Here is a 457,049-nt window from a genome sequence, read left to right as displayed (position 1 = left end):
GAAGGTATTGCCTACGGTCCTGAAGTGGCAACCAAAGCCACCGCTGATGCGAAAGATGCGATTAAACAGCGCGTCTCTGCCTGATTAATAAAATAATAATTTTCTGCTTTGTTTTTTACCGGGCCTGAGTGCCCGGTTTTTTATTTTAACGTCAATATATCTATGCTTCCTGGCGGCTTCCCGCTTTTTTAATTTACACTGCAGCCTCGCTCTCTCCCTCAGCTTTACGCTTTTGATCCTGTCATTGACAATTCGTCTGAATTTATTAACACGCCCGCTTGCCATGCGCAATTTCAATAAAATCGAAATACAAAAGTTTTCCCGTGAGGAACGTGGCAGGATTAATCCGGCGTTAACTCCAGCGGTGCAAGTCAGAATTAGTTACAAAACTTACCTTAAAAAATAAAAACACCACTCCACCAGGAGATTAATATGACTTTACTATTGAGCTATATACACGTAAGCAGTTCTCCATCTAACGGATTTGATATTGTAATCCCTGCTCATAGCGTGAAAGACAAAGCTATGAAGTATGAAACCCTCATCAAAGAAATAAGTAATTTCGGGCCGGAATTGAAAAAAGATGTCCGAATTATGCGTGAAATATCTGCAGTTAAAGATGAGAAAAAAGTTTCTCAGCAGCTGTCAGTGAATAATGAACTCAAGGGTACAGGTAATTACTCTCCGGCCGCTGCTGCTTCCCGCCATGAACCTGTTCCGTTAAGCCCAATAGCTGTAGCTATGCCAAAGGCTGCGGCTCGGCAATCTGTAGCCGCGCCAAAGGCTGCGCTACAGGAGCGGCCGCTGAGCACAATATCCTTAGCCTCGTCAAAGGCTGATGCACAGGATAAGCCTGTAACTCATCCAGCTTCATCAGTTTTGACCTCTTCGCCAGCGCGTTCTCAGGCAGAGGTAAAGCCTGAACCTGCAGCTATTCATAATAAAAAAAGCTCCGCACCTGAGAATCAGCCTTCGCTGCTGAGCCGGATCAAGAGTCAATTTACGCAGATCTGGACATCGTTAAAAAGTTATATTTCATCCCTGACAGAGCACTCCCGACAGCATCAAAGCGGAAGAGCAGCACACTATGAAAATATTTCCAGAACCAAATCAGAAGGCTGCGGAGCCATGAGTGAAATAATGGAGGCATACAGAAATAGCCCTGCCAACGCTCTATATTTATACAATTCAGCAAAACAAGATATAATGTTCAGCGAAATTAAATATATTATAGATGCGGCCAGACTGGAAAATAAAGAAATTAATATGAATAAACTTTGCGAAGAAGCCAACCGATATGCAATTAATTCAGGCGTTAGCGCCAGGCTTTTTACACTAACGAAAAACAACACTATTGAGCGCAATGTAGAATATGGTGTATCAACTATGCAGCAGCGCATTGAAAAAATAGAAGGCGAAATCAGAAGTAATAATGAAAACTCCACAACATTACGCCGTAACTCACAGAGATTAAGTGGACGTCAGCGTGCTAACTCCGTGCAGACAACCGCGCAGAGAATGATTAGCGACGCCTATTCAAAACTGTTTAATGATATACAAAATGACAAAGATAAGATTTTTGGTACACGCCATAGCTTCGACCGAAACGAAATGCGTGCCGCGCTGCTTGAAGGACAGCCAGAGCTGGCAGGTTTACGCCGCAGTGCGATATAGCGCTTACAGCAGCACGCCTTTCTGAATCCCTGCGCGGTGACGGGAGAGCCGTTACGCTCCCCGTCACCGGTTATTTCTGCAGCCACTGGCCGTTGATGCCGCGCACAAATTCCCCCGCACTGGCGCGGCTCACCAGCTTCTCTCCGGCGATCCGCGCGACGTCACTGGTGGTCAGCTGATTTTGCCCGGCAATGTGCTGATACGCTTTCCGGCGTCCCTCATTGATACGACTGACCAGCGCCAGCGTCACCTCATCCTGCTGCCGTGCAGCAAGATAGCCACTCAGCGTTTCCCCCGCCCGCCCCTGCTGACGAGCCTCATCCAGCGTCAGCGCGTGAGCGGGTCCGGCGAGCAGCGTCAGCAGCAGCGCAACAGCGCGGATTTTCAGGTTGCGGACCATCAGAACAGCCCGCTCTGGTTCTGCAGCAGCGCCTCAACATCTTTATCCACCTTGATGTGGATCTCATGTTCAATTTTCACGTTCATATTAATCGTAATCGGCGCATCAGGGGCGGCCACTTCAATACGCGGTACGCATCCTGCCAGCACAACGCTGCCTGCCAGCAGCGCACCTCTTAACCTCATCATCAGGGATCCTTCTTTGATGGCAGGGTGGCATTCTGCTCCACCCAGGATTGTAAGTTATCGCCAAAGCGCAGGCTGCGCCATAGCTGGAACAGATTCTCCTGATGACGATAGTTAAGATTGATTGTCTGGCGCCGGTTACTGAACTGGCTGACGCCGGTGACCTGCGACTGCATCACCAGATTACCGGTATTATCCAGATCGAGTGTGGCCCAGGAGCGCGAAATCTCCAGATAGCGCAGCCAGCTAAGCGCCGCGCCGGCGGCGACATTGTCTTTTACAATCGCGTCTGCCGTATCTTTATCCAGCCGAAACGTAAGCGGCCCGCTGTTAGCAATCCAGCCATTCCTGATTAGCCACTGCGGATTACTGAGCCATAGCGGCAGCTCACCGTTGACCTTACCCGACATGGCAAACTGTTTGGGCTTCAGTGCTGTCACCAGCCGGCTGAGATCGATCTGGCGCAGCGCGATTATGGCGGCCTCCCGCTGCGGCATACGTAGCACCGGCATACTGACGTGCCCGCCGAGTAAATCGAGCGTCACATTACTCAGGGTGAGCGGCGTTTTCTCCTGCCACGGATAGTAGCCCTGCAGATCGGCCGTGATATTTTGCAGCGCAAACTGGTTGTTAACCTCACGGATACGCAGTGAAACCGGTCCGCGTCGTCCCAGCTGCCACTGCTGAGCGCGATAACGAAACGGCAGCGCAAAATCGATGCCGTTGATGTCACTGTCCGGCAGCTGCAGGCTGCCCTGCTGAACAGCAAAAAAGCCGCCCGCCTGAAACGTCTGTCCCGCCCCGGCTGAAAACGCCATCTGCGCCCGCAGCTCACCGCGCTTAATACGCATCTTCAGATCGCTGCTGAGCAGCGGCTGAAACACACGCAGCGATTGGGCCGGCCACCAGGCTTCTCCGCGTAACCGCTCCCCATCCCAGCGCCCGTGTACGCGCAGCGGACCGATATCTTCAGCGCGCAGTTCACCGCGCCATAAAAACTGCCCCGGATGGCGGCCTTTCACATCAAACGTCAGCCCTGCGGGTGGCAGCCAGCCGCCGTAGCTGAAGTGAGTTTGTCCCGCATCAAGGCGAAAACTGCCCGTCAATCCGGGCTGCGTGTTATCCCGCTGCCAGCGCAGCGGCGCAGTGAGCTGCAGACGCGGCTGGTCAACCTGTACCGCTTCCCAGGCCAGCTGATCCAGGCCGGTATTCAGCGTATCCAGCGTGATGCGTTTATCCAGCCAGCTGCCGGTTCCCTTCACATCCCAGTTTGCATTAAGCGGCTGCAGTTTGCCGCCGCCCCAGTAGCGCCAGCGCCAGCTGCCGCGATCTGGCCAGAAGGCTGCCGCCTGGCCATCCAGGTGCAGCGTAAAGTGACCGTAGCGATGATTATGGGCTGTCAGGATCGCCTGCAGCCGGCCATCGATACCCTGTGACGAGAGCGAGACGCCCGCCAGCGGCCAGCGCGCCTCATCAACCTCAAGTATATCCAGTAGCTGGCCGCGCAGACGCAGCAGTGCGCCTGGCCGGAACGTCACGCGGGGCGTGCTGAGTGCGCCACGCAGCTCGCCAGGCAGGCTGCCATAGAGCTGCAGATCAGCAAACTTGCTCTCACCGGTAATACGCAGCGGCAGCGCATTATCCGTTAAGTGAAGCGGACCCGGCCCCACGCTCAGCACCACGTTGCCTTTACCGCCGCGTCCCTGCGTCAGCAGATTCAGTCGTCCTTCCACGCGCAGGTTATCAATTCCCTGTTGCCAGCCCTTCAGCGCCAGCGACACACCGCCTGACAGCGTCTGGCTGGCAAGAGGCCAGCGCCAGCGTCCGGCAGTGATACGAAACGTATCGCGGTCGCTCTGCCAGGGAAGCTGCAGCAGCGGCGTTTCATCGCCCTGCTCCTTAACAATCAGCGTGCCCTGCTGCTGCTGCCATTGCAGATTCAGCGTCAGAGGTTCAGGCCACTGCGCCACGCGCAGCTCACTCTGCAGAGCGCCGGTGTCTGGTAAGCCATCAGCAAACGCGGGCAATATGAGGCTGCCATGCAGCGTCAGTGGCTGTGATAGCAATGCATGTTGTAACTTTAATGAGTCTACCGTTAGCGTCTGGCCCTGCAATTGTGCACTCAGGCTGAGGTTATCGCCCCGATAGCGCAGCCGCTGCTGTTCAGGTGAGAGCGTAAGATCAAGTTCACCCGCGTAGTGTTGCCACGGCAGCACGGCCAGTCTGCCGATATGCACATCAGCACCCGGTAAACGCTGCTGCCATTCCGCCAGCGAGCGCGGAACGGCTGAAGCCGGCTGCGGCGGCAGCGCCTGCCAGCAGGTGCTGCTGAGCGTGACGCGCTGCGCACTCAGCTGCCAGCGCTGCTGTGAGCGTCCCAGCGCCACCTGCTCAATCTCAGCCAGTGGACAATTGCCCGTGAGATAACGCAGCTGCGGCAACGTCACTGCGCCCTGATGCCAGCCAGGTCTGCCGGTAATTTCGATGCGCGTTCCATCCGGCAGCCAGATGCCGGCCAGCCGCGGCAGCCACTGCGTCAGCGTCAGCAGCAGGCCCAGCAGTAGCAGAATCAGCGCCAGCAAGGCGGCAAGTAGTCGGCGGAGGCCACGCGTCATGGCGGGTAACTATCCTGTTGTTGGCATATTCCTGCAGAAATGATGGCACGTAATCATCCGCAAATGAAGGTGTTAGCCTGGCCTGCTGCGTGAAGAAAAGCAAAGTCGCGCAGAAACCGTTATCCTTTGATGATACCGACATGGCATTTTTCAGGAGCGAAACAATGAAAGTTGCGGTTTACAGCACCAAACACTATGACCAGAAATACTTTGAGCAGGTCAATGCCCGTTATGGATTTGAGCTGGTGTTCTTTGACTTTTTACTCAGCGAAGATACGGCAAAAAATGCTGCCGGATGTGACGCGGTCTGTATTTTTGTGAATGACGATGGCAGCAGAGCGGTGCTGGAAGAGCTGGCGGCGTCCGGCGTGAAGTACATTGCGCTGCGCTGTGCCGGATTTAACAATGTTGATCTTCAGGCTGCTGAAGAGCTGGGGCTGCAGGTGGTGCGCGTTCCCGCCTACTCCCCGGAAGCGGTGGCGGAACATACGATTGGCATGATGATGAGCCTGAACCGCCGTATTCACCGCGCTTATCAGCGCACCCGTGACGCAAATTTTTCGCTTGATGGCCTGACCGGTTTCAACATGCACAATAAAACCGCAGGCGTAGTCGGTACCGGGAAAATTGGTGTGGCCACGCTGCGCATCCTCAAAGGGTTTGGCATGAAATTGCTGGCCTATGATCCCTACCCGAGCGACGCTGCGCTTGAACTGGGTGCAGAATACGTTGATTTGCACACGCTGTTTTCCCGCTCGGATGTTATTACGCTGCACTGCCCGATGACGGCGGAAAATCATCACATGCTTAACGCGCAGGCGTTCAGCGAAATGAAGGATGGCGTGATGATCATTAACACCAGCCGCGGTGGCCTGATCGATTCTCAGGCGGCCATTGAAGCACTGAAACAGCAGAAAATAGGATCGCTGGGCATGGACGTGTATGAAAATGAACGCGACCTGTTTTTTGAAGACAAATCAAATGACGTTATTCAGGACGACATTTTTCGCCGCCTCTCGGCCTGCCACAACGTGCTGTTTACCGGACATCAGGCATTTCTGACCGCAGAGGCCCTGACCGCCATTTCAGAAACCACACTGGGTAATCTGCAGCAGCTCGATAAAGGCGAAGCGTGCCCGAACCGGGTTAATCCCTGAAACGTGGCGCCCGCATCAGCGGGCGCATGCCCCACCCATCAGCGCCTGTTCATCGCAGCGGCGACCGTTTGCCAGCTGACACATGCCAACGCGTGAACCATCCAGCTGCCGGGAAAATGCCAGCGTGCCTCCGGCACCGCTGCAGCTGCTTTCTGCCATCGCGGACATGACCACATGCGGCTGAACGTGGGCTGCAGTCGCCTGTTGCGGCGGTTCGTTATCACTGGGACTGCTGCAGGCAGACAGCAATAGTGCTGCACCAGCCAGCAGTAAAGAGGCAGCTTTCATTAGTCGGGCTCCGGAAACAGGGGATGAAAAGTGTTCACAGCATATGACAGCCTCTGCTGTGAATCGAGAGCGGACATAGCTTTTTACAAAATTTCAGACCTTTCATTGCAAGCAGAATTATCCTGAAGAGACGATTTTTTCCGGTTATCTTCTAAAATAATGCGTTATTTCAATTGCTCAGAGGACATTATGTTAACCGATATGCTGTTACGCATCGCGCTGGCCGGCATCCTTGGCGGGCTTATCGGGCTTGAGCGTCAGATGCGGGCAAAAGAGGCCGGTCTGCGTACCCATATTCTGGTGGGGATCGGCAGCGCCCTGTTTATGCTGGTCTCGAAATATGGCTTTGCCGATATGCTTAACAGCGACCATGTTGGTCTTGATCCCAGCCGCATCGCGGCGCAGGTGGTCAGCGGCATGGGCTTTCTCGGGGCCGGGACCATCATTATTCAGAAGCAGATTGTGAAAGGCCTTACGACCGCAGCAGGTTTGTGGGTCACTGCCGCTATCGGTCTGGTTATCGGCAGTGGCATGTATGAGATTGGCATTTATGGCACGCTGCTGGCGCTGGTGGTGCTGGAGGTTTTTCGTCGTCTCAGTCACTGGCTGATTGGCCGTCACCACACGCTGATTGTGCATCTGAAGGCCAAAAGCGTCCCGCTGGTTTTGCTGGTGCTGCAACGCGAAGGGATCCGCTACGGGCATATTGCGGTGGTTAATCGTGATGAAGAGAGCGGCCTGTGTGAACTCAGCGTGGAAGTCACGCTCTCCCGCCGGTCACCGCGCCACAGCCTGTATGAGAAAGTCATGGATATTAAAGGCGTCCAGTCACTGGAGATGGTGTAGAGGCGCCGATTCAGGACGATAAATTAGCCACGGATGCGGCAACCGAAGAAAAGCGATCACGCGAGGCTGGTATTCGCGCGCGCAATCCGTACCATACGCACCCATAACTACAGGTTTATGACCGCCGATGCGGGTTTCAGCCGCCTGTTCTGTTCGCCGGCACTCTCAAGCGTGAAAATAATGTCAGAAAATCAAGACGTAACCAAAAAAGAGCAATACAACTTTAATAAACTGCAGAAGCGCCTGCGCCGCAATGTCGGCGAAGCGATCGCTGACTTCAACATGATTGAGGAAGGCGACCGCATCATGGTGTGTCTTTCAGGCGGTAAAGACAGCTATACCATGCTGGAGATCCTGCGCAGTCTGCAGCAGAGTGCGCCAGTGAATTTTTCGCTGGTGGCGGTCAATCTCGATCAGAAGCAGCCCGGCTTTCCGGCGCATATTCTGCCCGCTTACCTTGAGACGCTGGGCGTTGAGTATAAAATTGTCACCGAAGATACTTACTCTATTGTTAAAGAGAAGATCCCGGAAGGCAAAACCACCTGCTCACTCTGCTCACGCCTGCGCCGCGGTATTCTCTATCGTACCGCCAGCGAACTGGGCTGTACTAAAATAGCGCTCGGGCATCATCGCGACGATATTTTGCAGACGCTGTTTCTCAATATGTTCTACGGCGGCAAAATGAAAGGCATGCCGCCCAAGCTGATGAGCGATGATGGCAAGCATATTGTGATTCGCCCTCTCGCCTACTGTCGCGAAAAAGACATTACTCGCTTTGCTGAAGCGCGCCAGTACCCGATCATCCCCTGCAACCTGTGCGGCTCTCAGCCCAACCTGCAGCGTCAGGTGGTGGCTGATATGCTGCGCGACTGGGACAAACGGTTTCCGGGTCGTATTGAAACCATGTTCAGCGCGATGCAGAACATTGTGCCGTCGCATATGGCAGATATCAGCCTGTTCGATTTCAAAGGCATCCGCCATGGTGATGAGGTGGTTGATGGTGGCGATATCGGCTTTGATCGCGAGACGCTGCCGGTGCAGCCGGCAGGCTGGCAGCCGGAAGAGGATGCAGCAGCCCCTGCGGAACTGCGACTGGATGTATTAGAGATTAAGTAGTTCTGCTAAAAAATAAAAAGGCGCGTCCCCGGGAGGACGCGCCTTTTTTTATTGATGCGGCGGCGGATCGCTGATGGGGGGAACGTCAGGATCGTGCGGCGGCTCCGGCTCCGGAATGGGCTGCGGTTGCGGAACAGGCTCCGGAATCGGTACCGGGTCGGTTGGGATCGGTTCACTGGCGTGGATAGCTTGCATCGCTTTCTCCTGTAGCGGAACGTACTGTAAGCGTAGGAAAGCTTTGCTGAACAAGCCAGTATAAAAAAAACCGGCCCGAAGGCCGGTGTCAGAGGAATTAACTGTGCTATGCAGTTATTCACAAACAGGAAGTAAGACAATATGGAGTACAACGCCCATCGCCTGACGTTGCATTCACCTGCGAAAGAGAGTGTGCCGCGATTTTCTGTGAGGTGAATTGATGTCGATCAGCTTTTTCCCGCTTTTGCTACAGCCAGTTGCGTTTTTTCAGCCATACCGCCACGCCACCCACCATCAGCAGCAGGATCAGACAAAACAGCAGAAAACCGTGCTGCCAGTTGCCGCCCGGAATCCCCCCCAGGTTGACGCCAAACAGCCCGGTAAGAAAGGTCGCTGGCAGAAAAATCATCGCCATCAGCGACATGGTATAAGTCCGGCGGTTCATTGACTCCGCCAGCAGCGAAGCCACCTCATCTGCCAGAATGCCGGTGCGCGCGACGCCTGCGTTGAGATCGTCCAGCCCGCGCCCCAGACGGTCCGCCACATCCTGCATGCGACGCCGGTCGTCATCGCTCATCCACGGAAGTTTCTCACTTGCCAGTCGCGCATAGACGTCGCGCTGCGGTGCCATATAGCGTCGCATGACGATCAGCTGCTTGCGCAGCAGCGCCAGTTCGCCCCGGGCCGGTACCTGCTGATCCATCAACGCATCTTCCAGCTCAATGATTTTGTCATGCATATCTTCAATAAATTCGCTGGCGTGATCGGTCAGCGCGTCGCAGACATCCACCAGCCAGCTGCCGCCATCTACCGGACCATTGCCATGCTGCAGCTCATTGAGCACCTCATCTATCGCGTTGACTTTACGACGGCGCGTAGAGACGATCAGTTTGTCATTAATGAATACGCGCATCGCCACCAGCTGATCGGGACGCGAATCGGCGTTGTGGTTAACGCTGCGCAGCACAATCATAAACCCGTCGCCAAGCCGTGTAACGCGTGGCCGCATGCTGTCACCTGCCAGCGCATCGCGCACGGCGTCCGGGATCAGCGGCGTGTTCTGCAGCCACTCTGCGCTCTGACGCTGCGCGTAATTAAGATGCAGCCAGCAGTGGCGCTCGCAATGAATAATATCGTTATCTTCAATAGCGATAACGCCACCTTTGCCATCAAACTGACAGGCAATAATGGCATCTGATACCTGTAATGCTTTCCCTTCGATGACGTTCACGTCCCCACTCCACGTCCTGAATCAGTACGCTACAGTCTAGCGCGACGCCTTTCAGTTGCAATCGCGCCGGTGTATGCAAACGTGACGCAAACTACTCAGTGTTTTTCAATCCACAGTTCGCGGCTGTAAGCCACATCTTCCGGATTTGTAATGGGATATCCTTTCACCCAGGGTTTGATCAGGCGACCGTTTGTATATTGATAGAGCGGGGCAATGGGTGCCTGGTCGGCAATGATCTGCTCCGCTTTATTGTAATCTGCGTTGCGCGCCTGCACGCTGGTATCGGTACGCGCTTTCGCCAGCACCGCGTCATACTCCGCATTGTTGAAACGCGCAATATTCCCGCTGTGGCTGGCCGTCAGCAGACTGAGGAAAGTAGAAGGTTCGTTGTAATCCCCGATCCATGAGGCGCGGATCACATCAAAATTCCCGCTATTGCGGCTGTCGATGTAAGTTTTCCACTCCTGGTTCTGCAGCGTGACGTCTGCCCCCAGATTCTTTTTCCACATGGAGGCGACAGCGATAGCAATTTTCTGGTGGCTCTCTGAGGTGTTATAGAGCAGCGTCAGATGCAGCGGCTTAGCCGGACCATAGCCCGCTGACGCGAGCAGCGCTTTTGCCTGCGCATTCAGCTCCTGCTGGCTATGCTGCTGCAGATAGCTCTGCTGCGGCGTAAACCCGGCCGTCACATCGGGCGTAAAATGCCATGCCGGCTTTTCGCCGGTGCCCAGCACCTTCTCTGCAATAATGCGGCGATCGATACTCCACGATAGCGCTTTACGCACGCGCACATCAGCCGTGGGGCCTTTCTGCGTATTGAAGGCGTAGTAGTAGGTCCCCAGCTGGTCAGGCGTATAAACCTCGCCCGGCAGGCTCTTTTTCAGCAGCGAATACATGTTTTTCGGGAACGATTCGGTGATATCGATATCCCCGGCGCGGTAGCGCTTGGTGGCGCTGGACTCTTCGTTGATGGGCAGAAACGTCACCTGCGTCAGAACCGAATGTTTGTCATCCCAGTAGTGTTTATTGCGCACCAGCACGATTTTTTCGTTTACGACCCGCGACTGTAACTGATAGGCACCGTTTCCCACCAGCTTGCCCGGGGCGGTCCAGGTTTCACCTTCGGCCTTGATAACGTTTTGTGGTACGGGAAACAGCGCGGCGTTGGCCATCATAGCTGGCAGCCACGGCACCGGCCGTGACAGCGTCACTTTAAGATGCGTGGCATCGGTGGCCGTTACGCCCAGCTTATCCGGACTCATGCTGCCTTTGGTAATCGCTTCTGCATTCTCAATACCACTCAGCGCAGCAAACCAGGCAAAGGGTGAGCTGTTTTTCGGATCAACCAGGCGCTGCCAGCTGTAGACAAAATCCTGTGCGGTAACCGGACTGCCATCTGACCAGCGTGCGTCTTTACGCAAGGTAAATAGCCAGATTTTATTGTCGGTACTGCTCCAGCTCTCTGCCACGCCGGGCACAATCTGGCCTTTGGCATCCTGACTGGTGAGGCCTTCAAACAGATCGCGCATGACCTGAATCTCCGGCAGCCCTACGGCTTTCATCGGATCAAGCGAGGCGGGTTCATCTTTAATGTGACGAACAATCGTCTGCTGGCTGGCGAGCTGCGCGCCCGCCGGTACGTCGGCAGCGACAGCCGGAAAAAATGTGCTGCTGACGACCAGCGCCAGCGCTGAAAGGCAAAACAGAGACTTCATCATCACTCCTTAACAGAAAAAGGGCGACCTGAAGTGCGTAATGTCGCCAGCAACTCCGGCAACTGTAACGCAAATTACTGATGGGTATGTAGCTATTTCCCGGTTTGCTGTTTACCGTTAGTGTAGTGCCCGATACACCCGCGCCCCGCTCGTTTGCAGAGCCGCTCACAGGAGAGCCTGATATGTCATTTCATCACCCGCGTCCGCAGCGCGGTCAGCTTGATGCGGTCTGGCAGCAGTATGGCCGTTCGGTGCTCGGCGCCCCGCTGCTCTGGTTTCCGGCGCAGGCCGCTGACCAGGAGAGCGGACTGATTATTGCCGGTACTCACGGCGATGAGAACGCGGCGATCGCCACGCTTTCCGCCGCGCTGCGGACGCTGCCCGCCTCCCTGTGCCGCCATCATGTGATTCTTGCCGCGAATCCGGATGGCTGTCAGCTCGGGCTGCGCGCCAATGCGCGCGGCGTCGATCTCAACCGCAACTTTCCCGCCGCTAACTGGCAGCGGGGCGAGACACACTACCGCTGGAACAGTGCGGCTGACGCACGCGATGTGGTGCTCTCTACCGGTGAGAAGCCCGCTTCCGAACCCGAAACCAGCGCACTGTGTCAGTTGATCCATCAACTGCAGCCGCGCTGGGTGGTATCATGGCATGAACCGCTGGCGTGTATTGACGATCCCCATCACAGCGCGCTGGCGCGCTGGCTGGGTGAGCAAACCGCTTTGCCGGTGGTGAGCAGCGTGGGGTATGCCACGCCGGGTTCATTTGGCAGCTGGTGCGCCGATCTCGGGCTACTCTGCATCACGGCTGAAATGCCGCCTGTTTCGGTGGATGAGGCCACCGAACGCTATCTTGAGGCGATGATCAATCTGCTGCGCTGGCAGGCGCCGGATTAAGGCTGCCGTAGCTGAATGAGAGTGCGGGATCGACATCCGCTGCCAGCCAGGTCGGGCCATCCAGATCGGCAAAGGCAGCCTGAGAAACCAGTGGCAGCGCGGCCCGGATAGCGCGTGAGGTGCAGAGCATACAGCCCAGCATCAGCGTGAAACCCTGTTCACGTGCTGCGGCTGCCAGCGCCAGCGCCTCGGTCAGCCCGCCGGTTTTATCCAGCTTGATATTGATCATCTCATAACGCCCGGCCAGTCCGGCCAGGCTGTCGCGCGTATGACAACTTTCATCTGCGCAAATTGGCAGCGGATGGACAAAGTTTGCCAGCGCAGCATCCTGCCCGGCTGGCAGTGGCTGCTCCAGCATTGCAATATTGAGATCCGCCAGCAGCTGACAGCGTGCCGCCAGCCCTTCGGCTTCCCAGGACTCATTGGCGTCGATAATCAGGGTTGCGTCGGGAACCGCGCTGCGGATCGCCACCAGCCGCTCACTGATCAGATGGTTATCCATTTTCACTTTAAGCAGTTTTGCACCGTGCTGCCACAGCGCCAGCGCGCTGCTGGCCATCGCCTCTGGCGTATCGATACCGATAGTGCGCGCCGTGGCAACCTGTCCGGCCAGCGGTTGATCGCACAGCGCGGCCAGCGTCTGATGCTGCTGCTGACGTTCGAGATCCCACAGCGCGCAATCAATAGCATTCCGCGCTGCGCCAGCCGGCATCGACTGCTGCAGCGCGCTCCGGGTCATGCCCTGCTGCAGCGCGGGCAGCTGAGCGGCAATCTGCGCCAGCACGGAGGCCTCGCTCTCACCATAACGGGCATAGGGGGTCGCCTCTCCGGTGCCTTTGATACCGTTTTCTTCAATTTCCACCACCACAACCTGCGCTTCAGTACGACTGCCGCGTGAGATAACGAACGGCGAATGCAGTGGCCAGGCTTCAGGATAACTCTTCACTGTTCTCATTATTACACCTTAAAATTGTGCGCCTGATGTGAAGCTGAGCGATTATTGCAAGAAAGGTAATCGTAAACCCCTAAAAATTATGGCATAAACTTTAGCGGTTTTCGTGAAGTCGCGCGCTGCGCTGACTTTTCATTCAAAAAGGAGATTGTATGTCACAGAACGTTCACTTTCAGGGTAATCCTGTCCCGGTCGCCGGTCATTTTCCACAGGCAGGTGAACAGGCGCAGCCTTTTACCCTGGTCACTAAAGATCTGGCGGATGTTTCGCTGGCGGACTATGCCGGAAAGCGTAAGGTGCTGAACATCTTCCCGAGTATTGATACCGGCGTCTGTGCCGCCTCGGTTCGCAAGTTCAACGAGCGCTCCGGTGATACCAGCAACACCGTTGTGCTCTGCATCTCAGCTGACCTGCCGTTTGCTCAGTCTCGCTTCTGCGGCGCAGAGAATGTATCCAATGTGGTAACGCTTTCTGCCATGCGCGGTTCAGAGTTCAAAGAAAATTATGGCGTTGCGATCTCTGATGGTCCGTTAAAAGGCCTGACCGCCCGCGCAGTAGTGGTGCTGGATGAGAATGATAACGTGCTTTACAGCCAGCTGGTCAATGAGATCACTGAAGAGCCGGATTACGATGCAGCGCTGGCCGCGCTGAAGTAAGCAGTCTGTAAAAAAACCGTCCTGTCAGGGACGGTTTTTACGGTTCAGGACCCGCTATGCCAGCTACTCACTCTCTCCACGCTTCTGCCCTAACCCATATTCGCGCAGTTTGTTGGCGATTGCCGTGTGTGACACGCCCAGACGTCTGGCCAGCTTACGCGTGCTGGGATAAGAGAGATAGAGCCGGGTCAGTACCGAGCGCTCAAAGCGGCTGGTAATATCATCCAGCGATCCTTCCAGTGCTTCCTCACCCAGCGACACATCCAGCGCCTGCTCCGGCAGCACGATATCCTGTGGACGCAGCTCGTAACCTTCCAGCTGAGTCATAGCCCGATACAGCGTGTTTTTCAGCTGCCGGACATTGCCCGGCCAGCTATAGCGCGTCAGGTACGGAAGTAACTGCGGAGAAAGACGCGGGCGCGGCACTCCCTGCTCATCGGCAAAACGCGCCACAAACATTTCTGTCAGCGGCAGGATATCAAGCGGGCGTTCACGCAGCGGCGGCAGATTCAGCGTCAGCACATTGAGCCGGTAAAACAGGTCTTCGCGGAACTCCCCGCGCTGTACCATCTCAATCAGGTTCTTCTGCGTGGCGCAGATCACCCGCACATCAACATGCACTTCATGATCTTCACCTACGCGGCGAAAGGTACCGTCATTGAGAAAACGCAGCAGCTTGGTCTGCATACGCGGCGACATCTCACCGATTTCGTCCAGCAGCACCGAGCCGCCGCTGGCCTGCTCAAAAAAGCCCTTTTTCCCTTCCAGCGCATTCGGATAGGCGCCGGCGGCGTGGCCGAACAGCTCGCTCTCCGCCACGTCGTCCGGAATCGAGCCGCAGTTCAGCGCAAGAAACGGTTTTTTACCGCGCGCGCTGCGCAGGTGGCAGGCGCGCGCCAGCATATCCTTGCCGGTGCCGGTATCGCCCACAATGAGCAGCGGCGCATCATGCATTGCCAGCTTGCGCGCCTGTTCAACCACCTGGCGCATTTTGGGCGTCACCGCCACGATGTGATCAAACTCAGACTCATCGGTGACACTGAGGTTCTGCAGCTGACGTCCCATGCGCGCCGTTGACTTCAGCGTGATCATTGCGCCCACCGGGTTATCGCCCTGCTCATCACTGTCTGCGAGGTAAATAGGCCGCGCCTCCATCAGAAAATCACGCCCCTGAATGACGACATGCTGGGTCTGTGCCTCCACCCGTTCGCTCTCCAGCCAGCGCTGAAAGTTAACGCCGCCAATCAGTGACGCCACGCTGTGATTGCGGATTTTCTGTTCATCCAGCGCAAACAGATGCTGTGCCGCCGGGTTAGCCAGCTCAATCTTACCTTTAAGATCGATAGAGAATACCGGCTCAGGCATGGCCACCAGCAGCGCGCTGAGTGCACGATGCTCACGTTCAGAGGGCAAATATGCCGCGGTGCGGACATCGGTGACGCCAGGCGTGCGCCGGATTTCTGCCATCAGGCTGCTGAAAGCGTCAAACTCCAGTGCAGAAAAGCTGAGGTAGATACGGCCCTGCGGGGCAATTTCGATGCCGCGTAAATCAATATTGCGGGCGACCAGCAGGTCGAGCAATTCACGCGCCAGACCGATTCGGTCATGACAAAAAACTTCCAAACGCATGGCAGTCAGCCTTAGTCAGGTTTTGATTTCAGAGATAATACGCTAACTTGCAGCCCCTCAGAAGGCCCGTGTCATGAAAAGTTGACAGCCAGACACAGTTTTGCGATTGCACAGCGCAAAAAAAAGCCACTTATGCCGCCATAAAAGGAAAAAGGCAACGTAAACGTTGCCTTTTAGCGTCACAGCAGAATGAAAGTGGCCAGGCCGGTGATTATTTGGCACTCTGCTCTGATGCGGCAGCACCTTTTGCCAGCGAGGTTTTAAGCTGGCTGACGAGGTCGCGGCGGAAGTCGCCAAGGCGTGGTTTATCCTCTTCAAGCCATGGCAGCGGACGACACAGCTCCATCGCTTTAATGCCCAGCCGCGCGGTCAGCAAGCCGGCACCAATGCCCTGTGCGGCGCGGGCTGAAAGGCGCGCCGCGATATCCTGCGACATCCAGTCCATCCCCACTTCACGCACCAGTTCAGATGCGCCGGCAAAAGCCATATTCAGCAAAACCAGACGAAACAGGCGAATACGGCTGAAATAGCCAAGCTCAATGCCATAGATTGCAGCGATGCGGTTCACCAGCCGCAGGTTGCGCCAGGCGATAAATGCCATATCCACCAGCGCCAGCGGACTGACAGCGATCATCAGGGTCGATTCAGCCGCATGGCGGCTGATCTCACTGCGCGCCTGGCGATCGAGCACCGGCTGCACCAGCTGTGCGTAAAGCGTGACAATTTCGCGATCGTTATGCGTCTCATGCAGCGCGGCATACCAGCGCTGCAGCGCCGGATGCGCCTGATCGAGCCGCGCCTGCTGCGCCAGCGTTTCGCAAAAAGCGCGTGCCTTGCCTATGCCATGACTCTGCAGCAAATCGCGCGCCACGTCGCGCTCTTCCGCCCGCTGACGCAGTCGCCACAGGCGCCGCCACTCCGCGATCAGGGCGCCGGCACCGGCTGTGACTATCAGCCCGCCTGCCGCGCCGCTACCCAGCGCAAACCAGTCGCGCGCCAGCCAGGCATCGTGCAGGAACTGTACGCCCTGAGCCAGCACGCTCACGGTGAACACCGCCACGCCCGCACCAGCCAGTTTGCGCCACAGGCTGCGCTTCGGCCGCAGCGCTGCTTCCACCATCTTTTCACCTGCGCCTTCAGGCAGCGGCTCTGTCCCGGCCGCCGCGACAAAATCGGCTGTTTTCACATCAAACGTTTGCGCAGCACGCAGCGGTGGCTGTGTGTCGCTGCTGAGCGGCCGGGCAAAATCGATGCGCGCTTTTAACGGCGTTTCATCACTCATCGCAATTTATCTCCCAGTAAAAATTCCAGCGCGGCATCCATGCGAATATGCGGCAGAGGCCGATCAACATCCAGCGATTGCGGCCTGAATTGCTCAAACTGAAACCCCTGCTGTTGCCAGAAGCTGTTACCCGGCAAGCGGGGTGGCACCTCGCCCGGATAAACGGTAAGGGGCTCACCATCTGCCAGACGTTCACCGCGCAGTGCCGGCAGTTTCTCACCCCGGTGATCCACCAGACCGCTTTCAGTGGCCTGTATGGCCGCCAGTCCGAGGCAATCCATGCTGATCCCTTCAAACGCGGCGTTCTGCCACGCATCCTGCACCAGCTGCTGCAACAGCGACACCATATTGGCGTGCTGATCGGCGGTGATGTGATCGGCTTTCGTCGCCGCAAACAGCAATTTGTCTATCACCGGCGAAAAGAGGCGCCGGAACAGGGTTCGCTGGCCGTAATGAAAACTCTGCATGAGCTGGGTCAGCGCCAGGCGCATGTCATTAAACGCCTGTGGTCCGCTGTTCAGCGGCTGAAGGCAATCAACCAGCACGATCTGCCGGTCAAACCGCAGGAAGTAATTTTTATAGAAACCCTTCACCACGTGCGAACAGTAGTAGTTGAAACGCTGCTGCAGCACGGCAAAATTGCTGCCGGTCGGCGCCTGGGCCAGTTTACTTAGCGCCTGCTCATCCGCATCGGGCCACGGGAAAAACTGCAGCGCCGGCGCGCCCGCCATCTCCCCCGGCAGCACAAAGCGTCCCGGCTGAATAAAGTGCAGCCCCTGGCTTTTGCAGCGGTGCAGGTAGTCTGTCCAGGCGGCGGCAATCTCTGCCAGCTGGTTTTCATTAGCGGGTGCCAGCGGATCGAGATTGTGGCAGAGCTCACGCCAGCGGGCTGACCATTTCTCTCTGTCGCCCTGCAGCAGTCCACGCATCTGCCGCGACCAGCTGACATAATCCTGTGCCAGCATGGGCAGATCGAGCAGCCATTCGCCGGGATAGTCAACTATTTCGAGATAGAGCGTGGCGGTATCTTTGAAGTGGCGCAGCAGTGAATTGTCAGGCCGGTAGCGCAGCGCAAGGCACATTTCGCTGACGCCGCGCGTCGGGGTGGGCCACGCAGGCGGTGCGCCGTAGAGCTGCGCAAGACCTTCATCGTAGGTAAAGCGCGGCGTGCCAAGCTCGCGCTGCGGCACGCGCTTTACGCCAAGCAGGCGCTCTTCACGTACCACTGAGAACAGCGGCAGGCGCGCGCCGTGATGGACGTTCAGCAGCTGGTTTACCAGCGAGGTGATAAACGCTGTTTTGCCGCTGCGGCTCAGACCCGTAACCGCCAGGCGCAGATGACGATCCACGCCGCGGTTCATCAACGCAACAAGTTCATTTTGCAGTTTTTTCATCGTTTTCCCTGATGAAACGTGCTGACAGACGGCGAAACGCCCTGCTCAGCAACGGTTCCAGGGCGGCCGCCAGCAACAGGCGCAGCGGACGGCGCGCCACCGATTTAACAGCCCAGCCGGCGAGCCCGCCGGGACCATAGGTTACTGCACTGATAATGATGAATTTTCCGGCCGACTTCAACGCAGGCGTTGCGCGACGGCGCAGAGCAGTCATTCGCTGAGTGTGCATAAAGCCCCTTATGAGTTGAGAGGCGGACCCGCCAGGGTCCGGGGATCAGAGCTGACGAAAGCGGCTGCGTACGCTAAAGGTTTCAGAAGTCACATAACGCTCTACATCGCGTACGCTACGCTCATCCTGGCTCAGCGCCAGCGCCAGTTCATCCAGCTGTTCACGGGCCGTGGGCTGTTTCTGATCTGGCAGCGTGGCCGGTTTTTCATCCAGCACATAGCCGAGAATAAAATAGGCGGTCACAGTGATCATAAACAGACCAAAGAACAGCGACAGCACGACAATGACGCGCAGCAGACGTACCGGTATATCAAGATATTCCGCCACGCCGGCGCAGACGCCCCGTACTTTGCCCTGCTGCGGAATACGCCAGAGTTTGCGATCGCCTGTCATGGCTGCCTCCAGTTTGGATGCTCCGCATCAAGAATCGCTTCCAGCGCCTGAACGCGCTCACGCATACGTTGCGCCTCCTGCGTCAGCTGCTGCAGCCGCTGCATATCGTTATTCGACAATTCACCTGCACTGCGCCGGTTACTGTAATGCAGCCATAACCAGATGGGCGCGACAAACAGCACGAAAATTGTCAGGGGTATGGCAAGAAAAAGTGCGCTCATTGACTCTCCTTAATCATCTACACCGTTTCAGCTGGGCCCGAAACCGGGCCCGGACGCGATCACTCGCTGCGGTTCATTCTGGCTTTCAGCGCGGCCAGCTGCTGACTGATTTCATCGTCTGCTTTCAGCTCGGCAAACTGCTGATCCAGCGTTTTTGATTTACCAAAGCGCTGACTTTCCGCTTCAGCTTCCATATGATCGATACGGCGTTCAAAGGACTCAAAGCGCGCCATCGCATCATCGATTTTGCCGCTGTCAAGCTGACGGCGTACATCGCGTGATGAGGAAGCTGCCTGATGGCGCAGCGTCAGCGCCTGCTGGCGGGCGCGGGTTTCACCGAGTTTATTTTCCAGCTCGCCGATCTCCCCTTTCATACGCTCCAGCGTCTCATCCACCTGCGTGGACTCCTGCTGCAGCAGACTAATCAGATCGGTGAGTTTCTGTTTTTCGATCAGCGCAGAGCGTGCCAGATCTTCTTTCTCTTTGCTGATAGCCAGCTCTGCTTTCTCCTGCCACTCAGACTGCTGAACTTCAGCCTGCTCAATGCGACGCAGCAGCTGTTTTTTCTCAGCCAGCGCGCGTGCTGAAGTGGAGCGTACTTCTACCAGCGTGTCTTCCATCTCCTGAATCATCAGGCGTACCAGTTTCTGCGGATCTTCTGCGCGCTCAAGCAGCGAATTAATATTAGCGTTTACGATGTCAGCGAAACGAGAAAAAATACCCATAATGATGTTCCTTAATATTGTCGTGTATAGGGTCGGACGCTTTTACTGCTTACAAGATGCGTGCCAACTTTTAACTGGTTGATTTTATTAATATACGCAGGTTTACTTTCTGGCGGCAGGAAGCCAGGATAAGTAAATTACACAACTATTGGTGAAATTCATCATGGCTAACGGCAACGATAACCTGCTGGGCGAATCGAATAATTTTCTTGAAATGCTGGAGCAGGTTTCTCAGCTGGCACCGCTGGAAAAACCGGTGCTGGTGGTGGGTGAGCGCGGTACCGGTAAGGAGCTGATCGCCAGCCGCCTGCACTATTTGTCTGAACGCTGGCAGGGTCCTTTTATCTCGCTTAACTGCGCAGCGCTTAATGAGAGCCTGCTCGACTCTGAGCTGTTCGGACATGAGGCGGGCGCCTTTACCGGTGCGCAGAAGCGTCATCTTGGTCGTTTTGAGCGCGCCGACGGCGGCACGCTGTTCCTTGATGAGCTGGCGACAGCGCCGATGCTGGTTCAGGAGAAACTGCTGCGCGTGATTGAATATGGTCAGCTGGAGCGTGTTGGCGGTAATCACGCTCTGCAGGTGAATGTACGCCTGGTCTGCGCCACTAATGAAGATTTACCCGCGCTCGCCGCTGCCGGAAAATTCCGGGCTGACCTGCTGGATCGCCTCGCCTTTGATGTGGTGCAGCTGCCGCCGCTGCGCCAGCGACGCAGCGATATTCTGCTCATGGCGGAGCATTTTGCTATCCAGATGTGTCGCGAGCTGCGTCTGCCGCTGTTTCCCGGCTTCAGCGAACGCGCGCAACGAGAACTGCTGGAGTACAGCTGGCCCGGTAATGTGCGCGAGTTAAAGAATGTTGTGGAACGCTCTGTATACCGGCATCGCAGCACTGAGGAGCTGCTGGACAACATCATCATTAATCCGTTTGCTTTAAAGAGTGACGTACCGGCAGAGCCACCGCGCCCTGCCGGATCGGCTGCACTGCCTGCCCTGCCGCTTGATTTGCGCCAGTGGCAGCATCAGCAGGAGCGCGCGCTGGTGGAAATGAGCCTGCAGAATGCAAAGTTTAACCAGCGACGCGCGGCCGATCTGCTGGGTGTGACCTATCATCAGCTGCGCGCAATGATGAAAAAGCACGGTATTCAGGTCCGTGACGAGAGTTGATAGCGACGAGAGTGGATAGCGAAGCGGATGCCGGGAGCATACATCAGTATGTGACCGGTTCTGCTGAGCGCAGCCAGTGCTGCTGCTGCAGACCAAACAGCCTCTTTTTTCAAACTGACTGATGTGGCAGCAAGGAGGCAAGCGAAGCGGAGACCGGGAGCATACATCAGTATGTGACCGGTTCTGCTGAGCGCAGCCAGTGCTGCTGCCGCAGACCAAACAGCCTCTTTTTTCAAACTGACTGATGTGGCAGCAAGGCGGCAAGCGAAGCGGAGACCGGGAGCATACATCAGTATGTGACCGGTTCTGCTGAGCGCAGCCAGTGCTGCTGCTGCAGACCAAACAGCCTCTTTTTTCAAACTGACTGATGTGGCAGCAAGGAGGCAAGCGAAGCGGAGACCGGGAGCATACATCAGTATGTGACCGGTTCTGCTGAGCGCAGCCAACGCTGCTGCCGCATCAGTCAGGAAGAAAAAAAAAGCCCGCACGAGGCGGGCAACATAATACTGGAAGCAATGTGAGCAATGTCGTGCCCTTCTCCGGCAGAGCCACCGGTGAAGCGCAGGTGAATAATAATCATTCCTATTATCATCTGTAAAGCTTTATTGAGAACTTTTCTCATTCCCACACTCTTATTGCGCCTGTTTTTTATGCAATGTGCAGGTAATTGCTGCAGGCGCATGGGGAGTTTGGGAAGTCACGCTGGTTTGCGATACACTCTGCTTATTGCCTCAGAATCGTTGAGTTCTATGCTAAAAATTCTCTTCTCGCTGCTGCTGAGTTTCAGCGCTTTGAGCGCGTCTGCTGCGCCTGCGGAATCGATCCGTCAGACCGGCTTTGTCTATTGTGTCAACGGCAGCGTCAACACGTTTAACCCGCAGATGGTCAGCAGCGGACTGGTGGTTGATACTCTGGCCGCACAGCTCTATGACAGACTGCTGGATGTTGATCCTTACACCTATCGCCTGATACCCGATCTGGCGCAGAGCTGGGAAGTCCGTGATAACGGCGCGACCTATCGTTTTCATCTGCGCCGGAATGTCTCTTTCCAGCATACCGCCAGCTTTACGCCCCGGCGCACGCTGAACGCCGATGATGTGGTATTCAGCTTCGCGCGGATGTTTGACCGGCACCACCCGTGGCATAACGTCAATGGCGGCAGCTATCCCTATTTTGACAGTCTGCAGTTTGCCGACTCGGTGCAGAGCGTTAAAAAGCTGGATCGCTATACCGTGGAGATCCGTCTGAACGCGCCTGATGCCTCTTTTTTATGGCATATCGCCACCCATTATGCGCCGGTGCTGTCGCAGGAGTATGCTGCGCAGCTGGATGCCCGTGGGCAGCAGGAGAAGCTGGATCGGGAGCCGGTGGGTACCGGTCCGTATCAGCTGAGTGAATACCGTACCGGGCAGTATCTGCGCCTGGCGCGCAATCCCTGGTACTGGAAAGGCGTACCGCGTCTGCAGCAGGTAGTGATTGACCTCGGCGTCGGTGGCACCGGACGTCTGTCAAAACTGCTGACCGGCGAGTGCGATGTGCTGGCCTATCCGGCGGCGAGCCAGCTGTCGATTCTGCGTGACGACCCGCGTTTGCGCATGACGCTGCGCCCCGGCATGAATATCGCTTATCTGGCGTTTAACACCCGTAAAGCGCCGCTGGATCGCCCCGAAGTGCGGCACGCGCTGGCGCTGGCAATCAATAATGAACGCCTGATGGAGTCTATTTATTACGGCACAGCGGAAACCGCTGCCTCTATCCTGCCGCGCGCGTCCTGGGCCTACGACAGCGACGCCCGCGTAACGGAATATAATCCGGACAAATCGCGTGCGGCGCTGAAAGCACTCGGCATCGAAGATCTGACGCTGCGTCTGGTGGTGCCAACGGCCTCGATGTCCTGGAACCCCAGCCCGCTTAAAACCGCTGAACTGCTGCAGGCAGATCTGGCGCAGGTTGGCGTTAACGTCATTATTACCCCGGTAGAGGGCCGTTTTCAGGAAGCGCAGCTGATGGCGATGAACCACGATTTAACCCTGAGCGGCTGGGCTACTGACAGCAACGATCCCGACAGCTTCTTTCGTCCGCTGCTCAGCTGTGCGGCGATCCGCTCGCAGACCAACTATGCTCACTGGTGTTCTCCGGCGTTCGATGAGTCACTGCAGCGCGCCCTGCTCTCACAGCAGCTCTCCGCGCGAATTGAAAACTATGACCGTGCGCAGCAGCTGCTCGCTCAGGAGCTGCCGGTACTGCCGCTCGCGTCTTCACTGCGCGTGCAGGCGTACCGGCACGATGTTCAGGGGCTGGTGCTGAGTCCGTTTGGCAATGCTTCCTTCGCCGGCGTACATCGCGATGAGCAGAGCGGAGAGTAACCGATGATTATCTATTTGCTGCGCCGCATACTGCTGCTGGTGATCACCCTGTTTCTGCTGTCGCTGGTCAGCTTCAGCCTGAGCTATTTTACGCCAAACGCGCCGCTGGAAGGTGCCTCGCTACTGGATGCCTGGTGGTTCTGGACGCAGGGCTTACTGCAGTTTGATTTTGGTGTTTCCAGCATTAATGGCCTGCCGGTAAATCTGCAGCTGCGCGAAGTGTTTCCCGCCACGCTGGAACTGTGCGTGCTCGCATTTATGCTGGCGTTGCTGGCCGGGATCCCCCTCGGTATCTGCGCCGGCGTCATGCGAAAAAAATGGCCGGATAAAGTGATTAGCGCGCTGGCACTGCTGGGATTTTCAATGCCGGTATTCTGGCTGGCGCTGCTGTTTACCCTGTTCTTTTCACTGACGCTGGGCTGGCTGCCGGTATCGGGCCGATTCGACCTGCTTTATCCGGTGCAGAATGTCACCGGGTTTGCGCTTATCGACGCCTGGCTGAGTCCCTCCCGCTGGCGCCATGAGATGCTGCTGAGCGCGCTGTCACACATGGTGCTGCCGGTGATCGTGCTCGCGGTAGCGCCCACCACGGAAGTGATCCGGCTGCTGCGCATCAGCACCAGTGAAGTTATGGATAAAAACTATGTCAAAGCGGCGGCGACCCGTGGCCTGTCACGCTTTACTGTTATCCGCCGTCACGTGTTACACAATGCCCTGCCGCCGGTTATCCCGCGTCTGGGACTGCAGTTCTCTACTATGCTGACGCTGGCGATGATCACGGAAGTTGTTTTCAACTGGCCGGGCCTGGGGCGCTGGCTCATTAATGCTGTCCGCCAGCAGGATTATGCGGCCATTTCCGCCGGTGTAATGGTTGCTGGCGGGCTGGTCATTATTGTCAGCGTCCTCTCTGATATTCTTGGCGCCGCCCTGAATCCGCTGAAGCACAAGGAGTGGTATGCCCTCAGATAACGTTTATGCCGAGAAGCGGCTGCCGAGCACGCTGCGCCTGAGCTGGCACCACTTCTATCGCGACACGGGCGCCATGATCGGCCTGTATGGCTTTGGTACACTGCTGCTGCTCTGCCTGTTTGGCCGGGTGATCGCGCCTTACGGCATCGATCAGCAGTTTCTGGGCTATCAGCTGCTGCCGCCTTCATGGTCACGCTACGGCGACGTCTCTTTTTTCCTCGGCACTGACGACCTGGGCCGCGATGTGCTGAGCCGCCTGCTGAGTGGCGTGGCCCCGACGGTGGGGTCGGCACTGATTGTCACGTTGCTGGCCGCGCTGGCGGCACTGCTCCTGGGCATTCTGGCGGGCATGACGCGCGGCGTACGTTCTGCCGTCATGAATCACATTCTGGATACGCTGTTGTCGATTCCGTCACTGCTGCTGGCGATTATTGTGGTTGCGTTTCTTGGACCACAGCTGGCGCACGCCATGCTGGCGGTGCTGCTGGCGCTGATCCCGCGGCTGGTAAGGGAGATATACACTGCCGTGCACGATGAGCTGGAGAAAGAGTATGTCGTGGCACTGCGGCTGGATGGCGCACGCAATCTCAGCATTCTGTGGAATGCAGTGCTGCCCAATATTCTGCCGCTGCTGATTAGCGAATTTACCCGCTCACTCTCAATGGCGATCCTGGATATCGCCGCGCTGGGCTTTCTTGATTTAGGCGCGCAGCTGCCCTCGCCGGAATGGGGCGCGATGCTGGGAGATGCGCTGGAGCTAATCTATGTTGCCCCGTGGACGGTGATGCTGCCGGGTGCGGCGCTGATGACAAGCGTCCTGATTGTTAACCTGCTGGGCGACGGTATCCGTCGCGCGGTTGAGGCGGGAGCTGAATAATGCCGCTACTTGATATCCGCAATCTGACAATTGAGTTTATGACGCCGGAAGGCCCGGTGAAGGCAGTGGACCGCATTAACCTGACGCTGAGTGAGGGAGAGATCCGCGGACTAGTGGGTGAATCGGGTTCCGGAAAGAGCCTGGTGGCGAAAGCGATCTGTGGCGTAACCAAAGATAACTGGCGCGTCACCGCCGATCGCATGGTGTTTGACGACATCGATCTGCAGCGTCTTTCGCCGCGCGAACGGCGTAAAATCATGGGGCACAATGTCTCAATGATTTTTCAGGAGCCGCAATCCTGCCTCGATCCCTCTGAGAGCGTTGGCCGCCAGCTGATGCAGGCTATCCCGCGCTGGACGCATAAAGGTCGCTGGTATCAGCGCCTGTGGTTCTGGCGCAAAGCACGCGCCATTGAATTGCTGCACCGGGTGGGCATCCGCGATCACAACGATATTCTGCGCAGCTTTCCCTACGAACTCACCGAGGGCGAGTGTCAGAAAGTGATGATAGCGATTGCGCTGGCAAATCAGCCGCGCCTGCTGATTGCCGATGAGCCGACCAACGCTATGGAACCCACTACCCAGGCGCAGATATTTCGCCTGCTCAGCCGTCTGAACCAGAATAACAACACCACGATTCTGCTGATCAGCCACGATCTGCGCGCCATGAGCAAATGGGCTGACCGTATTAACGTGATGTATTGCGGCCAGACGGTGGAAACCGCGCAGAGCGAGGAGCTGATGAGCACGCCGCACCACCCCTATACGCAGGCACTGATCCGTGCAATGCCCGATTTCGGCAGCGCGCTGCCGCATAAAAGTCGTCTGAATACGCTTTCCGGCGCCATTCCTTCGCTGGAGCATCTGCCAATTGGCTGCCGGCTTGGTCCGCGCTGTCCTTATGCGCAGCGCAAATGCGTTGAAACGCCGCGCCTGACCGGCAGCAAATCGCATCTGTTTGCCTGTCACTTTCCGCTTAATCGGGAGCGTCAGTAATGGAAACGCTGCTGGAAGTACGCAACCTGAGCAAAACCTATCGTTATCGCACCGGGCTGTTTCGCCGCCAGCACGTTGAGGCGGTCAAAAATGTCAGTTTTACGCTGCGCGAGAAGCAGACGCTGGCAATCATTGGCGAAAACGGCTCCGGCAAATCAACGCTGGCCAAGATGCTGAGCGGCATGGTCGCCCCCAGCGCCGGTGAAATGCTGATTGACGATCACCCACTGAGCTACGGCGATTACGGCTATCGCAGCCAGCGCATCCGGATGATTTTTCAGGACCCGTCGACCTCGCTGAATCCGCGCCAGCGTGTCAGTCAGATCCTCGACCTGCCGCTGCGCCTGAACACAGAACTGGATGATGAGGCGCGCGAGCAGCGTATCATCAGCACGCTACGCCAGGTCGGTCTGCTGCGCGACCATGCTGGATACTATCCGCATATGCTGGCACCGGGCCAGAAGCAGCGCCTGGCGCTGGCGCGGGCACTGATCCTGCAGCCCAAAGTGATCGTGGCCGATGAAGCACTCGCCTCGCTGGATATGACCATGCGCTCTCAGCTGGTGAACCTGATGCTGGAGCTGCAGGAGAAACACGGCATCGCCTATATCTACGTGACGCAGCATCTGGGCATGATGAAACATATCAGCGATCAGGTGCTGGTGATGCATCAGGGTGAGGTCGTGGAGCGCGGCGGCACCGCAGATGTTTTAGCCTCGCCGCTGCATGAGCTGACCAAAAGACTGATTGCCAGCCACTTTGGTGAAGCGCTGACCGCTGAAGCCTGGCGGCGCGTGCTCTGAATGCCGCCCGTCTCGCGGAAAACGCGGTGCGGTTTACCGTATTTGATACAGACGTGCTAGAATCCGCACGTCGATTAACGTCGGTCGTATACTTTTTAATCATCGCGACCGCCAACAACAATGACCATAAGGATTACAGCTATGGGTTTTCTTTCCGGTAAGCGCATTCTGATTACTGGCGTTGCCAGTAAACTCTCCATCGCCTACGGTATTGCGCAGGCGATGCATAAGCAGGGCGCAGAACTGGCTTTCACCTACCAGAACGACAAACTGAAAGGTCGTGTGGAAGAGTTCGCTAAAGAATTGGGTTCAGACATTGTTCTGCCTTGCGATGTGGCAGAAGATGAGAGCATCACTGCCCTGTTCACTGAGCTGGCAAAAACCTGGCCAAAATTTGACGGTTTCGTGCACTCTATCGGCTTTGCCCCGGGCGATCAGCTGGATGGTGACTACGTAAACGCCGTAACGCGCGAAGGTTTCAAAATCGCGCACGATATCAGCGCTTACAGCTTCGTGGCGATGGCCAAAGAGTGCCGCGCGATGCTGAACCCGAATGCTGCCCTGCTGACCCTCTCTTACCTGGGCGCAGAGCGTGCTATTCCAAATTATAACGTTATGGGTCTGGCGAAAGCGTCGCTGGAAGCTAACGTACGCTACATGGCTAACGCGATGGGTCCGGAAGGCGTGCGCGTCAACGCCGTGTCTGCAGGTCCAATCCGTACTCTGGCGGCATCCGGCATCAAAGATTTCCGTAAGATGCTTTCCCACTGTGAAGCGGTTACCCCGATTCGCCGTACAGTAACTATTGAAGACGTAGGTAACTCTGCGGCCTTCCTGTGTTCTGACCTGGCGGGTGGTATCACCGGTGAAGTCGTACACGTTGATGGCGGCTTCAGCATTGCCGCTATGAACGAGCTGGAACTGAAATAAGTTCTGCAGGGGCGAGCCTGACTCGCCCCACTCCCTCTCTGACCTCACTATATACCCATTCGATATTAATTATTCCCCTTCATTCTTTTGCCTGCGCCTGACCTTCAGCGACGATAAGCCTGCCCCCGAGCGGCGACACGCTTTTCAGACTTTCCCGTCGTACGCTCAGCCCGAATTTAGCGAAAGGATGGATTATGGAACAACGCCGTTTTACCGGCCATAACCTCTGGCTGTATGAAAGCCAGGCTCGCCCATACACCTCCACTACCGCCCCGCTGGTCCCTGAGGCCGCTCTGGTTAACGATCGTTTCATGCTCGGCTTGCAGCAGGAGGCAACGGCTTTACAGCCGCTGTTTCGCCGTTTTCAGCCGGCATTGCTGGCGGCTCGCGATGTAAGCCAGCTGTTGTTTCCCGACAGTCTGACGGCATCGCAAACGCATACGCTGACACTCTATGACCGGCTAAGCGCCGCTCTGACGGTTGCGCAGGTGGCGGGCGTTCAGCGCCTGTGCAATCACTATTCAGCACGCCTTAATCCGCTCCCCGGCCCCGACTCTTCGCGCGAGAGCAACAATCGCCTGACGCAGATGACGCAGTATGTCCGTCAGCTGGCAATGCAGCCCGCGCTGATTAACGCACACAGTATCGGCGCACTGGAGGCGGTAGGACTGACAGAGCCCGATATCATCACGCTGAACCAGATTGCAGGGTTCACAGGCTTTCAGGCGCGGATGGTGGCTGGCGTCCAGGCGCTGCTGGCACAGCCGGTGCGCTGGATCCCCGGCGTGTCAGTGCCGCCCGACGCCTGCGCCACGCTGTTTGCTGAAGACATGCCCTACTCACCGGCGCTGAAATCGCTGGAGCGACGCTATGCCAGCCCGCAACAGCTGAGCGCGCAGGCGGACTGCCTGAAAGATAGCGATCTTGCGCCGCTGAGCGGGCTCCTGATGTATGATGCGCCGGTTCTGAGCGGCCTGCAGCGCCTGAAACAGCAGCTGGCTTCAGTTCATCCGGAGGCGGAAGCGCTGGCGCTGGCGGTCAGCGCGCGTATTCTCGGTTGCCGCCAGCGTTTTGCCCGCTACGCCGGAGGCTGGCGTGAGGCGTTACTGGCTGACGCTGCGCATCATCGCGACGCCGTTGCTGCGCTGAGCGGACAGCTGACGCGTCAGCCCGATCGGTTCAGTGCTGCGCATCTGCAGCCGCTGATTAACAGTGGCTGGGATCAGGAGGCGTTGTTTGCGCTGTTGCAAAAGGTGGCGCTGGCCAGCTGGGAAGATCGGCTCTCTATGGCGCTGGCAGAGACGCGTCAGTCATGAAGATGGCGGCGCGCCTCGTCAAAAAAGTGCTGCGCCAGCGGTGAAGCACGTCCCGGCTCTGCGATCACCAGCGCAGCCTGCCGCCCCATGGGTGCCATATCGATCGGGCGCCGCGCCAGGTTCTGCAACAGTTCGGGCAGCAGATGTCCGCACGGTGATACCATTACGCCGAGGCCAACCTGTGCGCTCTGCAGCAGTTGCATAATGGAGGCGCTCTCAACGATCACACGCGGCAGCACACCGGTTTCGCGCAGCTGGCCATCAAGATAACGCCGGAAATAGCGCGTGGGTTCAGCCAGACAGAGTGGCTGCGCCGCCAGGGTCTGCAGTGAAAGCCGCTGCTGCTGCTGCAGCGCCGGAAAGTGCTGTGGATTAAAAATCGCTTCCACTCCGCCATCGTTCAGCAGCGCGGTCTGAAAGTGCAGCTCGCGCAGGGACGTCAGTTCAAAAAAACCGATGCCGCCGTCAACAGTATGGCTGTTCAGCGCTTCCAGCAGCTGATCGGCGCTCATCGCTGCGACGCGATAGTCCAGCTGAGGATAGCGCTCTTCAACCGCTTTGAGCAGCGCGGGCAGCGCCACGCTGCACTGCGGCATAACGCCCAGCCGCAGCGTACCGTTTACGCCGTGCTTGAGGGATTCAACCTCCAGCTTCAGCCCCTGATAAACAGAGACAATCTCCCGCGCCCAGGTCAGCACGCGTTCACCTTCCGGGGTAAAGCCGTCAAAGTTATTACTGCGATTAATCAGCGATAACCCCAGCTCACGCTCGAGGTTTTTAAGCCGCATTGAGAGCGTGGGCTGGCTGACAAAACTCGCTTCTGCCGCCCGGCCAAAATGGCGCTCCCGCTCAAGGTTGCAGAGGTAAATGAGTTGCTTTATGTCTATTTTGATTACCTATCAATAACTTATGAATTTAAAAACCATCCGTTAAGGCTATTATGTACTACCTGTGTACTAAATAAAAATGCTCAGATACAGAGTCCGGATAAGCAGATAGCTCAGTAAGAATGTCAAAATGAAACATCTATATGCCGCACCCCGCGCGTCATCTTCCCCGGCACAATGACATTATTCAGCGGCTCACCTTCCATAACCTCGCCCTCTTCCGTCACCAGGCTATAGCGGTACATCTTGCCCGGCCCTGAGTAGCCGTTGCACTGATACACAATTATGCTGCCGGGCTTTACCGCTGCAGCTGAGTCGACCAGCAGGAAGCCGTCCGGGATATCCACGCGGAATGTTATGGCCGGATTGGGGGTGAATACTGAGTTAAGGCTACGCCTCGGCTATGCAGTCCTGCACCGGAGAAGGGGATCCCGTCAGAGGCCGCCGTCATCCTTCAGGATGTCGGGCACGTCCATTTCGTCAATTTCAACGAGGCGGCGCAGCACATAGTCCGCATTTACCTCTACCCTTTCGTTGCGCTCTGATTTAAGGTCAATAATGCGTTGCGCAATAGCAGGTTTTAACAGGTTTTCAGATCCGGCACGGTTTGCAGTCTTATCGCTATACCCCGCCCGAATGGCCGCTTGCGTGGCGTTCAAATTGATGAGGTACTCGCGGCAGACTATTTCTTACTTGTCGGTGAGTGTTATTTTTTAAAGCGACATCCTGAATTAGAGGTGGGAAACACAATGAGTTGGTTTACATATGCTATAGCCCCTATTGACTGGAATTGGGATTTCATGGATACAGTCGAACAAACAGTTGCAAAAATGGCTGAAAAATCTGCTCTGGATTTTCCTCATGGAGATGAACACAGGCTTAGCGAAGTAAAACAATTTATCAATGATTGGGAGCAGGCACGGAATTTAGCATATGCTGGAATGTGGGAGGGAGACTATCGCGAACCACCTAAAGTATTTTGGATTCCCGACGACCACTCCTTCACTTATGCCTTTGTGTGGAAGCAAGATAACAATGGTACAACTTTTATTGTTAGTCCTGTGCCTTTGCCACATCTTGAAAAATATTCCATGTAAAAATTGTCGACATCTATTTGGCCTGTTAAAAGCAGGTCAATAAGCATGCATGCTTAAAATTTCAAGTGATTTATCAGGCACACTCACAAATGTGACTTCTGGATATGGCTTTATCACTTATGATTTGAAGCCACGCTTACGATGAGCTTTTCGCCATGCTTTAATCGCGGACACAATTCTCTTAGGTGTTGCATTATCATCGTCATAATAGTAAATCAGGTCAGACCCTTCAGGGTACTCAGTTACTGCAATAAAACTTTCAAGTAATTCATCTTGCCGGGCTTCACCGCCTTTAGCGCTGCAAATCTCATTCACCCACTGAATGAATTCTTCTTCCGTATAATCCTCAAATCCGGGTTTCAACTTCATCGGCGACCTCCTCCTTTGTGATGAAGGCCATCTCACTCCTTTTGATCTGGCACGTACTCCATCTTCAGCACGCTACCAGGCGCCAGATAGACCCAGCCACTATCTTCACGCGCAATACCGATAAAGCCGTTAACCACTTCTGGCTGAGACAGATTCATCAGGCCTTCGTGTGTTTCACCTGACTTTGTTTTTACAGTGATGCAGTAGGTGGCGGTCATATTGGCTCCAATAAAAAACCGCCCGAAGGCGGTTAGAAACGCATATTTGAACGCTCTTCGTTGGATAATCCAAAAGTAATGATTTTATTTTTATCCAGGTCATCATCCTGACCAAGCAAGAACTTCCTTACCTGAATAATGTAATCGCGTACATCAAGTGCTGCATCATCATGTGAAAGTATCATTGACAATTCTTTAGCTAAAGGCTCTGGGAGCCAGAGGAAAGCTTCAAAAGTTAACTGCCGAAGCTTTTTTCTGTCCTGGGAAAGCGATGTCCATTCAGCAAAAAGCTCTGCAATCAGAGCGGATTTCAACCTTATTTCTCTTGACTGCTTTTCCATCTCCAGGGGTCTAACATTTGCTGATTTGATGGTTTCCAGCAACTCCTCGTACTCAAAACCAATGCTTCTTTTGACTCGCTCTGAAACTACAATGGGTACAATGAACGCTATGCCAGTAAAGATCAGGTAAGTTATTATTTTCTCCAGTGAAAAAATAGTATCCATACATTTCCTCCAAATTAATGACTCTTTATTAATTCGGCTACCAAATCTAAATCTTTAGTATTCACTTCAGTACTGCTCTTTGATGTACTGCTGCAATATAGTTATCTATTCTCGTCAATCCTGCGGATAGCAGCTCTTAGCTTTCCGTTGCACTCGTGAAGCGAATCCAGCAGCCGGAAGTTGCGCAGAACCCCTGCTGCTTCATCTCTGCGGCCGCCCGGTGATTTGTCTCAGGGGGGATAATTTCGTTTTGCTCATCGACGTACGCCGCCAGCGTTTTAATGGTGCCGGCAAGGTCAGTGTTTTTGGACATCAGCTCTGTGTTCTGCAGTCGCAGGCGCTCGTTCCTCTGCGTGAGGATTTGATTGTCATAGCCGAGCTTTGCAATGAAGCCGATGATGACCACGAAGATGACAGGGCTCAGGATGCAGGTAACGTTCATGTTCTGCATAGCACCTCCAGTGCGCAGGTTGTACGCTGGCGTCGGTCGTTGATACCGTTCAGGCCGCCGCTGAACGTGCTGCGAGTGCCCTGCCTGATAACAGTTCCGGCGCAGCAATGAGGTCAGCACGTAGCTGGGCATTCAGGGTCGAATAGTTTTTCTTCCCGGTAATCAGAATCAACCCGCGCACGCGATACCGGTAGCCGTCACCGGACTCAATGCTGCCGTTTCCGTTGCGGTTTGAGTAAATGATGCTGGCTATCATGCACTGGTCAGCAGGGTGAGCGCTGCTTCTGCCATAAGCTTTGGCCTGTGAGGGGGTAATGCACTTACCGAACATAACGTTCAGAGCGCTCTCACTGTAATTCAGCCCCTCTTCGGTTTTGGTGAACCCGGCAGCCTCATGCCCCACCTGCACCAGAAAATGAGCATGGCGCTTTGCGGTGTCGATACCGAATTCCCGCATCACTGTTGCAACATGAGGAAACCACATATTGCCCAGAGCCTGGCTGATGCCGGTCGCTCGCCGGAACTGGTTGAAAGTAATCATTTAGCAGCTCCTGCACCGCCTGCAGCTTTCTGCAGGAAACGTTTTTCCAGTGCCTTGATGAGAGGTGAGCCAGACCGGCCGGCCATGCCACAGATTGCACCAGCTACCTCCTGCGGCCATTGCCAGTAGACGGCCAGCAGCATCATCAGTAAACCGGCAAAGATGGAGACAATCATCTGCAGGCACAGGGTGCGCCAGCTGAAGCTCTCTCCGCTTAAAACCAGGCAGGCATAAGCAGCCACTGAACCCAGCACGGTCATACCGAGTGCCAGCAGCGCTGGCTATAAAGCCCGGATCTGATTTGTATGGCATTTTTTGCATATCCCAACCCCGGAGATGGGGAGTCGCTTTTAGGGTTTAATGAGATTGTGAATAAAGCGCTCCCGGTTAATATTTCCAGTGTCGCCCGGAAATATTCCCGCATTACTCATCTGCCTTAGTTTGAAAGAAGCGCCCCGGGAAGCCATAGGTTAATCCTTTGGTCGCTAAAATGAAAAAGGCCTGCCTAAGTAGTCCTTATAATTTTAAACGTCTAAAAAACGGCCAGCACCAGCATCTTTCTGATTATGTCTAAAAGACCGTTCGATCTTTGGTTACCTAATGCGTATCAAAGGTGGTTTTTAAATTTTGCTAATCGATAGCATCTGTCTCAGCGCTTCAAATTTTAGGAATATAAAGTTATGGTCACTGATGAACCTCAAACTATAAGGAGTAATAATGCATTTACCTAAGCTTAAAGAGCTGTACAAGGACATGATGTTCAAAAAGGTAACAAGCGCTCGATTTCAATATCAACACAATAAGACTGTATTTGATATCCTCTTCCTGATAGACAGGAAACCATTTCAACTTTTGTTTGGCGCAATTGGGCACAAGTGCGCTTTCATTGTGAATGTTCAACCCGGATTTGAAATTGGCACAGCCATCCGGCCAGAATCAGCTTACAAAGATCTTTTGGATGCCTTGGGGATCACGCCAGATCCTGCCAATCGATTCAAAACGTCGGCTTTTTTCTCAAGCTTTTCAGACAGCATTCCTGAATTTATCCCATCAAAACAGCCTGCCAGACAGACAGCTATACGAGCTGCTCTTGATGATGGCCAAGAAAAGCTGTTTTTTAGTCACTGGAGAAATAACGGTGAAAAAGGAGGTCATGTGACCAATGATAACATTGAAAAAACACGCACTGCCTTCGGTACAGAGATAGCTAATGCATGCAAAGAAAGGAATATAAGCAGCTGCTGGACGGCAGTTAGTAGAGCAGAAAGTTAGTATCAAAGCCTTATTAAGCAAAAAGCCCCGCCGGTTAGATAGGGGCTTCTTATTAATCTGGTAGCGACATGCAAATCCCATCGTTAGATATAAATAAACACAACTCAGAAAAATTCAATAGCCCGCGATGAAAACTCAGTCAATTTCTCAATGAGCCATACGGTTATTTTTGACAGACTGGAACTTGGTCGCGGATTTGAAGTGCATATTCAGTTAACAGGGATACAATTCGGGCAGCGTCATTCTCATTCACTCCCACTTTGCCCATAAAAGCGCTGTAACCCCGCGGAACACGACTCTGCGTCATTCCCACTGCAGCATATAGTCGATGCCAGTGAGCGTGTCAGTCAGCGTCTGCGGCGCTATTCAGCTGAAGTTCTGCCATTATTGAAATGGTACTTTACTGTCACTTCTAAGCTCATGCTGTCTCTCTATACTTAACAAGTTTGCGTATTTTCTGCGAGCAATAAGCCCGCAGCTGATAAACAGTTATCCGGCGTCGCGGGTGCGGATATATATTAAAATGTCTGGGCCTGCCTGTGAAAGTAACGAAAGGGTTCCAGGGTAACCTGCGCATTTTAGTGTGGCGCTTTTCCTGTTGGGCTTTTGCTTGCGTCGTCGCTCTGTTCTCTGTATAGCTTTCTGCCAGTCTTTCTCCTTTTTACCTGGGCTAATCTGCGCTACACCATGTTTGATTCTGAAAGTCGGGATGGAACTATCCGCAGCGCCTGATATGTCTCATCGCCCCTTCCTGTGATGTTTCGATCCAAATCGATATGCGACCACATATCGGCGCATCTGTGCGTTATCAAGATCGTCTGTACGCCAGAGTTGACAGGTAGTGGACTTTTCGCCCGTGATGAAAGTGGTGTAGGTGATGGCCTCACAGCCAGGATACGTGCGCTTGAGGTTGTGCTTTACCCATTCAGGCGTTGCGTCGCAAAGTTCACTAAGCCGTTCGAGGGTGGAAAAGCAACAGCCCAGTACACTATCTAAGCCCATTACCAGAGGTTTACTATGACAGTAGCCATCTTGGTTTCCAAATAAAGCAAGGAACCGCCTCAGAGCATACTGTGCGCCACAGCAGGAACAATATCCAGCCGTGCCCGTCCGGCGAGAAAGACAGGCACAGCAAATGTTGGAGGCAAATTAAACGTAGCCTGTGCTATGCATCAGTGCCGAGTCTGCGTGAAAAGCATAAGAGCATAACAGTATGCTTACTATAAGTAGCTATCTACCATTCTGGATACCGAAAGCTGGTTCCAGAAACAGCACGCTAACATTAGGGTATGATTACCGTTTCAGTGCGTATTACAAAGCTTATAAAAAGAGCCATAAATTACCTCTATTCAATTAATTCATCTCTTAAGTTTGTGTTAAAAATTCAAAAGTTAAAAACAGTGACTTAAAGGATTTGAAAATGAACCATAAAAAAAATGGCATAGCTGTCATTGTCTCATCCGTGATTCTGGGCTCATCCATATTTGGAGCATCAATGGTAAGCGAGGGATTAATCTTACAAAAAGAGCTAATCCAACCCAAAGAAAACATTCTTACCACAACTGTTGGCCACGTCAACTTAGGCAAGGTATACAGTGAAAGTCGGGGAATGGACATTATCCTTAGTGATGAATCAGATAAATCACCAGCTGCTATAAATATAATCAACGTCGACCCAAATGATTTTTCCGATAAACTTCACAGCGCCTTAGCTAAAATAGCTAAGGAAATTAATGAAAGCCAAAACCTCAGCGGTGAAAAAGTAATTAAACCTGAAAACCTCTCAGGAAAAATCCCATTTAATTTAAACATTAAAACTTACATAAATTATAGATCTGAGAATATGCCGATGTACACTCTAATGATCAAAGATGAAAGAGTCACAATTAATAAAAATGAAAAATTTGAAACCAGAATAACCAACGAAGCTGAAAGAATAGCAAAAAGCAGCACCCTTGCATTTTCTCTAAACAGTTTCATAAGCGAACCAGAAAAAATAAAATATTAAAATAAATTGCTGCAAAGGCTGCCCACCCCGTGGCGCTTTTCATTCACAGTATCTACGCAGCAGATAGCTCGCTACAGAACGATTTTTCTTGGTATGCGCGTAATGCCTTCCTGCGAGGGCATGTCGGTTGTACTCACAACCATCCGTTAGCTCCGGCAGAAATATGGGGGGGTATTCTAATTATTACACTTCAAATTAATTACAAGTTACCTATTTAATTTGTAAATGCTGGGGCTACCCACATGAGTAGCTCTCAAACCGCCACGCCCGCAATAAACCAATTCGCATTTCATTTATTAGGCTCAGACGTACTGCACTGGCGCCCTAAAAGCCGCCTGCAGCAGCTATAGGAGCGTCTGGTTTAAGTTATCTCGCAAGAGCTACGCCCGTGAGAAAGCCTGCCTAGGCAGATAAACACCGCAAACACCAGGATGACTTTAAGCGTCAGCGCACACAGTAGCTGGAAAATTCGAACGGCCTCACCTTAATCAATCTGTTCCTACAACGTCTGATCAGGGGAGACCGCAAATGAAATTTCGCCTGTACAAAAAAGACGGAAAATAGGTTCAGTAGATAGCTGACAGACTGCAGGATGAGAAACCGCAAATTATCGCGGCCCGCGTTGACGGAATCATGACTCAATGTTTTTATCAGCCCACTTGCTGCGCCACTTCGATCACGAAGCCATAGGCATGTTTGAAATGGATAATGACCCGAAATGGCTGCTGACGCATTCATGCGGGGCATGATGATCACCGCAGCTAAGCTCGAGAGGATAATTGATATCTGGAAACACAAGCACAGCTATAACGAAGTAGCGTGATGCAGCATGGCATCTATTACGACATAAGCAATGAGACCTATCACTCGGGCGCCATCATAAGCAAGTCGCAGCTGGATGATATTGCTATAAACCTGGCCATCTTTCAGTGGCGCAAAAGCACGCCGGAGGATGAAGAGAAAAAGGCCGCGCAGAATACACGGCTCTGCACTGCCTGCTTATGGAGCCAGAGCAGTTTGATAACCGCTTTATCATAGCGTCAGAGTTTAACCGCCGGGCCAATGAAGGCAAGCCGAACGAGAACGTCTTTTAAAGGATGCGAAAACATGAGCATGGCGGTTATGGATGCCGAACAAGGGCGCAAACTGAAGCTGATGCACGCCAGGGCCCTCGTCCATCCCGCAGTGGGAGAAGTTCAGGCCGGGCGCTGCAAACGAGAATAATGAGCGTAGCCTATCCGTGCACATCGATGCGGTGCTACGGGGTGAGACCGAAATGACCTAAGGCGAGCCGCTTTATATGGAATTCGTGACCACCCGTAATGCCCCACTATGGAAGACAGCACCAAAGCAGCAGCTGGCTTATCTGGCAGTTAAATACTGGGCGCGGTTGTACTGCCCTGATGTGATCCCTGGCGTGTATAAGCCTGACGAATTTGAACCGACTCAGCGCGCAAGACGCAATGTTACCCCGGCGCGCAGCCGTGCTAAGCTGAATAGCCTGATTAACAGCAAGTCAGAGCCTCAGCAGAAATCACTGCCAGAGCGTAAGGTTAGCCCTGCAGCCACCAGCGCTCAGACGCGTAACCCGCATCGGCTGCTTGCCGACTCCACAAAAGCAGCCAGCGGTGCTGAGTCGCTAACGAGTCTGGATAAATTCTACAAATATGTTGCCAAGGTACTGGCCGGCACGCTTGCAGAGCTGGATAAGGCAACAGACGACTATCTGCTTCGCAAAGCGGAGATTGAAGAAGCCATAGCATAATTATGCTAAAGCTACCGTTCTCCGAGAGCATTTTAAGTACAAACAGCCGCTTTACTGAAAGCTGGATTAAAAGAGGTCATATTCAAAATGCTTGCACTGGATATTTGGTTAATATCGAACGCATGCAAAAATTAGATTATCTTATGACCAAACCCATGAAAAAGGGTTTGAAATCCTAGCCAATCAACCACATGGCTATATCAATCGCTGTATTTGCTTGTTTTTAAATTAGAATAACATCTAAAAAAAACTAAGTGCAAAACAAAAAATATAAATAAAACTTGACATTTAGAGTGTTTTCTTGAAAAGCTTTGAAGCCATAATGTCGGATATTACTCAGAGCAAATCATGAAACAAAACCCCTTTTCGTTCTATGACTTTCTGGGATACCTAATCCCCGGTGCTTTTTTGTTATACACTTTATTTTTTCTCGGCTCTCATTATAATTGGAGTATTGCATTTGAGTTAAACAAGCAACTTCCAAAAAATAATTCTCTCGGCGACATATTAAACCTCTTTCCTTTGGTTATTTCCTCTTACATTACCGGACACCTTTTATCTTTATCGTCCTCCTCCGTTATAGAAATGTACTCTAAATATAAAAATGGTTACCCTTCAACCTATCTTATTTCTGGATCCAAAAAGAAGTGCTACTTCTCTTTCAGTAAAAAAATTGAGCTAGCTGCGAAAATACTTATATTTATACTAACCTTCCCGATTTCGGCGTTTGATGCGATTTTCTTTTTCTTTCGTCAAGATGAGGAAATGAGCTTCAAATTAAAAGCTCCGGTATTTGAAGCATGCAAGAAAATACTTAACGATAGATTCCTTGTAGACACAGCCAGCATGAATGAAACCACTGGCCTTGATGGAGACTCATTTAGACTAATATACCACTTCTCCTTTGAGAACTCGGAGCAGCACGCAAATAAGCTTCAAAACTATGTCGCTTTATATGGTTTCACAAGAAATATTTCTATGGCTGCATTAGTTCTTTTTTGGTTGCTACTTTATTTGAAGTTGGTTTTGAATTTCGCCATTGGCGCCCCTCTAATTATAACCTCAGCAGCAACAGCTATAGTATTCTACAAAGGATTCGTAAAGTTCTACAGAAGATATAGTTTAGAAGCCATGATGGCCGCCTGCATCATTCAGGCCAAAGAAGAAAAGAACACCTCCACTTAACTCCAGCCCGGAAAATTAATCACAACCAAACTTGATTAATTGCTTTTTATTAGATCAATTTTTTAATCCTCTATGGATTAAATATATTTAAACCTCGTCTCGGCGGGGTTTTTTATTGCCTATTATCTGGAAAATCATTATGTACGACATTGCAGATGATGCGTCAGATTTTGAAATGCTCAATGTTGAAATTGCGCTGGCTAACCGCCCAAAGACAGCGATCGAATTTACCGGAAAATGCCACTACTGCGAGGAGCCTATAAGTAAAGCAAGCTTCTCCAAAAAGAGTATGGTGAAGATTATTAGGAGAGGTAAGGCGGGCTAAGCAGTTTAAGGGAGCGACATGAGCAAGATATACGCTAACTGGAGTATCAATCTCTATATCGATTGCCCAGAATACAAGGAATATTTTGATTTAAATGAACAGGATGACGACTTTCGGGTTAATGGGAGAAGGGCTGAGATTTTTTAAGCACGATACGTCTCGAACCACTGATGTTGAAGTTGAGTACCCCGCCTGCGAACACAAATTTAAAGTCGATTTCTGTCACTAATACCCTAACTACCCTATTCACTACCGCGCTCTGCGTGAGGAGCTGTTATGTCCGAAGTGTTGTATCCCATTGCCGGTTATCATGACAGCCACACCCCGATCGACATCTGCGATTTGTGGCAGATACCACCAGAAATCTTCGTCGCCCTTAATCATGAGTTCCGATTTGTAGCAGACGTTGCAGCCAGCCAGCTCAACTACTTGCTGCCAACTTACCTCACTGAACAGTGACGATGCGCTTAAACAAGACTGAGCGGCACAATTTCCGATCGGAATCACCTAGTGCAACCCGCCATACAGCGACATTACACCGTAGATTTTAGAAGCGAGCGAAGAAGCAAATAAACCGGCAAATACTTCCGTCAGATGGTTCAGCATGGCTCGGTCTTTATTCACAGAGGTAAGGTCCATCACAAATGGAAGGTTGTCTTTCATCCGCGCCGATACTGGCAAGGCAGTAAATGGAAGTAACAAACGTTCGATACTACTGATCTGGAATCCTTTCCTGTCAGACTTTGGCCTTACCGGGTACGTAAGCCGTGATGCGCTAATGTCGACCGGAGCCAGGCTCCTGCTAACAGCTGCAAATGTCAGCGCCGCATGATCACCCCACTCCCTCTAATCATCACCATCACAGCAATCATCGCAATCATCGCAATCATCGCAATCATCGCAATCAAAACTATATTTATTTATCTTTGACTGCAAAAGGAGTAGATATGGAATCGCCCTATATGATGGTTGAAGAGACAGCGGCATTATTCCGACGCTCAGTAAAAACTATCCGCAAGTGGAACAGTAGCGATCGGTGTACCGGTAAAAAACGCATGTGCGGATTTCCCGATCCTGCACATCACGGCATGTTTCTGAAAAGCGATATCGAGAAGTTTGGCAAGCTATATAATGACGATCGATAGAGGTTTCCGGCGGAAACATAAAAGCGCGGCTGATGCAGAGCTTTGATTATTGAAAAGTCAGGCTGGACCGCCGTCGGGGATTTTAACCCCGCTCTCTGCCCTAAGTAGCCAGCGCTCTGTCCAATGAGCTAACGGCGGATAACTGCGTTATCAGACACTTTCTGATGTGCTCAGAACAGAGCCTGTTGCGTGCTGACGCTGCCCGTCAATACATTTTAATGCATTACCTGATTATAACATATTCGCAACCCGCTGATGCAGAGAGGCAGTGGCATACCGCAGTAAAAGCGCGGGCCGGCAGACTGTCTGCTTTTCCCGCCTGGTATGACTAAATCAGCACGCGCTATGAGCGATATAGCCACCAGCCAATGCATAAGCAAAGATGATAAATAAACATTTACTTATAGGATTATTCTGATACATTGTGTGTGCAAAGATTGCACACAGCAAAAGGACAATAAAAATGAAAAAAGTCGCCACGCTTCTGGTTTTAACGGCAGCATTTGTATTTTCAACGGCAGCGGTTGCCTGTCCTAAAGGGACCCACCCTCACGGCGGTACAGGCTCACACCATGCTGGCGGGACGTGTTACTGATTCATTCCGGATACCTGTAAATGCGTTTTACGGCATAAACAGCCGGCGTTGTTTTCAGTCAGCCCACCGGGAGGTGGGTTTTTTATGCGCTTTGCGCTGAGTGACCGGTTAGCGGTGCGCACAAAAAAGCTGCCCGCAGGCAGCTTCAGGATAATGCCCTATCCGGCGCTTATCTCCGGCACTCGCAATGGCTTAGCTCTTGAAAGGGCAACGCCACTATCGCAAATATCAGCCCGGCGCGTTTAACAATGATTGCGATATTCACTATTAGCAGGCTTATAAGTCAGCTTACGCCCAGCGCCTGCTTGACCTCATTAGCAATCTTTTCAACCTGCGGGCCATAGATCACCTGAACGTCATGTTCAGTGACGCGGTTAACACCGTTAGCCCCGGTGGAAAGCAGCGTCTGATCAACCACCTCATTCATTGCTTTGACGCGAACCCGCAGGCGGGTAAAGCAGCAATCGACCTCCTCTATATTCGCTTCGCCGCCCAGCCCGCTGATAATGACTCTGGTACGCTCGTCTGCCGTTACCTGCAGCGGTTTCTGATCTTCTTCACTCTCACGTCCCGGCGTCTCTACCCGCATACGCGTGATGACCAGGCGGAACAGGTAGTAGTAAAGCGGTGCGTAGCAGGCACCCAGTACCAGTGTCCACCACCAGTGAGTTTTACTGCCGCCCAGAATGCCAAATACCACCAGATCGATCGCACCGCCCTGCACGTTGCCAATCATCAGGTGCAGCATCGACATCAGCATAAAAGAGAGACCGGTCAGCAGCGCATGCAGAATATAAAGTACCGGTGAGACAAAAATAAAACAGAACTCCAGCGGCTCAGTAATACCGGTGGTAAATGAGGTCAGCGCCCCCGCCAGCACCAGCGCTTTTACCCGCTGCTTATGTTCAGGCCGGGCGGTGTGATAGATCGCCAGCGCGGCGGCCGGCAATCCAAACATCATGACCGGAATTTTTCCCTGCGCCAGAAATTGCGTGGCACTGCGTACGGTGTCATCCGGAATCGCCCCCGGATGCGTCAGCGAACTGTTAAAGATATTGAGCGCGCCGACGACGCTCTGTCCCTCGACGGTGGCCATCCCGCCAATCGGAGTAAAGCGCACCGTCTCGTTCAGAATATGGTGCAGGCCGGTCGGGATCAGCAGCCGTTCGCACGCTCCCAGCAGAAAGGCGCCATATTGCCCGCTTTTACCAATCATCTCTCCGACCCAGGCAATACCGGCTCCGATAGTTGGCCAGATGAGCGCCAGCAGCACGCCCGCCAGCGGCAGCACAACCACGGTAATAATCGGCACAAAGCGGCGTCCGCCAAAAAAGCTGATCGCCACCGGAAGCTGCTGAGTATAAAAGCGGTTGTGCAGTACTACCGTAAGCAGCCCGGCAATCACCCCGCCCAGTACGCTCATGTTGTAGGTAAAAATGCCCAGCATCTGGATATATTCTGCCGACAGCATCATCGCGCTGGTTTGATCCATCCCCGCCTGCTGCAGCGCCTGCGGCGTGGTGGTTGCGGCGGTCAGCCCTTTGGCTGCCAGGGTGGCGCTGATGCCGGTGTTCATCATCAGATAACCAATGACGGCGGCAAAAGCGGCCGTGGGTTTCTCCGCTTTCGCCAGCCCGATTGCGCTGGCAACGGCAAAGAACAGCGGCAGGTTGGCAAAAAGTGCACCGGCAACCTTGCGGATAAAGCCGATGATCAGCTGTGGCACCTGCATCTGTGCAAAGGCTTCACCGGTGATCGCCGGGTTCTGGAGCGCGGCGGCCAGGCCAAGAAAGATGCCAGCGGCGGCGATCACGGAGATGGGCATCATCAGCGCTTTACCAAACGCGTGGATCTGGCTGGTGAGTTGTTTCATGACGCACTCCTTCACAGGGTGAAAGAGCAATTATTAGCCACTATTACGCCGCTTACGCAGCAGCGTGTCTCTCAGGGCGATGTTAATTTGAAGCAGATCACAGTTTATCGCTGATGCGATAAACGCCGCCTATCGCTCAATTAAGTCAATCAATTAGACAACTTCTGTCCTCAGTCGCACACTTCTTTTCAACAGAAGACATATTCTGATAACAACTCATAAACAATAAGCCTGCGACTACCATGAAATTTAAACGTAAAATTCAGCCTTACCGCGCTGCTGCCGGCGGCTGGGGTTCACTGGAAGCCACCACCCGCTTCGTATTTGACAGCAAAGCCGCCCTGAAAAACATGCGTAATCTGATGCGCATGAACAAAGCGCGCGGCTTCGACTGCCCCGGCTGCGCCTGGGGTGATGATAACAAAAGCACCTTTAGCTTCTGTGAAAACGGCGCCAAAGCGGTTACCTGGGAAGCGACACGTCGCGTGGTTGAGCCTGAATTTTTTGCTCAGCACAGCGTCAGCACGCTCTATCAGCAGAGCGACTATTTTCTTGAGTATCAGGGGCGTCTGACGCACCCGATGCGCTATAACAGCGCTACCGACCACTACGAACCCATCAGCTGGGATGCGGCGTTTGCGCTGATTGCGCAGCACCTGAACGCGATGGACCACCCCGATCAGCTGGAACTCTATACGTCAGGGCGCGCCAGTAACGAAGCCTCCTGGCTCTATCAGCTGTTTGGCCGCGTCATGGGCACCAATAACTTCCCTGACTGCTCCAACATGTGCCATGAAGCCAGCGGCAGCGGTCTGAAACGCAGTATCGGTGTCGGAAAAGGGACCATTCGTCTTGACGACTTTGATCACGCAAACGCTATCTTTGTGCTGGGACAGAACCCGGGCACCAACCACCCGCGTATGCTGCATAGCCTGCGTCATGCAGCCGATCACGGCGCAAAAATTGTCACCTTTAACACCCTGCGCGAACGTGGACTGGAGCGCTTTGCCGATCCGCAGAAGCCGCTGGAAGTTGTGACATCCAAAGCGGGCACCATCAGCTCGGCCTACTACCAGCCTAACCTCGGAGGCGATATGGCCGCCCTGCGCGGCATGGTAAAAGCGCTGCTGGAAGTGGAGCGCGCGCGTCTTGCTGCCGGTGAGCCGGGTATCTTCGACCAGACGTTTATCGCGGCAAATACTCAGGGCGTTGAGGCCTATCTGGACGCGGTTGATAACACCCCGTGGCAGCAGATTGTGCAGCAGTCAGGCCTGAGCGAAGCGCAAATTCGCGAAGCCGCAGCGATTTATCAGAGTGCGGAACGGGTCATTATCACCTGGGCGATGGGGATCACACAGCACAAGCACTCCGTCGACACCGTGCGCGAAATCGTCAACCTGCAGCTGCTGTTTGGTCAGCTGGGTAAAAAAGGTGCCGGCCTTTGCCCGGTACGTGGCCACAGCAACGTGCAGGGCAACCGCACCATGGGTATCGATGAAAAGCCTTCTAAGCCTTTCCTTGATGCCATGGGCGCCCATTTTGGTTTTGAACCCCCGCGTAATGCCGGTCACAATACCGTTGAAGCGCTGGGCGCCATGCTGCGTGATGAAGTGAAAGTGCTGATTGCTCTCGGTGGCAATCTGGCGGCGGCAGCGCCCGACTCTCCGGTTACGGAAGCCGCGCTGCAGCACTGTGGTCTGACGGTGCATATCAGCACCAAGCTCAACCGCAGTCATCTGGTGCCGGGTCATGAAGGGCTGATTCTGCCTACGCTGGGCCGCACCGAGCGCGATCGTCAGGCTGGTGGTAATCAGTTCATTACCGTTGAGGACTCATTCAGTATGGTTCACGCTTCAGAAGGCGTGGGCATCCCGCTGGCGGAGACGCAGCGTTCAGAAACCGCCATTGTGGCAGGTATCGCCCACGCGACGCTGGGCAGCGATCATATCGACTGGCTCGGCATGGCGGCGGACTACAATATTATCCGCGATCATATCGCCGCAACGATCCCGGGCTTTGCTGATTTCAATACAAAGTGCGACCAGCCTGGCGGTTTTTATCTCGGTAACGCGGCGGCAGATCTGCGCTTTAACACGCCATCGCAGCGTGCTGAATTCAGCGCGTCCGCCCTGCCCGACTCGCTGTTTCCTCAGCTGGGCAGCGACGTTACTGTGCCGTTTACGCTGCAGACGCTGCGTTCGCACGATCAGTACAACACCACGATTTACGGCCTCGACGATCGCTATCGTGGTGTCTATGGTCAGCGCGAAGTGGTGTTTATTCATCCGGACGATATGACGGCACTGGGCTTTACCGAAGGCCAGCAGGTGGATATCGAAACACTCTGGAATGATGGCCTGACCCGTCGCGTCAGCGGCTTTAAACTGGTGCCGTACAATATTCCGCGCGGGAATCTCGCAGCCTACTATCCGGAAACCAACCCGCTGGTACCGCTCTCAAGCTACGGCGATATCAGCGGAACGCCGACCTCTAAATCGGTGCCGGTGAAGCTCACGCTTAGCGCCGCCCTGCCCACGCAGCGTATCGCCTGATTACGCGTTATTCTCTGAAACAAAAGCCGCGCTCTGCGGCTTTTTAACCCGTTTTAACCTTGCCGCGCGCCCCTGATTCGCGTAAAACTGTCCACCGCTCTTAGGCCACGAAACTGACTAAATTATGTTCCAGGATAACCCGCTGCTCGCGCAGCTGAAAGAGAAGCTTCACGCGCAGACTCCGCGCGCCGAAGGCGTTGTGAAAGGCACAGAAAAAGGCTTTGGCTTCCTTGAAGTTGATGCTCAGAAAAGCTACTTCATTCCGCCACCGCAAATGAAGAAAGTGATGCACGGCGATCGTATCACCGCGGTGATCCACACGGATAAAGATCGTGAAAGTGCTGAGCCGGATGCCCTGATTGAGCCGTTTCTGACGCGCTTCGTCGGCCGGGTGCAGAAAAAAGACGATCGTCTTTCAATCGTACCGGACCATCCGCTGCTGAAAGATGCGATTCAGTGTCGCGCCGTGCGCGGTCTGACGCACGATTTCCAGAATGGCGACTGGGCTGTGGCTGAGATGCGTCGCCACCCGCTAAAAGGCGATCGCGGCTTTTATGCTGAGCTGACTGAATTTATCGTTACCGCGGACGATCCTCTGGCACCGTGGTGGGTTACGCTGTCGCGTCATAATCTGGAGCGCGAGGCACCAGAGAGTGAATGCGGCGGGATGCTGGATGAGCAGCTGACGCGTGAAGACCTGACCGCGCTGAACTTTGTCACGATCGACAGCGCCAGCACCCAGGATATGGACGATGCGCTCTATGCTGAAGCGCAGGCGGATGGCAGCCTGCTGCTGACCATCGCTATCGCCGATCCCACGGCTTACGTAGCAGAAGGCAGCGAGCTTGATAAACTGGCTGCACAGCGCGCGTTTACCAACTATCTCCCCGGCTTTAACATTCCGATGCTGCCGCGCGAGCTCTCCGACAATGTCTGCTCGCTGCGTCCGCATGAAAAACGCCCGGTGCTCGCCTGCCGGGTCACCGTCCAGCCGGATGGTGCGCTCGCCGATGACGTGCAGTTCTTTGCTGCCTGGATTGAATCGAAAGCCAAACTGGTTTACGACAACGTCTCAGACTGGCTGGAAAACAGCGGCAGCTGGCAGCCGGAAAATGACGCGATTGCTGAGCAGATCCGTCTGCTGCATCGTCTCTGCCTGGCGCGCAGCGAATGGCGTCAGACGCATGCACTGGTATTCAAAGATCGCCCTGATTTCCGCTTCCTGCTGGGAGAGAAAGGTGAAGTACTGGATATTATCGCTGAACATCGTCGTATCGCTAACCGCATGGTTGAAGAAGCGATGATTCTGGCTAACATCTGCGCGGCGACCGTGCTGCAGAAGAAACTGGGCTTTGGCATCTATAACCTGCATACCGGTTTTGACCTGGCCAACGCTGAACAGGTTGCAGGCGTGCTGGCTGGCCACGGTATTACCGTTGATCCGCAGGTCATCACTACGCTGGAAGGGTTCCGCCAGATGCGTCGCGAACTGGACGCGCAGCCGACTCAGTATCTCGACAGCCGTATTCGCCGTTTCCAGAGCTTTGCTGAAATTGGTACCGAACCTGGCCCGCACTTTGGCCTGGGTCTGGATGCCTACGCGACGTGGACCTCACCGATCCGTAAGTTTGGCGATATGATCAATCATCGCCTGCTGAAAGCCATCGTGCGCGGCGAGAGTATTGCCCGTCCGCAAAGTGACGTCACGGTTACCATGGGTGAGCGTCGTCGCCTTAACCGGATGGCTGAGCGCGACGTGGGCGACTGGCTCTATGCGCGTTTCCTGACGCCGTTCGCCGGCAGCGAGCGCAAATTCAGCGCCGAGATCATTGATGTCTCGCGCGGCGGTATGCGCGTACGCCTGCAGGAAAATGGTGCGGTAGCCTTTATTCCGGCACCGTTCATTCATGCGGTACGCGATGAGCTGGTCTGCTCGCAGGAGAGCGGCACGGTGCAGATCAAAGGTGAAGTGGTTTATCGCGTTACGGACATCATTGACGTCACCATCGCTGAAGTGCGCATGGAGACCCGCAGCGTGGTTGCCCGCCCGGCAGTCTGACTGTAATAATAACGCGGGATAACGGCTGTTATCCCGCGTCGCCTTTTTCTCTCTGCTTCTTCTCTGCTTCTTCTCTGCTTAAATTTGTATCGCGCTTCACACTTCTGCTTTTACCACCTTTCGTTAACATTTTTTTACCTTACTTTTAACTCGTTGTATTTCGCTTGCCTGTTTTTCCGGCCTCTACAAGGAGTTAACTCATGAACAACGTCAAAACCGGCCTCGTCTGGTTAGCCGTGGCGTTTATAGGTGCTGGCGCATTTGCCATGCTCGCGCTCAGCCGCGGCGAACATGTGAATGCGGTCTGGCTGGTTATCGCCTCGGTAGCCTGTTACAGCATCGCCTACCGTTTCTATAGCCTGTTTATCGCCCGCCGCATCTTTGAACTTGACGATCGCCGCCGCACGCCGGCAGAGCGACTCAGCGATGGCCTGGATTATGTTCCGACCAATAAATGGGTGCTGTTTGGTCATCACTTTGCAGCCATTGCCGGAGCCGGACCGCTGGTCGGACCGATTCTGGCCGCGCAGATGGGATTTCTGCCGGGCACGATCTGGATTCTGGTAGGCGTTATGTTTGCCGGCGCGGTACAGGATTTCCTGATTCTGTTTATCTCTACCCGCCGTGACGGACGCTCGCTGGGAGAAATGGCGCGCCAGGAGCTGGGGTCTTTTGCCGGCGTGGTGACGATGCTCGGTGCGCTGGGCGTGATGATCATCATTCTCTCCGCGCTGGCGCTGGTGGTGGTCAAAGCACTCGCTAACAGCCCGTGGGGGCTTTTCACTATTGCAGCGACGATTCCTATTGCGCTGTTTATGGGCGTATATATGCGCTTTCTGCGCCCGGGAAAAATTGCTGAGGTTTCCCTCATCGGTTTTGTCCTGATGATGGCAGCGATTATCTATGGGGGAGACGTCGCCGCCGATCCTTACTGGGGTCCCTTCTTTACCCTGAAAGGCACAGAGCTGACCTGGGTGCTGGTGATCTACGGTTTTGTCGCGTCTTCGCTGCCGGTCTGGCTGCTGCTGGCCCCGCGCGACTACCTCTCTACCTTCCTGAAAATTGGCGTCATTGTCGGGCTGGCGATTGGCATTCTATTTGCCATGCCGGAGCTGAAGATGCCGGCAGTAACAAAATTTATTGATGGCACTGGTCCGGTCTTCTCCGGCGCACTCTTTCCGTTCCTGTTTATCACCATTGCCTGCGGGGCTATTTCCGGGTTTCATGCGCTGGTTTCCAGCGGCACCACGCCAAAACTGGTAGAGCGCGAAAGCCATATCCGGTTTATCGGTTACGGCGCCATGCTGATGGAATCGTTCGTGGCAATCATGGCGCTGATCTGCGCTTCGGTGCTGGACCCGGGCGTCTACTTCGCGATGAACTCACCGGCCGCGCTGATTGGAACCACCGTAGAGAACGCCTCTCAGGTCATTAACGGCTGGGGCTTTGTTGTCACGCCGGAGATGCTGAGCAGCATTGCGCGTGACGTGGGCGAAAGCACGGTGCTCTCACGCGCCGGAGGTGCCCCCACTTTCGCCGTGGGCATGGCACACATCATCACCGAGGTATTCAACAGTCGCGCGATGATGGCGTTCTGGTATCACTTTGCCATTCTGTTTGAGGCCCTGTTCATTCTGACCGCCGTGGATGCCGGTACCCGCGCCTGCCGCTTTATGGTACAGGACTTAGTGGGTACCGTGGTCCCGGCAATGGGCAGCAACCGCTCCTGGCTGGGCAATATGGCCGGTACCACCGTCGCCGTCGCGGGCTGGGGCTTTTTTGTCTATCAGGGCGTGGTGGATCCGCTGGGCGGAATTAATACGCTGTGGCCACTGTTTGGCATTGGTAACCAGATGCTCGCCTCTATGGCACTGATCCTCGGCACTGTCGTGCTGTTCAAAATGAAAAAACAGCGTTACGCCTGGGTTACTATTCTGCCCACCGCATGGTTGTTTATTACCTCAATGACCGCAGGCTGGCAGAAGATTTTCCATGAAAAACCGGCCATTGGCTTTCTGGCACAGGCGCGCAAATTTCAGCAGGGTATCGATAACGGCATGGTGATTGCCCCGGCTAAAAGCGTAGCGGACATGCAGACCATTGTGTTCAGCAATCAAATCAATGCGGCGCTGTGCGGATTCTTTATGCTGGTCGCAGTGGTCATGCTGATTGCCGCCTTTTTTGTCATTCGTCGTGCGCTCCGCAGTACCACGCCTACCGTGCGCGAATCCGAGGTTTCACTGCGTAAGGAGGTACGTCATGTCTGAGGCCATTTATCGCTGGACGCATCCCGGCGCAGGCTGGCAGATTCAGCGCTGCTTACCGATAGCGTGCGCTACTGATGCACCGCCGCTCTCCCGCTGGCAGCAGATCTGGCGAGGGTTGCAGCAAAGCTTTCGTTTAATGGTTGGCGTACACGACTATCAAACTTATCTGAAGCATATGCGCTGCCACCACCCTGAAACGCCGCCCATGGATGAACGTACCTTTCACCGGCACTGTCTTGATGCACGCTTTCCGAGCCAGGCCGGAAACCCTGGCAGATGTCCCTGCTGATCACCATAAGCCCCGTTTTCGGGGCTTTTTCGTGCCATTCTTTAATAAAAACAAAAATATATTCGGTTTGCATCTTGTGCTTATGCAGGAGGTTGAATACTGTTGCTAAAATAATGAGATAGAGTCTTAGAGACATGGCCGGAGGACGTTTACATGACCGATGAACAGGGGCAAACTTTGCTGTATGCCTTGTTTGGCACCACCAGCCCCCATTGGCGGTTAACCTCTGACAGTGACGCACTGCATTTTGCCGAAGATGAGAATGCCAATACCAACCTGGCCGTTTCGCTTACCCCGGCACAGGCCAGTCTGTTACGGGCGATGACGGTGATTACCTCCAGCATCAATCTTACTCTGCCGCTGCACGGAACCCCGGTGCCAATGCACTTTGTCGGACGCAAGGTGAACCAGTCTACCTGGGCCGGCACCGCATCTGCATGGGGTGATACGTCATCAGTGGCACGCGATCTGACTCAGGGACTCTCTTTCGCCGAACAGGTGGTATCCGAAGCCAACTCGGTTATTGTTATCCTCGATCAGCGCGGTAACATTCAGCGCTTTAATCGGTTGAGTGAAGAGTATACCGGTCTGAAAGAGCAGGAAGTTATCGGCCGCAATGTATTTCAGCTCTTTATGACCCGGCAGGAAGCGCAGGCTTCGCGCCGTAATATCACCGGTTTTTTCCGCGACGGAAATTCGTATGAAGTCGAGCGCTGGGTTAAGACCAAAAAGGGTCAGCGACTGTTTCTCTTCCGTAATAAGTTCGTTCACAGTGGCAGCGGGAAAAATGAAATTTTCCTCATCTGTTCCGGGACAGACATTACCGAAGAGCGACGGGCGCAGGAGCGGCTCCGGGTGCTGGCAAATACCGATACGGTCACCGGTTTGCCTAATCGTAACGCTATTCATCAGCAAATTAGCCTGGCACTGGAGCTGGCGAACGGTTCCCAGACCGGTGTGGTCTACCTCGATCTCGACAATTTCAAGAAGGTAAATGACGCGTACGGTCATATGTTCGGCGATCAGCTGCTGCAGGCGGTATCGCTGGCTATTCTCAGCTGTCTGGGTAAAGACCAGACGCTGGCGCGTCTTGGCGGCGATGAATTTGTGGTACTGGCTGAACATACCAGTCAGGCGGCGCTGGAGGCGATGTCGTCGCGCATCCTTGAGCGGCTGCGGCAGCCCTTCCGCATCGGGCTGATTGAAGTTTACAGCGGCTGCTCAATCGGGATTTCGCTGGCCCCTCTGCATGGCGAGGATCGCGAAAGCCTGATCCGCAATGCTGACACGGCAATGTATCACGCTAAAGAAAACGGGCGCGGTAAGTTCTGCATCTTTACCAGTGAAATGAACAAGCGGGTCTTTGAATACCTCTGGCTCGATACTAACCTGCGTAAAGCGCTGGAGCAGGATCACCTGGTGGTCTATTACCAGCCTAAGGTTGATCGCGACGGCGAGGTGCGCAGCGCTGAAGCTCTGGTACGCTGGAACTCTCCGGAACGCGGTATGGTCTCGCCTGGCGACTTTATCCCCTATGCTGAAGAGTCCGGCCTGATTGTTCCACTGGGCCGCTGGGTCATGCTTAATGTGCTGCAACAGATTATAAAATGGCGCAGTGAAGGTATTTTTCTGCGCGTTGCCGTCAATGTTTCCGCGAAGCAGCTTATCGATCAGAGCATTTACAGCGATCTGAAAAATGCACTGAGCGAAGCCGGCCTGACGGAATCCCCGATTGATATTGAATTAACCGAAAGCTGCCTGATTGAGAATGAAGCCGGGGCGCTTAAGCTCATGAAACAGTTTCAGGAGCTTGGGGCGCAGGTACATCTCGATGATTTCGGCACCGGCTACTCCTCTCTTTCCCAGCTGGCACGGGTACCCATTGATGCCATTAAGCTGGATCAGAGTTTTGTCCGGGATATCAATAAACAACCGGTTTCGCAATCTTTAGTGCGCGCGATTGTGGCGGTTGCCAAAGCCCTTGAGCTGCAGGTGATTGCAGAGGGTATTGAAACCAAAGCGGAAGAAAAATTTGTTCTCACTAACGGTGTGGATGGGCGCCAGGGCTATTATTACGCCAAACCAATGCCCGCAGAACAGCTCGGGCATTGGCTGAAGCATCCTGCCCGTGTTTAACGCTGCGCGGACGTGTTATCCGGCTTTACGTAATGAAGCACTGTGGCGGTTTTGTAACTGCACCAGGCGCTCCATGTAGGCGATATCCTTGGGTTCAAGCGTAAAGGCATAATCTACCCAGTCCTCCGTAATATCCATCAGTTCAGCACGTGACAGCTGCAGCACGCGCTGACGCGCTTTCAGCATGGCACGCACACCATTTAACTTAGGCCGTAAGGTGTCGATAAAGGTGCGCGTGGCGCGATACGCTTCACCCGGCTGGAATACCTTATCGACCAGGCCGCGTGTTTCATACCACTCCGCACTGTGCGACTCTCCTTCACAAATCAGCTCTTCTGCCAGCTTCATGCCGGAGCGACGCGCGACCAGCGAATAGCCCCCCATTCCCGGGAACAGATTGAACGCAATCTCCGGAAAACCCATCCGCGCGCTGTTCTGTGCCAGAATAAAATGGTGCGCCAGCGCAGCCTCAAAGCCTCCGCCAAGGGCACTGCCTTCGATCATCGCCAGCGTTACCGCGCCGGTATCAAACCCGCGCGCCGCCGAGTGAATGCAGTCAACGCAGGCCCGGGCATAAGCCCGCAGCGCCTCACGACGGTTGTTGCGAATGCACTCAACAAAAAAGCGCAGATCGCCACCGGCGTTAAACATCTGTGGAACTAAAGAGCCGGTTACCCAGAAATCGATCGGCAGTCCGGAACGCTGAGCCGTATAGCTCAGGTTCATGATCTCCTCGATTAATTCATGGTTGAAGCTTGGGCGTGGCTGAGCCCGCAACATCATCCACATGGTGCGACGCCCTTCTTCGTAGTAGGCAACAAGTTGGGTAGTCTGTCCCGCTTCGGTAAACAGGCGGCAGGTTGGTTGGTTAATAACGGTCATAGTCTCATCCTCTAATATTTATGTGATGCGTTTAACGCCACATCAGCGTAATGCAGAGTGAGGCCAGACCAAATGAGAGATTGATTTATAAAGTAAAATCCAGAAGTATCCCTTAACAGGGGGGTGAATAATCATTAGCGCCATTTCAGGGTATAGTCGAGCGGGAGCCAGACTACATGAGATCGCCTAACGCGTTGTGAATAAAGATGATTTAGCGCGGGGTGTGCGAATAAAACCGATATTTCTGACCAGGAATTTACTGACGCAGTAATAAAAAAAGCGCCCGCAGGCGCCTGGCTTACTGAGAACAGCCTTATTGTCCATACCACGCATTTTTGCCGTGCTTGCGCAGATAGTGCAGATCCAGCAGATTTTGTGAGATGGGGGGTAATTCAGCGCGCAGCTGTTCGGTATGCAGCGCCATATAGGCGACTTCTTCCAGGACCACCGCACTGTGTACTGCCGCGGCTGCATCGCTGCCCCATGCAAAAGGGCCGTGAGAGTTAACCAGCGCCGCAGGAACAGCAGCCGGCTGGATATTTCGATGGGCAAAGGTTTCGATAATGACCTGTCCGGTATTCCACTCATACTCCTGATCGATCTCCATGCGCAGCATGGCGCGGGTGCAGGGGATCGTGCCGTAGAAATCATCAGCATGTGTCGTGCCCCAGGCGGGTATATCGCGTCCTGCCTGCGCCCAGATTGTGGCATGCCGGGAGTGCGTATGAACAATGCCGCCAATATCTGGCCAGGCCTGATAGAGCGCACGATGCGTTGCCGTGTCAGATGACGGGCGCAGTGCACCTTCAATCACCGCACCGCTCTGCAGATCAACGACTACCATGTCATCCCGCTGCATCTTTTCATATCTCACTCCGGAAGGCTTGATCACCAAAACCCCCTGCTCTCTGTCAATGGCGCTGACGTTGCCCCAGGTAAACGTCACCAGGTTATAGCGGGGTAAATCGAGATTCGCTTCCAGGACCTGCTGCTTTAGCGTTTCCAGCATCATTGTTCTCCACCAGTCTGTGATAGAGAGATTGTGCTCAGAGAAGAGACCGGATGTTATGGAAAGAATGGCTGAATGCTTTGTGGAAAGTCGCTGTATCCTGATAAGTGCGGCGCAGATCCGGCGGTTTCTGTCTGACGATACTCTGCAACGATGAAAAGTAAACAGGGCCACCCGGTTTCAGGGTTTTTACTGTGCGCAGGCAGCATAAACCGCGCGGCTTTGTCCAACTTTTCCATCCGGGAATGACGAACTTTGCCGTCTGGCATCTATACTTATTGCTGTTGCCTCTGAGCCAATCATCAAGGAGATAGTTATGACTACAACAGTGAAACGTGTATCCGTTGCCGTGCTGGCAGCAACATTAGTTGTTGCGCTGAGCGGCTGTTCAAACTGGTCTAAGCGCGATCGTAATACGGCAATAGGTGCCGGTGCCGGTGCCATTGGTGGTTCAGTACTGACCAACGGCAGTGGTCTGGGCACCGTTGGTGGCGCGGCGGTGGGCGGCATCATCGGCCATCAAATCGACCGTTAATTTTTGCAGGCTACACAGCAGATATAATTTTGTACGGGCCACCCAGCGTGGCCCGCTTTCATTAACCGCCCGCCAGTTTAACTTTCATCCCTTTAGCTTCGAGCAGGGTTTTGAGCAGGTCGCGTTTATCACCCTGAATCTCAATCACGCCCTCTTTGACCGAACCACCGCAGCCGCACTTTTTCTTGAGTTCAGCGGCCAGGGTAGCCAGCGCGTTATCGTCCAGATCGATACCGGTGATGAGACAAACGCCCTTGCCTTTACGTCCGCTGGTCTGACGCTGAATGCGTACAATACCGTCGCCGCGCGGTCGCTGTGGCTTCTCTTCTGCCGGCGCAATACGCCCGCTGTCAGTGGAGTAAACCAGTGGATTGTCCTGGGCCATTACGCCTCCTCTAACGATGTAATGATCTGCTGCAGCGTGGCAGCCGGATCGGCTGACTGCGTAACCGGACGACCGATCACCATATAGTCAACCCCGGCCTGCTTCGCCTGCAGGGGCGTCATAATACGGCGCTGATCGCCAGCTTCGCTGCCTGCCGGACGAATACCGGGTGTGACCAGGGCAAATTCACTGCCAAATGCCTGTTTAAAGGCTACCGCTTCATGAGCTGAGCAGACAACGCCGTCCAGCCCACACTGACGGGTAAGACGCGCCAGACGTTCTGCCTGTTGTGCCGGCGTCAAAGTAATGCCCAGCCCGCGTAAATCCTCTTCATCCATGCTGGTCAGTACGGTTACAGCAATGATCAGCGGTGCATCTTTTCCAAAAGGTACCAGCGCCTCGCGGGCGGCCTGCATCATACGTGCTCCCCCGCTCGCGTGCACATTGACCATCCAGACGCCCAGTTCTGCGGCGGCAGCTACGGCATGCGCGGTGGTATTGGGGATATCATGAAATTTCAGATCAAGAAATATATCAAATCCGCGTGCCTGTAATGTCCGGACCACTGACGGACCAAACAGCGTGAACATCTCCTTGCCTACTTTAAGGCGACACTGAGCAGGGTCAATACGATCGACAAAGCGCAGTGCGTCATCCAGATTACTGTAGTCGAGCGCCACCAGAATGGGTGAAGGGGTTACAGACATAACGTTTCCTCATAAACAGGCACAGGGCAACAAACGGCCTGCATTCTACCTGCCATGCTGCGGCAGAACAATCTTATGGGCCGCCAATGCAACCTGTTAAGCTTTCCGCCGCTCTTTGGCTGACCAGAATAGAATTGCATGAAAGGCATGTTGTAACTAGTTGGCTTGTTTTTTTTAAAAATTACGGTTACTGCCCGTCAAGTCCCCTGATCGGTTTTATTGAAGACCACGCCCGGCAGGATGGACAGTGCCAGTAGAGCGCGTAGGCGGTAAAGCCGCATTTATGGCAGCGATAGCGTGGTTTGGTACGGATCTGCTCACCGACCATATCGCGCAGAACCATCAGACTCTCTTTTGCACGACCATCTTCCGCTTCATGCAGGTGAAAGTCCATCAGCCGGTGGAAAACACGCATAGTAGGATGACGCTGCAGCTGGCGATTAATATAGAGCTGCGCCGCTTCCGGACCCTGTTGCTGTTCAAGAATATCTGACAGATAGAGCTCGGCGGCGGCACCGGTATTCTCCTCGGTGCAGCGCTGCAGATAACCAGCCCAGACTTCTGGCTGTGCCAGCCGCTGATAACAGGTTTCCAGCATAGGCAGCGTTTCACTGACCAGCTCTTTATCTTGATCCAGCACCCGCTGCAGGCGCTGTGCTGCTTTCGCATACTCCCCCTGCTCCATCAGAATGCGCCCCATCATAATGGAAACGCGCGCGCTCTGATTATCGGCCGCTTCGCCTTTTTTCAGCAGCGACATGGCGCGATCGAGATCGTCACTGCTCATTGCCTGCAGCGCCAGCTCACAATAGAAGTGCGCAATTTCGCCCTTCTGCTTCTCTTTTCCCAGCTTTACCAGCTTCTCCGCAACATCAATCGCTTTCTGCCAGTCGCTGGTCGCCTGATGGATCAGTAAAAGCTGCTGGAGGGCGGCAATGCGAAAATCGGTTTCATCCGTTAGCTGACTGAACATATCCTCTGCGCGATCGTAAAGGCCTGCGGCCATATAGTCGCGGCCAAGCTGCTGAATCGCAAGAAGTCGCTGGTCGTAGGTTAATGAAGCGCTTTCCATCAGCGACTGATGGATACGTATAGCGCGGTCAACCTCACCACGTGAACGAAACAGATTGCCAAGCGTCAGATGCGCCTCAACCGTTCCGCTGTCTTCTTTCAGCATATCGAGAAACAGATCGACGGCTTTGTCCTGCTGGTTTGAAAGCAGGAAATTCACCCCGGCCACATATTCTCGTGACAGGCGGTTCGCTTCCTGTTGCTTATTCTGGTAAGCGCTGCGTCGTCCCATATACCAGCCGTAAGCCGCTGCGACCGGGAGAAGCAGAAACAACAATTCATGCATTGAACATTAATCCCGACGACCTGTGGTCGATACGGTAGTGGCTGCTGAAGCATGTTCGTTTTGCGCCTGCATACGCTTCAGTTTACGCTGAGCATGTGCCAGTGAAACGCGGATACGTAACCAGAATAGCCCGCAGATTGCCCAGCCCAGTAAAAAACCGGCGCCAAACAGCACTGCAAGCAGCGTGGAAACACGAAATTCACCCTGCGCCAGCAGATAGTTGAAGGTCACCACCTGATCATTGTGAGCACCCAGCGTCACTGAAATGATGAAAATGACCAGTACCACCAGAAAAATCAGCAAATATTTCACAATGCGTCCTGTCGTAGAGTTTCCAATAGAGTATGCCAAAAAAGCGCGTACCGTGCTGCTTTCACGTTATCAGTTAGCTGGCTTTGCGCAAGCGTAATCAGCTATATGGGGGCAGTTCAGCTGATTACAATCCATCGTCCCGCGCTTTGACTTCGCGCTGCTCGTCAGGCGGAAGCGTAAGCGGGCCGCAAAAGCGCTGTGCCAGCCAGGTAGCGACGGTCACCAGCAGCCAGGAAATAAGCGTTGCGACAATCAAATCACGCGGCCAGTGCATACCCAGCAACAGCCGGCTGCCCATAACCATAACGGCCCAGCTAAACAGCACAACCAGCGTAACCACCCGGCGCCGCGGCCAGAGCAGTCCCATTGCCAGTAGTGCCCAGCTGGCAGCAAACATAGTATGACCGGAAGGAAAAGCAAATCCCGTCTCAAATGCCCAGTGCTGCTTTAACCAGCGGGGAATTTGCGTATCACTGGCCAGCAGCGTATTAACCATCTCACCCCGCTGTTTTCGTTTCAGCTGATAAAACGCGTCGTTGCTGATGCCATGCTGCTGCTCGAGCCAGACAACATAGGGTCGCGGCTCCTGCACCTGCTCTTTGATCCATGACTTCGTGTACTGCCCGGCCAGAATGGCACCATTCATGATAATCAGCAGCAGAATAGCAGGCTTAAGGCGGAAGCGCAGACACCACAGCATCCAGGCACTCAGCACGCTACTGGTGATGATCCCCCACGGGCTGGTGACCGTTTCCGTCATCCAGAACAAAAAACGCAGCACGCCTCCGCTTTCGCCCGGCTGCCATTGCCAGCCCGAAAGCCAGACGCAGAGTGGCATCGCGATTAATAAGAAGGCACCCAGCGTCGTGCGCTGCACTATTTTCAACATACTTTGGCTTTTCCTGCGGGTTATAATGCGTTTGCTGAATAACTTTAGCTGAAAAAAGAATAACATACCTAAAGCGGCTTGGATAATCGTGCTTTATCACTACAATCTTTCTGACTGATTAGCGGGCCTGCTTGTGGATATGGCACAATAGACACAATTTTCGGGTCAGTCGGCCCGTGCGTTATCAAGATGATAGCGCATCCTCTGAAGGTTCTGGAGAATCACATGCAGCTTAAACGGGTAGCAGAAGCTAAACTGCCCACGCCATGGGGAGATTTCCTGATGGTAGGTTTTGAAGAACTGGCAACCGGCCACGATCATGTAGCGCTGGTTTACGGTGATATCAGCGATCACACGCCGGTGCTGGCGCGTGTTCACTCTGAGTGTCTGACCGGCGATGCGCTGTTCAGTCTGCGCTGCGACTGCGGCTTTCAGCTGGAAGCGGCCTTAACAGCGATTGCTGAAGAGGGTCGCGGTGTACTGCTCTATCATCGTCAGGAAGGCCGTAATATCGGTTTGCTGAATAAGATCCGCGCCTATGCGCTGCAGGATAAAGGCTACGACACCGTAGAAGCGAACCATCAGCTGGGTTTTGCCGCCGATGAGCGTGATTTCACCCTGTGTGCTGATATGTTTAAATTGCTGGGGATTGATGAAGTGCGCCTGCTGACCAATAATCCGCGCAAAGTTGAGATCCTCAGCGAAGCGGGGATCAATATTGTCGAGCGCGTGCCGCTGATCGTCGGGCGTAATCCAAAAAATGCCCATTATCTCGATACTAAAGCGGAAAAAATGGGGCATCTGCTGCCAAAATCCTGAAAGAGAAAAGCCGGGCAAGCCCGGCTTTTTTTTAGTTCAGCATATTACGGATAACATAGTGCAGTATGCCGTCATTACGGTAGTAAGTCAGTTCGGTGGCGGTATCAATACGACAACGTGCGGCAACCTGCTCCTGACGGCCGTCTGCGCGTGTCAGGGTCACATTGACCGTACAGCCAGGCGTCAGCTGCGACAGATCGGCGATATCTATCCGCTCCTCACCGGTTAACTGCAGCGTTTTACGGGTGACGTCAGTCGGAAACTCCAGCGGCAGGATCCCCATACCAATCAGGTTGGAACGATGGATACGCTCAAAGGATTCAGCGATCACTACGCGCACGCCCTGCAGGCGTGGTCCCTTAGCGGCCCAGTCGCGGCTGGAGCCTGAACCATACTCTTTCCCGGCCACCACGGCGAGCGGCACGCCCTCCTCTTTATATTTCATTGCGGCATCATAGATAGCCAGCGTCTCATTACCTGGATAGTGCCGGGTGTAGCCGCCTTCCGTACCGGGCACCATTTCATTGCGGATACGAATATTGGCAAAGGTGCCGCGCATCATCACTTCATGGTTACCGCGGCGCGAACCGTAGGAGTTGAAGTCGTTACGCTCTATGCCTTTCGCCAGCAGATAGCGTCCCGCCGGGCTCTCGGCTTTGATACTTCCTGCAGGCGAAATATGGTCAGTGGTGACTGAGTCGCCCAGCATCGCCAGAATACGGGCACCGCGGATGTCCTCAACCGGTTTTGGCGTTTTCTCCATATCATCAAAGAAAGGAGAAAGGCGGATATAGGTCGACCCTTCATCCCAGTCATAGGTTGCCGCTTCGCTGACGGAGATTTGCTGCCAGTCTGGTGTCCCGTCAAAGACTTCCGCATACTCTTTGCGGAACATACTGCTATTAACCAGCTGCACCGAGGCGGCGATCTCCTCCGGCGATGGCCAGATATCTTTGAGATACACATCTTTCCCGGTCTGATCCTGACCAATAGGGTCGCTCTGCAGGTTGATGTTCATATTGCCGGCCAGCGCATAGGCTACCACCAGCGGTGGCGAAGCCAGCCAGTTGGTTTTGATCAGCGGATGAATACGTCCTTCAAAATTACGGTTGCCGGACAGCACGGCGCCAACAGTAAGATCGCCCTCTTTAATGACGCTTTCAATCTCATCCGGCAACGGCCCCGAGTTACCGATACAGGTAGTGCAGCCATACCCTACCAGGTTGAAGCCGAGTTTATCCAGATAAGGCGTCAGGCGTGCCGTTGCCAGATAATCAGACACCACTTTTGATCCTGGTGCCAGCGAGGCTTTTACCCACGGCTGGCGCTTCAGTCCGCGCTCAACCGCTTTTTTTGCCAGCAGGCCGGCAGCCATCAGCACGCTGGGGTTTGACGTATTGGTACAGGAGGTAATTGCGGCAATCACAACCGCACCATCATCAAGCTGATGTGACTGGCGGGTTTCACTGTCGCAGTAGCTGACCGCTTTATGCGGTTTTTGCGCGTGGTTAATTTCCAGTTCATTACTGGCGGCAAACGCAGCGGGCACATCGCCCAGCGCCACCCGATCCTGCGGACGCTTGGGTCCTGCAATACTGGACTCGACGTCAGCCATATCCAGCGACAGCGTGCTGGTAAAGACGGGCTCATCGCCAGCATTACGCCATAGCCCCTGCTGTTTCGCATACGCTTCTGTCAGTTCAACCTGCTGCTCATCACGCCCGGTCAGCGTCATATAACTCAGGGTGACTTCATCAATCGGGAAGAAACCGCAGGTGGCACCATACTCAGGGGCCATATTGGCAATCGTTGCACGATCGGCCAGCGGCAGATCTGCCAGCCCGTCTCCATAGAATTCGACAAATTTGCCGACAACACCGTGCTTACGCAGCATCTGGGTCACTGTCAGCACCAGGTCAGTTGCAGTAATGCCCGGACGCAGTTTGCCGGTCAGCTTAAAGCCGACCACATCAGGGATCAGCATTGAAACTGGCTGGCCGAGCATGGCCGCTTCCGCCTCAATACCGCCGACGCCCCAGCCCAGTACGCCCAGCGCATTGATCATTGTGGTATGCGAGTCGGTACCAACCAGCGTATCGGGCCAGGCAACATGTTTGCCCTCCAGCTCTTCATGCCAGACGGCTTTGCCAAGGTACTCCAGGTTAACCTGATGACAGATGCCGGTACCGGGTGGCACAACGCGAAACCGGTTAAACGCTTTTTGTCCCCAGCGCAGGAAAACATAGCGTTCATGGTTGCGTTCCATCTCCAGCCTGACGTTTTCACCAAAGGCGTCATCGTTGCCGAAGCGATCAACAGTCACGGAGTGGTCAATAACCAGATCAACCGGGGACAAGGGATTAACTTTTGCCACATCTCCGCCAAGGCGTTCTACTGCTTCGCGCATCGCTGCCAGGTCAACCACGGCAGGTACGCCGGTAAAGTCCTGCATCAGCACACGTGCCGGACGATAGGCAATCTCCCGATCAGCATGCGCGTTGTGCTGCCAGTCTGCCAGCGCCTGAATATCGTCAAGGGTAACGGAATCACCATCCTGCCAGCGCAGCAGATTTTCCAGCAGTACCTTCATCGATTTTGGTAAGCGATCAATGTTGCCGGTATGCTGTGCGGCTTTGGCAAGACTGTAATAATGATAGGTGTGTGTCCCGACCGCCAGCGTATCCTGACTTTGCTCGCGTAATGTTAACGACATGTCTCCTCCTTTAATTCCTTTAGGCTAAACCTCAGAGAGTGCAAGGTTTAGCTTAAAGATAGACTACATTTTCCTTAACGTTTTGATAACAACACAATAGGGCACAGGGTGCCACAAACAAAAATGCCCCGACCTGAGTCGGGGCATTTCTATGAATTCGGTAATAAAGAGCGTCGGTTACATAAGAGCCCAGGCTGCCGCTGCCCAAAAGGCAAATGAGAAAGCATAAACGCTAAGCCATGAAAAAGTGGTTGTATTCATTCGTCACTCCTTCCCGGTTCTCGGGCTAAATTTTCTTTAGTCTTCAGTTATCTACTGTCGACGCTTTTTTTGCAGTGTAAAGTCAGGGGCTTTTTGCTGGCCCGCCGGAATAACCGGAAAAATCAAAGCAATATCAGATGCTAAACGTTCGTACAGCAACACTTATTTGAGTTTTGGATCCATAAAGGATTCGATAAAGCTGCGCTGCTTGTCACTCAGATCCCAGGAAGCAGGAATCGCTACAGACTGCTCAGCAGCAGGAGCTTCTTTTGCTTTGCACGCAGGTGTATTTGGCTGCCGTGCAGTTACCGGATATTTACGACTGAGTGAGTTTGCCCACATGGCTTAGCCCCATAAACGCCAAATCGTTAATGCCACCACTACCCAGAACAGTGCTGAAGCAGCGAAGACAGCCAACCAGGCCTTGCGACGGGTGTTACCGGTACGCTGAACCTTGGTGCTCTTTGCCCGGAAGTCGGGTTGTACAGTTATTCTCGTAGCCATAGTTTTTGATAATCACTCTCAACAAAACGATTGATAACAACGATTAAGATTTAGGATGAATCCTAAACTTCTTAAGTCCAAAAATCCAGTTATTTTTATTGAGCACAACGATTAACGCTATTAATCAAAGCTGCGAAAACTGATTAGCCTTATTGAAACACAGACCGCATAACTAATAAAAAAGAGCAAAAACAATTTGGGTTAAACAACAATTAGTACCAGTTTAAATTTGAGTTAAATAAAAGAACTCAGTAGCAAAGCCCTTCTTCATCAGGTGTTAACTGGAGTATGGGAATAATCCTGGCAGTGTGCAAAGTAGCGAGCCAAAAAATGTGTACTGTTTCTCAATTAATTAATAACAATGAAAAAACCTGTGATGCATGTTTTATTTACAGAAAAATGTCAGCTTTTGTTGAACTACTGATGGCGCTAAGCGGGGAGGAAACCTGAAGGTGCCCACTGGACACCCCGGTAAATTCATGATTTAGCAAATTATTTGAAAGGGAGTTTGATATCGCGAAACATCGCTTCGATGTCATCGTTGGAACGCAGAGCAACGGCGGTGTCTACCACATCACGTGTAAGGTGTGGCGCAAAACGCTGAATAAAATCATACATATAGCTGCGGAGGAAGGTACTGCGGCGGAAGCCAATTTTCGTTGTACTATTGGTGAAAATCTCTGAAGCTTCTATGCGAACCAGATCCGGATCGGCTACAGGGTCAACCGCCATACTGGCGATCACACCCACGCCTAAGCCAAGCCGCACATAAGTTTTAATAACGTCTGCATCGGTTGCGGTGAACACGATCCGCGGTGTAAGCCCTGCACGATTAAATGCAGTATCAAGCTCAGAACGTCCGGTAAATCCGAAGGTATAGGTCACCAGCGGAAAGTCGGCCAGTTCCTCTATCGTCACATTGTCTTTGCCTGCCAGCGGGTGATCGGGTGTGACTACAATCGCGCGATTCCAGTGGTAACAGGGCAGCATGATTAAATCGTCATAGAGATGCAGGGCTTCAGTCGCAATCGCAAAATCAGCATTGCCCTTCGACACTGCCTCAGCAATCTGTGTAGGCGAGCCCTGATGCATATGCAGCGACACGCGGGGATAGCGCTCTATAAACCCCTTGATTACACCCGGCAACGCATAGCGTGCCTGCGTGTGCGTGGTCGCGACATAAAGAGATCCCTTATCAGGCCAGGTATGTTCACCCGCTACGGATTTAATCGCGTCGACTTTTGATAATACTTCACGTGCTATACGGATAATCTCTTCGCCAGCCGGTGTGACCTGAGTCAGATGCTTGCCGCTGCGGGCAAATATCTGCACCCCCAGCTCATCTTCAAGCATACGGACCTGCTTACTGATACCAGGCTGTGAGGTATAGAGTCCTTCAGCGGTCGATGAGACGTTGAGATTGTGATTGACCACTTCCACGATATAGCGCAACTGCTGCAGTTTCATAGTTATATCTTCCCGTTAGCGACTAACGTGCTTTACGGCAGCCGCCCTTGATGCAGATGTGAGGAACAGAGCGAATGGAGAATAGAAAAACTATAACAACTATATCAGTTTCTAAGGAAATAAAGAACGTTAGGTTATAAGGCGGGGAAAGTAAACGGGGCTGACAGATGCCAGCCCCGGAGAGTTATTTTTTCGCTTCCTGCCATTTGCCGTCAATATAGAACATCGACCAGCCAGTCGCTTTACCCTCTTTTTCAGACGAAACGTACTGCTGTTTTGTCTTACGGCTAAAACGTACCAGGGTTTTATTTCCTTCCGGATCGGCTGCTGGCGCCTCGGCCAGATATTTAAGCTTTTCCGGCAGACGGTCAGCAAAGCGCTTCAGCTCTTCCACCAGCGGTGCCCGGGTCTCACGCGATTTCGGGAAGGTGTTGGCCGCAAGGAATACGCCAGCCGCGCCGTCACGCAGCACAAAATAGGCATCTGATTTTTCACAGGGAAGCTCAGGCAGCGGCACCGGATCCTCTTTCGGCGGCGCAACTTCGCCGTTGCGCAGGATCTTACGGGTGTTTTTACACTCTTCGTTGGTGCACGCCATGTATTTACCAAAGCGTCCCATCTTCAGGTGCATCTCCGACCCGCACTTCTCGCACTCTACGATAGGGCCGTCATACCCCTTAATGCGGAACTCGCCCTGCTCAATTTCATAACCATCGCACTCTGGATTATTACCACAGACGTGAAGCTTGCGGCTGTTATCAATCAGATAGCTATCCATTGCAGTGCCGCACTTAACGCAGCGGCGGCGGGCACGTAACGCGTTGGTTTCAGCGTCGTCACCCTCCAGTACGTTCAGTACTTCATTTTCCGGGATCAGATTGATAGTTTGCTTGCAGCGCTCTTTTGGCGGCAGGGCGTATCCCGAACAGCCGAGGAATACGCCAGTGCTGGCCGTACGAATGCCCATCTTACGACCACAGGTCGGGCAGTCGATTGATGTCAGCACCATCTGATTCGGCTGCATGCCGCCCTCTTCCGGATCTTTTTCAGCCTGCTCAAGCTGCTGGCTGAAATCACTGAAGAAGGAGTCGAGTACGCCTTTCCACTGCGCCTGATTGTTAGCCACCTGATCGAGGCTATTTTCCATATGCGCGGTAAAGTCGTAATTCATCAGCTCGCGGAAATTCTCTTCCAGCCGATCGGTGACGATTTCGCCCATCTTCTCAGCGTAGAAACGGCGGTTTTCAACGCGCACATAGCCACGATCCTGAATAGTGGAAATAATAGACGCGTAGGTTGACGGACGACCAATACCGCGTTTCTCCAGCTCACGCACCAGCGAAGCTTCGCTGAATCGCGCCGGAGGCTTGGTGAAGTGCTGGCTCGGCTGCAGTGCGGTTAAATCAAGAATTTCCCCTACCGCTACGGGTGGCAGCGTTCTGTCTTCATCGTTTTTACGCAGCGCCGGCATAACGCGCGTCCAGCCATCAAAACGCAGCGTGCGGCCTTTTGCCTTGAGCCTGAATTCAGCTGCCCCTACGGTAAGCGTGGTGGAGTCATATTTAGCCGGAACCATCTGGCACGCCACAAACTGGCGCCAGATGAGCTGATAAAGCTTTTGCGCGTCCGCTTCCATATCTTTCAGCTGCTCAGCGCTGACGTTGACATCTGACGGACGGATCGCTTCGTGCGCTTCCTGCGAATTATCTTTGCTGGTGTAAGTCACCGGCGCATCCGGCAGGTATTTTTTGCCGAACTCACTGGCGACATAGTCGCGCGCCATTGCCACCGCATCCTGACTCAGATTCGTGGAGTCAGTACGCATGTAGGTAATGTGACCCGCTTCATACAGCCGCTGCGCCATCATCATGGTTTTCTTCACACCAAATCCAAGGCGTGTGCTCGCAGCCTGCTGCAGCGTTGAGGTAATAAATGGTGCAGAAGGTTTACTGCTGGTCGGTTTGTCTTCGCGATCCAGCACTTCATAACGCGCTTTTTCCAGTATCGCGACCGCTGCGTGCGTCTGCTCGCGGTTAACCGGACGAAACGCTTTGTCACTATGATGCGTCACCTGCATCGCCAGCGCATCACCTTTTGGCGTAGCAAAATCGGCGTTGATCTCCCAGTACTCTTCCGGCACAAACGCTTTAATTTCGCGCTCGCGCTCAACAACCAGGCGAACCGCTACTGACTGAACGCGTCCGGCAGAGAGACCACGGGCGATCTTTTTCCACAGCAGAGGCGACACCATATACCCCACAACGCGATCCATAAAACGACGCGCCTGCTGGGCATTGACCCGCTCAATATTCAGTTCGCCCGGCTTTTCAAACGCCTGGCGAATCGCATTTTTGGTGATTTCATTAAACACCACCCGGCTGAAACGCTTGTCGTCGCCGCCAATGACTTCACGCAGATGCCAGGCGATGGCTTCCCCTTCGCGGTCAAGGTCGGTTGCGAGATAGATATGATCGGCATCAGCGGCCAGGCTTTTGAGCTCAGAGACAACTTTCTCTTTGCCCGGCAGGATTTGATAATCAGCTTCCCAGCCGTGCCACGGATCAACACCCATTCGGTTGACCAGCGCCGCCTTTTCATCTTTTTTTACTTTTTTACCGGTTTTTGCCTTCTCACCGTCAGTACTTTTACGGGTCGTTGAACCACTGGTCGGCAAATCGCGGATATGACCGACACTGGATTTCACCACGTAGTCATTACCGAGGTATTTATTGATTGTTTTGGCCTTTGCCGGGGACTCAACGATAACGAGTGCTTTACCCATATGTACCTTTACCTGATTAAAACGTCCTGATAAACGGGAGAGGATTAATGCCCCAAAACCCAGTGGGTTTAATATTGCTGCCAGCTCTCTATTTTTCAAGCTGGCGGGGACTGACCACTATTCAGTTTAAAACGGTGTGCGCAACCTCATGATTAACTACACTTTTTCCGTCTGACATCATCACACATCCTGGTGTGAACTCCCTGAAAGCTGAATCGCCCACACTCTACCTGATAAAATCTGATACGCAACTTAAATAGCACTCTGTTTAATTTTGCGCCAGTTGCAGCAGGGCGCGCGGATAAGCAGCGGCAGAATGGGAGGTAATATAGAAGGAGAAAATGCACTGTCAAAAAAAGTTGGATAAATCTCAACAAAAATGGAATTCATTTCACAACCGGCTGAGATAAATGTTGCGTCACTCTCTCAGCAAGTTGCGCCGTGACTTTTATCACGCAGCGTAACCGGATACGGCGGCTTTTGTCCGGACAGATCCGGCGCGCCTGTCAGGCCCTGCAAGCGCTAAGCATAAAAAAACCCGGCCGAAGCCGGGTAGCTGTTACAGCAGAGGCTTTTCGCCGCGCTGCCAGAGTTTCAGCAATAGCCGTTCCGCCGCCAGGCTGGCGCTGCCGGTAAAACGATCCATCATCTTTTTCTTGCGAGCATACTGTACGCCCAGTACGGTGAAGCGCTCCATATGCCGGATGATCAACGCGTCGCTGGTGCCGATTTCATCAATCAGGCCCAGCTCAAGCGCCTGCTGTCCATACCAGTGTTCGCCGGTCGCCACCTGGTTCATATCCAGTGACGGACGCATCTGCTGCACAAAGCCTTTAAACAGCTGATGTGTTTCATCAAGATCGTGCTGAAACTTCTCCCGTCCCTCTTCGGTGTTTTCACCAAACAGCGTCAGGGTGCGTTTATACTGGCCTGCAGTGTGCAGTTCCACATCAATATCATTGCGCTTCAGCAGCCGGTTAAAATTGGGGATCTGCGCCACAACGCCGATTGAACCGATAATGGAAAACGGTGCAGCGACAATGCGATCTGCCACACAGGCCATCATATATCCGCCACTGGCGGCCACTTTATCTACTGCGGCGGTCAGGCGCAGACCCGCGTCGCGCAGGCGCTGCAGCTGCGACGCTGCCAGACCGTAACCATGCACAACCCCGCCCGGGCTTTCAAGCCGCAGCAGCACTTCATCGCCCGGCTGCGCTACGGCCAGCACAGCTGACACTTCTTCACGCAGCGAGGCAACTTCACCCGCGTCCATGCTGCCTTTAAAGCCAAGCACATACAGTACCGGCTTTGCGGTTTCCGTGACGCCGTTTTTCGCGTTGCGCTTCTCTGTCTTCGCTTTCAGCTTCTCTTCTTTTTTATGCTGTTTCAGCCAGACTTTTTGTACCTGTGGCTTCATTTTAGCGAGCTGCAGATCCTCTTTCATCTGACGATACTCATCATCCAGATGCGTTACCTGCAGCTGTCCTGCATGATGACGTTTGCGCAGCGCAGCATTCAGTATGATAAACACTACGGCCGCAATGGCGATCACTACCGTGACAGCCTTGGCCAGAAATAGCCCATAGCTGGAGAAAAAATCCATTCTGCCGCCTTATTAAACAGTGAATTACAATTAACAGCTGAGTGTAACTGCTTTAAGCCGGTTCGTCGCCTGAAAAGCCCGCAGGCGGCACAGAATGCTCCTCCGGAGCATTGCACCGGCAGGCGAATTCAGGCATAAAGCCAGAAACCCTGCTACTGATAAAAGGAGATTGCTGTGCACTATCAGCCTAAAAGCGATCTACTCGAAAACCACATTATTCTGGTCACCGGCGCATCAGACGGGATTGGCCGTGAAGCGGCGCTGACTTATGCGCGCTATGGTGCCCGCGTTATTCTGCTTGGACGTAACGCCGTTACTCTGCAGCAGACAGAAGCAGCGATTAACCAGCTTAACAAGCAGCCCGCCAGCTCACTGCTGCTGGATCTCGCTACCGCCACGCCTGAATCATGCCTGCAGCTGGCCGCGCAGATTGCTGAAAACGTACCGCGCCTGGATGGCGTACTGCATAACGCCGGGATTCTGGGTGACATCGTCCCGCTGGCCGGGCTTGATCCGGCAATCTGGCGCGATGTGATGCAGATTAACCTTGATGCCACCTTTTATCTGACGCAGGCTCTCTTACCGCTGCTGCTGAAATCAGAGGCGGGATCGCTGGTATTCACCACGTCCAGCGTAGGCCGTACCGGGCGCGCCGGCTGGGGTGCCTATGCCGTCTCTAAATTTGCCACTGAAGGCATGATGCAGGTGCTCGCCGATGAGTATAAAAATCATACTCTGCGCGTAAACTGCATCAATCCTGGCGGTACGCGTACAAAAATGCGTGCCAGCGCGTTTCCGGAGGAGGATGCAAATCTGCTGAAAACCCCTGCCGATCTAATGCCGCTTTATCTCTACCTGATGGGTGATGATAGCCGGCGTAAAACAGGTATGAGCTTCGATGCCCAGCCCGGACGCAAAGCGGGCCCGGCCAGCGCATGAGCGATCGTCATCAGCAACGTCAGCAGCGTCTGAAAGAACAGGTGGATGCACGCATTGCCGCTGCGACTGAAAATCGCGGTATTGTTATGGTGTTTACCGGTAACGGTAAGGGAAAAACCACGGCGGCGTTTGGTACGGCGCTGCGCGCCTGCGGCCACGGTAAAAAAGTGGCGGTGGTACAGTTTATCAAAGGCGAGTGGCCCAACGGCGAGCGTAATTTACTGGAACAGCACGGCGTGGAATTTCAGGTCATGGCCACCGGATTTACCTGGGAGACACAGAGCCGCAGCACGGATACGATCGCCTGTCAGCAGGTCTGGCAGCAGGCACAACGCATGCTGGCTGATAGCCATATCGACCTGGTGATCCTCGATGAAATAACCTATATGGTGAGCATGGATTATCTGGAGCTGGAGGCGCTGGCTACCGCTCTGCAACAGCGCCCACGTTCGCAAAGCGTGATTATTACCGGACGCGGCTGTCACCGGCGCTTGCTGGAGCTGGCAGATACCGTTACTGAGATGCGCCCGGTGAAACATGCCTTTGATGCCGGCATCCAGGCGCAACAGGGAATTGACTGGTAGCCGCTGCCAGAGCAGCGGCACACAGACATCAGGCGCCGCGTTTGCTGCTGCTGCGGCGCTGATTGGTGTTGCCGGCGCTGCTGTGACGCTTCACTGCGCGGCGGATCTGGTTCGCTTTTGTGCGACGACGATCTTTCTCAACGGCAACTTTAGTGACGGTCTCTTCCGGCATTCCCACCAGCTTACGCAGATAGTTTACCGCAGGCAGCTCCATCTCCATCCAGCCGCCGCGTGGCAGGCCTTTTGGCAGCTGAATGTCGCCATAACGTACGCGCATCAGGCGGCTAACCTGAACGCCGACCGCTTCCCACAAACGACGCACTTCGCGATTGCGTCCTTCTGTAAGGGTAACGTTGTACCACTGGTTGATCCCTTCACCACCAGCAAACTTAATGGTTTTAAAGGCCGCCGGACCATCTTCCAGCTGCACGCCTTTGCTCAGCAGACGCACTTTATCGTCACCTACTTCGCCAAAAACGCGCACCGCATATTCACGTTCAACTTCGCGACTTGGATGCATCAGACGGTTAGCCAGTTCACCATCCGTTGTGAACAGCAGCAGACCGCAGGTGTTAACATCCAGGCGACCGACTGCCACCCAGCGCGATCCGCGCAGGCGCGGCAGACGGTCAAACACGGTCGGGCGCCCTTCCGGATCGTTACGGGTGCAGAGCTCCCCTTCCGGCTTGTAATAGGCCAGCACGCGGCACACTTCCGTAGTGGACTCGGCAATAGAGACCAGGTGACCATCAATACGGATTTTCAGGCTTTTGTCATTTTCAATGCGATCGCCCAGCGTGGCCAGTTTGCCATCTACGCTGACGCGTCCGGCGGAAATCATCGTTTCGATTTCGCGGCGCGAGCCGTGACCGGCACGCGCTAATACTTTCTGTAATTTTTCGCTCATGGAGCTGCCTCGTTGTCGCCTTCCCAGGCGTCGTGGTAAGAATGGGTATGACAGCGGGATTACCACGTCCTCTGTCAGAAACTGTTAACGTTGCGCATCAATCAGACCGGATGCAAACGGCCTGCGATTTTACACCAGCTAAGGTTTTGTTAACACCTTTAACTTTGCTGCCGATAATAGCTGGCTGGCGATCGGCCGGTGTTCTCTGACTCTGCCTCTTTTGCATGCACGCCATTACGCGTGTTTATCCCTGACAACATCCTATTTGCAACCAGGTCAATGACCTGGCTGTGACAAAACGTTCATCATATTTATGCCCGCCCCCCTGATTTGCGCATTTTTTTTTAACCGCGGGATAAAACAGATCGGTTCAGACCCCAACACTCCGGTAAAATTCTGCCTTCTATTATCAGAAAGCTACAATTGCCCGCCCATTTGACTTAAAACGAGATTTCGCCTCCACCTGTCTGGGTTGCGCGCATAATTCGCGCTACAGGTTGGTTTAAGGCTCTATATTCTGTTTTATTACCATTTATTAGCGCACTGAATTTGTACATAAATAAAAGCGGTGTAGAATAAATCAGCAGGTTAAATTTACGTTCACCAAAAATTATTAATTAAGCCTGAACTAATTTATAACAAAATATTAACGTAAGTCTTCATAATGGGTGTTTGAATGGACAATGCTCCATTTTATATGCCCGTATATGCTGACATCATAAAGTCATTAGCGTGTCTGCTCTCCTCACCAGGGATGTTTATGACACGCATTAAAGAAGATCGTAACAATGAAAATAACCGTACTGTGTCCGGCGCTGCTCGCGCTGGCGTTGACCGGTTGTTCCGTTGGACAGACTGAATACAGCAAAGCGGCGCTTGAGCATGTTGATATGAGCGTGACAGGAGTGCCGACAGTGCTGGGTTTAGGTGTTCTCGGTACAACCATTCCCCTTACACCCGAGTACAGCCTGACAGCGGCGCACGTTGCTAAAACTTCTGTGCAGCGCGTTAAGGCCTATCATCCTTATTGCGACGTCGCGATTATTTATCACAAAAATAATCCTGATACGCTGGCCAGGTTTCGCACCAGCGCGCCCGGAGAAGCGATTAAAATGTATGGCTATAGTTTTATTTCTGCCATGCCGGTTGAATCGAGCGGCGTTAATTTAGCACGCACGGCTATCATTAATCGATGGAATAAAAAACCCTGCATGGCAATGGCCTCGAATGCAGGAGTGACGCAGGGAATGTCAGGCGGTGCGGTATATAATAATGATGAAACTATTGCCGGCGTGATCGTGGGGTACAGCCATGAAATTGCTAACAGACGCAGTAAAAAAGTCATTCTTAAAGATGTGTCGCTCTATATACCCTATGGCGACTTTAAGCGCTGGCTGGATCGTAATCTCAGCCAGGCGCCGATCACGTAACGGCGCCTGGCACAGCCTGCCCGTTAACTAAACGGCCGCGTATCTCCGGCACCTGCGCGAACCACTACCGGCGTGTCGTCCGTCAGATCAACAACCGTAGTAGGTTGCTGTCCCAGTGTGCCGCCATCAAGGATGAGATCCACCAGTTTGCCGATGCTGTGCTGGATCTCTTCCGGATCGGATTCCGTAAAGTCATTACCGGGCAACATCAGTGAGGTAGACATCATCGGCTCATTCAGTCGCTCAAGCAGCGCCAGCGCAACCGGATTAGACGGCACGCGCAGCCCGATGGTTTTCCGTTTGTCATTCATCAGGCGCCGCGGCACTTCTTTTGTCGCCTTGAGAATAAAAGTGTAATTACCCGGCGTGTTGTTTTTCAGAATACGAAAAGCTGTGTTGTCGACCTGAGAGTAAACCGAAAGCTCTGAGAGGTCGCGACACATCAGCGTAAAGTTGTGATTGCCATCCAGTTGCCGGATCCGGCAGATACGTTCCATCGCGTTTTTCTCTTCCAGCCGGCACCCCAGCGCATAGCCGGAGTCGGTGGGATAGACAATGACGCTGCCTTTATTGAGATAATCCACCGCCTGATTGATCAGGCGCGGCTGCGGGTTATCAGGATGAATGTGAAAACGTTGACTCATAAAAACCTCTTGTCATCTGTCTCAGGCAGTTAAAGCAGGGGCCAGAGCAGGAAAGCGCTCCCACACTGGTTCAACGCCACCCGGCAGCCAGAGTTTACGCCCCAGCTCGATCCAGGGACAGGGTTGGTGAAAATCGGAACCCTGTGATGCAGCCAGTTGATTATCGCGCGCATAGCCTGCCAGCTGGGTGCGCTCGTTCGGCGGCTGCTGACACTGTGCCACCTCAATTGCGTCGCCCCCCGCTTGTGCGAAAAAGGCAATCAGCCGCTTCAGCCATTTTGCCGACAGGCCGTAGCGACCCGGATGCGCCAGCACCGCTACGCCGCCGGAATGATGAATGGCTTCAATAGCTTGTTCAATTGTACACCATTGTGGCGGCACGTAGCCGGTTTTGCCACGCGCCAGATAGTGTTTGAATACCTGCGCCATATTCTCAGCTTTACCCTGTTCAATCAGATAACGGGCGAAGTGACCGCGCGTAATGACGCCCCCCTGTGCCAGCCGCTGTGCGCCTGCCAGTGCGTCGGGGATCCGCGCCCGCTCCAGCCGTTCAGCAATCTGCAGCGCACGCGCGTAACGGCACTGATGCTGCTCTATCAGAAAGGCCTGCAGTGCCGGGTGATCGCAATCGATGTTCAGGCCCACGATATGAATCTCGTGATTTTCCCACAGGGTGGACGCTTCCAGCCCGGCCAGCACTTTTATCGGCAGTTTCTGCTCCTGTGCAAACGCCTGCGCCTCAGCAACGCCTGCGACCGTATCGTGATCGGTAATGGCCAGCACGCCAATTTGCTTTTCAGCCGCGCGCTGGACCAGGGCTGCTGGCGTCAGCAATCCATCGGAGGCGCGGGTATGACTGTGGAGATCGTAAAGAGAAAAACGGCTGATATCAGACAAGGTAACTCCGGAGTACGACTAAAAATCAGCGGGCATGATAGCGATTTTGTTGTTAACTGAGAAAGGGTATTGACATTTTTCGCCCGAACCAGTTAACTAGTACACAAGTTCACACACAACAGGTATCTGTCATGAGTCAGGCAATAGTGCGGTTAACAGACAGCTGGCGTACGTCTTCCTGTAACGGGTGGCGTTATTGTGCACAAGCCTGATCGCTGTGCAGATACCTGAGCCCGCCACCATGCGGGCTTTTTTTTGAGCGAATTTCAGAGAAATTATCATGGCAAATGCGAAACCTACATTGAAGTTGATTACCGGAAACGCACCTTATCGCGAAGATCCGGCCGCGGTGTTTCATCAACTGTGCGGCGCACGCCCGGCGACTCTGCTACTGGAGTCTGCGGACATTGACAGCAAAAAAAATCTGAAAAGTCTGCTGATTGTTGACAGCGCACTTCGCATCAGCGCCCTGGGCCATACCGTGACCCTGCAGGCGCTCTCTGAAAATGGTCGCGCCCTGCTGCCGCTGCTGGATGCCGCTCTGCCTGAGAGCGTAAACATTGAGGTTCGTCCGGATGGACGTGAGCTGCATTTTGCCACCGCGAATGATATACAGGATGAAGACTCGCGGCTGAAAGCCTTTTCAGTGTTTGATGCGCTGCGTCTGATTCCGCAACTGGTCAACACACCCGCTGATGAACGTGAAGCGATGCTGCTGGGTGGGCTGTTTGCTTACGACCTGGTCGCCGGCTTTGAAGACCTGCCGGCGCTGCGTAATGAGCAGCGCTGTCCCGATTACTGCTTCTATCTGGCTGAAACGCTGCTGATTATTGATCATCAGCAGAGGTCAGCCCGCCTGCAGGCGAGCCTGTTTGCGCCTTCAACCAGTGAGTTTCAGCGTCTGCAGAGTCGTATTGAGCAGCTGCACGGGCAGATGACACAGCCAGCGCCCGCCCTGCCGGTGCAGCGCGTTGAACAGATGACGCTCAGTACCAGCCAGAGCGATGACGCTTACTGTGACGTGGTGGCCTCGCTGCAGCAGGCCATTCGCATTGGCGAAATTTTCCAGGTCGTGCCGTCGCGCCGCTTCTCACTGCCCTGCCCGTCACCGCTCGCGGCTTATGAGACGCTGAAGAACAGCAATCCCAGCCCCTATATGTTCTTTATGCAGGATCGGGATTTTGCCCTGTTCGGTGCCTCACCAGAAAGTTCGCTGAAGTATGATGCGCAGTCGCGCCAGATTGAGATCTACCCGATTGCCGGCACCCGTCCGCGCGGCCGCCATGCCGACGGCTCGCTGGATCGCGATCTCGATAGCCGTATTGAGCTGGAGATGCGCACCGATCACAAAGAGCTGGCCGAACATCTGATGCTGGTGGATCTGGCGCGTAACGATCTCGCCCGTATCTGTAAGCCAGGTAGCCGTTATGTTGCCGACCTGACCAAAGTTGACCGCTACTCTTTTGTCATGCATCTGGTCTCCCGCGTGGTGGGCACGCTGCGTGACGATCTGGATGTCCTGCATGCCTACCGCGCCTGTATGAATATGGGCACGCTGAGCGGCGCACCCAAAGTACGCGCCATGCAGCTGATTGCTGAAAAAGAGGGCACGCGGCGCGGCAGCTACGGCGGGGCCGTGGGCTACTTCACCGCGACCGGCGATCTCGATACCTGCATCGTGATCCGTTCCGCCTGGGTTGAAGAAGGTATTGCTACCGTGCAGGCGGGTGCCGGCGTGGTGCTGGATTCCATCCCGCAGGCTGAAGCGGATGAAAGCCGCAATAAAGCACGCGCCGTCCTGCGCGCTATCGCAACTGCGCACCACTGCAAGGAGATGTTCTGATGGCTGATATCCTGCTGCTCGATAATATCGACTCGTTTACTTATAACCTGGTGGATCAGCTGCGCAGTTTTGGTCACAACGTGGTGATCTACCGCAACAACGTGCCGGCAGAAACGCTGATTGCGCGGCTGCAGCAGATGGAAAATCCGGTACTGATGCTGTCGCCAGGCCCTGGCGCCCCTGCTGATGCGGGCTGCATGCCTGCCCTGCTGCAGGCGCTGCGCGGCCAGCTGCCGATTATCGGTATCTGCCTGGGTCATCAGGCTATCGTCGAAGCGTACGGTGGCCACGTAGGCCAGGCGGGTGAAATTCTGCATGGTAAAGCGTCTGCGGTTGAGCATGACGGTTGCGCAATGTTCAGCGGCCTGAGTAATCCGCTGCCGGTGGCACGCTATCACTCGCTGGTGGGGAGTAATACACCCGCTGAGCTGACGGTTAATGCCAGCTACAACGGCATGGTCATGGCCGTGCGGCATGATGCCGATCGCGTCTGCGGCTTTCAGTTCCATCCTGAATCGATCCTCACTACCCAGGGCGCCCGGCTGCTTGAACAGACGCTGGCCTGGGCGCTGGCGCAGTAACAGGGAGATAAAGATGCAAACTATTCTGGAAAAACTGTATCAGGCGCAAACGCTGAGTCAGGCGGAGAGCCACCAGCTGTTCAGCGCCATTATCACCGGTCAGCTGGAGCCCACTCAGCTCGCCGCGGCGCTGATTGCCATGAAAGTGCGCGGCGAGCAGCCACAGGAGATAGCCGGTGCCGCGTCGGCGCTGCTGGCTGATGCTAAACCGTTTCCGCGCCCGGACTACGCGTTTGCTGATATTGTCGGCACCGGTGGCGACGGCAGTAACAGCATTAATATATCAACCGCCAGCGCGTTTGTTGCCGCGACCTGCGGTCTTAAAGTTGCCAAGCATGGGAACCGCAGCGTCTCCAGTAAATCTGGCTCCTCCGATTTGCTGGCCGCGTTTGGTATCAATCTGGATATGCCGGCGCAGCAGGCGCGTCAGGCGCTGGATGACCTTAATGTCTGCTTCCTGTTTGCACCGCAGTATCATACCGGCTTCCGTCACGCGATGCCGGTGCGTCAGCAGCTGAAATCACGCACGCTGTTCAACGTGCTCGGCCCGCTGATTAACCCGGCGCGGCCGCCGCTGGCGGTGATTGGGGTATACAGCCCGGAACTGGTGCTGCCCATCGCGCAAACGCTGAAAGTGCTCGGCTATCAGCGGGCCGCCGTGGTCCATGGCGGCGGTATGGATGAGGTCGCGCTGCACAGCGCTACACAGGTGGCAGAGCTGCGTGACGGAGAAATTACCTGCTATCAGCTGACGCCGGATGACTTTGGTTTTGGCATTCATGACAAAGAAGCGCTGGCGGGCGGCACGCCGGAAGAAAACCGTGACATTCTGACCCGTTTACTTCAGGGTAAAGGAGAGCCCGCGCATGAGCAGGCGGTCGCCGTCAACGTGGCGATGCTGCTGAAAGTGTTTGGTCATGAAGACCTGCGCGACAACGCGGAGCGGGCTATCGCCGCGATTCGCAGCGGGCAGGCTTATGAGCGCGTGGTTGCACTGGCAGCGAGAGGATGAGATGAGTATTAAAGGCACCGTATTAGAAAAAATTGTGCAGGATAAGGCGCTCTGGATAGCAGAACGCCAGCAGCAGCAGCCGCTGGAGACATTCCACCCGGCACTGCAGCCGGCGACGCGCTCTTTTTATGATGCCCTGCGTGGCACCCGCACCGTTTTTATCCTTGAGTGCAAAAAAGCGTCGCCGTCAAAAGGGGTGATCCGGGCGGATTTCGATCCTGCCGCTATCGCCGCCGTCTATCGTCACCACGCCTCTGCCATTTCGGTTCTGACGGATGAAAAATATTTTCAGGGTGACTTTGCCTTTCTGCCCATTGTCAGCGCGGCGGTTACTCAGCCAGTGCTGTGCAAAGATTTTATCATCGACCCCTATCAGATCTATCTGGCGCGTCACTACCAGGCGGACGCCATCCTGCTGATGCTCTCCGTACTGGATGATAAACAGTACCGGCAGCTCGCCGCAGTGGCTCACAGCCTGAACATGGGCATTCTGACTGAAGTCAGTAATGAAGCGGAGCTGGAGCGGGCGATTGCCCTGAACGCACAGGTGGTAGGGATTAACAACCGCGACCTGCGCGATCTCTCTATCGATCTCAACCGTACCCGCGAGCTGGCACCGCGCCTGAGCCACGGTGTTACCGTCATCAGCGAATCCGGTATTCATAATTATGCGCAGGTGCGTGAGTTAAGCCGCTTTGCTAACGGTTTCCTCATTGGTTCGGCGCTGATGGAAGAGGCTGACCTGCCAGCGGCGGTACGCCGCGTGCTGCTGGGTGATAATAAAGTGTGCGGCCTGACGCAGCCGGAAGCGGCCCGCGCCGCCAGTGAAGCGGGAGCCCTGTATGGCGGCCTGATTTTTGCTGACGGCTCACCGCGCAAAATCGACAGCGCCCAGGCACACCGCGTGATGGCCGCTGCGCCGTTGCGCTATGTGGGCGTATTTCGCAATGCGCCTGCTGGTGACGTTGTCACGCTGGCGGTGGAACTGAATCTGGCAGCCGTACAGCTGCATGGCGATGAAAATCGCGACTACGTTGCCAGACTGCGTCAGGCACTGCCGCCACAGACGCAAATCTGGAAAGCGCTGAGCGTCAAAGAGCGCCTGCCCGCGCGCGACTGGCCACACGTAGATCGCTACGTATTTGACAATGGTCAGGGCGGCAGCGGGCAGCAGTTTGACTGGTCGCTGCTGCAGGGGGAGTCGCTGGACAATGTACTGCTGGCAGGCGGTCTCGCCGCCGATAACTGCGTGACGGCTGCGCAGCTTGGCTGTGCCGGTCTTGATTTCAACTCCGGCGTGGAATCCGCTCCTGGCATTAAAGATGCCGGCAAAATCGCCGCGGTATTTACCACATTACGCGCTTACTAATGTTGCCGGCCCGCCCTGGCGGGCCGTTGAGGAAAGATCAATTATGTCGACGTTATTGAATCCCTATTTTGGTGAATTTGGCGGCCAGTACGTTCCGCAAATCCTGATGCCGGCCCTGCGCCAGCTGGAAGCTGCTTTTGTTGAGGCGCAGCGCGATCCTGAATTTCAGCAGGAGTTTACCGATCTGCTGAAAAATTACGCCGGTCGTCCGACGGCGCTGACCCTGTGCCGCAATCTGACTCAGGGAACAAAGACCCGCCTCTACCTGAAGCGCGAAGATCTGCTGCATGGCGGCGCGCACAAAACTAATCAGGTACTCGGTCAGGCGCTGCTGGCAAAGCGAATGGGAAAAAATGAGATCATTGCGGAAACCGGCGCCGGCCAGCATGGTGTCGCCTCCGCGCTCGCCTGCGCACTGCTCGGCATGAAGTGCCGCATCTATATGGGCGCGAAAGACGTTGAGCGTCAGTCACCCAACGTTTTCCGCATGCGACTGATGGGCGCGGAAGTGATCCCGGTCCATAGCGGCTCAGCTACGCTGAAAGACGCCTGTAATGAGGCGCTGCGCGACTGGTCAGGCAGCTATGAAACCGCACACTATATGCTGGGAACCGCCGCCGGTCCGCACCCCTTCCCGACCATCGTGCGCGAATTCCAGCGTATGATCGGCGAAGAGACCAAAGCGCAGATCCTCGAGGCGGAAGGCCGTCTGCCCGATGCCGTGCTGGCGTGCGTAGGCGGTGGTTCCAACGCGATCGGCATGTTTGCCGATTTCATTGAAGAGAGCAGCGTGGGCCTGATTGGCATTGAGCCCGCTGGTCACGGCATCGAAAGCGGTGAGCACGGCGCGCCGCTGAAGCATGGCCGCGTGGGCATCTACTTCGGTATGAAGGCGCCGATGATGCAGACCGAAGAGGGCCAGATTGAAGAGTCTTATTCAATTTCGGCCGGCCTCGATTTTCCGTCCGTGGGTCCGCAGCATGCACATCTCAACAGCATCGGGCGCGCTGAGTATGTCTCTATTACGGATGACGAAGCGCTCGATGCATTCAAAGCGCTGTGCCGGGCAGAAGGTATTATTCCGGCACTGGAATCGTCTCACGCGCTGGCGCATGCGCTGAAAATGATGCGTGAAAATCCGGAAAAAGAGCAGCTGCTGGTCGTCAACCTTTCCGGTCGCGGTGATAAAGATATTTTCACGGTTCATGACCTGCTTAAAGCGAAGGGAGAGATATGATGGAGCGTTATAATCAGCTGTTTTCACGCCTGTCAGCGCGTCAGGAAGGCGCCTTTGTGCCTTTTGTTACGCTGGGCGATCCTACGCCTGAGCTGTCACTGCAGATTATCGATACGCTGGTTGAAGGCGGCGCTGATGCGCTTGAGCTGGGGATCCCCTTTTCCGATCCACTGGCAGATGGCCCGACCATTCAGAGCGCCACGCTGCGGGCGTTTGCAGCCGGCACAACGGTTGCGCAGTGCTTTGAGATGCTGCAGGTGGTGCGGCAAAAATACCCCGATCTGCCCATTGGTTTGCTGATGTACGCTAACCTGGTATTCAGCCGCGGCATTGATACATTTTATGCGCAGTGTGCCGCCGCGGGCGTCGACTCGGTGCTGGTCGCTGATGTGCCGATTGAAGAGTCTGCCCCCTTCCGCCAGGCTGCACTGCGTCACAACATCGCGCCGATTTTTATCTGCCCGCCTAATGCCAGCGATGACCTGCTGCGTGAACTGGCTCAGCATGGCCGCGGTTACACGTACCTGCTGTCGCGCGCGGGGGTAACCGGTGCTGAAAATCGCGCCAGTCAGCCGCTGCATCACCTGATTGATAAACTGCGTGAGTTTCAGGCGCCGCCTGCGCTGCAGGGATTCGGCATCTCTGAGCCGGACCAGGTGCGTGAAGCCATTGCAGCAGGCGCAGCGGGGGCAATCTCCGGTTCCGCTATTGTACGTATTATTGAGAAAAATCAGCGCGATCCGGCAACGCTGCTGCGTGAGCTGAAAGCCTTTGTCAGCGGGCTGAAAGCGGCCACCCGCTAAACGTTCTGGCTCCGTCTTCCTGACGGAGCCGCATCCTTTACTCTTTCTCTTCCCCCTCGTTCTTTCACGCACAGCGCCGGCTTTTTTCACTTTTTCTCTGCCGGCGGGTTGCCGATTATTCAGGGCCGACCCACACTTACATGCGCCGTTGCGTTACGGTGTGAATCCATCTATGACAGGGAGATAACCAAATGAAATTGTTCAAGGTCGTTGCGGGAATTTTTATGGCTGCATTTGTGGCACTGACACTGAGCGCCTGTGCGCCAACGCCAACTAAAGAAGGCACCGGTGGCTATATCGATGACACCGTCGTCACCACTAAAGTCAAAGCACAGCTGCTGAATGATGAGGCGCTGAAATCCACTGAAATCAACGTTGAGACATTTAAAGGTAAGGTTCAGCTGAGCGGGTTTGTCAGCTCACCACAGATGGCTAACCGTGCCGTATCCGTTACACGCGGCGTGGCAGGCGTGAAGTCTGTTGTTAACAACATGCAGATCAAGTAATACCGAAAGGGCGGCCCGCAGGTCGCCCTTTTTCTGCTTCAGAAGCGATAGCCCGCCCCAAAGAAAAAGACAAACGGATCGATACGCGTATTAATGTTTTGCTGTACGCCCTGATGTCTGAATTTCACTTCCGTATCAATGTCCATATACCACAGCGAAGCGTTCAGCATCCAGTCACGGTTAATCTGATAATCCAGCCCCACCTGGCCGGCAATGCCCCAGGAGTCTTTCACGCTCAGATCGCTGAGCTGCGCATCTCTGGCGGTCTGATTCAGCTTTGCATCAAAGAAAGTGGTGTAGTTGATACCGACACCGGCATAAGGGCGCACCGCGCTGTTGCTGTCGAGGAAGTAGTATTGCGCCATCAGCGTCGGCGGCAACTGACGTACCGTGGCCAGGTTACCGGTCGGACCGAGGCCCACTTTATGGCGAAACGGCGTGGCCGCCAGCAGCTCAATCCCGATATGGTCTGTCGCCATCCAGGTCAGTGTCAGCCCCAGCTGCGTATCATTATCAACGCTGAACTCACCCATGTTCAGCACATTATCAGACCCCTCAGTCGGACGGACCGTCGCCGTACCGGCGCGCATAAAAAAGTCACCCGCCTGATGAGCAAGTGCCAGCTGTGGCACAGCCATTGCCAGGAACAGCGCGCATGTTGCCAGTTTCATCATCACTCCTTTGCCTGAATTAAATTTTTCGCGGCACAGATGTAACGGTTTTCAGCGCAGATTTCATTAACTGGCTGGCAGAATAAATGCTTAGTTAACAATGAATTGATACAGATCAAATTTGCCGGCGCGAAAAAAGATAAAAAACAGGTTGCTGAAGTTTCGCGACGTGATTACTTTGTTGATCCCGAGTGATTTTGGTTCGATGCCTCAGGAGTGGCGGGCGATCAGATGAGCGATATAACCAACCCTTGTATGACCTGTGGCGCCTGCTGCGCCTATTTCCGTGTTTCCTTTTACTGGGCTGAAGCCGATGATGCCGGTGGCGTAGTGCCAGTCGATCTCACTGAGCCACTGAGCCTGCTGATGCGTAATATGCGCGGCACAAACGATCGCACGCCGCGCTGCGTTGCGCTGCAGGGCGAGCCTGGCAGCTGTGTCTCCTGCGGTATCTATGAGCAGCGCCCCTCTCCCTGCCGTGAATTTGCGATGTCAGGAGAGGATGGTGTAGTGAATGAGGCCTGCGACCGTGCCCGCGCCCGTCATGGATTACCAGCCCTGTTTCACCCTTCTTTACCTGACATGACAGAAAGTTATGGTATTCCAGGTGCCAGCCTGCCCGCTTAGCATGTACAATCGCCGGGTTAATTAACCCGGTTTTTTTCAAGGAGTGTACATGTCTATCACGGCAAGCTCGTTATACCGTGACACAGGAAATTTTCTGCGCCATCAGCTGGTCACTATAGTGCTGATGGCGCTGCTGACCTCATTCATTACCGTGATTATCGGGCATGCATTAACGCCTGATGAGGAGCAGCTGTCGCTGCTGAGTCAGAGTGACAGCAGCGCTTCCTCCCTGTTTGAACTGGTACAGAATATGTCGCCCGATCAGCAGCGTATACTGCTGCGCGCCTCGGCAGCGGGTACGCTGGCGGCCCTGATTGGTAACACACTGCTGCTCGGCGGAATGCTCTGCCTGATCCCGCTGGTCTCCGGTGGTCAGCGCGTCAGTGCCCTGCGTGCTATCGGCACCGCTGCACCGCTGCTGCCTAAACTGCTGTTGCAGACCTTTCTGATCACGCTGCTGGTGCAGCTTGGCTTTATGGTGCTGATGGTTCCTGGCATCATGCTCGCTATTTTACTGTCGCTGGCGCCGGTGATGCTGGTCAGTGAAAAAATGGGCGTGATGGGTGCCATGCGCGCCAGCATGCGTCTGGCGTGGCAAAATCTCCGCCTGATTGCACCCGCTATTCTGCTGTGGCTGCTGGCAAAAATTATTCTGATGTTCTTTTTCTCTTCGCTGACGGTTCTGCCCGCCAATATTGCCTCCGTGGTGCTTAACGCGCTGGGTAATCTGGTCTCTGCCGTTTTGATTATTTATTTGTATCGGCTCTATATGCTGTTACGTTAAGGGTTACGGCGCTTCGCTGAGCGCCATAACTGTAGGCTACTGTCCGGACTGGAAACGCTATGAAGCAGTTACTCGACTTTCTCCCCCTGGTCGTTTTCTTTGTTTTTTACAAACTCTACGACATCTACGTTGCATCGGGCGCGCTGGTAGTGGCTACCGGCCTGGCGCTGGTAGTGAGCTGGGTGCTCTATCGCAAGCTGGAAAAGATGACCCTGTTTACCTTTGTGCTGGTGGCCGTGTTCGGTACCCTGACACTGGTGTTTCATAATGATGAGTTCATCAAGTGGAAGGTCACCGTGATCTATTCGCTGTTTGCGCTCGCGCTGCTTTACAGCCAGTGGTTTATGCAGCAGCCCCTGATCCAGACCATGCTGGGCAAAGAGCTGCAGCTGCCCGCTACGGTCTGGCGCCGGCTCAATATTGCCTGGGCGCTGTTCTTTCTGCTGTGCGGCCTTGCCAACATCTACGTTGCGTTCTGGTTACCACAGCCAGTCTGGGTTAATTTTAAAGTGTTTGGCCTGACAGGACTGACGCTGCTGTTTACCCTGCTGAGCGGGCTCTATATCTGGCGGCAGATGCCTCAGCAGGAATCAAAATAGTTTTTCCATTGCCCGGTCAGCCGGGCTTTTTTTCACCTGCAGAAGAACTGAGCAATGAACGATAAACATAAGCAGCCACTCGGCGAGATGGTTTTGCGTACGCTGGCTATGCCAGCTGACACCAATGCTAATGGTGATATTTTTGGCGGCTGGTTAATGTCACAGATGGACATGGGCGGTGCGATTCTGGCAAAAGAGATCGCTGAAGGTCGCGTGGTCACGGTTCGTGTCGACGGCATGAGTTTTCTTAAGCCGGTCGCGGTAGGTGATGTGGTCAGCTGCCATGCGCACTGCCTGCGCACCGGCAACAGTTCTATGACCATCAACGTTGAGGTCTGGATCAAAAAGGTTTCATCAGAACCGATAGGTCAGACTTACTGCGCCACTGAAGCAGTGTTTGTTTACGTGGCGGTCGACAGCAGCGGCAAGTCGCGTCCGCTGCCGGCAGATCGCGCCAACCGCAGTCACTGAGCCATAAACACCAGAGCGACTTTCCCGGCCGCTCTGGTGTCCGTACTACTCGATCTTCGCGCCGCCGTTAATGCGAAAGACAATATTCATGGTAATGCCCTGGCCTGGCTGGCCTGGCTGATAACGCCACTTTTTAACCTGATCTTTCACGCTGCGCTCGAACATATTGCGCGGCTGTGCCGAAAGAATGGTGACGTTGCCGACCCGGCCGTCACTGTCGACATCAAATTTTACCCGTACGTTGCCCTCAATACGCAGCGCGGCCGCCCGCGCCGGATAAGCAGGTTTGCTGATGCTGAGCGCTTTAGGTCCGGTAGCGTTAACCGGCGCCGTGGCCGTGGCCGCTTTTGGTGCAGTGGCGGGCCGGGGCTGAGTCGCTGCGCGCTCCTGCTTAAACGGATCGGCCCGGTCGGGAGCCGGCTTACGGGGTGCCGGATCCGGTTTTTTCTCTATTTTCGGTTTTGGTTTCGGCCTGGGTTTTGGCTTTGGCTCCGGTTTTGCAATCGGCACCGGTTCCGCTTTTGGCGGCTCGGGCACGGCCTGCGGTTCGGGTTCTGGCTCCGGCTGGGGTGCCGGCGCTACCACAGCAGGCGCAGGTTCCGGCTGCACCTCAGGTGCGACCATGGTGATGGCGATGGGCTGAGGCGCGGCAGGCAATTCACGTGACTGATGCAACGAGGCATAGAGGATGCCGGCAATAACGGACCCGTGCAGCACAACGGAGAGGATCAGTGAAACAGGCGTACGGGCCGGAAAAGGCGTAGTCAATGTCGTCATAGCAGCTGTGGTCATTGAGTGAGAAGATGAGTTTAAATGCAAATAGCAATCAGTTTCAATAAGCAGCGTAAAAGTGCCCTGTTTCCCCGTTTTTTTTAACCCCGCTTGCGCTGGCGCCGATTGCCCTGAGGTTTCGTTTGCACTCTGCCGGGGGATGCCTTAACGTGTCTCGCAATTTCGGCCAGTCTAACGGGAGTATCCCAACGTGCTTTACCTCATCTACGCGGAAGATACCGCAGATTCACTGGAAAAACGCAACAGCGTGCGCCCTGCGCACCTTGCTCGTCTGCAGCTGCTGCAGGATGAGGGACGACTGATTGTTGCAGGGCCGCTACCGGTGGTCGACAGCAATGATCCAGGCCCCGCCGGCTTTAGCGGCTCGGCCATTGTCGCGGAGTTTGATTCGCTGGAGGCGGCGCAATCCTGGGCTCAGGACGATCCATATATCGCCGCCGGCGTTTACGAGAAAGTCACCGTTAAGCCTTTTAAGCGGGTGTTTTAATCAGTGATGTTGTCACTGCTGCTGCTGCTGGTTGCGCTGCTGCTTACCGGCCGCGCGCTCTGGATCTGGCGCCAGCAGGGCTGGCTTCAGGCGCGCCAGCAGATTGTCATGCTGATAGTACTGGCAGCAGCGGCCCAGCTCGTTAACATCACGTTAGTGCTGCGCGGCCATTAATATACGTAGCCGCGTCAGCTTTACAGATTCTGTGTAATAAACAGAATTGAACGACGCTGCTGCTGCGCGACCTGGTGACGAATAGCATGAATGCGCTTATAGCGACGCGACTGCCCCTCCAGCCAGCGTGCACGGCGGCGATGCACCTGACGCAACATTCTCCAGCGGGCCACTTCATTTCTGCTTCGTCTCATGACACTCTCTCAGTCCGGCATATTTCGGCACGCATTATAGTGATCTGCACAGAAATGCCAATTCGAAACCTTTATCGATAACCCCCGGAACAGATTAATGTTTCGCTGCAGCGCATCAACACGTAAACTTTGCCTATAAATGCGCGAACAGGATGTCCACTCAATGACCACCTTTTATACCCTGATCAGTTGGTTACTGCTGTTTGGCTACTGGCTGCTGATTGCGGGTGTAACGCTGCGTATTCTGATGAAACGTCGCGCAGTGACCTCAGCAATGGCCTGGCTGCTTATCATCTATATCCTGCCGCTGGTCGGTATTATCGCCTATCTCTCGTTTGGCGAGCTGCATCTTGGCAAGCGCCGGGCTGAGCGCGCCCGTACCATGTGGCCCTCCACGGCTAAATGGCTCACCGACCTGAGACAGTGCCGGCATATCTTTGCCACAGAACACAGCGACGTTGCACGTTCGCTGTTTGACCTCTGCCGTCATCGTCAGGGGATCGCTGGCGTCAAAGGCAATCAGCTGCAGCTGCTGACCAGCAGCGATGAAGTGATGCAGGCGCTGATCCGTGATATTCAGCTGGCGCGGCATAATATCGAAATGGTGTTCTACATCTGGCAGCCGGGCGGCCTGGCTGACGATGTGGCGGAGTCGCTGATGGCGGCCTCTCGCCGGGGTGTACACTGTCGTCTGATGCTCGATTCAGCCGGCAGCGTCGCTTTTTTCCGCAGTCCGTGGGCAAATATGATGCGCAACGCCGGGATCGATGTCGTTGAGGCGCTGCAGGTCAGCCTGCTGCGTGTCTTTCTGCGGCGTATGGATCTGCGTCAGCATCGTAAAGTCGTGCTCATCGACAATTACATTGCTTATACCGGCAGCATGAACCTTGTCGATCCGCGTTTCTTTAAACAGGATGCCGGTGTCGGGCAGTGGATCGATCTGATGGCGCGTATGGAAGGCCCGGTTGCTACTACAATGGGGATCGTTTACGCCTGCGACTGGGAAATTGAGACCGGCAAGCGTATTCTGCCACCGGCCCCGGACGGTAATATCATGCCGTTTGAGCAGGAGAGCGGCCACACTATTCAGGTTATCGCTTCCGGACCGGGTTTTCCCGAAGATATGATCCACCAGGCGCTGCTGACCGCGGTCTATTCCGCGCGTGAGCAGCTGATCATGACCACGCCCTATTTTGTTCCCAGCGACGATCTGCTGCACGCTATCTGCACGGCTGCGCTGCGTGGCGTTGAGGTCAGCATTATCGTGCCGCGTCACAACGATTCGCTGCTGGTTGGCTGGGCCAGCCGCGCGTTCTTTACGGAACTGCTGGAAGCAGGCGTCAAAATCTATCAGTTTGAAGATGGTCTGCTGCATACCAAAAGCGTGCTGGTTGATGGACAGCTCAGCCTGGTGGGCACGGTGAACCTGGATATGCGCAGCCTCTGGCTCAACTTTGAGATCACCCTGGTGGTGGATGATGACGGCTTTGGCAGCGATCTCGCTACCGTGCAGGATGACTATATTGCGCGATCGCGCCTGCTGGATAATGCGCGCTGGGCGAAACGTGCCTGGTGGCAGCGCATCGTTGAACGACTGTTTTACTTCTTTAGTCCATTACTGTAAAACGAGCGGAAAGATTACCGCCGCAGGATAAGCACATGACCATGGATTTAGACAACCGCCTGACCGATGATGAAACGCTGGAGCAGGCCTACGATATTTTTCTTGAGCTGGCAGGCGATAACCTCGATCCGGCTGATATTATTCTGTTTAACCTGCAGTTTGAAGAGCGTGGCGGCGCAGAGCTGTTTGATCCCTCTGAAGACTGGCAGGAACACGTTGATTTTGATTTAAACCCCGACTTTTTCTCTGAAGTTGTGATTGGTCTGGGTGAAGCTGACGGCGAGCCTGTCACGGATGTATTTGCACGTGTGCTGCTGTGCCGTGAGAAAGATCATAAACTCTGCCATATTCTCTGGCGCGAATAAGTCAGACATAAAAACGCCGGGCTTTTGCCCGGCGTTTTGCTGTTTACCGCCTGCTCACTTGTCTCAAAGCGGATCCACTTTCAGGCAGGATACCGCATGGCGGAAACTGCCCTCCAGCAGCGGTCGGGTTTTGGCACATTCCGGTCCGGCAATCGGACAGCGGGTACGAAACACGCAGCCTGAAGGCGGATTAATCGGCGAAGGCAACTCCCCGTCCAGTAGCTGGATCTGCTTATTTTTCTCCAGATCCGGATCGGGAATCGGTACCGCTGACATCAGCGCCCGGGTATAGGGATGCTGCGGATTGTTGTACACCGCATCATAGGTGCCCAGCTCAACGGCGTGGCCCAGGTACATCACCAGCACGCGATCGGAGATATGTTTCACCACCGCCAGATCGTGCGCAATGAAGATCAGCGACAGCCCCATCTCGCGCTGCAGTTTCTGCAGCAGATTCACCACCTGCGCCTGGATAGAGACATCCAGCGCCGAGACCGGCTCATCACAGATAATCAGCTTCGGCTCCAGGATCAGTGCGCGCGCGATGCCGATACGCTGACACTGGCCACCTGAAAACTCATGCGGATAGCGGTTGATAAGATTCGGCAGAAGGCCGACTTTCATCATCATCGCTTTGACTTTATCTTTGACTTCCTGACGCGGCATCTTTGGATAATAGGTGCGCAGCGGTTCAGCAATGATATCGCCGATAGTCATACGCGGGTTCAGTGACGCCAGCGGGTCCTGGAAAATCATCTGAATATCACTGCGCGCCTGACGCCACTCTTCCGCGCTCTGCCCCAGCAGATCGCGTCCCAGCCAGGCGACGCGCCCTTCGGTGGCTTTTACCAGCCCGATAATAGCGCGCGCCAGCGTCGATTTACCGCAGCCTGACTCGCCTACTACGCCCAGCGTTTCGCCCTCATAGAGCCGCAGGCTGACGCCATCTACCGCTTTCAGCGTTTTAGGCGGCTGCCAGAACCACTGTTTGCCATCTTTAATTTCAAAATGCACTTTGAGATCGGCTATCTCCAGCAGCACTTTTTTCTCTTCCACAACGGTGCTCATACCAGCTCCTCCACCGGTTTGAAGCAGGCACGCAGGCGTCCGTCGGCAAAAGGCTCCAGCGGCGGTGGCGCGGCGCATACCTCCATTGCCCAGGCGCAGCGTGGCTGGAACGGACAGCCCTGCGGCAACCGCAGCAGGTTCGGCGGATTACCGGGAATGGTCGTCAGTGACTCGCCCTCTGCATCGAGCCGCGGTACCGCATTCAGCAGGCCGATAGAGTATGGATGTGCCGGCTGATAAAACACATCGCGGGCGCGGCCATACTCCATGGTCCGTCCGGCATACATCACCAGCACTTTGTCGCAGATCCCGGCCACCACGCCAAGATCGTGCGTGATCATAATGATAGCGGTGTTGAATTCGCGCTTCAGTTCATTAAGCAGCGTCATGATCTGCGCCTGGACCGTCACATCCAGCGCGGTGGTGGGCTCATCGGCAATCAGCAGCTTCGGACGACACATCAGCGCCATGGCGATCATCACACGCTGGCGCATACCGCCTGAAAATTCGTGCGGATACATCTTCATGCGCTTTCGTGCTTCCGGCATCTTCACCGCATCAAGCATACGTACCGACTCTTCAAACGCCTGCGCCTTGTTCATGCCCTTATGCAGCTGGAGAACTTCCATCAGCTGCTCCCCTACCCGCATATAGGGATTCAGAGAGGTCATGGGGTCCTGAAAGATCATGGCAATCTGCTCCGCGCGCAGCTTATTCAGCTTGCCCTCGGGCAGATTCAGGATCTCCTGTCCGTTAAACCGCGCCGATCCGCCAATGCGGCCATTCTTTGCCAGCAGACCCATCAGGGCAAACGCCGTCTGCGATTTGCCGGAGCCTGACTCGCCTACAATGCCAAGGGTTTCCCCGGCACGCAGAGAGAAGTTGAGATCGTTTACGGCGGTAACGTCGCCGTCATGCGTTGTGAAGGTTACGCGCAGATCCTGCACATTCAGCAGCAGTTCCGGGCTTCCCGCCGGCACAGCACGCGCTGGCGTTGTGGTTTCAAAACTCATCGGGAAACTCCTTAGCGATCTTTCGGATCGAGGGCATCACGCAGGCCATCGCCGATAAAATTAAAACAGAACAGCGTGACGACCAGAAAGCCGGCCGGGAACATCAGCAGCCACGGAGAGACTTCCATAGAGTTTGCTCCGTCACTCAGCAGCGCGCCCCAGCTACTGAGCGGCTCCTGCGTACCCAGTCCCAGGAAACTCAGGAAGGATTCAAACAGAATCATGCTGGGTACCAGCAGTGAGGCATAGACCACCACCACACCCAGCACGTTGGGCACAATGTGGCGCAGCACAATACTGGCCGTGGAGACGCCCCCTACCTGAGCCGCCTCGATAAACTCTTTGCGTTTTAGCCCCAGCGTCTGACCCCGCACAATACGCGCCATGTCGAGCCAGGAGACCATACCGATAGCCACGAAAATCAGCAGAATATTGCGGCCGAAAAAGGTCACCAGCAGGATCACAAAAAACATAAACGGAAAGGAGTTGAGGATTTCCAGAATACGCATCATCACTGAGTCGATCCTGCCGCCGAGATAGCCCGCCAGAGAGCCATAGAGCGTGCCCACCAGCACCGCTATCAGTGCGGACGCGATACCCACCATCAGCGAAATACGACCGCCAATCGCCACCCGCACCAGCAGATCGCGCCCGGAGGAGTCGGTACCAAACCAGTGACCTGAGACACTATCCGGCGGCGACGACATCATTGCCCAGTCGGTATCATCATAGTTAAACTGCGCCAGCATCGGTGCAAACACTACAAACAGGGCAATCAGCAACAATACCAGCAGGCTGATCAGCGCCGCGCGGTTGTGAATAAAGCGTCGGCGTGCATCCTGCCACAGACTGCGCCCCTCCACCTCCAGCTTTTCACTGAAGGCATCCACCACGTCACTGTTTTTTTTGCTTAACATCATGAGCGTGCTCCACCCTTAATAGCGAATCTTTGGATCAATAACGGCGTAGAGCACATCAACGATCGCATTGAACAGAATAGTCAGCACGCCAACCAGAATCGTCAGGCTCATCACCAGTGAGTAGTCACGGTTTAGCGCTCCGTTAACAAACAGCTGACCGATACCGGGCAGGCCGTAAATAGACTCAATTACCATTGAACCGGTGATGATGCCGACAAAGGCTGGCCCCATATAGGAGAGCACCGGCAGTAGCGCAGGCTTCAGCGCATGACGCAGTACGATACGGCGCAGCGGCAACCCTTTTGCCCGCGCCGTACGGATGAAGTTTGAGTGCATGACTTCAATCATTGAACCGCGCGTGATACGGGCGATACTGGCGATATAAGCCAGCGAAAGCGCCACCATCGGCAGCAGCATGTAATTCCACTGCCCGCCGTTCCAGCCACCGCCCGGTAGCCAGCGCAGCGTAATGGCAAAGATCAGAACCAGCAGCGGCGCCACGACAAAGCTCGGGATAACAATGCCGGTCATCGCCACCCCCATGACGGCATAGTCCCACAAACTGTTCTGCTTTAGCGCCGCGATCACGCCGGCGGTTACCCCCAGAATCACTGCAAGGAAAAAGGCTGCCAGCCCCAGCTTCGCGGAGACCGGAAAGGCATGCCCTACCAGATAGTTAACTGAATAGTCCTTATATTTGAATGAGGGCCCGAAATCGCCGTGCGCCAGCTGGACCAGATAGCTGAGGTACTGTTTGCCGATGGGATCGTTGAGGTGATATTTGGCTTCAATGTTAGCCATCACCTCAGGTGACAGCGTGCGCTCACCGGTAAACGGACTACCCGGTGCTAAACGCATCATAAAGAACGAAATGGTGATCAGAATAAAGAGCGTCGGAATCGCTTCCAGAAGCCGACGCAGAATAAATTTTAACATTGCCATACCTGCCAGGCTGTTGCTTCACAAAGTCAAAAAAGCGGCGCCGCAGCACCGCCACTGTCGATAGCCTGTGTGCTATTAGTGCTTGATGATGTACAGGTTCTTATCCAGCGTTTTATCCAGCGGATCGTTACCGGTATAGCCGCCTACATAAGGCTTAACCAGACGGGCGTTAACATAGTAATAGACCGGCACAATGGCGCTGTCTTTATCCAGAATCTGCTCTGCCTGCTGGTAATCAGCCACGCGTGCTTTTTCATCGGCAGCTTTGACGGCGTCATGGATCACTTTGTCAAAATCAGCGCTCTTATAGTGCGCGGTATTACTGCTGCTGTCTGACAGCATGGTGTTCAGGAAGGAAGTCGGTTCGTTATAGTCTGCACACCAGGCCGCACGTGAAACGTCGTAGTTGCCCTGATGACGGGTATCGAGGAAGGTTTTCCACTCCTGATTCTCCAGCTTAATATTAACGCCGAGATTCTTTTTCCAGATTGAAGAAGCCGCGATCGCCAGCTTTTTATGCAGGTCTGAGGTGTTGTACAGCAGATTAAACGTCAGCGGCTTATCTGCGGTGTAGCCTGCTTCTGCCAGCAGTTTTTTAGCTTCTTCATTACGCTTGTTCTGATCCCATTTAAACCAGTCCGGCGGCAGCAGTTCCATGCCATCGGTTGCCGGCGGTGTATAGCTATAGGCGGGCAGCTGGCCCTGTGCCAGTACCTTATTCACCATGATGTCGCGATCCAGACCCAGCTTCAGCGCGGTACGTACGCGGGCATCGGTAAAAGGTGCTTTCTGGTTATTGATTTCATAGTAATAGGTGCAGAGATAGGGTTTTACCATCAGCTCTTTGCCGTTATCGCGCTGCAGTTTTTTGAACAGCTCAATCGGCATGTTGTTATAGGTGATATCGCTGCCATTTTCAGAAAAATAGCGGTTCACATCGCTGACTTCCGAGTTGATTGGCAGGAAAGTGACTTTGTTGAGTACGGTATGTTCGTTATCCCAGTATTGCGGATTACGTACCAGCGTGACGCGCTCGTTGATAACGTGCGCCTCCAGTTTAAATGCGCCGTTACCCACCCAGTTCTGCGGCTGTGTCCACTGATCGCCCGACTTCTCAATGGCAGGCTTATAGACCGGTGACATTACAGCATTAATCAGCAGTTTATAAAAATAAGGCACCGGCTGGCTCAGTGTAACTTCCAGCGTATGATCATCCAGCGCTTTTACGCCCAGTTCAGAGGTCGGTTTTTTACCGGCAATAATCTCATCAACGTTAGCTATGTGGCCATACTGCGGATAGCTGGCGTAAGGTGATGCCGTTTTCGGATCCACCAGGCGCTGCCAGCTATAGACGAAATCCTGTGCAGTGACCGGCTCACCGTTAGACCATTTAGCATTTTTACGCAGGTGGAAAGTCCAGACTTTAAAATCTTTGTTTTCCCAGCTCTCCGCCACGCCCGGAACCGGTTTGCCGCTGGCATCGCTGACGATGAGGCCTTCATAGAGATCGCGGGCAATATTGTCTTCCGGAACACCCTCAATTTTATGCGGATCGAGCGACTGCACTTCGTCACCGTTACCGCGTACCAGCTCCTGTTTAGCGGCAAGCTCAACGCCAGCCGGTACCGTTGCAGCCAGCGCGGTATTCCCTGCCAGAGAGGAAATTGCCGCCAGAACGCCGGCAGCAATCAGGTTTTTTTTCGTGATGTTGTTCATTGTTATGCTCCAGTTTTATTATTGTCGTCAGTGCGCTATATCGCCTGACGTATCCCGTTAACCGGGCGATCGTCGTCTCTGTCGGACGCAGACCCCTGCACCCTTCCGGGTTACCTCGATAAGCCGCCAGCGGGCGCAGATGTCTGCTGGCGACTCACACAATATTTTTGATAGTGAATAAGTACAGCGCCCGGCTCCTGAAATTTTCTACCGGTATAACTGCGGCCCGCGGCTTCACCAGCGTGTTAATAAGCAAAAAGCGTACACATCTGCTGAAAGAGCGATAAAAATCCAGAGAGTGCCAGAAATTATCAGAAGCTATCCCATTGCGCCAAAGCCAATGCAGAAAAATGTTAACCATTTCTCTTTTATCACGTCCGGGATAACGTTGAAAGCGTTAATTTTTACCGCTAAATATTAGTTAAGAAACTGAAAAATAAGAAAATCAGTGCATTTCTGGCGATTATGCACTCACTTATTAAATATCAACACGCTTCTAAGCAAATATAGGGTGTTTTTACTTCAGGACGGAATATTCAGCGACTCTCTGCCAGATCAGGCACAGCTAATCACATTAAAAAACCATTTAGCAGCAGGTAAATCTGTGACAATTATCACAATAAAAAGCGGACATTACGCGGAAGCAGGCAGGGAAGTAGCGAAAGTGATAAAAAATACCGTAAAAGTAGAATGGCAAATAATTTCACCAAAAGAGTGCACCCGCACCGCGTGATGCACCCTTTTGGTTCATAAAGATCTTTTTTTGGGTAAAATCAAGTCTGAATTAATTTAGTAAACCCGGAAAAATAGCTTTAATACCGGTAACGACAAATTCAATACCCAATGCCATCAATAATAAGCCCATAATACGGGTAATAACGTTAATGCCGGTCTGACCTAATACCCGCACCATTAATGGCGCCGCTCTGAACAACAGCCAGCAGCAAAAGGCGAATACTGCAATAGCCACCGTAAAACCCAGCAAATTAAGCCAGCTATGATAGCGTGAGCTCCAGACTATCGTGGAACTGATCGCGCCCGGTCCTGCCATAAGCGGCAGCGCCAGCGGCACTACACCAATACTTTCACGAATAGCCGTTTCTGATTTTTCCTGCTTATTTTGCTTATCTTCGCCCAGCTTGCCGCTGATCATAGACATGGCAATAGTAACAACCAGTATGCCGCCTGCAATACGGAATGAGTCGATTGAAATACCAAAAAGATGCAGGATGCCATCCCCAAGAAACAGTGACGTCCAGAGAATAATAGCGACTGCAAGGTTAGCTGTAAGGTTGGTTTTATTGCGTTCAGCCGCCGCCTGATAGCTGGTCATGCTGATGAAAACCGGAATAATGCCTACCGGATTCACCAGCGCAAACAGGCCAACAAAAAATTTTATATAGCCGGAGAGATCGAGTAGCACGGGGGTCACAACAGGCTCCTGAAAAAGTCAAAAAAACGCGCTTAATGTAGTGCATATGTCTGCTGAAAAACAGCCGTAATGGCAGAAATATCTGCTATATGTCCGCTACAGCTATGGCATAAAAATCTGTCTGTGTCTGATTAGGCCTGCAGAACAGCAGCGTCTAAAAAACGCTACCTTTAGTGGTAAACGATCTAGCTGGCCGCTATTCCCCTGCAGCATCCCTTGATCTGCATCATGATTATGCCCTGCCTGCAGCGCTACGCTGGGGGCAGTAAATTATTCACGTCAGACCTTTTTACTAAACAGCCAGGCCAGCCACAGTCAAACCTTAGCTGATTTCTTTCTCTGCGCTGGCCTGTTTACTAAAAAAGTTTAACTTCCTCAGGAGAGTATTATGGCCGTAACCAATGTTGCCGAACTCAATGCACTGGTTGAACGCGTAAAACGCGCGCAGCGTGAATTTGCCAGTTTTAATCAGGAACAGGTTGATGCAATCTTTCGCGCCGCGGCGCTGGCGGCGGCAGATGCCCGCATTCCGCTAGCCAAAATGGCGGTAGCGGAATCGGGCATGGGTATCGTTGAAGATAAAGTGATCAAAAATCATTTTGCTTCAGAATATATCTACAACGCTTACAAAGATGAGAAAACCTGTGGCGTGCTGGCAAGCGATGACACCTTTGGCACCATTACCATTGCCGAACCCATTGGCCTTATCTGCGGTATTGTCCCTACTACCAACCCAACCTCCACCGCTATTTTCAAGGCGCTTATCAGTCTGAAAACCCGTAACGGCATTATCTTTTCTCCGCATCCGCGCGCAAAAGATGCCACCAATAAAGCCGCCGATATTGTGCTGCAGGCGGCTGTCGCGGCAGGTGCCCCCCGGGATATTATCGGCTGGATCGACGCGCCTTCGGTCGAGCTTTCTAACCAGCTGATGCATCATCCGGATATTAACCTGATTCTGGCGACAGGCGGCCCGGGGATGGTTAAAGCGGCTTACAGCTCGGGTAAACCGGCTATTGGCGTTGGCGCTGGCAATACGCCGGTGGTCATTGACGAAACGGCCGATATTAAACGGGCGGTCGCCTCAATTTTGATGTCGAAAACGTTTGATAACGGCGTTATTTGTGCCTCTGAACAGTCGGTCATTATTGTTGATGCGGTCTATGACGCGGTCCGTGAACGCTTTGCCAGCCACGGCGGCTATCTGCTGCAGGGTCATGAACTGAGTGCAGTACAGAGCATCCTGCTGAAAAATGGCGCGCTGAACGCGGCAATTGTGGGACAGCCCGCCTGCAACATTGCTGCGCTTGCCGGCATCAGCGTCCCGCAGAGTACCAAAATTTTAATCGGTGAGGTTTCAGCCGTTGATGAATCGGAACCTTTTGCGCATGAAAAACTCTCGCCAACGCTGGCGATGTATCGTGCAAAAGATTTTACGGATGCGGTAGAAAAAGCTGAGAAACTGGTCGCTATGGGCGGCATTGGCCATACCTCCTGCCTCTACACCGATCAGGATAATGAGTCCGGGCGGATCCACTATTTTGGCGACAAGATGAAGACCGCCCGCATTCTGATCAACACCCCGGCCTCGCAGGGCGGCATCGGCGACCTGTATAACTTTAAACTGGCGCCTTCTCTGACGCTGGGCTGCGGCTCCTGGGGAGGCAACTCTATCTCTGAAAACGTCGGCCCCAAACATCTGATCAATAAAAAAACTGTGGCTAAGCGAGCAGAAAATATGTTGTGGCATAAGTTACCGAAGTCTATCTACTTTCGCCGCGGCTCCCTTCCGATTGCGCTGGAAGAGGTGGCGGCTGAGGGTGCTAAACGTGCGTTTATCGTTACCGATCGCTTTTTGTTTAATAACGGCTATGCCGATCAGGTTACACGGGTGCTGAAGTCACAGGGTATCGAAACTGAAATATTCTTTGAGGTGGAAGCTGACCCGACCCTGAGCATTGTCCGCAAGGGCGCCGAGCAGATGCACAGTTTCCGGCCCGACGTGATTATTGCGCTGGGCGGCGGCTCGCCGATGGATGCGGCAAAAATCATGTGGGTGATGTATGAGCATCCGGAAACACATTTTGAAGAGCTGGCGCTGCGTTTCATGGATATCCGCAAGCGTATTTATACCTTCCCGAAAATGGGCGTGAAAGCCCGCATGGTCGCCATTACCACAACGTCAGGCACGGGTTCAGAAGTTACACCTTTTGCCGTTGTCACCGATGACGCCACCGGGCAAAAATATCCGCTGGCAGATTACGCATTAACGCCGGATATGGCCATTGTGGATGCCAACCTGGTGATGGATATGCCGCGCTCGCTCTGCGCCTTTGGCGGCCTTGATGCAGTGACGCATGCGCTGGAGGCCTATGTCTCAGTGCTTGCCAATGAGTATTCCGATGGACAGGCGCTGCAGGCACTGAAACTGCTCAAAGAGAACCTGCCCGCCAGCTATCGCGATGGTGCTAAAAACCCGGTCGCACGTGAACGGGTTCATAACGCAGCCACTATCGCCGGCATCGCTTTTGCCAACGCTTTCCTTGGGGTATGTCACTCTATGGCCCATAAGCTTGGCTCAGAGTTCCATATCCCGCACGGGCTGGCAAACGCCCTGCTTATTGGTAACGTCATTCGCTATAACGCCAATGATAACCCGACGAAACAGACAGCCTTTAGTCAGTATGACAGGCCGCAGGCGCGGCGCCGCTATGGGGAGATAGCTGACCACCTCGGCCTGACTCAGCCCGGTGACCGTACGGCGCAAAAAATTGAAAAACTGCTGGCATGGCTGGATGAAATGAAAGTGCAACTCGGTATTCCTGCCTCTATTCGCGAAGCGGGTGTGCAGGAAGCAGACTTTCTGGCGAAGGTTGATAAGCTGGCTGAAGATGCTTTTGACGATCAGTGCACCGGTGCCAACCCACGCTATCCATTAATTGCTGAGCTAAAACAGATTATGCTGGATACGTTCTACGGACGTGATTATTCAGAAACGGACGTGCCTTCTGCAGAAATCTGTGAACTCCAGCCTGCCGCGCGGGAAAAAAAAGTAAAGAAAGCGTAACCTGCTGAAAATAAAAAACCCGCTGCGGCGGGTTTTTTTATGGCTGACCAATTAAAGCGGCGGCGGATTAGCACCATATATGGCGTCGCGCGTGCCCAGATTAATCGCCTGCTTGTAATGTTTCCGGCATACAGATATATAACGCTCGTTACCACCAATTACGACCTGCTCCCCTTCGCTAAACGGTCTGCCCTCCCCGTCAAGGCGCAGCACCATACTGGCTTTACGGCCGCAGTGGCAAATTGTTTTAAGCTCCACCAGTTTATCGGCCCAGGCAAGAAGGTACTGGCTGCCGGTGAACAGCTCACCGCGGAAGTCAGTGCGCAGGCCGTAGCAGAGAACCGGAATATCAAGATTGTCTGCGACATCAGAGAGCGCATAAACCTGCTCACGCGTCAGGAACTGGCTTTCATCCACCAGCACGCAGTGTACGGGCTGGCGCGCATGTTCTTCTGCTATCGCCTCCGCCAGTTCTGTTTTGTCATTATACAGACAGGCGGGCGAAGAGAGCCCGATTCGTGAGCTGACCACGCCGGCACCAAATCTATCGTCTATCTCTGCGGTATAGACCAGGGTACGCATGCCGCGCTCCTGATAGTTATAAGAAGATTGCAGCAGTGCGGTAGATTTTCCCGCATTCATCGCCGAGTAATAGAAATAGAGTTGAGCCACTTACCAGTCTCTCCAGGGATACTAAATTCAGGGTGCAGCAGTTTAACACAAATGTATTGTCGCAGAGCACCTCACAACGTGCAGGGTTTACCGCAGCAGAAAGCCAGGCTGCTGCCTGCTGAAAATCAATGCCGGCGCGCTGCGCTTAAAACACTAATAGCGGTTAAATTAATTCAGTTAAATGGAATAGCTATCACGCAGCGTGACATATCGTGGATAATTTATGCAGCTCAGCCTGAATAATTAACTCTGCTGAAATAACCAAACAATAAATAAATGTCATCACTCAGGCTTCTCTATTGCAGTTATATATTCCCGACACTATTATGGAACGGCTTAACCACTCCTTTTTTATATTCTGAGATAAGAACAATGAGCGAAGCACTTAAAATCCTTAATAATATCCGTACATTGCGTGCTCAGGCTCGCGAATGCTCTCTGGAAACACTGGAAGAGATGCTGGAAAAACTTGACGTAGTGGTTAATGAGCGTCGTGAAGAAGAGAGTCATGCTCAGGCTGAGAATGCGGAACGCAGCCGCAAACTGGAACAGTATCGTGAAATGTTGCTGGCTGACGGTATCGATCCTAATGAACTGCTGAACGCGTTATCAGAAAATAAAACGGTAACCAAAGCACGTCGTGCTGCTCGTCCCGCTAAGTACAGCTATGTGGATGAAAATGGTGAAAACCGCACATGGACCGGTCAGGGACGCACGCCTGCTGTCATTAAAAAAGCGATTGAAGAGGGTAAACAGCTGGACGATTTCCTGCTGTAAATCCGGTGTGCTTCGTTTTTACTGCCTGCACTTTTACTGCAGTATCCGTTTCGCCAGGTAAAAAAAAAGGAAGCCCGCGGCTTCCTTTTTTACGGGCTTATTTCTGATAAAAATCGCGATACCAGTCGACAAACTGCTGGACGCCCTGCTCCACGCTGGTCTGAGGCCGGAAATTAATAGCGTCATAGAGAGGCTGCGTATCTGCGCTGGTGCCCAGAACATCGCCAGGCTGCATTGGCAGCATGTTTTTCTGCGCCTCAATGCCCAGCGCTTTTTCAAGCGACTCAATATAGGTCATCAGGCGCGTGGGCTGACTGTTGCCAATATTATATACCCGATAAGGCGCAGAGCTGCTGGCGGGTGAACCTTGCTCTACGCTCCATGCGCTGTCAGGCTGCGGCACAACCGCCTGCAGGCGAACAATGGCCTCTGCGATATCGTCTATATAGGTAAAGTCGCGCGTCATCTCACCGCGGTTGTAAACGTCGATCGCCTCACCTGCCAGCATGGCACGGGTGAATTTAAACAGCGCCATATCGGGCCGGCCCCATGGACCATAAACCGTAAAGAAACGCAGTCCGGTCGTCGGCAGCTGATAAAGGTGCGAGTAAGTATGCGACATCAGTTCGTTGGCTTTTTTAGTGGCCGCATAGAGAGAAACCGGATGATCAACGGTGTCATCGGTGGAGAACGGCATTTTGCGATTCAGCCCGTAAACAGAGCTTGAAGATGCATACAGAAGGTGGCCAATCTTATGATGACGGCAGCCTTCCAGAATATTCAGATGACCGATAAGGTTAGCATCTGCATAAGCGTGCGGGTTATCAATAGAGTAACGCACACCCGCCTGCGCGGCCAGATGGATAACACGCTCAAACGCGTGCTGTTCAAACAGAGAAGAAATGGCCTGGCGATCGGCCAGGTCCATTTCAATAAAAGTAAATGCGGGATGCGGTAAAATCTGATCGAGGCGAGCCTGTTTCAGGCTGACATCATAATAGTCATTCAGGTTATCGATACCGACAACCTGGTGACCGGCAGCGAGCAAACGCTGGCTTACGTGAAAACCGATAAATCCTGCTGCGCCGGTAACCAGAAAATTCATACATCCCTCATTTATTACGCAATTTGAATAGACGCTCCGCGGCCGATTGCATAATAAACGAAACCGCGTTTGCTGATACGCTCTGGATCATACAGGTTACGGCCATCAAAAATCACGGGTTGTTTTAGCGCATTTTTAATTACGTCAAAATCAGGTGCCCGGAAGTTCTGCCACTCGGTACAGATAACCAGACCATCAGCGCCCTGCAGCGCCGCTTCTTTAGTCCCGGTGAGTTTCAGATCGTCACGATGACCATAAATGCGCTGCGCTTCTTCCATCGCTTCCGGATCGTAAGCCTGAACCGACGCGCCCGCTTCCCATAACGCTTCCATCAGCACACGGCTGGAGGCTTCACGCATATCGTCGGTGTTTGGCTTAAACGCCAGACCCCACAGTGCAAACGTTTTACCACGCAGATCGTTACCAAAATGGCGCTTGATAAAGGCAGGCAGCTTGTTTTTCTGCGCGTCATTGACCTCTTCCACCGCCTGCAGCAGGCGCGGCTGGTAGCCAATAGACTCTGCTGTACGGATCAGCGCCTGCACATCTTTCGGGAAGCAGGAACCGCCGTAGCCGCAGCCAGGATAGATAAAGTGATAGCCGATACGGGAATCAGAACCGATACCCTGACGGACTTTCTCCACGTCGGCACCCAGCAGCTCAGCAAGATTAGAAATCTCGTTCATAAAGCTGATTTTGGTCGCCAGCATGCAGTTTGCCGCATATTTTGTCAGCTCTGCACTGCGGATATCCATCAGGATCATACGATCGTGGTTACGGTTGAACGGCTCATAGAGCTCGCGCAGCAGTTCCACGACATCATCATTATCAGTACCGACGACAATACGCTCTGGTCGCATGCAGTCATTAACTGCCGCACCCTCTTTGAGGAATTCCGGATTGGAAACCACATCAAAAGCAACGCTGGCACCACGCTGTTTCAGCGTATCCTGCATCACACTGCGTACGCGATCGGCCGTGCCAACCGGCACCGTTGATTTATCGATAACGACTTTGTGATCGTTCATGTGTTCTGCAATGGTACGCGCTACCGCGGTCACATATTTCAGATCGGCAGAACCATCTTCGTCAGGCGGTGTACCAACAGCAATAAATTGCATCACACCGTGATTGACGCCCTCTTTGGCGTCAGTACTGAATTTCAGGCGGCCCGATTCATAATTGGACATCACCAGCGGTGTCAGACCCGGTTCGAAAATCGGGATCACACCTTTTTTCAGGTTTTCGACTTTGTTTGCGTCGACATCAATGCAGAGAACGTCATGTCCGACTTCGGCCAACACCGCAGCCTGAACCAGACCGACATAGCCGATACCAAATACAGTGACTTTCATTAAATTATCCTGTGCTTAATGAATTACTTTTTATTGCCTACCGCGTTGTCCAGCCACTGTGCAAAATCTTTGCCCAGCACCGGGTGACGTACGCCGTACTCAACAAAAGCCTGCATGTAACCCAGCTTGTTACCACAGTCATGGCTCACGCCAGTCAGGTGATAGGCTTCTACAGTCTCTTTTTCCATCAGCATAGCGATAGAGTCGGTCAGCTGAACTTCGCCGCCTGCGCCCGGAGGGGTTTTTGCCAGCAGAGGCCAGATGTCAGCAGAAAGAACATAACGACCCACTACCGCGAGGTTAGAAGGCGCTTCATTCGCTTTTGGCTTCTCAACCACACCCACCATCGGTGCACTCTGGCCCGCGCTCAGCTCGGCACCTTTGCAGTCAACCACACCGTATGCCGTCACGTCTGCAACTGGCTCAACCATGATCTGGCTGTGACCGGTTTCTTCAAAACGCGCCAGCATCTCTGCCAGGTTGTCTTTGGTCGGGTTTGACTCATATTCGTCGATGATAACGTCTGGCAGAATGACCGCTACCGGCTCATCGCCTACCAGCGGATGTGCACACATCACCGCATGGCCCAGGCCTTTAGCAATACCCTGACGCACCTGCATAATGGTAACGTGTGGCGGGCAGATAGACTGGATTTCATCCAGCAGCTGACGCTTGACACGCTTCTCCAGCATGGCTTCCAGTTCAAAACTGGTATCAAAGTGGTTTTCGATTGAGTTTTTAGAAGAGTGCGTAACCAGCACAATTTCATTAATGCCCGCGGCAATACACTCATTTACGACATACTGGATCAACGGCTTATCGACCAGCGGTAACATCTCTTTTGGAATAGCTTTGGTCGCTGGCAGCATACGCGTACCTAAACCTGCAACCGGGATTACCGCTTTTTTTACTTTTGACTTATAGGCAGACATCAAATACCTCTCTTAATAGGCCGCTCAAGTTAATACTTGATATGTCGGTTTAAAAAACGAAATGAGTATATCAGTTAGTATCAGGCGGAATTATCCTGGATAAACTTAATCCATGGAATTTAAGACTTTTACCCAAATGTAAAGGATAGGTCTGGCGCTGTTGCTTAACTGATTTAACCCGCTGTTTAACTGCTTATTCTTCGCTCGATAACATCAGACGAAGCCTGCCTCCGGCGCCCCAGACATGGCATTGCCAGGCATCAGTATGCTGTGAAATTTGATTGAGATGGGTGCCCCCCATCGTTCCCAGCGGCACACCGCTGTTTAACTGCAGCTGGTTGTTTTCCAGATGCAGCGTTGCATTAAGACCTGCTGATACCAGAATCAATTTACGCAATTCGCGATGGTAATACCCCACTAAAAGCGGAAATTGCCCGGTCAGGTTTGCCTGACGCAGCAGCATATTCACCTGACGCAGCAGGCCGTTGAGTTCCGGCAACCGATGATGCTGTCCGGATAGCTGCTCCTGCAGCAAACCGTTAAACAGAGCCCGCAGCAGCAGAGCAGCCAGTACGCCGTTATCGCCTGCCCGGGTTACATCAAGGCAGTAAAAAGCGAGATCTTTATCAGAAAGCGCAGCGATATCCAGCACCAGTCCTGGCTGTTCCGCCATGGTCAACTGTCGGTAATTGATGCGGCAGTGCGCAATAGTTTGCTGAACCGGCGGTTGCAGCTGTTTCAGCAATTTTGCCGCGGCGATTGGATCGCGTGCCAGCGCATCCCAGTCCTGAAACAGCTGCTCATCCTCCTCCACTTTGGAGGTGAACATTGAGGGATAAAGACACTCAAAAACGGCTTCACGGAAGCGTTCGATATTTTTCAGCGGTTTTAATAACACGTCCTGCACGCCAAGCCGCAAAACATGCGCGATATCCGCCATGTTCTGGGTGGCTGATATCACCAGAACAGGCACCGTATTACCGTGACTGCGCAGATGCTCAACAAAAGGAATGCCGCCCATCCGGGGCATTTCCAGATCGCAAATCACCAGATCGGCGTGGTGCGCCGACAGAATGTCGAGGCCTTCCAGCCCATCACCTGCCTCCAGGGCTGTTGCCCCCAGGCTGATTAATACATTTTCCAGCAATGAACGGAAAACGACCTCATCTTCGACAATGAGTATCTTTTTGCCGAGTAGTGGTTTTTCCATTCTCTCCCCCTGCGTACCAGATATTGCAATAGTGGTTCATAAAATGCAGTTGCGCCTTTAATTATTGTCATCAGCGACAACCCCCCTGAATGAACAACTGACTATCTGCTACGGACCAGCGGTAATAGTTCATCCATTTTTTTCTCTACGGCCGCCTTACCGGCAGCCATAGCCTCTTCAGCACGATGAAAATCCAGCGTTGAAATCTGCGGACAAAACGGCTGAATCAGCACATCCGGCGGATCGCCCGCCATGCGGTTACGTTTAAGCCGGTTTTCCAGCACCTGAATTGACGTCGACATGATCTCCATTGCGCCGGGCGTCTGTGCCGCGCGATGGCGTGTAAACCCCATCAGACGCTGACGCAATTTTTTGCCCCACGAAAGCGCCTCTGCCACATCGTCACCGTTTTCCGGCGTCACTGACAGCAGATCCTGCTGCATCAGATGCGCATCATGCTGAAGATCGACTGCAATAACAATGTCTGCGCCGAGCGCCCGGGTCAGAGAGATGGGTACCGGATTCACCACAGCACCATCTACCAGCCAGTATCCATTGTAGCCAACGGGTGGTAATAAGCCTGGCATACTACAGGAAGCGCGCACGGCCTGATGCAGATCGCCTTCAGTCAGCCAGAGTTCACGTCCGGTGCTCAGGTTTGTGGCAACCACGCCAAAAGGTTTCAAACCGCCTTCAATCTGGTCATGTGGAATAAGCTGACGAATGTGGCTGAAAACGCGATCGCCGCGTAACAATCCTCCGCGCTGCCAGGAAAGATCCATCAGGCGGATCACGTCCCAGTAGCGAAACGCGCTGACCCACTTTTCCATTTTTGCCAGGTGACCATTGGTGTAGGCCGCTCCCACCAGCGCACCTACCGAACAGCCGGCTACTACATCAATTTCAATACCGGCGTGCTCCAGTGCATTGATGACGCCAATATGCGCCCAGCCTTTTGCTGCGCCCGATCCCAGAGCCAGTCCAATTTTGACCTTTCTCATCTTACCTCTGATGCTGCTGGTACGTAGCATCATGCCACGCAGTCGGCTACCATAGCGCACGCTTATGATAACGTTAACCACTCTCAGGAGATGATGTGTCCGAAAAGTGCCCCTGCTGCAGCGGAAAGCAGTATAGCTTATGTTGTCAGCCCTTTTTAAACGGCGATGCCATTCCACTCAGTGCTGAACAGCTGATGCGCTCCCGCTATACCGCCTACGCCACAGGTAATGCAGTTTATCTGACAGATACCTGGCACGCCAGCCAGCGCAGTGCCGATCTGACGGCGCGTTTATCTGAAAGTTTTGCCGGTACCACCTGGCTCGGACTAAATGTAACCTGTTGTAATCATGGCATCCATGAGAACGAAGCCTTTGTGACCTTTTTTGCGCGCTACCGCGAAAAAGCGCACGAGTCAGCGATCAGCGAGCGTTCACGCTTTCTTCGGGAGGAGGGTCGCTGGTACTATGTCGATGGAACAGTGCCGGCAATCGGGCGTAACGATCGCTGCCCCTGCGGCTCTGGCAAAAAATACAAAAAATGTTGTGGCTGATACCCGCTCCGCCGCAATGGTAATACCCTTATCGCTTTGACAGGACCTTGATTGAGATGCAAGCGCAAACACTGCAACGAAAAGTTTTACGGACCATTTGCCCTGATGCCAAAGGTCTGATCGCCAAGATCACCAACATTTGCTACAAGCATGAACTCAACATTGTGCAAAACAATGAGTTTGTTGATCACCGTACCGGCCGCTTTTTCATGCGTACCGAGCTGGAAGGCATTTTTAACGACAATACGCTGCTGGCCGATCTGGATAGCGCCCTGCCTGCCGGGTCCGTACGTGAGCTGCACACTGCCGGTCGCCGCCGCGTTGTTATTCTGGTCACAAAAGAGGCGCACTGCCTGGGTGACCTGCTGATGAAAAGCGCGTTTGGCGGTCTGGATATGGAGATTGCGGCGGTGATCGGAAATCACGATACGCTGCGCTCGCTGGTAGAACGCTTTGATATTCCTTTTGTGCTGGTCAGCCACGAAGGCAAGACGCGCGAAGAGCACGACAACCGCATGGCGGAAGAGATCGATCGCTATCAGCCTGATTACGTCGTGCTGGCAAAATATATGCGCGTGCTGACGCCCGCCTTTGTCCAGCGCTACCCTAACCAGATCATCAATATTCATCACTCGTTCCTGCCCGCTTTTATCGGCGCACGTCCGTATCATCAGGCGTATGAACGCGGCGTTAAAATTATTGGCGCAACGGCGCACTATGTGAATGACAACCTGGATGAAGGCCCGATCATCATGCAGGATGTCATCAACGTGGATCACAGCTATACCGCAGAAGAGATGATGCGCGCCGGACGCGATGTGGAAAAAAATGTGCTGAGTCGCGCGCTCTATAAAGTGCTCGGCCAGCGCGTGTTTGTTTATGGAAACCGCACGATCATTCTTTAAGCGCGACGTTTGCATGCCAGCGCGCTGAATTGTCTAACTCTTCAGCGCTGCGCATAAAAAACGGGCAAACAGGTTTTATTTTTACATCCAGTGCTTTACAGGCGGAACGCATTTGATATGATGCGCCCCGCCTTCAGGCACAAAGATTCAGGCAAGTGGCGGGATTCCCGAGCGGCCAAAGGGAGCAGACTGTAAATCTGCCGTCATCGACTTCGAAGGTTCGAATCCTTCTCCCGCCACCATCTGAATCACTCTGCAGTGCCTGAATCTGAGCTTTATATCCCAGGCGGGATTCCCGAGCGGTCAAAGGGAGCAGACTGTAAATCTGCCGTCATCGACTTCGAAGGTTCGAATCCTTCTCCCGCCACCATCCTCTGTTCTGTACGCTCTTCCCCTGACAGCCTTACCCTGCCCTTTTCTGTTACTCCACTGCCAGCTTTCGTTCGGGCATGACTTTTTGCCTGAAAATCGTTACCATCGCGCCGCATACAGGTTATTAAAATGGCAGCGATATGAAATTTGTTTCATTTAACATCAACGGGTTGCGTGCACGCCCTCATCAGCTGGCCGCGCTGGTGGAACAGCATCAGCCTGACGTAATCGGCCTGCAGGAAACCAAGGTTCACGATGAGATGTTCCCGCTTGAAGCGGTCAGCCAGCTCGGCTATCACGTCAACTATCATGGACAAAAAGGGCACTACGGCGTAGCGCTACTGACCAAAACCGCGCCGGTACGGGTCATGCGCGGTTTTCCGGGCGATGACGATGACGCCCAGCGGCGGCTGATTATGGCCGAGGTGCCGGGTCCGTCAGGTAACATCACGGTTATCAACGGCTATTTTCCGCAGGGCGAAAGCCGTGACCATCCGCTTAAATTCCCGGCCAAAGAGAAGTTTTACCGCGATCTGCAGAACTATCTGGTGCAGCACACCGCCGCTGACAAGCCGGTGCTGATCATGGGTGACATGAATATCAGCGCCACCGACCTGGATATCGGGATCGGTGAAGAGAGCCGCAAACGCTGGTTGCGTACCGGAAAATGCTCGTTTCTGCCGGAAGAACGTGAGTGGATGGATCGGCTGCTGCAGTGGGGACTGGTGGATACCTGGCGCGCCAGAAATCCGACAACCCACGATCGGTTTTCCTGGTTTGACTACCGCTCGCGCGGATTTGATGATAACCGCGGGCTGCGCATCGATCTGCTGCTGGCCAGCCAGCCGCTGGCTGCACGCTGCGTCGATGCCGGTATCGATTATGCCATCCGCGGCATGGAGAAGCCGTCTGACCATGCGCCCGTCTGGGCAACGTTCGAACTGTAAACGCTGAGCGTGGCGCCCGGGCGCCACGCTTACCTATTTAATGATTTTCCAGAGCAGCGGATTGGTGCCCAGTACCTTTTCATCTCGTGAGCACTGCAGCAGTACCCCTTCGGCCTTGACCACTGCGCCTTCTGAATAGCTGCGATTTTCATAAATGCAGCACTGAAGGCAGCTGTTCTGCTGACGATTCTGGCCCTGCGTCCAGACCTCTGCCGGCATATCCACCACCACATCAGTATTACCCGTACGTGCCGGCTCCGGCATCCGGTTTGCCAGCGCTGCACTGCTGCAAACCAGCAGCGCCAGCGCCGTTACCGTTGTATACCTGCTCATTGCGTCTCCTTTGGTTTTCGCCGCTGTTTTTTTGCTTTACTGCGCGCCGGCGAGGCGGCGGCCAGCCCTTTAAATGCCTGCAAAGAAGGCCGTTGCCGCGCCTCTCCAATCAGTGTGGTCAGCGTGGATACCAGCGGCTGCATAAACTCATCATAGCGGCAGCTTTTTTCGCTGATACGCGTCAGGGTTGACTCCCACTGCGCCGTCATATCCGGACGCGCCGCCATTTCGGGCAGCGCGTGGATCAGGGCTCTGCCCGCCTCTGTTGAGTGGATATAGCGACCTTTTTTCACCAGGAAAGTCCGGCGAAAAAGCAGCTCGATAATGCCGGCCCGCGTGGCCTCCGTCCCTAAACCATCGGTCGCGCGCAGCACTTTCTTTAATTCTTTATCCTGCACAAAGCGCGCAATGCCGGTCATGGCGGATAAGAGCGTGGCATCAGTGAACGGCCGTGGCGGCTGGGTCTGCTTTTCCAGTAGCTCACCGCGCTCGCACAGCAGCGTATCGCCTTTACTGACTACCGGCAGCGGCGTGCCGTCATTTTCCTCATCGCGCTCCTTGTTCCCGAGCAGCGCCCTCCATCCCGCTTCCGCCAGGAAACGTGCTTTTGCCACAAATTTGCCACCCCCGATTTCCAGATCGATAACGCATTTGCGGAATTGCGCATCCGGGCAGAACTGCATCAGATACTGCCGGGCAATCAGCGCATAGATTCGGGCTTCGTTATCGCTCAGTGTGACTTTGCCGGCACGCGCGGTAGGAATGATGGCATGGTGTGCATCAACCTTTTTATCGTCCCAGCAGCGGTTTTTCTGTTCCGCATTGAAGTCAGCAGGCGGCGTCAGATCGGGCTGGTGGACAGCGATCGCTTTCAGTACGGCATGACGACCGGCATAGTGCTCATCGGGTAAATAGCGGCTATCCGAACGCGGATAGGTAATAAGCTTATGCGTCTCATAGAGGCGCTGGCAGCAGTCCAGCACGCTCTGTGCGCTGAGCCCGTAACGTTTTGCTGCCTCAATCTGGAGGCTGGAGAGCGAAAACGGCAGCGGTGCGGTTTCCGATTCACGCCTGTCGTTATAGCCGGTAACCTGTGCGGGCTGCCCCTGGATACGTGCCAGCACGTGCTCTGCCAGCGGCCGGTGCAGGACACGCCCCTCTTCATCCTGCCAGGGTTCGCAGGCGTCGCTCGGCACCCAGCTGGCAACAAAGCGCTCCTCCTTCGGCGTAACGATATGCGCTTTCACTTCAAAATAGTCTTTGGGTACAAAGTGCTCAATTTCTTCATCCCGTCTGACTACCAGCCCGAGCACCGGCGTCTGCACACGCCCTACCGATAAGACGCCATCATAGCCGGCATTGCGTCCAAGCAGGGTCCAGGCGCGCGTCATGTTGATGCCATACAGCCAGTCAGCACGTGAACGCGCCAGCGCTGAGACGCAGAGCGGGATAAATTCGCGGTTTTCCCGTAGCCGGCTGACTGCACGTTCAACGGCCGCCGGATTAAGATCGTTGATCAGGCAGCGCTGTACCCGCTGGCGCTTCCCGGCCGGCAGCTGCAGATAATCCAGCACCTCATCCACCAGCAGCTGACCTTCACGATCCGGATCGCCGGCGTGCACAATTTCGCTGGCCTGCTGCAGTAATCCTTCTATAGCCTTTAGCTGTTTTGCTACCGAGGGACGCGGCTGCAGACGCCACTTTTCAGGAATAATAGGCAGATCGGCCAGATTCCAGCGGGCATAGCGGCTGTCGTAGCTGTCAGGCTGCGCCTGCTCCAGTAAATGCCCGACGCACCATGTCACAACCTGATCGTTGCCGCAGGCGATATAGCCCTCTCCGCGGCGATGCGGCTTTGGCAGCACCTCTGCGATGGCGCGCGCCAGACTCGGTTTTTCAGCAATAAATAAACGCATGGAAGGCGCAAATCCTTTCTTTCAGCTTTAACGGAAATGATGACGCGATGGTAGCCTGGCGGCTTGCTGCAGGTAAGCTTTCTCTGCACGGATGCGGCGTTTTTGCGCATGACGCCTGCAATTCTGCTAAATTGCAGGCGGAAGAATCAAAACCAGGAGACAAATTCTGCAGTATCCGGTGCGACCACCGTGGTGCTGGCTTTAAGCTGCGGCGTGCCGAGATAGAGAAACCCCACAATCGCATCTTTTTCCTTGCAGTTAAAAGCTGCCCGCACGTGAGGGTGATCGGTCCATGGGCCACTGCGCCAGATGCCGTTATACCCTTGCGCCAGCGCGGCCATCTGCATCGCCATGACGGCACAGCCAGCAGAGACAACCTGCTCCCACTGTGGCACTTTTTCAGAGGGTTTGTAGTCGGCAATCACGGTTATCACCATCGGGGCACGAAACGGCGCTGCCGCCGCTTTCGCAATGGCTTTTTCTTCCAGCGCGCTATCACGGGCAGCCTGCTCCAGTACGCGGCTTAGCCGATCCCGCCCCTCATTCTCTGCAATGACGAAACGCCACGGGCGCAGCGTACCGTGATCGGGTGCCCGCATACCGGCATGCAGAATATTCTGCAACACCTCTCCTGCCGGAGCGGGTTCAGTCAGCCGTGAAGCTGAGCGGCGATTGGTCAATAACTCCAGTGCATCCATAAGGGTTCTCCTGTGCCTTCTTATGATGTGCTAATCCTGGCACAGCGCGATCTTTTGTAACAGTCTGGTGCGAATTCCTGCTGACTTTTCAGCCGCTGCTCTTTAGGATGATGCCGATATCGGGGTACGCGCACCTGCTGCCGGCCCTGGCTACGTGAATATGGAGAGTTTATGCGCACATTGTGGCGAATTATTGCCGGTCTGTTCCGCTGGAGCTGGCGGGTTCTGAATTTTATCCGGGAATTTATCCTTAATCTGTTTCTCATTGTGCTGATTCTGGCCGGTGTCGGCATCTGGCTGCAGCTGTCGAGCGCAGGCAACAGTGAACCGGTCCAGCAGGGCGCGTTAAAAGTCGATCTCAGCGGTATGCTGGTGGATAAACCTTCGGTGAGTAACCGTCTGAGCCGGATCAGCCGCCAGCTGCTGGGCGCAAACAGCGATCGCCTGCAGGAAAACTCCCTGTTTGATGTGGTTGACGCCATTCGCCAGGCGAAAACTGACAGCAATATTACCGGTATCGTTCTGGATCTGCGCGATTTTGCCGGTGGCGATCAGCCTTCCCTGCAGTATGTCGGCAAAGCGCTGCGGGAGTTTCGTGATAGCGGGAAACCGGTCTATGCGCTGGGTGACAGCTACAGTCAGGCGCAATATTACCTGGCCAGCTTCGCCAATAAGATCTGGCTTTCGCCGCAGGGCACGGTTGATCTGCACGGGTTTGCGACCAACGGACTCTATTACAAAACCCTGCTGGAAAAATTGAAGGTGTCATCGCACGTTTTTCGCGTAGGGACTTACAAGTCAGCCGTTGAACCTTTCCTGCGTGACAACATGTCCCCGGATGCGCGTGATGCGGATAGCCGCTGGATCACTCAGCTGTGGCAAAACTATCTGAATACGGTGTCGGCCAACCGCCAGATTACGCCAGAGCAGCTCTTTCCCGGCGCGGCAGGCGTTATCAGTGGACTGGAGGCCGTCCAGGGCGACACGGCTAAATATGCGCTGAATAACAAACTGGTGGATGCACTGAGTTCACGCGCAGCCGCCGACCAGGCGCTGGCTAAAACATTTGGCTGGGACAAAGCAAATAACGACTACCGCTATGTCAGCATTTATGACTACCGTCTGAAACAGCCGGCGCAGCAGAAAGGCAACATTGCGGTGATCCTCGCCAGCGGCGCAATCATGGACGGTGAAGAGAGCGCGGGCAACGTTGGCGGTGATACCACAGCCGCCCAGATCCGCGAAGCGCGCCTGGATCCTGCAGTTAAAGCTATCGTCCTGCGGGTAAACAGCCCGGGCGGCAGCGTCACCGCATCGGAAGCCATTCGTGAAGAGCTCGCCGCCGCGCATGAAGCCGGTAAGCCGGTAGTGGTTTCTATGGGTGGCATGGCCGCATCAGGCGGTTACTGGATTTCAACGCCGGCAGATTACATCATCGCCGCGCCCTCTACTCTGACCGGCTCTATCGGCATCTTTGGTGTCATCAATACGGTAGAAAACAGTCTGGATGCTATTGGCGTGCACACGGACGGCGTAGCCACCTCGCCGCTTGCCGATGTGGCCGCGACCAAAACGCTGCCTGCAGAGGTACAACAGCTGATGCAGCTGACGATTGAGAATGGCTATCGCAATTTTATCGGACTGGTCGCCGCTTCCCGCCACAAGACGCCTGAGCAGATTGATGCTATCGCACAGGGCCATGTCTGGACCGGCAGTGACGCCAAAAATAATGGTCTGGTTGATGCGCTGGGTGATTTTGACGACGCCGTCGCCAAAGCGGCCTCTCTGGCCAAAGTAACGCAGCCATCGCTCAACTGGTATCAGGATGAGCCAGGTATGCTCGATCTGTTGCTCAACCAGATGAACGCTTCGGCGCAGGCAGTACTGCCTGACGCGCTGAAAATCTGGCTGCCCGCGCCAGTGCAGGAGGTTGTAAGTGCCATGCAGGCGCAGCCCGGCCTGCTCGGTAAGCTCAACGATCCGCAAAATCGTTACGCCTTTTGTCTGAATTGCGGCAGCGTTCGCTAATTTTACAGCCCGGCCGCTGGTCGGGCTGCTTTTCCCTGCCAATCCCCTTATACTGCGCGTTTTACGGCAAGTCTGAGTACACTCATGCAAAAGAAAAATATCTATGTAGCCTACACGGGCGGTACTATCGGGATGCAGCGCTCCGCGCAGGGCTATGTACCGGTATCAGGCCATCTTCAGCAGCAGCTGGCCAACATGCCTGAGTTTCACCGGCCGGAGATGCCGGATTTTACAATTCACGAATATGCGCCACTTATCGACTCTTCCGATATGACGCCGCAGGACTGGCAGGCGATTGCAGATGATATCCGCCAGAATTATGACACTTATGACGGTTTTGTTATTCTGCATGGAACCGATACCATGGCTTTCACCGCATCAGCCCTCTCTTTTATGCTGGAAAATCTGGCGAAACCGGTCATCGTTACCGGCTCGCAGATCCCGCTGGCGGAACTGCGCTCTGATGGCCAGCAAAATCTGCTGAATTCCCTTTATGTCGCGGCTAACTATCCGATTAATGAAGTGGCACTGTTTTTCAATAACACGCTGTTCCGCGGCAACCGTACCACAAAAGCGCACGCCGACGGTTTTAACGCTTTCGCCTCACCTAATCTCCCGCCGCTGCTGGAAGCGGGTATTCATATCCGTCGTCTGAATACGCCTCCCGCGCCACAGCAGACAGGCCAGCTGGTGGTTCATCCTATCACACCGCAGCCTATTGGTGTGGTAACCATTTATCCGGGTATTTCTGCAGATGTAGTACGCAACTTCCTGCGCCAGCCGGTTAAAGCGCTGATTTTGCGCTCTTACGGAGTGGGCAATGCGCCGCAAAACGCTGAGTTCCTGCATGAGCTTCAGCAGGCGAGCCAGCGCGGTATCATTGTGGTTAATCTGACGCAGTGCATGTCCGGCAAAGTGAATATGGGCGGCTATGCCACCGGTAATGCGCTGGAGCATGCCGGCGTGATCAGCGGTTTTGATCTTACCGTTGAGGCCACGTTAACAAAACTGCACTATTTATTAAGTCAGGATCTTAGCCCTGAGGAAATTCGTGCCAGAATGCAGCAGAACTTACGTGGCGAACTGACTGAGGATTGAACGGAGCAAAATGATATGAAGCGGGCATTGATAATTATCGATATCCAGAATGACTTTTGCCCCGGCGGGCCGATGGCCGTGCGCGAAGGTGATGAGACCGTAGCGGTGGCAAACCGCTATGCACGTGAGTTTCGCCAGCGCGGCGAATGTGTCGTGGCCCTGCAGGACTGGCACCCGGCCAATCACGGCAGCTTTGCCTCAGTATCCGGCGAGCCTGTCTATACGCTGGGTGAGCTCAACGGGCTGGCGCAGATCTGGTGGCCGGACCACGGTATTGAAAACAGTCCGGGTGCCGATTTCCATCCCGATCTTGATCGCTCACTGATTGACGCCGTATTTCATAAAGGCGGCGATGTCGACGTGGACAGCTACAGCGCCTTTTTTGATAACGGACACCGGCGCAAAACTGAGCTGGATAACTGGCTGCGCGAACGCGACATCACGCATCTGGTTATGCTGGGAATTGCAACCGACTACTGCGTGAAATATAGCGTGCTGGATGCGCTGGAGCTCGGTTATCACGTTCAGGTCGTTAAAGAGGGCTGCCGTGGCGTGAATCTCAGTCCGGAAGACAGTGAGATAGCGCTAACGCAAATGCAGGCGCAGGGTGCGGAAATAATCTGAAAAACAGGCTGGAATACCAGCCTGTTTTCTTAGTGCAGATTGATGCGCGTGACATCCGGCTCAATGCCGAACTCTTCTTTCAATTGCTTTTTAGACTTCGTCACGATATCGCCACCTTTGGCAATGCTCATATGCTGCGGCGACTCGTTATGACGCGCCTGCCACAGCATGACCAGCTGTAAACAGTGCTCGCGTTGCTCCTGCGTTAACGCAACGCCATCCGGCCATTTACCCGTCTCAACTGCGGTTGCCAGTCGTTCATAAATCTCAGGCGTCATTGCATCCAGCATCGCATTCAGTTCCTGATTCATCCTATCCCTCCTGCTGTTTGCCCTGCTCGTCAGTAAAGCTCAGCGAAGCGGAATTAACGCAGTAACGCTCACCGCTGGGCTGCGGCCCATCCGGAAACACATGACCCAGATGCGCGTCACAGCTGCCGCAGCGGATCTCAACCCGATGCATGCCGTGCGAGTTATCTTCCAGGTAACGTATCGCCTCATTGTTGACCGGCTGGTAGAAACTTGGCCAGCCACAGCCCGAATCATATTTGCTCTCTGACAGAAACAGCGGCGCCTGACAGACCAGACAGTGATAAATGCCATCCTGTTTGTTGTGTAACAGCGCGCCGGTAAAGGGTGGCTCCGTACCCCGATGCTGCGTGACGTAACGCTGCATTTCCGACAGCTGGCCGATTTTTGCTTCAGATGCGGTATCTTTTGCCATTTTTGCTTCCAGAGTATCTTTCTGTAGAAATCAGCTACTATTCTAACAAACGGACAACATTGCCCGCCGTTTTTTTTGTGCGAACTTTTCTGCTCTGGCTGCTGCAGCGTGGTTTTGTGATGACGATCACTCTTTGTGACAAACTTCCCTTTTCACACGCTAATCAGCGTAAGATAGACGCGCTGTAAAACAGGTGCGCAAGCGGTTGCATTACAGATTATTCCTGGCATTGGAATTGACCTGTCGCAACAATTGACACGATTCCGCTTGACGCCTGGTAAGGTTTTTGTAATTTTACAGTCAACCTTTTATTCACTAACAAATAGCTGGTGGAATATATGACTATCAAAGTAGGTATCAACGGTTTTGGCCGTATCGGTCGCATCGTTTTCCGTGCTGCTCAGCAGCGTTCAGACATCGAAATCGTTGCGATCAACGACCTGCTCGACGCCGATTACATGGCTTACATGCTGAAATACGATTCTACGCATGGTCGTTTCGACGGCACCGTAGAAGTACAGGATGGCGCGCTGATTGTTAACGGTAAGAAAATCCGTGTTACCGCTGAGAAAGACCCGGCTAACCTGAAGTGGGACGAAGCAGGCGTTGACGTTGTTGCTGAAGCAACCGGGATCTTCCTGACTGACGAAACCGCGCGTAAACATATCTCTGCTGGCGCGAAGAAAGTGGTTCTGACCGGCCCATCTAAAGATGACACCCCGATGTTCGTACGCGGTGCAAACTTTGATAAGTATGCGGGTCAGGATATCGTGTCTAACGCATCCTGCACCACCAACTGCCTGGCACCACTGGCAAAAGTCATCAACGACAAATTCGGTATCGTTGAAGGCCTGATGACCACCGTGCACGCTACCACTGCTACCCAGAAAACTGTTGATGGCCCGTCACACAAAGACTGGCGCGGCGGCCGCGGTGCAGCACAGAACATCATCCCATCGTCTACCGGCGCAGCAAAAGCAGTGGGCAAAGTACTGCCAGAGCTGAACGGCAAACTAACCGGTATGGCTTTCCGTGTACCTACGCCTAACGTCTCTGTGGTTGACCTGACCGTTCGTCTGGAAAAAGCAGCAACTTACAAAGAAATCTGTGAAGCTATCAAAGCAGCTTCAGAAGGCGAAATGAAAGATGTACTGGGCTATGTTGAAGATGACGTGGTTTCTACAGACTTCAACGGCGAAGTGCTGACCTCAGTGTTTGATGCCAAAGCTGGTATTGCGCTGAATGATAACTTTGTAAAACTGGTTTCCTGGTACGATAACGAAACCGGTTATTCCAACAAGGTTCTCGACCTGATTGCGCTGGTTGCTGCTAAATAAGTAACCAGGCTATACAGATAAGGGTGACTTCGGTCGCCCTTTTTTTTCGACCAGACAAACAGAGGCTGAACGATGCCAAATACGCTTTTTACATTGCCTGTGACTGAGCAAATAACCCCTTATTTGTCTTTGCGTCAGCAGGACGATCTGCCGGTAGTGGTTATCAGTCATCCAAAAGTTCGTGCGGCCATCGCGCTTCAGGGCGCACATCTGCTCGCCTGGCAGCCCAGCGGTCAGCAACCTGTTATCTGGCTGAGTGATAAAAGTGCATTCAGGACAGGTAAAGCGATTCGTGGCGGCGTGCCGATTTGCTGGCCGTGGTTTGGTCCTGCCGGCGAACCGGCGCATGGGTTTGCCCGCACCCAGCCATGGACGCTGACGGCACATGATGAAAATGAAGACGCCGTTATGCTGACATTTACGCTGGAAAGTAACAGCCAGACGAAAAAGCTCTGGCCTCATGATTTTACGCTGCTGGCACGTTTCCGGCTGGCAGAGCAGTGCGAGATCGAACTCGAAGCCTGGGGAGATTTTGAAGCGACAGCTGCACTGCATGCTTATTTCAGCGTGACCGACATTGCCGGCACAGCCGTAAGCGGTCTGGGACATACCTTTATCGATAAAGTGGCAGATAACTCACCGGGCGAAAACAGCGATGGCGTGCAGCGCTATCCGGGGCGAATCGATCGCATTTATACCGCACCTGACGAATGCAGCGTAATCAAAGATAGCGGCAGCAGCCGGCAGATTGAGGTTTATCACCATTACCAAAGTGACGTTGTCACCTGGAATCCGGGTCCGGAACTCTCCTGCAGCATGGCGGACATGCCAAATGACGGTTATAAAACCATGGTCTGTGTGGAAACGGCGCGCATAAATAAGCCACTGAAAAGCGCGGGCGAAACCCCTTCCCGCCTGGGGACAACCCTGCGCGTGCGCGGCGTTAAACCCGCTTAAACCACATCCAGCGGTACGCGCTGCTGCGGAGCAGGAAACAGCTGATCGAGTAACGCGAGATCGTCGGCGCTGAGCGTAACGTTCAGCGCCGCAGCGTTTTCCTGGACGTGTGCAACGCTTCCCGCTTTAGGGATCGCCATGACGCCGTCATGCCGGATCGCCCAGCTGAGCAGCAGCTGGGCCACGCTAATCTGCTTATGCCGGGCGAGTTCCAGCAGCTGGGCGTTATCAAACAGCGCCTGCCGCAGCCGCCCCGCCTGGGCCAGCGGACAATAGGCCATCACCGGCATCGCGCGCTGCTGGCAGAGCGGCAGCAGCTCATGCTCAATCCCGCGGGATGCGAGATGATACAGCACCTGGTTAGTCGCGCAGGAGAAGCCGCCCTGCTCTTCCCACAGCTCTTCCATATCGTCGCTGTCAAAATTTGAGACGCCCCAGCTGCGTATTTTTCCCTGCGCCACCAGCTTCTCCATACCGCGAATAGTCTCTTCCAGCGGGATATTACCGCGCCAGTGCAGCAGATAAAGATCGAGATAATCGGTGTTAAGTCGCTGCAGGCTGCGTTCACACGCCCCGGTGATATCAGCTTCACCGGCGTTCCACGGATAGGCTTTTGACACCAGCCAGGCGCTGTCCCGCCGCCCCTGCAGCGCCTCACCCACCACTCTCTCAGCTTCCCCGTCGGCGTACATTTCTGCCGTATCTATCACCTGCAAACCGGCCGCAAGCCCCGCCTGCAGCGCCGCGATCTCCTGAGCACGCAGCGAGGGGTTTTCCCCCATATACCAGGTGCCCTGCCCGATAGCGGGCAGTGAAGCATCGTTGATCCAGACGTTTTTCATCATCCCTCCTGCGCTGTAGAGCTATAAAAAAACAACGCCTGATATCAGGCGTTGCGAAAGTGCATCAGAAACTGTAACTGAGGCCGGTCCAGAGCGTGACCTGGCCATTTTTATCCACCATCGGGCTATCTTTGATTTCATCATCAAAGCGCGTGTAGCGCCCGGAAAAGCTGGCGTTCCAGTTCTGACTAAGCTGGTAGCTGGCATTCAGCTCCACATAAGGCGACCAGCTGTCATCCGGCCGGTATTGTGCAATACCGCTGCGGGCACTCTCATGCGAAGAAACGCCATAGTAGTAACGGTTTTGATTTGCACTGTTCCACAGGGCGCCAATACCGGGTGTCAGGCTGAATGCGCCGAATTCAAAGCGGTACAGATAGGTGAGATCCCAGATGATGCCATTACTGTTATTCAGCACATCACCCAGTAACGCCGTGCGGAGGATCCCCCACTGCGCGACATGGCGGTAGGTGCCGCCCGCCATCAGGGTCATACGACGCTTGTCCAGGGATTTCATGTCGCCAAGATCGTTATCATCCGGGTCATACTGCTGCGGCGAACCGAGCAGCGTCAGTGACAGCTGATTCTGCGGATCTTTCCACAGGTAATAGCCGCCCTGCAGACTGCGAAACCAGAAGTTTTCACCCTCATAGTTAATCACCGGTACGGGCAGATAACGATCCTGTCCGCCACGATAAGGTGATTGAGCATAGATAACAGAGGCGCCCAGCGACAGCGGATCAGCGTGGGCTGCAAATGCGCTCACCAGCGCAGGAGAAAGCAGCATAAATGCAGAAAGTTTAAATGTGTTCACTATGTAGTTTGCCTGTTAAGTCACTCATTGCTTTTGCAGTCTAGCGAATATTTTGCAACGGGGACAATCTGCTGTTAACCGGGTTAATCAGGAAGTGAAAGCGACACAGCGGTGCAGTAGCGGGCCAGGCAGACTGATGCGGGTAAACAACGCAGCCTCATTGTCGCCGCTGCCCGGTCAGAATTTAGTGGATGAATGGCAGAAATAATTCGATCGAACATGCAGTTGCAAGCCATCAGGCAGAGAGCGGCTATCCTGCATTCCGGCACGCGTGCGTCACCCTCAGGCTTACTGTTTTGTCACGCCGGCTTAATGTATGCCACCGCTTAACCTGACGCCATATCCGCCTGGCTGACTAATTCTGCCACTCTTCACATCTTGCAGAAATTTACGCACCGTATGCCGGACAGAGATGTTGGCATCTTTACAGGTCGTGTCCCGTCCTCACAGGCAAATATTTTGCAAAACAAGTTTGGGTTAAAACAATCTGCGGAAATTTGCGCGTTTTTTGAGCGCTAATCGTTTAATCCTGCGCCACTTACTACTTGATCTTTATCCGATACACGCTCATAACAATAGAGAAGCAGAGAGATTTATATCCTTAAAAATGAGAGGTTGGCACCACTGTTTGTAAGGTTACGCTTATTGTTCCCAACAATTCTAACAGGACGGGCATCGCTATGAATATATTCGATCACTATCGTCAGCGTTATGAAGCTGCCAAGGACGAAGAGTTCACACTGCAGGAATTTCTTACTATCTGTAAGCAGGATCGCAGTGCATACGCCAATGCGGCAGAACGACTGTTAACGGCTATTGGTGAGCCCGTTATGGTTGATACCGCTCAGGAGCCACGCCTTTCCCGTATTTTCTCGAATCGTGTCATTGGCCGTTATCCGGCGTTTGAAGAGTTTTACGGTATGGAGGAAGCGATTGAACAGATCGTCTCCTACCTGAAACATGCGGCGCAGGGCCTGGAGGAGAAAAAGCAGATCCTCTATTTACTTGGCCCGGTAGGTGGCGGTAAATCTTCTCTTGCCGAACGTTTAAAAGCGCTGATGCAGCGCGTGCCTATCTATGTACTGAGCGCCGATGGTGAACGCAGTCCGGTTAACGATCATCCGCTCTGTCTCTTTAACCCGCAGGAAGATGCCAATATTCTGGAGAAAGAGTATGGCGTACCGCGGCGCTACCTCGGCACCATCATGTCGCCGTGGGCAGCAAAACGTCTGCATGAATTTGGCGGCGATATTACCCGGTTTAAAGTGGTAAAAGTGTGGCCATCTATTCTGGAGCAGCTGGCTATCGCTAAAACTGAACCTGGTGATGAAAATAACCAGGATATCTCTGCGCTGGTCGGTAAAGTCGATATTCGCAAGCTGGAAAATCATGCGCAAAACGATCCTGACGCCTATGGGTATTCTGGCGCACTCTGCCGTGCAAACCAGGGCATCATGGAATTTGTGGAGATGTTCAAAGCGCCGATCAAGGTGCTGCATCCACTGCTGACCGCTACGCAGGAAGGCAATTACAACGGCACCGAAGGCATTTCTGCGCTGCCCTTCAACGGCATTATTCTGGCGCACTCCAACGAATCGGAGTGGGTTACCTTCCGTAACAACAAGAATAATGAAGCCTTCCTCGACCGTGTCTATATCGTCAAGGTGCCTTACTGCCTGCGCGTATCAGAAGAGATTAAAATTTACGAGAAACTGCTTAACCACAGCGATCTCACCACCGCGCCCTGCGCCCCTGGCACACTTGAAACGCTGGCACGCTTCACTATCCTGTCGCGAATGAAAGAGCCGGAAAACTCCAGCATCTACTCTAAAATGCGGGTTTATGATGGTGAAAGCCTGAAAGATACCGATCCCAAGGCGAAATCCTGGCAGGAGTATCACGATTACGCAGGCGTTGACGAAGGGATGAATGGCCTTTCAACCCGTTTTGCCTTCAAGATTCTGTCGCGCGTGTTCAACTTCGATCACACTGAAGTTGCCGCTAACCCGGTTCATCTCTTTTACGTACTGGAGCAGCAGATTGAACGCGAGCAGTTTCCGCAGGATCAGGCTGAAAAGTATCTGGAGCATCTGAAAGGATATTTAATCCCGAAATATGCTGAGTTCATCGGCAAAGAGATTCAGACGGCCTATCTGGAGTCCTATTCTGAATATGGCCAGAATATCTTTGACCGCTATGTCACTTATGCTGACTTCTGGATTCAGGATCAGGAGTATCGCGATCCGGATACCGGGCAACTGTTTGACCGTGAGTCGCTTAATGCGGAGCTGGAAAAAATCGAAAAGCCGGCCGGTATCAGTAATCCAAAAGATTTCCGTAATGAGATCGTTAACTTTGTACTTCGCGCCCGGGCGCAAAATAGTGGTCGCAATCCAAACTGGACCAGCTATGAGAAACTGCGCACGGTCATTGAGAAAAAAATGTTCTCCAATACTGAGGAGCTGCTGCCGGTTATCTCGTTTAACACCAAAACGTCTACCGATGAGCAGAAAAAACATGATGATTTTGTCGACCGTATGATGGAGAAAGGCTATACCCGCAAGCAGGTACGTCTGCTCTGCGAATGGTATCTCCGCGTGCGTAAATCGTCATAATCGATCCGTAAGCGCGGCGCCTGGCTCGCCGTTAATCAGGCCGGAGAACCCTTTCCGGCCTGGCTTACACTGCAGTTGAGGGGAAACCATGGCCTATTTTATCGATCGGCGTCTGAACGGTAAAAACAAGAGTGCGGTCAACCGGCAGCGCTTTCTGCGCCGTTATAAGTCGCAAATCAAGCAGTCGATTTCCGAGGCCATCAACAAGCGTTCGGTTACCGACACAGAGAGTGGTGAGTCGGTGTCGATTCCCATTGATGACATCAATGAACCTGTTTTTCATCAGGGCCGCGGCGGCAGCCGCCACCGTGTTCATCCCGGCAACGATCACTTTGTACAGAATGACCGTGTAGAGCGGCCTCAGGGCGGTGCAGGCGGCAGCGGCAGCGGTCAGGGCAACGCCAGTCAGGATGGTGAAGGTCAGGATGAATTTGTCTTTCAGATATCGAAAGATGAATATCTCGATTTGCTGTTTGAAGACCTGGCGCTGCCGAATCTGCGCAAAAATCAGCACCGTCAGCTCAATGAGTTTAAAACGCATCGCGCCGGCTTTACCTCAAACGGCGTCCCGGCCAACATCAGCGTAGTCCGTTCACTGCAAAACTCGCTTGCCCGGCGTACGGCCATGACAGCAGGCAAGCGCCGCATGCTGCATGAGCTGGAAGCGGCGCTGCATGAGGTTGAAACCAGTGAACCTGCACAGCTGCTTGAAGAAGAGAGGCTGCGGCAGGAGATTGCTGACCTGCGGGCGCGTATTGAACGGGTGCCGTTTATCGACACCTTTGATCTGCGCTATAAAAACTTTGAAAAGCGTCCTGAACCCTCGAGTCAGGCAGTGATGTTCTGCCTTATGGATGTGTCCGGCTCTATGGATCAGGCCACGAAAGATATGGCTAAACGGTTTTATATTCTGCTTTATCTGTTTCTGAGCCGCACATATAAAAACGTTGAAGTGGTCTATATCCGTCATCACACGCAGGCTAAAGAGGTAGATGAACAGGAGTTTTTCTACTCGCAGGAAACCGGCGGCACCATTGTTTCCAGCGCGCTGAAACTGATGGATGAGGTGGTTAAAGAGCGCTACGACCCGTCACAGTGGAATATCTACGCAGCGCAGGCGTCGGACGGGGATAACTGGGCAGATGATTCGCCTCTGTGCCACGAGATTCTGGCGAAACATATTCTGCCGGTTGTACGCTATTACAGCTATATCGAGATCACCCGGCGCGCGCATCAGACGCTGTGGCGGGAATATGAACATCTGCAGGCCATGTTTGACAATTTTGCGATTCAGCATATTCGTGAGCCTGAAGATATTTATCCGGTATTCCGGGAGCTTTTCCACAAACAGGCTGCTGAGGCCTGAATCACAAGCCGGTCACTGACCGGCTTTTTTATGTCTGATTACGACTTCTTTAACCGCTAAACGCCCCGCTGGTTGCAGGATTTTCCAGTTTAATGTCATCATAGCTCGTATAAACAAAAAACAGGAAATTAAGCGCTGACAAGCCGTTGATAAGGCATTATCTTTTGCACTTATTGGTACGAATTGTTCGTGCCTGTCGGTTTTGGCCCGGTTGCAGGAGAATACTATTGAATACCAGCATGATTTACAGTCTTTTTATCATTGGTTCCGTGCTGGTTGCTGCAAGCATTTTACTGAGCTCGTTTTCCTCACGTCTTGGCATTCCCATTCTGGTGATCTTCCTTGCGCTCGGTATGCTGACCGGTGTGGATGGCATTGGCGGCATCGCTTTTGATAACTATCCGGTGGCCTACCTGGTCTCCAACCTTGCCCTGGCGGTGATTCTGCTGGATGGCGGTATGCGCACTAAAGCCAGCTCGCTGAAAGTTGCGCTCGGCCCGGCGCTGTCGCTGGCAACGATAGGCGTCATGATCACCGCCGGCCTGACCGGTTTAATCGCAGCCTGGCTTTTTAAGCTCGATATGATGCAGGGATTTTTGATTGGCGCCATCATCGGCTCAACGGACGCCGCAGCGGTTTTTTCCCTGCTGGGCGATAAAGGCCTTAATGAACGCGTCAGTTCTACGCTGGAGATTGAATCAGGCAGCAACGACCCGATGGCAGTGTTTCTGACCATCACGCTGATTGATATGATCCAGCAGGGTCAGAGCGGCCTTAGCTGGATGTTTGTGGTACATCTGGTGCAGCAGTTTGGTCTGGGCATTGTCTTTGGCCTCGGCGGCGGCTGGGCGCTGCAGCAGCTGGTTAACCGCATCAGTCTGGCGCAGGGGCTTTATCCGCTGCTGGCGCTTAGCGGTGGCATTATTGTGTTCGCTCTGACCACGGTAATGGAGGGCAGCGGGATCCTCGCGGTCTACTTGTGTGGCTTTTTACTGGGCAACAGCCCTATTCGCAACCGCCACGGTATTCTGCAAACGTTTGATGGCATGGCATGGCTTAGTCAAATCGGCATGTTTATTGTGCTGGGGCTGCTGGTGACGCCCTCCGATTTGTGGCATATCGCTCTGCCGGCCATGATCCTCTCGCTCTGGCTGATTCTGGTCGCCCGCCCGCTTTCGGTGCTGGTCGGGTTGCTGCCTTTTAAAGGGTTTACCGGACGTGAGCGTATTTTTATCAGCTGGGTTGGCCTGCGCGGCGCCGTGCCAATTATTCTGGCCGTGTTTCCGATGATGGCAGGGCTGGAGAACGCCAGACTCTATTTTAATATCGCTTTCTTTGTAGTGCTGGTCTCACTGATGCTGCAGGGAACATCGCTGGGTTACGCAGCAAAACGTGCCAGAGTGGTCGTGCCGCCGCTGGCTTCTCCTGTCAGCCGTATCGGACTTGATATCCATCCGGAAAACCCGTGGGAGCAGTTTATTTACCAGCTGAATGCTGATAAATGGTGTGTAGGTGCCGCGCTGCGCGATCTCAAAATGCCGCGAGAAACGCGCATTGCAGCGCTTTTCCGTGACAACACATTGATGCATCCCAGCGGCGCTACCCGGTTGAAAGAGGGCGATGTGCTGTGCGTGATAGGCCGGGAGCGTGATTTACCGGCGCTGGGCAAAATGTTCAGCCAGACGCCGCCTGTCGCACTTGACCAGCGCTTTTTTGGCGATTTTATTCTCGACGCCGATGCGCGCCTGCGGGATGTGGCGCAGATTTATGGTCTGGAACTGGATAATGAAACAAACGATCAGCAGTCGCTGGGCCAGCTGGTCATGAGCCTGCTCGGCAGCACGCCGGTGGTCGGCGATCAGGTGGAGTGGAAGCAGCTGACGTGGACCGTGGCGGAAAAAGAGGATAACAAAATCATGAAAATCGGCGTACGGGTCAGCGAAGAGCGAGAATAATCCGAGGTTTTAGGGCACCTGAAGCGGTCAGCAGCGACTATGATTTTAGTTATCAGTCAGCAAACGGGAGCAAAAAATGGGAACGGTAGTTAAAATTGGTCGCTATGAAATTGTTGATGCGGAGATGGGAGGTGATAAACCGGATACCGTTTCAATCCCCTGCCAGACCAACCCGGGCCTGAGCTATCAGCTTGATGGCTGGGATCAGGAGACCAGCGTGCCGGCGTGGATCGATGGCGAGCCGGTGGATTTAAAAATTGGTCACTATGACAAAGAACAGGATCGCTGGGTACTTACCCGCCCTGCCTGATATCACCGCACCGTCATACCCCTGCGTATGGCGGTGATTCCTAAAAGTTGCCGAAAAAAAACGCTGTTTTTGCCCGTTTTTTCATCACCAACTGAGTGTTTTCAATAACATAACTGATAGTCCCTCCGCTCAATAATTTCCTTTTAAGAGTAATTCCATATTAACTCTGTCAGATTCCTCTTGCATACTCGTAAACGTTGCTGCTGTTTTCGTGACCTATATCACGTCTTATCCGGCCCTTGCCGTGCAGCGCTTAAGAGATCACCAATGATTATTGTGTTGATAGCAAAGGTTATTTTGCAAGTCAGCCGGTAGCCCTGAGCGCGTACTTGATTCTGGTCAGGCCATCTTTTACTTAAGAAAAGAGAGCGGGTGTTATGGCAAGTACAATTGTAATGAATGACGCAAGCCGTTCGTGGAGCGGCCTGCGAAAAAACCTCATTGCTAAAGTCGCATTAAGTCTGTCCGATCTTATCGCACTTAATCTGGCGCTGTTTTTATCGGCGGCCACCGTCCAGGGCATCTGGGGAGAGCTGGACAGCTTTATTCCGCCGCAGCAGATTGAGTACCGGTTTATTGCGCAGCTTGGCCTCTCGGTACTTTGCACCGCCTGGTTCTGGGTCCGGATGCGACACTACACCTACCGCAAACCTTTCTGGTTTGAGCTAAAAGAGATTATCAGGACGCTGTTTGTATTTTCACTGCTGGATTTAGCGCTGATTGCCTTTTCCAAATGGGATTTCTCACGCATGGTCTGGGTATTCAGCTGGAGCTGGGCACTGCTGCTGCTGCCGCTGATGCGTGCCCTGGTAAAACGGGCAATCAGCCGTGCAGGACAGTGGCAGAAAGAGACCATTATTATTGGCTCAGGCAAAAATGCGCTGGAAGCCTATGCCGCGCTGCAGAGCGAAGAGATTCTGGGCTATAACGTGCAGGCGTTTATCTCACTGGATGATGAAAACAATCCGGCCAAACTCAATGGCGTGCCGGTTATCACCCGTAAAGACATCAACTGGCAGACCATGGATCGCGATAACACGCAGTTTATCGTGGCGACCGAATATGAACAGCAGGCCGTACGCGATCACTGGCTGAAGTTTCTCTCCAAAATGAAATGCCGCTCTATCTCAGTGATCCCGACGCTGCGGGGCGTACCGCTTTACGGTACCGATATGTCTTTTATCTTCAGCCATGAAGTGATGATTCTGCGCGTCAGCAATAATCTGGCCAAGCGCTCATCGCGTTTCCTGAAACGCACCTTTGATATTGTGGTGGCCTCACTGCTGCTGCTGTTTCTTTCTCCGGTATTTGGTCTGCTCTGCTGGATGGTAAAACGCGATGGCGGCAAGGCTATTTATGGTCACGAGCGCGTCGGCCAGGATGGAGCAAAGTTCAAATGCCTGAAGTTTCGCTCCATGGTAACAAATTCTCAGGACGTCCTGCAGGCGCTGCTGGCAACCAGCGAGGAGGCGCGGGCAGAATGGGATCGTGACTTCAAGCTGAAAAACGATCCGCGTGTTACCCGCATCGGCGGCTTCCTGCGCAAAACCAGCCTTGATGAGCTTCCGCAGCTCTGGAACGTGATCCGCGGAGAGATGAGCCTGGTCGGACCGCGTCCGGTTATCGAAGCTGAACTGGAACGCTATGCCGGTGACGTTGACTACTACCTGATGGCCAAACCTGGTATGACCGGTTTGTGGCAGGTAAGCGGCCGTAATGATATCGATTATGACACCCGCGTCTATTTTGATTCCTGGTATGTAAAAAACTGGGCGCTGTGGACTGATATTGCCATTCTGTTTAAAACCGCGGGCGTAGTACTGCGTCGCGACGGCGCCTACTGACCGCTGTCTGTGCGATGCCTGCCGTCCGGCGGCAGGCATCGCCTTTTCACTTTAGCGCTTTCTTTTTACCCGCAGAGTCATTACCCTTCTCGCCTGTTTAACAGGACGTTTCTGGTTCCTCATGCAAAAATTTACGCTTCTTCTGCTGAGCCTGGTGCTGCTGGCTCCGCTGGGTATTGATCTCTACCTGCCTGTTCTGCCGCAGATTGCCGAAGGCCTTAACGCCCCGGTCAGCCTGATCCAGCTTACCATCCCGCTGTTCCTGCTGATTATGGGCATCGGTCAGCTGGTGACCGGCCCACTGGTGGACAATTTTGGCCGCAAGCCCGTGGCGCTGATCGGCCTGTTGCTTTACATCGCAGGCAGCGCCGTGGCCGCTACCGCCACGCTCTGGCCGGTGTTTTTCCTCGCACGTGTTATTCAGGGCTGCGGCGTCTGCTGCAGCGCGGTAGTGGCATTCAGCGGCGTACGCGATCGCCTGAGCGGCGATGAGGCGGCACGTGCTTACGGTTTCCTTAATGGTGCGCTGAACATTGTACCGGCGCTGGCGCCGCTGCTGGGCGGCCTTCTGGCAGAAGCCTATGGCTGGCGTGCACCCTTCTGGTTCCTGTGCAGCTATGCGCTGGCGATCGGCCTGCTGGTGATAGTGGCCTTACCGGAAACCCGGCCGGCAGATACCCTGCGCGTGAAAGGGCTTCCGCTGGCACAATATGGCGCAATTCTGCGCCAGCCGCGCTTTCTTGCGTTTGCGTTTGCCAATGCAGGCGCTCTGGGTATGGTGCTGACCTACGTCTCTCTGGCACCGCATGTGCTGATGACCGAAGGTGGCCTGACGCCGCTGCAGTTTTCGTTTGCTTTTGGTGCCAACGGCTTCTGGATCATGGTTGTCAGCGCCTTCGTGAATAAAACAATCCGCAAAGCGGGCCGGCCATTTTGTCTGGCTATGGGTTTTATCACGATGCTGCTGGGAGCAATACTGCTGCTGGCGGGCGTTCACCTTCTGCCTGCTGAATGGCAGTATCACTGGGCGCTCTATATGATCCCGGTAGCGGTGTCAGTTGCAGGCCTCGCCTTTACCGTTGGCCCGGCTACCAGCTATGCGCTGGAACCCTATCAGCAGCAGGCGGGCGTAGCCTCGGCGCTACAGGGGTTTATTCAGATGGCGGGAGGCGCTGGCGGCAGCATGGCAATCGTGGCTCTGCCGATTGCGGAAAAATCGTCACTGGCCCTGATGATGCTGACGGGGGCAGCGCTGGCACTCACTGCCTGGCGCTGCAGTCGTAAGATACGCGGCAGCGTAACCGCGCTTAAATAACCTCAACCGGCACGCGCGGGGCGAGCGCGCACATCAGCTCATACCCTACCGTGCCGGCCGCTGCTGCGACCTCATCAATCTTCACGTCATTACCCCACAGCTCAACGGCGGTACCAATACCCGCCTGCGGACAGGGTTCAAGATCGATCATCATCATATCCATCGACACCGTTCCCAGCGTGCGGGTGCGCACGCCGCCCACGGATATGGGCGTGCCGGTAGGAGCATGGCGCGGATAACCATCAGCATAACCACAGGCAACAACGCCAATCCGCTGAGGTCCGCTGGCCCGGTAGCGATAGCCATAGCCGACGCCATCGCCCGCTGTCAGCTGCTGCACGCCGATAATTTCACTGCTCAGCGTCATAACCGGCTGCAGCCCGGTACCGGCGATATCCTGCCAGCGACCGCTGGGCGAAGCGCCATACAGAATGATCCCCGGACGCACCCAGTCATGATGCGTGAGCGGATGCCACAGCGTGGCGGCGGAGTTGGCGAGCGAACGCGGACAGCTCAGGCCTTCAGCCGCCTGTTCAATGCGCTGCAGTGGCTCTGCTATCCCCTCCGGATTATCGGCATCAGCGAAATGTGCCATCAGCGTGATTTCACCTACCCCCGGCAGCGCGCGCAGTTTTTGCCAGGCGTTATGCACCTGTTCAGGGCGAAAACCGAGCCGGTTCATACCGCTGTTCATTTTCAGATACACATCCACGGGGGCGGAGAGCTGTGCGGTCGCCAGAGCGTTAATTTGCCAGTTACTGTGCACGCTGGTGGTCAGCCGGTAGCGATCGATAAGCTTCAGATCGTCGGCGTGAAAAAACCCCTCCAGCAGCAGAATAGGTTTTTTCCATCCCTGCTCGCGCAGCAGAATAGCCTCTTCAATGTTGAGTAACGCAAAACCGTCGGTGCTCTCCAGCGACTGCCAGACGCGGGCAATCCCGTGCCCGTAAGCGTTGGCTTTGACCACTGACCATACGTGTGACTGCGGCGCTGCCCGACGCACCACAGACAGGTTATGACGCAGCGCCTGTCGGTTAACCGACGCGCGCACAGGACGTGACATAGTGTTAACTCTCCGTGAGTGTTAGCGTGCGATATCCGCGCGGCGTAAAGGCGATGCGTGCGAGGCAAAACCCGGCAGATAGCGCAATACAGAGAGATCGTCTGCGGCAATCGCGGGTTTCTGACCCGATACAATATCAGCCAGTAGCTGACCGGAACCACAGGCCATGGTCCATCCCAGCGTACCGTGTCCGGTATTAAGATAGAGATTGGTCAGCGGGGTACGACCCACAATCGGCGTACCGTCTGGCGTCATCGGACGCAGCCCCGTCCAGAAAGAGGCTTGTTCGATAAATCCGCCTTCAGGATAGAGATCGCGCACGACCATCTCCAGCGTTTCCCGTCGTGCCGGCAACAGTTTGGTGTTAAAACCGACAATTTCTGCCATGCCGCCTACCCGGATACGGTTATCAAAGCGGGTCACCGCCACTTTATACGTTTCATCCAGAATAGTGGAGCGCGGCGCGGCGTCAGCCTCTTTTACCGGAATAGTCAGCGAATACCCTTTGAGCGGGTAAACCGGGATCGCGAGGATATCTTTCAGCAGCGCGGTCGAATAGGAGCCAAATGCCACTACGTAAGCATCTGCTTTGATCACTTCATCACCGCACTTCACACCATAGATGCGGTTACCTTCCCGCAGCAGCTGATCGACCGGCGTATTAAAGCGAAACGTGACGCCTGCCGCCATCGCCATTTCTGCCAGGCGTTGAGTAAAGAGTTGGCAATCGCCGGTTTCATCATTAGGCAACCGCAGGCCACCGGTCAGCTTGTGCGCGGTGGCGGCCAGCGCCGGCTCGGCACGCTGCAGCTCATGAGCCTGCAGCAGCTCATAAGGCACGCCTGCCTCTTTCAGCACGGCAATATCTTTGCTGGCGCTGTCGAACTGCTGCTGCGTACGAAACAGCTGCAGGGTTCCGCCCTGCCGCTCTTCATAGGCAATGCCGGTTTCAGCGCGCAGCGTTTTCAGGCAGTCGCGGCTGTATTCAGCAATACGCACCATACGGGCTTTGTTTTCCTGATAGTGGCGCATATCGCAATTGCGCAGCATCTGCCACATCCACTCAAGCTGGAACCGGCTGCCGTCCGGCCGCATCGCCAGCGGCGCATGGCGCTGAAACATCCATTTAATCGCCTTTAACGGCACGCCCGGCGCGGCCCAGGGCGCCGCATAGCCAGGAGAGATCTGACCGGCGTTGCCGGCACTGGTTTCCAGCGCGGCGGCAGGCTGACGATCGATGACGGTGACCTCATGTCCGGCCTGCGCCAGATACCAGGCGCTTGCCACTCCCACCACCCCACTTCCCAGAATCACGACACGCATAGGCCCCTCGAGACAAAAGCATAATTAACTGGTATGAGCACCTGAGTCAGAATAATCAGGCTGCTCTGTTTATCTTAGATTTTACCCGGCTATTTCACATCTTTTTTAACATTCTGCACACTTAAATCCTTTCCGATGACAAAGATCAGAGTTTTACCGCTTCTGATGCGCTAACCGGAGCGCTTTGTCAGAAAAAAATCAGGGCTTTTTCCCTTTTTCAGCAGAATCACCCACTGCTGTCTGCGGACTATTTTTTTAGTTTATTATTCTGCCATTTAATTTGCAGCCGGATTAATATCTTAGGTCGCGATGGGATTGCGCTATCCGGATGATTTTCTGCCAAAAAAATCGTTTGAGTTACGTTATCGGATGCGAGACAGTGAACTATCCTTGATCTGTTCGCTCAGTTTTTGGGCGCTCTTTCTCAGGACGAAGCCTTCACCCGTGTGGCAGGGTCTTCCTGCCGCCTGCAAAACAGAGGTGCGCTATGACGACAATGTTTGACGAGCCAACCCGTAGCAGTAAACGACTCAGTGACGGGCCCGACTGGACATTTGAGCTGCTTGATGTCTACCTGGCTGAAATTGACCGCGTAGCGAAAAGCTACGGTCTTGATACCTATCCGCATCAGATTGAAGTCATCACATCCGAGCAGATGATGGATGCCTACTCCAGCGTAGGAATGCCCATTAATTATGCTCACTGGTCTTTCGGTAAAAAGTTTATCGAAACCGAGCAGCGCTATAAGCATGGGCAACAGGGGCTCGCTTATGAGATCGTCATCAATTCTAACCCCTGTATCGCCTATCTGATGGAAGAGAATACAATGACCATGCAGGCGCTGGTCATGGCTCATGCCTGCTACGGACACAACTCTTTCTTCAAAAATAACTATCTGTTCCGCAGCTGGACCGATGCGAGTTCGATCGTCGATTACCTGCTGTTTGCCCGTAACTATATTGCCGACTGCGAGGAGCGCTTTGGCGTCGAAGAGGTTGAGCGTCTGGTGGACTCCTGCCACGCCTTAATGAACTACGGCGTTGACCGCTACAAGCGCCCGCAAAAAATTTCACTGCAGGAAGAGAAAGCGCGGCAAAAGAGTCGCGAAGAGTATCTGCAGAGCCAGGTAAATACGCTATGGCGTACGCTGCCGCGTAAAGAGAAAGAGGCGTCACACGTTGAAGCGGCGCGCTATCCCTCTGAGCCGCAGGAAAATCTGCTCTACTTCATGGAAAAAAATGCCCCCTTGCTGGAGCCCTGGCAGCGTGAAGTGCTGCGCATCGTGCGTAAAGTAAGCCAGTATTTCTATCCGCAGAAACAGACGCAGGTAATGAACGAAGGCTGGGCAACCTTCTGGCACTATACGATCCTCAATCATCTCTATGATGAGGGCAAAGTATCAGAACGTTTTATGATGGAGTTTTTGCACAGCCACACCAACGTTATCTATCAGCCACCTTATAACAGCCAGTGGTATAACGGCATCAACCCTTATGCACTGGGCTTTGCTATGTTCCAGGACATCAAACGCATCTGCCAGTCGCCAACAGAAGAAGATCGCCACTGGTTCCCCGATATCGCTGGCTCGGACTGGCTTAAAACGCTGCATTTTGCGATGCGCGAGTTTAAAGATGAGAGTTTTATCAGCCAGTTCCTGTCGCCAAAAGTGATGCGCGATTTCCGCCTGTTCACTGTTATGGATGACGATCGTAATAACTACCTGGAAATTGCGGCGATTCATGATGAGGCGGGCTATCGCGCGATTCGCCAGCAGCTGTCTGCCCAGTATAACCTCAGCAATCTGGAGCCCAACATTCAGGTCTACAACGTAGATTTGCGCGGTGACCGGTCGCTAACGCTGCGCTATGTTCCTCAGCAGCGTGCGCCGCTGGATAAAAGCCGGCGCGATGTGCTGAAACATGTTCACCGGCTTTGGGGATTTGATATTCATCTTGAACAGCAGAATGAAGATGGCAGCATAGAGTTGCTCGACCGCTGTCCGCCGCGGGCGCCCGGACTCTGAGCATGAAAAAACCGGACTGAATAGTCCGGTTTTTTTTAGCGCTTGCTGCCGAGATCGTCTGGCAGGTTTTTCTGCATACTGTGCCAGATCTCTCCGCTGCGGCGGCCATATACCCGCACGCACTCAACGACCTGTTCCTGCGTCGGCTGCTGCGTACACATATCTGCCAGCTGCTGATAAAAACGGTGCGCCAGTTCACGCGCTTCAGGGTTAGAAAAATAGTGGCGTCCGACCCGCGTATAGAGCCCTTTCAGTCCGTTGAGGATCAGACCATAGATCGGGTTACCGGAAGCAAACGCCAGACCACGGAATACCCGATAATCGAGTTCAGCATAGGCATCCGCCTGATCCTGCTCATGCAGCGCACTCTCCAGCACTTCGCGGGCTTTTTCCGGATGGTGACGCAGCGCACGGCTGATAAAAATAGACGCGATATTGCTGCGTACCGACAGCAGATTATCAATCAGCTGCGGCACGCTGTCGTGATCGAGCCGGGCCAGCGTCTCAAGGATATTAAGCCCGGACGTTTCCCAGAAATCATTTACACGCGTTGGCTTGCCATGCTGAATGGTCAGCCAGCCATCACGAGCAAGACGCTGCAGCACTTCGCGCAGGGTGGTACGGGTAACGCCAATCAGCTCAGACAATTCACGTTCAGCAGGCAGGATCGACCCGGGGGGGAAACGGCTGTTCCAGATACTCTCAATTATGTACTCTTCTGCGAATCCTGCAGGGCTCTGCGCCTTGATAACCATAGCGTTACGTTCTCATTGCGTTCTTTATCGTCATTACACTCATCATACCAGAGGGGCTATAGCGGAAATAGTCTGCAGGTGGATTAAAAGCATGGCCTGGCGCAAATTTCAGCATGCGGCTGAATGCTTTCACCTGCCCTGTGCCGCACAAACGGCTGACGGGGGAAACAATCTGCTGCGTAAACGATCTGCGTCATTTTTATCGCTGAATTCCGGATTGCAGGCTGGCAGCGTCGGGCTTTTGGTTTACACTGCCAGGCACTGATAGCTAAGGAAAATCCACTATGTTGCGATATCTGAATCTCTGCTCGCGCGGGCGTGGCGCCTGGCTGCTGCTGGCATTCACCGCGCTGGCACTGGAGCTGGTGGCGCTGTTCTTCCAGCATGGGATGGGGCTTAAGCCCTGCGTGATGTGTATCTATGAGCGATGCGCCCTGTTTGGCGTAATGGCAGCAGGGGTAGTGGGTGCGATTGCGCCGCAAACTCCGCTGCGCTGGGCCAGTCTTGCCATCTGGATTTACAGTGCCGCTGAGGGCCTGCGCTTATCCTGGGAGCACACCATGCTGCAGCTGCACCCCAACCCGTTTGTCACCTGCGACTTTGCCGCACGCTTTCCGGCATGGCTGCCACTGGACAAATGGCTGCCTGCAGTGTTTGTTGCCAGTGGCGACTGCGCTGAGCGTGGCTGGACATTTCTTGGCTGGAGCATGCCGCAGTGGATGATCGCCATTTTTGCCGCCTACCTGCTGGTGGCCATGGTCGTGCTCGTGGCTCAGCTCTTCAGGCCGCGTCCGCGCAACCTGTTTGGCCGCTGACGGACGGAGAATCAGCCATTGCGATCGGGACGGTCGATAATGTGATCTTCCCAGTCGCGTACTTCACTCTCCCGTACAGCGATGTAGCGCACAGAGATCCGCTGGGCATGCATCGCTTTTTTTGATCCTGCCAGCAGCGGATGCCAGGCAGGCAGCGCTTTGCCTTCACCAAGCAGCCGGTAGGCGCAGGTGCGCGGCAGCCAGTTAAACGTTGTAAGGTTTTCACGCGTGAGCTTGATACAATCTTCTTCATATTCAAACCGGCGTTCATAATTACGGCACTGGCAGGTTTTAATATTCAGCTGGTTGCAGGCGACATTAGTAAAATAGATTTCATCAGTGTCTGCGTCCTGCAGCTTATTCAGACAGCACTGTCCGCAGCCGTCACACAGCGATTCCCACTCAGCGTCGTCCATTTGTTCCAGACGTTTGGTCTGCCAGAAAGGTTGGTCACTCATCATTGCGGTCCGGGTTGTTCAGCAAAACCGCACCTTATAAAGGTTAAGATGCGGTGATGCAAGTATTACAGCACGCGCGTGCTGATACCGTGACCCGCCAGCGATATCTCAAGTTTGTCACCTGAACGCAGCGGACCCACGCCCTCTGGCGTGCCGGTCAGGATCACATCGCCTGCGCGCAGCGTAAAAAACTGGCTCATATAGGCGATAAGCGGCTTGATTTTATGGATCATGTCAGACGTGGAGCCGTGCTGACGCACCTCCCCGTTCACTACCAGCTTCAGTTCACTGTTTTGCGGATCGCCCGTGTAGTCATTGACCGGAATAAAACCGGAAAGCGGGCAGGCATTATCAAACCCTTTCGCGCGCTCCCACGGCTGGCCCGCTTTTTTAAAGCTTGCCTGCAGGTCGCGCAGCGTAAGGTCCAGCGCTACCCCATAACCCGCAATCGCTTTCGCTACATGCTCTTCGCTTGCCTGCTTTAGCGTCGCGCCAATCAGGACGGCGAGTTCTACCTCATGATGCACATCACCCAGCGCGGCAGGAATAGAGAGCGGCTGCCGCAAATCGCATAAGGCTGTCTCAGGTTTAATGAACAGGACCGGCTCGTCCGGGGTTGCGCTGCCCATCTCTTTAATATGTTTTGCATAATTACTGCCTACGCACACCACTTTGCTGACCGGAAAATCCAGCAGAGCACCCTGCCAGTTACGATGCTGATACATATTTTTCACCTGCCTGAGTTATGTTTGCACTCTGCCAGCATGGCAGAGGCTCTGTGAGTAGCGGCCGGAACGGGGCGCCAGTGATAATAATATTAACGGTTATCGCGACAGGTGTAACAGAAATTGTCAAAAGAGATTTATCTTTCTTACGATGGCGGGCAAACAAATATTAATTGCCCATGACAAAACCGGACATGGGCAATTAATTAATCACTGAACACTGAATATATTTACAGGCTATATTTTTTACAGATGAATCTGAATTAAACTTCTTTACCCTGCTCAAGATGGACGTTGAGCAAACTTTCTACAGGTGGGGGGATCTGCAAATAATAACCCTGCTCACGCAGTCCCTGCTTTACCTTTTCAATGTCTGCGTTGGCCAGCCTCTCACGCTTGTCCAGCGACAGCACCATCGCCAACTGTGGCTTGCCAAACCCTTTAAGCAGCGCTTCCGGCACGCGGGAAAAATCGTCCTTTTTTTCTACATAAAGATAAGTCTGGTCTCGTTGCGGGCTTCTATAGATCACACAAAACATATTTTTTACTCGAATTAACTGTTAGCGTCACTTGCCTGAATATTACAGTAACTATAACATGCTTGCAGAACTTCGAATATTGACCCGGGGATGTTAATGGCGATTTTATCGACGTTCATTTTCAGGTCAAAAAAACAGGACTGAGCCAGGACAGATGCCGCAATCGCCAATCGAATTCAAGGGAAGCAGTTTTACCCTGTCAGTTGTTCATCTGCACCATTCACAACCCGATGTGATTCGTCAGGCGCTGCAGGAGAAAATCGATCAGGCGCCGGCGTTTTTACAGAACGCACCGGTTGTCCTGAACATCTCAGCGCTCTCCGGGGATATTAACTGGAAGCAGATGCAGCAGGCGATCAGCGCGACCGGACTGCGTATTGTTGGCGTTAGCGGTTGCAAAGATGACGCCCAGAAAAAAATGGTGGCCCGCGCGGGTTTACCGGTGCTGTCTGAAGGTAAAGAGAATCGCAAAACGGCTGAAGCACCGCCTGCAGAAGAGGTTGCTGCACCTGCGGTTGTTACCGAGAGCATTAACAAAACGCGCGTGGTGAATACACCAGTGCGTTCCGGTCAGCAGATTTATGCCCGTAACGCCGATCTGATTGTCACCAGCAGCGTCAGCGCCGGGGCAGAACTGGTGGCCGATGGCAATATTCACATATACGGCATGATGCGCGGTCGGGCGCTGGCAGGTGCCAGCGGCGATCGCGACTGCCAGATTTTTTGTACTCACCTTGCCGCTGAGCTGGTCTCAATTGCCGGTGAGTACTGGATCATGGATCAGATTCCGGCGGAATTTTTTGGTAAAGCGGCGCGCCTCTGTCTGAAAGAGGGCGCGCTTACCATCCAGACACTTAATTAGGCCCCTTTTCTTTCGTTAAGGAAATCAACATTTATGGCACGCATTATTGTAGTAACATCGGGCAAAGGGGGCGTTGGCAAGACCACGTCAAGCGCGGCCATCGCGACAGGGTTAGCGCAAAAGGGCAAAAAAACCGTTGTTATCGACTTTGATATCGGTCTGCGTAATCTCGATTTGATTATGGGCTGTGAACGTCGCGTCGTGTACGACTTTGTTAACGTTATTCAGGGCGATGCGACCCTGAATCAGGCGCTGATCCGCGATAAACGCACCGAGCAGCTCTATATCCTGCCGGCCTCGCAGACGCGTGATAAAGATGCTCTGACGCGCGAAGGCGTCGAGAAAGTGCTGAACGATTTAGCCGCTATGGAGTTCGATTTTATCGTCTGTGACTCCCCGGCCGGCATCGAAACCGGCGCGCTGATGGCGCTCTATTTCGCGGATGAAGCGATCATCACAACCAACCCGGAAGTCTCATCCGTACGTGACTCTGACCGCATTCTGGGCATTATCTCCTCTAAATCCCGCCGGGCTGAAAACAGCCAGGATCCGGTCAAAGAGCATCTGCTGCTGACCCGCTACAATCCGGGCCGTGTCACCCGTGGCGATATGCTGAGCATGGAAGATGTGCTGGAAATCCTGCGTATTCCGCTGGTGGGTGTTATCCCGGAAGATCAGTCTGTGCTGCGCGCCTCAAACCAGGGCGAACCGGTGATCCTCGACACCAATTCTGACGCCGGTAAAGCTTATGCTGATACCGTAGAACGCCTGCTTGGCGAAGAACGCCCCTTCCGCTTTATTGAAGAAGAGAAGAAGGGTTTCCTGAAACGCCTGTTCGGGGGATAACCAATGGCCTTACTCGATTTCTTTTTATCCCGTAAAAAGAGCACAGCCAATATAGCCAAGGAGCGGCTGCAGATTATCGTCGCTGAACGCAGGAGGGGCGACAGTGAGCCCCACTATTTGCCTCAGCTTAAACGCGATATCCTGGAAGTGATCTGCAAGTATGTCAAAATCGATCCCGATATGGTGACCGTACAGCTCGATCAGAAAGGCGACGATATTTCGATTCTGGAGCTGAACGTGACGCTGCCGGAAACGGAAGACGCCCCGAAATGAGTGGAGCAGATCGCAGCGTTTCCCCTGCGTAGTAACGCAGGGGAAAGTCGCGGTTTTACAGCGCCTGCAGAATCTGATCGATCCCTGGCTTCAGCAGCTCACCACGCCAGCCATTCAGCAGTTCGGGTGTGCGGTTTGCTGATTTCAGCCCCCAGTATACGCTGAGAACCTGATTGATCTGGCGGCGTGATGCCAGCAGTTCCTGACTGTACCCTGTCTCTTCGCTTACCTGCTGTACCAGCGCTTTAATCGCTTTAAAAACCTGCTTATAGTGCGGGTGCTCAATGAGATTGGGCAGCGGCGCCGGCAGCGTTGCCTCATCCTGTACCAGCGCATCCGCCACCAGCTCAATCATCGTTTTACCGTGAAAGCGGATTTCATGGCCGTTGAGTCCAAGGTGATCCAGTTCACCGAGGCTGCCAGGCAGATAGCGAGCCACTTTCCACAGATTCTCTTCACGCACTACAAAGTTAACCGCCATATCTTTCTGACGCGCCACTTTCAGACGCCAGGCTGCCAGGCGCTGCAGTGCCGCCAGCTGGCGCGGACGCAGCTGCCAGGCGTTGGTGATATCGCGCCACGCTTCCTCAGGCTGCACGATGTCCAGCCGACGCTGACACAGCATGTCGCACTCGCTCAGTGCTGCATGCATATTGCCGGCGGCGTCAGTCTGCGTCATCAGCTGACGAGCAATCGGCAGCAGGTACGCAACATCCGCTGCGGCATACTGACACTGGCGCTCGGTCAGCGGGCGCGCGAGCCAGTCGGTGCGGGCCTCACTTTTATCCAGTTCGATCTGGTTAAAGTGATTCACCATGGCCGCAAAGCCCCAGGAGAGCGGCTGACCGGAAAAAGCGGCCAGGATCTGGGTATCGATCATCGGCTGCGGCAGGCAACCAAAGCGATGCAGAAAGACTTCCAGATCTTCGCCACCGGCGTGCAGAAATTTCGTCACCTGCACGTCCTGCAGCAAAGCGATAAACGGCGCCCAGTCACCAATCGGCAGTGGATCGATCAGCACCAGTTGTTCACCATCAAACAGCTGTATCAGCCCAAGCTGAGGATAGTAAGTCCGGGTGCGTACAAATTCAGTATCCAGAGCAACAGCATCATGCTGGCGAGCCAGGCGGCACACTTCAGCCAGCTGGTGGTCTTGGTCGATCAGGGTGTAATTCACGTATTTATTCCCGCTGCGCAAACCCCGCGCAGCGCTCCATGTTAAAAGCAATAAAAACGCCGGTCGTTGCCGGCGTTAACCTGTGGAAGCGCGGCAACCTTATTGCCCTTCCCGCTTCGCCTCATCGCGCAGTTCACGCCGTAAAATTTTGCCCACGTTTGTCTTTGGCAGCTCTTCACGAAATTCAATGATTTTCGGCACTTTGTAGCCGGTCAGCTGACGCCGGCAGTGATCCAGCACCTCTTCTTTGGTAAGTGCAGGATCTTTTTTAACAATACAGACCTTCACCGCTTCACCAGAGAGTTCGCTTGGTACGCCAATCGCAGCGGCTTCACGGATTTTTGGATGCTGCATCAGCACATCTTCGATTTCGTTAGGATAGACATTGAAGCCGGAAACCAGAATCATATCTTTTTTACGATCGACAATCCGGATGAACCCCTCGCTGTCCACGGTAACAATATCGCCAGTATGCAGCCAGCCATTTTTCAGCACTTCCAGCGTGGCGTCAGGACGCTGCCAGTAGCCCGCCATCACCTGCGGGCCGCGAATGCAAAGCTCGCCCGGCTCGCCCGGCGTCACTTCGTTATCCTGATCGTCAATAATCCGTACATCGGTAGAGGGCACCGGCAGGCCAATACTGCCGGTATGACAGGTAATGTCATAAGGGTTAACCGACACCAGCGGGGAGCATTCGGTAAGGCCGTAGCCTTCAAGCAGATAATGCCCGGTGAGCTTTTCCCAGCGCTCGGCGACGGCTTTCTGAACTGACATACCTCCGCCAGCTGAGAGCCGCAGCGTGGAGAAGTCGAGTTTGTTAAAGTTTTCGTCATTGAGCAGCGCGTTAAACAGCGTATTCACGCCGGTGATGGCGGTAAACGGGAATTTAGCCAGCTCTTTAACGAACCCTGGAATGTCGCGCGGATTAGTAATCAGCAGATTAGTGCCGCCGAGATCAAGGAACAGCAGGCAGTTAACCGTCAGCGCAAAAATATGGTAAAGCGGCAGCGCCGTCACCACATGCTCCTGCCCGGCACGCAGCAGTTTGCCATAGGTGGCTTTTGTCTGCTCCAGATTGGCCTGCATGTTGCCATGGGTCAGCATTGCACCTTTAGCAACGCCGGTGGTGCCGCCGGTGTACTGCAGAAAGGCCAGATCATTATTACTTAACGCCGGGCGCTGATAAGCCATACGTGCGCCCTGCTGCAGCGCATGCCGCAGCGGCACCGCGCCAGGTAAATGGTATTTCGGCACCAGCTTTTTGATATATTTGACGACGAAGTTCACCAGCGTTGCTTTGACCGGTGCCAGGTGATCGCCCATACGCGTCAGCATGACATGCTTAACTGCCGTATCTGCCACGACCTTTTCCAGCGTGTGGGCAAAATTGGAGACGATAACAATCGCGCTGGCACCGCTGTCGTTGAGTTGATGCTTCAGCTCGCGCGGGGTATAGAGCGGGTTCACATTCACCACTACCATACCGGCACGCAGCACACCAAACAGCGCCACCGGATATTGCAGCAGATTAGGCATCATCAGCGCTACGCGATCGCCCTGCTGCAGTCCCAGCCCCTGTTGCAGCCAGGCGGCGAAGTCCCGGCTCTGCGCGTCGAGCTGGCGATAGGTCAGCGGCTGACCCATATTGATGAATGCAACGTTGTCAGCATAATGCAATACCGCATGTTCAAAGAGATCGACCAGAGAGGGATAGCGGTCGGCATTTATTTCTGCTGGCACATCTGGCGGATAGCGTTTCAGCCAAACTTTCGTCAAAGAGTCACCCCGATATTCTTGTTGCGTAGCCATCGCCGCCTCTGCAATCAGTGTTGTTAACAATACTTTAACTGATTGTACCAGTTTGCCGGTCGCGGCATTTTCAGGTTGCGAAGCCCATCACTAAATTTCGCGCGCCGGTTACGCGCCCAATAAAAAAGCCCGGCTGCGTGCACCGCAACCGGGCCGGAAAAGTATGCAGCGGCTATTCAGTCAGGATAGTCTGTACCTGAGCCGGCCCTCCCAGGTTCATCCCCCAGTAAGGGTTTGGCCCCCAGTAACCGGGATGATGCCGCGACGGACCATACCCGATCCAGGGATCGATCGGCTGAGGTGGCGTCATAACCTGCTGAGTAAGGTGCCAGCGCTGATAGCCACGCACATCAATTACAACAAAGTTATAACTGGCCTTGCCAATCTCACCTTTCTCGGTGCCCTTTATCGTACCCAGCACCGTAATATATTGGTTACTCAAATCGACCGGATCAACAAATCCGTTGATATCGGCGTATATCCGTCCGATTGAGGCAGCACCCAGCCGGGGCCGGGCGCTGTCATCCAGCGGCTGCGTGGCTATTTCCAGTCGCGTCAGTCCGTTAAGATTAGTAACGCGTACTACTTTACCGCCAAAACGCGACTCCTGGCCGACATAAAGCTGGGGGGCATTCATCACGCGCAGTAAATCCTGCTGCGGAAGCGCCGAGCTGCCTTTAATAGAATCGGGTACGCTGACGCAGCCACTTAGCAGCAACACACACGCCAGTACGCTACCAGCGATTCCAGCACGATAACCTGGCATAAGCACATCTCCTGTAATTTTTAATTTAGACTGGAGGTGCAAAAATAAGTTGCGTAGCGGCTCAGCGTCCGGGCAACTTTTTCCACGCCACTTCGTTACGCAGGTAAACCGGCTCTGCATGCTCAACCGCTACGCTCTCCCCACGCTGCCACGCCTGCAGTGCCAGCGGCAGCATATCTTCAGCCGCAGGCAGCGTAACGGACGTTGCCAGCAGGGTTGCGCCCGGCGTGGTCATCAGCTCAGGCCAGGCCTGCCAGCCGGTGCCTGCGGTCGCCCACTCACCGCTCAGCGCGGCGATACGGGCAGCGGCAGCCTCTGGCTTCAGCACTGCTTCACTTTCAGCACCGTGCCAGTGGCCCGCTTCATCACGCTGATATTCAGCCCAGTAGACTTCGCCCATGCGTGCATCAATCGCCACCAGTACACGCGTGGCTCCGGTCAGCCGCCAGGCACCCTGCGCCATTGTTGCCAGCGAAGAGACGCCAATCATGGGTAAATCTGCCCCCAGTGCCAGTCCCTGCGCAATGCCAATACCAATGCGAACACCGGTAAAACTGCCCGGTCCGCGCCCAAACGCCAGCGCGTCCAGCGCGGTCAGTTCCAGCTGCTGCGCCTGCAGCAGCGACTGCACCAGCGGCAAAATACGTTGCGTGTGATCGCGCGGGGCAATTTCAAAACGGGCATCGATCTGCTGCTGATTCAGCAGCGCGGCAGAACAGGCTTCTGTCGCCGTGTCCAGTGCTAAAATTCGGGCGGACATAACAACCTCAGAGAATCAAAATGGCGCGCATCTTATCACAAAGCGGCATAAATTAGTGTTCCTCTGCCTGCCGGACAAAGTCGATCGCGCGCGCCAGATCGCGGGTACGCGGCGTGGGTGGCAGACTGTTGAGAAAGAGTTCGCCGTAGGGACGTGAAACCAGACGCTGATCGCAAATCACCAGTACGCCGCGATCGGCGGTGTCGCGGATCAAACGCCCGACCCCCTGCTTAAGGGTGATCACCGCATCCGGCAGCTGCACATCACTGAACGGATCGCCACCGCGCAGCCGGCAATCCTCCATGCGCGCTTTCAGCAGCGGATCGTCTGGCGAGGTAAACGGCAGTTTATCAATAATCACCAGCGACAGAGCATCGCCGCGGACGTCGACACCTTCCCAGAAGCTGCTGGTCGCGACCAGCAGCGCGTTGCCCGCCTCCAGAAACTGCTTCAGCAGCTGCCCTTTACTGGTCTCGCCCTGCAGCAGCACCGGCAGAGTCATTGACGCACGAAACTCGGCCGCCAGTTCACGCATCATTTTGTGTGAAGTGCAGAGAAAAAAGCAGCGCCCTTTATTAGCATCAATCAGCGGCTTCATCATCCGCGCCAGCTGCCGGGCTCCGCCGGGCGCATTTGGCTCCGGCATATTGCGCGGCACACACAGGAGCGCCTGCCGGGCGTAATCAAACGGACTGTCGAGGATCAGCGTCTGCGCCTGCTCAACACCAAGACGACTGGCGAAGTGCCCGACCTGTTCATTCACCGCCAGCGTGGCAGAAGTAAATACCCACGCCGCTTTACGTGTATTCATCACCTCACGAAAGCGTTCTGCGACTGAAAGCGGCGTCAGCGCCAGCGTAAAGTGCCGGCTGGTACATTCATACCAGTAGCTGAAACCGGGTTCGCTGATGGCGCGCAGTCGTTTCAGGCGGGTGCGATAGAGCGCCGCGCGCTCAAAAGCTGCGTCCAGCAGCGCCGATCGCCCCAGAGAGAGTTTAATGACGTCGTAACAGAGTTCGAGCGCATCATCCAGCAGGGTGAACATGCGCATAACGTTATTGTCACTGAGCAGATCGCGCAGATTACCGCGAAAGCCGGGTTCGCCAAGCGTCAAACGAAAATCCTGCGCGCACTGCGCCAGCCGATCGGCAGATTTTTGCAGCTGCTGTACATCGCGCACCTCGGTGCGATAGGCAAGAATGATATCTTTGGCGAGATCCTGCAGCTGGCGGCTGGAGAGCTGCTGACCAAAGTACTGGCTGGCGATATCAGGCAGCTGATGCGCCTCATCGAAGATCATCACGTCCGCTTCCGGGATCAGCTCGCCGAACCCCCCCTCTTTCACCACCAGATCGGCCAGAAACAGGTGATGATTGACCACCACAACGTCAGCATCCATCGCTTTTTTGCGTGCTTTCACGACAAAACACTCTTTATAGAGCGGACAGTCACTGCCAAGACAGTTGTCATTGGTGCTGGTCACATAGGGCCAGATGGGACTGTCTTCGGCAACGCCAGCGCAGTTGCTGATATCGCCATCTTTTGTCTCTGATGACCAGCTGCGCACGTGGATAAGATCGCCCAGCGCCTGAACGGTAAGGTCGCCGCCGCTCTGATTTTGCTGCTCCATACGTTCGAGACAGAGGTAGTTAGACCGGCCTTTTAGCAGCGCGGTTTTTCCGCTGAACTTCAGCGCCCGGGCAATGGTGGGCAAATCGCGATTATAGAGCTGATCCTGCAGCGCTTTGGATCCGGTAGAAACAATAACCTTCTTCTTTGCGCGTAATGCAGGCGCCAGATAGGCATACGTTTTACCGGTTCCGGTGCCCGCCTCCACCACCAGCTCTCCGCTGTGCGTGACGGCGGCTGTAACCGCCTTCGCCATTTCATGCTGCGCTGCGCGCGGTTTAAAACCGGGAATTGCCTGCGCTAGCGCGCCATCGGCTGCAAAATCGTCTGCCACACATCCTCACCTGTTACCTGAAAACTACTGTAATTATGTCAGGATTCGGCAGACGCGACCACAACAGATGACATCCCGGCCCGGTTATGGCAGGCTGGCGCAGCAAAAAAACAGAGGAGAAAAGCATGTCTATTACGCGTATCGATCCCGAACATCGTATGTCTGAAGCCGTGATACATGACAATACGATTTACTATACCAGCGTACCGGAAAACCTGGATGCAGAGGCGCAGACGGCCAACGCGCTGGCGGTGATTGACCGTATTCTGGCGCGCGCCGGCTCAGATAAAAGCAACATTCTTGACGCCACCATTTTTCTGGTTGATAAAGCGGATTTTGCTGCAATGAATCGTGCCTGGGATGCGTGGGTGTCGCCTGGCAATGCGCCAGTACGCTGCACCGTACAGGCCGGGCTGATGAACCCGCAATATAAAGTTGAAATAAAGATTATTGCCGCACGTTAAGCGGCACGGGCACTATTCGTTCTCATCTTCATCGTCGAAGCGTGCCCGAATTGCCTCACCCGTAAAGGTTTCGCGAATTTCCTGTGCCACCTGCGCAATCGCCTGTCCGCTGGACATACCGCCCGCCATCAGTTCCTGAATTCGCTCAACCGCCTGCTGCTGCTGCTCATGAGATAGTGCCGGAAGCCCTGTAAACATACGTTACTCCAGATTAAATCGGACGGGCATTATCCCACGTGGAACAAACAGGTGCCAGTGGCAAAAAAATATGTCAGGCTACGCCTCTGCCTGTTGAATGCTGCTGAACTCATGATCGCAAAAACCCTCACGCTTACCTATACCCCCGATGCCCTGCTGAGCCGCTTTGCCACGCTCGCGCATCGCCCGTGGGCCATGCTGCTGACCTCAGGTCAGGCCGATCACGCGGATAACCGTTTTGATATCCTGACTGCCGATCCGCGCGTCACGCTGACCACGCGCGGCAGGTATACTGAAATTGATGATGGCACCGGCATGCGGCGCTCTGAAGAGGACCCGCTGCAGCTGCTGCAGCGACAGATTGACCGGCTGGACCTGCAGCCCGCTTTCCATCCCGATCTGCCTTTTCAGGGCGGTGCGCTTGGCCTGTTTGGCTACGATCTCGGACGCCGGTTTGAACGGCTGCCGGATGTAGCGCAGCAGGATTTGCAGACACCTGACATGGCGGTGGGCCTGTATGACTGGGCGTTGATTGCCGATCACCACCTGCAGCGGCTCACGCTGGTTTCTCTCAGCGATGCTGACGCGCGCTGGCGCTGGCTGCAGGCGCAGGCGCTTCCGCCGCCGCGGGCGTTTCGCTTAACCAGCGCGTGGCGATCTAACCTCACGCGTGAGGCCTACGCAGCCCGCTTTAATGCCGTACAGGCGTATATTCAGGCGGGCGACTGCTATCAGGTCAACCTTGCCCAGCGTTTCGAAGCACACTACAGCGGAGATGAGTGGCAGGCGTTTCTGCGCCTTACGCGCGCCAATCGCGCGCCCTTTAGCGCATTTCTGCGTCTGCCGGACAGCGCGCTGCTCAGCCTGTCGCCGGAACGCTTTCTCTCGCTGCAGCAAAACGTCATTGAAACGCGCCCGATAAAAGGCACGCTGCCGCGCCTGGCAGAACGGGAGGCCGATCGTCTGCAGGCAGAGAAACTGGCGCACTCGGCTAAAGATCGCGCTGAGAATCTGATGATTGTTGATCTGATGCGTAATGATATTGGACGGGTCGCTGAACCTGGCAGCGTTAGCGTCCCGGAACTGTTTGTGGTTGAACCGTTTCCGGCAGTGCATCATCTGGTGAGCACCGTGCGGGCCCGCCTGCCTGATGCTTTACGCGCTACCGACCTGCTGCGCGCCTGCTTCCCGGGAGGCTCAATCACCGGGGCGCCCAAAATCCGCGCGATGGAGATTATTGAAGAGCTGGAGCCGCATCGCCGGAACGCCTGGTGCGGCAGCATCGGCTATATCAGTCTGTGTGGCCGGATGGACAGCAGTATTACCATCCGTACACTGATCGCGGAAAACAATACCCTCTACTGCGCTGCAGGCGGCGGACTGGTGGCCGACAGCGAGCTGCAATCTGAGTATGAAGAGACCTTCCATAAGGTTAACCGCATTCTGCCCAGCCTTAGCGACGAGAAGTAAAATGACGGCCGAACTCAGCCAGTTTTTGACGCGTTTTATGCTGCAGCCCCCGCGCCCCGCGCGCCTGCCGGCCCCTGCCGGACGTCATGCGGCAGTGCTGGTGCCGATTATCAATAGCGCCGAGCCGGCACTGCTGCTGACGCGCCGCTCGGCGCTGCTGCGCAAACATGCCGGCCAGGTTGCATTTCCGGGCGGCATGCAGGATGCCAGCGATACCTCACTGATCTGTACTGCCCTGCGTGAAGCGCAGGAAGAAGTGGGCATCGATCCTCATCAGGTGAGGATCGCCGGTGTACTGCCGGCAGTCACCAGCAGTACCGGCTTTGCCGTAACGCCGGTAGTCGGTATCCTGCCAGCCATGCCGCTCCGGCTAAACCCGGATGAAGTAGAAAGCGCATTTACTATGCCACTGCGGGAAGCACTGCATCTGGCACGCTATCATCCTCTGACTTTGTATCGCGGCCAGCAGCAGCACCGGATCTGGCTCTCCTGGTATAACGATTATTTTATCTGGGGCATGACGGCCGGCATTATCCGCGCACTCGGTCAGCAGATCGCGCTGCCCTGAATCCTGTCTGCAAACTCCTGGCTGAAAAATCGATCCACTTCACAAAGGTACGGCCAGATAACTATTTCTGCGGTTTATAATTAGATTATTTCATGCGAAAAGCTGTTCTTTCGCCCGCCGTGGCGATTACTATTAGCCGCAATTACGGCTCAGGCCGCAGAAACCCGTATTTGTGAGGAGCGTCACCGTTGATTAGTGTTTTTGACATGTTCAAAGTGGGCATCGGCCCATCCAGTTCACATACTGTAGGCCCGATGAAAGCGGGCAAACAGTTTGTTGATCTGCTGGCTGAGCAGGGCAAACTGCAGGATGTCACACGCGTAGCGGTGGATGTGTATGGCTCTCTCTCGCTGACGGGTAAAGGGCATCATACGGATATCGCTATCATTATGGGCCTGGCGGGTTATGAACCTGCTACCGTGGATATTGATGCGATCCCGGCGTTTATCAAAGACACAGAAATGCGTGAGCGCCTGCTGCTGGCTAAAGGCGCACATGAGGTGGATTTCCCGCGTGAAGGCGGCATGGTATTCCGCAGTGAAAACCTTTCACTGCATGAAAACGGCATGACGCTGTATGCGTTTGCCGGGGATTTGCTGATCCTGACGAAAACCTACTACTCCATTGGCGGCGGGTTTATCGTTGATGAAGCGCATTTTGGTCAGCCGGTACTGGATGAAGTCTCTGTGCCTTATGCATTTCACTCCGCAAAAGAGTTGCTCAGCCACTGCAGTGAGACGGGGATGTCGCTGTCAGGACTGGTGATGCAAAATGAGCTGGCGCTGCATAGCCGTGAAGAGATTACTCACTATTTTACCGACGTCTGGCAGACCATGCAGGCGTGCATTGACCGTGGCCTGAACACCGAAGGCGTACTGCCCGGGCCGTTGCGCGTGCCGCGTCGTGCCGCCTCTTTACGCCGCCTGCTGGTCTCTTCGACCAAGCATTCTAACGATCCGATGAACGTGATTGACTGGGTCAACATGTTTGCCCTGGCGGTAAACGAAGAGAATGCCGCAGGCGGACGCGTGGTCACGGCTCCTACTAACGGTGCCTGCGGCATCGTGCCGGCGGTGCTTGCCTATTACGATCACTTTATCGAAAGCGTCACGCCCGATATCTTCATTCGTTATTTTCTCGCGTCAGGCGCTATTGGTATTCTCTATAAAATGAACGCCTCAATCTCTGGTGCCGAGGTAGGCTGTCAGGGCGAAGTTGGCGTCGCCTGCTCTATGGCGGCAGCGGGTCTGGCGGAACTGCTGGGTGCCAGCCCGGAACAGGTGTGCGTGGCGGCAGAAATTGGCATGGAGCATAACCTGGGTCTGACCTGCGATCCGGTTGCCGGCCAGGTACAGGTGCCGTGTATCGAGCGCAATGCTATTGCGTCGGTCAAAGCCATCAACGCGGCGCGCATGGCGCTGCGCCGCACCAGCGCCCCGCGCGTCTCGCTGGATAAAGTGATTGAGACCATGTACGAAACCGGGAAAGACATGAACGCTAAATATCGCGAAACCTCGCGGGGCGGTCTGGCCATCAAAGTACAATGTGACTGATGTTTATCCGAAGTGCGCTGATTACATTTAGCGCACTCATACTAATTTCTGCTTTTTTACCTACCTCGGCGTTGCCAAACCAGATATTGTAATTTTCCTGCGCGGATCCGGCAGGCCGCGTTTTTTATTGCCCTCTTTTTTACCGGGCAGCGCTAAACCTGGCCGTCCCTGTGCCGATAACCTTCACGTTAATTTGCTCCTGATCTGTGTCTTAACAAGGTGGTTACTGATGCTCATTCCCCAGCAATCTGTGGGTCAATTTCGCCGTAAGCGGCTGCTTATTGCGTTAGTGATCGCGACGCTGGTTTTGATCCTGACTCTGGCTTTTCGTTATATCGAAGAGAAGTCACGTATTGAGCAACAGTCGCTTAACTTTGCCAGCCGTGCCATTGAGCGGTTTGATCGGATGTTCTCACCGCTGGATGTTTCTGCCAATAATACGCTGGGGCTGGTGGGCCTGCCCTGTTCGCTGGTGCGTTATCCGCTGATCGAAAAGATCGCTGCACTGCAGACGGTGCGCACGGTGCTGCTGGTGCAAAACGACACTATCTACTGCTCCAGTATCTATGGCGCACGCGATATCTCTTTTAGTCAGACCTACCCGGAGCTGGCGCTCAATAATCAGCGTATGCTGCTGACTACAGATGATTATCTGCTTAAAGGCTCGCCGGTGCTGCTGCTGTGGACGCCAAAGTCGCTGGATAATCGCGATGGCTTACTGCAGGTGGTGAATGTTGAACTGATGAGCAATTATCTGCTTGAGCCTCAGCTGCCGTGGGTAGAGCGGGCTATTTTCAACGTGGGCGGTCAGAGCCTTGAGTATGGTAATCCGATGATTGAACATACGGTGCCCTCGGAGGATGAAGTCGCTTACGATCAGGCATCATTACGCTACCCGTTCACCATTACACTTTATGGTCCCTCACCTGCGCGTCTGGCGTTAAATACGCTGCCTTCCCAGCTGCCGCTGGCAATGATGCTGAGCCTGCTGATTGGCTATATTGTCTGGCTGGCCACGGCCAATCGTATGAGCCTCAGCTGGCAGATCAGCTACGGGATCACCGCCAGTGAATTTATGGTTTACTGTCAGCCGCTGATCAATGCCCGCAGCGAACAGTGTGAAGGTATTGAGCTTTTGCTGCGCTGGCATAATCCGCGCCAGGGATGGATTGCGCCGGATGTCTTTATCCCACTGGCGGAACGGCAAAACCTGATCGCTCCCCTGACCCGCTTTGTGATTGCCCGGGCCGTAGAGGCCCTGCCGCAGCTGCCGCAAAGCAGCGCGTTCCATATTGCGATTAACGTCGCCGCCAGCCATTTTCACGATCGCGCCATTGTGGAAGATTTGCAGCAGATATGGTGGCCCGCTAATCCGCATCCGCAGCTGGTGGTTGAGCTGACAGAGCGTGACGCCTTGCCGGTTATCGATCAGTCGGTCGTGGCGCAGTTGCACAACATTGGGGTGCGTCTGGCGATAGACGATTTCGGCACCGGACACAGTTCGCTGGCCTACCTGAAGGATCTGCAGCCCGATGTATTGAAAATTGATAAGATTTTTACGGCGGCTATCGGCACTGATGCCATTAACGCCACGGTAACCGATATGGTGATTTCACTGGCGCAGCGCCTGAAGATTGCGCTGGTGGCCGAAGGCGTAGAGACCGCTGAACAGGCCTCCTATCTGCGTGAACGCGGGGTAGATCATCTGCAGGGTTACTTCTATGCGCGCCCCATGCCAATTGAAGATTTTCCGGCATGGCTGGCCCGGCATCAGGAAACAGAAGCATAAAAAAGGGCCGTCGCGATGACGGCCCTGTCAGCATAATCACGCGTAATTACGCGTTTTCTTCATCTTCATCGTGAGGCGCATCTTTGGTCACCCGCACCAGGTCGATACGGTAATCCGTCGCTTCAACAATTTCAAAGTGCAGCGGCGGCAGATCAATCACTTCACCGGGCTGCGGCAGCTGACCTTTCTGCTCAATCAGCAGACCCGCCAGCGAAGCGTGATCGTCTTCCTGTTTGACCAGTTCATGATAGTCGAGCAGCTGCTGCAGCGAATGCAGATCGGTACCGCCCTTGACCAGCCAGCCATCACCATCGGCGATCACATCCGGCGTCTCATCTTCATCCGGAAATTCACCGGCAATCGCTTCAAGTACGTCCAGCGGCGTAATCAGCCCCTGTACCATACCAAATTCATTGGTCACAATGACAAAACTGCCTTTCGCCCGGCGCAGCACGCCCAGCAGATTAATGGGATCCAGCGTCTCAGGTACAATAATTGCCGGTGAGCCAGATGCGAACGTGGTTACATCCATACCGTGTTCCAGCGCCACCAGCAGCTCTTTCGCACGCACCACGCCGATAATCTCATCCAGCTCACCGCGGCACACCGGAAACAGGCTGTGTGGCGTATCCAGCAGCTGCATGCGGATCTCATCCAGCGGGCGCGTCACATCAACCCACGAAATATCACCACGCGGCGTCATGATGCTGCGAATTGAGCGCTGCGACAGCGTCAGTACGCCGTTGATCATAAAACGCTCTTCATCTTTAAACGCTTCCTGCGGTATGGCGTTATTCAGCGTATGATCATCCTGTGAAGGCTGCTGCTGACGATTGCGACCGCCCATCAGACGTAAAATAGCCTCTGCCGTCCGCTCACGCATCGGGCGACGCGCCTGATGGCGCATAAAGTTGCGACGGGCGATCTGGTTAAACAGCTCAATCAAAATTGAGAAACCAATCGCCGCATAGAGATAACCTTTCGGGATATGGAAACCGAACCCTTCCGCCACCAGCGATAAACCAATCATCAGCAGGAAGCTCAGACAGAGCACTACGACCGTCGGATGCGCGTTAACAAAATTAGTCAGCGGTTTTGACGCCAGCAGCATCATACCCATTGCGATCACTACCGCCGTCATCATCACCGGCAGGTGATTAACCATACCGACTGCAGTTATAACGGCATCCAGCGAGAAGACGGCATCCAGCACCACAATCTGTGCAACTACCGCCCAGAAGCTGGCATAGTTGCGATTACCCTGCTGCTCCATCCCTTTATTTTCCAGCCGCTCATGCAGCTCCATCGTGGCCTTGAAAAGCAGGAACAGGCCACCAAACAACAGGATCAGATCGCGGCCGGAAAAGCTGAAATCCATCACGCTGAACAGCGGACGGGTCAGCGTGACCATCCACGAAATCAGTGAAAGCAGGCCGAGGCGCATTACCAGTGCCAGCGACAGACCAATCAGTCGCGCTTTATCGCGTTGCTTTGGCGGGAGTTTGTCAGCAAGAATGGCGATAAAGACCAGGTTATCAATACCCAGCACAATTTCCAGCACGATCAGCGTTAACAGCCCCGCCCAGATCGAGGGATCCAAGAGAAACTCCATCAGTGACTCCTTGCTAATAAAGTAGACGCGCGAAAATCAGTCTGCACCGGTAAGTGAGACAGCTGAATAGTCGGGGGCGAAATAACGCTGAACGGCATGGCGATCTGGGCCGGCTGGCACAGTAAGGATAAGAAGCGACGTCGGTGACGGTCCATAAAGGTGAGCTTGAGCCCGGTACTCCTGAATAATAAACAGAAAGTTAATGTATCAGTTACCTCAACAAGATCAAAAAATTTTCTTACATTTACAAATAACTGCGCTGGCACAAAAAAATGGCATAAAAAAGTCCGCCAGGCCGCTGTTACCTCAGATAACCGACAGGCGTCACACTCTTTCTTCTTTCGCTAACTAAAATAAACGGCGACCTTAACGCAAATTGATAAATGCTCAGACCTTTATCGTAGCGGCTCATACTTACCTGCCTGACGAGTCCGGCCGCATCTTTATCCCTGTTAACGCCCTTTACTGACAGGGTTTCGTTGTAAACGGAGGTAGCAGGTGACCATCGCAATAGTCATTGGTACACACGGCTGGGCAGCAGAGCCGCTCCTGAAAACAGCAGAGATGCTGCTGGGCGAACAGCACAATGTGGCCTGTATCGATTTTGCACCCGGTGAAAATGCCGAAACGCTGATGGATAAGTATCGCGGCCGGCTGGCAGAACTTGATACCGCACAGGGCGTACTGTTTCTGGTTGATACATGGGGAGGCAGCCCGTTTAATGCCGCCAGCCGCCTCGTCACGGATCGCCCGGATCAGGAGGTTATTGCCGGCGTCAATATTCCGATGCTGGTCGAAACGCTGATGGCCCGCGATGACGACCCTGAACTGGCGGCGCTGGTGCAGGTCGCGACCGAGGCCGGCCGGCAAGGCGTCAAAGCACTAAAGGCAACCTCTGTCTCCTCTGTTGCAGCACCGGTTAAGCCTGCTGCGCCGCCGCTGGCGCCTGGGCAGCATATGAAAATCGGGCTGGCACGCATAGACGATCGTCTGATTCATGGTCAGGTAGCGACCCGCTGGACCAAAGAGACCGGCGTCAGCCGCATCATCGTGATCAGTGATGAAGTGGCAAACGATCATGTGCGCAAAACCCTGCTAACTCAGGTAGCGCCGCCAGGCGTTACCGCGCACGTGGTCGATATTGCAAAAATGATCCGCGTCTGGAACAACCCTAAATATGCTGGCGAACGCGTTATGTTGCTGTTTACTAATCCCACCGACGTTGAGCGCGTTGTGGCGCAGGGCGTGAATATCACCAGTGTGAATATCGGCGGCATGGCATTTCGCCAGGGTAAAACGCAGGTTACTAATGCGGTTTCAGTGGATGAGAAGGATATTGCGGCCTTTCGTCAGCTCAACGCCCGCGGTATTGAGCTTGAGGTGCGCAAAGTGTCTACCGATCAAAAACTCACTATGATGGACCTGATTGCGAAGGTCACTGCCTGATTTGCTGCCGCCCGGTAATTACAGCGGGCATCCTGAGTGTGCTGAGGAGATGCAAAATGGAAATAACCACGCTACAGATTGTACTGATATTTATCGTGGCCTGTATTGCCGGTATGGGATCTATCCTGGATGAATTTCAGTTTCACCGTCCGCTGGTCGCCTGCACCCTGATTGGCGCCGTGCTGGGTGATATGAAAACCGGCATTATTATCGGCGGTACGCTGGAGATGATCGCGCTGGGCTGGATGAATATCGGAGCGGCGGTAGCCCCCGATGCGGCTCTCGCCTCCATCATATCCACCATTCTGGTCATTGCCGGCGGGCAAAGCGTCGGTGCCGGTATTGCGCTGGCGATACCGCTGGCGGCGGCGGGTCAGGTGCTGACCATCATTGTGCGAACGCTGACCGTGGCATTTCAGCATGCGGCAGATAAAGCGGCCGAAAAAGGCAACCTCACCGCCATCTCCTGGATCCATGTCTCCGCCCTGCTGCTGCAGGCGATGCGCATTGCTATACCTGCGCTGATAGTTGCTATCTCTGTCGGCACCAGCGCCGTGCATACGCTGCTGAGTTCTATTCCGGACGTGGTCACAAACGGCCTGAATATTGCCGGCGGCATGATTGTGGTCGTGGGATACGCGATGGTCATCAATATGATGCGCGCCGGCTATCTGATGCCGTTCTTCTATCTTGGATTTGTCACCGCCGCGTTTACTGATTTCAATCTGGTCGCACTGGGCGTTATCGGCGTGGTGATGGCCATTCTGTATATCCAGCTCGCCCCGAAATATAACCGGGTCACAGGCGCAGCGCCGGCAGGCGCGACGCAAAACGACCTTGATAACGAACTTGACTAGGAACAGGTGCCACTATGGTTGACAGCACGCGAATAGCGAAAAAGCTCACTTCCGGTGATGTGCGCGCCGTGTTCATACGTTCTAATCTGCTTCAGGGGTCATGGAACTTTGAACGCATGCAGGCGCTCGGTTTCTGCTTTTCTATGGTACCGGTGATCCGTCGCCTCTATCCGGAAAACGACGACGCACGTAAACAGGCGATCAGGCGTCATCTGGAGTTTTTCAATACGCATCCCTATGTAGCCGCGCCGGTACTGGGCGTCACTATGGCAATGGAGGAGCAGCGGGCAAACGGTGCCGCAATTGACGATGGCGCCATTAACGGATTAAAGGTGGGCCTGATGGGCCCGCTGGCAGGCGTGGGCGACCCCATCTTCTGGGGCACCGTACGGCCGGTATTTGCCGCGCTTGGTGCGGGTATTGCCATGAGCGGCAGCCTGCTGGGTCCGCTGCTGTTTTTTGTGCTGTTTAACGTTGCCCGCCTGCTGACCCGCTATTATGGCGTTGCCTATGGCTATCGCAAAGGCGTTGATATTGTCAGCGATATGGGCGGCGGTTTTCTGCAGAAGCTTACCGAAGGCGCATCGATACTCGGCCTGTTTGTGATGGGCGCTCTGGTCAATAAGTGGACGCACGTTAATGTGCCGCTGGTGGTCTCCCGCATCACCGATCAGACCGGTAAAACCACGGTCACCACCGTTCAGTCTATTCTCGATCAGCTTATGCCAGGCCTGATCCCGCTGCTGCTGACATTCGGCTGTATGTGGCTGCTGCGCCGCAAAGTCAATGCGCTCTGGATCATCATCGGCTTCTTTGTTATCGGCATAATTGGTTACTGGATTGGCCTGCTGGGACTGTAGGCCGCTTTCCGGCCAGACGCATGACACAGGCAGTGTGAAGAGGAACTATGATGGCGCTGACCGATCTGCTGCTGATACTCTGCATTGCCGCTCTGCTGTTGTTTGCCATTTACCATGAAGCGGTGTTGCCGCGCCGTAAAGGCGTTACCCTGTTGCGGGTCGCACTGCGACGACGTCACCTGCCCGATAGCGCCATTTTTATCGGACTGCTGCTGATTCTGCTGTGGAAAAATGTCAGCAATGCGGGGTCGCCGCTGACGACAACGCTGATTATGGTGCTTTGTGCACTGACATTCTGGTTATGCTGGCTGCGCCGTCCGGTGCTGCTGCTGAAGCAGGAAGGGCTGTTTGATAACGGAATCTGGATCCGCTATGCACGCATTGCCGCGATTAATCTTTCGCAGGAGGGGGTTCTGCTGCTACAGCTGGAGCGACGGCGGCTGATGATTGCGGTCAATACGCTGGATGATCTGGAGCGTATCTGGCGTACGCTCCTCACTGCCCGCTAATCGCGCTGCCACAGCGAAAGCGTAAAGTCAGCGTCGCAGAGGAACGATTCTGCCTCTGCCAGCGTTTGCCATACCGTTTCCGTCGCACGCCAGGCAAAGGGAGTCATCTGCAGCAGGCTCACTGCTTCAGCACCGCTTAGCGTCAGGCCATAGCTGAGAGACTGCGACTCACACAGCGTAAAGCCGGTATAGGTTTTCTCTTCTGCAGCATGCAGCTGCACCTGCGAATAGATTAGCGCCTTAAACTGCTGCAGATGGTGCGGACCTGGCGTAACGGTCAGCAGATAACCGCCTGGTTTTACCACGCGGCTAAGCTCCTCTTCATTACAGGGCGCATAGATGCGCACCACCGCATCCAGCACAGCACTGGCAAACGGCAGCCGCTGGCTGGAGGCCACGCAAAACCGTACCTGCGCATAGCGCTTTGCCGCCATGCGGATTGCCGGTTTGGCGACATCCAGCCCAAAGAGCTGAGCGTCTGGCAGCGCGCTGGCCATGGCGCTGGTGTAATACCCTTCACCGCAGCCAATATCCAGAATCTGAGCCGCAGGCAACGTCAGCCGTTGTGCCAGTATTGCTGCCACGCGATCGCGTAGCTGCTGGTAGTGGCCTGCATCCAGGAAAGCGCGGCGCGCCTGCAGCATCTCCAGGCTGTCACCCGGCTCTCGCGACCCTTTGTGCTGCACCGGCAGCAGATTGACATACCCTTCTCTGGCCTGATCAAACTGATGACCAGCGTCACAGCGAAACGCGCCCGCCTGCTGGGTTAATGGCTGGCGACACAGGGGACAGATCAGGGACATAACAAACTCCGGTTCAACAATAAGCGGCGCAGTTTACCCTGAAGCAGAAGTAACAAAAAGCATAAAGAAAAGCCCCGCTCGGAGAGCAGGGCTTACGATTCGTTTCAGCAGGTACAGTGACCCGGGCTGAGCAGAAAATCAGATAGCGGTAACGTTAACCGCTGCAGGACCTTTCTGGCCATCCTGAATTTCAAACTCAACCTGCTGGCCTTCAGCCAGAGTTTTGAAACCATTACCCTGGATAGCAGAGAAGTGTACGAACACATCTTTGCTGCCGTCAGCAGGAGTAATAAAACCAAAACCTTTAGACTCGTTAAACCACTTAACCTGACCTTTAATCTTTGCCATTTTGCAAATTCCTTTAAATGTTTATTTTGCCCGAAGGCAGTATTGCAGAGAAAACAGAGACGTTACTGAATGAGGCACTAATTTAAGGTTCGGCAAGGAAGCGGTATTCAACGTCAACGTCTTTACTCAAAACTTCTTTACTGAAGATGCCATGCATAAACAGAACTGTACCTCGTTTGACCCGCTGATGGTTATCACATATCCGCTAAATAATGGCAAGGCATTTTTAAACAGTGGTCGACTTGCCGCACATTATTATCGGGGACACCCATTCTGCAGCCCTGAAATAGAGGTCACAAACGGGCAATGCTGCACAAAACCCTTGATGATTAGCGCTTTTCTGCAACAGCGTCAAGCGCAGCGGCAACACGGAGATTTGTGTTAAGCGCCAGACACGACGTTAAACATGTTGCATTATTATGGCAGAGAGAAAGTATTTATCTCTGCCTTGTAAAATAACAGCGCCTGCTTCTCTCAACACACAGTGTGTACAATTAAGCCTGCGGGGTACAGGTTATAAAACGCTTTTGCACCAAAACCGGGAAAGTTATTATCGGTCCGCTCCGGATATAAGCATTAACCTGCTGAACTTATCTGTTATTTTTATAAGGCTACGGATCTGCACAGATTAAAAAAACTGTACAGGATATGCATTACCGCTCAGAAAAATCTTATACAACATCTGACAGTGTCCGGCTTTCCCCCACCCGCCACGGGCTGAAACGCCTGGCCAGAGGCGTTTCAGCGGCGACCAGCGCACGCATCAGTTCAGCAGGAGGCGCATCCAGCGCTTCATCAGCCAGTTCATAAACGCCCCAGTGTATAGGTATGGTTAATGGATGCCCGGCATGTTGCCACAAGGTTACCGCTTGCTGAGGGTTCATATGCTGGCTGCGCATGAACCATTCTGGTGCATACGCGCCAACCGGCAAGGCAGCAAGGTTAAATGGCCCAAGCCGCTGCGTAATCTGCAGCAGGTTATCACTGTAACCGCTGTCGCCGGAAAACCAGAAGTTGAGGGTGCCGCAGCGAATTACCCAGCCGCACCAAAGTGAGCGATTGCGATCCCACAGCGTGCGCATACTCCAGTGGCGCGCCGGTACGGCAGTGATGCTCAGCTCCTGATTATTCGCAGACTCCCACCAGTCCATCTCGGTTACGTTGCGGGCGCCCCGCTTCCGGCACCATGCGCCCAGACCAAGCGGAACCCTTATCTGTACCTCAGGAAAGCAGCGCAACAGGCGCTTTATCGTGACCCGATCAAGATGATCATAGTGGTTATGTGAAATCAGCACATAGTCGAGCCGCGGCAGCTGTGTCACATCAAGCGGCGAAGGTATCTGACGTTCAGGACCGGCAAAGGGCAACGGCGAAGCGCGCGGCGATAATGCCGGATCGATCAGGATATAGCGCTGCTTCAGGCGCAGCAGCAGCGCAGCGTGGCCCAGCCACCAGATGCGATCGTCACTGCCGCTCAGATCGGCAGGCTGATACCAGCGCGCGCTGAAATCCGCATAGCCGTTTGCAGGCGGCGGCGGGAGATGCTGCGCTTTACGTTCACGACGCCAGCGCTGTAAATCACCGGGCTGACGCAACTCACCTTCGGGATTGCAAAATCCGTCAGGCGTATGATGTGCTTTTGAAGCGTCGTACCAGGGATTTCTGCGGCTCATGCTCTCTCCGTGTTTACAATCAGCGTTCCGGGATCAGCCGGATAAAATCGCGTGAGGCAGTGCCCTCGTCATCCTGTACAGCAGACGACGTTTCTCCCTGCGCCTTCGCAATACGTTGCAGCAGCGCGGTCTGTTTTTTCTGCTCTTCAACCAGTGTCTCCAGCAGCTGCAGATGCTCGCTGGCACGCACGCTGGCGCGATTAACAAAAAACCAGATGATAAAGGCCACAAGAATAATGAGTGCCACGATACCATAGTGCAGCAGCGGGCTGGAGTTTGCGGCTAATTCGTTCATAACGGCCTCAGGTGACGATCGGTAAAGTTTTAACGGCGCTAATTCTACCTGTTGCGTCAGGAAAAGATATCTTCTGCGGCAAAAGCAGATTTTGCCTGCCACAGCGCTTTCAGCTATCTCCGATCGTATTGGCGGGCAAAGCACGGCATGGTACGCCTGTCGCGCTTATAGCCAAACGGAAGCGGCGCATTTTCAATTTCGGGAGTTAATAATGAAATACTTTATTCGTCTGGTCATGCTGTTCGCACTGCTGTGGCTGGCCCTGCTCTTCACTGGCTATGGTGTACTGACCGGCAGCGCTGAAAAAGCAGCGGGTCTTGGCCTGGAATGTAACTATCTGACCGCACGCGGTGTCATGATTGCCCGGTATCTGCATACTGATAGCGGCATTGTCGGTGTAACGGCCTGCCCGCTGCTGAAAAAAAGCGGTGAGGTCATTGATAACCAGTAATCCTGTCGGGCTCAGCGTGAGCCCGTTTTCATTTCTCTCACGCCGGCATCAGCGAATGCGTGTTTTTCACACCTGTGCCGATGCTTTCTGTCGCTGAATTGATTAGCATGATGATATTCACTTCCTTTACTTATCACTATTATGCCTTCAATTGCTCCTCAGGATGGACTTCCGCTGCCGCAGCGCTATGGCGCCATCATAACCATTGCGCTGGGTATTATGATGGCGGTGCTGGATGGTGCTATCGCTAACGTAGCGCTGCCAACAATTGCCCGCGATCTCAGCGCCAGCCCGGCTGAGTCAATCTGGATAGTCAACGCGTACCAGATCGCTATTGTGACCTCCCTGCTGTCGCTCTCCTTTCTGGGGGATATGCTGGGATACCGCCGTATCTATCAGGCCGGACTTATCCTGTTCATCGCAACGTCGCTGTTTTGTGCCCTCTCCTCCACGCTGACCACGCTGACTGTGGCGCGTGTGCTGCAGGGGTTTGGCGGCGCCGCGCTGATGAGCGTTAACACCGCGCTGATCCGCATTATTTATCCGCAGCGCTTTCTCGGACGCGGTATGGCAATCAATTCCCTCATTGTTGCTGTTTCCAGCGCCGCCGGTCCCACAGTTGCCGCGGCTATTCTTGCCGTAGCCAGCTGGCAGTGGCTGTTTTTAATCAATATCCCGTTTGGGCTTGCGGCGCTCTGGCTGGCGCTGCGGTTCCTGCCCGATAATCCGCAAAAAGCGCGCCAGCAGAAATTTGATATTCCGAGCGCGGTGATGAACGCGCTGTTTTTCGGACTGCTTATCACCGCATTGAGCGGCTTTTCACAGGGGCAGCCCGCCAGTCTGATCGTGGCCGAGCTGGCGGCGCTGCTCATTATCGGGATTGTCTTTGTGCGTCGTCAGCTGACCATGACGGTGCCATTGTTACCGGTTGATCTGCTGCGTCTGCCCCTGTTCTCGCTCTCCATTGGCACCTCTGTCTGCTCTTTCTGCGCGCAGATGCTGGCTATGGTTTCGCTGCCGTTTTATCTGCAGAATGTGCTTGGCCGGGATGAAGTAGCAACCGGTCTGCTGCTGACGCCGTGGCCGCTGGCAACAATGGTGATGGCGCCGGCTGCCGGACGTTTGATTGAGAAATATCACGCAGGCTTGCTGGGCGGGCTGGGACTGGCGCTGTTTGCCGCCGGGCTGTTTCTGCTGGCCATGCTTCCGGCGCAGCCTGCTGATGCGGATATTATCTGGCGTATGATGCTGTGCGGTGCCGGTTTTGGCCTGTTTCAGTCGCCTAATAATCACACTATTATCTCTTCCGCCCCGCGCAGCCGCAGCGGCGGAGCCAGCGGGATGCTGGGCACCGCGCGCCTGACAGGACAAAGCGCCGGTGCCGCACTGGTGGCTTTGATGTTCAACCTGTTCAGCGATAACGGCACGCACGCCTCTTTGATCCTTGCCGGAGGTTTTGCTTCCGTTGCCGCTGCGATAAGTCTGGTGCGGCTGACCCAGTCGCGTGCGCCAGCGGCCTGAGGCTCTTCGTGTGCCAATAAAAAAGGCATCACCGCAGTGATGCCTTTTTTCCGTCAGTCCGGGTTATTTCAGATACTGCCCGCTGCGCAGCGCTTCGATACGCTTATCAAGCGGCGGGTGAGACATAAACAGCTCACTGAACGACTTGTTTTTACCGTTGATGCAGAACGCCATCATACTGCCTGGCTCCTGCGGCTCGTAGCTGGTTTTCAGACGCTGCAGCGCGGCGATCATTTTCTCGCGGCCAACCAGTTTTGCCGATCCTGCATCAGCATGAAACTCACGGTGGCGTGAGAACCACATCGTAATAATGCTGGCGAGAATGCCAAAGAGCAGTTCCAGCACCGTTGCAACCGCAAAGTAGACCAGCGGATTACCGTTGCTGCTCTCTTCGCCATCGCGGTTACCGGACAGAAAGCCCGACGCAACCTGCGCAATAATGCGCGAGATAAAGATAACAAAGGTGTTCACAATGCCCTGAATCAGGGTCATGGTGACCATATCTCCGTTAGCGATATGCGCGATCTCGTGCGCCAGTACGGCTTCGGCTTCATCGCGGCTCATGTTCTGTAGCAGGCCGGTTGACACCGCGACCAGCGAGGCGTCGCGGCGGGCGCCGGTCGCAAAGGCATTAATATCGGGCGCGTGGTAAATGGCCACCTGCGGCATCGCAATGCCAGCCTGCTGTGCCTGGCGACCCACGGTCTCCATCAGCCAGCGCTCGGTCTCATTGCGGGGCTGCGTAATTACCTCCCCGCCCACGGAGCGCAGCGCCATCCATTTGGACATCAGCAGTGAAACAAACGCACCGCCAAAGCCAAACAGACCCGCCATAATCATCAGGCCCTGAACACTGCTTGACTGGATTCCTGTCAGACTCAGAATGAGTCCGAATACCAACATCACCGCCAGGTTGGTGATCAGGAAAAGAGCAATACGCATCATAAATGTTATTCTTCCTCAGTTGTGCACGCGCTTGTACGCGGATATATATCCTATGTTCATTACGCGGCTTTTCAAGCGACCTTAATCTTTAAGTGCCTAAAAAAACAAAACTTTACATTCCACTCTGACGGTCATTTACAGACTGCTCAGACCACTTATTTAGCGAGTATAGTGCAAAAAAAAACACCGCCGTAGCGGTGTTTTGTGACCAGCTTCAGGATTACTTTGCCGGAGTGGCAGCAGGCTGAGAAGCCGCCAGCTGCGCCAGATCGTTGGCAATTTTTACCGTCTCGTCCAGATAAGGATCGGGCTCTTTATAATCCTTCGGCAGCGCTTCGAGATTTTTCAGCGGTTTTTTACCTTCCATCTGATAGCGCGCGTTAATCCGCTCCAGGCGCAGCGCATCCTCTTCATGGCTCTCTTTTTCACGCTGAGCCAGGTTGAGCGACACGATGTTACGCTTGTCTTTCATCGCATTGAAACGCGCAATATCTTTCATGATGTACTGGAACTCACGATCCTGCGCAATGCGATCGGCATGGGACTGCGTCAGCTTCGGCACCAGCGCGGTGATATCACCGGTTTTGGTATACGTCGCCGCATTGATGCTGTCCCACGGCAGCGCGTTATCTTCAAATTTTTCGCCGGTCTCTGCTGCTTCAACGCCGGTCGGCATCAGCAAATCAGGAGTGACACCTTTGCGCTGCGTACTGCCGCCGTTAATACGATAAAATTTCTGGATGGTATATTGTACCGACCCCAGCGCAGGCCATTCCGGACGCAGCATTTGATCGTAGATGCGGTTCAGAGAACGATACTGCTGTACGGTTCCCTTGCCAAAGGTTGGTTCGCCGACAATCAGCGCCCGGCCATAATCCTGCATTGCCGCAGCAAAAATTTCCGAGGCTGACGCACTGAACCGATCAACCAGTACCACCAGCGGACCTTTATAGTAAACAATGCCGTCGGTATCGCTGTCTTCACGCACCCGGCCATTGTTATCTCTGACCTGCACCACCGGGCCGCCCGGAATGAAGAGGCCGGAGAGTGACACGGCTTCAGTCAGTGCACCGCCGCCATTGGTCCGCAGGTCGATAACCACGCTGTCAACGTTTTGCTTTTGCAGTTTCTGCAGCTGTACTTTGACATCGTCAGTCAGACCAACATAGAAACCCGGAATATCCAGCACGCCGACTTTTTCTTTGCCAACGTTATGCACCGTGCCTTTTACCGCGCGATCTTCCAGACGGATTTTTTCACGCGTGAGCGTGACGGTCCGGGTTTTGGTGCCTTTACCGGCAGGCAGGATCTCAAGGCGCACTTTGCTGCCTTTTGGTCCCTTGATTTTTGAAACCACATCATCAAGACGCCAGCCGATGACGTCTTCAACGGGTTTACCCGGCTGACCTACCCCGACGATGCGATCGCCAACGGTAATCGATTTGCTTTTTGCCGCCGGACCGCCAGCAACCATAGAGTTGATAACCGTATAGTCATCATCCATCTGCAGCACGGCGCCAATCCCCTCAAGCGACAGGCTCATCTCAGTGTTGAACTGTTCAGTATTGCGCGGGGAGAGGTAGTTGGTGTGGGGGTCGATCTCATGAGCAAAGGCGGTCATTGCCAGCTGGAATACATCTTCGCTGTTGCTCTGAGCCAGGCGGCGGATGGCAAAGTTATAACGCTTAGTCAGCGTTTCACGGATCTCTTTGTCATCTTTGCCCGCCAGCTTCAGGCTGAGCTCATCATATTTCACTTTGGCATCCCAGAGCGCGTTCAGCTCTGCGGTGCTTTTTGGCCAGGGCGCCTTTGCGCGGTCAATATCAATGGAATCATTGCCGCTGAAATTCAGCGGACGATCCAGTACCGTTAGCGCGTATTGATAGCGCTCAAAACGGCGTTTTTGCGCCAGGTTATAAAGATCGTAAAACAGGTTCAGCTTACCGCTGCGCAGCTCATCGCCGAGCGTGGTTTTTTTATCCGCATATTGCGCAACGTCAGATGCCAGCAGCACATTATGGCTGTAATCCAGCAGATTCAGGTAGCGATCAAAAATTTTTGCTGAGAAGTCCTGATTCAGATCGAACTGGCGGTAGTGAGAGCGGGTAAAGCGCGATGTAACCCGCTCGCTGACGGTGGGATGCTGGGCTTCTTCGTGTAACTGCGGGATCTGGTCTGCACGCGTAATGTTATCTGCGGCAACGGACGGGCCTGCCAGCAGCAGGCCCGCGATCATACCGATCTTAAAAAAGCTGTTCATGCCAGGGTCGGGCCTCCGTTTCAGAACTGCAAGTGTTCTGCGCGCACAATCATTGCCAGGCCGGAAGCAAGCTGTACCCGAACGCCATCTTTAGTAATTTCAAGAATGGTAGCGTCCATAGCACTTTTGCCTGCTGTGACTTTAATAGTCTGACCTGGCTGCAAAGCTGAGGTGTCGGTAACGGGTTTTGCCCGCGGCGGACGTGGCGCGGCGTTGCGTTCTGCAGCACCGGTGCGTGGCGTCTGAGGGCGTGGCTTACGCGGACGACGCTCTGCACTCTCTTCTCCCGCTTCGCGCTTTTTCGCCCGCTGCTGCTCACGCTGCGCCTGAACGCGTGCCTTTGCCTCTTCCAGCTGCTTACGCGCATGCTCTACGTGCTGCTCATCCAGCACGCCACAGGCGTTGCCATCAAGATCCACACGTGTTGCACCTGCTTTGATACCGTAAAGATAACGCCAGCTGGAGGTATAAAGACGCAGAGCTGAACGCAGCTGCGTTTTGCTCGGACTATTTTCGCCCTGAACGCGCTCGACCAGATCCTGAAAGATACCGATTTTGAGCGGACGCGCTTCACCTTCGGCGCTAAAGCAGTGCGGAAAACGTTCCGCCAGAAAGGCGATGACTTCTTTACTGCTATTCAACTTAGGTTGATTTTCCATGAAATTTCCTGATTACAACGGATTTGCCGACCAGAGAGGGCATGAACAGGCGACATTATAATGACAACATCGCCAAATGCCATGCAATCCAGACGATTAGCTATGCGACAGCGCAATAAATTTTTCGATGTTGCTGTTCGCCAGCACCTCACACAGCCCGTCGGCAAGGGCTACCAGCCCTGCTTCATCCTCACTATCAAAGCGGGAATGAAGTGTACTGTCGATATCAAGAACGCCTGCCAGAAGACCCTTCACTTTCAGAGGAATCACGATTTCTGCGTTGCTGGCGGCATCACAGGCGATATGGCCAGGGAACGCGTGCACATCATCCACGCGCTGGACACGCCCTTCTGCCATTGCCGTGCCGCAGACCCCTTTACCTACCGGAATGCGCACGCAGGCAATTTTGCCCTGGAACGGACCCAGTACCAGCGTATTCTCTTCCGTCAGCAGGTAAAAGCCTGCCCAGTTAACCCCTTCCAGACGCTCAAACAGCAGCGCACTGCAGTTAGCCAGCGCGGCCAGGAAAGAAGTTTCGCCCGCCAGCAGCGCCCGGGCATCACGATTTAGATCCTCGTAAAAGGCTTTTTTGTTCATTGATCAACCATAATTCATCACTGAGAGGTGTCAGTTTTCCCTCAGTCGTTAAAATAAGCACTAATAATCCAGCCCAACAAGGTGAATCATTGAATAAGTTGCTATACCCTTAGCACGCTATGATTGAGACTGATCTCGTACCACAAGATAGTGCAGGCTGCATGTTCTGTTCAGACTGCCGGCAACCGTAACGAATGATGGGCCACTCGCGTCACTTATGAAAATTCACGCTATCAGCCAGAGCTTGCCCCACGCACGTTATCAGCGTTGCCCCCAATGCGATACCCTTTTTTCCTTACCGGATGTGAAATCGCATCAAACTGCCTATTGCCCGCGCTGTCATGGCAAAATCCAGAACGGCCGCGACTGGTCAATGCGGCGTCTGACCGCAATGGCAGTCACAATGCTGGTGCTGATGCCTTTTGCTTTCAGCCTGCCGCTGGTTGAAATTCGTCTGCTTGGCATGCGCATTAACGCCAGTCTGCTGGAAGGCGTATTGCAGATGGCGCAACAGGGCAACGTGCTTACGGCCGCTATGGTCGCTTTTTGCACCATTGGTGCTCCGGTTACGCTGGTTGCCGGCATCAGCTACCTGTGGATCGGCAACCGGCTGGGCATGAATCTGCGCCCGGTGCTGCTGATGCTTGAGCGGCTAAAGGAGTGGGTGATGCTGGATATTTATCTGGTCGGCATTGGCGTAGCCTCGATCAAAGTTCAGGATTACGCCTCGCTGGCGCTGGGCTATGGACTGGCCGCTTACGTGGCCTTAACCGTACTGAGCCTGCTCACCATTATTCATCTTAACGTGGAAGAACTCTGGGAGCATTACTATCCGCAGGACACGCCCACTGCGCCGCCGGAGCGCTGGCAGGTCTGTCTGAACTGTCACCACACCGGGATGCCCGATGCGCGCGGCCGCTGTACGCGTTGTCATACGCCGCTTGATTTTCGCCGCCGCCACAGCCTGCAAAAGTCCTGGGCGGCATTAATCGCATCAATTGTCATGCTGATCCCCGCCAATCTGCTGCCAATTTCCGTGGTATTTGTAAACGGCTCGCGGCGCGAAGACACTATTTTTTCCGGTATTCTTGGGCTCGGCTCGGGCAATATCCCCATCGCGGCGGTGGTGTTTATCGCCAGTATTCTGGTGCCTTTCACAAAAGTACTGGTAATGCTGACGCTGCTGCTCAGCATTCACTTCAAATGTGAGCAGGGGCTGAAAACCCGCATCCGGCTGCTGCGCGTGGTGACCTGGGTAGGACGCTGGTCGATGCTGGATCTGTTTGTTATTGCTTTAACGATGTCGCTGGTCAATCGCGATCAGCTACTGGCTTTTACCATGGGACCTGCCGCGTTTTACTTCGGCGCAGCGGTAATCCTGACTATTATGGCTGTTGAGTGGCTGGATAGCCGCCTGATCTGGGATGCACATGCAACAGGAAACGCCGACTACACCGACTAGCGCAACCGTACGTAATAAACGTAAGTTGTCGCCATTCTGGCTTTTGCCCATTATCGCCCTGCTGATTGCCAGCTGGCTTTTGTGGACCAACTATCAGGAGCGCGGGACAACGATTACCATCAATTTCCAGACGGCAGACGGCATTGTGCCGGGCCGCACGCCGATTCGCTATCAGGGCGTGGAAGTCGGTACCGTGCAGGGCATTGAGCTGAGCGATGATTACCGCAGCATTCGCATCAAAGCGAGTATCAAAAGCGATATGCGTGATGCATTGCGTGAAAATACGCAATTCTGGCTGGTGACGCCAAAAGCTTCTCTCGCTGGCGTCTCCGGGCTGGATGCGCTCGTGGGCGGTAACTACATCGGTATGATGCCTGGCGATGGCAAAGAGCGCGACCATTTCACCGCGCTTGATACGCAGCCCAAATACCGGGTCAATACCGGCGAGCTGCTCATCCATCTGCATGCGCCTGACCTGGGTTCGCTTAATACCGGCTCGCTGGTCTACTACCGCAAGATTCCGGTGGGACACGTCTATGATTACAGCCTTAATGGCAATACCGATGGCGTCACGATTGATGTGCTGATTGAGCGGCGCTTTATCAACCTGATCAAAAAGCAGAGCCGCTTCTGGAACGTTTCCGGTATTGATGCCGATGTCAGCCTGAGCGGTGCAAAAGTGAAGCTTGAGAGCCTGGCCGCGCTGGTGAACGGCGCTATCGCCTTTGATTCCCCGGAAAAAGGCGACCCGGCTGAGAGCGAGCAGAACTATCAGCTCTATCCGGATCTTGCACACAGCCAGCGCGGCGTGCTGATTAATCTTGAACTGCCTGATGGTAACAACCTTAAAGCCAACAGTACGCCTTTGATTTATCAGGGGCTGGAAGTAGGCACACTGACCAAACTTACGCTGTTGCCTGGTGGTAAAGTTTCGGGGGAACTGACCATTGATCCGTCAGTTACCGGCCTGATGCGCAGCGGTACACGTATTGAGATGCGCGCACCGAAACTCAGCCTCACTGACACCAGCCTGAGCAGCCTGCTCACCGGTAACACGCTGGAACTGGTGCCCGGCGACGGCGAGCCGCAGGACCATTTCAGCGTGCTGCCCGCCAGTGAAACGCTGCTGCAGAAACCGGATGTCCTGACCGTACAGCTCAGCGCGCCGGAAACCTACGGTATTGATGCCGGCCAGCCGGTCGTGATCTATGGCATGAAGATTGGTCAGGTGATCTCACGCAAACTGGATGAAAACGGCATCAATTTTGTCGTCGCGATTAACCCTGAATATCGCCAGCTGGTGCACGCTGACAGTAAGTTTATTGTCAACAGCCGCCTGAACGTGAAATTTGGCCTCGACGGCATGCAGGTGCTGGGCGCCAGCGCACGTGAATGGGTGGATGGCGGTATTCGGCTCGATCCCGGCGCTAAAGGTAAAGCCTCCAGCCGCTATCCGCTCTATGCAGACGCCGAGCGGGCGGCGGAAGGGATCACCGGCGACCAGCCGCCAGCCACCCTTACGCTGACGGCAACCAGCCTGCCAGATGTTCAGGCGGGTTCGGTGGTGCTCTACCGCAAGTTTGAAGTCGGTGAAGTGGTCGATGTGGTGCCGCGTGCAGACGCGTTTGATATCTCAGTGCATATTCAGCCGCAGTATCGCAAACTGCTGACCAGCGAAAGCGTATTCTGGGCTGAAGGCGGTGCCAAAGTGCAGCTTAACGGTAGCGGTCTGACCGTGCAGGCGTCGCCAATTAACCGGGCGCTGAAAGGAGCAATCAGTTTTGACAATCTGACCGGTGCGCAGGCGAAAAAAGGCGTTAAGCGCGTGCTGTACGCGTCAGAAACCGCAGCGCGCGCCGTGGGCAGCCAGATTACCCTGCACACTTATGACGGCAGCAAGCTGGCGGCAGGCATGCCGGTTCGCTATCTCGGTATTAATGTCGGTCAGGTAGAATCGCTGGCGCTGAGTCAGGATAACAATCAGGTGGTCGCCAAAGCTGTGCTCTATCCGGAATATGTGCAGGACTTTGCCCGCACGGGCAGCCGTTTCTCAGTGGTATCGCCGGAAATTTCTGCAGCAGGCGTCAACCATCTGGAGACAATTCTGCAGCCTTATGTGAACGTTGATCCCGGCAAAGGTGCGATGGCGCGCAGCTTTGAACTGCAGGAAAGCACGATCACTGACTCGCGTTACCTGAACGGCCTGAACATTTATGTCGATGCCGCCGAGGCAGGCTCGCTCTCGCTGGGCACGCCGGTGCTGTTCCGTGGCGTTGAGGTCGGTACGGTCACCGGCACCTCGCTGGGTAATATGGCCGATCGGGTGCAGATTGCGCTGCGCATCAGTAAAAAGTATCAGCACCTGGTGCGGAATAATTCGGTGTTCTGGCTGGCATCCGGCTATAACCTCGATTTTGGCCTGATTGGCGGCGTGGTGAAAACCGGCACCTTCCAGCAGTTTATTCGCGGTGGCATTCAGTTCGCTACCCCGCCGACCGTACCGCTGGCACCGCAGGCAGGCGCCAACAAGCACTTCCTGCTGCAGGATGAGGCGCCGAAAGCGTGGCGTGAATGGGGTACGGCAATCCCGGCCCCCCGTTAACCAACCGGGCAGCCAGCAGGCTGCCCGTTCTCTTTGCGCGTGTTACACTGCGCGCATCATTTTTTAGCGCGGTAAATTGTTGTGTCCAGTCGTTTTCCTGAAGAGTTCATCACCCTTATGCGTGCCAGTCTCACCGACGAAGCTGAACTGCAACGCTTTCTCGCCATCAGCCAGCAGCCGCTGCGCAAAAGCCTGCGTGTTAACACGCTGAAAATCAGCGTGGCTGATTTTCTTGCCCGCACGGCACATTACGGCTGGCGTCTGACGCCGGTACCCTGGTGCGCAGAAGGATTCTGGATCGAGCGCGATGATGAGAGCCTGCCGCTTGGCAGCGTAGCGGAACATCTCAGCGGTCTGTTCTACATTCAGGAAGCGAGTTCTATGCTGCCGGTTACGGCGCTGTTTGCTGCCGCGCCGGAAGCACAGCAGGTCATGGATATGGCGGCCGCACCGGGGTCCAAAACCACGCAACTGGCGGCGCTGATGCATAATCGCGGCGCGATCCTTGCCAATGAATACTCCGCCAGCCGGGTCAAAGTGCTGCATGCCAATATCAGCCGCTGCGGCGTCAGCAACGTGGCGCTGACGCATTTCGATGGCCGGGTGTTTGGCGCAGCGCTGCCGGAACAATTTGACGCCATCCTGCTCGATGCACCCTGCTCTGGTGAAGGCGTCGTGCGTAAAGATGCAGATGCACTGCGCAACTGGACGCTGGCCAGCACAGAGGCGATTGCGGCTACCCAGCGCGATCTCATCGACAGCGCTTTTCACGCGCTCAGGCCCGGCGGCGTGCTGATCTACTCAACCTGTACCCTCAACACAATTGAGAATCAGCAGGTAATAGCCTGGTTACTGGCACGCTATCCTGACGCCACAGAGATCCTGCCGCTGCAGGATTTGTTTGCCGGCGCAGAGGCGGCCCTGACGCCGGAAGGCTATCTGCACGTCTTTCCGCACTGCTTTGACAGCGAAGGATTCTTTGTTGCGCGTCTGCGTAAAACCGCCAGCGTGCCGGCCCTGCCGGCGCCAGGCTATAAACTCGGCAAGCTGCCGTTTACGCCCGCCAGCCGTAAATTCAGCGCAGAGGTGATGCAGGCGGCCGCTAAGGTGGGCCTGCAGTGGGATGAGAACCTGACACTCTGGCAGCGGGACAAAGAGCTGTGGCTGTTTCCGGCCAGCGCAGAGCAGTGGCTGAATAAGGTGCGTTTTTCACGCATCGGCCTGAAACTGGCTGAAACCTTTCCCAAAGGCTACCGCTGGCAGCACGAAGCGGTCATGGCGCTGGTGCAGCCTGACGAAGCGCTGACGTTTGCGCTGAATGAAACAGAGGCGGAGAGCTGGTATCGCGGGCAGGATATTCATCCGGAGACGCTACCTGCCCGGGATGAGGTGATCGTCACCTGGCAGCAGCAGCCGCTTGGGCTGGCTAAAAAAGTGGGCAACCGCATTAAAAACAGCTATCCGCGCGAGCTGGTACGTGACGGCCGGCTATTTCGTTAGCAGGCTGCGGCTCATATTCTGATGGTTTAACGTCAGTTTAGCCCAACCGGCATAGTGTAATGCCGGTATGGCGTTGCCCGTGGAGAGCACAGCATGAAAGGCCGTAAGCAGTTTATCATGGTGTTGATTGTGCTGGTGGCCGGCAGCCTGTTGCTGCTGGAGTCGCTGGCCCGGCTGGTGCATCTGCTGATAGTGGGTTAACGGGTGATCAGAAATATGGCCAGCATAAAAAATGCCCAGAGACCGGTAAATGTCATCATACCCAGCCGGCGGGTTTTTGCCTGTCCGACAATGGCGCCAATAAACAGGCTGAGAATCGTTAGCGTCCCTGTCATCACCCAGAGTAAATAGTGTGTATCTGCCATTACTAATTTGTCCTGAAATATAAAAAGCCAGATGCATTTTATATCATTTCAGGCTGTATGGCGCGGCTTTACTCTTTACGGATAAGCAGTCCAGCCTGTTGACCCTATTCATAAAAAACCCCGTGCAGCGCCAGACGGGGTCAACTGAGTGGTAAATGTATCCCGATTAAATTCTGCGCGTATCACCCGCAGGAATGGCGTCATCGTTGGGCACTGCGCCATCATCCATGGGCAAATCCTCATCTGCACCGGGTGCCTGTCCATCATCGGGGATAGGCTGAAGATCATCTGGACGTTCTGACATATTTACCTCCTGACCCTGGGTTGGGTATTTTCAGTATAGGCTTACCTGTCTGACATACTGCGGCGGCCTGAGGGATATGTGCGCCAGCCGCAGAAAAAAAGATAAATGCCACACCCTGCTTATTTGGCGTCTACGCGTTATTTCCCTTTATCTTCCCAGGGATCTTTCTTTTCATCTTCACTGCTATCACGCGTACGGGGAATTTCGCCATGCTCGTCTGGTGCGTCCTGAACCGGATGATCGTCCTCTTCATACGCGTTTCCGGCAGAGGGTGCCGCTTCAGGCAATCCTTTGGCTACATCACCCTCATGTTTGCGCTCTTCATTACTGTTATGTTTGAACATGCTTGCCTCCTGTCATTAAGAACCTAAGTATAGGCAACAGAAGCGATGACGCCATGCACGGCAACGCCTGAGACAAGAAATCCGGGCCTGATCGGTTTTACCGGTCAGTGAAATTAAGCCAGGCGCTAACGACAGATTGCATTTTATCAGCCAGAGTTAATGTGCAACGCCAGGTTGCCTGTTAATCAGGGAGTGTATGAATGAAGCTGTTTTTTAGTGGCATGATTATCTCTGCCAGCCTGCTGATGCTGGCAGGTTGTCAGCAACCGGAACGTCCGATTGGTCCTGATGGCCGCCCCGCTCCGCCGATGGAGCATCCGGTGCCCGGGGGACCGATGAGTAAGGGCCCGGCAGGACAGCCTGAGGCCTGAACGCCTGCCCGGCACTGGATTATTTTGTAGTCTTGATTGGGCTTACCGCAGTACACCAGCATAAAAAAGGCCACCCGAAGGTGGCCTTTTGCATGACAGAGATCCGTTATCTGTGAAGCACTTCGTTATTCATTTTAAGCTTAGCTAACGTGTTCATCGCCGCCGGGTTAAGGGCAATCATCGCTGTTTTACAGAATATGCACTTAGCACCCGCCGGATTCTTCTCAGAAACGTCAAAGGCGGATTTACGATACTGCGAGCCCAGGCAGTGAGGGCAACGCATAGAGATTGAAACTGAAATAATTTTTATATCCTTTAGTTTAAAACGGCCTTTCGCGGCCTGTCTGTTTGTTATTGAGGATGCAGCGTTGTTTTTTACAAAACTCACCCTTTGCCATAACAATATAGTACAAAAAAAGAGTTTTGCTGCATTTTTAAGAGCAAACAGACCTAAAAACGGGTAGCGGGAGTGATGCTATTCAGCACACACGCTAAACAAAACTCACTTTATTCTCTGAACTTAATCAGTTAGCGGCTTGCTAAGATAGCCGGCGCAATGCTGAATTCAGACAAAACGCACAGTCATTACGCTGCTTTAAAATAATCACCCACAATGATTAAATTTGACGAACTGTGATATCCGTCCTTGACTTCATCTGTACATATCCAGGAGGGCGAACCATGACTGAGCTACTGCACATTATTTCTGTTGGCACACTCGTTGCGGGTATTTATCTGCTGGAGTGAGAGTCTTGCCGGCTGCTGACTGCACTTTTCAGTCAGCAGCCAGTAGAGGAAAGGCCCTGCCAAAGCAGAGCCCTGAATTGGTGCGCCTGTTGATCGTCAGTGATTAACAAACAGTCCGTCGTTAGATGCGGCGCATTGAGATAGTACGCTTTAAGCATAGCCTGTTTACCTCAGTTCGCAAGTTTCCAGGCTTTTTCATTTTGCGTCAGACAGGCTTTATATAATCCATAAACCGCTTCTGGTTCAGCACTAACCATTCAGGCATATAAGCTGAAGTTACTGGCCTGACAACCATTTTTCGTGAGCGATTCCAGATATCAACGTTTTGCTCAACACAGCGTCGTATATGGTCCGGGTTATTGAACTCCGGAACATTATGCTCGGTATGCGAAATAGTAGACATCTTTTCACTGATGCGTTCATCAGTCATGACCCAGGAAAAGTGCCAGCCTGCATCACTCACTGTACGTGTAAAAATTTTAAGCAGCTGCCAGCGCCACCAGCTATCACGAACAGGTGTTCCTTTACGCTTTACATTACGCAGCATGTCTGGCTGGCTACGAAAAAAACCTTTCAGGTTTTTCAGCGTTGTCATTTTAGGAAGTGTACAGAGGCGCGGAGAGCCATCCTCATTCAGTACCTGCACATTAAATTTATAGTTGTAAAAATTTTGATGAAGCACAGTACAAAGATGCCGATGGCTGAAGCACTGCAATGCAGAAGGACGTGGTATTTCATCGACATCTGACACCATAATTATGTCCTGATTGTCGGCTTCAGTTAATCCTTTCATAATGGCGTTACGTGCAGTAGTTTCGTTCTCCCACGGATCGGAAGTGCCAGCTTCTACGAATGAGCCATTCGAATGGAAATTTTGATGATGGATTTTTGGAACCGCATCATTGACAACATAAATTATTTTATCTTTGAATCGGCTAAATTTTTCTATATTAAAATGAAGCTTTTCTCTCCGAACACCCGTAAAGGTATACAACGACTCTACTATCACAAATTTATCAACATAGTCATAAAGAGTGTTAAGTCTTAACTCCAGCAGCATATCTTCGTCATAGTATAAAAAGCAGTCATATATCATAAATGTAAACCTGGGTTTATTTTTTTAACACATTTAGTAAAAGCAGGGAAAACAGAATAACTTAAAGCTAATTTGGGGCAAAAGAAAACCTACCCTGTCTATCGGAGATACAGAGCATACAGAAGTACTTTTGCCTTTGATAGTTTACTTTACCGCCTGAACCGCTGCTGCACACCGGATCGGAACGCACGCACTGTGCTCTCATTACACCAGCAGAGACAAAGCAGGCAGGCACCCCGTGGATGGGGGTCGGGGCTAACGATAATGTTATTTAGTTCCGCCGCCTGTTATAAGACCTTTTCACGTGTATTAGCTCAGCAAGCGTTATCACCGGGCGCAGAAGCAACTGAAGGCTGCCGGCCACAAAAAGCCAGGTGCCATCTGTCATAAGTGAATCGTAAAAGAAAAAGATGCTGCCAATCAGAAACCATACTGCAATTAAGGCATCGTTTATGGCGCCAAGGGCGCGGTATCTGCGCTCTATGACAATCTGCTCAGCGCCAAGATGTATTACTGCCTTATTTTTTTGGTTTGAGTTATCCATACTCACGCTGGATTGCCCTCCATGATTCTATTTTCACGTTAGTTATAAGGTGCTGGCTTTGATTTTATACCCTGCAGGCACTCAATACAGCGCGAATCGTCAGGGATAAGCATAGTGCAGAATAATGAGTTACAGCGATGAGAAGCACACAAGCTGACGATAGCGGCCGCGTTATGCTCGCTGCTCATGCATGTTTTCAGAGAGGCTGTCGCGGAAGAAGTGAAGATGTGCTGAAGCGGAACCGGCTGAATCAACGCGTATGCCTGTCCCTGCGGTTAAGGATAACGCCTGAAAGCTTCCCTGCTCTGAAAGCTATCGCACTTCACATAGGGGCGTGGCTGGCGAACGCTGACCGGCCGGAGAAGGGAGGATATTTCCAGAATGACTATCAGCGAAGTCAGGTAAATCACCTTTTCGTCACTCAGAGTAAAACAGGACATATACTGGCCCTGCCCTTATTGCTGCCACCGGAAGCAGCCAGTGTCAGCCTGGCTGATATCACTGAAAAAGACCGTGAATAACGCGTCTGACAACAGCGTTTACTCTTCAGTCCGCCGGGGTTGAAGAAAGCCGGATGCTTATTTCCGGATGCTATCCAGGCGCATAGACAGAAGCAGAACATGTTGAGGGTCAAAAGATATCCGGATTCACGCGGGCAGGAATATGTGATGGTTTAAGCCGGATATAAAACTTTCGGACACACGGCGGCTGCTTTCACATAAGGCTAAAAATAACCTTTAAAAACAAACAATTAAAAAAAGACCCAATACGATTCCTGTATCGGGTCCAGGGAAATGGCTCGTAGTGAGCCGTGCGCTAAAAGTTGGCATTTTTGCAGGCGAGGTGCCTTGCCATTTAAAGGTAGTTCAACGGCGAACATTGTCCAGCAAGCCGCCTGACGTGAGCCGGAAAGCTGCCAACTCTGTGATCGCGCTGGCACTACCAGACGCACGCACCGCTTTTGAGCTGCAGCGTCAGCCCTCTTTTAATTAACGCACAGCTGCTGCGCACGATCGATAATCGGCTGTAGTGACATTTTGCTGCCAGGGTGCGCTTTATCATCTGCCAGAATAGTACTAATCGACTGCAGCGTGCCCTGCCCGGCATCGGCGCGCGCCAGCGCTTTTTCATTCAGCGGGTACTGCAGCAGCGTGCTGGGATTGATAGCAAACAGCGCGCCATCTTTTTCACAGGTCAGCATGACTTCTTCACGCGTGAAGGGCCACTTTGCCTTACCAATTTCAAAACGACTGACCGTAATAATTTCACCCGCCAGCGCCTGGCTGCAGAGCGCCAGCAGCATGCAGGCTGGGATCACTTTTTTCAGCAAAATATTGACCTCATTTCATCTTTACTGACACGGCAGACTAACGGACTACCCGGCGGGTTTTCCGGCGCTGCCGCTGATGTGGCAGCAGGATACGCCGCCGGATTCAGCGTGTCGAGACCTGCAGTGCGATCCGGTTGCCCTTGATCCTGCTGCATGAAACTATTATTTTTGCCGCTGATTATCAGGAGAAAAGCATGCGTTATAATCTTGCACAGCTGTCGCAGGAAGAGAAAGACAAAGTCAACGTTGAGCTGGCGGCAGCAGGCGTCGCGTTTAAAGAGCGCTACAATATGCCGGTCGTGGCGGAGATGGTTGAGCGCGAGCAGCCGGAAGCGATGCGCGACTGGTTCCGCCAGCGCCTGATGCACTATCGTCAGGCTTCGCTCAGCCTTTCCCGCCTGCCCTACGAACCTAAGCAGAAATAATTTATGTTACGCGTGATAGATACAGAAACCTGCGGCCTGCAGGGCGGCGTGGTTGAAGTCGCCTCAGTGGATGTCATTGACGGGCAGATTGTTAATCCGATGAGCGATCTGGTCTGTCCGGATCGCCCTATCAGCCGGCAGGCAATGATGGTGCATCGCATTACTGAAGCCATGGTGGCAGATAAACCTCCGATAGAAGCGATCATCAGCCGCTATCACGGCAGTCCGCACTATGTGGCGCATAACGCCAGCTTTGACCGCCGTATGCTGCCCGCCATGCCCGGCGAATGGATCTGCACCATGACGCTGGCGCGCAAACTGTGGCCCGGTATTAAGTATGGTAATCAGGCGCTGCGGCACAGCCTGAAACTTGAGGTAACGCCGCCTGCTAACCTGCATGCACACCGCGCGCTTTATGACTGCTATGTTACCGCCGCACTGCTGATCCGTATTATGGAGATTTCCGGCTGGAGTCCGGCAGAGATGGTCAGCCGCACCGAACCGGCTGCGGTGTCCGGCGATCTCTTCCCGTTTGGTAAATACCGCGGGCAGAGCATCAGCGCGATTGCACGCCGCGATCCGGGCTATCTGCGCTGGGTACTGGAAAATGTACGCGACCTGCGCCCGCCGCTGCGGCAGGCGCTGCGCAAATATGTCAAAGACGATCAGTAATCAATCCGATCCGGCAGGCTGCCCTGCGCCAGCGCAATCAGGAACGTAAACTCCTGCGCAACACCCTCATAGGATTTAAAGCGTCCTGATTTACCGCCGTGGCCGGAGTCCATGTCGGTACAGAGCAGTAACAGCGTGTCGCTGGTTTTATGTTCGCGCAGTTTTGCTACCCATTTGGCAGGTTCCCAGTACTGCACCTGCGAGTCGTGCAGTCCGGTAGTGACCAGCAGATGCGGATACGCCTGCGCGGTCACATTATCGTACGGACTGTAACGACTGATATAGTGATAAGCGTCGGGCTGTTCCGGGTTACCCCACTCATCATACTCACCGGTGGTTAACGGAATGGTCGGATCCAGCATGGTGGTCACCACATCCACAAACGGCACCTGCGCCACCACGCCATGGAACAGATCCGGCGCCATATTGACAACCGCGCCCATCAGCAGCCCGCCAGCGCTACCGCCCATGGCATAGAGCCGCTGCGGGTCACCATAGCCTTTGGCCACCAGCCCCTGCGTCACATCGATAAAATCAGTGAAGCTGTTCATCTTATGCATCAGACGACCACTGTCATACCACTGCTGCCCCAGCTCGCCTCCTCCACGTACGTGCACAATGGCATAGATAAAACCGCGCTGCAGCAGGCTGACGCGACTGGCACTGAAACCCGCTTCCATCGTGCTGCCGTAGGCGCCATAGCCATAGACCAGCAGCGGATTTTTACCGCGCTGGAAATAGTTACGGTGATAAACCAGCGATACCGGCACTTCGGTGCCGTCGCGCGTTTTGATCCACTGGTGCTCACTTTTATACTCATCCGGATCAAATCCCGGTATCGGCGTCTGTTTGAGGATCCGCCGCTCTCCGGTCTCCATATTCAGCTCAAACAGCGTATCGGGAGTGGTCATCGAGGAGTAACCGTAGCGCAGCGTATCGCTCTCCGGCGTGGGATTAAACGCCAGCCAGGTCACATAGGCGGGATCGTCAAACGCGATACCATAGCTCTCGCCGCTGGCCCGGTTGATCTGCCGCAACGTGCTGACGCCGCGCTGACGCTCTTCCACCACCAGCCAGCTGCGAAACAGCTGGAAGTCTTCCAGCACCACATGCTCGCGGGCAGGGATGAGGGTTTCCCAGCGCTGCTCCGCCAGCCAGGCGCTGCGATAGAGACCGAAGTTTTTGCCGTCGCGGTTTGAGCGGATATAAAAATTGTGATTGTAGTGATCGATGCTGTACTCGTGATCGCGCCGGCGCGGGCAGAACACCTGGGGCTGCGCATCAGGATATTCTGCATCCAGCAGCAGGATCTCACTGGTGGTGGTACTGAACAGCGCAATAAGAATAAAGTGCTCTGACGTGGTTTTATGTACGCTGAGATGGAAGCTCTCATCCTTCTCTTCATACACCAGCTGGTCGTCACTCTGCGGATGGCCCAGTTCATGGCGCCATATCTGGTAAGCCAGCAGCGTTTTGGGATGTTTGCGCACATAGTAAAGCGTACGCGAGTCGTTTGCCCACGCGACGCTGGATGACGCGTTATGCAGTACTTCAGGATACCAGCTGCCGCTCTGCAGATTACGAAAGCGAATACCATACTGGCGGCGCGATAAAAAATCTTCTGCCAGCGCCATAACCTGATTATCAGGGCTGATATCCAGCGATCCCATGGTGTAAAAGTCACTGTGCGCGGCGCGCATGTTACCGTCAAGCAGCAGCTGCCAGGCTGCCTCCGCTCCGCTTTCAACCGGCTGACGATAGAAGGCTGCATATTCGTTGCCGGCTTCATAGCGGCGCTGATAGCGAAAGCCATTTTTCGTATAAGGCACGGAGTAATCCTGGCCCGGAATACGATCAACAATCTCTTTCAGCACCTTATCCTGCAGTGCATTTTGAGACGCCATCATTGCCCTGCCGTAGCAGTTCTCCTCCTGCAGATAGGACAGCACACTGGGGTCTTCACGATCGTCATCGCGCAGCCAGAAATAATCATCAGTGCGTGTTTCGCCATGCAACGTCATGACATGTGGAATTTTTTTTGCCTGCGGCTGTTTCATAACGCGGTTTCTCCCTGAGAAATCGTTTTATGCAAGCGTGGCACCAATCAGGCGGGAATGCCAGAGCTGGCGCAGACGCAGCGGCATTAAGCCTGTCAGCCAGCAGATTCTGCAGCGATATCCCGCTGCACCCCGTCACGCACATCCTGCGGAATAGCCAGCGCATCACCCAGCGCGGCGAGATAGCTGCGCTCCATAAAATGGTCAACATCAATAGCAGCGCAGCTGAGCACGTAGAGTTCCAGCGCCTCCTCTTCATTTTTTACCCCGGCCGCGAGCCACTGTGGATCGAGCGGGCGCGCGATTGCCTGCTTAATCACCCGCTCTGCCTGCGCGCCGTAGCCCGCCTGCTGAATATTTTTCTCGATCGCAGCCTGTTCAGCCTCATCGATATGGCCATCGCTTTTCGCGGCAAATACCAGCGCAGTGATAAGTCGCTCTGCACGCTGGTCAGGCGGCGTCTGCTGCCCGTCAGTGCCGGATGCAGGCTGATACGCGGTGCGAATACGATCTTTATATTTATTCCATAACAGCGCACCGGCCGCTGCACCGCCGCCCAGCAGCAGCGCCTTACCGCCAAATTTGGTCAGCAGCTTACGTGACGATTTGCTGCCCGCCAGCAGGCCTGCCAGCCCGCCCAGTGCCCCGGGTCCCAGGAGGTCACCCAGCCCGGACGCTTTTCTGTCGCCCTCTTTTTTTGTCAGAACCGTCTGAAGCTGCTGCAGCCACTGATTCATTGTTTAACTCCCGTTTAAGTTAGTCCGCTTTATCCTGGCGCAACCTGCGTCAGAAAATGTCAGAGCGGGCAAAGTACGGAAAATCTTTACGAACGCGAAACGTGAGGACGCAAACGTTTTCGTATATACTGCTGGCGCTTTTTTTGACTGCTAAGGTGACAGGTATGACAACTCTCGGAACGGCGCTGCGCCCCGGGGCCACGCGCGTTATGCTGCTGGGTTCAGGTGAGCTGGGTAAAGAGGTGGCGCTGGAGTGCCAGCGTTTGGGTGTGGAAGTGATCGCCGTCGATCGCTATGCCGACGCGCCGGCGATGCAGGTTGCGCATCGCAGCCACGTAATCAATATGCTGGATGGCGAGGCGCTGGCTGATCTGATCGCCCGTGAACAGCCGCACTATGTAGTGCCGGAAATTGAAGCGATTGCCACCGATACGCTGGTTGAGCTTGAAGCCCGGGGGCAGAAAGTGGTGCCGACCGCACGCGCCGCACGCCTGACCATGAACCGGGAGGGGATCCGTCGCCTGGCCGCTGAAGAACTGAACCTGCCCACCTCACGCTATCAGTTTGCCGACAGCCAGGCGCACTTTTTTGCTGCAGCGGAAGCGATAGGGTTTCCCTGCATCGTTAAGCCGGTGATGAGTTCATCCGGCAAAGGTCAGAGCTTTATTCGCAGCGCGGACGCACTGCAGCAGGCGTGGGACTATGCCCAGCAGGGCGGCCGGGCCGGCGCGGGTCGGGTCATTGTTGAAGGCGTGGTCAGATTTGATTTTGAAATTACGCTGCTGACGGTCAGCGCCGTTGACGGTATCCACTTCTGCGCGCCGATTGGACACCGGCAGGAGGATGGCGATTACCGCGAATCCTGGCAGCCGCAGCAGATGAGCCCCGCTGCTCTCGCGCGGGCGCAGGAGATCGCCGCCAGCGTGGTAAACGCGCTGGGCGGATATGGCCTGTTTGGCGTTGAGCTGTTTGTGTGTGGTGATGACGTGGTGTTCAGCGAAGTGTCGCCGCGCCCGCACGATACCGGCATGGTGACGCTTATTTCTCAGGATCTCTCTGAGTTCGCTCTGCACGTGCGCGCGTTTCTCGGCCTGCCAGTCGGCAGCATCCGCCAGTATGGCCCGGCGGCATCGGCCGTGATCCTGCCCCGGCTGGAGAGTCAGGATGTGCGCTTTGCACACGTTGATGCCGCGCTGGGCGCAGGTCTGCAGCTTCGCCTGTTTGGTAAACCGGCAATCAGCGGACAGCGCCGTTTGGGCGTCACGCTGGCAACCGGAGAGAGCACGGAAGAGGCGGTGGCGCGCGCCGTCGCCAGTGCGGCAGCGATAACTGCCGAAGGCTGACAGCGCTGGCAGCAGGTCATATGCCTGCTGCCAGATACTGCATCCGGGGCTACCGCGCGCCCGCGATTGCGTCACGCGCCAGCTGCGTAATCCGCGCCCAGTCGCCCTGCTGAAGCGCGTCATCCGGCACCAGCCACGATCCGCCAATGCAAAGCACGCTTTTCAGCGCCAGATAGTCACGATAGTTTGCCGGTGAAATGCCGCCTGTCGGACAAAACCGTACCTGCGGAAAGGGTCCGGCGAGCGCGGAAAGCGCCCTGACGCCGCCGTTAGCTTCAGCCGGAAAGAACTTGAACTCACGCAGGCCATGATCCATACCCATCATCAGCTCTGATACGGTGCTGATCCCCGGTATCAGCGGTACCGGCCCCTCTGTGGCGGCTCTGAGCAGCGATTCAGTCAGCCCCGGGCTTATCACAAACTGCGCGCCCGCGTCCGTGACCTCTTTCAGCTGCTGCGTATTGATAACCGTACCGGCGCCCACAATCGCTTCCGGTACTTCGCGAATAATGGCGCGCAGCGCATCCATCGCGACCGGCGTGCGCAGCGTTACTTCCAGCACCCGGATACCGCCAGCGACCAGCGCTTTTGCCATCGGCACAGCGTGTTCAGGCTGGTTCACGACAATAACCGGCACGACCGGCCCGGTGCTCAGCACCTGCTCTGCACTTATCTTCCAGTTTTTCATGCGGTTTTCCTGTCACCGCAGCCCCGCCGGCTGCGTTAGCGTCATTAGCGCTCTACCATACAAGATAACGCTGCTCTGCGTCTATGACGCCCCCTGTGGCAATGCTTCTGTGGTACCTGCCCGTCACTGACAGGCATTACTGCATGCGGCGCAAAAAAATACCCCTGCATTGCAGGGGTATCAGCTGATCATGAAAAGCGGCTTAGTGCAGCGAGCGATTACTCGCTAAATTCATTCCATGAACGGCCGTCACGGGTGATCATGGCAACGGAGGCCACCGGTCCCCAGGTGCCCGCCTGATACGGTTTAGAGGCGTCGCCATCCGCGTTCCAGGCTTCGATAATGGAGTCTACCCAGGTCCAGGCGGCTTCTACCTCATCGCGGCGTACAAACAGCGCCTGAATGCCGCGCATCGATTCCAGCAGCAGGCGCTCATAGGCATCTGCCAGATGTGACTGGTTGAACGTTTCCGAATAGCTCAGATCCAGCTTGGTGGTCTGTAGCTTATGCTTGTGGTCCAGCCCCGGCACTTTGTTAAGAATTTCGATATCCACACCTTCATCCGGCTGCAGACGAATAGTGAGTTTGTTCTGCGGCAGTTCAGAATAGGAGTCTTTAAACAGGTTCATCTCCGGATTCTTGAAATAGACGACAACCTCAGAGCATTTAGAAGGCAGGCGCTTGCCGGTGCGCAGATAAAACGGGACCCCCGCCCAGCGCCAGTTATCGATATCTACCCGGATAGCAACGAAGGTCTCGGTTGCGCTCTGCTTATTAGCGCCCTCTTCTTCCAGATAGCCCGGTACTTTTTTACCCTGCACGAAACCTGCTGTGTACTGACCGCGTACGGTTTTTTCACGCACGTTGGTTTGATCAATCCGGCGCAGTGAACGCAGCACTTTTACTTTTTCATCGCGAATGGCATCCGCAGTGAGATCGGAGGGCGGTGACATGGCAATCATGGTCAGCACCTGCAGCAGGTGATTCTGAATCATATCGCGCATCTGGCCCGCTTTATCAAAGTAACCCCAGCGGCCTTCAATGCCCACCTCTTCAGCCACGGTGATCTGCACGTGGTCGATGGTGCGGTTATCCCAGTTATTCACAAAGATTGAGTTAGCAAAGCGCAGCGCCAGCAGGTTCAGTACTGTCTCTTTACCCAGATAGTGGTCAATACGGAATACCTGGCTCTCATCAAAGAATTTACCCACGCTATCGTTGATTTCGCGTGAGGTTTCCAGCGAGGTGCCCAGCGGCTTTTCCATTACCACGCGGGCAGGTTTTGCGTTCAGCTTCGCCGCACCCAGACCTTCACAGATTGCCCCAAAGGTGCTCGGCGGCATGGCAAAGTAGTTGATGGTCACGCGCTCTTTTTGATCAAGCATTTTGCCCAGTTTGGTAAAATGCGACGTATCATTCACATCGAGGTTACAGAAATCGAGACGACCGCTGAGCTTATCCCACAGCGCTTCGTCGATTTTTTCCTTCATGAAGGTTTCCAGCGCCTCGCGCACCACTTTGGTATAGGCTGCTTTATCCCACTCTGCACGGCCTACCCCGATGATGCGGGTGGTTTCGTGGATCTGACCAGCTTTCTCCAGCTGATACAGCGAAGGCAACAGTTTACGGCGTGCAAGATCGCCTTTGGCACCGAAAATCACCAGATCGCATGCCTGGGCTGTTTGTGTTACCGCCATTTTCCTCTCCTCGTTGCAGGATCTCCCGGATGTGCATCCTCACCATCCCGGACCTTTATTGTCATGTTCTTACGGCACAATGTACTTTTTTCGCCGCGCCAGGACAAGCCAGTGTCCCGGTGTTCATGGCGATATCGCATGACTGACAGCCTTGCGCCACGTTGACAGGGTTTACATCGAAAACCACTGACTGGTGTCTGCAGAAGTATGACAAAGAATTCACCGTCGCACTTATCTGCCGCTGCGCGACTGCATTATTACAGAGCCTGGCTTTGAGTAAGCTGAAACCCTGTAAAGCAGCGATGTAAGCGCTTTCATGCCAGAATCGTGCTGTTCAGACGCCCATTTACTGTGACACACTGCTGTTTTATTACGCATGAGGAAATCGCTGAAGGGTAAAGGTGGGGGTTCAGCGCTCCGCTGTAGTCGGGGTGAACCATTCCACACGCTGACAAAGCAGACCTATCTTAACAGGGTCAGACATTTGGTGTACCTTAGGTGTAAGCGTTTACCTGGCGTTAATACGTTAAGCCCTTTTGCGTCAACACCCTGGAAGCAGTATCACTAGCCAAACAGAGACATGCGCATTTTAAATTTAATGCCCATCAATCAGATAGAATAAAAGGATCACCGAATGACCAGCCCTACAGCTTTCATCTCAAAATCCCCGTCACGTCGTCTCAGAAGAACCAAGATTGTTACCACCCTCGGCCCGGCTACAGATCGCGACAATAACCTTGAAAAAATCATCGCGGCAGGCGCTAACGTGGTTCGCCTTAACTTCTCTCACGGCACGCCAGAAGATCACCAGCAGCGCGCCGATCGCGTACGTCAGATAGCCGCCAAGCTGGGTCGTCACGTCGCGATCCTCGGCGACCTGCAGGGACCAAAAATCCGCGTCTCTACGTTTAAAGAAGGAAAAGTGTTTCTCAGCGTTGGCGATCGCTTTCTGCTGGACGCCAACCTGAGCAAAGGTGAAGGCGATAAAGAGAAAGTCGGCATCGATTACAAAGGACTGCCGGAAGATGTTGTGCCGGGCGATATCCTGCTGCTCGACGATGGCCGCGTGCAGCTGAAGGTGCTGGACGTACAGGATGTAAAAGTCTTCACTGAGGTCACCGTCGGTGGTCCGCTCTCAAATAATAAAGGTATTAACAAGCTGGGCGGCGGCCTCTCTGCTGAAGCCCTGACCGAAAAAGATAAGCTGGATATCGTGACGGCGGCAAAAATCGGCGTTGATTATCTGGCGGTGTCATTCCCGCGCAATGGCGAAGACATGAACTACGCCCGTCGTCTGGCTCGCGATGCCGGCTGTGATGCCAAGCTGGTGGCAAAAGTAGAGCGTGCAGAAGCGGTTGCGACACAGGAAGCAATGGATGATATTATTCTCGCCTCTGACGTCGTCATGGTAGCACGCGGCGATTTGGGCGTTGAAATCGGCGATCCGGAACTGGTTGGTATTCAGAAAGCGCTGATCCGTCGCGCCCGTCAGCTGAACCGCACCATCATTACCGCGACGCAGATGATGGAATCGATGATCACTAATCCGATGCCAACCCGTGCGGAAGTCATGGATGTGGCTAACGCCGTGCTGGATGGTACTGACGCCGTCATGCTGTCAGCGGAAACCGCAGCCGGGCAATATCCGGCAGAGACCGTGTCTGCGATGGCGAAGGTCTGCCTCGGCGCTGAAAAGATCCCCAGCGTAAACGTCTCTAAACATCGTCTGGACGTACAGTTTGATAACGTCGAAGAAGCCATTGCGATGTCCGCCATGTATGCGGCAAACCATCTGCAGGGTGTTTCTGCCATTATTACCATGACAGAATCAGGCCGTACTGCGCTGATGACGTCGCGTATCACGTCAGGCCTGCCGATTTTTGCGATGTCGCGCCATGAACGCACGCTGAACCTGACCGCACTCTATCGCGGCGTGACACCCGTCTATTTTGACAGCAACAATGACGGTGTGGCTGCTGCCCATGACGCAGTAAATCTGCTGCGTGATAAAGGTTTCCTTGTCTCTGGTGACCTGGTGATTGTCACGCAGGGCGATGTAATGGGTGCTACCGGTACCACTAACACCAGCCGCGTGCTGCGCGTCGACTAACGCTGACGCGTTACGCGTAGCGGCTGTAAAAATGGACAAACGCGACTGCTCTGGCGGTCGCGTTTTATTTTGCATTTTCAGGGAGGCTTGATGGCCCGCTACCAACCTATTGCCCGGTTAACCGGACGCACGCTGCTTTTTCCACTGGCGCTGGTTCTGTTTGAATTCGCCACTTATATCGCGCATGACATGATCCAGCCCGGCATGCTGCTGGTCACGGAGGAGTTTGCCGTCGGTCCGCAGTGGGTCTCTACCTCGCTTACCGCCTATCTGATGGGCGGCGTGGTGCTGCAGTGGCTGCTGGGTCCGCTCTCTGATAAGTATGGCCGGCGCCCGGTGCTGCTCTCCGGCATCCTGTTTTTTGTGCTGGCCTGCATCCTTACCACCTGGGTCAGCACGATTGAACAGTTTGTCACGTTGCGCTTCATTCAGGGTATCAGCCTTTGCTTTATTGGCGCCGTCAGCTATGCGGCGGTCCAGGAAGCGTTTGAAGAGGCGCTCGCGGTGCGGGTGATGGCACTGATGGCGAATGTGGCGCTGCTGGCGCCGCTGGCCGGTCCACTGGCGGGAGCAGCGTGGCTGACCGCAGGCAGCTGGCGCAGTATGTTCTGGCTGTTTGCGATCTGCAGCGTGGTAGCGTTCATTTTGCTGTGGCGCATCATGCCGGAGACGGCTGGCGATCGCAGTCGTTCAGTGGCGCTGCCGGTGCTGGCACGCGGCTATGGCCGGCTGGCACGTGATAAGCAGGTGATGTACGGCTCTTTTGCTATCGGGCTGGTGTTTATCCCCATTCTGACGTGGGTCGCGCTGTCACCGGTGATCCTGATGCACGATGAAGGCCTGTCACGCCTGCACTACGCCCTGCTCCAGCTGCCGGTATTTCTGGCCATGATTGCCGGCAATCTGACGCTGGGCAAGCTGGCAGGCCGCGTGCCGATTGAACAGCCGGTGAAATTTGCCGCCTGGCCTATTCTGATCGGACTGAGCATAGCGCTGATTGCAAACCTGATGAACAGCCACACTTACCTGCTGTTAACGGCCGGGCTCAGTCTCTACGCGTTCGGGGCTGGCATGGTTAACGCTGGTCTCTATCGCCTGACGCTTTACGCCAGCAGTGAAGGCAAAGGCAGTATTGCTGCCATGCTGGGCATGATCAGCATCCTGACGCTGGCGGCGGGCATTGAACTGGCGAAAGCGGGCTATTTTCACGGCGGTACACCGTGGTTCAGTACGCTGAACTTTATTGCGGGTTTGCTGTGGTTTGCGCTGGTTACGCTGTTTCTGCGTGAGCGCAAGCGGCTCAGCAAGGTCGAAGAGATGGCATAAATCGCGCTGCCGCTATGCACAAAGGGTAGCGGCAGCACGCAGCACTATTTACGCGGATAGAGATCTTTGCGCCGGTAAGGCTCTATATCGCCTTCTTTGCGCGTTTTCAGCAGCTTCAGGATCCAGGTATATTGCTCCGGATGCGGCCGCACAAAAATCTCCACTTCTTCATTCATGCGCCGTGCCAGCGTGGTGTCATCCGCATCCATGAGATCGTCCATCGGCGGCCGTACGTAGATCTCCAGACGGTGCGTTTTACTGTTGTATACCGGAAACAGCGGCACTACCCGCGCCCGGCAGACTTTCATCAGCCGTCCCACTGCCGGCAGCGTCGCTTTGTAGGTTGCAAAGAAATCGACAAATTCGCTGTGCTCAGCACCGTGATCCTGATCCGGCAGATAGTAGCCGTAGTAGCCCTGACGTACGGAGGCGATAAAGGGTTTAATTCCGTCGTTGCGCGCATGCATACGGCCACCAAACCGGCGGCGTACGGTGTTCCACAGATAATCCATCAGCGGATCGCTCTGATTGTGGAACATCGCTGCCATCATCTGCCCTTCTGAGGCCAGCAGCATGGCGGGAATATCCACGGCCCAGCCGTGCGGCACCAGGAAGATCACATTCTCTTTGTTGTTCTGCAACTCAGTAATGATTTCACGGCCGTGCCACTCGACCCGCTGGCGCACCCGCTCCGGATTACGCATACCGAGTTCTGCCATCATGGCCATCGCCTGCGGCGCAGTGGCAAACATGCGGTCAGCAATCTCTTCGCGCTGCGCTTCACTCAGTTCCGGCAAGCAGTAATAGAGATTGATCAGCGCACGACGCCGCGCACTTTTTGCCAGCTTACCGGCAAAGGTGCCTAAGCCACCCAGCACCGGGTCACGCAGGCGTGGTGGCAGCATTGCCATACCCGCCAGCGCACCAACTGCCAGCCAACTTCCCCAGTATTTAGGTTTTAAAAAAGAACGTTGAAAAACGGGAATAAACTCGCTGTTATTTTTTTTTCGGGTTTCCATGCACTCGCCTCTGACAATGACGGCTCAATAATAGTGACGGCAGCTATTTTTGCAATCTTCACGCGCCTGAAAGCAAAAAACCGACGCATTAATCGTCGGTTTTACTTTCAGGCATCTGCCGGGTGTCTAAAGCGCCAGCTGAGGCAGCCAGGTTTTCACCTGCGCAAGATACGTGCTGCGATCTTTTCCGGTCAACCCTTCCATACGCGGCATTTTCGCCGTCAGCGGGTTAACGGCCTGATTATTAATCCACACTTCATAATGCAGGTGAGGACCGGTTGAGCGCCCGGTATTACCCGAAAGCGCGATGCGATCGCCACGTTTGACTTTCTGCCCGGGCTTCACCAGTGCGCGGCTGAGGTGCATATAGCGCGTCATATACTGCCGGCCGTGACGAATCGCCACGTAGTTGCCAGCGGCACCGCCGTTTTTAGCCACTACCACCTCACCGTCGCCGACTGCCAGCACCGGCGTTCCCACCGGCAGCGCAAAGTCGACGCCTTTATGGGGTGAGATGCGGCCGGTTACCGGATTAAGGCGGCGCGGGTTGAAGTTTGAGGAGACACGATACTGCTTAACCGTTGGAAAGCGCATAAAGCCTCGCGCCAGACCTGAACCGCTGCGATCGTAGAACTTGCCGTCTTCGGCACGGAAAGCGTAATAATCTTTACCGCCACTGCGCAGACGCACGCCCAGGAGCTGGCTCTGTGCGCTTTTGCCATCCAGCATCTCACGCGACATCAGCACGCTGAATTCATCACCCGAGCGCAGCTTGCGGAAATCCATTTGCCACTGCATCGCTTTGATGACATTGCTGGTTTCAGCGCTGCTCAGGCCGGCTCGCTGCGCACTGGCAGCAAAGCTGCCGCGCACTTCCCCCTTCAGCACGCTATTCTGCCATTCGCCTTTCTGCATCTCCTGCTGCATGCTGAAGCTGCCATTTGGCTGACGCGCATAGGTGCGGGTTTCGCGACGGTTAATTTCCCAGCTAAATGCCTGCAGCTGCCCTTCTGCATCCAGCGTCCAGCTCAGCTGCTGGCCCACCTGCAGATTGCGCAGCGCTTTATCACTGGCGACCAGCGCGGTGATATCACTGAGATCGATGCCATACTGATTCAGTGCGCTGCTTAAAGTATCGCCAGATGAAATGGTATAATCATGCTGATCGGGATTATCAGGCACATCTTTGTCGATGTCGTCCGCCGGCAAATCCTCTTCAGGTTCAGCCGTGGTTTGATCAATAGGCTCGCTGGCTTCCGGCAGCAAAGTGCGCAGCGGGTTTTTATCCAGCGCAATCTCTTTGACAACAGGCGCAACGTCACGGGGATGATAAACATACGGCCGCCAGACAGCGACGGCCAGTGTGACGACGGTTAATGACCCCAGCATAACGCGGTGGGGGCGCGGCAAATTATTAAATGCGAGGGCGACAGAGCGGGCTATCTGCTGCACTTTTATCTTTTCCTCTATGCTCCATTCAGGCAGCTCGCATACTGGCTTGACAGCTGTGAGAGGAATTTCACATAACTGTCTTTGGTTAAGCTGATCCCCATGCCTAATGGATCCAGCGTGCCTTTTCGTACGCTGGTGCCACGCGACACGGCATCGATGACCGCCGGCCTGAATTGTGGCTCAGCAAAAACGCATACGGCTTTTTGCTCAACCAACTGTGTTCGTATTTGATGTAAACGCTGAGCGCCAGGCTGGATTTCAGGATTGACGGTAAAATGTCCCGCGGGGGACAACCCGTAGTGTTTCTCAAAATAGCTATACGCGTCGTGAAAAACGAAATAACCCTTGTTCCGCACCGGCGCAAGCTGCGCGCCAATGTGTTTGTCCGTCTCGGCCAGTGCTGCTTCAAACTGCTGCAGATTGGCGTCAAGTTTGGCTTTGCTTTCGGGCATAAGTTCCAATAATTTTCCGTGGATTGCAACAGCGGATTCCTGCGCAATCTTCGGTGACATCCACAGGTGCATGTTATATTCACCGTGATGATGGTGAGTATGAGAGGAGTCCTGTTCTTCAGACTTATCTGAGGCGTGGCCTTCTTCATGCTCATCCTCATCTTCTCCGCCCCGAATCAGCTGAGATTTGACCGCCGGCAATGCGGCAATTTCCAGGTTTTTACTGGCGGGCAGAGCGGCGGCTGGTTTAGTCAGAAAAGCCTCCATTTCCGGCCCAATCCAGATAACTAAGTCCGCGTTTTTAATGCGTTTTACATCAGAAGGGCGCAATGAATAATCATGTTCTGATGCACCATCCGGCAGCAATACTTCAACAGGGGTAATGCCTTCTGAAATCGCCGCTGCGATAAATCCTAACGGTTTGATTGAGGCGACGACCGCTGAGTGCGCCGGAAGCGCCAGCGAGGATAAAAGGGTGGCGGCAGAAAGGGTAAAAAACAGGCGCTGCTTATTGTGTAACATAATGCGTCATTCCATCGTGACTGTGTGATGGAATGTGATATTATAACATTCTAATTTCAATGCAACCCGTAAATAACATGTCTCCTCTTGTTACACTTGACAATATTTCAGTGACCTTTGCCCAGCGCACTGTGCTGGCGGGCATCTCGCTGACGCTTCAGCCTGGCAAAATTCTGACGCTGCTGGGTCCTAACGGTGCCGGTAAATCAACGCTGGTGCGTACGGTTTTAGGCCTGCTTACGCCGGACCGGGGCAGCGTGCAGCGTGCGCCGGGACTGCGTATTGGCTATGTGCCGCAAAAGTTGCATATCGATCCCACGCTGCCGGTCACTGTGGAACGCTTTATGCGTCTTACGCGCGGCAGCAAGCGTGCCGATATTCTGCCAGCGCTTAAACGGGTGCAGGCCGGGCACTTGCTGCAGGCACCGCTGCAGAAACTTTCAGGCGGTGAAACGCAGCGCGTACTGCTGGCGCGTGCTCTGCTGAACCAGCCGCAGCTGCTGGTGCTGGATGAACCCACCCAGGGCGTTGATGTAAATGGTCAGGTGGCGCTTTACGATCTGATCGATCAGCTGCGACGCGAACTTAACTGTGGTGTCCTGATGGTGTCGCACGATTTGCATCTGGTGATGGCGAAAACTGACGAAGTGCTGTGCCTTAATCACCATATCTGCTGCTCTGGTACGCCGGAAGCGGTGTCACAGCATCCTGAGTTTATTGCCATGTTTGGTCCGCGCGGCGCACAGCAGCTGGCCATTTACCGCCATCAGCACAACCATCGTCACGATTTACAGGGACGTATCGTTTTACGCAAAGGAAACAGCCCGTCATGATTGAACTGTTACTTCCCGGCTGGCTCGGCGGCGCACTGCTGGCGCTGGCGGCCGGACCGCTCGGCTCGTTTGTGGTCTGGCGTCGCATGTCATATTTCGGCGATACCCTGGCACACGCCTCATTGCTGGGCGTGGCTTTTGGCCTGCTGCTGAATGTTAACCCCTACTACGCTGTTATCCTGGTCACGATCTGCCTGGCACTCGGCCTGGTCTGGCTCGAACGTCGTCCGCATCTGGCCATTGATACGCTATTAGGGATCATGGCGCACAGCGCGCTTTCGCTTGGGCTGGTCGTGGTCAGCCTGATGCAGGGTGTGCGCGTTGACCTGATGGCCTATCTGTTTGGCGATCTGCTGGCCATTACGCCGGACGATCTCTGGCTGATGAGCGGCGGCGTGGCTGTGGTGCTGGCAGTGATGGCATGGCAGTGGCGCGCCCTGCTCTCTATGACTATCAGTCCGGAGCTGGCCCAGGTGGACGGCGTTAATATTCAGCGTACGCGGCTGATGCTGATGCTGGTAACCGCCCTGACGATTGGCGTCGCAATGAAGTTTGTCGGCGCGCTGATCATTACCTCGCTGCTGATCATTCCTGCTGCAACCGCGCGCCGCTTTTCCCGCTCCCCGGAGCAGATGGCAGGCTACGCGACCCTTGCCGGACTGATTGCGGTAACCGGTGGCCTGACGTTCTCTGCCACTTATGATACCCCTGCCGGCCCTTCTGTGGTGCTCTGCGCCGCCGTGCTGTTTATACTGAGCATGATAAAAAAACCGGCTGTCTGAGTTATCCGTTCAGCCATGCAAAACGGGCACCTGAGGTGCCCGTTTTTGTCTGCCAGCGTGCTGAAAACTACTCTTCGCGCACGATATCAAAGTGCCGGTAAGCGTGCTGCGTTGCCATGCGTCCGCGCGGCGTACGCTGAATAAAGCCCTGCTGGATCAGGAAAGGCTCTATGACATCCTCAATCGTTTCACGCTCTTCGCCTATAGCCGCCGCCAGATTATCCAGCCCCACCGGACCACCCATAAATTTGTCGATAATCGCCAGCAGCAGCTTGCGGTCCATGTAATCAAAACCCTGCGTATCGACGTTCAGCATATCCAGCGCGCTGGCCGCCACGTCACCGCTCATATTACCTGCGGCACGGACATCGGCAAAATCACGCACGCGTCGCAGCAGGCGATTGGCAATACGCGGGGTTCCACGTGCGCGACGGGCCACTTCCAGCGCGCCCTCTTCGCTCAGCGTCAGGCCGAGACAGGCCGCGCTGCGGCTGACAATATGCTGCAGATCCGGCACATTGTAGAACTCAAGCCGCTGAACAATGCCGAAACGATCGCGCAGCGGTGAGGTCAGCGACCCCGCGCGCGTTGTGGCACCAATCAGGGTAAACGGCGGCAGATCGAGCTTGATCGAGCGGGCGGCCGGCCCCTCACCGATCATGATATCCAGCTGATAATCTTCCATCGCCGGATAGAGCACCTCTTCCACTACCGGGGAGAGACGGTGGATCTCATCGATAAACAGTACGTCATGCGGTTCAAGGTTAGTGAGCATGGCCGCCAGATCGCCCGCTTTCTCCAGCACCGGTCCTGAGGTAGTGCGCAGATTTACGCCCATCTCATTCGCCACAATGTTCGCCAGCGTGGTTTTCCCCAGCCCCGGCGGGCCGAAAATCAGCAGATGGTCAAGTGCATCGCCGCGCAACTTTGCCGCCTGAATGAAGATCTCCATCTGTTCGCGCACCTGCGGCTGACCGACATATTCCGCGAGCAGCTTCGGGCGAATAGCACGATCCAGGCTCTCTTCTTCATTATATGAACTGCCCGAGACCAGGCGATCGGCTTCAATCATGTATTACCTCAGATAGCTGCACGCAGCGCTTCGCGGATCAGGGTTTCGCAGTCTGCGTCAGGTTTGCCCACCTTGCTGATCATGCGGCTGGCTTCCTGCGGTTTATATCCCAGCGCCACCAGAGCCGCAACGGCTTCCGCTTCGGCGTCATTGCCCTCCGGCGCGGCAGCTGGCGTGGTCAGCGTGAAGGCAGAGTCGCCGCCGAAGAGATCGCCATGCATGCCTTTGAAGCGATCTTTCATTTCAACCACCAGACGCTCAGCGGTTTTCTTGCCGACACCCGGCAGCTTCACCAGCGAGGCGACCTCTTCACGCTCAACGGCAGTAACAAACTGCTGCGCTGACATGCCTGAAAGGATCGCCAGCGCCAGCTTGGGGCCAACGCCGTTGACTTTGATCAGCTCGCGAAACAGCGCGCGCTCCTGCTTGCTGTTGAAACCAAACAGCAGCTGGGCATCTTCACGAACCACAAAATGGGTAAAAATGACCGCTTCCTGGGCGATGTCCGGCAGCTCGTAGAAGCAGGTCATAGGCATATGCACTTCATAGCCAACGCCGTGTGCTTCAAGCAGCACCAGCGGCGGCTGTTTTTCCAGAATGTTGCCTCGTAAACGACCAATCACCTGAGCAGTTCCTTAATCTGTGAGTAAGCGGTTCAGGGTATTCCCTGAGGCCAGCGCAGCCGCTGGCCGTGTGATAGCGGCTATGTATAACATAAAAAAGGCTGGATGCATATCCAGCCTGTTAGCACGCCTGATGGCAGTTTACCCCGAGCGCAGCCGCCCGCGCGTCATCACCAGTTTGCTGTCGCTCATGCGCGCCGCATTCTGGCTTACGTGACAGTGGGTGATGGCGATAGCCAGCGCATCCGCTGCATCCGCCTGCGGATTAGCCGGCAGTTTCAGCAGCGTACGGACCATATGCTGCACCTGGCTCTTCTCCGCCCCGCCGGTTCCGGTAACGGTCTGTTTGACCTGCCGCGCCGCATATTCAAACACCGGCAAATCGGCATTGACCGCGGCCACAATCGCTGCGCCGCGGGCCTGGCCAAGTTTCAGTGCTGAATCGGCATTTTTCGCCATGAACACCTGCTCAATCGCAAAGTAGTCAGGCGAAAACTGCGTAATGATTTCGCAGACGCCGGCGTAAATCAGCTTTAAGCGTCCCGGCAGATCGGTCACGTTAGTGCGGATACAGCCGCTGCCAAGGTAGCTCAGCTGACGCCCGGTCTGGCGGATCACGCCGTAACCGGTAATGCGCGAGCCGGGGTCAATCCCGAGAATAATCGCCACAACGCACCTCCGGTTGCCGGAAAGATAACCACGCCATTACAGCGTTTCCGCCACCTCGTCAGAGATCTCACCGTTGTGATACACCTCCTGCACGTCGTCGCAATCTTCCAGCATATCGATCAGCCGCAGCAGTTTTGGCGCTGTTTCCGCATCCAGTTCCGCTTTGGTTGACGGGATCATGGAGACTTCAGCGCTGTCAGCTTTCAGGCCACCTGCTTCCAGCGCATCGCGCACGCTGCCCAGCTCTTCCCAGGCAGTGAAGACATCAATGGCACCGTCATCATAGCTCACCACGTCTTCCGCACCCGCTTCCAGCGCCGCTTCCATCACTGCGTCTTCATCCTGACCTGGCGCAAAGGAGATCACCCCTTTTTTGCTGAACAGATAGGAGACCGAGCCGTCAGTGCCCAGGTTACCGCCGGTTTTAGTAAAGGCGTGGCGCACTTCGCCCACGGTACGATTACGGTTGTCACTCAGACATTCGATCATTACCGCAGAGCCACCCGGACCGTAGCCTTCATAAATGATGGTTTCCATGTTGGAATCATCTTCACCGCCGACGCCGCGGGCAATGGCGCGGTTCATGGTATCGCGCGTCATGTTATTGGAGAGCGCTTTATCCATCGCTGCGCGCAGACGCGGGTTGGAGCCCGCATCACCGCCGCCGAGTTTCGCAGCAGTGACCAGCTCGCGAATGATTTTAGTGAAGATTTTACCGCGCTTGGCGTCCTGCGCCGCCTTGCGATGTTTTGTGTTCGCCCATTTACTGTGACCAGCCATCTTACATTTTCTCCGATCTTTTACAGGGTGCAGGCTATCTGGCTTGCGCTCTTGTCCCGGCAGCGCCATCCATCCACTGCAATACGCTGCGGTGGCGACGCCGGCGAACAATCACGCTGCGCCGATAATGCCTGACTGCTCAATGTTAGCGGTGCGGTTTGATTAAACAGCACACGATAGTTGGACGAAGGACATACGCTTCGTCGAATGTGTGGAATTTACCCTGGTCGCCACCGGAAAACACGCGGCGGCGGTCATTCAGATAAACTCTTCAATCGCCTGACGATTGCTCCAGGATTTGGTCAACGCTGCGGCCTCTTCAGGCATCAGCCAGCGGGCAGCCAGGTGCTCACTCAGCAGCGGCATCCGTTCTGCCGGCAGCGCCAGCCGGAACCAGTGCTCGCGGTTATGCGTGACTTCTGGCGCATAGCGGTGACGAAAATGGGGAAAGATCTCAAATTCAATCTGCCGCTGACAGTCATCAAGCCGCAGCCCTTCGGCGCAGATATCAATTGCCAGCTCTTCCGCCACTTCACGTGCTGCAGCCTGAGCCGGACTCTCACCCGGCTCCAGACTGCCGGTGACCGACTGCCAGAAGCAGGGATCATCGCGCCGCTGCAGCATCAACACCCGGCCGGTATCTCGCGCAAATATGACCACCAGCACCGATACCGGATGTTTATAGCCCATTAATGCTGCTCTGGCTTTTCTTTCTTCGCCACAATCTGGATGCCCAGATCGCTCAGGGCAGCTGGATTTGCATGGCTCGGTGCTTCCGTCATCATACAGGCTGCCGCCGTGGTTTTCGGGAAAGCGATCACGTCACGAATATTATCGGTGCCGGTGAGCAGCATAGTCAGACGATCAAGACCAAACGCCAGACCGGCGTGTGGCGGCGTACCATATTTGAGCGCATTCAGCAGGAAGCCAAACTTCTCCTGCTGTTCTTCCGCAGTAATGCCCAGGATGCTGAACACGGTCTGCTGCATTGTGCCGTTGTGGATACGCACGGAGCCGCCGCCCACTTCGTAGCCATTGATCACCATGTCGTAGGCGTTAGCCACTGCCTGCGTCGGGTCAGCTGCCAGCTGTTCAGCCGTAAGCGATTTCGGCGAGGTAAACGGATGGTGCATCGCTGCCAGCCCGCCTTCGTCATCCTCTTCAAACATCGGAAAGTCAATGACCCAGAGCGGTGCCCAGGCTTTCTCATCGGTGATCTGCAGATCGCGGCCTGCCTTCAGGCGCAGTGCACCCAGCGCATCTGCCACAACTTTAGCGCGATCGGCACCAAAGAAGATCAGATCGCCATCCTGTGCCGCAGTGCGGTCCAGAATCGCTTCCACGATCTCTGGCGTCAGGAATTTTGCCACCGGACTCTGCACGCCTTCAGCGCCACTGGCGCGGGCGTTGATTTTCATCCATGCCAGGCCACGCGCGCCATAAATCTCAACAAACTTCGTATATTCATCAATCTGCTTACGCGTCAGCGTCGCACCACCCGGTACGCGCAGCGCGGCGACCCGTCCTTTGGCGTCGTTCGCCGGACCGGAGAACACCTTAAACTCTACGTCTTTCAGCAGATCGGCAACGTCTACCAGCTCCATCGGGTTACGCAGATCGGGTTTATCTGAGCCGTAGCGGTTCATCGCTTCCGCAAACGTCATCAGCGGGAAGTCACCAAGATCAACGCCTTTGACATCAAGCCAGAGTTCGCGGATCAGCCGCTCCATCTTCTCCCGCACTTCTTCAGCGCTCATAAAGGAGGTTTCAACGTCGATTTGCGTAAATTCAGGCTGACGATCGGCGCGCAGATCTTCATCGCGGAAGCATTTTACAATCTGGTAGTAGCGATCAAAGCCGGACATCATCAGCAGCTGTTTAAACAGCTGCGGGGACTGTGGCAGCGCATAGAACTTACCTTTGTGCACGCGGCTTGGCACCAGATAGTCGCGCGCACCTTCCGGTGTCGCTTTGGTCAGCATCGGCGTTTCAATGTCCAGGAAACCTTCGCTGTCCATAAAGCGGCGAACAAAGCTGGTGATTTTTGCACGCGTTTTCAGGCGCTGTGCCATTTCCGGACGACGCAGGTCAAGGTAACGATAGGTCAGACGCGCTTCTTCGCTGTTAACCTGGTTGGAGTCCAGCGGCAGCGGTTCCGCGCGATTAATGATGGTCAGCGCGTGCGCAAACACTTCGATATCGCCGGTCGCCATATCGCTGTTGCGGTTTTTCTCTTCACGCGCGCGCACCGTACCGGTGATCTGGATGCAGAATTCGTTGCGCAGCTCAGACGCCAGCTGGAAAGCCTCCTGATGATCGGCATCAAAAAACACCTGAGCGATCCCTTCGCGGTCACGCATATCGATAAAAATCAGGCTGCCGAGATCGCGACGGCGATTAACCCAGCCGCAGAGAGTAACTTGCTGACCCACATGAGACAGGTTGAGCTGTCCGCAATATTCTGTACGCATAACGTATCCTTTTAACTTCGCCGCTGCTGCCAGACAGCATCAGGGCGCGTAACCTCTGAAGATGCTGCCGCAAAAAAGGCAGCTATTATAATGGAAAAAGCCAGACAGGATAAGTAGAGCCGCTGCAAAGCGGCTAATTCATCGGCATTTGTCCGTTATCCTTTGTCTGCTTTCTCTTTTAACCTGCATCCGGAGTCCGTTTTGACGCTTCGTATTGGTTTACCGCAATGGCATCATCCGCAGTGGAAACAGTTTGGTCTGAATACGCTGGAGGATTATGCGCGTCTGTTTGGCTGTGTAGAAGGAAATACAACGCTGTATGCGCTGCCCAAACCTGAGGTGGTGCAGCGCTGGCGCGACATGACGCATGACGATTTCCGCTTCTGCTTTAAATTTCCCGCAACCATCTCTCATCAGGCGGCGCTGCGCGATTGTGATGATTTAGTCAGCGATTTTTTTCGCCTGCTGGACCCGCTCAGCACACGTCTGGGACAGTACTGGCTGCAGCTGCCCGCCAGTTTTTCCCCGGCACAGCTTAATGACCTGTGGCACTTTCTGGACAGCCTGCCGCGCAGCTTCAGCTATGGCGTTGAAGTACGTCATCAGGCATTTTTTGCCCGCGGCGAGGCGGAACGCCTGCTGAATCGCGGCCTGCATGCGCGCGGCGTTAACCGGGTGGTGCTCGACAGCCGGCCGGTGCACGCCTCTGCCTCACAATCTGCTGCTGCTATTGACGCACGGGCGAAAAAACCGCGGGTGCCGCCACACGCGGTGCGCACCGGCAGTCAGCCGATGGTGCGCTTTATCGGCAGTGATGATGTGGCAGAGAGTGAAGCACTCTTTCCCCCCTGGCGCAGCAAGCTGGCCGCGTGGCAGACAGAGAGCGATCCGCTGCTGTTTATCCATACGCCGGATATGAGCGAGGTGTTTCCGCTGGTGCAGGCGCTCTGGCCACAGCTGCAGGCGCTGGAGCCCGGCCTGCGCGATCTGCCGGTATGGCCGCAGCAAACCACACTGTTCTGAGCAGGGAAACGGGTGCAGCAGACGCGACTTTCTGCCAGAATAGCGCCCTTTCCGTTTTTCTCTTCGGATTTTCCATTATGTCTGACCGCGATACGCTATTTTCCGCACCTATCGATAAGCTGGGTGACTGGACCTTTGACGAGCGCGTGGCTGAAGTCTTCCCCGATATGATTCAGCGCTCGGTGCCCGGCTACTCCAATATCATTTCGATGATTGGCATGCTGGCAGAACGCTTCGTACAGCCCGACAGCCGGGTATATGACCTGGGATGTTCACTGGGGGCTGCCACTCTTTCAGTGCGCCGCAATATCCGCGTTCCCGGCTGCCAGATTATTGCCGTGGATAATTCGCCGGCGATGGTTGAGCGCTGCCGCCGCCATATCGATGCATTTCGCGCCGATACGCCGGTAGAGGTGCTGGAGGCCGATATCCGCAATATTGAAATTGAGAACGCTTCGCTGGTAGTGCTCAACTTTACGCTGCAGTTTCTGGCCCCTGACGCGCGCATCGCCCTGCTGGAGAAAATTGCCCGTGGCCTCAATCCTGGCGGTGCGTTGGTTTTGTCAGAGAAGTTCAGCTTTGAAGATGAGGACGTAGGCGAACTGCTGTTTAACATGCATCACGATTTCAAGCGTGCCAACGGTTACAGCGAACTGGAGATCAGCCAGAAGCGCAGTATGCTGGAGAATGTCATGCTGACCGACAGTGTGGAAACGCACAAAGCCCGTCTCAGGGCGGCTGGTTTTGCCCATGCAGAACTCTGGTTCCAGTGCTTCAACTTTGGTTCACTGGTGGCGCTGAAATGATCGATTTTGGCCGTTTTTATCAGCAAATCGCTACCGGTCCGCTGGCGAGCTGGCTGGAAGTGCTGCCGGCGCAAATCGCGGCCTGGCAGCGTGACAATCTGCACGGACATTTCCGCAACTGGGAAAAAGCGGTGGAGTATCTGCCGCTGCTGACGCCACAAACGCTGGATCTGCTGCACAGCGTCAGCGCGCAGCGTGACGATCTGACCGATCGTCAGCGCGCCGGTATCGAAAAGCTGCTGCGCAATCTGATGCCGTGGCGTAAAGGTCCCTATGCGCTTTACGGCACAGAGATCGACACCGAATGGCGCTCTGACTGGAAATGGGATCGGGTATTACCGCATATCTCTCCTCTTGCCGGGCGCACGATTCTGGATGTTGGCTGCGGCAGCGGCTATCACATGTGGCGTATGCTGGGCGCTGGCGCACAGATGGTGGTGGGTATCGATCCGATGCAGCTGTTTCTGTGCCAGTTTGAAGCGGTGCGCAAGCTGCTGGGTGACGATCGCCGCGCGCATCTGCTGCCGCTCGGTATTGAACAGCTGCCTGCGCTGCAGGCATTTGATACCGTATTCTCTATGGGTGTGCTCTATCACCGCCGCTCACCGCTCGATCATCTGCTGCAGCTGAAAAACCAGCTGGTCAGTGAGGGTGAACTGGTGCTGGAGACGCTGGTTATTGAAGGCGATGAACATGCTGTCCTGGTGCCGGGTGAGCGCTATGCGCAGATGCGAAACGTCTACTTTATTCCGTCTGCGGCAGCGCTGAAAAGCTGGCTGGAGAAGTGCGGTTTTGTTGATGTGCGCATCGCCGACTACGCGGTCACTTCAGTGGAAGAGCAGCGCCGCACCAGCTGGATGACCAGCGAGTCGCTGGCAGAGTTTCTCGATCCGGACGACAGCAGCAAAACGGTTGAGGGTTACCCCGCGCCGCTGCGTGCCGTGCTGATTGCCCGCAAGCCCTGAAAATCCGCGCCGCGACGACGTCGCGGCGCGTCAGACCTTATCCTGCTACCGCTCGTCTGCTGACCGGTCCCAGTACTGGTACTTATAAGCGGAAGTAAGATGACGCTCAATGGTCCCTCTGGCAAACACCTCTTTTTCGTGCAGAAAACTCATCGTGCAGTTGCCGGTTTCATCCCATAGCTGGCAGGTGTCAGTGGAGTGCAGTGTACTGACCGGCGTGGTCGCCAGGCCGTTTAATCCCAGCTCACGCCACTGCTTATCGTAACGCCAGATCTCGCGGCTGCGTGCGCTTTGGGTTTCCACCACGCGATCCTGCGCATTCCAGCGCCAGCGGTTTTCACCATTACTCTCTTTGTCGCTGCCACGCGTAACACTCTTCTGCACCCGCAGTCGCGGATCGTAGTGGTAGGCAATCGTCGCAGAACCTGCGCTGCCTCTGTTTACGAATTTATCAGTGGCGCTGATAATATTTCCCTGCGGTCCTTTGCGCCAGCTCAGCGTACCCTGCCGCTGATCGACCACTTCCTCCCGCCCCGCTTTAATCGCGGTAACCCGCCAGGCGTACTCCGCCACCCAGCCGCGCTGTACGCGGGCAATATGCTGCTCCATGCTCAGCACAATATTTCCTTCGCGCTTATCGTAGCTGATGTCGGCTACCATCAGGTCACCGCAGCGGTCAAACTGGCCCAGCACACGTTTCTGGGAATCAACATCCTTACCAAACTCTCCGGCAATGACCTGCTTCACCGCCCCTTTTGCCGCACCGCCCAGCAGGATCCAGAGATTGCTGCTGCTGATGTTATGGCTTAATGGCGGACAGGGAGCAGTGGCCGCCTGCGTCGGGCAGGCAGCAAGACTGGTCAGCAACAGCGTTGCACAAAGGTGGCATTTCATAGGGTTATCCGCATGGAGCCATCTGTTAAGCAAAGCACCTTTTTCGCCGGAGCGCTACGCTGACGGCTGGCGAAAAAATTCATGCGGGTTGCAGCAAACAGCAAAAAGGCTGATGCAGCCTGAAAATATGCTGTTTTACCGGTTGTCGCTTCGCCTGCCTGTTTTTAACAGCGTAAAAAAAACCCCAGCAAATGACTGGGGCGTGGTACTTGCAAACATCACGTCAGGGTTGGTGGCGTGCTGTGCGGCAAAATCGATAGCGGATCAGGCGACCCGGTTAACGTTCATCTGCATCATGCTTTTCATGGCTTCAATAACGTCGCCATCCACGCAGGAACGACTGAATTCATCGGTTTCTGCTTCGGCACACATAGATACGCCCGCTTTGCGGTAGCGCATAGGCGAAGCAACAGCGCGACTGGCAGAGCTATGTACCTCCTGCAAACCGCAATCCAGAAACTTCTGAAGATTGCTCAGGCGCACGCCAGCACCGGCCATAATGATTGGACCCGTGCTTGATTCATTAAGTTCCCTGAGTAATGCAATTCCTGTTTCAGCACTCTGCTGCTGGCCTGAAGTCAGGATGCGCGCAACACCCAGATCGGTCAGTATCTCCAGCGCCCGCCTGGGGCTGTGGCATAAATCAAACGCCCGGTGAAACGTCACGGCCAGGCCATCGCACAGCTGCATAATCTGCTGCATACGCACCCTATCAATATGCGCGTCTTCATCGAGAACACCCACGACGACGCCCGGGAAACCCCATTCGCGTACTCTCGCGATATCGGATTTCATTATCTCAAACTCCTGACGGGAGTAGCAGAAATCACCACCGCGCGGCCGGATGATGGGATGCACCGGAATAGACAGCTCGCGCCGTGCGGCCTGCAGCATGCCTGCTGACGGTGTCAGGCCGCCCTCCCGGGGTGCACTGCAGAGCTCTACGCGATCGGCACCGGCACGCTGGGCGGTCACTGCGCAATCAATGCCGTAGCAACAAATTTCCAGTTTCGTCATCGGTTTCTCCTTATCACGACTGCTGGCTCAGAGGGGATAGCTTCGGTTAGTCTGTTACTCCGTCAGTTTACGTGGAAAGCGCACTATGGTATTCGATTTTGATCAACGGATAGACCGCGGTCACAGTGATAGTCTCAAATGGCACAAATATCGTGACCGTGATGTCCTGCCGCTCTGGGTTGCAGATACCGATTTTCGCTCGCCGTCCTGTATTATTGAGGCCATTCAAAAGCGGGTCGCACACGGCGTATTCGGTTACGGTGTCACGCCAGCCGGTCTGACAGAAATCATCGTACAGCGGATGGCAGAGCGTTATAACTGGACCATCAGGCCGGAATGGATAGTCATACTGCCAGGGGTGGTAAGCGGGCTTAACATTGCCGTGCGTGCTTTTACCGCAGCCGGTGAACGTACCGTGGCGCCTGCGCCCATCTATCCGCCGTTTCGTGGCGCTTCCCGACTGGCCGATCGCGCACAGCTCAGTCTGCCGCTGCAGCGGACAGAAAATCGCTGGGTCATGGACATAGATCGGGCGGAGATGACGGGCAACGAGCGACTGCTGATGCTGTGCAATCCACAAAACCCTGGCGGCACGGTGTACCGGCGCGATGAGCTATCCCGGCAGCTTGCGTTTGCGCAGCGCCACGATCTTATCGTCTGTTCAGATGAGATCCATGCCGATCTGGTGCTTACGCCGGGCGTGCAGCATACGCCGTTTGCCGCGCTGAGTGAGGATGCTGCACAGCGCAGCATAACGCTTATCTCTCCCTCTAAAAGTTTCAATATCGCCGGGCTGGGCGCCTCTATGGCCATTATTCCCGATGACACGTTACGCCGGCGCTTTAAGCAGGTGCGTGAGGGGATCGTGCCGGGCGTGGATATTCTGGCGCTGGTTGCCGCCGAGGCGGCGTGGCGCGAGGGTGAGGCGTGGCTGCAGGCGCAAATTGCCTATCTGCGCGCAAACCGCGACTGGCTGGCGAGCCGCATTGATGCGCTGCCAGGCCTGGATATGGTCGTGCCGGACGCAACCTATCTCGGCTGGATTGATGCCAGCGGTCTGCAGGTCGACAACCCGGCGCGCTACTTTGAGCAGTACGGGCTGGGCTTCTCACCCGGACACGATTTTGGCGATGACCGTTTTGTCCGCTTTAATTTCGGCTGTACGCGCGCCACCCTGCAGGAAGCGGCAGCACGCCTGCAGCGGGCGGTGGAAGCCCGGCGCTAGCCCTGTTCGCTGGCAACGATCTCCTCAAGCCGCCAGGGATGAAACTTAATGGTGGTTTCACCATCGGTGACCGCCAGCACAGGATTAGGCAGTCGTTCGTTTTCACCTTGCGGAGCGCTGGTTTTAAAAGAGATGCCGGGCTGCGTCAGAGCAGCATCAGAGAGCAGCGCCATAGCACGCATGCCCAGCGTTTCCGGCTCACCGCGCAGGACAATTTCAATGTGTTCCCAGCCCTCGTGCCGGTAAAGCTTCGCGCCCGGCCAGGGCAGTTCAATGACATCGACCTGCTGCCCTGCCAGCGTAATGGGCTGCCGGAGTTTAAACAGGCAAATCGGACGACCGTTGATAATCGCTTCTGAAAACAGTTCACCCACCTGCAGCAATCCGCGCTTCCAGCGCTCGGCGGTGGCAAACTGATGACAGCGCACGGCCAGATGATCAATCTCATGCGCCTGCGGTGAAAGTCCGATTCGCGTAGCAAAAACCTGCAGTGCCTGCTCAAAACGACAGAAATCTTCTTTTAAATCGTCCAGCTCTGGGGGAAAATCCAGCTTCATTACCTGAAACCTCAACGTCTGTTCAGTAAAATTAATTATTAAAATCAATATGTCAGATTTTTCGTCCTGACAAAACCTTCGGATTCATCCGATTTAGTCAATAAAAACCGTCAAAACCGGATAAAAACAGGCCTGTATTCAGATTATTCGCTCAATCAGGGCCAGGTATAACTTTATAAAAACAAGCTAACCTCATGATTAAATTGACGAATCTTTACACAATGAGATAACTCTTATTTGGCCGCCAATGAATTGCAGATAACCCCCCTTTCTTATAAATTTGAGTTTCTACCTAACAAGGAACGGCTCTATGTCTATGCTCATTGTTGTCGCGGTTCTCATTGCCTTAACGGGATTTGCAATTTCCCGCCACTGGAAGGTGCGTGAAGACAAAAGCGTTAAAAATCCTCGTCGTCACCCGCGCCGCCGTTAATCGGCGCGCGGTTTTGCTGTCAGCTGCCCGGTCCGGGCCGACTGCTGTTGCTGACGCATCCTAACATTTCACGTATACTTCCCCTCTCTTTTTTTCCGTCCCGACATGAGCGCGGGATGATGGTATCGGCTCGTCCTCTGCTGACGGGCCTTTTCAGCATATGAAGGTAACGCGGTGAATATTCAGGCTCTTCTTTCCGATAAAGTCAGTCAGGCGATGCGTGCAGCAGGAGCGCCCGACGATTGTGAACCGCTGGTTCGTCAGTCAGCTAAAGTCCAGTTTGGTGATTATCAGGCGAATGGCATCATGGGCGCGGCAAAACGGCTGGGTCAGGCACCGCGTCAGCTGGCTGAACAGGTGGTGAAGCATCTGGATCTGACCGGCATTGCCAGTCATACCGAGATCGCCGGGCCTGGCTTTATCAACATTTTCCTCGATCGTCAGTGGCTGGCACAGCAGGCAGCGCAGGCGTTGCAGCAGCCCGATCTTGGCGTCAGCAAGCCTGAACCGCAAACCATTGTGATTGACTATTCAGCACCCAACGTGGCGAAAGAGATGCATGTCGGCCACGTGCGCTCTACCATCATCGGCGATGCAGCGGTACGTACGCTGGAGTTCCTTGGTCATAATGTGATCCGGGCTAACCACGTAGGCGACTGGGGAACGCAGTTTGGTATGCTTATCGCCTATCTGGAAAAGCAGCAAAATGAAGACCACGCTGATATTGCTCTTGCCGATCTGGAAGCATTTTATCGCGAAGCGAAGCGTACCTATGATGAAGATGAGGCGTTCGCAGCGCGCGCGCGCAGCTATGTCGTCAAGCTGCAGGGCGGCGATGAGTATTGCCGCGCCATGTGGAAAAAGCTGGTTGATATCACCATGAGTCAGAATCAGCTGGTGTATGACCGCCTGAATGTCACTCTGACGCGTAACGATGTCATGGGTGAAAGCCTCTATAACGATATGCTGCCGGGAATTGTGGCTGACCTGCGTGAAAAGGGGCTGGCGGTCACCAGCGAAGGCGCTACTGTCGTTTTCCTTGATGAGTATAAGAACAAAGAAGGCGAGCCGATGGGCGTGATCATCCAGAAAAAGGATGGCGGCTACCTCTACACCACGACCGATATCGCCTGCGCAAAATATCGCTATGAAACGCTGCACGCCGATCGCGTGCTCTACTATATCGACTCACGTCAGCATCAGCATCTGCAGCAGGCGTGGACTATCGTGCGTAAAGCGGGCTACGTGCCGGCCTCGGTACCGCTTGAGCACCACGCATTTGGCATGATGCTGGGCAAAGATGGTCGTCCGTTCAAAACGCGCAGCGGCGGCACCATCAAGCTGGCCGATCTGCTGGATGAAGCCGTTGAACGTGCCCATACGCTGGTCAGCGCTAAAAACCCGGAGATGTCGCCGCAGGAACTGACCGATCTGGCAGAAATCGTGGGTATCGGTGCGGTCAAATATGCTGACCTCTCCAAGAGCCGTACCACAGATTACATCTTTGACTGGGATAACATGCTGGCCTTTGAGGGCAATACCGCGCCTTATATGCAGTATGCTTACACCCGCGTCCTGTCGGTGTTCCGTAAAGCGGGTCTGGATGCAGAGACCCTGAGCGGTGATATTACTCTGACAGATGAGCGCGAAGCACTGCTGGCCACGCGACTGCTTCAGTTTGAAGAGGTGATCACGCAGGTCGCGCGTGATGGTACACCGCATGTAATGTGTGCTTATCTGTATGACCTGGCCGGCCTCTTCTCAGGCTTCTATGAGCACTGCCCGATTCTGGCTGCCGAAGAGGCGTCCGTGCGTAACAGCCGCCTGCAGCTGGCGGCACTTACCGCGAAAACCCTGAAACAGGGTCTGGATACGCTGGGCATTAAAACCGTTGAACGGATGTAAGTCATACCGCCGATAAAAAAACCCGCCTTGTGCGGGTTTTTTATTATTACCGATAGTTTACGGTCACTTCACTGCTGAGTACCCGCAGGCCCGGTGGCAGTGATCCCTGCCCCTGAAAACCAAACGCCAGATAGAGCGGCTCTTCTGCCGGGATCAGCGCCAGGCCGCGCGTCGAGCCGCTGGCACCGTCCAGCTCCACGCAGCGCTGGCTGGCGCAGAGGCGTACCACCAGCCCGGAGGGTGCCGGCCGGCTGAGCTGATAACGCCAGCTGACCACAGCGATGTTGCCCGGTGCCGCAGAGGGCGCCTGCAGCGCAGGCGATAACAGCCAGCTGCCACGTGCGCCGAGCCCGGGACCGCTGACGCTGGCGCTCCAGGCACCGGTAGCGGCGATGCCTGCCAGCGGTGCGAACAGCAGCAGCGGCAACACTATCTGGTAGCAGCGACGCATTATTTGCCTCCAATTGTGGCGGTCATGCGGATCTGGCGATTGTCACTCAGCTCCAGATTGGAGAGCACGACCAGCTGCGGCAGATTACGCCGCAGGAAGCGCGCCAGCAGCGCACGCAGCGGATGGTTCACCAGCAGCACCGGTGGCGCACCGCTCATCTCCTGCTGCTGCAATGCCGCCTGTGCCTGCATCAGCAGACGATCCGCCAGCCCGGGCTCCAGGCCACCGCCGCCCTGCAGCGCCTGCAGCAGCAGACGCTCCAGCATGGCATCCAGACCGATAACCTGGACCTCACCGTTACCCGGGAACCACTGCTGGGTGATTGCCCGTCCCAGCGCCACGCGCACTACGCTGGTCAGCTCCTGCGGGTCGCTCTGCACCGGCGCGTGCTCCGCCAGCGTTTCAATGATGGTGCGCATATCCCTGATTGATACACGTTCGATTAACAGGTTCTGCAGCACTTTATGCAGCGTGGTCAGACTGATCACCCCCGGCACCAGATCTTCCGTCAGCTTCGGCATCTCCTGAGTAACGCGATCCAGCAGCTGCTGCGCCTCCTGCCGGCCAAACAGTTCGCTGGCGTACTGCCCAATCAGATGGTTAAGGTGCGTTGCCACAACGGTGCTGGCCTCGACCACGGTATAGCCCTGAATCTGCGCCTGCTCTTTCAGGGCGCTGTCGATCCAGATCGCTGCCAGGCCAAACGCCGGATCCACCGTAGGCTCGCCCGGCAGGCTGCCGGCTGCGGTACCGGGGTTAATCGCCATCCAGCGGCCCGGATAAGCGTCACCGCTGCCAATCTCCACCCCTTTCATCAGGATGCGATAACGCGCGGGTGGCAGCTCCATGTTGTCGCGGATGTGTACAACCGGCGGCAGAAAACCCACCTCCTGCGCCACTTTTTTACGGATACTGCGAATACGTCCCAGCAGTTCGCCATTCTGAGTATGATCAACCATTGGGATCAGGCGATAGCCTACTTCCATGCCCAGAGAATCCTCCAGCTGAACGTCAGTCCAGGAGGCTTCTACCGTGGCAGGCGTCTCCTGGGTTTTCATCAGGCTGGCCGATTCAGGCTGTTTTTTCGGCTGCATTTCACGACCGCGCAGCCACCAGGCAAGTCCGAGCAGCGCGCCGGTAAACAGCAGAAAGACAAAGTTCGGCATGCCGGGTACCAGACCAAGCAGGCCGATCACCCCGGCACTGAGCATCAGCACGCGCGGATTGTTAAACAGCTGCCCGACCATCTGCTCACCGACATCCTGGTCAGTGGCGACGCGGGTGACGATGACACCTGCTGCCGTCGAGATCACCAGCGCCGGGATCTGCGCCACCAGGCCATCACCGATGGTCAGCAGCGTATAGGTTTCGCCGGCGTGGCCAACATCCATTCCATGCTGCACAACGCCCACCAGCAGGCCGCCGATCACGTTAATCACCATGATCAGAATACCGGCGACGGCATCCCCGCGCACAAACTTACTGGCACCATCCATTGAGCCGTAGAAATCGGCCTCCTGGGTCACTTCAGAACGGCGGCGTTTTGCTTCATCTTCGCCAATCAGACCGGCGTTCAGATCGGCATCGATCGCCATCTGCTTGCCGGGCATCCCATCCAGTACAAAGCGGGCACCGACTTCAGCAATACGCCCGGCCCCTTTGGTGATAACCATGAAGTTAATGATAACCAGAATGATAAACACTACGATACCGATGGCAAAGTTACCCCCGACCAGGAAGTGGCCAAAGGCTTCTACAACGCGGCCCGCTGCATCAGCCCCGGTATGCCCTTCCAGCAGAATGATACGGGTGGAGGCGACGTTCAGCGCAAGGCGTAACAGCGTTGAGAACAGCAGTATGGTAGGGAACGCCGCAAACTCCAGCGTCCGCTGGGTGAACATCGCCACCAGCAGCACCATGATCGATAGCGCGATGTTAAAGGTAAACAGCAGATCGAGAATGAAGGCGGGCAGCGGTAGCACCATCATCGACAGGATCAACATTATCAGCACCGGTCCTGCCAGCACCTGCCATTGCGTCTCTTTAAAGCTGCCCGGTAAACGCAGCTTTTCGGCCAGATTAGCCATCGTCTCTGTTCTCTCCTGCAAAGTCCATCTCTGCCGGGACCGGCAGATGCTTAGGTTTGGTCGGGATCAGGCCGCCTTCGCGTTTCCAGCGCCGCAGCTGCCAGACCCAGGCCAGCACTTCCGCTACGGCGGCGTAAAGCGCACCGGGAATAAACTGGCCAATTTCAGTATGCCGGTAGAGCGCTCGCGCCAGCGGCGGCGCTTCGAGGATCGGCACGCGGTGCTCTTTTGCAACTTCACGGATGCGCAGCGCGATGTCGCCTGCGCCTTTCGCCACCACTTTCGGCGCGTTCATTTTGCCTTCCTGATACTGCAGCGCCACGGAGTAGTGCGTCGGGTTCGTCACAATCACATCCGCTTTTGGTACGTCGGCCATCATGCGCCGGCGGGCCGCCGCGCGCATCGCCTGGCGGATCCGCCCCTTCACGTGCGGATCGCCCTCATTCTGTTTGTGCTCATCGCGGATCTCCTGACGCGTCATGCGCAGCTTTTTGAAATAGCTGTAGAGCTGCCAGAACACATCAAAACCCACCATCGGAAACAGGCCCAGCATTACCAGCCCGCAGCTGGTGGCGACCATACTCAGGCCATGGTGTAGCGCGTTAACAGGTGATTCGCTAATCAGCCGCAGCATCTCCTGCCAGTGGCTCCAGAGATACCAGCCTGCGACGACGCCTACCAGCACCGCTTTGAGGATCGCCTTGACCAGTTCAGCTGCGCTCTGGCCGGAAAACAGACGTTTTATACCCGGCAGCGGATTGAGCTTTTTGAAATCGAGTTTGATCGACTTACCGCTGATATGGATGCCGCCCAGCGCCATGGGTGCCGCCATGGCAACAATAACCAGCCCGCCCATCAGCGGCAGCAGTGCAACCACCGCCTGCATGATCAGATTGCCGATATGCGCCACGATGATTTTGTCATCATTCACCATACCGTGATCAAAGCGAAAGCCGGTCGCCACCATGCGGGCGAGCTGCGTGGCCATATGGGAACCGCCAAGCCAGAGGATCATCAGCCCGGTCAGCAACATCAGTACCGATGTCAGTTCGCGCGATCGCGGGATTTGCCCCTCTTCCCGTGCTTTTTCAAGTCGGTGGGGGGTGGGCGATTCTGTTTTGTCCTCGCTGCTACTCTCTTCAGACACAGCACACCTCAGCTGGCAGAAATTCTGCATAGAGAATGACAAACTTGCTCAGGACTAAAGCGCGGATTAAACGACGAAATAACCTGCTTATTGCGTCATAAGTAAAATCGTTGCCGTGCCCTGCCTGTTTTCTCAGCAGAAATCACGGACAAAAGATGTGATGCTGTCGGGATTTTGACGCGCCGGATAGCCGCGGAAAATCTTAAAATGAGAATTTTCTGTTAATACATCACAGCGACAGTCTCGCCATAAAACATAAAATTATCTAATATTTTATCATCAACACGCGTTTACCTGAAAAGATTCTTCGCTGCCCGCCCTTCCCGATGCCGGATGAAGCGTAAAAGTCGCTTAACTGTCGCTGGCATCTGTCGACACGCTTTTCAGCTTCAGGCAAGATATTACGCCGCTAACACGCAATTTACCGCGATGCAATAGTTTGAATTCTCAAAAGTCTTAGGTAGACTGAGACACACGTTGTCCTGAAGAGATCTGGCTGTTTTTCGTGGTTTTTTCGCAACACACTGTGTTCATACTCGCCGGGTACGCCCACTGTTACTCTGCAATTAATCTGATGGAATGATAAGGATGATGGTGAAAAAAACGCTTATGCTTACGCTGCTGGCGACCCTGACGCTGGCCGGGTGCAAAACCCCGCCGCCAGCATTGACAGAGGATACGCTGGTAACCAGTACGGTTAACGGCGTTACCCTGACGCATCGTTATGCGGTTGCCGCGCCTGCAGAGTTCACCCCTGTCAACGCATCCTGGCGGGCACTCTATGCCGCTTCCGTTATGACCACCCCTGATTACGGTGGCAAAGTCGTGCGCTACCTTGATAACGCCCAGCGCTTTGAAGTGCTTGGCCGGGTAGAACATAACTGGCTGGCGATTGCTGAAGAACCAGAAGGCCAGCTGATAGGCTATATCCCCCCTAAAGCGGCCGTTGAGAGCAGCCGCTATGACGCCACGTTGCGCAGCGATCGCCCGCGTCCGCGTCGTGCTAAACAGGTGTGCGTGGCAGTAGGCGGTGCCAGCAAAGCGTGCCGCACCACTGATACCGCGACCTGGATCCTGGATTGAGTCAGCAATCTGGCGCATATTGGCGACAGTGGTGCCGCAGTTTATGGCAAAATAGCGCCGTCATTGCCAGGAAAAACGAGAATTAATGATGCAGGATCCCTTTGCCCGCGACGATATCAGCGCGGGCAACGATAACCTTTTGCTGAATGCCGCCGCCCCGGTGCTGAATGCTGTTGTCCGCATCCGGCAGGCTGCAACGCATGACGATCCGGCCGGATTACGCCAGCTGCTGATTGATGAGATCCGGCTGTTTGAACAGCGCTGCAAGCAGGCTGGTCTGCCGTTTGAGATGATCATCGGTGCGCGCTACTGTCTTTGCAGTGTGCTGGATGAAGCGGCAGCCCAGACGCCGTGGGGAACGCGCGGCGTCTGGTCAGGCAACGGCATGCTGGTGAGTTTCCATAATGAAAGCTGGGGAGGTGAAAAATTCTTTCAGCTTCTCTCCCGCGTTTCGCAAAGTCCGCAGCAGCATCTCTGGCTGCTGGAAGTGATCCACTACTGTCTGCTGCTGGGATATGAAGGTCGTTACCGCGGCAGCGAAAGCGGCCGTACGCAGTGTGAAGGTATTCGCAAACGTCTGGCGCAGCTGATCCACGACGCGCGTGCAGCGGAAAATATCACCGCAACGCCGCTGGTAGAGGTGCATCCGTTAGTTAACAGCCTGACGCGTCCGATGGTCCCGCTCTGGGCCTGTGCCACCGTAGCGGCGCTCATTGCCTGCATGGTCTACAGCATGCTCAACTGGCGGCTGGGCAATGCGGCTGAACCGCTGCTGCGCGATATCTATCAGACCCCTTTGCCGCAGATTATGCCCGGACGACGTCCCGCTTCACCGCAGGCGCTGCTCGACCTGCGCCAGCGTCTGAATGATGTGATTGCTGCCGGCCAGCTGGAAGTCAGCGATGGCGCTTTTGGCAGTAAAGTCATCATCCCCGCCGATAAACTTTTTGTTCCGGATGGCACCGTCGTCAACCCGGTTGGCCGTGCGCTGCTGGCGCACGTCGCCAGCGCAATGAAAAGCGTTAAGGGAACTGTTCTGGTCTCGGTCTATACCGACAACCGTGCTGTGGATGGCCGTTTTGCCTCTACCTATGAATTTTCGCTGGCCCGCGCGCGTGCTATTACGCAGCTGCTGGCGACGCAGCTGGCACCGGGGCAAAGTGTTAAAGCAGAAGGTCGCGGTGACAGTAACCCGCTGCTGCCTAACGACAGCAATGAAAACCGCGCCCGCAATCGCCGGGTGGAGATCACACTTTTTGCCGCACCGGAAGCGGCGGCAACCCCGGAGGGCAAACGCTGATGCGCACATCTGTTCGTCACCTGCTGACTCATCGCCTGCTCTGGAGCCTGATCGGTGTTACCGCCCTCAGCTGTCTGGTGTGGATGCTCGGCCCGCTGTGGGTCTGGGGTGAGACCCGCCCGCTGGAGCCGATCTTCTCACGACAGCTCGCCGTCGCCTTGCTCTGTTTCTGCTGGACGCTGTTTCAGCTTATTCCGGCAATATGGCGTGGCTGGTTCAACAGCAAGCTGCTGAATCGTCTGCAGAACATGAGTCAGGAAGAGCTCTCCGATCGCCACTCCACCGAACAGGTGCTGACACAGCGCTTCAGCGAAGCCGCGCTGCGTCTGAAACGAGCGCAGTTTGGTCGTCATCATCAAAAAAGCTGGCTGGCACGCTTTCAGAGCCACTACCTTTATGAGCTTCCGTGGTATCTGATTGTCGGCGCACCGGGCGCAGGTAAAACCACCGCGCTGTTAAACGCCGGCCTCTCTTTTCCGCTGACGGATACGCATGGCAATAGCGCAGTGCGTGGCGTAGGCGGAACCCGCCACTGCGACTGGTGGTTTACCGACAGCGCAGTACTGATCGATACCGCCGGGCGCTATGCGCTGCAGGAGAGCCAGCGCGCGCGCGACAGCGCCGAGTGGCAAAGCTTTATCAATCTGCTGAAGCGCTATCGCACGCGTCAGCCGATTAACGGCGTGATCCTGACCATCAGCGTGGCCGACCTGCTGACCGATACCGCAGAGGCGCGGCATGCGCAGGCCACGGCGCTGCGCTGTCGTATGGCTGAACTGCATCAGCAAACCGGTATCCATTTTCCGGTCTATATCATGGTAACTAAAACGGATCTGCTGAAGGGGTTTCTGAGCTTTCATGCAGGACTCAGTAAGCCGCAGCGGGATGCCATCTGGGGATTCACCTTTCCCTGGGAGCCAGGTAAACCTCACAAAGATGAGTGGCAGAGCAGCTTTACGGCGCGCTTCCGGCGGCTTGAGCAGCAGCTTAAGCAGCAGCTGGCAGAGCGCATGGCGGCCGAGCGCGATCTGACGCAGCGGGCTGATAGCTTTCTTTTTCCGCAGGAGTTTGGTTCACTTCACCCGCTCCTTAATGAGTATCTCGACGTTATCTTTTCCCGTCATGAGGATGATATTGCCTGGTCTGCGCGCGGGCTGTTTTTTACCAGCGGAACCCAGGAAGGCCTGCCGTTTGACCGCATCATGGGCGCCCTTAATCGCAAGCTGCAGCTGCCGCAAAGCGGCGACCACACTCTGGCAGCCTGGGACAGCGTCAACCGCAGTAACCCTATTCCGGGCAATAAAGGCCAGAGCTATTTTATCCGCGATTTGCTAAGCGAACTGGTGTTTCGCGAAAGCGGTCTTGCCGGCAGCAACCGCCACTGGGAATACCGCAACCGTCTGCTGCACCGGATAGGCTATGGTGCCCTGGCGGGCGCGCTGGTTCTGTTATGCGGCTTATGGCTTACCAGCTATGTGCAAAATCAGCGCTATCTTGAGCAGGTGGCCAGCCGTATTGCGCCTCTGACGCAGCAAAGTCAGCAGGTCATCCATCAGCCCGTCGAGAATATTTTTGATCTGCTACCCTTCTTAAATAACCTGGTGAAACTGCCGCTGTCCGATCGCTTTTCGCTGGATAATCCGCCGCTTACTATGCGCGCCGGACTCTATCGCGGCACGCAGGTGAGCGATGCGGCATGGGTGCTTTATCAAAATGCGCTTAAGTCTCTGCTGCTGCCACGGGTGGCACAGCAAATCACGCATTTGCTGCGCGACGATCCCGGCACCGACAACGCTTATAGCCGCAACGCGCTACGCGCCTATCAGATGCTTTATCAGCCGCGTAATTATGACGGCACGTTTCTGCGCAGCTGGCTGATCGAAAATCTGCAGCGCACGCTGCCGGCGGACGTCAGCGTGCGCGATCTGCAGCAGCTCGACTGGCATCTCAGTCAGTTGCTCGATCAGCAGATACAATCTTCACCCTATGCACGTGATAACGCGCTGATGATGCGCAAGCTTGCAGAAAACCTGAAACGTGCGGGTCAGGAGAGCAGCGTGCTGGCGACCGCGCCAGAGGCCTCTGCCGGGCAGCTGACCCGCTATAGTGAGTAACGGTGAGGTGATCATGGCGAACCACAGCGCGCCGGGCTGGTATGGCAAACTACCCGCTACCGGTGACTTTTTGCGGCAGCGTCTGAGTGAGGCCACTGTTTCTCCCTGGAGCCACTGGTTTCAGCAGGGATTAATTCACTGGCATCAGCAGGAGCACGCCAGCACGCAGCTCTTTTTACGCGCGCCGGTGTGGAACTTTGTTCTGCCGCTGTCGCCGCTGCGCCAGCAGGTGCAGATGGGCTGCCTGCTGCCCTCGTGCGATCGTGTGGGACGCGCCTGGCCGCTGCTGGCCCTGCGCACCTTTACGCTGAACGAGTGGCACCCGGCGCAGCTGACGATCTCCGGCGACTGGTTTCGTGAGCTGGGCGGGCTGCTCTGGTCAGCGGTGCGCGATCGCACCCTGCCGGAGAGCCTGGAAGCCCACATGCAGCAGCTTTCACCCTTACTGGTGCCGGACAATCAGCGCAGCGATATTATGGATGTCATCGGTTTTGCCGATCTTCCCTGCACCCTGAGCTGGCGGGAAGTAGCAGAACGGTTTGAACCACAGCAACATATCAGCTACTGGTGGAGCAATCGCAGTGACGGCTTTGCTCACGCCACCCATAAACACAGCGGCCCGCTGACCGCAGAGCTTTTTTCACTGTTATTTAACCCGGCGGCGGGTGCGCAGCCGGGGCGTAATGGCCTCTATCCACCCATGTTTGAATAAGCCGGCGCGTTTGCCTTATTAACGGGATGACTCATGCAATTTACCTTTGTGCAGTGCGATACGGATGTGCCCGCCAGAAGCGTCACCTTTATGCCGCCTGGCGGCACCATTGGCCGCAGTCAGGATAACGATCTGATACTGCCTGATGAAACGCGCGCCATCTCACGCCTGCAGGCGCTTATTCATCTTTCTGCCGAGGGTGAATGTCGTCTGACCGCACAGGGCAGCGTAACGGCGATTATGCTGAATGGTCAGGTCGTGCAGCGTGGTGCGCAGGCGCTGCTACAGCATGGCGATCGGCTGCAGATTGGTCAATACACGCTGGACATTACCGACCCCGCGCAGCAGCCTGCGGTGCAGAACGATCCGCTGTCGTTTTTTAGCGAGGATGCCACCGATCCGCTTGGTATGCAGCAGGAGGCCGTTCTGAGTGCTGAACTGATGCCGGAACCCCCTCTCACTGCACGTCAGGAGCGGCGGCCCGATCCGCGGCTGGCCATCGATCCTGCTTATGAGCGCGCACCGCAAACCGGCCTGCCTGCGGAAGCCGGAGAAGAGAAGCTCATCGCCGCTCTGCTGGAGGGAATGGGACTGAACAATGGTCATCAGACCGCTATCAGTGAAGAGCAGATGCGCGTTACCGGCCGCATGCTCAGCCTGTTTTCTCAGGGAACCGTTGCCCTGCTCTCCTCGCGTTCGATACTCAAACGCGGCGTGAAAGCTGACATGACTATGATTCTGAATGAAGCCAATAATCCGTTTAAGATCCTGCCCTCCGGTAAAACCGTGCTGATGCAGATGTATCAAAGCCAGATGCCGGGCTTTATGCCGCCTGAAGCCGCGGTGCGCGATGCACTGGTGGATTTACAGGCGCATCAGCTGGGCATGATCGCCGGTATCCGGGCGATCATTGCTGCCATGCTGCAATCTTTTAACCCGCAGCGGCTGGAAGATCGCGCACGCGAGGATGGCGCGCTGCCTAAAATCGCCTTCAGCAGCGGGCGCAAGGCTGCCCTGTGGGACGCTTTTACGCGGCACTATCAGCGCACTGCTGGCGAGATTGAAGATGATTTCCACACGCTCTTTGGCGAAGCCTTTCTCAATGCGTATGACATGGAAGTTAATCAGTACAAAGATTCACAGACGCGGACGGACGAGACATGAAAATGATGTTTGCCAGCCGCTGTCAGCAGGGCCGGCGTGATGAAAACCAGGATCGTACCGGTGCGCAGCTCGACGATGAGCACGCCTGTTTTCTGGTATGTGATGGCGTAGCGGGACTACCCGGCGGCGACTACGCAGCGCAGCTGGTGCGCGATACCCTGCTGAGCGCGTTGCAAAACAGCCACAGCTTTACGCCTGACACCACGCAGGCAGCTATCACCCTCTGCCAGCAAACGCTGGCAGCGGAGCAAGGGAAGAATCCGAAATTTTCCCGCATGAGCACCACGCTCGCAGCCCTGTTTATTGACCGTAAAAAACAGCGTGCATGGTGGGCGCATGCAGGCGACAGCCGGGTTTACCACTTCCGTCATGGCACGCTGTGTGAGGTAACCCGGGACCACAGTCTGGCCCGGCATCTGCAGGAAGCAGGCTATGAAAATTCCGGCATTAACAGTAATTTACTCTATAATGCGCTCGGCACTGAGCCGGTACGTCCGGTCACGTTCAGTGCCGCGATTGACCTCCAGGACGGGGATGCGTTTCTGGTCTGCACGGACGGCTTCTGGCTCAACCTGACCACGCAGGAGATGGAACAGGCGTTACGTATGGTTAACGCCTGTGAAGAGTGGCTGACGCTGATGGAACAGGCGGTAAATCGCAGCGAGAAGCGGGACAACCTCAGCGCGCTGGCGATCTGGATTGGCGAACCGCAGGATGCCACGCTGCTCTATTCCCAGGCTGATGCGGCGCGCTTTGTGCCGCCTCACTATTGATTTGCAAGGATCCCTATGAAAGTGTGGTTGTCGGGCGTTGCCGCCCTGCTGCTGGCCCAGAATGCACAGGCAGAAGATTATCGTGTGGTCTATTCGCCCAGTCTGGCGCTGGAAGTCTGGATCGACAATGTTGCCAGTAAAGCGCCCGACGACTGGTGCAAAGAGACGCTGCCGTTGCGTATTGTGTCCGGTAAAAGCAGCGACACGCGTATTCTTACCAGCTTTCTGCCCCGGGTAGGCACGCTGCTGGCAAACCAGTGCGGCACTCTCGATGAGCTGCCGTGGCAGATGACCACCAAAGAAGGCAGCGTGCTGGCTAACGGCAGCGCAGCAAAACTGCAGAACTGGCGTCCGATTATCCTGAATGACGCCACTGCCAGCGCCAGCAGCACGACTGCGGCACCGCTGGATCTCTCCCGACCGGCGGACAACACGCCGCTGCAGCACTTTGCGTTGCCCGGTGGCTGTCATTTCCGCACCTGGTGGGATGATAAAGGCGCTTCGCTGTTTATCCCTGATGCACCGGAACGGCGCTGCTCCACGGAAGGCTGGCTGGAAGGCGCAGCCAGCATGACGCTGCTGAGTAAAGGCGGGCCTGCGACGCTGCCGGTGGTCTTTTATCAGGGATACCCGGTTGCCGGTCTCGCGGCTGGCGCCAGACCGCTGGAGATAGTCGCGGTCAATAAACAGCGGATGATTGTAACCCGGCCGGATGCTGCCGGGAGCTGGCTGGTGTTGCCGTTTGATGCGCGGGAACATGTCTGGCGTTTTAGCGGTGCCCTGCTGATTCAGATGGATAAAAAAGCTGGCAGTGAAAGCAGCACGGTAAAAGCGCAGGTCGATCGTTTACGCGGCATCTGGTCGCCGCAGTTTATGCCACAGCAAAAAGTGACAGTGTTACTGATTGACACCCTGCATGCGGATCTCGCCGATCCGGCTATCGGTGCCTGGCGTAACATTAATTAATCAGCGATCGCTGCCTGCTGCCCTGCGGCAACAGGCACTACAGGATGTGTTCAGAGAACTCACTATGTCGGCAAACGAAAATCATATCCCTAATGCCCTGCCTGCGGGCTACCGGTTTAACGAGTTTGAAATCAGGGACGTCGTAGGCGGTGGCGGTTTTGGCATCGTCTACCGCGCCTGGGATCACCAGCTGGAACGGTTTATCGCCATCAAGGAGTATATGCCGCAGTCGCTGGCCGTACGCGCAGCAGACATGTCGCTGGAGCTGCGCGGTGAGCGCTTTCAGAAGTTGTTCAACGCCGGTCGTAACAGCTTTATTCAGGAAGCACGCCTGCTGGCACGCTTTAATCATCCGGGGCTGCTGCACGTGCTGCGCTTCTGGGAAGAGAATGGCACCGCCTATATGGGAACGCTGTTCTATAGCGGTATGACGCTGAAAGCGTGGCAGGCAAGTCAGTCTGACACTGTGGATGAAGTCTGGATCCGTCGCCTGCTTCCGCCGCTGTTTGGCGCAATCAATACAATCCATACCGCCGGCTATCTGCATCGCGATATCTCGCTGGATAATATACAGATTCAGGATAACCAGCTGCCGGTGCTGCTCGATTTTGGTTCAGCGCGCAAAGAGATCGGCAATCTGTCAGATGAAACCGAAATCATGCTTAAGCCAGGCTTTGCGCCGATTGAGCAATATAGTGAAGAGGGTGAGGTCGAACAGGGTCCCTGGACCGATATCTATGCGCTGGGCGCGGTATTGCATACGCTGATTACCGGACATGCGCCGCCGGTCAGCGTGGTGCGCTGCATCGAAGATAATTATCAGCCGCTTGCGGTAACCCGGCCTGAAGGCTATTCCCTGCCGCTGCTGCACGCCATCGACTGTGCGCTGGCGATGAAGCCTCAGGACCGTCCGCAGACCATCGACGCCTTCGCGCAGCTTATCGATCTGCCGGTGAGCGATGCCGAAGCGCTCAGCACGCCGCTGCCGGTGGTTGCCCTGCCCGCCGGGCTGCCGGAAACAGCTACAGAACCTGAGCCCCCGCTGGTGGCAATTAACCCCGCTGCCGCCGCTGCTGAACCGCTCACTGGCGGTGCAGCAGGCCGACGCGCGTCGCCGGGCATACTGGCGCTGGCTGCTGTGGCGCTGCTGGCGGTGGGTCTGGTTGTGTGGCAGACGGTGCGCCACGGTGAGACGCCACCTGTCGCGGCAGCGCCGGAAGCGGCTGCGCCGGCAGCGAAGGTAACGCCGGCGGCGGCGAGTGCGCCTGCCATTGCCACGATCTATCTGCAGCTGCAGGCAGGCGAAAGCGTCGTGCTGAATGGCGAAGTGCAGGATGTGAAAGCCGCCAGCAGCGGTTTTGCGTCACTCAATCTCGCTGCCGGCAGCTATCATCTTGAGGTGCGGCATGGTGACCAGGTGCGCAGCCAGGCACTGACGATTAAGCAGCCTGGTACCTGGCTCATCAACCCTGGTAATTAAGCCTGAGGCGCTGCACGCTGCTGCAGCGCCCTTACCTCAGCGGCAAGCCGCGTCAGTGCGGCTTCCTGCATGCCGCGTCTGACCAGCTCCTGCTCAAGCGAGAAAAGGTACTGCGCATTGGTTCCGAGTGGCCCGCTCGCCTGCGCAATCAGTGGTGCAATAGTACTGCGGCAGGAATCATCCTCATACAGCGGATGACGCGGATCCATGATAAAGACCAGCGCCGTAACGCAGCGGCCGTCTTCCAGCTGCAGCTCGCACCAGGTGGGCAGATAGCAGCCGGTGATCATCTCGCGCTTCCAGAGCAGCTCCAGTTCTTCATGCAGGCGCGCCTCTGGCAGACGAAAAGCCAGGCCGCTGGTGCTGCCGCCCTCTTTTAACGCCAGCATGCGTCCTGGTGCCGCCTCGGTGCCGCGTCCGGCGGTGAGCCGCAAACAGAACGCGCGATGCCACCCCTCCAGGCGTCCTGAAGCCACTTCCTCCGCGTCAAAAACCGGGTTCCACATCAGCGATCCATAGCCAAAGATCCATACCGGACTCTGGTCAGGCCGGCAGGCAAGCGTGGCAGAAAGCGAAGCGGCCCGCTTTTCGCAGCTCCACAGCAGCGCCTCATCAATATCACCAAACGATGTTTTGCAATCGGCTTTAAGTAAGAATTCCCGGGTTAACACTGCGATCTCCTCTACTGCACTGGCACCCTGCACGCCTGGATCCTGAACCGGTATCCTGAAAACGACGCGCGTCGGCTCAGTCAGAAACAGTAATGCATTCATTACTGTGGTTTCAAGATTGTCCTGACGCTTTTCACATAAAGAACTGTTTCAGATTATCGGCTGGCGGGAAGAAATAATGAGAGGATTAAAACAGGCGTGGTGCGGGCCGCTCTGGCCCGCATCAGCCACTACTTTTTCGGATGCCACTTATCGTCATCGCCTTTCGCATAATCATGCTTCACTGCAGCCCAGGCAACTTTGTGCGCGACCTCTTCCCGTGATGCATCGCCCCGGCGATCTTCTTTATCCTTATATTGATCCCAGGCATTGTTAAAGGCGTTCTGATAGATGGTTTGTGCATGAGCCGGCAGCACGTGACGCACGCTGTCTGGCAGTTCGCTGGTTGATGAGTAAGGCATATCTCCTCCGGTGTCAGGTATATCGTAAAGTCTGGAACAGATGCGCTGAAATGCAAACGCTATCTTTTGCCAGCGATCGTTAAAACAGTCTGCTTAAAGCCAATAACGGCCTCATATCACAGCTTTAAAGTGGATTTAGCAGCGCGATATTTGCTTATAGTGAATTTATATCTGCATGAATTTAAATATAAATACTGAAATAACTGTTTATTTAGTTCAATCAGATTAACTTAGCGCAAAAAGTAAAGTCGCGTAAAAAATCTGTTCAGCGAGTGATGAAAAGCTACACTGCGCCAGTGTGATTAATGCGTATAGTTAACAGGCAATGACGCCGGTTTTTAAACATTTTGCTAATGGGGATGGTGAATGGCTGGACATGAAAAAACCCGACACAGTGAGTTTTCGCTGATTCTTCCCGTTACTGCACTGACGGTGCTGAGCTTTTTTGGCAATCAGACAGCGCTGCTGCCGGTTATCGGCATCAACCTGCTGGCACTGGTGGCGATTCTGAGCAGCGCCTTTAGCGTTGTGCGCCATGCGGACGTGCTGGCGCACCGGCTGGGCGAACCCTACGGCTCGCTGATCCTGAGTCTTTCCGTGGTAATTCTTGAGGTAAGCCTTATCTCTGCGCTGATGGCAACGGGCGATGCCGCACCGGCGCTGATGCGCGATACGCTCTATTCCATCATTATGATTGTCACATCCGGACTCGTGGGCTGCGCGCTGCTGCTCGGTGGCAGAAAATTCGCTACTCAGTATGTCAATCTGGCTGGCGTTAAGCAGTATATGATTGCCATCTTTCCGCTCGCGATTCTGGTTCTGGTGTTCCCGAATGCCCTGCCAGGCGGCAACTTTACTACCGCGCAGGCACTGATTATCGCTGCTATCTCAGCCGCCATGTATGGCGTTTTCCTGCTGATTCAGACCAAAACGCATCAAAGCCTGTTTGTCTATGAGCACGAAGATGAGGGGGACGATCCGCACCACGGCAAACCCTCTGCGCACAGCTCGCTGTGGCACACGCTCTGGCTGATTGTTCATCTGATTGCGGTTATCAGCGTGACCAAAATGAATGCTAATCCGCTTGAACTGCTGCTGAAAGAGCTTAACGCACCGGAGCAGTTTACCGGCTTCCTCGTCGCGCTACTGATCCTGTCTCCGGAAGGGCTGGGCGCCATCAGAGCGGTGCTGACCAACCAGGTGCAGCGCGCCATGAACCTGTTTTTTGGTTCCGTGCTGGCGACGATTTCCCTTACCGTGCCAGCCGTCAGTATCATTGCCACGCTGACAGGACAGACGCTGATTTTTGGCCTGGAGCCCCCGCACATGGTGATGCTGATCGCCGTCCTGATCCTGTGTCACATTTCGTTCTCGACCGGGCGTACGAATGTGCTCAACGGTGCGGCGCACCTGGCGCTGTTCGCCGGTTATTTGCTGACGATCATGCTCTAATCTGATGCACAGTGAAAACAAAAAAGCACCCGTCAGGGTGCCTTTTTTGTTTGCCACAGGCTGTCAGCTGCTGGTATCCAGTGCCGGGAAGCTCTTGACCAGATCGTCAATCGCTTTCATCTGAGCCAGGAACGGCTCCAGCTTATCCAGCGGCAACGCGGAAGGACCGTCGCATTTCGCGCTGTTTGGCTCCGGGTGCGCCTCGATAAAGAGACCGGCAATACCAACGGCCATACCGGCACGAGCCAGCTCCGCTACCTGAGCACGACGACCCCCTGATGCGGCACCAAACGGATCGCGCGTCTGCAGCGCATGCGTCACGTCGAAAATGACCGGGCTGTTATTCGTGACTTTCTTCATTACGTTAAAGCCCAGCATATCCACAACCAGGTTGTCATAACCGAAGTTGCTGCCGCGATCGCACAGGATAACCTTATCATTACCGCCTTCCGCAAACTTATCCACGATGTTACCCATCTGGCCCGGACTGACAAACTGCGGTTTTTTAACGTTGATCACGGCGCCGGTTTTTGCCATTGCTTCGACCAGATCGGTCTGGCGAGCCAGAAATGCCGGCAGCTGAATAACATCAACCACATCGGCAACCGGCTGCGCCTGCCAGGATTCATGCACGTCGGTGATGATCTTCACGCCGAACGCCTGCTTCAGCTCCTGAAAAATCTTCATGCCCTCATCCAGACCCGGACCGCGATACGATTTAATCGAGGAGCGGTTCGCCTTGTCAAAAGAGGCTTTGAAGACATAAGGAATACCGAGTTTGTCGGTCACCGTCACATAGTGCTCACAGATGCGCATCGCCAGTTCGCGTGATTCCAGTACGTTCATCCCGCCAAACAGCACAAACGGCAGATCGTTTGCTACATCGATATCGCCAATTTTAACTACTTTCTCTGTCATGATCTTTCCTTATACCGGCAACGCTTAGTGTAGCGTGACCTGTTTCTGTTCGATTGCATGGATCTGTACTTTGATCATTTCACTCACCGGATCTTCCGGACACTGCTCAACAAAATAGGTTAAGTCCGTGAGCGCAATATGCTCGCACTCCAGCTGAGCGTAGATTAAGCCGCGATCGCGAATTTCATACGGGTCGTCAGGATCGATCTCCAGCAATACTTTACTGACGTTCAGCGCCAGCTCCATCTGCTTCTCTTCCATCAGCGCCGCTTTCAGCGTATCGAGCATTTTCCGCATCACGCTGAGCGTCTTGGCTTCATCGAGATCGTCGGTATAGAGTTTTGCCGTAGGACTGATATTTCCCTTCAGCCAGACCTCAAGCGTATGGGTATCCAGCGTTTCACCATTGAAGGGATTAATCAGCCACATTTCACCATCCAGCCAGTCTGCGCGCAGAATAAGCTGAGTCGGAAAAATAACCGGCATCAGCGGCAGTTCCAGCTGTTCGGCAATGTGCAGCAGGATTACCCCCAGCGACACCGCGGTGCCCTGACGGCTTTTCAGGACTTTATCGATCCAGAGCGCATCTGACAGGTTATAGACGCCGCTGGCGCCGCCAAAGCCCCATTCGCGATAGAACAGCTCCAGCAGCTTTTCCAGCCGCAGATCGGCATCCGCGGCGCTACTGATATAGTCGCGCGCCTCTTCCACCAGTTTTGACAGCTGCTGCTGAACTGAAGGGGCGGAAAAATCGTCGCGGATGGCGCAGGTTGCACCTATCACTGCTTCACTTAACGGTGTTTCATTAAAATCAAATTCTACTGATGAGGTCATACTATCCCCAAAATCGGCAGTTTGGTCATCGCCAGCTTGCCTGCAAACAGCAGAGCAACCAGCGCAAGCAGGCAGGCGAACCAGCGCGTGCTCAGCTTGCGCGGACGACGACTCAGTGCCACAAAACCCAAGGCGACGTAGATAATAACCGCTAACAGCTTCTCCGTCAGCCAGCTTCCTTGCGGTGTGAAGGGATAAAAGTGAGTAATTATCACCAGCAGCGCGCCGCTCAACAGTAAAAACGTGTCGCACAGATGCGGTACGATCCGCACCCAGCGCTGCTGCAGCAGGCCTGAAGCGGTAGTCAGCCAGTAAAAGCGCAGCAGAAACAGGCTGACGCTGATAATCACCATAAAAATATGAAACTGCTTAATCTGCGGATACCAGCCGGCCATCCTGTGTCCCTTTATGCATATTGTCCAAGCGTAACGCGCGGATTACCGCCATAGTCAGTGAGGGTGATTACCTGCTGATAGCCCTGTTCACACATCAGGGCGCGCACGTCGGCACCCTGCTGCCAGCCATGCTCCAGCAGCAGCCAGCCCTGCGGCTGCAGCCACGCCGGGGCGCTGCGGATAATAAAACGAATATCGGCCAGCCCGGCTTCATCGGCTACCAGCGCACTGCGCGGCTCAAAGCGCACGTCACCCTGCAGCAGATGGGTGTCATCCATATCAATATACGGTGGATTACTGGCGATCAGGTGGTAGCGGGTAGCAGGCAGGTCATTAAACCAGTGGCTGAGCTGAAAGCGGACGTTGATAAGGCCAAGCCGCGCCGCATTCTCCTGCGCCAGCGCAACGGCAGCGGGAATGCGATCGCAGCCGGTGATCTGCGCGTCAGGACGTTCACTGGCAAGGGCCAGCGCAATGGCACCCGTACCGGTCCCCAGGTCAAGCACCTCACAGGGCTGTGCGGGCAGACGCAGCAGCGCCTGCTCAACCAGCAGTTCAGTATCCGGACGCGGGATCAGCGTGGCGTCACTGACACGCAGCGGCAGTGACCAGAATTCACGCTCCCCCGTCAGGTGAGCTATCGGTTCACCCCGCTGACGGCGTGCCAGCAGCAACTCAAGCTGCGCGAGCTGATCGTCGCTCAGCAGATGCTCGTCAAAGGCCAGCAGCCAGCTGCGCGTTTTACCGGTAACGAAGCTGAGCAGGATCTCAGCGTCCCGCTTCGGACTTTCGCCTCCGCTCAGCGCTATCACAGCCAGCTGACGCCAGCGGCGAATTTCCATCAATCCTGTCCGGCCAGCGCGGCGAGCTGATCGGCCTGATACTCCTGCACGATCGGCTCGATTAGCGTATCCAGCTTGCCTTCCATTGTCTCATCCAGCCGGTAAAGCGTAAGGTTGATGCGGTGATCGGTCACACGCCCCTGCGGGAAGTTATAGGTGCGGATTCGATCTGAGCGATCGCCGCTGCCAAGCAGGTTGCGGCGGGTTGAAGCCTCGGCTGCATGCCGTTTTGCCATCTCAGCCGCGTGAATACGCGCGCCCAGTACCGCCAGCGCTTTGGCTTTGTTTTTATGCTGTGAACGCTCATCCTGACACTCAACCACGATGCCGGTTGGCAGGTGAGTGATACGGATAGCGGAGTCGGTGGTGTTGACGTGCTGACCACCTGCACCTGAGGAGCGGAAGGTATCGATTTTCAGATCGGACGGATTAATATCCGGCAGTTCCGCTTCCGGCAGCTCCGGCATAACGGCCACGGTGCAGGCCGAGGTGTGGATGCGCCCCTGTGATTCGGTTTCCGGCACGCGCTGAACGCGATGCCCGCCCGACTCAAACTTCATCCGCCCATATGCGCCCTCGCCCGTCACCCGCGCGATCACCTCTTTATAGCCGCCGTGCTCGCCTTCATTGGCGCTCATGATCTCCACCTGCCAGCGTCGTCCTTCAGCGTAACGGCTGTACATCCGGAAGAGATCGCCGGCAAAAATCGCCGCCTCGTCGCCGCCGGTTCCGGCACGTACCTCGATAAAGCAGGGGCGTTCATCATCCGGATCTTTGGGCAGCAGCAAGACCTGCAGCTGCTGCTCCAGTACCTCACGTTTGTCGCGTGCCAGCCTGAGTTCATCCTGCGCCATTTCGCGCATTTCCGGGTCCTCAAGCAGCATTTCAGCGGTATCCACATCCTCCTGCACCTGCTGCCAGTCGCGGAAGCAGCGGGTGACATCGCTCAGCTGGGCATATTCGCGTGACAGCGCGCGGAAACGTTCCTGATTGCCAATCACGCCGGCATCGCCCAGTAACGCTTCCACTTCTTCATGGCGTTCCTGTAACGCTTCCAGCTTGGCAATAATCGAGCTTTTCATCTAATTGTAGGTATCCCGGTGATAGGTCGTGACAGCGGAGATTACTCTAAACCGAGGCTGTCGCGTAAGATCTGCAGGCGTTCGCCATCGCCATCGCGGGCAGCCTGCTGAAGTGATTTGGTTGGTGCATGGATCAGACGGTTGGTGAGTTTATGTGCCAGCTCCTGCAGCACTTTTTCTGCATCGGCTCCCTGTCGCAGCGCAGCCAGCGCGCGCTCCTGCAGTTCAGCGCGTACCTGCTCTGCCTGCATGCGGTATTCACGGATGGACTCGCCGGCGCTTTGTGCACGCAGCCACGCCATAAACTCCCCGCTCTCCTGCACAACAATGCTTTCTGCCTGCAGGGCGGCTGCTTTACGCTGCGCCATATTCTGCTCAATGATCGCCTGCAGATCGTCCACGCTGTAAAGGTAGGCGTTAGGCAGCTTGCCCACTTCAGGTTCAACGTCGCGCGGTACAGCGATATCCACCAGCAGCATCGGCTGATTACGTCGCGCTTTCAGCGCACGCTCCACCATGCCTTTACCAATAATCGGCAGCTGGCTGGCGGTAGAAGAGATAATGATATCGGCGTCGGAAAGGCGGGTTTCAATTTCAGCCAGGCTGATAACTTCGGCACCCACTTCGTCAGCCAGCAGCTGAGCACGTTCACGGGTGCGGTTCGCGATCATCAGTTTTTTTACGCTGTGCTCGCGCAGATGGCGTGCTACCAGCTCAATGGTTTCACCTGCCCCTACCAGCAACACATTAACGGTGCTGAGCGACTCGAATATCTGCCGCGCCAGCGAACAGGCGGCGAAGGCAACAGAGACCGCGCTGGCGCCGATTTCAGTTTCGGTCCGCACGCGCTTGGCCACGGAGAACGTTTTCTGGAACATCCGCTCCAGCTCACTGGTCAGCGCACGATCGCGGGAGGAGTCGGCATGCGCCTTTTTCACCTGACCGAGAATTTGCGGTTCGCCCAGTACCAGCGAATCGAGCCCGCTGGCTACGCGCATCAGATGGCTGACCGCCGCGTTATCCTGGTGCCAGTAGAGACTGTTGCGCACATCCGCTTCCGGCAAATTGTGGTAATCACATAGCCAGCGTACCAGCTTCTCCTGCAAATCCGCCTGCTGCTCTACACTGAGGTAGAGTTCGGTGCGGTTACAGGTAGAAAGTACCACGCCGCTCTGTACCATTGGCTGCGACAGCAGGCTGTTCAGAGCCTGGTCAAGCGTATCCGGCGTAAACGACACGCGTTCACGCAGAGCGACAGGAGCAGTTTTGTGATTGATTCCGAGTGCCAGGAGCGTCATGTGATTGTGGCTGGGAAGTCCCATTGATTGTCTGGTTTTGTGAAGCGCATTCTACAAGATGCGGCAGATCATGAAAAGCCATACAAAGACTATGACAGTGATAAGATTAAACTGATCGTGCGCAATTTTCCGCTGGCCGGCATTGACGGTTATCAGGCGGGCAGTTAGCGTTATCGGTTACGAATTAAAAACGTGTCTGAGGAGATGACCACGTGATGCCATTGCCTACGCGCAAACTGTTGCGCCTTTTACCCCTTGCCAGCGTTCTGCTGGCGGCTTGCAGCATTAACAAACCGCAGCAGGGAGCAGGTCCCGCAACTACCGCGCCACAGTGGCAACAGCACCAGCAGCAGGTCGCCGGAATCAGCCATTATCAGACGCGCGGCGCTTTTGCTTACCTGTCCGATAAACAGAAAGTCTATGCCCGCTTCAACTGGCAGCAGACCGCGCCCGACCGCTATCGCCTGCTGCTGACCAACCCGCTGGGCAGCACCGAACTGCAGCTGGATGCCCAGGGCTCCGTGGTGCAGATTGTTGATAACAAAGGCAAGCGTTATACCAGTAATGATGCTGAGAAAATGATTTCGCAGCTTACCGGCATGGATATTCCGCTGGCCAACCTGCGGCAGTGGATGATGGGCCTGCCGGGCGACGCCACAGATTATCAGCTCAATAACAACTACCAGCTGAAAAGCCTGAGCTACAGCCGCAACGGCCAGCAGTGGCACGTGGCTATCGGCGACTACGACACAAAAGTCACACCCTCTCTGCCCGCTAACCTGGAGCTGACCGAGGGCGACCAGCGTATCAAACTGCGTATGGATAGCTGGACCCTGCAATGATGACCACCTGGCCCGCTCCGGCAAAACTTAATCTGTTTCTCTACATTACCGGCCGGCGCGCTGACGGCTACCATAATCTGCAAACGCTGTTTCAGTTTCTCGATGCGGGCGATACGCTGGACATTACCCCGGATCGCAGCGGGCATATCAGCCTGCTGACGCCGCTGCCAGGCGTGGCCGATGCTGATAATCTGATTGTGCGCGCGGCCCTGGCGTTAAAGCAGGCGGCGATGGCGAAAGGCACACTTGACGACCGCGCGGGCGCACAGATTGCGCTGGAAAAACAGCTGCCGATGGGTGGTGGGCTGGGCGGCGGCTCCTCTGATGCCGCCACGGTACTGGTGGCGCTGAACCATCTGTGGCAGTGCAGGCTGAGCACAGATGAACTGGCTGCGCTGGGCGTCACGCTGGGCGCCGATGTCCCGGTATTTGTGCGCGGCCACGCCGCGTTTGCCGAAGGCGTCGGGGAGCAGCTGCAGCCCGCTTCGCCGCCAGAAAAGTGGTATCTGGTCGCGCATCCGGGTGTGAGTATCGCCACGCCCGATATCTTCCGCGATCCCGATCTGACGCGCAATTCACCGATACGCACATTAGATGAACTGTTGAGCCTGCCTTTTCATAATGATTGTGAAGCTGTGGCAAGAAAACGTTTTCGTGAGGTTGATGCGCTGCTTTCCTGGCTGCTAGAATACGCGCCGTCGCGCCTGACCGGGACCGGCGCTTGCGTGTTTGCTGAATTTAACACCGAGTCCGACGCTCGTCAGGTGCTGGAGCTTGCCCCGAAATGGATTCGCGGATTTGTGGCGCGCGGGCTTAACCTCTCGCCGTTGCAGCAAACCCTTTCCGGGCTTTAAGCGTTTACGTGACCGTATTACCCGTTCCAGATACGGCACGTTGCGCATTAACACACCGTATGAACAGGCTCAAACATATTCGCCGGTTATGTTTGAGCGGTTCATTCTCTGGACGTCCAAGCCTGAGGTTCTTCTCGTGCCTGATATGAAGCTATTTGCTGGTAACGCCACCCCGGAACTAGCACAACGTATTGCCAACCGCCTTTACACCAGCCTCGGAGACGCCGCTGTCGGTCGTTTCAGCGACGGCGAAGTAAGTGTACAGATTAACGAAAATGTACGCGGTGGCGATATTTTCATCATCCAGTCCACCTGTGCCCCCACCAACGATAATCTGATGGAGCTGGTTGTGATGGTCGACGCGCTGCGTCGGGCTTCTGCTGGTCGAATTACCGCTGTTATTCCCTATTTTGGTTATGCCCGTCAGGATCGCCGCGTGCGCTCAGCGCGTGTACCGATCACCGCTAAAGTGGTTGCTGACTTCCTCTCCAGCGTCGGCGTGGATCGCGTGCTGACCGTTGATCTGCATGCCGAGCAGATTCAGGGCTTCTTTGATGTGCCGGTAGACAACGTCTTCGGCAGCCCGATTCTGCTGGAAGATATGCTGCAGCTTGGCCTGGAAAACCCCATCGTGGTTTCGCCGGATATTGGTGGTGTGGTGCGCGCCCGCGCAATTGCCAAACTGCTTAATGACACGGATATGGCTATCATCGACAAACGTCGCCCGCGCGCGAATGTGTCTCAGGTTATGCATATTATTGGTGATGTCGCAGGACGTGACTGCGTGCTGGTCGACGATATGATCGACACCGGCGGTACGCTGTGCAAAGCGGCTGAAGCCCTGAAAGAGCGTGGTGCCAAGCGCGTATTCGCCTATGCCACCCACCCTATCTTCTCGGGTAACGCAGTTGAAAACCTGCGCAAATCTGTGATTGACGAGGTGATTGTTTGTGACACCATCCCGCTTTCGGAAGAGATGAAAGCGCTGCCAAATGTGCGCACTCTGACACTTTCCGGCATGCTGGCTGAAGCTATTCGCCGTATCAGCAACGAAGAATCAATCTCTGCTATGTTTGAACATTAATTGTTCACACTTAACCGGGCCCTGCGCCCGGTTTTTTATGCTTATCCGCGCCCGCCTTCCTTTCTGAAGCTGCTTTTTTTCACGCTGTTCGCCCGATAAATTTTTACTCTGTACGCTATTCTCCCTGCCTTCTGCTCTTTTTCGTTTTCGCGCTGTCCGCTACTTCAGCCGCTTCGGAAATAGTGCTATTTTCAGCTCCACTTTTTTCCGGGAACGCCCACTGCCATGACGCTCGATATTTATACGCTGTTTGTGTGCGAGCTTTATGTGCTGGGGTTTCTGAGCATCATTATGATATTTGCCTGGGTCGGTGCCCAGTATGACCGGGTGCTGGGCTTTACCACGCTGACGCTGATACTGACGCTGTGTGCGGTATTTCTCAGCAGCCTGCGCAGTGCCGGCCTGCACTTTCTTCCGGTTGCGTTGGGCAATGTCATAGTTATGCTGGCTTACGGTACGCTGCTGTGCGCATTTCGTACCTTCTGTCAGCGACCCGTTGGCCTGCTGTGGCCCGGCGGCGCACTGCTCTGGGCGCTGCTTTGCCTGCTGCCCGGTTTTTATCACGGTCAGCCACAGCGGGTGCTGGTGCTCTGCCTGCTGTGCATACTCTATACCGCAGCGTTTATCATGCTGCTCTGGCGCGCGCGCAGCACGCTGAAAGTCACTTTCTGGCCTGCGCAGACGCTGCTGTGGATCCATCTCGGTTTTCATCTCGCCCGCATTTTCCTTGATGACGCTGTTGTCAGCCGCCAGCCGGGCGCCATTGGCGGATCGGGTTTCTCGATTTACGTTATCCTTGAATCGATTCTGTTTGTGATAGGGCTGACGTTTACTCTGCTGGCGATGGTTAATGAACGATCGCAGGTGGCGCATAAGCTGGCGTCATTGCGCGATCCGCTGACCGGCGCATGGAACCGACGTGCGCTGTTTGAACAGGCGGATAACGTGCGGCGGCGGCGGGCTCGGCTCTCTCCAGCCGACGGCTTTAGCGCGGTGCTGTTTGACCTCGACCATTTTAAAAACATCAACGATCGCTATGGCCACCTGCAGGGTGACCGGGTGTTAATCGATTTTTGCCAGATAGCTGAGGCGCATATGCCGGCAGAGAGCTATTTTGCCCGGCTCGGCGGAGAAGAGTTTGCCGCGCTGGTAACCGGCGACAGTGAGCAGGTTCGGCAGGTGTGCGAAGCTATACGTCAGGCGACGCAGCGCTCGCAGCCTGCCGGGATCGGTTATACCGTCAGTATTGGCTATGCCACAGCCAGCCCCGCTGCCAGCCAGTTTCCGGCGCTGCTGGCGCTGGCTGATGAAGCCCTTTATTGCGCAAAAGCCCGTGGCCGCAACCGCACAGAATACGCTTTTCCAGCGCCAAAGGCGGTTGCTGAAAGGGTCAGTTAATGGGGCGTATGGTTACGGCGGCAGCGGACATCACCGTGGTGACGATGCCAGTAATAACGATCTTCAATTTTTTCCCGACCGCTGACGCGCGCACCCGCCAGCCACAATAGTGCCCCGATAAAAATACCAAACATGGCACCACTGGCCAGCAGGGGCGGCATATTCACCGAAGGTAGCTGGTTGATAACGGATGAGGCGATGCCGGCAACCATGGTCAGCAGTCCCAGACACATTAATCCGTTACCTATAACGCGGCATTGATGACGTTTCATGATGTACCTCCATCCTTATGAGCAAAATAAAACCGCACATAACGTTAACCTGTCATAAGTTTAGGCAATGATAGCGGAGCATTTTGCGTCCAGGATCACACAACACAACCTGCAAATGACAAAAATTTACCTGCAGCATCTTGTTTTACATAGAAATTGACTAATCACGCAGTGACACTACTTCTGCCTGACAATCTTTGTCATCCCTGCCAGCAGGCAGTAAACTACCCTCCTTTCCGCAGGAGAACAGGATAACTATTGTGAGCAGCATTAAACTGATTGTGGGACTGGCAAATCCCGGTGCCGAATATGCGGCAACGCGCCACAACGCCGGCGCGTGGTATCTGGATCTGCTGGCCAGCCGCCATAATCAGGCGCTAAAAGAGGAGCCTAAGTTTTTTGGCTATACGGCGCGCCTGGCTCTGGCCGGGAATGATGTGCGGCTGCTGGTGCCAACGACCTATATGAATCTCAGTGGTAAAGCGGTGGCGGCGATGGCCACGTTTTACCGTATTACGCCTGAAGAGATTCTGGTCGCACACGATGAGATGGATTTGCCGCCGGGCGTCGCTAAATTTAAACAGGGCGGCGGGCATGGCGGGCATAACGGTTTAAAAGACATTATCAGCAGGCTGGGTAACAACAATAACTTTCACCGTTTACGCGTAGGCATCGGCCATCCTGGCGATCGCAACAAAGTGACCGGATTTGTACTGGGAAAACCCCCTGCCAGCGAGCAGAAGCTGATTGATGACGCCGTCGATGAAGCGGTGCGCTGTACAGAACTGTGGCTGAAAGAAGATAAGATTAAAGCGATGAATCGTCTGCACGCCTTCAAAGCGGGCTAAGGCAATTCCCGCGCCGCGCCGGGCAATTCTGTGTATAATGCGCGAAATTTTTTGAATCAGGCGTGCCGCCCGGCGGTGCGCCACCCTCAGTGAGAAAGGTAATCAGATCATGGGATTTAAATGCGGTATCGTGGGCCTGCCAAACGTTGGTAAATCCACCCTGTTTAACGCGCTGACCAAAGCGGGTATCGAAGCAGCGAACTTTCCGTTCTGCACTATCGAGCCGAACACTGGCGTAGTACCGATGCCCGATCTGCGCCTTGATCAGCTGAGCGAAATTGTTAAACCTCAGCGCGTGGTGCCTACCACTATGGAGTTTGTGGATATTGCCGGTCTGGTAAAAGGCGCGTCGAAAGGCGAAGGCCTCGGTAACCAGTTCCTGACCAACATCCGTGAAACAGAAGCAATTGGTCACGTGGTCCGCTGCTTTGAGAATGAAAATATTATTCACGTCTCAGGCAAAGTTAATCCGGCAGAAGATATCGATATTATCAATACTGAGCTGGCACTCTCTGACCTGGATACCTGTGAGCGCGCCATTCAGCGCTGCCAGAAAAAAGCCAAGGGCGGCGATAAAGACGCAAAAGCGGAACTGGCTGCGCTGGAGAAGTGCCTGCCGCATCTGGAAAACGCCGGAATGCTGCGTGCCCTGAAGCTGGATGCTGATGAGAAAGCCGCTATCCGCTACCTGAGCTTCCTGACGCTGAAGCCTACCATGTACATCGCCAACGTTAATGAAGATGGCTTCGAAAACAACCCATACCTTGACCAGGTACGCGCTATTGCTGAAGCAGAAGGCTCGGTAGTGGTGCCGGTTTGTGCAGCCGTTGAATCTGACATCGCCGAGCTGGATGATGAAGAGCGCGATGAGTTTATGGCTGAGCTGGGTCTGGAAGAGCCAGGTCTGAACCGCGTGATCCGCGCGGGTTACGCGCTGCTTAACCTGCAGACTTACTTTACCGCGGGCGTTAAAGAAGTACGTGCATGGACGATCCCGGTGGGCGCCACTGCACCGCAGGCTGCCGGTAAGATCCACACTGATTTTGAGAAAGGGTTTATCCGCGCACAGACCATCGCCTTTGATGACTTCATCACCTATAAAGGTGAACAGGGTGCCAAAGAGGCGGGCAAAATGCGTTCAGAAGGCAAAGAGTACATCGTCAAAGATGGCGATGTAATGAACTTCCTGTTCAACGTCTGATAACGGCGGCTGTTCCGCGGGATGCCGGTTACTCTCGCGCAGATAAGCAAGTGCTTTACTATCCACGCTCCGGCGTGGATTTTTTTTGGCGGCGTATGTTTCATCCCGCCTTCATTTCTGCGTTAAACCCCTTTCTGGCCTGCGCGCGCTGAAAACAGCTATTACGCGGCAATTTCCCCTTTTGCCATGACCCGGGGCAGCCACCAGCGCTTGTCAACCGTTGATAATGTAATTCATTATCATTATTATCGCGGTCAGGAATTTCACGGATCAGCGCTTTTTATAAGAGAAAGGGTTAGATGAAAAAAGTCATTTGTGCATTTGCTTTGCTGTTTACTGCCGCCAGTCACGCCGTTGCTGCTCCCTACCCGCTGACCATCGAAAACTGTGGCTACAAAGAGACGTTTACTAAAGCGCCGGAACGCGTGGTTGCGCTGGGACAGAACACCACAGAGATCCTGCTGCTGCTTGGCCTGCAGGATAAGATTGTGGCCAGCGCTTTCTGGCCGACTAAAGTACTGCCGCAGCTGGCTAAGCAGAATGCCGGCATCAAAACGCTGACCGTTGAGATCCCGACGCTGGAGTCGATTCTGGCCCAAAACCCGGACTTTGTCCCGGCGCAGGCGCCGCTGCTGCTCGGTCCGGAAAGCAAGGTCGCAAAGCGTGAAGATTTTGCCACGCTGGGGCTGAACAGCTACATGTCCCCTGGCATGTGCGCCACCAAAAAAGGCGCGGGCGATATGTATGGCAGTCGCCAGAAACTATGGGACATGACTTATCTGTACAAAGAGATCGACGATTTCTCCCGCATCTTCAACGTGGAAGATCGCGGTCAGGCGCTGATCGCTGACTTCAAACAGCGTGAAGCCGCGCTGCGCAGCGCCTTCAGTAAAAATGCCCGCGACCTTTCCTTTGTGTTCTGGTTCTCCAGCTCCTCGCCGGCGGCAGACGCCTACGTTGGCGGGAAGAACAGCGCGTCCGGTTTTATTGCCAGCGTGCTGGGTGGCCATAACGCCATTACTACCGAGACCGAGTGGCCTACCGTGGGCTGGGAAAGCATTATTGCCGCCAATCCGGATGTGATTGTTGTCTCCAGTCTCGATCGCAACCGCTGGACGCTGGACAGCGCCGCAGAGAAGATTAAATTCCTGAAGAGCGATCCGGCCGTGAGTCAGCTGGATGCGGTGAAAAAAGGGCATATCGTGGTCATGGATGGCCAGGCGATGAACCCGACTATCCGCACCATCTATGGCGCTGAACAGGTGGCAGAGCAGCTGCGTAAGATGGGACTGAATTAATGACCACCGCTGTTACCACCGTGCGGCAGACGCTGGTGCTCAGCACAAGTGCAGTCGCGGCGCTGTTGCTTCTGATCATGGTGATAGCGCTGGGCATCAGCGTGGGCGAACTGCCTGTGCCGCTCAGGAGCGTTTTTTTCGCGTTCAGTAATCGTCTGGGCCTGACGGCAGAACCGCTCAATCGCATTTATGAGAGCGTGATCTGGGACTTCCGGCTCAGCCGGGCGCTGGTTGCCGCCTGCTGCGGCGCGGGTCTCGCCATCTGCGGCGCCGTTCTGCAGAGTCTGCTGAAAAATGCGCTGGCAGAGCCTTACGTGCTGGGCGTTTCGGCAGGTGCCTCTACCGGCGCGGTCGCTATTGTTATTCTGGGTCTGGGGACGGGCGCCGTTTCGCTCTCGGCAGGTGCGTTTGCCGGGGCCTTCGCCGCCTTTGCATTTGTCGCCTTTCTCACGAAGGGCGCGCGCAGCGGCAACGAACGGACCATCCTCGCGGGCGTCGCAGCCTCCCAGCTGTTTAATGCGGTAACCGCCTATACCATCAGCACGTCAGCCAGCGCTCAGCAGGCACGCGACGTGATGTTCTGGTTGCTGGGCAGTTTTAGCGGCGTACGCTGGCCGGAATTTCAGCTGGTGCTGATTGTGGTGCTGCTGGGGCTGGCAATCTGCCTGTGGTATTCACGCGCGCTGGATGCGTTTACCTTTGGTGATGATGCCGCCGCGTCGCTGGGTATTGCCGTACCGCGGGTACGCCTGATCCTGTTCACGACTACGGCACTGATCACCGCAACCATTGTCAGCATGGCAGGCTCAATTGGCTTTGTCGGCCTGGTCGTGCCGCACGTGATGCGCTTTTTCTTCGGGCCGCTGCATCGCACTCTGCTGCTCGCCTGCGCGCTGGCCGGAGCGATTCTGATGGTACTGGCGGATATCGCTTCGCGCCTGCTGATTGCGCCACAAAGCCTGCCGGTGGGCGTAGTCACCGCGCTGGTCGGCGTACCTTTCTTCGCTATCATTATCTACCGCTCAGGGAACAAATCATGAGTATCTGCGCTGAACATATTACGTGGAAAGTGGGCAGGAAAGTTATCGTCAATGATGTCTCACTGAACGTAGCGCGCGGACAAACCGTGGGCCTGCTGGGACCAAACGGATCCGGTAAATCGTCGCTGCTGCGCGTGCTGGCGGGACTGCGACGCCCGCATGCCGGTCAGGTAATGCTGGATGGCAACGATATCCGCTTTATCGCAAAAAAAGCGCTGGCACGCCGGGTGGCCTTTGTGGAACAGCACGGGATGACGGATGCCAACATGCGGGTACGTGACGTGGTAAAGCTGGGACGTATTCCGCATCACTCCCCTTTCTCCAGCTGGAGCGCGCAGGATAACGCCACGGTTCTGGCAGCGCTGCAGCGGGTGGATATGGTGGAGAAAAGCGATCAGGGCTGGCAGAGTCTGTCAGGAGGCGAGCGGCAGCGGGTGCATATTGCACGGGCGCTGGCGCAGGTGCCAACCGAAATCCTGCTGGATGAACCGACTAATCACCTCGATATTCATCATCAGATGCAGCTAATGAAGCTTATCAGCGAACTGCCGGTAACCAGCATTGTGGCGATACACGATCTCAATCACGCCTCCATGTTCTGCGATAATCTGATTGTGATGCAGCAGGGTGAAATTGTCGCCACCGGCACGCCGCAGGAAATTCTGAATGAGGATCTGCTGTGGGATGTATTCCGCGTGCGGGCAAAAATCGAAAATTCGCCTTACCACAGCGGTAAACACATTCATTATATAGCCTGACGGAAACCTGCATGCCTGCGCCCCGCCCCGTTAAGCGGCTCTGGCTGCCCCTGCTGCCGGGCTGTCAGTTTGTTTTTAACCTTGGCTTTTACGCCGTGGTGCCTTTCCTGGCCATTTTTTTGCGCGACGATCTGGCGCTCTCCGGCACGCTGGTCGGGCTGATTCTGGGGCTGCGTACTTTCTGTCAGCAGGGTATGTTTCTGCTCGGCGGCGCACTCTCCGATCGCTTTGGCGCCCGGCGCGTGGTGCTGGCGGGCTGCATGGTACGCATCAGCGGCTATCTGCTGCTGGCGTGCGGCGAATCAGTAGCCCCGGTTATCACCGGCGCCTGCCTGACCGGCATCGGCGGCGCGCTCTTCTCGCCCTCCATTGAAGCGCTGCTGGCGAAAGCGGGTACGCAGAGTGAAGCAGAAGGAAAACGCAGCCGCGCTGAGTGGTTTGCCCTGTTTGCCGTCTGCGGCGAGCTGGGTGCCGTTATCGGTCCGGCGGCGGGTGCGTTGCTGACCGGTTACGGCTTTCGCCAGATCGCCTTTGCAGGCGCAGCGGTCTTTATGCTGGCGATGATCGTGCTGTTTTTCACCCTGCCCGCCGCGCCCGCACGCCGCACTACGCTGCAGGTCATGCCGTGGTGGCGCACCTTTCACCAGCCGCGTTTTGTGGCGTTTATCATTGCTTACAGCAGCTGGCTGCTGAGCTATAACCAGCTCTACCTGGCGCTGCCTGTGGAGATCCAGCGTGCCGGCGGTCAGGAGAGCGATCTCGCACCGCTGTTTATGCTTGCTTCACTGCTGATCATCACGCTGCAGCTGCCGCTGGCGCGTTTCGCCCGCCGCACCGGCGCAGCGCGGATCGTCCCGTGGGGCTTTGCGCTGATTGCCGGGGCATTCCTCAGCGTGGCGCTGTATGCTGATGCCGCAGCAGGCGCGGGCTGGATGCGCCTGCTGCCCGCAGCGGCTTTTGTCACGCTGCTGACGCTCGGGCAGATGCTGCTGGTGCCGGCCGCGAAAGATCTGGTGCCACGGTTTGCAGATCCGTCATCGCTGGGCGCGCATTATGGTGCCCTGGCCACTGCGGGTGGCGTGGCGGTGTTAATGGGTAATATCCTGCTGGGAGGCATGCTTGAACAGGCGCGCGTGCCGTCAGAGGCGGCCCGGCTGCCGTGGCTGCTGCTGGCGCTGTTTCCTCTCGTCAGCGCTTTTGCCATGCGCATTATCTGCGCGCCGCTGCGCAACGCGTAACCTGCGGCATATTGTGCCGCCCTCCTCCCTTACCCGCTGCGCCGCAACAGGCGGGCGACTCAATTCACGCTTTAGTGAATATTGTCCTCAGCGCTGACTATTCCGCTTGCCAGAGCATGCACCGGTGTGTATTTTTATGCATTAATTTTGCATAAATTGCACACCTTGTCCCTTCTCCAGGAGAATCACAATGTTTATCCGTTCAGCCCTGCTGGGCTTAGTGCTGGCGCTGTCAGCCACGGCGGCGCAGGCCGTCACTTATGTTGTCGGCTCTGGCGGCACTTACCGTCCGTTCGAATTTGAAAACGCGCAGAAGCAGCTGGAAGGATTTGATATCGATATCATCAAAGCCGTCGCCAAAGCGGAAAACTTTGATATCAAACTGGTTAATACCCCGTGGGAAGGCATCTTTGCCACCCTGAATTCGGGCGACCGCGACATCATCATCTCCGGCATTACCATTACCGACAAGCGCAAGCAGATGGTCGATTTCTCCGCGCCCTACTTCCCGGCTGAACAGGCTATTGTGGTGCCGGAAAACGCTAACGTAGCCTCTCTGGCGTCGCTGAAAGATCTGAATGTCGGCGTGGTGAACTCCAGCACCGGCGACATCGTGGTGTCTGATGTGCTGGGCAAAAACAGCACGGCAATTAAGCGTTTTGATAATACGCCGCTGATGCTGCAGGAGCTGTATGAAGATGGCATCGGCGCGGCCGTAGGCGATGTTGGCGTGGTGAAATACTACATTAAAACGCATCCGGAAAAGCAGTTTAAACTGGTTTCTGACAATAAGTTTGAGCGCCAGTATTTTGGTATCGCGGTAGCGAAAGGCAACGATGAATTACGCAGCAAGATCAACGCCGGCCTGCAGAAAATCATTGCCGACGGCACCTATGCGAAAATTTACGCGACCTGGTTCGACAGCAACGTTCCTGCTCTTCCCGCTCAGTAATCTCCCGTCGCCGCGCGCTCGCGCGGCACAATAAGGACGTTTTTATGACAGGCTTCCGCTGGGAAATCATCCAGGAATATATGCCGCTGTTTATCGACGGCGCGATGATGACCCTCAAATGTACCCTCATTTGTGTGATCACAGGCACCCTGTGGGGCCTGACGCTCGGCTTAGGGCGTCTGGCGTCGGCGCCGCATGGCCCGTGGAAATATCTACTGCATTACGGCATTCAGTGGCCGGTACGCATCTACATCAGCGCTTTCCGCGGTACGCCGCTGTTCGTGCAGATTATGGTGGTGCACTTCGCGCTGATCCCGCTGTTTATCAATCCACGCGATGGCATACTGGTGGCAAACGGTATTATGCCGGCAGAATTTGCCCGCGAGCTGCGCGCTAACTATGGCGCTTTCCTTTCCTGCGTAGTGGCAATCACCCTGAATGCGGGCGCTTACGTATCGGAAATCTTCCGCGCCGGGATCCAGTCGATCGATCGCGGTCAGATGGAAGCCTCGCGTTCGCTTGGCATGCCATATGGCCGCACCATGCGCAGAGTGATTTTGCCGCAGGCGTTTCGCCGTATGCTCCCGCCGCTCGGCAATAATGCGATTGCTATCGTAAAAGATTCGTCGCTGGCGTCAGCGATTGGTCTTGCCGATCTGGCATATGCTGCCCGTACGGTTTCAGGCGCTTACGCGACTTACTGGGAACCCTATCTGGTGATTTCACTGGTGTACTGGGTATTTACCTTCCTGCTGTCGCTGCTGGTTCGTTACATGGAAAAGAGGTTTGGCAAAAGTGATCCACGTTGAAAACTTGCAGAAAAACTTTGGTGAAAACCAGGTGCTGAACGGCATCAGCTGTGACATTCCGGCGCAGGAGGTGCTGTGCGTGATCGGTCCGTCCGGCTCTGGCAAGAGCACGTTCCTGCGCTGCCTGAACGGGCTTGAAAGCATCGATGGCGGTCGCGTGGTGGTGAACGGGTTTGAGGTGCAGGATCCCAAAACCCGCATCAATACGCTGCGTGAACATGTGGGTATGGTGTTTCAGCGCTTTAATCTCTTTCCGCATATGACCGTGCTGGAAAACCTGATTATGGCACCGATGGAGGTGCGCAAACTGTCGCGCCAGCAGGCCACTGAGCAGGCTAAAGCGCTGCTGGAAAAAGTGGGCCTGACTGACAAGATCACTGCCTGGCCAAACAGCCTCTCCGGCGGCCAGCAGCAGCGCGTCGCCATTGCCCGGGCGCTGGCGATGGAGCCCGACATCATGCTGTTTGATGAGCCTACCTCCGCGCTTGATCCCGAACTGGTCGGTGAGGTACTGAGCGTCATGAAAATGCTGGCGCAGGAAGGCATGACCATGGTGATTGTCACGCATGAAATGGGCTTTGCGCGCGAAGTGGCGGATCGGGTGATGTTTATGGATCAGGGGATCATTCAGGAGCTGGACACGCCGGATGTGCTGTTCACCCGGCCGCAAAATCCGCGTACTCAGGCGTTTCTCAGCAAAGTGCTGGCGTAATCCATCGCCCGGTCATAACAAAAATCCACGCCGCAGCGTGGATTTTTTTCTGTCTGCTATCCGCTTATTTAAGCGCCATCGCATTTTTTAGCGTGAAGAACAGATCGGTCTGGTCGGTCAGCCCCACCACGTTTGCCGCATGCGGTCCGTAAGCAGCAATGCGCAGCTGCGCACCGGTATGTTCCTGCGAATCCTCTTCCGAGTTGCCGTAGCTGATGGTCATTACCGCACCATCTTTCGTGTTCAGCGCCTGGGTCAGGCCCGGCGCTTTGGTGCCATTCTCAACAATCTGACTGCTGTGCGCGTGGTCGGCGGTGACCACCACCAGCGTATCGCCATGTTCACGGGCATAAGCCAGCGCCACCTGTACCGCTTCGTCGAGATCCACCGTTTCGCCAATCTGGCCGCACGGGTTAGCCGCGTGATCCTGTTTATCGATTGAAGCGCCCTCGACCTGCAGGAAGAACCCTTTCTCATTTTTACTGAGCAGGTCGATCGCTTTTGTCGTCATCTGCGCCAGCGTCGGCACCGATGCCGGCCGATCCTGATTAACCTCACAGGTCACGACCGGTTTATCAATATTGCCATGATAACTGGCTTTGGGACCCTGCCAGCGCACCGGCATATTGCCCGGCGCAAACAGCCCCAGCAGCGGCTGCTGCTGAGTCGCCTGCTGTACCGCGTTCAGTGCGTCGAGATTTTCTGCCAGCTGATAGCCGCGCGCCTGCGCCTGTTCATACAGCGTTTTACCTTTATAGTCGCCAGCTTTCGCGACCTCATTAAAGCTTTTTGCACCGCCGCCCAATAACACATCCGGACGGGTCAGCAGCATCTGCTCGGTAATCGAGCCTTTGCCACCCTGCTCTAATGCGTTGGTCGGGCAGAGTTCACTGGTTTTCTCAGGACCGTAGCATTTGCGCGAAGTGACGTGCGCCATCAGTGCCGCCGGCGTTGCATCCTGCAGTTCGGCGGTAGAGACATTCCCGGTGGCTTTGCCGGCCGCTTTGGCCAGCTCAAGCAGCGTGGTTTGATCCTGACCATTGACGTCGACACCAATAGCCCCGTTGTACGACTTGGTGCCTGTCGCCCATGCGGTGGCGGAAGCGGCAGAGTCAGTGACGTAGCCCGGTTTGTGCGTTTTTTTATCCAGCGAATAGTGCGTGTACTGTCCGGTAAGCGGTAGCGCATCAATACCGGCAAAAAAGCCGCCCGCGCCCATCGCCAGATTACGCGCAGCGGTGATCTCGGAGTCACCCATACCATCGCCGATCAGCAAAATGACATTTTTTGCCGTTTTATTACTTAGCGAGGCCTTCAGCGCCTCAGTCTGATCGCTGCTCAGCCGACGTGCGCCACCGTGCTGCGTCAGATCGCCGGTGGCTGCTCTATTGTATGTTGTAACGTCTGCCACCGCAGCGGTGGCGGTAAGCGTAGCCAGCAGTGAAACCGTCAGCAGAGGTAAGTGTTTCATTCTTCAGCATCCTTATCAGTGAGACAACCCGTTTATTTTCGCTGCCAAGTCTGCGTCAGCGGGATGACATTTTTGTGTCAGACACGCAACGTTTCAGTGACAATCACAGCAAAGTGAACAGGGTTAAGACAATCTGTGCAGAGCTTAAGCAGATAGAAAAAAAGGAGAAAATAGCACTTGACCCTTTTCAGCTAACTCCCTATAGTAGCGCCCCGTTGACCCAGCGCGGTTAGCGAAAAAATATGTGGTGAGGTGTCCGAGTGGCTGAAGGAGCACGCCTGGAAAGTGTGTATACGGCAACGTATCGGGGGTTCGAATCCCCCTCTCACCGCCACAAATTTGAAGAAGAGCCTGAACTTATGTTCAGGCTTTTTTTTTGCATATTGCATCGTGAGAGGGGTATGAGAACCCCCGACCGGGTTCGATGGGCAATACTGGTCACCAGAGCCTGTAATACTCGACCTTTCTTCAGTCTTACAGAGATCTTTTTGGAAATATCCGGACGGACCTCCGCACAGACCTGACCACCCTCAGCAGACTCAGGCCGCAGTTCTTCTTCAGGTCTGCTAAACTGATCCGGCAGCAACATTCAGCAGGGATAATGCGGATGGGGTGCCAGCGACCCCTTTCCATCAGCCCTGTTGAAAACCCCCTTTTTACGATGACACTCTTTGTATCATTACCAAAGCAGTCAGGGCGTTATCGCCCAAAGAAACGTTTGATTTATTAAGGAAAAAATTATGGATGATGTAGATCTGGCACAGGAACGAGAAGCGGCTCATCTTGAGAGCGCATTATTTGCCCGCCAGCCGCGCCTGGTGAGCACAACAGGCAAGTGTATCTGGTGCAGAGATGAAGCGATTGTTGCTGATACTGCATTCTGCTCTTCAGAGTGTGGAGAGGATTACCACAAGCATCAGCGCGAAATGAAGCAGCGGATCACCGGCGAATAGCCGGAAGCGGCGCTTAGCTAATCCGTAAAGCGCCGCACGCCATAACCTTGTGATGCATGCTTAATAAAGCAGATTAAGCCTGCGTTTTTTACAGGATAACGCCCTTCAGATCCGCAGTAAAAACAGCATAAGCCAGATGTGGCGGATCAAATCCTGCCCTTCCGGATAATCACAATGGCATCACGGTATATCTCTTTCATAAAGTCATCATGGGTTGCCTGCCGGTAAACCTCAAGCCTGGCCAGCAATGCTTCAAGGGTAATTTCGTTCCCGGTGTCAATGAGTTCGCGTACTGCTTTCAAAATGGCATTAGCTATAAATTCCACTCTGTCGTTATTATCATTTGTCATAAACCTCCACTTTTGATTCCAGACCACCGTACCACTCAGGCGATCAGAATGTCGGTTTATCGGGCCTTTTTATTAATTTACCTTCTCAGCTAATCTTCAGCTCAAACAGGCAGGGGTGGAAAAATATCTATTATTCAAAGAGATAATCAAGAACAGGAGCATGTTGCTAATGACTGAGTCGCAAAGGAAACTCCCCGCCAGAGGTAAGCTGATACCGGGCACAGCAAATAAAAAAGCCTGAACGCGCGTTCAGGCTTTTTTATTTACCGTCTGACCACCTTACTTTTTGGCGGGTAAAGCGGGTTCCGCGACGGCTACGCCGATCAGTTCGCTCAGCCCTTCATGATTAATCTCACCGTCGGCCTTATCCACTGCCTGCGAGATAGTCAGCAGATTCTGCAGTTCGCTCAGCAGAATAGCAGCGTCAGACCTCAGCACGTCATCACTTTCAGCGGAGTCGATAACCGTATTGATCGCTTTGTTTGCGGCGTCAATCATTTCTGTTACTCCACCCTGCCTGCTGACGGCCAGTACCAGCGCGCTGATCAGCAGCGACTGAGCTTCCACACGGGCGGTCAGCTGTTTCATGTCCGCATCAATGTGCGATATTTTAGCCAGCATACTCAGGACGACGTTTTTCACTGGTTGTGCTCCCTGAAAAAACATCAATCTTACCGCGTTAGCGAACTGCTGCAACTATCATCACTCTGAAATACCGGCAGACGCTGTACGGCCAGTGTCAGTCAGAAAAAAACCCGGCCGGAGCCGGGTTTGTCGACTGAATGCTACTCTGTCAGCCGTAGGCGTGCAGTGTGCGCTGGCAGAGGGCTGAGCGAACACAGTCCTCTTTCGCAAAACGCACCACGCCAACCATCTCATCTTCTTCAAAGCGCGCCAGCGCATCGGCAAGACCGGACTGAACGCTGGCGGGCAGATCGCACTGGGTAATATCACCGTTAACGATAACCGTGACGTTTTCTCCCAGGCGGGTCAGAAACATCTTCATCTGCGCAGCGGTGACGTTCTGTGCCTCGTCGAGGATAACCACTGCATTCTCAAAAGTACGTCCACGCATATAGGCGAAGGGCGCAATCTCTACCTTGGCGATCTCAGGCCGCAGGCAGTACTGCATAAAGGAAGCGCCGAGACGTTTAACCAGAACGTCATAAACCGGACGAAAATAGGGGGCAAATTTCTCGGAAATGTCTCCGGGCAGGAAACCGAGATCTTCATCCGCCTGCAGTACCGGGCGCGTCACGATAATCCTTTCGATATCCTTATTGATCAGGGCCTCAGCTGCTTTTGCAGCGCTAATCCAGGTTTTACCGCAACCCGCTTCACCGGTTGCAAATATCAGCTGTTTCGTTTCTATGGCGTTAAGATAGTGCGCCTGAGCTTCATTTCGGGCTGCAATAGGTGCCCGGTCGCGCACATCGCGCGCCATGCCAATAGCATCTAACCCGCCCATCTGCACCAGCGAAGTGACCGATTCTTCTTCGCGCTGACGATGACTCCGGGAGTCATTACGAAGCACACGACGAGCTTCACGACGCGCTTTGATCACTGCTTTCTGTCTTCCCATAGTGGCACCTTACAGTTGGTTTCATGAATCGCGACGGATCACCCGCGGCGATGACTTGAACGCTTTAGAGGTTACATTGGCTTCCTTGTAGCCGTACTGATAGACAAACGGGGGTGTACAACAGCGCCGAAACGCCGCAGCGCACCGGATAAACACGGGCTGATTGAAGAAGATAGTGGATGGATGGAGAGTAAAACGCTGACAGGAGGGTCTCCCCCGCAGAGAACTGCGCTTGCTGTGTTACACCTGCTGGTTCCGGAATGGAACACCTCATGCGCGAACTCCAGTGGCAGATGCCACATAACTGACAACGCTTATGATTAAAGTGAAACATAGCGCCGAAAATTTGCAACACTATTTTTACTTTTCGATGCAAATTAAGATTTTTAGTGTCGATCGGTCGATACCCAAAAAAGATAAAAAGCCAACAATATCAATGCAATAAATAAAAACAAAAAGGATCCTTTACGGATCCTTTCATGATGCGGAGAGCTATAAAGCATGATGCCGGATAACGGCAATCAGGTTCAGGCTTCGATTAACGACTGCCCGAGATAGTGAGCGCTATCCGGCACGCCCGGCAGCGCAAAAAAGTACCCCCCGCCGACAGGTCGCACATACTCTTCCAGCGCCTCACCGTTAAGCCGCTGCTGCACCGTGATAAAACCTTTGCTGAGATCGTGCTGATAGCAGATAAACAGCAATCCCATATCAAGCTGCCCTGCGCCAGTGATCCCTGCGGAGTAGCTGTAGCCGCGCCGCAGCATCAGGCTGTCAGCCGTCTCCGGCGTGCGCGGGTTGGCAAGCCGGATATGGGCATCAAGCGCAATGACCTCACCATCCGGATCGCTGGCGTAATCCGGCTCATCATGCTCATGCTGTCTGCCGAGCGGCGCGCCACTGAGCTTTTCACGACCAAAAATAGTCTGCTGCTCACCCAGCGGGGTGCGATCCCATTGCTCAACGCGGAAACGAATAATCCGTACCGTCTGATAGCTGCCACCATATGTCCAGGCAGGCTCCTGCTGATCGGCCGTCACCCATAGCATGCGGTTCATCAGCGCGTCATTCTGCGTATCCGGATTTGCCGTGCCATCTTTGAAACCCAGCAGGTTAATCGGGGTTTCCTGCCCGTTACTGCGTGCTGCACGATCGGGAATAAACCCTTCGCGCCGCCAGCGTACCGCCAGCAAGTCGGGCGTGTGTTTGATGATGTCGCGCAGCGCGTGGATCACGGTGTCCTGACTGTTGGCGCAGATCTGAATCAGTAGATCCCCGTGACACTGGCTGGCGTCGAGCGAATCATTAGGAAAGCGCGTCATCGTCTGCAGCTGTGCCGGCTTATGCGCGCCCAGTCCAAAGCGTTCGTCAAACAGTGAACTGCCCACGGATAGCGTCAGCGTCAGATTATCCGGCGCAATGGTGGCACCCAGAATGCCGGAGTCAGCCGGCGGCAGTTGCGGATTCGTTACTGCAGGCGCAAGCCCGCCCTGCGTCAGAAACGCAAACCTTGCTGTCAGCAGACGCAGTAAACGCGTCAGCTCAGCTTTACTGCCGGCCAGTACGTCAAATGCCACCAGCATCATGGCAGCCTGCTGCGGCGTCAGGATGCCCGCCTGATGCTCACCGTAAAACGGTTGCACCTGCTGACGCGCATCAGGTGCAACCGTTCCCGGAGAAAAATGTTCCGCTGCGCCAGCGTGAAACGGACAGCTGCCCCCGAGTACAGCCGCACCGCCCAACACACCCAGCCCCTGCAGTAACCGACGGCGCGCCGGCTGCATGGCATCATGCTGTTTAGTCATGGTTAATCAAGGCCCAGCGTGCCGCGCAGCAAGGAGAGATCTTCCGCCAGCACGGTAATCGGCGCTTTTAACGCATTGCGATCGGCTACCGTCAGCTTCTCATACGATGCAAAACCGTCCGCCGTACGGTATTTATCCAGTATGACGTCAACTTTACTGAAGTTCGTATCGATTTTCGTCAGAAGCTGCGGATTACGCTGCTGCAACAGCGGGCGCAGTAATGAGACAATTTTCTGCGCGCCGTCGACGTTTGCCCGGAAGTCTGAGAGGTCAGTGCGGCTGTAACGATCTTCTTCTCCGGAGATTTTGCTCGAAGCGACCTCTTCAATCAGACCGGCTGCGCCCCCTACAACTTTAACCGGCGAAAATGCCAGCGCGCTGATGCGCGCCTGCAGCGCTTTTACATCCTCATTAAGCTGGCTGGCAAAGGGAGCGGCACCGGTCGTTGTGCGGTCGGCAAACAGCAGTTTCTCCAGCCGGTGGAAACCGGTGAATCCAGGATCCGCCGCTTTCTGCTCAAAATCATCTTCACGGGCATCAATCGTGCCATCCAGATCGGAGAAGAGTTCAGCAACAGGCTCAATACGCTCGTAGTGGGCACGGGTCGGTGCGTAGAGCGCTCTGGCTTTATCACCGTCGCCTGCGTTAATGGCTGCCGTAAACGCTTTGGTGCTGCTGACCAGCGCGTTAACTTCATTGAGAACGTAAGCTTTGTAGTCGGCGATAGGCTGAGCCAGCTGCAGCAGCTCTTTCTGCTCTGAGGCTGATGACTGCCCCGATCCGGTCACCGTCAGTTTGCCTTTGGGATTGCTCAGCAGGCCGCAGGTCATCTCATACTCACCCGCTTCCAGATTTGCCGTCAGCTTTTGCGTGAAGCCCGGCGCGATATTTTCCCGCTCTTCCACCACCATGACCCCTTTCAGGATCTCCCACTCCAGCGCTTTCTGGCTGTGATTCTTAATAATGAACTGACTTTTACCCGCCGGCACGTTCAGCGTCATCGGCTCACACTGTTTGTCCGTAACGGTGACGGTGAACTGCGGGATCGCTGCGGCGGCAGTACCGGAAAGCAGCAGCGCGATGAAGGAAGCGGTAGTGCGTAAAGGCGTATTCATGAGGGTATCCGTGTTAAAGAGTCAGGTTATGACAATCGGTAATCAGCGCAGGCTGCGTGCGGCAGCCGGAGCAGGAGGCGTCGGGAAAAAGAACAGCAGCAGCGCCGGCACCAGGTAGATCAGCCAGGCTGCGACTTCACTGACGCTGGGGGCCTCCTGATAGCCAAGCAGGCCTTCAAGCAGCGTACCGGCCAGGGAATGCGTGGAGAGCACGTTGCTAATATCAAACGCCGTTGCCTGAAAGTGGTTCCATAATCCGGCCTCATGAAAAGCGCGGATTGCGCCGGCCGCAAGTCCGGCGGCAACAAACAGAATAAACAGGCTGCTCCAGCGGAAAAAGTGCGCCAGATTAAGGCGGACGCCGCCGTAATAGATCAGCATACCGAGCAGCGCTGCGGTCAGCAGGCCGAGCAGCGCGCCCGCAGGCGGAGCGTAGCCAACATCCTGCGTAAAGGCTGCCAGCAGAAAAAACACCGATTCCAGTCCTTCGCGCGCCACGGCGAGAAACACCATCATCACCAGCGGCAGGCCGCTGCCGCCCCGCTTTTCCAGCGCCTGATCAACGGATTTTTCCAGCGTCAGGCGCATGCTGCGTGCGACTTTGCGCATCCAGAACACCATGGTGGTCAGCATCGCTACCGCAATCAGCGCAACCACACCTTCAAACAGCTCCTGCTGCCTCTGCGGAAACTCACCGGTGGTGGCATTGATGGCCATACCCAGCCCCGCGCAGAGAACAATAGCGGCTATCACCCCGCCCCACATGGCCGGAAACCATCGGGTACGCCCGGTGCGCTTCAGGTAGCTGGCGATCAGGCTGACAATCAGCGCCGCTTCCAGACCTTCACGAAGCATAATGAGAAACGGAACAAACATCGTTTGCCTCTTAAGTGTTTAGCAGGGTAAATCTGTCGTAAAAAAACGTAAAGTGCGAACGATATCGATTATCATTATCGACGAGAAAAAAACAAGTCACTGCGGGAAATTATTTTGCTGCGTGGGTAGAAATCAGGGGAATGGGCGTCCGGATAAAACAGCTGAGATCTTTTTGCCTGACGTATCAGCCGTGCAGAGGAGGCACAGCGATGTGCCTCCTCTGTAATAACGGTGCCGGAACGCACCGCGCGAATACCTTAATCTGCCTGGTATTCCGCTTCCGCAGCGGCGAAACGCTGCTGTGCGGCGGCAGAAGGAGCTTTGCCTGCCAGGCTGAAGACCACGATGGCGATGCTGGCAAAAATGAAGCCCGGAATGATCTCATACAGCTCGGTATAACCATACTGTTTCCACAGCAGTACCGTTGCCGCACCAATCACCATACCCGCCAGTGCGCCGTTGCGCGTCATGCGCTTCCAGCAGACACCAAACAGCACAACCGGACCAAACGCCGCGCCAAAACCAGCCCATGCATAGCTCACCAGGCCCAGCACCCGGTTATCGGGGTTAGACGCCAGTGCAATGGCGATCAGCGCAATCAGCAGCACCATGGCGCGTCCTACCCATACCAGTTCTTTCTGGCTGGCATTTTTGCGCAGGAAGCCTTTATAGAGATCTTCCGTTAATGCGCTTGAACAGACCAGCAGCTGGCAGCTCAGGGTAGACATCACTGCCGCAAGAATGGCTGACAGCAAAATACCGGCGATCCACGGATTAAACAGAATACGCGTCAGCTCGATAAAGATACGCTCTCCGTTCTGCGTAACGCCTGCGGCCTGCGCCGGGTTATTCTGGAAATAGGCAATACCAAAGAAGCCCACGGCCACCGCGCCCGCCAGGCAGAAGATCATCCACGCCATCCCGATGCGACGGGCAGTACGGATGGAACGATGGGAATCTGCCGCCATAAAGCGTGCCAGAATATGCGGCTGCCCGAAGTAGCCCAGCCCCCAGCCCAGCAGCGAAATCACCGCGACAAAATTGAGTCCTTTCAGCATATCGAGGTTTTCCACGCTCTTCTCGCGGATCACTGCCAGTGAGTCGTCAAAACCGCCTACGGCGATAATCACAATCACCGGCGTCAGGATCAGTGCGAAGATCATCAGCGTTGCCTGTACCGTATCGGTCCAGCTCACCGCCAGAAAGCCGCCTACCAGCGTATAGAGAATGGTGGCCGCAGCACCCGCCCAGAGCGCAGTCTGGTAATCCATACCAAAGGTGCTTTCAAACAGGCGCGCACCGGCTACCACGCCCGAGGCGCAGTAAATGGTGAAGAAAATCAGGATAACCACCGCGGAGATCACGCGCAGCAGCTTGCTTTTGTCTTCAAAGCGGCTGGTAAAGAAGTCAGGCAGCGTCAGGGCGTTATCGTGATGCTCGGTCTGCACACGCAGGCGACCCGCCACAATTTTCCAGTTCAGCCAGGCGCCAATCGTCAGGCCGATAGCGATCCAGCTTTCAGAGATGCCGGACAGAAAGATGGCGCCAGGCAGGCCCATCAGCAGCCAGCCACTCATATCGGAGGCACCGGCTGAGAGCGCCGTAACAAAACTGCCCAGGCTGCGGCCGCCCAGAATATAATCATCAAAGTTTTTTGTTGACCGGTAAGCGATAAACCCTATCAACACCATCCCAAGGATATAGATAATAAAGGTCACCAGCATTGGTGTACTTATACTCATACTCTCTCCACTTATTATGTAATTGCTTAAGAGAAATTGTTTGCCCGCCCTGCCTGAACAGTTCTGGCCGGGCGTCTCCCTGGCGCGACTTATCAATTACCCGTCTGAATCACGGCAGTCGAATCAGCGCGGCAGCACCGGAACGGGGTGGCCACTGCGCGTTACCGCCGCCAGAGAAGCGAATTTCTCTTAAGGCGCGGTATCCTGCCGCAAAGGTGCGATGTGCACAATGGATTTAACACACCTGTTACCTGGGTTTCACCTCTCTTTCTCATTTCTTTGCTCAAAGGTTGCGCCCGCTCAAACTTTTGGTTGCACCAGAAAAGCGGTTTTTCGCGGTTTTCTGACCCCGGTTGCAACTCTGGCGAGATTCTTGCAGCAAGAAACGTGCCGTTTCTTTGTTGTTAACAAATAAGCGGTTTGAAAGCGTGCTACCTGAGTCACATTTAACATGGTTGCACAAAGTTGCAACCTGGGTGATAGTGCAGCCCACGCTGATGTTGATTTACTTTTTTAAGACGAGGAATTCATGGGAACAACGACCATGGGGGTGAAGCTGGATGAAGCCACCCGCGACCGCATTAAGCTGGCAGCACAGAAAGTTGATCGCACATCTCACTGGCTGATTAAACAGGCTATTTTCAACTACTTAACCCAGCTTGAAGCGGGCGAAACCTTGCCGGAAATCCCGCTGCAGGCCAGCGACACTACGGTGGAAGAGAGCCTGCCTGAAGAGAGCCTGCAGCCGTTCCTCGACTTTGCTGAGCACATTCTTCCACAGTCGGTTACCCGCTCCGCGATCACTGCCGCGTGGCGTCGCCCGGAGACAGAAGCGGTGCCGATGCTGCTGGAACAGGCACGCCTGCCCGCCGCGCTGGCAGAGAAGACCCACCAGCTGGCTTACAGCCTGGCTGACAAGCTGCGGCACCAAAAAGGTGCAACCGGACGCGCCGGAATGGTGCAAAGCCTCTTACAGGAGTTTTCCCTCTCTTCGCAGGAAGGCGTGGCGCTGATGTGTCTGGCAGAAGCGCTGCTGCGTATTCCGGATAAACCTACCCGCGATGCGCTGATCCGCGACAAAATCAGTAACGGTAACTGGCAGTCGCATCTGGGCCGCAGCTCATCCATGTTTGTTAATGCCGCGACCTGGGGCCTGCTGTTTACCGGACGCCTGGTTTCGACGCACAACGAAGCGAGCATGTCCCGCTCGCTGAACCGCATTATCGGTAAAAGCGGTGAGCCGCTGGTACGCAAAGGCGTGGATATGGCCATGCGCCTGATGGGCGAGCAGTTCGTTACCGGCGAGACCATTGCTGAAGCGCTGGCGAACGCCCGTAAGCTGGAAGAGAAAGGTTTCCGCTACTCCTACGATATGCTCGGTGAAGCGGCCCTGACCGCCGCCGACGCCAAAGCCTATCTGCTCTCCTACCAGCAGGCGATCCATGCGATTGGCAAGGCTTCCAACGGACGCGGCATCTATGAAGGCCCGGGCATTTCAATCAAACTTTCTGCGCTGCATCCGCGCTACAGCCGCGCTCAGTACGATCGCGTCATGGAAGAGCTCTATCCGATCCTGAAATCGCTGACGCTGCTGGCGCGTTCCTATGACATCGGGATCAATATCGATGCCGAAGAAGCCGATCGTCTTGAGCTGTCGCTGGACCTGCTGGAAAAACTCTGTTTTGAACCTGAGCTGGAGGGCTGGAACGGGATCGGCTTCGTGATTCAGGCTTACCAGAAGCGCTGCCCGATGCTGATTGACTCGCTGGTCGATCTGGCACAGCGCAGCCGTCGCCGCCTGATGATCCGTCTGGTGAAAGGGGCTTACTGGGACAGCGAAATCAAGCGCGCGCAGATGGAAGGGCTTGAAGGCTATCCGGTTTATACGCGTAAGGTATATACCGATATCTCCTATCTTGCCTGCGCACGCAAGCTGCTGGCGGTGCCAAGCCAGATCTACCCACAGTTTGCCACGCACAACGCCCACACGCTGGCCGCTATCTATCATCTGGCGGGCAATAACTATTATCCGGGTCAGTATGAGTTCCAGTGCCTGCACGGCATGGGCGAGCCACTCTATGAACAGGTTGTGGGTAAAGTGGCCGATGGCAAACTTAGCCGTCCCTGCCGTATTTACGCGCCGGTAGGCACGCACGAAACGCTGCTGGCTTATCTGGTACGTCGTCTGCTGGAAAACGGCGCCAACACCTCCTTTGTCAACCGGATTGCCGATAAGAGCCTGCCGATAGATGAGCTGGTTGCCGATCCGGTAGTGGCAGTGGAAAAAATGGGTGCGGCCGAAGGCGCCGTGGGTCTGCCACATCCTAAGATCCCGCTGCCGCGCGATCTCTATGGCGACAAGCGTCCTAACTCAGCGGGTCTCGATCTTGCGAATGAACATCGCCTTGCCTCACTCTCCAGCGCCCTGCTGAACAGCGCCAGCCAGCCATGGGTGGCACAGCCGATGATTGAGGGCACCCCGGAAACGGGTGTCAGTCAGCCGGTACTGAACCCGGCGGCGCCGGCTGACGTGGTCGGCAGCGTACGTGAAGCCACTGAAACGGAAGTCTCTGCCGCGCTGGATGCGGCGGTCAGCGCCGGACCAATCTGGTTTGCCACCCCGCCAGCCGAGCGCGCAGCGATCCTCGAGCGCGCCGGTCAGGCGATGGAAGCGCAGATGCAGCAGCTGATTGGTCTGCTGGTGCGCGAAGCGGGCAAAACTTACAACAATGCCATCGCCGAAGTGCGCGAAGCGGTCGACTTCCTCTACTACTACGCCGGCATGGTACGCGATGATTTTGACAACGAAACGCATCGTCCGCTGGGTCCGGTAGTCTGTATCAGCCCGTGGAACTTCCCGCTGGCGATCTTTACCGGTCAGATTGCCGCCGCGCTCGCCGCCGGCAACAGCGTGCTGGCAAAACCGGCCGAGCAGACGCCACTTATCGCGGCGCAGGCGGTGCAGATCCTGCTGGATGCAGGCGTGCCCGCCGGCGTGCTGCAGCTGCTGCCTGGCCAGGGTGAAACCGTGGGCGCACAGCTCACCGGCGATGAGCGCGTACGCGGCGTGATGTTCACCGGTTCCACCGCCGTGGCAACCCTGCTGCAGCGTAATCTTGCTGGTCGTCTCGATCCGCAGGGGCGCCCGACACCGCTGATCGCCGAAACCGGCGGCATGAATGCCATGATCGTTGACTCATCTGCCCTCACCGAACAGGTAGTGGTGGATATCGTTGCCTCGGCGTTTGACAGCGCGGGTCAGCGCTGCTCGGCGCTGCGTCTGCTCTGTATCCAGGAAGACGCCGCCGATCACACCATCAAAATGCTGCGCGGTGCGATGGCGGAGTGCCGCATGGGCAACCCGGAGCGTCTCTCAACCGATATCGGTCCGGTTATTGACCAGGAAGCGAAAGAAGGTATCGAGCGCCATATCCAGGCGATGCGCAACAAAGGCTTTACCGTTTATCAGGCGGTGCAGGAAAATGCGCAGGATCGTAAAGAGTGGGAGAGCGGCACCTTTATCAAGCCCACGCTGATTGAGCTGGATCAGGTCAGCGATCTCGATAAAGAGATCTTCGGACCGGTGCTTCACGTGGTGCGCTTCTCACGCAGCAGCCTGCCGCAGCTGATTGAGCAAATCAACGCCACCGGCTACGGTCTGACGCTGGGCGTACACACGCGTATTGATGAAACCATCGCGCAGGTCACCGCGAACGCGCACGTTGGCAACCTCTATGTGAACCGTAATATGGTCGGCGCCGTGGTAGGCGTGCAGCCGTTTGGCGGCGAAGGTCTCTCCGGTACCGGGCCGAAAGCGGGTGGTCCGCTCTATCTCTATCGCCTGCTGGCAAATCGTCCGGATGGCGCGCTGCGCCTGACCTTCGATCGTCAGGATGCTGAGCAGCCGGTCGACAGCAGCGTGCGCACAACGCTGATGGGCGCGCACCAGGCGCTGCAAAGCTGGGCGCAGGATAAGCCAGCGCTGCAGGCGCTGTGCCAGCGTTACGATGAGCTGTCGCAGGCAGGTACGGTGCGTCTGCTGCCGGGGCCAACGGGCGAACGCAACACCTTCAGCCTGCTGCCACGTGAACGCGTGCTCTGCCTCGCCGATAATGAGCAGGATGCACTGATCCAGCTGGCTGCGGTTACCAGCGTGGGCAGTCAGGCGCTGTGGCAGGATGATGAGCTGCATCGTGGTCTGCTGAAATCGCTGCCGTCGGCCGTACAGCAGCGCATCCGGCTGGCAAAAGATGCCCTGTCCGGTGAGTTCGATGCGGTGATCTATCACGGTGATGCCGATCAGCTGCGTACGCTGTGTGCCGATATCGCTGCACGCGAAGGCGCCATTGTTTCCGTCCAGGGCTTCGCCCGCGGGGAAACCAATCTGCTGCTGGAGCGGTTGCTGATTGAACGGTCGCTGAGCGTTAACACCGCGGCGGCAGGCGGTAACGCCAGCCTGATGACCATCGGTTAAACGCCAGGTTATGACAGTAAAGGGCCCCCTGCGGGCCCTTTTTTATTGCGGGTTTGTCAGGGACGCATAAATACCCCAGGGACGCATAAACGCATCAGGGACGCATGAATGCGTCCCCTACAGATTGCATTGTGATCCCATAGGGGCGCCATTAATGGCGCCCGGACACCAGCGCAGGCGTATAAATACGTCAGGGACGCATGAATGCGTCCCCTGCGGTTAAAATTATTGCCCCTGTCCGGAAACCAGCGCAGGCGCATAAATACGCAGAGGACGCATGAATGCGTCCCCTCCAGATGGCATCGTTATCCCTGTAGGGGCGCCATTCATGGCGCCCGGAAACCAGCGCAGGCGCATAAATACGTCAGGGACGCATGAATGCGTCCCCTGCGGTTAAAATTGTTGCCCCTGTCCGGAAACCAGCGCAGGCGCATAAATACGCAGGGGACGCATAAATGCGTCCCCTCCGGTTAAAATCGTTGCCCCTGCATTTATCTACGCTGCTTTGCGACGTTTCATACCGATCAGCGTCGGGAACAGGAACAGCGACTGACCCAGACCGCGGTTGGTCACTGACCAGACCGCGACCGAACAGAGCGAACAGATCCCGACGATGGCCAGCGGATAGAAACAGGCCCACAGCACGGAGAACCACGCCTGCTCAAACAGATGATGGCGCTGGGCAAACAGAATCGCCGACATGCCGAAAAACTCAATAAAGATGCGGTGAATAACGTAAATCTGCAGCGTATTGCGCCCGACCCAGTTGAAAAAACGCATACTGAAATGCTGATTAAGCCAGCGGCAGGCCGCCACGCTCACCAGAACAGCAATCACACACATAAACAGGCTCTTATCCAGACCCATAATTACGTGGAGGCCGGTCAGCGCCGCCAGCGCCGCCCACGGCAGCAGGTTTTCACGGCGCAGTTCGCTCAGGCGCAGCATCACCGGGCTCCAGAACGCACCCAGCAGGAAGAACAGAAAATATTGCGCGACGCTCTGCGGGCCCCAGTACGGAATGATTTTTTCCACCGCCAGATAATTCAGCACGACAGCCACAATCAGCAGCGCCATTTTCTGCCGGTGGAAAATTTTTGCGCACAGGAAATAGATCGCCAGACCATACAGGTACCAGGAGGTACTCATCGCCATAAACGTCAGCTTGAGAAACTCCAGCAGCGAGCCGGCGTAAGCCGCATTAAGATTTTGTGAGATGCGTTGCCCGGTGATTTCTGTTGAAATCCCGACAATTGACCACCACTGAATAAAGCCCCACAAAATATAGAGATAAAACAGATTGGTAATTCGGCTGGTAAAGACCTGTTTCCATGAACGATTCAAAATGCCGTTGGTTGCCAGCAGGCCGGAAACAAAAAAGAATGCCGGCATACGTAATGGCGACAGTACCGTATTAAACTGCACCCATATTTCTGCCGGAAACCATCCGGCGCTCAAATATTTTATCGTTGTTTCAAATCCCGGTAATACGGTGTGATAGAGAACCACCAGCAAAATACAGGCGCCCTTTAGCGTATTTATCCAGCCTATATCATTTTTCCCGTTATCTTTCATCAGGTTGACTCCTAAAGCTGTGTAGGTCTGTAAGAGGTAAACGCAGTAATAATCAATTTGCGAGTTATGGTTATTAAACGATTATTCAACAGCACTGCAGCGAGTGTATCTGGCGAAAGTCCTAAATTGTCTTTACTGGCCCTGATGTAACAGGACTTTACGTTAATTAAAATGCATTTACATATGCAGCAGGCCGCGCAGGAAGATATAAACCGTGATGCAGGGAAAATAATCAGTAAGAAAAGCTGCTATTTAATTAAGAGCAATCTGCAAACAGAGAAGCCAGTTAATAATTTAGCAATAAGATAATGATATGGCTATGCACCAAAAGGATAAGAGAAACGCGAAGGGATATGATAGCACCATAATAAATAAGGGCCAGCGAACCGGCCCTGAATATTACTGATTAAGAAATTTATCAAGGAACTGCCGGGTACGCGCCTGCTGCGGATTGCTGAATAGGGTTCTGGCTTCCCCCTGCTCCACAATGCGCCCCTGGTCCATGAAGATCGCGCGATCGGCCACGTCACGCGCAAAACTCATCTCATGCGTGACGATCACCATGGTGCGTTTCTCCTGCGCCAGGGCGCGAATGGTATTAAGCACCTCTCCTACCAGCTCCGGGTCGAGTGCGGACGTCGGCTCATCAAACAGAATCACCTCCGGGCGCATTGCCAGCGCGCGGGCAATCGCCACGCGCTGCTGCTGCCCGCCGGAAAGCCGGCGGGGAAAGCTTGTCTCTTTACCCGTCAGTCCGACCTTCTCCAGCAGCTTACGTGCCCGCGCCTCTGCCTCTGCTTTCGGCTCGCCTTTAACGATCACCGGCCCTTCAATGATGTTTTCCAGTACCGATCGATGCGGGAACAGATTGAAGTTCTGAAACACGAACCCTACCTGCTGGCGCAGCTGACGCACCTTCTCTTTCTGTTTGTTAAGGCTCAGGCTGGCGTCAATGGTGATGCCGCCTACCGTCACGGTTCCCTGATCCGGTACCTCCAGCAGATTAATACTGCGCAGCAGCGTGGTTTTTCCCGAACCGCTGGGGCCGATGATAGCCACGACTTCTCCGGCAGCCACGTCGAGATCGATGCCGTGCAGCACCGTCTGCCCGTGAAATTTTTTCACCAGCTGGCGGACTTCAATTGCACTCATTTATCCTCCCGATCCTGACGATTGACGTGCGCTTCAAGCCGGTTTTGCAGCGCGGAGAGCACGGTCGCCATGATCCAGTAGATCAGCGAAGCGGCCAGATACATGGTGAAGACTTCCAGCGTGCGTGAGGTGATTAACTGCGCCTGACGAAATAGCTCCGGTACCTGGATGGTAGCCGCCAGCGAGGTGTCTTTAACCAGACTGATAAAGCTGTTGCCCAGCGGTGGCAGCGCTGTGCGGGCCGCCTGCGGCAGGATCACCCGGCGCAGCGTCTGCCACGGGGTCATGCCGATGCTGGCCGCCGCTTCCCACTGTCCGCGTTCAATCGAGGCGATTGCGCCGCGCAGTGACTCTGACGCATAGGCCGCCGTATTCAGCGACAGACCAATCATCGCAGAGGGAATGGGATCGAGTTCGATGCCAAACTGTGGCAGCCCGTAGTAGATCATAAACAGCTGGGCGATCAGCGGCGTGCCGCGGAAAACCGAGACATAGATGCGCGCCAGCCAGTTCACCGGCCAGAAGCGGGACAGGCGCATCAGGGCAAGAATAAAGCCCAGCAGCAGACCAAAAAACATCCCGCCGATGCTGAGCTGCAGCGTAAACAGTGCCCCTTTCAGTAAAAAAGGTGCTGAATCCAGCACCAGATGTACGCTCTCCAGCATTATTTGGTCACGTCCGCGCCAAACCATTTGTCAGAGAGTTTTTTCAGCGAGCCATCTTTCTGCATCTCTGCAATCGCCTGATCGATCGCTTTCAGCAGATCGTCGTTGCCCTTACGCACCGCCACGCCCGCTTCCAGACGCGAGAACGCCGGACCCGCCACGGCCATGGTGTCACCGGTTTTCTTCACCAGATCGAGCGCGGCCAGGCGATCAACCAGAATGGCATTCAGGCGGCCGGAGCGCAGATCCTGATATTTTGTCGGGTCATCATCATAGGTGCGGATATCCACGCCTTTGACGTTATCACGCAGCCACTGTTCATAGTTGGAGCCGAGGCCCACCCCCACTTTTTTCCCTGCCAGATCTTCAGGTTTGGTAATGGTGCCGGCGTTTTTCTTCAGCGTCAGCGCCTGCACGCCTGAGATGGTATACGGCGTAGAGAAGTCATACTTCTTTTTACGCTCATCGGAAATAGTGACCTGGTTTATCGCGACATCTATACGTTTCGAATCGAGCGACGCCAGCATGCCGTCCCATTTGGTCGGCTTCAGCGCTGCTTTTACGCCGAGATGCTGTGCCAGCTCCTGCGCAAACTCCACCTCAAAGCCGGTCAGCTTGCCGCCCTCGTCCTGGAAACTGAACGGCGGATAGGTGCCTTCAAGGCCCACGCGCAGTTCGCCTTTATTTTTAATCTGTGCCAGCAAATCTTCAGCGGCAAAGGTTTTAGCGTTGATGCCTGCGAGCAGCGCCACCGCCATCATTCCCATCGCCAGCGGGCGACGAATCAGAGAGAAAGCCATGTTTACCCCGTTATTATCTGTTGTGTGTGTCAGTGCAGGTGCGTCGCGTGACGCACCCTGTAACAGATAGCGTAGTCTTATTATCAGCGCCACAGAAATTACACGTCTGCGGTGACGCTACGCCTGTCTGTGGCAGCGATTATAAAGCGTTTCGTCAGCCTGTCTCATACCGAAGGATGATAAGCAAATAACGCCGGTGCGCCGCCGGTATGCACAAACAGCAGCGGCCCTTCACGCCGGAAGCGCTTCTGGCTGATACCGTCAATCAGACCGGCCATCGCTTTGCCGGTATAGACCGGATCCAGCATGATGCCCTCCAGCCGTGCCAGCAGCCGCACCGCTTCCATGCCCTCTTCGTTAGGTTCACCATAGCGCGGCGCGTAGTAGTCATCCCAGAGCGTGATCGCCGCCCGCGGCTGCAGCTCAAGCTGCTCAGCCAGCGCGCTGCGCAGACGCTCTACCACCGGCAGCTGCGCGGCCACACTGCGTGACACTGTCACGCCAACCAGCTCACTTTCCGGTAAGAGTTGCTCCAGCCCTACTGCCAAACCGGCATGCGTACCGGCGCTGCCGGAGGCCACCACCACCGCAGCGAAATCCACTACGCCCTCGCTCTGATGAGCAATCTCCTGGGCACACTCTACATAGCCCAGTGCACCCAGCGCATTTGAGCCGCCAACCGGCACGATATAAGGGCGATACCCCTGCGCTTCGAGACGCTCTGCGGCGTCACTGAGCTGCTGCGGCGGATTATCCAGCGCTGCCACACTCTCAATCTCCACATCCATCAGGTCAAGCAGCAGGCGGTTGCCATTAGAGAGATAATTTTCAGCCGTGGTGCCAATCGGGTTTTCCAGCAGCGCCACGCATTTCAGGCCGAGCCGCGCCGCCACTGCGGCCGTCTGGCGCACGTGGTTGGACTGAATCGCACCCGCCGTCAGCAGCACATCCGCGCCCTGACGCAGCGCGTCTGCGGCCAGAAACTCCAGCTTGCGCAGTTTGTTGCCGCCCAGCGCCACCGGCGTAACGTCATCACGTTTGATAAAAATATCGCGGCCAAGGTAATCGGAAAGACGCGGCAGATGCTCCAGCGGTGTGGGTGCGCCAAGCAGCTCAAGACGCGGGAACTGATGCAGAAGATGTAGGGACAATGCAGCCTCCAGGGCAGTATGCAGATTTCCCTGTAGTGTTGCAGAAGATGCGATGAGGCGCATCCGGAATTGAGGGATAACAGCTGCCCGTTGCGGCACAGATCACCGCAACGGACATCAATTATTGATCAGCCGCGCTGCCAGCCGAGGAACTGATCGTATTTGCGCAGTGCAATACGGTAGTTGTTATTACCGGCATCGGGCAGATCGTGCTGCAGACACTCATGCCAGCTATTGCCGGATAGATTTTCTGCCGGGAAATTTCTCGCTTTCAGCATGTCATCAAGTCGACGCAGGCGCACCACATATTCCCGAATCGTACTGTGGTTCATCTCGGTCTGTTCAAACAGATATTGTTTAAACGCCATGATGTCGAAGTAGTTCGGATGGGTATTACAAAAAATATCGCTGCAGAAACGGCATAGCGCTGTCAGTTCGGGCTGCAGCTTCATCCAGACCTGATCGTCAATCATCTGGTCCATACGGGCTATCGCCTCTTTATTAATGATCTGGCCACGAAATACCAGCGCCATACGATCTAATACCTTGCCACAGTGTGAACAGTTGCTTTGGCTATGTTTATAGTCTTTAAGATAACGACTTAACGGCCTGACTTTAATTTTGGCTCCCATTGCTGAGTCCCCGGTTTTTTTATTTTTGTTTCCCCAGGACTGAGTCTGTCAGCGCGCTCCCGCTAACCGGGCACGCAGGCGTTTGATCGCCTGACTGTGCAGCTGACTGACGCGGGATTCCCCCACTTCCAGCACCGCGCCAATCTCTTTCAGGTTCAGTTCTTCCTGGTAGTACAGTGTGAGCACGAGCTTTTCGCGTTCGGGCAACGCCTCGATTGCGTCAATCACGCGCTCACGCAGATTCCCTTCCATCAGCTGATGCAGCGGGTTTGCCTCTTCATGGCCCTCTGTCACCAGCTCCGCGCTGTCACCGTGCTCTTCCCGATACTCGTCATAAGAGAAGAGCTGGCTATTATTGGTATCCAGCAGGATCTGCCGGTACTCCTCCAGCGACACGTTCAGCTGCTGCGCCACCTCCTGCTCGGAGGCTGAGCGTCCGAGCGCCTGCTCCACCTGGTGCATGGCACCGGCTACCTCACGCGCGTTGCGCCGCACGCTGCGCGGCGCCCAGTCGCGGCTGCGCAGTTCGTCCAGCATGGCGCCGCGAATACGCTGCACGGCATAGGTGGTAAAGGCGGTGCCCTGCAGCGCGTCGTAGCGCTCCACGGCATTCAGCAACCCGATGCCCCCCGCCTGCAGCAGATCATCAAGCTCCACGCTGGCCGGCAGGCGCACCTGCAGACGCAGCGCTTCATGCCGCACGAGGGGAACGTAGCGCTGCCAGAGCGAATGTTTATCCATCACGCCGCCGGCGGTATAGAGATCGTTCACGTTGACTACCCTGCGTTAATTAAGTTATCGGCATGATTATCCAATTCTGTAGCGGTTTCGATTGGCAGAATAGGCGGGCAAAAGCGAGGTTATTTCAAATTAGTGATGGATGGCGGTGACGGACACCGCCGTTGCGGACGTTACCTGTTGCGCTGCTGCAAGCGCTGCCTTGTGGCAGGCGGCACCGCGCACCACAGCGCGCATATTTTGCCCGCCAGCGGCTGATAAGCGAAGCCGTCTTCCGCTTCACTCTCCAGCGCCGCGCTGAGCATCACCTGCCCGGTTTCACCATCAATGCTAATCAGTTTATTGCGGAACAGGCGCTGCAGATCGCTGCGTAAAAACAGGCCATTGTCGACGCTGTTATCCGCCAGCAGCCCCGCCTCGCTCTCGTCGGTGTTGATATGGCACGCCTCCACCCACGGCCAGCCGTGCGGTTCGGTAAGCGGCGTGCCGGTGATGACGCAGGCGCCGTAGCGCGCTTTCACCGCCGCCAGAAACGCCGCCTGGCTGGCGTGCTGCAGCACGCGGGTTTTCACCCGCCGCCCGACTTCGGTGCCGGGCATCACCGCGGCAGGCGCCGGCTGCTGCGGCGTACTCAGCACCACGATAAACTGCACGGCGCGCGACAGCGGAAAACAGGGGTGCGCCTGCGCGTCAAACAGCTGCCAGTACGCCTCCTCCTCCTGCTGACGCATCAGCACCAGCCGGTAGCCCCGGCTGGTGAGCAGGTTCTGCGCCGCCGCCGAGTGCGGATCGAGCATCGCATAGACCCGGCTCTCGCCCATGACTTTCCAGCGTCCCGCCTGGCTGGCGTCGTCGCTGCGGCGAAAATAGAGAAACGCCTGCTGCGTCTTCAGGTAGTGCTCAAAGCGGCGCAGATAGTTTTTGCGCTCGTTGTCATCGCTGATAAACAGCAGCTCCTCGAGCGGGCTGTTCAGCTCCTGCTGCGCAAACAGCGCGCGGATCACCAGATGGCGATAGCTCGCCGAGGGGCTCAGCAGGCCGCGTGCAGTGAGCGCCTTTTCGCCGGGATGCTGCTGCGCGTAACGCAGCGCGATCTCATCAAACGAGAGCAGCTCACCCGGTAACAGATCGTAGTTGAAGCGCATCGCCCCTCCCTGAGTGGAAAACGTGACCTATAGCGGAATGGTTCTGTAACAGATTATCGGCCGCGTGGCGGCAGGCTGTAGCAGACAGCTGCGGTTTTATACGCAAAAAAAAACCCCGCCGGAGCGGGGTTTTGACGCTTATGCAGTGAGCGATTAGCCCTGCAGCAGAGAGAGAACCTGCTGTGGAACCTGGTTCGCTTTCGCCAGCACGGAGTTACCCGCCTGCTGAACGATCTGCGCTTTAGACATGTTTGACACTTCAGTTGCGTAGTCCGCATCCTGGATACGGGACTGAGCTGAGGTCAGGTTAGTAGTGGTGTTGTTCAGGTTGGTGATAGCAGAGGCCAGACGGTTCTGCACCGCACCCAGACTTGAACGGAATTTGTCCACGGAAGCAATTGCCGCATCCAGCGCTTTCAACGGATCGGTGGTTTTTCCGTCAGCTACCGCCTCGACAGTATTGTCTTTGCTTGACAGGTTTGCACCTTCCAGCTCAGAAGCGTTATAGGTTTTTCCGGAAGCTACATCAGTGACAACTTCCGTTTTACCATCATCTCCGCCCAGTTTAACCACTGAATCAGCGACAACTTTTCCATCTGCATCGGTATAGCTTGCTACCGTTTTGGCTTTAACATCGCCAGTCGCTTCATCCACATCCGCTGCATACAGTTTGCCAGCCGCATCTTTCAGAGCGTAGGTGCTGGTATCTTTACCGTTTGCATCCTGCAGCTTGACCAGGCTAACCGCACCCAGAGAAGCGGTTGCTGTGTCAGTACCAATATCAACTGTTTGCCCAGCTGAGGTTGAAGTAATGGTCGTTTCTTTAGTAAGGCCAGTAGGAGTAGCTGCTTCTTTAGTTGCGCCTGTAGCCATGGTGACAGCACCAGTATTTGCAACAGTAACTGCGTAATATCCCGGGTTATCACCATTCTCAACTTTGGCAAAGTAGTTGCCGCCGGTATCTTTATAAACGCCTTCAATGGCTGGGTTGGTGCTACCAGTATCTGTAGCAGCAGCAGTAGACAATGTGGTTGCACTAAAGTTAATAGCGTTAGTAGTAGTAGTTCCGCCAACGGTAGTGATTGCTGCGCTGGTTTTAACAGCATCGTTATTTTTAACGCTGAAACCTGAGAGGTTCAGAGTAGAAGAGTCAATTTTTTTCAGGTCAACAGAGATGGTCTCACCATCGTTAGCGCCAACCTGAATTTTCATGCTGCCATCTTTTGCCAGCACGTTTACGCCGTTGAAGGTAGTCTGGCCCGATACGCGGTCAATCTCATCCAGACGGGATTTGATTTCGTCCTGGATGGATGCCTGATCAGAATCGGAGTTGGTACCGTTCTGCGACTGTACGGTCAGCTCACGGATACGCTGTAAGTTGTTGTTGATTTCAGACAGCGCGCCTTCAGTGGTCTGCGCAGCTGAGATACCGTCGTTGGCGTTGCGGGCTGCCTGCGTCAAACCTTTAATGTTAGACGTGAAACGGTTAGCGATAGCCTGGCCTGCTGCGTCATCTTTCGCGCTGTTGATACGCAGACCAGATGACAGACGCTCCATAGAAGAAGAGAGAGCAGACTGGTTTTTGTTGATGTTGTTCTGAGTGATCAGCGAGAGGCTGTTAGTGTTAATGACCTGGGCCATGATAAAGATTCCTGTTTAATCAAGTCTTTCGGTTAAGGTGTGGGCTTCAACCCGTCGGCTTCATCGCCGTCAAAGTTGTTATCGTCTGCCCCTGAACAACCTTTAGATTTTTTTTAGGACCGGGTGAATTTTTTTCGCTTCACCTGCCATGCTTCTGGTTATCGCCACCCGTTTGCGCTTCTTTAGCCCCGCTTAACCTTTTTTTTAGCGCCCGAATTACCTCCTTTACGCCCCTCTATTCCGTTTATTACTCATCGGTTATTAATTCTAAACTTTGTCGCGTTGACGCCGATAATTGCGCTATTCACTCTTTGCAGCGACAGGAAAAGGACACCATATGGCCAGTATCTCTTCTCTCGGCGTCGGCTCAGGCCTGAAGCTTGGCGATATTCTCGATAGCTTAACTAACGCCGAAAAAGCGAGCTTAAAGCCGATTAGCACCCAGCAGAGCGCCTATACCGCGAAACTCAGCGCCTACGGCGCGCTCTCAGGCGCGCTGACCGCATTTCAGACCGCTAACAGCGCGCTCAACAGCGCCGATGTCTTTAGCGCCACCACTGCAACCAGCAGCAGTACGGCGTTCAGTGCCACGACTTCCGGCAGCGTGGTGGCGGGTAAATACAGTATTAACGTGACGCAGCTGGCGCAGGCGCAGACGCTGACCTCGGAGGCGCAGAGCAGCAACAGCAGCGCGCTCGGCGACAGCGCCGCCAGCCGCACCCTGACCATCAAGCTTGCCGACGGCAGCAGCAAAGATATTGCGCTCACCAGCGACCAGACCTCGCTCACCGGCATGCGCGATGCGATCAATAAAGCGAACGCCGGCGTCTCTGCCAGCATTATTAAGAGCAATGAGGGTGAGTACCGCCTGTCGCTGACCGCGACCAAAACCGGTGAGGCGAACGCCGTCACCGCGGTCAGCGTCAGCGGCGACGACACGCTGCAGGCAGTGGTCGGCTTTGATCAAAATGATATCGCAGCGAACAACAAGCTCAGCGTCAGCGTCGCGGCGCAGAACGCAGAGCTCACCGTGAACAATATTCCGATCGTCAATAGCAGCAACAGCATCAGCGACGCGCTGGAGGGGATCACCCTGAACCTGACCGCGACCACCAGCGGCAGCCAGACGCTGACCGTGGCGCAGGACACGTCCAAAGCCACCACTGCGCTGAGCAACTTTGTTAAGGCCTATAACACGCTGCTCGATCAGTTCAGTACGCTGACTAAATACACCGCGGTGGAAAAAGGGGCCGACGCGCAGGACGGCAGCAACGGCGCGCTGGTTGGCGACAGCACCCTGCGCAGCATTCAGACGCAGATCAAGGGGCTGCTGACCAACTCCGCCAGCTCCTCCGCCTATAAAACGCTGGCGCAGATTGGTATTACCTCCGATCCCACCTCCGGCAAGCTCACGCTGGATGACAGCAAGCTGAAAACCGAGCTGGCGAAAGATCCGGACGGTATTAAAGAGATGATTGTCGGCGACGGCAAAAAAACCGGCATCACCACGCGACTGGCCGATAACCTTACGACCTGGCTCTCAAGTAAAGGGCCGATCCAGACCGCCAAAGATGGCGTCAGCAAAACGCTGAATGAGCTGACGCAGAAATATAACGACATGAACACGCGCATCAACGATCAAATTGCGCGTTATAAAACCCAGTTTACCCAGCTGGATCTCGCCGTCAGCAAGCTCAACAGCACCAGCGATTATCTGACGCAGCAGTTTGACAACATGACCAGCAGCTCGAACAAATAAGGAGTGACCATGTACGGGGCAAATGGCACGCAGGCCTATGCAAAAATTGGCGTTGAGAGCGCCGTAATGAGCGCCACCTCACCGCAGCTGATGACGCTGCTGTTTGATGGCGCCGTCAGCGCCGTGGTGCGCGCGCGCTTGTTTATACAAGACAATAATATTCAGAGCAAAGGCAGCGCCATCTCAAAAGCGATCAATATTATTGAGGCCGGCCTGAAACAGGGTCTGGATGAGGCGTCGGGCGATGAGCTGACGCTGAACCTTATCGGCCTTTACTCCTATATGGTCCGCCGTCTGGTTGAGGCGAACATCAGCAATGACGTGGCAGCGCTGGAAGAGGTTGAAACGCTGCTGCGCAATATCGCTGACGCCTGGAAAGAAGTCGCTTAATCTTAACTCTTTAGGACGCTATGTTATGACTACTGCACCGCACCTGATGCTGGCTTATCAGCAGATCCTCACCCTCAGCCACGGCATGCTGCGCCACGCCAGCCGCGGCGAGTGGGATGATTTGATTACTCACGAAATGGATTACGTCAGTGCGGTGGAGCGTCTGGCGCAGAGTACGGAAACCACGCCGCCGTCAGGTCAGCTGCAGGAGCAGCTGCGTCCGGTGTTGCGCCATATTCTGGACAATGAGAGCGAAGTGAAGCGTCTGCTGCAGGCGCGGATGGATGAGCTGACGCGGCTGGTCAGTCAGTCCTCAGTACAGAAATCGGTCATGCGTGCTTATGGCCAGCAGGGCGACGTCTGGCTGCCGCAGAGCTAAATGCCTGCCCTCTCCCGCCGGGAGAGGGTCTCTTACTGCGTTACTGCACGGTGTGTGCCGCGACCGGTTTCATCAGCTCTGGCTCAATATCCTGAATCACCGCCTCATCGGGCCGCTTCGCTACCTCTTCCAGCGCCTGCTGGCACTCCACGGTGGGCTGTTCCACTTTACGCAGGCGCAGACCATCATACTGCAATTCACCGTTTTCCAGCACCAGCGGCATCACGCGCGACTGGCGATTGACGTTGACCCAGTTGTCGCTCAGACGGGTCAGCTTGCCCGGTTTGGCAATCACCCGCTGCCACTGGCGGCAATCCAGCGTGTCGCCGTCGGCGGTGATAATCAGGCTGCCCAGCGCCTGGCCGCTGATAAGCTTGCTTTGCGGCCCGGCGGTCTGCCAGTTGCCCTGCAGCGCGGCCGGTGCCGGGGTTTTTACCGCATCACTGTAGCTGTTAATCTGCGCACACCCGCTGAGCGCGACGGCGGCCAGCACGATCCACTTTTTCATTTTGATTCCCTGTCCTCGCGTTAATGGCGGCTACGGTATAATTTTTCTCAGGCGTAAGGCAAGCGGTCTGCAGCAAAACCCGGCGCGCCTGACAACGCGCCAGGTTACCGTTACACTATGCGCCGAGTTAATGACCCGGAATAGAGCATGAAAACCCCTGAAGAGTACTATAGCCTGGCACGCAGCCTGTTTTTTACCGCCCACCCTACCTTTCAGGCCGCGCTGGATGAGCTGAGCGAAAGCGACGCCCGCGCGGCGAATATGTCACTGCGTGAACTGCGCGACTGGCATGCCGAACGTATCTATGCGGCTTTTATCCGCCAGAAAAAACTGGATGGTATTCTGTTCTCTATTCAGCTCGCCGAGCCGGATAAGGCGGTCGCCGCAGAGGCGATTGAAGCTTATCTGAAGACGCACGCTGAGGCGCTGGGTATGACGTGGGAAGAGTTTTGTATAAAGAATGAGCTGTAGCACTGCACGGCAGCGCGCAAAGTTGTACAACAGAGAAAATATAGTTGTACAAAGTAATATTTTTGTATAAGTTACGCACCATGACAACCGTCAAGGATTGTCCCTTAACGAATGGTGCGTGTGCGCCACCTCTGGAAGTGGTGCTGGTTTTCCACTTCCAGAGGTTCATTTTTTTCCCTGCTTTTTCCGGCAACCCTTCCTGATTCACCGGTGCGTACACTTTTTTCCCTTCTGTGCCGCCTGCGCCCCTTGCTACTGTTTTTATTTACAGTAATATGATGCCCTGACCTTATTTGATGGATGGTTCTGATGTTTGTAGAGCTGATTTACGACAAACGCAACGTCGCAGGCCTGCCCGGCGCGCGCGAAATGATTCAGGCTGAGCTCGAAAAGCGGGTGCAGCGTGTGTTTCCGGAGGCTGAAGTACGGGTAAAACCGATGGAGCGCAACGGGATCGAAACCGATTTAAGCAAAAACGATAAAGCGACCGTTGCGCGCATTGTCGAAGAGATGTTCGATGAGGCGGATATGTGGCTGGTGGCCGACTAGGCCACCCTGCCGTATGCGGTTAGCTCTCCTGCTCAATATGGTTAACCGCAATCTCTAAATCCTGAATTGTCTGATCAATATTCTCCAGCAGTTTACCCTGCTCGTTAATCAGCTGCTCAAAACGTCCTGCGTACTCTTTGTCTTTGTACTCACCGGCATCAAACGCCAGCCAGTGTGCAGAGAGCGTTTCAGTGTTGGTTTGCGCATAGTGACGCATCTCTTTAAGCTGTGAGGTAACATCGCGCAGGTACTCAGGTTTGGTTTTAATCGCTTCTGAATCGCTCATGCTATTTTCCTTTTTGCTTGTTTTGCCAGTTAAAATAACGTCTGAGTGATTAAAGATAGTCGATAATAGCGAAGCCGCACTAAGAATAATCGGAAGTCTGTGAACGGCTGAAGCTGACATCCCTGTCAGTATAGATGGCTGTACATCACAGGTATTTTCGCGCCAGCGTTATCAGTTCCGCTTTGGCTGCTTCCCCCAGCTGGCTCACGCCATGTTCAACAAACGTAAATGCCTGCACAAAATCCTTTACCCCGGCATCCAGTGCCGCTGCGGCCGGTGACGTTTTCTCCACAGCGTCTTGGGCCGGTAATACCGCCGGAGCAGCGTCCGTGCTGGCCGGTGTTGTCGCCAGCGGATCGTCTGCTGCTGGCTGCGCCGCTGTATCAGCCGGTACTCTCTCCTCTGTTGTCGCGGTGACTTCTGCGCCCGCTACGCTCCCCTCCGTTAACGCTGGCGCAGCAGAACTGGCCGGTGCCGTTTCGTTGGCAAAACTCTCCAGCGGGGACACATCGTGCGGCTCCGCTGCTGCTGCCGGGTTAATGCTCTGTTGTTCACTCATGGTACTCTCCTTCTTCCGGGTTAACGATCGCCGCTGCCGTAGCCATACCGCGATCTGACTGGTAATACTCATCAGCGCCTCCCTGCTGCTAGCTGCTGCGTTTAGCCGGTCTGGCCTTTTCCCGCACCACTATTCCGTCAATTTTTAGCTGCAGTTCTGCCAGCTGCTCCGTCAGTTCAGCCACCCGCGCTTCGCGCCGGTCAGAGATTTGCCGGTACTCTTCCCGGATATTTTCGACGCGCTGGTTAGCCTCATTGCTGACGTAGATAAACATGGCGGTCATACCGATGCATATCAGCGATAACAGCAGCATCATTCCTCCCAGCAGTAGCTGACGCCGGTGGTTTCTTATCGTAAATTCACTGTTTATCTGCACCATCACGATTCTCCTCAAGCGTGGTTATCAGTTGATTGATCTGAGTGCGAAGTTTATCGCTGTGATCGGTTTCCGTTGTGGCCAGCAAAATGCCCAGCGCATTTTTTATCAGGCGCAGATCGGTCTCCAGTGAAGAGATGCGGCGCAGATTGCGATCGTGGCGAATGCGCAACTCATCGTTCTCCTGCCGCATCAGCGCATGACTCTCTTTCAGTAACATCACCTGCTCTTTGTAACTGGTGATAATCTCTCCGCCTGCACGATTGCTGGTTACGATGGTTGCTATGCCGGCCAGTAATGGTTTCCAGAACACCGCGGCTGCACCACCGCCGAGAAGCAGTGCGCCAACGCTGGTGATCATACTACTCTCCATGCCTTACCTCTCAGTACTGGCAAGGGCTCCGCCCGGAATACACTGACCTCCCCTTGCCAGTCATATGGTCAGTGTATTTTAAGTTTACTTTAATCAATTAATTTAAGTATACTTAAGTAAATCTTTCAGGAGTTGTCAAGATGCAGAATCAGGAAACGCCAGGCCAGCGTATTCGCGCTCGCCGTAAAATACTGAAACTCACCCAGCAGCAGCTGGCGGCAGACGTCGGGGTGTCGCACGTAGCCATTTCACAATGGGAAAAAAATGAGACGCTGCCGCGCGGCGAACACCTGCTCCGGCTGGCAGAGCTGCTACAGTGCCCGGCGGCATGGCTGTTTGATGGTGAGGGGGAACCGTTTGCGGTCGTCAGCAGCCACAGCAGCGTGCGGGCTGTGCCGCTGCTGACGCTGCAGCAGGTCACCGGGTGGCTGGATGAGACCCGCCTGCAGCTGCAGCGGGAAGCGGATCGCTTCCTCTACTGTGACAGTGCGGTAAGCGACAGTGCCGTCGCCGTTCAGCTGAACGATCATTCCATGCAGCCAGCCTTTCTGCCCGGCGATTTGCTGATATTTGAACCACAGCGATCTGCAGCACCCGGTGAGGTTGTGCTGGCGCTGTATGCCGGGCAGGCGCTGGTCAGAATGTTACGGGTGCACTCTCCTTCTCAGAACGAAGAGCATTTTTTATTGCGACCGGTTAATGAAGATTATCCTGTGCTGCGCACGGACAGACATGATGTGCAGATTATCGGCGTGCTGGCTGAGCAGCGCCGGCGTTACCGCGCTGACGATCGGTAAAAACCCGCACGGGGCGGGTGTGGCATAGGGTATTTACCTGTTACAGAACGTCGGTCAGGCGATCGATAACAACCCGGCCTGATGCATCCGTCTGCGTAATACGGTAGTTCACATTCCATGAGCGGCGGGTAGTAAATCTGTCGCTCAGCACGACGCTTCCTTTTGCCCTGCCCTGGCTGTCTGTGATCTGCCAGCGGGTAGTGGCTTCCCGATCCTGCCTCGCAGCCTGTGTATCCTGCTCAATCAGACGATCTTCTGCATCCAGTTTTAAGTAATCGCGTAACATTTTATTCCTCCGGCTAACGCCGTTTAAGATACGCATTTCGTTAATCTATTCAATCGAAAATATTTATCTTTAGTGCATATTCATTTCGTCCGATTGATAAATTGAATTGACGCCTGTTATGCCGCCGCGCTTATCAGATAAATAGGTAAACTTTATGCTGATTTAGCCTCTCCGGGCTGGACATCTTTGCCGGTTCGACGGTTAATGTAGAGGCTTAAATAACGTTCCGGCAGGACAATTGCATGCTGACCACTATTCTTTACCGCAGCCATCTTGATGAACATGTTCCCGTCAGGGTTCTTGAAGATATTGTGGCCCGCGCAAACACCAAAAATGCGCTGTCGGACATAACCGGCATTTTATTATTTGATGGCCGGCATTTCTTTCAGCTTCTGGAAGGACCGGATCGCGCTGTCAGGCATATCTATGAGCGTATTCGTCAGGATGCACGTCATCACAACCTGGTAGAGCTGATGCATGATTTTGCGCCGGCGCGCCGCTTTGGTAATACCGGTATGGAGCTGTTTGATCTGCGTCAGCACGCCAGAAGCAGCGTGCTGCAGGCCGTACTTGATAAAGGTACGTCACGCCATCAGCTGACCTACGACGATCGTGCACTGCAGTTTTTGCGCACCTTTGTTGAGGCGCGTGAAAAAGAGAACTATTTTGAAATCCCCCCGGCGAACACGTGGGAGTTTGTCGAAGATGATACAGCACGCCGCGAGCTGAATGATTTTCAGCATTTCATTCAGGATTGCCGCTTTGCTTTCCAGCCTATTGTGGATCCCTTTTCACGGCGCATTGCTGCCTATGAAGCGCTGATCCGCACGCCTTCCGGCGGTGCGCCGGAAGAGTATTTCGCCGCCTTTGGTGGTGATGCGGTTTATCGGGCCGATATTCAGTCAAAAAGCCTGGCATTCAATCTCGCCAGCAAGCTCGGGCTGGGGCAGCATACACTCACTATTAATCTGCTGCCGATGTCTCTGGTGACCGTACCCCATGCGGTAGATTTTTTGCTTGCAGAGATCCACGCCAGCGGTCTCATTCCTGAGCAAATCGTGGTGGAAGTCACAGAGAATGAAATCATTTCACGCGCCGATGAATTTACAGCGGAAGTCCGGAAGTTAAAGGCTGCCGGTATCAGTCTGGCGCTGGATGATTTTGGTGCCGGCTTTGCCGGACTCTCTCTGCTGGCAAAATTTCAGCCCGATAAAATAAAAATCGATCGTGAAATTATCAGTGACGTTCATAAAAGCGGCCCGAAGCAGGCAATTGTGCATGCGATTATTAAATGCTGCGCTTCACTGGAAATTGCCGTAGTGGCCGAAGGCGTTGAAAAAGCAGAAGAGTGGATGTGGCTTGAAGCAGCCGGTATTAATCAGTTTCAGGGCTATCTTTTTGCGCGGCCAATGCTGAATGCATTTCCGTCAATCGCATGGCCTGAAATCAGATAGCATCCGTCAGAAGCGCATCTCTGACTACGATTTACTGCGCCTGCAGCTGCTTTGCAGGCGCATCAAGCCGCTCGCTGAGGATGACATACTTCATCATTTCAAAGGTGCGCTGCGTCATTGGAACCGCGCTGCAGGGACGAAACCAGCCAAACTGCCGCTGATAGAACCATACCTCCGGGTAGCGCTCACCATCTTTCACCCAGTAATATCCATCTTTCATAAGCCTGCTCGCCTCTGTTTCAGCACTGACATTTACCGCCGCTGTTCACGGCATCTGTAAGTGTAGCAGCTGTCATTCTGTTCGCGGTAAAGCGGAGCGACTCCCGATAGCAACAGCAAACGATCAGGCTGCCATTACCGGTTACCGTCCCGCGCCTGTTTTGCTGGCAGCCAGTTCAGAATGCGGAAATAAATCTGGTTATTAACGCGCTCTTTGTTTCAGAAAAACGACAGGAATACCGGGTTCATTGTCCTGACAACTTTGTATGAAATAGATTTTGTTTTTCATGAAAAGAGGATAATCATATTCAGCTGTAAATCTGCTATGAATTATATTCATCTATGGAGTTTTGTTTTCTATTACTCAGCAGCGTATTACGCGGTTAATTATACAGCTGTAAAACTCATTTACTGTTTCAGTCCCGAGCGGGCCTGGCCAGTCAGATAAAAAGGCGCCTGATAACGCCATACATAACACCTGAAGTTATACATGATTTCTCCATTCGTATAAGTTGCGCTTTATCAATTTGTGCGGTCAGATGAGATCGTACTTTTTATTTCAAACGCGCATAATTTCAGTGCTCCCGATTTTGTCTCGCCTATCATCAGCTTAATCAGCCCTGAGCCTTCTCTTTTGTTTAAAATTAAAGCAAAACGCAACGCCTTTTCGTTACGGGAATTAAAACACCAGACGCTTCTATACAATCAGCGCAAACCTGTACAACTTTGATGAGCTGTACAACTTAGCCTGACTCCGTGTAAAGTGTGAAATCGATTTCGGCCGTTAAATGTAAACCTGGCAGTGAAAGCCGAAGCCTGTCTGGCACGGCATTGCTGTTAATCGGAAAGCGCAGGCAGGCTGACCGTTAACCCCCGGATAACAGGCTTCTGCTGTGCTGCACCTGGTAATGAAATTCAGACTGATAATGAACAGGAGCCGTATTCTGGTTAATGCAGATACGTATGTTGTGCATAGCCAGAGGATATTCGGCACCTCACAAGGTAAGTTGTAAAATAAGCGAAGCGGTAAACAAGATTGATTATCGACTTTACCTGATACATCATTTTGCGGAAATTTAAGAAGGCGTGCCTTCATTCATTTCTGGAGAGCACTAATGGAAACGGGTTTTTACTGGGTGGGTAGCAGAACAACTGAGCCAGAGGTCTGGTTCTGGGATGCGGGGCGCGGCTTTTACCGGCCCATGGAGCCAATACCTCTCTCTCTGGCGCGCTTTAAATCCGCGGGCTTTGTGCTTCTCAGCGAGAAACTGACGCCTCCTGAAGAGCACTGACGGCACATTTTTCTGTAGAGAATGGCGCGCAGTGCTGTTAAGCGTAGCGCAGCTGAACTATAGTCCTCGCAGGAGGATAAGACGATGCAGGAAGGCTATTACTGGGTGGAATCAGCCACAACGGAACCGGAAGTGTGGTATTACGCGGGAGAGCACAACCCGCGATGGTTTGGCCCAGGCAAAAAAGAGCCGCTTGATGCTGACGCCTTTGCCGGATCAGGCTATCGGGTTATCAGTGGCCGGCTTTCGCTGCCCTGACTGTCTGCACATAACCAGACGGCTGCTCAGCGCAATAAAAAAGCCAGACCGGGTGCTGGCTTTTTTATTGCTGTACAAATGTACCCACGCGATGCCTCCTTTCTTCTTCTGTATACCTTTTGTTCAGACGCTCTATTAATTTTGCTCTCCCCCTGCTCCCCGGCGAAACCTGTGCCATGCTTAACGGGTCGATTGACTTCAAGGAGAGTGACATGAATAAAATTACATGGGCTGCTGTGATGCTGTGTCTGAGCTTTGGCGCTTACGCTGAAAAAGGGGGATTTGAAGCGGGTGAAACGCCGCCGCCGCAGCATAAAGAAGATGCAGGCTATAAAGGATCAGAAGATACCGGTCAGACGCGCGTGTCGCTGATCCGCGATTTCCGTCAGGGCGGATACGTAACCCTTGAAGGGTACATCCTCAAAAAGATCGGTGATAACAGCTATCAGTTCCGCGACAGCTCAGGCACCGTGCGTATTGATGCACCTGCTGAGACCTTTAAAGGTAAAACCTATGATGCCACCGACAAAATCCGCGTCAGCGGTAAAGTCTATGGCAAAGGCAACAGTGCGCACCTGAAAGTTTCCCGTATTGATGAGCCCTGATATCAGGCTGAAAAATTATTGCCGATCGTCACGATCGGCAGTGTTTTATCAGGCGCTGATTTGCCGGTAATACTGTACTGCAGTGTTTTTTCTGCTCTTTACCCGATAACGCGCGTGATTGATAACGGTGATCCATGAAGGATGAGCCGTATTGCGGCTACAGTTATCAAGGACCGCCAGCAGCTCACCCCACATCTCGATTTGCTCCGTTTTATCAACGGTCATCCCCTCTTTCATAGTCTGAATAACCGCATCGACCTGGTGTTTTACGTCGCTAAGATCTTTTCCTGTCTGGTGAGCGGCAGCAAGTTTACGAATCGCCAAAGCGTACAGATTGATACTGACCTGTTGTGAGTGCATGCGCACCTCTGTTGATTATTGGTCTGAGCATTAAAAGTAGCCTGACTTACAGATTTCGCGCTGCGTTTAGCAAAATAAAATGGGTGAAAATCCGCTCCCGGCCTCTGCCGGATTAACCGCGCACAAAATTTCTCTTTCAGCGCGGTTCGTGTGAAGATTATGCGCTTTGTTCCGCGCTGCACTAACGTCCTGCTTATAAAGGAAATGATCGATCCAAAAAATAGCGCGCCTATTTTGATGCATATCATTTACACGTACGACCACACAAAAGAGCGCTGAGCGAGTTGTACAACTACGGGAATCTTGTATAAGTTTATTGCAGCGCGGAGGGCATACGCTTTTGTGACCGCCAGACAATAACATGTGTGATTTCTCTTTTTGTGAGGCTTAATATGAAACAGCTTGCTACCCCGGAGTCTCAGCTCAGCGACTACTTTAAAACTACCGGTGAACAGTATCTGAGTGAACGTGTGATCATCTCTGAAATCCGGCTTGAACTGACCACACGCAAGATCCGCGTGACGAACAAAGATATCATTCTGGCCCTGATCATGCGGCTTGAAGCGGAACAGGATATTGTGAAACAGGATATCTACCGCAATGCGCTGGAAATTGTGATCCAGCGTACGCCTGAAGATATGGGTAACTGAATGTCAAAGCCGGGTAATTGAAACAGGGACGTTATTTCGCGACCGGTAAATCGGCGTAACGCGTCGTGTAAGACGGGGACAACATTTCCTGCTTCATCGCCCAGGGTTTCGCGATCCCCTGCCCTGCAAACCACAGTTGCCCCCTGCCTTCCTGGTTGACCTTATCCATTACCTGCATCAGGGCTGCGCTGTTTGCGCGCGGCTGGAACTCATCAAACAGGTTAAGCTGCGCCACGCCCTGGCTAAAAAAATCGCCCAGCATGACGCCCGCTTTCATATATCTCCGGCCCTCGAGCCAGATACGATCCAGCGCGTCTGTCGCCACGCGGATAATATCCCGGCTGTCGTGAGTCGGGATAGCCAGCCTGCCCAGCGCCTGATTGCCGTAAAATACCTCATCGTCGGCGTGCGGACTGGTGCGGATAAACACCGCTATCTGCCGGCAATATTGGCGTTCTGCTCTGAGCTTTTCAGCGGCCCGTACTGCAAAATTGCAGACTACCTCGCGCATATCGCGATATTCAGTAATGCGTGAACCAAAGGAGCGTGAGCACACTATCTGCTGTTTGTCAGGTGCTAACGCTTCCAGCTCAAGGCAGGATTCACCACGCAGCTCTCTGACCGTGCGTTCCAGCACCACGCTGAAGTGCTTACGGATAACCCAGGTGCTTTGATCAGCCAGATCTTTAGCCGTGATCACGCCCATCGCGTTCAGCTTTTTACTGAGACGCCGGCCCACTCCCCATACTTCTTCTACCGGCACCAGTGCCATGAGTCTGCGCTGCCGTTCTGCATCTGACAGATCCACCACCCCGCCGGTTTTGGTCCATTTTTTAGCTGCATAGTTAGCCAGTTTTGCCAGCGTTTTAGTCTGAGCAATACCCACCCCTGTGAGCAGGTGCATCTCCTGGTATATCCGCTGCTGGATCGCTCTGCCATAGGTTTCCAGCGATGTGTAGCGCTGCATCCCGGTCAGATCCATAAATGCTTCATCAATCGAGTAGATTTCAACGGCTGTCGCCATCTCCTCCAGCGTGGTCATCACCCGGTCACTCATATCGGCATAAAGCGCATAATTAGAGCTGAACACCCGCACATTGTGACGCATCAGTTCATCTTTCATTTTGAAATAGGGCGCGCCCATTTTGATACCCAGCTTTCTGGCCTCAGCCGACCGGGCGATCACGCAGCCATCGTTGTTACTCAGCACCACAACCGGCTCGCCTTTCAGATCCGGCCGGAATATCTTTTCACACGACGCATAGAACGCGTTAACGTCCACCAGCGCGAACATCTAGGGGCCTATCGTCTTAATGGCATGTCTGACCACACCAAAAATTTCAAACTGATCGGCGTCCTCAATTGCAATGATCGCATGCGCCGCATTCATGGGCCTGAGATGCAGAAACGGGCGCAGCATAAGCTGTTTAACTGTAAATTCGCCACAGACTGAAGCGACTACCACATCACCGTGTCCGGCTTTGAGCGAGCTGTCTACCACCAGCATATCGCCGTCGTTGATGCCCCCTTCAATCATTGAGTCACCGCTGACCTTAATGAAATATGTCGCGCTGGGATGCTGTACAAGCAACCTGTTCAGGTCGATTCGCTGCTCAACGTAGTCCTGAGCCGGCGACGGAAAACCGCAGGGAACGCGGCTGACATAAAGCGGTAATTCAAGGATGGCGCGGATGTCCGCCGGGTGTAAAAGCTCCATATCCATGGTCTCAAAATGATTACTGTATATAAATACAGTAATAGCAGTTCCCGTAAACGATCAAGCAAATACGCCTGATGTTTTTGTAAAGCCTGTGCAGATAAGACAAATTGAGTGAATTACAGGCGCAAATTGATGAATGTTCGCGCGGCTTACTCTTCGGCGCGCGTGCCAGTCACAAAATGAGCGCCGTGCTGAAAACGTTATTAACATATTCACAATTTGCATAATTGGGGATTTTTTCCAGGCTTATCAGGTAACCCTAACCGAGGAGAAGATATGTTGGATCAATACAAACAGTGCATTGAAGCCTGCTACCTCTGTGCAGCCGCCTGTGATAACTGTGCCGTTTCATGTCTTGAAGAGGAAAATCCGGAGATGATGCGGGAGTGTATCCGGATGGATATGCAGTGTGCGAATATCTGCCGTCTCGCCGCACAGTTTATGACGCTGAAGAGTGAGTTTGCGCCCGCACTCTGCCAGCTTTGTGCAGAGATTTGCCAGAAATGCGGCGATGAGTGTGGTCAGCACCAGCACGATCACTGCCAGGCATGCGCGAAAGCCTGCCATCACTGCGCGGAACTGTGCCGCCAGATGGCTGCATAATCGCGAAGCCTGAAAACCCGCTTACCGGCGGGTTTTGAGATGCGCCTCACTAAAGCGACACTATTCAGCAGCGCTGCCGCTATCAGGCAAGTTAGTCAGCAACGGCGTTTGCTGACTGATGACAGATATCCTTTGCGCTGCCCTTTATGGTTGCCTCTCTAATGCAAATTTGTTCATTTTTGATGCAGGAGCTTTTATCCGGCGAATGCATGCCAGAGATTATTTTGCCTGAGCTGCCAATGAGCACCTATGGTCTTATCAGCTATTGCTGATCTTTAACCAGGGCTTTTTGTTCCCGGCATCTCCAGTAAAACTAAATCAATTATCTGCTCTTAAACGCGCCATATGCAGTGCATAAAAGCGTTAATATAACTATGCCCGCCATCTTTCTATTCCAGGCCGATAACGTGAATAACATCTTCTCGCGTCACTGCGCCGCTTTTTATTAACCCTCTGGAAATCTGACGTAATTTGTCATCCTATCCATTTCTTAATCACGCCTGATATATTCAGGCGCATATGTGCCTTTTATAAGCTGCAACCCGGTAGAAAGCTGAAGTCCGGATATGCCACATCAGTGTCCCACATTAAATCCGCACAGCAAAAAAACACTTTAAAATCAAACACTTAAAACAACTAAACCTGCATATTCATAATATCACTTGGCAGTTTTTAGTATGTGAGTTGTTTTAGGTTGATTCACGTTTTATCAAAGGTATACCGCAAGGCACGTGTTACCCGCCGGGTGAATATGAGGTGCTTTGCGGTATTTTTTTGTGCTACATGTGTGCTACCAGAAAAGAACTGATTTATGGCACCCTGTAATCGTCATACACATGCCTTACCTCGCACGTCACTTTACCCAGCACAATGACATCGTTTAGCGGATCACCTTCTATAACCTCACCCTCTTCCGTCACCAGGCTGTTGAGGTACATCTTCCCCAACCCCGAATAGCCATTCCACTGATACGCAATCCTGCTGCCGGGTTTCACCTTCGCAGCTGAGTCAACCAGCAGGAAGCCGTCAGGGATATCGACCCGGAACGTTGTGGCTGGATTAGGGATGAATACTGAGTTGAGGCTGAGCCGCGGCTCTATGTAGTCCTGTGCCGGTGAAGGAAATCCCATCAGAGGCCACCGTTAGGGTTGAACCGGAACCACGTCATATTCTCGCCCTCCTGCGTTGAGGCGTCGCGGAAGGTGGTCGTGTGGCTACTTATCCAGTCGTTGGCCTGCTTGAGCGTAAATTGCCAGTTAACGCGCTCCAGCTCCTCTACGAAGTCAGCAGTGGTAACGGTACTGCGGCCTGATGGCTCGCGCTTGATGGAACTGATGAATGCTTTTTTAATCTGGTACTCGCGTGGCATGGTCAAATCCTCCTCTGATAATAACTGTATATAGATACAGTATTATCGATCGGTGGATCTGATCAAGATGCGTCCGGCGTATCTTTTGCGAACCTGTTGGCTGGTATGGATATTTATTTGCTACAACTGGTGTGAATGGTTACTGTTTAGGCTCCCACCCCGCAGCCTGCTCAGATCGGCGCGGTTCAGGATTGCCCCAACGCCGGGGCTTTTTTATGCGATTTTTCTTAAAGGGTTGCAGTCTGTTTCACGATGTATAAGATCGGTAAATTCTTAACTTAAGCTAAACCTTATGCTCAAACTATTCTCGCGTTATGTCAGTGTTGGCGTACTGAACACTGCTATTCATTGGGCCGTATTTTATCTGATAATTTGCACCTCAGATGCCACTCAGTCACTCGCCAACTTTGGCGCATTTTGCGTTGCAGTAACATTTTCGTTCTTTGCAAACGCGCGCTGGACGTTTAACTCTGAGACAACCACTCTTCGCTACATGATTTATGTCGCCTTTATGGGATCTCTGGCTTCAGCTGTTGGCTGGGCGGCTGACAGGTCGGGATTAGCACCGCTGGTTACTCTGGTAGCATTCTCCGCAATAAGCCTTTTCTGTGGCTTTATCTATTCACGGTACATCGTTTTCAGGGAAGAAAAATGAAAATATCTTTAGTGGTTCCCGTTTACAACGAAGAGGAAGCAATACCAATTTTCTATCAGGAAGTGCGCCGGGAACTTACCGCGCATGAGGTAGAGATTGTGTTCATCAACGACGGTAGCAAGGATGCCACTGAAGAGATAATCAATGCTCTGTCAGTGTCAGATCCGCTAGTTAAAGCAGTGTCATTTACCCGCAACTTTGGCAAAGAGCCCGCGCTTTTCGCAGGTCTTGAGCACGCTACCGGTGATGCAGTAGTGCCAATCGATGTTGACCTGCAAGATCCGATCAATGTCATTCCGCAGCTTATTGAGCGCTGGCAGGCAGGGGCTGATGTGGTACTGGCCAAGCGTGCAGATCGCAGCACTGACGGACACCTTAAGCGCAAAACGGCTGAATGGTTCTATCGCCTGCACAACAAAATCAGCTCACCCACTATCGAAGAGAATGTCGGCGACTTCCGTCTCATGTCGCGCGAAACAGTGGAGCACATCAAGTTGCTTCCGGAGCGTAACCTGTTCATGAAGGGCGTCCTGTCTTGGGTAGGCGGTCGAGTTGATGTGGTCGAGTACACACGTGCGGAACGCATTGCCGGCACGTCAAAGTTTAATGGCTGGAAGCTTTGGAATCTGGCGCTGGAGGGCATTACCAGCTTCTCGACCTTCCCATTGCGCATGTGGACCTATATTGGATTGTTCGTCGCTGCAGCCTCGTTCCTTTACGGCACATGGATGATCTTCGACACACTCGTATTTGGTAACCCTGTAAGGGGGTATCCATCTATTATCGTATCTATATTGTTCCTCGGTGGCGTGCAGCTGATAGGCATAGGCGTGCTGGGGGAGTATATCGGTCGGATTTACATAGAGTCTAAAGGAAGGCCGCGCTACCTGATTAAGGGATCCAAGAAGTGATAAAAAAATATGGCTGGGTTGCCAGAGAACTAATATTCGCAGCGATTATCGCCTTCGCTGCTAGCTTTTACTTCGGTCACGCATTCACTAACCATGATTCAGTGATATATAAAATCATCGCCGATGGAATGATTGAACATGGTCAAATGCCATATAGTTATGCCTTCGACCATAAGCCGGCATTCCTTTACTATATCTATGCGGCATTCTCCCTGATATACCCATTTAAGATAGGATTTTTTGCAGCAATTTCCCTGCTATTCTATATAGTATCGGCGGCAATCGTTTCATTCTATTGCTATAGAAGCTTCAGGAATGTTGCGGGGATTGCGTTAGCGATAATATTTTTTTCATTTCCTTTCGTAGACTTTTCTGGCAACACCGAGATTTTGTATTCCTCGCTCGCCCTGGCGTCGCTGCTTATCCTTATGAGGCCAAGTAGAGCAAAGCCTGTCGCAATTTCAGGAATGCTCGCCATCTTTGCAGTCAACATCAATTATATGGTTGGAGTAGCACTGTCTCTCCCTACCATCTTTCTGCTGCTTTGCAGTGACATAAAATCAACCCTGCGCCGAACAGCAACCTACGCTGCTGGGGTGGCTATCGGACTTATTGTTGTTTTCGCTCCCCTGCAGATGACTGTAGGCGTCATGGATGGATATCTGAGACCACAGATAACATTCCTTTCTGCATATGGCGATGGCGGCATAAGCCATAGTGAAACTTTAATTTTTTTCCTGCCAGTAATAGCCAGCGTGCTACTCTGCCCTGCGCTTTACCTCATGGATAAATTTTCGAGCATCAAATCTCGCCGCGAACTGATCGCAGCTGTCTTATGTATGGTCTCATGCATCATGTGCGTGATTATTGCCGGAAAGCCGTTTATGCACTATTCGGCGATTTTCCTTATCCCCTGCTGCCTTTTCGCTGTAGCTGCGGGAAAGAACGCAATAGCAATCATTGCGCTCTCAGCGCTTCCTTTTAATATCTACTACAAGGATCTGACGATTAAGCTTTTCAACCTTCACGAAAGGCTTGAGGCGTCATACACAAGCAAAAAAGAGGATGACTTTAAATCCCTGCACGCCCTGGTGGGAGATGAAAAGGTTTTGTCAGTGAGAGCATCTCACGTTCTTTATTACCTCTCTGACATGCAACCCTTCGATAAGTACATCTGGATGACGCATAGAACCCAAATTATGGGTGCCGGCGAAGAGAGTTATATCATGGATAAAATGAGGGAAAATCCAAGATTCGTAATGACCGGCAACAACCTTTGCCAGAATCCTGCAGGCATGAATGATGTTTGCGCCTACCTCAAGGAAAATTACACACTGAAGAAATCTGTCGTGTGGGGATTCCAGTTTGGCGGCGATATATTTGAAAGGAAGTAAGGAAAGGATGGGCGCTTTCGCGCCCATATATTCAAAAGGTGAGTAATGTTTTCGCTGTAGCCCCTGAGCCCGTCGTGCCGGCGCCGGTAATAACTGACAGTGCCGCTTGCCCAGTCGACCCGGAAGTTGCCACAAAGCGATCTCCTACTACTACGTTCACGCCTATCGGTAGCGAGTTGGCCGCTGGATACTGAAACTCCCTGAACCGACCAAACGGCTTGTAGGTTATGCCCCCAGAAATTGCAGTCAGCGGATCGGTGCCATACACCTGACCAACATTACAATCAGTAGGGGTTGTCATTTGGTTTAGTGCTGCAGCGCCGCGATTATATGCAGGGAATACCTTTATGGCATCAATGTAAACGCCTGTCGACAACGTGTTAAAAAGGACAGCATAGCCAATGGGGTGAAGCGATATTGCATCAAGCGAACCGATGAAAAGTCCGACACATGACTGAGTACGTACTCCGTGATAATTAAGAGCTTCTGCACCCTGCGCCCCGGTCCCGTTGATAACAAGTTTGTTTATCCTCATTCCTGTAGGATATATAGTAGAGTCCGCACCGGCCCCTGCATAAAGCACAGCATTAAATTGATTATTGTTTGAGACAAGAAGGTCAATAATCCCACCTGTATCATAGTTACCTGGAGAAAATGAATTCACAAACCCATCAGTAACAACATTTCCATAGCAACACCTCCCGCCAAAATTGCTTCCGCCTATAGCCTGGTGAATAGTATTGTTACTTGTGCTTTTGAGGTTGGCATTTGCAACGGTTTCGCTAATTTTCACATAGTAATTTTCTACTGTCTGCGGGGTGCTATCTTTATCCCAATACAGCGCTCGGCCAATGCGAGAGATACCAATCTTGTTTGTTGAGCCTTCAACAGTTCCAAACACAAGATTTCTCATGCCTGCGGCTCTTATATCAGATGGTGCATATGCCAGCCCCATATCACCGCCAGTGAGCAGCAGTAACTGTGCCGTTCCAGCTCCGTTATTAATAACAGAGCCCGCAATCCTATCGACTGTCGTGTCATATCCTGCCGATATGCCAACTAAAGCCATAAAGTCGCCAATGCTTGCTGTTAGGTTCCCAACAACTTCCTTTACATGAATATCATGAGGATGTGTCGTAGGACCTGCGCCTGATGCATGCCGATATGTGCCGCCGCTAAGATAATGCTCTGCAAAGTTACCCCAGTGAGTCATCAGGGCGCGGCCAATTACAGTTGATGTGCCGGCATCGATTCTGTTTCCGCGAATATTGTAAGAGTCACCAGCGATGGCAACGCCGTTAATATTGCTATGGCCACCTTCAAGTACAAGCTCATCGAATGTGAAGTTATTGACGCCAGCTCCAGTTGTCCAGTTGCCAAGCAGAAGATGAGCGCGAAATGCTGCTGCTCCAGGAGAGTCAACCAGATAGATATATACCCGGCCAATAATGCGCGTATTATTTTGCGGGACAATTCCCGAATCTAAAGGGTTCGTTCCTCCAGAGCCAGCACGCATCATCTTGATACGCGTTCCAGCTGAAATCCACGTAAGCCCGCTGGGCAGTGTTAAAGCGTTTTGGACCTCATAGTCTTTTCGGCCGGATATCAGCGGGAGAGACAGCTCTACAGCTGCGTTGGCGGCGGCTTGAATGTCTCCACCGTACTCCTCCGGCGAAACCCCGATTTTACGGTTGTTTTTAATAGCACTACCAATAGTGCCGGACGGATAAGGCTGGGCTGCATCAAATCCAATAAGTCCTGCACCTGAAGGTAGATTCAAATCTTTTCTCAGCAGATCTGGGTCGTATTTAAGAACGCTGGGGAAATAATGTTCAAGGCTACCATATGCATCGTAGACAGCCATGCTGTGGCCCTCTGCCGTAACAATCTTGGCAACCTGGCCGTTAAAAACTGGAAAGCCTGCCGCGTTAATAACGATTGGTTGCGGGAGAGGCGTTAAATCTCCAGACTCATTTTGCAGGTATGCCTGCACCTGATTGGTGGGCAATGTTGGATCAGTGTCAATTTTGCCAATATAAATGCGGCCGTTTGCCAGCGCTTTAAATGATCGCGATGCTGTGAATAACTGTGAGGGCATCGAGACAACAACGTTTGCAGTAACATCTGCCATTGGTTTGCTCCGGGCATAAAAAAACCCCGGCATTTGCCGAGGCTGTTTGTGGTTGATTTATTTATTAACTTATAAGGAAAACATAATGAGGTTATTAGTTGCTTCAGCTCTGATTACATTTTCTGCAAGCTGCATGGCCTTCAATACTGGAAAGGATTTAGTTATTGCCGGCGTTATGTATGACGCATGGAGAAGCGCAGGTAAGCCTATGGATGGAAGTAACGCCAGCTATCAGGCAATGATGTATATGATGTACGTAAATGGAGCAGCTGGCGCCCTGCATTCAACCAGAGAGATCTGCATACCATCAGGAACAACAATGTACTCTATAGACGATGCAGCACTTGAATATTTCGACCGCAACGCAACACGTGTTAAAACCATGTCCGGAGCGCTAGCTGTTACTAGCGCCCTGAAAGAGACCTACCAGTGCAATTAAGGATTCCACATGATAAGTATCGGCTGGATTTTGGCAGTTGTTATCGGAGTTTGGGTATGTAAGAGCATACTCAAATGGTAATCAATACTGCTCACCTGTACCGTTTAGCCAGTTAAGCAATCCCACCTTAGCAATAGCCTGCCTTTCTCTAGGCTGGAGTGTTGCTGCCCACCTTTGATAACGCTGACTCCTTTGAAGGGCTTGCTCTGCTGCTTTCCTTGCTCCTGCAAGCCTTGCGGAATCAGCTCCTGCCATTAATCGGGCTGCGTTTCTGAACTCATGGGAGGAAATCAGACGATCTGCTGCGACGGTGCGTGCAGTCTTGTTACGCGATATGGTAGAGACAATTACCGATGTTGCTCCCGCACCGGGTAAGCCAATTGATGATGTTACACCTTCGGCTGCTGCAGCCTTTTTCCCCACATCATAAAGTTTAGAAACCATCCCTCCATCTTTGTCGAACTGGTCGAGAAGAGCCTGAATTCGACCTGTTGTTATTTCACTTGTCTTGGCAGTTCTAATGCCATTGGCGACAATATATAGGTCGTGCAGGCGTTTAGCTGTTGCCGTCGGAAGCTCGTCAGTAACTCTGCTGAGGGCGCCTGAACGCTGAGCCCCTGAGTACCAGTCTACAAAGCCGGGGATATGCAGTTGCGATTCTTTTCTTGAACCCAAAGTGAATATATCATTCAGTGCTGATGCGACCACCTCCTGACGTAATCCATTTGGTGTAGCATTCATCAGATTATCGAACGCCTGAACGTTACCTTTCCTCAGGCCCTGAATGGCCGGGGTGAGTCTACTGGAGTACGTGCCAGAAAGATCTTTGCCAAGAGCTGTGACAAGATGATCTTCCAAACCCTTCCTCTGCGACACCAGGTCTTTTGCAAGGCCCCACTTATCTCCCATCCCATATGCTGCAGCAACTTTCTCCTGATCGGCTGTTATAGCACCATAGAGCTGTTTTAGTTCAGCCGTGGTCTGGTCTTTGAAAGGCCCTTCACCTCGGCTTATAGCGGCGCCTATCTGCTTACGCGTATTGTCCAGCAGTGCATATGTTGGGGGGACCTGAGTAATTGTACCGTCGCTATTGGTTACCGCTCTCATACCCAAACGTCGCATAACAGTACGTTCTGCTGATGACAGGTTTTCCAAGCCACCGAGATCTGCCGCTTTGCTATTGAGTAAAGAGATGGTCTCATCAGCTGTAGCTGTAGTGCGTGGGGATATAGAACTACTGATATCTGAGTAGATTGCATCTGATCGACGAGTCAGCTCATCGATAGCTTTGCTGGACTCTGATTTGAACCTCTCTGAAAGAGCCACTTTATTTTGGGTGCCGCCGGCTTCTGCAATCAGATCATCTGCTTTTTGCGCAAGAGTCCCTATGGCTGATGCTTCCTGCGCAGCCAGCTGGCTTGCAGGGATGGATTTTAGCCCCTGTTCAATCGCTCTGTATGTCGGATTTTTAGAATAATGAGATGGTAGCAACTGGTCTCTAACGCCTACGCGCTCAGCGGCATCCAATACGTTCTGATCAGGCCTTACTTCTTCAGCGGCACGGTAAACCTGAGGGGTTACGCTTGCTGCCTCTCCGGTAACGGGATTATTAATTTGAACGCGTGTACGCAAGATTGATGTGTCAGGAGCTTCAGAGATGGCTTGCCCAGTTTGCTCTACCGTGCTTGCCTGCCGGCCCTGCGTTACCACATCTCGCAGATTAGCAGCAGCCTCATTAACCCCTCTCTGACCGTATGCCCGAGCGGCGGCGCTAACTCCCTTCACTGCACCATTAACAACCCCGCCCGCAGCTACGCCTGTTGCTAAGTCACCCAGGAATGACCCGTTGCTGTCTGTACCACTGTTAGCGGCCAAAGCACCGGTGGTATTTTCAGCAGTTAATCTGGTGCCCATGTTGAAAATACGACCTGCAAGCGTTGGCGCCGAGGTGGCCAGCCTTTCAAGCCCAACAGGGGTTAGGTAAGGTAAAGCCTCTGCAAATACCTTTCCTTCTTCGCTTTGTGGTGTAAGGGTTCCTTTGCTCAGCCCTAAAGCACTTTCAATTCCGTCTGTTGTGAGCCGTGGAGCTGCATCATATGTGCCATCTCCGAGGCCAAGCTTATTGCCGAGCCATGAACCCGCGCTGACAATTGCATCTGTTAGCTCAGCAGGAATGTTTGCAATGTTAATACCTGCCTGTAGCGCACCGCGTCCAGTTTCAGCCAGGCCACCCGCTATCTGTTGAGCTCGAGTCTGCGGCGCTCTGTCTCCCCATGAAGCGCTTTGTTGATTAGCCGGCGCTGCGGCTTGCCACATTGATGCCGGGTTTTGTTGGCTGCTGGTCACTGTTGGATAAGCGGAGAAAAATGCCTGCCGGGCAGCAGCAGCATTACTGCCTGCCTGGGGGGCAACTACCTCATTGAAATATTGCTCCTGCGCTGCTGACTGTTGTTCCGCTGGCAAAGCCTGAAACTGCGGAGAAGCAATAACCTCTTTCCATGCCTTAGCCATTAATCACCCCATAGGTTTGAAAATCCGCCGGCAGCTGCTGGCTGGGAGTCAGGAGCTCCTACTTGAGATTGCGCTGTCCCTGCATATCCTTGCGCTGATAGTTTAGATTCAAGCTTGGTCGCAATATCACTCAGCCGTTTCCTGACCGATGCCTCGCTACCTTTAATGCCTTTGTCAGTGATGTTAAGGCCTGATGCAATATTACCGAGGAAAACAATATCTCTGTCAGTCAACACGCCAGACATTAGCTTGAGGTTGTCAGAGGTAAGTAGTGACTGAAGACGGTTGGCATTATTTAGTACGTCCTGGCTGCTATTTCTAACTACTGGAGTCCAGGTATTTACTGACCCTGTCACCTGACCCAGCTCAGGATCTGTTGATAGGGCTTTTGCTAATTGCGCAGCTTCTGACGCGTACCCCAGGGATACCTGTTTCTGCTGCTGAGCTTCTACCTGCTGACGCTTGTTTTGGTCCAGCTTAAGGTTAAGGCTTTCTACTTCTGCTTGTGTTTTTGCACGTGAGAGCTGGTTAGTTATTGCCTGCTGTTGCAGTGCAAACTTACGCAGCTCCCGGTCTGCTGCAGAGTTCGATGCGCTGATGTCCTGTCCGCGCATAGTAATATCCTGCCCCCTGCGTGCCGTTGCCGCTGCTACATCCTGCCCTCTGACCTGAATGGCCTCGCCAGCCTGGTTGCTGCGGATGGTTTCCTGCAGCTTACCAACGTCAATTTTGCGACCCTGCTGCTTATCTACCGCGTCGAAATAGTCCTTTCCACCCAGTGATGACATGCCGAGGGTGTCAACGAACTGCTGCGCCTGCTGCGGGTCAGTTACGCCCATCTGCAGAACAGTACCCGGATCGGCACCCACTCGCTGCAGCGTTGCCCCGTTAGAGTTCACAAACTTGCTGAACGCCTCTGGTCCCTGAGAGAGTGACACACGCATTCCTGCCGCCAGAGAACCGATATCTGCCTTCTGCTGGTCATTCAGGTGGCCCACTGCCTGCTGTGCTTTCTCGACAAATGCCGGGTTCTGCAGCGCAAACTGGCGTAACAGAGAGGTGTCGCCCGTAGCCCACGCCTGAGCGTGTGCCTGGTTGAATGCCTTCTGCCCTTCTGCCATGGCTGACTGCTGGTAAGCCTGAGCAACACCACCTAGACCCTGCAGCGTCTGCAGTCCCATGTTGTTAGCGCCGCTGGCCTGCTGAGCGTTGTTATCGCGGATAAGTGCAAGCGTGGCGTTAACGTCACTTGCCTGCGGTGCATTCATATTTGCACCACCGATGCCAGCCAGAAGCCCGCCGCCATTCCATGATTGTGAAAGTGCCATGCTCACCCCTTAGAAAAGCGACCCAAGCAGGCCGAGGCCGCCACCAATTGCTGCGCCAATGCCAGTGCCAACCCCGGGAACGATGCTTCCCAATCCAGCCCCGGCAGCCGCACCCGATGCTGCGCCACCCAGCGCACTCTGAAAACCTGATGGTCGGTTAGCGTTTGCTGCCGCAAGTGCTGCCTGCTGCTGATAAATCGAACCGGCGTTATTTGCGTACGTCTGACCGGCATTAGCCTGCCCCTGCAGCGCACCAAGCCCAATATTTGCCAGATTCTGCGCGTTCTGCATCTGTCCGTTCAGCCAGTTTTGGCCCAAAGTTGGCGCGATCGTCGCGAGCTGATTGCTGGTTGCCGTTGAACCGAGTCCTCCAGTTGCCTCTGCGCCCGCCAATGACTGGTATCGAGCCTGATTTGCCAGCTGCCTGTACTGGTCTGAGCCATAGTAGCTGTTTAGCGCACTATTTTGCCCGCCGAGCGTGGAAAGGCTTTGCAGCTGCGAAACATATTGCTGCGCAAGTGGCGTGAACGGCGCCAGGTTATTCATTACCGTCTGCCACTGCTGACGCTGCAGGTCAGTTGAACGGTTGAGGGCATCAGCCTGCTCTTTGGCACCACCGCTACCACCTCCACCTTTACCTCCCTTTTCAGGGTAAAGCGGCTCCTCGCCGCGCAGCTGCCTGCCCAGCTTCATTGCATAAAACATGGTTAACTCCTGGAATTGAGGAAGGTGATTAGATCGTCACGTGTGGCGCTGTAAAACGTCACGTCATCGGTGCCTTTGAAGTATTTCCGGATGGTGCCGACGCGTTGCAGGCCGATAGACGCGCAGTACATCTGGCCATGCCTGAATTTACGGGCAGCGAATGACGTTACGCACTGGACATCAGTAGATCCGAGGATGTAGCGCCAGAACGCCATACCAATATCAAAACTGAACCCGCGGGCTTCCGGCAGATACATGGCGTGGCAGTCAAAGCTCATCGGTTGAATTTCGTGGTAATACACGAGGCCTCCGAAGACGCCGTGAACATTCACCTCAAAATATCTGCACTCCGGGCGGTATTCATAACCGTCACCGTTGTTGCTGCCGGCGATGATGCCCGGGTGATTGCCGACGCGCTCTATCAGGTCGATATTTCTGGTTGGATTGAATGTAATCATCAGTTAATCAGCCCGTGCGATCGCAATGCATCCTCAAGTGCCTTAATGCGCTGCCTTGCCTCTCTGAGACCATTGGCCAGAGCCTGCACCTGAGCCTGAGAATAGGTTGTGCCAATGGTGTAGCTGGTGTCAGCCGCAAATGATCCCTTAAGACCGGTGCCACTGGCCGCTGTAAACCCGGTGACTCTCGCCCCCACCACTTTCACGCCGCCAACTGAATATGATGTGGTAACGTTCAGGGGTGACAGCAGGCCTTGCGTATCTGTCGCTGATTTAGAGACATAATCGCTCTGAATAAAGTCAATATCACTTTCTGCAACTCCAACCCTGCCAGCGAGAGAAACGAGCGCACCCTCAGCGTTAGTGATTCTTCCTTCGTGGTTTGCCAGCTGGGACTCAGCAAAAGTAATCCTGACGCTGTGGTCAGCTAAGGTTATATCCTGCTGCTGATTCTTTATGGTTGCCTGATAGGCCATTCCGTTGGCGCTATTTGAGGCTTCTGCAATCCCTTTCAGGTCCGAGCCCTGTTGGATTATGTAAAGCCTGTAAGCGAGGGAAAAACTGCTAGGTAAAACGGAGTCATCGATGCGGCTTGCCTGAACGATGACTTCCTGCGGTTTATCTGCCATTACTCTAGCCTTAGCTGACAGGCACTCAGCGTAATCGGTGAAGAAGTGATTATTCTGACCCTGAAACCGATATTTTTACGGATGCGCCCAAGCCGGCGCCACAGGGCTCGCTGGTCATATCGGAACGGAGCGTTCCACGGTATCAGCTGCTCACGCCCATAATTGATGCCGTCCGCAGTAGCTGAAACAAACATTTTTTCGGCCACCTGTGAAACACCGGTGCCTGATTCCAGCTCGAAATCAAATGCTCTGGCGTTATCAGCACGGAACAATGGCGTAAACAGGAGGTGCTCCTGCTGCTCACCATACTGGCTGGACACTTCCTTGCTGAGTGTGCCGGTTAGCGCTTCTGACTTATCTCCACAGCTGATCGCATTACCCTCATACACGAAATCAATCGCGCGGTATGCTGCGCTATCAAATCCCGTCTTGAGGATTGCCCACTGCGGACCCGCTTGCGTAACTGATGCGTCGTATACAAGAACGTGGCGCGGCAGATGAATAATCAGTAACTCATGCGCTTCAAACCGGGTGGTTTCCATAAATCCGGTCGCCAACTCTTCAACTGTATATCCCTGCAGTATCTTCTCGATAGATGCCGTAGCTATCTGCTGGGTCTGTGCGGCATTGATGATGTATACCGATGGCGCACCCGTTGCCGGATGACTCAGAATTGCGTGGGTATCTGCGTACTTCGTTTTACATCGCGTGCCTGCAATGCCTTTCTGCACCATTAGCGACGGCTGAGACTGGTACAAAGCGGCGCCGACGGCACTGGATGCTCCGGTCAGAGAAAAGTACTCAATCGTTGTGGTGCCAAAGCACACAATGAAATCACGCCAGTTGTCTATGCCGATGATACCGTCCGGCTGGCTTTCTGCCCGGTACTCAGCGCTGTACCGGTCGGGCTTTGACTCATCCTCAAGATCGCTCACAAAGAATGAATCGCTGCTGTCCTTGCTCCACACATATCTTGAACGGTTACGGCAAATGTCCCTAACTGCACCAAGCTCATACTGAGCATAGCCTGTTGATGATGCCCAATTAGAAAGTGTGCGCACTTCACCATCATAACGAAAGAGTGTTATCGTCCGGTTAGCCCCTATCGCCTGGCTGTTGTAGCTGCAGGCCATAGACACGCGAGAGTCCCCCGCCACCTCCCCGATATCCTCACCTGATTTGTATAGCCTTGTTCCACAAACACGGTATACGGCGCTTTCATGGGAGTTATACATAACGCCGCGTGATACTCCGTCCACATCTCTCTGCTTTACAATGCCAGGGAAAGAGCGCAGATAGCCATTGGCACCTACCACCTCTTTGGGAGTGGCCAGCATGTTGACAGGGAGAAAGTCGACGTAATCCGCGTTGCGGCGATCCTTACCCACTCCCTTCATCAGTGGAAGCTGCTGAATCGGCATCTGGTCTCTCTCCGGGGTAATAATTGACAGAATTCAGCGTAACGCCGCGGTTGCCGCTGCCGGTCGGCATGCGGGACGGGTAGCCAGCACGCTTAGCCCGGCTCATTGCAGAGAATTTATAAAGCTGCTCTTTGCCATGCCGGGCGGTGGTAACGATTTTGGCTGCTGGCTCTACTGCGTAATCCGGCGCTATGCGAATTGCCAGGTTGTGCATGACTGCGCTGATAGCACTGGAGCGCATGCCGTGCTCGTCGCCGTCAGATGGTGGCGCGCTGGAGTCAGAGAAGATGTAGCCGGTGATGATGCCTTTGCTGTCCTGGTACCACTCCGCCATCATCATCTCTAAATCTTCGACAGCATCCTGCATCGACTGCGGCTCAACGTCAGTGAGCGTGGCATCTGAGGCCACACCCAGCTTACGCAGCGCCGCCCTGACAATGTCACCCTTCGTTTGTAGGTTCATCGCTTACCTCTGCCTGAGGCTTTCCGGCTTCTTCCGCAGGAGTGCGGCGAGTACGCTTAATCGGCTTATCTTCAGCAGGCTTTGCGCTGACTTCGTCCGGGTGGTCTTTCCAGCCTTTGGCGCGGAACTCTGCCAGCTCATCATCACGAACGATGACAGTCTGATACTCCTTGCCCCACACCCGCGTACCTTTGCCTTCTTTGTAAAGCATTACGCTCATGATCGTCTCCGAAGAAAGGGGCCGAAGCCCCTTATCACTGGTTAGCCGGTGATTGCGGTAGCCACGTCCTGATTCGCCAGGCCAACACCGATTGCTTCCGGGCGCACAGCAGTTGCTGCATACCACAGAGCAATACGGCATTTGCCGCCGAGGATGTCGATATCACCCTGGAAAGCGATCACACCGTTCAGGCCAGTGCCCGGCACGCTGAAGCTCTGAGACTTCATGCCGGCGAACAGGTCATGGTCCAGCGGGATCGGCTGAGACAGCAGGCGGATGGAATCGTCAGCCCAGAACACGTTGGTTGGCGCATCGTCAGTGTTCAGGATGTTGATTGCAGCGCCTGCAGCCAGAGAGGTGTTCACGTTGGCGTAAGCACGCTGCTCTGCGGTCAGGGTGGTGTCATCCAGCGCGACAGGCTTCGGCGTGATGGTGATGTTGTTACCGTTCACGGCTACAACCGAGAAAGTTGCATCCTGAACCAGTACGTTTTTCGCCATCTGCGCCAGGAATTTCACGCCTGCAAAGCTGATTTTGTCGCCACGTTTGAAGCCGGTGCCGGAGCTTACAGCCACGGTAGCCGTACGGTTATCCACGTTCTCGCGGTTACCGTCGGTATCGGTGCGCCATGCTTCCGGCTTGAACTTCTGAGCGCCGCTGACGGTTACGCCGGTAGCCTGAGAGGCACGCAGCGTTGGCAGCTTAGGCGAGCGCAGGACGTCATCAAAGCCAGCGACCTGTTTCTGAATCACGCCTTTTGAGTAAGCGTCATCCTGAATGCGGCCGTAGAAATCTTTGCCGGCCAGGTCACGGCCAGCGCCGCGGTAGTCATTGGCGTTGAAGAAGAACGACAGGCCTGCATCGCGGTTCAGTTCGCGGGCAAACATCAGCGATTCAGCTTCTGAGATGAAGTCCCAGCCGGTGTTAGCGTTGCCGATCGGACCGGTGCTGGTCACAACCAGTGAGCCCATTTCGACAGCCTGACGGGCGATTTCCGCTTCCACGTTGTTCGCCAGCTTTTTAGCAGAGGCGGCAATGCGACGACGGTATGAGCGCTCATCACGAACACCATCGGCACGCAGCGCGAAGAAGTCGTTATCCGGCTCGTTCATATTGACCTTAACAGAGAGTTCCAGAATATCGGTCTCTTTGTCGGTCAGGTCCCAGCCGCGCTGAGTAGGTGCTTCCTGCTCCAGCGGCATCCACACTGTGTTACCTGAACGCTGCATTGCGGCGCCCGGTGGGGTGTATTTGCTGACGCGCTCAGCCATCGGCGTCAGGTTCTGGATGGTTTCAATTACTTCGTCCACCGCATAGGTGATCATCTGACCTTCGGAAAGTGCCATTATTTAATTCCTTGAATTTGTGCTTTAAGTTTGCGGTACGTTTCCGTGTCACCTTTTGCTGCGGCTTTCTCCATCTGCTTCTGCAGTGCGGAGATGTTGGCTGCAGCGACGCTTCCCTGAACCGGTTCATCTACCGGTGGGGCTGCTGACACGGTCTTGCCGCGAGGCTTGAGAGTTAAACGGTCTGAGAGGCGCGTGAGTTCAATCAGCACCTGTTGTTCGCTCATCGACATCAGTTGTCGGACTTTCTCCGGGTTGCTACCCAGGTGATATATCATCGCGGCTGACTTCTCCGGGAAGAGCTGCATCAGCGCCACGTCCACACCGGCGGGAACCAGTGCGCGGAACGCTTCCTCTTTCTCGTCATAGTCAGCCAGTCCGAGCTTTTCAGCGGCGTCATAGTGCTGACGTGCTGCCTCGACATGCTGTGTCGACTGGCGGGTGTAATCCTGTGTCTTGCGGCCTTGTTCGGCGACAGCGTTGCTTCGCGCGTCCATTGCCTTAAGTTGCCACTCTGCATTAGCGGCGTTGAACGCAGCCAGTGCGCGATTGTGGTCGTAGTCATACCTGGACAATGCCTCGTCTGACAGGTACTCGTTCACGTCAGGCTGCTTTGGCAGGTCAGGATTAACCCGCAGATTTTCCGGAAGCTCACCACGGCTGACGGCTTCAACCTGCTGCTCCAGTTCGCGCTGACGCTTACGCGCAATGCGGCGGGCTGCAAATTTAGCGTTGGTGTCGTGGTCCTGCTTCGGCTTGTGCTCATCGTCCTTCAGGACAATATCGAAGCCCTCATCCTGCTCATCGGTCTGGGTGGCATTCCCCTCGACCTGACTATCAGCAGATGCCGCTGCGTGATCGCCGGGCAGGCGTTGCTCTTCAGTGTTCTGAATTTCGGTGGTATCGCTCATGTTGTTTAGCTCTCTCACATGGTTCGAGGAATCTCGCCGGTATTGGCGGAAGGAAGGTTTTGTTGTTGCTGTGATGCAACCTCGCTCAGCAGTTTGATGGCTTTCATCACGGCGTCGCTGTCAATGTTTCTGGCCTGAGCCAGTTTGTAGACAGTGTTAGCCTGCGATTCCTGCGCATCCTGCTGAGCGGTGAATGCTTTAATCTGTGTCTGTGCAGTCTCGTTACGTGCACGCTCTGCTTCAGCCTGTGCAGCGATAACCTGCGCCTGGGCAATGAGTGCGTTAGGGTCCTGCTGTCCCTGCTGAGCCTGTTGTGCCTCTGCCAGCCACTGTTGCTCTTCTGGCGTTTCCGGCTTCTTCAGGCCCATGGTGACAAGCTGACGGTTCGCATACTCGCGCATCATCTCGACACCTTTGCCATCCAGCAGAGTGAAGTACTGCAGGAGCAGCATCTGGTACTCAGGCGTACCCTGCTGCACTTTCGTAAGCAGGTCAGCTATCTCGCTGCGGTTCTGCTGCTTCATAGACTGGAATGACGGGTCAATGTCGGTATAGGTCTCATACCGGCCGCGCACATCATTGAGCGTCACTGAGTTACCGGACTGGAAATCGATAACCTGCGCCATCAGCTGCACTTCTTTCTCGCTGCCATCCTCAAGCGTCATGGACACCGTGCGCGGCACATCGTAGATGTCATTCACGATTGAGGAGTAAATCTCCCCGTCGCGGCGCATCGCGGTAGCCAGGTTATCCATGAACACATACGTTTCGAGGTCAGATCGCATGTTCAGCTGGTTGACGGTATCGAACGCTACCTGCCCTCCTGCAGCTGCAGCATCAACGCCGGTGTCAGCCACTTCGCGCACAGCATTTGTGGCGGCTTCCAGCATGTATGCATTGGCCTGCGGAACCTCCGGGTTTTCCATGTACGCTATGGGCGCCGGTGGAAGGTCATTGCTGTTTTCGTCAGTGCGGTTGAGCAGGTAGTACGGGTAATCATCATTCCCGCTGTACATGTGCTCATAGCCAGCGATTTGCTCCGGGTTGAAGAATGGCTTCTTCTTCGGCGTGCGGGCCACTGTGTCAGCGTTGAAGCTCATAATCATGTTGCGCAGTCGCTGTCCGTCTTTGGTCAGCCTGACTACACCTTCATAAACTTCTTTATCGCCGGCGAATGACCACTCACCGAACACCGGTACGATCGGGATGTGCTCGCCTGCAATCAGCTCTCGGTCTTTCAGGATTGCGGACTGTGTCAGCAGCGTTTTGTATACCCGGCGGCGTTTAACCTTGCGCTCACCTATCTTCACCATGCCTTTGTCAGACAGCTCATCAATCACATCAGCGATATCACGCTTGAAGTAACTGACTGGCTCACCGGTCATCGGGTCCTGATAGATGAATACCAGCTCTTTCTTCTCTTCGACTTCGTAATACTCAGCGATGTAATAAACGTTGCTGGTCGTCCAGGGGAAAATCCAGTTGGAAGATGGCGACTGGAAATCAGGCATGTCATCTTTATCTAGCCCGTAATCTTCAGCAAAGGCACTCCAGCCGTCTTTACTCAGTGCGCTGATGAGCGTGCAGTGCTTCGCGTCGCTCTTGTCCATCTGCTTTGAGTTGGCATCCCAAACAACGTGAGAGCACGCTTCGTGGATGGGTACGCGCCGGATAATCTGGTTGTTGCTGGTCGGGTCCTGATCTTCGTACTCAGTGACCAGCCGCCATGCACCGATACCTGCTTCAATCTGCTCACGCACCGCAACGTTGACGGAAATCTTCGCCGTGTTGTGGCGCATGTCAGTGCGGTACATACCCATCAGGATATCTGCCGCATCCGGGCTGGCACCGTCTTTCGGCTTGAACATCACATCAATCGGGTTCTGGCGCATCTCTGCTACCAGCTTGCGGACTACCGGGCGCACCACATCGAACTGACCGCGATACTGCAGCGTTGTGTAATCTGATAACCAGTCATCCCACTGGCTCACGCGACTGAAGAACAGGTCGTTAGTTGCCTCCGTTCTGGCCTCGTCGCTTGCTGTCCAGTCCCGGTCAAACTTCGTGAGAATGGTCTGCAATTTTTCGTCTTTGTCGGCCATTATCTACTCCGGGAAATAGGGCGAATTGGCGCCGGTAATTTTTTCTCTTTCACTGTGCCGATATCACCAAAGCGCTTAGCAAAGCGGCGCATCATGTAGGCATATCGGGTTGCATCTAACAGGTCGTCGCGGGTCTTAACGATGCGCCCGCGGTCGTCACGGTGGTAGAAGTTGAATTCCTCAAACCAGTCGCGCAGGCCGGCGAACACTTTAAAGCGCCCGCTACTCATCAGGTCGTGCAGCTCAAACAGTCCGGCTTCAACAGAACGGGAGCCATCAGGCCATTGTGCGCAGTCAGACAGCATCAGGAAGCCCGCATCTGAGTAATACGACTTCTGCTGCAGTCCGCTGCCCTTCTCCGTCTGCAGACCATCCTGAGGCCATGCGGTAGGAACCTTGTTGGCCCATGACTTTGTCGCGCCCCATGCCTCAGCAGGTGATGTCTTGCTGGCCTTCCACGCTTTGATGACGTAATAGGTGTCGCTGTCGAGGTCGATTGCCAGCTGTACGCGGCTCTGTGGGTGGTCCCAGCCGAAGTCCATGCCGTCGATAACCATGTAATGCTTCGGTATCGGGAATGGCTCGCAGGTAATCTTGTCTTCGCTGAAGTCGAATATGCGGCCATGTCCCAGCATCGGGATGCCTTTGGTTCGCATCTCTCTCTGGTGCGGAGGGTATGACTCCAGCAGGCTTTTCTTTGTCTCTTCGGTCAGGTGCGGCGCGTCATCCCAGCCAACGTTCATGCAGGATTGTGATTCAGCCGGATCATCAAGCAGCTTGATAACCAGGTCGGTGCGCCCGTTCTCTGGCGTGAATGTCAGGATGCCACGACCACCGCGGCCTTTGTCGCCGGTAGCAGTACGCGTCAGCACCTGCGGGTAGATTTCGTGGTCTTCCGGTTCTTCATCGATATGAAACCAGTCGACGCTGTCACCCATCAGTGCATGCTGGCCCTGCGTGTATGACCAGAACTGCACTTTGCTCAGCTCGCCGCTGCTGTGCCGGATATAGGCAGAGCGGACAGCGTTAGGTGTACCGGTCATTGGCTCTGTGGATACGATGCGATCTGGAGGAATCAGGCCACCGGCAAACTCACCGTTAACCTTCTTGCCGATGATTGCAGCTTGTAGAAGGTCACGGCACTTCTCACCGGAGTAACCGAGGCACCACATCAGCGGCGCGTGGTCGAACTGGTATCCCTCCCACCCTTCAGGATATTCACCGAGAAGGTGGATGGCGTCGATATAGGTTGCGGTGTCTGTCTTGCCAACGCGGTTAGCAGCAATCAGAGCGCACTGACGATAGCTTGATGTCTGCGCGATGAATTTGCGCTGCCATGGGTATCGTGTGTCGAAGTAGGTGCGGTAGCGGTTCACAACTAACCGGCGGGCTTTCTCTTCCAGCAGCCGGATTAACTCAAGCTTCTCCTCGCGCTTCAGATTGTCCATTTACAAGCCTCGCGAGTTTTGCGTTAAGTTCTTCGTCTGACATGGTTTCGATGCTGCCGGAGTGCTCCACTTTGTCAGTGAACAGCTTCAGGTGCTTGCCGAGCAGCTCATAGCCTTTAAGCGCTGCGTTGGCGTCGTATTTGTAGACAGGAGACATGATTCCGTCAGGCCCTTCGACCATCACCGGATCGCCTTTCTTGTCATAAACGACTTCCGCCTGTTCGCACCGACGAATGTTTTTAATCACTCCCTCGATGACAAACTCTGCGCTGAGGCCTACTGCCTGATTGCGCTCTTTGGCTAATTCACTGATGCGGCTGCGTATAGCCGGTTTTGAAAGGTTCTCGCTGGCTATCTGCCGGGATGATTTCTCACTGTACCCGGCTCTGATTGCCGCCTGGGTGCCGTTCAGATCAATCACGTACTCCTGACAGAAGCGCTCTTGTTGTTCGTTGAGTTCAGCCATCAGGTTTCTCTCTTACTGGAACAGCGGCAGAGCGTCTTTCACACCCTGAATCGCTTTGGTTGTGCGTGATACCGCAGTGGGTTCTGTCTGTGCCAGCGTGTACTGCCGCTTGAACAGTTCCAGCTTCAGTTGGTCATCACCGATAAAGTTGATTGCCTGCTGTGCGGCGGCGGTATCGTTTTGCAGCATGTCGAGAATGGTCAGTCGGGTTTGCTGCTGTGACGTAAGCTCAGTAGCGTTTGCTGTTTCGGCCATGGTGGTCTCCTTTGTCATTATCGAGCACCCCGTGAGATGCTCTGTAATGATCACTTCATCAGTGAGTACTGCTTGTCGAAGTCTTTCGCTTCCAGATAGAAAGGCTGACCGTCGATTGACTCAACGTAGTAGCCGCCCTTCTTAGGCTGGTTGAGGCTCATGTATTCGCTGGAGACTTCAAATTCTGGATAGAATTCATCCTCCGGCACAATAACACCGGTGCCATCTACTGCCTGACGGACTTCTTTGATCTTCAGGGCCAGAACCTGATTCTCTTTGCCCTTATAACGGGGTAACTCTTTGCGTTTAAGCGACATGGAAACTCCTTGGTTGATATGCAATTAACCATTAGTCAGCCCACCGGAAGTGATGAGCTGAGTGATGGCTACACAGATAAATGGCGCCTAATAAAAAACCGCCCGTAGGCGGCTTAGTGTTTATAGACCTAAACTCTTTCTAACCATGTCTCCAAGTATTCCCCACGCTAAAGGCTGCACATTTGCCCACGCATCACCGCAGGCTTTCGCAATCAATGCCTTTGCAGATCCCGCATTACCTTCTTGTGCTTCAGCAACAGCATTGATAACAAGCTGCTTTGAATTCTCATCAACAACTACTCCTTGCTCTTCTAAGATCGAAATCAGACGAGCAACGTTTTCCGATTCTGAGTTAACTGTGGATGTCATGCTCTGGTTGATATTTTCACCTGCAGAAAGCTGCAGATTGGTAAAGTTCCCGCCGGATATCGTTACATGATTTATAACGCGATTAACTCTGGGAGGTTTATTCGGAGCAAGCCTTGATATTTTGTATCCTGCCTCAGTTAAGCAGGCATACTCTTTCTTGCTATAAGTTCCCACAAAGATAACTGATGACCCTGGCTTATTTTCATGGAACACTCGTGGACCAGTTCTAAGCAACTTAGCTTTTTCTAATTCACCAATTGCAACATCGAAATCAACTTTTGTGTAGTCTTCAGCATTACAAACGGCCGTAGCAAGGGCATCCATTTTTGGCCCTTCATAACCATGTTTAAGCTCACTTATTGTCAGCGATCTATCTGTGAAATCTGCCAATAGTGTCCCAAGAATCTGCTTAGAAACGCCATCTAACTGAGCCGCCATTATTTTGTCCTTAAAAGTTAACGAGGAAAGATAATGGCTAGGATTTTGTGCCAATTCAACCCTTAGTAGATTCAGTGTCTGGCTACTTTCTGAGGCTGTTCTTTACTTCGGAGATGATCTGCTGCTGCATGCGACTTAACTCTGTGCGGTGCCGGCGGTCCTGCCGCTGGTGAATCCAGAATCCGACCCAGGTTGCGATGAGTGCGCCAATACAGATGCCTGAAAAGATGTTGTAAATCTGGTAGGCGCTCATTTCGCTTCCTGCTGGCAGTTGGCTTTCCATGTCTTGTTATGCGTCAGGATGGCCCGCTTGGTGCGCTCATCCATCGTCATGATGTCCGCCTCAGTCACCAGGATAGGCTTTACCCAGTTACAGGCAGTGTCCACGACTTCAATTCTTGTTAAGCCAGTCTGTGCGCAGCTCGTCGTCAACAGCGCTGCCAGGCATACGGGAAACGTTTTCCTGAACATCTGCAGCTCCTTTTAAGGTTTCTGTCTGACGCTGTGATGCAGCCTGCTGGGAATCGATAGCAGCTTTGGTTTCGCGATCGGCAGCGTCCTGCTCTGCTTTGGCTTTACCCTTAGAGTGACCAATGCCGAATGCGCCAGCCACTGCAGCAATTACCATACCGATTACAGTGAATATCATTTCGATGGTCGTCATGGCCTGCTCTCCGGATCAATACCAGCGTCAATCTTCTGCTCTTTGATATCTTTGTCAGTGGCGATTTTCTTCGCAGCAATATAACCACTTGTCGAGAAGCCAAAGAACAGACCGAATGTGACATCTGACAGCGTCCCTTTGTAGGCCTGCCAGCCAACTACGCCACAGCAGACGAGGAAAGCGAGAGCGGCCTGCGTGCGGCTCAGAGAGATGTTACCGCTGCTGCCACGGAGAACGCTGAACATGTCCATCAAATGAGGCCCCGGTAAATGTCATAGCTGCCGGTGCGCATCACATCTGCGTGACGTTTGGCACGGTTAGGCGTTTGCTTCGCCCACAGGCTGTTAAGCATGCCGTCAGCTGCAGCACTGAAGTTGCCGTCTGCAATCAGTTTCAGCGTATTTTTGAAGCCTGCCAGACCGTCAGTACCCATCTGGTAGGCCATGCTAATCAGAATGTCGCGGCGCGGTGGATTGCAGGCTGCCAGAGCCGCCGCAATGGCCGGCCGCTGGTTCATCTCGTTAACCTTCTGGTCAACAATGGTCTGCTTCCATACATCGCCCACTGTACGCGGTACGCGGAAGGTGTAATTACTCAGGCTGGCGCCCTTTGGCCCGATGCGGATGCCGCCGGCAACGGTTGGATAACCCTGCGTATCGAGATAGGGTGCCTCTTTGTACCCCTCCTCTACGTTCAGGATCGGGATGATTTTACTGTCGGTCATTTGCTCTCATCCTCTTTCACAACCTGCTTAACCTTGTCGGCAGTTTTGTTTGCTGTGCGGTCCGGTATGTTGTCCACTTTCTGCTTTAACTCGCCTACCTGCTCTGCCAGGCGAACCACTTTTGCATCGCGACGATCGGCAACCCTGCGATAATCATCGCGGATGGCGTCAATCTTCTGGTTGGCGTCATTGCTGACGTAAACGAACATGCAGGTCATGGTGATGCAGATAAGCGTCAGTACGGTAAGAACGCCGCCGATAATCAGGCTTCGTTTGTGATTCGGTTTAGTTGGTGCCATCGCTGTCGGTCTCCAGATTGGCGATCAGCCTGTTTACTTCCGTTCTGAATCGCTCATTGCCTACAGCGTTACTGGCCTCTGACATAGCCAACAGGATTCCCAGCGCGTTTTTAATCAGCTTGAGGTCCGTCTCCAGTGTGGATATCCGGCGAAGGTTTTTGTCGTGCCGCTCACGAAGCTCGTCATTTTCTTCACGAAGCAGGTTGTTGCTCTCTTTCAGCAGCTGAACCTGCTCCTTATAGTTGGAGATGATTTCACCGCCCGCCCTGTTGCTGATGCCCAGAGAAAGGAGGCTTGCTGCTAAAGGCTTCCAGAGAACTGCTACTGCCCCGCCGCCAAATATGAGGCCGAGAACGCCAGTGATGATGCTGTTTTCACCCATGCTTAACCTCACGGGCGCTGTTTGATGTGCTGTTCATAGCCGTCTCCGGCATTGCCCGGAGGTATCCGGCCGTTTGCTGTGAAAAGTCGCCCGCTGCCACGTGGGGGAAATCCATGAGGTCGCTTTGATTGGCAGGGGCGAAAACGAGAAACCCAGCTCTGTGGCTGGGCTTTTTAATTGGGTGCAGAAATGCAAAAAGCCCTCGCGGATGGTGAGTCCGGAGGGCTTTCTAATTATCACAGAGTGATGGAATTTGTACTTTGGCGTACCCTAAGAACACTTAAGGCAGCTTATGTGAATATAGTTGCTCATTTGCTCATTGATGTCAACACGTACTAAGCAACTTTCCTCACTTTGTTTACTTTTACCCTCTCGTTCATCGCTTTTAGCAGCGGCATATAGATTATGTACTGGCTTGCAGACAATATTTCCTTCACCTCTCTGCGGCATGTGCTCATCGAAGGGATCTTCATGCGGTTGCCGCCCCGGGTGGTTAATTTGCGCGGACTTGCGACCCGATGATAGTAAGATGCGATTGCGTGCTCGGTAGAGCCATGCGCGTAGTAGCTCAGCAGAATGCCGAAAGCTTTTTTATCGATGCTCATGACGGAGTCCACGACCTGAGAAATCAAGAGTCCGTCATCATCGTTACACATCGGTCGGTATGGATAAGACTGCGGCTCAACAGATGACATCCACTGCGCGATGACGCTGCTCTGCCGCTTTTCCAGTCTCCCTGAATATACCCAGGCGCCCCAAAGCTCCAGCCAGTTGTTTACCCAGCTATGCTGCTCATCCGTTAATTTAAGCTCGCGTACCGCCATGGCTACCTCCCTTTAGTTTCAGCTCAATGCGTATCAGTCGATAGTTGATCTCATACATGCCGCGCATCCTGAGAATGCGTAGCTTGCGCCATTTGTCTTTGAGGTAATCACTCATGCTGCCTCTCTTTGCCTGACCAATGCCCGCAGCAAAGCCCTGTAACGCGCTCTGATGCGTTCCAGTTCCTCTCTGGTGTATCGGTGTGGTTGGTTGTTAGATTCGAGCGCCTCGACGCGCTGAAGGCCGATTTTGGTGATGAGATTAATGCGGTACGGACCGATGTTGCCGGAGTGATGGGTGTTACACGCTGAGCACTGGCTGTGTACGTTGTCCTCGTCGAAGCGTAACTGTGATGCCGCCGCCGTGGTTCGATAGTGCCCGGCGTGGTAGCTGACCGCCGTTGTGCTGCCGCAGCTGATGCAGATATCTCCGTCTCTCGCCCTGATGTAGTCGTTGAATGCTCGCTGGGTCATGTTCATCCAGTGGCTTAACGGCTTCACATCTGCTTTGCGCTTATTCCAGGCTGCACGCTGCTCTTTCTCCTGACGCTTTTGCTTGCGCTCGGATAGCAGGGTTGCGAGTTGGATGGCGCACTTAGGGGAGCAGACTGTCTGGAGGCTATTGCGGGGGATAAACTTCTCGGGGCAACACTTGCACTTCTTAGGCTTCGGCGGCTTGGGCTTGGTGCCTTTAGCCATCGCCACCTCCCTGCACCTGAACAATAGTCAATATGTTCCCGAACACTGCGCCGGTATCGATATAGTTCAGATTGCCTGCCTTAGCTGCGCGCTGAACCGGTGTATGTCCGAAGTAAAATGCATCAGCACCTTCAATTCCACGCTCTTTTCCATCAGCTAGCGCATTAAATCTTGACCTATCCCACACAGCCCTTTCGGTATCTATAGCACTGCCGAGTTTATATTTGTCAGAGGGATAATCTGCATGAGCAATGACGATCGTCTTTCCGCTGAGCTCCAGCTCAATAACGTATGGCAGGCGCTCTGCTTTAGCGATAAGTGCACGAGCGAGAACCTCTTGGTCATAATCCAGACGATTAAACCAGTCGCCGCCATTATGAAACCATAGATTAACGTTCCTTCCTGCCAGAGCATTGATAGCCATTTCCTCATGATTGCCTCGAACACAGACAAACCACTTCTCCATAATCAAATCAAGACACTCCAGATTCTGGGGGCCGCGGTCAATTAAGTCTCCGACTGAAATCAAAAGGTCCTGCTGCCTGTCGAATTGCAGTTCATCAAGCTGTGTCATAAGCCGGTTATAACAACCGTGCAGATCACCAACGACGAAAATGTTTCTGTATTTGCTTCCATCAATCTTCTGGTAAATATCAGCCATCATTGCCACCTGTCATATCGTATGCTGGGTCTTTGCCTATTAACTCATCGAGGCAGCTGGCGCAGTAGTACACCTCGTCAGGCTTGAGTGGTTCGCCGCAGTTTTCACACATTACTCGCCCCCTTTCCCTCTGCTCTGATGCGCTGAACCGCCTCATTCAGTGCTGCTCTTTGACTTTCAGTCCACTCACTATTGAGCTCTTTCGCCATGAACTTAAGTCTGTCTGCCTCTGTTCTGTCCATCAGGAGTAGTTTGCGGCCATCTTCAAGCCAGACATCAACCTGACTGACTTCCACTCCATATAGCTTTCTGGCCGCAAAGGCAGAAGCGTGCAGCAAAGCAATCCAGATGCATTTCATCGTGCTCTCCTCATGCGGTCCCATTTGGCTTTTAACAGCCCGTACGTGTAATCAAATGTCTTTACCTCACTGGCTTCCTGAATGCGCTTACGTCGCGTTCTGGTGCGCGGTGTGGGGATGAATATCATGTGGTCCATGATGATTTGCGTGGGGGACTTCCGTTGTCTGCTCATCGCGCCCTCTTCGCAAGGTTTTGGCACGTTCCGGTAGATAGTCCGGTTCTTGCGCTGATGATTGACCATGCCAGCCCCTGACTGCGGAGGTGTGCAATGCGGTTACAGAATTCCTGTGAGTGAGAAAAGTGTCTGCCATGTTTCATGATTGACTCCCGTACATTTGGGCCCATTCGATTTCACGCCGGGCTTCGTCGCTGAATTTCACGTTCTGCTCTGTGCCAAACCAGTAAATCGCCTCGATGACCTCGACCATTTCTCTCACCCGCATCTTGCTGGTCCGGGAACCGAACATGACGACGCCGCCGCCGATACCGGGTGCGGTGCGCTGCTGTTCGTTTTTGGATTTCGCAACGAGTGCGGTGATAAGGTCTTTCCAGTCTTCCGGGCTGTACTTCTGTCCGTACCATTCAACCTGGCGGGACAGGTCGTGCAAAAGCGGCCACATACGGCGGTTTTGGTCCGTACTGCGCTTGCGCTCCTGAATGACTATTTCGACTGGTTTGTTGCTATCGGTGGGGAGTTGCTGGATGGCGGTGATGCAGTTCTGTCTGATGCTGTTGTCTCTCAGTAGATAACGTTGCGTTTCCACTGTTACCTCCCTTCAAGTGTCTCCACGTAGTCATAGAGGTTGTCTGCTGCTGCACTGAGAAGCAGATCGATTGATTGCTTATTGTGGCCACCCTCGCGGATCATCTTCAGTGCGGTGAGGATGGCTGAGCGGGAGTCTTTAACAGGCTGATGCTTTGGTCTGAGGGGGATTACGTTGTTCATGATTACCTCACCACATAAGATCTTCGTGTGCTGGGCCCACATCTTCCATGCTTAGCAGCACATACCCTGGTAGATAGGTGCTCACATCGGCAACGTGTGATACCTGCCGAATGGCAAAGCGCCCGGTAAAGTTATCTCCATCCCATTCGCATAGGTTGAGAATATCGCCCTGCTTGTAGGCTCGGTCGTTTTTGCGTAGCTCTGCACGTTTAATGCCAGCATCGACTGGGGAAAAGTGTTCAGGAAGTATCTTAATGTGATGCTCTGTCATACGTCCTCCGGTGGTAATGGGAGTGGTTGCCAGTGTGTTACGTTTGCCATCAGCGAGTCACTGCTCTCATCTGGAGAATGTCCGCTGTCATTCCCATAGCGAAGACTCTCTAAAAAGCCAAAATTCTTGATTCCTTTATGCCATGAAAAGCCGTAATAGGCAGGAATGACACCAATCTCGCAATTAACTAAAACGGGAAGCGGTGTTCTCCAGGAGTTCTCTGCAATTTCAGGCATCCGGTCGCTGCACTTAATCCACTCGCTCATCCTTCCCTCCCATCATTCTCAATCACCCGATAGGCGATGATGTCTTTACTTCCACCGGAGTGCGTCCAATCCCATAGTGAGCGACCGCCACTTTGTGCCCTCTCTCTAAATCTAACCTCGATACCGCATTCCTGTAGTACCGGACACTCGCCCCCGCCCCACTCAATCCAGCCATCCTCAGCCTTCTCCTGCTGCTCCAGTTCCAATCCTGCCATTGCCAGAAGCTCTCGCCCATCCTGCACCCACTGGCCTGATACTCCTGCGAATCGGTAGGTCACCACATCACAAACAGCATCAGGATTGTGCCGATAAAGCCGGAGAAGGTAGTCAGCCACATCACCAACAGGTCGCTTGATGTCTGGCACCTTGCCGGGTTTTCGCATCACGATGAAAACGTCACCGTCGCCTTCAGGCTGCTCCAGCACTGGCAGCGCAATCTCAAGGGCTTGCAGGTACTTCTCTTCCCTCAGGCTCAGGCCTACGTGCGGGTTAGCCTGATGCTCGCGTAGATGACCGATATCCATGCGTGCAATTTCAGCTGTTAGTTTCTGCATGTTTAGCCCCCATAGCGCCAGTCATTGGCCGGCTGCTCTTTGGTTTTGTTGTCGGAATACTGCTGTGCGGCAGCAGCCTGATCGATATTGACGAAGTGGCCATTCTTCCAGCTCATGTAGAACGTCTTTGGCTGGCCAGAGCGGTATTTGCCGATGATGATTTCTGCCAGGCCTTTCATGTCGCTGTTCTCGTTGTAAATCTCATCGCGGTACGGGAACACGATAACGTCAGCGTCTTTCTCGATTGAGCTGGAGCCCGCCAGGTCGCCCATGTTCGGGCGCTTATCGGCGCGGCCGTCAACGTTACGATTGAGCTGGGCCAGCAGAATCACCGGTACCTTGTTGCGCAGGCAGAACTGCTTCAGCTTTCGGGTTATCTCAGCGATGGCCAGGTCAGCGCGTTCGGCTTTAGGCATTGGCAGCAGGCCGAGGTAGTCGATGGCCAGAAAGCTCAGGCCGCCGTCCAGGTTCATGCGCTCGGCCTGAGCGATGATTTCGTCAATCGTGAACGAGCCAACCAGTACGAAGTTATTTTCATCCAGCAGCGTGCCTGTGGCCGTTGTAAGCCGCGTGTAATCCTCCTGAGACATACCAAGCGGGTTGCGCAGCGAGCCAATCGATATGCCGCCACGGTCAGCGATGTGACGTTCCACAACCTGCGTTTCTGACATCTCCATCGAGATAAGCAGACCAGTTCCCTTCTGCCGGCCGATTGAGTTGGCGATGTTGATGGCCAGCTCTGTCTTACCCATCCCGGGACGGCCGGCAATGACAATCAGGTCTGTCCGGTCAAAGCCGCCATACTCAGCATCCAGTGCCTCGATGCCGGTCTGCAGGTACAGGCCAGAGTCGGTGCCCTTCATGCGCTCTTCCAGAACGTCGAAGTAATCGGGGATCATGTCACCAATGCGTCGCGGCAGTTTGTCGTTGGTTTCAAACTGCAGCTTTGCCAGCAGGCCGGTTGCGGTAGCGATGCTCTCGTTGATGTTCTGCGTGTTGGCGCTGGCCAGCAGCTGTGCCGCCTTGTTCAGCTCCTCGACGCCTTTACGAAGCATCCAGCACTGCCGGACCCGCTTAGCCCACGCCTTGATGTTTGCTGCAGAGCTGCACTGCCGGGAGATTGTCAGCACGTAGTCTCGGCTTTCCTCCGGGATGCCATCGCGTACTGTGAACGGGTCGATGGGCTCGGCCTTGTCCAGCAGTGTGACGATGGCCTGATACATGCTGCGCAGGTGGTGATTCGCGAAAGACTCAACCGGGAGTTTGCTGGCGATGTCGCGGCAGTCAACGTGATCGCCTTTGATGAGCATCGAACCAATCAGCTGCTGCTCGAAGTCTAAGCTGTCCATGTCATTCCTCCTGGCTGATGATTTTGTCGATGCGCTCCTGGCGCAGAGCTGTTTCTATGCCGTACTTCTTTCCGGAAGGATTATCACCGCACGCATAAGCAGTCGGCGTATAGCCGTACTCGATATAACCGTTGATGAACCGGTCAATCTGCTGTGCAGGGCGCCCGGTTTCTTTGCAGTGCTTCAGGTGGGAGTCATACAGCCGCTTGATGCCCTTCTCAGTGGTTGCGCTGATGCTGACCATTTTCGGCAGGCCGTATGTTTCGGCTTTGCGGTTCCATGTGTCTTTCAGCTGGTCACGGTCGAAGTGGTATTTGCTGACTGTCTGACGCTTTTGCTTTTCAGCAGGCATCGACTCATCCCCGGCAGGGGATATAGGGGTTATTTCTTTTTTATTTTGAATAATATCTTTTGTGTGTTCCGTTTTGGTAACACCCTGAGTTACCGCTTTGGGAACATTTTCTGTTACCGATTTGGTAACAATGTTATCTATCTGGGAACAGGTAGGGATTTCCCATTCTGATATGTTTTTGTTTGGTCCGATTTTGCTACCCTCTTTCAGCAAAACCTTCATAGCTATCAGTTCATTTTTAGCAATGTTTGCCTTGGGTCTGCTGATGCGGCATAGCTCAGCTAACTGACTGTCAGCAATGCGATCCATCTTCTTTTTGAAGCCATATGTCTTGCGACAGACAGCGTGCGCCACCTTGGCCTGATTGCGCGTCAGATTAGCCCCGATCAGTTCCTCGTAAAGCTTCATTGCCAACATGATGAACCCGTCATCAGTATCGGCCACACGCTGCTCCACAACCTTGAGATCAGGTTTTATCGGTTGAACGTTGTCATATGCGAGATTAATCATTGCCTGACTCCTTGGCTTTCTTTGCCTCTTCCAGACAGCGACGTAAACCACTTGCCGCAAGTCTCTGGAAGCTGTTGCAAAAGTTATCCCTGGCCTGCTCTTTCAGGCGTTTAAAACTTGGTTGCTCATCGGGCTTCATGTATAATTCCCCTATTGAAATTGCTCAGATTTCGATATCAGGCCTCAAACGTTCCAGCGTTTGGGGCCTTTTCTTTTCCGCTAATCGCCTCAATGGTTTCCTGCACTAAACGTCCCATCGGGCTTACTTCCCATGCCATTCTTGCCGTGCAAATGACGGCAGCTATAAAGCGCCAGTCGGCACGACTAATCTTCGACTCATGGCAACCAACACCTTTAGCGAACTCTCGCCCGGTCATCTGTGAAACTGCGAGAAGGAGATCTGTCTGCGTTCTGTTGATATCGTTCTCGGTTGGTTTGCTGTAGTTTGCTGAACTCATGTTGGATAATTCTCTTGTTGAATAAGTAATTGCGCGACGGCCGGATGGCTGTCACGTATGAATCGTTAATTTGATTACTGCCCTTTTTCAGGGCGGGAATGTTTAAGAGCGGGATACTGCTTAAGCTGCTTTGGTTTTTAACTCAGCGAAAACCAGTTTTTCTTTTGATACTGACTTAATGCGCTTAAAGAACTTGGTGCCTTTCTCGATACTTTCAGCCATCTGGGGAGATGCGCGGCGATATCCATATGCAATCTGGTCTAGATAGCCAACGGATGTCTTTGCTAGCTGAGCGAGATGAGACCAGTCTTCTTTAGTCGCTTCCTGCCGCCAGCGGAGAAGGTCATTAATCATCTGCAAACCCTTTTTTGTTGAAGATTAATCAAAGTTTATCTCAATGATAAATACTGTGCAAGCTGATTTATCATTTTGCATATTTATCATTTTGCTAAGTAATGAGATCATTGCAGGCATGGAAACTAAAGACATCCGGCGGCAGAACCTGCGCGCCCTCATAAACGAGCACACCCTCAATAACTTATCCAGGGCTGCTTTTGCAGAGAAGGTTGGGATAACTGCCAGCCAGCTCAGTCAGGTCGCATCGCCAAAGTTTGTACGCAACATTGGTGATGTGCTGGCTCGCCGTGTAGAGAGCGCCTTTGGATTACCTGCAGGATGGATGGATAACATCCACACAGATGCTGATTCCAAACCAGGCAAAACTGAGTCTGCTAACAATTACAACTTGCAAAATCTTTCAGGAAACTATACTGATCATACATACAGGTTAGAACAACTTGATGTGGAGATCAGTTGTGGTGGAGGAAGGATGAACAGTGACTATCCAGAAGTAATTCAGTCAATTGAGATTGACCCTGAATATGCGAAACGCATGTTTGGCGGCAGGCCTGCGTCCTCTTTAAAGATAACGACCGCTGTAGGCGATAGCATGAAGGGGTCTGTGGAGCCTGGGGAATTAGTGGTTCTGGATGTCACAGTCGGACGCTTTGTCAGTGATGGCATATATGCGTTCACATATGGAGATACCGTCCACATAAAGCGCCTGCAGAGACTGAAGGACAGGCTTATTGTCATAAGTGATAACCAAACTTATGAAAAATGGGAGATCAGCTCTGACGATGAATCGCAGCTCCATATACAGGGGTTTGTGGTCGGCAAATGGGAGATGAACTACACCCGCCTTGGGTAAGCCCTTCCCCGTCAAATGCTAAATAAACCAGCCTTGAGCTGGTTTTTTTACGTCTCAAGAAAATTTGCTAAATTTATTTATCCTTTAACAACATATATTTATCCAAAAACCGCCCTCCAATGATAAATTATTTATCATCCTGCTATTTACCAATGTTTATCTTTGAGATAAATTAAATCCCATCAGCAGGACGCTGAAGCAATACAGGGACACGGAAATGATTCCCGCCGCTCCTTAACATCAGGCGCTGAAAAAGCGCAAACATTCAAAGCAGAAAGCTTTGGTGAGCGACAGCGCTCAGCCAAAGCTAACTGACAGGAGAATGACCATGAACGCACAAGAACGCCGCCGTGCTGCCCGCGCTGAGAAGCAATCAGCATGGAAAGATGCCAACCCCCTGTTGGTTGGCGTAACTGCTAAGCCAGCTTACCGGCCGATTCTGACACTGAATCGCAAGCCTACTGACCGGGTAGTTAAAGCAGTCGATACCGAGACGGAGTATCACAAGCAGATTCTGGCCGGCGCTGCGAAATATATCGGCAACGATGTTGATTCAGCGATGTGCTTACCACAGGTAGCCATCTTCAGTGCTGGCTATCGCAAATCTAAAGACAACGTAACGGCGAGGTGATCGTGTCAGCGACTTTAATTACTGAGCATGGCATCTCGCCATGTCCATTCTGCGGAGCAAGGGCTCAGCTGAAACGCTGGGTAATGACTCCGGCAGGAAGCACTGCTTCAGATAGCAGTTATGGCGTTCAGTGCGCGGGATGCACCGCAAAGATTTACATGCTGGATACGCCTGAGTTGGCACTGAGTAAATGGAACAGCCGATCAGCGGCGGCAGGTGAGCGTGGGTGAAGATGAGTTTGAGGAACATCCTGATGACGACATGAGTCAGTATCAGGATTATCCATTTGATTACGACTATTGAGGCTGCCTAACCCGCAGTCTTTTTTAATCACAGCGTGTACGCAGCAGACATTTAAGAGGTGAGTATGGGTAATTTAGCAGCTTCAGTGCGGATTCTGGATAAGCAGAATCGCGTGGGTTTTGCAAAAAACATGGTGCTTAACCATTGGGATAGCCTCTCTGTTAAGCAGGTCAATTTCTTCAGCAGATACATCCGGATGTTCGATAAATAACCCGCCATCGAGCGGGTATTTTTTTACCTTAACAAAGGCCAATACCATGGTGAGCGACGTTGATTACTACTGCGGTTGGTTAGTGTTTATCGTGCTGATGGTGCTGGGGTTTATAGCAGGAGGTTGAGATGGAATCCAAAGGCTTGCCGTGGAGTCAGGCGCTGCTGGCAATGGAGCAAGGTAAGCGTGTACGAAATGAATACTTCACCCGAGAAGAATACTTCGAGATGCGTCAAGGAAGAATCTATGCCGAAGACGGCTGCTCAATGCGCGGATGGTACCGCGGTGAGGATTGGCAGAAAACAGGATGGTCGATTGTGGGCCAGTAACCACTACAGGAGAGAGGAATGGAGTGGATTAAGTGCAGTGATCAGCTGCCAGAAGCATGTCAGCAGGTTCTAGTTAATGACTTGAATGGCGAAGGTGTGCTCATCGCTTGGCGCTCTTTATGGCGCGGCTCTGGTGGTATACCTACAGGCGAATGGGCTTGGTCGTTTCAGGTTGCTGGCATTGAACATGAGGACGTAAATATCAAAGAGTGGTGCGCATATTCTGAACCAACCGAGTGACACCGCAATGCCGTTATGTGTGACGGCATGACGATGCATTCTGCATCACCGCTTGAAAGGTTACGAATAATCAGAACGTTTCACCCTTACGGGAGCCGCAATGGCTCCCTTTCTTTTTGACACCAGTAAATAACCACTATCAGGAGTAACCCCATGCCTACTTATGCAATGGCAGGGGCGGCATCGGGCTGCCCCTTTATCACAGAATCACAGTTAGAACGTATCACCCGCCGCATGCGTGCTGCAGCCCGCAGCCTGTTAAACGCCATGAGCCAGAGAGGCACCAAATGAAATCACGCTACTTCACGAAAGCACAGGAGCTTTCCAGAGAGGCCCATCTATACAGCGACAAAGCGAAGTGGGCTATGGCAATGCGGTTACTGCGGAGGGCGCTTTAAATGAATCAGATGACGCCAGAAATTGAAAAAGAAGTTAGCCAGTTATCGCGACTGTCACACGTAGCAAGTGCCCTGATGTATCGCAAGAAAGGTGACCGTGTGCGGATGAACCAGGAGCGGCTGCTGGCTAAGTGCGAGAAGCTGAAGCAGATGTATTTTATCGGGCCCTGCCCGTTCTGAGAGGTAATTATGGGCACAGCAACACTAATTCTCGGCGAGTCAGGAACCGGAAAATCTACCAGCCTGCGAAACCTTAATCCTGAAGATGTGATTCTGGTTAAGCCGGTAGGTAAGCCGCTGCCATTCAAGTCACGAGACTGGAAGCCGTGGGACGCAAAGAGCAAGCAGGGTGTAGTGGTTAGCAGTGACCGGTGGGATGTCATTGTTAAAGTCATCCAGGGCGCTACAGGCTACGGCAAGCGCGTCGTAATCATTGATGACTTCCAGTACGTGATGAGTAACGAGTTCATGCGCCGCTCAGAGGAGAAGTCGTTCGATAAGTTTACCGAAATAGGCCGGCACGCATGGGAGGTCATCAAAGCCGCGCAGGATGCCCCTGATGACCTTCGCGTCTACTTCCTTGCGCACACTGAAGAAACAGCAATGGGCCGCACCAAGATGAAGACGATCGGAAAGATGCTCGACGAAAAGATAACTGTCGAAGGAATGTTTACCATCGTTCTGCGCACCCTCACCCGCGATGAGCAGTTCTTCTTCACTACCAAGAACAACGGCGCTGACACCGTCAAGTCGCCGATGGGCATGTTTGAAACCAATGAAATCGATAATGACCTGGCATTCGTGGATGCGACTATCTGCGAGTACTGGGGGCTATCAAACGTTCACAACCTCAAGGAAAACGCCGCATGAGCAATGTTATTTTCACCTATAACCAGGAAGCAGCACTGACCGCCGGACAGGGCGGCTTTATCAATGAGTCTGGTGCTTACGTCATCACCATTACTGAGGCGGCCCTGACCACTTCTTCCGGCGGCGCAAAAGCTATTGAGTTTTCAGGCGAGGCTGACGACGGGCGTAAGGTGCAGTATCTGAGCGTTTATGTCAGCAAAAAGGACGGCACCGACAACACCTTTGGCGTCAACATGATCCACGCCATCATGGGCTGCACAGGCGTAGCCCAGCTGACCAATCACATGAAGGCCGCCGGCCAGTACGTTGCTCCTGAGTTTGCTGGCAAGAAGGTAGGCCTCGTGCTGCAGAAGGTGCTGCGCAGTAAGAACGACGGCTCCGATACTTACGGGCTTGAAATCAGGATGCCGTTCATTGCTCAGACACATCAGACCCTGCTTGAGAAATCAGAAGGGAAATCGCCTGAAGCTGTAGAACGAATGGTCGCAGGCCTGAAAGACAAAGACGAGCGCAGGAAAGGCTCAGCCGGCGGCAGCGCATCCTATAACGATTACCCGCTGCACGACGAAGGTTACACCCCATTCTGATTTAACCCACCAATAAGGCCGCCTTATGAACCCATCACCGGTATATCCGGCGCATTCGTCACGCCTGAACGGAGTTGACGAAGAGATTAAGCGTCGCAAACAGGAAGTGCTGAATGGCGTTCTGGCGGCCTTAGCAGCACAGGAAGCAGGTAACGACCATCCGCAGCTGCTGACACGTCAGCGCAGAGAGGATGCTTACCTGGCTGAGCTGATACGCAGAGAGCATGAGGAGATGGCTAAGCACCCTCCTCTGCCACAAATCATCGTCACCCAACCTGTTCTAGAGGTCTGGGGCGACTTCAGAGACACCCGACGCGGCCGGTATGGCGCAACACTGATGGAGTGATGCTGGCCTGTACCCGGCTGGCATTGCATGAGGGGAAAGAGATGGCACGATTAGAACTTGGCTTTTCACCATTTAGCAAAACTATCCAACTCGCGAAGATGAAAGACCTCGGCAACGGCGTCCGCCAGCGTGTTGGTAATGACCGCGGCCGTGACGTGACCAATGAAGCTGCGCAGATGGTTTGGCAGTTAGTTATGTCCGAGGGTGGCCGCGTTGAATGGAGCCTAGATGATGGTAGCAAAATGGTGCTGGAAGCCAACAAGCAGTTACCCAAACATAGCGCCTCCCGGCTCCGCGCCGAAACCGACACCACTCCTTCCCAATATGAATCACTGGCAGGTGGCAAATGAGCGCAACACTTAAACCTTGTCCGTTTTGCGGATCGAAAAAGCCTTATTTAACCAGTGAGCCAGATCACCCAGAGTACGGCAGCGGCGGGCGATATTACTTTGTCGTGTGCCCGGACTGCAGATGTCGCTCAGGCAGCAAATATGCTCACGAAACTTGCCCTCTTTTTTATTCTGAGGTTCGTCAGGAATGGAATCAACGCCCAGCACAGGAAGGTGACCAATGAGCACTCGCGGCAAGATGTGGGCTGTTATGTGGGTAGCGTGCACAATCATCTGGACGGGGGTGGCTTATGCAATTTGACATCAAACCGAAAGAGCGCCCGATCCTCTTAAATGCCGAAATGGTTCGAGCAGTGCTGGACGGCAGAAAGACGCAGACGCGCCGGATCATGAAAGTGCAGCCGTCCGCCGATTTCTGTCCGATGAATATGGAGCTGGAAACGGACTTTACCGCTCGGTGGTATACGCCCGGTGTGGTCGATAAAGACGGTTACTTACAGCCAGCTAAGAAGCAGGTTTTTGGTGTTGCCAGCGAGGATGAGGGCTACACCTGCCCTTTCGGTGCAGTAGGCGATCGACTATGGGTACGTGAGAAGACCCGCGTCGATTTACTTCTGCAAAATCACCGTGCTCATGTTCGTTATGAGGCTGATGGCGAGTATCGGATAGTTTCTGTACCTGAGCGCATTAAGCCTATGGTTGAGGGCAGTTGCATGTCAAACGGCTGCTATCGCGAGGCTTCCCGCATAACGCTGGAGATTACCGGCGTTCGTGTGGAGCGATTGAGCAGTATCAGTGAAGAGGACTCAGCTTCCGAAGGTGTTGGCTCTGCAGTTTGGTTTGCCGCTAAAGGCGTGCCGGAAGAAAAGTGGACGTCGCTGGGTGAGCATGGGGCGTATCGAGCATCACATATCAACAGCTTCGCCAGTTTGTGGGAATCCATCTACGGCGCTGACAGCTGGCAGGCTAACCCGTGGGTGTGGGTAATTGAGTTTAAGCGCGTGGAGGATGAGCATGCCTATTCACCCGATGCCGGTTGAGCTGAAAGAGCCGCTGATTCGCTTCCTGTCTGACCGGGAGGCACGTATTGAATTCTCGCTGGAGATGTACTCGCGACTACACGACCTGGGTGAAGCTGTTGCGCTGGCAGTGCTGACAAAGGAACCGGAGGCAGCATGCTCATCGGCTTCGTCATCGTAATAGTCTCTGCCCTTCCCGCTCCGGTGTCTGAGCGTATATATCCAACCATTGAAGCCTGCGAGCAGATAAGGGCGCGTCTACATGAGCGCCGGCCACTGGTGCAATTAGAATGCGCCGAGGTGCGCCGGTAGCGATATACTCCAGTCAGGAGGAATCGCTATGTCACACAATCTCGCAGCACGCAGTAAAGAAGAGCGCGATAAGGTTAATGTCGATCTGGCTGCATCAGGCGTCGCCTACAAAGAGCGCATGAACATGCCGGTTATCGCTATGGAAGTGGAGCTGCAGCAGCCGGAGAGCCAGCGGGAGTATTTCCGCGAGCGCCTGCAGCATTACAGGAACGCCGCCCTGCAGTTCCCGCGCGGCACTGACCCGATTTATCAGAAGGAGGAGAAGCTATGAGTCTTCATTCGAATCGTGATGGCATTGAAGAAGGTGAGCGTGAGCACAGGAGGAAGATTGATGAGCTCATGGAAGAAGAACGGAATCTACTTGAGCATGCTGAAAACGGAACCTTTGACCCGAGCGACCAGAGAAGGCTGGATGACATTCAGACCGAAATTAACCGGCGAAATTACGAAATAGGCCGCATGAAATCATAACAACCTGCTCCGGCAGGTTTTTTTACGCCCAAATTCTGGAGAATAACTATGTGCGACATTGCAGATGATGCGTCAGACCTTGAAATTCTGAATACAGAAATCGCCCTTGCTAACCGGCCTCGCCCGGAACCGCGGTCATCCATTTGCCTTAACGGCGACTGTGGTGAACCTTCCCGCGATGGATGCAGTTACTGCAGCTGCGAGTGCAGAGAAGATCATGAAAAGGTTATCTGGGCAGAGAAGAACCGGAGGACGGCATAGACGGCCGGCAGACACCGCATGATCACCCCACTCCACCTCATCATCACCATCGTAGCAATCATCATAATCAAAACCATCTTCAGCTACCTGTGATGCGGCACGATCGGCGCCCGTCTCAGTAGCGCTTATGCGTATTTCGGAGGTTTTATGGAAAACGTAATTCAGCTGATGCCGAGTAAATGGGTGTCAGAATCTGTTCTTCAAACAATTACCGGACTGAAGGGCAACACTATAAAAAAGGCACGTACTGAATGCTGGATGGAGGGAAGAGAGTACAAGCACGTTTCGGCCGATGGCATCCCCTTCGATAACAGCCAGTGCTTCTATGACTGGAAGCTTGTTGAGAAATGGATAGACAGCCTGCCGGCAGCGATTCCCCGGCGCAAATCTGCTTAAATGCAGATCCCTTTCAACAGGAGAATGGAAAATGGCTGGATATCCAACAGGTGTTGCCCCGAACAAGAACCATCTTCGCATCTGGTTCATGTTTGAAGGGCAAAGACGGTGGGAGGCGCTCGGGGTACCTGACACGCCGAAAAACAGGAAAATGGCTGGCGAGCTGCGTAGCAATATTGTGTACCGGATAAAGACAGGGACGTTTGATTACCGCAGTCAGTTCCCCGACTCGCCATCATTTAAAAATGAACCGGAATCTTCAAAACCAGTTGCCATACGTGATGTCGCGGATTTATGGCTAAAACTCAAAAAGCCTGACTGGGCAAACAGTTCGTATGTGACAACAGAGCGACGGGTTCGCGTCACGCTCGACAACATTGGCAACAGCAGGGACATAAAGTCGATCATGCAGAAGGACCTGCTTAACCTGCGTATCGAGCTGCTAAACGGGAGCTATTTCACTGGCAGAGGAATGAATATACAGAAGAAAGGAAGAACGGCCGCTACTGTGAACTCCAGCATGTCCGATCTGAAAGCCATCTTCGCCTTTGCACACGGCAACGGATATATAGAGGCAAACCCAATGACGGGTATTAAGCCTCTTAAAAAATCCAATAAGCGTCCAGACCCAATTACCCGTGATGAGTTTCCGCGCCTCATAGCGGGATGCCGTACTCGCCAGACCGCCAACATGTGGTCACTGGCGATTATGACAGGGCTGCGTCACGGGGAGATATGTGCGCTTGCATGGGAAGATATAGATCTCGAGGCGAAAACAATCACAGTGTCACGCAATCTGACTCCACAGGGTATTTTTACTCCACCGAAAACTGAAGCGGGCAACAGGGTCATCAGCATGATTGATGCAGCAGTAGAGGTTCTCCGGGACCAGCGCCAGCTGACAAGAATGTATCCCCAGATATCATTCACCTTTCACACCAGAGAGTACGGGGAACGGATAGAGGATCAGAAGACATTCGTATTTAACGCCAGCATTGACTCTGTTAACGGGCGAGCAGGCAGCTACTACTCTGCTGAGTCGCTGGGTCAGATATGGAACGGTGCACTTAAGCGTGCAGGCCTTCGCCACCGTAAAGCATATCAGTCCAGGCATACCTTCGCATGCTGGGCATTGTCTGCAGGCGCAAACCCGAATTACGTCGCCGCGCAAATGGGCCATTCAGATGCGCAGATGGTCTACCGGGTTTATGGCACCTGGATGTCAGAGAACAATACGGATCAGCTATCCATCATCAACACGAAAATGAACGATCTTGTGCTACATACGTGCTCCGCTAAGGCTGCAATGTAGTATTTATTTTTTTATTCAGCTACTTACAAAGCTAAACCTGCATATTCATAATATCGCTGTACGCACTCACCAGCTTGTTGCGCACCTGAATCCCCATCTGCATAGAGATAGAGGACTTCTGCAGATCAACCATGACGTCGTTAAGCTGCACGCCAGGCTTACCGAGCTCAAAATCCTGCGCCTGCGTGCGGGCGGTGGTCTGGGTTTCACTGATCTTGTCCAGCGCCGCTTTCATCGTGGCACCAAAATCGAGCTGGCCGGAGGAGTGAGTTTCCTTGCCGGCCGCCTGCAGTGAGGTCATCTGCAGCTGCTGCAGCACGCCATCTATTGCCTGAATTGACATCTTTATACCTCGCAGAAAAAGGGAGTGAATTTTTTACGCCTGCAAAGTTAGCACAGTGTCAATAGGACAAAGGCGCTAAATAGCCCCTAAAACCCCGGCTTATTCAGCCATCGAAGTCATGCGATTCATCAATAATGCCTGCCATAAGATTGGAATTTCATTTTTACCCTAAAGTTTTTGCGGCGCGGTCCGAAAGGAAACGCCCGTGCGGGGAGCTCACTTCGTCAGCTACCGCCGGCACTCTAATGGCCAGCAGCGCAATTACCGGGTAGACGTATCAGGGAGTCTGTTTTGTTACCACAACTTACCCGGTCAATTATGTCAGGCAGGAATCGGTCATGAATGCGAGTGCAGCCGCTACACAGGATACAGCAAAGAAAGGCATAACAGACCTTTTCGCCCGCCTGCGCGCTAATCCGCGAATTCCCCTCATCATCGCTGCGGCCGCAGCCATTGCGGTTGTGCTGGCGCTGGTGCTCTGGGCCAAAGCGCCCGATTACCGCGTGCTCTATAACAACCTCTCTGATGAAGATGGCGGCGCCATTGTCACCCAGCTGACGCAGATGAACATCCCCTATCAGTTCGCTGAAAACGGCGGTGCCCTGATGGTGCCGGCCGATAAAGTGCATGAACTGCGCCTGCGCCTCGCGCAGCAGGGCCTGCCGAAAGGCGGCTCGGTAGGCTTTGAGCTGATGGATAAAGAGAAGTTCGGTATCAGCCAGTTCAGCGAGCAGATCAACTACCAGCGTGCGCTGGAGGGTGAACTGGCACGCACGATTGAAACGCTGGGTCCGGTCAAGGCCGTACGCGTGCACCTGGCGATGCCGAAACCTACCCTTTTCGTTCGCGAACAGAAAGCGCCGTCGGCTTCAGTGACGCTGACGCTGCAGCCTGGCCGGGCACTGGATGAAGGGCAGATCCAGGCCATCCAGCATATGGTCTCCAGCAGCGTGGCGGGCCTGCCGCCGGGCAACGTCACCGTGGTCGATCAGACCGGCCGCCTGCTGACCCGCTCCGACAGTGAAGGACGCGATCTCAACGACGCCCAGCTGAAATATGCCGCTGAAGTTGAAGCGCGTTATCAGCAGCGTATTGAAGCGATACTGAACCCGATTGTTGGCCAGGGCAACGTACACGCGCAGGTCACCGCTCAGATTAACTTCGACCGCAGTGAACAGACGGATGAGAAGTATCAGCCAAACGCCAATCCAGCCAACTCCGCGGTGCGTTCGCGTCAGACCAGCACCAGCGATCAGAACGGCAGCGCTTATCCGGGTGGCGTACCTGGCGCCCTCTCTAATCAGCCTGCGCCTGCTAACAATGCACCGGTGACAAATCCGGCGCAGCAGAACGCGGCTAATGGCCAGAACAATGCGGCGCAGAATGCCGGTACCACCACCAGCACCGCCAGCCAGAGCAGCGGCCCGAGCAGCTCCAGCCGTAATGATACGGTGAACTATGAGCTCGACCGCTCAATCCGCCACACCAAACTCAACGTTGGCGATGTGCAGCGTCTGTCAGTCGCCGTGGTCGTGAACTACCGCGATGACGGTAAAGGCAAAGCGGTCGCGCTGAACGATCAGCAGATCAAACAGATTGAAGATTTAACCCGCGAAGCGATGGGCTATTCGCAGACGCGCGGCGACAGCATCAATGTGGTGAACTCGGTATTCAATACCACCGAGCCTGCAGGTGGCGATCTGCCGTTCTGGCAGCAGCAATCGTTCTTCGATCAGCTGATGAATGCCGGCCGCTGGCTGCTGGTGGCGCTGGTTGCGTTCATCCTCTACCGCAAACTGGTGCGTCCGCAGCTGATGCGCAAACGCGAAGCGGAACAGGCCGCTGCTGAAGCCGTGGCTGCCCGCGCCGCTGCGCAGGAAGAAGAAGCTGCTTATAGCGTGCAGATTAATAAAGATGAGCTGGACCAGGAGCGTAAATCTTCTAACCGCATGAGCGCCGAAGTGATGAGCCAGCGCATCCGCGATATGTCTGAAAACGATCCGCGCGTCGTGGCGCTGGTTATCCGTGAATGGATGAGTAACGAACTATGAGTCTGACCGGTACAGAAAAAAGCGCCATCCTGATGATGACCATCGGCGAAGAGCGCGCAGCTGAAGTGTTTAAACACCTGAACCAGCGTGAAGTGCAGCATCTCAGCGCGGCGATGGCCAGCATGAAGCAGATATCGCACAAGCAGCTGACAGAAGTCCTGCGTGAGTTCGAGACCGATGCTGAGCAGTTTGCGGCGCTGAGCCTGAACTCCAACGACTACCTGCGCTCGGTACTGATCAAGGCGCTGGGCGAGGAGCGCGCCTCCAGCCTGCTGGAAGATATCCTGGAGACGCGCGAAACCACCAGCGGTATGGAAACGCTCAACTTTATGGAGCCGCAGGCGGCTGCCGATCTTATCCGCGACGAACATCCGCAGATCATCGCCACCATCCTGGTGCACCTGAAACGTGGTCAGGCGGCCGATATTCTGGCGCTGTTTGACGAACGCCTGCGTCACGATGTGATGCTGCGTATCGCCACCTTCGGCGGCGTTCAGCCAGCGGCGCTGGCGGAGCTGACTGAAGTCCTGAACAGCCTGCTGGATGGCACCAACCTCAAGCGTGCGAAGATGGGCGGCGTGAGAACCGCGGCCGAAATTATCAACCTGATGAAAACGCAGCAGGAAGAGGCGGTCATCGAAGCGGTACGCGATTTCGACGGCGAACTGGCACAGAAAATCATCGACGAGATGTTCCTGTTCGAAAACCTGGTGGAAGTGGACGATCGCAGCATCCAGCGTCTGCTGCAGGAAGTGGAGTCCGAGCAGCTGCTGATTGCGCTGAAAGGTTCCGAGCAGCCGCTGCGCGAGAAGTTCCTCAAGAACATGTCTGCGCGTGCAGCCGACATCCTGCGCGACGACCTGGCCAACCGCGGTCCGGTGCGTATGTCTGCAGTAGAGAACGAACAAAAAGCGATTCTGCTGGTGGTGCGCCGTCTGGCAGAAGCGGGCGAAATGGTGATTGGTGGCAGCGAGGAAACCTATGTCTGATGCATTTTCTGCCCGTCCGTGGCAGCGCTGGCTGCCTGACGATCTGGCAGCGCCACTGAGCACCGCGCCTGACCTGCCGCCTGCGGGGCATGATGCTGACGCTGATGTCATGACGTTCAGCGAAGAGGATGAGCAGCAACAGCAGCTGGAGCGGATGCAGCAGCAGATGCGTAAAGATGCGCAGACGCAGGGCTACAGCGAAGGCTACCAGAAAGGATTTGCGGAAGCGCAGCAGAATGGCTACGACGCCGGCTTTCAGCAGGGTCTGGCCGACGCACAGCAGCAGCAGGCGCCGCTGCAGGCGCGCATGCAGCAGCTGGTGACTGAGTTCCACCATACGCTGGAAGCGCTGGACAGCGTCATCGCCTCGCGGCTGATGCAGCTGGCGCTGGAGGCCGCCCGTACCGTTATCGGTCAGGCGACGCAGGTGGATGGCAGCGCCCTGCTGCGGCAAATCCAGCAGCTGATCCAGCAGGAACCGATGTTCAGCGGCAAACCGCAGCTGCGCGTGCATCCGGACGACCTGCAGCGCGTGGAGCAGACGCTTGGCCCCACGCTTGATCTGCACGGCTGGCGGCTGCTGGCGGACAGTACGCTGCACCCCGGCGGCTGCAAGCTCAGCGCTGAAGATGGCGATCTTGACGCCAGCGTGGCAACCCGCTGGCAGGAGCTGTGCCGTCTGGCAGCGCCGGGAGCACTCTGATGACGTCTCGTCTGTCGCGCTGGCTTGGCGCACTCGACTCCTTTGAACAGCGTATCAGCCAGGTGCAGACCGTGCGACGCTATGGGCGCCTGACGCGCGCCACCGGGCTGGTGCTGGAAGCGACCGGGCTGCAGCTGCCGCTGGGCGCAACCTGCATTATTGAACGCCATGACAACGGCCACATCACCGAAGTAGAGAGTGAAGTGGTGGGCTTTAACGGGCAGAAGCTGTTTCTGATGCCGCTGGAAGAAGTTGACGGTATTTTGCCCGGCGCCCGCGTCTATGCGCGCATGAACGGCGAGCACAGCGGCAAACAGCTGCTGCTGGGACCGGAACTGCTGGGACGGGTGCTGGATGGCAGCGGCAAGCCGCTTGATGGCCTGCCTGCGCCTGAAACCGGTTATCGCGCACCCCTGATCACCCCGCACTTTAACCCGCTGCAGCGCACGCCGATCCATGACGTGCTTGATACTGGCGTGCGGGCCATTAACGCCCTGCTGACGGTGGGACGCGGCCAGCGCATGGGACTGTTTGCCGGTTCCGGCGTGGGTAAATCGGTGCTGCTGGGCATGATGGCGCGCTATACCAAAGCCGACGTAATTGTGGTTGGCCTGATTGGCGAACGCGGCCGTGAAGTCAAAGAGTTCATCGAAAATATTCTGGGTGCCGAAGGCCGCGCCCGCTCGGTGGTGATCGCCGCGCCGGCCGATGTCTCCCCGCTGCTGCGCATGCAGGGCGCCGCCTACGCCACGCGCATTGCGGAAGATTTTCGCGATCGCGGCCAGCACGTACTGCTGATCATGGACTCGCTGACCCGCTACGCGATGGCGCAGCGTGAAATTGCGCTGGCAATTGGTGAGCCGCCGGCAACTAAAGGCTATCCCCCTTCCGTATTCGCCAAGCTGCCGGCGCTGGTAGAACGGGCCGGGAACGGCATCGACGGCGGCGGGTCAATCACGGCGTTTTATACCGTACTGACCGAGGGTGACGATCAGCAGGATCCTATCGCTGACTCCGCGCGCGCCATTCTGGACGGGCATATTGTTCTGTCGCGCCGGCTGGCGGAAGCGGGTCACTACCCGGCTATTGATATCGAAGCGTCGATCAGTCGCGTAATGACCTCGCTGATTGATGAAACACATTACGCCCGCGTGCGGCAGTTTAAGCAGCTGCTGTCCAGCTATCAGCGTAACCGCGATCTGGTCAGCGTTGGCGCCTACGCCGCCGGCAGCGATCCGATGCTGGACCGGGCAATTACGCTCTATCCGCAGATGGAAGCATTTCTGCATCAGGGGATTTTTGAGCGCAGTGAATATGATGACGCCTGCCTGCACCTGCAGACGCTGTTTGGTTAACGCTGTTATCAGACGAGGCTGACCCATGAAAACCGCCAGTGCAATTGACACCCTGCGCGACCTTGCCGAACAGGATCTGGACGATGCTGTCGTCCATCTTGGCAACATGCGGCGCGGCCAGCAGCAGGCTAATGAACAGCTCAGCATGCTGCTGGACTATCTGGATGAGTATCGCAACAAGCTCAATCAGGATATGTCCGGCGGTATTACCAGCATGCGCTGGAGCAACTACCACCAGTTTATTCAGACGCTGGAAAAAGCGATTGACCAGCATCGCCAGCAGCTCAGCCAGTGGGATCAGCGCACTGAACAGGCGCTGGGCAGCTGGCGGGAAAAACATAAAAAACTCAATGCCTATCAGATGCTGATCACCCGCGCTGAAGAGAGTGCATTGCGTCAGGAAAACCGTCTCGATCAGAAACGGATGGATGAATTTGCCCAACGGGCCGCACTGAGGAAAAGCGAATGACTACGCTGCAAGCCCTGCTTACGCATACTGCAAAAGTCGCTAAAACAGCTGTCGCAACGGATGCGGCACCAGAGAACACGGCAACGGGTGACAGTCTGCCGTCCCATTTTATCACCGAGCTGGGTAATCAGCTGCTGGCGCTGGCGAAACAGCAGGGAAAACTGCAGCCGGGTGAGACCCGCGGCGCTGAAGAGGCTGCCGGTAAAGATGATAAAACATCACTGAGTACGCTGCTGCAGGCACTGGACAAACCAGATGCCTTAAATGCACTTTTCCAGCCGGCGGGATCTAAAGCCGGGCTTAAATCCGCCGATGATAGTGATGAGCCTGCCGTTACTCCGTTAAGTGCCAGCGACTTACAGAACGTGCAGGCGCTGTTTGCCATGCTGCCGGCGATGGTGGAAAACCGTCCGCCGCTGGCCTCCGGTGCTCAGCCGCCGGTAGCCGCTAACGCCACCGCAGGTACGCCGCTTAACGCGGCGCTGACAGGGGCGCTGCTGACGGGCACCGCGCAGGCAACTGAGCAGGCAGACGCGGCGGTACCCCACACCGGCAGTCAGGATGCGCCAGCGCTTACCGCGCGCGCTGACGCCCTGGCCGCCAGCAGTCACAGCAGCACCGCGCCCGCCGGTAGTGGGGCACTGACGCTGGATGAGAGTTTCCGGCAGATGCTGGGGGGGCTCAGTAAAAGCGATGAGCGGCACGCGCTGTCAGCCGGACAGGAGCAGCCAGCCGCGCATCTCAGCACCCTGTTCAGCAGCAGCGCACCGGTTAATACCGCCAGCGCCAGCCTGCAGGGCACGCCGTCAACGCCGATGCTGAATGCACAGCTTGGCAGTCAGGAGTGGCAGCAGGCGCTGGGTCAGCAGATTGTGATGTTCAGCCGCAACGGGCAGCAGAATGCTGAACTGCGGCTGCATCCGGAAGATTTAGGCGCGCTGCAGATCAGCCTGACAATGGATAAGGACCAGGCGCAGCTTACGCTGGTTTCAGGTCACAGCCATGTCAGAGCGGCGCTGGAAGCCGCCCTGCCTCAGCTGCGCAGTGCACTGGCGGAGAGCGGCATTAACCTGGGCCAGAGTCAGGTCAGCAGCGACGCGTTTGCCCAGAGCCAGCAGCAGCACGCCGGACAGCAGGAGAATCAGCGCGACGGCCAGTATGGCCGCTTTACTCAGGCGCTGGAGAGTGACAGTGAGATAACACCTGTAGCCGTTCCGGCGACCCTGCAGGCGCGCGCTGCCGGCAGCGGTGGCGTTGATATTTTTGCCTGACAGCGGCTAAACGCTGAAGGTAAGCGTAAAACTCGCGTCTTTTCTTCCCATTGTTTGACTTAAGACGCGGGATAATCTGTTCAGGTAAGCCGAGAGGCTTGCCCATAATTCACAGGAAGTACTGCAAACATGTCTGATAACGCGAAAGCAAAAGGCCGCAAACGTTCATTACTGATTCCGGTGTTACTGATTTTAACACTGGCCGCTTGCAGCGTAGCAGGCTATGCAGTCTGGCGAATGATGAATAAACACGAGGGTGACAAACCGGAGGCCGCGAAAGTTGAGCCACCGCCCGCCCCCGTCTTTTTTGCAATGGATACGTTTACGGTTAACCTGGTCAATCCTGACAACGATCCCGATCGCGTGCTGTACGTAGGCTTTACGCTGCGTCTGCCGGATGAGGATACCCGTCGCCGGTTGAACGATTACCTGCCGGAAGTGCGCAGCCGTCTGCTGCTGCTGCTGTCGCGTCAGAACGCGGCGCAGCTGGCAACCGAACAGGGCAAACAGGCTCTGGTTGAGCAGATAAAACAGGTGATGGCGCCGCCGCTGGTAACCGGACAACCTGCACAGGCCGTCAGTGATGTGCTGTTTACCGCCTTCATTTTGAGGTGATTTAATGGGCGATAGCATTCTCTCCCAGGCTGAAATTGACGCGCTGCTTAACGGCGACAGTGACAGCGCGGAAGTAGAGAAAATTTCCACCGGGAGCGATGGCGACATTCGCCCTTACGATCCCAACACCCAGCGTCGCGTGGTACGCGAGCGGCTGCAGGCGCTGGAGATCATTAATGAACGTTTTGCGCGCCATTTTCGTATGGCGCTGTTTAACCTGCTGCGCCGCAGTCCGGATATCAGCGTAGGGGCGATAAAAATTCAGCCCTACCATGAGTTTGCCCGCAACCTGCCGGTGCCAACCAACCTGAACCTGATCCATCTGCAGCCGCTGCGCGGCACGGCACTGGTCGTGTTCTCACCAAGCCTGGTTTTTATCGCCGTCGATAACCTGTTTGGTGGTGACGGTCGCTTTCCGACCAAAGTAGAGGGACGTGAGTTTACCCATACTGAACAGCGCGTGATCCGCCGCATGCTGAAGCTGGCGCTGGATGGCTACAGCGACGCGTGGAAAGCGATCTACCCGCTGGAAGTGGAGTATGTCCGTTCAGAGATGCAGGTGAAATTCACCAACATCACCACCTCACCTAACGATATTGTGGTCAACACGCCTTTTCAGGTGGAGATTGGCAACCTGGTGGGTGAGTTTAACATCTGTATTCCGTTTTCCATGATTGAGCCGCTGCGCGAGCTGCTGGTCAATCCACCGCTGGAGAACTCCCGTCAGGAAGATACCCACTGGCGCGATAATCTGGTGAAGCAGGTGCAGCACTCTGAGCTGGAGCTGATTGCACATTTTGCCGAAACCTCAATGCGCCTGTCGCGCATTTTGCAGCTTAAACCCGGCGATGTGCTGCCGATTGAGAAGCCGGATCGCATTATTGCCCATGTGGATGGCGTTCCGGTGCTGACCAGCCAGTACGGCATGCTGAATGGCCAGTACGCGCTGCGCGTTGAACATCTGATAAACCCGATTTTGAATTCGCTGAATGAGGAACAGCCCAATGAGTGACAGCAAAAACCCGTCCGACGATATCTCCGCGGACGATCTGTGGGCTGAAGCAATGAACGAGCAGACCGGCAGCGGCAGCGCACCGGCCGCCAGTGAAAATGTTTTTAAGGCGTTTGAGAGCGCCGGCGCCAGCGGTGCCATGCAGGATATCGATCTGATCATGGATATCCCGGTCAAACTTACCGTTGAACTGGGACGTACCAAGATGACGATCAAAGAGCTGCTGCGTCTGACGCAGGGTTCTGTGGTGTCACTGGATGGCCTCGCCGGTGAACCGCTGGATATTCTGATCAACGGCTATCTGATTGCACAAGGTGAAGTCGTGGTCGTGAATGATAAATATGGTGTACGCATCACCGATATCATTACGCCTTCTGAACGCATGCGTCGTCTGAGCCGCTGATGATGCAAAACAGCGCACAGACCCTGCAGCCGGCGCACACACAGCCGGTGGTCTCTACCGGCTCCGTGGTGGGCCAGGTCGGTACGATGCTGGCAGTTATCGTTCTGCTGATTCTGGCCTGCGGCTGGCTGGCAAAACGCATGGGTTTTGCGCCAAAAACGGTGAATGCGCAGGCGCTGAAAGTCAGCGCCAGCGTACAGGTCGGGCGTCAGGAGCGGGTGGTGATCGTTGAAACCGCCGATGCGCGTCTGGTGCTGGGTGTGACAGCGCAGCAGATCACCCATCTGCACTCGCTGCCGCCGTTACCGCCTGAAGAGCACCCACAGGCTCAGCCTGTACCGCAGGATTTTCGTCAGATCCTCCACAACCTGGTTAAACGTCCCGGAAAACCTTAATGATGCGTCGATTACTCTCTCTGCTGCCGCTGCTGATGCTGCTGGCACCGGCTGCGCACGCGCAGTTGCCTGGTCTGGTCAGCCAGCCGCTGGCTAATGGCGGGCAGAGCTGGTCACTGCCGGTACAGACGCTGGTGTTTATCACCTCGCTGACCTTTATCCCGGCCGTACTGCTGATGATGACCAGTTTTACGCGCATCATTATCGTGTTTGGCCTGCTGCGTAACGCGCTGGGTACGCCGTCGGCGCCGCCTAATCAGGTGATGCTCGGCCTGGCGCTGTTCCTGACCTTTTTCATCATGGCGCCCACGTTCGACAAAATTTATGCTGATGCCTACCTGCCCTTCAGTCAGGACAAAATCAGCATGGAGGTGGCGCTGGATAAAGGTGCCCAGCCGCTGCGCGAGTTCATGCTGCGCCAGACGCGCGAAGCCGATCTTGCCCTGTTTGCCCGCCTGGCCAATACCGCGCCCATTGATGGCCCGGAAGCGGTGCCGATGCGTATCCTGCTGCCCGCGTACGTCACCAGCGAGCTGAAAACCGCATTTCAGATTGGCTTCACGGTCTTTATCCCTTTTCTGATTATCGATCTGGTGGTCGCCAGCGTACTGATGGCATTAGGTATGATGATGGTCCCGCCGGCGACAATTGCGCTGCCGTTTAAGCTGATGCTGTTTGTGCTGGTTGACGGCTGGCAGCTGCTGGTGGGATCGCTGGCCCAGAGCTTTTATTCCTGACCCTTCAACAATCTTTCCCTGACAGGAGCACAGTATGACCCCGGAATCGGTAATGGTAATGGGCCAGGAAGCGATGCGCGTCGCGCTGATGATGGCGGCTCCGCTCCTGCTGGTCGCGATGGTAAGCGGACTGATCATCAGTATCCTGCAGGCGGCAACGCAGATTAATGAACAGACGCTCTCTTTTATCCCCAAAATTCTGGCGGTGGCGGCCACCGGCGTGATCGCCGGTCCGTGGATGCTGAATCTGATGCTGGATTACATTCGCACCCTGTTCAGCAACCTGCCTTACATCATCGGCTGATGGTTACCCTCGACAGCAGTCAGCTGATCCACTGGGTGGCGCAGTTTTTCTGGCCGATGGCACGCCTGCTGGCGCTGTTTGCCAGCGCGCCGGTGCTGAATGAGCGCAATATCCCCAAGCGGGTAAAAGTGGCGCTTGCGTTTGTGATCACCTGGATTTTGCTGCCGCTGCTGCCACCGGTAGAGGTTACCCTGTTCTCACCTGCCGGCTTCTGGATGCTGATTCAGCAGCTGCTGATTGGTGCGGGCATCGGTCTGACCATGCAGATGGCGTTTTCAGCCGTTAAGCTGGCGGGTGAAATCATTGGTTTACAGATGGGATTATCTTTCGCTACGCTGCTGGACCCGAACACGCGGGTCAACATGCCGCTGCTGGCTCGCTTTCTGGATATGCTGGCCATGCTGCTGTTTCTGACTTTCAACGGGCACCTGTGGCTGATCTCGCTGCTGGCAGACAGTTTTCAGACGTTGCCTGTCAGTGCAGAGCCGCTGAGTGCTGATGCCTTCATGGGACTGGTCAAAGGTGCCGGGTTAATTTTCCTTAATGGCATGATGTTAGCGCTGCCCTTAATCATTTTGCTCCTCACGCTAAACCTGGCACTGGGTTTGTTAAACCGTGTTTCACCTCAACTGTCGGTTTTTGCTATTGGCTTTCCTGTTACCTTAACGGTCGGCATCCTCTCCATGGGTATGCTGATGCCCCTTCTTGCCCCGTTTTGCGAACATCTGTTCAGCGAAGTCTTTGATTTACTCGCCCGATTTGTCTCAGAACTTTCCCCTGCACGTTAGTTAACGATACTGTTACCATTCTGAAGTGATAGTTAAGCAGTCAAAATCATTCCGTATACTTTTCAAACCATTTTTTTCAGAAATCAACTGAGGAAATTCTGATAAATCGATATTTATCGTGAAAAACATTCTTATTAAACGGTGCCTGGAGTATTTTAGTCAGACGATTCTTAAGGTGGTTTCCCTGACGGATCGGTTGGCAAAATGCTCAAGGGTATGTTTTTAAACAAAAAAAATTTAAAAGCGATTTTTCTTGTCTAATTTCCCTTTTTCCGGCATTGTCAACACTCGCTGAAGCGTCACACTTTCGCGAAACAAATGTTTTTAAGATTTGTCCTATCAGAATTGCCTGTAACATGCGCGATAGTGACACAGCTCTCAAAAACAGAGCGGAAGGTATACCTAAAGCAAATTCCTGGTGATTCCCGCTATCGCCGGGAAAAGAATGACGTGGATGGAACACAAAAAACTTCGCAGAACGGGTCAGGGAAGAGTCATGATGGCACAGGGATATAATTTGCCAGACTGCAAAGCAGAATAAAAAAGTGTCTTTGAAAATTTCTCTCGTACCGCAAACGCGTATTCATCGTTGATTTAAACGGATAACAAATTGGTGAGGGTCGCTATAATGCCAACGATTATTATGGATTCATGTAACTACACACGCCTGGGCCTGTCGGACTATATGTCGGCAAAAGGAGTTAAAAAGAAAAACATTACTGCAGCCACGGATATCGAACAGCTACAACAAAAATGCGAGCAACTAAAACCTGGCGTAGTATTTATTAACGAAGATTGCTTTATTCACGAAGCCGATTCAAGCGATCGTATTCGTGCTATTATCACACAGCACCCGGATACTCTTTTCTTTATTTTCATGGCGATCTCAAATATCCATTTTGAGGAATATCTCTACGTTCGTAAGAACCTGATTATTACATCAAAATCGATAAAGACGTCAACACTGGATTCCCTGCTGGGCACTTACCTGCAAAAGAAACTCAATGCGTCACCGCGTATTTCCGCCGGGATGGATATTCATCCACTGACGCTGAGCCAGACTGAATCAAATATGCTGAAAATGTGGATGTCAGGCCATGACACTATTCAGATTTCAGACAAAATGCAGATCAAAGCTAAAACCGTTTCATCTCATAAAGGCAATATTAAGCGTAAAATCAAAACGCATAATAAACAGGTTATCTATCATGTGGTACGTCTGACAGATAATGTAACCTCCGGCATTTATGTTAACGTGCGATAAACTGTCTGCGACATAATTTATGCTGCTGCAGGGCTGGTCTATTGACCGGCCCTGTTGTTTTTTAACGCTTTTGCGATCGCGATCTCATATTCTCATCTAAGTCTTTACCCTGCCCTGCCGATGTTTGTTTTCAGAACCCTTACCACTATGAGAGCAAGGAAATGAAAACAGCATCGATCGATGTAGATAATAAGCTCAGCCTCTGGCAAAACCTGCGCCTGATGCCACTGTTCAGCGTAATATTCGGCGGCATTTTGCTGCTTTTTGCCCTGTGTATTGGTCTTGCCAGTTATTTTCTGATCCAGAGTAACAACTCGCTGAACGACGCAACGGAAGAGATTCAGGTGCGCATGGGGATATCCAACAGCTCTAATCACCTGCGCACCGCCCGACTTAATATATTGCAGGCAGGCGCGGCAACGCGTATTGGCGAGATGGAGAGTTACCGCGCCGATCTGGCGCGGACGGAAACCCGTATTAAACAGGCACGCGAAGGATTTACGCTTTATATGGCGCGTGATGTCAAAACGCCCGCCGATCTGGCACTGGACGCGCCGCTGACTGCCAGCTTCAATCAATATATTGAGAAAGGCGTGAAGCCGATGATGGAATCGGCACGTCAGGGCAGCTTTGAAGGCATTGTGGCGCAGGAGACCGATGTGACCCGCAAGCTGGATGATGCGTATAACGCGCTGCTGCTGAAGGCCATTAAAATCCGCACCGAACGAGCCGAGATGATTAACGCCCAGGCGGCGCACCAGGCACGCCTTGGTTTTATCGCCATGGCAGCGGCATTTACAGCGGCTTTAGTGCTGGTTGTGCTGACCTTTATCTTTCTGCGGCGCATCATTATTAATCCACTGCGCCAGTCGGTCGTCCGCATTGAGCGTATTGCCCGGGGCGATTTGACCGCCGCCGATGTGCCGTGCGGGCGTAACGAAATCGGCATGCTGCTGCATAATCTGCAGCTGATGCAGGCCGCGCTGGTACGCACCGTGGGCAGCGTGCGTGAAGGGGCGGAGGCGATCTATCAGGGAACCAGTGAAATTTCCGCCGGCAACACCGATCTCTCCTCCCGTACCGAGCAGCAGGCTTCAGCGCTGGAACAGACCGCCGCCAGTATGGAGCAGCTCACTGCCACCGTGAAGCAGAATGCGGAAAACGCCCATCACGCCAGTCAGCTGGCGGCTGACGCTTCTGACAAAGCGCGCAACGGCGGCGATCTGGTCGGCGGCGTAGTGAAAACCATGAACAACATCTCCGGTAGCTCGAAAAAGATTGCCGAAATCACCAGCGTTATTAACAGCATTGCTTTTCAGACGAATATTCTGGCGCTTAATGCCGCTGTAGAAGCCGCACGGGCGGGTGAACAGGGTCGCGGCTTCGCCGTGGTCGCCAGCGAAGTACGCAGTCTGGCGCAGCGCAGCGCTCAGGCAGCGAAAGAGATCGAGACGCTGATTGCCGAGTCGGTGGCGCTGATTAGCAACGGATCGCATCAGGTGGGCGAAGCGGGAACAACCATGAGTGACATTGTTGAAGCCGTACGGCGCGTCACCGATATCATGGCAGAAATTGCGGCAGCGTCAGATGAGCAGAGTCGCGGGATTCAGCAGGTTAGCCTGGCGGTCACAGAGATGGACAATGTGACGCAGCAAAACGCCTCACTGGTTGAAGAAGCCTCCTCTGCAGCGGCCTCGCTGGAAGATCAGGCGGGTAAACTGACGCAGGCGGTGGCCGCGTTCCGCCTCAGCGATACGGGTTCCGCTATGATGAGGGGTGTGGCCCCCGTAAAAGCAGCACCTGCGGCTCAGCGCCCGGTACGTCCGGCACTGGCGGTATCAGGCAGCGATAACTGGGAGACCTTCTGACAGCAGGCGCCCCGCTGAATCGTCAGCCGGGGCGCGCTGTTTTATCTGTTCAGCTGCTGCAGGCAGGCTCAACAAATACGCCTTCAGCATGGTCGCTTTCGTTGAAAAACCAGATGCCCAGCGGATAATCCTCCAGCGCGACCAGATACATAGTGCCTTCGTTAAACGGCTCCACTGCCAGTAGTTTACCGGCGCGGCGCGGGCCGCCATCTGTTTTCACCGTTACGCGTTCGCCAACCTGCATTGTGACCTCTCAGCTGCTGTTTTGCGCCAGTGTAACGTAAACAGGCCGCGAAATAGTGATCGCGATCAGCGACGGGCGATAACCCAGACAGCGTGAACGATGCCGGGAATATAGCCGCACAGCGTCAGCAGAATGTTCAGCCAGAACGCTCCGCCAAAGCCCACCTGCATAAATACGCCCAGCGGTGGCAGCAAAATAGCGATAATAATGCGCAGCAAATCCATACTAACTCCTTGTTATCAATAATAATCAGACAGCGTTAAGCATAGCTGCTTCTGATAAAAACAGGAGCGACGGCAGGTAAAGAACTGTCAAAAGCCATATTTGCACGCTCTCAACGTCTTACAACGAGATACCTGCCAGAAAAAATGCCGATCTTCTTTTCGCTATACTCCCCCCTCAGAGAAGCAACCAGCCTAAAAGTAACAACGCTTTTTGCCATACAGCGCAGGCTTTTTTTGCCTGTCGGGCTGCGCGCGTATGACGGAGCCGCACTATACTTATGGCTCACCCTGGCTTCCCGGAGTCCCCGTATGCGTGCAGAAGAGACCCGCCCTCGCTTTCCCCCGGCAGGCAGTCCGGAGCAGAAAAAAGAGCGCGATACCGAATGGTTTGATTCATCCGCTAAAACCGTGGATCAGGCGCGCTGCCTTTCTGAACAGTGTGAAGTGGATATACACGACTGCAGCTTCTGTGAAACGAATCGCTGAAATCGATTTCAAAAAAAAACCCGGCTCCGGCCGGGTTAAATTTATCAATGAATTCGTTACACCAGGAAATGGTAATGCCGTTTCAGATTACGCTCACTGTGCATGAAGGCAACCAGCATTTATGCATATAAAGTGCAGAAATGTGCATATCACGTAGCGTTAAACCAGCCGGATGGCCGCCCCGCCTGCGCTTTTCGCTGCATAATTCACGTACCGTCAGCCTGACCTGCGCCGCGTTTTAAGATTATTCCTGGTTGTCGCGTTCAGCAAGCCGGAAAAACGTGCAATCTTCATAACGCTATTATACTGATTACTCTCTGCTTTACTCACATCTGTGGTGTAAGGAGTATGACGATGATTGACCCCGATTCCCCTCTGCTGGTAGTGACCGATCTGGATGGCTCGCTGCTGGATCACCACGATTATAACTGGGAAGCTGCCCGCCCGTGGCTGGAGCACTTTGCTGCACGCCAGATCCCGGTGGTGCTCTGTTCCAGTAAAACCGCCGCAGAGATTATCCCGCTACAGAAGCGCCTGGGTATCAGTGGTGCGCCGTTTATCGCTGAAAATGGTGCCCGTATCAGCTTTGGTCAGGACGTTACGGTTAATGATGAGCCAGCCGCTGACTATCTGGCGCTGTGCGACATTCTTGGTGCGCTGAAAGCGGAATTTCGCTTTACCGGCTTTCACGATCTCAGTGACAGCGACGTGGCGAGCTTTACCGGCCTGCCACTGAGCGAAGCCCGGTTAAGTCGTCTGCGTGATGCCTCGGAAGTGATTTTATGGCGCGACGAGAATGAGCAACTGGATGCGTTTCGCGCCGCACTGGCCCGCCATCAGCTTGCGCTGACGCAGGGTGGTCGCTTCTGGCACGTGATGCCGGAAAACTGCGGCAAAGGGATAGCGCTGACGCAGCTGCAGCAGCAGCTGATGCAGCAGGATGGTGTACGCCGGATAACGCTGGGTCTGGGTGACGGCCCCAATGATATTCCGATGCTGGAACAGGCAGACTATGCGGTCATTATTAAAGGCTTCAGCAAGTCGCCGGTTGAACTCAGCCGTACCGACCGCGACCATATCTATCGCACAACGCAAACCGGACCGGAAGGCTGGTGCGAAGGCATAGATCATTTTCTGGCCCCCCATAAGCCGTAATCTGAGGATGAGACGATGAGTGATTTTTATCAGAATGGCGTAATTACGAATTTCCATAACCTCACCCATCGCCGTACAGAGTCGCTGGAAAAAGAGATGGTGCAGTTTGCCCGCCGGCGCAAAATGGGTCTGATTCTGCCGTCGCTGTTCTCCGAACTGGAGGGCCCGGCGCTGGATAATATTGTCAATGAACTGGCGCAGGTACCTTACCTGGAAGAGATTGTGATTGGTCTCGACCGCGCCGATCGCGATCAGTTTCTGTTTGCCCGCGACTTCTTCTCACGCCTGCCACAGCGGCACCGTATCCTGTGGAATGATGGCCCGCGCCTGAAAGCTATCGATGCTGAACTGGATAAGGAGGGTCTGTCCCCCAGCCAGCCGGGCAAAGGACGCAACGTCTGGTTCTGTACCGGTTATACCCTGGCATCCGATCGCACCCAGTGCGTAGCGCTGCACGACTGCGACATTGTGACCTACGAACGCGGTATGCTGGCGCGCCTGCTCTATCCGCTGGCCAACCCTTCGTTTCAGTATGAATTTTGCAAAGGGTTTTATGCGCGCGTCGCGGACGGCAAGCTTAACGGCCGCGTTGGCCGTCTGCTGGTAGGACCCATGCTGCGTTCGCTGCAGCAGGTGTACGGTCACTCGGAGTATCTCGACTACCTCAGCAGCTTTCGCTATCCCCTCTCCGGCGAGTTTGCCATGCGTACCCATGTGCTTAACGGCATTAAAATACCCGGCGACTGGGGACTGGAGATAGGCGTGCTGTCTGAGATCTATCGCAACTACACCACCCGCCAGAGCTGTCAGGTAGAGATTGCCGATCACTATGACCACAAGCATCAGCCGCTGGCCGAAGAGGATGGCACCGGGGGTCTGAAACGCATGAGCAGTGATATTGTGCAATCGCTGCTGCGTAAGCTGGCCACAATGGGTGTGCCGCTGACCAGCGACTCATTTCGCGTGCTGAAAGCGACTTACTACCGTAATGCACTGGATATGATGGAGATCTACCGGCATGAAGCGACAATGAACGGTCTGTCGTTCGATCAGCATAAGGAAGAGGCGGCGGTGGAGATGTTTACGCAGGCCATTCTTGACGCCGGTCAGTCGTTTATTGAACGTCCCAACGATAAGCCCTTTATTCCGAGCTGGAGTCGCGTTCAGTCGGCGTTCCCGGATATTCTGCAGCGGATTTATCAGGCGGTCGAAGAAGATAACGAGGGCAACGTGTAAGGCGATACGGGACGGTGAAACCGTCCCGGACAGATTCAGCTGGCAAGCCGGGATTCCGTCGTTATGTGACTCAATTCATCACTACGGAATGCCTCACGACGCACGCTGTAGCCATCATACCAACGGCACTCTACCATTCCGCTGGCATAGCCGGTTACCACCATCGTGGGTCCGCCCTGTTTGTGCTGAACTTCATCACTCACTGCAAAGGTCATACCGCGCTCTCCCTTTTACCGTTGATTGAACGCTTAAAGGTATAGCAGCCGGGCAGACAATTTGCCTATAGGATAATGTTATTAATGTGATAAAAGAGGAATAAGCAGTGCAAAATCTTGTTCTTAAACAAAGCCGGTAATGTTTATTACCGGCTTTGAAATTTTTTTAACTGCCGCAATCAGATTTTGCAGCCTTCACACTCAGCATCGTCACTGAGTTCAGCGGGTACTTCACTGGCTTTTTCCGCCGCTTTCGCTTCAGCCTCTTCCAGCTGGGCATCGATATCAAATTCAAACATATCGTCGTTCATCATCACTCTCCTGAAAATTAGTGTGCCGCGCGTTATATCGCATTGTCAGAGATAAGCGGTAAGCGGCTTGTGCGCCGCTTGCCGCACAGGCCTTTTATGCCGACTTACCGCGCACTTTGGCAATCAGGTTAACCACCAGCAGCACAACTGCGCCGACAATAAACCCGAGTACCAGATTGGCCCCGTTGCTCAGCAGGCTGGAGACCAGACCGTTAAAGCCGCTGCTGTATTCGCTGATAGCGTGATGCAGTGGCGTAATACCGTGCACAATGATGCCGCCACCCACCAGAAACATCGCCAGCGTGCCGACCACGGTAAGAATTTTCATCAGCCACGGCGCCATCGCCAGCAGAAAACCGCCTACCGCCTGCGCCAGTGCAGAGGACTTTTCCCGCAGCCAGTAGCCGAGGTCATCAATCTTCACAATCATCGCCACAATGCCATACACACCAATGGTGACCAGAATGGCAATACCGGCGAGGATCAGCACCTGGTTAAGCAGCGGCGCCTCTGAAACGATGCCCAGCGTAATGGCCACAATCTCTGCAGAAAGAATAAAGTCAGTGCGCACTGCGCCTTTGACCTTGCTCTTTTCGTAGGCGCGCGGATCCTGCTGTGCCAGATTGTCGAGCCGCTGCTGACGCGCCTCCGGGCTTTTTTCTTCTTTATCATGCTGCAGGCTGTGTAACACCTTTTCCACCCCTTCATAGCAGAGGTAGGCGCCGCCCAGCATCAGTAACGGCGTGATAAGCCAGGGGGCAAATGCGGAAATCACCAGCGCCAGCGGCACCAGGATCAGCTTGTTCAGAAATGAGCCCTTCGCCACGCCCCAGACCACCGGCAATTCGCGATTGGCTTTGACCCCGGTGACCTGCTGCGCATTTAGCGATAAATCGTCGCCCAGCACGCCAGCGGTTTTTTTTGCGGCAACCTTGCCCATGACTGAAATGTCATCCAGCAGCGTTGCGATATCATCCAGAAGCGTAAGTAAACTGGTTCCTGCCAAAATGGTAATCCTTATTCCGGTTAGTGTTCCTGACAACAGGGGCAGCGCTCAACCCATGTCACCGACATGTCGGCGATGCCCTCACAGTCCCATTCAACGCGTAGCGTTTTTCCCTGCGTATCCGCTGCATGCAGATATTTGCTTACCGGACTCTCGGTCATGCCGCTGATCTCTTCCGTGGCAATCAGCCGATCGTCCAGCCAGATGCGAGCCGTGGCCTGTGTCGCCACCAGCCGCTCGTCGCGCAGCTGATAGAGCCGTCTGACCGTCAGTTTGATACTGCTCATGGTAGTGCTCCGCGTCCCAGAGAAAAACGTGATCTAAACGGTTATTGCCGCGAAAAGCAATCATCGCCGGCTAGACGGGCCGGTAATGATGCAATCCCTGGTGATCCAGCTCAGCGCTCTGCCCGGCAGCCAGCAGCCACTCCTCAAGACGCTCAATCAGCTGACCGTCGTCCAGCCGCAGCTTACCGCGCAGCGCGCACTCCCAGACAATCAGCACCTTCCATCCGGTTTCCTGCAGCTGCTGCACATAGCGTCTGTCACGTTCAACGTTACTGTTGATTTTACCGTTCCAGAAGCCGGTGCGCGTGGCAGGCATTTTGAACAGATAGCAGTGGTGGCGATGCCAGAAACAGCCGTGCACAAAGATAATTGCCTGCTGCTCAGGCAGCACGAAATCGGGCCGTCCCGGCAGCGCTTTATCCTGCACGCGAAAGCTGAAGCCGCGATCTTTCAGTATCGCGGCCACGCGTTGTTCAATCGCCGTATCCTGATTACGGATCGCGCGCATATTTTTACTGCGGATCGCTTGTGAGTGCACGTCAGCCATGCCGTTTCCTTTTCCTGCGGGCTTATTCAACTTTAGCGTTTTACGGCAAAAGCGAAAGCAGCAGCGTGAAAGAGTGCGGCACGCCACGCAGCGCACGACACGACACGACACGCTAATTTCAACCCTGGCAGATGAGTGGTAGCATAGCCGCTCAACTGTTAAGGAAAAACGCATGCTCGTTCCCGATCCCGCCGCACCGGCTACCCCCTCTTTGTTAACCGCTGCGCAGGATGACTTAGCGCTGTTACTGCAGGTACTCGATATCTACGCAGCGCGCGATGTGATGCAGACCCTCAACGCCGCCGGCACAGGTCACTGGAGCGTGGCGAAGCTGAACCGCCTGCGCAGTGGCAAAGGCACATCGGCCACGCTTCTGCCGTCTGAGATCGCCAGCCTGCGCGCCCTGCTGCCCTCACGACCGGACCACTATGACAGGCCCGCCTTCCAGTTTATCGATCTCTTTGCCGGTATTGGCGGCATCCGGCGCGGCTTTGAGCAGGCCGGCGGCGAGTGCGTTTTTACCAGCGAATGGAATAAAGAGGCGGTCCGCACCTATAAAGCGAATCACTACTGCGATCCGCTGCGCCACCAGTTTAATACGGATATCCGTCTTGTGACGCAGCCAGCCGGCCTCACTGAAGAGGCGGCTATTTATCAGCATATCGATCGCGCTATCCCCGATCATCAGGTGCTGCTGGCCGGCTTTCCCTGTCAGCCTTTTTCGCTGGCGGGGGTCAGTAAAAAGAACGCCCTCGGTCGGGCGCACGGGTTTGAATGTGAGGCGCAGGGCACGCTGTTTTTCGACGTGGCGCGCATTCTCGCGGCTAAAAAACCGGCGTTTTTTGTGCTGGAAAATGTCAAAAACCTGAAGAGTCACGATAAGGGCCGCACCTTCGCCATTATTATGGCCACGCTGGATGAGCTGGGTTATGACGTGGCGGATGCTGACGATAAAGGCACGCCGGACGCTAAAGTGATCGACGCGCGCTATTTTCTGCCGCAGCACCGTGAACGTATTGTCCTGGTCGGTATCCGGCGCGACAGCGGCGTTAATCAGCCCTTTTCACTGCGCGCTCTGCCGGCACTCTATCCGCCACAGGTGCCGCCACTGCAGAGCCTGCTGGACGCGGATCCGGGCGAAAAATATACCCTCTCCCCCACGCTCTGGCACTACCTGTACCGCTATGCACAAAAGCATAAGGCGAAAGGCAATGGCTTTGGCTATGGTCTGAACGACCCGCAGGATCCGCACTGCTGCGTGCGCACGCTTTCAGCGCGCTACTATAAAGATGGCTCGGAGATCCTGATCGATCGCGGCTGGGATCGCGCGCTGGGTGAGCAGAACTTTACCGCTGCTGAAAACATGGCACGCCGCCCGCGCCGGCTGAGCCCGCGCGAGTGCGCGCGCCTGATGGGATTTGAAGCGCCGGGCGAAGCGACGTTTCGCATCCCGGTCTCTGATACGCAGGCCTATCGTCAGTTTGGCAATTCCGTGGTAGTGCCGGTATTTGCTGCGGTCGCGAAATTGCTGCTGCCGCTGATTGAACAGTACAGGCTGAACCCGTCAGATCGGGCTGCTGGCTGATAATGCATCAGAAAGCACTCACCCGCCGGACGGCGGGTGAGTGCAAACATTACTTCTTCTTCTTGCTCTTTTTCAGCAGCGCCCGGATTTGACGCAGCTCCGTGGCGCTTAACCGATCGTCCGGCGTCTCGTCGGAGTGCAGATTATCTGCCGCTGTCTCCTGCTGCGGGGCACTCTGCAGGCTTGCCTGCAATCGGCTGATAATCTCCTGACTCATTGAAACCTGATTATCAGCGGCCAGCTGCTTAATCTCCTCTTTCAGCGCCGGATCAATTTTTATCGTAATGTTCACGGTTTCAGTCATTTCCATACTCCCTGATATTTTTTTCACAAACGTAACGGAAGATGACGTGAGTTAACAGCCTGTCATAAAAATTTAATATTCCTGTAACGTGCAACAAAAGTCGCGCAGTACGGATTCATCAACTCCGGCTAAATTGCCCTGCAGTTCAGCACAGAGTTTGGCCATGTAGTGCACCAGAAAATCCGCGTTGTATTCTGCCAGACGGCGTCCTGCTGCCGTTTGCATGGTATCGGGCAGGCGCAGCAGCTTTTTCTGAAAATGATCCAGCGTCCACTTCACATCATCGAGTTCGCGATCGCGGCCCAGCGGATCGTCACTGTCAAACAGAGGCCGGCCCAGTGCGCCAGCGGTATAGAACACGCGTGCCAGCCCGATAGCCCCCAGCGACTCCAGCCGATCGGCATCCTGCACAATTTTTGCTTCCGCTGTCAGCGGCGTAATCGCGGCACTGAAACTGTGCGCCTGCACGGCGTGCGCCACGCTATCCATAAGCTCAGCGGGAAAATCAGGGAAATCCTGCTGCAGAATACGGCGCGTCTCTTCAGCGGCAAAAGTTGAGGCGAGATGACGCTGCGGATGGTTCTTTGGCAGATTAACCACATCGTGAAAATAGCTGGCGGTCAGCACCACCATGGCATCGGCGGGCGTCTCCTGCATAATGCGCGCTGCGCTCATCCAGACCCGACGCAAATGCCCCACATCATGCGCCTTATCCTCATGCTGCCAGTTCAGCCGCAGCCAGTGTTCATAGCGTTGTTGCCAGTGTGTAATGGACATGATGCTTCTCCTGTTATGGCATGTGATGCGCGGCGGGAGCCACACAGGCTCACCTGCTATCTTAGCGGGCAGGTCATGACACTTTTCTTACAGCATTTTCAGGGCGGGAGGAAAAATTTTGCGATCCTGATCATGTTATAGCGTTGTTAAGCGCGCTTTCCCAGTGGCCTTTTTGTTTTCAGTTTTTCCTTATGCCGTCCGGCTGTTGCTAAATATGGTTAACATAGTTTATGTATCGCGCTTAACCGCGATGCCGGCTTAGTGTAAATTTCAGGGGCCAGCCATCGCTGACTGCCAGCCAGTTATTAGCGGAGAAAAAGGTGAAATAGTCTGAAAATATTTCTATTTTGGCCGTTATAACGTACTGTATAGGGGAAATTTCCGCATTTCGCCGATGTGTTAAGCGATCTGCACCCCACTTTTTGCCTGGATGTTTTTTTAATACCGGAACAGGAAGAGGATGCCTGATTATCAGGTGACAAATTATTAAGCAAATTTGTTTGAAACCTTTATGCTAATGTTCTCATCCTGTACAGGATGTACCGTTAACGCTTTCCGGGTTCGTGATATAACAAGAGGTAAAAAATGAAAGAACGGCCGATTCTTTTTTCCGAACAGCGGGTTCGCGCCCTGCTGGTTGGCCAGCAAACACAGACCCGACGCATTATGAAGACGCAGGCATTTGGTCCAGGACAGGACCACCATGAAGGCGTTCACGCGTTTGATGTCAGTGCAAATCATCTTCACGGCTACAAACTGATGTCGATGTCCGATATCAGTGCGCACTGTCCGTTCGGACAGGTTGGCGATCGTCTGTGGGTGCGTGAGACCTGGCGCGGCCCGATCGTACCGGAAGCGCAGCTGGCTGAGTACGATCGCGATCCCCAGCTATTTCGCCATCCCGATTACTGCCAGTATCGTGCTGACAGCAATGAATTTGGTCAGCTGGAAGACGATCTGCAGGACGCAGAGCAGTTTGGCTGGCAGACGGCAATCCACATGCCACGCTGGGCAAGCCGCATCGATCTGACCATCACCGCGATTCGGGCTGAAAAGATTCAGGATATCAGCGAGGATGACATCATGGCAGAGGGCGTTCAGACTGACTCGCACTTTCTGAACAACTTCTTTACCATGAATATGAATTCAGAATCGCCCAAAGAGGCGTACCGCAAGGCGTGGCAAAAGCAGTATGGTGCAACCAGCTGGGAAGTTAATCCCTGGGTCTGGGTCATTGCATTCGAACGCGTTGCCCGCGAAAGCTGATCGCCGTAAAACCGCGCCCTGCGCCTCTTCTCTCTGCCGGAAGAGGCGCTTACGCTCTCCCCCGCTTATTTTGCTTTTCACTTTGCAAGCGCAATCACAGACTCCGTTCCCGCTAACAGGTTGAATAATGGGTTTGACGTCTGGCACATTCTGCCCCGTCAGCACCCTTTTTCTCCTTTCATACAGGCGCTGCGATGTTTAAATGGTCCCGGAACGCCCCTAAGTCCGATGCTGCCGCTGAGCTACCCTGGACGCAGGCGCTGCGACAGCCTGTTTTTTCACTGCTTAATCACGACGAACACGCCATGCTGATCGGTATGGCGCAGCGCTTTTTGCAGCAGAAAAAATTTGTGCTGCTGCAGGGCACTGAAATGGATGCGCTACACAGCGCCCGTCTGGCGCTGCTGTTTTGTCTGCCGGTACTGAAGCTGGGGCTGGAGTGGCTGGATGGTTTTCACGACGTGCTCATCTATCCTGAACCGTTTGAGGTTGATGACCGCTGGGAAGATGAGAGTGGCCTGGTGCATCAGGCGCCCGCGGTACACGCCGGGCAGAGCTGGACACAGGGGCCTGTGGTGCTCAACGCGCTGGATATTCTCGACGCGTTTGATCTTTCAGGCTATAACCTGGTGATCCACGAAGTAGCGCACAAACTGGATGCGCGCGGCAGCGGTTATACCAGCGGCATCCCCGCCATCCCGCTGCGCGAGGTTGCGGCATGGGAGAAAGATTTGCTGCAGGTTATGCATGAAATTGAAGACGAAGTGGCGCTCACCGGTGAAGAGGCGGCAACGTTTGATCCTTATGCCGCCAGCGATCCGGCCGAATGTTTTGCTGTGCTGTCAGAATATTTTTTTACTGCACCTGACCTCCTCCGGCAGCGCTTCCCGGACATGTATCGTCATCTGCAGCTGTTTTACCGTCAGGATCCGGCTACCCGGCTCACCGCGCTGACAGCGGAATCTGCCTGATCTCTGTGCGGGTTGTATCTTTGCTAGCCAGTTGAATGCAATTGTGTTTTAAGCGGTTGACAGGCTCGCCCGGGGCCACTACTATTCGCCTCGTTCACACGATTCCTCTGTAGTTCAGTCGGTAGAACGGCGGACTGTTAATCCGTATGTCACTGGTTCGAGTCCAGTCAGAGGAGCCAGAATCAGAAAAGCCCGCTCAGGGAAACCTGAGCGGGCTTTTTGCTGCTCTGCACTTAGCGCAGACGGCCGTCAATATCCCCTAACGCCGCAATCTCTGCCTCGCTGTAGCCCGCTTCACGCAGCGGTGCGACGATTTCCCGCTGCAGCTCGGGCACATACCCTATCAGCACATCACCGGCACCATAAATCCGCGCCTGTTTCAGCGTCGCAGGCAGCAGCAGGGATTCAGCGCGATCCAGCGTCACGTTCACACCGTTCGCTTCCACTGTCAGCGGATCGCCCAGGTTAGTAAGGATACGGACACTGCTGAAATGCAGCATCTGAGTACGTTCAAACTGCCAGCGCTCCAGCGCAAAATAAGGCCCGGCGCAGCAAATACGGCGCAACAGATGGCCATCTTCAATCAGTACGCCAGCCTGAGGCGCAGCGTGCAGTTCCGGACGTAACTCCTGCAGCAGCGCATCAATATTTTGCTGCCACTCCTCATCTGACAAACGCGACCCGTCTTCCATTCGCCACGGCATAGCGTGCTGCTGAATATCCGAGGTCTGCTCAATTTCATAAATCAGCGTGTCGGGTCCGAAACTGTGCAGCATGCCGCCAGGCACATAGAAAGTATCGCCGGTTTTCACCGGCACCCGGTGCATGACCGCGTCATACTGTTCTGCCAGCAGCGCCGTTTTCAGCGCGGCGTTATCCACGCCATCCCGCACGCCAAGCAGGCAGCTCGCTCCCGGTGCAGCCCACAGAATGTACCACGCCTCGGTTTTACCGTTTGGCTGCCCCTCACGCTGCTGCGCGAGGGCATCACTGGCATGCAGATGGACCGGCAGCATCCCGCTGCCGTCAATAAACTTACTCAGCAGCGGAAAATGCGGGCCGCGCCAGCCGGGCGCAACCAGCTCATCCGGATAACGCCGGGTCAGTTCACGCAGCGTACACCCTGCCAGCTCGCCATTTGTCACGCTGGCGATCATACCGTCCACGTCACTGACTTCCCAGGTTTCAGCCACAAGGGTGTCGGGCAGCCCGGCTTTGCCCAGCTGCTGACGAATACGCTGCCCCCCAAAGGTATGCGTGGCGATTGGTGTCGTCAGCTTCAGCGGATAAGCGATCATCTTGTCTCCCTGCCCGGCGTTAAATCACCGCCACCCCGCCGGTTACGGCAATGCTTGCCCCCGAGATATAGCTGGCTTCGTCGCTGGCCAGCATGACATAAGCAGAAGCCAGTTCAGCAGGCTGCCCCATACGCTGCAGCGGCACCTGGCTGCCAAAACTTTCGACCTGCTGCGGCGGCATGGTGGCCGGGATGAGCGGCGTCCAGATAGGCCCCGGTGCGACCGCATTAGCACGAATGCCCTTATCCGCCAGCAGCGCGGCAAGGCTGCCGGAGAAGTTAATGATGGCGGCTTTGGTGGCAGAGTAGGCAATCAGTTTTGGTTTCGGCTGATCGGCGTTGACTGACGCGGTGTTAATAATGGAACTGCCGGCTGGCATATGCGGTACCGCGGCTTTGCAGATATAGAACATCGCATAGAGATTGGTTTTCATCGTGCGGTCAAACTCGTCATCATCAATCTCATCCAGCGAGTCGCGCGTCATCTGGAAAGCGGCGTTGTTGACCACAATATCAATTTTGCCAAACCGCTCTGCCGTCTGTGCCACGATGCTGCGGCAGTGCTCCGCCTGCATGATATCCCCCGCGATCAGCAGCGCCTGCTGCCCGGCAGCTTCCACCAGCTGTGCGGTATCTTTTGCATCTTCATGTTCATCCAGATAAGAGATGACCACATCGGCGCCTTCACGGGCGTAAGCGATAGCCACCGCACGGCCGATGCCGGAGTCGCCGCCGGTGATAATCGCCGTTTTCCCTTTCAGACGGCCGCTGCCCTGATAGCTGGTTTCGCCGTGATCGGGCACCGGCTGCATCTCCCGAAAACTGCCGGGCCACTGCTGCTGCTGCGCCTGCTGCGGATTTTGTGGGCGATCGGTCATAACGTGCTCCTTTGTCAGCGAAGAGATAATTTGGCTTAGGTGAACAGCATCAAGTGTAGCAGTCATAACCAGAATGCAAGCCAGTCTGATAAGCGTAACGGTCTGAGAGATAAGCCTATTCCGACATAACATGGCGGTTATGCGGACACATTATGTGCAAAAACATTGCGGCAGCAGGCGGCAGATGCAGAGGAAATCAGCAGGTTGCTGCAGGAAGCAGCAAACAACAGGCGAGCGGTAAATCACATTTTGACAGCCGCATAAGAGTTGATTATCATGCGCGCCGAAACACAATTCCTCTGTAGTTCAGTCGGTAGAACGGCGGACTGTTAATCCGTATGTCACTGGTTCGAGTCCAGTCAGAGGAGCCAGATTAAAAAAGCCAGATGTCAGCTGACATCTGGCTTTTTGCGTTTTGGCTGAAAGGCCGTGATCCGGATTAGAACTCCACCACCACATTGCCTTTTGGCACGCTGCAGCAGGAGAGGATATAGCCCTCTTCGGCATCCTCGTCGGTGATGCCGCCGTTGTGGTTCATCTCAACCTCCCCTTCCAGACATTTCACCTTGCAGGTGCCGCAGATCCCCATGCCGCACGCTTTCGGGATATGCAGACCCAGCTTGGCAGCGGCGGCGTGGACCGTCTCGCCGGGCGCAATTTTCACGCTCTTGTCACTCTGCGTGAACGCCACGGTCAGCAGTTCTGAACTGCAGAGCGCATCAGCCAGCTCGGCCGCCTCTTCCGCCTCCTGCACCACCTGTTCCTGTACCACCTCCGGCGTGGCGCCAAACGACTCTTCATGATAATGCGTCATATCGTAGCCAACGCTTTCCAGAATCGCTTTCACCGCCCGCATATAGGGTGTCGGTCCGCAGCAGAAGATCTCCCGCTCCATAAAGTCAGGCGCAATCATCTGCATCATGGCGTGGTTCAGGAAACCGCGAAAACCTGACCAGTATTGCCCTGATTCATAGCGTTCGCAGATGATGCTCAGTTTAAAATTGGGGATACGCGCCGTCATATTTTCCAGATCGCGGCGGAAAATAATATCTTCCGGCGTGCGGGCGCTGTGCACAAACACCATGTCCACGTCGGCGTTAGTGTCAAAATACCAGCGCGCCATCGACATCATCGGCGTAATGCCGACGCCACCTGAGAGAAACAGCGCCTTATCGCCGGGGTAATCGATGCAGTTAAACTGCCCTACCGGGCCATGCACCGCCAGATCCATGCCTTCGCGCATATTCGCATGCAGCCAGTTGGAGACCACGCCGCCCGGCACCTGTTTCACCGTGATTGAAAAACTGTAGGGTACCGAGGGGGAACTGGAGATGGTGTAGGAGCGAAACACGGTCTGCTCCTCTATCGTCAGCTCCAGCGTGACAAACTGCCCGGGCTTAAAGAAGAACATCACCGGCTGCTCGGCCATAAAGCAGAAGGTTTTCACGTCCCAGGTTTCCTGTATGACTTTAACGCACCGCACCGCATGACGGCCATTGGTCCAGGTCTGCGTGGTGACAGGCTCAAAAGCATTGGTATTCAGTACCGTGATATTTCTCTCTGTCATACATTTCATTCCCATCAGGATTGGAGTGATCAATTGCCTGTATTGACGCATGGATAACCACAGGCTTTTGAGCCAGAAACTGCGATTCTCCGTGTAACCCTGTGACAGCATTTAGTTATACGCGACACGGAAATGCCTGAAAAACCCACATCGGCAGGAAATTCTGCGCACGCGTCTTTAACAGAGGGGATTTATGTCGCTGGCAGAACATTGACGGGTGCCTAACCGGTGCAGCATGGATTGCACATGTAATCCGTAGCGATCTTACGGGCTTCCAGCCAGGCGGAAGTCCGGTTTTGTTGATATCCGGCTGCGCCTGTCGGGCGCGAACCACTCCCTTTTCAACCGCGCGAGAAGAGCAACATTATGAGTCACAACGATCTGCTGAATATCACCTGTACAAGCCTTGTCGATGCGAGCGACCGTATGCAGGATCTGCTCGAAAAACGCCAGCCCAACTATTCACTGCCGCAGGCGCTTTATAATGACCCGACTCTGTTTCGCATTGATATGGAGGAGGTGTTTCAGAAAGAGTGGCTGTTTGCCGGTATGAGTAGCGAAATCCCGAAAAAGGGTGACTACTTTACGCTGGAGGTCGGACAGAACCCGGTGCTGGTTCTGCGCGATGCAGAAGGCAACATCAACGCGTTTCATAACACCTGTCGCCATCGCGGCTCGCGGCTCTGCTCACAGCAGCGCGGCAAGGTGGCGAATCTGGTCTGCCCCTACCACCAGTGGACATACGATTTAAAAGGCAACCTGCTGTTCGCCGGCTCAGAGATGAACCAGTCGTTTGACATGAAGCAGCACGGCCTGAAAAAAGCGCACTGCAAAACCGCGGGCGGATTTGTCTTTATCTGCCTGGCCGAGACGCCACCGGAGTCTGACTTCGATGAGTTTCTGGCCACGCTGGCAGAGTATATGGAACCCTATGATGTGGAGAACACCAAGCTGGCGGCAGAGTCCCACATGTATGAAAAAGCCAACTGGAAGCTGGTGCTGGAGAATAACCGCGAATGTTATCACTGCGCCGGCAGTCATCCGGAACTGCTGAACAGCCTGCTGGAGTGGGATGACACCAACGATCCACGCGCACCGCAAAGTTTTCACGACTACTACAACAAGCAGGCGGCGCTATGGGATGAGCAGGGTATTCCGCACCGCCATCAGAGCTTCGGCCTGCGCAACCGGATTGTGCGTATGCCGCTGAAGGAAGGCACCAAAGTCATGACCATTGACGGTCGTGAGGGCTGCACCCGGCTGCTGGGTCGTTTCACCAGCCACTATCAGGGATCGATGCGTATTCTGCACCTGCCCAACTCATGGAACCATATGCAAAGCGATCACTTTATCGTGTTCCGCGTGCTGCCGATCTCTGCACAGGAGACGATGGTCACCACAAAATGGTTTGTGCATAAAGATGCGGTGGCGGGTGTCGATTACGATCCGGAACGTCTGCGCACCGTATGGGACGCAACCAATGAACAGGATCGCGTTCTGGGCGAAGAGAACCAGCGTGGTATCAACTCGATCGGCTATCAGCCTGGTCCCTATTCAGAAACCTATGAATTTGGCGTGATTAACTTTATCGACTGGTACAGTGAAACCGTGCTTAAAAACGTAAAAGGCTGATCTGATAACAGAAAACCCGGCTGGCGCAGTGAAACGCCAGCCGGGTTTTCATCGTTCAGAGAGGCAGTTAGCGGATCACGCCTTCCTCCAGCAGCAGATCAAAAACTGCCTGCGCCATCTCATTCGCCGGCTTATTCTGCAGCACTTTGCCGCCTTCGCTCTGTGATTTAGCCGTGGCTGCTTTAAAGCGATCCGCAGCTGTTTTAGCTTTCACTTTTTTCAGTCGCTTAGGCCGCTTACGCGCAGGCGCAATCTCCCAGGCTGCCATCGCCGCATCCGGTACCTCCCTGCCCGCAGCGGTGACAATCTCTGCACGGTTAGCCGGACCAAACGCGCTCTGGCGCGGCGCGGCGGCAGCCATGTCCACGCTGGCGATAAACGGGAGCGCAACCCGCAGCAGGCGCCGCTGGCCGCGCGGCAGCGCCTGTAACACTTCGGCGTCAGTGCCGTTCAGGCTGACTATCTCTGCCACACCCACCACCACCGGGATCTCCAGCGCTTCTGCCAGCAAAAAAGGCAGCATACCCGACGACTCGCCGCGCTCCGCCCGGCCGCCGGTGAGGATCACATCCGGGTGATCCTGTTTAAGATAATGACTCAGCACCGCTACCGCATCGCCCTGTTCTGTCATTGGCAGCACGCGCAGCGTCTCCACCCCCATGCCAGCGTAGCTGCGCAGCGCCACGTTGTGCGGATCGCCGGCGTGAAGCAGTTCCAGATCGCCGGAGGCCAGCGCCAGCCCCATTTCTACCGCACGTGCATCCTGTCCGGCGCGGCGGGCTCTGCCCGACTCCGGATGCAGTCCGACGGATATCAGCGCCGTAATACGGCACCCGCTGTGGTGTGCTTTATGCTGCATGGTTAAGTTCCTCATTACGCCAGGCGCGCGCCAGGCGCGCCAGCTCGGCCAGAATCGCATCGCTGTCGCCGATGACGCTCAGCGACGCGCGGCTGACCATATCGCAGCCGGGATCGGTATTAATGGCAATAACCCGATCGCACTGCGCAATCCCCTGCAGATGCTGCACTGCGCCGGAGATGCCCACCGCCAGATAGACCCGCGCCGTCACCCAGGTGCCGGTAGCGCCGACCTGACGGAAACGCGGCATATGGCCATTATCAACGGCGACGCGGCTGGCGCCTTCGGTGGCCCCCAGAATCTCTGCGGTCGCGTGGAACTGCGCCCAGTCGCCGACGCCGTTACCGGCAGACAAAATAAACTCCGCTTCACCCAGCGGCACGGCTGCCGGATCAACCGGCATCAGACCACAGTCGGTGATGCGTGCGGCGCCAATACTCTGCAGCCCGACGCTCACCGGCAGCACTTCATGACGGGTTTCATCCACGGGTTCAGCGCACTCTGCTGACAGCAGCATCACGCGCGCAACCGGACGAGTAATGTCAGCACTGCCGCCTGCCGCCCGGCTGATACAGCGCTCGCCTTCTATGCGCCACACCTGCGTGGCGGGTCGTTCACCGCAGCGTGCGGCAAAACGACAGCCCAGCTCAAAGCCGGCAGCAATGCTATCCGGAAACAGCCAGAAGCGCGGTGTCAGTTCATTTTCTGCCGCCATCAGCGCATGGATGCGCTGTTCCGGGTTATACCCCTCATAACGATCGCCGCTGAAATGCAGCAGCCGGTCAACGCCCGCAGTGGCAAAGCTCTCTTCACGGTGTTCACCAAATACCACGGCCATCACCACACCTGCTCCGCCGGCCTCACGCACCAGCTGATGCGCCTGTCCCAGCACGTCGCGATCGTGGCCGGTTAGCCGGCCACCGGTCATGTCCAGCACTACCGCCACGCAGTAATCCGGCTGCGCCACGCGGTGCAGCGGCAGCTCCGCAACGTGCGGTGTCCCGCTACTGCGCCGGCCGGAAAGCTGGGTAAATGCATTGACGTTCTCGCGATCGATTCGCTTCAGTCCATTTGGCCCGGTAAAGCCGACAGCGTGCGGATTCTTACGCAGCAGCCCGGACGGGCCGCGGCTCTCCTGTACCGGCAGCATCAGCTCTGCATGCTGCGGATGCAGCCGGTTGCGGGCAATCCACTCAAGACGCGGATCGCGACGTACAGGGGTTTCCATCAGATCACCTCCACAGCAATTTGGCGCTCGCGCAGCTTCGCCGGCAGCGGCTTTTTCGGCTCGCTGAGGGCTTCAGCCACCAGTTCAGCGATATCTTTTACGTCCGGACGCGGTCCGACGACACCTTCCAGCATGGCGGTACACTGCTGACAGCCAACGGCAATCAGCTCTGCGCCGGTCTGTTTTGCATCTTCCATACGCATGTCAGCAATACGCCGCTCTCCCGGAATATCAGTGATGGGCGCACCGCCGCCGCCGCCGCAGCAGCGTGAGCGAAAGCCGGAGCGGTCCATTTCGCTGAGTTTGATCCCCAGCTCTGCCAGCAGCTCACGCGGTGACGCATATTCACCGTTGTAGCGGCCGAGATAGCACGGGTCATGCCAGGTCACGCTGCCGCCTTTGTAATCTTTCAGATCCAGCAGCTGCGCCTTAACCAGCTCATTAATGAAGGTGGTGTGATGCAGCACCTCATAGTCAGGCTGCGTACCTGCCGGGTAAAAATCGGGATACTCATTTTTCAGGCAGTGAAAGGCGTGCGGATCGGTGGTTACGATGCGGTTAAAGCGATATTTCTGCAGCGTGGCAATATTGCTGCGGGCGAGCCGCTGAAACGTGGCGTCATCGCCGAGGCGTCGCGCAACGTCTCCGCTATCCAGCTCTTCATCACCCAGCACTGCAAAATTGACGCCGGCGGCCCTGAGCACTTTGACAAACGCGCGCAGAATACGCTGGCTGCGCATATCAAACGCCCCGTCTGAGACCCAGAACAGCACGTCAGCCTGCCCGACATCCTGCATCAGCGGCAGGTTCTGATCTGCTGACCAGTGCGTGCGGCTGCGCGGATTAAACCCACCGGGATTATCCGTCTGGCTGAGATTATCCAGCACTTCAGCGCCTTTGCCGGGCGTCTGCCCCTTTTCCAGCGTCATAAAGCGGCGCATGTCCACAATCGCGTCGACGTGTTCAATCATCATCGGGCACTCCTCCACGCAGGCGCGGCAGGTGGTGCAGGACCAGAGCGTCTCTTCTTTGATCAGCCCCCCGACAATCGGCTGATGCGGCTGCCCGCACGCTTCCCCCACCGGCACGCCCGGATAGGGGCTGCCGGCAAAGCGCGCGTCGCTGCCGCCTGCCATCCCGATGACCATATCCTGAATCAGCTTTTTCGGATTCAGTGGCTGACCGGCCGCAAACGCCGGGCACATCGCTTCACATTTACCGCACTGTACGCAGGCGTCAAAGCCCAGCAGCTGGTTCCATTTGAAATCTGCCGGCTCGCCGACGCCAAGCTTTGTGGCAGTCAGATCAACCGGCTTCAGGCCCACAGAGCGACCGCCGCCAAAGCGGGCCGGACGGCGATGAAAGGCAAGATGCAGCGCACCGGCAAAGGCGTGTTTCATCGGTCCGCCCCACGCCATGCCGAACAGCATTTCACCCAGCCCCCAGCAGATGCCTGCCAGCAGCAGTGCAGCCATGACCCAGCGCCCTGCCTCGCCAAAGAGATCGGAGACCGGCAGCGTGGTGATAAAGAACGTGGCTGCAAACACCAGCAGGCTTTTTGGCAGGCGCATCCACGGTCCGCGCGAAAGACGGGCCGGCGGATTGCGGCGGCGATACCAGATAAACAGCGCACCGCTAAACATCACCAGCAGCGCACCCGCCAGTACCCCATCCACCAGCGTGCCGCTGACGCCTGCCAGATGAACCATGAGGATCAGCAGCATCGACAGCACAAAGCCGCCGGCGGTTGCCACATGGCTACGTGACATATATTTGTCACGTGCGACCACGTGATGCAGGTCAACTAAATAGCGGCGGGGCATCGCCATCAGGCCGCTTAGCAGGGCAACCTGCTCCGGTTGTCCGCGCCGCCAGAGCAGAACGCGCCTGACCATACCCACGATGGCCAGGATCACCGCGCCAAGAAGTAACCAGGGGAGTATCCGATCAAGTACCATGATGTGCCCTTTCCAGACAATTTCTGTTAAATGCAGCGTGCGGTACCGCTTCCGGATACCGCACGCTTTGCGTCAGCGACGGCGAAACTACAGGTCCTTGCAGAGACGCAGCGCATCGTAGATCGCGGCGTGGACATTGCGCTGCGATACGCAGTCGCCAAGCCGCCACAGGATCATGCCGCTGCCCGCCTGTTCCAGCACCGGCTGGGGCCGGATATCAAACAGCGCTTCTACGTCAATCTGTCCCTTGTTACGCGATTCCGCTTTCAGCGCGTAGTAGAGTTCCTCATTGGGACGGGTGCCGTTTTCTACGACGATCTGATCCACCACCCGCTCCTCTTTCTGCCCGGTATACTCATTCTCCAGCACTGCCACCAGCTTCTCGCCCTCGCGGTAGACCTTTTCCAGCGCCAGATCGGAGGTCATTACCACTGCTTTTTCATACAGGCTGCGGTAGTAAGTCGGGAAGGTGGTGCCGCCAATACCCACGCCGGGTTTGATATCGCCGGTCACCAGCTCCACCAGCGCACCGCGTGCAGCGAGGAAATCGGAGACGGACATACCGGAAAACTCACAGATAGAGTCATACACCAGTACGTTCTTGCCAGGCTCCACGACGCCGTTCAGCACGTCCCAGCTGGAGACCACCAGCCCTTCTGCCGCGCCCCATTCCGGGTTCTGCTCAAGGAAAGGCTCTCCGCCGGTTGCAAGAATGCAGACGTCGGGCGTGAGATCGCGGATCATCGCCATATCCGCCGTGGTGTCGGTCATTACCTTGACGCCAAGACGCTCAATCTCCATCGCTAACCAGCGCGTGATGCCGGCCATCTGATCGCGCTGTGGTGCTTTTGCTGCAATCGTAATCTGCCCGCCCAGCTCGCTGGCACGTTCTATCAGCGTGACCTTATGCCCGCGCTCTGCCGCGACCCGTGCCGCTTCCAGCCCGCCCGGTCCGCCGCCAATCACCACGACATTGCGCACCGGCCCTTCGGTTTTGGTGATGATATGTGGCAGCCCCATATATTCGCGCGAAGTGGCCGCGTTCTGAATGCACAGCACATCCAGTCCCATATATTGCCGATCGATGCAGTAGTTGGCGCCGACGCACTGGCGGATTTGATCCACCTGATTCATTTTGATCTTGGCGATCAGATGCGGATCGGCGATATGGGCACGCGTCATACCCACAAAGTCAACGTAGCCCGCTTCGAGAATACGCTGCGCCTGATTGGGATCTTTAATGTTCTGCGCGTGGATCACCGGCACCGTGACCACTTCTTTAATACCCGCCGCCAGGTGCAGGAACGGCTCAGGCGGATAGCTCATATTCGGAATAACGTTCGCCAGCGTGTTGTGGGTGTCGCAGCCGGAACCGACCACGCCAAAATAATCCACCATGCCGGTTTTATCGTAATAGGCGGCAATCTGCCGCATATCTTCATGGCTGAGGCCGTCGGGATGGAACTCATCACCGGTTATACGCATGCCGACAACGAAATCGGGTCCGACTGCGTCACGCACGGCTTTCAGTACCTCGATGCCAAAGCGCATCCGCTTTTCAAAACTCCCGCCCCACTCATCCGTGCGCTTATTGACACGCGGTGACCAGAACTGATCGATCATATGCTGATGCACGGCAGATAACTCTACGCCGTCGAGACCCCCCGCTTTGGCACGCTGTGCCGCTTTTGCAAAGTCGCCGATGACGCGCCAGATCTCCTCTTCCTCGATGGTTTTGCAGGTGGCGCGGTGCACCGGCTCACGGATGCCGGAGGGTGACATCAGGTTAGGCCAGTTCTCGCCATCCCAGCGCGAACGCCGCCCCATATGAGAGATCTGGATCATGATTTTGCCACCGTGCTGGTGCACGGCATCGGCGAGATTCTGGAAGTGCGGAATAATCCGGTCGGTACTCAGGTTAACCGAACTCCACCAGCTCTGCGGACTGTCGATCGAAACCACGCTTGAGCCACCGCAGATACAGAGCCCGCAGCCGCCTTTGGCTTTCTCTTCGTAATATCTCACATAGCGATCGGTGGTCATCCCGCCGTCAGTGGCATACACCTCGGCGTGGGCGGTGCTGACAATACGGTTACGGATAGTCAGTTTATTTATTTTTAATGGCTCAAACAGCAGATCAAACTGTGACATAGCTTCACCTTAATTCCGTTCTGATATCCGGCCCGCCAGCCTGCGGTTCAGTGGTAATGCGGGGGTACGCAGCCAGCGCTGCGTACCGGGTCTTATACTGGCGAAACGGTAAAAACACCGTACTCACATCCCTCTTCGGCGGCGCTCTGCGTCTGTACCGCCTGAGTTTTCACGCTGTAGCCGAGGCTCTGTGCAATCTGGTCCATCGCGCCGGCAAACCAGCCGGTAAACATGTAGTCCACCTTGCGGTTGACTTTGCCGTACTGGTAGACAAACGCAGAGTGATCGAGCCGGATACGCGCCGTGCCCTGTTTCAGATCCAGGGCTTCGGTGGAAAACAAGCCCCAGCCGCGCTGAGAAAGACGTTTCATGTAGTGCTCAAACACTGCATCGCCAGACAGGCCATGCAGTTCAGCCTCTTTTTCGCACCAGTGCCAGGCCGATTTATAGCCCGCTTTGTAGAGGATGGCGGCGTAGCGTTCAGCGCCAATTTCCTCTTCAATCCCCATATGGTTGTTCACAAAAAAGTGCCGGGGCACGTATAACATGGGTAACGCATCGGTGGTCCAGACGCCGGTTTCATCATCGACGCTGATCGGCATTTCAGGCGCATGTGCCATGGTTTACCTCGCTTATTCGTGTTAACAGGCCAGATGATCACTCGTGCCAGACATTTGCCAGCAGGTTGAGCCAGTTCTCACCCATAAATTTGCGCACCTGCTTCTCGGTAAAGCCGTGGCGCAGCAGTGCAGCCGTTAAATTCGGGAACTCACCCAGCGTGCGAATGCCTTCCGGGTTGATGATTTTGCCGAAGTCGGTGAGCTGACGGGCGTAGCCTTTATCGTGCGTCAGCCACTCGAAAAACGCCTGACCGTGGCCCTGCGTAAAGTCGGTGCCGATGCCGATCTGATCTTCCCCCACCAGATTGAAGATGTAGTCGATCGCTTCCACGTAGTCCTCAATCGTGGAGTGAATGCCATTCTTCAGGAACGGAGTAAACATGGTGACGCCCACAAATCCGCCGTGGTCCGCAATGAACTTCAGCTCTTCGTCAGACTTATTGCGCGGATGATCTTTCAGGCCAGACGGGAGACAGTGGGAATAACAGACCGGTTTTTTCGACGCCAGGATCACCTCTTTAGAGGTCTGCGCGCCTACATGAGAGAGATCGCACAGCATGCCGACGCGGTTCATCTCTGCCACGACTTCATGACCATAACCTGAGAGGCCGCCATCACGTTCATAGCAGCCGGTGCCCACCAGGTTCTGCGTGTTATAGGCCATCTGCACGACGCCAACGCCCAGCTCTTTGAACACCTGAATGTAGCCCAGCTGATCCTCAAACGCGTGCGCATTCTGGAAGCCCATCAGGATGCCGGTTTTGCCTTCATCCTTAGCGCGCCGGATATCGCGGGTGTTGGTCACTTTGGTGACCAGATCGGCGTTCTGCGCAATGAGGTTATTCATTTCCACGATATTATTCACCGTGCCCTGAAACCCTTCCCACACGGAGACCGTGCAGTTGGCAGCCGTCAGCCCGCCGCGGCGCATATCTTCAAACAGCTCTCTGTCCCATTTCGCAATCACCAGCCCATCGATGACAATCGCAGAATTATGCAATTCAGTAGCGTTCATATCTTCCTCTCTGGTTTGATTCATAACCGGGTGCGGCCGAATGAAAACAGAATAGGGTTTACGCTGCGGATGAATTGTTCTGAAAACGTCACTTGCCTGACAGCTGGCGCAGCCCGGAAAGGGAACAGGCGATTTAAACCGATGAGCGGACATAAAAAAGCTGCCATGAAGGCAGCGTTTTCAGCCGGCGTGAATTACAGGCGGGATGCGTCAGACATCCGTTGATAAAGCCACTGAGCCAAAGGTTGGCTCAAAACGCGCTTCATTCAGGATGCGCAGAGAAGCCGATACCGTACTCTCCTGCTGCCAGTTGGTCAGACCGGGCAGTTCTGCCATAAAAAATTGCGTCAGCGTTTTGCCGCCTCCCTGGCTGTGTACGCCCCGCCGCTCTTCGCGTGGCGGTACGCCCAGGTGTTCGCGGTAACATTTGCTGAAGTGCGGCGTAGAGACAAAGCCACACGCCAGGGCTATTTCGATAATCGACATTGAGGTCTGTTTCAGCAGCTGGCGGGCGCGGAACAGCCGCAGCTTGAGATAGTATCGTGAAGGCGAACAGCGCAGGTATTTCTGAAACAGCCGTTCCAGCTGGCGCCGCGACAGGCCCACGTAGCCTGCCAGCTCGTCAAGATCGATCGCCTCCTCAATATTGGCCTCCATCAGCGAGACCGCTTCAACCAGGCTTGGCTGCGCCGTACCGAGTACGTGGCGCAGCGGAATACGCTGGTAGTCTGATTCATTGCGTACGCGATCGCAGATAAACATCTCTGAGATCCCGGCGGTAAGCTGGTGACCAAAATGGCGCTGGATCATCGTCAGCATCATATCCATGGGCACGGTGCCGCCGCTGCTGGTCATGCGATCGTGCTCAATCACAAACAGCTGGTTGGTACAGATGACTTTGGGATACGCCTCCTGCATTGACGCAATACACTCCCAGTGTGCGCTGCAGTGATACCCATCCAGTAGCCCGGCTTCCGCCAGCAGATAGGGTCCGGTACAGATGCCGCCAATCAGGATTTTGCGGCGCGCCATGCTCTGCAGCCAGCTCACCTGACGGCTGGTATAACTGCGGGTAATGTTGACACCCCCGACCACGATCAGCACATCCAGTGCTGCCACGTTAGCCATCGAATGATCGGGCGTAATTGAAATACCATCACTTGCCACAACGGGCGCACCCTCTTCACTGACGGTACACCAGCTATACAGCTCTTTGCCGCTTAGCTGGTTCGCCATGCGTAAAGGTTCCACTGCGGTTGCCAGAGCCATCATGGTGAAATTATTGACGAGTAAAAAGCCTACGCTGCGCTTTTTAATATCATTAGAGGGACTTTTCAAAATTGCGTCTGTGTCGAACATGTGCGCTGACCTCTATATAGGCTAAACAGAAACATTACCCGGGGGCATTTCCCCCAATCGCTTTCCATCACCTATAGAGTAAGCAACAGACATGCCATTCGTCACCAGGATAGACATCCCGAAAATGACACACAGTTAACATAAGCGAAACAAATGTTTGTTCGGCTTCACAGATTTGATCTTTGCTGCCGCGTTAGCGTCTTTCAGCCTCAAAACAGTGCAGGCGCTGACCCGTTTTGGTTAAGTCAGCGCATTTTGCACCCTTTTACGTCACTGTTCACTGCCTGCGCACATTACGATCTGCATAAGATGCTGTAACCAATTACTTACACAGCATTAACATTCAATCGCATTGACCGCCAGACCGCCTTTCGACGTCTCTTTGTATTTATCCTGCATGTCGCGTCCGGTATCGCGCATGGTACGGATCACTTTATCCAGCGAAATAAAGTGCTGACCATCGCCGCGCAGCGCCATCTGCGCGGCATTGATCGCTTTCATTGCCGCAATCGCGTTGCGTTCAATACAGGGAACCTGCACCAGTCCGCCCACCGGATCGCAGGTCAGGCCAAGGTTATGCTCCAGCGCAATTTCAGCCGCGTTCTCTACCTGTTCCGGCGTACCGCCCAGCACTTCTGTCAGCCCGGCTGCCGCCATTGCACAGGCGGAACCGACCTCTCCCTGACAGCCCACCTCAGCGCCGGATATAGAAGCATTCTTCTTACACAGCGCGCCGACGGCCGCCGCGGCCAGCAGGAAATCCACCACATCTTCTTCGCGCGCGCGCGCTTCAAACTGCATGTAGTACATCAGTACGGCCGGTACAATTCCGGCTGCGCCGTTGGTCGGTGCCGTCACCATCCGCCCGCCTGCGGCGTTCTCTTCGTTGACCGCCAGCGCATAGAGGTTGATCCAGTCCATAGCAGAGAGCGTGGAGCTGATGACATTCTCCGCTGAGGCGCGGCGCAGGGACTGATACAGCGCTGGCGCACGGCGGCGCACCTGCAGCCCGCCAGGCAGTATGCCCTCCTGGGCCAGCCCGTTAGCGATACACTGCTGCATCACCTCCCAGATCTGTGCCAGCCCGCTGCGGATCGCCGCTTCGTCACGCCACACCTTTTCATTTTCCAGCATCAGCGTACTGATACGCAGCCCTTTTTCGCGGCAGTGCGCCAGCAGTTCCGCTCCGCTGTTGAAGTCATACGGCAGTGAGCACTGCGGCACCAGATGTGCCGTGGCCGTTGCTTCCTCTTCATCCAGTACAAAGCCGCCGCCAATGGAGTAATAGACCACGGAAAGGCTGTCGCCAGTGCGAAAGTACGCGCTCAGCCGCATGGCGTTCGGGTGATAAGCGAGCACGTCATCCACGAACAGCAGATCCTGATGCCAGTCAAACTCGATGTTTTCGCCCCAGGGCAGCGTTACCGAACCGGTTTCGCAGATCGCCTGTACCGTAGCGTTAATGATGTGCGGATCGATGGTATCCGGTGAGGCTCCCATCAGCCCTAACAGCACCGCTTTGTCAGTACTGTGGCCGCGTCCGGTTGCGCTCAGCGAGCCAAACAGTTCGATCTTGATGCGGCAGAGCGCCTGCCGCCTGTCACTGTGGCTCAGCTGCTCAACAAAGCGCTGTGCCGCGCGCATGGGCCCGACGGTATGCGAACTGGAGGGGCCAATTCCGACTTTAAATAAATCGAAGACGCTAATACTCATTCTGCTCTCCCGGGCTCACGGCCATGTAGTGTTTAACCGCCGCATTATCGGTGGCGTAAAAAATTAATGGATGCCGGATAACGACGCATTTCACCATGAACTCGCCATTTTCCGCCCGGCACGGCCGTGCCAGCCTGCTGCAGACAGGCAGGCGCCGCCCTATGTCGCAAATTGACATAGCCCCGGCGTTACCAAACATCCTGGCCGCAGTGGCGCTGGGTATTATCAACCCACACTCAATTTACCGCTGCCCTGAATGGCTCAGTACCGGAGCAGGCGCCGCGCGATTATCCGGGCAAGGAGACAGGCATGTTTGCGAAGAGCGACACGATTCAGAGCTTTGACAGTGAACTGTGGCAGGCGATAGAGCAGGAAGCGGTGCGTCAGGAAGAGCACATCGAGCTTATCGCTTCAGAGAACTACACCAGCCCGCGCGTTATGCAGGCGCAGGGTACGGTACTGACCAATAAATATGCGGAGGGCTATCCGGCCAAACGCTACTACGGCGGCTGCGAATATGTCGACATCGTGGAGAAACTGGCGATTGAACGCGCCTGCACGCTGTTCGGGGCCGATTATGCCAACGTGCAGCCGCACTCCGGCTCACAGGCCAACGCGGCGGTATACATGGCGCTGTGCCAGCCGGGCGACACCGTTCTGGGCATGAGTCTGGCGCACGGCGGTCACCTGACGCACGGTGCGCACGTGAACTTCTCCGGCAAGATTTACCACGCCGTGCAGTATGGGCTGAATGAAGCCACGGGCGAGATCGACTACGACCAGGTGGAAGCGCTGGCGCTGGAGCATAAGCCAAAGATGATTGTGGCTGGCTTCTCTGCCTATTCACGCGTGGTTGACTGGGCACGCTTTCGCGCTATCGCCGACAAAACAGGCGCGTGGCTGTTTGTCGATATGGCGCACGTCGCAGGCCTCGTTGCCGCGGGCATCTACCCTAATCCGCTGCCGTTCGCTGACGTGGTTACGACCACCACGCATAAAACCCTGCGCGGTCCGCGCGGCGGTCTGATCCTGGCGAAAGCCAACCCGGAGCTGGAGAAGAAGCTGAATGCTGCCGTGTTCCCCGGCGGCCAGGGCGGTCCGCTGATGCATGTGATCGCCGCTAAAGCCGTGGCCTTTAAAGAGGCGATGCAGCCTGACTACGCGAAGTATCAGCGTCAGGTCGTTAAGAATGCGCAGGCGATGGCAGAGGTATTTGTCTCGCGCCAATACGATGTGGTGTCAGGGGGTACAGATAACCATCTGTTTCTGCTTAGCCTGATCAAACAGGGCCTGACCGGTAAAGCGGCGGATGCCGCGCTGGGCCGCGCCAATATTACCGTTAATAAAAATGCCGTACCAGGCGATCCGCAGTCGCCGTTTGTGACCTCCGGCCTGCGTATCGGTGCGCCGGTGATCACCACGCGCGGCTTCAGTGAGGAGAACTGCCGCACGCTGGCAGGCTGGATCGCAGACATCCTCGACGTGATGCACAACGAGGAGCAGCTGGAGGCGAAAATTGCGCAGGTGAAACAGCAGGTGCTGTCGCTGTGTGCAGATTTCCCGGTTTACCGCTAAGCCAGAACGCCCCCGGCCAGCCGCGGGGCGCCGTCTTACCCTCTGTCCATTCGCACACGCGGTATCGTTACGGGAGTAGATAACTATGCAACGCTATTCAGGATTTGGCCTGCTCAAACACAGTCTGAGCTATCACGAGAACTGGCAGAAGGTCTGGCGCAACCCGACACCGCAGAAACGCTATGACGTCATTATTATCGGCGGCGGTGGCCACGGCCTGGCCACCGCTTACTATCTGGCAAAGGAGCACGGCATCACCAACGTGGCGGTGCTGGAAAAGGGCCACCTCGGCGGTGGCAACATCTGCCGCAACACCACCATTGTCCGCTCTAACTACCTGTGGGATGAATCAGCCGCGCTCTATGAGCACTCCATGAAACTCTGGGAAGGACTGTCGCAGGAGCTGAACTACAACCAGATGTTTTCGCAGCGTGGTGTCTATCACACCTGCCATACGCTGCAGGATCTGCGCACCAATGAGCGGCTGGCTAACGCCAACCGCCTGCAGGGCGTCGACAACGAAATGGTCTATGGCGACCAGCTGCAGCGTGAGATCCCGGCGCTCGACTGCAGTAAAGATGCGCGTTATCCGGTGCTGGGCGCTTCAGTACAGCGGCGCGGCGGCAACGCCCGTCATGATGCGGTGGCCTGGGGGTATGCCCGCGCAGCCGACAGTCTGGGTGTGGATCTGATCCAGAACTGTGAAGTGATCGATATGGAGATCAGCGACGGCAAGATCACCGGCGTGAAAACCCGCAACCATGGCGTAATCAAAGCCGACCGCGTGGGCTGCGTGACCGCCGGCAACTCCGGCGTGATGGCAAAAATGGCGGGCTTTGAACTGCCGGTTGAGTCGCATCCGCTGCAGGCGCTGGTTTCAGAGCCGATTAAACCTTTCCTGGATACGGTTGTGATGTCCAACCATGTACACGGCTATATGAGCCAGTCTGATAAAGGCGACCTGGTGATTGGTGCCGGCATTGACGGCTGGGTCGGTTATGGTCAGCGCGGATCGTACAGCGTGATTGAGCATACGATCCAGGCGATTGTTGAGCTCTTCCCCTGCACCAGCCGCGTACGCATGAACCGTCAGTGGGGCGGCATTGTCGATACCTGCCCTGACGCCAGCCCCATTCTTTCAGCAACCCCGGTACGCAACCTGTTTTTCAACTGCGGCTGGGGCACCGGTGGTTTTAAAGGCACGCCCGGCTCCGGCAACCTGTTTGCTCACCAGCTGGCGCACGGCACGCCGCATCCAATCGCTGAACCTTTTGCAATGTCCCGTTTTTACACCGGGGCCCTGGTTGATGAACATGGCGCTGCGGGCGTGGCCCACTAAGGACTTTTAGCATGCTGCACATTTACTGTCCTCACTGTGGTGAGTATCGCGAAGAAGAAGAGTTTCATCCGCGCGGTCAGGCGCATATCGCCCGGCCCGCTAATCCGGATGCCTGCAGCGACGAGGAGTGGGGAACCTTTCTCTATTTCCGCAAAAATCCGCGCGGTATGCATAACGAACTCTGGGTACATAGCGCCGGCTGCCGTAAATTTTTTAACCTGACGCGTGACACACAGACGTATGAAATCAAACGTGTTTATACACTCGATGAACAGCCTGAAGCCGGCGAGCAAGGGTAAGGAGCGCAGAGCATGAGCCAGAAAAATCGCCTGCCGTCCGGCGGCAGAATCAATCGTTCCACCCCGCTGAACTTTACCTGGAACGGCCGCCAGTATCAGGGCTATGAAGGCGATACCGTCGCGTCTGCCCTGCTGGCCAACGGCATTGATATTGTCGGACGCAGTTTTAAATACAGCCGCCCGCGCGGCATCGTTGCCGCGGGCGCGGAAGAGCCGAATGCCGTACTGCAGCTGGGTGCAACGGAAGCGACTCAGGTACCCAACGTGCGCGCCACGCAGCAGACGCTCTATGAGGGCCTGGTCTGCTCGGCCACCAACGGCTGGCCCAATGTGGAATCTGACCTGATGGGGCTGGTGGGTAACCTCGGCGGCAAAGTGATGCCGCCCGGCTTTTACTACAAAACCTTTATGTATCCGCAGTCAATGTGGCCGACTTACGAGAAATTTATCCGTAAGGCCGCAGGGCTGGGACGCGCGCCGCAGGAGAAAGACCCGGATATTTATGACGCCATGAATCAGCACTGCGATGTGATGATCGTGGGCGCCGGTCCGGCGGGCCTGATGGCGGCGCTGACCGCCGGCCGCAGCGGTGCGCGCGTGATCCTGGCGGATGAGCAGAGCGAACCGGGCGGACACCTGCTCGCCAGCCGCGAACTGATCGAGGGCAAGCCGGCCGCCGACTGGGTTGCAGAGGTGGTGGCAGAACTGGCCACCATGCCGGAAGTGACGCTGCTGATGCGCGCGACGGTGAACGGCTATCACGATCATAACTTCTTAACCATTAATGAGAACCGCACAGATTACCACGGCGACCGCGCGGCAGCCGGACAGGTACGTCAGCGCATGCACCGCGTGCGGGCGCACTGGGTAGTGCTTGCCACCGGCGCGCAGGAGCGCCCGCTGGTCTTCAGCCACAACGATGTGCCCGGCTGCATGATCGCCTCGGCTATCTCCGTCTATATCAATCGCTATGGCGTGGTGCCCGGCAATCAGCTGGTGCTGATGACCACCAACGACAGTGCCTATCAGACTGCGCTGGACTGGGCCGATGCCGGTCGTGAGGTTGTGGCCGTGGTCGATACGCGCGCCGCCACTAAAGGTGAGCTGGCCGCCGCCGTGCGCCGCCGCGGTATTCGGGTGATCAACGGCAGCGCGGTGATCGACGTACAGGGTAAAAAGCGCGTCAGCGGCGTCACCATTGCCGCTATCGATAAGAAAGGCGATGCCCTTACCGGCAAGCCCTTTACCCTCTCCTGCGATACCGTGGCCAGCTCCGGTGGCTGGAGCCCGGTGATCCACCTCGCCGGACATACCGGCAGCCGTCCGGTCTGGAACAGCGACGTCATTGGCTTCCTGCCTGGCCCCACCACGCAGCAGCAGCTGACGGCGGGTGGTATCAACGGCCGCTACGCGCTCGACAATGTGCTGCAGGAGGGGATCAAAGCGGGTCAGGACGCCGTGCTGAAACTTGGGCTGACGCCGGTTGAGGTCGCGCTGCCTGAGGTGAAAAAGTGGATTGAGCATACGCCCGCCGCGCTGTTTCATATTCCGCACACCAAACCAATCAGCCGGGCGCCTAAACAGTTTGTTGATTTCCAGAACGATGTGACGGCGGCCGGCATTGCGCTGGCAACGCGTGAAGGGTTTGAGGCGATTGAGCACATCAAGCGCTATACGGCGATGGGGTTTGGTACCGATCAGGGAAAGCTCGGCAACATCAACGGCATGGCGATTGCCGCCAAAGTGATGGGCAAAACCATTCCCGAGACCGGCACCACGGTGTTTCGTCCGAACTATACGCCGATCGCTTTTGGCGCTATCGCGGGGCGTAACTGCGGCGAGCTGTTTGATCCTAAACGCTTTACCGCCATGCATAAGTGGCACGTACAGCAGGGTGCGAAGTTTGAGGATGTCGGCCAGTGGAAACGTCCGTGGTACTACCCGCGTCCGGGGGAAACCATGCAGCAGTCGCTGGATCGCGAATGCCGCGCAGTGCGCAGCGGCGTCGGTATCCTTGACGCGTCCACCCTCGGCAAAATTGATATTCAGGGTAAAGATGCGCGCGAGTTTATCAGCCGCGTCTATACCAACGCCTGGGCTAAGCTCGGCGTGGGCAAGTGCCGCTACGGCCTGATGTGCGGTGAAACCGGCATGGTGTTTGACGACGGTGTGACCTCCTGCCTCGCGGAGAACCATTTTCTGATGACCACCACGACCGGCGGCGCGGCGCACGTTATGGAGTGGCTGGAGCTCTACCATCAGACTGAATGGCCGGAGCTGGAAGTGTTCTTCACCAGCGTGACCGATCACTGGGCAACCATGACCATTTCCGGTCCGGAGAGCCGCAACCTGCTGGCGGAACTCTGCAGCGATGTCTCTCTGGATAAAGAGACCTTTAAGTTCATGGACTGGCAGGAAGGCACGGTTGCCGGCGTACCGGCGCGTATCTTCCGCATCTCATTTACCGGTGAACTGTCGTTTGAGATCAACGTGCAGGCAAACTACGGGCTTGCGGTCTGGGAGAAGCTGTTTGAGCACGGGGCGAAATACGATCTGACGCCGTACGGCACGGAGACCATGCACATTCTGCGTGCGGAGAAAGGTTTCATTATTGCCGGTCAGGATACGGATGGATCCGTCACGCCGCACGATCTCAATATGGGCTGGTGCGTCGCCGATTCAAAACCGTTTAGCTATATCGGCAAGCGCGGTATGGCGCGGGAAGACTGTGTGCGCGAGCAGCGTAAACAACTGGTGGGCCTGAAAACGCGTGACCCGCTGGTGGTGCTGCCGGAAGGTGCGCAGGCGGTAGCCAATCCGCAGCAGCCGGTGCCGATGGATCTGCTGGGCCACGTCAGCTCCAGCTACTGGAGCGCCAATCTGAACCGCAGTATCGCAATGGGCTTTATCAAAGGCGGGCTGCAACGTATGGGCGAAACCGTGTTTTATCCGCTGGCAGATGGCCGTGTGGTTGAAGCGGAAATCTGCAGCCCGGTCTTTATCGATCCGAAAGGAGAACGTCAACATGTCTGAAACCCTCTTACCTGAAACCAAACCCGCAGGGACCGTCAGACAGGTCGCGGTCATGAACCAGGTCGCGCCGCAGGTGCGCGCCGAGTCGCCGCTGCATCACGCCGATCGCGGTCCCGTCACCGCCAGTCAGTCTCAGCAGGCAGGCGTTGAACTGCGCGAGCTGGCGCTGTACGGGCATCTGGTACTGCGCGGTTCGCAAAACAATGTGAGCTTTATGCAGGGCTGCCTGACGGTATTAGGTGTCCCGCTGCCTGTCGCGCCGCTGACCTCTGCCGAAGATGGCGATATCTCCGTGCGCTGGCTCAGTCCCGATGAGTGGCTGGTGGTGCTGCCAATGGATCAGCTGTTCCCGGTAGAGAAAGCGCTGCGCGCTGAAATCGACGGCCACTGTTCGGTGGTGAACGTCAGCGGCGGCCAGACCATTCTGGCGCTCTCCGGTAAACATGCTGTGGATGTGCTGAAGAAAAGTACGGTGCTTGATCTGCATCCGTCACAGTTTCCGGTCGGCAAAGTTGCCGGGTCGGTGTTTGCGAAGAGCAGCGCGCTGATCCGCCGCACCGGTCCGGAAAGCTGGGAGCTGGTGATCCGCCGCAGTTTTGCAGAGTACATCTGGCTCTGGCTACGGGATGCCAGCCGGGAATATGGCCTGAAGATCACCACGTAATATCCGGCCGTGCCGGCGCGGCTAACTGCCCGCCGGCACGCCTTTCTCTTATTATCAGGAGTCGCCCATGAGCGTGCTGCCCGATTCATGGATTTTTACCGCCAGCTGCCCGAGTAAATTAGGCACGGTGGATGTCGTGACCCGGTTTATGGCGGAATCGGGTCACTATATTAATGAAATCCATTCGTTCGATGACCGCGTCAGCCACCACTTTTTTATTCGCGTTGCTTTTTCACCCGCTGCGCAATTCAGTACCGATATATTCCGTGATAATTTCACTCCGCGTGTAGCCCCGTTTGAAATGCAATGGCAGCTTACCCCGCCGCAGCATCGTGAGCGCGTGGCCATTCTGGTCTCTAAATTTGATCACTGTCTGAATGACCTGTTATTCCGGCATCGCACCGGACAATTATCTATTGATGTGCCCCTGATTATTTCTAACCACCCCGATCTCTGCTCACTGGCTGAATGGCACGGCATTCCCTGGTACCATCTGCCGGTAAATAATGCGAATCGCGCAGAACAGGAAGCTCAAATTCTTGCTCTGCTGGATCAATATAATATCGACCTGGTGGTACTGGCACGCTATATGCAGGTTCTTTCGCCGCTGATGTGTGAAAAGCTCGACGGTAAAGCCATTAATATTCATCACTCACTGCTGCCGGGATTTAAAGGCGCACGCCCCTACCATCAGGCGTGGGAAAAAGGCGTCAAAATGGTCGGTGCCACAGCGCACTACGTTAATAATGACCTGGATGAGGGACCCATTATTACGCAGGGTATTCAGAGTGTCGATCACGCGCTTTATCCCGATGACCTGATCAGTCGCGGCCAGGATATTGAACGCGTCACGCTATTTAATGCAGTACGTTATCACGTTGAAAAACGTGTGTTTTTAAGCGGCAAGCGCACGGTGGTTTTCAGTTAACCGGTGCAATCGCCAATAAAAAGTGCAGTGAATGCACCAGCAGGCTGCACGTTTTTATCTTTTTTCGGAAAACAGGGTAATCAGGGATTGATCACGACCTTCAGCGTTAAATAAAACAGAACCTGTCCTGACATCAGCGGCAGGTTTTTAACAACAACACGTAAGTCGCGAGGAAATCACTATGGCGGATTCCAGAGATCCGATGACGCCTGATGGCGAAGTATCGCCCTATGATACTGACTATCAGGTAGGCCAGGATAATATTATCGTGAATGTCGGACCCTTTGGTCTGGATATTCACAACCGGGTATTTGCGATATCCGGCATCGCCGTAATTCTATTCGTTATATTAACGCTGGCGTTTCAGAGTGATGTGGCCCCGCTGTTCAAAGGCATGCTGAGCTGGCTTACCACTAAACTCGACTGGTTTTTCATTGGCGCAGGCAATATTTTTGTCATCATCTGTCTGGGACTGGTTTTCTCACCGCTGGGCAAGGTGCGGCTCGGCGGCACCCTCGCCCGTCCCGATTACAACTACGTCACCTGGTTCTCGATGCTGTTTGCCGCCGGCATGGGTATCGGCCTGATGTTTTACGGCGTCTCTGAGCCGCTGTCGCATTTCTCCAGCGCGATAGGCGGCACGGTGACTGAAAACGGCGTGCGTACCGACTGGGCGCCGCTGGGCGGTGCGGGTGGCTCAGCGGAAGAGGCTACCCGGCTGGCTATGGCGGCTACCATTTTCCACTGGGCACTGCATCCGTGGGCGATCTACGCCGTTCTCGCCCTGGGGCTGGCACTCTTCACCTTTAACAAAGGCCTGCCGCTGACTATCCGGTCACTCTTTTATCCGCTGCTGGGTGATGCCGTATGGGGCTGGCCTGGTCATCTGATCGACATTCTTGCCGTGCTGGCCACGCTGTTTGGCCTCGCCACCTCCCTGGGGCTGGGTGCTTCGCAGGCGGCGTCCGGACTCAATTTTCTGTTTGATGTGCCGCTGGGACAGACCACGCAGATTGTACTGGTGATTGTCATCACCGCTATCGCCACCTTTTCCGTGGTCGCCGGACTGGATACGGGGGTACGGCGCTTATCGGAAGCGAACATGATCCTCGCCGGCCTGCTGCTGCTGTTTATTATCGTGGTCGGCCCGACCATGCTGCTGTTCAGCGGCTTTTTCTCTAATCTCGTCTCCTACATTGAGTTCCTGCCCGCGCTCTCCAATCCGGTCTCCCGCCCCGACAGCAGCTTTGCTGCCGGCTGGACCTCCTTCTACTGGGCGTGGTGGATCTCCTGGTCGCCGTTTGTCGGCATGTTTATCGCGCGTATCTCACGCGGCCGCACCGTGCGGGAGTTTATTATCTCGGTGCTGCTGGTGCCGTCGCTGGCGTGCGTGCTGTGGATGACGGTGCTGGGTGGCACCACGATCCATCAATATTTTACCGAAGGGTATCAGAGTATTGCTGATGCCATTCTGCCGCTGCAGCTCTTTACCATGCTCGACACGCTACCGCTGGCAAAAATCACCTGCGTGGTCGCCATCATTCTGGTGGTGGTGTTCTTTGTCACCTCAGCTGACTCCGGCACGCTGGTGATCGATATCATCGCCTCCGGCGGTAAAATTGAATCCCCGACTGCGCAACGCGTATTCTGGTGCGTGTTTGAAGCGCTGGTCGCCATCGTACTGATCCTCGGCGGCGGGCTGGATGCCCTGCAGGCAATGGTGGTCTCCACCGGATTGCCTTTTGCACTGGTGCTGCTGGTCGCATCGGTCGCCGTTGTAAAGGGATTGCTCTCTGAGCCACGCCCGACGCGCCCGGCCCCCGCTGTGCGCAATCAATAGCACGCACGCAGGCGGATAGCCAGCCAGGCTATCCGCCGCTGCAGGTGCAGGAAGGGAGATCGCTATGCAGGCCGGACATCAGGAAATCATCGACTTTATTCAGCGCTACCCGCCGTTTAACACTCTGCCGCTGGCGGCACTGGCGCGCATTGCAGCCACCCTTGAAGTGAGCTATTACAAAGCCGGTACGCCGATCCTCACCTTTGGCCAGCAGGTCGACGCCTGGTATATCATCCGCAGCGGCGCGGTAGAGATTTATCGCCGCAACGGCGACCTGTATAACCGACTGAGCGCCGGCGGCTATTTTGGTGAGTTCGGTTTATTGCGTGAGAACAGCGTGCGCTTTCCGGTTACCGCGCTGGAAGATACGCTGACCTATCTTATTCCCGCCCCGATTTTTAATGAGCTATTCAGCAAATACGAAGAGTTTGCCGATCTGGTCGAGGTGGAAGATCGCACCCGCCTGCGGCAAACCGTTGCGCGAACCGAAGAGGCGAGCGGCCTGATGACGTCACGCATTGAAGCGCTGATTAGCCGGCTACCGGTGACCATCGACAGCCGCGCCACGGTGTGTGAAGCGGCGCAAAAAATGAGTAAAGAAGGGGTGTCGTCACTGCTGATTGTGACCCCGGATGCTGACGGGGAAACCCCGCAGCGACTGGCGGGCATCGTGACGGATAAAGATTTGCGCGATCGGGTCATTGCCCGCGGGCTGAACTTCAATACGCCGGTCGGAACGATCATGACCGGGCAGCTGACGCACGTCGCTCATCATCAGCTGGTATTTGAAGCGATGCTGATCATGATGCAGCACAACATACATCATCTGCCGGTGCTGAAGCAGGGTCAGCCGGTCGGGGTGATCTCTCAGTCAGATATCATCCGCTATGAGTCGCAAAACAGCCTGTTTCTTGTCAGCCGTATTTTTCACTGCAACAGCATCAGTGAGCTGAGCGCGCTGAAAAATGAGGTACGCGCCTGTTTTAGCCGCATCGTGCGCGAAGACGCCAATTCGCAGATGACGGGCCGCGCCATGGCGGTTATCGGGCGCAGCTTCACGCAGCGGCTGCTGGCGCTGGCTGAAGCTGAACTGGGCCCGCCGCCGGTGCCCTACTGTTTTATTACGCTGGGATCGATGGCACGTCAGGAGCAGCTGCTTGTAACCGACCAGGATAACGCGCTGATCCTCGACAACCGGTATGACGCCTTCCGGCATGAAGCCTATTTCATGGCGCTGGCGCGCCGCGTCTGCGATGGCCTGGCGGCCTGCGGCTATCACTACTGCAGCGGCAATATCATGGCCACCAACGGGCGCTGGCGTCAGCCGCTGGCCGTCTGGGAAGGATACTTTGATGAATGGATTGACACCCCTTCCCCGCAGACGCTGCTGGACAGCGCAATTTTCTTCGATCTTGATGCCGTCTGGGGTCAGCTGGAGTGGGGTGAGCAGCTGAATAAACGCATCACGCATAAGGTCCGGCACAACTCGCGCTTTCTCGCCTGTATGGCGCGCAACGCGCTGCTGCGCAAACCGCCGCTGGGTTTCTTTAAAAATTTTGTGATGGAGCCTTCGGGTCAGCACACGCAGTCCATCGATATGAAACGTCGCGGCACTGCCCCGCTGGCCGATCTGATCCGCGTGCATGCGCTGGCGGCCGGTTCAGCCGCTCGCAACTCGTTTGACCGGCTGCAGGATATTATGCAAACCGATCTGCTGCCGCACGGGCGCGGTCAGGATCTGCGTGACGCACTGGAATTTATCTCGATGGTACGTATCCGGCATCAGGCGCAGGACGTGGAGAACGGTCAGGAGCCGGATAACCGCATTGAGCCGCTCAATCTCTCTGAGTTCGAGCGCAAAAACCTTAAGGATGCCTTTCAGATCCTGAGCAACGCGCAGAAATTCCTGAAATACCGTTATCAGCCAGGCCGGAAAGTGTGAGGTAACTATGCTGCATATCAGTAAACAGCTGCTGCGATCTGCGCCGGCACCGGCACCGCGCGCAGGGTTCGCGCCGGACTGGCCCGCGCTGCTGGCGCAGCAGGCAGAGACAGCACGCCATCCGGCGCTGCAGCACTACTACCGGGCTGGCGTACCGGATGCGGCGACGCCCATCAGCGAGGTGCCGCTGCTGGCAATGGACTTTGAAACCACCGGGCTGAATACCCGGCGCGACGATATTGTCAGTATCGGCCTTATTCCCCTCAGCCTGACGCGTATCCGGCTTAGCGAAAGCGAGCACTGGATCCTCAACCCGCGTGCCGATCTGCGCCATGAATCAGTGGTCATTCACGGCATCACCCACGCGACGGTGGCGCACGCACCCGATCTGAGTGAACGGCTGCTGAAGCTGCTGACCATGATGGCGGGCCGCGTGATGGTGGTTCACCATCGCGGCATCGAGCAGCATTTTCTGAACGCGGCGCTGCAGCGGCGCATCGGAGAAGGCATTATTTTTCCCTGTATCGACACGCTGGCGCTGGAAGGGCTGCTTTGTCAGCACGCACCGGTCAGCCGGCTGCGAAAACTGTGGCGCGGCAGCGCCCGCCCCTCGCTGTGCCTGCCGGAGAGCCGGGCGCGTTACCATCTGCCGCACTACCCGGCACATAACGCGCTGACGGACGCACTGGGCTGTGCCGAGCTGCTGCAGGCGCAGTGTGCCCACCACTTCCCGCCGCAGACGCCATTACGCGAGCTATGGTGCTGAGCCACCTGCTTTCGCCAGCATGCGCCGGTAGTTGCTTAGCCATTTGCCGCTGCTGAGTCGCCACCAGAAGCAGAGACCGCGCACCGTCCAGTCAAGGAACATACCGAGCCACACGCCGACCACCCCCATGCCAAGTTCAATGCCCAGCAGATAGCCCGCTACCACGCGCGCGCCCCACATACTGAACATCGAGACAAACATCGTGTAGCGTGCGTCGCGGGCCCCTTTCAGTCCGGCGGGCAGCACCCAGGAGGCGGTCCAGATCGGCATAAAGGCGGCGTTGAGCCAGATCAGATGTTTTGTGACCTCAATTACCGCCGGATCGCGGGTATAGAAGCGCGCCAGCGTACCCGCCAGCGGAACGGTGATCAGCGCCAGCGTACAGAGCCCGATCATCGCCAGCCAGAACACATGCCTGATTTGACGCTCCGCCTGCATCACCTGATTCCGGCCAAGCCGTTTGCCGGTAATGATGGTGGAGGCAGAACCCAGCGCGTTGCCCGGCAGGTTGATCAGCGTGGCAATAGAGAACGCGATAAAGTTACCGGCGATTTCATTGGTGCCCATACCGGCGACAAAGATCTGCGTCAGCAGCTTACCGCCGTTAAACAGCACGGACTCAATACTGGCCGGCACGCCGATCCCCAGCACTTCCATCAGGATGGCGCGATCCCAGCGGCGGAAGTAGCTGCTGAGCGTGAGCTTCAGCGCCGGGCTGATACCGCGCCAGAGCGCATAGAGCACCGCCAGCGCACCGATGTAGCGTGAAATTGTCAGCCCGAGGCCCGCCCCGATGAACCCCATTCCTTCCCAGCCCAGCGCGCCATAAATCAGCACGCTGCTGATCATGATGTTCAGGATATTCATGCCACCGTTGATCAGCATCGGAATTTTGGTGTTACCCGCGCCGCGCAGCGCACCGCTGCCAATCAGCGCAATGGCCGCCGCCGGATAACTCCAGGCGGAGGTCTGCAGATAACTCAGCGCCAGCTGTTTGACCTGCGGGTCTGCGCTGCCGGCGATGACGTCAATGATCAGGTGTCCCCAGAACTCAATCGCCAGCGCCAGCACCAGCGCCAGCACGGTCATCAGCCCCAGCGACTGCCGGGTGGCCGCGCGGGCGCGTTTCCCGTTGCGGCGCGCCAGGCTAAACGCCACCACCACCGTGGTGCCGAGATCGATAGCCGCAAAAAAGGAGATGATCACCATGTTGAAGCTGTCTGCCAGCCCGACACCCGCCATCGCCTCTTTGCCCAGCCAGCTGACCAGAAACGTGCTCAGCACGCCCATCAGCATGACGCAGAGGTTTTCGATAAAGATAGGGATCGCCAGCGGCGCGATCTCACGCCACAACAGCGTGCGGTAAGTCCGGCGCCGGGGATACCACGCCGTGTTGCGAACCGCCCGCATTACTGCCACACCGGGATTTTGCAAGAGAGTACCAAATCACTTTGGATGAGAGAGGAGAGGTAATGATGATAGGCGGCCAGCGATTATGCAAAGTCTTTGCGGCAGCCATTTAATCATTATTACAAACTTTTTATTTCTGCCCGCTTTGCGCAGCCACGTTAATTTCCGTACGCAATAATTACGCTGGCATAGCGTCACAGATTCTTAATTATATCAGCCGGTTTATCCGCTATGCTCTGCTCAACCTGATCCATTTTCCTGAAGGAGAATCTATGCAAACACAACGGAACGGATTGACTGCCCATCAGGCACTGGATGAACTGGAGCGCTGCTACGATGCAGCGGTTGAGGCGCTGCGCAACGCTATCCGCGACTTCACTGAACAGGGTACGCTGCCCGACGCAGAGCAGCGGCAGCAGGGGCTGTTTGTCTATCCGGAGCTGCGCCTGACCTGGCAGGGAGAGGGTCCGCAGCAGAACCGCACCCGTGCCTGGGGCCGCTTTACCCATACCGGCCGCTACAGCACGACGATTACCCGCCCTGCGCTGCTGCGCCACTATCTCAGCGAGCAGCTGCAGATGATTGAGAAAGAGTATGACGTGCTGATTGAAGTAGGGCCGTCGCAGCAGGAGATCCCCTACCCTTACGTGATTGACGGTTCGGATCTGTCGCTTGACCGCTCGATGAGCGCCAGTATTGCCCGCCATTTCCCGACCACCGAGCTGTCGCAGATTGGCGATGAGACCGCAGATGGCCTGTTCAACGCCGATGCCCGCTTCCCGCTCTCCCATTTTGACGCACTGCGTACCGACTTCTCGCTGGCGCGCCTGCGGCACTACACCGGTACGGCTGTGGAACACTTCCAGCCTTTCGTGCTATTCACCAACTACACCCGGTACGTCGATGAGTTTGTGCGCTGGGCGATAGAACAGGTGCAGGATCCTGCCACGCCCTATGACAGTCTCGCCTGCGCCGGCGACGTAGTCATCACGGCGGAAACGGCCGATCCCGCCGCGATGATGTCCGATCTGGCGTGGAAAAAGCACCAGATGCCCGCCTGGCATCTTACCTCCCCCAACCGGCGCGGAATTACGCTGGTCAACATTGGCGTAGGCCCTTCCAATGCCAAAACTATCTGCGATCATCTGGCAGTAACGCGTCCGCACGCCTGGCTGATGATTGGCCACTGCGGCGGCCTGCGCGAAAGTCAGAATATCGGCGACTATGTGCTGGCCCACGCCTACCTGCGTGATGACCATGTGCTCGACAGCGTGCTGCCGCCGGATATTCCGGTACCCAGCATCGCCGAAGTGCAGCGTGCGCTCTACGATGCGACCAAGTCAGTGAGCGGCATGCCGGGTGAAGAGGTTAAACAGCGGCTGCGTACCGGTACGGTGGTCACCACTGACGATCGCAACTGGGAGCTGCGCTACGCCGCTTCCGCGCTGCGTTTTAACCTGAGCCGCGCCGTGGCGGTGGATATGGAGAGTGCGACTATCGCGGCGCAGGGCTACCGCTTTCGCGTGCCTTACGGCACGCTGCTGTGCGTTTCTGATAAACCGCTGCACGGTGAGATCAAGCTGCCGGGTCAGGCGAACCGCTTTTACGAGGGGGCCATTTCTGAACATCTGCAGATTGGCATTTGTGCGGTAGAGCTGCTGCGCGCCGAGGGCGATAAGCTGCATTCCCGCAAGCTGCGCACGTTCAACGAGCCGCCGTTCCGGTAACGCACCAGCCTGCGTCCATCAGCAGGGAAGCCCGGGCGGGCTTCCCTTTTTTAATCAGGCGCTGAGCCAGCCCAGCTTGATGACAAACAGCAGTGAGAGGATCACCAGTGCGCTATTGACCTCCCTGCTACGACCGCTCAGCAGCTTAACGACGGTCCAGGTGATGAAACCAAAGGCGATGCCGTTGGCAATGGAGTAGGTCAGCGGCATGGTCAGCGCCGTTACCGTTACCGGTGCTGCCGTCGTCACATCTTTCCAGTCAATTTCCGCCAGGCCGGACGCCATCAGTACGGCGACAAACAGCAGCGCCGGGGCAGTGGCCCAGACCGGCACGCTGCCCGCCAGCGGTGAGAAGAACAGGCTCAGCAGAAACAGCACGGCTACCACAACCGCCGTCAGACCGGTGCGTCCGCCGGCGCTGACGCCAGCCGCGGATTCCACATAGCTGGTGGTGGTTGAAGTGCCGAGCAGTGAGCCAAACAGCGCCGCCGCGCTGTCAGCGATCAGTGCGCGTCCCATTTTTGGCACGTTGCCCTGCTCATCCGCCAGGCCTGCGCGTTTCGTCACGCCCAGCAGCGTGCCCGTGTTATCAAACACATCAACAAACAGAAAGGCAAAAATTACGCTTACCAGCCCCACATTGAAGGCGCCGGCGATGTCGAGCTGCATAAAGGTAGGCGCAATCGAAGGCGGTGCGGAGAAGACGCCGCCAAACGGCGTCAGGCCGATGCCCATAGAGATAAAGGTCACCACCAGAATACCGATCAGCACCGCGCCGGTCACGCGGCGCGCTTCCAGCACCACGATGATAAAAAAGCCGAGCAGCGCCAGCAGCGGCCCCGGTTTGGTCAGATCGCCCAGCCCGACCAGCGTCGCCGGGTTATCCACCACAATGCCGGCACCTTCCAGCGCGATCAGCGCCAGAAACAGACCGATACCGGCGGCAATGCCGGCCCGCAGCGGCAGCGGGATGCTGGCGATAATCCACTCACGAATTTTAAAGATGGAGAGGGCAAAGAAGATCACTGCCGAAAGAAACACTGCGCCCAGCGCAATCTGCCAGGTGTAACCCATATGCAGCACAACGGTGTAAGTGAAAAACGCGTTCAGCCCCATGCCGGGGGCCAGCGCAATCGGATAGTTAGCAATCAGTCCCATCAGAATCGAGCCGATTGCTGCCGCGAGACAGGTCGCCACGAACACCGCTCCTTTATCCATGCCGGTCGCGCCCAGAATCGCGGGGTTAACAAACAGGATATAGGCCATTGCGAGGAAGGTGGTGATCCCCGCCACGATCTCCGTGCGCACGGTGGTGTTGTGCGCCTTAAGCTTAAACAGTTTCTCTAACATCATTCTCTCTCATGAACGGAGACGCAGCGGCTGCGCGTTCTCACTGGCCAACGTGGTTAACAGCTGATTGTTTTTTGCTGAAAGCGAGTCTGCCGGACGTAAGGTTGCCCCCTCCGCTTTCCCCTGTCCTGATAGCAATTGCTGTGCCATCCTCTGCGCAATCGTTTACGTTTTCAGATACGCATCCGGTTAAGAAAAGTCTGAACCAGAAAGAAGCGCGATTATGGTGCATTGCCCCGCTGCTGCGCAATCGTTTTCCTTCATGCCACATTGTGCGCAATAATTTTGCGGTGCCGCACGCTTTCGCGTTCTGCCTGGCGATATCGCTCACGTTTCTGCTGCACGATTCAGCAGGTCAAAAACAGCAGGTTATAGTGCCTCTACTCTCTGCATGATAACGAGGCCGCGCCATGAAGCCCGCGATACTGATCGTTGACGATGATCGTGCCATCTGCGAACTGCTGCACGATGTCTTAAGTGAGCATGTTTCTGCCGTCTATCGCTGCCACCTCGGGCGCGATGTCCAGGCGCTGCTGACGCTGCACCCGGACATTTCGCTGGTGATGCTCGATATGATGCTGCCGGATACTAACGGGCTGCTGGTTCTGCAGCAGATCCAGCGAGAACATCCGGGCGTGCTGGTGATCATGCTGACTGGTATGGGATCGGAGGCCGAGATGGTGGTTGGCCTCGAAATGGGTGCCGATGACTATATCGCTAAGCCGTTCAATCCGCGTGTGGTGGTGGCCAGAGCGCGCGCCGCGCTGCGCCGCAGCGGCAGGCACGGGGAACCGGAGAGCGTACCCCCTGCAGGCTGGCAGTTCAACGGCTGGCAGCTGGATGAGATGCGCTGCCAGCTGCTGAATCCGCAGCGTGAAAGCGTGCCGCTGACGCAGGGAGAATATACGCTGCTGCGTGCGCTGGTTGCCCATGCCCGCAAAGTGTTAACGCGCGACCAGTTGCTGGAGCTGACGCACAGCGAAACGCTGGATGTCTTTGACCGCACTATCGACGTGCTGATCATGCGGCTGCGGCGTAAAATCGAAGCGAACCCGCATCAGCCAAACCTTATCCGCACCATTCGCGGCCTCGGCTATGTGTTTTCAGCCGACGTAGTGCGTCCGGCGGCGCGCGTGTCGCAGATCGCCTGATCCATCCAGCGCTGCATTTCCGGTAACGGCCGGATACCATCCAGCGCATTCGCCGCGCGCAGGTTAAAGCAGGCGCAGGTGTGCGCCAGCTGCAGGGTGGCTGACAGCGTATAGCCCTCGTGGCTGGCGTACAGCACGCCGGCGCAGAAAGCGTCCCCGGCCCCCACGCTGCCGACAATATCGCTGGCATCAAGCTGCCATGCCGGCTGCCAGCACGCCTCTCCGCCCCTTTCTGCCCCCCATGCGCCTTCCGGTGCGTGGATCACCACGCGCTGACGCACGCCCTGCTGCAGAAGCCAGACGCCCGCAGCGGCAAACGCCTCCGGCGGTGCCAGCCCGGTGCCGTGCCGCAGCGGGATGCCGGTCAGCGCTGACGCTTCCAGTTCATTGATGATCAGATAGTCGAGCCAGCGCAGCGCCGGCAGCACCAGGGCGCGGTGATCGCCGGCGCGGGAGACCAGATCGAGCGAGGTCAGATAGCCGCGCTGCTGCATCTGTGCCAGCAGCCGCGCGCTGCGCGTGCCGAACTGCGCGTCAGGCTGGTCAAGCTGGTCGAGCAGCAGCAGATAGCCGAGATGAAAAATGCGGTGCGGGGTTGCAAGCTCGCGGAAATGCGCCACATCAAGCAGCGCGCTGGCGCCGCGCGCGTGGAAAAAGGTGCGCTGACCATCCGGCGTGGTCATCACCTGCGTCATGGCGGTGGCCGCCGCACGGGTGCGCGTCACGCCGTGGCACTCCACGCCCTCCTCACGCAGCCGCTGCAGCAGATAGTCACCGTCCGCATCCTCGCCCGTGATACCGGCACCCGCCAGCGGTAAACCTGACTGCATGCGTGCCAGCGTCAGGATCACATTCGGCACCGCGCCGCCGCTGCAGCGCTCGCGCGCCACAATTTCGGTCAGCCAGCCCTGCTCCGGCCAGTGCGTAATGCGCTGTACATGATCGACCAGCAGGGTACCGGCGGCCAGAATGCCGCTGCGCGCCGTCATCTCAGGCGCGTCCGCTGCTGCCGAAGATCTGCATCTGCTGCGCGACCACGCTGCTGATATTGCGCTCCACCGCCATAAGCAGCTCAGCAAAACTGTCATAGCGGGCGTCGCGCTGGCCGATCTGCGTTTCGATTGCGTCCAGCGCCGCCTGAGACATGCCGGTATAGAAGTTGATTTTATGAATGCCAAGCGTAATAGCGCGGCGAAAGTCGGCGTCGCTAATCCCCGAGCCGCCGTGCAGCACCAGCGGAATACCTGCTGCGCTGCGGATCGCCGCCAGCCGGTCGAAGTCGAGGCGGGGTTCGCCTTTATATTTACCGTGCGCGTTGCCAATCGCCACCGCCAGGCAGTCGATGCCGGTGCTCTTTACAAAGTCAGCCGCCCGCGCCGGATCGGTAAACTTTGCGCTGTCCGCTTCACCGGTCAGCGCTCCGCCTTCGTCGCCGCCCACCGCGCCCAGCTCCGCTTCGACCGAAACGCCCACCGCATGACAGAGTCTGACGACTTCCTGCGTCTGACGCACATTCTCGTCATAGGTCAGCCCGGAGCCGTCAAACATTACCGAGGTAAAGCCGAGGCGTACCGCCTGTACCACCGCCTCAAAATGCAGACCGTGATCGAGATTGAGTACCACCGGAATCGCGTGCCGCGCCGCCTCACAGCGAATCGCCGCAACCAGGTGATCGAGGCTGACATACTTAAAATGCACCTCGGCGAGATTGATGATAAAGGGTGAGCGCTGCTGCTCTGCCGCCTGGAACAGCGCGCGCAGAAAGTGGGTGTCGAGGACGTTGAATGCGCCCAGCGCGTAGCCGTGCTGCTGCGCATGGGCCAGCCCCTGCGCCAGAGATATCAGTGCCATGAAGTGCTCCCGTCACGTGAGGGGTAAATGGATGGCGCGGCGGCAGACAAACGTGTTGCCGCCGCAGCCCTCTCCCGCCTGCGGGAGAGGGATTACCGCCGGAATATCCGGCGCGTTATTTCACTGTCCAGCCTTTGTAGCTGCTCACGTTGTTGCGATCGATCATCGTCACCGGAATCAGCACCGGTTTGTCAGGGGCAGGTTTACCCTGCAGTATGTTGTAACCAATTTCTACCGCTTTCTCCGCCATCACCTGCGGATCCTGCGCCGGGGTCGCCACAAACAGCGAGCCTTTGCGCTTCAGCGCCTCTTCCCCGTCCGGCGAACCATCAACGCCTACAATAAAGAATTCGCTGCGCTGCGCCTGTTTTGCCGCCAGATCGGCGCCGATTGCGGTCGGGTCATTGATGGCAAATACGGCGTCGATCTTCGGATTAGCCGAAAGCAGGCCGGTCATCACCTCCAGCCCGCCTTCACGGCTGCCTTTGGCGTTCTGGTTGTAGGAGAGCAGCTTAATATCGGGGTGCGTTTTCAGCTCATTCATACAGCCTTCGACGCGGTTCTGCACCGCCGAAACCGGCGGCCCGTTAATGATCACGACGTTGCCCTTCGCGTTCAGGCGGTCAGAGATATATTTGCACGCCATGGCACCTGCCTGGGTGTTATCCGAGGTAATCGTCGCGTTAGCACCATCGGCGGCCACGTCCACCGCCACCACAACAATGCCGGCGTCACGCGCCCGCTTCACCGCCGGCGCAATGCCTTTAGAGTCGGCGGCGTTAAGAATGATCATATCCACTTTGGCGGCGATGAAATTATCAATCTGCCCCACCTGCTGACCGAGATCGTAGCCGCTGGAGACCAGCGTCACGTTGACCTTGTCGCCCGCCAGCTCGCGGGCTTTCAGCTCGGCACCTTTGGTGATCTGCACAAAGAACGGGTTGGCGAGATCGCCTACGGTCACCCCTATCGATTTCAGCTCTTTCGCCTGCACCAGCGGCGCGCTCAGCAGCGTGGCCGCCAGCAGTCCGGTTACAATCGGATTAAAACGCATAGTTGATGTTCTCCTGCTTTTTATTGTTAGCGGTCCGCGGGATCGCCACCTGGAAACGCTGCACCGGCCTTCAGCTGACGTGATGACGGGTACGGTATTTATCGATTAATACGGCCACGATGATCACGCCGCCTTTGATCACCAGCTGCCAGAAGTAGGAGACGCCCATCAGCGTCATGCCGTTGTTGAGCGTGGCGATAATCAGCGCCCCAATCAGCGTGCCGGTGATGGTGCCGATACCGCCGACAAAGCTGGTGCCGCCGAGGATCACCGCAGCAATCGCATCCAGTTCATACCCCACGCCAAGGTTGCCGTTGGCGCTGTAGAGCCGTGAGGCGCTCATCAGCCCCCCCAGCCCGGAGAGCAGACCGCTCATGGCGTAAACAAAGATCAGCACTGCGCCCACTTTGATCCCGGTCAGACGAGCCGCCTGCATGTTGCCGCCCACGGCATAGATATGAATACCCAGGGTGGTACGGCGCAGAATGAACCAGCAGAGCGCAATGACCGCAAAGGCGATAATAATCAGCCACGGCACCGGGCCGAGATAACCGTTACCTATCCATTCAAAATTGATATTGGAGTTAATGACCGTCGTGCCGTCAGCCAGCAGGTAGGCGGCCCCGCGCAGGGCGGTATAGGTGCCGAGCGTGACAATAAACGGCGGCAGTCCGGCCCAGGCGACCAGAATGCCGTTAAACAGCCCCATGATAAGCCCGGCCCCCAGCGCTGCAGGGATCGTCAGACTGGCAAAGGCGGGATCGAGCGATACCACCATGGCCACTACCGCGGTGGTGCCGAGCATCGAGCCCACCGACAGATCGATACCGCCGGTCAGAATGACAAACGTCATCCCCGCCGCCAGCACGATATTGATAGAGGCCTGACGGGTTATGTTCAGCAGGTTCGCTTCGGTAAAAAAGTTAGGCGCAATAAAGCCAAACACCGCCACAATCAGGATCAGAATCGGCAGGATCCCCACCGTCTGCAGCAAATCACTCATTAACGCCCGTTTCAGCGTCGGGCTGGCTACGCGTGTGGTTTCGCTGGTCATTCCCCTCTCCTCAGGCTGTAACCGGCTGAGCGCCGGTGGCCAGTGTCATGATATTTTCCTGGCTGATTGCGTCACCGCTCAGCTCGCCGGCAATGGTGCCTTCACGCATGACGTAGACGCGATCGCTCATGCCCACCACCTCCGGCAGTTCGCTGGAGATCATCAGAATCGCCACGCCCTGCTGCGCCAGCTGATTCATCATGCGGTAAATTTCACTCTTCGCCCCGACATCCACGCCGCGCGTCGGTTCGTCCAGAATCAGAATGCGCGGCGCAATAGATACCCAGCGCGAAATCAGCAGCTTCTGCTGGTTGCCGCCTGAGAGCCCGCCCGCGCGTACCTGCGCATGCGGCACGCGAATATTGAGCGACGCGATAGCGTCACTGGCGATCTTCTGCCCCTTGCGCCGGTTCAGCAGGCCGTAGCTGGCGTCGCGCTCCAGCGTCGCCATCACAATGTTCTCCCGCGCGGCCAGCTCCAGAAACAGCCCCTGCTCTTTGCGGTTCTCGGTAAGAAAGCCGATGCCGCGGGCGATCGCTTCACGCGGAGAACGGATGTGCACTTTTTCACCGTCGATCCAGATCTCTCCGCCCGCGGGCTGCTGCACGCCGAAAATCAGCTGCGCCAGCTCGCTGCGTCCGGCCCCCACCAGGCCGGCGAGGCCGACGATCTCACCGGCACGCACCGCCAGGCTGCTGGGGTGGACTTTGTTCCGGTCAGTCAGGTGATTGACCGCCAGACGGATAGCCCCAAATGGAATGTCGCGCGCTTTATTAAACAGGTCGCTGAGCGGACGCCCGACCATCATGCGCACCAGCTCGCTGGCGTTAAGCTGCTCACGCGTCAGGCTGCCCACATACTCACCGTCGCGCAGCACGCTGACGCGATCGGACAGTTCATAGACCTCAGCCATACGGTGGCTGATGTAGATAATCGCCATACCTTCACTGCGCAGCCGCTTGATCAGCGCAAACAGCTGTTCCGTTTCCCGGCTGGAGAGCGCGGCGGTAGGTTCATCCATCACCAGAATGCGGCTGTTGCGGTGCAGCGCGCGGGCGATCTCTACCTGCTGCTGCTCGGCGATGCTCAGACGCCCGACCAGATCGGTCGCGCTAAAGCGCGCGCCCAGCCGCGCAATCACCTGCTGCGCCTCTTCTGCCATCTGCCGGCGTCTGACCAGCCCGCCGCGCGCAATCTCACTGCCGAGAAAAATGTTTTCCGCGACCGTAAGGTTGGGTGCCAGATTGATCTCCTGATAGATCAGCGTAATGCCCGCCGCCAGCGCCTCTTTGGGGCCGCGGATGACGTAAGATTTCCCTTCAATCAGGATCTCCCCGCTGCTGGCGCTGTAGGCACCGGCCAGAATCTTCATCAGGGTGCTCTTACCGGCCCCGTTTTCCCCCATCAGCGCGTGTACTTCGCCCGGCCAGACGGTGAGGTCCACGCCCTTCAGAGCGTAAAAGCTGCCGAAGCGCCGGGTAATACCGCGCATTTCCAGTATCGGTGCTGTCATTGCCGCGCTCCTGCTGCCGGATAGTGCTGAGCAGTGTCACCGCGCAACATAAATGGAAAATGTCAGCGTCTGTTCATATTTGTCATATTGCTTCTGATGGCCACTTTTATACTCGGCTGACGTTTCGCATGACGAGGTGGCGCATGAGTCAGACTCTGCCGTGGTATGCCGGTGCCCGTGGCCGCCTGCTGCTGTTTAATCTGCTGGTGGTCGGCGTAACGCTGGCGGTCAGCCTGGTGGCGATTACCGGATTCCGTCACGCCGGTACGATTCAGGAAGAGGCGCAGGCGCAGACGCTGGCCGATATGAATGGCAGCCTGGCGCTGGCACGTGACACGGCCAACGTGGCGACGGCAGCGGTACGTCTGTCGCAGGTCGTGGGCGCACTGGAGTACCAGAGTGAATCGGCGCGTCTGCAACAGACGCAGCAGGCGCTGCAGCAGGCGCTGACGCAGCTGGCAGCGGCACCTGTTGCCAGGCTGCAGCCCGCCCTGCTCAGCCGCATTCGTGAGCGCAGCCAGATGCTGGAGCAGAGCATCACGCTGCTGCTGCAGAGGGGGCATCAGCGGCACCTGCAGCGTAATACCATGCTAAGCGGGCTGTGGCAGGCCCAGCTGCTGCTGAACCGCATTAATGCCCTGGCAAGCAACGCCGCTTTTCTGCCGCTGCGTCAGCAGAGCGAGAGCCTGCTCGCGGTAGCGATCCGCTCCGCCACGCCGCAGGCTGCGGTGCAGCAGCTCACCTCTATTTTGCCGGTCTGGTCAGCCCTGCCGCTGGAGGGGGTGCTGGCACTGCAGCGGGCGCGCTTTATCCGCGTTCTCAGCGCGCTGGAGCCCGTTGCCCTGGACCTTGAAGAGAGCGATACCGGCATCGCTTACGCGACTTATCGCATCAAGGCGCTGGTGGCGATGCTCAATGAGGACATTACCCGCTATGTGCAGCAGGTCGCCCAGCAGAGCGATGCACGCAGCGCCAGCACGCACCGTGAACTCGACTCAGTCATCGGGTTTATCGCACTGTTTATGCTGCTGGCGCTGCTGATCACCGGTTACGCCGGCTACTACATCTACCGCAATCTCGGCTCCGGTCTTACCGCTATCGCCCGCGCCATGACGCAGCTGGCGCAGGGAGAGAAAGGCGTCAGCGTGCCCGGTCAGACGCGGCGCGACGAACTGGGCGATCTGGCGCGGGCGTTTAACGTTTTCGCCCGCAACACCGCCTCACTGGCGCACACCTCTTCACTGCTGAAGGAGAAAAGCACCCAGCTGGAGTCAACCTTTCTCGCCATGCGCGACGGCTTTGCGCTGTTTGATAACAGCGGGCAGCTGGTGGTCTGGAACGCACAATATGCGCAGCTGCTGGGTATTGCGCCGCATGAGCTTCAGCGCGGCCTGCACTATCAGCAGCTGCTGGCACGACTGAATGTGCAGCTGCTCAGCCTGCAGGATGCGCAGGAGGTGCGGCTGCCCGACGGGCGTACGCTGGAGCTGCGTTTCAGTCCGGTGCCGCGCCGTGGCATGGTCAACACCGTGCTGGAGCGCACCTCGCGCAAGGCGCTGGAAGAGGCGCTGCTGCACAGCCAGAAAATGAAAGCGGTGGGCCAGCTCACCGGCGGCCTGGCGCACGATTTTAACAATCTGCTGGCCGTGATTATCGGCAGCCTGGCGCTCACAGCCGATCAGCTGCCGGCTGGCACGCTGGCGACCCGCATAGAGCGCGCCCGCCAGGCCGCGGACCGCGCCGCGCAGCTTACCCAGCGCCTGCTCGCGTTTTCCCGTAAACAGGCGCTCTATCCGCGGGCGGTTGCGGTGGTGGATCTGGTCGAAGATCTGCATTCGCTGCTGCAGCACGCCCTGCTGCCCGGTCAGCAGCTGGTGACCGAGGCGCCGCGGCCCGGCTGGCCGGCGTGGATTGATGCCGGTCAGCTTGAAAATGCGCTGATGAACCTGGTGGTCAACGCGCGCGATGCGCTGCAGCAGCAGCCCGGCGAGATTGTGCTGCGCGTCTGGAACCAGCGCAAAGCGTCGGCAGCGGGAAAACGCGAGTGGGTGGTGGTGGAGGTCATCGATCGCGGCTGCGGCATGTCAGCGGAAGTCCGTCAGCAGGTCTTTGAACCTTTCTTCACCACCAAACCTACCGGCAGTGGCAGCGGACTGGGGCTCTCGATGGTCTATGGCTTTGTGCGGCAGTCGGGCGGTGAAATTGCGCTGGAAACCGCGCCGGGCCAGGGCACCACGGTACGCCTGCTGCTGCCGCGCGCGGCGGAAGCAGCACAGCCGGTCGCTGCGCCTCCGCCTGCTGTACCCGGCGCCAGCCGCGATCGTCTGGTGCTGGTACTGGATGATGAACCCGCCGTGCGGCAGACGCTGTGTGATCATTTGCATCAGCTTGGCTATCTGACGCTGGAGTGCGGCGACGGTGCCAGCGCGCTGGCGCTGCTGCAGCAGACGCCTGATATCGATCTGCTGATCAGTGATCTGATGCTGCCTGGTCCGCTCAGCGGCGCCGATGTAATACGTCAGGCGCAGCAGCAGTGGCCGCAGCTCGCGACGCTGCTGATCAGCGGGCAGGATCTGCGCCGGTCGCAGGTGACGTTACCGCTGTGCGAGCGGCTGGCGAAGCCCTGGCAGCAGGCGCAGCTGGTTCAGGCGCTGGAGCGGGCCTGGCAGCGCAGCGCACGGCTGAGCCGCGCGCGGCAGGCTGCGCCTTCAGCACCGGTATCCCGCGGATAGCAAGTGCTCAGCACACCGTGACCCTGACGTCATGCGGCAGCGCCATTAATGTTTCGCCGCAGGTAAACATTAAATCACCCCGCTGCCGGGAGGGGTGCGGATGCTCGCGCAGATAAGTGAGCACCGCCGGCGGCAGCTGCGGTGCGACCGCGCGCGTTTCACGCAGCCCGCCGCCACTGAGACGCAATGTCAGACCGCCGTTCAGGCCTGGTAACTCAATAATCAGCGTACGGATATTGCCGGCGGCATGCTGCCGGGCCATCAGACAGGCGGGATCGGGATTTGCCCCGGCGTGACTCAGGGCCAGCGACGCCTCACAGGCGGGGACCAGCGGCATGCCGGTACAAAAATGCAGCGAGCTGCGCAGCGCCGCACTGTCAATCTGCGGATCGAGCCAGAGCGTATCGGCCCCCTCTTCCCGCGTCAGCAGCAGCGCGCTGGCGGCTGAGGAGAGTTCGTTTCGCCCCGGCATCAGCGGCAGCGACACCACGACGCCTGGCTCGCTCATCGCTTTGCGGAGGCGGCGGGACGCCTGCTGAGCATCCGCGACGGAATAATGAAAACTGGCCAGTAAGCTCATGGGTCCTCTTTGTGTACCGGAATAAAAAATAAACTGCCGGGCTGTTCAGCGCCCTGCTCCGGGCTGAGACGGGATCGGCCCTGCCCGGCTTGATAGACGCTCAGGATGCGTGGAGCAGATGACAGCGGGGTGACGACGGCATGACGGCCTGATGAATCTGCCGCTGCAGCCCCCCTGACGCATCAGGATGATTAATAAGTCCATCTGACGCTGTGCCGCTTACCGCCAGGCACAAACCCGCCTTTCTGCTAACTTATTCATTAGGGCCGCCTGTTTATATGAAGAAAAAATAATGAATTCAATCAGAACATCCCGTCAGTTCCGGCACAGTTTTTTGCGTCAGGTGGTCGCGCCGCTGATCGCGATTCTGGGGCTGTCGTTTGCCGGGGCCGGCAGCGGGCTTTACTGGGGGACATCCGTGACCAACAGTGAAGCGCGTGAGCAGCAGCAGCGTATGATTTCCGCCTCATTTGACCAGAGCCTCAGTGAGCATTTGCGCCAGCTGCGCAGCCTGACGCGCTGGTCACCGCTTGCCGGCCATCTGACACGGGGTGACGCAGACCAGGCCTGGCTGGATCAGAATGTTGGCAGCTGGCTCTATGAGATGTTTGCGCATCAGCTGATCCTGCTGCTGGACAGCAGGCAGCAGCCGGTTGCCGTCTGGCGCAACGGTGAACCGGTCAGCCCACAGGCGGTCGGTCCGTGGCTGCGCAATCTGCTCGCCACGCCGCTGGTAACCCGCGCGGCTGGCGCAGAGGACCGGGCCGATTTTGTGCGTATTGCCGGCCGCGCTGCTGCGCTGGCCGTGGGCAGGATCAGCGCACCTGATAGTACCACCCGGTTTAGCCTGGTGAGCGTTGCGTTTCTCGATGACGGCTATCTGCGCCACCTCTCCGAACGCAGCCAGCTGGCGCAGCTGCACTTTAGCGACACGCCGCCTACTGATAAGAAGAGCGCGTTCTGGACACTTTCATCGCAGAGTGGCCAGCGGGTAGGCTATCTGAGCTGGCAGCCCGACAAGCCTGGCGCACAGATGCTGCGGACTATCATCCCCTCGACGCTGCTGTCGGTGATGATCATTACCCTGCTCTGCCTGTTTATGGTGCGGCGCATCTGGACCTCTTCACTCAGTCTGTCACAGTCGCTGGTCCGGCTGGGCGCCAGCGAGGCGCAGGCGCAGCATCTTGCGTTTCATGACGTGCTGACCGGCCTGCCCAACCGTGCGCTGGTAGAAGATCGTCTGACCCAGGCGCTGGCCGCCGCGCTCCGGCACGATCGCCGCGTGGCGCTGCTGCTGCTCGATCTGGATCGGTTTAAAAATATCAATGACACCTGGGGTCATCACGCCGGTGATGAACTCATCCGCGAGGTGGCGCGTCGCCTGAGCGAGATGGTGCGTACCAGCGACACCGTGGGACGCATTGGCGGCGATGAATTTATTATCGTGATGCCGGATACGGAGACTATCGGCCAGGTGCATACGCTGGCGCAGCGCATCATCAGCACGCTCAGCGCCCCTTATCATCTGCTGGGTAATGAGCTGTGGGTCGGCGTCAGCATCGGGCTGGCGCTGGCACCGAACGATGGCACAGATCGGCTGGAGCTGATGCGTAAGGCAGATATCGCGCTGTATGACGCCAAAAATCACGGGCGCGGTCAGTTTCGCCAGTTTGAAAAAGCGATGGATGAGTCGCTGCGTACGCGGCAGGAGCTGGCGGCCGAGCTGCGTCAGGCGCTGGTCAATTTTACCGGCCTCGCCGTCTGGTATCAGCCGCTGATGGAGATTAATGGCGAGCGCGTCGTTGGCGTTGAGGCTCTGCTGCGCTGGCATCATCCGACACGCGGCGATATCTCCCCGGCTGACTTTATCGCTATCGCTGAAGAGACCGGACTGATCCTGCCGCTGGGCGAGTGGGTGCTGCGCGAAGCCTGCAAGACATCGCTGAAGCTGCCGCAGGTGGTGGTGGCAGTGAACGTGTCGCCGGTGCAGTTTCGCAGCAGTGGCTTTGTGCCCCGGCTGCTGGAGATTGTACAGAGCGAAGGGGCCGATCCGCAGCGTCTGGAGCTGGAGATCACCGAAGGCGTGCTGATTGAGGATGAGCATGCGGCACGCAGCTGTATTGTCGCCCTGCGTGAAGCGGGCTTCCGTATCGCGCTGGACGATTTTGGCACCGGTTACTCCAGTCTCAACTATCTGAGCAGTTTCCCGGTCGATAAGATAAAAATTGACCGTTCATTTACTCAGTCGCTCGGTGTGGCCGATAATTCAGCCGCGATTATCGAATCGGTGGTGCGGCTGGGACACGCTATGGGCCTTACCGTGACCGCCGAAGGCGTGGAGACGGAAGGACAGATGCACGCCCTCGCCAGCGCCGGCTGTAACCAGCTGCAGGGTTACCTGTTCAGCCATGCCGTCCCGCTGGCCGAGATTGAAAAAATGGTATAGGTGTCAGGGACGTATAAATGACGCCAGGGACGCATTAATGCGTCCCCTACGAGCACCGGGAATGCGTTGGTTATCGCGCCCGAATATAAATCTGCAGGGGCGCCATTGATGGCGCCCTGGCAATAATAAGCCACGGACGCATAAACGAAGCCACGGATGCATAAACGAAGCCAGGAGCGCATGAATGCGCCCCCTGTGGTGGATATGCAGGCGCGCCATTAATAGCGCCCGGATAACCGGCACCGCCGTATCCGTAGGGGCGCCATTGATGGCGCCCTGGCAACAATAAGCTACGGCGCATAAACGAAGCCAGGGGCGCATTAATGCGCCCCCTGTGGTGGATATGAAGGGGTGCCATTGATGGCGCCCTTACTTTTTCGCGACATCTCGCATCGTTAACGTGACTGACTCGCCTTTCTGCGCTGGAAAGAGAAAATAGCGGCGCAGGGAGGCACAATGCGAAACCGTAAAAATCCGCGTCTGACGCAATTTGATTATCGTACACCCGGCGCTTATTTCATTACCCTGGTCACCCGACAGCGCGCGTTACGGCTGGGGGAGATCCTGTCCGGCAGCCTGCACGCTTCGCCAGCCGGCCTCTGCGTTACCGAAGAGTGGGAGCGCCTTTCTGCCCGTTACAGCACGCTGGCAACAGATGCGTTTGTGGTAATGCCCAATCATCTGCACGGCATTATCTGGCTGCATCCGGGTAATCGTTGTTCGTTATCAGCCATTATTAATCACTTTAAAGCGGGTATTTCACGGCGCGCCGGGGTGCCTTTATGGCAGCGCGGCTTTTATGACCGCGTTATCCGTACGGAACAGGAGCTGGACGCGGTTCGCCGTTATATTGCAGAGAATCCACTGAAGTGGGAGCTGGACCGGTTGTTTGTTCGAGAACAGACGAGACATTTAAAGGATGAGAGGGGGGAATAGATGATGCCAGGGACGCATGAATGCGTCCCCTACGGCGGCACCGGGGATGCGTTATTTATCGTACCCGAATATAAATCTGTAGGGGCGCCATTTATGGCGCCCTGGCGGCAGTCAGGCACAGTGCATAAACGATGCCAGGGACGCATGAATGCGTCCCCTACGGCGGCACCGGGGATGCGTTATTTATCGCGCCCGGATATGAATCTGTAGGGGCGCCATTTATGGCGCCCTGGCGGCAGTCAGGCACAGTGCATAAACGATGCCAGGGACGCATGAATGCGTCCCCTACGGCGGCACCGGGGATGCGTTATTTATCGCGCCCGGATATGAATCTGTAGGGGCGCCATTTATGGCGCCCTGGCGACAGTCGGGCACAGTGCATAAACGATGCCAGGGGCGCATGAATGCGCCCCCTACGGGCAACTCTCGACATGCAGGGGCGCCATTTATGGCGCCCGGATAACAGACAGAGACCCGGCGGGATCAGCGTTTAGGGCGGATAAGCTGGCTGGCGGTGTCACCGATAATCTGTGCCACCCCGCGATCGCCTTTTACCATGGATGCCATAAACGATTTCGCCTGCTTAAACGTGATATGCGGCGGCAGCGGGGCCACTTCCGGATCGGTTTTCACCTCCAGCACCACCGGACGGGTTGCGCTGAGCGCCTGCTGCCAGGCGGCGGCTAACTCATCCGGATTATCAACCACGATCCCCTGCAGGCCGAGACTTTCGGCAAAGCGCGCGTAAGGCACATCGGGCAGCTGCTGCGACGCCTCGAAGCGCGGATTACCTTCCATCACGCGCTGCTCCCAGGTGACCTGATTAAGATCCTGGTTATTAAACACGCAGACAATCAGCCGCGGATCGGCCCACTGCTGCCAGTATTTCTGAATAGTGATGAGTTCAGCCATATTGTTCATCTGCATCGCCCCGTCTCCGACCAGCGCCACAACCGGTTTATCGGGATAAGCAAATTTGGCGGCGATAGCAAACGGCACGGCGGCGCCCATACAGGCGAGACCGCCGGACAGGGTGGCGCGCTGTCCCTGCTTCACGCGATAGTCGCGCGCAAACCAGTTAGCGCAGGAGCCGGAGTCAGAGGTGACGATAGCGTTTTCCGGCAGCTGCGGCGACATCTCCCACACCACCCGCTGTGGATTGACCGGGTTAGCCGGCGCCAGCGCCCGCTCCTCCATCAGCTGCCACCAGTCGCGTACCTGCACCGCGATCTGCTCCTGCCAGTGGCGATCGCTTTTATGCTGCAGCAGCGGTATCAGCGCCCGCAGCGTTTCGGCGCTGTCCCCGTGCAGGTTAACTTCACAGGGATAGCGCAGGCCCAGCATTGCCGGGTCAATATCAATCTGTACCGCACGCACCTTGCCTTCGGCGGGTAAAAATTCGGTCCACGGGAAACCGGTGCCGATCATCAGCAGCGTGTCGCACTCCTGCATCAGATCCCACGACGGTTTGGTGCCGAGCAGGCCAATCGATCCGGTTACAAAAGGCGCATCGTCCGGCAGCACATCTTTGCCCAGCAGCGCTTTGGCGACGCCCGCACCGAGCAGGTTCGCGGCCTGAACGACTTCCACTGCCGCACCGCGTGCGCCTGCACCTATCAGGATCGCCACCTTGCTGCCGGCGTTGAGTACCTCTGCCGCGCGCTGCAGATCCGCCTCATACGGGACGATTTTCGGTCGCTGATAGCCGGGGCCCGAGTGGGTAAAGCCGTGCGCATGCTGCGGCGGCTGCCAGGTTTCATCCTGAATATCTTTTGGCAGGATCAGCACCGCCACGCCGTTCTGCGCTTTTGCGATACGCACGCCGCGATCGACCAGATGCTGGATCTGCGCTGGCGCGGCCGCTTCCTGTACGAAATTGGCGACATCAGAAAACACGCGATCGAGGTTCATCTCCTGCTGATAACTGGCGCCGCGCGCGGTCGCCTCAGCCTGTCCGGCAATCGCCAGCACCGGCGCATGATCCATTTTGGCATCATAAAGGCCGGTCAGCAGATGGGTAGCGCCCGGTCCGCCGGTAGAGAGGCAGACGCCAAGCTCACCGGTAAATTTGGCGTGCCCGGCGGCCATAAACGCCGCCATCTCTTCATGACGCACCTGAATAAATTCAATACCGGCACCCGCTTTGTTGGCGCGCTGAATGGCACCCAGTACGCCGTTGATACCATCACCCGGATAGCCGTAAATGCGCGTGACGCCCCACGCCTGCAGACGCTCGACAAAAAAATCGCTGGTTTTTTTACTCATCCCGCTGCTCCCTTAGAGGCTGTTGTCAGCTTTTAAGGGTAGCTGACAGAAACGGGCGTGCGGAGAATCTGCCGGATTAAGGTTTGCTGACGCTGCCGGATGACACGCTAACTCAGTGCCGGAGAGACCAGCGCAAAACAGTGTATGTCGTCTGCTGTGCGCCAGGGGGTGCCGTGCACCATGATGTGCGGTGCGTCGACCTGCTGCAGACCCAGCGTTGCCAGCCAGGCCGCCAGCCCGGCGTCAGGCGTATCAAGCCGGACAAACTGACCGGTCAGCGTGTGCAGCAGCGCGGCAATGAGCGCCTGCGCTACGGTACCGTCGCGGGCAATAACCGGGCCGATCGTCCACCCGCGGCCAAAGCGCCGCAGACTGGCAAAACCCTGCACGCTTTGCGCATCGCGCACCAGAACGCTGCCGGGTAGCAACTGCTGCAGCAGACGCGCACGCTGCAGACCGGTCGCCTGCCGGTCAAGCGCACACATATCCGCATACGCTGCGCTGCACGCCGGTTCCAGCCTCAGCGCAGGCGGCAGCGGTATAGCGGCAGGTGCGGCTAACGCCGCGGTCTGGTACTGCCATACCTGACCACACTCCCTGAATCCCAGCTGTGCATAGAGGCCTTTTCCCATTTCCGTTGCATGCAGGCGCAGCGTACAGCCGGCGAAACGCGCGATCAGCGCCTGCATCAGCCTGCGCCCGATGCCGCGTCCGCGCGCGGTCTGGTCCACCACTACCAGGCCGATGGTGGCAGCCGTGCTTCCCCAGCGCCAGCCAAGCGCGCAGCCGGACACCCGCCCCGCCTCTTCCATCACAACACCTTCCCCCAGCGCAATCAGCTGCTGCCAGTCCTCAATACGGTGTGGCCAGCCCGCCTGCTGCGTCAGGGCATGGCCAGCCGCGGCATCTGTCGCCGTAATATCACGCAACGTCATGCTCATGCGATTCTCCCTTAATGAATGCAGAAGAAGAGTGCCATACCGCGGCCGTGCCCGACAGTCTCAGATCTGAAAATCGAGCGCGGGTTCTTCCTCACTCTCATATGAGAGCGCCTGACGCCTGATCTCCTCCAGCGACAGGTTGGCGTTGCAGAGCTCCAGAAACTGCCAGACATAGTTGCGCTGCAGCTGCCCGCGCTTCAGGCCAAGCCACACGGTGTTAGCCTCAAACAGATGGCGGGCATCAATCCTGACCAGATGGTCGCCCTGATAGATATCGCACGCCTGATCGGCGAGGATCCCCACGCCGAGCCCCAGCTCCACATAGGTTTTCACCACGTCAGAATCCTGCGCGCTCAGGACAATATCAGGCCGCAGGCTGGCTGCCTGAAACGCCCGGTCAACGCGTGATCGGCCAGTGATCCCCTGCCGGTACGTGACCAATGGCCAGGCGCTCAGGCTTTCAAGTGACACCGGCTGCTGCTGCAGCAGGTCGTGACCGGGCGGCACCAGCAGCGAATGATGCCAGCTGAACCAGGGAAAAGCCGCCAGGCTGGCATGGTTAACCAGCTGCTCAGAGGCGATACCGACATCCGCTTCGCCTGCCAGCAGCATCGCAACAATCTCCTGCGGCGAGCCCTGATTCAGCTCCAGCCGCACGTTGGGATAGAGCTCGCGGAACGCTTTGATGACGCGCGGCAGGCTGTAACGCGCCTGCGTGTGGGTGGTGGCGATCGTCAGCACGCCGCTGGTCTCGTTGGTAAATACATCGGCCAGACGCCGCACTTTGCCTGCCTCATCCAGAATGCGTTCGGCAATGGTCAGCAGCGCTTTACCCGGCTCTGTCATGCCCAGCAGACGCTTTCCGCGCCGGATGAATATCTCCACGCCCAGCTCATCTTCCAGATCGCGGATATGCCGGCTGACACCGGACTGCGAGGTAAACAGCGTATTGGCGACTTCGGTCAGATTGAAGTCGCAGCGGGCGGCTTCCCGTATAATTTTAAGCTGCTGGAAATTCACACCCTCTCTCCTTTCTGGCACGGTTTTCGCCATGGTAGGGAGCGGAACTAAATACAACAAATAATAAAAAACCGCCTGTTATGCGGTTTAGTAATAAGGCGTATGGCTGCGACAGGCCGTTTTTAGCCCACCAGCATCAGCTCGCGATCGGCAACAGTGGGCTTATTCAATAGCGACAGCAGAATGGTTTTTACCGCCTGTGCCGCAGGCGAGAGCGGCAGCTGCGCAGACATGTTCAGCGACAGCGGCAGCGTCAGTGAGGGTGATGTGATGCGGGCCATCCAGGCGTGGGTTGAGCTGACCAGCGCCCGGGCAGCGGATTCCGGCAGCACGGTTACGCCCAGCCCGCTGGACACCGCGGCGGTCAGGGTGGCGATTGATTCAATTTCGCCAATGATGCGCGCGCTCAGGCGGCGCAGTGAAAACGCTTCATCTACCCGCTTGCGCACCGCGCTGTAGTCACGCGGCAGAAACAGGTTCATCTGCGCGACGTCGGCCAGATCCACCGCTGACCCCGGGCAGGCGGTTGCGCCGACCAGGTAAAGCTCCTCTTTCAGCAGCGGCAGGCTGGTCACGCCAGCCGTGGGCGCGCGATCGTAGAGCACGGCCATATCAAGCTGACCGTTCAGCACTTTATCGTTCAGCGAGCTGCCGCTGTTTTCATGCAAATACACCAGCACATCCGGATACTGCTCGCGCACGGTCTGCAGCAGCGGCATGGTCAGAGCGGAGGCCGCCGTGCCAGGTGCCAGACCAATAGAAACCTGTCCGGTCAGCGTCTGGCCCGCCTGGCTGACGGCGGCCTGCGCCTGCTCACACTGACGTAATATGGTGCGGGCGTGCGCATAGAGAATTTTACCCGCGTCGGTAGGCGTTACGCCGCGCTTGGTACGGATCAGCAGCTGCTGATCCAGTTCGCTTTCCAGCGTTGCCACCTGCTGACTGAGGGCCGGCTGCGCAATATGCAGTACTTCGGCGGCGCGGGTCAGGCTGCCGATATCGACGATGTTCACAAAATACTTCAGCCGTCTTAAGTTCATGTTGCCTCCGTCAATTCCGGTTTACCCGTTAAGGGCGTGTGGCCTGCTGGCCGATAAACAGAGTTTTGCAATAAGCAGGCCAGTTATTTCATCGCAGAAAAAAACGGCGTATCAGAGAGATTAAAAGACTGGAAAATAAGCTTTTGTGATTACCTGAAAGGAAGCAGAGTGTGCCGGTGCCGCAGCGGGCGGCTAAAGCGGGAGCTGGCATGCACTCTGCTGGTGCAAAACCTGCAAGGCAGACGTGCAAAAAAGTGATGACAGGAAACCGGTACGTTGTTTTTGCCTCCGGCCTGACCCCGGCCGTGCCGGGGTCAGTTGTGCCGCAGAGAGCGATGACTTAGCGTTTTTTGCGGTTGCGATGCATATCAATTGACACCGCAGCAACGATAATCATGCCTTTGATAATGTCCTGCACATAAGCGTCTACACCGACGAAGGTGAAGCCGCTCTTGATGAGTCCCAGGATCACGGCACCGATCAGCGTGCCGGTGATGCGCCCCACGCCGCCCATCAGGCTGCTGCCCCCGATAACCGCGGCGGCGATCGCATCCAGCTCATACGCCATCCCCATGCTTGACTGACCGCTGCTGACGCGCGCTGCCAGTACCACACCTGCCAGGCCTGAGAGCGCACCGGCAATGGTATAGACGATGATCAGATACTTATTAACGTTGATGCCGGACACTTTGGCTGATGTCATGTTGCCGCCAATGGCATAGACATATTTGCCGTAGCGGGTATGTTTCAGCGCGATATGGAACAGGAATGCCACCACCAGAAAGATGATAACCGGCATTGCACCCTGACCAATCGAGGTAAAGCTGTCTGACAGAAAGCTGATGGGATTACCCTGCGTATAGTATTGCGCCAGGCCGCGCGCGGACACCATCATCCCCAGCGTGGCGATAAAGGGCGGAATACCGGTACGGGTGATCAGTACGCCGTTGATGACGCCGCACAGCAGTCCGACACCGATACCGGCGCCGATGGGGATGGCCGCAGGCAGGTTAACCAGCGAGGGGAACATTGGCGACAGGCTTTCTGAGGTCTGCGCCAGGCTGGCCGCCACCACCGCCGTCAGGGCGATAACGGAGCCGGAGGAGAGGTCGATGCCGGTGGTGATGATCACCTGCGTAACGCCGACCGCGATAATGCCGATAATGGCCACCTGCAGGACAATCAGCACTAAACGGTTGGTGTTGAGCAGAAAAGACTGATCGCGTACGTACCAGCCGGCAATTTCAAAAATCAGCGCAATGCCTAACATCACCACAAAAATGCCGGTATCTTTCGGCAATTTATGGCGCAGATTACTGAAGAAAGAGCTTTGTTCAGTGGCCTGCGGGGCCGTAGCTTTTACATTATTCATAGGGATCTCAAGCCTCACTCAGATGCCAGCGACAAAATGGTTTCCTGGTCGGCCTCTTCTTTACTGAGGATGCCGGTTATGCGCCCGCCGTGCATCACCATGATGCGGTCACTCATGCCGAGAATTTCCGGCAGTTCAGAAGAGACCATGATGATAGCCACACCGCGATTAGCGAGTTCACTGATCAGGCGGTAGATCTCGGCTTTGGCCCCTACATCGATACCGCGGGTCGGTTCGTCCAGAATCAGGATCTTCGGCTGCGCCAGCAGCCAGCGCGCAATCAGCACTTTTTGCTGGTTACCGCCGCTGAGGTTATTGATGATCTGATCCATGGTCGGCGTTTTAATATTGAGCTTGCGGATCTGATCCATACAGTCCTGCGCCATTTTCACATGGCTGACAAAGCCGCTTTTGCCGGTGTAATCGGGCATGTTAACGATGCTCATGTTCTCCATCACCGACAGCACCAGAAACAGCCCCGACTTTTTGCGATCCTCAGTGAGAAACGCCATGCCTTTTTCAATGGCCGTAGAGGGCGAATCGATGCTGACCGGTACGCCATCGATCAGCACTTCACCGCTGTCATAACTCTCCATACCAAACAGGCTTTCCATCACCTCACTGCGTCCCGCACCCACCAGCCCGGCAACGCCCAGGATCTCCCCTTTGCGTACGCTGAAGCTGATATCGCTGAAGCGATCTTTGCTGGTCAGGCCGCGCACCGTCAGCACATCTTCGCCGATGGTGCCGTTGAATTTCGGAAACAGCTGGGTCAGCTCGCGCCCCACCATCTGGGTGATCAGCGACTGCCGCGTAAACGCGCTGGTATCGTTGCTTCCGACCCAGGTACCGTCACGGAAGATGCTGATCTCATCGGTAATAGTGAAGATCTCATCCATCTTATGGCTGATATAGATAATCGCCTTGCCCTGCGCCCGCAGGTCGCGAATGATAGTGAACAGATGCGCCACTTCGGTTTCGGTGAGCGCGGAGGTGGGCTCATCCATGATCACCACGTCAGAGTTCCATGATACCGCTTTGGCAATCTCCACCATCTGCTGCGCCGCAATGCTCAGCTCGCCCACCATGCGATCCGCTTTAAGGCGAATATTGAGTTTATTAAGCAACTCCTGCGTCTGGCGGTTCAGCAGCGCGTGATCGACAAAGCCAAACTTCATCGGCTCACGTCCCAGCCAGATATTTTCCGCCACGGTCATATGCGGCACCAGGTTCAGCTCCTGATGGATCATTGAGATGCCGGAACGCAACGCGTCCATGGTGTCCTGGAACTGCACGGGTTCCCCTTTGATGCGGATAGTGCCCTTATCGGGACGGTAAATCCCGATAAGGCATTTCATCAGCGTGGATTTGCCTGCGCCATTCTCGCCCATCAGGGCATGTACCGACCCCGGCCTGATTCGCAGTGAGACATTGTCGAGTGCCTTCACTCCGGGGAAGAACTTGCTGATGCCTTCGGCTTCAAGCGCAAAAGCGGTCATACATCACCTCCATACGGCTTAAGGGGGGAGCGGTTATTTCTGGTTGCGGTTCTCAAACTGCGCCATGTTCTCTTTGGTGATCAGCTGATAAGGGATGTTGATCACTTTCTCAACTTTCTCACCTTTTGCCAGGCTGACAGCAGCCCGCACCGCGCCTTCACCCTGCCCTTTGGCATCCTGGAAAACCGTGGCGACCATTTTGCCGTTTTTCAGCATCTGCAGCGCATCCGGGGTGCCATCCACGCCGGCAATCAGGATATGGTTCGGGTTTTTGCCCAGCGCCTGCAGGGCACCAATCGCCATTTCATCGTTGTTAGAGGCGATAGCCTGGATGTCATCGCCGGCGGTCATCCAGTTGCTGACCACATCCACCGCGTCGTTACGGGTGAATTTTGCCGTCTGCTTCTGCACCACTTTGATATCAGGATATTTCGCTACCACCGCTTCCACGCCTTTGGTGCGGTCGCGTGTTGATTCGTTCGCTAAATCACCCATCAGGATCGCCACGTTGCCTTTGCCGTTCATCGCTTTGGCCAGCGCTTCCATCTGCAGGCGGCCCGCCAGCTCTGAGTCTGAGCCGACATACGCCATTTTGTTTGTGAGTTCACCGGCAGGTTTACGGTTAACGAAGATCAGGGGAATATCCGCTTTCTTCGCCGCGTCCATGATCGGTTTCACGGCATTGGTATCCACCGGGTTAACGATAATGGCGTCCACGCCCTGCCCGATAAAGTTCTGTACCTGCTGCAGCTGCTGCGACACGTCTCCTTTGGCATCTTCCAGCTGGCCTTTAACATTATCTTTCTGCATCTCTTTCTGCATCGCCGTGCGCAGAATGGTCAGAAAGTTGTCGTCAAACAGCGCCATTGAGACACCAACCTGCAGATCTTTCGCCATAACCGCAGCGGGCAACATGCAGGCTAACAGGGAAGTGACTAACGCTTTTTTAAATTTCATAGGGCACCTTCTTATTGTTAGTTAACGCACGCACAGCATGATGCATCAGGTAAATGAAAAAAATCTTTTGCCTTTGCGCACCGCGACTGGCGTTATTTATGGGTACAGATTTTAGATAGTGGCACTTTACGCGCTGAAGCCAGCTGATGTTGCTCTGAAGAACGCGCTCCTTATCAACAGGTTAATTTTGCTGTTACCGCCGCCTGGTAAAAAATAGTTTCCGGCGTGATGATAAGCAGTTCATTTGTTTCATACTTGTTTCATATGAAATTTTCATCATAAAAGCACTGAAACGGTTGTTTTAAAATCAGCAAACCGCAAAAATTTGACACGCCTCTAACATCTCAGCGGAAATGCCTCTGAAGTGCGATCCTGTTGGCAGTTTGCTTTGCCACCACATCAGGCAGAAAAGCAGCAGAATGGTGCTTTTGCGCGCACTTAAACCAAAAGTGTGCAGTACGGCTTTGACAAGCGGGATCGCGCTCGCTACTATTCGCCTCGTTCACACGATTCCTCTGTAGTTCAGTCGGTAGAACGGCGGACTGTTAATCCGTATGTCACTGGTTCGAGTCCAGTCAGAGGAGCCAGAATTAGAAAAGCCCGCTCAGGGAAACCTGAGCGGGCTTTTTGCTGTGTTGCGTTTGAAATAGCGCAATGACGGGTGCTGTACCAGGCTGGCCGGGTACGCGGGTCTGCCGGGTCAGGCTTTGCGGAGTGTTAACTGACTTTAACCGACAGGTCTTTGCGGTTTCGCAAATTGTGATAAAGAGTTGTATTGCTTTCGGCATCTCCTTCAAGCGCGGAATAAAGACTTAACGTGTCGCTGTCTGAATACATACCCGAAGAATATCCTGAAGCAGGACCAAAATCAGACTCAGAATTTTTCCGGAATTCGATAAAAGAAACTACATCATTGCTTGTTATGCTTTTTTCTAAGATATTAATCTTGAGTTCTGATTCATTGCTGACAGAAGGTTTAGTATTATGATTCATTCCTGATAATTCATCATATTCACGTTTTAACCTATCTGCATTCTCTTCAGTTGTAATCAATTTTATCTGAGGGGGCACATTACTAAGAATTGAAAAAACATCCCTTGTATTCAAATTAGCATCATGAATATCAGTAAGATTAATTTCTCCTGATGGCATAAGAAGATCATTGCCTCTGCTCAGTCCTAATGTTTCCCTGAGCATGATCGATGAGCAGAGAGCAGCAAAATTGCTGTCAGGTACAAAACTTTCTGCCTTTTCGCTACCTCTGGATACGGTAATCTGCATTGCGTTGTACCGGCTATCTGGCCTTAGCGTAATGTCCATTTTATTGAGATGTAGCTCTATTTTCCCCATATTTTGCAGTGACTCTGGTGTAGCTTTTCTGTCCCGAAGTTCGGTTCTAAGTTGAGCTATCACTGACTTATAAACTTCCTCTTTTTCTCTTCTGACGCCACCAAGCGTAAATATATTAACAAGGTGTTCCAGCATACCTTTAGGTCTGGCGACATCTTTCATATTTAATTCACTGCCTATACCCATGGCATATGCACTAAGTCGGGAAGCTTCTTTGGTACTGATTAAAGCGGGAACTGACATAATTTCTCCTGAACTGCGTCTACAAAAACAGCCCTATAGTTAAAATGATCTCCTGTCCGCGCGCTCTCTAAATTCGCTCCTTATGGTTCAACGTCCCTGGCTGGCTTCGCGCCACACGTACTGCTGTCCGGGCTGGAGTATGCCTGTGTTATCATGGGGTTTTTGATCAACGCTGTGAAAACCATGTCTGAGACCCCCAGTAAACGCAAAAACGATCCGGAAGGATTAAAGCGCCGTATCATTGCGGCTGCGCTCTCTGTTTTCGCCGAATATGGCCTGACGGGCGCGCGCATGGAGCAGATTGCAGCGCTGGCGCAGACCACGAAGCGCATGGTGGTTTATCACTTCACCAGCAAAGAAGCGCTCTACATTGAGGTGCTGGAGCAGGTGTATCGCGCCATGCGCGAGCATGAAACCAGCCTGCAGCTTGCCACGCTCGAACCGGAACAGGCGATGATCAAACTGGTTGAGGCGAGCTTTGATTATCATGTGGCGCATCCGGACTTTATGCGGCTGGTCTGCAGCGAAAATCTGCTGCGCGGCCGCTATATCATGCAGTCTGAGCGGATCAAAACGCTTAACCGCAGCGCGCTCGAACTGCTTGAAGCGATACTGACGCGTGGCCAGCAGCAGGGACTGTTTTGTCGCGACCTCAGCAGCGTGGATGTGCACCGCCTGATCAGCAGTATCTGCGTTCACCATGTGTCGAACCGCTATACCTTTCATACGCTGTTCACGCCTGACGACAGCGAAGCGGAAACCATCCGCCGCAACCGTCAGCTGGCGGTAACGGCAACGCTGCGTTACATTCGCCAGGCCCCGTCGTCTGCGGGTTCGCTGTGATGGTCTACGCTTGATCTCATCAACGGGACGGTCACAGACCTGAGACTAAGGAACACTGAAGTGAACAAAGATGCCCTTCTCTATCCGTTACGCAACACCCAGGATACTGAACACGATACAGCCCTCTGGAACTGGGCGCAGAACTCTGTGGTGGGCCAGCGTCAGCAGCTGCACCAGCCACAAACGGAAGCTGAGCTGCAGCAGCTGCTGCGCGATACGCGCGGAAAAGTGCGTCTGATGGGCAGCCGGCTGTCGCCAGGCCGGATGCTCTGCGTGCAACCCGACGACCTGCTGCTCGACCTGAGCGCCTTTACCGGCGTACTGGCTGAAGATGACCACACCATTACCTTTGCGGCCGGTACGCTGCTGCAGACGGTGTATGACACCTTAACCGCGCGCGATCGCATGCTCGCCTCTTCGCCGGGCGTGATTGCCGTGCAGACGCTGGCGGGTGCGCTGGCGACCGGGACCCATGGTCAGGGATTACAGCAGAGTTCGCTGGCGGATGAAGCGCTGCGCATTCGCATGGTGCTGGCCGATGGCAGCGTGCGTGAGTTTGTGCGCGGCGAACCTGACTTCCCGGCAGCGCAGGTTGCCCTGGGTTCGCTTGGCGTGGTAACTACGGTTACGCTGCGCACCCAGCCGTTTCGCTTATTTACCTGCTATAAATTTGCCGTCAGCGCCGATGCGCTGGAGCAGGATCTGCTGAAGTGGAACCGTGACTATGAGCTGAGTAAAGCCTGGTGGTTTGTCGATGACAACCTGATGCATGTCTGGAACGCTGAGCAGGCCAGCGAAGAGGATACGCAGGCCTGGCACGCCAATGGACGTCAGGTGATTGAGCATGGCGATAACGCCGACAGCAGCCTGAATCATACCATTGATCAGACGCTGGCCCAGATGCACCGCGATACGCAAATCCACGGTAAAGGTGGTAAACAGTTCCGCACCGTCACCCGCTTCCGCGACTTCACCGATGTCAGCGGCGATATTTATCAGCTTTTTTGTCGCGGCATCGCGGTCCCGCAGATCAACGTAGAAATTGCCGTGCCGCTCGATAAAACGCCGCAGGTTATCAGCAAGATTAAAGCCTGGTATGCCGAAAATCAGCCGCACATGCACTACCCGATTATCCTGCGCTGCACCGGCGCCTCAGAAGGCTGGCTGAGCCCGTCACATCAGCAGCCCTCCTGCTTCTTTGGGTTTGTCGTGTACTACGCGGATGATGGCTCGCTGTCGCAGGAGGGTCTGCATTTTCTGACGGAAGTAGAGAAACTGCTGGCAGCTGAAGGCGGACGCCCGCACTGGGGGAAATATTACGATCCGCAGCGCTATCAGTGGCGCGATATTTATCCGCAGTGGGATGCTTTCCGCACGGTGCGTGAGACGCTGGATCCTACCCGCCGTTTCAGCAACGACTACGCCACCGCGCTTTTTGACTGATGTCTGAACAGGGAGAGAATATGTTCGCCTGGGTAACGCTGCTGACGCAGCCCGATTATGTTATTGGCGTGAAAGCGCTGCACCGTTCGCTTCAGCGCAGTGAAACCCGCTGGCCGCTGGTTGTGATGGTCACGGATGCGATCGATGCCGGGACGCGCGCTGCGCTGCAGGCTGCAGGCTGTGTGATTAAGCCTGTTGCGCCGCTGATGCCCGACAGCGCGCTGGAGCAGCACTACGCGTCGGCACAGTTTGGTGAGGTGTGGAGCAAATTACGCGCGTGGGAGCTGACCGACTATGAGCGCGTGGTTTTTCTGGATGCTGATATGCTGGTTCTGCAGAACATGGATGAGCTGTTTACGCTGGATATGGGTAAATATGCGCTGGCCGCCTGTCACGCCTGCCGCTGTAATCCAAACCAGATTGCGAGCTATCCGGCCAGCTGGCAGCCGGAAAACTGTCACTATACCTGGCATGACCGGGGCGAAGCGGCACCTGCCACGCTCGACGCTTATCTTAACGGCGGTTTTCTGGTGCTGAAACCGGATAACGCCGTGTTCAGCTGGCTGCAGCAGAAAGTGCAGGAGATTGACGATCTTAAACGCTATCCCTTCTCGGAGCAGGATCTGCTGAATGAAGTGTTTGCTGGCCGCTGGTTGCCGCTTTCCTACATCTATAACGCGCTAAAGACGCTGCCCTTTCAGCACAGCGCTATGTGGCAGCAGGATAAGGTTAAAAACCTGCACTATATCCTCGCCAAGCCGTGGAAGCGCGATCTCACCCAGCCGGAAGAAGAACGCGACCGCTATTATGCGCTGGATAAACTGTGGTGGGAGCGTGGTACCGCATAGCGGCGCCGGCTTTCATACGCGGCCAGGGCGCCATGAATGGCGCCCCTGCGGTGATGATTTACGTAGGGGCCGCATTGATGCGGCCCTGGTTTCATTTGCGGCCAGGGCGCCATGAATGATAATGCAACGTAGGGGCCGCATTGATGCGGCCCTGGTTTCATTTACGGCCAGGGCGCCATGAATGGCGCCCCTACAATGATGATGTACCGTAGGGGCCGCATTATTGCGGCCCTGATTTCATACGCGGCAAAGAGCGCCATGAATGGCGCCCCTGCGGTGATGATGTACCGTAGGGGCCGCATTATTGCGGCCCTGATTTCATACGCGGCAAAGGGCGCCATGAATGGCGCCCCTACAATGATGGTGTACCGCAGGGGCCGCATTGATGCGGCCCTGGTTTCATTTGCGGCCAGGGTGCCATGAATGGCGCCCCTGCGGTGATGATTTACGTAGGGGCCGCATTGATGCGGCCCTGGTTTCATTTGCGGCCAGGGCGCCATGAATGGCGCCCCTACAATGATGATGTACCGTAGGGGCCGCATTATTGCGGCCCAGGTTTCATACGCGGCCAGGGCGCCATGAATGGCGCCCCTACAATGATGGTGTACCGTAGGGGCCGCATTATTGCGGCCCTGATTTCATACGCGGCAAAGAGCGCCATGAATGGCGCCCCTGCGGTGATGGTGTACCGCAGGGGCCGCATTATTGCGGCCCTGGTTTCATACCCGGCCAGGGCGCCATGAATGGCGCCCCTACAATGATGTATGCAGGGGCCGCATTATTGCGGCCCTGGTTTCATTTACGGCCAGGGCGCCATGAATGGCGCCCCTGCGGTGATGATTTACGTAGGGGCCGCATTGATGCGGCCCTGGTTTCATTTGCGGCCAGGGCGCCATGAATGGCGCCCCTACAATGATGGTGTACCGTAGGGGCCGCATTATTGCGGCCCTGGTTTCATACCCGGCCAGGGCGCCATGAATGGCGCCCCTACGGTCATGATGTATGCAGGGGCCGCATTGATGCGGCCCTGATTTTATACGCGTCCCGCAATGATTAACGCCAGCCAAGCGCCGGGGCGACGTGGGTAAGAATGCTGTCGATAACGTGCGCGCAGTAATCCACGCCGAGCTGATTTGGAATAGTCAGCAGCAGCGTATCTGCCTCTGCAATACCCTCATCTTCTGCCAGCATCTTTATCAGGCGATCCGGCTCGGCTGCATAGCTGCGGCCGAAAATGGCGCGCGTCTTCTCATCCAGAAAACCAACTGAATCCTGATCCTGACCGCCGCGGCCGAAGTAAGCGCGATCGGTATCATTCATCAGCGCAAAGATACTGCGGCTCACCGACACGCGTGGCGCACGCTGATGGCCTGCGGCAGCCCATGCTGCGCGGTAGGCACGGATCTGCTGTGCCTGCTGCACATGGAACGGTTCGCCGGTTTCATCATCTTTCAGAGTGGAACTCTGCAGATTCATTCCCTGCTCTGCGGCCCAGACGGCAGTGGCATTTGAGCCAGATCCCCACCAGATACGCTCGCGCAGCCCTTCAGAGAACGGCTCCAGACGCAGCAGCCCTGGGGGATTCGGGAACATTGGCTGGGGATTTGGCTTTGCAAATCCCTCACCGCGCAGCACGTCCAGCAGCGCTTCCGTGTGCCGGCGCCCCATATCCGCGTCGCTCTCGCCGGCGCGGGGATCAAAACCAAAGTAGCGATACCCCTCAATCACCTGCTCCGGCGAACCGCGGCTCAGCCCCAGCTGCAGACGGCCGCCGGAAATCAGATCGGCTGCACCCGCATCTTCTGCCATATAGAGCGGATTTTCATAACGCATATCGATAACGCCAGTACCGATTTCAATACGGCGGGTCTTTGCCCCCACCGCAGCCAGCAGCGGGAAAGGCGAACTCAGCTGGCGGGCAAAGTGGTGGACGCGGAAATAGGCGCCGTCTGCCCCCAGCTCTTCTGCCGCGACCGCAAGGTCAATAGACTGCAGCAGTACATCCTGCGCCGAGCGGGTGGCAGAATGGGGTGATGGCGTCCAGTGGCCGAATGAGAGAAAACCAATTTTTTTCATGTTTCAGTACTCCCCGCCAGCGACAGAATCGCCTGACGTTACCTATGTATAAATCGATAAACAAAGGGTACGCCAGCGCGGTGATGAGTGATAGCCAATAGTTTTCGTGCGCATCTTCAACTTTTTTGTACAACCGCACCCACCCTCTCGCCTATCAATCTCAGCTATCTTTAAAACACCGATTTGCCAAACAGGCTGATGCACTCAGGGATGCCTTATGCACCTTATCTCTTTACCTATGTATGACATCGACAGCGCAACAACGGCGGCAACTACCGATGCGCTACTGAAACTGCTGGCAAAACGCGATGTGACAGCACAGGTGGTTGCACCGGACGATCTGCTTACCCACTGGCGCGACGACAATCTGCTGCTAAGCCAGACCTGCGGCTATGCGCTGGTCAGTCAGCTGCCAGAGGTACAGCTGGTCGGCACGCTGCAGTCGTGTGCACCGGGCTGTGAGGATCTGCGTTACCGCAGCTGGCTGGTGGTACGCCGGGAGGAGGACGATCGCATGCTGGAGGATTTCCGCGGACGGCGTGCCGTATGCAACAGCGCTGACTCTCACTCAGGCTATAACGCCCTGCGCTATGCGATCGCACCGCTTGCGCGGCACGGTAAGTTCTTTGCAGAAACGCACTTTAGCGGCAGCCATCAGCAGTCTCTGGCGGCGCTGCGCCGTAACGAAGCAGATATCGCGGCCATTGACTGTATTACCTGGGCACTGCTGCAAAAATATCAGCCGCAGGCGCTGGCCGGAGTGACCATTATTGGCGAGACGCCGCTCTGTCCGGCCCTGCCGCTTATTACGTCTGCCCGCACCGACAGTCTGCTGCTGGAAAAGCTGCGCAGCGCGTTATTTGAACTGGCCAACGTTGAGGATTTTAAACCGCTGATGCAGGCCAATCTGCTGAACGGTTTTTCAGTGCCCTGTCGCAGTTACTATGATGAGGTCCTCGCATGGGAGCAGCAGGCGGCGGCACTGGGCGTGACCCGGCTCTGAACAACGCAGGAACAGGTGACAACCGGGAAAATTTGGTACACTCGCCGCAGTCAATTCAGGAGAATGTAATGACCGCGCGCTCTGTAACGCTGGATGATGTCGCCCGCCTGGCTGGCGTCTCATATCAAACGGTATCCCGGGTACTAAACCATTCGTCACAGGTCTCAGCTCGCACGCGTGCCCGGGTAGAGGCGGCGATGGCAGAACTCAGCTATGTGCCCAATCGGGTGGCGCAACAGCTGGCGGGTAAGGCAACGCGCACGCTGGGACTGGCCACCAGCGATCTGGCGCTGATGGCACCGGCACAGATCGCTTCTGCGATTCAGCAACGGGCCGCTGCCGGGGGGTATCATCTGGTGATCGCCATGGCTAACGCACAGAGTGCCGCGCAGGATACGGTTAATGAGCTGCTGGCGCAGCGCGTTGATGCGCTGCTGATTAACCTGCCGCTGGATGCCGGACAGGCGGCACAGATCCAGCAGCAGTGTGGCAGTAAGCCCGCCCTGTTTCTCGATGTCGAAACCTGTGCGCCGGTACCGCAGTGTCAGTATCAGAGCAGCTGCGGCGCACAGCAGGCGGTGGATCATCTGGTGGCGCTGGGTCACCGTGAAATTGGCGTGCTGAACGGTCCGGCGCGCTCAGCGTCGGCCCGCGCCCGCTTTAGTGACTGGCAGCGGGCGCTGGCACACCATCAGCTGCAGCCTTATTGTGTTCTGGACGGTGACTGGAGCGCGGCGTCCGGCTATCAGGCGCTGCTTACCCTGCTGCCGGATCGGCTGCCGCAGGCGCTGCTGGTTGCTAACGATCAGATGGCGCTGGGGGCAATGCGCGCGCTGCACCAGCACGGCGTCGCGATCCCGGCGGATATCTCGCTGATTGGCTACGATGATACTGCAGAGAGCGCCTGGTACCAGCCACCGCTGACCACCGTCCGGCAGGATCTGCAGCAGCTGGGGCGTATCAGCGTGGAGCGGATCCTGGCGCAGCTGGCCGGACAAACGCTGCGTGCGCTGCCGCTGGAGACGGAGCTTGTTCTGCGTGAAACCACGGCCGCTCCGCAGCGCAATGGCGTCGATACGGGCGAAATTGCCCGCCAGCTGCAGGCACTGGCGCAGGCATTAAAAAGGTCGCCATAATGGCGACCTCGTCACAGTGAAACCTTACCGCTGCACTTAGTGTCCTTTCGGTTCACCCATGCTTTTCAGTTTTTTCGACAGATCGCGACGTTCTTTCGACAGATCGGCATTTTTAATGATGTATTCATCCACGCGATCTTCATAGTCCACGCGCATAGAGGCGATAATTTCCTGGATCGCCTCCACGCTCATGCCGGGTTTGATATATTCACTCAGGTTATCCAGCAGCAACACACGTTTCTGGTTATCACGGATTTTCTTTTCGTTATCGTGAATTTCGCGCTGCAGTTTGTTTTTACGACGAAACATACGCACAAACTCCAGCACGTCCTGAAATGATTGCTTGGCATTTTCCATGTTGGCACCTTTCTTAAGGCCTGCCGCAGCAGGCGGAATAGTCATATAACGTCAAGAGTTGTAGCTTAGCGGCTGTTGAGCCGGGTTAGCAATTCTCACAGCAAATTTCAGACTGGCTCTTATCTTAGCGCAAAGAAAGGGCAATTCGCACTAAGTGGTTGCCAGAGAAAACTATTTGCGCAGCGCCAGCCGGACCAGATCGGTCATACGCTCCAGCTGCCGCGCCTGCTCCAGACTTAGCCAGACGTAGCCGTATATCGCCGTGGTTTCCAGCTGCGCGCTGCCGCTGGCGATCAGCGCCTCCAGCTCCTGCACAATCTCCTCCAGCGCGTGGCTGTTAGCGATAACCTGTTCCGTCTCCCCTTTTTGCAGCAGCAGCGCCAGCGCGTTCAGCGTCTCTTCCGTCATCTGCTGCGTGCGCCGCAGCGCGGGTGCATTCAGCAGCAGCAGATGGCTCTCACGCGAGGCCCACCAGGCTTCAATCTGCATCTGCATGGTATTGACCATGTTACGGTTGATGGTCTGGATCGCCTCAAACACCGATTTCGGAATGCGCGTCTCTTTACTGGCGGGCTCCAGCAGCGCACGCATTCTGATGACGCTGCTGAGCAGCTTCTGAAAGCGCGGACTGAGACGCGGTTTCTCGACCAGATTGGGTGAAAAACCGGCGTGATGGATCTTTGCCATGCTGACAAACGCATCGGAGAGCTGAATACGCCAGTGGATATAGGCACGCTGCGCCCAGATGGCACTAAACAGCAGCGCCATCAGCGAGCCTAAAATGACATCGCCGCCGCGCCACAGCGCCACGGTGAAATCACCGGCCGGCGCCCCCACCACCACGCCGAGCGTGATACCAATCAGCAGGGCCATATAGGGATGCTTGCCCAGCGTCAGGTAGCCACAGACAATCATGACCGCAAAGCACCAGACCAGCATCAGCGGCAGCGAGATAAGCTCCAGCTTTAGCGCAATCAGACCGGAAATCAGCCCGGCAAAGGTTCCGCTGATACGCTGGATCACGCGCGGCAGTACGTTACCCCAGGTAGAGATGGGTCCCATCACGACCACCAGCGTAATCAGCGGCCAGGTGCCTTCAGGAATATTCGTCAGCCTGACAAACAGGAAGCAGAGTACAAAGGCGATAGCGATACGCACACCGTGAACGGCGCGGTAGTGGCGGTAGAACCAGAATTCAATCGACGAGACAGGCTTGTCAGCGCGTAACATGGTTATCCGGGAACGGGAAAAATTTGCGCGCTATGTTACCCTGGCATGGCAGCAGGCTTCAGCCCCTGCCGCCGCTTTTTCCCGCTTTTTTTATGTTCGCATACGTCAGATAACAGTGGCGTCACATTCTGCTTTCAAAACAGAAACGCAGCGATAACGCCACGGTTAACCCGATCAGAGTTTACGCTTCACGTAGTCGCTGATACGGGTCACGATGCCCGCCTCTTCCACCGTCTGCAGCGCATACAGCGGATAGCTTGCCAGCTGTTTATCTTTATCCAGTACCTGAATTTCACCAATCTGCTCGCCGGCTTTCAGCGGTGCGGTGAGATCTTTGCGATCGATAACATATTTCGCCATTACGTTAGCCACTTCGCTGCGCGGCAGCGACAGATAGATATCCTGCGTGGTACCCACCTCGACTTTATGCGGATTGCCGTACCAGACGTTTTCGCTGCCGATCTTCTTGCCGGCATGGAACAGCTGCACGGTATCAAAGTTGCTTTGCCCCCACGTCAGCAGTTTGCGCGCCTGCTCTTCGCGCCCTTTGGAACTTTTGCCGCCCATGATCACCGCGATCAGCCGGTGGCGGCCCTCAACGCTGGAAGCGACAATGTTAAACCCGGCGCTCTCGGTATGGCCGGTTTTCATCCCGTCTACGTGCAGATGCTGATCCCACAGCAGGCCATTACGGTTGTTCTGCGTAATGCCGTTATAGCTCAGGGTTTTCTCGCTATACATAGCGTAAAAGTCCTGCTCGCCATTAATAATGGCGCGTGACAGCACCGCCAGATCGCGGGCCGTGGTGTGCTGGCCCGGTGCATCGAGGCCGTGTACGGTTTCAAAATGCGTATGCGTCAGACCGAGCTTCTGCACATAGTGATTCATCATGGTGACGAAACTCTCCTGGCTGCCGGCCACGTAGTCTGCCAGCGCCACGCAGGCATCATTACCGGAATCGATAATAACCCCGCGCATCAGATCGCGTACCGTGACTTTATCGCCCGGCTTGAGGAACATCAGCGAGGAGCCTTTGAACACCGGATTGCCCGCCGCCCAGGCATCTTTGCCCACGGTGACAACATCATCCCGGGTGATTTTATGCTGATCGACCGCGCGATCGACCACATAGCCGGTCATCAGCTTGGTGAGGCTGGCGGGATTACGCTCTGCATCCGGATTGCCGGCAGTGAGGATCTGCCCGGTGGTAGCGTCCATTAATACCCATGATGCGGCATCAATACCCGGCGCCGTCACGGGAAACGGCAGGCTGTCATCCGCCTGCGCCATTGATGCCATCACCACTAATCCAGAAAGAGTTACCCACACACGCCTTTTCAACACATTGTCCTCAGTTTAAAAATGAATTTACCGCCGCACGTTGTACGGCAAATGGCGCTTTGATATCTGAATAAATTGAAAAAAAGTATGTCCCGTACAGAAAAAGTGCAGGTCCGCCCGCAGCGCGGCGGATGAGGGTTGTGCTGGCTGAAACGCCCGACTATTCTGTGGGTTGATTTTTCAATCCAGGATAACGCCGTGCCCGCCTCTGAGTTCACCTTTCTGTTCCATGATTATGAAACCTTCGGTAAGAGCCCGTCGCTGGATCGTCCGGCCCAGTTTGCCGGCCTGCGCACCGATGCCGACTTTAACCCGATGGGTGAACCGCAGGTGTTTTACTGTCAGCCCGCAGATGACTATCTGCCACAGCCGGAAGCGGTGATGATCACCGGCATTACGCCGCAGGTTGCGCGCACGCGCGGCGTCACGGAAGCGGAATTTGCCGCACGTATCCACTCGCTGTTTACCCAGCCCAATACCTGCGTGATCGGCTATAACAACGTGCGTTTTGACGACGAAGTCACGCGCAATATTTTCTACCGCAACTTTTTTGATCCCTACGGCTGGAGCTGGCAGAACGGCAATTCGCGCTGGGATCTGCTGGATGTGATGCGCGCCTGCTACGCGCTGCGGCCGGAAGGGATTGTCTGGCCTGAAAATGAGGAGGGCTTTCCCAGCTTTAAGCTGGAGCATCTCACGAAAGCCAACGGCGTGGCGCACGAACAGGCGCACGATGCGATGTCTGACGTGTGGGCTACGCTGGCGATGGCAAAACTGGTCAAAGAGAAGCAGCCAAAGCTGTATGCGTTTCTCTTCGCGCACCGCAATAAGCAAAAGCTGATGACCCTGATTGATATTCCGCAGATGAAGCCGCTGGTTCACGTCTCCGGTATGTTTGGCGCTGCGCGGGGCAATACCAGCTGGATTGTGCCGCTGGCGTGGCATCCTGATAACAAAAATGCGCTGATTGTGGCTGACCTGGCCGGCGATATGACCCCGCTGCTGGAGCTGGAGCCGGACGCGCTGCGCGAGCGTCTCTATACGCGGCAGAGCGAGCTGGGCGATGCCGCACCGGTGCCCATTAAGCTGGTACACATTAATAAGTGTCCGGTGCTGGCTCCGGCCAGCACGCTGCGCCCGGAAGATGCGGAGCGACTCGGGATCGATCGCCAGTACTGTCTGGCGAACCTCGCCCTGCTGCGCCAGCATGTCGCCGTGCGTGAGAAAGTGGTGACGCTGTTTGCTGAAGCGGAACCCTTTACGCCGTCAGCGGATGTCGATGCGCAGCTGTATGACGGCTTCTTCAGCGACGCCGATCGCGCCGGCATGACGATTATCCGTCAGACGGCGCCGCAGAATCTGCCGGCGCTGGATCTTACGTTCAACGACCCGCGCGTTAATCCGTTGCTGTTTCGCTACCGGGCGCGTAACTTTCCCGGGACGCTCGACGATCGCGAGCAGCAGCGCTGGCTGCAGCATCGCCGCGAAGCGTTGAATGCCGAACGGGTGCAGGCATTTTTGCTGGAGCTGGAATCCCTGGCGAGCCTGCATGAAGAGGATGCGGAAAAGATGGCGCAGCTGAAGGCGCTCTATCACTACGCCCAGGCGCTGGTTTCCTGAAGTGAAACAGGTGTCAGAAGTGAAACCAGGTTAATACAAATATACCAGGCGAAGGTAACGGGTGTGTAGCGGGGAATAACTCTTGCAGAAAGCAGACCGGAGGCGCAGCGCCTCCGGTCACGGGCATTACACTTCTTCGCTGAACTGCGGGACCGGATTACGGAAGGTACGGGTGACGAACGCCAGGTAGATAATACCAATTGCGCCCCATACCAGACCCAGCACCATGGAGGTCTCTTCGAGGTTGATCCATAGCGCACCCACCGTCAGCGCGCCCATTACAGGCAGCACCAGATAGTTCAGGTGGTCTTTCAGCGTTTTGTTACGCTTCTCGCGGATCCAGAACTGTGCGATCACGGAGAGGTTAACAAAGGTGAATGCGACCAGCGCACCAAAGTTGATCAGCGCCGTAGCGGTCACCAGATCAAAGTTGATAGCCAGCAGTGCCACCGCGCCCACCAGCAGTACGTTCAGTGACGGCGTGCGATATTTTGGATGCACGAAGCCAAAGATGCGCTGCGGGAACACGCCATCGCGGCCCATTACATACATCAGACGTGAAACGCCTGCGTGTGCCGCCATACCTGACGCCAGCACGGTCACCACAGAGAAGATCAGGATCCCGATCTGCAGCGCTTTACCGGCCACAAACAGCATGATTTCAGGCTGTGACGAGTCCGGATTCTGGAAACGCGAGATATCCGGGAAGTAGAGCTGCAGGAAGTAGGAGACCGCGATAAAGATCACGCCACCAATCAGCGCCGTCAGGAAAATCGCGCGCGGGATCGTGCGTTCAGCATCTTTGGTCTCTTCCGACAGCGAGCTGATGCCGTCAAAGCCGAGGAACGAGAAGCAGAGAATCGTCGCACCGGTGATCATCGGCACCACCTGAGCATGCTCAGACCAGAACGGTTTCGTGCTTACCAGCGTACCGGAGCCAATACCGTGCGCCACACCGTAAACCACCATACCGGTAATCACGGCCATGACCACAACCTGCAGCACCACAATGACGCTGTTGAAGTTAGCCACGGTTTTGATACCACGCAGGTTGGAGATGGTCATAAAGGCCACCAGCAGCACAACGAAAATCCACGACGGAATACCCGGCACCAGCGACTCAAAGTAGCTTTTTGCCAGCAGGATGTTGATCATCGGCATGAACAGATAGTCCAGCAGCGATGACCAGCCCACCATAAAGCCGACGTGCGGACTGATGGCTTTCTGAGCGTAGGTATAAGCGGAGCCCGCAGATGGGAAGCGGCGTACCAGCTTACCGTAACTCACAGCCGTAAACAGAATCGCAATCAGGGCGAAAGCATAGGCGGTGGCGACGTGGCCGTCGGTTAAACCTGACACAATGCCGAAGGTATCAAACAGGGTCATTGGCTGCATATACGCCAGGCCCATCATGACGACCGGAAGCAGGGTCAGAGTTTTTTTCAGATGTGCACGCTGAGGTGCGGCAGAGGTATTAAGCGCCATTGTTCAGACCCCCTACAGCAGCAACTGATGTCAGTTGTACCACAGGGATACTGCGCAATGTGCTGCAGTGAGAAGTGATATTAGTGTTTGCGATTGTCGCCGCGCCGTAATCATCACGAAAGCGAGAACCAGCCAGTGCTGGTGCAATTGTAAACAGTCCCATCTTTGTTCCTCAAATCTCACGCAGAAGCGTGTTTCGGTGTCTATCTATCCGGATACGTGTCCGGCCTCGGTTATGTATGTATTAAAAACATTATGCAAAAAAATAACCGACGCTCAATGCGTCGGCTATGTTCTGTCTTTTGCAGGGGGCATATTTTGCCCCAACTTATACCATCGACACAAGACGTTAACGCAATTCTTCTGCTCGTCAGGCGTTCTTTAGCATCCAGTCAATCTCTGTGGCGGTGATCAGGCGTTCAAATTCCCGCAGCTCACACTGCTTACAGCTGTGCCATACGCGGCTGAAACGCTCTCCCAGCAGCTTCTGCAGCGGGTAGCTGCTTTCAAATTCATAAAGGGCGTCACTCTGGCGAACCGGCAGTGCCAGCCCTTCCGCCGCATGTCCGTTTCCGGTCACCGCATGAGGTAAAGGTAGCTGATTATCCAGACCGTGCAAAATCCCGGCAAGAATTGTTGACACAACCAGGTAGGGATTGGCATCTGCACCCGCCACGCGATACTCCACGCGATGGTTCTCTTTGTCACCGCACGGTATACGCAGCGCCACGGTGCGATTGTTATGCCCCCATGACGCCTGCAGCGGCACAAACGACTCTGGCGAGAAGCGCCGGTAAGCATTGACATTGGGTGCCAGCAGCGCCATTGACGCCGGCATCAGGTCAATCATGCCTGCCAGCGCGCGCTTCAGCAGCGGCGAGTTGCTGCCATCATCCAGAGAAAACGCGTTATGATCCGCCGCGTCAAGCATGCTGATGTGTACGTGCATGCCGCTGCCGGCATACTCCTCATACGGCTTCGCCATAAACGTGGCGGTCATACCGTGATTTTCCGCCACCTGTCGCACCAGCCGCTTCAGCAGAACCGCGTCATCACACGCTTTGAGAATATCCTGCGTGTGATGCAGATTGATCTCAAACTGCCCCGGCGAGGCTTCTGCCAGTGCCCCATCGGCCGGGATCCCCTGCCGCTGCGCCAGCGCATCGATATCGCGCAGCACGTCAGCAAAATGATCGAGGTTATCTACTGAATAAACCTGACAGTGCATGTTGCGCTCTGCGCTGCCTGGCGAGCACGGCGGCTGAATAAATCCGCCAGCATCACGTTGCTTATCAACCAGATAGAACTCCAGCTCTACCGCTACCGCCGGAAACAGTCCGCGATTACGCAGCTGCTGCCACAGCCGGTTCAGCACGTTTCGGGGTTCAACGTCAAAGGGAGTGCCATCTTGGTTGCACATCGTCAGCAGCAGCTGAGCAATGCGTTGCGGATCGGAAGCAGAAGGTATAAGCGTGCCGGGAACAGGAATACAGAGGTTATCGGGTTCGCCAAGCGCCTGGCCGAGACCGGCTTCTTCAACGGTATTGCCGAGAATGTCCATGGCAAAAACAGAGGCGGGAAAGTAACACCCTTTTTCGAGCCTGGGGAGCGCGGCGACAGGGATCCGTTTACCGCGAAAAACACCATTTAAATCATTTAACAGGATATCGACATACTGCGTTTCAGGATGGCGTTCCAGCCAGGTTTTCACCTCCAGCTGGAACGCGCTTGTTCGCTTCTCTTCACTGTGCCGCGTGAAGTCTTCTACTTCCACGATATTCGTCATATACCACCCGCCAGTTACCGTTAATGAGGTTTGCGCGATGCTTTAATTCCGAACTACAGCTCTAACATAGCGCCAACACAAATAGTGTGCAAATGTAACAATCTGGTTTGCAGTTCGGCGCGGGCAGATTAGATTGAGAATAACAGGCTCGCTTACGCGCCTGCCTGACCCTGCCGGCAGAGCGATCGTACTCTCAGCGTGGTAACCGGATGATGACAGATTCTGTAAAACCGCTGATCGGGATAGTGATGTGCCAGAATATGACTGGCCCCCACCCCGCTCAGACGCTGCACAATAAATATCCGGATGCGGTGGTCGCGGCGGGCGGTGTTCCGCTGCCGCTGCCGCATCAGCTGCTGGACGCACCAGAGTTGCTGGCGCAAAGCATGGCGCTGCTGGACGGCCTGCTGCTGCCTGGCAGCCCCAGCAACATTGAACCCTGGCACTATGGCGAAGCGGGCAGTGAAGCGCACAGCGATCCGGCCCGCGACCGCCTGGCTTTTGCTGCCATTACCTGGGCGACCAGCCGGCAGATGCCGCTGTTTGGTATCTGCCGCGGCCTGCAGGAGCTGGTGGTCGCCAACGGCGGTGCCCTGTATCGTCAGCTGCATCAGGTTGAAGGATTTCAGGATCACCGTGAAGATCCTGCGCGGCCGCTGTCGCAGCAGTACGCGGCGGCGCATCTGGTCACGCCGGAACCGGACGGGTTGCTGAGTCAGCTGCCTGACTGCCATGCCCCCTTTACCGTTAACTCACTGCATGCGCAGGGCGTACGCACGCCGGGACCGCAGCTGCGCATAGAGGCGCGCGCCGCAGATGGCGTAATTGAGGCGGTGAGCCTGCGTCATCACCCTTTTGCGCTGGCGGTGCAGTGGCATCCGGAGTGGCAGTCTGAGCAGAACCCGGTTTCACGTCAGCTGTTTGCTGCATTTATTCAGGCCGCCAGCGATTATCACCGGTCACGACCCTGAGGAGGATGTGATGCATCATGTGGAGAGCTATTACGCAGCCAGCGCCAACCCGCACGCCCCCTGGCCTGCGCTGCAGGAGAGCATTCAGTGCGACGTCTGTATTATCGGCGGCGGCTTTACCGGCCTCTCCTCGGCGCTGTTTCTGACCGAAGCGGGCTACGACGTGGTTGTGCTGGAGGCGGCCACCATCGGCTTTGGCGCCAGCGGACGCAACGGCGGTCAGGTGGTGAATTCCTACAGCCGCGACGTGGATGTAATAGAGCAGCGCTACGGTAAAGCGACCGCAGCGATGCTGGGCAGCATGATGTTTGAGGGTGCCGATATTATCCGCGACCGTATCGATCGCTATGCGATCAGCTGCGACTACCGGCCGGGCGGTATTTTTGCCGCCCTGAATCAGCGGCAGATGGGCCACCTGCGGCGTCAGCAGGCGAGCTGGGCGCGCTACGGTAATCAGAGCCTGGAGCTGCTGGATGAGCGCGGTATCCGGCGGGAGATCGCTACCGATCGCTATGTCGGTGGCCTGCTGGATAAGCGCGGCGCACATCTGCACCCGCTGAATCTGGCGCTGGGAGAAGCGGAGGCGATCCGCCGCCACGGCGGGCGCATCTATGAACACTCTGCTGCCCTCGGCGTACACTACGGTACACCGCACCGCATTACCACCGCGCACGGAGAGGTACACGCCACCTTTGTGATTTTTGCCGGTAACGCCTATCTGCCGGCGCAGCTGGAGCCGCGCCTGAGCCGTAAAAGCATGCCGTGCGGCTCACAGATTGTGACCACCGAACCGCTCAGCCGTGACCAGGCGCTGGGGCTGCTGCCTAACAACTACTGCGTGGAGGATTGTAACTATCTGCTCGATTACTTCCGTCTTACTGCGGATAACCGCCTGCTGTATGGCGGGGGCGTGGTGTATGGCGCGCGCGAACCGGCTGATATCGATGCCCTGATCCTGCCCAAGCTGCAGCGCACGTTTCCCCAGCTGCGCACTATCAAAATCAGCCACCGCTGGAGCGGTAATTTCCTGCTGACGCTGTCGCGTATGCCGCAGTTTGGTCAGCTGGAGCGCAACGCCTATTTTATGCAGGGCGACAGCGGCCACGGCGTCACCTGCACGCATCTCGCCGGCAAGCTGATTGCCGAAGTGCTGCGCGGTCAGGCGGAGCGGTTTGACGCTTTTGCCCGGCTTCCGCACCTGCCATTCCCGGGCGGACGCCGGTTTAAAGTCCCGCTGACGGCGATGGGTGCCGTATGGTATGCATTACGCGATCGGCTGGGCGTCTGATCCGCAGCGGGAGATGCGTGTCTCCCGCTGCGTTTAGGCCAGCGGCATGCGCGCCGGATCGGGATAACGATACTCAAAGCCGAGCTCATCACAAATTTTTGTGCCATCGATCAGCTTCCCGGTTGGCCGGTCAGGCTGCGCACTGAACGTCGGGGGCACCAGACCCAGCTTCTTTGTGACGTCAGGATAAAACGTATCCCGCGACGGATGATGCGGCGCGCAGAGGTTGTAGGTATGCCCTCCTTTCGGCCGCTGCAGCAGCAGCATAATCGCTTCCACCACATCATCCAGATGCACCAGGTTGACGCCGTGGCTGCCCTGTTCCAGCCCGGTTTTTCCGGCAAGAAAGCGGCCAGGATGACGGTCTGGTCCTACCAGGCCGGCGAGCCGCAGAATATCCACGCTGGTGCCTGGCAGGCCGTGCAGCCAGTGCTCCAGCTCAACCAGCGTTTTGCCGGCGACCGTCTCCGGCTGCAGCGCACTCTGCTCTTTCATGACCCCCTCGCCTGCGCCATACACCGAGGTGGAGCTGGTGAATATAATGCGTGGCACCCGGCTTGCCAGCGCCGTGTCCACTACGTTTTGCACCGCCTGCATATAGGCATCAGCACCCTGCACGGTGCGACTGGCAGGCAGCGTGACCACCAGCGCATCCACCTGCATCAGCGTCTCAAGTTCATCTGCATCACACTCAATTTCCGGCGTCAGTTTCAGCTGAAACGCTTCAATGCCGCAGCGCCGCGCGGCTTCAACGCCATCCGGCGTGGTTTTCGTGCCGGTGACGTCCCAGCCCCGCGCCGTCAGCGCCATTGCCAGCGGCATACCCAGCCAGCCCAGACCCGTAATCGCGACTCGTTTCATCTCTGCTCCTGCTGTTGCGCGCCATTGTTCTCTCATCTTAGAGCGGGGCTGCCCGGCAAACCAGCGCAAAGTGTTGCGGAAGGTTCCGTAAACTGACGTTAAAAAAGGGTTGCCAAGCCGCGCCATCTTCGCTAGGTTAATCAGCACGCAAATGAATACTCATTCAGCAACGGAATTTATTATGACACGCGTTCAGTTCAACCATCATCACCACCATCACCCTGACTAGTCTTTCAGGCGATGTGTGCTGGGAGACGTTCAGGATCTTCCAGTGGTGCGAGCGCAAAGAGAGCCCCCGGAAGATCATCTTCCGGGGGTTTTTTTATGGGCGAACGCAAACGCAACACGTTCAGACAGGATCAAATAAGAGGACAGGAACCATGTTAGATAACACCCGTTTACGCATAGCTATGCAGAAATCTGGCCGTTTGAGTGATGAATCACGCGAACTGCTGGCGCGCTGCGGCATCAAAATCAACCTTCAGCAGCAGCGTCTGATTGCGTTTGCGGAGAACATGCCTATCGATATCCTGCGCGTGCGCGATGACGATATTCCCGGCCTGGTTATGGATGGCGTGGTCGATCTCGGCATTGTCGGTGAGAACGTGCTGGAAGAGGAGCTGCTGACCCGCCGTTCGCAGGGCGAAGACCCGCGCTACTTCACGCTGCGTCGCCTGGATTTCGGCGGCTGCCGCCTGTCGCTGGCGATGCCGGTTGATGCCGAATACACCGGTCCGCAGTGTCTCAGCAACGCCCGCATCGCGACCTCTTATCCGCACCTGCTGAAGCAGTATCTCGATAAACAGGACATCGCGTTTAAATCCTGCCTGCTGAACGGCTCTGTAGAGGTCGCGCCGCGTGCGGGCCTGGCCGATGCGATCTGCGATCTGGTCTCTACCGGCGCCACGCTTGAGGCCAACGGCCTGCGCGAAGTGGAGGTGATTTATCGCTCCAAAGCGGTACTGATCCAGCGCGACGGTGAGCTGCCAGCCGCAAAGCAGGCGCTGGTTGATACAATGATGACGCGCATTCAGGGCGTCATCAAAGCGCGTGAATCGAAATATATCATGCTGCACGCGCCGAGCGAGCGTCTGGAAGAGGTGATCGCTCTGCTGCCAGGTGCCGAGCGCCCGACCGTGCTGCCGCTGGCGGGCGAAGTGAGCCGCGTGGCGATGCACATGGTCAGCAGCGAGACGCTGTTCTGGGAAACCATGGAAAAACTGAAAGCGCTGGGTGCCAGCTCAATTCTGGTGCTGCCAATTGAAAAAATGCTGGAGTAACCGATGAGCACCCTGATGACCCCAATCAGCTGGCAGCAGTGTGACGCTGAACAGCAGCAGGCCTTGCTGCAGCGCCCGGCAATCGCCGCTTCTGCCACCGTCAGCGCCACCGTGCAGAACGTGCTGGCAGAAGTGAAATCGCGCGGCGACGCGGCACTGCGGGATTTCAGCGCGCAGTTTGATAAAGCACAGGTCAGCAATCTGCGCGTCTCTGCGGCAGAGATGCAGGCCGCCGGTGCGCGCCTGAGCGACGAGCTTAAACAGGCGATGGCGGTGGCCGTGCGCAATATTGAGACCTTCCACAACGCCCAGATTCTGGCCGCGGTGGATGTCGAAACGCAGCCCGGCGTGCGCTGTCAGCAGATCACACGGCCGGTGCAGTCGGTGGGCCTCTATATTCCGGGCGGTTCAGCGCCTCTCTTTTCCACCGTGCTGATGCTGGCAACGCCGGCGCGCATCGCCGGCTGCGGCCGCGTGGTGCTCTGCTCCCCGCCACCGATTGCCGATGAAATTCTGTATGCCGCGCAGCTGTGCGGCGTTCAGGAGGTATTTCAGGTCGGCGGCGCGCAGGCGATTGCTGCGCTGGCTTTCGGCACAGAAACGGTGCCGAAAGTGGATAAAATCTTTGGCCCGGGCAACGCCTGGGTGACGGAGGCGAAGCGGCAGGTCAGCCAGCGGCTCGACGGCGCGGCTATTGATATGCCTGCCGGCCCCTCTGAAGTGCTGGTTATTGCTGATGGAGGGGCAACGCCCGCGTTTGTCGCCTCCGATCTGCTGTCGCAGGCGGAGCACGGTCCTGACTCCCAGGTTATTCTGCTGACGCCATCGCAGGCGCTGGCCAGCGAGGTGGCGCAGGCCGTTGAGACGCAGCTGGCTGCACTGCCGCGCGCCGCAACCGCACGTCAGGCGCTGGCGAGCAGTCGCCTGATTGTGGCCCGGGATCTGGCACAGTGTGTGGCGATCTCAAACCAGTATGGACCGGAGCACCTGATCATTCAGACGCGCCAGCCGCGCGATCTGGTCGATGCCATCACCAGTGCCGGCTCGGTGTTTCTCGGCGACTGGTCACCGGAATCCGCCGGGGACTACGCTTCGGGCACTAACCACGTGCTGCCAACCTATGGTTATACCGCCACCAGCTCCAGCCTCGGACTGGCAGATTTTCAGAAGCGTATGACGGTGCAGGAGCTGACGCCGCAGGGCTTCATGAACCTGGCCGCTACCATTGAAACTCTGGCCGCCGCCGAGCAGCTTGATGCACACAAAAACGCCGTTACCCTGCGCGTTGCCGCCCTGAAGGAGCAAGCATGAGCACTGAAATTGAAGCGTTAGCGCGCGCTAACGTCCGCGCCCTGACGCCTTACCAGTCAGCGCGTCGCCTGGGTGGCAACGGTGATGTCTGGCTGAACGCTAACGAGTTTCCGCTGCCGGTGCCGTTTGAGCTGTCGCAGCAGACGCTGAATCGCTATCCGGAGTGCCAGCCGCGCGTGGTGATTGAGCGTTATGCCGCTTACGCCGGGTTAACGCCGGAGCAGGTTCTGGTCAGCCGCGGCGCTGATGAAGGCATTGAGCTACTGATGCGTGCGTTCTGCGAACCGGGTAAAGATGCCATTCTGTTCTGCCCGCCAACGTATGGTATGTACAGCGTCAGCGCGGAAACCATCGGCATTGAGTACCGTACCGTTCCGGCGCTGGACAACTGGCAGCTTAACCTGCCGGCGATTGCCGGCAGGCTCGACGGCGTAAAAGTGGTTTATCTCTGCAGCCCGAACAATCCGACCGGCAACCTGATCAATCAGGATGATATCCGGGCGCTGCTGGCCATGACCGCCGGTAAAGCGCTGGTGGTAGCAGATGAGGCATATATTGAGTTCTGCCCGGCCGCAACGCTTGCGGCGTGGCTGCAGGAATTTCCGCATCTGGTGATCCTCCGCACCCTGTCAAAAGCGTTTGCGCTGGCGGGTCTGCGCTGCGGTTTCACCCTGGCGAACAAGCCGGTTATCGACCTGCTGATGAAGGTGATCGCGCCTTATCCGCTGGCCACGCCGGTCGCTGACGTTGCAGCACAGGCGCTGAGCGAGGCGGGTATCACGCTGATGCGTCAGCACGTTGCCGAACTCAATGCGAACCGCGCATGGCTGTGCGAACAGCTACCGCAGCTGAGCGTGGTGGAGCAGGTGTTTCCGAGCGAGACTAACTATATTCTTGCGCGCTTCACCGACTCGCCAGCCGTGTTTAAATCGCTGTGGGATCAGGGCATTATTCTGCGTGACCAGAACAAAAATCCCGGTCTTGCCGGATGCCTGCGCATCTCAATTGGTACCCGAACCGAGTGCGAGCGCCTCATCGCCGCGCTGCAAGCCCTTTCCGTGGAGTAAGCATGAGCCAGAAGATCCTTTTTATTGACCGTGACGGCACGTTAATTGCCGAACCACCGTCCGACTTTCAGGTAGATCGCCTGGATAAACTGGCGCTGGAGAAAGATGTTATCCCTGCCCTGCTGGCGCTGCAGGAAGCGGGTTACCAGCTGGTGATGATCACCAATCAGGATGGCCTCGGCACCGAAAGTTTCCCGCAGGCCGATTTTGACGCGCCGCATACGCTGATGATGCAGATCTTCACCTCGCAGGGAATTAACTTCAGCGACGTGCTGATCTGCCCTCACCTGCCCGCCGATAACTGCGACTGCCGCAAACCCAAAACCCGGCTGGTAGAAGCGTGGCTGGCAGAAGGCGCGCTGGATAAAGCCAGCAGCTATGTGATTGGCGATCGTCAGACCGATCTGCAGCTGGCGGAAAACATGGGTATTCAGGGCCTGCGCTACGGCGCTGAAGGTGAGAGCTGGGCATCCATTCAGGCGCGCCTGACTCAGCGCGACCGCTATGCGCTGGTGAACCGCAACACCAAAGAGACCCAGATCAAAGTGGAAGTGTGGCTCGACCGCGAAGGCGGCAGCAAAATTAACACCGGCGTCGGCTTTTTTGACCACATGCTGGATCAGATCGCGGTACACGGCGGCTTTCGCATGAACATCGATGTGAAAGGCGATCTCTATATCGACGATCACCACACGGTGGAAGATACCGGCCTGGCGCTGGGTGAAGCGCTGCTCAGGGCGCTGGGCGACAAGCGTGGTATTGGCCGCTTCGGCTTTGTGCTGCCAATGGATGAGTGTCTGGCGCGCTGCGCGCTGGATATCTCCGGCCGGCCGCATCTCGAATACAAAGCGGAGTTCAGCTATCAGCGCGTGGGCGATCTCAGTACAGAGATGGTCGAGCACTTCTTCCGCTCGCTCTCCTACGCCATGATGAGCACGCTGCACCTGAAAACCAAAGGCCGTAACGATCACCATCGCGTGGAAAGTTTGTTCAAAGCGTTTGGCCGCACGCTGCGCCAGGCGATCCGTGTGGAAGGTAATACCCTGCCGAGCTCAAAAGGAGTGCTGTGATGAACGTGGTCATTCTCGACACCGGCTGCGCCAATCTCTCTTCGGTAAAATGGGCGATTGAGCGTCTTGGCTATACGCCCACGGTCAGCCGCGATCCGGATGTGGTGCTGCGCGCCGATAAGCTGCTGCTGCCGGGCGTTGGCACCGCGCAGGCGGCGATGAATCAGCTGGCAGAGCGCGAGCTGATTGAGCTGATCAAAGCCTGTACGCAGCCGGTGCTGGGGATCTGTCTCGGTATGCAGCTGCTGGGGCGCGGCAGCGACGAGAACGGCGGCATCACCACGCTGGGCATTGTTGATGAGCCGGTGGCGCTGATGGATACGCAGGATCTGCCGCTGCCGCACATGGGCTGGAATCAGATCACTGCAAAAGCGGGACATCATCTGTTCCGCGATATTCCGGATGGCAGCTACTTCTACTTTGTTCACAGCTACGCGATGCCGGTTAACGCCGCGACTATCGCGCAGTGCGACTACGGCCTGCCTTTTACCGCCGCGCTGCAGAAAGATAACTTCTTTGGCGTGCAGTTTCACCCCGAGCGCTCCGGCAAAGCGGGCGCGCAGCTGCTGAAAAACTTTCTGGAGATGTAATGATTATCCCCGCGTTAGATTTGATTGATGGCAAGGTGGTGCGCCTGCATCAGGGCGACTACGGCCAGCAGCGCGACTACGGCAGCGATCCGCTGCCGCGCCTGCAGGAGTATGAACGCCAGGGTGCCGGTGTGCTGCACCTGGTGGATTTAACCGGTGCGAAAGATCCGGCTAAACGCCAGATCCCTCTGCTGACCACGCTGCTGCGCGGCGTCAGCGTGCCGGTGCAGGTTGGCGGCGGCATTCGTCACCGTGATGATGTGGCGGCCCTGCTTGCCGCCGGGGCCACGCGCGTGGTGGTTGGCTCTACGGCCGTCAAACAGCCGGAAGCGGTGAAAGCGTGGTTTACCGAATTTGGTGCGGACGCCATTGTGCTGGCGCTGGATGTGCGTATTGACGCGGCTAACCGTAAAGAGGTGGCGATCAGCGGCTGGCAGGAAGCGGCGGGCGTTACGCTGGAAGAGGTGATTAGCGGGTATCAGTCCGTGGGCCTGAAGCACGTGCTCTGCACTGACATTTCGCGCGACGGCACGCTGAGCGGCTCAAACGTGGCGCTGTATAAAGAAGTGTCAGACGCTTTCCCGGACATCGCCTTTCAGAGTTCCGGTGGCATTGGCTCGCTGGCAGATATCGCCGCGCTGCGCGGCAGCGGTGCGCAGGGTGTGATCGTCGGTCGCGCCCTGCTGGAAGACAAATTTACGGTAGCGGAGGCGATTTCATGCTGGCAAAACGGATAATTCCCTGTCTGGACGTGCGTGACGGACAGGTTGTAAAAGGCGTGCAGTTCCGCAATCACGAAATCATCGGCGACATTGTGCCGCTGGCGCAGCGCTACGCGCAGGAAGGGGCCGACGAGCTGGTGTTTTATGACATCACCGCCTCATCGGATGGCCGCGTGGTCGATAAAAGCTGGGTCTCACGCGTAGCAGAAGTGATCGACATTCCGTTCTGCGTCGCGGGCGGCATCAGGAGTGAGGAGGATGCCGCGCGCATTCTGCAGTTTGGTGCCGACAAAATCTCTGTGAACTCCCCGGCACTGGCGGATCCGACGCTGATCACCCGTCTCGCCGACCGTTTTGGCGTGCAGTGCATCGTGGTGGGGATTGATACCTGGTTTGATGAAGCGAGCGGTAAATATCACGTTAATCAGTACACCGGTGATGAAGCGCGTACTCAGGTGACGCAGTGGGAAACCCTTGACTGGGTCAAAGAAGTACAGAAGCTGGGCGCGGGCGAAATTGTACTGAATATGATGAATCAGGATGGTGTACGCAATGGCTATGACCTGGTTCAGCTGCAGAAAGTACGCGACGTGTGCAGGGTGCCACTGATCGCATCCGGCGGAGCCGGCACCATGCCGCACTTTCTCGACGCGTTTACGCAGGCAAACGTTGATGGCGCGCTGGCGGCGTCAGTGTTTCACAAGCAGATTATTAATATCAGGGAGCTGAAAAACTTTCTGATCGACAACGGTGTGGAGATTCGCGCGTGTTAACAGCAGACCAACTGGCCCGCCTGGACTGGGTCAAAACCGCGGGCATGATGCCTGTTATCGTGCAGCACAGCGTCTCCGGCGAAGTGCTGATGCACGGTTATATGAATGAGGCGGCGCTGGAAAAAACGCTGGCGGAAGGTAATGTCACGTTTTTCTCGCGTACCAAAGAGCGGCTCTGGACCAAGGGCGAAAGCTCCGGCCACTTTCTGCAGGTGGTGAGTATGACACCGGACTGCGATAACGATACGCTGCTGGTGCTGGCAAACCCCATCGGGCCGACGTGCCATCTTGGCACCACCAGCTGTTTCTCACCCGCCGCCCCGGAGTGGGCGTTCCTTTACCAGCTGGAACAGCTGCTGGCGTCGCGTAAACACGCCGATCCTGCCAGCTCCTATACCGCCAGCCTCTACGCCAGCGGCACCAAGCGTATTGCGCAGAAGGTTGGTGAAGAAGGCGTGGAGACCGCGCTGGCAGCCACGGTAAACGATCGTCATGAACTGACCAATGAAGCCTCCGACCTGCTCTATCACCTGATGGTGCTGCTGCAGGATCAGGATCTGGATTTAAGCGCGATCGTTAATAACCTGCGCGCCCGTCATAAGTAACCAATTGTGCAATATGCTGCTCAAAATCAATGAAAATGAACTATTTTGAGCAGCATTCTTCTCAAAAAAATTAAATTCAGCTAATATTGAGCAATATACTGCGCAAAAAGGGCTGGCTATGCTGACCTTACAACTTTACCTTGACGGTGTCTGGCATGATGCTGCCATGCTCAATATTAACGTCCCCCAGCTTGGTCGTGGCAGCGAAGCATTACTGGCTTATGACTTTACCTATGCAGCAGAACACCTGGAGCGCAATGATATTGCCAGTTGTAGCCTGAATTATCCTGTCATGCTAATCGGTAGCCATTTTGCGCAGCCCTGGTTTGGGTTTCTGGATGATATTATTCCGGCCGGTGCCAGCCGTCGTTATTGGATCAGCCAACCGGGACTGCAGGGCAAATCCGCAGGTGAGCAGGATTACGCGCTATTGAAAGCGGGTACCATCGCCCCCGTGGGTAATCTGCGTATTAAAGAGTCTCTGCCACAGCTTCCTGTGAATAGCACTCTGCCAACCCGGCGTTTTTCCGCAGAATGGGCTATTGAGCGCGACAGTGATTTTCTTGAATACGCACAGCAGATGGGCGCGGCCAGCGGCGGTGCAACGGGTGCAGGCGGGGAAGCGCCAAAATTATTGTTACGCCGGAATGCACAACAGGAAGTGTGGATAGATACCTGGCAAGACGATCCTTTGAATCAGGATACCCCTTATCTCGTTAAATATCCGCGTGGTGCTCGCAGCCCGATTGATTGCGATATTCTGCGCGCCGAGTATCACTTCTATCATGAACTTCAGGCACTGGGCATAGACACCATTGATACCAGGCAAATGCTGTTGTGCGAAGGCACACGTTACCCATCGCTATGGCTACCACGATTTGATATAGCGTTCGTTGAAAACAGAAAAGTCCTGTATGGACTGGAATCCGTCTACTCACTGATGCAAAAAGCGCCGGGAAGCTATCTCAACCATTTCGACATCATTCACTGTCTGATTGAAAAGTTGAATTTGGCAGAGGCAGAACGCGAATCACTGGTTATTGAATGGGTTAAACGCGACATGCTGAACATTGCCTTTGGCAACTCCGATAATCATGGCCGTAACAGTGCTATTTTGAAAAAAACCAGCGGTATGTGGCTTGCCCCCGTTTACGATTTTGCGCCCATGAAAGCCGATCCTGAAGGTGTGGTTCGTACTACACAATGGGGCTCACCGTATGAAGAAGGCGGTCATTACAACTGGCATCTGATTGCACAACGTCTGAACTATCTGGTCTCTGAGAAAAGGTTACTGGAGGCGCTACGTATACTAGCGAAAAAGCTGACTGGTCTTAAGGCGCGCCTGGCGCAACGCGGTGTGCCTGCGTCAATTCTCGAAATGCCCGGCGTTGGCTTCAATTTTCTGGATGAGCGTATCGCAGGGTGGAAATTATGAAGAAAACCATGACGCCGTTTGAACGTGAAGCGTTATTACTGGCGTTATTACGTCAGTCGATTGAAGAAAAAGCCAGCCACGGCAAGTTACTTATGCAACTCCGCAAACAGGTGCTTGGATTTTCACAGGATCGCTATGCGACGCTGGCTGGCATCAGCCGGCGTACCCTGTCAGATATCGAACAGGATAAAGAGAGCGTGACCCTGAATGTGCTGAATCGCGCTTTCAGGCCGCTGGGGCTGGAAATGGGTTTGTTGCCACAACAATCTCATATGCGGCAAACGCTGATTGCGCTGCTGGCTCAACAAAGCGCATCCCATGACCACCCATGAAAAACTTATCGCCCTGCTCGACCAGCACGGCGCTCAATATCGCCTGCTGGAGCATGCAGCGACCGGGAAGTGCGAAGCAGTGGCGGCTTTGCGAGGTACAGAGGTGGGCCAGGGTGCGAAAGCGCTGGTGTGCCATGTCAAAGGTAACGGTATCAAACAATATGTCCTGGCGGTACTGCCGGCCGATCGGCAGGCAGACCTGAGTAAAGTGGCGGCTGCGGTGGGGGGACGTCGTGCCTCGCTGGCCTCCCCGGCAGAAGTGGATGCCCTGACCGCCTGTGTATTTGGGGCGATTCCACCGTTTAGCTTTCATGAAGATTTACGGCTGGTAGTCGATCCGCTGTTGTTTGAACGCTATGGCGAAATCGCGTTTAATGCCGGAGTGCTGGAGAGATCCGTAGTGCTGAATATTAACGATTACCAGCGGCTGCATAATGGTAACGTGATGAAAATAATCCTCTAATTGCCATCCGCCATCGCGGGGGGTACTCTCGGAATACCCGCTTTTACAACAGAAGAACCCGTTTATGGCACATTCCCGTTTTACCGCGCGTCTGCGCAATACCGTAGCGCTGGCGCTGCTGGCTGGCTGCGCTTTTGGCGCGCAGGCAAAGATTGATCAGGTGCGCTTTGCCGTTGATCCGACCTATCCGCCGTTTGAATCTAAAACGCCGCAGGGAAAACTGGTGGGATTCGATATCGATCTGGGTAACGCGCTGTGCGCGCAGATGCAGGCAAAATGCGTCTGGGTTGAAAGCCAGTTTGACGGCATGATCCCGGCGCTGAAAGCGCGCAAGTTTGACGCTATCCTTTCTGACATGGGCGTGACCGAAGAGCGTCTGAAGCAGATCGACTTTACCGAACCGATGTATGACACCCACGTGCAGCTGATGGCGCGTAAAGGTTCCGGTCTGCTGCCGACGGCGGAGTCGCTGAAGGGCAAGAGCGTGGGCGTTGAACAGGGCACGGTGCAGGAGCGCTATGCGCGCGCCAAATGGCAGCCGCACGGCGTAAATGTGGTGCCCTATGGCGACCAGGCCCAGGTGGAAAGCGACCTGATCTCCGGCCGTCTGGACGCGGTGTTTACCGACGCGGCACAGGCGGCTATCGGCTTTCTGAAACATCCGCAGGGCAGTGATTTTGCGCTGGCAGGTCCGATTGTACAGGACCCGCTTATCGGCCCCGGCACCGCCATTGGCCTGCGTAAAGGCGATACCGAACTGAAAGCGGCGCTTAACAACGCGTTTGATGAGCTGAAGAAAAACGGCACGTTTGACACTATCCAGAAGCGTTATTTCGCGACAGATATTTCTGTTCAGCCCTGAATATCCGGCGGCGCGTTTGCCGCCGTTTTTTTAACGGAACTATACTCTGTTCAGTCACCCTAACAGGCATGCGCGCTACTGCAGCCTCAGAAACAGGACACCGGCCGCACTATGCAACAACAACATCATCCATTACTGAGCGCCTCGCTGGGCACCCAGCGAGAGATTGTCAGCTTTCATTTCGGCACCGACTCGCAAAAGCGCGTTTATATTCAGGCCGCCCTGCACGGGGATGAGCTGCCGGGCATGGCGGTTGCCTGGTACCTCAAACAGAAACTGCTGGCGCTGGAGTCCGCAGGCAAACTGAAAGCCAAAATCACGCTGGTTCCGGTAGCCAATCCGCTGGCGCTGGGTCAGCACTGGCACGGCACGCATCTGGGACGTTTTCATACTCTTTCTGGTCAGGATTTTAACCGGCGCTTTCCGGCACTGGGTGAGAAGCTGGCGGCGGACCTGGCGGGATCGCTGACGCAGAGTGAATATGAAAACAGACGCCTGATCCGCGATGCTATCGACCTTTACTACCGCGATCAGATAGCCAGAACCGAGCTGGAGTCCCAGCGCTATACCCTGATGCGCATGGCAAGTCAGGCCGATCTGATGATTGACCTGCACTGCGACTGGGATGCACTGCCGCACCTTTATACGACGCCTCACGCCTGGTCTGAAGTGGAACCGCTGGCGCGCTGGCTCGGCAGCGAGGTGCAGCTGCTGGCGCAGATTTCCGGCGGTGAACCGTTCGACGAAGCGTGCTGCGAACCCTGGCTGACGCTGGCAAAACGCTTTAGTGATGATTACCCGATGCCGCGCGGTCTGCTGCCGGTGACGCTGGAGCTGCGCGGCGTCGCCGATGTCTCTCCGGAACAGGCGGAGAAAGATGCAGATGCGATTATTAACGCGCTGACCGAAAGCGGCTATATCAGCGGCGATCCGGGCGTCTCCCCGGCCCTGCGCCATCCGCCAACGCCGCTGGCGGGCTGTGAATATATTTATGCCCCCTACTCTGGTCTGCTGCTGAACCGGCGCAAGCTGGGCGAATGGATTAAACCAGGAGAAGTGGTGGCTGAGGTTGTTGATCCGGTTACCGATCACATTACGCCGCTGGTTGCTGAATTTGGCGGCGTACTCTACGCCAGAAACCTGACCAAGTTTGTCACGTCCGGGATGCTGGCGGTGCGGCTGGCGGGGGAGAAAGCTGGGCGCAGCGGAGAGCTGCTGGTGATGTAATGGCATAAAAAAACCGGCCACAGGGCCGGTTTTTTGTTTTAGTGACGACTGCGGTAGTTGCTGACAATACTGCGGCCAATCACGATGGCGGAGCCCAGTACGCCGCCCAGGATCAGGGCTAACAGTACGGTCAGGGTCTTTTTCGGACTGTCACGACGAATCGGCAGGTCTGCTTCAGCAATGTAGCGGAACGACTGCAGATTATCGGTCTGAATGGTGACGTGCGTAATCGAGAGCAGCGCGCGCTCAGCACTGTAATAGTCATCATCAAAATCGAGCGGTTTGGTCGCCTCATTGGACACCATTGCGCGTAACGCTTCACTGCCCAGCAGGTAAAGCGTGTCATCAGAGAGATACTCTGCCTGGCTCAGCTGCGATTTTGTCAGGCCGGCTACTTCTGCCACCTTCAGCGCCTGATTAATCACATCAAGACGATGCTGTTTTTTATTAATAGCGATCTGTTTATGCGCATCCAGAATATCTTTCAGCTCTTTGGCTTTCACACCCAGGCTATGTTTTATATCCCGGCCATAATCGCTGACCACTTCATTATTAACCGCCGTAAGATATTTTTTCAGCTGCGCCTGCGCCTCTTTTGCATGCTGCGCGACAAAAGAGATCGTCAGTGCATCGTTACTGCCTTTATTCACCTGGCTGATTTTTAATGTTTCGGGCTCTTCCTGATTTGCCAGCGCGCCGGCAAGCGCATTCACTGACGCACTAAAACGACTAAAGAGCTGGTTTTGCAAATCGGTAACTGACGGCTTTTCCTGAATGTTTTGCGCATACAGCACGCTCAGCGTGGCGTTATAGCTGGCAACCTGTCCCGCTGAAGGCAGCGTAACAATGGCCTCAGACGTCCATTTTTCTTTCGCCACGCTTAAATAGACAAGACTCAACAATATCGTCACTACCATCGTCGCAATAATTATCCACTTGCCTTTCCACAGCTGGACAATTATGTCGAGCAAATCTATTTCATCATTATTATTTGAAGCCAGAACGCCCGGATCGTTATTCAGTCCGGGCTTATTGTTTGCATTCATAAATTCAGTACTCGCCAATCATTGTCAGCATAGAAAAACACCTCCCGGACGGGAGGTGTTAAGAACAGTTACTCTAACCACTCGGTGTGGAACACGCCTTCTTTATCGGTACGCTTGTAAGTATGCGCACCAAAGTAGTCACGCTGCGCCTGGATCAGGTTGGCAGGCAGCACCGCTGAACGGTAGCTGTCATAGTACGCGATAGCAGCCGAGAAGGTCGGGGTCGGGATGCCGTTCTGTACGGCATAAGCCACCACATCGCGCAGCGCCTGCTGATACTGGTCAGCGATATCTTTAAAGTATGGCGCTAACAGCAGATTGGCGATATTGGCATCGGCAGCATAGGCATCAGTAATCTTCTGCAGGAACTGCGCACGAATGATGCAGCCGGCGCGGAAGATCTTCGCGATTTCACCATACTGCAGATCCCAGCTGTACTGCTCTGATGCCGCACGCAGCTGTGAGAAGCCCTGCGCATAGGAAACAATTTTGCCCAGATAGAGCGCGCGACGCACTTTCTCAACGAATTCAGCTTTATCACCGCTTACTGCCTGCGCCTGCGGACCGCTCAGTACTTTAGAGGCGGCAACGCGCTGCGTTTTCAGCGAGGAAAGGTAGCGGGCAAAGACTGATTCAGTGATCAGCGACAGTGGCTCACCCAGATCCAGCGAGCTCTGGCTGGTCCATTTACCGGTGCCTTTGTTCGCTGCTTCATCCAGAATCACATCGACCAGGTAGTTACCCGCTTCATCTTTCTTGGTGAAGATATCTTTCGTGATGTCGATCAGGTAGCTGCTCAGTTCGCCGTTGTTCCAGTCGGTAAAGGTTTCAGCCAGCTCTTCATTGCTCAGACCCAGCGCACCTTTCAGCAGCGCATAGGCTTCAGCAATCAGCTGCATATCGCCATATTCGATACCGTTATGGACCATCTTCACATAGTGACCGGCACCGTTCGGGCCAATGTACGCCACGCAGGCGTCGCCATCTTCTGCGCGGGCAGCGATTTTATCAAAGATTGGGGCAACGAGTTCATAAGCTTCTTTCTGACCGCCAGGCATGATAGAAGGGCCTTTCAGCGCGCCCTCTTCACCACCGGAGACGCCGGTACCGATGAAGTTAAAGCCCTGTTCACTGAGTTCCTGATTACGACGGATGGTGTCTTTGTAGAAGGTGTTACCGCCATCGATCAGAATGTCGCCTTTATCCAGATGCGGCGTCAGCGATGCGATAGTTTTGTCCGTCGCTTCACCCGCCTGCACCATCAGCAGAATACGGCGCGGTTTTTCCAGCGATTCAACAAACTCTTCTACCGTGTAAAACGGAGCAAGCTTTTTACCCGGGTTCTCAGCAATGACTTCATCGGTCTTTTCGCGTGAGCGGTTGAAGATGGACACGGTGTAACCACGGCTTTCAATGTTAAGAGCCAGGTTACGGCCCATGACTGCCATCCCTACTACGCCGATCTGTTGCTTAGACATTACATACTCCTGTCAGATGTATTTACTGCTGATGTGATTAGCAGCACAAAAGTACTTCGATGTTAACTCACTCATCTCAGATTTAGATAGCCTAAGATGCTTCCCCCGGCTCATTTGCGTAAATGTCAGGCATGAAATCAGATAACCCGCAAAATGAATGGCTTAGTTATCAGCCCATACCGGAGAAGCTTTTGCAAACGCGGGATCAAACGGTCCTTCTTTAACCTCAAGCATCAGGGCGCGTTCTGAAAGGCATTCGACGCTATGGATATCACCCGGATTAAATTCAACCAGCGTGATACCTGAGCGCGGCCCTGCAATAAACTGACGTACCACAGCACCCTGCGTATCATAAAGCCGGATATCCAGCTCCCCTTCCAGTACCGTGAACAGCTCCCACTGATGCGAAAGCTCATGGTAGTGAGGCTCAACAACGCTTCCGCTGACTAAACCAATCAGCAGACGCTGAACTTTGTCATCATGGGAAGCGTGCAGAAGAAAATGCGCGCGTTTGCGCACTGACTGCTCAGCATCCCGATAGAGCTGCTCGGTAACAGCCTTATCAATTACTCTCATGATTTACTCCAAATGCGTTTTCAATCTGACCTGCGGCAGCGCCCACTGAAAATTGCTCCAGCAGCAGCTGATAAGCAGCCGCACCCATCTCTTTTCTCAATGCCTCATCCTGCGTAAAGTTTATTGCCGCCTGCAGCAGACGCTCATCTTCACCGTTGATGAAAATCGTTCCGGCTTTGTTAGCATTAACGATATCGGCCAGATCGTTACCTTTATTGACGCTACCGAGGATTGGAATACTTTGCACCATATACCCCAGCAATTTTCCCGGAAAATTGTGTGAGGTATGGTTTGCTGCCAGAGAAAACAGACCAACATCAACCTCGGTCAGCAGACATTTAAAGGTCTTTTGATCCACCGACGGAAGATAGGTGAAGTTTGTCAACGCCCACTCCTGAGCGAGTTGATTAATCAGAGTGACTTCATCGCCCTGACCGACAAACAAAAAATGCGCCTGTGGAAAGTCCTGCATACCCTTTACCAGTCGCATCAGGTTCGTCATATCCTGTGCATGACCAATATTACCGCCGTAGAAAAACACCGTTTTGTTCTGCAGACCGGATGTCTTAACAATTGAATTGTATCCGCTATCCCCTGCACGAGCAGGTTCAATACTGGCCCAGTTGCGCAATACTCCCGCTTTTCGGTGCGGGTTATGCTGCATAAACAGCCTGAGATTATTTTCTGACATCAGCCCTATAAAACCGGCTTCATCGTAGAGGCGTTTCTCGAAATGACGGAAATACTTTTCGGTCAGCGAGCCCTGCTTAATCATGCCCGCATCAATGGCCCACTGTGGAAAAAAGTCACGCAGAATCAGATAGGATGAGCAAGCGCAGCGCTGTTTGATTTTCCTGACTAAATGCCCCCAAAAAACAGAGGGCGAATAATACACAATACCATCGAATGAGTTTGCTTTTATCTTATGACGTACCGCTCTCCACGCACGCACTGACAGCAGGCTTTCATTAATGGCCCGCTGGACATGACTGACATCTTTGATTGGACCCGTTCTGAAGCGCCAGACGGCAACCCCCTCTAACCTATCTTCCTGCAGTGCGTGCTGCAGATTTGCATCCGGGGTAATAACCGTAACGCTATGACCACGCTGAATGAACTCCTGCGCCAGCTCATGGAACATCTTTGCGCCGACGCGGGTACTGTGCGGAAGATAATCGTCAATTATAAAAGCAAATTTCATCAGTACTCTTTCCAGACAACCCGTTTAATGTAGTCAGTGTAGGAATGAATAATCCGGACAACTTTGTCTGATACATTCGGCATGCTGTAATCATAGACCTGACGCAGCAACCGCTCTTCGCCGCGCGGCTGAGTCTCAAGCACGGCAAGTGCCTGCAGCACGCGATCGCGCTCCAGTCCTGTCATCATAACCGAGGCCTCTTCAAAACCTTCCGGACGCTCATGCGCTTCGCGAATATTCAGCGCCGGGAAATTCATGATTGAGGACTCTTCAGTTATGGTTCCGCTGTCAGAAAGCACCGCCCGGGCATGTTTCTGCAGGTGATTATAGTCATGGAATCCAAGAGGTTTCAGCAGCTGAATTTTTTCGTGAAACACAATGCCGTTGGCTTCAATGCGGTTACGCGTGCGCGGATGCGTAGAGACGATAACCGGCAGCTGATACTTCTCAGCAATGGTATTCAGAATATCCGCCAGCTTAGCCAGCTGCTTCGGCGAATCGACGTTCTCTTCCCGGTGCGCACTGATAACAAAGAACTGATTTGCCTGAAGCTGCAGGCGCTCAAGCACATCAGAGCCATCAATCTGCGGCATGTAGTGTGTTAATACTTCATACATCGGACTACCGGTTTTGATAACCCGATCTGCCGGAAGACCTTCAGCCAGCAGATACTCACGCGCAATATCGCTATAGGTGAGGTTAACATCTGCGGTATGGTCAACAATCCGACGGTTGGTCTCTTCAGGAACGCGCTGATCAAAGCAGCGATTTCCAGCTTCCATATGGAAAATAGGGATTTTGCGACGTTTAGCCGCGATAGCAGAGATGCAGGAGTTGGTGTCCCCTAAGACCAGCATCGCTTCCGGCTGGACTTCGGCAAACACCTGGTCAATCTTAATGATTACCTGGCCAATCGTTTCTGCCGCGTTTTTTCCCGCAGCATCCAGAAAGAAGTCCGGCTTACGCACATTCAGGTCGTTGAAAAAGACTTCGTTAAGCTCATAGTCGTAGTTCTGACCGGTGTGAACCAGAATATGCTCACAGTACTGGTCAAGTTTATCCAGCACGCGCGACAGGCGGATAATTTCCGGACGCGTTCCTACAACTGAAACAATTTTTAGTTTTTTCATAAGGCTCTTTATAAAGGCGAAGAGAAGGTATCTGGGTTTTCCGGATCAAAAATTTCGTTAGCCCACACTATGGCAATAAGAGTTTCACTGCCAATATTTGTTACATCGTGGGCCCAGCCGGGAATAGTCTCAATGATGACTGGCTCAGCGTCACTGGTAACTACTTCATAATATTCGCCAGTGATCATGTGCCGGAATTTAAAGCGAGCTTTACCGCTCAGCACCAGAAATTTTTCAGTTTTAGTGTGGTGATAGTGCCCGCCACGTGTGATGCCTGGATAAGCAGTAAAGTAAGAAACCTGACCAGAGTCATGGCTTTTAAATGCCTCTACAAATGTTCCCCGGCTGTCCGAATGAGCCTTTACAGGATAGGAAAACTGGCTGACAGGCAGATAGCTGATATAGGTAGAGTACAGTGCTCTGACAAAACCTGTACCAACACGCTCGTTGATCAACGTTTTTCTGCTATGTTTGAAATTTCCCAGAGTACTGACAATATCGCCTAACTTAACGTTGAATTCAGGTTTCACTTCCAGAAAAATAGAATTATCCACATCAACGCTATTACCATCCATAACCCTGACAAATGATGCCATAACATCATCAATATAAACCAACCTGATCGCTTTTTCAGGGTCATCGATATGGACAGGCTTTTCATTTGCTATGTTATGGCAAAAGGTTGCTACGACAGAATTATAGTTTGGCCGGGCCCACTTACCGAATACTCCCGGTAACCTGCAAATATAAACCGGATTGTCAAACTCATCGAACAAAGACGCAAGCCGATTTTCTGCGGCGCGTTTAGAACGGCCATAATCAGTTTCTGCCTCAGCATGAATGGATGAACTAAACAAAACGGGGATTTTACGGCCCGTTTTGTGTATAACTTCAGCAATTGACTGATAAAGCACTTCCGTGAGACCGATATTATCAGTAGTGAAATCAGCAGGATTTTGCGGACGATTAACGCCCGCCAGATGAAACACAAAATCCATATCCTGCAACAGGGCTGACAGCTCATGCTCATCTTGTTTACGGTTGAACGTATGAACGGTTATATCCGGGAATTGCTTAAGATATAGATTAAGATTTTTGCCGATAAAACCTTCAGAACCTGTAATCAGGACATTCACTGCTTATTCCTCCGGATCCGCATGCTCGCCTTTGGCGATTTTATGCATAAAATCAAGTTTCATCAGCAGGCGTATCATGCCTTCAACATCAAGACGTTCTGTATTATGGGAGTTATATTCTTCTCCACACAAAGCATCAGTTAGTTTCTTTTCGCCTTCTTCGACAAATTTTGCGTAATTCAGATCGCGCGTATCAGCGGGAACGCGGAAATAATCACCCATATCTTCAGCACAGGCACGTTCTTCTTTGCTTAGCAGAGATTCATACAGCTTTTCACCATGACGGGAACCGATGACACTGACCTGGTGCTCAGGCTTATTCATCACTTTCAGGATTGCCTGGGTCAGGGTTTCTACAGTAGCCGCCGGCGCTTTCTGAACGAAGATATCACCATTGTTACCGTGCTCAAATGCATACAGGACCAGATCAACCGCATCTGCCAGCGTCATCATAAAACGCGTCATGCTGGGCTCAGTGATAGTAATGGTTTTGTCCTGCTGTACCTGCTGAACAAATAGCGGGATAACAGAACCGCGTGATGCCATTACGTTACCGTAGCGGGTGCCACAGATGACGGTGCCAGTGCCTTCAAGATTACGACTGGCCGCTACCATGACTTTTTCCATCATCGCTTTACTGATGCCCATAGCGTTGATTGGATAAACTGCTTTATCGGTGCTCAGACAAACGACACGTTTTACGCCAGCATTGATTGCGCAGTTCAGCACGTTTTCGGTGCCAAGAACGTTAGTGCGCACAGCCTGCATCGGGTGGAACTCGCACGAAGGCACCTGTTTCAGCGCTGCCGCATGGAAAACATAGTCCACACCACGCATGGCAGCAGCAATGCTGTTTTCGTCACGTACGTCTCCCAGATAAAACTTTAACTTCGCGCTATTATATTTCTTGCGCATGTCATCTTGTTTCTTTTCGTCACGACTGAATATACGAATTTCACCAATGTCGGTATCAAGAAAGCGCTTTAATACCGCGTTTCCAAACGAGCCAGTGCCACCGGTAATAAGTAGGGTTTTACCTTTAAACATCATTATCTCCTGATTAAATCTTTTGAAATTAAACATTGCAAATACATTGATGCACGCATATCCGCATAACTAAATTCCATAGCTCGCTTCCGACCGTTAAGAAGCGCAGAAGCTGATGTGGAATCATTGTCAACGTATTGAAAATATTTTGCGATTTTATTTGCTGCATCACAAGGATTAAGCGGATCAAAATAAATTGCATGCTCATTGCATACATCGTGATTAAAAGGTGTATCAGACGCAAATAAAGGCCTTTCCATAACCATAGCTTCTAATGGCGTTGCTGAAAAACATTCAAGCAGGCTGGGGAAAATTATTGCGTCCATATGTCTGTAGAAAATAGGGCATTGGTCAACCGTTAAGACACCCACATTGCAGATATCAGATTTGAATTTTTGATCACATGCTGCCCACTCTTCCGGACTAAAAGTAACATAAAACTCAGAATCAATATTATGTTCAGACTTGAGATAAGCCTTAACCTGGGGAAATATTTTTGTATTTTTATGAGGATAATTCCTACCTACAAAACCAATCTTTATTTTATCTTTTGGAAAGGGGCAATTAATTTCCTTCCATCGCTCAACCTGCAAGAATACTGCACTAAAACAATTATTTACCACAGTGACGTTTTGCGAATTGCAAATTTTTTTATCAACTAATCGACGCGCAACGTGCTCTAGCTCAACTATCAAATGATCAGCACGTTTGAAAAACATCTTTTGCAGGAAAAATTTCACCCTGGTTTTAACTTTATTCATGAAATTCATATTGGCATAGATTTCATTTTCAGGGTAGATTATCCATGGTTGAGCAAAGCCTGTAATATTTTCAAATTTCCTAGAAAAACTATATAACGGGCCAAATATCGTGAAAACTTTACTAAAAGAATTCAGTTTTTTTTGAAAATCTTTATTTAAGGCTTTTATACCATAGCTGTTTACTACACGATAATTAGGCAGAACTGTAAGATCATAATTCAAAGATCTAAGATTTTTATCAACTTCATCAGAAGCCCAAATTTCAAGTAGCTCAGGCAAGTTGCTCATCATAGTCAACTCACCGATAACTGAGGTCGCAACCTGCACACCACCACCAACGTGTAAATTACTGGCGTTAATAAGTACTTTATTTAGGTTCACGATTTTTCTCTTTAGGGTTTTGCTTTAGATTTAGCTACCAATGCATATATGAGTAGAATCCCCAGAGTAAATATCATACCTTTAATGGCAGTAAACATAACGGCATGCCAGATGAGAAATAACGAGAATGATACTTTAAACAAGAGAAACCCAACGATGAAATTTCTTTCTCTATTATATATAACTGTTTTTGCCTGCAAGTAACCTAGCATTGCAAAAACTAAGGTTTGCAGTATGAATGTAGGCAATAGGCCCATAGTTAAAAATTGAGCAGCCGGTGCAAAACCAGATAATGTTGTGCCTGTTGCGCTGTAATGTAAATAAGTTTGCAATGGTAGCAATTTGTAGGAAATATAATCCATTAAATTGATATTACTGGCACATCCAAATAGGCATTCATCCCCGATTTTTATTACCTCAGGAAATTCAAAGTTAATAATACTCCACAATACTTGCCCTTGTAATGCGATGCGCGTCAGAATAAAGTCTGAGCTATAGCCTTGAGCGACATAAGATATGCTTACAATCATTATCAGAGAGAATGCAGCAAGAAAAAGTAAGATAAATGTTGTTTTTTTAAGCTTTAAATCTCTTGTAAAAGAGGGAAGTAACATTCCCATTACAGCAAAATAAATTATAAAAGCGCTAAACTTTTGCCCTAACAATAAAACTGTAAGAAGAAAGTAAGAAATTAATAGAAATGATGACAAATACAAACCAGCTTTATTATAACGCTTATCAAAATAATAATAAACCACAAAATAAAAGGTCTGAATCATTAATGAAGGATAAAAAGATAAACCTTTGCTTTCCATCTCTGTCCAGAATGCTACCCTATTAATCCCATTTATTACAGGGCCGCCATAGAATAATAATAGCAAAAAACCTAATATCACAATAAACGTTAAGGATACAACGACAACTGAATTATATACTTTTTCTGAAAGGTTAGGCAGTCTTATTTTCCTTTTTGTCTGCATGGCAAAAGAAAACGTAACTTTAGAAACACCTATCGAATAAAAGAAATAAGCCAACATTATCAAAACAGAACCATTAGGTGAACCATATTGATCCACCTCTATCATATGTACACCATTATTAATCAGTAATAAACTTACGCACATACCAATATAGTAATAAAATGGCATTGCGCTGGTAAACAAAAAATCTGGATGGTTCTTATAGTAATAGTAAATAATAGCAATCAATGAAACCGGAACGACTAGATACTCTAACAGCTGCGTATTTCTATCACTATTTAGATACTCTACATAGCCAAGGACAAAAAAAATCACTGGCAGAAATAATGTGATGAAAAGATCAAATCGTCTTATAACCATATATTTTCATTATCTATAGCATCAATATTAGAAAAAACAATCGGCTTAATTACGCGGTTATATATTTCTTCCGCTTTGGCCATTGCAGCTTGTCCGGTAAGCATAAGATTCAGTGAACCAGGATATGTTGCCAGATAGCAGGCAGCGACAAAATCAAGAGCATAATCTCTGTCTATGGTTATATGCTCATCAATAAGTGCATCGTTCATAATATTAAACAAGTTGTGTGGATTATCAATCTTAATTACATTTTTATGATCTTCGTAAAAAACGCGACCAAATAAAAATACTTTTCTTCCTAATAGTAAAGCTTCGTAACCGACAGTACTAGTCAGGGTAATAACACCAGCAGAATATTTAATTAGCTTTTTAGTATTTTCATTAGGGCCCAGAATATTTACATTTGGTAGTTTTTTAAGATCGTTATAAAACTTTATTGATGGATAACCCCAGGCACTGACATGATCTTTTACATATAGCTTATATCCTTGCGGAAGGTTAAAAGCGATATTTTTGATAACTTCATACTCATTTAAATATGTGCCAGACAAAATTGACGTAGATGATTCTGGATGAAAATGCATTGGATAAAGTAAAAACCTATCTTTTCCCAGGTTACTCGCATCATAATAATTACGCAGCTTAAGCGTATTAATTTTTCTTCCAACATTTCTTAAAAAGAGATTAAGATAAGTTTTTACTGGATTACCAGACTGAAAGCTGTGATATTCATCATCTTTTATATGGGAAATCACACGCCTAATAGTTTTGTATTTCTCTTTATTTAAATATCGTTTAGAAATATCGACTTTATCGAGGCCATTAATTTTCATATAATCAGGAACAACAGTCTCAATATTATCCAAATAATTAGTAGCCCACTGAGATATTTCGTCAGGAACAATAATAAGATTATCCCTTATCAACTTAAAAAACTTTTTTGTCCTATTATCATTGAGCGGGTCTGAACTTAATGAAAAACGCCCTGGAATTCTGGAACCGCCTACTCCAATATATTGGATATTATTTTCCTTCGCGACAGCCCATGCTACATGAGAAAACGTATTAGAAACATTCTCATAAAGGACGTAATCCGTATTTGTTGTCTGAAAAATAAATTCGTAAAAAGATATCAGTGCGCTTAACAACCTAGATAGATAAGCTTTATCTTTAACGCCCCATATTTTATACACTTCTGCTCTTTCAAAGTCAGAAAGCAGCATGGCATTCAGATTATATTTATTATACTTTAATAGTAATTCAGGATTTAAATCGTGGTCGCGAAAATAAGAAGAAAATTCAAAAACTTTGCTCTGCAATGCGTCCAGATTATTACTGTCTTTTGAAAGTTCACTATCTACAGCAAATGATACGACCGCACCATCGTTCTGCAGCAACCTGCTCAAGTGATTAAAAAAATGATAATAATTAGGTGCGCCATTGGATAAAATTAATACATTCATTACTTTTTGAGTCCAACTATCGAGTTTGTAGTAACTGGAGTATTGATCTTTACATCCTGGCTTAATTTCTGCCCGATAATCTTTTCCATATATTTAGGCGCCAGTCCAAAACCTGGGCGAACACTTCGCACTGCATCGGCGGTAATCACTTCACCTTTTTTCAGATCTTTAACGAAATAGAGTGAACGACGGAACTGTACGTTACCCTGTTCGCTTGATTTGCGGCCATAATCTACGTTTCCTAAAGCAGACCACGCGGTTTTCACTCCACGGCAAAGTTGTTGCATTTCAACTGGCTCAAGCGAAAAACTATCATCCGGGCCACCACCAGAACGATTAAGTGTGAAATGTTTTTCAACTATCGCCGCACCTAAGGCAATACTTGTAATGGCAGTAGTATTGTCCAGCGTATGATCGGACAATCCTGTAACGAGGTTATGCTGTTGAATCATATCGCTGATGGTACGCAGATTATAATCTTCTGCTGGAGCAGGATAACCACTTACACAATGCAAAATAGCCAGCTCTTTGCAACCGGCAGAACGTGCTGCATCAATAGCTTCCTGAATCTCTTCAGCATCAGCCATCCCGGTAGAAATGATCATGGGTTTGCCGGTACTGGCGACATAACGGATCAAGGGCAGATCAATAGCTTCAAAAGAGGCAATCTTGTAAGCAGGTGCATTAAGCTCTTCAAGCAAGTCAACTGCTGTAGAATCAAAAGGCGAACTAAAAATTGTGATACCTACTTCAGCAGCTTTTTCAAATAACGTTTTATGCCACTCCCATGGCATTGCGGCTTCTTTGTAAAGGTTGTAGAGCGTCTTTCCATCCCATAATCCGCCTTTGATCTGAAAGTCTTCGCTATCTGAATTAAGAGTAATAGTATCAGCGGTATAAGTTTGCAGTTTGATAGCATCAGCACCTGCGATTTTCGCTTCTTCAATCAGTTTTAAAGCGTTTTCAATTTTGCCGTTATGATTAGCAGAAAGCTCAGCAATGACGTAGGGCGGGAAATCCTGACCAATCTGGCGTCCAGCAATGGTGATATATTTATTCATCTTATTTACCTTTTCCTGTCCACTCATTTTTTAAAAGTCCGAAACAAATAACATCATGATATGTGTTATTATCGAAGTGCTCCTGCCGCAGAACACCTTCAGTTGTAAATCCAAATTTTTCATGCAACGAAATAGATCGCTTATTGAAGTCGATAACACGCCCAACTATTTTCCTGACATTCATCTCATCAAATAAATATTCAATTATATTATATGCGAGGTATTTTCCCAGACCAGGTTTAGCATAAGGGTCTACATAAAATCCCCACTCTGCAATTTCATTCCCTACCAGGCTTATCTGCGCAAATCCTTTTGTTGTTTCATTAATTGAAAAAATAAAAGCAAACCTGTCTTTTCTCGTTGCTAATGACTCAAACCAGCTTACATGATCTACGCGTTTTATTATTTCTTTATTGAACATAAATAAGCGGATTGATTCATGGTTACGCCATTTTAGAATGAGGTCCAGATCGTCTTCACGCAACATTCTGATCGAATTATTTATCTTCAGATCAGCACCGATCATATAAGATTCTCCATCAGACAAGCTACGCGTTCTGCACCTTGTCCGTCAGCGACTAACGAACAGTTGGATGACATTGTGCTTAAAAGCTCAGCATCAGTCATGAAATTGCAGATATGCTCAGGTAGTAGCGCCAGAATATCTTGTTGAGAATTTATTACCCGTGCTGCATTTAATTTCTTAAGACTTTCAGCTATAACTCTCTGATTTTCAGCGACAACTATCATTATTGAGGGTACACCGAGAGCACAGCGTTCCCAGGCTGAAGACCCAGCCGCGCCAATCGCCAGGTCAGTTTCACTCAATAGCTTGCCCATTTCAGAGGTATCAATTAGCAAAGCTGTTTTCCAGGGATAATTTTCAATAGTTTTATATATTTCGTCCATCCAGGGAAACTTACTGCCGACAATGACATTGATACAACAATCATCTGGAAGGTTACTTTTTCTCAGGGCTTGCAGAACATCTTGCGTAGCATTGGCTGCGTCTACCCCGCCCATAGAAATCGTAATTGAGTGCAATCCATTTTTTTTTCTACGATTAAGGCTTGAGTCTCTCAATGCAGAAAACTCATCGCGCAGTAAAGCATATTTTGCACCCAGCAAAAATCTGCACGACTCAGGTGCTAACGCCAGATAATCTTCGACGGTTCTGCCAGCATTTTGATCTATCAGGACATCGCATTGATGCATACGATTTGCCAGATCATCAATGACGATAATTTTTTCTACTATTTCTTTAAGATAGCTTTCCCAGTCTGAATCAAGCGCATAATGATCCACCACGCATAAATCAATTTTCAAATCATCCAGCATACTGAGAACTTCGTGAGCATCCTGCATTTGTGTATAACCAAGCCAGTCTGCGTAACTGGCGGTTGTTTCTTTTCCATTATGAGGTTTTCTGAGCGAAAGGCAGAAATGACCGCGCTCAAGGATTTTTTCCTGAAGATGACCCTCATGAAGGCGAGTTGCAAAATAGCATTCTGCTCCTCGCCTTTTAAGTTGGTCGGCCAGAGTAAGACAACGCATTACATGACCCGTGCCTATAAGCAGCGATGCATCTGCACGAATAAGAATTTTTTTTCCTGTAAGCATTGCACTACCTTTTTAACAGATAATAAAGCTGCTCAGCTCTTTCCCAGTCACTATATGTATCAATATCCTGAACGCGCGTTCGGGGCAGCATCACAGGGATAGAGTCACTGGAAAATATAGGCTTCTGACTCAGCCAGGCCTCAGCGCTGCCCCAGTAGAATTGACCGGCATCATGCAGCCCTTCTTCAAGATCCTGCGACCGGGTATTATAGAACTCTGGAAAAAACATCTCTAATTTACCGTCCGCCTTTTTCTTCAATGCTCTCTGAATGGGGAAAGCGTATTCAGTAACGGAAAAAGCATAGTCTGCATCATGGTCTACCAGTAACTGGTGACCGATAATCAAGTCTTCCGGAATAACAAAAGGTGCAGTTGCATAAATGCAGCAGGCGTTTGTAATAGTCGCTATGTTTTCAGTCATCCATGTAATTGCGTGGGCAATTACCGGTACTGTCCCGGTGAAATCATCTGAAAGGTGTGCTGGCCGTTTGAAAGGAACCTGCGCACCAGCATTTCGGGCTACCTGCGCAATTTCTTCATCGTCAGTTGAGACGATGATGTGGTCAAACATATTGCTTTTCAGCGCTGTTTGTATTGAATGCACGATCATAGGCTGACCAGCGAATTCACGTATATTCTTTCTTGGAATTCGTTTGCTACCGCCACGCGCCGGAATAATGGCAATATTCATTGCTGTAATGCTTCTTTCAAACGCTGAACGACTTCATCTTGTTGTTCAGTAGTAAGAGTAGGAAACATAGGAATACTGATTGCTTCAGTGTAATACCTTTCTGCTTCCGGAAAATCTCCAGCTTTAAATCCCATCTCCTGATAGTATGGCTGGGTATGTACCGGTATATAATGCAGATTTACAATAATATCTTTGCTTCTGAGATAATTAAATACATCCAGATGCGTGGTTTTTATTTTGTCAAGCTGAAGCCTGACTACATATAAGTGTAACCCTGAATAACTATCAGGATGCTGCCACGGAAGTGTCAGAGGAAGCTCTGCGAGCAGTTCATTGTACCTTTCTGCAATTTCATGCCTCCTGGCAACGTACTGTTCCAATCTCTCCATCTGACTGGCACCTAAAGCAGCCTGAATATCTGTCATTCTATAGTTAAAGCCTAAAGCCACTTGCTGATAGTACCAAGGGCCATCCATTGGTTTAGTCATCAACTCAGGTTCACGAGTAATACCGTGACTTCTCAGAAGCCCCATGCTTGTAGCTAATTCATCACTATTAGTTACTGCCATACCACCTTCAGCAGTAGTAATGATTTTTACCGGATGGAAACTAAAAACTGTAATATCGCTAAATTTACAATTTCCGATTGGCTCATTTTTGTACTTGCCGCCGATTGCATGTGAAGCATCTTCTATAATTTTGAAACCAAACTTTAGAGACAGTTTATGAATGGCTTCCATATCACAAGGCTGACCGCACAGGTGAACCGGAACAACAATTTTTGGAAGACAATCTTTTTTCTCTGCCGCAATGAGTTTTTGTTCCAGCTTAACCGGGCAAAGATTATATGTTTTAGGATCAATATCAACAAAGTCTACCCGCGCTCCGCAATAGAGCGCGCAGTTAGCTGAAGCAACAAACGTGTTCGGTGTTGTCCATAACCAGTCATCTTTACCCAGCCCTAATGCAAGGCACGCAATATGCAATGCTGAAGTAGCGCTGTTTACAGCAAGTGCATGCTTAACATTAGAATGATGTGCAACTGCATTTTCAAAACGAGTGATCGCGGGACCTTGTGTTAAATTAACAGATTTTAACACTTCAACTACTGCGTCAATGTCAGCCTGAGTAATATCTTGTTGACCATATCTAATCATGATGAGCCCAATTCATATTAATTTGAATATTCGACATTGCCATAGCAATATCATTGCATGTTTAGCTAGTTTTGAATTCTTTTTTTGAATAATAGAAAACTACTGATTTAAATATCAAAATAAAGGTAAAGGCCGCTGTTATACCTGCTGGTACTGCAGTTATTTTATGATTATTTTGCAGCATTAGCACTGTTACAAAAAATACTAAAAGCGAAATTATATGACTGGCTATAATGGCTTTATCTTTTCCTATTGCATATAAAGCATAATGAAATATCATCCCTAAGGCGTTCATAGCTGTAGCAGCCAATAAAATATAATAAACTAACAAGTACTTTTCAAATATCGGCTTTTCAGTCCATTTGAGTAAGAATGGCATTAATAAAACACTAATGACAACAAATGCGATTGTTATTGCAACTGTTGTTATAGACATTTTTTTCAAATGTTTTCTAAATGCAATTTTGTCTCCATCATTTTTTAATTTTATAAGAGCCGGGTAACTAAATGAAAAAACGCCTGCGTCAAGAAAAGTCATTAATGTGCTGGCCATTCCTATAAACAATACGTAAGCACCGACTACCTCAAGATCGTTTAGATATTGCATCCAGTAGCGATCTACTGTTTGCAATCCTCTTAAAGCAAGCGTCGCAATGAGGAATAAGCCACTTACTTTTATTCCCTTAAGTATCCATGAATAGTCTATTTCACTCTTCCATCCGCCCATTTTGGCTTTCTTTAAAGAGCAAACTCCTAAAATTAAAGACAGTAAACCCGAAACTGACCAAAAAATAAAGATTGCGTTAAGTGTTGCAGGAATAATTTTGGAAGCCATGAGTATAACAATCAATATTGCCCATAAACCCTGCCTTACAAAAAGCAGAAAGCTTGCGGTAGTTTGTTTACTTATAGCCACTAGCAGGCGTGATATTTCTTGATTGACATGCTCTAATATCAGGATCAATATAAACCATGAGGCCTGAGCCAAACTTATTTTCCCACCAGCAACCGTAAAAATGAGTAAAACAAATAACACTATATATAATAAAAATGAAACAAAAGCCTGATTTTTAAGGAATGCTCCCCATTGTGATTTTTCACTTTTAATTATTTCACGCGTTGTATAAACATAGAAATCGAGACCAACGAAATACAGTGCATACCCTACTGTTGCAGTGAATATACCATATAAGCCGAGATCATTCGGAGCAAGATATTTTGCCAGGAAAAATATAAATAAAAACCTGCTCGCTAGCGTTATTCCTCGCAACGAGATATTTAAAACTCTTTTATTCATTGTTGATTCTTTCCTGCACATGATTTATTGAGTGCAATTTATACCGGTATCACTTGACAAACTAAAAGCTGATGGCCTTAAAATAATCAGATCATTATGATAAATGGCTATGCTACCGCCCCTGGCTTACGGCAACCACATGCCAGTTTAATCAATTTTTTAGTGCAATACGTATCAGCCGCTCAATAAACAACCACTATGGATATCAGAAGGTTAGCATATCAGCTTTCAGCATTTCACTGCTTGCTTTAATTGCTTATATAGTAAACAATTTGCGTCAGATGTTTCAGCTACTCTTCTGTTATCAGTTTCCACAGCTAATAGTTAAGTTTAACTAATTTCAATAAGAAAAAAAGGCCTCTGTTTCCAGAAGCCATCTTTTTTCTTTCGCACTGTTTTAATGCTCAGCAACATTAGCACATAAGTTGCTCAGTGTAATACCCGAACGTCACAGATTATAACCATTCGGATTCTTCGACTGCCAGTTCCACGTATCGCGCATCATCGCATCGATACCGCGCGTCACGCGCCAGTCGAGTTCATTGTTCGCAAGCGTTGCATCGGCCCAGAAAGCGGGCAGATCGCCGTCGCGGCGCGGTTTGAACTCGAACGGGATCGCTTTACCGGAAGCCGCTTCGAACGCTTTGATCATCTCCAGTACGGAGAAGCCAACGCCGCCGCCGAGGTTGTAAGCTTTATAACCCTCAACCTTGCTGAGGTGATCCAGCGCTTTCAGGTGCCCTTCTGCCAGATCGACGACATGGATATAGTCGCGCTGTGCGGTGCCGTCTGGCGTTTCGTAGTCGTTACCAAACACCCCGAGCTTGTCGAGACGACCAATCGCTACCTGTGCAATGTACGGCAGCAGGTTGTTCGGGATACCGGTCGGGTCTTCACCAATCTCGCCAGACTCGTGCGCGCCTACCGGATTGAAGTAGCGCAGCGCGATAGCTTTGAATTTGGGTTCCGCTTTGGCGAAATCGCGCATTACAAACTCAGTCATCAGCTTGGAGGTGCCATAAGGACTGGTGGTGCCGCCAATCGGCGTGGTTTCCACATAAGGAACCGGGGCGTCAGCACCGTACACGGTGGCTGATGAACTGAAGATGAAGTTCCAGACGCCCGCGTCGCGCATCTCTTCCAGCAGGACCACGGTGCCGGCTACGTTGTTTTCGTAGTATTCCAGCGGCTTACGCGTGGATTCCCCAACGGCTTTCAGCGCAGCGAAGTGGATCACAGCAGAGATGCTGTGGCTGGCAAACAGATCGCGCAGGCAGGCGCGGTCGCGGATATCGCCTTCAACGAATACCGCTTTTTTGCCCGCCAGTTTTTCAACGCGGTTGATCGCTTCGCGTGATGCATTGCAGAGGTTATCCAGAACCACCACGTCGTCACCGCGCTCCAGCAGCGCCAGTACCGTATGGGATCCGATATACCCTGCCCCGCCCGTTACCAAAATAGCCATGTCTACTCCTTGGAAACCGCGCAGGCTGCGCGGTATGGAAATGCTTACTTATCCAGAATCTTATGAATCGCTTCGCGGAAGTCGCGGCCCTGTGCGTTGCTGCGCAGGCCATAAGAGACAAACGCCTGCATATAGCCGAGTTTGCGGCCGCAGTCGAAGCTGGTACCGGTCAGCAGCTGCGCATCAACCGGTTTGGTTTTGCTCAGCGAGGCGATGGCGTCAGTCAGCTGAATACGGCCCCATGCGCCTGGCTCGGTTTTCTCAAGCTCAGCCCAGATGTCTGCAGACAGAACATAGCGACCCACTGCCGTCAGGTCAGAGTTCAGCTCAGCGGCATGCTCCGGCTTTTCAACGATGCTGGTGATCGTACTGATATCGCCCGGGTTGTCGATAGGCTGCTCGGTGGTCAGCACGCCATACTCAGAGAGATCTTCATTCGGCATATGTTTTGCCAGAACCTGGCTGCGACCGGTCTCTTCAAAACGCGCAACCATTGCGGCCAGGTTATAGCGCAGGTGATCGGCAGTAGAGTCATCCAGCAGTACGTCTGGCAGCACAACTACAAACGGGTTGTCGCCAATCATCGGACGCGCGCAAAGTACGGAGTGACCCAGACCCAGCGGATCGGCCTGACGAACGTTCATGATGGTAACGCCTGGCGGGCAGATAGACTGCACTTCGCTCAGCAGCTGACGCTTAACGCGCGCTTCCAGCAGGGCTTCCAGCTCGTAGGTGGTGTCGAAGTGGTTTTCCACTGCATTTTTGGAAGCATGGGTGACCAGCACAATCTCCTTAATGCCTGCCGCCACGCACTCGTCAACGATATACTGAATCATTGGTTTGTCGACGATAGGCAGCATCTCTTTTGGAATGGCTTTAGTCGCAGGGAGCATATGCATACCGAGGCCCGCAACCGGGATTACTGCTTTAAGCTTGGTCATATTTGTTCCATTTTATGAAGTGTAGACATGCATCGATTATGCAGTAATGGCCGCTCGGGCAAGTATAATCTTTATCTGAAAAGCCGACACTAACTCTCTGTCACAGCATCAGAAATTAGTGATCAGGGGCGGTCAGCGTCGGTAATTTTCCGGGCAAATTCAAGCGCTAAAGGCGGGTAAAAGCGTGACGTAAATAGCATTCTGCTATGGGGGTTAAGACCGGCGTTTTTCAGAATGATACGACGTGCAAAGAGCAGTCAGACAGCAAACAGGGGCGTCGTGAAGAACGCCCCTGCAGGATCGGCTTTTTGGCCAGCGCATAAGCCTGACATCGCCGCACCCATCACTGCGCCGATAACCCGTCCGCCTGCGCTTTCATACCCCTTACACCATCTGCTCCAGAATTTTCGCCAGCTCTCCGTAGGCAATATGCTGGTTAAACTCGGTTTCAACTTTATGGCGCGCGGCAGCCACTACCGGTGCAACATCAATGTCGCCACGCGACAGGCGCAGTAACGTAGCAGCCAGCTCATCGGCATCGTTCTCAGAGACCAGCCAGCCGCTGACGTTGTTCTGGATCAGCTCCGGAATGCCGCTGTGGTAGGTGGATACCACCGGCAGCCCCACCGCCATGGCCTCCATCAGCGCCACGGGGATCCCTTCCATGTCACCATCGGCAGCCGTTTTTGAGGGCAGCAGGAAAATATCAGCGTCGTTAAGCGCCTGACGGATCTCCTCCTGCGGCTTGAAGCCCGGCATGCTGACCATCTCTTTCAGGCCGGCACGGGCGATATGTTCACGCATCATGCCTTCCTGCTCGCCGTTGCCGATGATGGTGAATTCAAACTGGCCGCCTTTATCGCGCAGAATTTCACTGGCTTTAACTGCAACGTCCAGCCCTTTTTTCTCAGTCAGGCGTGCTACAGAGACGATGCGCAGCGGCTGGTGAAACGCTTCGCGCGGCCGGAAGTTGAATTTCTCCGGTTCGATACCCATCCGCGTTACGTGCACTTTTTCACGCGGACAGCCCATCTCAATCAGTTTGTTTTCCCAGAGGTGGCTGATCGGCAGCATCAATTCGCTCTGCTTAAACAGATTAATGTAATCCTGCTTGTGCTCCTCGAGGATATGGCGGCGTGAGATATCTGCACCGTGGAATACGGTCGCCTGCTTGCCTTTCAGTACGCCCAGTTCACGCAGTTTGTTTGCCAGCGCGCCGGCATAGCCGAAATGCACCAGAAAGACGTCGGCGGTGAAGGTCTGCTTCGCGTTAGCAACGATCGCCGGCAGCAGCAGCTTCTTTGCCTGTGCGCCGTAGCGTCCCACGTTGAGCGATTTGATCAGCGCCGGTTTGGCGATCTTCGGCAGCATCAGACCGATACGCTGCGTGAGCTTGTCGAGGTTCGATACCTTCTCTTCCGGCAGCAGATAGTGCGTTTTTGCCGCCAGGTTATAGTCGTCGAACGCGGCGTGACGGTTGATCATGTCACCTGGGAACACCGAGATGATTTCAACGTCATAGCCGGCATCAATAAAGTGGGTTACCTGGTTGAGGACAAACGTCTCAGAGGCAACCGGAAAACGCATGGTGAAAAAGGTTAACTTCATCACTTACCCCAATACATTCAGAAGTTCTTCGGTGATGCGGTTGCCTGTTTCACGCTTCTGCGCGACCGCGGTATTTACGTTCAGTTTCAGATTGCCGTGGTCAGCCAGCACTGTCTTGCGCTGAACGCGGGCCATCAGGCTCCGGGGCGTTTTACTGTTGTGCGTAAACAGCGCATTCTGCTGCTGCAGATAACCCGGGCTGGCCGGATAACAACGGATACCGTCACTACCCGGGTTTGCGCATGCTGCCTGCAGTGAGTCAGTCAGCCTGTACAAAATTACACCACCACCGCCATTCCCGCAGGTATGATTACCCGCCAATAAAATCGTCATACAAACTCCAGATATATTTTTTGTAATTCTTACAAGCCGCCGCTTCTATCCTGAGCAGCAAAGTGAACTCTGGCAAAAAAAACTGCAATGGGACAACGCCCGAAAAATGGTGCCAACTGCCTGTTATCTAACCTAAAGCTTCTTACGTAATTTCAGGGGCGCATAGATGCGACCCCCGTGTGTCCCATCGGGGCGCATAAATGCGCCCCCTACATATTTCGCAGAGGTGGCATTCATGCCGCCCTGGAGTCAGCCGATCTCTCATCCAGGGGCGCATTAATGCGCCCCCTACATTTCCCGTAGGGGCGGCATTCATGCCGCCCTGAGTCAGTCGATCTCGCATCCAGGGGCGCATGAATGCGCGTCCTGCGTATCCCAGCGGGGCGCATAAATGCGCCCCCTACAACATCCCGTAGGGGCGGCATTCATGCCGCCCTGAGTCAGTCGATCCCGCATCCAGAGGCGCATGAATGCGCGTCCTGCGTATCCCAGCGGGGCGCATAAATGTGCCCCTGCAGCGTTTATTTATCCCTTAAGGGCGAAATAAGGCATCGCGACCTGCTCGCCGTTGATCACCACTGACACAAACCCTTTAGGCTGGCGCGTATCCACCTGTTCCGGTTTCAGCTCGCGTGACGCCATCAGCAGGTCACCCTGCTCATTGCCGCCGATGCCCGCTTTACCGTTATGCAGGCTGAACCGCTGCGGCGCCTGCTGGCTGCCGTTGCCCGGCGTGCCTTTTACCATGGTGGCATCAACGCGCGCGCAGCGTCCGGTCATAAAGCGATCTTTGGCGGTGCTTTTTATCAGCACCACGGTGGCCGGCGTCCAGCCTGCCAGCCTGACCCAGACTTTGGTATCGGTGTCGGAACGCGCTACCAGCCGTACCTCCAGCACCGGAGCGCTGCCTTCGGCTGACCAGCTCGCCTCCGCTTTCTGCGTTTTGCGCTGCAGATGGATCACCGCCCGCCCGCCGGTCTGCTTGCCGCCGGTGACATCCATCATCGGCGTATCATCGGTGCCGGGGCTGAACTGTGACTGGCCAAACAGCTCAATCTCCCAGCTATCGCCCACGTCAGGTGAGTAGAAATTACCCAGTTCGAACCACGTCGCCTGGTTGGTGTTATTACTCAGGCGGAAGCGCGAGGTGATGTAGTTGTATTTAAGGCTGCCGTCGATGGCAACGCCATAAGACTCCACGCGGGTGGAGCCCATCTCCCAGATGCTCAGCCAGCGCTCGCCCTGCAGCGAGTTGTCGATCCAGCTGCCTGACTGCAGGTTCGTCTGGCGCATATTGAGACGCGAGTTGCGCGCATTAAGCGGGTTTTTGCAATCTTCCAGGCTCAGCGCGTCGATGATCCACTGTCCGTTAGAGATATCGCCAGGGTGCTCGCTGTGCTCAATCCAGCCGTTATGAATAATCGACTGACTGCAGCGCGGCAGGTTCAGCACCATTCCGCCGGTACAGCGCTGGGCGTTGAAGTTAGAGAGCTCTATCGCCGTGCTGTGATCCCAGACGCCCGCTTTCTGACCTGACCAGCCCGCTTTGATGACGTCACCGGTACAGGTATCGGCATACCACTGGTCAATTTTGCAGTCGAGCGTATCGAGCAGGCTGATTGAGGTGCCTCCTACGCGGTTAAAGCGCAGGCAGGCGCCGCGAAAGAACTGGCCGCCCGGGCAGGTGTTGCTGAACAACCCCTGCCGGTTGGGCCGCTTATCATTCTGGCCGTTGAAGTTAAGGTTTGAGATCTCCGTCCAGCGCGCTTTGACTTTAAACACAAAGTCAGAGCGGCCGTCAGAGACCAGCGTGGTCGCCGGAAAATAGCCGAAGTTAACCATCGCGCCGGAGATGCGGAAGAAGCGCTGCTCCTCCTCGCCGAAATCACAGCCGGTGACAAAAAATTTACCGGCCGGGAACTGCACGCAAATAGGCTGATTGTTATCGAGCGACCACTGATACATCGCTTTGATGGCCGGTGCCGCGTCTGTTTTTCCGTCGGCAATAGCACCAAATTCAAACAGCGTCAGACGGTTAAAATCTTCCACCACGCGCCGCCAGTAAAACCCGTTGCCGCTTAAGATAACGCCGTCATCATCACGCGCATCGCCATAAGCACCGACAAATTCGCCACCCCCCACTTCCAGCCCTTCATGCCAGCTCTTGAGCTTGATCTTGGCACCGGCAAACAGCGGGCGGGTTTTACGCAGCTCCTCAACGGACGGGATCTCGCCAATCAGCTGATAGCCGTTCGGCTGGGCCAGACGC

Annotated in this window: 462 protein-coding genes, 7 tRNA genes, 6 pseudogenes and 1 other annotated feature (2 of these 476 cut by a window edge); of the genes and pseudogenes, 220 read left to right on the top strand and 255 right to left on the bottom strand. The window is 54.7% G+C overall.

All coding sequences use genetic code 11. The features are described from left to right. Together azoR and SB719_RS03385 are read left to right on the top strand one after the other, a co-directional pair. Window positions 1-84, top strand: partial view of an FMN-dependent NADH-azoreductase gene (gene azoR / locus SB719_RS03390; protein ID WP_065649310.1) — the 3' end only. It extends 516 nt beyond the left edge of the window; 84 of the gene's 600 nt are visible here — the last part of the coding sequence; the start codon falls outside the window, past its left edge; it ends in the stop codon at window positions 82-84. A gap of 348 nt (window positions 85-432) precedes the next feature. Next, window positions 433-1,674, top strand: a complete 1,242-nt coding sequence (locus SB719_RS03385; protein ID WP_412158886.1) for a hypothetical protein — start codon at window positions 433-435, stop codon at window positions 1,672-1,674. A gap of 70 nt (window positions 1,675-1,744) precedes the next feature. On the opposite strand, the gene SB719_RS03380 is transcribed toward SB719_RS03385, so the two are convergent. From SB719_RS03380 to SB719_RS03370, 3 genes are read right to left on the bottom strand one after another with little or no spacing between them, the layout of a single operon-like run. Further along, window positions 1,745-2,074, bottom strand: coding sequence for a YdbL family protein (locus tag SB719_RS03380; RefSeq protein WP_304231804.1), 330 nt, complete (start codon window positions 2,072-2,074; stop codon window positions 1,745-1,747). Then, window positions 2,074-2,259: a YnbE family lipoprotein gene (locus SB719_RS03375; protein WP_039385947.1), complete on the bottom strand. Its 186-nt coding sequence runs from the start codon at window positions 2,257-2,259 to the stop codon at window positions 2,074-2,076. The genes SB719_RS03380 and SB719_RS03375 overlap by 1 nt, the downstream gene beginning before the upstream one ends. A 2-nt stretch (window positions 2,260-2,261) precedes the next feature. After that, on the bottom strand, window positions 2,262-4,874 hold the full coding sequence (locus tag SB719_RS03370) for a YdbH family protein (protein WP_412158885.1): 2,613 nt from the start codon (window positions 4,872-4,874) through the stop codon (window positions 2,262-2,264). A 164-nt stretch (window positions 4,875-5,038) separates the two neighbouring features. On the opposite strand from SB719_RS03370, the gene SB719_RS03365 reads away from it, so the two are divergent. After that, window positions 5,039-6,031, top strand: coding sequence for a 2-hydroxyacid dehydrogenase (locus tag SB719_RS03365; RefSeq protein WP_304231798.1), 993 nt, complete (start codon window positions 5,039-5,041; stop codon window positions 6,029-6,031). A 15-nt stretch (window positions 6,032-6,046) separates the two neighbouring features. On the opposite strand, the gene SB719_RS03360 is transcribed toward SB719_RS03365, so the two are convergent. Beyond that, window positions 6,047-6,319, bottom strand: coding sequence for a DUF333 domain-containing protein (locus SB719_RS03360; RefSeq protein WP_065649305.1), 273 nt, complete (start codon window positions 6,317-6,319; stop codon window positions 6,047-6,049). Between the two features lie 189 nt (window positions 6,320-6,508). On the opposite strand from SB719_RS03360, the gene SB719_RS03355 reads away from it, so the two are divergent. Further along, complete coding sequence (locus tag SB719_RS03355) at window positions 6,509-7,165, top strand: MgtC/SapB family protein (protein ID WP_065649304.1); 657 nt, start codon at window positions 6,509-6,511, stop codon at window positions 7,163-7,165. Window positions 7,166-7,345: 180 nt separating this feature from the next. Beyond that, window positions 7,346-8,281: a tRNA 2-thiocytidine(32) synthetase TtcA gene (gene ttcA, locus SB719_RS03350; protein ID WP_412158884.1), complete on the top strand. Its 936-nt coding sequence runs from the start codon at window positions 7,346-7,348 to the stop codon at window positions 8,279-8,281. A gap of 48 nt (window positions 8,282-8,329) precedes the next feature. Here ttcA and SB719_RS03345 read toward each other — a convergent pair whose 3' ends face one another. The 3 genes from SB719_RS03345 to SB719_RS03335 form a co-directional block, all read right to left on the bottom strand. Next, window positions 8,330-8,476 (bottom strand): hypothetical protein, encoded by a 147-nt coding sequence (locus SB719_RS03345; RefSeq protein ID WP_166713867.1) that lies wholly within the window; start codon window positions 8,474-8,476, stop codon window positions 8,330-8,332. Between the two features lie 247 nt (window positions 8,477-8,723). Further along, entirely contained in the window at window positions 8,724-9,707 is a 984-nt protein-coding gene (zntB, locus tag SB719_RS03340) for a zinc transporter ZntB (protein WP_065649303.1), read from the bottom strand. Between the two features lie 95 nt (window positions 9,708-9,802). Then, the gene (locus tag SB719_RS03335; protein ID WP_412158883.1) at window positions 9,803-11,422 is read right to left on the bottom strand and encodes a peptide ABC transporter substrate-binding protein; all 1,620 of its coding nucleotides are present in this window, start codon (window positions 11,420-11,422) and stop codon (window positions 9,803-9,805) included. Between the two features lie 182 nt (window positions 11,423-11,604). On the opposite strand from SB719_RS03335, the gene mpaA reads away from it, so the two are divergent. Continuing rightward, window positions 11,605-12,318 carry a murein tripeptide amidase MpaA gene (mpaA, locus tag SB719_RS03330; RefSeq protein WP_412158882.1) on the top strand — a complete coding sequence of 238 codons (714 nt, stop codon included), beginning with the start codon at window positions 11,605-11,607 and terminating at the stop codon, window positions 12,316-12,318. On the opposite strand, the gene ycjG is transcribed toward mpaA, so the two are convergent. Next, window positions 12,287-13,273: an L-Ala-D/L-Glu epimerase gene (gene ycjG, locus SB719_RS03325; RefSeq protein WP_065649300.1), complete on the bottom strand. Its 987-nt coding sequence runs from the start codon at window positions 13,271-13,273 to the stop codon at window positions 12,287-12,289. The genes mpaA and ycjG overlap by 32 nt on opposite strands. A 149-nt stretch (window positions 13,274-13,422) precedes the next feature. Between ycjG and tpx the strand changes: the two genes are divergently transcribed. Next, complete coding sequence (gene tpx / locus SB719_RS03320) at window positions 13,423-13,926, top strand: thiol peroxidase (protein WP_065649299.1); 504 nt, start codon at window positions 13,423-13,425, stop codon at window positions 13,924-13,926. A 63-nt stretch (window positions 13,927-13,989) separates the two neighbouring features. Here the strand turns inward: tpx and tyrR are convergent, their stop codons facing one another. The 7 genes from tyrR to pspA form a co-directional block, all read right to left on the bottom strand. Further along, window positions 13,990-15,555 (bottom strand): transcriptional regulator TyrR, encoded by a 1,566-nt coding sequence (gene tyrR / locus SB719_RS03315; RefSeq protein ID WP_304231788.1) that lies wholly within the window; start codon window positions 15,553-15,555, stop codon window positions 13,990-13,992. 211 nt (window positions 15,556-15,766) lie between these two features. Beyond that, entirely contained in the window at window positions 15,767-16,837 is a 1,071-nt protein-coding gene (locus tag SB719_RS03310; protein WP_065649297.1) for a YcjF family protein, read from the bottom strand. After that, the gene (locus SB719_RS03305; protein ID WP_412158881.1) at window positions 16,834-18,231 is read right to left on the bottom strand and encodes a YcjX family protein; all 1,398 of its coding nucleotides are present in this window, start codon (window positions 18,229-18,231) and stop codon (window positions 16,834-16,836) included. Before SB719_RS03305 ends, SB719_RS03310 begins: the two co-directional genes overlap by 4 nt. After that, complete coding sequence (gene pspD, locus SB719_RS03300) at window positions 18,212-18,460, bottom strand: phage shock protein PspD (protein WP_039384485.1); 249 nt, start codon at window positions 18,458-18,460, stop codon at window positions 18,212-18,214. The genes SB719_RS03305 and pspD overlap by 20 nt, the downstream gene beginning before the upstream one ends. 45 nt (window positions 18,461-18,505) lie before the next feature. Beyond that, window positions 18,506-18,853, bottom strand: a complete 348-nt coding sequence (pspC, locus tag SB719_RS03295; protein ID WP_065649295.1) for an envelope stress response membrane protein PspC — start codon at window positions 18,851-18,853, stop codon at window positions 18,506-18,508. Beyond that, the gene (pspB, locus tag SB719_RS03290) at window positions 18,850-19,074 is read right to left on the bottom strand and encodes an envelope stress response membrane protein PspB (RefSeq protein ID WP_039384488.1); all 225 of its coding nucleotides are present in this window, start codon (window positions 19,072-19,074) and stop codon (window positions 18,850-18,852) included. The genes pspC and pspB overlap by 4 nt, the downstream gene beginning before the upstream one ends. Window positions 19,075-19,133: 59 nt before the next feature. Further along, window positions 19,134-19,799, bottom strand: coding sequence for a phage shock protein PspA (pspA, locus tag SB719_RS03285; protein WP_065649294.1), 666 nt, complete (start codon window positions 19,797-19,799; stop codon window positions 19,134-19,136). A 163-nt stretch (window positions 19,800-19,962) separates the two neighbouring features. Between pspA and pspF the strand changes: the two genes are divergently transcribed. From pspF to SB719_RS03245, 8 genes are all read left to right on the top strand, one after another. Next, on the top strand, window positions 19,963-20,964 hold the full coding sequence (gene pspF, locus SB719_RS03280; protein ID WP_065649293.1) for a phage shock protein operon transcriptional activator: 1,002 nt from the start codon (window positions 19,963-19,965) through the stop codon (window positions 20,962-20,964). A gap of 749 nt (window positions 20,965-21,713) precedes the next feature. After that, window positions 21,714-23,330: an ABC transporter substrate-binding protein SapA gene (sapA, locus tag SB719_RS03275; protein WP_065649292.1), complete on the top strand. Its 1,617-nt coding sequence runs from the start codon at window positions 21,714-21,716 to the stop codon at window positions 23,328-23,330. Between the two features lie 3 nt (window positions 23,331-23,333). Next, window positions 23,334-24,299, top strand: coding sequence for a putrescine export ABC transporter permease SapB (sapB, locus tag SB719_RS03270; protein WP_065649291.1), 966 nt, complete (start codon window positions 23,334-23,336; stop codon window positions 24,297-24,299). Then, the gene (gene sapC / locus SB719_RS03265) at window positions 24,286-25,176 is read left to right on the top strand and encodes a putrescine export ABC transporter permease SapC (protein ID WP_292971340.1); all 891 of its coding nucleotides are present in this window, start codon (window positions 24,286-24,288) and stop codon (window positions 25,174-25,176) included. Before sapB ends, sapC begins: the two co-directional genes overlap by 14 nt. Beyond that, window positions 25,176-26,171 carry a putrescine export ABC transporter ATP-binding protein SapD gene (gene sapD / locus SB719_RS03260; RefSeq protein ID WP_304233015.1) on the top strand — a complete coding sequence of 332 codons (996 nt, stop codon included), beginning with the start codon at window positions 25,176-25,178 and terminating at the stop codon, window positions 26,169-26,171. Before sapC ends, sapD begins: the two co-directional genes overlap by 1 nt. Further along, on the top strand, window positions 26,171-26,974 hold the full coding sequence (sapF, locus tag SB719_RS03255) for a putrescine export ABC transporter ATP-binding protein SapF (RefSeq protein ID WP_304233013.1): 804 nt from the start codon (window positions 26,171-26,173) through the stop codon (window positions 26,972-26,974). Before sapD ends, sapF begins: the two co-directional genes overlap by 1 nt. A 141-nt stretch (window positions 26,975-27,115) precedes the next feature. After that, complete coding sequence (gene fabI / locus SB719_RS03250; RefSeq protein ID WP_039384517.1) at window positions 27,116-27,904, top strand: enoyl-ACP reductase FabI; 789 nt, start codon at window positions 27,116-27,118, stop codon at window positions 27,902-27,904. 194 nt (window positions 27,905-28,098) lie between these two features. Continuing rightward, window positions 28,099-29,220, top strand: coding sequence for a carboxymuconolactone decarboxylase family protein (locus SB719_RS03245; RefSeq protein WP_304233010.1), 1,122 nt, complete (start codon window positions 28,099-28,101; stop codon window positions 29,218-29,220). Here the strand turns inward: SB719_RS03245 and SB719_RS03240 are convergent. The 3 genes and pseudogenes from SB719_RS03240 to SB719_RS03230 form a co-directional block, all read right to left on the bottom strand. After that, window positions 29,211-30,107, bottom strand: a complete 897-nt coding sequence (locus SB719_RS03240; protein ID WP_304233041.1) for a LysR family transcriptional regulator — start codon at window positions 30,105-30,107, stop codon at window positions 29,211-29,213. The genes SB719_RS03245 and SB719_RS03240 overlap by 10 nt on opposite strands. A 125-nt stretch (window positions 30,108-30,232) precedes the next feature. Further along, window positions 30,233-30,454, bottom strand: a complete 222-nt coding sequence (locus tag SB719_RS03235) for a hypothetical protein (RefSeq protein WP_304233008.1) — start codon at window positions 30,452-30,454, stop codon at window positions 30,233-30,235. Between the two features lie 90 nt (window positions 30,455-30,544). Further along, window positions 30,545-30,793 (bottom strand): annotated as a pseudogene (locus SB719_RS03230) (terminase small subunit); the annotation flags it as partial. A gap of 114 nt (window positions 30,794-30,907) precedes the next feature. Here SB719_RS03230 and SB719_RS03225 point away from each other — a divergent pair. Next, on the top strand, window positions 30,908-31,204 hold the full coding sequence (locus tag SB719_RS03225) for a hypothetical protein (protein ID WP_139074192.1): 297 nt from the start codon (window positions 30,908-30,910) through the stop codon (window positions 31,202-31,204). Window positions 31,205-31,321: 117 nt separating this feature from the next. Here the strand turns inward: SB719_RS03225 and SB719_RS03220 are convergent, their stop codons facing one another. The 6 genes from SB719_RS03220 to SB719_RS03195 form a co-directional block, all read right to left on the bottom strand. Further along, window positions 31,322-31,573 (bottom strand): bacteriocin immunity protein, encoded by a 252-nt coding sequence (locus SB719_RS03220; RefSeq protein WP_304233004.1) that lies wholly within the window; start codon window positions 31,571-31,573, stop codon window positions 31,322-31,324. Window positions 31,574-31,605: 32 nt separating this feature from the next. After that, complete coding sequence (locus tag SB719_RS03215) at window positions 31,606-31,791, bottom strand: hypothetical protein (protein ID WP_412158880.1); 186 nt, start codon at window positions 31,789-31,791, stop codon at window positions 31,606-31,608. A gap of 32 nt (window positions 31,792-31,823) precedes the next feature. Next, window positions 31,824-32,297 carry a hypothetical protein gene (locus SB719_RS03210; protein ID WP_304232999.1) on the bottom strand — a complete coding sequence of 158 codons (474 nt, stop codon included), beginning with the start codon at window positions 32,295-32,297 and terminating at the stop codon, window positions 31,824-31,826. Between the two features lie 136 nt (window positions 32,298-32,433). Beyond that, window positions 32,434-32,748, bottom strand: a complete 315-nt coding sequence (locus SB719_RS03205) for a hypothetical protein (protein ID WP_304232996.1) — start codon at window positions 32,746-32,748, stop codon at window positions 32,434-32,436. 49 nt (window positions 32,749-32,797) lie between these two features. Further along, entirely contained in the window at window positions 32,798-33,289 is a 492-nt protein-coding gene (locus SB719_RS03200) for a glycoside hydrolase family 19 protein (protein ID WP_304232994.1), read from the bottom strand. Then, window positions 33,286-33,549 carry a phage holin family protein gene (locus SB719_RS03195; RefSeq protein WP_313066033.1) on the bottom strand — a complete coding sequence of 88 codons (264 nt, stop codon included), beginning with the start codon at window positions 33,547-33,549 and terminating at the stop codon, window positions 33,286-33,288. Before SB719_RS03195 ends, SB719_RS03200 begins: the two co-directional genes overlap by 4 nt. Window positions 33,550-34,006: 457 nt before the next feature. Here SB719_RS03195 and SB719_RS03190 point away from each other — a divergent pair, with 457 nt between their 5' ends. Then, window positions 34,007-34,561, top strand: coding sequence for a DUF6037 family protein (locus SB719_RS03190; RefSeq protein ID WP_412158879.1), 555 nt, complete (start codon window positions 34,007-34,009; stop codon window positions 34,559-34,561). Between the two features lie 163 nt (window positions 34,562-34,724). Here the strand turns inward: SB719_RS03190 and SB719_RS03185 are convergent, their stop codons facing one another. Continuing rightward, window positions 34,725-34,829 (bottom strand): hypothetical protein, encoded by a 105-nt coding sequence (locus SB719_RS03185; RefSeq protein WP_412158913.1) that lies wholly within the window; start codon window positions 34,827-34,829, stop codon window positions 34,725-34,727. Window positions 34,830-35,981: 1,152 nt separating this feature from the next. Between SB719_RS03185 and SB719_RS03180 the strand changes: the two genes are divergently transcribed. The 8 genes and pseudogenes from SB719_RS03180 (at window position 35,982) to SB719_RS03145 (ending at window position 40,989) form a co-directional block, all read left to right on the top strand. Continuing rightward, window positions 35,982-36,569: a hypothetical protein gene (locus tag SB719_RS03180; RefSeq protein ID WP_304232989.1), complete on the top strand. Its 588-nt coding sequence runs from the start codon at window positions 35,982-35,984 to the stop codon at window positions 36,567-36,569. 822 nt (window positions 36,570-37,391) lie between these two features. Next, window positions 37,392-37,754: pseudogene (locus SB719_RS03175) on the top strand (exodeoxyribonuclease VIII); the annotation flags it as partial. Window positions 37,755-37,869: 115 nt separating this feature from the next. Next, window positions 37,870-38,334 carry a recombinase RecT gene (locus SB719_RS03170; RefSeq protein ID WP_412158878.1) on the top strand — a complete coding sequence of 155 codons (465 nt, stop codon included), beginning with the start codon at window positions 37,870-37,872 and terminating at the stop codon, window positions 38,332-38,334. 348 nt (window positions 38,335-38,682) lie between these two features. Beyond that, window positions 38,683-39,519: a hypothetical protein gene (locus tag SB719_RS03165; protein WP_412158877.1), complete on the top strand. Its 837-nt coding sequence runs from the start codon at window positions 38,683-38,685 to the stop codon at window positions 39,517-39,519. Between the two features lie 139 nt (window positions 39,520-39,658). After that, window positions 39,659-39,844 (top strand): hypothetical protein, encoded by a 186-nt coding sequence (locus SB719_RS03160; RefSeq protein WP_412158876.1) that lies wholly within the window; start codon window positions 39,659-39,661, stop codon window positions 39,842-39,844. Window positions 39,845-40,120: 276 nt separating this feature from the next. After that, window positions 40,121-40,303 carry a DNA N-6-adenine-methyltransferase gene (locus tag SB719_RS03155; protein ID WP_412158875.1) on the top strand — a complete coding sequence of 61 codons (183 nt, stop codon included), beginning with the start codon at window positions 40,121-40,123 and terminating at the stop codon, window positions 40,301-40,303. 145 nt (window positions 40,304-40,448) lie between these two features. Beyond that, the gene (locus SB719_RS03150; RefSeq protein WP_412158874.1) at window positions 40,449-40,676 is read left to right on the top strand and encodes a DNA N-6-adenine-methyltransferase; all 228 of its coding nucleotides are present in this window, start codon (window positions 40,449-40,451) and stop codon (window positions 40,674-40,676) included. Between the two features lie 115 nt (window positions 40,677-40,791). Then, entirely contained in the window at window positions 40,792-40,989 is a 198-nt protein-coding gene (locus tag SB719_RS03145; RefSeq protein WP_304232970.1) for a hypothetical protein, read from the top strand. A gap of 63 nt (window positions 40,990-41,052) precedes the next feature. Here the strand turns inward: SB719_RS03145 and SB719_RS03140 are convergent. Continuing rightward, a tRNA-Lys gene (locus tag SB719_RS03140) sits at window positions 41,053-41,127 on the bottom strand. 740 nt (window positions 41,128-41,867) lie between these two features. Next, window positions 41,868-43,457, bottom strand: a complete 1,590-nt coding sequence (locus SB719_RS03135) for a PTS transporter subunit EIIC (protein ID WP_412158873.1) — start codon at window positions 43,455-43,457, stop codon at window positions 41,868-41,870. 242 nt (window positions 43,458-43,699) lie between these two features. Here SB719_RS03135 and SB719_RS03130 point away from each other — a divergent pair, with 242 nt between their 5' ends. From SB719_RS03130 to pdeR, 5 genes are all read left to right on the top strand, one after another. Further along, window positions 43,700-46,009 carry an FdhF/YdeP family oxidoreductase gene (locus SB719_RS03130; RefSeq protein WP_304232965.1) on the top strand — a complete coding sequence of 770 codons (2,310 nt, stop codon included), beginning with the start codon at window positions 43,700-43,702 and terminating at the stop codon, window positions 46,007-46,009. Between the two features lie 124 nt (window positions 46,010-46,133). Beyond that, the gene (locus tag SB719_RS03125) at window positions 46,134-48,068 is read left to right on the top strand and encodes an exoribonuclease II (RefSeq protein ID WP_065649280.1); all 1,935 of its coding nucleotides are present in this window, start codon (window positions 46,134-46,136) and stop codon (window positions 48,066-48,068) included. A gap of 200 nt (window positions 48,069-48,268) precedes the next feature. Further along, entirely contained in the window at window positions 48,269-50,335 is a 2,067-nt protein-coding gene (locus SB719_RS03120) for a carbon starvation CstA family protein (RefSeq protein ID WP_314688686.1), read from the top strand. Further along, window positions 50,328-50,624 carry a YbdD/YjiX family protein gene (locus SB719_RS03115; protein ID WP_304232960.1) on the top strand — a complete coding sequence of 99 codons (297 nt, stop codon included), beginning with the start codon at window positions 50,328-50,330 and terminating at the stop codon, window positions 50,622-50,624. The genes SB719_RS03120 and SB719_RS03115 overlap by 8 nt, the downstream gene beginning before the upstream one ends. A gap of 153 nt (window positions 50,625-50,777) precedes the next feature. Then, the gene (gene pdeR, locus SB719_RS03110; RefSeq protein WP_065649277.1) at window positions 50,778-52,760 is read left to right on the top strand and encodes a cyclic di-GMP phosphodiesterase; all 1,983 of its coding nucleotides are present in this window, start codon (window positions 50,778-50,780) and stop codon (window positions 52,758-52,760) included. A gap of 15 nt (window positions 52,761-52,775) precedes the next feature. Here the strand turns inward: pdeR and SB719_RS03105 are convergent, their stop codons facing one another. Continuing rightward, window positions 52,776-53,642, bottom strand: coding sequence for a crotonase/enoyl-CoA hydratase family protein (locus tag SB719_RS03105; protein ID WP_065649276.1), 867 nt, complete (start codon window positions 53,640-53,642; stop codon window positions 52,776-52,778). Window positions 53,643-53,955: 313 nt separating this feature from the next. Further along, a complete protein-coding gene (araD, locus tag SB719_RS03100; RefSeq protein WP_314688689.1) occupies window positions 53,956-54,651 on the bottom strand; it encodes an L-ribulose-5-phosphate 4-epimerase in 696 nt (231 codons plus the stop codon). Between the two features lie 316 nt (window positions 54,652-54,967). Between araD and osmB the strand changes: the two genes are divergently transcribed. Next, complete coding sequence (gene osmB, locus SB719_RS03095) at window positions 54,968-55,186, top strand: osmotically-inducible lipoprotein OsmB (protein ID WP_039384556.1); 219 nt, start codon at window positions 54,968-54,970, stop codon at window positions 55,184-55,186. A gap of 61 nt (window positions 55,187-55,247) precedes the next feature. Here the strand turns inward: osmB and yciH are convergent, their stop codons facing one another. The 5 genes from yciH to pgpB all read right to left on the bottom strand — a co-directional run bounded on the left by yciH (window position 55,248) and on the right by pgpB (window position 58,836). Beyond that, window positions 55,248-55,571, bottom strand: coding sequence for a stress response translation initiation inhibitor YciH (gene yciH, locus SB719_RS03090; RefSeq protein ID WP_304232953.1), 324 nt, complete (start codon window positions 55,569-55,571; stop codon window positions 55,248-55,250). Then, window positions 55,571-56,278, bottom strand: coding sequence for an orotidine-5'-phosphate decarboxylase (gene pyrF / locus SB719_RS03085; protein WP_412158872.1), 708 nt, complete (start codon window positions 56,276-56,278; stop codon window positions 55,571-55,573). The genes yciH and pyrF overlap by 1 nt, the downstream gene beginning before the upstream one ends. Window positions 56,279-56,465: 187 nt before the next feature. Continuing rightward, window positions 56,466-57,635: a lipopolysaccharide assembly protein LapB gene (gene lapB, locus SB719_RS03080; protein ID WP_065649273.1), complete on the bottom strand. Its 1,170-nt coding sequence runs from the start codon at window positions 57,633-57,635 to the stop codon at window positions 56,466-56,468. Window positions 57,636-57,641: 6 nt separating this feature from the next. Further along, window positions 57,642-57,947 carry a LapA family protein gene (locus SB719_RS03075; protein WP_065649272.1) on the bottom strand — a complete coding sequence of 102 codons (306 nt, stop codon included), beginning with the start codon at window positions 57,945-57,947 and terminating at the stop codon, window positions 57,642-57,644. A gap of 124 nt (window positions 57,948-58,071) precedes the next feature. Next, entirely contained in the window at window positions 58,072-58,836 is a 765-nt protein-coding gene (pgpB, locus tag SB719_RS03070; protein WP_065649271.1) for a phosphatidylglycerophosphatase B, read from the bottom strand. A 225-nt stretch (window positions 58,837-59,061) separates the two neighbouring features. On the opposite strand from pgpB, the gene ribA reads away from it, so the two are divergent. After that, window positions 59,062-59,655 (top strand): GTP cyclohydrolase II, encoded by a 594-nt coding sequence (ribA, locus tag SB719_RS03065; protein WP_039384570.1) that lies wholly within the window; start codon window positions 59,062-59,064, stop codon window positions 59,653-59,655. A gap of 31 nt (window positions 59,656-59,686) precedes the next feature. Here the strand turns inward: ribA and acnA are convergent, their stop codons facing one another. The 5 genes from acnA to sohB all read right to left on the bottom strand — a co-directional run bounded on the left by acnA (window position 59,687) and on the right by sohB (window position 68,988). Beyond that, on the bottom strand, window positions 59,687-62,368 hold the full coding sequence (gene acnA, locus SB719_RS03060; RefSeq protein WP_065649270.1) for an aconitate hydratase AcnA: 2,682 nt from the start codon (window positions 62,366-62,368) through the stop codon (window positions 59,687-59,689). Between the two features lie 606 nt (window positions 62,369-62,974). Beyond that, window positions 62,975-63,133: a YmiA family putative membrane protein gene (locus SB719_RS03055; RefSeq protein ID WP_075050740.1), complete on the bottom strand. Its 159-nt coding sequence runs from the start codon at window positions 63,131-63,133 to the stop codon at window positions 62,975-62,977. A 492-nt stretch (window positions 63,134-63,625) separates the two neighbouring features. Further along, on the bottom strand, window positions 63,626-64,600 hold the full coding sequence (gene cysB / locus SB719_RS03050; RefSeq protein WP_039384577.1) for an HTH-type transcriptional regulator CysB: 975 nt from the start codon (window positions 64,598-64,600) through the stop codon (window positions 63,626-63,628). Between the two features lie 184 nt (window positions 64,601-64,784). Then, window positions 64,785-67,382: a type I DNA topoisomerase gene (gene topA, locus SB719_RS03045; protein ID WP_412158871.1), complete on the bottom strand. Its 2,598-nt coding sequence runs from the start codon at window positions 67,380-67,382 to the stop codon at window positions 64,785-64,787. 559 nt (window positions 67,383-67,941) lie between these two features. After that, window positions 67,942-68,988 (bottom strand): protease SohB, encoded by a 1,047-nt coding sequence (sohB, locus tag SB719_RS03040; RefSeq protein ID WP_065649267.1) that lies wholly within the window; start codon window positions 68,986-68,988, stop codon window positions 67,942-67,944. Window positions 68,989-69,162: 174 nt separating this feature from the next. Between sohB and SB719_RS03035 the strand changes: the two genes are divergently transcribed. Continuing rightward, complete coding sequence (locus tag SB719_RS03035) at window positions 69,163-69,927, top strand: YciK family oxidoreductase (RefSeq protein WP_304232935.1); 765 nt, start codon at window positions 69,163-69,165, stop codon at window positions 69,925-69,927. Further along, complete coding sequence (cobO, locus tag SB719_RS03030; RefSeq protein WP_412158870.1) at window positions 69,924-70,511, top strand: cob(I)yrinic acid a,c-diamide adenosyltransferase; 588 nt, start codon at window positions 69,924-69,926, stop codon at window positions 70,509-70,511. The genes SB719_RS03035 and cobO overlap by 4 nt, the downstream gene beginning before the upstream one ends. A 28-nt stretch (window positions 70,512-70,539) precedes the next feature. Here cobO and rluB read toward each other — a convergent pair whose 3' ends face one another. After that, window positions 70,540-71,418, bottom strand: a complete 879-nt coding sequence (gene rluB, locus SB719_RS03025) for a 23S rRNA pseudouridine(2605) synthase RluB (protein WP_065649264.1) — start codon at window positions 71,416-71,418, stop codon at window positions 70,540-70,542. Between the two features lie 788 nt (window positions 71,419-72,206). Between rluB and SB719_RS03020 the strand changes: the two genes are divergently transcribed. Then, window positions 72,207-72,848 (top strand): hypothetical protein, encoded by a 642-nt coding sequence (locus tag SB719_RS03020; protein ID WP_065649263.1) that lies wholly within the window; start codon window positions 72,207-72,209, stop codon window positions 72,846-72,848. A gap of 23 nt (window positions 72,849-72,871) precedes the next feature. Here the strand turns inward: SB719_RS03020 and SB719_RS03015 are convergent, their stop codons facing one another. Further along, on the bottom strand, window positions 72,872-73,492 hold the full coding sequence (locus SB719_RS03015) for an L-threonylcarbamoyladenylate synthase (protein ID WP_065649262.1): 621 nt from the start codon (window positions 73,490-73,492) through the stop codon (window positions 72,872-72,874). Window positions 73,493-73,513: 21 nt separating this feature from the next. Further along, window positions 73,514-74,389, bottom strand: a complete 876-nt coding sequence (gene rnm / locus SB719_RS03010) for an RNase RNM (protein ID WP_304232926.1) — start codon at window positions 74,387-74,389, stop codon at window positions 73,514-73,516. A gap of 280 nt (window positions 74,390-74,669) precedes the next feature. Here rnm and SB719_RS03005 point away from each other — a divergent pair, with 280 nt between their 5' ends. The 6 genes and pseudogenes from SB719_RS03005 (at window position 74,670) to SB719_RS02980 (ending at window position 81,740) form a co-directional block, all read left to right on the top strand. After that, a complete protein-coding gene (locus SB719_RS03005) occupies window positions 74,670-76,232 on the top strand; it encodes an anthranilate synthase component 1 (protein WP_412158869.1) in 1,563 nt (520 codons plus the stop codon). After that, a pseudogene (gene trpD, locus SB719_RS03000) lies at window positions 76,232-77,825 on the top strand (bifunctional anthranilate synthase glutamate amidotransferase component TrpG/anthranilate phosphoribosyltransferase TrpD). The gene SB719_RS03005 and the pseudogene trpD overlap by 1 nt, the downstream one beginning before the upstream one ends. 7 nt (window positions 77,826-77,832) lie before the next feature. Continuing rightward, a complete protein-coding gene (gene trpCF, locus SB719_RS02995) occupies window positions 77,833-79,194 on the top strand; it encodes a bifunctional indole-3-glycerol-phosphate synthase TrpC/phosphoribosylanthranilate isomerase TrpF (protein ID WP_412158912.1) in 1,362 nt (453 codons plus the stop codon). Between the two features lie 43 nt (window positions 79,195-79,237). Continuing rightward, window positions 79,238-80,431: a tryptophan synthase subunit beta gene (trpB, locus tag SB719_RS02990; RefSeq protein ID WP_065649256.1), complete on the top strand. Its 1,194-nt coding sequence runs from the start codon at window positions 79,238-79,240 to the stop codon at window positions 80,429-80,431. Then, window positions 80,431-81,234 carry a tryptophan synthase subunit alpha gene (trpA, locus tag SB719_RS02985; protein ID WP_065650465.1) on the top strand — a complete coding sequence of 268 codons (804 nt, stop codon included), beginning with the start codon at window positions 80,431-80,433 and terminating at the stop codon, window positions 81,232-81,234. The genes trpB and trpA overlap by 1 nt, the downstream gene beginning before the upstream one ends. A 191-nt stretch (window positions 81,235-81,425) precedes the next feature. Further along, the gene (locus SB719_RS02980) at window positions 81,426-81,740 is read left to right on the top strand and encodes a BON domain-containing protein (protein ID WP_065649255.1); all 315 of its coding nucleotides are present in this window, start codon (window positions 81,426-81,428) and stop codon (window positions 81,738-81,740) included. A gap of 38 nt (window positions 81,741-81,778) precedes the next feature. Here SB719_RS02980 and ompW read toward each other — a convergent pair whose 3' ends face one another. Next, on the bottom strand, window positions 81,779-82,411 hold the full coding sequence (gene ompW / locus SB719_RS02975; RefSeq protein WP_065649254.1) for an outer membrane protein OmpW: 633 nt from the start codon (window positions 82,409-82,411) through the stop codon (window positions 81,779-81,781). A 231-nt stretch (window positions 82,412-82,642) separates the two neighbouring features. Between ompW and SB719_RS02970 the strand changes: the two genes are divergently transcribed. Genes SB719_RS02970 through yciA form a run of 4 tightly spaced genes read left to right on the top strand, consistent with a single transcriptional unit; the run spans window position 82,643 to window position 84,892 of the window. Next, window positions 82,643-83,038, top strand: a complete 396-nt coding sequence (locus SB719_RS02970) for a YkgJ family cysteine cluster protein (RefSeq protein ID WP_292971258.1) — start codon at window positions 82,643-82,645, stop codon at window positions 83,036-83,038. 49 nt (window positions 83,039-83,087) lie between these two features. Then, entirely contained in the window at window positions 83,088-83,822 is a 735-nt protein-coding gene (locus SB719_RS02965) for a YciC family protein (RefSeq protein WP_304232917.1), read from the top strand. Between the two features lie 59 nt (window positions 83,823-83,881). Continuing rightward, window positions 83,882-84,421 (top strand): septation protein A, encoded by a 540-nt coding sequence (locus SB719_RS02960; protein ID WP_039384629.1) that lies wholly within the window; start codon window positions 83,882-83,884, stop codon window positions 84,419-84,421. Window positions 84,422-84,475: 54 nt separating this feature from the next. Continuing rightward, a complete protein-coding gene (gene yciA / locus SB719_RS02955; protein WP_065649192.1) occupies window positions 84,476-84,892 on the top strand; it encodes an acyl-CoA thioester hydrolase YciA in 417 nt (138 codons plus the stop codon). Window positions 84,893-84,937: 45 nt separating this feature from the next. Here the strand turns inward: yciA and SB719_RS02950 are convergent, their stop codons facing one another. After that, window positions 84,938-85,669 carry an energy transducer TonB gene (locus SB719_RS02950; RefSeq protein ID WP_412158868.1) on the bottom strand — a complete coding sequence of 244 codons (732 nt, stop codon included), beginning with the start codon at window positions 85,667-85,669 and terminating at the stop codon, window positions 84,938-84,940. Window positions 85,670-85,874: 205 nt separating this feature from the next. On the opposite strand from SB719_RS02950, the gene SB719_RS02945 reads away from it, so the two are divergent. Together SB719_RS02945 and SB719_RS02940 are read left to right on the top strand one after the other, a co-directional pair. Further along, the gene (locus SB719_RS02945; protein ID WP_039384635.1) at window positions 85,875-86,171 is read left to right on the top strand and encodes a YciI family protein; all 297 of its coding nucleotides are present in this window, start codon (window positions 85,875-85,877) and stop codon (window positions 86,169-86,171) included. Window positions 86,172-86,174: 3 nt separating this feature from the next. Beyond that, window positions 86,175-86,345 carry a hypothetical protein gene (locus SB719_RS02940; protein ID WP_167350663.1) on the top strand — a complete coding sequence of 57 codons (171 nt, stop codon included), beginning with the start codon at window positions 86,175-86,177 and terminating at the stop codon, window positions 86,343-86,345. Between the two features lie 20 nt (window positions 86,346-86,365). On the opposite strand, the gene SB719_RS02935 is transcribed toward SB719_RS02940, so the two are convergent. Then, on the bottom strand, window positions 86,366-86,539 hold the full coding sequence (locus SB719_RS02935; protein WP_139074186.1) for a YciY family protein: 174 nt from the start codon (window positions 86,537-86,539) through the stop codon (window positions 86,366-86,368). Between the two features lie 163 nt (window positions 86,540-86,702). On the opposite strand from SB719_RS02935, the gene cls reads away from it, so the two are divergent. Then, a complete protein-coding gene (gene cls, locus SB719_RS02930; RefSeq protein WP_039384637.1) occupies window positions 86,703-88,163 on the top strand; it encodes a cardiolipin synthase in 1,461 nt (486 codons plus the stop codon). 35 nt (window positions 88,164-88,198) lie between these two features. Beyond that, entirely contained in the window at window positions 88,199-88,528 is a 330-nt protein-coding gene (locus SB719_RS02925; protein ID WP_206099896.1) for an HI1450 family dsDNA-mimic protein, read from the top strand. A gap of 63 nt (window positions 88,529-88,591) precedes the next feature. Here the strand turns inward: SB719_RS02925 and oppF are convergent, their stop codons facing one another. The 6 genes from oppF to SB719_RS02895 all read right to left on the bottom strand — a co-directional run bounded on the left by oppF (window position 88,592) and on the right by SB719_RS02895 (window position 95,619). Continuing rightward, complete coding sequence (gene oppF / locus SB719_RS02920; protein WP_304232907.1) at window positions 88,592-89,596, bottom strand: murein tripeptide/oligopeptide ABC transporter ATP binding protein OppF; 1,005 nt, start codon at window positions 89,594-89,596, stop codon at window positions 88,592-88,594. Next, window positions 89,593-90,609, bottom strand: a complete 1,017-nt coding sequence (locus tag SB719_RS02915) for an ABC transporter ATP-binding protein (RefSeq protein ID WP_065649189.1) — start codon at window positions 90,607-90,609, stop codon at window positions 89,593-89,595. Before SB719_RS02915 ends, oppF begins: the two co-directional genes overlap by 4 nt. Window positions 90,610-90,620: 11 nt before the next feature. Further along, window positions 90,621-91,529 carry an oligopeptide ABC transporter permease OppC gene (oppC, locus tag SB719_RS02910; protein WP_292971236.1) on the bottom strand — a complete coding sequence of 303 codons (909 nt, stop codon included), beginning with the start codon at window positions 91,527-91,529 and terminating at the stop codon, window positions 90,621-90,623. 15 nt (window positions 91,530-91,544) lie between these two features. Then, window positions 91,545-92,465: an oligopeptide ABC transporter permease OppB gene (gene oppB / locus SB719_RS02905; protein WP_065649187.1), complete on the bottom strand. Its 921-nt coding sequence runs from the start codon at window positions 92,463-92,465 to the stop codon at window positions 91,545-91,547. A gap of 81 nt (window positions 92,466-92,546) precedes the next feature. Next, a complete protein-coding gene (oppA, locus tag SB719_RS02900; protein ID WP_304232904.1) occupies window positions 92,547-94,187 on the bottom strand; it encodes an oligopeptide ABC transporter substrate-binding protein OppA in 1,641 nt (546 codons plus the stop codon). A 784-nt stretch (window positions 94,188-94,971) separates the two neighbouring features. Then, window positions 94,972-95,619: a YchE family NAAT transporter gene (locus SB719_RS02895; protein WP_065649185.1), complete on the bottom strand. Its 648-nt coding sequence runs from the start codon at window positions 95,617-95,619 to the stop codon at window positions 94,972-94,974. Between the two features lie 388 nt (window positions 95,620-96,007). On the opposite strand from SB719_RS02895, the gene adhE reads away from it, so the two are divergent. After that, on the top strand, window positions 96,008-98,686 hold the full coding sequence (gene adhE, locus SB719_RS02890; protein ID WP_065649184.1) for a bifunctional acetaldehyde-CoA/alcohol dehydrogenase: 2,679 nt from the start codon (window positions 96,008-96,010) through the stop codon (window positions 98,684-98,686). A 51-nt stretch (window positions 98,687-98,737) separates the two neighbouring features. Here adhE and tdk read toward each other — a convergent pair whose 3' ends face one another. Further along, on the bottom strand, window positions 98,738-99,358 hold the full coding sequence (gene tdk, locus SB719_RS02885) for a thymidine kinase (RefSeq protein WP_065649183.1): 621 nt from the start codon (window positions 99,356-99,358) through the stop codon (window positions 98,738-98,740). A 372-nt stretch (window positions 99,359-99,730) separates the two neighbouring features. Between tdk and hns the strand changes: the two genes are divergently transcribed. Then, complete coding sequence (hns, locus tag SB719_RS02880) at window positions 99,731-100,135, top strand: histone-like nucleoid-structuring protein H-NS (RefSeq protein WP_065649182.1); 405 nt, start codon at window positions 99,731-99,733, stop codon at window positions 100,133-100,135. Between the two features lie 97 nt (window positions 100,136-100,232). Here the strand turns inward: hns and SB719_RS02875 are convergent, their stop codons facing one another. The 5 genes from SB719_RS02875 to rssA form a co-directional block, all read right to left on the bottom strand. Further along, window positions 100,233-101,240, bottom strand: a complete 1,008-nt coding sequence (locus SB719_RS02875; RefSeq protein WP_304232901.1) for an NAD-dependent epimerase — start codon at window positions 101,238-101,240, stop codon at window positions 100,233-100,235. A gap of 14 nt (window positions 101,241-101,254) precedes the next feature. Further along, window positions 101,255-102,595 carry a UDP-glucose dehydrogenase family protein gene (locus tag SB719_RS02870; protein ID WP_065649180.1) on the bottom strand — a complete coding sequence of 447 codons (1,341 nt, stop codon included), beginning with the start codon at window positions 102,593-102,595 and terminating at the stop codon, window positions 101,255-101,257. A gap of 23 nt (window positions 102,596-102,618) precedes the next feature. Next, window positions 102,619-103,527: a UTP--glucose-1-phosphate uridylyltransferase GalU gene (gene galU / locus SB719_RS02865; RefSeq protein ID WP_039384664.1), complete on the bottom strand. Its 909-nt coding sequence runs from the start codon at window positions 103,525-103,527 to the stop codon at window positions 102,619-102,621. A gap of 193 nt (window positions 103,528-103,720) precedes the next feature. Next, window positions 103,721-104,737 (bottom strand): two-component system response regulator RssB, encoded by a 1,017-nt coding sequence (gene rssB / locus SB719_RS02860; RefSeq protein WP_065649179.1) that lies wholly within the window; start codon window positions 104,735-104,737, stop codon window positions 103,721-103,723. A 101-nt stretch (window positions 104,738-104,838) separates the two neighbouring features. Further along, complete coding sequence (gene rssA, locus SB719_RS02855) at window positions 104,839-105,738, bottom strand: patatin-like phospholipase RssA (RefSeq protein WP_065649178.1); 900 nt, start codon at window positions 105,736-105,738, stop codon at window positions 104,839-104,841. 95 nt (window positions 105,739-105,833) lie between these two features. Here rssA and SB719_RS02850 point away from each other — a divergent pair, with 95 nt between their 5' ends. The 5 genes from SB719_RS02850 to xthA all read left to right on the top strand — a co-directional run bounded on the left by SB719_RS02850 (window position 105,834) and on the right by xthA (window position 108,513). Then, on the top strand, window positions 105,834-106,289 hold the full coding sequence (locus SB719_RS02850) for a YchJ family protein (protein ID WP_065649177.1): 456 nt from the start codon (window positions 105,834-105,836) through the stop codon (window positions 106,287-106,289). A 56-nt stretch (window positions 106,290-106,345) separates the two neighbouring features. Beyond that, entirely contained in the window at window positions 106,346-107,194 is an 849-nt protein-coding gene (gene purU, locus SB719_RS02845; protein ID WP_065649176.1) for a formyltetrahydrofolate deformylase, read from the top strand. A 157-nt stretch (window positions 107,195-107,351) separates the two neighbouring features. Further along, window positions 107,352-107,436: transfer RNA gene (locus tag SB719_RS02840), tRNA-Tyr, on the top strand. 43 nt (window positions 107,437-107,479) lie between these two features. Beyond that, window positions 107,480-107,564, top strand: a tRNA-Tyr gene (locus tag SB719_RS02835). Window positions 107,565-107,706: 142 nt separating this feature from the next. After that, window positions 107,707-108,513 carry an exodeoxyribonuclease III gene (gene xthA, locus SB719_RS02830; protein WP_065649175.1) on the top strand — a complete coding sequence of 269 codons (807 nt, stop codon included), beginning with the start codon at window positions 107,707-107,709 and terminating at the stop codon, window positions 108,511-108,513. A gap of 33 nt (window positions 108,514-108,546) precedes the next feature. Here the strand turns inward: xthA and SB719_RS02825 are convergent, their stop codons facing one another. The 3 genes from SB719_RS02825 to SB719_RS02815 form a co-directional block, all read right to left on the bottom strand. Further along, the gene (locus SB719_RS02825; protein ID WP_065649174.1) at window positions 108,547-108,846 is read right to left on the bottom strand and encodes a YnjH family protein; all 300 of its coding nucleotides are present in this window, start codon (window positions 108,844-108,846) and stop codon (window positions 108,547-108,549) included. Continuing rightward, entirely contained in the window at window positions 108,843-110,762 is a 1,920-nt protein-coding gene (locus SB719_RS02820) for a DNA topoisomerase III (protein ID WP_304232894.1), read from the bottom strand. Before SB719_RS02820 ends, SB719_RS02825 begins: the two co-directional genes overlap by 4 nt. Before the next feature lie 146 nt (window positions 110,763-110,908). Further along, complete coding sequence (locus tag SB719_RS02815; RefSeq protein WP_065649172.1) at window positions 110,909-111,460, bottom strand: NAD(P)H nitroreductase; 552 nt, start codon at window positions 111,458-111,460, stop codon at window positions 110,909-110,911. Between the two features lie 171 nt (window positions 111,461-111,631). Between SB719_RS02815 and sppA the strand changes: the two genes are divergently transcribed. The 3 genes from sppA (at window position 111,632) to pncA (ending at window position 115,210) form a co-directional block, all read left to right on the top strand. Continuing rightward, window positions 111,632-113,488, top strand: a complete 1,857-nt coding sequence (gene sppA / locus SB719_RS02810; RefSeq protein WP_065649171.1) for a signal peptide peptidase SppA — start codon at window positions 111,632-111,634, stop codon at window positions 113,486-113,488. Between the two features lie 84 nt (window positions 113,489-113,572). Beyond that, complete coding sequence (gene ansA / locus SB719_RS02805) at window positions 113,573-114,586, top strand: asparaginase (protein WP_412158867.1); 1,014 nt, start codon at window positions 113,573-113,575, stop codon at window positions 114,584-114,586. 15 nt (window positions 114,587-114,601) lie between these two features. Then, window positions 114,602-115,210, top strand: a complete 609-nt coding sequence (gene pncA / locus SB719_RS02800; RefSeq protein ID WP_065649169.1) for a bifunctional nicotinamidase/pyrazinamidase — start codon at window positions 114,602-114,604, stop codon at window positions 115,208-115,210. A 29-nt stretch (window positions 115,211-115,239) separates the two neighbouring features. On the opposite strand, the gene SB719_RS02795 is transcribed toward pncA, so the two are convergent. Both SB719_RS02795 and msrB read right to left on the bottom strand, forming a co-directional pair. Further along, window positions 115,240-115,521 (bottom strand): YeaC family protein, encoded by a 282-nt coding sequence (locus tag SB719_RS02795; protein ID WP_065649168.1) that lies wholly within the window; start codon window positions 115,519-115,521, stop codon window positions 115,240-115,242. 1 nt (window position 115,522) lies between these two features. Then, window positions 115,523-115,933, bottom strand: coding sequence for a peptide-methionine (R)-S-oxide reductase MsrB (msrB, locus tag SB719_RS02790; protein WP_304232889.1), 411 nt, complete (start codon window positions 115,931-115,933; stop codon window positions 115,523-115,525). A 338-nt stretch (window positions 115,934-116,271) separates the two neighbouring features. Between msrB and gapA the strand changes: the two genes are divergently transcribed. Together gapA and SB719_RS02780 are read left to right on the top strand one after the other, a co-directional pair. Further along, on the top strand, window positions 116,272-117,270 hold the full coding sequence (gapA, locus tag SB719_RS02785; protein WP_065649166.1) for a glyceraldehyde-3-phosphate dehydrogenase: 999 nt from the start codon (window positions 116,272-116,274) through the stop codon (window positions 117,268-117,270). Between the two features lie 72 nt (window positions 117,271-117,342). Continuing rightward, window positions 117,343-118,227 (top strand): D-hexose-6-phosphate mutarotase, encoded by an 885-nt coding sequence (locus SB719_RS02780; RefSeq protein WP_304232886.1) that lies wholly within the window; start codon window positions 117,343-117,345, stop codon window positions 118,225-118,227. Here SB719_RS02780 and SB719_RS02775 read toward each other — a convergent pair. Both SB719_RS02775 and SB719_RS02770 read right to left on the bottom strand, forming a co-directional pair. Then, on the bottom strand, window positions 118,224-119,069 hold the full coding sequence (locus SB719_RS02775) for an aldo/keto reductase (protein ID WP_293006040.1): 846 nt from the start codon (window positions 119,067-119,069) through the stop codon (window positions 118,224-118,226). The genes SB719_RS02780 and SB719_RS02775 overlap by 4 nt on opposite strands. Before the next feature lie 64 nt (window positions 119,070-119,133). After that, on the bottom strand, window positions 119,134-119,883 hold the full coding sequence (locus tag SB719_RS02770) for a MipA/OmpV family protein (RefSeq protein ID WP_065649163.1): 750 nt from the start codon (window positions 119,881-119,883) through the stop codon (window positions 119,134-119,136). A 680-nt stretch (window positions 119,884-120,563) separates the two neighbouring features. On the opposite strand from SB719_RS02770, the gene yeaG reads away from it, so the two are divergent. From yeaG to SB719_RS02740, 6 genes are all read left to right on the top strand, one after another. After that, complete coding sequence (yeaG, locus tag SB719_RS02765) at window positions 120,564-122,498, top strand: protein kinase YeaG (RefSeq protein ID WP_065649162.1); 1,935 nt, start codon at window positions 120,564-120,566, stop codon at window positions 122,496-122,498. An 88-nt stretch (window positions 122,499-122,586) separates the two neighbouring features. Then, window positions 122,587-123,864: a YeaH/YhbH family protein gene (locus SB719_RS02760; protein WP_292971194.1), complete on the top strand. Its 1,278-nt coding sequence runs from the start codon at window positions 122,587-122,589 to the stop codon at window positions 123,862-123,864. Window positions 123,865-124,091: 227 nt separating this feature from the next. Then, window positions 124,092-125,819, top strand: coding sequence for a potassium/proton antiporter (locus tag SB719_RS02755; protein ID WP_065649160.1), 1,728 nt, complete (start codon window positions 124,092-124,094; stop codon window positions 125,817-125,819). A gap of 76 nt (window positions 125,820-125,895) precedes the next feature. After that, window positions 125,896-126,129, top strand: coding sequence for a DUF1480 family protein (locus SB719_RS02750; protein WP_065649159.1), 234 nt, complete (start codon window positions 125,896-125,898; stop codon window positions 126,127-126,129). 377 nt (window positions 126,130-126,506) lie between these two features. Beyond that, window positions 126,507-127,973, top strand: coding sequence for an undecaprenyl-phosphate galactose phosphotransferase WbaP (gene wbaP, locus SB719_RS02745; protein WP_304232879.1), 1,467 nt, complete (start codon window positions 126,507-126,509; stop codon window positions 127,971-127,973). A 121-nt stretch (window positions 127,974-128,094) separates the two neighbouring features. Beyond that, a complete protein-coding gene (locus SB719_RS02740) occupies window positions 128,095-129,288 on the top strand; it encodes a multidrug effflux MFS transporter (protein ID WP_065649157.1) in 1,194 nt (397 codons plus the stop codon). Here SB719_RS02740 and dadX read toward each other — a convergent pair. Both dadX and SB719_RS02730 read right to left on the bottom strand, forming a co-directional pair. After that, complete coding sequence (gene dadX / locus SB719_RS02735) at window positions 129,281-130,351, bottom strand: catabolic alanine racemase DadX (protein WP_304232873.1); 1,071 nt, start codon at window positions 130,349-130,351, stop codon at window positions 129,281-129,283. The genes SB719_RS02740 and dadX overlap by 8 nt on opposite strands. Before the next feature lie 21 nt (window positions 130,352-130,372). Further along, window positions 130,373-131,674, bottom strand: coding sequence for a D-amino acid dehydrogenase (locus tag SB719_RS02730; RefSeq protein ID WP_293005980.1), 1,302 nt, complete (start codon window positions 131,672-131,674; stop codon window positions 130,373-130,375). 487 nt (window positions 131,675-132,161) lie between these two features. Here SB719_RS02730 and SB719_RS02725 point away from each other — a divergent pair, with 487 nt between their 5' ends. Then, entirely contained in the window at window positions 132,162-133,697 is a 1,536-nt protein-coding gene (locus SB719_RS02725) for a SpoVR family protein (RefSeq protein WP_065649154.1), read from the top strand. Between the two features lie 35 nt (window positions 133,698-133,732). Here the strand turns inward: SB719_RS02725 and fadR are convergent, their stop codons facing one another. Further along, window positions 133,733-134,452 carry a fatty acid metabolism transcriptional regulator FadR gene (fadR, locus tag SB719_RS02720; protein ID WP_292971181.1) on the bottom strand — a complete coding sequence of 240 codons (720 nt, stop codon included), beginning with the start codon at window positions 134,450-134,452 and terminating at the stop codon, window positions 133,733-133,735. Between the two features lie 284 nt (window positions 134,453-134,736). Between fadR and dsbB the strand changes: the two genes are divergently transcribed. Next, window positions 134,737-135,267, top strand: a complete 531-nt coding sequence (gene dsbB, locus SB719_RS02715) for a disulfide bond formation protein DsbB (RefSeq protein ID WP_065649152.1) — start codon at window positions 134,737-134,739, stop codon at window positions 135,265-135,267. Window positions 135,268-135,278: 11 nt separating this feature from the next. On the opposite strand, the gene SB719_RS02710 is transcribed toward dsbB, so the two are convergent. From SB719_RS02710 to SB719_RS02700, 3 genes are all read right to left on the bottom strand, one after another. Then, on the bottom strand, window positions 135,279-135,725 hold the full coding sequence (locus SB719_RS02710) for a YcgN family cysteine cluster protein (protein ID WP_039384718.1): 447 nt from the start codon (window positions 135,723-135,725) through the stop codon (window positions 135,279-135,281). Window positions 135,726-135,790: 65 nt separating this feature from the next. Further along, a complete protein-coding gene (locus SB719_RS02705; RefSeq protein WP_065649151.1) occupies window positions 135,791-136,450 on the bottom strand; it encodes a fumarylacetoacetate hydrolase family protein in 660 nt (219 codons plus the stop codon). A gap of 263 nt (window positions 136,451-136,713) precedes the next feature. Next, entirely contained in the window at window positions 136,714-136,989 is a 276-nt protein-coding gene (locus SB719_RS02700) for a YcgL domain-containing protein (RefSeq protein ID WP_065649150.1), read from the bottom strand. A gap of 154 nt (window positions 136,990-137,143) precedes the next feature. Here SB719_RS02700 and minC point away from each other — a divergent pair, with 154 nt between their 5' ends. From minC to minE, 3 genes are read left to right on the top strand one after another with little or no spacing between them, the layout of a single operon-like run. Further along, window positions 137,144-137,851 (top strand): septum site-determining protein MinC, encoded by a 708-nt coding sequence (gene minC / locus SB719_RS02695; protein WP_065649149.1) that lies wholly within the window; start codon window positions 137,144-137,146, stop codon window positions 137,849-137,851. A gap of 33 nt (window positions 137,852-137,884) precedes the next feature. Then, entirely contained in the window at window positions 137,885-138,697 is an 813-nt protein-coding gene (minD, locus tag SB719_RS02690) for a septum site-determining protein MinD (RefSeq protein ID WP_065649148.1), read from the top strand. A gap of 3 nt (window positions 138,698-138,700) precedes the next feature. After that, a complete protein-coding gene (minE, locus tag SB719_RS02685) occupies window positions 138,701-138,970 on the top strand; it encodes a cell division topological specificity factor MinE (protein WP_039384731.1) in 270 nt (89 codons plus the stop codon). A 55-nt stretch (window positions 138,971-139,025) separates the two neighbouring features. Here minE and rnd read toward each other — a convergent pair whose 3' ends face one another. The 5 genes from rnd to SB719_RS02660 all read right to left on the bottom strand — a co-directional run bounded on the left by rnd (window position 139,026) and on the right by SB719_RS02660 (window position 145,445). Beyond that, entirely contained in the window at window positions 139,026-140,147 is a 1,122-nt protein-coding gene (gene rnd, locus SB719_RS02680) for a ribonuclease D (RefSeq protein ID WP_304232861.1), read from the bottom strand. 99 nt (window positions 140,148-140,246) lie between these two features. After that, entirely contained in the window at window positions 140,247-141,923 is a 1,677-nt protein-coding gene (gene fadD / locus SB719_RS02675; protein ID WP_139074185.1) for a long-chain-fatty-acid--CoA ligase FadD, read from the bottom strand. A gap of 205 nt (window positions 141,924-142,128) precedes the next feature. Next, entirely contained in the window at window positions 142,129-142,722 is a 594-nt protein-coding gene (locus SB719_RS02670; protein WP_065649146.1) for a Slp family lipoprotein, read from the bottom strand. A gap of 61 nt (window positions 142,723-142,783) precedes the next feature. Beyond that, complete coding sequence (gene tsaB / locus SB719_RS02665; RefSeq protein ID WP_065649145.1) at window positions 142,784-143,482, bottom strand: tRNA (adenosine(37)-N6)-threonylcarbamoyltransferase complex dimerization subunit type 1 TsaB; 699 nt, start codon at window positions 143,480-143,482, stop codon at window positions 142,784-142,786. 52 nt (window positions 143,483-143,534) lie between these two features. Further along, window positions 143,535-145,445: an ATP-dependent DNA helicase gene (locus tag SB719_RS02660; RefSeq protein ID WP_412158866.1), complete on the bottom strand. Its 1,911-nt coding sequence runs from the start codon at window positions 145,443-145,445 to the stop codon at window positions 143,535-143,537. Between the two features lie 125 nt (window positions 145,446-145,570). Between SB719_RS02660 and SB719_RS02655 the strand changes: the two genes are divergently transcribed. Further along, complete coding sequence (locus SB719_RS02655; protein ID WP_412158865.1) at window positions 145,571-145,909, top strand: RidA family protein; 339 nt, start codon at window positions 145,571-145,573, stop codon at window positions 145,907-145,909. A 12-nt stretch (window positions 145,910-145,921) separates the two neighbouring features. Here SB719_RS02655 and SB719_RS02650 read toward each other — a convergent pair whose 3' ends face one another. Next, a complete protein-coding gene (locus SB719_RS02650; protein ID WP_065649143.1) occupies window positions 145,922-146,107 on the bottom strand; it encodes a YoaH family protein in 186 nt (61 codons plus the stop codon). 111 nt (window positions 146,108-146,218) lie between these two features. Here SB719_RS02650 and pabB point away from each other — a divergent pair, with 111 nt between their 5' ends. The 4 genes from pabB to SB719_RS02630 all read left to right on the top strand — a co-directional run bounded on the left by pabB (window position 146,219) and on the right by SB719_RS02630 (window position 151,487). Continuing rightward, window positions 146,219-147,577 (top strand): aminodeoxychorismate synthase component 1, encoded by a 1,359-nt coding sequence (pabB, locus tag SB719_RS02645; RefSeq protein WP_304232852.1) that lies wholly within the window; start codon window positions 146,219-146,221, stop codon window positions 147,575-147,577. A gap of 1 nt (window position 147,578) precedes the next feature. Beyond that, entirely contained in the window at window positions 147,579-148,145 is a 567-nt protein-coding gene (locus tag SB719_RS02640) for a CoA pyrophosphatase (RefSeq protein WP_292971163.1), read from the top strand. Window positions 148,146-148,333: 188 nt separating this feature from the next. Further along, window positions 148,334-149,698, top strand: a complete 1,365-nt coding sequence (gene sdaA / locus SB719_RS02635; protein WP_304232847.1) for an L-serine ammonia-lyase — start codon at window positions 148,334-148,336, stop codon at window positions 149,696-149,698. Between the two features lie 229 nt (window positions 149,699-149,927). Continuing rightward, window positions 149,928-151,487: an EAL domain-containing protein gene (locus SB719_RS02630; RefSeq protein WP_304232845.1), complete on the top strand. Its 1,560-nt coding sequence runs from the start codon at window positions 149,928-149,930 to the stop codon at window positions 151,485-151,487. A gap of 46 nt (window positions 151,488-151,533) precedes the next feature. On the opposite strand, the gene SB719_RS02625 is transcribed toward SB719_RS02630, so the two are convergent. Then, window positions 151,534-153,099 (bottom strand): TerC family protein, encoded by a 1,566-nt coding sequence (locus SB719_RS02625; RefSeq protein ID WP_304232843.1) that lies wholly within the window; start codon window positions 153,097-153,099, stop codon window positions 151,534-151,536. A gap of 498 nt (window positions 153,100-153,597) precedes the next feature. On the opposite strand from SB719_RS02625, the gene manX reads away from it, so the two are divergent. From manX to SB719_RS02605, 4 genes are read left to right on the top strand one after another with little or no spacing between them, the layout of a single operon-like run. After that, window positions 153,598-154,545 (top strand): PTS mannose transporter subunit IIAB, encoded by a 948-nt coding sequence (gene manX / locus SB719_RS02620; RefSeq protein ID WP_065649137.1) that lies wholly within the window; start codon window positions 153,598-153,600, stop codon window positions 154,543-154,545. 56 nt (window positions 154,546-154,601) lie between these two features. Next, on the top strand, window positions 154,602-155,402 hold the full coding sequence (locus SB719_RS02615; RefSeq protein WP_065649136.1) for a PTS mannose/fructose/sorbose transporter subunit IIC: 801 nt from the start codon (window positions 154,602-154,604) through the stop codon (window positions 155,400-155,402). A 14-nt stretch (window positions 155,403-155,416) separates the two neighbouring features. Next, window positions 155,417-156,262, top strand: coding sequence for a PTS mannose transporter subunit IID (locus SB719_RS02610; RefSeq protein WP_065649135.1), 846 nt, complete (start codon window positions 155,417-155,419; stop codon window positions 156,260-156,262). A 50-nt stretch (window positions 156,263-156,312) separates the two neighbouring features. Then, window positions 156,313-156,771, top strand: a complete 459-nt coding sequence (locus tag SB719_RS02605; RefSeq protein ID WP_292972399.1) for a DUF986 family protein — start codon at window positions 156,313-156,315, stop codon at window positions 156,769-156,771. Here SB719_RS02605 and rlmA read toward each other — a convergent pair. The 5 genes and pseudogenes from rlmA to SB719_RS02580 form a co-directional block, all read right to left on the bottom strand. After that, a complete protein-coding gene (gene rlmA, locus SB719_RS02600; RefSeq protein ID WP_412158864.1) occupies window positions 156,768-157,574 on the bottom strand; it encodes a 23S rRNA (guanine(745)-N(1))-methyltransferase in 807 nt (268 codons plus the stop codon). The two genes, SB719_RS02605 and rlmA, sit on opposite strands and share 4 nt — an antisense overlap. A gap of 138 nt (window positions 157,575-157,712) precedes the next feature. Next, entirely contained in the window at window positions 157,713-157,922 is a 210-nt protein-coding gene (gene cspE, locus SB719_RS02595) for a transcription antiterminator/RNA stability regulator CspE (protein WP_021510024.1), read from the bottom strand. 21 nt (window positions 157,923-157,943) lie between these two features. Then, window positions 157,944-158,079, bottom strand: a pseudogene (locus tag SB719_RS02590) (DUF2627 domain-containing protein). Window positions 158,080-158,593: 514 nt separating this feature from the next. Then, the gene (locus SB719_RS02585; protein WP_293005989.1) at window positions 158,594-159,595 is read right to left on the bottom strand and encodes an MBL fold metallo-hydrolase; all 1,002 of its coding nucleotides are present in this window, start codon (window positions 159,593-159,595) and stop codon (window positions 158,594-158,596) included. A 19-nt stretch (window positions 159,596-159,614) separates the two neighbouring features. After that, a complete protein-coding gene (locus SB719_RS02580) occupies window positions 159,615-159,890 on the bottom strand; it encodes a YebO family protein (protein ID WP_292971115.1) in 276 nt (91 codons plus the stop codon). 211 nt (window positions 159,891-160,101) lie between these two features. Between SB719_RS02580 and SB719_RS02575 the strand changes: the two genes are divergently transcribed. Further along, window positions 160,102-160,341 carry a YobH family protein gene (locus tag SB719_RS02575; RefSeq protein ID WP_314688331.1) on the top strand — a complete coding sequence of 80 codons (240 nt, stop codon included), beginning with the start codon at window positions 160,102-160,104 and terminating at the stop codon, window positions 160,339-160,341. A gap of 141 nt (window positions 160,342-160,482) precedes the next feature. Further along, a complete protein-coding gene (locus SB719_RS02570) occupies window positions 160,483-161,862 on the top strand; it encodes an MFS transporter (protein ID WP_065649129.1) in 1,380 nt (459 codons plus the stop codon). Window positions 161,863-161,925: 63 nt separating this feature from the next. Here SB719_RS02570 and htpX read toward each other — a convergent pair whose 3' ends face one another. The 4 genes from htpX to SB719_RS02550 all read right to left on the bottom strand — a co-directional run bounded on the left by htpX (window position 161,926) and on the right by SB719_RS02550 (window position 166,323). Then, on the bottom strand, window positions 161,926-162,807 hold the full coding sequence (htpX, locus tag SB719_RS02565; RefSeq protein ID WP_065649128.1) for a protease HtpX: 882 nt from the start codon (window positions 162,805-162,807) through the stop codon (window positions 161,926-161,928). 220 nt (window positions 162,808-163,027) lie between these two features. Next, window positions 163,028-165,067 (bottom strand): carboxy terminal-processing peptidase, encoded by a 2,040-nt coding sequence (gene prc, locus SB719_RS02560; protein ID WP_065649127.1) that lies wholly within the window; start codon window positions 165,065-165,067, stop codon window positions 163,028-163,030. A 20-nt stretch (window positions 165,068-165,087) separates the two neighbouring features. Then, a complete protein-coding gene (gene proQ / locus SB719_RS02555; protein ID WP_412158863.1) occupies window positions 165,088-165,726 on the bottom strand; it encodes an RNA chaperone ProQ in 639 nt (212 codons plus the stop codon). Between the two features lie 96 nt (window positions 165,727-165,822). After that, entirely contained in the window at window positions 165,823-166,323 is a 501-nt protein-coding gene (locus tag SB719_RS02550) for a GAF domain-containing protein (protein ID WP_065649125.1), read from the bottom strand. Between the two features lie 217 nt (window positions 166,324-166,540). On the opposite strand from SB719_RS02550, the gene yebS reads away from it, so the two are divergent. The 3 genes from yebS (at window position 166,541) to rsmF (ending at window position 171,887) form a co-directional block, all read left to right on the top strand. Further along, the gene (gene yebS / locus SB719_RS02545; protein WP_412158862.1) at window positions 166,541-167,785 is read left to right on the top strand and encodes a membrane integrity lipid transport subunit YebS; all 1,245 of its coding nucleotides are present in this window, start codon (window positions 166,541-166,543) and stop codon (window positions 167,783-167,785) included. Beyond that, window positions 167,754-170,387 (top strand): PqiB family protein, encoded by a 2,634-nt coding sequence (locus SB719_RS02540; RefSeq protein WP_065649123.1) that lies wholly within the window; start codon window positions 167,754-167,756, stop codon window positions 170,385-170,387. Before yebS ends, SB719_RS02540 begins: the two co-directional genes overlap by 32 nt. A gap of 75 nt (window positions 170,388-170,462) precedes the next feature. Then, window positions 170,463-171,887 (top strand): 16S rRNA (cytosine(1407)-C(5))-methyltransferase RsmF, encoded by a 1,425-nt coding sequence (rsmF, locus tag SB719_RS02535; protein ID WP_065649122.1) that lies wholly within the window; start codon window positions 170,463-170,465, stop codon window positions 171,885-171,887. Window positions 171,888-172,084: 197 nt separating this feature from the next. Here rsmF and SB719_RS02530 read toward each other — a convergent pair whose 3' ends face one another. The 3 genes from SB719_RS02530 to SB719_RS02520 form a co-directional block, all read right to left on the bottom strand. Continuing rightward, entirely contained in the window at window positions 172,085-172,252 is a 168-nt protein-coding gene (locus SB719_RS02530; protein WP_166713891.1) for a hypothetical protein, read from the bottom strand. A 166-nt stretch (window positions 172,253-172,418) separates the two neighbouring features. After that, window positions 172,419-172,556, bottom strand: coding sequence for a hypothetical protein (locus tag SB719_RS02525; protein ID WP_167350673.1), 138 nt, complete (start codon window positions 172,554-172,556; stop codon window positions 172,419-172,421). A 137-nt stretch (window positions 172,557-172,693) separates the two neighbouring features. Further along, a complete protein-coding gene (locus SB719_RS02520) occupies window positions 172,694-172,900 on the bottom strand; it encodes a hypothetical protein (RefSeq protein ID WP_039384852.1) in 207 nt (68 codons plus the stop codon). 200 nt (window positions 172,901-173,100) lie between these two features. On the opposite strand from SB719_RS02520, the gene SB719_RS02515 reads away from it, so the two are divergent. Continuing rightward, window positions 173,101-173,271: a hypothetical protein gene (locus SB719_RS02515; protein ID WP_167350672.1), complete on the top strand. Its 171-nt coding sequence runs from the start codon at window positions 173,101-173,103 to the stop codon at window positions 173,269-173,271. Window positions 173,272-173,377: 106 nt separating this feature from the next. On the opposite strand, the gene SB719_RS02510 is transcribed toward SB719_RS02515, so the two are convergent. From SB719_RS02510 to SB719_RS02500, 3 genes are all read right to left on the bottom strand, one after another. After that, a complete protein-coding gene (locus SB719_RS02510) occupies window positions 173,378-173,554 on the bottom strand; it encodes a hypothetical protein (RefSeq protein WP_240484898.1) in 177 nt (58 codons plus the stop codon). 669 nt (window positions 173,555-174,223) lie between these two features. After that, window positions 174,224-175,114, bottom strand: a complete 891-nt coding sequence (locus SB719_RS02505) for a benzoate transporter (RefSeq protein WP_412158861.1) — start codon at window positions 175,112-175,114, stop codon at window positions 174,224-174,226. Between the two features lie 271 nt (window positions 175,115-175,385). Continuing rightward, window positions 175,386-175,658 carry a YrhK family protein gene (locus tag SB719_RS02500; RefSeq protein ID WP_304233024.1) on the bottom strand — a complete coding sequence of 91 codons (273 nt, stop codon included), beginning with the start codon at window positions 175,656-175,658 and terminating at the stop codon, window positions 175,386-175,388. 137 nt (window positions 175,659-175,795) lie between these two features. On the opposite strand from SB719_RS02500, the gene SB719_RS02495 reads away from it, so the two are divergent. Further along, window positions 175,796-176,179, top strand: a complete 384-nt coding sequence (locus SB719_RS02495; protein WP_304232795.1) for a hypothetical protein — start codon at window positions 175,796-175,798, stop codon at window positions 176,177-176,179. Window positions 176,180-176,643: 464 nt separating this feature from the next. Here SB719_RS02495 and SB719_RS02490 read toward each other — a convergent pair whose 3' ends face one another. Further along, a complete protein-coding gene (locus SB719_RS02490; protein ID WP_304233020.1) occupies window positions 176,644-176,991 on the bottom strand; it encodes a YebY family protein in 348 nt (115 codons plus the stop codon). A 191-nt stretch (window positions 176,992-177,182) separates the two neighbouring features. Between SB719_RS02490 and SB719_RS02485 the strand changes: the two genes are divergently transcribed. After that, window positions 177,183-177,413: a DNA polymerase III subunit theta gene (locus SB719_RS02485; RefSeq protein ID WP_065650458.1), complete on the top strand. Its 231-nt coding sequence runs from the start codon at window positions 177,183-177,185 to the stop codon at window positions 177,411-177,413. Window positions 177,414-177,416: 3 nt separating this feature from the next. Then, on the top strand, window positions 177,417-178,085 hold the full coding sequence (gene exoX, locus SB719_RS02480; RefSeq protein WP_313066134.1) for an exodeoxyribonuclease X: 669 nt from the start codon (window positions 177,417-177,419) through the stop codon (window positions 178,083-178,085). Here exoX and SB719_RS02475 read toward each other — a convergent pair. Further along, entirely contained in the window at window positions 178,079-180,142 is a 2,064-nt protein-coding gene (locus tag SB719_RS02475; RefSeq protein WP_412158860.1) for a prolyl oligopeptidase family serine peptidase, read from the bottom strand. The two genes, exoX and SB719_RS02475, sit on opposite strands and share 7 nt — an antisense overlap. A gap of 95 nt (window positions 180,143-180,237) precedes the next feature. After that, window positions 180,238-180,879, bottom strand: a complete 642-nt coding sequence (locus SB719_RS02470; protein WP_412158859.1) for a tellurite resistance TerB family protein — start codon at window positions 180,877-180,879, stop codon at window positions 180,238-180,240. A gap of 164 nt (window positions 180,880-181,043) precedes the next feature. Here SB719_RS02470 and purT point away from each other — a divergent pair, with 164 nt between their 5' ends. Continuing rightward, window positions 181,044-182,222, top strand: a complete 1,179-nt coding sequence (gene purT / locus SB719_RS02465) for a formate-dependent phosphoribosylglycinamide formyltransferase (RefSeq protein WP_304232787.1) — start codon at window positions 181,044-181,046, stop codon at window positions 182,220-182,222. A gap of 49 nt (window positions 182,223-182,271) precedes the next feature. Here purT and SB719_RS02460 read toward each other — a convergent pair whose 3' ends face one another. Both SB719_RS02460 and zwf read right to left on the bottom strand, forming a co-directional pair. After that, window positions 182,272-182,910, bottom strand: coding sequence for a bifunctional 4-hydroxy-2-oxoglutarate aldolase/2-dehydro-3-deoxy-phosphogluconate aldolase (locus tag SB719_RS02460; protein ID WP_065649113.1), 639 nt, complete (start codon window positions 182,908-182,910; stop codon window positions 182,272-182,274). Between the two features lie 218 nt (window positions 182,911-183,128). Continuing rightward, a complete protein-coding gene (gene zwf, locus SB719_RS02455; protein ID WP_065649112.1) occupies window positions 183,129-184,607 on the bottom strand; it encodes a glucose-6-phosphate dehydrogenase in 1,479 nt (492 codons plus the stop codon). Between the two features lie 634 nt (window positions 184,608-185,241). On the opposite strand from zwf, the gene pyk reads away from it, so the two are divergent. Next, window positions 185,242-186,717 carry a pyruvate kinase gene (gene pyk / locus SB719_RS02450; RefSeq protein WP_065649111.1) on the top strand — a complete coding sequence of 492 codons (1,476 nt, stop codon included), beginning with the start codon at window positions 185,242-185,244 and terminating at the stop codon, window positions 186,715-186,717. A 90-nt stretch (window positions 186,718-186,807) separates the two neighbouring features. Continuing rightward, entirely contained in the window at window positions 186,808-188,043 is a 1,236-nt protein-coding gene (locus SB719_RS02445; RefSeq protein ID WP_065649110.1) for an MFS transporter, read from the top strand. Between the two features lie 44 nt (window positions 188,044-188,087). On the opposite strand, the gene lpxM is transcribed toward SB719_RS02445, so the two are convergent. The 3 genes from lpxM to znuA all read right to left on the bottom strand — a co-directional run bounded on the left by lpxM (window position 188,088) and on the right by znuA (window position 191,488). Continuing rightward, complete coding sequence (gene lpxM / locus SB719_RS02440) at window positions 188,088-189,062, bottom strand: lauroyl-Kdo(2)-lipid IV(A) myristoyltransferase (protein WP_292971077.1); 975 nt, start codon at window positions 189,060-189,062, stop codon at window positions 188,088-188,090. Window positions 189,063-189,188: 126 nt separating this feature from the next. Then, complete coding sequence (gene mepM / locus SB719_RS02435) at window positions 189,189-190,514, bottom strand: murein DD-endopeptidase MepM (RefSeq protein WP_292971074.1); 1,326 nt, start codon at window positions 190,512-190,514, stop codon at window positions 189,189-189,191. A 14-nt stretch (window positions 190,515-190,528) separates the two neighbouring features. Further along, window positions 190,529-191,488, bottom strand: coding sequence for a zinc ABC transporter substrate-binding protein ZnuA (gene znuA / locus SB719_RS02430; RefSeq protein WP_412158858.1), 960 nt, complete (start codon window positions 191,486-191,488; stop codon window positions 190,529-190,531). Window positions 191,489-191,565: 77 nt separating this feature from the next. Between znuA and znuC the strand changes: the two genes are divergently transcribed. Together znuC and znuB are read left to right on the top strand one after the other, a co-directional pair. Continuing rightward, window positions 191,566-192,321, top strand: coding sequence for a zinc ABC transporter ATP-binding protein ZnuC (gene znuC / locus SB719_RS02425; RefSeq protein ID WP_065649106.1), 756 nt, complete (start codon window positions 191,566-191,568; stop codon window positions 192,319-192,321). Further along, window positions 192,318-193,103, top strand: a complete 786-nt coding sequence (gene znuB, locus SB719_RS02420; RefSeq protein ID WP_065649105.1) for a zinc ABC transporter permease subunit ZnuB — start codon at window positions 192,318-192,320, stop codon at window positions 193,101-193,103. Before znuC ends, znuB begins: the two co-directional genes overlap by 4 nt. 67 nt (window positions 193,104-193,170) lie before the next feature. On the opposite strand, the gene ruvB is transcribed toward znuB, so the two are convergent. The 6 genes from ruvB to aspS all read right to left on the bottom strand — a co-directional run bounded on the left by ruvB (window position 193,171) and on the right by aspS (window position 198,718). After that, window positions 193,171-194,175 carry a Holliday junction branch migration DNA helicase RuvB gene (ruvB, locus tag SB719_RS02415; RefSeq protein ID WP_065649104.1) on the bottom strand — a complete coding sequence of 335 codons (1,005 nt, stop codon included), beginning with the start codon at window positions 194,173-194,175 and terminating at the stop codon, window positions 193,171-193,173. 8 nt (window positions 194,176-194,183) lie between these two features. Next, the gene (gene ruvA, locus SB719_RS02410) at window positions 194,184-194,798 is read right to left on the bottom strand and encodes a Holliday junction branch migration protein RuvA (protein ID WP_065649103.1); all 615 of its coding nucleotides are present in this window, start codon (window positions 194,796-194,798) and stop codon (window positions 194,184-194,186) included. A 141-nt stretch (window positions 194,799-194,939) separates the two neighbouring features. After that, window positions 194,940-195,467 (bottom strand): crossover junction endodeoxyribonuclease RuvC, encoded by a 528-nt coding sequence (gene ruvC, locus SB719_RS02405; RefSeq protein ID WP_039384890.1) that lies wholly within the window; start codon window positions 195,465-195,467, stop codon window positions 194,940-194,942. A 36-nt stretch (window positions 195,468-195,503) separates the two neighbouring features. Beyond that, entirely contained in the window at window positions 195,504-196,247 is a 744-nt protein-coding gene (locus SB719_RS02400; protein WP_065649102.1) for a YebC/PmpR family DNA-binding transcriptional regulator, read from the bottom strand. 258 nt (window positions 196,248-196,505) lie between these two features. Continuing rightward, window positions 196,506-196,937 (bottom strand): dihydroneopterin triphosphate diphosphatase, encoded by a 432-nt coding sequence (gene nudB / locus SB719_RS02395; protein ID WP_065649101.1) that lies wholly within the window; start codon window positions 196,935-196,937, stop codon window positions 196,506-196,508. Next, the gene (aspS, locus tag SB719_RS02390) at window positions 196,937-198,718 is read right to left on the bottom strand and encodes an aspartate--tRNA ligase (RefSeq protein ID WP_314688864.1); all 1,782 of its coding nucleotides are present in this window, start codon (window positions 198,716-198,718) and stop codon (window positions 196,937-196,939) included. The genes nudB and aspS overlap by 1 nt, the downstream gene beginning before the upstream one ends. A 201-nt stretch (window positions 198,719-198,919) precedes the next feature. Between aspS and SB719_RS02385 the strand changes: the two genes are divergently transcribed. The 3 genes from SB719_RS02385 to cmoB all read left to right on the top strand — a co-directional run bounded on the left by SB719_RS02385 (window position 198,920) and on the right by cmoB (window position 201,512). After that, window positions 198,920-199,741, top strand: coding sequence for a DUF72 domain-containing protein (locus SB719_RS02385; protein WP_412158857.1), 822 nt, complete (start codon window positions 198,920-198,922; stop codon window positions 199,739-199,741). A gap of 77 nt (window positions 199,742-199,818) precedes the next feature. After that, window positions 199,819-200,547, top strand: a complete 729-nt coding sequence (gene cmoA / locus SB719_RS02380; protein ID WP_065650457.1) for a carboxy-S-adenosyl-L-methionine synthase CmoA — start codon at window positions 199,819-199,821, stop codon at window positions 200,545-200,547. Beyond that, window positions 200,544-201,512, top strand: coding sequence for a tRNA 5-methoxyuridine(34)/uridine 5-oxyacetic acid(34) synthase CmoB (cmoB, locus tag SB719_RS02375; protein ID WP_292971030.1), 969 nt, complete (start codon window positions 200,544-200,546; stop codon window positions 201,510-201,512). The genes cmoA and cmoB overlap by 4 nt, the downstream gene beginning before the upstream one ends. Before the next feature lie 45 nt (window positions 201,513-201,557). Here cmoB and SB719_RS02370 read toward each other — a convergent pair whose 3' ends face one another. Together SB719_RS02370 and cutC are read right to left on the bottom strand one after the other, a co-directional pair. Continuing rightward, the gene (locus SB719_RS02370) at window positions 201,558-202,406 is read right to left on the bottom strand and encodes a hypothetical protein (protein ID WP_412158856.1); all 849 of its coding nucleotides are present in this window, start codon (window positions 202,404-202,406) and stop codon (window positions 201,558-201,560) included. A 264-nt stretch (window positions 202,407-202,670) separates the two neighbouring features. After that, window positions 202,671-203,423, bottom strand: coding sequence for a copper homeostasis protein CutC (gene cutC / locus SB719_RS02365; protein ID WP_314689346.1), 753 nt, complete (start codon window positions 203,421-203,423; stop codon window positions 202,671-202,673). 85 nt (window positions 203,424-203,508) lie between these two features. Here cutC and SB719_RS02360 point away from each other — a divergent pair, with 85 nt between their 5' ends. Next, window positions 203,509-204,648 (top strand): MalY/PatB family protein, encoded by a 1,140-nt coding sequence (locus SB719_RS02360; protein ID WP_412158855.1) that lies wholly within the window; start codon window positions 203,509-203,511, stop codon window positions 204,646-204,648. On the opposite strand, the gene SB719_RS02355 is transcribed toward SB719_RS02360, so the two are convergent. Then, complete coding sequence (locus SB719_RS02355) at window positions 204,645-205,205, bottom strand: VOC family protein (RefSeq protein ID WP_304234820.1); 561 nt, start codon at window positions 205,203-205,205, stop codon at window positions 204,645-204,647. The two genes, SB719_RS02360 and SB719_RS02355, sit on opposite strands and share 4 nt — an antisense overlap. A gap of 310 nt (window positions 205,206-205,515) precedes the next feature. On the opposite strand from SB719_RS02355, the gene SB719_RS02350 reads away from it, so the two are divergent. Both SB719_RS02350 and argS read left to right on the top strand, forming a co-directional pair. Further along, a complete protein-coding gene (locus tag SB719_RS02350; RefSeq protein WP_255402039.1) occupies window positions 205,516-205,638 on the top strand; it encodes a hypothetical protein in 123 nt (40 codons plus the stop codon). A gap of 174 nt (window positions 205,639-205,812) precedes the next feature. Continuing rightward, window positions 205,813-207,543 (top strand): arginine--tRNA ligase, encoded by a 1,731-nt coding sequence (gene argS / locus SB719_RS02345; RefSeq protein WP_065649093.1) that lies wholly within the window; start codon window positions 205,813-205,815, stop codon window positions 207,541-207,543. Between the two features lie 46 nt (window positions 207,544-207,589). Here argS and flhE read toward each other — a convergent pair whose 3' ends face one another. The 3 genes from flhE to flhB are packed head-to-tail and all read right to left on the bottom strand — an operon-like array spanning window position 207,590 to window position 211,258. Then, window positions 207,590-207,994, bottom strand: a complete 405-nt coding sequence (gene flhE, locus SB719_RS02340) for a flagellar protein FlhE (RefSeq protein WP_412158854.1) — start codon at window positions 207,992-207,994, stop codon at window positions 207,590-207,592. After that, window positions 207,994-210,081 carry a flagellar biosynthesis protein FlhA gene (gene flhA, locus SB719_RS02335; protein WP_065649091.1) on the bottom strand — a complete coding sequence of 696 codons (2,088 nt, stop codon included), beginning with the start codon at window positions 210,079-210,081 and terminating at the stop codon, window positions 207,994-207,996. Before flhA ends, flhE begins: the two co-directional genes overlap by 1 nt. After that, window positions 210,074-211,258, bottom strand: a complete 1,185-nt coding sequence (flhB, locus tag SB719_RS02330) for a flagellar biosynthesis protein FlhB (RefSeq protein WP_292972392.1) — start codon at window positions 211,256-211,258, stop codon at window positions 210,074-210,076. The genes flhA and flhB overlap by 8 nt, the downstream gene beginning before the upstream one ends. A 561-nt stretch (window positions 211,259-211,819) precedes the next feature. Between flhB and SB719_RS02325 the strand changes: the two genes are divergently transcribed. From SB719_RS02325 to SB719_RS02290, 8 genes are all read left to right on the top strand, one after another. Beyond that, window positions 211,820-212,311 (top strand): SH3 domain-containing protein, encoded by a 492-nt coding sequence (locus SB719_RS02325; RefSeq protein ID WP_206099908.1) that lies wholly within the window; start codon window positions 211,820-211,822, stop codon window positions 212,309-212,311. An 85-nt stretch (window positions 212,312-212,396) separates the two neighbouring features. After that, on the top strand, window positions 212,397-213,611 hold the full coding sequence (gene icmH, locus SB719_RS02320) for a type IVB secretion system protein IcmH/DotU (RefSeq protein WP_304234813.1): 1,215 nt from the start codon (window positions 212,397-212,399) through the stop codon (window positions 213,609-213,611). Beyond that, complete coding sequence (gene tssM, locus SB719_RS02315; RefSeq protein ID WP_412158853.1) at window positions 213,611-215,725, top strand: type VI secretion system membrane subunit TssM; 2,115 nt, start codon at window positions 213,611-213,613, stop codon at window positions 215,723-215,725. Before icmH ends, tssM begins: the two co-directional genes overlap by 1 nt. Before the next feature lie 13 nt (window positions 215,726-215,738). Then, entirely contained in the window at window positions 215,739-216,437 is a 699-nt protein-coding gene (gene tagF, locus SB719_RS02310; protein ID WP_065649087.1) for a type VI secretion system-associated protein TagF, read from the top strand. Window positions 216,438-216,470: 33 nt separating this feature from the next. Beyond that, window positions 216,471-217,601 carry a type VI secretion system-associated FHA domain protein TagH gene (gene tagH / locus SB719_RS02305; protein ID WP_065649086.1) on the top strand — a complete coding sequence of 377 codons (1,131 nt, stop codon included), beginning with the start codon at window positions 216,471-216,473 and terminating at the stop codon, window positions 217,599-217,601. After that, a complete protein-coding gene (locus SB719_RS02300; protein WP_065649085.1) occupies window positions 217,598-218,374 on the top strand; it encodes a PP2C family protein-serine/threonine phosphatase in 777 nt (258 codons plus the stop codon). Before tagH ends, SB719_RS02300 begins: the two co-directional genes overlap by 4 nt. A 15-nt stretch (window positions 218,375-218,389) precedes the next feature. Next, entirely contained in the window at window positions 218,390-219,340 is a 951-nt protein-coding gene (locus tag SB719_RS02295; RefSeq protein WP_065649084.1) for a hypothetical protein, read from the top strand. A gap of 64 nt (window positions 219,341-219,404) precedes the next feature. After that, window positions 219,405-220,820: a serine/threonine protein kinase gene (locus SB719_RS02290; protein ID WP_412158852.1), complete on the top strand. Its 1,416-nt coding sequence runs from the start codon at window positions 219,405-219,407 to the stop codon at window positions 220,818-220,820. On the opposite strand, the gene SB719_RS02285 is transcribed toward SB719_RS02290, so the two are convergent. Both SB719_RS02285 and chaB read right to left on the bottom strand, forming a co-directional pair. Next, a complete protein-coding gene (locus SB719_RS02285; RefSeq protein WP_167350684.1) occupies window positions 220,817-221,491 on the bottom strand; it encodes a gamma-glutamylcyclotransferase in 675 nt (224 codons plus the stop codon). The genes SB719_RS02290 and SB719_RS02285 overlap by 4 nt on opposite strands. A gap of 230 nt (window positions 221,492-221,721) precedes the next feature. After that, window positions 221,722-221,952: a putative cation transport regulator ChaB gene (gene chaB, locus SB719_RS02280; RefSeq protein WP_065649082.1), complete on the bottom strand. Its 231-nt coding sequence runs from the start codon at window positions 221,950-221,952 to the stop codon at window positions 221,722-221,724. Window positions 221,953-222,318: 366 nt separating this feature from the next. Between chaB and chaA the strand changes: the two genes are divergently transcribed. Further along, window positions 222,319-223,404 (top strand): sodium-potassium/proton antiporter ChaA, encoded by a 1,086-nt coding sequence (gene chaA, locus SB719_RS02275; RefSeq protein WP_065649081.1) that lies wholly within the window; start codon window positions 222,319-222,321, stop codon window positions 223,402-223,404. 63 nt (window positions 223,405-223,467) lie between these two features. Here the strand turns inward: chaA and kdsA are convergent, their stop codons facing one another. Genes kdsA through hemA form a run of 6 tightly spaced genes read right to left on the bottom strand, consistent with a single transcriptional unit; the run spans window position 223,468 to window position 228,773 of the window. Next, window positions 223,468-224,322: a 3-deoxy-8-phosphooctulonate synthase gene (gene kdsA / locus SB719_RS02270; protein ID WP_065649080.1), complete on the bottom strand. Its 855-nt coding sequence runs from the start codon at window positions 224,320-224,322 to the stop codon at window positions 223,468-223,470. A gap of 24 nt (window positions 224,323-224,346) precedes the next feature. Beyond that, a complete protein-coding gene (gene sirB1 / locus SB719_RS02265; RefSeq protein WP_065649079.1) occupies window positions 224,347-225,156 on the bottom strand; it encodes an invasion regulator SirB1 in 810 nt (269 codons plus the stop codon). Next, window positions 225,153-225,551: a SirB2 family protein gene (locus SB719_RS02260; protein WP_065649078.1), complete on the bottom strand. Its 399-nt coding sequence runs from the start codon at window positions 225,549-225,551 to the stop codon at window positions 225,153-225,155. Before SB719_RS02260 ends, sirB1 begins: the two co-directional genes overlap by 4 nt. Before the next feature lie 11 nt (window positions 225,552-225,562). Next, entirely contained in the window at window positions 225,563-226,393 is an 831-nt protein-coding gene (prmC, locus tag SB719_RS02255) for a peptide chain release factor N(5)-glutamine methyltransferase (protein WP_412158851.1), read from the bottom strand. Further along, window positions 226,393-227,475, bottom strand: coding sequence for a peptide chain release factor 1 (gene prfA, locus SB719_RS02250; RefSeq protein WP_065649076.1), 1,083 nt, complete (start codon window positions 227,473-227,475; stop codon window positions 226,393-226,395). Before prfA ends, prmC begins: the two co-directional genes overlap by 1 nt. 41 nt (window positions 227,476-227,516) lie before the next feature. After that, on the bottom strand, window positions 227,517-228,773 hold the full coding sequence (hemA, locus tag SB719_RS02245) for a glutamyl-tRNA reductase (protein WP_065649075.1): 1,257 nt from the start codon (window positions 228,771-228,773) through the stop codon (window positions 227,517-227,519). Window positions 228,774-228,988: 215 nt separating this feature from the next. Here hemA and lolB point away from each other — a divergent pair, with 215 nt between their 5' ends. From lolB to SB719_RS02225, 4 genes are all read left to right on the top strand, one after another. After that, window positions 228,989-229,615 carry a lipoprotein insertase outer membrane protein LolB gene (lolB, locus tag SB719_RS02240; protein WP_065649074.1) on the top strand — a complete coding sequence of 209 codons (627 nt, stop codon included), beginning with the start codon at window positions 228,989-228,991 and terminating at the stop codon, window positions 229,613-229,615. Beyond that, window positions 229,612-230,469, top strand: a complete 858-nt coding sequence (ispE, locus tag SB719_RS02235) for a 4-(cytidine 5'-diphospho)-2-C-methyl-D-erythritol kinase (RefSeq protein ID WP_304234801.1) — start codon at window positions 229,612-229,614, stop codon at window positions 230,467-230,469. Before lolB ends, ispE begins: the two co-directional genes overlap by 4 nt. Window positions 230,470-230,605: 136 nt before the next feature. Then, window positions 230,606-231,553, top strand: coding sequence for a ribose-phosphate diphosphokinase (gene prs / locus SB719_RS02230; protein WP_104085358.1), 948 nt, complete (start codon window positions 230,606-230,608; stop codon window positions 231,551-231,553). 225 nt (window positions 231,554-231,778) lie between these two features. After that, window positions 231,779-232,951, top strand: a complete 1,173-nt coding sequence (locus SB719_RS02225; protein WP_314687403.1) for a GGDEF domain-containing protein — start codon at window positions 231,779-231,781, stop codon at window positions 232,949-232,951. On the opposite strand, the gene ychH is transcribed toward SB719_RS02225, so the two are convergent. Continuing rightward, window positions 232,948-233,223, bottom strand: coding sequence for a stress-induced protein YchH (gene ychH / locus SB719_RS02220; RefSeq protein WP_065649071.1), 276 nt, complete (start codon window positions 233,221-233,223; stop codon window positions 232,948-232,950). The genes SB719_RS02225 and ychH overlap by 4 nt on opposite strands. Window positions 233,224-233,483: 260 nt before the next feature. Here ychH and pth point away from each other — a divergent pair, with 260 nt between their 5' ends. The 9 genes from pth (at window position 233,484) to SB719_RS02175 (ending at window position 242,079) form a co-directional block, all read left to right on the top strand. Next, entirely contained in the window at window positions 233,484-234,071 is a 588-nt protein-coding gene (gene pth, locus SB719_RS02215; protein ID WP_065649070.1) for an aminoacyl-tRNA hydrolase, read from the top strand. Between the two features lie 109 nt (window positions 234,072-234,180). Beyond that, entirely contained in the window at window positions 234,181-235,272 is a 1,092-nt protein-coding gene (ychF, locus tag SB719_RS02210; RefSeq protein ID WP_039384969.1) for a redox-regulated ATPase YchF, read from the top strand. Between the two features lie 299 nt (window positions 235,273-235,571). Beyond that, on the top strand, window positions 235,572-236,570 hold the full coding sequence (locus SB719_RS02205) for an ABC transporter substrate-binding protein (protein ID WP_065649069.1): 999 nt from the start codon (window positions 235,572-235,574) through the stop codon (window positions 236,568-236,570). Further along, window positions 236,570-237,610 carry a FecCD family ABC transporter permease gene (locus SB719_RS02200; RefSeq protein ID WP_065649068.1) on the top strand — a complete coding sequence of 347 codons (1,041 nt, stop codon included), beginning with the start codon at window positions 236,570-236,572 and terminating at the stop codon, window positions 237,608-237,610. The genes SB719_RS02205 and SB719_RS02200 overlap by 1 nt, the downstream gene beginning before the upstream one ends. Continuing rightward, the gene (locus SB719_RS02195; protein WP_314687410.1) at window positions 237,607-238,368 is read left to right on the top strand and encodes an ABC transporter ATP-binding protein; all 762 of its coding nucleotides are present in this window, start codon (window positions 237,607-237,609) and stop codon (window positions 238,366-238,368) included. Before SB719_RS02200 ends, SB719_RS02195 begins: the two co-directional genes overlap by 4 nt. Window positions 238,369-238,379: 11 nt before the next feature. Beyond that, window positions 238,380-239,606, top strand: a complete 1,227-nt coding sequence (locus SB719_RS02190) for an MDR family MFS transporter (protein WP_304234795.1) — start codon at window positions 238,380-238,382, stop codon at window positions 239,604-239,606. A 190-nt stretch (window positions 239,607-239,796) separates the two neighbouring features. Beyond that, entirely contained in the window at window positions 239,797-240,558 is a 762-nt protein-coding gene (locus tag SB719_RS02185; protein WP_304234793.1) for a basic amino acid ABC transporter substrate-binding protein, read from the top strand. Window positions 240,559-240,602: 44 nt separating this feature from the next. Further along, window positions 240,603-241,367 carry an amino acid ABC transporter permease gene (locus tag SB719_RS02180; protein WP_065649064.1) on the top strand — a complete coding sequence of 255 codons (765 nt, stop codon included), beginning with the start codon at window positions 240,603-240,605 and terminating at the stop codon, window positions 241,365-241,367. After that, window positions 241,354-242,079, top strand: a complete 726-nt coding sequence (locus SB719_RS02175; protein ID WP_293005266.1) for an amino acid ABC transporter ATP-binding protein — start codon at window positions 241,354-241,356, stop codon at window positions 242,077-242,079. Before SB719_RS02180 ends, SB719_RS02175 begins: the two co-directional genes overlap by 14 nt. Before the next feature lie 64 nt (window positions 242,080-242,143). On the opposite strand, the gene phoA is transcribed toward SB719_RS02175, so the two are convergent. Further along, the gene (phoA, locus tag SB719_RS02170) at window positions 242,144-243,550 is read right to left on the bottom strand and encodes an alkaline phosphatase (RefSeq protein WP_065649063.1); all 1,407 of its coding nucleotides are present in this window, start codon (window positions 243,548-243,550) and stop codon (window positions 242,144-242,146) included. Window positions 243,551-243,796: 246 nt separating this feature from the next. On the opposite strand from phoA, the gene SB719_RS02165 reads away from it, so the two are divergent. Both SB719_RS02165 and SB719_RS02160 read left to right on the top strand, forming a co-directional pair. Further along, window positions 243,797-243,884 (top strand) — tRNA-Ser (locus SB719_RS02165). Window positions 243,885-244,290: 406 nt separating this feature from the next. Then, on the top strand, window positions 244,291-244,503 hold the full coding sequence (locus SB719_RS02160) for a DUF2116 family Zn-ribbon domain-containing protein (protein ID WP_065649062.1): 213 nt from the start codon (window positions 244,291-244,293) through the stop codon (window positions 244,501-244,503). 146 nt (window positions 244,504-244,649) lie between these two features. On the opposite strand, the gene SB719_RS02155 is transcribed toward SB719_RS02160, so the two are convergent. From SB719_RS02155 to putP, 7 genes are all read right to left on the bottom strand, one after another. Next, window positions 244,650-244,853: a hypothetical protein gene (locus SB719_RS02155; protein WP_304234789.1), complete on the bottom strand. Its 204-nt coding sequence runs from the start codon at window positions 244,851-244,853 to the stop codon at window positions 244,650-244,652. A gap of 279 nt (window positions 244,854-245,132) precedes the next feature. Then, window positions 245,133-245,495 (bottom strand): anti-adapter protein IraP, encoded by a 363-nt coding sequence (gene iraP, locus SB719_RS02150; protein WP_304234787.1) that lies wholly within the window; start codon window positions 245,493-245,495, stop codon window positions 245,133-245,135. A gap of 151 nt (window positions 245,496-245,646) precedes the next feature. Next, window positions 245,647-246,435, bottom strand: a complete 789-nt coding sequence (gene phoH, locus SB719_RS02145) for a phosphate starvation-inducible protein PhoH (RefSeq protein ID WP_065649060.1) — start codon at window positions 246,433-246,435, stop codon at window positions 245,647-245,649. Window positions 246,436-246,962: 527 nt separating this feature from the next. Next, the gene (gene efeB / locus SB719_RS02140) at window positions 246,963-248,240 is read right to left on the bottom strand and encodes an iron uptake transporter deferrochelatase/peroxidase subunit (protein WP_304234785.1); all 1,278 of its coding nucleotides are present in this window, start codon (window positions 248,238-248,240) and stop codon (window positions 246,963-246,965) included. A gap of 2 nt (window positions 248,241-248,242) precedes the next feature. Then, the gene (gene efeO / locus SB719_RS02135; protein WP_065649058.1) at window positions 248,243-249,355 is read right to left on the bottom strand and encodes an iron uptake system protein EfeO; all 1,113 of its coding nucleotides are present in this window, start codon (window positions 249,353-249,355) and stop codon (window positions 248,243-248,245) included. Between the two features lie 42 nt (window positions 249,356-249,397). Next, entirely contained in the window at window positions 249,398-250,231 is an 834-nt protein-coding gene (efeU, locus tag SB719_RS02130; RefSeq protein WP_065649057.1) for an iron uptake transporter permease EfeU, read from the bottom strand. 257 nt (window positions 250,232-250,488) lie between these two features. Further along, complete coding sequence (gene putP, locus SB719_RS02125; protein WP_065649056.1) at window positions 250,489-251,973, bottom strand: sodium/proline symporter PutP; 1,485 nt, start codon at window positions 251,971-251,973, stop codon at window positions 250,489-250,491. A 529-nt stretch (window positions 251,974-252,502) separates the two neighbouring features. Between putP and putA the strand changes: the two genes are divergently transcribed. Continuing rightward, entirely contained in the window at window positions 252,503-256,447 is a 3,945-nt protein-coding gene (gene putA / locus SB719_RS02120) for a trifunctional transcriptional regulator/proline dehydrogenase/L-glutamate gamma-semialdehyde dehydrogenase (RefSeq protein ID WP_065649055.1), read from the top strand. Between the two features lie 495 nt (window positions 256,448-256,942). Here the strand turns inward: putA and SB719_RS02115 are convergent, their stop codons facing one another. From SB719_RS02115 to SB719_RS02075, 9 genes are all read right to left on the bottom strand, one after another. After that, window positions 256,943-258,022 (bottom strand): acyltransferase family protein, encoded by a 1,080-nt coding sequence (locus SB719_RS02115; protein ID WP_304234777.1) that lies wholly within the window; start codon window positions 258,020-258,022, stop codon window positions 256,943-256,945. 399 nt (window positions 258,023-258,421) lie between these two features. Continuing rightward, a complete protein-coding gene (gene tcyN / locus SB719_RS02110; protein ID WP_065649053.1) occupies window positions 258,422-259,174 on the bottom strand; it encodes an L-cystine ABC transporter ATP-binding protein TcyN in 753 nt (250 codons plus the stop codon). After that, window positions 259,171-259,839, bottom strand: a complete 669-nt coding sequence (tcyL, locus tag SB719_RS02105) for a cystine ABC transporter permease (RefSeq protein WP_071667941.1) — start codon at window positions 259,837-259,839, stop codon at window positions 259,171-259,173. Before tcyL ends, tcyN begins: the two co-directional genes overlap by 4 nt. After that, window positions 259,839-260,639 (bottom strand): cystine ABC transporter substrate-binding protein, encoded by an 801-nt coding sequence (gene tcyJ / locus SB719_RS02100; RefSeq protein ID WP_412158850.1) that lies wholly within the window; start codon window positions 260,637-260,639, stop codon window positions 259,839-259,841. The genes tcyL and tcyJ overlap by 1 nt, the downstream gene beginning before the upstream one ends. A 164-nt stretch (window positions 260,640-260,803) precedes the next feature. Next, a complete protein-coding gene (locus SB719_RS02095) occupies window positions 260,804-261,790 on the bottom strand; it encodes a D-cysteine desulfhydrase (RefSeq protein WP_314687421.1) in 987 nt (328 codons plus the stop codon). 128 nt (window positions 261,791-261,918) lie between these two features. Continuing rightward, entirely contained in the window at window positions 261,919-262,422 is a 504-nt protein-coding gene (gene fliZ, locus SB719_RS02090; protein ID WP_065649049.1) for a flagella biosynthesis regulatory protein FliZ, read from the bottom strand. A 48-nt stretch (window positions 262,423-262,470) separates the two neighbouring features. After that, window positions 262,471-263,193: an RNA polymerase sigma factor FliA gene (locus tag SB719_RS02085; protein WP_039385048.1), complete on the bottom strand. Its 723-nt coding sequence runs from the start codon at window positions 263,191-263,193 to the stop codon at window positions 262,471-262,473. Window positions 263,194-263,333: 140 nt separating this feature from the next. Then, window positions 263,334-264,305, bottom strand: coding sequence for an HNH endonuclease signature motif containing protein (locus SB719_RS02080; RefSeq protein WP_412158849.1), 972 nt, complete (start codon window positions 264,303-264,305; stop codon window positions 263,334-263,336). A 153-nt stretch (window positions 264,306-264,458) separates the two neighbouring features. After that, the gene (locus SB719_RS02075) at window positions 264,459-265,946 is read right to left on the bottom strand and encodes a flagellin (RefSeq protein ID WP_412158848.1); all 1,488 of its coding nucleotides are present in this window, start codon (window positions 265,944-265,946) and stop codon (window positions 264,459-264,461) included. Window positions 265,947-266,283: 337 nt separating this feature from the next. Between SB719_RS02075 and fliD the strand changes: the two genes are divergently transcribed. From fliD to fliT, 3 genes are read left to right on the top strand one after another with little or no spacing between them, the layout of a single operon-like run. Beyond that, window positions 266,284-267,705 (top strand): flagellar filament capping protein FliD, encoded by a 1,422-nt coding sequence (gene fliD, locus SB719_RS02070; RefSeq protein ID WP_412158847.1) that lies wholly within the window; start codon window positions 266,284-266,286, stop codon window positions 267,703-267,705. A 9-nt stretch (window positions 267,706-267,714) separates the two neighbouring features. After that, window positions 267,715-268,095, top strand: coding sequence for a flagellar export chaperone FliS (gene fliS, locus SB719_RS02065; protein WP_412158846.1), 381 nt, complete (start codon window positions 267,715-267,717; stop codon window positions 268,093-268,095). Window positions 268,096-268,120: 25 nt separating this feature from the next. Next, complete coding sequence (gene fliT / locus SB719_RS02060) at window positions 268,121-268,474, top strand: flagella biosynthesis regulatory protein FliT (protein WP_065649044.1); 354 nt, start codon at window positions 268,121-268,123, stop codon at window positions 268,472-268,474. A 40-nt stretch (window positions 268,475-268,514) separates the two neighbouring features. Here the strand turns inward: fliT and yedD are convergent, their stop codons facing one another. Then, window positions 268,515-268,982 carry a lipoprotein YedD gene (gene yedD, locus SB719_RS02055; protein WP_412158845.1) on the bottom strand — a complete coding sequence of 156 codons (468 nt, stop codon included), beginning with the start codon at window positions 268,980-268,982 and terminating at the stop codon, window positions 268,515-268,517. 147 nt (window positions 268,983-269,129) lie between these two features. Here yedD and SB719_RS02050 point away from each other — a divergent pair, with 147 nt between their 5' ends. Further along, window positions 269,130-269,453 (top strand): DUF6388 family protein, encoded by a 324-nt coding sequence (locus SB719_RS02050; protein ID WP_039385062.1) that lies wholly within the window; start codon window positions 269,130-269,132, stop codon window positions 269,451-269,453. A 309-nt stretch (window positions 269,454-269,762) separates the two neighbouring features. Continuing rightward, window positions 269,763-270,002, top strand: coding sequence for a DinI-like family protein (locus SB719_RS02045; protein WP_065649042.1), 240 nt, complete (start codon window positions 269,763-269,765; stop codon window positions 270,000-270,002). Between the two features lie 19 nt (window positions 270,003-270,021). Here the strand turns inward: SB719_RS02045 and SB719_RS02040 are convergent, their stop codons facing one another. The 4 genes from SB719_RS02040 to SB719_RS02025 form a co-directional block, all read right to left on the bottom strand. Beyond that, window positions 270,022-270,288: a hypothetical protein gene (locus SB719_RS02040; protein WP_065649041.1), complete on the bottom strand. Its 267-nt coding sequence runs from the start codon at window positions 270,286-270,288 to the stop codon at window positions 270,022-270,024. A 145-nt stretch (window positions 270,289-270,433) separates the two neighbouring features. Continuing rightward, on the bottom strand, window positions 270,434-270,847 hold the full coding sequence (locus SB719_RS02035) for a hypothetical protein (protein ID WP_412158844.1): 414 nt from the start codon (window positions 270,845-270,847) through the stop codon (window positions 270,434-270,436). A gap of 88 nt (window positions 270,848-270,935) precedes the next feature. After that, complete coding sequence (locus SB719_RS02030) at window positions 270,936-271,226, bottom strand: hypothetical protein (RefSeq protein ID WP_065649039.1); 291 nt, start codon at window positions 271,224-271,226, stop codon at window positions 270,936-270,938. Continuing rightward, window positions 271,207-271,596, bottom strand: coding sequence for a hypothetical protein (locus tag SB719_RS02025; protein ID WP_065649038.1), 390 nt, complete (start codon window positions 271,594-271,596; stop codon window positions 271,207-271,209). The genes SB719_RS02030 and SB719_RS02025 overlap by 20 nt, the downstream gene beginning before the upstream one ends. Window positions 271,597-271,736: 140 nt before the next feature. On the opposite strand from SB719_RS02025, the gene SB719_RS02020 reads away from it, so the two are divergent. Next, window positions 271,737-272,393, top strand: a complete 657-nt coding sequence (locus SB719_RS02020; protein ID WP_293004542.1) for a helix-turn-helix domain-containing protein — start codon at window positions 271,737-271,739, stop codon at window positions 272,391-272,393. A 40-nt stretch (window positions 272,394-272,433) separates the two neighbouring features. Here the strand turns inward: SB719_RS02020 and SB719_RS02015 are convergent, their stop codons facing one another. After that, entirely contained in the window at window positions 272,434-272,679 is a 246-nt protein-coding gene (locus tag SB719_RS02015) for a hypothetical protein (protein ID WP_065649036.1), read from the bottom strand. A 242-nt stretch (window positions 272,680-272,921) separates the two neighbouring features. On the opposite strand from SB719_RS02015, the gene SB719_RS02010 reads away from it, so the two are divergent. Next, a complete protein-coding gene (locus SB719_RS02010) occupies window positions 272,922-274,133 on the top strand; it encodes a diguanylate phosphodiesterase (RefSeq protein WP_292970878.1) in 1,212 nt (403 codons plus the stop codon). 31 nt (window positions 274,134-274,164) lie between these two features. On the opposite strand, the gene SB719_RS02005 is transcribed toward SB719_RS02010, so the two are convergent. Next, window positions 274,165-274,353: a hypothetical protein gene (locus SB719_RS02005; protein ID WP_065649034.1), complete on the bottom strand. Its 189-nt coding sequence runs from the start codon at window positions 274,351-274,353 to the stop codon at window positions 274,165-274,167. Between the two features lie 1,114 nt (window positions 274,354-275,467). Between SB719_RS02005 and SB719_RS02000 the strand changes: the two genes are divergently transcribed. From SB719_RS02000 to SB719_RS01990, 3 genes are all read left to right on the top strand, one after another. Then, entirely contained in the window at window positions 275,468-275,644 is a 177-nt protein-coding gene (locus SB719_RS02000; protein WP_292970875.1) for a hypothetical protein, read from the top strand. An 84-nt stretch (window positions 275,645-275,728) separates the two neighbouring features. Beyond that, window positions 275,729-275,902: a hypothetical protein gene (locus tag SB719_RS01995; RefSeq protein ID WP_167350670.1), complete on the top strand. Its 174-nt coding sequence runs from the start codon at window positions 275,729-275,731 to the stop codon at window positions 275,900-275,902. Window positions 275,903-276,114: 212 nt separating this feature from the next. Next, window positions 276,115-276,507 carry a YgiW/YdeI family stress tolerance OB fold protein gene (locus tag SB719_RS01990; RefSeq protein ID WP_065649033.1) on the top strand — a complete coding sequence of 131 codons (393 nt, stop codon included), beginning with the start codon at window positions 276,115-276,117 and terminating at the stop codon, window positions 276,505-276,507. 48 nt (window positions 276,508-276,555) lie between these two features. Here the strand turns inward: SB719_RS01990 and SB719_RS01985 are convergent, their stop codons facing one another. Beyond that, complete coding sequence (locus SB719_RS01985) at window positions 276,556-276,867, bottom strand: hypothetical protein (RefSeq protein WP_304234757.1); 312 nt, start codon at window positions 276,865-276,867, stop codon at window positions 276,556-276,558. Between the two features lie 392 nt (window positions 276,868-277,259). Here SB719_RS01985 and SB719_RS01980 point away from each other — a divergent pair, with 392 nt between their 5' ends. Continuing rightward, window positions 277,260-277,517, top strand: a complete 258-nt coding sequence (locus SB719_RS01980; RefSeq protein ID WP_065649031.1) for a biofilm development regulator YmgB/AriR family protein — start codon at window positions 277,260-277,262, stop codon at window positions 277,515-277,517. Window positions 277,518-277,548: 31 nt separating this feature from the next. On the opposite strand, the gene umuC is transcribed toward SB719_RS01980, so the two are convergent. Together umuC and umuD are read right to left on the bottom strand one after the other, a co-directional pair. After that, window positions 277,549-278,811: a translesion error-prone DNA polymerase V subunit UmuC gene (umuC, locus tag SB719_RS01975; RefSeq protein ID WP_412158843.1), complete on the bottom strand. Its 1,263-nt coding sequence runs from the start codon at window positions 278,809-278,811 to the stop codon at window positions 277,549-277,551. Next, window positions 278,812-279,234, bottom strand: coding sequence for a translesion error-prone DNA polymerase V autoproteolytic subunit (umuD, locus tag SB719_RS01970; RefSeq protein WP_065649029.1), 423 nt, complete (start codon window positions 279,232-279,234; stop codon window positions 278,812-278,814). It lies immediately after the preceding gene. Window positions 279,235-279,513: 279 nt separating this feature from the next. Here umuD and SB719_RS01965 point away from each other — a divergent pair, with 279 nt between their 5' ends. Beyond that, on the top strand, window positions 279,514-279,840 hold the full coding sequence (locus SB719_RS01965; protein WP_292970859.1) for a four-helix bundle copper-binding protein: 327 nt from the start codon (window positions 279,514-279,516) through the stop codon (window positions 279,838-279,840). Between the two features lie 809 nt (window positions 279,841-280,649). Here the strand turns inward: SB719_RS01965 and SB719_RS01960 are convergent. Both SB719_RS01960 and SB719_RS01955 read right to left on the bottom strand, forming a co-directional pair. Then, a complete protein-coding gene (locus SB719_RS01960) occupies window positions 280,650-280,970 on the bottom strand; it encodes a phage repressor protein (RefSeq protein WP_412158842.1) in 321 nt (106 codons plus the stop codon). After that, a complete protein-coding gene (locus SB719_RS01955; protein ID WP_412158841.1) occupies window positions 280,970-281,209 on the bottom strand; it encodes a DNA polymerase V in 240 nt (79 codons plus the stop codon). Before SB719_RS01955 ends, SB719_RS01960 begins: the two co-directional genes overlap by 1 nt. A gap of 292 nt (window positions 281,210-281,501) precedes the next feature. Between SB719_RS01955 and SB719_RS01950 the strand changes: the two genes are divergently transcribed. The 3 genes from SB719_RS01950 to SB719_RS01940 are packed head-to-tail and all read left to right on the top strand — an operon-like array spanning window position 281,502 to window position 284,169. After that, a complete protein-coding gene (locus tag SB719_RS01950; RefSeq protein ID WP_412158840.1) occupies window positions 281,502-281,864 on the top strand; it encodes a GtrA family protein in 363 nt (120 codons plus the stop codon). Then, on the top strand, window positions 281,861-282,775 hold the full coding sequence (locus tag SB719_RS01945; RefSeq protein ID WP_412158839.1) for a glycosyltransferase family 2 protein: 915 nt from the start codon (window positions 281,861-281,863) through the stop codon (window positions 282,773-282,775). Before SB719_RS01950 ends, SB719_RS01945 begins: the two co-directional genes overlap by 4 nt. Beyond that, the gene (locus tag SB719_RS01940; RefSeq protein WP_412158838.1) at window positions 282,772-284,169 is read left to right on the top strand and encodes a hypothetical protein; all 1,398 of its coding nucleotides are present in this window, start codon (window positions 282,772-282,774) and stop codon (window positions 284,167-284,169) included. The genes SB719_RS01945 and SB719_RS01940 overlap by 4 nt, the downstream gene beginning before the upstream one ends. Before the next feature lie 31 nt (window positions 284,170-284,200). On the opposite strand, the gene SB719_RS01935 is transcribed toward SB719_RS01940, so the two are convergent. Continuing rightward, window positions 284,201-286,300, bottom strand: a complete 2,100-nt coding sequence (locus SB719_RS01935; protein WP_412158837.1) for a phage head-binding domain-containing protein — start codon at window positions 286,298-286,300, stop codon at window positions 284,201-284,203. Window positions 286,301-286,385: 85 nt separating this feature from the next. On the opposite strand from SB719_RS01935, the gene SB719_RS01930 reads away from it, so the two are divergent. Next, the gene (locus SB719_RS01930) at window positions 286,386-286,739 is read left to right on the top strand and encodes a Rap1a/Tai family immunity protein (RefSeq protein WP_412158836.1); all 354 of its coding nucleotides are present in this window, start codon (window positions 286,386-286,388) and stop codon (window positions 286,737-286,739) included. Between the two features lie 81 nt (window positions 286,740-286,820). Here SB719_RS01930 and SB719_RS01925 read toward each other — a convergent pair whose 3' ends face one another. From SB719_RS01925 to SB719_RS01735, 39 genes are all read right to left on the bottom strand, one after another. Beyond that, the gene (locus SB719_RS01925; RefSeq protein WP_412158835.1) at window positions 286,821-289,250 is read right to left on the bottom strand and encodes a hypothetical protein; all 2,430 of its coding nucleotides are present in this window, start codon (window positions 289,248-289,250) and stop codon (window positions 286,821-286,823) included. Next, window positions 289,250-290,578 (bottom strand): phage DNA ejection protein, encoded by a 1,329-nt coding sequence (locus tag SB719_RS01920; protein ID WP_412158911.1) that lies wholly within the window; start codon window positions 290,576-290,578, stop codon window positions 289,250-289,252. The genes SB719_RS01925 and SB719_RS01920 overlap by 1 nt, the downstream gene beginning before the upstream one ends. Window positions 290,579-290,587: 9 nt before the next feature. After that, window positions 290,588-291,283: a DNA transfer protein gene (locus tag SB719_RS01915; protein WP_412158834.1), complete on the bottom strand. Its 696-nt coding sequence runs from the start codon at window positions 291,281-291,283 to the stop codon at window positions 290,588-290,590. Between the two features lie 2 nt (window positions 291,284-291,285). Beyond that, window positions 291,286-291,741, bottom strand: a complete 456-nt coding sequence (locus tag SB719_RS01910; protein ID WP_412158833.1) for a DUF2824 family protein — start codon at window positions 291,739-291,741, stop codon at window positions 291,286-291,288. After that, complete coding sequence (locus SB719_RS01905; RefSeq protein ID WP_412158832.1) at window positions 291,741-292,370, bottom strand: phage tail protein; 630 nt, start codon at window positions 292,368-292,370, stop codon at window positions 291,741-291,743. The genes SB719_RS01910 and SB719_RS01905 overlap by 1 nt, the downstream gene beginning before the upstream one ends. Next, on the bottom strand, window positions 292,370-293,791 hold the full coding sequence (locus tag SB719_RS01900) for a packaged DNA stabilization protein (RefSeq protein ID WP_412158831.1): 1,422 nt from the start codon (window positions 293,789-293,791) through the stop codon (window positions 292,370-292,372). The genes SB719_RS01905 and SB719_RS01900 overlap by 1 nt, the downstream gene beginning before the upstream one ends. Continuing rightward, window positions 293,751-294,254, bottom strand: coding sequence for a packaged DNA stabilization gp4 family protein (locus SB719_RS01895; protein ID WP_412158830.1), 504 nt, complete (start codon window positions 294,252-294,254; stop codon window positions 293,751-293,753). Before SB719_RS01895 ends, SB719_RS01900 begins: the two co-directional genes overlap by 41 nt. Then, on the bottom strand, window positions 294,232-294,474 hold the full coding sequence (locus tag SB719_RS01890; protein ID WP_412158829.1) for a hypothetical protein: 243 nt from the start codon (window positions 294,472-294,474) through the stop codon (window positions 294,232-294,234). The genes SB719_RS01895 and SB719_RS01890 overlap by 23 nt, the downstream gene beginning before the upstream one ends. A gap of 41 nt (window positions 294,475-294,515) precedes the next feature. Further along, window positions 294,516-295,820, bottom strand: a complete 1,305-nt coding sequence (locus SB719_RS01885) for a P22 phage major capsid protein family protein (protein WP_412158828.1) — start codon at window positions 295,818-295,820, stop codon at window positions 294,516-294,518. Next, complete coding sequence (locus SB719_RS01880) at window positions 295,820-296,731, bottom strand: scaffolding protein (RefSeq protein WP_412158827.1); 912 nt, start codon at window positions 296,729-296,731, stop codon at window positions 295,820-295,822. The genes SB719_RS01885 and SB719_RS01880 overlap by 1 nt, the downstream gene beginning before the upstream one ends. Before the next feature lie 14 nt (window positions 296,732-296,745). Continuing rightward, on the bottom strand, window positions 296,746-298,833 hold the full coding sequence (locus SB719_RS01875) for a portal protein (RefSeq protein WP_412158826.1): 2,088 nt from the start codon (window positions 298,831-298,833) through the stop codon (window positions 296,746-296,748). Next, window positions 298,833-300,281, bottom strand: a complete 1,449-nt coding sequence (locus tag SB719_RS01870) for a terminase large subunit domain-containing protein (RefSeq protein WP_412158825.1) — start codon at window positions 300,279-300,281, stop codon at window positions 298,833-298,835. The genes SB719_RS01875 and SB719_RS01870 overlap by 1 nt, the downstream gene beginning before the upstream one ends. Beyond that, on the bottom strand, window positions 300,250-300,747 hold the full coding sequence (locus SB719_RS01865) for a terminase small subunit (RefSeq protein ID WP_412158824.1): 498 nt from the start codon (window positions 300,745-300,747) through the stop codon (window positions 300,250-300,252). The genes SB719_RS01870 and SB719_RS01865 overlap by 32 nt, the downstream gene beginning before the upstream one ends. 12 nt (window positions 300,748-300,759) lie before the next feature. Next, a complete protein-coding gene (locus SB719_RS01860) occupies window positions 300,760-301,002 on the bottom strand; it encodes a DUF2560 family protein (RefSeq protein ID WP_412158823.1) in 243 nt (80 codons plus the stop codon). Window positions 301,003-301,052: 50 nt separating this feature from the next. After that, window positions 301,053-301,319: a hypothetical protein gene (locus SB719_RS01855; protein WP_094111426.1), complete on the bottom strand. Its 267-nt coding sequence runs from the start codon at window positions 301,317-301,319 to the stop codon at window positions 301,053-301,055. A gap of 120 nt (window positions 301,320-301,439) precedes the next feature. After that, entirely contained in the window at window positions 301,440-302,126 is a 687-nt protein-coding gene (locus SB719_RS01850) for a hypothetical protein (protein ID WP_412158822.1), read from the bottom strand. A gap of 82 nt (window positions 302,127-302,208) precedes the next feature. Continuing rightward, on the bottom strand, window positions 302,209-302,379 hold the full coding sequence (locus tag SB719_RS01845; protein ID WP_412158821.1) for a hypothetical protein: 171 nt from the start codon (window positions 302,377-302,379) through the stop codon (window positions 302,209-302,211). Beyond that, entirely contained in the window at window positions 302,376-302,513 is a 138-nt protein-coding gene (locus SB719_RS01840) for a hypothetical protein (RefSeq protein ID WP_233496291.1), read from the bottom strand. The genes SB719_RS01845 and SB719_RS01840 overlap by 4 nt, the downstream gene beginning before the upstream one ends. A gap of 4 nt (window positions 302,514-302,517) precedes the next feature. Further along, the gene (locus tag SB719_RS01835; RefSeq protein ID WP_412158820.1) at window positions 302,518-302,790 is read right to left on the bottom strand and encodes a hypothetical protein; all 273 of its coding nucleotides are present in this window, start codon (window positions 302,788-302,790) and stop codon (window positions 302,518-302,520) included. Further along, complete coding sequence (locus SB719_RS01830) at window positions 302,787-303,035, bottom strand: hypothetical protein (protein WP_412158819.1); 249 nt, start codon at window positions 303,033-303,035, stop codon at window positions 302,787-302,789. Before SB719_RS01830 ends, SB719_RS01835 begins: the two co-directional genes overlap by 4 nt. 5 nt (window positions 303,036-303,040) lie before the next feature. Beyond that, on the bottom strand, window positions 303,041-303,514 hold the full coding sequence (locus tag SB719_RS01825; protein ID WP_412158818.1) for a lysozyme: 474 nt from the start codon (window positions 303,512-303,514) through the stop codon (window positions 303,041-303,043). After that, window positions 303,511-303,813: a hypothetical protein gene (locus SB719_RS01820; RefSeq protein ID WP_412158817.1), complete on the bottom strand. Its 303-nt coding sequence runs from the start codon at window positions 303,811-303,813 to the stop codon at window positions 303,511-303,513. The genes SB719_RS01825 and SB719_RS01820 overlap by 4 nt, the downstream gene beginning before the upstream one ends. After that, on the bottom strand, window positions 303,800-304,195 hold the full coding sequence (locus SB719_RS01815) for a hypothetical protein (protein ID WP_039379268.1): 396 nt from the start codon (window positions 304,193-304,195) through the stop codon (window positions 303,800-303,802). The genes SB719_RS01820 and SB719_RS01815 overlap by 14 nt, the downstream gene beginning before the upstream one ends. 335 nt (window positions 304,196-304,530) lie before the next feature. After that, window positions 304,531-305,019 carry an antiterminator Q family protein gene (locus SB719_RS01810; RefSeq protein WP_412158816.1) on the bottom strand — a complete coding sequence of 163 codons (489 nt, stop codon included), beginning with the start codon at window positions 305,017-305,019 and terminating at the stop codon, window positions 304,531-304,533. A gap of 111 nt (window positions 305,020-305,130) precedes the next feature. Continuing rightward, a complete protein-coding gene (locus SB719_RS01805) occupies window positions 305,131-305,715 on the bottom strand; it encodes a recombination protein NinG (protein ID WP_412158815.1) in 585 nt (194 codons plus the stop codon). After that, a complete protein-coding gene (locus tag SB719_RS01800) occupies window positions 305,708-306,376 on the bottom strand; it encodes a metallophosphoesterase (RefSeq protein ID WP_412158814.1) in 669 nt (222 codons plus the stop codon). The genes SB719_RS01805 and SB719_RS01800 overlap by 8 nt, the downstream gene beginning before the upstream one ends. Further along, window positions 306,369-306,488, bottom strand: a complete 120-nt coding sequence (locus tag SB719_RS01795; protein ID WP_412158813.1) for a hypothetical protein — start codon at window positions 306,486-306,488, stop codon at window positions 306,369-306,371. Before SB719_RS01795 ends, SB719_RS01800 begins: the two co-directional genes overlap by 8 nt. Then, window positions 306,481-306,735, bottom strand: coding sequence for a hypothetical protein (locus tag SB719_RS01790; protein WP_412158812.1), 255 nt, complete (start codon window positions 306,733-306,735; stop codon window positions 306,481-306,483). Before SB719_RS01790 ends, SB719_RS01795 begins: the two co-directional genes overlap by 8 nt. Continuing rightward, window positions 306,732-306,863 (bottom strand): NinE family protein, encoded by a 132-nt coding sequence (locus tag SB719_RS01785; protein ID WP_412158910.1) that lies wholly within the window; start codon window positions 306,861-306,863, stop codon window positions 306,732-306,734. Before SB719_RS01785 ends, SB719_RS01790 begins: the two co-directional genes overlap by 4 nt. 187 nt (window positions 306,864-307,050) lie before the next feature. Beyond that, the gene (locus SB719_RS01780) at window positions 307,051-307,500 is read right to left on the bottom strand and encodes a recombination protein NinB (protein WP_412158811.1); all 450 of its coding nucleotides are present in this window, start codon (window positions 307,498-307,500) and stop codon (window positions 307,051-307,053) included. A 2-nt stretch (window positions 307,501-307,502) separates the two neighbouring features. Then, window positions 307,503-307,682, bottom strand: coding sequence for a hypothetical protein (locus SB719_RS01775; RefSeq protein WP_412158810.1), 180 nt, complete (start codon window positions 307,680-307,682; stop codon window positions 307,503-307,505). A 7-nt stretch (window positions 307,683-307,689) separates the two neighbouring features. Next, complete coding sequence (locus SB719_RS01770) at window positions 307,690-307,953, bottom strand: DUF3850 domain-containing protein (protein WP_412158809.1); 264 nt, start codon at window positions 307,951-307,953, stop codon at window positions 307,690-307,692. After that, window positions 307,950-308,219, bottom strand: coding sequence for a DUF551 domain-containing protein (locus SB719_RS01765; protein ID WP_412158808.1), 270 nt, complete (start codon window positions 308,217-308,219; stop codon window positions 307,950-307,952). Before SB719_RS01765 ends, SB719_RS01770 begins: the two co-directional genes overlap by 4 nt. Then, the gene (locus tag SB719_RS01760) at window positions 308,216-308,773 is read right to left on the bottom strand and encodes a hypothetical protein (protein ID WP_412158807.1); all 558 of its coding nucleotides are present in this window, start codon (window positions 308,771-308,773) and stop codon (window positions 308,216-308,218) included. Before SB719_RS01760 ends, SB719_RS01765 begins: the two co-directional genes overlap by 4 nt. 2 nt (window positions 308,774-308,775) lie before the next feature. Then, window positions 308,776-310,122: a replicative DNA helicase gene (locus SB719_RS01755; protein ID WP_412158806.1), complete on the bottom strand. Its 1,347-nt coding sequence runs from the start codon at window positions 310,120-310,122 to the stop codon at window positions 308,776-308,778. Between the two features lies 1 nt (window position 310,123). Then, window positions 310,124-310,984, bottom strand: coding sequence for a replication protein (locus SB719_RS01750; RefSeq protein WP_412158805.1), 861 nt, complete (start codon window positions 310,982-310,984; stop codon window positions 310,124-310,126). Next, window positions 310,977-311,123 carry a hypothetical protein gene (locus tag SB719_RS01745; protein ID WP_412158804.1) on the bottom strand — a complete coding sequence of 49 codons (147 nt, stop codon included), beginning with the start codon at window positions 311,121-311,123 and terminating at the stop codon, window positions 310,977-310,979. Before SB719_RS01745 ends, SB719_RS01750 begins: the two co-directional genes overlap by 8 nt. A gap of 37 nt (window positions 311,124-311,160) precedes the next feature. Beyond that, window positions 311,161-311,442 (bottom strand): CII family transcriptional regulator, encoded by a 282-nt coding sequence (locus tag SB719_RS01740; protein ID WP_412158803.1) that lies wholly within the window; start codon window positions 311,440-311,442, stop codon window positions 311,161-311,163. A gap of 120 nt (window positions 311,443-311,562) precedes the next feature. Beyond that, complete coding sequence (locus SB719_RS01735; RefSeq protein ID WP_412158802.1) at window positions 311,563-311,796, bottom strand: transcriptional regulator; 234 nt, start codon at window positions 311,794-311,796, stop codon at window positions 311,563-311,565. Window positions 311,797-311,851: 55 nt separating this feature from the next. Here SB719_RS01735 and SB719_RS01730 point away from each other — a divergent pair, with 55 nt between their 5' ends. The 17 genes and pseudogenes from SB719_RS01730 (at window position 311,852) to SB719_RS01650 (ending at window position 320,688) form a co-directional block, all read left to right on the top strand. After that, the gene (locus tag SB719_RS01730) at window positions 311,852-312,652 is read left to right on the top strand and encodes a S24 family peptidase (protein WP_412158801.1); all 801 of its coding nucleotides are present in this window, start codon (window positions 311,852-311,854) and stop codon (window positions 312,650-312,652) included. A gap of 328 nt (window positions 312,653-312,980) precedes the next feature. Continuing rightward, a complete protein-coding gene (locus SB719_RS01725; RefSeq protein ID WP_412158800.1) occupies window positions 312,981-313,283 on the top strand; it encodes an antitermination protein N in 303 nt (100 codons plus the stop codon). Then, window positions 313,280-313,513: a Lar family restriction alleviation protein gene (locus SB719_RS01720; protein ID WP_412158799.1), complete on the top strand. Its 234-nt coding sequence runs from the start codon at window positions 313,280-313,282 to the stop codon at window positions 313,511-313,513. Before SB719_RS01725 ends, SB719_RS01720 begins: the two co-directional genes overlap by 4 nt. A gap of 412 nt (window positions 313,514-313,925) precedes the next feature. After that, window positions 313,926-314,126, top strand: a complete 201-nt coding sequence (locus SB719_RS01715; RefSeq protein WP_412158798.1) for a hypothetical protein — start codon at window positions 313,926-313,928, stop codon at window positions 314,124-314,126. 18 nt (window positions 314,127-314,144) lie between these two features. Continuing rightward, window positions 314,145-314,366, top strand: coding sequence for a DUF551 domain-containing protein (locus SB719_RS01710; RefSeq protein WP_412158797.1), 222 nt, complete (start codon window positions 314,145-314,147; stop codon window positions 314,364-314,366). A 153-nt stretch (window positions 314,367-314,519) separates the two neighbouring features. After that, window positions 314,520-314,657, top strand: a complete 138-nt coding sequence (locus SB719_RS01705) for a protease FtsH-inhibitory lysogeny factor CIII (protein WP_412158796.1) — start codon at window positions 314,520-314,522, stop codon at window positions 314,655-314,657. Window positions 314,658-314,764: 107 nt separating this feature from the next. Further along, complete coding sequence (locus SB719_RS01700) at window positions 314,765-314,944, top strand: hypothetical protein (protein WP_412158795.1); 180 nt, start codon at window positions 314,765-314,767, stop codon at window positions 314,942-314,944. 9 nt (window positions 314,945-314,953) lie between these two features. Continuing rightward, entirely contained in the window at window positions 314,954-315,634 is a 681-nt protein-coding gene (locus SB719_RS01695; RefSeq protein WP_412158794.1) for an AAA family ATPase, read from the top strand. Then, complete coding sequence (locus tag SB719_RS01690; protein WP_412158793.1) at window positions 315,631-316,221, top strand: DUF669 domain-containing protein; 591 nt, start codon at window positions 315,631-315,633, stop codon at window positions 316,219-316,221. Before SB719_RS01695 ends, SB719_RS01690 begins: the two co-directional genes overlap by 4 nt. 25 nt (window positions 316,222-316,246) lie before the next feature. Further along, the gene (locus SB719_RS01685; RefSeq protein ID WP_412158792.1) at window positions 316,247-316,567 is read left to right on the top strand and encodes a hypothetical protein; all 321 of its coding nucleotides are present in this window, start codon (window positions 316,247-316,249) and stop codon (window positions 316,565-316,567) included. A 41-nt stretch (window positions 316,568-316,608) separates the two neighbouring features. Beyond that, a pseudogene (locus SB719_RS01680) lies at window positions 316,609-316,833 on the top strand (hypothetical protein); the annotation flags it as partial. Between the two features lie 374 nt (window positions 316,834-317,207). After that, window positions 317,208-317,957 (top strand): hypothetical protein, encoded by a 750-nt coding sequence (locus tag SB719_RS01675; protein WP_412158791.1) that lies wholly within the window; start codon window positions 317,208-317,210, stop codon window positions 317,955-317,957. After that, window positions 317,932-318,117 (top strand): hypothetical protein, encoded by a 186-nt coding sequence (locus SB719_RS01670; RefSeq protein WP_412158790.1) that lies wholly within the window; start codon window positions 317,932-317,934, stop codon window positions 318,115-318,117. The genes SB719_RS01675 and SB719_RS01670 overlap by 26 nt, the downstream gene beginning before the upstream one ends. Before the next feature lie 159 nt (window positions 318,118-318,276). Further along, window positions 318,277-318,519, top strand: a complete 243-nt coding sequence (locus SB719_RS01665) for a DNA polymerase III subunit theta (RefSeq protein WP_412158789.1) — start codon at window positions 318,277-318,279, stop codon at window positions 318,517-318,519. Next, the gene (locus SB719_RS01660; protein ID WP_412158788.1) at window positions 318,516-318,719 is read left to right on the top strand and encodes a hypothetical protein; all 204 of its coding nucleotides are present in this window, start codon (window positions 318,516-318,518) and stop codon (window positions 318,717-318,719) included. Before SB719_RS01665 ends, SB719_RS01660 begins: the two co-directional genes overlap by 4 nt. A 408-nt stretch (window positions 318,720-319,127) precedes the next feature. Then, a complete protein-coding gene (xisR, locus tag SB719_RS01655) occupies window positions 319,128-319,376 on the top strand; it encodes an excisionase family protein (RefSeq protein ID WP_286876737.1) in 249 nt (82 codons plus the stop codon). Between the two features lie 31 nt (window positions 319,377-319,407). Beyond that, window positions 319,408-320,688, top strand: a complete 1,281-nt coding sequence (locus tag SB719_RS01650; protein WP_412158787.1) for an Arm DNA-binding domain-containing protein — start codon at window positions 319,408-319,410, stop codon at window positions 320,686-320,688. Window positions 320,689-320,719: 31 nt separating this feature from the next. Here SB719_RS01650 and fliE read toward each other — a convergent pair whose 3' ends face one another. Next, complete coding sequence (fliE, locus tag SB719_RS01645; RefSeq protein ID WP_065649020.1) at window positions 320,720-321,031, bottom strand: flagellar hook-basal body complex protein FliE; 312 nt, start codon at window positions 321,029-321,031, stop codon at window positions 320,720-320,722. A gap of 338 nt (window positions 321,032-321,369) precedes the next feature. On the opposite strand from fliE, the gene fliF reads away from it, so the two are divergent. The 15 genes from fliF (at window position 321,370) to SB719_RS01570 (ending at window position 335,255) form a co-directional block, all read left to right on the top strand. After that, window positions 321,370-323,082 (top strand): flagellar basal-body MS-ring/collar protein FliF, encoded by a 1,713-nt coding sequence (gene fliF / locus SB719_RS01640; protein ID WP_065649019.1) that lies wholly within the window; start codon window positions 321,370-321,372, stop codon window positions 323,080-323,082. After that, window positions 323,079-324,071 (top strand): flagellar motor switch protein FliG, encoded by a 993-nt coding sequence (fliG, locus tag SB719_RS01635; RefSeq protein ID WP_304236073.1) that lies wholly within the window; start codon window positions 323,079-323,081, stop codon window positions 324,069-324,071. The genes fliF and fliG overlap by 4 nt, the downstream gene beginning before the upstream one ends. Next, the gene (fliH, locus tag SB719_RS01630) at window positions 324,064-324,774 is read left to right on the top strand and encodes a flagellar assembly protein FliH (protein ID WP_292970836.1); all 711 of its coding nucleotides are present in this window, start codon (window positions 324,064-324,066) and stop codon (window positions 324,772-324,774) included. The genes fliG and fliH overlap by 8 nt, the downstream gene beginning before the upstream one ends. Next, window positions 324,774-326,129 (top strand): flagellar protein export ATPase FliI, encoded by a 1,356-nt coding sequence (fliI, locus tag SB719_RS01625; protein WP_314688120.1) that lies wholly within the window; start codon window positions 324,774-324,776, stop codon window positions 326,127-326,129. The genes fliH and fliI overlap by 1 nt, the downstream gene beginning before the upstream one ends. Window positions 326,130-326,154: 25 nt before the next feature. Next, the gene (gene fliJ, locus SB719_RS01620; protein ID WP_065649015.1) at window positions 326,155-326,598 is read left to right on the top strand and encodes a flagellar export protein FliJ; all 444 of its coding nucleotides are present in this window, start codon (window positions 326,155-326,157) and stop codon (window positions 326,596-326,598) included. Then, on the top strand, window positions 326,595-327,869 hold the full coding sequence (locus tag SB719_RS01615) for a flagellar hook-length control protein FliK (RefSeq protein WP_304236080.1): 1,275 nt from the start codon (window positions 326,595-326,597) through the stop codon (window positions 327,867-327,869). Before fliJ ends, SB719_RS01615 begins: the two co-directional genes overlap by 4 nt. A gap of 129 nt (window positions 327,870-327,998) precedes the next feature. Beyond that, entirely contained in the window at window positions 327,999-328,484 is a 486-nt protein-coding gene (fliL, locus tag SB719_RS01610; protein WP_065649013.1) for a flagellar basal body-associated protein FliL, read from the top strand. Between the two features lie 4 nt (window positions 328,485-328,488). Continuing rightward, the gene (gene fliM, locus SB719_RS01605) at window positions 328,489-329,496 is read left to right on the top strand and encodes a flagellar motor switch protein FliM (protein ID WP_039385143.1); all 1,008 of its coding nucleotides are present in this window, start codon (window positions 328,489-328,491) and stop codon (window positions 329,494-329,496) included. Further along, complete coding sequence (gene fliN, locus SB719_RS01600) at window positions 329,489-329,899, top strand: flagellar motor switch protein FliN (RefSeq protein WP_065649012.1); 411 nt, start codon at window positions 329,489-329,491, stop codon at window positions 329,897-329,899. The genes fliM and fliN overlap by 8 nt, the downstream gene beginning before the upstream one ends. A gap of 2 nt (window positions 329,900-329,901) precedes the next feature. Next, window positions 329,902-330,294, top strand: coding sequence for a flagellar biosynthetic protein FliO (fliO, locus tag SB719_RS01595; RefSeq protein WP_065649011.1), 393 nt, complete (start codon window positions 329,902-329,904; stop codon window positions 330,292-330,294). 2 nt (window positions 330,295-330,296) lie between these two features. After that, window positions 330,297-331,031, top strand: a complete 735-nt coding sequence (gene fliP / locus SB719_RS01590; RefSeq protein ID WP_039385989.1) for a flagellar type III secretion system pore protein FliP — start codon at window positions 330,297-330,299, stop codon at window positions 331,029-331,031. A 34-nt stretch (window positions 331,032-331,065) separates the two neighbouring features. After that, complete coding sequence (gene fliQ / locus SB719_RS01585) at window positions 331,066-331,335, top strand: flagellar biosynthesis protein FliQ (protein ID WP_039385151.1); 270 nt, start codon at window positions 331,066-331,068, stop codon at window positions 331,333-331,335. Beyond that, the gene (gene fliR, locus SB719_RS01580; RefSeq protein ID WP_065649010.1) at window positions 331,335-332,123 is read left to right on the top strand and encodes a flagellar biosynthetic protein FliR; all 789 of its coding nucleotides are present in this window, start codon (window positions 331,335-331,337) and stop codon (window positions 332,121-332,123) included. The genes fliQ and fliR overlap by 1 nt, the downstream gene beginning before the upstream one ends. 628 nt (window positions 332,124-332,751) lie before the next feature. Continuing rightward, window positions 332,752-333,387, top strand: coding sequence for a transcriptional regulator RcsA (rcsA, locus tag SB719_RS01575; RefSeq protein ID WP_039385157.1), 636 nt, complete (start codon window positions 332,752-332,754; stop codon window positions 333,385-333,387). Between the two features lie 161 nt (window positions 333,388-333,548). Further along, on the top strand, window positions 333,549-335,255 hold the full coding sequence (locus tag SB719_RS01570; protein WP_304236087.1) for a methyl-accepting chemotaxis protein: 1,707 nt from the start codon (window positions 333,549-333,551) through the stop codon (window positions 335,253-335,255). A 49-nt stretch (window positions 335,256-335,304) separates the two neighbouring features. On the opposite strand, the gene dsrB is transcribed toward SB719_RS01570, so the two are convergent. Beyond that, window positions 335,305-335,499 (bottom strand): protein DsrB, encoded by a 195-nt coding sequence (gene dsrB, locus SB719_RS01565; protein ID WP_065649008.1) that lies wholly within the window; start codon window positions 335,497-335,499, stop codon window positions 335,305-335,307. A 65-nt stretch (window positions 335,500-335,564) separates the two neighbouring features. After that, complete coding sequence (locus tag SB719_RS01560) at window positions 335,565-335,723, bottom strand: YqaE/Pmp3 family membrane protein (protein WP_039385165.1); 159 nt, start codon at window positions 335,721-335,723, stop codon at window positions 335,565-335,567. A 309-nt stretch (window positions 335,724-336,032) separates the two neighbouring features. On the opposite strand from SB719_RS01560, the gene SB719_RS01555 reads away from it, so the two are divergent. The 3 genes from SB719_RS01555 (at window position 336,033) to SB719_RS01545 (ending at window position 338,600) form a co-directional block, all read left to right on the top strand. Then, the gene (locus tag SB719_RS01555) at window positions 336,033-336,209 is read left to right on the top strand and encodes a hypothetical protein (protein ID WP_167350668.1); all 177 of its coding nucleotides are present in this window, start codon (window positions 336,033-336,035) and stop codon (window positions 336,207-336,209) included. 354 nt (window positions 336,210-336,563) lie between these two features. Further along, the gene (locus tag SB719_RS01550; protein WP_412158786.1) at window positions 336,564-337,364 is read left to right on the top strand and encodes a mannosyl-3-phosphoglycerate phosphatase-related protein; all 801 of its coding nucleotides are present in this window, start codon (window positions 336,564-336,566) and stop codon (window positions 337,362-337,364) included. Window positions 337,365-337,379: 15 nt separating this feature from the next. Beyond that, complete coding sequence (locus tag SB719_RS01545; RefSeq protein ID WP_304236096.1) at window positions 337,380-338,600, top strand: glycosyl transferase; 1,221 nt, start codon at window positions 337,380-337,382, stop codon at window positions 338,598-338,600. Window positions 338,601-338,635: 35 nt separating this feature from the next. Here the strand turns inward: SB719_RS01545 and SB719_RS01540 are convergent, their stop codons facing one another. From SB719_RS01540 to SB719_RS01520, 5 genes are all read right to left on the bottom strand, one after another. Then, window positions 338,636-338,815: a YodC family protein gene (locus SB719_RS01540; RefSeq protein ID WP_065649005.1), complete on the bottom strand. Its 180-nt coding sequence runs from the start codon at window positions 338,813-338,815 to the stop codon at window positions 338,636-338,638. Window positions 338,816-338,994: 179 nt separating this feature from the next. Next, window positions 338,995-339,129, bottom strand: coding sequence for a hypothetical protein (locus SB719_RS01535; RefSeq protein ID WP_304236110.1), 135 nt, complete (start codon window positions 339,127-339,129; stop codon window positions 338,995-338,997). A gap of 91 nt (window positions 339,130-339,220) precedes the next feature. Continuing rightward, a complete protein-coding gene (locus SB719_RS01530; RefSeq protein ID WP_292970803.1) occupies window positions 339,221-340,132 on the bottom strand; it encodes a DUF808 domain-containing protein in 912 nt (303 codons plus the stop codon). 20 nt (window positions 340,133-340,152) lie between these two features. Then, window positions 340,153-340,419 (bottom strand): hypothetical protein, encoded by a 267-nt coding sequence (locus SB719_RS01525; protein WP_039385177.1) that lies wholly within the window; start codon window positions 340,417-340,419, stop codon window positions 340,153-340,155. 70 nt (window positions 340,420-340,489) lie between these two features. Then, window positions 340,490-340,966 (bottom strand): very short patch repair endonuclease, encoded by a 477-nt coding sequence (locus SB719_RS01520; RefSeq protein WP_065649003.1) that lies wholly within the window; start codon window positions 340,964-340,966, stop codon window positions 340,490-340,492. 172 nt (window positions 340,967-341,138) lie between these two features. Here SB719_RS01520 and dcm point away from each other — a divergent pair, with 172 nt between their 5' ends. After that, window positions 341,139-342,551 (top strand): DNA (cytosine-5-)-methyltransferase, encoded by a 1,413-nt coding sequence (gene dcm / locus SB719_RS01515; RefSeq protein ID WP_412158785.1) that lies wholly within the window; start codon window positions 341,139-341,141, stop codon window positions 342,549-342,551. 49 nt (window positions 342,552-342,600) lie between these two features. On the opposite strand, the gene SB719_RS01510 is transcribed toward dcm, so the two are convergent. Together SB719_RS01510 and SB719_RS01505 are read right to left on the bottom strand one after the other, a co-directional pair. Then, entirely contained in the window at window positions 342,601-342,855 is a 255-nt protein-coding gene (locus SB719_RS01510; RefSeq protein ID WP_065649001.1) for a ribbon-helix-helix protein, CopG family, read from the bottom strand. Between the two features lie 72 nt (window positions 342,856-342,927). Continuing rightward, the gene (locus tag SB719_RS01505) at window positions 342,928-343,632 is read right to left on the bottom strand and encodes a phosphohydrolase (protein WP_065649000.1); all 705 of its coding nucleotides are present in this window, start codon (window positions 343,630-343,632) and stop codon (window positions 342,928-342,930) included. A 585-nt stretch (window positions 343,633-344,217) separates the two neighbouring features. On the opposite strand from SB719_RS01505, the gene SB719_RS01500 reads away from it, so the two are divergent. The 3 genes from SB719_RS01500 to SB719_RS01490 all read left to right on the top strand — a co-directional run bounded on the left by SB719_RS01500 (window position 344,218) and on the right by SB719_RS01490 (window position 346,048). Next, complete coding sequence (locus SB719_RS01500; RefSeq protein ID WP_065648999.1) at window positions 344,218-344,898, top strand: hypothetical protein; 681 nt, start codon at window positions 344,218-344,220, stop codon at window positions 344,896-344,898. 194 nt (window positions 344,899-345,092) lie between these two features. Continuing rightward, window positions 345,093-345,869: a DgsA anti-repressor MtfA gene (gene mtfA, locus SB719_RS01495; RefSeq protein WP_304236104.1), complete on the top strand. Its 777-nt coding sequence runs from the start codon at window positions 345,093-345,095 to the stop codon at window positions 345,867-345,869. Between the two features lie 103 nt (window positions 345,870-345,972). Further along, window positions 345,973-346,048 (top strand) — tRNA-Asn (locus SB719_RS01490). A gap of 54 nt (window positions 346,049-346,102) precedes the next feature. On the opposite strand, the gene SB719_RS01485 is transcribed toward SB719_RS01490, so the two are convergent. Beyond that, complete coding sequence (locus tag SB719_RS01485; RefSeq protein WP_304235680.1) at window positions 346,103-347,167, bottom strand: class I mannose-6-phosphate isomerase; 1,065 nt, start codon at window positions 347,165-347,167, stop codon at window positions 346,103-346,105. 19 nt (window positions 347,168-347,186) lie between these two features. Continuing rightward, window positions 347,187-348,044 (bottom strand): glucose 1-dehydrogenase, encoded by an 858-nt coding sequence (locus SB719_RS01480; protein ID WP_412158784.1) that lies wholly within the window; start codon window positions 348,042-348,044, stop codon window positions 347,187-347,189. A 295-nt stretch (window positions 348,045-348,339) separates the two neighbouring features. Between SB719_RS01480 and SB719_RS01475 the strand changes: the two genes are divergently transcribed. Continuing rightward, window positions 348,340-348,415, top strand: a tRNA-Asn gene (locus SB719_RS01475). A 68-nt stretch (window positions 348,416-348,483) separates the two neighbouring features. On the opposite strand, the gene SB719_RS01470 is transcribed toward SB719_RS01475, so the two are convergent. After that, window positions 348,484-349,611 carry a hybrid-cluster NAD(P)-dependent oxidoreductase gene (locus SB719_RS01470; protein ID WP_276203846.1) on the bottom strand — a complete coding sequence of 376 codons (1,128 nt, stop codon included), beginning with the start codon at window positions 349,609-349,611 and terminating at the stop codon, window positions 348,484-348,486. A 366-nt stretch (window positions 349,612-349,977) separates the two neighbouring features. Between SB719_RS01470 and SB719_RS01465 the strand changes: the two genes are divergently transcribed. Further along, window positions 349,978-351,243: an aromatic ring-hydroxylating oxygenase subunit alpha gene (locus SB719_RS01465; RefSeq protein ID WP_065648996.1), complete on the top strand. Its 1,266-nt coding sequence runs from the start codon at window positions 349,978-349,980 to the stop codon at window positions 351,241-351,243. 67 nt (window positions 351,244-351,310) lie between these two features. On the opposite strand, the gene SB719_RS01460 is transcribed toward SB719_RS01465, so the two are convergent. The 8 genes and pseudogenes from SB719_RS01460 to SB719_RS01425 all read right to left on the bottom strand — a co-directional run. Next, window positions 351,311-352,102, bottom strand: coding sequence for an electron transfer flavoprotein subunit beta (locus SB719_RS01460; protein WP_065648995.1), 792 nt, complete (start codon window positions 352,100-352,102; stop codon window positions 351,311-351,313). Continuing rightward, complete coding sequence (locus tag SB719_RS01455) at window positions 352,092-353,330, bottom strand: electron transfer flavoprotein subunit alpha/FixB family protein (RefSeq protein WP_304235687.1); 1,239 nt, start codon at window positions 353,328-353,330, stop codon at window positions 352,092-352,094. The genes SB719_RS01460 and SB719_RS01455 overlap by 11 nt, the downstream gene beginning before the upstream one ends. Then, window positions 353,330-355,288, bottom strand: coding sequence for a (Fe-S)-binding protein (locus SB719_RS01450; protein WP_412158783.1), 1,959 nt, complete (start codon window positions 355,286-355,288; stop codon window positions 353,330-353,332). Before SB719_RS01450 ends, SB719_RS01455 begins: the two co-directional genes overlap by 1 nt. A gap of 87 nt (window positions 355,289-355,375) precedes the next feature. Continuing rightward, window positions 355,376-357,439 carry a dimethylglycine demethylation protein DgcA gene (gene dgcA, locus SB719_RS01445; RefSeq protein WP_065648992.1) on the bottom strand — a complete coding sequence of 688 codons (2,064 nt, stop codon included), beginning with the start codon at window positions 357,437-357,439 and terminating at the stop codon, window positions 355,376-355,378. A 92-nt stretch (window positions 357,440-357,531) separates the two neighbouring features. Then, complete coding sequence (locus SB719_RS01440) at window positions 357,532-358,059, bottom strand: 4-vinyl reductase (protein ID WP_065648991.1); 528 nt, start codon at window positions 358,057-358,059, stop codon at window positions 357,532-357,534. A gap of 37 nt (window positions 358,060-358,096) precedes the next feature. Continuing rightward, the gene (locus SB719_RS01435; RefSeq protein WP_065648990.1) at window positions 358,097-359,074 is read right to left on the bottom strand and encodes a dipeptidase; all 978 of its coding nucleotides are present in this window, start codon (window positions 359,072-359,074) and stop codon (window positions 358,097-358,099) included. Between the two features lie 210 nt (window positions 359,075-359,284). Beyond that, the gene (locus tag SB719_RS01430; protein ID WP_065648989.1) at window positions 359,285-360,433 is read right to left on the bottom strand and encodes a GlxA family transcriptional regulator; all 1,149 of its coding nucleotides are present in this window, start codon (window positions 360,431-360,433) and stop codon (window positions 359,285-359,287) included. 336 nt (window positions 360,434-360,769) lie between these two features. Next, a pseudogene (locus SB719_RS01425) lies at window positions 360,770-362,080 on the bottom strand (L-serine ammonia-lyase); the annotation flags it as partial. 375 nt (window positions 362,081-362,455) lie between these two features. Between SB719_RS01425 and glyA the strand changes: the two are divergent. From glyA to SB719_RS01380, 9 genes are all read left to right on the top strand, one after another. Beyond that, window positions 362,456-363,721, top strand: coding sequence for a serine hydroxymethyltransferase (gene glyA, locus SB719_RS01420; protein WP_292970769.1), 1,266 nt, complete (start codon window positions 362,456-362,458; stop codon window positions 363,719-363,721). Between the two features lie 85 nt (window positions 363,722-363,806). Continuing rightward, window positions 363,807-365,060, top strand: coding sequence for a sarcosine oxidase subunit beta family protein (locus SB719_RS01415; protein WP_065648986.1), 1,254 nt, complete (start codon window positions 363,807-363,809; stop codon window positions 365,058-365,060). An 11-nt stretch (window positions 365,061-365,071) separates the two neighbouring features. Further along, window positions 365,072-365,359 carry a sarcosine oxidase subunit delta gene (locus SB719_RS01410; protein ID WP_065648985.1) on the top strand — a complete coding sequence of 96 codons (288 nt, stop codon included), beginning with the start codon at window positions 365,072-365,074 and terminating at the stop codon, window positions 365,357-365,359. Window positions 365,360-365,371: 12 nt separating this feature from the next. Further along, window positions 365,372-368,392: a sarcosine oxidase subunit alpha gene (locus tag SB719_RS01405; RefSeq protein WP_292970762.1), complete on the top strand. Its 3,021-nt coding sequence runs from the start codon at window positions 365,372-365,374 to the stop codon at window positions 368,390-368,392. Beyond that, the gene (locus tag SB719_RS01400) at window positions 368,385-369,056 is read left to right on the top strand and encodes a sarcosine oxidase subunit gamma (protein ID WP_304235695.1); all 672 of its coding nucleotides are present in this window, start codon (window positions 368,385-368,387) and stop codon (window positions 369,054-369,056) included. The genes SB719_RS01405 and SB719_RS01400 overlap by 8 nt, the downstream gene beginning before the upstream one ends. Window positions 369,057-369,123: 67 nt before the next feature. Further along, window positions 369,124-369,984 (top strand): formyltetrahydrofolate deformylase, encoded by an 861-nt coding sequence (gene purU / locus SB719_RS01395; protein ID WP_065648982.1) that lies wholly within the window; start codon window positions 369,124-369,126, stop codon window positions 369,982-369,984. Between the two features lie 181 nt (window positions 369,985-370,165). Beyond that, window positions 370,166-371,824, top strand: coding sequence for a BCCT family transporter (locus SB719_RS01390; RefSeq protein WP_304235698.1), 1,659 nt, complete (start codon window positions 370,166-370,168; stop codon window positions 371,822-371,824). 64 nt (window positions 371,825-371,888) lie between these two features. Then, a complete protein-coding gene (locus SB719_RS01385; RefSeq protein WP_304235699.1) occupies window positions 371,889-373,766 on the top strand; it encodes a DUF294 nucleotidyltransferase-like domain-containing protein in 1,878 nt (625 codons plus the stop codon). Window positions 373,767-373,773: 7 nt separating this feature from the next. Beyond that, window positions 373,774-374,532, top strand: a complete 759-nt coding sequence (locus tag SB719_RS01380) for a 3'-5' exonuclease (protein ID WP_304235701.1) — start codon at window positions 373,774-373,776, stop codon at window positions 374,530-374,532. Here SB719_RS01380 and SB719_RS01375 read toward each other — a convergent pair. Then, window positions 374,521-375,942 (bottom strand): EmmdR/YeeO family multidrug/toxin efflux MATE transporter, encoded by a 1,422-nt coding sequence (locus tag SB719_RS01375; RefSeq protein ID WP_293004566.1) that lies wholly within the window; start codon window positions 375,940-375,942, stop codon window positions 374,521-374,523. The genes SB719_RS01380 and SB719_RS01375 overlap by 12 nt on opposite strands. A gap of 272 nt (window positions 375,943-376,214) precedes the next feature. Here SB719_RS01375 and SB719_RS01370 point away from each other — a divergent pair, with 272 nt between their 5' ends. Then, complete coding sequence (locus SB719_RS01370; protein WP_065648978.1) at window positions 376,215-377,669, top strand: AMP nucleosidase; 1,455 nt, start codon at window positions 376,215-376,217, stop codon at window positions 377,667-377,669. A gap of 54 nt (window positions 377,670-377,723) precedes the next feature. On the opposite strand, the gene SB719_RS01365 is transcribed toward SB719_RS01370, so the two are convergent. Beyond that, window positions 377,724-379,022: an NCS2 family permease gene (locus SB719_RS01365; protein WP_292970741.1), complete on the bottom strand. Its 1,299-nt coding sequence runs from the start codon at window positions 379,020-379,022 to the stop codon at window positions 377,724-377,726. A 407-nt stretch (window positions 379,023-379,429) separates the two neighbouring features. Here SB719_RS01365 and SB719_RS01360 point away from each other — a divergent pair, with 407 nt between their 5' ends. After that, window positions 379,430-380,170, top strand: a complete 741-nt coding sequence (locus SB719_RS01360) for a response regulator transcription factor (protein ID WP_314689674.1) — start codon at window positions 379,430-379,432, stop codon at window positions 380,168-380,170. On the opposite strand, the gene SB719_RS01355 is transcribed toward SB719_RS01360, so the two are convergent. The 5 genes from SB719_RS01355 to SB719_RS01335 form a co-directional block, all read right to left on the bottom strand. Beyond that, window positions 380,113-381,159 carry a carbohydrate kinase family protein gene (locus SB719_RS01355; protein WP_304235708.1) on the bottom strand — a complete coding sequence of 349 codons (1,047 nt, stop codon included), beginning with the start codon at window positions 381,157-381,159 and terminating at the stop codon, window positions 380,113-380,115. The genes SB719_RS01360 and SB719_RS01355 overlap by 58 nt on opposite strands. Window position 381,160: 1 nt before the next feature. After that, complete coding sequence (locus SB719_RS01350) at window positions 381,161-382,021, bottom strand: ketose 1,6-bisphosphate aldolase (protein WP_304235711.1); 861 nt, start codon at window positions 382,019-382,021, stop codon at window positions 381,161-381,163. A 115-nt stretch (window positions 382,022-382,136) separates the two neighbouring features. Beyond that, complete coding sequence (locus tag SB719_RS01345; protein ID WP_065648973.1) at window positions 382,137-383,075, bottom strand: ABC transporter substrate-binding protein; 939 nt, start codon at window positions 383,073-383,075, stop codon at window positions 382,137-382,139. 70 nt (window positions 383,076-383,145) lie between these two features. Further along, window positions 383,146-384,129 (bottom strand): ABC transporter permease subunit, encoded by a 984-nt coding sequence (locus SB719_RS01340; RefSeq protein ID WP_065648972.1) that lies wholly within the window; start codon window positions 384,127-384,129, stop codon window positions 383,146-383,148. Between the two features lie 10 nt (window positions 384,130-384,139). Continuing rightward, window positions 384,140-385,642, bottom strand: coding sequence for a sugar ABC transporter ATP-binding protein (locus SB719_RS01335; protein WP_412158782.1), 1,503 nt, complete (start codon window positions 385,640-385,642; stop codon window positions 384,140-384,142). Window positions 385,643-385,785: 143 nt separating this feature from the next. Here SB719_RS01335 and SB719_RS01330 point away from each other — a divergent pair, with 143 nt between their 5' ends. Beyond that, window positions 385,786-388,374, top strand: coding sequence for an ATP-binding protein (locus tag SB719_RS01330; RefSeq protein WP_065648970.1), 2,589 nt, complete (start codon window positions 385,786-385,788; stop codon window positions 388,372-388,374). 7 nt (window positions 388,375-388,381) lie between these two features. On the opposite strand, the gene SB719_RS01325 is transcribed toward SB719_RS01330, so the two are convergent. Beyond that, window positions 388,382-388,954, bottom strand: coding sequence for a phosphonate C-P lyase system protein PhnH (locus tag SB719_RS01325; RefSeq protein WP_314689093.1), 573 nt, complete (start codon window positions 388,952-388,954; stop codon window positions 388,382-388,384). A 289-nt stretch (window positions 388,955-389,243) separates the two neighbouring features. Here SB719_RS01325 and SB719_RS01320 point away from each other — a divergent pair, with 289 nt between their 5' ends. Together SB719_RS01320 and SB719_RS01315 are read left to right on the top strand one after the other, a co-directional pair. Continuing rightward, window positions 389,244-391,400: a putative bifunctional diguanylate cyclase/phosphodiesterase gene (locus SB719_RS01320; RefSeq protein ID WP_412158909.1), complete on the top strand. Its 2,157-nt coding sequence runs from the start codon at window positions 389,244-389,246 to the stop codon at window positions 391,398-391,400. Window positions 391,401-391,856: 456 nt separating this feature from the next. Further along, window positions 391,857-392,336: a transposase gene (locus SB719_RS01315; protein WP_314689097.1), complete on the top strand. Its 480-nt coding sequence runs from the start codon at window positions 391,857-391,859 to the stop codon at window positions 392,334-392,336. A 483-nt stretch (window positions 392,337-392,819) separates the two neighbouring features. Here SB719_RS01315 and SB719_RS01310 read toward each other — a convergent pair whose 3' ends face one another. From SB719_RS01310 to SB719_RS01280, 7 genes are all read right to left on the bottom strand, one after another. Next, on the bottom strand, window positions 392,820-394,601 hold the full coding sequence (locus SB719_RS01310) for a thiamine pyrophosphate-requiring protein (protein WP_065648965.1): 1,782 nt from the start codon (window positions 394,599-394,601) through the stop codon (window positions 392,820-392,822). A gap of 107 nt (window positions 394,602-394,708) precedes the next feature. Further along, a complete protein-coding gene (locus SB719_RS01305) occupies window positions 394,709-395,542 on the bottom strand; it encodes a GNAT family N-acetyltransferase (RefSeq protein WP_412158781.1) in 834 nt (277 codons plus the stop codon). 60 nt (window positions 395,543-395,602) lie between these two features. Then, complete coding sequence (gene cbl, locus SB719_RS01300) at window positions 395,603-396,562, bottom strand: HTH-type transcriptional regulator Cbl (RefSeq protein ID WP_065648963.1); 960 nt, start codon at window positions 396,560-396,562, stop codon at window positions 395,603-395,605. 122 nt (window positions 396,563-396,684) lie between these two features. Next, window positions 396,685-397,602, bottom strand: coding sequence for a nitrogen assimilation transcriptional regulator NAC (gene nac / locus SB719_RS01295; RefSeq protein ID WP_065648962.1), 918 nt, complete (start codon window positions 397,600-397,602; stop codon window positions 396,685-396,687). A gap of 340 nt (window positions 397,603-397,942) precedes the next feature. Beyond that, the gene (locus SB719_RS01290) at window positions 397,943-398,974 is read right to left on the bottom strand and encodes an ABC transporter permease (protein WP_065648961.1); all 1,032 of its coding nucleotides are present in this window, start codon (window positions 398,972-398,974) and stop codon (window positions 397,943-397,945) included. A 14-nt stretch (window positions 398,975-398,988) separates the two neighbouring features. Next, window positions 398,989-400,473 (bottom strand): sugar ABC transporter ATP-binding protein, encoded by a 1,485-nt coding sequence (locus SB719_RS01285; protein ID WP_304236389.1) that lies wholly within the window; start codon window positions 400,471-400,473, stop codon window positions 398,989-398,991. Between the two features lie 33 nt (window positions 400,474-400,506). Beyond that, window positions 400,507-401,430, bottom strand: coding sequence for a sugar ABC transporter substrate-binding protein (locus SB719_RS01280; protein ID WP_065648959.1), 924 nt, complete (start codon window positions 401,428-401,430; stop codon window positions 400,507-400,509). A 511-nt stretch (window positions 401,431-401,941) separates the two neighbouring features. Between SB719_RS01280 and SB719_RS01275 the strand changes: the two genes are divergently transcribed. After that, window positions 401,942-402,017: transfer RNA gene (locus tag SB719_RS01275), tRNA-Asn, on the top strand. 130 nt (window positions 402,018-402,147) lie between these two features. Here the strand turns inward: SB719_RS01275 and SB719_RS01270 are convergent. Next, window positions 402,148-403,023 carry a hypothetical protein gene (locus SB719_RS01270; protein WP_304233048.1) on the bottom strand — a complete coding sequence of 292 codons (876 nt, stop codon included), beginning with the start codon at window positions 403,021-403,023 and terminating at the stop codon, window positions 402,148-402,150. Window positions 403,024-403,206: 183 nt separating this feature from the next. On the opposite strand from SB719_RS01270, the gene SB719_RS01265 reads away from it, so the two are divergent. From SB719_RS01265 to SB719_RS01255, 3 genes are read left to right on the top strand one after another with little or no spacing between them, the layout of a single operon-like run. Beyond that, entirely contained in the window at window positions 403,207-403,866 is a 660-nt protein-coding gene (locus SB719_RS01265) for a TetR/AcrR family transcriptional regulator (protein WP_304233051.1), read from the top strand. Between the two features lie 60 nt (window positions 403,867-403,926). Continuing rightward, complete coding sequence (locus SB719_RS01260) at window positions 403,927-405,309, top strand: D-arabinono-1,4-lactone oxidase (protein ID WP_412158780.1); 1,383 nt, start codon at window positions 403,927-403,929, stop codon at window positions 405,307-405,309. 20 nt (window positions 405,310-405,329) lie between these two features. Further along, on the top strand, window positions 405,330-406,157 hold the full coding sequence (locus SB719_RS01255; RefSeq protein ID WP_065650449.1) for a glycosyltransferase family 8 protein: 828 nt from the start codon (window positions 405,330-405,332) through the stop codon (window positions 406,155-406,157). A 1,053-nt stretch (window positions 406,158-407,210) separates the two neighbouring features. On the opposite strand, the gene SB719_RS01250 is transcribed toward SB719_RS01255, so the two are convergent. Then, window positions 407,211-408,233 carry an LLM class flavin-dependent oxidoreductase gene (locus SB719_RS01250; protein WP_065648956.1) on the bottom strand — a complete coding sequence of 341 codons (1,023 nt, stop codon included), beginning with the start codon at window positions 408,231-408,233 and terminating at the stop codon, window positions 407,211-407,213. A gap of 217 nt (window positions 408,234-408,450) precedes the next feature. On the opposite strand from SB719_RS01250, the gene SB719_RS01245 reads away from it, so the two are divergent. Together SB719_RS01245 and SB719_RS01240 are read left to right on the top strand one after the other, a co-directional pair. Then, window positions 408,451-409,236 carry a phosphate/phosphite/phosphonate ABC transporter substrate-binding protein gene (locus SB719_RS01245; RefSeq protein ID WP_292976562.1) on the top strand — a complete coding sequence of 262 codons (786 nt, stop codon included), beginning with the start codon at window positions 408,451-408,453 and terminating at the stop codon, window positions 409,234-409,236. A gap of 68 nt (window positions 409,237-409,304) precedes the next feature. Further along, complete coding sequence (locus SB719_RS01240; protein ID WP_304233068.1) at window positions 409,305-410,372, top strand: LacI family DNA-binding transcriptional regulator; 1,068 nt, start codon at window positions 409,305-409,307, stop codon at window positions 410,370-410,372. 36 nt (window positions 410,373-410,408) lie between these two features. Here SB719_RS01240 and SB719_RS01235 read toward each other — a convergent pair whose 3' ends face one another. The 3 genes from SB719_RS01235 to dacD form a co-directional block, all read right to left on the bottom strand. Next, on the bottom strand, window positions 410,409-410,729 hold the full coding sequence (locus tag SB719_RS01235) for a DUF496 family protein (protein ID WP_039385998.1): 321 nt from the start codon (window positions 410,727-410,729) through the stop codon (window positions 410,409-410,411). 171 nt (window positions 410,730-410,900) lie between these two features. After that, entirely contained in the window at window positions 410,901-411,959 is a 1,059-nt protein-coding gene (locus SB719_RS01230) for an FUSC family protein (protein WP_065648953.1), read from the bottom strand. A gap of 174 nt (window positions 411,960-412,133) precedes the next feature. Continuing rightward, window positions 412,134-413,303, bottom strand: a complete 1,170-nt coding sequence (gene dacD / locus SB719_RS01225; protein ID WP_065648952.1) for a serine-type D-Ala-D-Ala carboxypeptidase DacD — start codon at window positions 413,301-413,303, stop codon at window positions 412,134-412,136. 195 nt (window positions 413,304-413,498) lie between these two features. On the opposite strand from dacD, the gene sbcB reads away from it, so the two are divergent. Further along, window positions 413,499-414,920: an exodeoxyribonuclease I gene (gene sbcB / locus SB719_RS01220; RefSeq protein WP_304233293.1), complete on the top strand. Its 1,422-nt coding sequence runs from the start codon at window positions 413,499-413,501 to the stop codon at window positions 414,918-414,920. A 126-nt stretch (window positions 414,921-415,046) separates the two neighbouring features. Here sbcB and SB719_RS01215 read toward each other — a convergent pair whose 3' ends face one another. Continuing rightward, a complete protein-coding gene (locus SB719_RS01215; protein WP_039385292.1) occupies window positions 415,047-416,405 on the bottom strand; it encodes an APC family permease in 1,359 nt (452 codons plus the stop codon). 370 nt (window positions 416,406-416,775) lie between these two features. Further along, complete coding sequence (locus SB719_RS01210) at window positions 416,776-418,191, bottom strand: glutamine synthetase family protein (protein WP_065648951.1); 1,416 nt, start codon at window positions 418,189-418,191, stop codon at window positions 416,776-416,778. A 209-nt stretch (window positions 418,192-418,400) separates the two neighbouring features. Between SB719_RS01210 and puuD the strand changes: the two genes are divergently transcribed. Together puuD and SB719_RS01200 are read left to right on the top strand one after the other, a co-directional pair. Further along, window positions 418,401-419,162 (top strand): gamma-glutamyl-gamma-aminobutyrate hydrolase, encoded by a 762-nt coding sequence (puuD, locus tag SB719_RS01205; protein ID WP_293004852.1) that lies wholly within the window; start codon window positions 418,401-418,403, stop codon window positions 419,160-419,162. A 10-nt stretch (window positions 419,163-419,172) separates the two neighbouring features. Beyond that, window positions 419,173-420,450: an NAD(P)/FAD-dependent oxidoreductase gene (locus SB719_RS01200; protein ID WP_065648949.1), complete on the top strand. Its 1,278-nt coding sequence runs from the start codon at window positions 419,173-419,175 to the stop codon at window positions 420,448-420,450. A 33-nt stretch (window positions 420,451-420,483) separates the two neighbouring features. Here SB719_RS01200 and SB719_RS01195 read toward each other — a convergent pair whose 3' ends face one another. Then, window positions 420,484-421,311 (bottom strand): SDR family oxidoreductase, encoded by an 828-nt coding sequence (locus SB719_RS01195; protein WP_314688037.1) that lies wholly within the window; start codon window positions 421,309-421,311, stop codon window positions 420,484-420,486. 181 nt (window positions 421,312-421,492) lie between these two features. On the opposite strand from SB719_RS01195, the gene hisL reads away from it, so the two are divergent. The 14 genes from hisL to SB719_RS01125 all read left to right on the top strand — a co-directional run bounded on the left by hisL (window position 421,493) and on the right by SB719_RS01125 (window position 433,048). After that, window positions 421,493-421,540 (top strand): his operon leader peptide, encoded by a 48-nt coding sequence (hisL, locus tag SB719_RS01190; RefSeq protein ID WP_100396937.1) that lies wholly within the window; start codon window positions 421,493-421,495, stop codon window positions 421,538-421,540. Beyond that, window positions 421,516-421,637, top strand: a sequence feature (His leader region). It overlaps the preceding gene by 25 nt. A 54-nt stretch (window positions 421,638-421,691) precedes the next feature. Further along, complete coding sequence (gene hisG, locus SB719_RS01185) at window positions 421,692-422,591, top strand: ATP phosphoribosyltransferase (protein WP_065648947.1); 900 nt, start codon at window positions 421,692-421,694, stop codon at window positions 422,589-422,591. 3 nt (window positions 422,592-422,594) lie between these two features. After that, window positions 422,595-423,902, top strand: coding sequence for a histidinol dehydrogenase (gene hisD / locus SB719_RS01180; RefSeq protein WP_304233085.1), 1,308 nt, complete (start codon window positions 422,595-422,597; stop codon window positions 423,900-423,902). Continuing rightward, the gene (hisC, locus tag SB719_RS01175; RefSeq protein ID WP_304233089.1) at window positions 423,899-424,969 is read left to right on the top strand and encodes a histidinol-phosphate transaminase; all 1,071 of its coding nucleotides are present in this window, start codon (window positions 423,899-423,901) and stop codon (window positions 424,967-424,969) included. Before hisD ends, hisC begins: the two co-directional genes overlap by 4 nt. A 2-nt stretch (window positions 424,970-424,971) precedes the next feature. Then, entirely contained in the window at window positions 424,972-426,039 is a 1,068-nt protein-coding gene (hisB, locus tag SB719_RS01170; RefSeq protein WP_065648944.1) for a bifunctional histidinol-phosphatase/imidazoleglycerol-phosphate dehydratase HisB, read from the top strand. Then, the gene (gene hisH, locus SB719_RS01165; protein WP_065648943.1) at window positions 426,039-426,629 is read left to right on the top strand and encodes an imidazole glycerol phosphate synthase subunit HisH; all 591 of its coding nucleotides are present in this window, start codon (window positions 426,039-426,041) and stop codon (window positions 426,627-426,629) included. The genes hisB and hisH overlap by 1 nt, the downstream gene beginning before the upstream one ends. Then, complete coding sequence (gene hisA, locus SB719_RS01160) at window positions 426,629-427,366, top strand: 1-(5-phosphoribosyl)-5-[(5-phosphoribosylamino)methylideneamino]imidazole-4-carboxamide isomerase (RefSeq protein ID WP_292976540.1); 738 nt, start codon at window positions 426,629-426,631, stop codon at window positions 427,364-427,366. Before hisH ends, hisA begins: the two co-directional genes overlap by 1 nt. Then, complete coding sequence (hisF, locus tag SB719_RS01155) at window positions 427,348-428,124, top strand: imidazole glycerol phosphate synthase subunit HisF (RefSeq protein WP_065648941.1); 777 nt, start codon at window positions 427,348-427,350, stop codon at window positions 428,122-428,124. The genes hisA and hisF overlap by 19 nt, the downstream gene beginning before the upstream one ends. Then, window positions 428,118-428,729: a bifunctional phosphoribosyl-AMP cyclohydrolase/phosphoribosyl-ATP diphosphatase HisIE gene (hisIE, locus tag SB719_RS01150; protein WP_292976535.1), complete on the top strand. Its 612-nt coding sequence runs from the start codon at window positions 428,118-428,120 to the stop codon at window positions 428,727-428,729. Before hisF ends, hisIE begins: the two co-directional genes overlap by 7 nt. Before the next feature lie 118 nt (window positions 428,730-428,847). After that, a complete protein-coding gene (locus tag SB719_RS01145) occupies window positions 428,848-430,164 on the top strand; it encodes a type II toxin-antitoxin system HipA family toxin (protein WP_412158779.1) in 1,317 nt (438 codons plus the stop codon). Next, window positions 430,161-430,496 (top strand): helix-turn-helix domain-containing protein, encoded by a 336-nt coding sequence (locus SB719_RS01140; protein WP_065648938.1) that lies wholly within the window; start codon window positions 430,161-430,163, stop codon window positions 430,494-430,496. The genes SB719_RS01145 and SB719_RS01140 overlap by 4 nt, the downstream gene beginning before the upstream one ends. Then, window positions 430,483-430,959 (top strand): YbaK/prolyl-tRNA synthetase associated domain-containing protein, encoded by a 477-nt coding sequence (locus tag SB719_RS01135; RefSeq protein WP_292976529.1) that lies wholly within the window; start codon window positions 430,483-430,485, stop codon window positions 430,957-430,959. The genes SB719_RS01140 and SB719_RS01135 overlap by 14 nt, the downstream gene beginning before the upstream one ends. Window positions 430,960-431,023: 64 nt before the next feature. Further along, the gene (locus SB719_RS01130) at window positions 431,024-431,821 is read left to right on the top strand and encodes an ABC transporter substrate-binding protein (RefSeq protein ID WP_304233101.1); all 798 of its coding nucleotides are present in this window, start codon (window positions 431,024-431,026) and stop codon (window positions 431,819-431,821) included. Window positions 431,822-431,932: 111 nt separating this feature from the next. Continuing rightward, window positions 431,933-433,048 (top strand): M14 family metallopeptidase, encoded by a 1,116-nt coding sequence (locus tag SB719_RS01125; RefSeq protein WP_314688053.1) that lies wholly within the window; start codon window positions 431,933-431,935, stop codon window positions 433,046-433,048. A gap of 38 nt (window positions 433,049-433,086) precedes the next feature. Here SB719_RS01125 and wzzB read toward each other — a convergent pair whose 3' ends face one another. From wzzB to SB719_RS01020, 21 genes are all read right to left on the bottom strand, one after another. After that, entirely contained in the window at window positions 433,087-434,094 is a 1,008-nt protein-coding gene (gene wzzB, locus SB719_RS01120; protein ID WP_314688056.1) for an LPS O-antigen chain length determinant protein WzzB, read from the bottom strand. Between the two features lie 68 nt (window positions 434,095-434,162). Continuing rightward, entirely contained in the window at window positions 434,163-435,572 is a 1,410-nt protein-coding gene (gene gndA, locus SB719_RS01115) for an NADP-dependent phosphogluconate dehydrogenase (protein ID WP_304233108.1), read from the bottom strand. 162 nt (window positions 435,573-435,734) lie between these two features. After that, window positions 435,735-436,148 (bottom strand): WbuC family cupin fold metalloprotein, encoded by a 414-nt coding sequence (locus tag SB719_RS01110; protein WP_314688059.1) that lies wholly within the window; start codon window positions 436,146-436,148, stop codon window positions 435,735-435,737. Then, window positions 436,135-437,349, bottom strand: coding sequence for a glycosyltransferase family 4 protein (locus tag SB719_RS01105; protein WP_412158778.1), 1,215 nt, complete (start codon window positions 437,347-437,349; stop codon window positions 436,135-436,137). The genes SB719_RS01110 and SB719_RS01105 overlap by 14 nt, the downstream gene beginning before the upstream one ends. Then, window positions 437,349-438,479 (bottom strand): non-hydrolyzing UDP-N-acetylglucosamine 2-epimerase, encoded by a 1,131-nt coding sequence (gene wecB, locus SB719_RS01100; RefSeq protein WP_283340824.1) that lies wholly within the window; start codon window positions 438,477-438,479, stop codon window positions 437,349-437,351. Before wecB ends, SB719_RS01105 begins: the two co-directional genes overlap by 1 nt. Before the next feature lie 8 nt (window positions 438,480-438,487). Further along, entirely contained in the window at window positions 438,488-439,615 is a 1,128-nt protein-coding gene (gene wbjC, locus SB719_RS01095) for a UDP-2-acetamido-2,6-beta-L-arabino-hexul-4-ose reductase (protein ID WP_412158777.1), read from the bottom strand. A 3-nt stretch (window positions 439,616-439,618) separates the two neighbouring features. Continuing rightward, a complete protein-coding gene (locus SB719_RS01090) occupies window positions 439,619-440,662 on the bottom strand; it encodes a polysaccharide biosynthesis protein (RefSeq protein ID WP_412158776.1) in 1,044 nt (347 codons plus the stop codon). 2 nt (window positions 440,663-440,664) lie between these two features. Further along, window positions 440,665-441,804, bottom strand: coding sequence for a glycosyltransferase (locus SB719_RS01085; protein WP_412158775.1), 1,140 nt, complete (start codon window positions 441,802-441,804; stop codon window positions 440,665-440,667). Between the two features lie 11 nt (window positions 441,805-441,815). Continuing rightward, window positions 441,816-443,144 (bottom strand): hypothetical protein, encoded by a 1,329-nt coding sequence (locus tag SB719_RS01080; RefSeq protein ID WP_412158774.1) that lies wholly within the window; start codon window positions 443,142-443,144, stop codon window positions 441,816-441,818. After that, window positions 443,135-444,607 (bottom strand): hypothetical protein, encoded by a 1,473-nt coding sequence (locus SB719_RS01075; RefSeq protein WP_412158773.1) that lies wholly within the window; start codon window positions 444,605-444,607, stop codon window positions 443,135-443,137. Before SB719_RS01075 ends, SB719_RS01080 begins: the two co-directional genes overlap by 10 nt. Further along, on the bottom strand, window positions 444,607-445,668 hold the full coding sequence (gene pseI, locus SB719_RS01070) for a pseudaminic acid synthase (protein ID WP_412158772.1): 1,062 nt from the start codon (window positions 445,666-445,668) through the stop codon (window positions 444,607-444,609). Before pseI ends, SB719_RS01075 begins: the two co-directional genes overlap by 1 nt. A gap of 1 nt (window position 445,669) precedes the next feature. After that, the gene (gene pseH / locus SB719_RS01065; RefSeq protein WP_412158771.1) at window positions 445,670-446,194 is read right to left on the bottom strand and encodes a UDP-4-amino-4,6-dideoxy-N-acetyl-beta-L-altrosamine N-acetyltransferase; all 525 of its coding nucleotides are present in this window, start codon (window positions 446,192-446,194) and stop codon (window positions 445,670-445,672) included. Further along, window positions 446,191-447,288 (bottom strand): UDP-2,4-diacetamido-2,4,6-trideoxy-beta-L-altropyranose hydrolase, encoded by a 1,098-nt coding sequence (gene pseG, locus SB719_RS01060; protein WP_412158770.1) that lies wholly within the window; start codon window positions 447,286-447,288, stop codon window positions 446,191-446,193. Before pseG ends, pseH begins: the two co-directional genes overlap by 4 nt. Before the next feature lie 4 nt (window positions 447,289-447,292). Beyond that, window positions 447,293-447,979, bottom strand: coding sequence for a pseudaminic acid cytidylyltransferase (gene pseF, locus SB719_RS01055; RefSeq protein ID WP_412158769.1), 687 nt, complete (start codon window positions 447,977-447,979; stop codon window positions 447,293-447,295). Next, entirely contained in the window at window positions 447,976-449,136 is a 1,161-nt protein-coding gene (gene pseC, locus SB719_RS01050) for a UDP-4-amino-4,6-dideoxy-N-acetyl-beta-L-altrosamine transaminase (protein ID WP_412158768.1), read from the bottom strand. Before pseC ends, pseF begins: the two co-directional genes overlap by 4 nt. 61 nt (window positions 449,137-449,197) lie before the next feature. Continuing rightward, window positions 449,198-450,433 (bottom strand): hypothetical protein, encoded by a 1,236-nt coding sequence (locus SB719_RS01045; RefSeq protein WP_412158767.1) that lies wholly within the window; start codon window positions 450,431-450,433, stop codon window positions 449,198-449,200. Between the two features lie 448 nt (window positions 450,434-450,881). Then, window positions 450,882-451,898 (bottom strand): UDP-glucose 4-epimerase GalE, encoded by a 1,017-nt coding sequence (galE, locus tag SB719_RS01040; RefSeq protein WP_283340836.1) that lies wholly within the window; start codon window positions 451,896-451,898, stop codon window positions 450,882-450,884. 44 nt (window positions 451,899-451,942) lie between these two features. Next, entirely contained in the window at window positions 451,943-452,839 is an 897-nt protein-coding gene (gene galF / locus SB719_RS01035) for a UTP--glucose-1-phosphate uridylyltransferase GalF (RefSeq protein ID WP_065648921.1), read from the bottom strand. A gap of 384 nt (window positions 452,840-453,223) precedes the next feature. Next, window positions 453,224-454,447, bottom strand: coding sequence for a glycosyltransferase (locus SB719_RS01030; RefSeq protein ID WP_065648920.1), 1,224 nt, complete (start codon window positions 454,445-454,447; stop codon window positions 453,224-453,226). Between the two features lie 3 nt (window positions 454,448-454,450). Further along, the gene (locus SB719_RS01025; protein WP_292976481.1) at window positions 454,451-454,780 is read right to left on the bottom strand and encodes a hypothetical protein; all 330 of its coding nucleotides are present in this window, start codon (window positions 454,778-454,780) and stop codon (window positions 454,451-454,453) included. Between the two features lie 525 nt (window positions 454,781-455,305). Further along, window positions 455,306-457,049: the 3' portion of a phage tailspike protein gene (locus SB719_RS01020; protein ID WP_065648918.1), read on the bottom strand. Its footprint extends 467 nt past the window's final position; 1,744 of the gene's 2,211 nt are visible here — the last part of the coding sequence; its start codon lies beyond the right edge, outside the window — the gene reads right to left on this strand; its stop codon occupies window positions 455,306-455,308.

The organism is Pantoea sp. SIMBA_079 (genome assembly GCF_046940275.1).
In the GTDB taxonomy this organism is placed as follows: domain Bacteria; phylum Pseudomonadota; class Gammaproteobacteria; order Enterobacterales; family Enterobacteriaceae; genus Pantoea; species Pantoea borealis.
This window is presented reverse-complemented; position numbering and strand designations above follow the sequence as displayed.

Coding starts and splice junctions, on each gene's coding strand:
- SB719_RS03385 (WP_412158886.1), top strand. CDS start 433: ATGACTTTACTATTGAGCTATATACACGTAAGCAGTTCTCCATCTAAC.
- SB719_RS03380 (WP_304231804.1), bottom strand. CDS start 2,074: ATGGTCCGCAACCTGAAAATCCGCGCTGTTGCGCTGCTGCTGACGCTG.
- SB719_RS03375 (WP_039385947.1), bottom strand. CDS start 2,259: ATGAGGTTAAGAGGTGCGCTGCTGGCAGGCAGCGTTGTGCTGGCAGGA.
- SB719_RS03370 (WP_412158885.1), bottom strand. CDS start 4,874: ATGACGCGTGGCCTCCGCCGACTACTTGCCGCCTTGCTGGCGCTGATT.
- SB719_RS03365 (WP_304231798.1), top strand. CDS start 5,039: ATGAAAGTTGCGGTTTACAGCACCAAACACTATGACCAGAAATACTTT.
- SB719_RS03360 (WP_065649305.1), bottom strand. CDS start 6,319: ATGAAAGCTGCCTCTTTACTGCTGGCTGGTGCAGCACTATTGCTGTCT.
- SB719_RS03355 (WP_065649304.1), top strand. CDS start 6,509: ATGTTAACCGATATGCTGTTACGCATCGCGCTGGCCGGCATCCTTGGC.
- ttcA (WP_412158884.1), top strand. CDS start 7,346: ATGTCAGAAAATCAAGACGTAACCAAAAAAGAGCAATACAACTTTAAT.
- SB719_RS03345 (WP_166713867.1), bottom strand. CDS start 8,476: ATGCAAGCTATCCACGCCAGTGAACCGATCCCAACCGACCCGGTACCG.
- SB719_RS03335 (WP_412158883.1), bottom strand. CDS start 11,422: ATGAAGTCTCTGTTTTGCCTTTCAGCGCTGGCGCTGGTCGTCAGCAGC.
- mpaA (WP_412158882.1), top strand. CDS start 11,605: ATGTCATTTCATCACCCGCGTCCGCAGCGCGGTCAGCTTGATGCGGTC.
- ycjG (WP_065649300.1), bottom strand. CDS start 13,273: ATGAGAACAGTGAAGAGTTATCCTGAAGCCTGGCCACTGCATTCGCCG.
- tpx (WP_065649299.1), top strand. CDS start 13,423: ATGTCACAGAACGTTCACTTTCAGGGTAATCCTGTCCCGGTCGCCGGT.
- tyrR (WP_304231788.1), bottom strand. CDS start 15,555: ATGCGTTTGGAAGTTTTTTGTCATGACCGAATCGGTCTGGCGCGTGAA.
- SB719_RS03310 (WP_065649297.1), bottom strand. CDS start 16,837: ATGAGTGATGAAACGCCGTTAAAAGCGCGCATCGATTTTGCCCGGCCG.
- SB719_RS03305 (WP_412158881.1), bottom strand. CDS start 18,231: ATGAAAAAACTGCAAAATGAACTTGTTGCGTTGATGAACCGCGGCGTG.
- pspD (WP_039384485.1), bottom strand. CDS start 18,460: ATGCACACTCAGCGAATGACTGCTCTGCGCCGTCGCGCAACGCCTGCG.
- pspC (WP_065649295.1), bottom strand. CDS start 18,853: ATGACAGGCGATCGCAAACTCTGGCGTATTCCGCAGCAGGGCAAAGTA.
- pspB (WP_039384488.1), bottom strand. CDS start 19,074: ATGAGCGCACTTTTTCTTGCCATACCCCTGACAATTTTCGTGCTGTTT.
- pspA (WP_065649294.1), bottom strand. CDS start 19,799: ATGGGTATTTTTTCTCGTTTCGCTGACATCGTAAACGCTAATATTAAT.
- pspF (WP_065649293.1), top strand. CDS start 19,963: ATGGCTAACGGCAACGATAACCTGCTGGGCGAATCGAATAATTTTCTT.
- sapA (WP_065649292.1), top strand. CDS start 21,714: ATGCTAAAAATTCTCTTCTCGCTGCTGCTGAGTTTCAGCGCTTTGAGC.
- sapB (WP_065649291.1), top strand. CDS start 23,334: ATGATTATCTATTTGCTGCGCCGCATACTGCTGCTGGTGATCACCCTG.
- sapC (WP_292971340.1), top strand. CDS start 24,286: ATGCCCTCAGATAACGTTTATGCCGAGAAGCGGCTGCCGAGCACGCTG.
- sapD (WP_304233015.1), top strand. CDS start 25,176: ATGCCGCTACTTGATATCCGCAATCTGACAATTGAGTTTATGACGCCG.
- sapF (WP_304233013.1), top strand. CDS start 26,171: ATGGAAACGCTGCTGGAAGTACGCAACCTGAGCAAAACCTATCGTTAT.
- fabI (WP_039384517.1), top strand. CDS start 27,116: ATGGGTTTTCTTTCCGGTAAGCGCATTCTGATTACTGGCGTTGCCAGT.
- SB719_RS03245 (WP_304233010.1), top strand. CDS start 28,099: ATGGAACAACGCCGTTTTACCGGCCATAACCTCTGGCTGTATGAAAGC.
- SB719_RS03225 (WP_139074192.1), top strand. CDS start 30,908: ATGGATACAGTCGAACAAACAGTTGCAAAAATGGCTGAAAAATCTGCT.
- SB719_RS03220 (WP_304233004.1), bottom strand. CDS start 31,573: ATGAAGTTGAAACCCGGATTTGAGGATTATACGGAAGAAGAATTCATT.
- SB719_RS03215 (WP_412158880.1), bottom strand. CDS start 31,791: ATGACCGCCACCTACTGCATCACTGTAAAAACAAAGTCAGGTGAAACA.
- SB719_RS03210 (WP_304232999.1), bottom strand. CDS start 32,297: ATGGATACTATTTTTTCACTGGAGAAAATAATAACTTACCTGATCTTT.
- SB719_RS03205 (WP_304232996.1), bottom strand. CDS start 32,748: ATGCAGAACATGAACGTTACCTGCATCCTGAGCCCTGTCATCTTCGTG.
- SB719_RS03200 (WP_304232994.1), bottom strand. CDS start 33,289: ATGATTACTTTCAACCAGTTCCGGCGAGCGACCGGCATCAGCCAGGCT.
- SB719_RS03195 (WP_313066033.1), bottom strand. CDS start 33,549: ATGACCGTGCTGGGTTCAGTGGCTGCTTATGCCTGCCTGGTTTTAAGC.
- SB719_RS03190 (WP_412158879.1), top strand. CDS start 34,007: ATGCATTTACCTAAGCTTAAAGAGCTGTACAAGGACATGATGTTCAAA.
- SB719_RS03185 (WP_412158913.1), bottom strand. CDS start 34,829: ATGGGCAAAGTGGGAGTGAATGAGAATGACGCTGCCCGAATTGTATCC.
- SB719_RS03180 (WP_304232989.1), top strand. CDS start 35,982: ATGAACCATAAAAAAAATGGCATAGCTGTCATTGTCTCATCCGTGATT.
- SB719_RS03170 (WP_412158878.1), top strand. CDS start 37,870: ATGGAATTCGTGACCACCCGTAATGCCCCACTATGGAAGACAGCACCA.
- SB719_RS03165 (WP_412158877.1), top strand. CDS start 38,683: ATGAAACAAAACCCCTTTTCGTTCTATGACTTTCTGGGATACCTAATC.
- SB719_RS03160 (WP_412158876.1), top strand. CDS start 39,659: ATGTACGACATTGCAGATGATGCGTCAGATTTTGAAATGCTCAATGTT.
- SB719_RS03155 (WP_412158875.1), top strand. CDS start 40,121: ATGTCCGAAGTGTTGTATCCCATTGCCGGTTATCATGACAGCCACACC.
- SB719_RS03150 (WP_412158874.1), top strand. CDS start 40,449: ATGGCTCGGTCTTTATTCACAGAGGTAAGGTCCATCACAAATGGAAGG.
- SB719_RS03145 (WP_304232970.1), top strand. CDS start 40,792: ATGGAATCGCCCTATATGATGGTTGAAGAGACAGCGGCATTATTCCGA.
- SB719_RS03135 (WP_412158873.1), bottom strand. CDS start 43,457: ATGAAACAACTCACCAGCCAGATCCACGCGTTTGGTAAAGCGCTGATG.
- SB719_RS03130 (WP_304232965.1), top strand. CDS start 43,700: ATGAAATTTAAACGTAAAATTCAGCCTTACCGCGCTGCTGCCGGCGGC.
- SB719_RS03125 (WP_065649280.1), top strand. CDS start 46,134: ATGTTCCAGGATAACCCGCTGCTCGCGCAGCTGAAAGAGAAGCTTCAC.
- SB719_RS03120 (WP_314688686.1), top strand. CDS start 48,269: ATGAACAACGTCAAAACCGGCCTCGTCTGGTTAGCCGTGGCGTTTATA.
- SB719_RS03115 (WP_304232960.1), top strand. CDS start 50,328: ATGTCTGAGGCCATTTATCGCTGGACGCATCCCGGCGCAGGCTGGCAG.
- pdeR (WP_065649277.1), top strand. CDS start 50,778: ATGACCGATGAACAGGGGCAAACTTTGCTGTATGCCTTGTTTGGCACC.
- SB719_RS03105 (WP_065649276.1), bottom strand. CDS start 53,642: ATGACCGTTATTAACCAACCAACCTGCCGCCTGTTTACCGAAGCGGGA.
- araD (WP_314688689.1), bottom strand. CDS start 54,651: ATGCTGGAAACGCTAAAGCAGCAGGTCCTGGAAGCGAATCTCGATTTA.
- osmB (WP_039384556.1), top strand. CDS start 54,968: ATGACTACAACAGTGAAACGTGTATCCGTTGCCGTGCTGGCAGCAACA.
- yciH (WP_304232953.1), bottom strand. CDS start 55,571: ATGGCCCAGGACAATCCACTGGTTTACTCCACTGACAGCGGGCGTATT.
- pyrF (WP_412158872.1), bottom strand. CDS start 56,278: ATGTCTGTAACCCCTTCACCCATTCTGGTGGCGCTCGACTACAGTAAT.
- lapB (WP_065649273.1), bottom strand. CDS start 57,635: ATGCATGAATTGTTGTTTCTGCTTCTCCCGGTCGCAGCGGCTTACGGC.
- pgpB (WP_065649271.1), bottom strand. CDS start 58,836: ATGTTGAAAATAGTGCAGCGCACGACGCTGGGTGCCTTCTTATTAATC.
- ribA (WP_039384570.1), top strand. CDS start 59,062: ATGCAGCTTAAACGGGTAGCAGAAGCTAAACTGCCCACGCCATGGGGA.
- acnA (WP_065649270.1), bottom strand. CDS start 62,368: ATGTCGTTAACATTACGCGAGCAAAGTCAGGATACGCTGGCGGTCGGG.
- SB719_RS03055 (WP_075050740.1), bottom strand. CDS start 63,133: ATGGCTACGAGAATAACTGTACAACCCGACTTCCGGGCAAAGAGCACC.
- cysB (WP_039384577.1), bottom strand. CDS start 64,600: ATGAAACTGCAGCAGTTGCGCTATATCGTGGAAGTGGTCAATCACAAT.
- topA (WP_412158871.1), bottom strand. CDS start 67,382: ATGGGTAAAGCACTCGTTATCGTTGAGTCCCCGGCAAAGGCCAAAACA.
- sohB (WP_065649267.1), bottom strand. CDS start 68,988: ATGGATTTTTTCTCCAGCTATGGGCTATTTCTGGCCAAGGCTGTCACG.
- cobO (WP_412158870.1), top strand. CDS start 69,924: ATGAGCGATCGTCATCAGCAACGTCAGCAGCGTCTGAAAGAACAGGTG.
- rluB (WP_065649264.1), bottom strand. CDS start 71,418: ATGAGCGAAAAATTACAGAAAGTATTAGCGCGTGCCGGTCACGGCTCG.
- SB719_RS03020 (WP_065649263.1), top strand. CDS start 72,207: ATGAAAATAACCGTACTGTGTCCGGCGCTGCTCGCGCTGGCGTTGACC.
- SB719_RS03015 (WP_065649262.1), bottom strand. CDS start 73,492: ATGAGTCAACGTTTTCACATTCATCCTGATAACCCGCAGCCGCGCCTG.
- SB719_RS03005 (WP_412158869.1), top strand. CDS start 74,670: ATGGCAAATGCGAAACCTACATTGAAGTTGATTACCGGAAACGCACCT.
- trpB (WP_065649256.1), top strand. CDS start 79,238: ATGTCGACGTTATTGAATCCCTATTTTGGTGAATTTGGCGGCCAGTAC.
- trpA (WP_065650465.1), top strand. CDS start 80,431: ATGGAGCGTTATAATCAGCTGTTTTCACGCCTGTCAGCGCGTCAGGAA.
- SB719_RS02980 (WP_065649255.1), top strand. CDS start 81,426: ATGAAATTGTTCAAGGTCGTTGCGGGAATTTTTATGGCTGCATTTGTG.
- ompW (WP_065649254.1), bottom strand. CDS start 82,411: ATGAAACTGGCAACATGCGCGCTGTTCCTGGCAATGGCTGTGCCACAG.
- SB719_RS02970 (WP_292971258.1), top strand. CDS start 82,643: ATGAGCGATATAACCAACCCTTGTATGACCTGTGGCGCCTGCTGCGCC.
- SB719_RS02965 (WP_304232917.1), top strand. CDS start 83,088: ATGTCTATCACGGCAAGCTCGTTATACCGTGACACAGGAAATTTTCTG.
- SB719_RS02960 (WP_039384629.1), top strand. CDS start 83,882: ATGAAGCAGTTACTCGACTTTCTCCCCCTGGTCGTTTTCTTTGTTTTT.
- yciA (WP_065649192.1), top strand. CDS start 84,476: ATGAACGATAAACATAAGCAGCCACTCGGCGAGATGGTTTTGCGTACG.
- SB719_RS02950 (WP_412158868.1), bottom strand. CDS start 85,669: ATGACGACATTGACTACGCCTTTTCCGGCCCGTACGCCTGTTTCACTG.
- SB719_RS02935 (WP_139074186.1), bottom strand. CDS start 86,539: ATGAGACGAAGCAGAAATGAAGTGGCCCGCTGGAGAATGTTGCGTCAG.
- cls (WP_039384637.1), top strand. CDS start 86,703: ATGACCACCTTTTATACCCTGATCAGTTGGTTACTGCTGTTTGGCTAC.
- SB719_RS02925 (WP_206099896.1), top strand. CDS start 88,199: ATGACCATGGATTTAGACAACCGCCTGACCGATGATGAAACGCTGGAG.
- oppF (WP_304232907.1), bottom strand. CDS start 89,596: ATGAGCACCGTTGTGGAAGAGAAAAAAGTGCTGCTGGAGATAGCCGAT.
- SB719_RS02915 (WP_065649189.1), bottom strand. CDS start 90,609: ATGAGTTTTGAAACCACAACGCCAGCGCGTGCTGTGCCGGCGGGAAGC.
- oppC (WP_292971236.1), bottom strand. CDS start 91,529: ATGATGTTAAGCAAAAAAAACAGTGACGTGGTGGATGCCTTCAGTGAA.
- oppB (WP_065649187.1), bottom strand. CDS start 92,465: ATGTTAAAATTTATTCTGCGTCGGCTTCTGGAAGCGATTCCGACGCTC.
- oppA (WP_304232904.1), bottom strand. CDS start 94,187: ATGAACAACATCACGAAAAAAAACCTGATTGCTGCCGGCGTTCTGGCG.
- adhE (WP_065649184.1), top strand. CDS start 96,008: ATGGCCGTAACCAATGTTGCCGAACTCAATGCACTGGTTGAACGCGTA.
- hns (WP_065649182.1), top strand. CDS start 99,731: ATGAGCGAAGCACTTAAAATCCTTAATAATATCCGTACATTGCGTGCT.
- SB719_RS02875 (WP_304232901.1), bottom strand. CDS start 101,240: ATGAATTTTCTGGTTACCGGCGCAGCAGGATTTATCGGTTTTCACGTA.
- SB719_RS02870 (WP_065649180.1), bottom strand. CDS start 102,595: ATGAAAGTCACTGTATTTGGTATCGGCTATGTCGGTCTGGTTCAGGCT.
- galU (WP_039384664.1), bottom strand. CDS start 103,527: ATGTCTGCCTATAAGTCAAAAGTAAAAAAAGCGGTAATCCCGGTTGCA.
- rssB (WP_065649179.1), bottom strand. CDS start 104,737: ATGGAAAAACCACTACTCGGCAAAAAGATACTCATTGTCGAAGATGAG.
- rssA (WP_065649178.1), bottom strand. CDS start 105,738: ATGAGAAAGGTCAAAATTGGACTGGCTCTGGGATCGGGCGCAGCAAAA.
- purU (WP_065649176.1), top strand. CDS start 106,346: ATGCAAGCGCAAACACTGCAACGAAAAGTTTTACGGACCATTTGCCCT.
- xthA (WP_065649175.1), top strand. CDS start 107,707: ATGAAATTTGTTTCATTTAACATCAACGGGTTGCGTGCACGCCCTCAT.
- SB719_RS02825 (WP_065649174.1), bottom strand. CDS start 108,846: ATGAGCAGGTATACAACGGTAACGGCGCTGGCGCTGCTGGTTTGCAGC.
- SB719_RS02820 (WP_304232894.1), bottom strand. CDS start 110,762: ATGCGTTTATTTATTGCTGAAAAACCGAGTCTGGCGCGCGCCATCGCA.
- SB719_RS02815 (WP_065649172.1), bottom strand. CDS start 111,460: ATGGATGCACTGGAGTTATTGACCAATCGCCGCTCAGCTTCACGGCTG.
- sppA (WP_065649171.1), top strand. CDS start 111,632: ATGCGCACATTGTGGCGAATTATTGCCGGTCTGTTCCGCTGGAGCTGG.
- ansA (WP_412158867.1), top strand. CDS start 113,573: ATGCAAAAGAAAAATATCTATGTAGCCTACACGGGCGGTACTATCGGG.
- pncA (WP_065649169.1), top strand. CDS start 114,602: ATGAAGCGGGCATTGATAATTATCGATATCCAGAATGACTTTTGCCCC.
- SB719_RS02795 (WP_065649168.1), bottom strand. CDS start 115,521: ATGAATCAGGAACTGAATGCGATGCTGGATGCAATGACGCCTGAGATT.
- msrB (WP_304232889.1), bottom strand. CDS start 115,933: ATGGCAAAAGATACCGCATCTGAAGCAAAAATCGGCCAGCTGTCGGAA.
- gapA (WP_065649166.1), top strand. CDS start 116,272: ATGACTATCAAAGTAGGTATCAACGGTTTTGGCCGTATCGGTCGCATC.
- SB719_RS02780 (WP_304232886.1), top strand. CDS start 117,343: ATGCCAAATACGCTTTTTACATTGCCTGTGACTGAGCAAATAACCCCT.
- SB719_RS02775 (WP_293006040.1), bottom strand. CDS start 119,069: ATGAAAAACGTCTGGATCAACGATGCTTCACTGCCCGCTATCGGGCAG.
- yeaG (WP_065649162.1), top strand. CDS start 120,564: ATGAATATATTCGATCACTATCGTCAGCGTTATGAAGCTGCCAAGGAC.
- SB719_RS02760 (WP_292971194.1), top strand. CDS start 122,587: ATGGCCTATTTTATCGATCGGCGTCTGAACGGTAAAAACAAGAGTGCG.
- SB719_RS02750 (WP_065649159.1), top strand. CDS start 125,896: ATGGGAACGGTAGTTAAAATTGGTCGCTATGAAATTGTTGATGCGGAG.
- wbaP (WP_304232879.1), top strand. CDS start 126,507: ATGGCAAGTACAATTGTAATGAATGACGCAAGCCGTTCGTGGAGCGGC.
- SB719_RS02740 (WP_065649157.1), top strand. CDS start 128,095: ATGCAAAAATTTACGCTTCTTCTGCTGAGCCTGGTGCTGCTGGCTCCG.
- dadX (WP_304232873.1), bottom strand. CDS start 130,351: ATGTCACGTCCTGTGCGCGCGTCGGTTAACCGACAGGCGCTGCGTCAT.
- SB719_RS02730 (WP_293005980.1), bottom strand. CDS start 131,674: ATGCGTGTCGTGATTCTGGGAAGTGGGGTGGTGGGAGTGGCAAGCGCC.
- SB719_RS02725 (WP_065649154.1), top strand. CDS start 132,162: ATGACGACAATGTTTGACGAGCCAACCCGTAGCAGTAAACGACTCAGT.
- fadR (WP_292971181.1), bottom strand. CDS start 134,452: ATGGTTATCAAGGCGCAGAGCCCTGCAGGATTCGCAGAAGAGTACATA.
- dsbB (WP_065649152.1), top strand. CDS start 134,737: ATGTTGCGATATCTGAATCTCTGCTCGCGCGGGCGTGGCGCCTGGCTG.
- SB719_RS02710 (WP_039384718.1), bottom strand. CDS start 135,725: ATGAGTGACCAACCTTTCTGGCAGACCAAACGTCTGGAACAAATGGAC.
- SB719_RS02705 (WP_065649151.1), bottom strand. CDS start 136,450: ATGTATCAGCATCGTAACTGGCAGGGTGCTCTGCTGGATTTTCCGGTC.
- SB719_RS02700 (WP_065649150.1), bottom strand. CDS start 136,989: ATGTTTTGTGTGATCTATAGAAGCCCGCAACGAGACCAGACTTATCTT.
- minC (WP_065649149.1), top strand. CDS start 137,144: ATGCCGCAATCGCCAATCGAATTCAAGGGAAGCAGTTTTACCCTGTCA.
- minD (WP_065649148.1), top strand. CDS start 137,885: ATGGCACGCATTATTGTAGTAACATCGGGCAAAGGGGGCGTTGGCAAG.
- minE (WP_039384731.1), top strand. CDS start 138,701: ATGGCCTTACTCGATTTCTTTTTATCCCGTAAAAAGAGCACAGCCAAT.
- SB719_RS02670 (WP_065649146.1), bottom strand. CDS start 142,722: ATGCCAGGTTATCGTGCTGGAATCGCTGGTAGCGTACTGGCGTGTGTG.
- tsaB (WP_065649145.1), bottom strand. CDS start 143,482: ATGTCCGCCCGAATTTTAGCACTGGACACGGCGACAGAAGCCTGTTCT.
- SB719_RS02655 (WP_412158865.1), top strand. CDS start 145,571: ATGTCTATTACGCGTATCGATCCCGAACATCGTATGTCTGAAGCCGTG.
- SB719_RS02650 (WP_065649143.1), bottom strand. CDS start 146,107: ATGTTTACAGGGCTTCCGGCACTATCTCATGAGCAGCAGCAGCAGGCG.
- pabB (WP_304232852.1), top strand. CDS start 146,219: ATGATCGCAAAAACCCTCACGCTTACCTATACCCCCGATGCCCTGCTG.
- SB719_RS02640 (WP_292971163.1), top strand. CDS start 147,579: ATGACGGCCGAACTCAGCCAGTTTTTGACGCGTTTTATGCTGCAGCCC.
- SB719_RS02630 (WP_304232845.1), top strand. CDS start 149,928: ATGCTCATTCCCCAGCAATCTGTGGGTCAATTTCGCCGTAAGCGGCTG.
- SB719_RS02625 (WP_304232843.1), bottom strand. CDS start 153,099: ATGGAGTTTCTCTTGGATCCCTCGATCTGGGCGGGGCTGTTAACGCTG.
- SB719_RS02615 (WP_065649136.1), top strand. CDS start 154,602: ATGGAAATAACCACGCTACAGATTGTACTGATATTTATCGTGGCCTGT.
- SB719_RS02610 (WP_065649135.1), top strand. CDS start 155,417: ATGGTTGACAGCACGCGAATAGCGAAAAAGCTCACTTCCGGTGATGTG.
- SB719_RS02605 (WP_292972399.1), top strand. CDS start 156,313: ATGGCGCTGACCGATCTGCTGCTGATACTCTGCATTGCCGCTCTGCTG.
- rlmA (WP_412158864.1), bottom strand. CDS start 157,574: ATGTCCCTGATCTGTCCCCTGTGTCGCCAGCCATTAACCCAGCAGGCG.
- cspE (WP_021510024.1), bottom strand. CDS start 157,922: ATGGCAAAGATTAAAGGTCAGGTTAAGTGGTTTAACGAGTCTAAAGGT.
- SB719_RS02585 (WP_293005989.1), bottom strand. CDS start 159,595: ATGAGCCGCAGAAATCCCTGGTACGACGCTTCAAAAGCACATCATACG.
- SB719_RS02580 (WP_292971115.1), bottom strand. CDS start 159,890: ATGAACGAATTAGCCGCAAACTCCAGCCCGCTGCTGCACTATGGTATC.
- SB719_RS02575 (WP_314688331.1), top strand. CDS start 160,102: ATGAAATACTTTATTCGTCTGGTCATGCTGTTCGCACTGCTGTGGCTG.
- SB719_RS02570 (WP_065649129.1), top strand. CDS start 160,483: ATGCCTTCAATTGCTCCTCAGGATGGACTTCCGCTGCCGCAGCGCTAT.
- htpX (WP_065649128.1), bottom strand. CDS start 162,807: ATGATGCGTATTGCTCTTTTCCTGATCACCAACCTGGCGGTGATGTTG.
- prc (WP_065649127.1), bottom strand. CDS start 165,067: ATGAACAGCTTTTTTAAGATCGGTATGATCGCGGGCCTGCTGCTGGCA.
- proQ (WP_412158863.1), bottom strand. CDS start 165,726: ATGGAAAATCAACCTAAGTTGAATAGCAGTAAAGAAGTCATCGCCTTT.
- SB719_RS02550 (WP_065649125.1), bottom strand. CDS start 166,323: ATGAACAAAAAAGCCTTTTACGAGGATCTAAATCGTGATGCCCGGGCG.
- yebS (WP_412158862.1), top strand. CDS start 166,541: ATGAAAATTCACGCTATCAGCCAGAGCTTGCCCCACGCACGTTATCAG.
- SB719_RS02540 (WP_065649123.1), top strand. CDS start 167,754: ATGCAACAGGAAACGCCGACTACACCGACTAGCGCAACCGTACGTAAT.
- SB719_RS02530 (WP_166713891.1), bottom strand. CDS start 172,252: ATGGCAGATACACACTATTTACTCTGGGTGATGACAGGGACGCTAACG.
- SB719_RS02525 (WP_167350673.1), bottom strand. CDS start 172,556: ATGTCAGAACGTCCAGATGATCTTCAGCCTATCCCCGATGATGGACAG.
- SB719_RS02520 (WP_039384852.1), bottom strand. CDS start 172,900: ATGTTCAAACATAACAGTAATGAAGAGCGCAAACATGAGGGTGATGTA.
- SB719_RS02515 (WP_167350672.1), top strand. CDS start 173,101: ATGAAGCTGTTTTTTAGTGGCATGATTATCTCTGCCAGCCTGCTGATG.
- SB719_RS02510 (WP_240484898.1), bottom strand. CDS start 173,554: ATGCGTTGCCCTCACTGCCTGGGCTCGCAGTATCGTAAATCCGCCTTT.
- SB719_RS02505 (WP_412158861.1), bottom strand. CDS start 175,114: ATGATATATGACTGCTTTTTATACTATGACGAAGATATGCTGCTGGAG.
- SB719_RS02500 (WP_304233024.1), bottom strand. CDS start 175,658: ATGGATAACTCAAACCAAAAAAATAAGGCAGTAATACATCTTGGCGCT.
- SB719_RS02495 (WP_304232795.1), top strand. CDS start 175,796: ATGAGAAGCACACAAGCTGACGATAGCGGCCGCGTTATGCTCGCTGCT.
- SB719_RS02485 (WP_065650458.1), top strand. CDS start 177,183: ATGCGTTATAATCTTGCACAGCTGTCGCAGGAAGAGAAAGACAAAGTC.
- exoX (WP_313066134.1), top strand. CDS start 177,417: ATGTTACGCGTGATAGATACAGAAACCTGCGGCCTGCAGGGCGGCGTG.
- SB719_RS02475 (WP_412158860.1), bottom strand. CDS start 180,142: ATGAAACAGCCGCAGGCAAAAAAAATTCCACATGTCATGACGTTGCAT.
- SB719_RS02470 (WP_412158859.1), bottom strand. CDS start 180,879: ATGAATCAGTGGCTGCAGCAGCTTCAGACGGTTCTGACAAAAAAAGAG.
- purT (WP_304232787.1), top strand. CDS start 181,044: ATGACAACTCTCGGAACGGCGCTGCGCCCCGGGGCCACGCGCGTTATG.
- SB719_RS02460 (WP_065649113.1), bottom strand. CDS start 182,910: ATGAAAAACTGGAAGATAAGTGCAGAGCAGGTGCTGAGCACCGGGCCG.
- zwf (WP_065649112.1), bottom strand. CDS start 184,607: ATGGCGGTAACACAAACAGCCCAGGCATGCGATCTGGTGATTTTCGGT.
- pyk (WP_065649111.1), top strand. CDS start 185,242: ATGACCAGCCCTACAGCTTTCATCTCAAAATCCCCGTCACGTCGTCTC.
- SB719_RS02445 (WP_065649110.1), top strand. CDS start 186,808: ATGGCCCGCTACCAACCTATTGCCCGGTTAACCGGACGCACGCTGCTT.
- lpxM (WP_292971077.1), bottom strand. CDS start 189,062: ATGGAAACCCGAAAAAAAAATAACAGCGAGTTTATTCCCGTTTTTCAA.
- znuA (WP_412158858.1), bottom strand. CDS start 191,488: ATGTTACACAATAAGCAGCGCCTGTTTTTTACCCTTTCTGCCGCCACC.
- znuC (WP_065649106.1), top strand. CDS start 191,566: ATGTCTCCTCTTGTTACACTTGACAATATTTCAGTGACCTTTGCCCAG.
- znuB (WP_065649105.1), top strand. CDS start 192,318: ATGATTGAACTGTTACTTCCCGGCTGGCTCGGCGGCGCACTGCTGGCG.
- ruvB (WP_065649104.1), bottom strand. CDS start 194,175: ATGATTGAAGCCGATCGCCTGGTCTCGGGCAGTTCATATAATGAAGAA.
- SB719_RS02400 (WP_065649102.1), bottom strand. CDS start 196,247: ATGGCTGGTCACAGTAAATGGGCGAACACAAAACATCGCAAGGCGGCG.
- nudB (WP_065649101.1), bottom strand. CDS start 196,937: ATGGGCTATAAACATCCGGTATCGGTGCTGGTGGTCATATTTGCGCGA.
- aspS (WP_314688864.1), bottom strand. CDS start 198,718: ATGCGTACAGAATATTGCGGACAGCTCAACCTGTCTCATGTGGGTCAG.
- cmoA (WP_065650457.1), top strand. CDS start 199,819: ATGTCTGACCGCGATACGCTATTTTCCGCACCTATCGATAAGCTGGGT.
- cmoB (WP_292971030.1), top strand. CDS start 200,544: ATGATCGATTTTGGCCGTTTTTATCAGCAAATCGCTACCGGTCCGCTG.
- SB719_RS02370 (WP_412158856.1), bottom strand. CDS start 202,406: ATGAAATGCCACCTTTGTGCAACGCTGTTGCTGACCAGTCTTGCTGCC.
- cutC (WP_314689346.1), bottom strand. CDS start 203,423: ATGACGAAACTGGAAATTTGTTGCTACGGCATTGATTGCGCAGTGACC.
- SB719_RS02360 (WP_412158855.1), top strand. CDS start 203,509: ATGGTATTCGATTTTGATCAACGGATAGACCGCGGTCACAGTGATAGT.
- SB719_RS02355 (WP_304234820.1), bottom strand. CDS start 205,205: ATGAAGCTGGATTTTCCCCCAGAGCTGGACGATTTAAAAGAAGATTTC.
- SB719_RS02350 (WP_255402039.1), top strand. CDS start 205,516: ATGTCTATGCTCATTGTTGTCGCGGTTCTCATTGCCTTAACGGGATTT.
- flhE (WP_412158854.1), bottom strand. CDS start 207,994: ATGCGTCGCTGCTACCAGATAGTGTTGCCGCTGCTGCTGTTCGCACCG.
- flhA (WP_065649091.1), bottom strand. CDS start 210,081: ATGGCTAATCTGGCCGAAAAGCTGCGTTTACCGGGCAGCTTTAAAGAG.
- flhB (WP_292972392.1), bottom strand. CDS start 211,258: ATGCAGAATTTCTGCCAGCTGAGGTGTGCTGTGTCTGAAGAGAGTAGC.
- SB719_RS02325 (WP_206099908.1), top strand. CDS start 211,820: ATGGTGAAAAAAACGCTTATGCTTACGCTGCTGGCGACCCTGACGCTG.
- icmH (WP_304234813.1), top strand. CDS start 212,397: ATGATGCAGGATCCCTTTGCCCGCGACGATATCAGCGCGGGCAACGAT.
- tssM (WP_412158853.1), top strand. CDS start 213,611: ATGCGCACATCTGTTCGTCACCTGCTGACTCATCGCCTGCTCTGGAGC.
- tagF (WP_065649087.1), top strand. CDS start 215,739: ATGGCGAACCACAGCGCGCCGGGCTGGTATGGCAAACTACCCGCTACC.
- tagH (WP_065649086.1), top strand. CDS start 216,471: ATGCAATTTACCTTTGTGCAGTGCGATACGGATGTGCCCGCCAGAAGC.
- SB719_RS02300 (WP_065649085.1), top strand. CDS start 217,598: ATGAAAATGATGTTTGCCAGCCGCTGTCAGCAGGGCCGGCGTGATGAA.
- SB719_RS02295 (WP_065649084.1), top strand. CDS start 218,390: ATGAAAGTGTGGTTGTCGGGCGTTGCCGCCCTGCTGCTGGCCCAGAAT.
- SB719_RS02290 (WP_412158852.1), top strand. CDS start 219,405: ATGTCGGCAAACGAAAATCATATCCCTAATGCCCTGCCTGCGGGCTAC.
- chaB (WP_065649082.1), bottom strand. CDS start 221,952: ATGCCTTACTCATCAACCAGCGAACTGCCAGACAGCGTGCGTCACGTG.
- chaA (WP_065649081.1), top strand. CDS start 222,319: ATGGCTGGACATGAAAAAACCCGACACAGTGAGTTTTCGCTGATTCTT.
- kdsA (WP_065649080.1), bottom strand. CDS start 224,322: ATGACAGAGAAAGTAGTTAAAATTGGCGATATCGATGTAGCAAACGAT.
- sirB1 (WP_065649079.1), bottom strand. CDS start 225,156: ATGACCTCATCAGTAGAATTTGATTTTAATGAAACACCGTTAAGTGAA.
- SB719_RS02260 (WP_065649078.1), bottom strand. CDS start 225,551: ATGGCCGGCTGGTATCCGCAGATTAAGCAGTTTCATATTTTTATGGTG.
- prmC (WP_412158851.1), bottom strand. CDS start 226,393: ATGGAAATTCGCCGCTGGCGTCAGCTGGCTGTGATAGCGCTGAGCGGA.
- prfA (WP_065649076.1), bottom strand. CDS start 227,475: ATGAAAAGCTCGATTATTGCCAAGCTGGAAGCGTTACAGGAACGCCAT.
- hemA (WP_065649075.1), bottom strand. CDS start 228,773: ATGACGCTCCTGGCACTCGGAATCAATCACAAAACTGCTCCTGTCGCT.
- lolB (WP_065649074.1), top strand. CDS start 228,989: ATGCCATTGCCTACGCGCAAACTGTTGCGCCTTTTACCCCTTGCCAGC.
- ispE (WP_304234801.1), top strand. CDS start 229,612: ATGATGACCACCTGGCCCGCTCCGGCAAAACTTAATCTGTTTCTCTAC.
- SB719_RS02225 (WP_314687403.1), top strand. CDS start 231,779: ATGACGCTCGATATTTATACGCTGTTTGTGTGCGAGCTTTATGTGCTG.
- ychH (WP_065649071.1), bottom strand. CDS start 233,223: ATGAAACGTCATCAATGCCGCGTTATAGGTAACGGATTAATGTGTCTG.
- ychF (WP_039384969.1), top strand. CDS start 234,181: ATGGGATTTAAATGCGGTATCGTGGGCCTGCCAAACGTTGGTAAATCC.
- SB719_RS02205 (WP_065649069.1), top strand. CDS start 235,572: ATGAAAAAAGTCATTTGTGCATTTGCTTTGCTGTTTACTGCCGCCAGT.
- SB719_RS02200 (WP_065649068.1), top strand. CDS start 236,570: ATGACCACCGCTGTTACCACCGTGCGGCAGACGCTGGTGCTCAGCACA.
- SB719_RS02195 (WP_314687410.1), top strand. CDS start 237,607: ATGAGTATCTGCGCTGAACATATTACGTGGAAAGTGGGCAGGAAAGTT.
- SB719_RS02190 (WP_304234795.1), top strand. CDS start 238,380: ATGCCTGCGCCCCGCCCCGTTAAGCGGCTCTGGCTGCCCCTGCTGCCG.
- SB719_RS02185 (WP_304234793.1), top strand. CDS start 239,797: ATGTTTATCCGTTCAGCCCTGCTGGGCTTAGTGCTGGCGCTGTCAGCC.
- SB719_RS02180 (WP_065649064.1), top strand. CDS start 240,603: ATGACAGGCTTCCGCTGGGAAATCATCCAGGAATATATGCCGCTGTTT.
- phoA (WP_065649063.1), bottom strand. CDS start 243,550: ATGAAACACTTACCTCTGCTGACGGTTTCACTGCTGGCTACGCTTACC.
- SB719_RS02160 (WP_065649062.1), top strand. CDS start 244,291: ATGGATGATGTAGATCTGGCACAGGAACGAGAAGCGGCTCATCTTGAG.
- SB719_RS02155 (WP_304234789.1), bottom strand. CDS start 244,853: ATGACAAATGATAATAACGACAGAGTGGAATTTATAGCTAATGCCATT.
- phoH (WP_065649060.1), bottom strand. CDS start 246,435: ATGGGAAGACAGAAAGCAGTGATCAAAGCGCGTCGTGAAGCTCGTCGT.
- efeB (WP_304234785.1), bottom strand. CDS start 248,240: ATGACTAAACAGCATGATGCCATGCAGCCGGCGCGCCGTCGGTTACTG.
- efeO (WP_065649058.1), bottom strand. CDS start 249,355: ATGAATACGCCTTTACGCACTACCGCTTCCTTCATCGCGCTGCTGCTT.
- efeU (WP_065649057.1), bottom strand. CDS start 250,231: ATGTTTGTTCCGTTTCTCATTATGCTTCGTGAAGGTCTGGAAGCGGCG.
- putP (WP_065649056.1), bottom strand. CDS start 251,973: ATGAGTATAAGTACACCAATGCTGGTGACCTTTATTATCTATATCCTT.
- putA (WP_065649055.1), top strand. CDS start 252,503: ATGGGAACAACGACCATGGGGGTGAAGCTGGATGAAGCCACCCGCGAC.
- SB719_RS02115 (WP_304234777.1), bottom strand. CDS start 258,022: ATGAAAGATAACGGGAAAAATGATATAGGCTGGATAAATACGCTAAAG.
- tcyN (WP_065649053.1), bottom strand. CDS start 259,174: ATGAGTGCAATTGAAGTCCGCCAGCTGGTGAAAAAATTTCACGGGCAG.
- tcyL (WP_071667941.1), bottom strand. CDS start 259,839: ATGCTGGAGAGCGTACATCTGGTGCTGGATTCAGCACCTTTTTTACTG.
- tcyJ (WP_412158850.1), bottom strand. CDS start 260,639: ATGGCTTTCTCTCTGATTCGTCGCCCGCTGGCGATGGGAATGATGGCG.
- fliZ (WP_065649049.1), bottom strand. CDS start 262,422: ATGGGAGCCAAAATTAAAGTCAGGCCGTTAAGTCGTTATCTTAAAGAC.
- SB719_RS02080 (WP_412158849.1), bottom strand. CDS start 264,305: ATGCGCTTCAACTACGATCTGTTACCGGGTGAGCTGCTCTCGTTTGAT.
- SB719_RS02075 (WP_412158848.1), bottom strand. CDS start 265,946: ATGGCCCAGGTCATTAACACTAACAGCCTCTCGCTGATCACTCAGAAC.
- fliD (WP_412158847.1), top strand. CDS start 266,284: ATGGCCAGTATCTCTTCTCTCGGCGTCGGCTCAGGCCTGAAGCTTGGC.
- fliS (WP_412158846.1), top strand. CDS start 267,715: ATGTACGGGGCAAATGGCACGCAGGCCTATGCAAAAATTGGCGTTGAG.
- fliT (WP_065649044.1), top strand. CDS start 268,121: ATGACTACTGCACCGCACCTGATGCTGGCTTATCAGCAGATCCTCACC.
- yedD (WP_412158845.1), bottom strand. CDS start 268,982: ATGAAAAAGTGGATCGTGCTGGCCGCCGTCGCGCTCAGCGGGTGTGCG.
- SB719_RS02050 (WP_039385062.1), top strand. CDS start 269,130: ATGAAAACCCCTGAAGAGTACTATAGCCTGGCACGCAGCCTGTTTTTT.
- SB719_RS02045 (WP_065649042.1), top strand. CDS start 269,763: ATGTTTGTAGAGCTGATTTACGACAAACGCAACGTCGCAGGCCTGCCC.
- SB719_RS02040 (WP_065649041.1), bottom strand. CDS start 270,288: ATGAGCGATTCAGAAGCGATTAAAACCAAACCTGAGTACCTGCGCGAT.
- SB719_RS02035 (WP_412158844.1), bottom strand. CDS start 270,847: ATGAGTGAACAACAGAGCATTAACCCGGCAGCAGCAGCGGAGCCGCAC.
- SB719_RS02030 (WP_065649039.1), bottom strand. CDS start 271,226: ATGGTGCAGATAAACAGTGAATTTACGATAAGAAACCACCGGCGTCAG.
- SB719_RS02025 (WP_065649038.1), bottom strand. CDS start 271,596: ATGGAGAGTAGTATGATCACCAGCGTTGGCGCACTGCTTCTCGGCGGT.
- SB719_RS02020 (WP_293004542.1), top strand. CDS start 271,737: ATGCAGAATCAGGAAACGCCAGGCCAGCGTATTCGCGCTCGCCGTAAA.
- SB719_RS02015 (WP_065649036.1), bottom strand. CDS start 272,679: ATGTTACGCGATTACTTAAAACTGGATGCAGAAGATCGTCTGATTGAG.
- SB719_RS02010 (WP_292970878.1), top strand. CDS start 272,922: ATGCTGACCACTATTCTTTACCGCAGCCATCTTGATGAACATGTTCCC.
- SB719_RS02005 (WP_065649034.1), bottom strand. CDS start 274,353: ATGAAAGATGGATATTACTGGGTGAAAGATGGTGAGCGCTACCCGGAG.
- SB719_RS02000 (WP_292970875.1), top strand. CDS start 275,468: ATGGAAACGGGTTTTTACTGGGTGGGTAGCAGAACAACTGAGCCAGAG.
- SB719_RS01995 (WP_167350670.1), top strand. CDS start 275,729: ATGCAGGAAGGCTATTACTGGGTGGAATCAGCCACAACGGAACCGGAA.
- SB719_RS01990 (WP_065649033.1), top strand. CDS start 276,115: ATGAATAAAATTACATGGGCTGCTGTGATGCTGTGTCTGAGCTTTGGC.
- SB719_RS01985 (WP_304234757.1), bottom strand. CDS start 276,867: ATGCACTCACAACAGGTCAGTATCAATCTGTACGCTTTGGCGATTCGT.
- SB719_RS01980 (WP_065649031.1), top strand. CDS start 277,260: ATGAAACAGCTTGCTACCCCGGAGTCTCAGCTCAGCGACTACTTTAAA.
- umuC (WP_412158843.1), bottom strand. CDS start 278,811: ATGTTCGCGCTGGTGGACGTTAACGCGTTCTATGCGTCGTGTGAAAAG.
- umuD (WP_065649029.1), bottom strand. CDS start 279,234: ATGGAGCTTTTACACCCGGCGGACATCCGCGCCATCCTTGAATTACCG.
- SB719_RS01965 (WP_292970859.1), top strand. CDS start 279,514: ATGTTGGATCAATACAAACAGTGCATTGAAGCCTGCTACCTCTGTGCA.
- SB719_RS01960 (WP_412158842.1), bottom strand. CDS start 280,970: ATGGGATTTCCTTCACCGGCACAGGACTACATAGAGCCGCGGCTCAGC.
- SB719_RS01955 (WP_412158841.1), bottom strand. CDS start 281,209: ATGCCACGCGAGTACCAGATTAAAAAAGCATTCATCAGTTCCATCAAG.
- SB719_RS01950 (WP_412158840.1), top strand. CDS start 281,502: ATGCTCAAACTATTCTCGCGTTATGTCAGTGTTGGCGTACTGAACACT.
- SB719_RS01945 (WP_412158839.1), top strand. CDS start 281,861: ATGAAAATATCTTTAGTGGTTCCCGTTTACAACGAAGAGGAAGCAATA.
- SB719_RS01935 (WP_412158837.1), bottom strand. CDS start 286,300: ATGGCAGATGTTACTGCAAACGTTGTTGTCTCGATGCCCTCACAGTTA.
- SB719_RS01930 (WP_412158836.1), top strand. CDS start 286,386: ATGAGGTTATTAGTTGCTTCAGCTCTGATTACATTTTCTGCAAGCTGC.
- SB719_RS01925 (WP_412158835.1), bottom strand. CDS start 289,250: ATGGCTAAGGCATGGAAAGAGGTTATTGCTTCTCCGCAGTTTCAGGCT.
- SB719_RS01920 (WP_412158911.1), bottom strand. CDS start 290,578: ATGGCACTTTCACAATCATGGAATGGCGGCGGGCTTCTGGCTGGCATC.
- SB719_RS01915 (WP_412158834.1), bottom strand. CDS start 291,283: ATGTTTTATGCAATGAAGCTGGGCAGGCAGCTGCGCGGCGAGGAGCCG.
- SB719_RS01910 (WP_412158833.1), bottom strand. CDS start 291,741: ATGATTACATTCAATCCAACCAGAAATATCGACCTGATAGAGCGCGTC.
- SB719_RS01905 (WP_412158832.1), bottom strand. CDS start 292,370: ATGGCAGATAAACCGCAGGAAGTCATCGTTCAGGCAAGCCGCATCGAT.
- SB719_RS01900 (WP_412158831.1), bottom strand. CDS start 293,791: ATGCCGATTCAGCAGCTTCCACTGATGAAGGGAGTGGGTAAGGATCGC.
- SB719_RS01895 (WP_412158830.1), bottom strand. CDS start 294,254: ATGAACCTACAAACGAAGGGTGACATTGTCAGGGCGGCGCTGCGTAAG.
- SB719_RS01890 (WP_412158829.1), bottom strand. CDS start 294,474: ATGAGCGTAATGCTTTACAAAGAAGGCAAAGGTACGCGGGTGTGGGGC.
- SB719_RS01885 (WP_412158828.1), bottom strand. CDS start 295,820: ATGGCACTTTCCGAAGGTCAGATGATCACCTATGCGGTGGACGAAGTA.
- SB719_RS01880 (WP_412158827.1), bottom strand. CDS start 296,731: ATGAGCGATACCACCGAAATTCAGAACACTGAAGAGCAACGCCTGCCC.
- SB719_RS01875 (WP_412158826.1), bottom strand. CDS start 298,833: ATGGCCGACAAAGACGAAAAATTGCAGACCATTCTCACGAAGTTTGAC.
- SB719_RS01870 (WP_412158825.1), bottom strand. CDS start 300,281: ATGGACAATCTGAAGCGCGAGGAGAAGCTTGAGTTAATCCGGCTGCTG.
- SB719_RS01865 (WP_412158824.1), bottom strand. CDS start 300,747: ATGGCTGAACTCAACGAACAACAAGAGCGCTTCTGTCAGGAGTACGTG.
- SB719_RS01860 (WP_412158823.1), bottom strand. CDS start 301,002: ATGGCCGAAACAGCAAACGCTACTGAGCTTACGTCACAGCAGCAAACC.
- SB719_RS01855 (WP_094111426.1), bottom strand. CDS start 301,319: ATGTCGCTTAAACGCAAAGAGTTACCCCGTTATAAGGGCAAAGAGAAT.
- SB719_RS01850 (WP_412158822.1), bottom strand. CDS start 302,126: ATGGCGGCTCAGTTAGATGGCGTTTCTAAGCAGATTCTTGGGACACTA.
- SB719_RS01845 (WP_412158821.1), bottom strand. CDS start 302,379: ATGAGCGCCTACCAGATTTACAACATCTTTTCAGGCATCTGTATTGGC.
- SB719_RS01835 (WP_412158820.1), bottom strand. CDS start 302,790: ATGACGACCATCGAAATGATATTCACTGTAATCGGTATGGTAATTGCT.
- SB719_RS01830 (WP_412158819.1), bottom strand. CDS start 303,035: ATGTTCAGCGTTCTCCGTGGCAGCAGCGGTAACATCTCTCTGAGCCGC.
- SB719_RS01825 (WP_412158818.1), bottom strand. CDS start 303,514: ATGACCGACAGTAAAATCATCCCGATCCTGAACGTAGAGGAGGGGTAC.
- SB719_RS01820 (WP_412158817.1), bottom strand. CDS start 303,813: ATGGCACCAACTAAACCGAATCACAAACGAAGCCTGATTATCGGCGGC.
- SB719_RS01815 (WP_039379268.1), bottom strand. CDS start 304,195: ATGGGTGAAAACAGCATCATCACTGGCGTTCTCGGCCTCATATTTGGC.
- SB719_RS01810 (WP_412158816.1), bottom strand. CDS start 305,019: ATGGCGGTACGCGAGCTTAAATTAACGGATGAGCAGCATAGCTGGGTA.
- SB719_RS01805 (WP_412158815.1), bottom strand. CDS start 305,715: ATGGCTAAAGGCACCAAGCCCAAGCCGCCGAAGCCTAAGAAGTGCAAG.
- SB719_RS01800 (WP_412158814.1), bottom strand. CDS start 306,376: ATGGCTGATATTTACCAGAAGATTGATGGAAGCAAATACAGAAACATT.
- SB719_RS01795 (WP_412158813.1), bottom strand. CDS start 306,488: ATGTGTGAAAACTGCGGCGAACCACTCAAGCCTGACGAGGTGTACTAC.
- SB719_RS01790 (WP_412158812.1), bottom strand. CDS start 306,735: ATGAAATGCATCTGGATTGCTTTGCTGCACGCTTCTGCCTTTGCGGCC.
- SB719_RS01785 (WP_412158910.1), bottom strand. CDS start 306,863: ATGATATTCATCCCCACACCGCGCACCAGAACGCGACGTAAGCGCATT.
- SB719_RS01775 (WP_412158810.1), bottom strand. CDS start 307,682: ATGAACAACGTAATCCCCCTCAGACCAAAGCATCAGCCTGTTAAAGAC.
- SB719_RS01770 (WP_412158809.1), bottom strand. CDS start 307,953: ATGACAGAGCATCACATTAAGATACTTCCTGAACACTTTTCCCCAGTC.
- SB719_RS01765 (WP_412158808.1), bottom strand. CDS start 308,219: ATGAGCGAGTGGATTAAGTGCAGCGACCGGATGCCTGAAATTGCAGAG.
- SB719_RS01760 (WP_412158807.1), bottom strand. CDS start 308,773: ATGCAGAAACTAACAGCTGAAATTGCACGCATGGATATCGGTCATCTA.
- SB719_RS01755 (WP_412158806.1), bottom strand. CDS start 310,122: ATGGACAGCTTAGACTTCGAGCAGCAGCTGATTGGTTCGATGCTCATC.
- SB719_RS01750 (WP_412158805.1), bottom strand. CDS start 310,984: ATGATTAATCTCGCATATGACAACGTTCAACCGATAAAACCTGATCTC.
- SB719_RS01745 (WP_412158804.1), bottom strand. CDS start 311,123: ATGAAGCCCGATGAGCAACCAAGTTTTAAACGCCTGAAAGAGCAGGCC.
- SB719_RS01740 (WP_412158803.1), bottom strand. CDS start 311,442: ATGAGTTCAGCAAACTACAGCAAACCAACCGAGAACGATATCAACAGA.
- SB719_RS01735 (WP_412158802.1), bottom strand. CDS start 311,796: ATGATTAATGACCTTCTCCGCTGGCGGCAGGAAGCGACTAAAGAAGAC.
- SB719_RS01725 (WP_412158800.1), top strand. CDS start 312,981: ATGAACGCACAAGAACGCCGCCGTGCTGCCCGCGCTGAGAAGCAATCA.
- SB719_RS01715 (WP_412158798.1), top strand. CDS start 313,926: ATGGAATCCAAAGGCTTGCCGTGGAGTCAGGCGCTGCTGGCAATGGAG.
- SB719_RS01710 (WP_412158797.1), top strand. CDS start 314,145: ATGGAGTGGATTAAGTGCAGTGATCAGCTGCCAGAAGCATGTCAGCAG.
- SB719_RS01705 (WP_412158796.1), top strand. CDS start 314,520: ATGCCTACTTATGCAATGGCAGGGGCGGCATCGGGCTGCCCCTTTATC.
- SB719_RS01700 (WP_412158795.1), top strand. CDS start 314,765: ATGAATCAGATGACGCCAGAAATTGAAAAAGAAGTTAGCCAGTTATCG.
- SB719_RS01695 (WP_412158794.1), top strand. CDS start 314,954: ATGGGCACAGCAACACTAATTCTCGGCGAGTCAGGAACCGGAAAATCT.
- SB719_RS01690 (WP_412158793.1), top strand. CDS start 315,631: ATGAGCAATGTTATTTTCACCTATAACCAGGAAGCAGCACTGACCGCC.
- SB719_RS01685 (WP_412158792.1), top strand. CDS start 316,247: ATGAACCCATCACCGGTATATCCGGCGCATTCGTCACGCCTGAACGGA.
- SB719_RS01675 (WP_412158791.1), top strand. CDS start 317,208: ATGCAATTTGACATCAAACCGAAAGAGCGCCCGATCCTCTTAAATGCC.
- SB719_RS01670 (WP_412158790.1), top strand. CDS start 317,932: ATGCCTATTCACCCGATGCCGGTTGAGCTGAAAGAGCCGCTGATTCGC.
- SB719_RS01665 (WP_412158789.1), top strand. CDS start 318,277: ATGTCACACAATCTCGCAGCACGCAGTAAAGAAGAGCGCGATAAGGTT.
- SB719_RS01660 (WP_412158788.1), top strand. CDS start 318,516: ATGAGTCTTCATTCGAATCGTGATGGCATTGAAGAAGGTGAGCGTGAG.
- xisR (WP_286876737.1), top strand. CDS start 319,128: ATGGAAAACGTAATTCAGCTGATGCCGAGTAAATGGGTGTCAGAATCT.
- SB719_RS01650 (WP_412158787.1), top strand. CDS start 319,408: ATGGCTGGATATCCAACAGGTGTTGCCCCGAACAAGAACCATCTTCGC.
- fliE (WP_065649020.1), bottom strand. CDS start 321,031: ATGTCAATTCAGGCAATAGATGGCGTGCTGCAGCAGCTGCAGATGACC.
- fliF (WP_065649019.1), top strand. CDS start 321,370: ATGAATGCGAGTGCAGCCGCTACACAGGATACAGCAAAGAAAGGCATA.
- fliG (WP_304236073.1), top strand. CDS start 323,079: ATGAGTCTGACCGGTACAGAAAAAAGCGCCATCCTGATGATGACCATC.
- fliH (WP_292970836.1), top strand. CDS start 324,064: ATGTCTGATGCATTTTCTGCCCGTCCGTGGCAGCGCTGGCTGCCTGAC.
- fliI (WP_314688120.1), top strand. CDS start 324,774: ATGACGTCTCGTCTGTCGCGCTGGCTTGGCGCACTCGACTCCTTTGAA.
- fliJ (WP_065649015.1), top strand. CDS start 326,155: ATGAAAACCGCCAGTGCAATTGACACCCTGCGCGACCTTGCCGAACAG.
- SB719_RS01615 (WP_304236080.1), top strand. CDS start 326,595: ATGACTACGCTGCAAGCCCTGCTTACGCATACTGCAAAAGTCGCTAAA.
- fliL (WP_065649013.1), top strand. CDS start 327,999: ATGTCTGATAACGCGAAAGCAAAAGGCCGCAAACGTTCATTACTGATT.
- fliM (WP_039385143.1), top strand. CDS start 328,489: ATGGGCGATAGCATTCTCTCCCAGGCTGAAATTGACGCGCTGCTTAAC.
- fliN (WP_065649012.1), top strand. CDS start 329,489: ATGAGTGACAGCAAAAACCCGTCCGACGATATCTCCGCGGACGATCTG.
- fliO (WP_065649011.1), top strand. CDS start 329,902: ATGCAAAACAGCGCACAGACCCTGCAGCCGGCGCACACACAGCCGGTG.
- fliP (WP_039385989.1), top strand. CDS start 330,297: ATGCGTCGATTACTCTCTCTGCTGCCGCTGCTGATGCTGCTGGCACCG.
- fliQ (WP_039385151.1), top strand. CDS start 331,066: ATGACCCCGGAATCGGTAATGGTAATGGGCCAGGAAGCGATGCGCGTC.
- fliR (WP_065649010.1), top strand. CDS start 331,335: ATGGTTACCCTCGACAGCAGTCAGCTGATCCACTGGGTGGCGCAGTTT.
- rcsA (WP_039385157.1), top strand. CDS start 332,752: ATGCCAACGATTATTATGGATTCATGTAACTACACACGCCTGGGCCTG.
- SB719_RS01570 (WP_304236087.1), top strand. CDS start 333,549: ATGAAAACAGCATCGATCGATGTAGATAATAAGCTCAGCCTCTGGCAA.
- dsrB (WP_065649008.1), bottom strand. CDS start 335,499: ATGCAGGTTGGCGAACGCGTAACGGTGAAAACAGATGGCGGCCCGCGC.
- SB719_RS01560 (WP_039385165.1), bottom strand. CDS start 335,723: ATGGATTTGCTGCGCATTATTATCGCTATTTTGCTGCCACCGCTGGGC.
- SB719_RS01555 (WP_167350668.1), top strand. CDS start 336,033: ATGCGTGCAGAAGAGACCCGCCCTCGCTTTCCCCCGGCAGGCAGTCCG.
- SB719_RS01550 (WP_412158786.1), top strand. CDS start 336,564: ATGATTGACCCCGATTCCCCTCTGCTGGTAGTGACCGATCTGGATGGC.
- SB719_RS01545 (WP_304236096.1), top strand. CDS start 337,380: ATGAGTGATTTTTATCAGAATGGCGTAATTACGAATTTCCATAACCTC.
- SB719_RS01540 (WP_065649005.1), bottom strand. CDS start 338,815: ATGACCTTTGCAGTGAGTGATGAAGTTCAGCACAAACAGGGCGGACCC.
- SB719_RS01535 (WP_304236110.1), bottom strand. CDS start 339,129: ATGATGAACGACGATATGTTTGAATTTGATATCGATGCCCAGCTGGAA.
- SB719_RS01525 (WP_039385177.1), bottom strand. CDS start 340,419: ATGAGCAGTATCAAACTGACGGTCAGACGGCTCTATCAGCTGCGCGAC.
- SB719_RS01520 (WP_065649003.1), bottom strand. CDS start 340,966: ATGGCTGACGTGCACTCACAAGCGATCCGCAGTAAAAATATGCGCGCG.
- dcm (WP_412158785.1), top strand. CDS start 341,139: ATGCTCGTTCCCGATCCCGCCGCACCGGCTACCCCCTCTTTGTTAACC.
- SB719_RS01510 (WP_065649001.1), bottom strand. CDS start 342,855: ATGACTGAAACCGTGAACATTACGATAAAAATTGATCCGGCGCTGAAA.
- SB719_RS01505 (WP_065649000.1), bottom strand. CDS start 343,632: ATGTCCATTACACACTGGCAACAACGCTATGAACACTGGCTGCGGCTG.
- SB719_RS01500 (WP_065648999.1), top strand. CDS start 344,218: ATGAAAGAACGGCCGATTCTTTTTTCCGAACAGCGGGTTCGCGCCCTG.
- mtfA (WP_304236104.1), top strand. CDS start 345,093: ATGTTTAAATGGTCCCGGAACGCCCCTAAGTCCGATGCTGCCGCTGAG.
- SB719_RS01485 (WP_304235680.1), bottom strand. CDS start 347,167: ATGATCGCTTATCCGCTGAAGCTGACGACACCAATCGCCACGCATACC.
- SB719_RS01480 (WP_412158784.1), bottom strand. CDS start 348,044: ATGACCGATCGCCCACAAAATCCGCAGCAGGCGCAGCAGCAGCAGTGG.
- SB719_RS01470 (WP_276203846.1), bottom strand. CDS start 349,611: ATGACAGAGAGAAATATCACGGTACTGAATACCAATGCTTTTGAGCCT.
- SB719_RS01465 (WP_065648996.1), top strand. CDS start 349,978: ATGAGTCACAACGATCTGCTGAATATCACCTGTACAAGCCTTGTCGAT.
- SB719_RS01460 (WP_065648995.1), bottom strand. CDS start 352,102: ATGCAGCATAAAGCACACCACAGCGGGTGCCGTATTACGGCGCTGATA.
- SB719_RS01455 (WP_304235687.1), bottom strand. CDS start 353,330: ATGGAAACCCCTGTACGTCGCGATCCGCGTCTTGAGTGGATTGCCCGC.
- SB719_RS01450 (WP_412158783.1), bottom strand. CDS start 355,288: ATGGTACTTGATCGGATACTCCCCTGGTTACTTCTTGGCGCGGTGATC.
- dgcA (WP_065648992.1), bottom strand. CDS start 357,439: ATGTCACAGTTTGATCTGCTGTTTGAGCCATTAAAAATAAATAAACTG.
- SB719_RS01440 (WP_065648991.1), bottom strand. CDS start 358,059: ATGGCACATGCGCCTGAAATGCCGATCAGCGTCGATGATGAAACCGGC.
- SB719_RS01435 (WP_065648990.1), bottom strand. CDS start 359,074: ATGAACGCTACTGAATTGCATAATTCTGCGATTGTCATCGATGGGCTG.
- SB719_RS01430 (WP_065648989.1), bottom strand. CDS start 360,433: ATGTTCGACACAGACGCAATTTTGAAAAGTCCCTCTAATGATATTAAA.
- glyA (WP_292970769.1), top strand. CDS start 362,456: ATGTTTGCGAAGAGCGACACGATTCAGAGCTTTGACAGTGAACTGTGG.
- SB719_RS01415 (WP_065648986.1), top strand. CDS start 363,807: ATGCAACGCTATTCAGGATTTGGCCTGCTCAAACACAGTCTGAGCTAT.
- SB719_RS01410 (WP_065648985.1), top strand. CDS start 365,072: ATGCTGCACATTTACTGTCCTCACTGTGGTGAGTATCGCGAAGAAGAA.
- SB719_RS01405 (WP_292970762.1), top strand. CDS start 365,372: ATGAGCCAGAAAAATCGCCTGCCGTCCGGCGGCAGAATCAATCGTTCC.
- SB719_RS01400 (WP_304235695.1), top strand. CDS start 368,385: ATGTCTGAAACCCTCTTACCTGAAACCAAACCCGCAGGGACCGTCAGA.
- purU (WP_065648982.1), top strand. CDS start 369,124: ATGAGCGTGCTGCCCGATTCATGGATTTTTACCGCCAGCTGCCCGAGT.
- SB719_RS01390 (WP_304235698.1), top strand. CDS start 370,166: ATGGCGGATTCCAGAGATCCGATGACGCCTGATGGCGAAGTATCGCCC.
- SB719_RS01385 (WP_304235699.1), top strand. CDS start 371,889: ATGCAGGCCGGACATCAGGAAATCATCGACTTTATTCAGCGCTACCCG.
- SB719_RS01380 (WP_304235701.1), top strand. CDS start 373,774: ATGCTGCATATCAGTAAACAGCTGCTGCGATCTGCGCCGGCACCGGCA.
- SB719_RS01375 (WP_293004566.1), bottom strand. CDS start 375,942: ATGCGGGCGGTTCGCAACACGGCGTGGTATCCCCGGCGCCGGACTTAC.
- SB719_RS01370 (WP_065648978.1), top strand. CDS start 376,215: ATGCAAACACAACGGAACGGATTGACTGCCCATCAGGCACTGGATGAA.
- SB719_RS01365 (WP_292970741.1), bottom strand. CDS start 379,022: ATGATGTTAGAGAAACTGTTTAAGCTTAAGGCGCACAACACCACCGTG.
- SB719_RS01360 (WP_314689674.1), top strand. CDS start 379,430: ATGAAGCCCGCGATACTGATCGTTGACGATGATCGTGCCATCTGCGAA.
- SB719_RS01355 (WP_304235708.1), bottom strand. CDS start 381,159: ATGACGGCGCGCAGCGGCATTCTGGCCGCCGGTACCCTGCTGGTCGAT.
- SB719_RS01350 (WP_304235711.1), bottom strand. CDS start 382,021: ATGGCACTGATATCTCTGGCGCAGGGGCTGGCCCATGCGCAGCAGCAC.
- SB719_RS01345 (WP_065648973.1), bottom strand. CDS start 383,075: ATGCGTTTTAATCCGATTGTAACCGGACTGCTGGCGGCCACGCTGCTG.
- SB719_RS01340 (WP_065648972.1), bottom strand. CDS start 384,129: ATGACCAGCGAAACCACACGCGTAGCCAGCCCGACGCTGAAACGGGCG.
- SB719_RS01335 (WP_412158782.1), bottom strand. CDS start 385,642: ATGACAGCACCGATACTGGAAATGCGCGGTATTACCCGGCGCTTCGGC.
- SB719_RS01330 (WP_065648970.1), top strand. CDS start 385,786: ATGAGTCAGACTCTGCCGTGGTATGCCGGTGCCCGTGGCCGCCTGCTG.
- SB719_RS01325 (WP_314689093.1), bottom strand. CDS start 388,954: ATGAGCTTACTGGCCAGTTTTCATTATTCCGTCGCGGATGCTCAGCAG.
- SB719_RS01315 (WP_314689097.1), top strand. CDS start 391,857: ATGCGAAACCGTAAAAATCCGCGTCTGACGCAATTTGATTATCGTACA.
- SB719_RS01310 (WP_065648965.1), bottom strand. CDS start 394,601: ATGAGTAAAAAAACCAGCGATTTTTTTGTCGAGCGTCTGCAGGCGTGG.
- SB719_RS01305 (WP_412158781.1), bottom strand. CDS start 395,542: ATGAGCATGACGTTGCGTGATATTACGGCGACAGATGCCGCGGCTGGC.
- nac (WP_065648962.1), bottom strand. CDS start 397,602: ATGAACTTAAGACGGCTGAAGTATTTTGTGAACATCGTCGATATCGGC.
- SB719_RS01290 (WP_065648961.1), bottom strand. CDS start 398,974: ATGAATAATGTAAAAGCTACGGCCCCGCAGGCCACTGAACAAAGCTCT.
- SB719_RS01285 (WP_304236389.1), bottom strand. CDS start 400,473: ATGACCGCTTTTGCGCTTGAAGCCGAAGGCATCAGCAAGTTCTTCCCC.
- SB719_RS01280 (WP_065648959.1), bottom strand. CDS start 401,430: ATGAAATTTAAAAAAGCGTTAGTCACTTCCCTGTTAGCCTGCATGTTG.
- SB719_RS01270 (WP_304233048.1), bottom strand. CDS start 403,023: ATGTCAGTTCCCGCTTTAATCAGTACCAAAGAAGCTTCCCGACTTAGT.
- SB719_RS01265 (WP_304233051.1), top strand. CDS start 403,207: ATGTCTGAGACCCCCAGTAAACGCAAAAACGATCCGGAAGGATTAAAG.
- SB719_RS01255 (WP_065650449.1), top strand. CDS start 405,330: ATGTTCGCCTGGGTAACGCTGCTGACGCAGCCCGATTATGTTATTGGC.
- SB719_RS01250 (WP_065648956.1), bottom strand. CDS start 408,233: ATGAAAAAAATTGGTTTTCTCTCATTCGGCCACTGGACGCCATCACCC.
- SB719_RS01245 (WP_292976562.1), top strand. CDS start 408,451: ATGCACCTTATCTCTTTACCTATGTATGACATCGACAGCGCAACAACG.
- SB719_RS01240 (WP_304233068.1), top strand. CDS start 409,305: ATGACCGCGCGCTCTGTAACGCTGGATGATGTCGCCCGCCTGGCTGGC.
- SB719_RS01235 (WP_039385998.1), bottom strand. CDS start 410,729: ATGGAAAATGCCAAGCAATCATTTCAGGACGTGCTGGAGTTTGTGCGT.
- SB719_RS01230 (WP_065648953.1), bottom strand. CDS start 411,959: ATGTTACGCGCTGACAAGCCTGTCTCGTCGATTGAATTCTGGTTCTAC.
- SB719_RS01215 (WP_039385292.1), bottom strand. CDS start 416,405: ATGGCGCTTAATACCTCTGCCGCACCTCAGCGTGCACATCTGAAAAAA.
- SB719_RS01210 (WP_065648951.1), bottom strand. CDS start 418,191: ATGACGAATATCGTGGAAGTAGAAGACTTCACGCGGCACAGTGAAGAG.
- puuD (WP_293004852.1), top strand. CDS start 418,401: ATGATGACAGATTCTGTAAAACCGCTGATCGGGATAGTGATGTGCCAG.
- SB719_RS01200 (WP_065648949.1), top strand. CDS start 419,173: ATGCATCATGTGGAGAGCTATTACGCAGCCAGCGCCAACCCGCACGCC.
- SB719_RS01195 (WP_314688037.1), bottom strand. CDS start 421,311: ATGAAACGAGTCGCGATTACGGGTCTGGGCTGGCTGGGTATGCCGCTG.
- hisG (WP_065648947.1), top strand. CDS start 421,692: ATGTTAGATAACACCCGTTTACGCATAGCTATGCAGAAATCTGGCCGT.
- hisD (WP_304233085.1), top strand. CDS start 422,595: ATGAGCACCCTGATGACCCCAATCAGCTGGCAGCAGTGTGACGCTGAA.
- hisC (WP_304233089.1), top strand. CDS start 423,899: ATGAGCACTGAAATTGAAGCGTTAGCGCGCGCTAACGTCCGCGCCCTG.
- hisB (WP_065648944.1), top strand. CDS start 424,972: ATGAGCCAGAAGATCCTTTTTATTGACCGTGACGGCACGTTAATTGCC.
- hisH (WP_065648943.1), top strand. CDS start 426,039: ATGAACGTGGTCATTCTCGACACCGGCTGCGCCAATCTCTCTTCGGTA.
- hisA (WP_292976540.1), top strand. CDS start 426,629: ATGATTATCCCCGCGTTAGATTTGATTGATGGCAAGGTGGTGCGCCTG.
- hisF (WP_065648941.1), top strand. CDS start 427,348: ATGCTGGCAAAACGGATAATTCCCTGTCTGGACGTGCGTGACGGACAG.
- SB719_RS01145 (WP_412158779.1), top strand. CDS start 428,848: ATGCTGACCTTACAACTTTACCTTGACGGTGTCTGGCATGATGCTGCC.
- SB719_RS01140 (WP_065648938.1), top strand. CDS start 430,161: ATGAAGAAAACCATGACGCCGTTTGAACGTGAAGCGTTATTACTGGCG.
- SB719_RS01135 (WP_292976529.1), top strand. CDS start 430,483: ATGACCACCCATGAAAAACTTATCGCCCTGCTCGACCAGCACGGCGCT.
- SB719_RS01130 (WP_304233101.1), top strand. CDS start 431,024: ATGGCACATTCCCGTTTTACCGCGCGTCTGCGCAATACCGTAGCGCTG.
- SB719_RS01125 (WP_314688053.1), top strand. CDS start 431,933: ATGCAACAACAACATCATCCATTACTGAGCGCCTCGCTGGGCACCCAG.
- wzzB (WP_314688056.1), bottom strand. CDS start 434,094: ATGAATGCAAACAATAAGCCCGGACTGAATAACGATCCGGGCGTTCTG.
- gndA (WP_304233108.1), bottom strand. CDS start 435,572: ATGTCTAAGCAACAGATCGGCGTAGTAGGGATGGCAGTCATGGGCCGT.
- SB719_RS01110 (WP_314688059.1), bottom strand. CDS start 436,148: ATGAGAGTAATTGATAAGGCTGTTACCGAGCAGCTCTATCGGGATGCT.
- SB719_RS01105 (WP_412158778.1), bottom strand. CDS start 437,349: ATGAAATTTGCTTTTATAATTGACGATTATCTTCCGCACAGTACCCGC.
- wecB (WP_283340824.1), bottom strand. CDS start 438,479: ATGAAAAAACTAAAAATTGTTTCAGTTGTAGGAACGCGTCCGGAAATT.
- SB719_RS01090 (WP_412158776.1), bottom strand. CDS start 440,662: ATGTTTAAAGGTAAAACCCTACTTATTACCGGTGGCACTGGCTCGTTT.
- SB719_RS01080 (WP_412158774.1), bottom strand. CDS start 443,144: ATGGTTATAAGACGATTTGATCTTTTCATCACATTATTTCTGCCAGTG.
- SB719_RS01075 (WP_412158773.1), bottom strand. CDS start 444,607: ATGAATGTATTAATTTTATCCAATGGCGCACCTAATTATTATCATTTT.
- pseI (WP_412158772.1), bottom strand. CDS start 445,668: ATGAATAAATATATCACCATTGCTGGACGCCAGATTGGTCAGGATTTC.
- pseH (WP_412158771.1), bottom strand. CDS start 446,194: ATGATCGGTGCTGATCTGAAGATAAATAATTCGATCAGAATGTTGCGT.
- pseG (WP_412158770.1), bottom strand. CDS start 447,288: ATGCTTACAGGAAAAAAAATTCTTATTCGTGCAGATGCATCGCTGCTT.
- pseF (WP_412158769.1), bottom strand. CDS start 447,979: ATGAATATTGCCATTATTCCGGCGCGTGGCGGTAGCAAACGAATTCCA.
- pseC (WP_412158768.1), bottom strand. CDS start 449,136: ATGATTAGATATGGTCAACAAGATATTACTCAGGCTGACATTGACGCA.
- SB719_RS01045 (WP_412158767.1), bottom strand. CDS start 450,433: ATGAATAAAAGAGTTTTAAATATCTCGTTGCGAGGAATAACGCTAGCG.
- galE (WP_283340836.1), bottom strand. CDS start 451,898: ATGGCTATTTTGGTAACGGGCGGGGCAGGGTATATCGGATCCCATACG.
- galF (WP_065648921.1), bottom strand. CDS start 452,839: ATGACCAAGCTTAAAGCAGTAATCCCGGTTGCGGGCCTCGGTATGCAT.
- SB719_RS01030 (WP_065648920.1), bottom strand. CDS start 454,447: ATGAAGTTAACCTTTTTCACCATGCGTTTTCCGGTTGCCTCTGAGACG.
- SB719_RS01025 (WP_292976481.1), bottom strand. CDS start 454,780: ATGACGATTTTATTGGCGGGTAATCATACCTGCGGGAATGGCGGTGGT.